Raw genomic sequence first — 455,254 nt, 5'->3', positions numbered from 1 at the left:
GAAAAGAAAAAAGCACCGTTGCCGGTGTACTCCGGATACAGGTCAATCTCACCCGCGGTGATGGCGCCGCGCACGATTTTGGTGGCACCCAGTTGCACCTTGTTCTCGGTTTTGATGCCGTTGGCCTCCAACACCTGAATCATCATATTGCCCAGCAAGGAGCCCTCGGTGTCAATTTTTGACGCCACGCGAACAGGGGCTTGGGCAAATACCGAGGCCGATGCAAGAAGCAGGATGGGAGTGCAGCGGATCAGCCAGCGACGGGACAACAACGTGTTCATACAAAAGCCTTTCAGAAGAGGTGGAGCGCGCAGGACAAGCAACACTAGCGCAGGTTTCTACCGCATTGCAAACACACATGTGCGGGTTTTCAGTTTATAGCGTGAATCGGCAGACGGCGACGTGGCGCCAGGTCCGTGCACAAAAAAGACGAGGTTTCGACGCACGGGGTACAGCAGTAATATGCTATCTAATGTATAGCTACTAACGTATATTAAACGGGGGCTAGAGGCCTAAAAGTCTAAGATCAGCTTTGAGAATTCATGGTCACGCCGGCCGCGCCCCAAGAGGGGTTCAGCACTTGCCCAGCTGAGCGGGATTGGCTACGCTCTCTCCTGCAGTGCAGTACCTGTTCAAGATTGATCATTTCATACGCCACTGATGCGTTCAATAAGGGAGGCAACATGCTTGAGGGAATTTCCACCAACCGCCTCTGCGACAGCTCGGCCACTTGCCTGGTGGCGGCCGGCAAGGCTTTTGTGATCCGTTACTACTCGCGCACCACGAAGCAGCCCGAAAAGCAACTTCGCCCGAAGGAGGCCGCCGAGATGGCGCGCGCCGGGTTGCAGATTGCAGTCGTCTACCAGGACCGCGCCCGGCTCACCGAAGATTTCAATCTGGCGCGCGGCCAGCTTGATGGTGCCAGCGCCTTTGCCAGCGCCGGGCAGATCGGCCAGCCAGCCGGCAGCGCAATCTACTTCGCGGTCGATGTCGATTTCAGCGCAGCGCAGATCAAAACGTTCGTGCTGCCGTATTTCAAGGGCGTGCGCGCTGCGCTGGACGCGGCGTCTGGCGGGGTTTCACACTACAAGCTGGGCGTCTATGGGTCGGGCCTGGCGTGCCGGCTGCTGAAGAAAACCGGCCTGGTTGAGCTCACCTGGCTCGCCGAAGCGACCGGATGGGCCGAATCAAAAACGTATACGGCCTGGGATATCAAACAATTCGTCACCAACCAGGACCTTTGCAGCATCGGCAACGGCTGGCAGCGTTGTACCGCGCTGCCAGCGTTCGGTCAGTTCCAGCCCGCGGGCTTTGAGGTCAAGGCAGGAGAAGGCGAACTGATGAAAGTCAGCGCAACCCAGTTGAACCTGCGCTTTGTGCCGACCGCCGACGCCAACACCCCACTTGCGACCTTGCCGCATGGGACGCTGTTGCGGGTGCTCGGTGTGTCGGCACCGGGGTGGGTGCGCGTGCGTGTGACGCTCAATGGTGCCACCTTCATCGGTCACGTCAAGGCGAGTTTCCTGGAGGCCGCACCTGGGCTGCCGCCGGCGCCGGCGCCGAACCCACAAATTCCGGCCGTGTACTGGAAGGAAGACAACCGCTCGGCCACGCGCCAATCGACCGGCGGCTTGGCTTCGCCGATCGGCGAGGCCGGGCGGCCGACACGCGATCCAAATGCAGTTGCCGCCTTGCGAAAGCAGCAGCTTGCCGCGATCGGTGATTGGCTGGACGTTGAACACAGCGCTCGCTACGCGGGCCGGGACGGCGTGACCTTCTGTAATGTCTACGCGGCCGACTACTGCTATCTGGCGGCCGCTTACCTGCCGCGCGTGTGGTGGACCAGCCCCGCCATCGCGAGGATGGCTGCTGGCCAGGCCGTCACAGCTGCCTACGCAGAGACGGTGCGCGAGATGCGCGCCGATGACCTGTACCGCTGGCTGCTCGATTACGGCGCGATGTTCGGCTGGCGCCGTGTGGCCGACGCGACCGCACTTCAGAGCACGGCGAACGACGGCGGGATAGGCATCATTTGCGCTGACCGCGCCGCCGAGGGCCGCCCAGGTCACATCACTGTTGTCGTGCCTGAAGACGCAGGTAACACCGCTCAACACGACGCCGCGGGCAATGTCGATCAGCCGCTGCAGAGCCAGGCCGGCGCCGTCAACAAGCGCTTTGGAAGCGCGGGACGCAACTGGTGGCTCGGAGCTGCCTTCATTGACCACGTGTTCTTTGTGCACGACTGAAGGCTGCGGCGTTTTTTTCCCATCCCGGTTCAGCGACGGGCAAGGCCGTCCTTTGAGCTGTCGCCAGAATTATTGAATCAGCTCGGGCGCATAGCCCCTGATGCGCGATTCCACGAGGGCACCGCCATGACGAATCAGCACCGCTCTTTGCGCCGCATTGAGCGCCATGAGATTTGTCGCAATAGAACCGGCAAACTGCGCATCACCGTCTTGCGCTTGCCCGACCACGCTGTCGATCGAGAACCACATGGGCTTGGGCCCGAGGCCGGCTTTATGCCGATGCTCCATGCGGTCGAACTCAAGCCCCCGAATCTGTTCCATCATGATGTCGAGCGCCGCCTTCAAAACCATGGCGCCGGACTCGGTAGGCTGTGCATCATTGGCAAAGGGCTTTCCGCCATCGCTGACGATCAGGTAGTCGAGCGCGTTGCGCGCACGCAGGGTCGGATTCACGCCCATGTTGTCGTAAACACCCCCATCGGCCAGCGTGACATAGTCAACTTGAGAGGCCGGGATGTATTCCGGGGACTCCAGTCGCAGCGGAGGAAACACAGGCGGGAACGCCGACGATGCGGCCACCGCTCTTGCCAGGCTGAAATCGGGGCCTGGCACGACACCAAGTTCATGCTCCCCCATCTCTTCCGGACCAGCGCCCCCGGCGACAAAGAAAAACATGTTGCCGGTCGCCAGGTTGGTGGCGTTGAGATAGATCCGCGGCCCGCCGCGAAGCGCGCTCAACCTGGCCCCCTTGAAGAGGTCGCGGTCATAGGTGCCGGCCAGCTTGTCCAGGCGACTCTCGAACGGATCAAGAATGCCGCCGATGACGGAGCTGACGGCGATGGAGCGGGTGGCCAGGTAGTTTTCGAGCTCATCCAGGACCGATGCCTTGCCCCAGTTCAGCGCCACAAAGGCGCCTGCGATGCTGCCGCCACTCACGCATGACAGCAGGTCAATGGATGCAAACAGCCCGAGGCTCTGCAGCTTTCGCATGACCCCCAGATGGAAGGCTGCCGCCCGGAAACCGCCACCGGACAAAGCGAGCCCGATTCTGCGTTGTTGCCCGTTGATGCTGATGCTCATTTGTTCCCCCGACTAAAACTGGCACAAGAAACCAGTTGCACTCTATGACCGGCGTTTCACCACAGCTTGACATTTCGCAACTGCCCATAAATCGGAGACATCAGAGAAAAAGCGACAAGCCTTTGGGATGAAACGCCTGGTAGCGGCGCGCCTGCTGGTCAGCGGGATCGCTCCACGCCGCGGTGGTCTCGGTCAGGTAGTTGAAGTGCAGCTGTGGTTTGCCCTGACCGGCATGCTCACTCAGGAGCAGTTCGAGCGCGCGCACGTGCGGGTGACGGAACACGGCACCGCTGGTGGACACGAGGTAATGCTGGCAGCGAAGTTTGCGCAGCAGCGCGGCGCTCGTATTGGCGACGCTCCCGTGATGCGGCAGCTTGAAGCCGGTGAGCGAAAGCCGCTTGTCCTGCCCCGACAACAGCTGGTTCACCGAGGCTTCCAGCACAGACGGCCAGGCATCACCGGCGAGCAAAAACCGGACTTTCGGCTGGTCATTCGGGTATTCGAGCAGCACCGCGATGCTGCTGCCGTTGGCACGGCTGGCGTCACCACCGAAGGGCGCATCCGCGCCCGCCTCGCCGTCGCCGCCACCCAGCGTGTCGTCCAGCCCCGCCGCCAGATCCCGCCCAGCCGGGTCCGGCAGCTCAAAACGGTCCTCGATGGGCTCGCCGTCCGCGCCCAGCACGTCGCCGAGCGGGCGCAGATTGCGCGCGCCCTCCAGCGCCTGGCGCAAGGCTGCCTCGTCGCCCGACGCCACGCCCGCCTTGCGCAATTCGTCCCGCCAGCAGTCCTTGAGTTCAAGCAGCCGCTCATGGTCGGGGGACAGCAGCGTCAGTCGGCAGTCCCCCGGCAGATCGACCACCGGCAGCTTGCCCGCCGTGCGATCGATCGCCGCCAGGGCATCGGTCAGGCCGACGTTCCACACCTGCTTGCCGGTCCGCTTTTCATAGTCGGCGATCAGCATGCCGAGCATTTCACCCTGCAGTGCGCCGAGCGGCACGCCGGCCGGATCAACAACCTGGTTCAGTTGCTCGCGGCCATTGAACCAGATGCGCTCGAAGCGGCAGTTCAGCGCTTGGGCGTCCTGCAACAGGCGCACGATACCTTCGATGTGGTCGGCATCGATGTGGGTGATGATGAGCAGCTCGAAATGGCGCTCATCGGCCGGCAGTTGCAGGATGCGCTCGCGCAGGGCCGGGTAGGTGTGGGCCGGCCCGCCATCGATGAGTATGCGCCGGACCTGCTGGGCATTGCCATATTCAATCCACAGACAATCGCCGTGCGCGGCGGGCAGCATCTCGATACGGAACATGAATCGTCTCCCGGTAAAGTGTCAAGCGTGGCCGACAGGCGCTCGGGGCGTCAGGCGCCATTCGGCATCGCCAAGCGCAACCAGGCACAGCGCCATCAGGTAGCCACGCCCGAGCATGCGACGGCGCACGCGGCGCATGATCGTGCCGAAATCGGCCTGTGCATCTTCCACGGCCACGAGTTCAGCGACCAGCTCCCGCGCCAGCGGCGCCGCATGGCGGCCGAGGATCTGTGCCAAGGTGCCGAGCACGATGGACGCGTGTTGCTGCTGGATGAGTTGCGTCATCTCAACATAGCCGGTCTCAGTCTCGCCCGCAGTCTGGCAGCCCAGCAGCAGCACGATCGGTCCCGGATCGCGGCCATCCAGATTCACGTACTGCCGGTCGATCTGCCCACGGCTTAACTTTCCGAGGTCCTCGGCCAGTTGCTCATCACCAATTTCCAGATAGTCGAGTGCCGCCTGGATGCCGTGGTGCGGCAGCAGCAGCAAAAGCGATGGATGCGCCTGCATGGCTTTCTTCCACTGCGTCCAGTCATCGGCCACGAACAGGCGCCCGAAGCTCTGCTGCAAAACCTCTTGCGTCGCCCGTCTCTCGTCCTCTGGAACCAGATGGCTGCTAGCGAAGGCCACAGAATCGATCACCGGCAGGCTGCGCCGCCCCGCCCCAGGCGACGACGCCTGCCCCGCATCGCCCAAGGCAAGGCGTTCGATGATCTTGCGCAGCGACCAGAAACCGAACGGGCAGATGACGGACGCGCCGCTGCGCTGATCGTCCGCTGCCGGCACGCTGCAGACCGGGCAGGCGCCAGCCCCAGCCTTCAAGGCTTCCAGCCCGGACGCGCAGAGCTTGGCGTCACTGACCGGGTAGCCGCGGTCATAGACGAATTCCAGCGGCACGTAGGTATTGGGCTCATGGTTCAACACCTGGATACGCTCGCCCGGGTCTGTGAAGCCCTGGCTCAGCAGGTGGTTGTACAAGCCCGCCCCGTGACGCGCCATGTCGCGCAACAGCACGCGAACGTTGGGGTCGTCCGCATCGAGCACGTCCTGCGCACGGGCACCCGCTCCTTCCGCAATACCGGCCTGGTCCTGCGCCGCCTGCCGCCGCACGACCAGCTTCTCGGTCGTGAAAAGCGTTTCGTTCAACCACTTGATCGCCACCTTGGCATCTCCGAGGTTGAAGCTGCCGCCGCCCTGGCCGCCGAACACACGCAGGCTGGAAGGCGCCGGTGCAGCAGCGTCTTGTGCCGCAAGCGCGCGCTCGTCGCCAAAGACAAAGACGGCATCGACCGGCTGGCTGTCCGCCAGCTCGATCACTTCGCGTCGACTGGCCTGAACCCGAACTCGTACCTCGTGTTGCGGCCCCTGCGCCTCGTCGGGCGCCAGCGCGAACGCTTCCAGGCGCACGGCCTCGAAGGTCCGACCGCGGTAACGGAACATGATCTCGGCGCTGACGTAGCGCTCACCCTCGGGCACATGGATGTGCAGATCGCAATCCCCGCTGCGCGCGGTGCGCTCGGGCGGCAGCAGCATCGGCTTGCTGTCGGTATGGTCCTGCCCGCTCCCGTCGCGCCACACGAGTTGCACCGTCAGCAGCAAGCCTTCGGGCCCGATGTCCACCCGCTGGATGGCTTTGTCCGCCGCGGCGGCATCTTTTTCCGGCAGGCCGATCCAGCAACGAATGATGTTGTCGGCACCGGTGACGAAGGTGTTGCGTCGCGTCTTGTCGTGCAGGATGTGCGCGTTGACCGTGCGCCTCTCAACCTCCGCCATTTCCTCTGGCGCCGCCATCGCTGCCCCCGCCATGGCAGGTGGCGCCATGGCAGGTGGCGCCATGGGCGGTGGCGCCATCTTCCGTGGCGCGATACTCTTTGCCGGCGGCGCTGATTCTCTGGGCGCCATGCTCTTGGCCGCCAGGTAAACCGTGTCGTCAATCAACTCTTCGCGGCCGGTGAACCCGCTGCCAGCGGGGCCCGCACCGCGCATGGGCGAACCTGCCCGACCGCCCTGGCAGTCCGCTGCCACACCCAGCAGGTGCAGGATGCGCAGGCGCTCCGCCACGCTGCGCTCGGGCGTCAGCAAGCTGGCAAGTTGAGCGATCAGATGCTCGGCCCGATCGCGGGCAATGATCCAGGCGAACTGCCCGTCGTCAAGCGCGGGGCGTTGCGCGCCCAACTGTCCGGCAGTGAGGTCCGCAACCGGCAAGTCGTCATTCACGGGGCAACGCCCGATCAAGTCGACGATGCCGTTGCCCAGCACCGAGGCCACCGGGACCTCGGAACCCAGTGCCAGCGCGCGCTGGTTACCTTGTGCCAACACATCCCGGATCAGGCTGGCGACACTTTCTGGGGGCAGGTAGTTGAGCGCATCGAATTCACTTGGCGCACGCCGTCCGACGAACAGCGCATCCGGTAGCTGCGCCCGAACAGCCAGGGCCAGATTGACCTGATCGGACGACGCTGTCGACCCGGTCGCCGAAGCCAGGATCGGTGCCAGTTTCTCAGTGGCCGCCAGCGGCGTACCTTCGGCGTCCGCGATCCCTGTGGTGGCCCACACGGTCAGTCGCAGCAAGCGCTGCGTGGCAGCGTCGGGCTGCCGGTTCGTGGGCGCGGCGTCCCGCCGCGCGAGCAGCTCCAGCAGATGGGCTCGCATCGCTTCGGGTATCGGGCGGATACGCGCGATGGCGCTGTAGGCCGTCCACGGACTGCCAAAAAATAGTCCAGGCTCAGGCGCCTCGCCGGACAAGAAGGCATCAAGCGGCCGAAACTCGCCCAGCCGTGCCAGCACCAGTGCACGCCAGAACAAGGCTGTCTCGCCCTGCGCCAGCGCAGTCTCGTCATGAGTCGCCATCACGTCCTCGACCGTGATCACATCCTCGACCGGCATCGCCGCCAGCCATTCGAATTTTTCAAGGCGCCCGCCGCGCACCTGGGCCAGCAACGGCAGGATCCGCGATCGATCGCCAGCGACGTCAAGCGCCGCCGCAAGCGCATCGCGGTCGACCTCGTCACCACCTTCGACCATGCGACGCAAATGCTCGCGCAGCGAACGCAGCGGAATGCGCACAGCCAGCGCCAGCGCCTGGCGGCGCGCCAGCGAACCCGCCGGCTGTGCCTGGACGATCCGCCAGTTCGCCTCGGCCATGCGCTGCCAGGCAGGCAGGCTCAGCGGGAAGCGACCGGCCGCATCCAGTGCGGCGATGCGCACCATGACATCCGGGTCGTTGGCTGCAACAGACAACAACGGAGCCAAGAAGTCAGGCTGAAGTTGCGCCGTCATGCTGAGCTCTGCCCTAATAGTGCAAAACCCATGCCCCGCTTTTCATGATTTTTGGTTGTGGCCACTCTCACCTCCATGACGCCTTGCACGACCCGCCGATTGCACTCTATGGTCATAGTTTCCGAATGGCTTGACATTTCGCAAGGACAGAGAGGAGATTCAACCGCGCCAAACGAAGCAGTCCGAATCAATGCGGGTCTCATGAACTGAAGTGCATCCCAACCCATTGCGCAGCGCCCTTGGGCCCCTGAAACTCATCCAGCGACCGTGCCGGGATATCAGGATAGCGTTCGTTCCACATCCGCGCCAACGCTGACCCTGCCCCAATTTCAAGCACACAGGAGACTTGCCGCTCGGCCAGGGCCTCCATGCAAGAGGACCATCGCACCGTGCAGGCGAGTTGCTGACCTAAAGCCTGACGCAGCTCTGCCGGTTGTCTGCTGAGAACGCCATAAGCATTGGTGGCAATTGGACAAAAAGGCGCGGCAAAAGGCAGTGCGCTCAGCACATCGGAAAAGGCGTGGGCTGCTTGTGCCATCCAGGACGAATGCGAGGCCACGCGCACATCCAGACGCTTGCATACAGCACCAGCAGCCCCCAGTGCCAGCGCGGCTTGCGACAAGGCATCATCCGTTCCAGCAAATACGGCCTGACTTGGATTGACCCGGATCGCGCATTCAAGTCCAAGACCTGCACTCACTGCAAGCACCCTGCCCTCTGAAATACCAGACACTGCCAGCAAGCCGGTATGGAGGCCAGAAACCGCTTGATCCATCAGCGCAGCGCGCTGCGCCGCCAGCGCGATGGCTTGATCTGTCGAGAACACGCCGGCACACGCAAACGCTGACAACTCGCCAACACTGTAGCCGGCGACAACGGCTGGTGCTTGGGGCAACTTGTCCTTGACAGCCGCCCACGCGGCCAAAGAGGTGCCGGTGATCAGCACCTGTGCAAAGGCATTGTTGCTGCGGCACCCCTCATCCTGGATCGCTGTTCGCCAATTGGCACCGAGGCAAAGACCCATGGCATGCAAGGCATCAGCGGCCATGGGATCGGTGTCAAGCCAGGGCAACATGGTCGGGTGCTGACTGGCCTGACCCGAAAAGACAAGGGCATAAGTCATGGTGCAAACACCGGCATTTCATGTCGTGACCAGGCCACTCGACCCTCGCTGATGGATGTTGCAGATGGCTCGGCCAGGGTCGCTCGCCGCAGCGACTCAACCCAGCAAGCGCTGGCCAACACGTCAGCGGAACCGCCCGGTGACAGCCTGCGCTCGACAAAAGTGGTGTGGATGGCACGGGCATGCAGCAGCCAATCGGTTTGCATGACCCCGCGAGCGTCCAAAAATTTGCGGGCTGATGTCTGCACAAAACGCAGGCCGTCCATGCCGCCACGGTGAACGCAATTGGTGTCGTCGAGCTCGGCCATGGTGGCAAACAGGGCTTGCACGCGGGCGGCGCGATCTGTTGCCCCAGCTTGCAAAGCGGCTTGCAGCGCCGGCAGAGTGACTTCGAACAGCACCGGGAATGCCTGGGCCGCTTCTTCTCCCGCGCTACGCAGCTTAAAGCGTTGGGCCGCCTGTTGTCCATTGGAGTCAGGCGCTGCCAGGCGCGCCGCCCTGGCACGGTGCGCCAGGGTTTCGCCCCAGGTCGATAACAGGACGGCACGCAAATGTTGCGGCGTGAATACCAGGCCCTGTGCCTGCAACTGCCCGGCGCTGGCGCACAGCAAACCCAGGCCGAAAATCGCACCACGGTGGGTATTGATGCCGCGGGTAGCCGCCAGCATGCGGGCCTCTGCGTTTTTACCCAGGTTTTCCAGAACTGCAAACGGATGCCCGTCACGACCTGCCTGTGCCATGCGGGGAAAATAACCGCGCAAGGCAAACAAGCTGCGCACAAACGTCTCTGCGCTCATATCGGCATGGCTTCCGCAGTCACGAAACGAGACCAAACCCGGTTTTGGCTCCAGCGCTACTTCTGCGTAGAGTGCACGCACCGCGGCGAGCCCCAGTGTTTGTGCATCTGCAGCCATGGCGCGGCGCACAGCGGACGTCTCGGGAGTCGGTCCCATACCGCGCTTCAGGGCAACGCCAGAGCCGTTTCGGCTACGTCTTGCGGTGCACAAGCGCCCAACTCTTGCACCTCTGCCAGGGTTGCCAGCCGGATGTTTTGGCGGTCTTTCAGCAAGACCTGCGAGGTCTGCCCTGTCACCAGCCGTTGCAGCTCCCGCCAGGCGACGGCTTGCCCGCCTGGGAAGACAATTTCACCATCCAGCCGCCGCCCAAGCTCCACTTCAGCCAGCTGCGCCTGTACCCGACACGCCGTCTGAAAATCAGGCACCGCCAGGCTCAAGTCAAGGTCTGAACCGTCATGCAAGTAGGGCATGTTGGTGAGGAACTGCCAACCATGGGAACCATAGACATGGACCGTCACACCCCAGTTGGACAGCGCCAGGTCCAGATCCAGCGCGGCTGGCCCCCAATGGCAGGCGTGCGCGACTTGAAACAGCGTAGGAAAGACCCCAAAGGCAAGGACCTGATCCAGGCGCGCCGTCAGCGCCAGGCGCCGCCTGGACCAATGTTGGGGGGCCGGCAAACCCAGGCAAATCTGATCTGGCGCGGCTTCAACGCGCTGGCGGCACACCACCAGCGGCAAACTGGTACTTCGCCAATGCGCAAGAATGTGCTGCGCCTCATCGTCCCAAGGATGCGCTTGCATCTGCGCCCAAGCCTGTGCGTCAAGCCACACCAGTTGGTTACGCGCCAAGACTTTCATTTAATTCACAACCAAGGCATGCCATGACTCAAGCGTTGACAACACGCGCTGTGACCTGCGCGGCAAGCCTGCGCCCGCCACGTGCAGCGCCATCAGCGGCACGCGCGTCCAGGGTGGATGCATCCAGCAGCGCGGCCGACAGGCAGGCCTTCAGATCACCACTCCAGAGCGCGCGAATACCGCCCATGGCCACGTAGTTTTCCACCCCCGGCGCAAAAACCGGATTGGATTTTGAGAGTTCGGCAAGTCGCTGCTCGTCAATTTTGGTCACGCGCGCCATCGCCGGCAAACGCATGACACGAATCTCTGCCTCAGGCAAGGCGTAACAAGCGTCGGCCATCAAGCCGGAGGTAATAAAACCGCCGGACAGTGCCTGGTCGTAAACCAAACCAATCACGGGGTGATGCTGACGCCGCGCCAGCTCAACACAACAGCCCATGTGAGCCATGTAGCGATTAATGCCCAGCAGCTCATCGCGGTGGCGCAAGCGTTGACCCTGCGTGTCCACCAGCAACAAAATACCCCGCCCAGGATACTCGCGCACTGTGTTGAGCACCACGCGAGCCTGTGCCAGCGCGAGCTCTACCCCTATTGCCGCATGATTCGTGGTGCCCACCACCGTGAGAGTGCGTCCATTGAATTCGGCAGAGCCACTAAGCAGATCGCCATCGCGCTTGACTTCGTGCGAATTGCCAAAAAGTGCGGCAAGCAAGGTTTCCCAGTTCATGCCAGCTCCTTGGGGTTCAGTGCTTTCAAGACTGGCATCTGCCCGGCTTCCATATCGGCCACCCGTAACGGTTCAGCGACACCCGAGCGCTGCCAGATATCGAGTGCGTCGCGGCAGTCGCCGTAACGGCTCAAACGGCTGGCCAACAGGGCGTGTTCTGCCTCCATTGAGGCCAGACTCAAGGGCAAGGACTGGCCAAGCAAACCCATCGCGGCAGCACGAAATTGCGCCACGTCATCTTCCACCAGGACATCACAGTCACCCGTCAGGTAGCGATGCTTGCCACCGGTGGTGCGCCAAACCAGCGCGCGGTCACGCGAGTCAAATTCTTCAACCCCATTGGAGGATTCAATCACTTCGGGGCCTGACATGGCCAAACGGCCAATATCGCTCATCACCACATGGTCAGCGCAGCGAGCAATCAGCCCCATGCCGCCAAAGCAGCCGTTGGCGCCACCAATCAGCATGATCACCGGGACGCCTTGGGCACGCACATCAAGCAGGGCACGCATCACCTCTGACACCGCAATTAGCCCGGCATTGGCCTCGTGCAAACGCACGCCACCAGACTCAGCCAACACGATGACGGCAGCGGGTTGGACGACAAGCGCCCGTTTGAACAGACCGACCAGCTTGGCACCGTGCACTTCGCCCACGCCACCCCCCATGAATTCACCTTCCTGGGCCGCGACCAGGATGGCTTGGCCATCAAGCAAGCCACTGCCAATGACCACACCGTCGTCAAACGCCGATGGCACGCCCAGCAGCGCCAGGTGCGGGCTGACCACGCGCTCGGCCGGCCCCAGAATTTCGTGAAAGGTGTCGGCATCGAGCAAGTGCGTGACACGCTCACGGGCGGTGGATTCGGCAAAACTGCGGTTCATGTCGGGGCACCTGAAATTGCCTGCAAACCCGGAGGCAGCGCAGCCGCGGCCTGGTCCAGGCGCAAACTCACCACGGCGGGGGTGGCGCCCATGTCGTTGATGGAGACAGCGATCCCCGCCAGGCGATGACGGGCCTGAAAGTCGTGGACCACCGCCTCCCAAATCGGGCCAAAACCACAGGCCGATGTGGTGATGTCGATGGTGCACGTGGGGCCCCGATGAGGCTCCAACATCACCTCCAGATTGCCGGATCCCACCACACCCACCAGAACGGGTGTGAAGTGACCTGGCGCATGTTGCCCCGGAAATTCAAAGTGAAGTTTTTCCACGGATTCGTCCTTGCTACTTACCAATTGCGAAACCGTTTGGGCGGGTCATAAAGCCCGCCCGAGGCACGTACCAAATCGCGCATAGTGCGCGCCGCCAGCAGGCTGCGCGTGGCATCGCGCTTGTCGATGCCGATGTCTTCGGCGCGTTGAATAATGCCTCGGTCACGCAGGTTTTCTACCATGCGCCTGTCCCGCGCCAAGCCCACCGGGGTGTAGCCTGCCACGCCCCGAATAGCTTGTTCGCGTTCTTCGTCGGTGCGGCACAGCAGCAAGTTGGCAATGCCTTCTTCGGTCAGAATGTGGGTGACGTCGTCGCCGTAAATCATCACCGGCGGGATCTCCATATGGGCCTGTTCGGCTAACTGCCAGGCATCGAGCTTTTCCACAAAAGCGGGCTGCATGTGTTCCCGGAAGGTTTCCACGATTTGCACCACCAGTTTTTGCCCGCGTGGCATGGCGGACACGCCCGTGCGTCCCTGGTGCGCTTGCGCACCGGCTTTCAGCCAGGCAGGGGTCGCATGGCGGCGACCGCGTGCGTCAGCACCCATGTTGGGGGCACCACCAAAGCCGGCGATTCGCCCCAGAGTGGCAGTGGAGCTATGGCCGTTGAGGTCAATCTGCAAGGTGGAGCCAATGAACATGTCGCAGGCATAGTGGCCTGCCGCCTGGCACAGCGCCCGGTTGCTGCGCAAACTGCCATCTGCACCGGTAAAGAACACATCGGGTCTGGCCCGGATGTAGTTTTCCATGCCGAGCTCTGAGCCAAATGAATGCACCGACTCCACCCATCCCGCCTCGATAGCAGGGATCAGCGCCGGGTGTGGGTTAAGCGCCCAGTGATTGCATATTTTGCCCTTCAAACCAAGCGATTCGGCATAGGTGGGCAGCAAAAGCTCAATCGCCGCTGTGTCAAACCCGATGCCATGGTTGAGCCTCTGCACCCCGTATTCAGCATAGATGCCCTTGATCGCCATCATGGCCATCAGCACCTGGATTTCGGAGATTTGCGCTGGGTCGCGGGTAAACAGCGGCTCAATGACATTGGGCTTGGGCGCCAGGATGACAAAATCCACCCAGTCGCCGGGAATATCCACGCGGTCGACCGTCTCAACCAGCTCATTGACTTGCGCAATCACAATGCCGCTTTTGAACGCAGTGGCCTCCACGATGGCCGGTGTGTCTTCCGTATTGGGGCCCGTAAAAAGATTGCCATGCGCGTCAGCCGCTTGCGCGCAGACCAGCGACACGCGTGGTGTCAGGTCTACAAAGTAGCGGCTAAACAACTCCAGGTAGGTATGTATCGCGCCTATCTGGATTTGCCCGCCAGAAACCAGCTTGGCCAGGCGAGCGCTTTGTGGCCCGGAGAACGAGAAGTCGAGCTTGGAGGCGATGCCGCTCTCAAACACATCCAAATGTTCAGGCAAGGCCAATACCGACTGCACCATGTGCAGGCCGTGCACCTGCGCCGGGTTTAACTGCGCCAATGCGCGGGCCAAAAAATCGGCCTGCTTCTGGTTGTTGCCTTCCAGACAAACCCGGTCGCCAGGCTCCAGCACAGCTTCGAGCAGCTTGGTGGCATCTTCCGCCAATACCCGCTTGCCATGCAGGCGTGTACCCAAAACAGCCGCAGCGCGGCCCAGCCGCTGCGCACGTCCCTGTGCCTGCTGGTTCCAGCGCCCATTTGCTTGGTTCATGTCACTTGACACCCATCACCAGATTGGGCAACCCAGTCACGATGCCCGGAAACAGGCATAGCAGGAATACGGCGCCAAACATCAAGCCGACGAACGGCATCACCCCCCAGATTACATCCTTGAGCGGGATATCAGGCGCCACGTTCTTGATGACGAAAATGTTCAGACCGACGGGGGGGTGGATCAAGCCCATTTCCATCACGATGGTCATCACCACGCCAAACCAGATCAAATCAAACCCCGCAGCTTTCAAGGGTGGCAGGATAATGGGTGCGGTCATCAAAATGATGGATACCGGCGGCAGGAAGAATCCCAACACGATCACCATCAACAAGATCACACCCAGCAGCACCCATTTGGAGAGCTGCATCGCCACAATCCACTGGGCCGCGCCTTGGCTGATATGCAAGTGACTCATCACGTAGCTGTACAGCAGCGACATGCCAATGATCAGCATCAGCATGGTCGATTCCTTCAACGTCGAGGTCAGAATTGGTGCCACGTCTTTGGGGCGCCAAATTCCATAGACGACGGCAATCAAACCAAGTGCCATCAAACCACCCAGGCCTGCAGTTTCAGACGGCGTGGCCAAGCCGCCATACAAGGCCACCATGACACCAATCAGCAAGATCACAAAGGGCAGCACACGCGGCAGCATTTCGACTTTTTGTGCCAGCGTAAAGTGCTCCTCAATCAGGTAGGCTGACTTGGGGCCGCCTTGCTGGTAGATGACCAGGGCTTGTTTATATTCCTGGCGCGCCCGTACCACGGCGTATCCTGCGAACAAGGCCACCAGAAGCAGGCCCGGTCCGATGCCCGCCAGAAACAAGCGGCCCAGTGATTGCTCGGCAGCCACGGCATACAAGATCATGACGATCGACGGTGGCAGCAAAATACCCAAGGTGCCTCCGGCGGCGATGATGCCGGCAGCAAAGCCGGGCGAATAGCCACGCTTGCGCATCTCGGGAATGCCGGCAGAACCGATCGCCGAGCAGGTGGCGGGCGACGACCCGGCCATGGCGGCAAACAGGGCGCAGGCAAACACATTGGCAATGCCCAGACCGCCGGGCACTTTATGCAGCCAGGCGTGAATGGCGCTGTAAAGGTCTTGCCCGGCCGGCGACTTGCCGATTGCTGCGCCTTTCATGATGAACAGCGGGATCGACAACAAAGTAATCGATGCCATTTCTTCGTAAACGTTCTGCGTTACCGTATCCAGCGATGAGGCGGGCATGAAGAAATACATGAACGTCACGGCCACAGTGCCCAGGGCGAATGCAATGGGCATGCCCGAGAACATCACCAGCAGGGTGACTGCGCCGTATGACAGGCCAATGGAAAGCTCGCTCACTTGGCATCCCCTTCACCATCACCACCGGCGACATGCAAGACTGACTGGAGTAACAGCTGCAGCGCCAGCAAGCTCATACCCACGGCCATCAGACTGTAGGGAATCCATAGCGGCGGTGCGAAGCTGCTCGATGTGGTTTGCCCTTCTGCCCAAGCCTCATGGAAAAGCGTCCATGACTTCCAGGCAAAAAAGCTGCAAAACAAGGTCGAGACAATGTCCACCACTGTGGCGCGCACCCGGTTCACGCTGGCGGGCAAGAGTGTTGCCAAGGCTTCGATGCCGACATGCCCCCGCATCGATTGCACGTAGGCAGTGCACATGAAGATGGCACCGACCAGCATGAAAACCGAGGCTTCGTCTTGCCAGTCGGTGGCAGTTTTAAAAAAGTAGCGCGTCGCCACCGAATAAGTCAAGACGGCTGACGTCAGTACCAGAGCCGCCATGGACAGGCGCAGCACTTGCAGGTTGATCCAATTCAAACTGCGCGCGAGCATCGCCAGAGCGGAGTTGCCCGCCAGCCTCGGAAGCGGCGCCGGGGCCGCATCCAGATCAAAGCCGTGACTCACAACGTCTGCTGCGCTAAAGCCAGCAACTTGGCGCAGCCCTCATTTTTGGCTCCGTAGTCCTTCCAGGCGGTTTTGCGCGCAATGTCTTGCCACTTTTTGATGGTTCCATCAGACAAATCGACCACTTTGGCACCGGCCTTTTGGTACACAGCCGCCACATCAATGTCGTCCTTCTTGGCTGCTTCCAGAGCAAATTTCTCCATCTCGGCACCCACGGTCATGAGCATGTCACGCTGGTCCTTGGGCAATTTGTCGAAGATGGCTTTTGACATCATCAGCGGCTCAAACATAAACCAATAAGCCCCCGTGCGACCGGTGGTCAACGCCTTGGCCACCTCTTCCAGACGAAATGAAATGAATGAGGTGGATGAAGTCATGGCCGCATCCATGGCGCCGGTCTGCATGGCGGCATAGATTTCATTGGAGGGAAGCGAGACGACAGCAGCACCTGCATCTTTAAGAATCATGTCCATCTCACGCGAGCCACCACGGATCTTCATACCCTTGGCATCTTCAGGCTCCACCACCGGCTTGCCGCGCGAGGCCACACCACCGGCTTGCCAAATCCAGCTGATCAGCACAATGCCTTTTTCTTGCAGCACACGGGTGAGTTCTATGCCGACCGGCTTGGTTTTCCAGCTATACGCTTGCTCATAAGACACGACCAAGCCGGGCATCAGGCCAATGTTGAGCTCTGGTACTTCGCCGCCGGCGTAAGACAAGGGTATCAGTGCCATATCCAGCGCGCCTTTGCGCATGGATGAGAACTGGGCGTTGGTCTTCATCAATGAAGAGCCCGGGTAAATCTCGAATTTCATGGCCCCTTTGCTGCGTTTTTCAACTTCAGCGGCAAAGTTGCGCACCAAGCGATCACGGAAGTCACCTTCTTTGATCGTGCCACCCGGAAATTGATGCGAAATCTTGAGCGCCGAGGTTTGCGCAAAAGCCAACGAGAAGGGCATTGTGCTGGCCGCAAGGCCGCCCATGGACTGAAGTAATTGACGTCTTTGCATGTCTTTGTCTCCTGGAATTTTGATGAACCGCGTTGCCAGGGTCTATGGCCCTGAGTACAGAAACATTCAATTGATCTTCTCTTGAATGTATACATAACTCTATTATTTGTATATTTTTTTAACATCAGTGAATACCCTAATCGCACTTTTTTGCATACCAGTGCAGAATTTGGCCATGCGAATTTCCGACAAATTACGTGAAAAAATTGAAGAGCAAATTGCCACAGGCGAGTTGCCGCCGGGTTGCGCCCTGGATGAAGCGATGCTGGTGGAAGCGCACGGTGTGTCACGCACCCCTGTGCGTGAGGCCCTGATTCAGTTGGCGTCTGATGGCTTGATTGAAATCCGGCCACGCCGAGGGGCAGTGGTTGCCAGCATTGGCCCTGCGCGCCTGATTGAGATGTTCGAAGTCATGGCGGAACTCGAAGCCATGTGCGGACGACTGGCCGCAAGACGGATGACAGAGGATGAAAGAAGCAATTTGCGGGCAGCGTATAAGGCGTGCGAGGTCGCACGTGCAGCGCAGGACACTGACAGTTATTTTTACTGCAACGAGCAATTTCACGCGGCCATTTACGCGGGCAGCCATAACAAATTTTTGTGTGAACAAGCCTTTCAGCTGCAACGCAGATTGCGCCCTTACCGGCGCTTGCAGTTGCGGGTGCGAAAGCGTATGGGTGTGTCACTCAAAGAGCATAAATCCATTTTGCGTTTTATCACCGCTGCTGATGCAGATTCGGCAGCCATTGCATTGCGTGAGCATGTCGTGGTGCAGGGTGAGCGCTTTGGTGACTTGCTTGCCTCCTTGGCAGAGCTGGCGCCAGTGGCCACTAACTAATTTTTTTCCCCGCAACCTCAAAACCATTAGGAGACTTTCATGAAATTTTTTCGTACCATTGCATTGAGCTCAGTCGCCCTCGCCGTCGCATCCATGAGTATGGCGGCTGACAACATCAAAATTGGCTTGCAAGGGCCGCTCACCGGCGGCTCCAGCCCCATGGGCGTTTCGATGCGCGACGGTGCCAAGTTGGCCGTGACCGAGATCAACGCCCATGGCGGCTTATTGGGACGCAAGATCGAGATGATCGAGCGTGATGATGAAGCCAAAAACGAGCGCGGTGTGCAAATCGCCCAAGAGCTGATCAACAAAGAAAAAGTGGTGGCCACGGTGGGCTACATCAACTCCGGCGTAGCGCTGGCGTCACAGCGCTTTTACCAGGAAGCCAAGATTCCGGTGATGAACAACGTGGCCACGGCCACCACCATCACCCAGCAGTTTGCCGATCAGCCGCAAAACTACGTGTTTCGCAACTCAGCCAATGACACCATCCAGTCAACTTTGATTGTGGAAGAAGTCATTGGTCGTCGCAAATACACCAAGGTCGCCATCCTGGCAGACTCCACCAACTACGGCCAGCTTGGCCGGGCTGATCTGGAAAAAGCCTTGGCTGCCAAGGGCATTACCCCTGTTGCCACAGAAAAGTACAACATCAAGGATGTCGATATGACACCGCAGTTGCTCAAGGCCAAAGAAGCTGGCGCACAGGTCGTGATCACCTATGGTATTGGCCCGGAACTGGCGCAAATTGCCAACGGCATGATCAAGCTGGGCTGGAAGGTTCCAATGATGGGTTCCTGGACCTTGTCCATGGGCAACTTCATTGACAACGCCGGTAAAAATGCCGACGACGCCCTGATGCCACAAACCTTTATTCAAGAAGGCAACACGCCCAAGCGCAAGAGTTTCATCGATGCCTACCAAAAGACTTACAAGGTGACTCGCATTCCGTCACCAGTGTCTGCAGCGCAAGGCTACGATTCGATCTATTTGCTGGCCGCCGCTATCAAACAGGCCGGCTCAACGGAAGGCCCCAAAGTGCTGGCAGCATTGGAAGACTTGAAGACCCCGGTCGAAGGTGTGGTCACCACCTACAACAAGCCTTTTTCCAAGGCAGACCATGAGGCTATCACCCTCAACATGCCGGTGATTGGCAAGGTTCAAGATGGTCACGTGGTCTACGCCTACGAAGACGACAAGAAGAAGGGCGGCGAAGTCCGCACCAAGGCGACCAAGTAATCAACGCTTGGAGTCTTAACCGAGTTCAAGGAGCCATCCTGGCTTCTTGAACTCAGTCCTCTTTTCTCAGGATCACCCTGATTTCAATTGGGATTTGGCATGGAAATATTCTTGCAACTGATCTACAGCGGCATTGCGCTGGGCATGATATACGGCGTCATCGCCTTTGGCTATCAGCTCACTTTTGCGACCTCTGGCACTCTGAATTTCGGCCAAGGTGAGTCCTTGATGCTGGGCGCGCTGGTCGGCCTGTCACTGGTCGGGACAATTCACGGCGGCCCTTATTTGAATTACTGGCTGATGATTCCGCTGGTGGCCCTCTTTGGCGCAGCGCAAGGCGCTTTTGTGGAGTGGATCGGCGTGCGACCCGCCATCAAGATCAAGAGCGAATTTGGCTGGATCATGTCCACCATCGCACTGGCCATTATTTTCAAGAACGTGGCTGAAAACATCTGGGGCAAGGACGATCTGAAGTTCCCATCCCCTTTGCCGGAAGCCCCCATCAAGTTTCTGGGCGCCAATGTGCTGCCCATGGAAATCGTGGTGGTGATTGGCGCGCTGGCCATGATGGCAATGGTTGAGCTATTCAACCGCAAATCTATTTACGGCAAAGCCGTGGTCGCCACGTCGAATGACCGGGATGCAGCCTCGCTCATGGGCATCAACACGGGTGCCGTGATCACTTTCTCCTATGCACTGTCGTCGGTGACGGCGGCGGTGGCGGGCGTGCTGGTGGCACCCCTGACGCTGACGGGCGCCACGATGGGCTCGGTCCTCGGGCTCAAGGCGTTTGCCGTGGCCATCATCGGGGGCTTGACTTCGGGAGTGGGTGTGATTGTGGGCGGCTTGATTCTGGGCATTGCCGAAACCACCACCGGTTACTACATCTCCACCGGTTACAAGGATGTCCCGGGGCTGGTGTTGCTGCTGCTGGTGTTGGCGATCAAGCCAGCCGGGCTGTTCGGCAAGATGGCCATCAAGAAGGTTTGACGAACACAAGTAATCATGAAAATTAACAGCAAATCTTTTCTCCTGATGGTGCTGGGCCTGGCGGCCTTGGGCTTGTACCCGGTGCTGGTACCCAACCCCTACTACATCCACCTCGTCGAGACCATCCTTATCTACGCCATCCTGCTGTTCGGGCTGGATATCGTGGTGGGCTACACGGGCCAGGTGTCGTTGGGTCATGCGGGCCTGTTCGGTGTGGGTTCGTACACCGCCGGTGCCCTGTTCTTCAAGCTGGGTGCGCCTTTTCTCCTAGCCGTTCCTGCCGCCATTGGCGTCACGGCGCTGTTCGGTGCCGTGCTGGCGCTCCCTGCCCTGCGGGTGACAGGCCCTTACCTGGCCATGGTGACGCTGGCATTCGGCACCATCATCCAGATTCTGATTAACGAGATGACGTTTTTGACCGAAGGCCCGATTGGTATCAAGGTACACAAGCCGATGTTCTTTGGCCACAAGCTGACCGAGGTCGAGTATTTTTACGTGGTTGCCGTGCTGATGGTACTGGCGCTGGTGGTGGTGCACCGCATCCTGAAATCCCATCTGGGCCGTGCCTTCGAGGCCCTGCGCGACAGCCCGGTGGCGTGTGATTGCATGGGGGTTTCTGTCTACCGCTATAAGGTTTATGCCTTCGTGATCAGTGCCGCACTGGCAGGTCTGGCGGGCTCGCTGTACGCCTATTCGGAAGAATATATTTCACCCAACACTTACAATTTTGAGCTGACCATCATGTTCCTGCTGGCAGTCATCATGGGCGGGCGGAAAACCCGCTCGGGAGCCTTGATTGGGGCCGTGATTGTGGTGATGTTGCCCAGCTTGCTGTCGGACATCGAGCTCTTTCGCAAGATCGCAACCGTGCTGGCAATCGCCGTGAGCGGCATGGCGGTTTACAACTTCATTCGAAAAGTCAAGACAGTGCGCGAGTTGGCCGTGCCCGTGCTCGCCACGGTGGCCATGGCGGGGTTTTCCTTTAGGCTGGAAAACATCACCGATTGGCGCCTGACCATTTTTGGCCTGATGACCCTGTTTGTGGTCTATTACCTGCAAGATGGTGTTGTGGGTTTTGCGCGTGAACTGTTCGCGCGTTTTGCCAAACCCGCAGCGCACGCCAGCGGCAAGACCCCAAGCATCAAGGTGCGCGCCTGGACCACGCCCCACAAGGCGGCTCCCGTTAGCGCAGGTCCGCTGCTCGATGCGCAGCAGGTGTTGATGCAATTCGGTGGCCTCAGAGCCCTCAATCAGGTGGACTTGAGCATTGCGCACGGATCAATTCACGGACTCATCGGGCCCAACGGGTCGGGCAAGAGCACGATGATGAATGTGCTGACTGGCATTTACCAGCCCACCGCCGGCCAGGTGGTGTTCAATGGCCAGTCTTTGGCCGGTCAAACACCGTCACACATTGCGTTGTCAGGTATTGCACGCACCTTCCAAAACGTGCAGCTTTTTGGTGAGATGACCGCCACTGACAACGTGCTGGTGGGTTTGCATCACACGTTCAAGAGCAACACGCTCGACGTGATGCTGCGCACACCGCGCTATCTGCGCGAGGACGCGGCCGCCCGCGAGCAGGCTGCGAGTTTGCTGGACTTTGTTGGCTTGACGGATCTGAGCGAAGAACAGGCACGCAACCTGCCCTACGGCAAGCAACGTATGCTGGAAATCGCCCGTGCGTTGGGCCTGGGGCCACGTTTGCTGTTGCTCGACGAGCCCGCTGCAGGCTTGCCGCCAGCCGACTTGCCGGAACTGACCAAGATGATCCAGAAGATTCGCGACCATGGCATCACCGTGATTTTGATCGAGCACCACATGGACGTGGTGATGGGGATTTCAGACACGGTGTCGGTGCTTGACTTCGGCCAAAAAATTGCCGAAGGAAAACCCGCTGATGTTCAAAGTAACCCAGCCGTGGTCGAAGCCTATTTGGGCAGCGGCGAAGGCGCGCACTGATCGCAGGAACATTCAACATGCTGAAAATTGAAAATCTACAGGCGGGTTATGGCAAGGTTCAGGTGCTGCATGGCATAACGATCCATGTTCCCAAAGGAAAAATTGTCACCCTGATCGGCTCCAATGGTGCCGGCAAAACCACCACCATGCGGGCGGTCTCCGGCATGATCAAGCCGACTTCCGGCCAGATCATGCTGTCAGGTCAGGACATCACCGGCCTGGATTCGCACCAGATCGCGCGGCGTGGTTTGGCTCACTCGCCTGAGGGCCGTCGCGTGTTCCCCACGTTGAGCGTGGTTGACAACATTCGCTTGGGCGCTTTTGTGCGCTACACCAACGCGCGGCCCAAGGGCGACGTGGAGGGCGACGTTGACAAGGCGCTGGAAATGTTTCCTCGTCTGAAAGAGCGTACCCATCAGTTGGCCGGAACCTTGTCTGGCGGGGAGCAACAGATGCTGGCCATGGCTCGCGCCGTCATGCTTAACCCTGAAGTGATTTTGCTCGACGAGCCTTCCATGGGCTTGGCGCCAATTCTGGTTGAAGAGGTGTTCAACATCATCTCGCGCCTCAAGGCCCAGGGCGTCACCATGCTGTTGGTGGAGCAGTTTGCAGCTGCAGCCCTGAAGGTGGCTGACTACGGCTATGTGCTTGAAAACGGCCGTATTTCCGTCCATGGTCCAGCTGCAAAACTCAAAGACGATCCAGCCGTCAAAGCCGCCTATTTGGGCGGTTGATGAGTGAAGGTGGCTTGCTATAGCGCGGCATCGGGCATAACCGCTATGTGGTTCTTGGCACCGCCCAGGGCTTGCACGCGCTTGCCAGACTTTGCGACCGCAGTGCGACTCATCAACGACCACGAATTTGGCAACGGGTGACCTGCTTCACCCGCGATGGCAACGTCGCGCGGGGGTTTTCAGGGCGTAGCCGGGTTGGCATGGTAGGTACTCGGTCAAGTGGTGGCGGTGCATATCGCGCAACGCCTGCTGATCAATGGACTCCACGACACGGCATCGGCCAACCACATTTTGCGAGGTGGTGGCCCAGCGGGCTATATTTCTGTCGGCCCAGCGCAGTTATTCAAAATATACCGCCCCCGCACCCAGGTTTGAAACCCTGAGTCAAGGAATGTGAAGTAAATTCCGGACTGGCCAAAACAGGCAAAATAAACGAATACGCAAGCGCGCCAAGTCATTGATGCAAAACGAAAAAACACAAAGCAAGAAACCTTCTCCGGTACCAGCTGAACATTCCCCCATGATGGCCCAGTATTTCGGCCTCAAAGCTGACTACCCGGACACCCTGCTTTTTTACCGCATGGGCGACTTCTACGAGCTGTTTTTTGCCGACGCCGAGAAGGCCGCGCGCCTGCTCAACATCACCCTCACCCAGCGCGGCCAGAGCGCCGGGCAGCCCGTGGTCATGGCCGGCGTGCCGTTTCATTCCGTGGACACGTATCTGGCCCGGCTCATCAAATTGGGCGAATCAGTGGCGATTTGCGAGCAGGTCGGCGAGGTGACCGGCAAAGGCCCGGTGGAGCGCAAGGTGGTGCGCGTCGTCACCCCTGGCACGCTGACCGATCTGGAACTGCTAAGCGATAAATCCGAGTCGATGCTGCTGGCTGTGCACCAGGGTCCGCGCAACACGTGCGGCCTGGCGTGGCTCAGCGTGACGCAGGGCGAAGTGCATCTGGCCGAGTGCGCGGTGGACGACCTGGCGCAGTGGGTGCTTCGCATCGCTCCCGGCGAGATCATTTTCAGCGCGGGTACGACACCGACTTTTGAAGCGCGCCTGCGTGGCGCGCCGCTCGCGGGCGCGGTATCTGTCAGCGTGCGGCCCGACTGGCAATTTGACGCAGGACTGGGTGAAAAAAAGCTGCTGGCCCAACTACAAGCCGCCAGTCTGGCACCGTGGCAGGCGCAAGATTTGCCGCAGGCCCACGCCGCCGCCGCCGCCCTCCTGGGTTACGCCGAGCACACACAAGGCCAGGCGCTGACCCATATCCAGAGTGTGCGAGTGCAGCGCAGCGACGAGTTGATCGACCTGCCGCCAACCACCCGGCGCAACCTGGAGCTCACCCAGACTTTGCGCGGTGAAGATCAACCCACGCTTTTTTCTCTGCTTGACACCTGCATGACTGGCATGGGCAGTCGCCTGCTGAAGAACTGGTTGCTTGAACCCCGGCGCGACCGTGGCGAGGCGCAGCAACGCCTGAACGCCATCGCCGCCCTGCAAAGCGGTGACGCGCACACGTCGCGTGCGGGCGTCTGGCGCCAACTGCGCGAACAACTCAAGGGCAGCACCGACGTGGAGCGCATCACCGCCCGCATCGCGCTGCGCCAGGTGCGTCCCCGTGAACTGGTCGCACTCCAGTTAACGCTACAAAAAACAGAGCTACTAACGCATACAACACGGGGGCTAGAGGTCTATTTGACTCAAATATCTGGCCATTTGCTGGCACCCGAAGCTTGTGCCGACTTGTTGGCCCGCGCCATTGACCCCGAGCCCGCCGTGCTGGTGCGCGATGGCGGCGTGATCGCCAGCGGCTTTGACGCCGAGCTGGACGAACTGCGCGCCATTCAAACCAATTGCGACGGCTTCTTGCTCGACTTGGAAGTGCGTGAAAAGGCCCGCACCGGCATTGCCAACTTGCGCGTGCAGTTCAACAAGGTGCACGGCTTCTTCATCGAGGTCACACAAGGGCAAGTCGACAAAGTGCCCGACGACTACCGACGCCGCCAGACGCTGAAAAACGCCGAGCGCTTCATCACGCCCGAACTCAAGGCGTTTGAAGACAAGGCCCTGAGCGCGCAAGAGCGGGCACTGGCGCGTGAAAAATGGCTGTACGAGCAGGTGCTGGACCAACTGCAAGTGTTTGTGCCCGCCCTCACCCGAGTCGCACGCGCCCTGGCCACGCTGGACGCGCTGTGCGCCCTGACTGAGCGCAGCCTGACACTGGATTGGTGCGCGCCGCAGTTTGTCAAAGAGCCGTGTCTGGACATCACGCAGGGTCGCCACCCGGTGGTACAGGCCCGCCTGGCCGAGACCAGCAGCGGCGCCTTCATCGCCAACGACACCCGCATGGGCCCGAAGCAGCGCATGCAGATCATCACCGGCCCCAACATGGGCGGCAAGTCCACCTACATGCGCCAGATCGCCGTGATCGTGCTGCTGGCCAGCATGGGCAGTTATGTGCCGGCCAGCGCCTGCCGGCTGGGGCCGATCGACGCCATCCACACCCGCATCGGCGCTGCCGACGATCTGGCCAACGCCCAGTCCACCTTCATGCTCGAGATGCTGGAGGCCGCGCAGATACTGATTGCTGCGACGCCCAATTCACTGGTGCTGATGGACGAGATTGGCCGCGGCACCTCGACCTTTGACGGCCTGGCGCTGGCGTCAAGCATTGCCACCCAGCTGCACGACAAAACGCAGGCCTACACCCTGTTTGCCACCCACTACTTCGAGCTGACCGAGTTCCCGGCCCAGCACCATGCAGCCATCAACGTGCACGTGAGTGCCGCCGAGGCGGGCCGCGACATTGTGTTTTTGCATGAAATCCAGCCAGGCCCCGCCAGCAAGAGCTATGGCATCCAGGTCGCGCGCCTGGCCGGCATGCCGGCCGCCGTTCTGAACCAGGCCCGCCAGACGCTGGCCGCGCTGGAATCACAAGCGACCCAAAATCAGGCCCAGGTCGATTTGTTCGCCGCGCCGCCGGCTACCGAAACAGCAGCTGACAGCGCCATCGAGACCGCCGTTGCAGCCCTGAATCCTGACAATTTAAGTCCGCGCGAGGCGCTGGAGGCGCTGTACCAGTTGAAGAAGCTGGCGTCTGGCAAGGCATGACGGAGTTCACGGGACAATAGGGCACTGCCTCGACCTACACTTCTGTATTAACCTTCGCATTCACCATGACTTACTGCGTCGCCATCAAACTCAACGCCGGGCTGGTGTTCCTCTCCGACTCGCGCACCAACGCCGGGCTGGACCAAATCAGCACCTTTCGCAAAATGATCGTCTATGAGCGGCCTGACGACCGCTTCATGGTGCTGCTGTCGGCCGGCAACCTCAGCATTTCGCAGTCGGTGCGCGAAATTCTGCAGGTGGAGCAGCTCAAGGAGCATCCCGACGGTGAGGCCATCACCATCTGGAACGCCAAGAGCATGTTTGATGCCGCGCGCGTGCTGGGTGCGGCCATTCGCCACGTGTATGAACGCGATGCGGTCGCGCTCAAGCAGGCGGGCGTTGACTTCAATGTGTCGCTGATTTTTGGCGGGCAGATCAAGGGTGAAGGCATGCGCCTGTTTCAGGTCTATTCGGCCGGAAACTTCATTGAAGCCACACCCGAAACGCCCTACTTCCAGGCCGGCGAATCAAAATACGGCAAGCCGGTGCTGGACCGGGTCATCACGCTCAATACACCGCTGGATGAGGCCGCCAAGTGCGCGCTGGTGTCCATGGATTCCACGCTCAAATCGAATCTATCGGTGGGTTTGCCGCTGGACTTGGTGGTCTATGAAGCCAATCAGTTCCAGACCGACAAGGTGGTGTGCATCGACGAAAACAACCCTTATTTCAGAATGCTGCGCGGCAGCTGGGGGCAAAAGTTGCGCGAGGTGTTTGACAGCATTGAAGACCCGATGTGGAACGGTGAACAGACCGACGTGCCACTGATGCTGCAGTCTGGCCGTAACCAGGCTTTGAAAAAAATCACGACGCCCCAGGAAAAATTAATCTGATGATCTTCTCGCACGCCAACAGTTTTGCCGCCAGCACCTACAGCGTTTTGTTCAAAAGTCTGAGAGCACGGGGCTTCAAGGTCAACGCGATCGAAAAATTTGGCCATGACAGCAAATACCCTGTCACCAACAACTGGCCGCATCTGGTCCAGCAACTCATTGACTTCACGCAGGTGCAGGTTGACAAGTCGGCAGAGCCCGTTTTCCTGGTGGGCCATTCACTCGGTGGATTACTCAGCCTGATGGCCGCCGCCCGGGCACCTCAACTGGTGCGCGGCGTGCTGCTGGTGGATTCGCCCGTTCTGGGTGGCTGGCGCGCCACCACCCTGGGCGTCATCAAAAGCACACAACTCGTCGGCTCGTTTTCACCGGGCACCGTCAGCCGCAAGCGTCGCAACAGTTGGCCCAGCCAACAGGCGGCACTGGAGCACTTTCGCAGCAAGAAAGCCTTTGCCAGGTGGGACCCGCAGGTGCTGCAGGACTACATTGCCCATGGCACCCATGACGATGGCCACGGAGACGATAAGAAACGCGTGTTGAGCTTTGATCGCGCGGTGGAAACCGCCATTTACAACACCCTGCCGCACAATCTGGACGCCCTGCTGCAGCGCCATCCGGTCAAGTGTCCAGTGGCGTTCATCGGCGGCATCGGCTCGGTGGAGATGAAACAGGTCGGCATGGCCATGACACAAAAAATATGCAAAGGCCGCATCATGATGCTCGACGGCAGTCACCTGTTTCCCATGGAGAAACCGATCGCCACGGCGGCGGCGATTGAAGCGGCGCTATTGAACCTGCAGAGCCTGGCTTGAATCGGGCCAGCCCACATTGGCAAACCCTTAAGCAGCCCAGGTGACAGCACCGCTCCAGGCCGTCGCCAGCACCACCACGCCAAAGACGATGCGGTAATAGGCAAAGCCGACAAAGCTGTGGCTGGCGATATAGCGCAACAACCAGCGAATACACAACCAAGCGCTGAAAAACGAAACAACCAGCCCCACGGCAAACGTCGGCAGGTCAGCCATCGAGAGCAAGGCACGTTCCTTGAACAGGCTGTAAACGCCGGCACCGATCAGGGTCGGTATCGCCAGGTAGAAAGAAAAGTCGGTGGCAGCCTTGCGTGACAAACCCAGCAGCATGCCGCCGATGATGGTGGCGCCACTGCGGCTGGTGCCGGGAATCATGGCCAGACACTGCGCCAGGCCGACTTTCAGCGCATCCATGGGCGTCATGGACTCCACGTCATGAATTCGTACGGCCGCCGGATTTTTTTCTTGCCGCCGCTCAGCCCACAAAATGATGAAGCCGCCGATAATGAAAGTACTGGCCACCACCACCGGGGTAAAAAGATGCGCCTTGATGGCTTTGCCAAACAACAAGCCCAGGACGACGGCCGGCACAAACGCAATCAACACGTTCAAGCTGAAGCGCTGCGCCTGTTTCTCGGTCGGCAAGGCAACCAGCGTATCACGAATTTTTTGCCAATAAACCAGGATCACCGCGAAGATGGCACCCGTCTGGATGGCGATGTCAAATACTTTGCCCACCTCATTGTCAAAACCCAGCAGGGTCCCGGCCAGAATCAGGTGCCCGGTGGATGAAATGGGCAAGAATTCGGTCAGGCCCTCGACTAGCCCCATGATGGCGGCCTTGATCAGCAATACGATATCCAAACTAACTCCTTCAAAGAGCAGCGATTATCACAGCATGCTCTGCAGGCACACCCACCAAGCCGGATAAGTTCATGGGATGATGCCGGCAACGCAAATCGTGGCACTGAAAATGTCTGAATCCCTGGCTCTGTTTTCACTCCCCCTGTTTCCACTTTCGACGGTACTGTATCCAGGCGGAACGCTGCCGTTGCGAATTTTTGAAGTGCGCTACCTCGACATGATCGGCAAATGCCACAAGACCGGGGCACCGTTTGGTGTGGTCGCGCTGACAACAGGCGCCGAGGTGCGTAAACCCGACAATGGCTCGCCCACTGGTGATGGCTTCGCGCCTGAAGTGTTTCATGCCGTGGGCACCCTGGCCAGCATCACTGAATTTTCACACCCGCAGTCGGGCCTGATGATGATTCGCTGCACCGGCATGCAACGCTTTCGCATCACCCACCAGGAAAGGCTCAAACACGGCTTGTGGGTTGCCGACGTATCTCCTCTGGCCAACGATCTGACAGTCAAGATCCCGGACGACCTGCAGGGCGTCGCCACCGCCCTGGGCAATCTGATCAACACCCTGCTGGCACGTGCACTGCCACTGGCGCAGATGCCGGTGCAACCACCCTACCAGCTCGATGATTGCGCTTGGGTCGCCAACCGCTGGTGTGAGTTGCTGCCCATGCCACTGGAGCACAAGCAGCGCCTGATGGAACTCGACAACCCGCTGGTGCGGCTGGAACTGGTCAGCGATCTTCTGGAACGCAGCGGCATCGCCACTTGACACATCGGGCTGATCCCCAAATCGATGGCGTTCAGCAAGGTCAATCTGAACGTCACCATTCTTGGCGGACAAGTTCCTGATGTCTTGTGGTGTGGAATCTTTCAGCAACAATTTAACAGTCCGTTACATAAAAGGTGACTATGTTCCCTACCACACAGAAAGTCACGGCAAGCGCGCGTAGACTATTTGGAGGGGAATAGAACATGTCTAAGAGCAATTCAAATTTTGGCGTTTTCACTCATGAGGCTGGACAGGCTCAGCACGGCCGTGGACTGAACCCGGATCACTGTCCGGACTTGCCCGGGCGGCAATTCCAATCGCTGCTGGCCGTCTGGCCAAACCGCGTTACCTTGCTGCGCTAGCGCCGGACCCACGCATGAAAATCGGCACCAAAGAGCGGTTTGTCACGGGCACGGGGCTCGCGATCATTGCCCTTATTGCGGCGATGATCTGGTGGACCTACTCGGAAGTCGAGGACGCGAATCGCCAGCGCCGCGTGACGACTGAGATCGGACACGAACTCACCGAGCTGAGGCTGCTCACCTTCGAGTACAACCTGCACCACAATGAACGGGCTCGGGTGCAGTGGACCGCGGTGTCGGACCATGTTGACCAGCTGATCGCGGACGCCCGGTTCCGCAGGCCCGCGCAAAGCAAAATCCTGGCCGATTTGCGGGGAAAAAGGGCGATAGGGCTGCGCCTCTTCACCGAAATCACCGCGGCAGAGCTCGCAGGCCGCGGGGACGTCCCATTGGACGAGGCGGGTCGGCGACATGAGGCGCAACTGCTGAGCCAACTGATGGTCTACCAGCAGGAGAACTTCGCCGACGCGCAGCGCCTGACCGACCTCGCGACGCAGCGCATCATGGACGCCGAATGGCAGGTGATGATTGCAATCCTCGCCGGGCTGGCCTTGATCGCGTCAATCATTGTCGCCACGTCATGGTTTCTGCGACGCGGCGTGCTGATGCCGATCGCCCAGCTCCAGCAGGCGACGCGCCACGTTGCCGCGGGCAATTGGAATTTTGTTCTTGACATACGCGCCAAGGACGAGATCGGTGAGTTGTCGAAAAATTTCGGCACCATGACCCAATCGCTGCAGGCATCGTTTGCGCAGGTCGAGCGCAGCAACCAGGATCTCGCGGCCTTGAACAGGGAACTCGAAGCATTCAGCTATTCCGTGTCCCACGATTTGCGCGGACCGCTGCGCAGCATGGACGGCTTCTCACTGGTGCTGATCGAGGACTACGGCGACAAACTGGACGAAGAGGGCAAGGACGCCCTGCAGCGCATCCGTGCGGCGAGCCAGCGCATGGGCAACCTCATCGACGACTTGCTCCGATTGTCCCAGGTGACACGGGCCGAGCTCAACGTGACGCGGGTCGACCTCAGTGCAATCGCGCAGGACATCGCCGATACCCTGGACCGGGAGCAGCCCGATCGGTCGACAAAATGGGAAATTCAACCTGGCTTGAGCCTCCACGCCGACCTGGCGCTGACGCGAATCGCCATGCAAAACCTGCTCCAGAACGCCTGGAAATTTACCGGCAGATCCGGGCAACCGGTGATTCGCGTTGGTGCACTGGAACGCGACTCGAAAACGATATTTTTCGTCGCCGACAACGGCGTCGGTTTCGACATGGCGCACGCGGCCAATCTCTTCGGCGCCTTCCAGCGGCTGCACCACGTTGAGGATTTCCCCGGCACCGGGATCGGTCTGGCGATCGTCCAGCGGATCATCCGTCGGCACGACGGAAAGCTCTGGGCCGAGGCGAAGGAAGGCGAAGGCGCGACGTTCTTTTTCACTCTGAAGGAATCGAAAAATGGATCAAATGAACAAGACCATCCTGCTGGTTGAAGACAATCCGGACGACGTGAAGCTGACACTGCGCGCGTTCAAACGCAACAACATGCTGAACCCGATCATCGTGGCGCGGGACGGCGTTGAAGCGCTCGATTTCCTGCTTGCGCGCGGTGCCTACGCCGAGCGCGCCAGCAAGTCATTGCCGACGCTGATCATTCTCGACCTCAAACTCCCCCGACTCGACGGCCTGGGCGTACTCAAGGCGATCCGCGCCGACGAGCAGACCCGGCTCATTCCGGTGGTCGTCATGACGTCATCCAAAGAGGAGCAGGACCTGATCCAAAGCTACTCACTGGGGGCGAACAGCTACGTGCGCAAGCCCGTCAACTTTGCCGAGTTCCTGGAGGCGGTGAGAGTTCTCGGCATCTATTGGATGATGACGAATCAACCGCCGCCGGAGCGCAACACCACATGAACAAGCCGATCAAAGTCCTGATCGTCGAGGACTCCGAAGACGACGCAATATTGGCACTGCGGGCGCTGCATCGCGGCGGGTTCGACCCGACGCACCAGCGTGTCCAGACGGCGGCGGGCCTGCAAGCCGCGCTGGCGCAGGAACGCTGGGACGCCGTCATCTCGGATTTCAGCATGCCGGGTTTCACCGGCCTGGAGGCGCTCGAAATTTTCCGCTCGGCCGGCCTCGATATTCCGTTCATCCTCATTTCCGGCACCATCGGCGAGGCCACCGCCGTGGCCGCGATGAAGGCCGGCGCCAGCGACTACATGATGAAGTCGAGCCTCGCGCGGCTTGCGCCGGCGCTGGAACGTGAACTGAAAGAAGCGCAAATCCGTGCGGCCAATCAGCGAGCTCAAGCGGCGCTGATTGACAGCGAAGAGCGATTCCGGCAGATGGCGGAGAACATCCGCGACGTGTTCTTCCTCGCCGACGTGGAGGACGAACGGATTTTGTATGTCAGCCCAGCCTACGAAGAAATTTGGGGCCGCAGCAGCGAAAGCCTGTACGCGAATCCGCAATCGTGGACCGAGGCGGTCCACCCGGATGATCGGGCGTCGGCCTACGAAAAATACGGGCAGATCGTGTCGGCAGGCAAAACCGAGTTCGAGTTTCGGATGGTGCGCCCGGATGACTCGATTCGCTGGATCAAGGTCAGAGGCTTTCCGGTCCGGGACGACGCCGACAAGATCGTGCGCATCGCAGGCATCGCCACCGACGTCACTGATCAAAAGACCGATGCCGAGAAGATCAAGACTGCGCAGGACCGGATCACACACCTCAACCGCGTGTATGCCGTGCTGAGCGGCATCAATACGCTGATCGTGCGCGTGCGCAACCGCGACGAGCTGTTCAAGGAGGCGTGCCGGATTGCGGTCGAGGAAGGCGGTTTCCGTATGGCCATGATCGCCACTGTCCATCACAGCACGACGCAGATCGTCCCGGTTGCAACTGCGGGCAAGGATGATGAGCTCATGACCGCCATCAACAATATCTTGTCGTCAAGTGAACATGCGCCCAAGACCATGAGCGCGCGGGCAATCCGGGACAAAAAGGCGGTCGTGTCCAATGCGGCACAAAACGACCCCCAGGTCTTGTTTAGCGCGAAATACATCAAAGCCGGCGTCCACTCGATGGCCGTGTTCCCGCTGATTGTCTCGGACGAAGCCGTGGGTGTGCTGGCGTTGTACGCCAGCGAGACTGAATTTTTCAAGGAAGAGGAGTTGAAGCTGCTATCGGAATTGGCAGGCGACGTCGCGTTCGCGATTGATCACATCGAGAAGCAGGAGCGGCTTAATTACCTCGTCTACTACGACGTGCTCACGGGACTGGCCAACCGCAGTCTTTTTCTCGAACGGGTGGCGCAGGCCATGCGCAGCGCTGTCAGAAGCGGGGACAAACTTGCCTTGTTTCTGATTGACCTGGAGCGTTTCAAAAACATCAACGACAGCCTGGGCCGACCGGCTGGCGACACGCTGTTAAGGCTGGTAGCAGAGTGGCTGACGAGCAAGGTGGGCGACGCCAACTTGTTGGCACGCGTCGGTGCTGACCTGTTTGCCGTGGTGCTGCCGGAGGTCAAGCAGGATGGCGAGGTGGCGCGGGCTCTTGATCAATTGATGGCCGCTTTTCTGGAGCATCCATTCCGGCTGAACGACGCCGTGTTCCGGATCTCCGCCAAGGTCGGGATAGCCCTGTTCCCCTACGACGGTGCTGACAGCGACACCTTGTTCAAGAACGCCGAGTCCGCGCTCAACAAGGCCAAGACGAGCGGCGAACGCTACCTGTTTTACACACAGAAGATGACGGATATGGCGGCCGGCAAGCTGACGCTGGAAAACCAGTTGCGCCAGGCGCTCGACAAAGGTGAGTTCGTGCTCCATTACCAGCCCAAGGTAAATCTTGCGAGCGGCAAGATGACCAGCGCCGAGGCGCTGATTCGCTGGAACGACCCGCGCACGGGCCTGGTGCCACCCGGCCGGTTCATCCCGATCCTCGAAGAAACCGGATTGATCCACGAAGTTGGACGCTGGGCGTTGCGCCAGGCCATCAAAGACGCCTTGCGCTGGCGCAGCGCGGGCCTGGCCGCCGTGCGCATCGCGGTGAACGTGTCGCCGCTGCAACTGCGCCATCGCGGCTTCATCGACGAGATCAGGCAGGCCATCAGCATTGACGCACATGCGGCCGCTGGGCTGGAACTGGAGATCACCGAAAGCCTGCTGATGGAGAACGTCCAGCACAGCATCACCAGCCTGCACGCGATCCGGGACATGGGCGTCACCCTGGCCATTGACGACTTTGGCACCGGTTTTTCCTCGCTCAGCTACTTGTCAAAACTCCCGGTGGACACGCTGAAGATCGACCGCTCGTTCGTGATCGAAATGACGGATGCGCCGGAAAGCCTGGCGCTGGTGTCCACCATCATCAGCCTGGCACATGCGCTCAAGCTCAAGGTGGTGGCCGAGGGGGTCGAAACCGAGGAGCAATCGCGCCTGCTGCAGGTGCTGAACTGCGATGAAATCCAGGGTTTTCTATTCAGCAAACCGGTGCCGAGCGATATCTTCGAGGCCAAGTACCTGGCCCTGCCCTCCTCCCCTTAAGCGCGCAAGCCGGCCGGCACCCAGGCGCTCAGGCGCGCGTAGATGCGATCTTCATGGCGCTGCCACCAGATGCCCAAGGCCACCAAACCCAGACCCAAAAGCGTCAGCGCAAACGGAAACATCAAACTGTCCTGGAACACCCGGTGCGACAGATAGCCCAGATACCCGGCCACGCCAAACGCCCCCAGCACCGTGAACACCCGTCGCCCAATGGCCGCACCCACAAACACCAAAAACACATTGAGCAGTGCATAAATGAACTTGCCCAACTCGGAGCTGGAATCACGCAGACTCAAACCGCACCAGAACATGATGGCGCCAAACAGGTACAGCCAAAACGCATAGTCCTGCCGCCAGGCGGGCTCTTGCGCCTGACGGCAGCGCACGTCCACCCACACCGCCACGGCACAGGTGGCCAGGCCAAACACCAGCGACACATCACGCGTGAACTGCCAGTTGAAACCCTGGTTTTGCATCAGGGCGTTGGCCACATCCATGCTCATGTACCAGATCGTCACAGCCACCGGCATCACCATGAACGGCAACCGGTAGCGCCACAGCATCACCACACCGGCGATGAGCGTGGCAAATTCGAGCGTCAGCCAGCGCCAGTTGATATGCGTGTGGTAGGCCGAATAGCGCTCAGGCCCGCCCGGCGGCCACAGCCCCAACCCTTGCTGCACACACCACACAATCAAGGGCACCAGGCACACCGCCAGCGTGGCCAGAATGCCGGCCGGAATGGGCAACTGGCGGGTCTTCAGATGGTCGGCCACCTTCAGGCAGGCCGCCAGATACCCCAAACTGATCGCCAGCAGACCCCAGGCGCCAAAAGACTGCCAGCCCAAGGTCATGAACAGCGTCATGGCGCCAATGGCCACCATGCCGCCAAAGTAATACAAGGTGTTGGTGAAGCTCAAGCCCGGGCCCGGCGCCGCGCGCCCGACCCGCCACCCCTGTGCTGGCGCCCGCGCATTCACCGCCGCGCCCGGCGACCACCGCGACCACAGGTGCTGCGCCTGCGTGATGGAAATAATGCCGTCCTGCACCGCAGCCTGAAGATCGCCCCGCCGCAGCTGCACGGTATCGAACACTGTGTCGGGGGACGTGTCAGGGAAATCGTTGGTATTCATAGGGTTGGGTAAGGGAGCGCGCCGGACCTAGAATGGTACTTCAGAGCACTGCGCAGTCTAAAATCATTCGCATGAGCACCCCCAACCCCGCAACACCCCCGGCCCACGCCACCAAAGCCGCCGCCGCTGCTTCTGAGCCCGTCAAACCCAGCAACTTTTTGCGCCAGATCATCGAACATGACCTGGCCGCCGGCACCTACGCTACACGCCGCTGGGCCGGCAGCCCCGGTGATGCCGCGCACCATGCCCAGGGTCAGCCTGACCCGGCCAAGATCCGCACCCGCTTTCCGCCCGAGCCCAATGGCTACCTGCACATCGGCCACGCCAAGAGCATTTGCCTGAACTTTGGCCTGGCGCGCGACTTTGGCGGCGTGTGCCACCTGCGCTTTGACGACACCAACCCCGAAAAAGAAAAGCTGGAGTACGTCACCACCATCATGAACTCGGTGCGCTGGCTGGGCTTTGAGTGGAACGGCTCGCCCACCGCCACGCCCTACCAGGCCAGCGACTACTTCGACTTCATGTACCGCGCGGCCGAGTATTTGATCGAAGCCGGCCACGCCTATGTGGACGAGCAAACGGTGGAGCAAATCCGCATCAACCGGGGCGATTTCGGCAAGCCCGGTGTCGACAGCCCGTTCCGCGCCCGCACCCCGGCCGAGAACCTGGCCCGCTTTCGCGAAATGCGCGACGGTCAGCACGAAGACGGCGCCATGGTGCTGCGCGCCAAGATCGACATGGCCAGCCCCAACATCAACCTGCGCGACCCCGCCATCTACCGCATTCGCCGCGCCACGCACCACAACACAGGCGACAAATGGTGCATCTACCCGATGTACACCTTTGCCCACCCGATTGAGGACGCGCTGGAGAATATCACCCACAGCATCTGCACGCTCGAATTTGAAGACCAGCGCCCGTTTTACGACTGGCTGATGGAGCGCCTGATAGAAGGCGGCCTGTTAAGTAGCCCACCCCCGCACCAGTACGAATTTGCCCGCCTGAACCTGACCTATGTCGTGACCAGCAAGCGCAAGCTGGCGCAACTGGTGTACGACCACAAGGTCAAGGGTTGGGACGACCCGCGCATGCCAACAATAGTCGGCCTGCGCCGGCGTGGCTACACGCCCGAGGCGATTCAACTGTTTACCGAACGTATTGGCGTCACCAAAAGCGACAGCTGGATTGACTATTCAACTTTGGAAGGCTGCCTGCGCGAAACGCTGGACGTGTGCGCCCCCCGCGCCATGGCCGTGCTGGACCCGGTGAAACTGGTGCTGACCAACTGGGATGACGTGATGGGCGCGGGCAAGCTTGACGACTGCTCCGCCCCCCTTCACCCGCACCACCCCGAGCTGGGCAAGCGCGCATTCAAGATCGGCAAAGAGGTGTGGATTGACCGCACGGACTTTGAAGAAACGCCGCCCAAAGGATTTTTCAGATTGTTCCCCGGCAACAAGGTGCGCCTGAAATACGGCCACGTCATGGAATGCACCGGCTGCACCAAAGACGCGGACGGCCGCGTGACCGAGGTACAAGCCACGCTGGTGCCCGACACCAAGAGCGGCACCCCCGGCAGCGACGCCGTCAAGGTCAAAGGCGTCATCACCTGGGTCGCCGTGGCCGACGGCCTGCCGGTTGAAGTGCGCCTGTACGACCGCCTGTTTCTGGAGGCCCAACCCGACGCGGGCGGCAAAGACTTTATCGAGGCCCTGAACCCAAACAGCCTGAAAGTGGTGACGGCGTTTGTGGAACCATCCCTGGCCAGCGCCCGCGCTGACCAGAAGTTTCAGTTTGAGCGGCATGGGTACTTTGTGGCGGATGGGGTGGACCACACGAAAGCGAAGCCGGTGTTTAATCTGGCGGTGGGGTTGGAGGATTCGTGGGGAAGATGAGCTATCTAGAGCAGGGCTAGTGACCATTTAGACACGGAGATAGATTTTTATGACTGACAAAGAACTGGGTCAGCTCGGCGCCAAACGTGACTTGGGCGCGGAACTTCCCCTTTCAACGCGTGGTGAAATGCGAGCATGAAAAGTCTGGCTGGTCACCCATATTGACGCGCCAGCAGTCCGCATATCAGAATGAAGTCCGGCCTTTTTCAGACGCATCTTCTGCAACTGCCCGAGGCCTCAGTGCGCACACATCAAGATTGGGAACGACGGCACAGCCGGCCGTCAAGCGCGGGGGGCACGCTGATTTGAATAGTAGAAAAACAATCACTCACTATGCAGACAGCAATGAGGATGCCTATTTAATAGTTACGTGGCACGCCAACGTGGATGGCGTTCCGGAACAATATCTCAAACCAAATGACACCAATTCTTCGCTGGGCAGGAAGTAAGAGATATTTGGCAAAGTATCTTTTACCACAGTTTCCACAGGTTATGCATCGCTATATTGAGCCATTTTGTGGATCAGCTAGTTTATTTTTCTTATCTGAACCAGCAAGTTCAGTACTATCAGACATCAACTCGGAGTTGATAAATGCACTCGACTTAATTAAATCAAGAAATAAGTCAGTTATGGAGAAATATGAAAGCTTGCCTGATGATCGAGAAATATATTATTTAGTTCGTTCACTTGAACCGCAAGCTCTGACCAAGGTGGAGCGCGCCGCGCGTTTTCTCTATCTCAATAGGCTTTGCTTTAACGGGCTTTATCGAACAAATAAATCCGGTCAGTTTAACGTTCCATATAGCGGCCAGCGAAACTCAAAACTTCTGTCAAGGGAAGAAGTATCCGACGCGAGTAGACTTCTCAATAACTGCGAACTCAGAAACGACGATTTCAAAACAACGATTTCTCGTACTAAAAGAGGAGATTTCTTGTATGTCGATCCACCCTACGCCTCCAAGGAACACAATGAATTTTGCGAGTATGACGCCAGTTCTTTTGGCCTGCGAGATATTCAAAATCTCTGGGTTGAACTGAATGCGGCTGATAGAAGAGGAGTGAAATTCATGCTCTCCTACACCGAATGTGCGGAGATCTCAAGATTCTCCAAACGATGGAATAGCACGACGATACAAGTTCGAAGGAACATTGCCGGTTTTGCTGGGCATAGAAAAATGGCAGCGGAAGTTGTCGTAAAAAATTACTAGAGAGATCGGCACATGCAAAATTCTCGAGAACGACTTGGTGAACTGGTGAAGTCCATGCGTGAACACAAAAAATTGTCACAAGATGCACTTAGTAGTGCACTACCTGGAATCAACCGATCCAATATCGCACATCTTGAACAAGGTCTTCGTCTGCCAAGAGCAGATATTTTGGAACAAATTTGCATCCACCTCGATATTCCAAAAAATTATTGGATGGAGTTTCTAGATCAAGACGTTCAAACACGATCAGATTTTGAGGAGCAATTAGCTGAGTTGTGCGGTCGGAGTGTCACGCTTGACAGACATGAAACTAGTACTCGCCTTGTTGCAGATAAGGCCATAAAACGCCTGTTCGACGGCACCAATTCAGAGTTTCAACTTCACAATCTCTTCAATAGCATATTAGTTTTCTACGGCGTTAGGCCTGCTAGCCAACAGTTCTTCAAGAAGTACTTTAAGACTAATAGTTTTACTTCACCAACCGCATTTCGAAATTCGGTATTAATCTACCAAGAAGATGCCGTCCGAATGTATAGCACTTTCGAAGATGGTTACGAAAAACTGAACAAGGCAACTAACATCGATCAGTGTCTTGCGGCAATTGATATAAAAGATATTAAGGGATACAGTGATCGTGCTGACTGGAAAATACCCAACGAGATTGTTGATGAGAGATTACCTGATCTAGGATACATCTCCGCCGCGCGAGTGAAACAGGAGAATGATGAACGGGGAACTCTGAGTCGATTTCTGAAGAGTTTAGCGACAGCATTTCGTGAGAAAGATCCAAGCAGAGCGATAGCAGATATTCCAAGTAAAACAAAAATTCGAATGGATTCATTGCTCCGAAAATTCGAATCTCATTTTCAGCATGGACTCTTTTCATCATTGTTTGCACCTAGTGCGGACGAGATTGATCTGGAAGCAGACAGGCTTGCACCAAAATCAGATGACGAGATCAAACAAATGGGCCACACTCAGATGCAAGCATTGGAGAATTTGGCATTCTACTTGGCCTCTGATTTTTTGGACGTATACGTAGCAACATCCATGCGCTCAGACGCCGACTTTGTTTCTGTCAATACCTTTACCGAAAAATTATTTTTTCACAGCCAAGTAAAAGACCTAAAACTACGCCACTTCAATCCAACACAATCGTGGATAGACGACAGAATAGCAAAGGGATTAGTGGAGGCACTGATGCTTAAACGCGCATCAGTGACTATTTACATGGCACAGAAAACTGACACTTTTGGCAAAGATTCTGAGGCCAGTGTTGCGCTTGGACAAGGTAAGCCTGTAATCGTCTATGTTCCAAGACTTAGTTTTCCGGATGGCTCACACGACACAGAAAGTTTGTTCAAGAAAAATAGAATTGAATTATTGGGCATGCTTGATGACAAAGAGCGCGATTCTATTGATGAAAGTGTCGACCAGCAAGCGATATTCGGATATGTTCTGACTGCGCTACTAGTTATGTTAGACGATTCTGAACTTGGTCAAATTGCTGAGACTCACTGGGCCGATTTTGATCTCTATGAGGAACAAAGTAGGATTCCCGAGAATTTCCGGTCCAAATACAGAAAATGGCTCGACGCCTGCAAAAGAGGAGACCACACATCCATCTCGATCCAAGATTTTCGTGAGTCCATAATCAATGCATTTGTAGCCAATGCAATAATCTTCGAGCGACGCGCTAGATTATTCAGAGAAATTCATCCGCTGGCTCTCCAAGTTATCCTCTCTACAGGAGTTCTAAATGGAATTTTGGTTGTTCGAACGGTGGACCAATGCGCCACGATACTCTCGAAATTAATCAAAAATAATTTGTCACTAGAGTTTATAAAAGACTCGGCTAATTATAGACTAATAGAGAAAGATACTGGCAGTACCGTTCGAGTTATTTCCCGAAATCGCCTTCTATTAAATGCATTCTCAATGCACTATCACCAAGTAAATTTATGAGCTCATCCTTTGACCCATCCATCGAATCGGAAATCAGAAATCACTGTTGGAACTATTTTTCCCTACATGCACAACAGAGGATGAGTGCTTTTCAATTTTTTATAACACTCGAGACTGCACTCATTGGAGCTGGTTTTTTTGTACTTCAGTCGAAGCCGCAATTCGCCGACTCACATTTGACAATAATGATTGGGCCATTAATGGCAATGTTGGCATTCATTTTCTGGAAAATAGACCAAAGAACAAAAGACTTGATAAAGAATGCTGAAAAATCTCTTTTAGAAATAGAAAGTTTTTTTCTAAAAAATTCGACAGTAGTTCAGCACTTACCATTTTCCATTGACCAGCAAAACCCTATCGCAACATTTCCAATATTCACAAATCGTCTTACCTACACCAAGTCTTTTGGTACAGTTTTCGTTGTTTGTGGTTTTCTCGGATGTGCATTTACATTTGCACTAATTACATCGCTGGCTAGCAAATAATTCATGGGAATTAGGATCAGATTCCAATTGACCAGACACTAATAGATGCATCATTAGGGGGTCATCAGAATTCAAATGACAAGATTTCTAAACACCAGCGCCACCAACTATTTCCTTGAAGAGATGATCAAGGGTGCGTCGACCGACTAATCCTGATTAGCCCATTTCTCAAGCTCAACGACCGCATAAAAGAACTGCTGGCGGACAAAAACAGGCTCAAGATCGACACATGCGCATCGTGTACGGCAAAAGTGAGTTGTGGCCGCAGGAAATTGAGTGATTGCGCGGCTTGACCTACATCCGCACCAGCTTCTGCAAAAACCTGCATGCCAAGTGCTACATGAATGAAGAGATGTGCATCGTCACCAGTCTGAATTTCTATGAATTCAGCCAGGTCAACAACAACGAGATGGGCATTCTGATTCGACGCGCTGAGGACAGTCAGTTGTACAAGGACGCCTATGAAGAAGCCCAGCGCATCATCCGCATCAGCGATGAAGTACGTATATCACTGGAACGGGTGATCAGCGAACCCGAAGCGTCCAGCCGGGACGATGACAAAGGTGCTGATGGAGCCAACAGGGAGGACAAGTTGACTTCATCCAAGATAGGCCAGAAATTGGGTTTGAAAACAGCGCAGTTTCTGGATCGCGCTACTGAGCAAGGCTATCTGGCGTTCGACGGCGAAAAGCATGTCTTGAGCCCCAAGGGAGAAAAAGCTGGCGTTGAGTTCGTCGCCAAGTCACGTTTCGGCCCCTACTTTTTGTGGCCGCAAGACTTCCATCCAGTCTGAGCCGTTTGCGCTGCAAATGCCGCTTGCTGACGAATCTGTGCCGCACGAAGAATACGCTATATTTTATATAGCTACTTGCGCTTATTCCACGGGGGCTAGCAACCAATTTCTCTTGAAGCTACACTGCATTCAACCCACACGCATAGTGGGCAGCAACAGGGAGAAAAGCACATGGCCAGGTCAAAGTCCAACAAGCGGCAGAAGCGTGCAGTCAATACATTGCAGGAGAAAGGCATTGGGCTTTGCGCTCTGGGCCTTGGGTTTCTGATCATTCCCTGGTTCATCGGCTCTTCGCCGATGCTCAAGGTCGTCGCGGCGGGCCTTCGCACTCCTGGCTGGTTGGCATTGGCGGCAGGGGTGGTGCTGTTGGGCATTCACCATGTGACCCAGGCCAAAATCGCAAAAACCAATCCCCTGCCCCAACTCACTCCGCGCGCACCCACACCTACGGAAAGAACAGTGCTGCAAGGCACTAAGGATGACATTGCTGCGCACCGGCGCGCGCCAAGCGCTGCAGCACCCCCAACACGGCAGGTCGCAACCCGCTGGAGCCCCGCCGTCTTTGCCGCCATCGAGTGGCGCCGCTTTGAAGCCGTGTGTGAAGCGCTGTTTGCCCAAGCCGGGTTTGAAACACGCTCGCAATCGCACGGCGCAGACGGCGGCGTGGACATCTGGCTGCACTCGGCCAATGCGCAAGGCCCGGTGGCCGTGGTGCAGTGCAAGCACTGGCAGGGCAAGGCGGTGGGGGTGAAAGAGATCCGCGAGTTCTTTGGCGTGATGGCCTCGCACCAACTCAAGCGCGGCACCTACGCCACCACATCCACCTACACGGCGGACGCGCAGCAGTTCGCCAAAGCCAACGGCATCAACGCCATGGACGGCCCTGCCCTGCTGGCATTGATTGCCAAACGCACGCCGGAGCAACAGCAGGCCTTGCTGGCTGTGGCGCATGAAGGCGAATACTGGCGCCCCACCTGCGCGAGTTGTGGCATCAAGCTGGTGGAGCGCACACCAGCCAAGGGTGGCCCTGCGTTTTGGGGCTGCAGCAACTATCCGCGCTGCAAGTCCCGCTTGCCGATGGTGGCTGCGATGCGATAAGCAGTTGCCACTATTTATGTAGCTACTTATCCATATTCCACGGGGGCTAGAGGCCAATTTCACACTCACTTCGTTGACAGCGTTAGACTTCCGTTCAACCTTTCCCGCACCGTACAGTCCAAACTGAAACATGCCGCCAAACAGGCGACGTAAACAACCAGAGCCATGCTGAATCCACTCAAAAACCTGCTGACCCAATTCTTCATGCCTGACAACGGCCAGTCGACCTTCGATGAGGCGCACGGCCTGCAGTTGGCTACGGCCGTGCTGCTGGTCGAGGTGATGCGCTCCGACGCCGCCGTCACCGCCGCGGAGCGCGCCGCCACCGTGACGGCGCTGCGCCACAAGTTTGCTTTGAGCGACGATGAACTGGCCCGGCTCTTGGCGCAAGCGGAACACACCGCCAAGAGCGCCAACGACTACTTCCGCTTTACCAGCGCGATGAACGACCAGTTCACGCAGGCCCAAAAGATCCAGGTGGTGGAATATATGTGGCAAGTCGCCTATGCAGACGGGCACCTGGATGCCAACGAAAACCACCTGATCAGCAAAGTTGCCGGTTTGCTGCACGTCAGCCACGGTGACTACATCGCGGCCAAGCTGTACGCCAAGGAAGCCGCGCAACTGGGCAAGACAAACCCCGTTTAGGAATTCTCGACGCGCCTTGGGTTAACCTTGCGGCCTTAGCCACAAAGGAACACCATGAAGAAACTCAACGTCACCATCAAACTGGAAATGTCCGTCCCGGATGACTGGGAACTGGTCGAAACGTCGGAAGGCGGGCACGTGTTGAAGCTGCCCAACAAGCAGTTTCTGGACCTTGCCATCGAGCCGCTGTTCGCCAGCAACCCCGAGGAAACCTGGAGCAGCACGGAGGACAACGATGTCCTGAACGACATCCTGGACATGGTGGAGAGCGAAGACGTGGCTTACGAGTTCGTCACCCACTGACTTGGCCGTGGCCGCACTCACCCTCACCTTTGTCAACGCGAATGTGCACAGCGTGCACCTGCCCGATGGATCACACGTGGGCAATCTCAAGCGCATTGGCAGCAGCTGGAAATTCAAGGCCATTGGTTATGACGCAGCGGGCAACGTGCTGCCCGGCGGCGGGCCGTTCACCGACTGGCACAACACCCAATGCTCAGCGCCCGATGCGACTGAACTCAGCGCCAAGCTGGGCTTGACGGCGCAGCAGCCTCAGGCGCTGTGAGCGCCTGACGTGTTCTTAACGCCGACCGCGGGGGTCTTTGCGAATCATCCGCTCCACGTCGTTGCGCAATTTCATAAGCGCATTGCGCAGTTGACGGCGTTCCTGCGGGGTAACGACCCCGTCGCGTTTGAAGCGCGCCTCTTGGCGTGCAACGTCGCGCTCCCGGCTGCGCAAGCTGCGCGCTTCGCGCTGGCTGAGGTGACCAGAGCGAACGCCCTCGTCAATGCGCTGGCTGATATTGAATTCACGATTGTCGATGCCGTTGGTGTTGCCGGACTGCCTGACCACGTCGCGGTTGGCGATCATGCGTTCAACTTCGGCGTTCAGGCGATCCAGGTCCGCCCTTAACTGCTGGCGCTCCTGGGCAGTAGCAGTTCCGTCCGACTTGAAGCGGCTTTCGCGAATCTCAATGTCGCGATCCCGGCGATAGAGCTCGCGTGCTTCGGAGGGCGTGATGTGGCCGGACGCCAGGCCTTGCTGGATGCGCGCACTGATCGCTTGCTGCGTCTGGTCAATACGAGGCGTGTTGGTGCCCTGCGCCATGACCGGAGAAAACCCCAGTCCGACGAACAAGGCTGATGCCAATAATGAAACAGTGAAGAGTTTGGATTTCATGGGGCTTCCCGACTTTGTAGATGAACTCAAAGAGTTCATTGTTGCCCTGCATCGGTTGACGCCGTGTAGGACAAGCAGAGACTTACCCGGTATTGACGTCGCGACTGCAGGGCTCGCGGGATGCTCACATGGCGCTAATCAACGTCAGCGTCAATCTTCATGTCGACGGTCATGCCGGCCGTCGCCCCGGCCTTCTCGCTGGTAATAAACGGGCGCATAGCCCCCGCCGTAGCCCTCTGCCTGCACAAATTGCGGGCCATGGTGCTTGTTCCAGCCGTGGGGGCGACCGTAGTAGACCTGCGGTTGGACGTAGATCGGTGCAGGCCTGACATAAACAGGGCGCGGCTCATAGTAAACCGGCGCTGGCTCAAAATAGACAGGCGCAGCCTGCATATACACCGGACTTGCATTGCCCACATTCAGCGCCACGCCAGGCGCGCCCACGCCCACGGACCAGAACACGTTGTCTCTGGCGTGGGCAGAGTCGGCAAAAACCAGGGCGGCAATAGCCAATGTTGCCGTGGCACCCGCCAGAAAGACGGAACGGTTGAGCATGATGGCTGTCTTCATAGATTTCTCCTTAACGGGGCACGAATTGCCCTTGTGCCTATTAAACGCAGTTCCCTGCGAACCGTCTACAGCATGCACGTGAAGAACGTAGCCAAACGTAACTCGCCTGCCATGGCGCTCACGGGCTTTCTCAGACCGCAGCCACCGGATAGTCGGTGTAGCCTTTGGCACCCGGTGTGAAGAAGGTGTCGGCATCGGGCGCATTAAGTGGCAGACCCTTCTTGAAACGCGCCACCAGATCCGGGTTGGCCAGAAAGGCGCGACCCATGCCAACCAGGTCCACCAAGCCATCGTGCACGGCCTGCTGGCCCGAAGCCTGCTCGAAACTGCCGCCGATGAAGAAGGTGCGCGGCCAGGCTTTGCGCAGGGCCTGCTTGAAGGCCAGCGGCACCGGCGGCGCGCCCATGGCGGAATGGTCCGCAATGTGGACGTAGACCAGGCCGGCGTCGGCCAGCAGGGGCAACAGTTTCAAATAGGTTTCTTCCACCTCGGGGTAGGCGCCCATGCCCGCGTTGGTGCCATAGGGCGAGAGGCGAATGCCCAGCTTGTCGCCACCGATGGCCGCCGCCGTCTCACGCGCCACTTCCAGCACAAAGCGCATGCGTTTTTCCACGCTGCCGCCCCAGGCGTCGGTGCGCTGGTTGGTGTCGGGGCTGAGGAATTGCTCCAGCAGGTAGCCGTTGGCACCGTGCAGTTCGACGCCGTCAAACCCGGCGGCAATGGCGTTCCTGGCGGCTTGCACGATCTCGGCTTTGGCCTGGGCAATGTCGGCCTCCGTCATGGCTTGCGGCACCGGGTAGTCTTGCAGGCCCAGCGCGTCGGTGTACATCTGGCCCGCCAGGGCAATGGCGCTGGGCGCCACAATTTTGGCGCCGGCGGCCATGTTGGCCGGGTGGCTGACGCGCCCGGAGTGCATGAGCTGGGCAAAGATCACGCCCTGGGCGGCGTGCACGGCGCTGGTCACGGCCTTCCAGGCCTGCACTTGCGCGCTGCTCCACAAGCCCGGTATGCGGGCGTAACCTTTGCCGTTGGCGCAGGGGGCGATGCCCTCGGTAATGATCAAGCCGGCGCTGGCGCGCTGGGCGTAGTACTCGGCCATCAACGGGTTGGGCACGCCAGCGGCGTCGGCACGGCAACGGGTCATCGGGTTCATCACCAGACGATTACTCAGGGTGAGCTTGCCCAGATGGAACGTTTCAAACAGATGATGGTCAGTCATTTTTCTTCTTTCATTGAGTTGGGGATGGCATCATGGTAGGCGGGTTTTCCGCAGACTGCTTGCACCGGGCATTCAGCATCGAACGGGGTATGCTACAGTTTATATAGCTTAATGTGCTTATTACACGAGGGCTACAGCCAATTTTTGTTAAAAACTCTGATCTCTACACTTACACCATGTCACAAGCCGACTTCAGCCCCGCGGCCGAGCGCAACAAGCAGCCCATACTTGAAGTGCTTCGCCAGATGTTGCCCGAACGCGGCAGCGCGTTGGAGATTGCCTCGGGCACCGGCCAGCATGTCATCTGGTTTGCCGCCCACCTGCCGCGTTGGACCTGGCAGCCCACCGACGCCCAGCCCGGCGCTTTGAGCGTCATCGCCCAGCGCGTGGCCCAGCAGGGCTTGACCCAGGTGCGCACGCCCTTGCTGGTGGACGTGATGGCGCCGCGCTGGCTGGCAGAGGACGCCCAGTTTGACCTGATCTTCTGCGCCAACATGCTGCACATCTCGCCGTGGGCGAGCTGCGCCGCGTTGATGCGCGGCAGTGCCTGGCATCTGGCGCCGGGCGGCCTGCTCGTCACCTACGGGCCGTATCTGGAAGACGAGGTGCCGACCGCCGCGGGCAACCTGGCGTTTGACCAGAGCCTGCGCGCGCAAAATCCCGACTGGGGCATTCGCCGGCGTGAAGAGGTCGCGCAAGAAGCCACCCGCGCCGGCCTGCAACTGACTGCCCGGCATGCCATGCCGGCCAATAACCTTCTGCTTGTGTGGACCCGCGAATCGGAGTCAGATCCCAAGTAATCCACCCACGGATAATCCTCCCCCATGAACCTTTCACTTTCTCTATTCCCCCTCGGCTGGCAGCACTATCTGTTGGGCGGTCTCATCATTGGCTCGGGTGCGGCGCTGCTGTTCGTGTTGACCGGCCGCATCGGCGGCATGAGCACGGTGTTCTCCAGCAGCTGGTCGTATCTGGTGCAGCGGCCGTTTTTTCAGCAGGGGCGCTTTGTCGATTCGCGTGGCTGGCGGCTGGCCTATGCGCTGGGTCTGATCCTGGGTGCACTGGTGTGGTGGCTGGGCTTTGCCGGCGGTGTGCGCGAAGCCACGGCGGTGCCGGCATGGCAGTTGCTGGTGGGCGGATTTTTTGTCGGTTACGGCGCTCGCCTGGGCAACGGTTGCACGTCAGGTCACGGCATCTGCGGGCTGGGCTCGCTGCAATGGCCTTCGCTCCTGGCGGTGCTGACCTTTATGGCGACCGCATTCCTGACGGCCAACATGGCTGCAAGGTGGCTCGCATGAACGCCGCCAACAAGACCCTCCTCAAGTCGCTCGCCACACTGGCGGCGGGTGCCCTGTTTGGCTTTGGCCTGTCACTGTCCACCATGATCCGGCCCGAGGTGGTGCTGAGCTTTCTGCGCTTTCAAGACTTCGGCTTGATGCTGGTGATGGGCGGCGCCGTGCTGGTGGTGCTGCTGGCCTACCAGCTGGCGCCCCGCCTGCTGGAGCGGCCCCTGTTGGACGAGCACTTCCATGTGCATCCCAGCGTCTGGAACCGCGACACCCTGGTGGGCGCGGCTCTGTTCGGCGTCGGCTGGGGCCTGTGCGGCGTGTGCCCGGGACCGGCCATTGCGGGCCTGGGCGCAGGCAACTGGAGCCTGCTGTGGGCGCTGGCCGGCATTGCGCTGGGCGCACTGGTGCAAGGGGTCCGGGCGAAGTGACGCTGGCCTTTCTCTACAACTTAAACCAAGGAAAAACATGCCTACTTACCACATCGAAATGATGGAAGGTCGCACCATCGAACAGAAGAAAAAGCTGGTGGCAGAAATCACCCGCGTCACCGTTGAAGTGCTGGGCGGGAGCCCCGACTCGGTCGATATTTTGATCACTGACGTCAAGCGCGAAAACTGGGCCACCGGTGGCGTGCTGTGGACTGAACCGCGTTCGTAATGGTTGCGCCGAAACTTTCAATATCCCTACCACCGGTCAAAACCTAGGGTTTACCCTATACTGCAGTGCAGCATTAATCGTTTATCCAGAGGATTTACCATGACAACCTCAACACTGCACTCTCTGAACCTCGCACCAGCGCAACCCTCAAACGTGGGCGATGCCTTTCACGGACTGGTCGTTGCGGGCCATCGACTGGCGCTGGCCCTGTGGGCAGCCGCCGGATCGCTCATCAGCGTGGGGCAGCCACAGACCGCCAAGACTGCATTTGAGGAGGCAGAAGAACTGCGCGCCTTTGCGGTCGAGCAGATCGACAGCGACCCGCGTTTTGCCGACGATCTATTCGCCGCCGCGAACCGGCACGAGAGTTCCGCCCGCATCTGAGGCGACGTCAGTCCGGCGACACTAGGCGCCTCGTAGCCCGGAAATACCTCGGGCTCTGGCACCCCTTGCTACCTTTCGTTGCACAATAACCCGCGTCCATTGACACATAGGACACAAAGGAGGCGCACCATGGAAGCTCACTCACGATCTGGAGATAGAGCATGAAATCCACTGCCATTGTTTTTGCCATTGCCGCCGCCAGCCTCGGGTTTAGCGCAATCGCGTCAGCACAGGGTAATGGCCGGCACGGTATGCGTGAGGAGCCTGTGCGGATTCAAGAGACCGACCCCCGTCATGCCGGCCAGCGTGACCAGAGGCGTTACAGCCGCCATGATGAACGCCGTACGGAACAGCGTTACTACAGGCAGGATGATCGCCGATTCGACCAGGGCGAGGTGCGTCGAAACGACCGCAACGGTTACTACAGCGCACGCGGCCCGGACTTCAGGCGCGGCGGCTACATTCCGCGCGAATACCGCAACCACCAGTACGTGGTGACGGACTACCGCTCATACCACCTGAGCCCGCCTCCGTACGGCCAGCAGTGGGTGCAGGTGGTGCCGGACTATGTGTTGGTTGCCATTGCCACAGGCCTGATCGCGCACATCATCCTGAGTAATTGACGCCGCGGCAGCTCCGGGCGTTCATAACTGATCACGCCCGGCGCTGCACCCTGGCAGCGCCCCACCCGTTGATTTAAGCGGCAACACTTTCTGCCACGGAGGCTGCGGCGTCGGTGTAGTCTTGCACCTTGTCGAAGTTCAGGTACTGGTAAACCTTGTCGCTGGCTGCGGTCAGCACGCCCATGTCGGCCATGTACTCGGCTTTGGTCGGAATGCGCCCCAGCTTGGCACAAATGGCCGCCAGTTCCGCGCTGCCCAGGTAGACGTTGCTGTTCTTGCCCAAGCGGTTCGGAAAGTTGCGCGTTGACGTGGAGAACACCACAGCGCCTTCCTTGACCTGTGCCTGGTTGCCCATGCACAGACTGCAGCCCGGCATTTCCATGCGCGCACCGGCCGAGCCGAGCACGCCGTAATGGCCTTCTTCGCTCAACTGCTTGGCATCCATCTTGGTCGGCGGCGCGACCCACAATTTGACCGGGATATCACGCTTGTTTTCCAGCAGCTTGCTGGCTGCGCGGAAGTGACCGATATTGGTCATGCACGAGCCGATGAAGACTTCTTCGATCTTGGCGCCGGCAACTTCAGACAGTGTCTTCACATCATCGGGGTCGTTCGGGCAAGCCACGATGGGCTCATGAATGTCGGCCAGATCGATCTCGATCACGGCAGCGTACTCGGCATCAGCATCACGCTCCAGCAACTGCGGGTTGGCGAGCCAGGCTTGCATGGCTTTGATGCGGCGGTTGATGGTGCGCGCATCTTGGTAGCCGGTCGCAATCATCCATTTGAGCAACGTGATATTGCTGTTGATGTACTCAATGATGGGCTCTTTGTTCAGCTTGACAGTGCAACCACCGGCGCTACGTTCGGCGGAAGCGTCGCTAAGCTCAAAGGCCTGCTCCACCTTGAGATCCGGCAGGCCTTCGATTTCCAGAATACGGCCCGAGAATACGTTCTTCTTGCCCTGCTTGGCCACCGTCAACAGCCCAGCCTTGATGGCATAGAGCGGAATGGCATTGACCAGATCACGCAGCGTGACGCCCGGCTGCATCTTGCCCTTGAAGCGCACCAGCACGCTCTCTGGCATGTCCAGCGGCATGACGCCGGTGGCGGCGCCAAACGCCACCAGGCCGGAGCCGGCGGGGAAGCTGATGCCGATCGGGAAACGGGTGTGGCTGTCGCCGCCGGTGCCCACGGTATCAGGCAACAACATGCGGTTGAGCCACGAGTGAATGATGCCGTCGCCTGGGCGCAGCGCAATGCCACCGCGGTTGTTCATGAAGGCGGGCAGTTCGTGGTGCATTTTCACGTCCACCGGCTTCGGGTAGGCCGCGGTGTGGCAGAAAGACTGCATCACCAGATCAGCACTGAAGCCCAGGCAGGCCAGGTCTTTCAACTCGTCGCGCGTCATCGGACCGGTGGTGTCCTGCGAACCCACGCTGGTCATTTTCGGCTCACAGTAAGTGCCGGGACGCACGCCTTGACCTTCTGGCAGACCGCAGGCACGGCCGACAATTTTTTGCGCCAGGCTGAAACCCTTGCCGGTATCCGCCGGGTTTTGCGGCAGGCGGAACAAGGTGCTCACGGGCAAGCCCAGCGCTTCGCGCGCCTTGGTGGTCAGGCCGCGGCCGATGATCAAGGGAATGCGGCCACCAGCGCGCACCTCGTCAAACAAGACGTCGCTCTTGAGTTTGAACTCGGCCACGACCTTGCCGTCTTTCAAGGCTTTACCGTCATAAGGGCGCAGCTCGATGACGTCGCCCATGGCCATCTGGCTCACATCGAGCTCGATCGGCAACGCGCCCGAGTCTTCCATGGTGTTGTAGAAAATCGGGGCGATCTTGCCGCCCAGACAGACACCACCGAAACGCTTGTTCGGCACGAACGGAATGTCCTCGCCAGTGAACCAGAGCACCGAATTGGTGGCTGATTTGCGGCTGGAGCCCGTGCCCACCACATCACCCACATAGGCCACCAGGTTGCCCTTGGCCTTGAGTTCATCAAAAAACTTGACCGGGCCGCGCTTGCCGTCTTCTTCGGGAACGATGCCGGGGCGGGCATTTTTGTGCATCGCCAAAGCGTGCAAGGGAATGTCCGGGCGGCTGAAGGCATCGGGTGCCGGCGACAGGTCATCGGTGTTGATTTCGCCGGCCACCTTGAAGACAGTGAGCTTGATCGACTGCGGCACTTCCGGGCGCGAGGTGAACCATTCGGCATCAGCCCAGCTTTGCAACACGGCTTTGGCTTGTGCGTTGCCTTTGTCGGCTTTTTCCTGCACATCATGGAACTGGTCGAACATCAGCAAGGTCTTTTTCAGCCCATTGGCCGCCACCTGGGCCACCGCCGGCTGATCCAGCAAATCGATCAGCGGGCTAATGTTGTAGCCGCCCAGCATGGTGCCCAGCAGCTCGGTAGCTTTTTCAGGCGAGATCAGCGGGCATTTTTCAGTGCCATGCGCCACGGCGGCCAAATAAGAGGCCTTGACCTTGGCCGCGTCGTCAACACCGGCGGGCACGCGGTGCGTGATCAGGTCCAGCAGAGTGGCTTCTTCACCCTTGGGCGGATTTTTGAGCAGCTCGATGAGTTCGGCGGTCTGCTGGGCCGACAAGGGCAAAGGGGGAATGCCGAGGGCGGCGCGTTCGGCCACGTGGGCACGGTAGTTTTTCAACATGATTTACTCCTTATTTATGAAAAAAATGTCTCCAGCCCTTGTCGGGCTTGCGTTGCCCGCTATCTATTTAGCAGTAACTGGGAGCGGCGCATAGAGCAGGCTGAGGGACCGGATCTGGCCCGGCGACAGGCGGCTTTGGATCTGAGGCAACAACGATCGGTGCATCAGGCAGGCTGGGGGCCACACTTGGCGCGGCGACAGGCGGCTTTGGATCTGAGGCAACAACAATCGGTTTATCAAGCAGGCTGGGGGCCGGACTCTTGATCAGACGCTCGGCCACGATCACCTGCTCAGGATTCATGCAGACATCGGCCAGCCTTTGCCCGAGCTTTTGATTCATCAGCATGGACTTGTTGGACAACTGCAACCACACGGCACCGGCTTGCTGGTCTTCCAACCGGATGGCGCCAGTGCTCGTGACGACCGGCGTCATGCGGTATTTGAGGTTCTTGATCTGCAGATCGAAATAACCCGGTGCTTTGGGGTCGGCCGTCACGGTGACAGAAGCGCCCAGCTCACAAGGCATGCTGCCTTGGTAGATCAATGCTGCAATGGCCAGCTCGGCGGGGCTCAAGGCAGCTTCCGCGGCTCGGATACCAGCGGCCATTTGAACCGCCTTGGATTTGATTTCTACCTGGCTCGGGGCCAAGCGCTTGGCCTTGTGGACCGCCTTGGCTGGCGTTTGCGCCAGCAGGGTCAAAGGCAGCGCGATCAACAGGGCCGATGCAAGAATATTTTTTTTCACTGGAGTAACCTTGGTTAATGGCATGGCGTCGAAACAAAATCTGAAAAATAAACATCAGTTGCTGCCGGGAGACGACAGCCGGTTTGGTGGGCCCGCTGCAGCACTTGCCAAAAATAACGGTAGCTGGCACGGTCGTGCAATTTACCGCCATAAGAGATCGGCGCCCAATCAGCCTGACCGCCCGCCTGCATGATATTCGCAGCCAGTTCAATCTCTTGCGCCTCCGGTGCAAAAGCCTGCAGGATAGGCCGGATTTGCGCCGGATGAATACTCCACATGCGGGTGAAGCCGAAAGCACGCGCCGCTTGCCTGGCAGCCGACTGCAGCAGCGCTCCGTCTTTAAACTCGGTCACCACACAGTGCGACGGCACCTTGCCGTGCGCATGGCAGGCGGCGCTGATTTCCAGCTTGGCCCGTCGTACCAGCGGATGGGTAAACTGATCCAGGCTGTGCCGACCCGGGTCGGCATCGACGCCCATCGCACTGGCAGGAATCGCGCCGCCGTGGCTTGACACAAAGTCCATCAAGCCAAAACTGAGTGACTGAACCCGCGGGTGCGCCGCAATCTCGAAGGCGTGCTGCACCGCGGCAGGCGACTCAAGCAATACATGCAAAGGGAGCGGGACGGTTCGCCCGGATTGTGCCGCTGCCTGATCCACCCGTTGCACGGCCCGATCGACGTCAGCGCGCGTCTCCACCTTGGGAATCATCAAGTGACACAAGCCTGCTGCCGCGCCACCGACAATGATGTCCACATCCTGTTCAAACGCCGGGTGTCCGACCGGATGGACCCGTGCGGCAACCCGCTGGAGCTTGTCACTCACTATATTTTTAGTAGCTGACAACGCTTGATTGACGAGGGCAGCAACAAGATTGGCATGTTTTTTTTCATCGCCAGTTGCCGCGCCGTCCTCGCAATCGAGCGTGACATCAAAAACACAAGAGCCAAACTCCGCAGACATTTCAGCCTGCAAAGCCAGGCTCTTGATCATCAGCGCCTCGACCCCGCAGTAATGGTCGCACACCGGCAAGAGTGTGACGGCTTGGGCACCGTGGAGGATGTCGCGGGGATGTTGCATTGAAACGCTTGCCGTGCCGGGCTTGATTCGCAACCGTTGCTGCGAAAGCCCGACCGGGGCCTCACCGCCATGGATCACGGTCCAACGCCGGGACGGCAGACTTTCTTACAGCAGGTGGGCCACGCCCGCTTGCTCGTCTTGCAGCTCTTTGAGCGTCTTGTTGATGCATTCCTGGCTGAACGCGTCGATGGGCAGGTTTTGCACCACCTTGTATTCACCGCCTTCACAGGTCACGGGAAAGCCAAACATGGTCTCTTTCGGAATGCCATATTGACCGTCCGACGGGATGCCCATGGTGACCCACTTGCCGTTGGTGCCCAGCGCCCAGTCGCGCATGTGGTCAATGGCTGCATTGGCAGCGGAGGCGGCCGACGACACACCCCGGGCGGCAATGATGGCCGCGCCGCGCTTGCCCACGGTGGGCAGGAAGGTGTTGGCGTTCCAGTCCTGGTCATTGATCATGTCCTTGACACTTTCGCCATTGATGGTGGCAAAACGGTAGTCAGCGTACATGGTGGGTGAATGATTGCCCCAGACTGCCATTTTTTCAATGTCAGCCACGGCTTTGCCGGTCTTGGAGGCGAGTTGGCTCAAGGCGCGGTTGTGATCCAGACGCAGCATGGCGGTGAAATTCTTGGCAGGCAGATCAGGCGCGCTCTTCATGGCAATATAAGCATTGGTGTTGGCCGGGTTGCCAACCACCAACACCTTGACATTGCGGCTCGCTACGGCGTTCAGCGCCTTGCCTTGTGCGGTAAAGATAGCGCCATTGACAGCCAGCAACTCGGCACGCTCCATACCGGGGCCGCGCGGACGCGAACCAATCAGCAAAGCGTAGTCAACGTCTTTGAAAGCCGTCATGGGGTCACTGTGCGCCTCCATACCCGCCAGCAACGGGAACGCGCAATCTTGCAGTTCCATCATGACGCCTTGCAACGCCTGCTGTGCCTTCTCCACCGGAACCTCCAGCAATTGCAAAATCACGGGTTGGTCCTTGCCCAACATTTCGCCGGAGGCGATGCGGAACAGAATAGCGTAACCAATTTGACCAGCTGCGCCGGTAACGGCAACGCGGACGGGCTTTTTGCTCATAGTGAGAACTCCAGTGTTGTGAAACGGGACCTGGTGGCTGCTCAAACGGGTTGCATGAGCCCCTCAGAATGACAGCAAGTTTACTCTGGAAAACCCTGAGTCGTCAATTTTGTCTTATGTCTTATATAAGATAAGATGTGTTGCAATATGCAACTCACATCCTCTCCATTGGCTGGCAGCATGGGGGCTGTTTCCGCGCCCCTCGCGCCGGCGTTCAGCCCGCTGTACCAACAGATCAAAAGCCTGATCCTGAACAGCCTGCGCTCGGGCGAATGGAAACCCGGCGAAGCGATTCCCAGTGAAATGGAACTGGCGCTACGCTTTCGGGTCAGCCAAGGCACGGTGCGCAAAGCCATTGATGAACTGGCGGCAGAGAATCTGCTGCTACGGCGTCAAGGCAAGGGTACTTTTGTGGCCACCCATGCAGAGCAACAAGTGCAATTTCGGTTCTTGAAACTCGTCCCCGACAGCGGCCCACCGGGCAGCGAAGGCCCGGCCCAACGAGACATCATCGCGTGTCGCCGCACCCGCGCCAGCGCCGATATCGCTCGGGCCCTGGCACTGCGTACGGGCGATCCGGTGCTGCAGGCGCGCCGCGTGTTGAGCTTTGCCGGCACGCCGACCATTCTGGAAGATATCTGGCTACCCGCCGTTCCGTTCAAAGGCCTGACCGCTGAACGACTGGCCAACTACCAGGGTCCGATGTACGTGTTGTTCGAGACAGAATTCAATGTTCGCATGGTGCGTGCTGAAGAAAAAATTCGCGCCGAGCCAGCGTCAGAAGGTCGTGAAAAGCTATTAAAGGTAGAGCGCGGCACGCCCTTGTTGAGTGTGGAGCGGATTGCCTACACCTATCAGGACGAACCCATGGAGCTGCGCCGGGGCTACTACCGCACTGACACGCATCACTATCACAACACCCTGGGATGAGCCATGAATTTCGACACTTTTCATGGCGCACGCCATCGGACGACTGACCATCACAACAATGAATAAGCACGGATCGTGAGCACATCTTTTGTTGCAGATCAAGCTGTCGCCAGCTTGGGCGGGTATACCCTCAACATTGCAATAGAATGTTTGCAGCTGCCGAGACCGGTTACAAAGCAGTTACCCAAAACATAGAAAGCAAAGTATGTCTGAATCAGCGACAAGCACAGCAAAAAAACGTCCCGAGTTCTACAACATTGGCGGCAGCGATCTCATCAGTTACCGATGGCCACTCGCGTCTATTGTGTCGGGAATGCACCGCGTTAGCGGTGCCATCATGTTCTTCTTGATGCCTTTCGTCATCTGGATGTTTGACAACTCGATTTCGTCTGAAATCTCATTTGACAAATTCACGTCCGCCTTCAATGTTGGCATGCTGGGCTTGCCCGGTTTCATCTGGAAGCTGGTCGCCCTGGGGCTGATCTGGGCTTACCTGCACCACTTCCTTGCCGGTATTCGCCATCTGTGGATGGATACCCATCACGAAGCCACCACCAAGGAATTCGGCAAATCGTCAGCCGCCTTCGTCATGGCTGTCACCCTGGGCCTGACGGTCATTCTTGGCGCCAAGCTTTTCGGCCTTTATTAAATTTTGTGGGTCAGCCCGTCGGCGCTGCCCCAAACAACCAGGAAACTAATCATGTCTGTTAATTTTGGTCCTCATCGCCTTGTTGTCGGAGCTCACTACGGTATGCGCGACTGGCTTTCCCAACGTGTGACCGCTGTCCTGATGGCGCTGTTTACCGTGCTGGTTCTGGCCGAGCTTATATTTACCAAGGGCCCTATCGGCTATGCCCAATGGGCCGGTATTTTTTCACCGCAATGGATGAAGGCTTTGACCTTTACCGTCATCCTCTCCCTGCTCTACCACGTGTGGGTTGGCATGCGTAACATCTTCCAGGACTACGTCCATCCCTATGGCGTTCGCTTTGTCCTGGACGTATTTGCCATCGTCTGGCTGGTCAGCTGCGCAGGCTGGGGCATTCAAGTCTTGTGGCGCCTGTAAGAAACGTTCAAAAAATTCGTCCCCGTGTGTTCGTAAAAATGGCCTGCAAGCTGTGGCTTGTTGCATCCAAAAACCGAGACTCAATATAAATCATGACTGCTACTTCCAAAATTACCAAGCGCAAATTTGACGTCGTTATCGTCGGTGCTGGCGGCGCTGGCATGAGCGCCTCGCTTCAACTGGCCAATGCCGGCCTGAACGTCGCGGTGCTGTCCAAGGTATTCCCGACACGATCTCACACCGTTGCAGCACAGGGCGGCATCGGCGCCGCCCTAGGCAACATGGCCGAGGATAACTGGCATTATCACTTTTACGACACCATCAAGGGGTCGGACTGGTTGGGCGACCAAGATGCGATTGAGTTCATGTGCCGCGAGGCGCCCAAAGTGGTTTACGAACTCGAACACTTCGGCATGCCGTTTGACCGCAATCCTGATGGCACCATTTACCAGCGTCCTTTTGGGGGGCATTCCAGCAACTATGGCGAAAAACCAGTTGGGCGCGCCTGCGCAGCGGCGGACCGCACAGGTCATGCCATGCTGCACACGCTGTATCAGCAAAACGTCAAGGCGCGAACCAATTTCTTTGTCGAGTGGATGGCGCTGGATCTGATTCGCGACGCCGATGGCGATGTCGTTGGCGTCACGGCACTCGAGATGGAAACCGGTGAAGTCTACATTTTGCAGGCGAAGACGGTCATGATAGCGTCAGGTGGCGCCGGTCGGATTTTTGCCGCATCGACCAACGCCTACATCAATACGGGTGATGGGCTGGGGATGGCGGCTCGCGCCGGCATTCCTTTGCAAGACATGGAGTTCTGGCAGTTTCACCCCACGGGCGTGGCTGGCGCAGGCGTCCTGCTCACCGAAGGCTGTCGTGGTGAAGGCGCGATTCTGCGCAACAGCAATGGAGAGCGCTTCATGGAGCGTTATGCACCCACCATGAAGGACTTGGCGCCCCGCGACTTTGTGTCGCGCTGCATGGACCAGGAAATCAAGGAAGGACGCGGTTGCGGCCCGAACAAGAACTACATCAACCTGGACATGACGCACCTGGGTGCCGAGACGATCGCGCTGCGCTTGCCCAGCGTGTTTGAAATCGGCCACAACTTTGCCAATGTCGACATCACCAAAGAGCCGATCCCGGTGATTCCGACCAACCATTACCAGATGGGCGGCATTCCCAGCAATATCAGCGGTCAGGTCGTTGTGCCCAGCAGCAGTGGGGCGCAGGTAGTCGTCAACGGTCTGTACGCTGTGGGCGAATGTGCCTGTGTCAGCGTGCACGGCGCAAATCGACTAGGCACCAACTCCTTGCTTGACATCGTGGTTTTTGGCCGTGCTGCAGGCCTGCACATCATCGATTTCAACAACAAGAACACGGAACACAAGCCGATACCGGCCAATGCCGCGGATATTTCCATCGAACGCCTTGACCGGCTCAACACGGCCACGACAGGAGAATACGCGCAGGTTGTCGCTGGCGACATGCGCGACATCATGCAGCAGCACGCCAGCGTGTTCCGTACCCAGGCGAGCATGGACGAAGGCGTCGTCAAGATTGCCCAATTGCGCCAACGCGTCACCGATATCAAGCTGACCGACAAGTCGCAAATCTTCAACACTGAGCGCATCGAGGCACTCGAAGTGGAAAACATGATTGAAGTGGCTCAGTCAACCATGGTGTCGGCAGCGGCACGGCATGAATGCCGTGGTGCTCACAGCGTGATGGATTACGACCGTCCCGCTGACGACGCCACCTGTCCATTGGGACGAGACGATGTCAATTGGCTCAAACACACATTGTGGGACAAAGCCACCAACAGTCTGAGCTACAAGCCAGTCAACCTCAAACCCCTGACTGTTGCCTCCGTACCGCCCAAGATCCGAACCTTTTGATAACTTGCAGTACAGACCACAAGCGCTGCCTCCAACTGAACAAGAAAGCAAATCATGGCTAAACGTACTATACAAATTTACCGCTATAACCCTGACACCGATGCCAAGCCCTATATGCAGACCATCGAGGTCGAGCTTGATGGCAGCGAACGCATGTTGCTTGACGTTTTGACTAAACTCAAAGCAACGGACCCCACCATTTCTTACCGGCGTTCATGCCGCGAAGGCATTTGCGGCTCGGACGCGATGAACATCAACGGCAAGAACGGTTTGGCTTGCCTGGTCAATATGTTGACTTTGCCCGACAAAATTGTTCTTAAGCCGTTACCAGGCCTGCCCGTGGTGCGTGACCTGATTGTCGACATGACGCTGTTCTTCAAGCAGTACCACTCGATCAAGCCCTATTTGATCAATGAGACCCGGCCGCCAGAAAAAGAGCGTCTGCAAAGTCCCGAGGAGCGAGATGAACTCAATGGCTTGTATGAGTGCATTTTGTGCGCAAGCTGTACCACCAGTTGCCCAGTTTTCTGGTGGAACCCGGACAAATTTGTCGGCCCGGCCGGTTTGCTGCAAGCCTACCGATTCCTCTCGGACAGTCGCGATGAGGCCACGAGTGAGCGGCTCGATAACCTCGAAGACCCCTATCGCCTGTTCCGCTGCACCAGCATCATGAACTGCGTCGATGTTTGCCCGAAGAGCCTTAATCCGACCAGGGCAATTGGCAAGATCAAGGAAATGATGGTTCGTCGCGCGCTTTGACCTGGCATGGAAACTAGCGCGATGGCACCAGATAAAGAACTAATCGATGAACGGGCTCTGAGCAAACTGAAATGGCGTTGTCGCCGTGGTCTGCTTGAAAACGACATTTTTATCGAGCGGTTTTTTCGGCGTTTTGAATCGAACCTGACGGTTGGACAAGGACAGGGTTTAAGCGCCTTGATGGAACTGAGCGACAAGGATCTTCTGGATCTGCATTTGGAGCGCAAATCGCTGGCGCAAGTTATCGCTGGCGCGCAAGTCAGTGTGGACCTGGATCGTGATGATGTGCGTGAAGTTTTGTGTATGTTGAAAAAACCCCTTGAAAGGTAAAAGATGAAACTAGCTGACAATAAAGCCACCCTGTCGTTCAGCGACGGCAAACCCAGCATCGACTTGCCGGTGTACCAAGGCACCGTCGGACCGGATGTGATTGACATTCGCAAGTTGTACGGTCAGACCGGCATGTTCACCTATGATCCGGGTTTCTTGTCCACGGCTTCGTGCCAGTCGGCCATCACTTACATTGACGGTGACAAAGGTGAACTGCTGTACCGCGGCTATCCCATCGAGCAGTTGGCCACCAACTGCGATTTCATGGAAACCTGCCATTTGCTGCTGTACGGAAACCTGCCGGATGCCGCAGGCAAGGAAGTATTCACCAAACGTGTGACCAACCACACCATGGTCAGCGAGCAGATGCAGTTTTTCCTGCGCGGCTTTCGGCGTGACGCCCATCCGATGGCCATCATGACCGGCCTGGTCGGCGCCCTGTCGGCGTTCTACCATGACAGCACCGATATCAACAACCCTGAGCATCGTGAAATTTCGGCGATCCGGCTGATCGCCAAGATGCCGACTCTGGTGGCCATGGCCTACAAATACAGCGTCGGCCAGCCTTACATGTATCCGCAGAACGACCTCAGCTATGCGGGCAACTTCATGCGCATGATGTTTGCCACACCCTGCGAAGAATACAAGGTCAATCCGATCATTGAACGCGCCATGGATCGCATCTTTATCCTGCATGCAGACCACGAACAAAACGCATCTACTTCCACTGTTCGACTGTGCGGCAGTTCAGGAACCAACCCGTTTGCGGCAATTGCAGCTGGCGTGGCTTGTCTGTGGGGCCCGGCCCATGGTGGCGCCAACGAAGCTTGTTTGAACATGCTTGGTGAGATCCAGCAAATGGGCGGCATCGCCAAAGTTGGTCATTTCATGGAACAGGTCAAGGACAAGAATTCTGGCGTCAAGCTGATGGGCTTTGGACACCGGGTTTACAAGAACTACGATCCACGCGCCAAACTGATGCAGGAAACTTGCAAAGAGGTTCTGGGTGCGCTCGGCCTGGAAAATGACCCTCTGTTCAAGCTGGCCATGGCCCTGGAAAAGATTGCGCTGGAAGACGAATACTTTGTCTCGCGCAAGCTCTACCCCAACGTCGATTTCTACTCGGGTATCGTGCAACGTGCCATCGGCATTCCAGTCAACATGTTCACCGGGGTTTTCGCACTGGCCCGCACTGTCGGCTGGATTGCCCAACTTAACGAGATGATCAGCGACCCTGAATACAAAATTGGTCGTCCGCGTCAACTGTTCTCTGGTTCTGTCAAACGGGATGTTCTGCCGATTTCCAAACGCTGAAACCCTGTCATCTGAAGCGCCCGCCGGATGGCAACACCGGCGGGCGTTTTGCTGTCAGGCGCAATGGTTTTACCGCGCCGTTTAAAATTGTTGATTGCTAAGGAAAAAGCCGATGGACCGCACAAAAATTGAAACGCACGGACGCACGCTGTACGACAAACTCTGGGACGAACATGTTGTCCATACGGAAGAAGACGGCACGGCCATCTTGTATATAGACCGCCATCTGGTGCACGAGGTCACAAGTCCACAAGCCTTTGAAGGCCTGCGCCAGGCGGGCCGCAAGGTGTGGCGCGTCAGTTCTATCGTAGCCACGGCCGATCACAACACGCCGACCACCGGCTGGGACTTGGGCTATGACGGCATCACGGACCCCACCAGCAAAGAGCAGGTCGTGACGCTGGACAGCAATATGCAGGAATTCGGCGCGGCCGCCTATTTTCCGTTCATGTCAAAACGCCAGGGCATCGTCCACGTCATCGGGCCAGAGAATGGCGCCACATTGCCAGGCATGACGGTCGTTTGTGGTGACTCGCACACGTCCACTCACGGCGCCTTTGGCGCATTGGCCCATGGCATCGGCACCAGTGAGGTCGAGCACGTCATGGCGACGCAAACCCTGCTGGCCAAAAAAGCAAAAAACATGCTGATTCGGGTCGATGGCACCTTGCAGCGAGGCTGCAGTGGCAAAGATATTGTGCTGGCCATCATCGGCAAAATCGGTACCGCAGGCGGCACCGGCTACACCATTGAATTTGGCGGCTCCGCCATTCGTGCCTTGAGCATGGAAGGCCGCATGACCGTGTGTAATATGGCCATTGAAGCCGGTGCGCGTGCCGGCTTGGTGGCAGTGGACGAAAAAACCATCGAGTACGTCAAGGGCCGGCCGCTGGCGCCGGGGCACAACGCCGCCAACGACACGGCCGCTGCCGTCGAATGGGACCAGGCGGTGGCGTACTGGAAGACCTTGCACTCTGACGCCGACGCCCACTTCGACGCCATTGTTGAACTCGACGCCGCCCAGATCATTCCTCAGGTCACCTGGGGAACCTCGCCTGAGATGGTGCTGGGCATTGACGGCCGTGTGCCCGATCCCGACAAAGAAAAAGACGCCAACAAACGCGGCGCCATCGAACGCGCACTGGTCTACATGGGATTGGAGCCAGGCAAAGCCCTTGACGACCTGCATGTGGACAAGGTGTTTATCGGTTCCTGCACCAACAGCCGGATTGAAGACATCCGTGAGGCCGCCGCACTGGTTAAAAAATTGGGGCAAAAAGTCGCCAAAAATGTCAAGCTGGCCATGGTGGTTCCGGGCTCAGGCCTGGTCAAGGAACAGGCGGAGCGCGAAGGCTTGCATGAGATTTTCAAGGCGGCCGGCTTCGAGTGGCGCGAACCAGGCTGCTCGATGTGCCTGGCCATGAATGCCGACCGGCTGGAGCCCGGTGAGCGCTGCGCGTCCACCAGCAACCGCAATTTTGAGGGCCGCCAGGGCGCCGGCGGACGCACGCACCTGGTCAGCCCCGCCATGGCCGCTGCTGCCGCCATTCACGGCCATTTTGTGGACGTCAGGAAGTTTGTCTGAACGGACAGGCCAAGGAAACCAACATGCAAAAATTTACCCTGCTCAAGGGCTTGGTCGCCCCGATGGACCGCGAAAACGTCGATACCGACGCCATCATTCCCAAGCAATTCCTGAAGTCCATCCGCAAGACCGGGTTTGGCCAAAACCTGTTCGACGAGTGGCGCTACCTGGATGCGGGCTTTCCCGGCCAGGACCCCAAGAGTCGCAAGCCCAACCCGGACTTTGTGCTGAATCAGCCCCGCTACCAAGGCGCGTCCATTCTGCTGGCGCGCAAGAACTTTGGCTGCGGCTCATCGCGGGAACACGCCCCGTGGGCGCTTGATCAATACGGTTTTCGCGCCATCATTGCGCCGAGTTACGCCGACATCTTTTTCAACAACAGCTTCAAAAACGGCTTGCTGCCGATTGTGCTGAGCGAAATCCAGGTCAGCCAGTTGTTTGATGAGGCAGCAGCTTTCCCGGGCTATGCGCTGACCATCGATCTGGAGCGCCAGGTCATCATCAAGCCGGATGGAAAAGAACTGCCTTTCGAGGTGCAGGCGTTTCGCAAATACTGCCTGCTCAACGGCTTTGACGACATTGGCCTGACCTTGCGCCAGGCGGACAAGATCAAGGCCTTTGAAGCCCAGCGTTTAGCACAAAAACCATGGCTCGCGCGCACTCTGCTTGCATAAGCAACTATAAATTCAATAGCAAATCGGGTTCATTATGAAAATTGCAGTGTTGCCAGGCGATGGCATTGGTACCGAGATCGTGGCGGAAGCCGTCAAGGTTTTAAACGCGCTCGACCTCAAACTTGAAATGGAAACCGCGCTAGTTGGCGGCGCCGCCTATGAAGCGTTTGGCCACCCCCTGCCGGACGCCACCCTCAAGCTGGCCAAAGAAGCCGATGCCGTTCTTTTTGGTGCGGTCGGCGACTGGAAATACGACAAGCTCGACCGGCCGCTGCGGCCCGAGCAAGCGATTCTGGGCTTGCGCAAGAATCTGGGCCTGTTTGCCAACTTCCGCCCGGCCATCTGCTACGAGCAACTGGTGGATGCATCGAGCCTCAAGCCCGAGCTGATTGCCGGCCTCGACATCCTGATCATTCGCGAGCTGACCGGCGACATCTATTTCGGCCAGCCGCGCGGGCGCCGCACCGCCACGGACGGCCATTTCCCCGGTGCCGAGGAAGCGTTTGACACCATGCGCTATTCACGCCCCGAGATCGAGCGCATTGCCCACGTCGCGTTTCAGGCGGCCCGCAAACGCAGCAAACGCGTGACCAGCGTGGACAAGGCCAACGTGCTGGAAACCTTCCAGTTCTGGCGCGACGTGCTCACTGAAGTCGGCCAGCAATACCCGGACGTGGAACTCGACCACATGTACGTGGACAACGCCGCCATGCAACTGGTGCGCGCGCCCAAGAAATTTGACGTGGTCGTCACCGGCAACCTGTTTGGCGACATTTTGAGCGACGAAGCCGCCATGCTCACCGGCTCCATCGGCATGCTGCCTTCGGCGTCCCTGAATGCCAGCAGTCAAGGCCTGTACGAACCCAGCCACGGCAGCGCACCAGACATCGCCGGCAAAGGCGTCGCCAACCCGTTGGCGACCATTCTGAGCGCCGCCATGATGCTGCGCTTCAGTCTGAACCAGGAAGTGGCTGCCCAGCGCATCGAGGCCGCCGTCAAAGATGTGCTGGTGCAAGGTCTGCGCACCGCAGATATCTTCAGCACGGGCACGACACGAGTCAGCACGGTTGAAATGGGCGCGGCGGTGGTAAAGGCCTTGAAATAGTTTCGCTTACAATCAAAAAATGCATCGCAACACGCTCATTCGCGAACCGACAGAAATGCTCCCGTTGAGCGGCGCCTGTCGCGTGAGCGTGTTGATCTTCTCTGCAACCACCAAAACGACAACCATTAAAGGCTGACACAGCCCGGTTCGTCGCGCCCCACCGGCCAGACGAGCCGGGCAGATGAAATTCCTGTATTTCAAACATCTGAAAGGGCAACATGATGAAAATTGGCAATCTGGTCGGCATGGTAGGCTGGCGCGGCATGGTGGGTTCCGTATTGATGGACCGCATGCAGACCGAAGGCGATTTCGATCTGATCGAACCGGTCTTCTTTTCAACCTCCAATGCCGGTGGACAGGCCCCGGCTTTGGCTAAAAACGAAACCACCCTCCAAGATGCTTTTGACATTGAAGCGCTGAAAAAGTGCGACATCATCATCAGTGCACAAGGGGGCGACTACACCACTGAGGTTTTTCCTAAACTGCGTGCTGCAGGATGGTCGGGCCACTGGATTGATGCCGCGTCAACTCTGCGCATGAAAGATGATGCCATCATCATCCTGGATCCGGTCAACCTGCCCGTGATCCAGAATGCCCTCACCAAGGGTGGGAACAACTGGATTGGCGGCAACTGCACCGTGAGCTGCATGTTGATGGGGGTTGGCGCGCTGTACAAGGCGGGCTTGGTCGAGTGGATGACCAGCATGACGTACCAGGCGGCATCCGGCGGCGGCGCGCAGCACATGCGTGAGTTGTTGACCCAATTCGGCACCCTGAACGCGGAGGTCAAAGACATGCTGGACGACCCCAAGTCCGCCATTCTGGAAATAGATCGCAGGGTCCTGCACAAACAGCAGTCCTTGACGAGCGCCGAGACGGCCAATTTCGGCGTGCCGCTGGGCGGCAGCCTGATCCCCTGGATCGACAAGGATCTCGGCAACGGCATGAGCCGCGAAGAATGGAAGGGCGGCGCCGAGACCAACAAGATTCTGGGCCAGGGCGCCGCTTTTGGCACGGCTGAGACCCCGGTTGACGGTTTTTGCGTGCGCGTGGGCGCCATGCGCTGCCACAGCCAGGCCTTGACCTTCAAGCTCAAAAAAGATGTGCCTGCCGCCGACATTGAAGCCATGATCGCGGCGGATAACGACTGGGTCAAAGTCGTGCCCAACACGCGCGAAGCAAGTGTGCAACACCTGACACCGGTGGCCGTCACCGGCACACTGGGTATCCCGGTTGGGCGCATCCGAAAACTCGCCATGGGTCCGCAATATGTGGGTGCGTTCACCATTGGTGACCAGTTGCTATGGGGCGCCGCAGAGCCCCTGCGCCGCATGCTGCGTATTTTGCTGGCCGCCTAAGCACTGATTGAATGCCGTCCAAGGGTTTGCCCTAGCGGCACAAAGAGCAGGTCGTTGTCGCTCGACAACATAGAATCAACATGTGTTTGCCTTGCCTGCCAATGATTCAAAGTTAAGAGCTGGCTTGGCTTGTCAGGTCAGGGCATTGATGCTATGGTGCTTTTCACGTTTTCAGTACCACTGCATTTGTTCACATAATGACGACAAATTTCCCAGCCGCCCGAACACCGGAGTCCACAAATTGATTTCTAAGTCTCATCGTTGGCAAAAAACTGCCATGGCAATTGCGGCTGCTGCGCTTTTCAGCCTCTGGGGATCGAATGCAACAGCACTTTCACTGGGTCGAATCTCCGTCCAATCAGCGCTTGGTGAGCCTTTGCGTGCGGAAATTGAAGTTCCGGAAATCAATGCAGAAGAGGCAGCATCGCTCAAGCCGTCTATTGCATTACCGGAAGCCTTTCGGGCTGCCGGGCTGGAGTACAACCCTGCCATGGCGGCCATGCAGGTCACGCTTCAAAGACGTGCTGACGGACGTGCCTATCTTCGTTTGAGCAGCGACCGGGCCATTAACGATCCGTTCGTTGACATGATTCTTGTAGCCAACTGGGCGACCGGTCGCATCGTGCGTGACTACACCCTCTTGTTTGATCCCCCCAGTCTGCGCAAAGCGCCAGCCACTGCACCAACCCCAGCTCAAGTCCCGGCGCAAATTCCAGCCCCATCGTCGGCCAGCCGGACCGCTTCAGCTGCGCCTGCATCCTCGAGACCGATCGCGGGGCCTGCGGTTGAGCCCGGTCAAAGCCCAGTCAAGCCGATCACACGCCCTGCTGTCGTTAAAACCCAGGACACCGAAGCCCACTCAGTAACCGTCAATCCCGGCGACACGGCCGGCAAAATAGCGACGGCGACAAAACCAGCTAACGTCTCCCTGGACCAGATGCTGGTGGCCTTGCTGCGCGCCAACCCGGCTGCCTTCATCGGCGACAACGTCAACCGCGTCAAGGCTGGTTCAGTCGTGAACATCCCCACCGCGGCGCAAGCAGAAGCCACGCCTGCCGCAGACGCCCGCCAGATCATCATTGCCCAAAGCAAGGACTTCAACGACTTCCGTAGAAAGCTGGCAGGCGCCGCGCCCAGCGCCCAGGTCGCAAGTGCAGACCGCACAGCGAGCGGCACGGTGCAGGCCAAAGTTGAGGAGAAAAAACCCCTCGCCGCAGTACCTGATAAATTGACATTGTCAAAAGGAGCTATTCAGGGAACGTCAGCTGAAGCTCAACTGGCCAAGGAGCGCAATGTCAAGGAGGCTGCCGACCGGGCGACTGAAATCGCCAAGAACATCAGTGATCTGGGCAAGTTGGGTGCCGCTTCGAGCGTCGTGGCACCCGCTCTGTCGGCATCCGCCGCATCGCCCGCCGCGCCGGACGCTGCGTCAAACGCCGCCGCTGTCACAGCCTCGGCACAAGCGGGGTCCGCAGCAGTTTCCGCAAACGCAGTTGTTCCGTCACCTGGGGTCGGCGCAGCAGCCTCCGCCCCAACGCCAGCCGCTTCGGTAGCCAAGAAAGTGCCTGCGATCACCCCCGCTTCTGTGCCCGAACCGGGCCCGCTTGATGATCTGACCGATAGTCCCCTGGCCCTGTCCGGCGCCCTCGGCTTGATCGCCCTGTTAGTCGCCTTTGGACTCTACCGCAGAAGGCAGCACAAGAAAGTCGCCTCGGGCGACAGTTCATTTCTGGACAGTCGTTTACAGCCCGACTCATTCTTTGGTGCCAGTGGTGGTGAAAGTGTCGACACCAGTGACAATGCGGCCACTGGCTCGTCCATGGTCTACTCGCCCAGCCAGCTTGATGCGGTAGACGATGTTGACCCCGTCGCTGAAGCCGATGTCTACCTCGCCTACGGGCGTGATTTGCAGGCAGAGGAAATCTTGAAGGACGCCTTGGTCAGCAACCCCGCACGTCTCGCGATCCATCAGAAGTTGCTTGAAATTTTCGCCAAGCGCCGTGACGCCAACAACTTTGAAAAGATGGCCACCCAGACCTTCCAGATAACCAAGGGTGAGGGATCGGACTGGGAGCGCATTTGCCAATTGGGTCTGAGCATTGACCCGAACAATGCGCTGTACCAACCCGGTGGCCAGCCCAACAATCTGGATGGCACGCCATCTCGTCCGATGCCTCTCGACCAGACCGGCAATCTTGCCGGCGGCACGGATGCACCGGCAACACAAGTCGTTACGCCCCAGGTCGGCGGTGCGGTAGACCTCGATCTGGACCTCGACTTTTCGCTTGACGAAGAACCCGTCAGCGCCATCAGCGAGACCAAAGCAAGCTACCCCGAACCCACCATCAGCCTGCAGGCGGCCGACGCCCCCCCTGCACTTGATCTGAACTTTGACCTGATCGAAGCCACGGCACCTTTTGCAGCCCCCGAGACCGCTGCGAAGGCCGACGCAGCCAATGGCCCCGATGCCTTCGAATTCTCGCTGCCCGACCTGGATACTGCAGACAATGACCAGGGCCAACCGGCTGCGAACAGCGAAGATTTCAAACTGCAGGCCGCCAATAGTTTTGGGCTCACCGGCCCAGTGCCCTTGCCCGATTCGGCGCCGCCAGCGCCTCCCGCTCCTGATTTAGGCATGCTGGAATTTGACCTTGGCTCATTGTCCCTTGATCTGGGGGACGAACCGCCAACTGAAACCAGCGCAACGCCTAACGCACACGGGTATGAAGACCCGCTGGTCACCAAGCTGGCACTGGCAGAAGAATTCCGCGCAATTGGTGACGAGGACGGTGCGCGGGCGCTGATTGAAGAAGTGATCTCGGAAGCCTCGGGCGACATGAAGATCAAGGCGCAGCGCGCTCTGAGCAATCTCTGACCCGACTTCGCAGTCAGGCATTCTCCGAGAACCGCGTCATGAACTCACTGTGAGGCTGGCACTCGGCGTCAGCTACAACGGGCAAGCCTACCAAGGCTGGCAAAGCCAGTTGTCGAGGCAAACCGTGCAGGACCAGCTTGAAATGGCACTGAGCAAATTGGCATCGCACCGGGTTTCTACCCTGTGTGCAGGTCGAACAGACGCGGGGGTGCATGGCCTGATGCAGGTGATTCATTTTGATACCCCACTTGATCGCGCCCCCAATTCCTGGGTACGGGGCACCAATGCTCTCTTGCCGCGCGACATTGCGGTCGAGTGGGCCAGGCCCGTGCCCCCTGAATTTCATTGCCGTGCCAGCGCGCTGTCACGCCGCTATGCCTATATTTTGCTGGAATCACCAGTGCGCCCCAGCATCGATGCGGGCCAGGTCGGTTGGACTTTCAAACCGCTGGAACAGGTGGCCATGCAGCAGGCGGCGAGCCACTTGCTGGGTGAGCACGACTTCAGTTCGTTTCGGGCATCGGCCTGCCAGGCGCTGTCGCCAGTCAAAATGCTGCAGCGCCTCGACATCTCGCGCCATGGTGCCTGCTGGCGTTTTGAGTTTGAGGCCAACGCTTTTTTGCATCACATGATCCGCAACATCATGGGTTGCCTGATTACCGTGGGCCAAGGCAAAAAACCTCCCGAGTGGCTCAAAGAGGTGCTGCTGGCGCGCAACCGCAATGTTGCGGCGCCGACCTTTTCCGCGCACGGACTCTATTTTCTGGGGCCGCGCTATGCGCCGCACTGGGGTTTGCCGGATCGCACCCCTGCCTTTGATCGATTGCCATGAGCCAGACGCCATTACCCAAAAACCAGTTGGCACAGCGGACCCGGATCAAGATCTGCGGCCTGACACGCGAACAGGATGTCGACGCCGCCGTGGCCGCAGGCGCGGATGCCGTCGGTTTTGTGCTTTATGCCCAAAGCCCGCGCTGTGTGTCGCCCGTGCGGGCTGCCGAGCTGGCGCGCCGACTGCCCCCTTTTGTCACGCCGGTGCTGTTGTTCGTCAACGAAAGTGCTACAAAAATAGCAGCTGCTTACGCAAGCATAGCGGGGGCTACAGCCCAATTTCACGGTGACGAAACACCTGAGCAGTGTTGGCTGGCGTCCCAGTCAGGTGCGCGCCCCTATTTGCGTGCGGCACGTATTCCACTGGGCGACGCCGCTGGCAGCTTCGATCTCGTAAAATTCGCTCTAGATTATTCTCAGGCCCAAGCCATTTTGCTCGATGCCCATGTGGAGGGCTACGGCGGTGGCGGTCAAACATTCAATTGGTCACTACTGCCTCCAAACGTCAACGCTCACCTCGTCTTGAGTGGTGGGCTCAACGCTGCCAACGTGATCGAGGGCATTCTGCAGGTACGCCCGCGCTGTAGATCGCTGGCGGTAGATGTGAGCTCGGGGGTGGAAGTGTCCGGCCCCGGCAACAAGGGCATCAAAGACCCCGAAAAGATCAACCAGTTTGTCGCCGCCGTGCGCGCCGCCGACCAACAACTTGCAGAGATGTCAAAACATGTTTGAGTATCAACAACCCGACCCGCGTGGCCACTTCGGCATTTACGGCGGCAGCTTTGTCTCCGAAACGCTGACGCATGCCATCAACGAACTCAAGGCGGCTTACGCCAAGTACCAGTTTGACCCGGCCTTCGTCGCCGAATTCAACTACGAGCTGGCCCACTTCGTCGGCCGTCCTTCGCCGGTTTACCATGCCGATCGCATGAGCCGGGAACAGGGCGGCGCGCAGATCTTTCTCAAGCGCGAAGACCTGAACCACACCGGCGCCCACAAGATCAACAACACCATCGGCCAGGCCATGCTGGCCAGACGCATGGGCAAGCCGCGCGTCATTGCCGAAACCGGCGCCGGCCAGCACGGCGTGGCCACGGCCACCATCTGCGCCCGCTACGGTCTGGAATGCGTGGTCTACATGGGCAGTGAAGACGTCAAGCGGCAAAGCCCCAATGTGTACCGCATGAATCTGCTGGGCGCCACGGTGGTGCCGGTCGAGAGCGGCAGCCGAACCCTCAAAGATGCCTTGAACGAGGCCATGCGCGACTGGGTGGCCAACGTGGACAACACTTTTTACATCATCGGCACGGTCGCCGGACCACACCCCTACCCGATGATGGTGCGCGATTTTCAGAGCGTCATCGGCAAGGAATGCCTGGTGCAAATGCCCGAAATGCTGCAAGCCGCAGGGTGCCATACAACGCAACCCGATGCGGTGGTGGCTTGCGTCGGCGGCGGCTCCAACGCGATGGGTATTTTTCACCCCTATATTGCGCATGAAGCCACACGCCTGATCGGCGTCGAGGCAGCCGGCCTTGGCATGGACAGCGGCAAACACTCGGCGTCCCTGCAACGTGGCAGTCCGGGCGTGCTGCACGGCAACCGCACCTACGTGCTGCAAGACGACAACGGGCAAGTGACCGAAACCCACAGCATCAGCGCCGGGCTGGACTACCCTGGCGTCGGCCCGGAACATGCCTTCCTCAAGGACATCGGCCGCGCCGAATACGTCGGCATCACCGACCAGGAGGCGTTGGCTGCCTTCCATTACCTGTGCCGCACCGAAGGCATCATTCCGGCGCTCGAATCGAGCCACGCCGTGGCGTATGCCATGAAGCTTGCGAAAACCATGCGCCCCGACCAGTCGATCCTGGTCAATCTGTCGGGCCGCGGCGACAAGGACATCGGCACCGTGGCCGACCTCAGCCACGCCGACTTTTATTGCCGCCCGAGTTGCAAAGGCCAATCGGTCAAAGGCGCAGACAACGCGCAGCCCAGCGCCAACCAACAAGTTGTGAAGGTCGCCCAATGAGCCGCATCGCCCGCACTTTCGCCGGCCTGAAGGCCCAAGGGCGCAAAGCCCTGATTCCCTATGTCACGGCAGGCTTCCCCTTTCCCGATATCACGCCTGAGTTGATGCACGCGTTTGTCGCCGGCGGCGCCGATGTGATCGAGCTGGGCGTGCCCTTTTCCGACCCCAGTGCGGATGGCCCGGTGATTCAAAAGGCCGGCGACAAAGCACTGGCCGCGGGCATTGGCATGGTGCAGGTGCTGGACATGGTGCGCACCTTTCGCACCCGGGATGCGAGCACACCGGTGGTGCTGATGGGCTACGCCAACCCAGTGGAGCGCTACAACCAGAAGCATGACCGCCACGACGGCAAGAGTGCTTTTGTGCTTGATGCTGCGGCAGCCGGTGTGGACGGCGTTCTGATCGTCGATTACCCGCCCGAAGAATGCGAGGCCTTTGCCGCCGAGCTCAAAAGTGCGGGGCTGGACCTGATCTTTTTGCTCGCCCCCACCAGTACCGACGAGCGCATGCAGCAGGTCGCGCGGGTGGCCAGTGGCTATGTGTACTACGTCTCGCTCAAGGGTGTCACCGGATCGGGCGCGCTCGACACCGGTGCCGTCGAGGCGATGCTGCCGCGCATCCGGGCCCATGTGCAGGTGCCGGTCGGTGTCGGTTTTGGCATTCGCGATGCCGCCACTGCCCGCACCATCGGGCAGGTCGCCGATGCGGTGGTCATCGGGAGCAAAATCATCCAGTTGATTGATGAACAGCCGCGGGACCAGGTGGGCCCGGTAGCGCAAAAATTTTTATGTGAAATCCGCACCGCGCTCGATAATTGAAACTTTGTGGGAGACAGACCGCAGCTACGCGAAGCGAGCTTGTCTCTGTCCCCAACTAAACTGAAGCCTTGTGGGACAGACCGCAGTTACACGAAGTGAACAAGCTCTGTCCCCAACTGATTAGGAATACGTATGAGCTGGCTCGAAAAACTACTTCCCCCAAAAATTCAGCAAACCAACCCGGCCGACCGGCGCAGCGTGCCCTCGGGCCTGTGGATCAAGTGCCCGAGTTGCGACAGCGTGCTGTACAAAACCGACCTGGAGCAAAACCAGAACGTCTGCCCCAGCTGCAGCCACCACCACCGGATTGGCGCGCGCACCCGGCTCAATGTCTTTCTGGACAATGAGGGTCGCTATGAAATTGGGCAAGAGGTGCTGCCGGTCGATGCCCTCAAGTTCAAGGACAGCCGCAAGTACCCGGAGCGACTGAAAGAAGCGCTGGAAAACACCGGCGAGACCGATGCGCTGGTGGTGATCGGCGGCGCCGTGCTGGGCATCGGCGTGGTGGCGGCCTGCTTTGAATTTGAATTCATGGGCGGCAGCATGGGCTCCGTGGTGGGCGAGCGTTTTGTGCGCGGCGTGCATACCGCGATTGAGCAAAAAGTGCCGTTCATCTGTTTTTCGTCGACCGGCGGCGCGCGCATGCAGGAAGGGCTGCTGAGCCTGATGCAAATGGCCAAAACCAATGCCTCACTGACGCGACTGGCCAAAAAAGGCCTGCCCTTCATCAGCGTGCTGACCGACCCGACCATGGGCGGTGTCAGCGCCGGCTTTGCCTTTCTGGGCGACGTGGTGATTGCCGAGCCGAAGGCGCTCATCGGGTTTGCCGGCCCACGGGTGATTGAATCCACCATGCGTGTGACGCTGCCCGAAGGCTTTCAGCGCGCCGAATTTCTGCAAACCAAGGGGGCGATCGACCTTATCTGTGATCGCCGCGAACTGCGTAAGACCATCGCCAATACCCTGGCCATGTTGACGCGCCAATCCGCAGATGCAGTGAGCTAAGGTCAAAAAGCTAAGCAGTAGCAAGATTTCCGGGTGGATAGTGTTCTTTTGACTGGGTTGGGAGTTTTAACGTTGTTGCCCCCACTCTCTCACCCCCGCCTCTCTCCCGCCCCGCCGGGCGGGAAAGAGGAGCCAACAGCCACATTTGGCCAACTCTTTGAAGGTGGGAAACAAACGCTCGACGGCGCGCTGGCCTCAAAATGGCGGCAACATGGCAACGAGGCGCTCAAAGCAAATTGCTGTCTCAACGCCAATCGGCCCGTGTACGTCCTGCCTTAAAAGCGTTGGCCAAATGTGGCTGTTGGCTCCCCTTTCCGCCCCGGCGGGGGTGGAGAGGGGTTGGGGGTGAGGGGGGGAATACAACACTTAAAAAACAAAAAGCGCAACCGAAATCCGGTTTATTGAACCAAGCGTTATTGCTGGCAAAATTCAAAGAATACTACAAAAAACAGAGCGCACTACGCTTATGCAACAAGGGCTTCGGTCGAAAAAGGCCTACATCAAACAGCCAGCAGTGCCAGCCCCTGCAAATGCCCCAGCACAATCGAGGCGATTTGCAGCAACAACAACAGCACCAGTGGCGACAAGTCGATGCCGCCGACCAGGGGCAGCACACGGCGGATCGGCATCAACGGGGGGGCGCACAGCCGCCCAATCACATCCGATATCACCGACTGGGTGGGCACCCAGGACAAGACGGCATACACAATGACCAGGCCGGTCAGGCCCGAGATCGCCAGCCGCACCAGGCCAAACGCGGCCAGAATCGGCACCGCAAACAAGCCGCCGCTGGCCCCCGCGAGCAGCCACAACAACAAGAATTGCACCAGCTCCAGCCCATAGGCCGCCACCAGGCTGGCCAGGTCCCAGCGCCCCGCTGCCGGCACCACACGCCGCAACGGCAGCACCAGCCAGTCGGTCAAGGCAAAGACAAAACGCCCCAGCGGATTGCCCGAGCGGCTTGACATGGGAATGCGCTGGTACTGCATGTAAAGCCGCAGCAAACAGGCCCCGGCCAGCACACCGGTGGCCACTTCAAGCAACAGGGAAAAAATTTGGTACAACATAACAACTGAGTTTATAGACTGCCCGAATCATAGCGAGCGGGCGGAGCAACTTAAAATCCTCTGTTTCGGCAAGAACACCCGTTGCGGTTCTTGCCTTGTCGCCCTCACTATTTCTACTGCGCCCTCATGTCAGACCACCCAAGCATCCCAGCCCCCGTCGACGAAAACCAACTGATCCTGGAGCGACGTGACAAGCTCAAAGCCTTGCGCCAGCTGCAGGCCGAGGGCAAGGGCGTCGCCTTCCCCAACGATTTCAAGCCAAGCGACCACGCCGCTGATCTGTTTGCCGCCCACGTCGGCCAGACACCGGAAGGCCTGATCGAGCAAGGCGCAACGGCCAAAGTCGCCGGGCGCATGATGCTCAAGCGCGTCATGGGCAAGGCCAGTTTTGCCACCCTGCAAGACAGCACGGGGCGCATCCAGCTCTATATCAAGGGGGAAGATGTCGGCGCCGAGGTGTACGCCAGCTTCAAGCACTGGGATTTGGGCGACATCGTGGCCGCAGAGGGCAAGATTTTCAAGACAAAAACCGGTGAGCTCTCGATTCACGCCACCAGCTTGCGACTGCTGACCAAGAGCCTGCGTCCGATGCCCGACAAGTTTCACGGCATGAATGACCAGGAAACGAAGTACCGCCAGCGCTATGTCGATTTGATGATGGATGAGACCGCGCGCGCGCGCTTCACGGCCCGCAGCAAAGCGGTCAGCGGCATCCGCGAGTTCATGGTGGCGCACGATTTCCTGGAAGTGGAGACGCCGATGCTGCACCCCATCCCCGGGGGCGCCAACGCCAAGCCTTTCACCACGCACCACAATGCGCTGGACCAGCAAATGTTCCTGCGTATTGCACCCGAGCTCTACCTCAAGCGCCTGATCGTGGGCGGTTTCGAGCGCGTGTTCGAGATCAACCGCAGTTTTCGCAATGAAGGCATCTCGGTGCGCCACAACCCCGAGTTCACCATGATGGAGTTCTACGCCGCCTACTGGGACTACCAGGACCTGATGACTTTCACCGAAAAGCTGATTCGCGACGCGGCGCAAAAGGCCGTCGGCACCCTGGAGCTGAGCTATGGCGGCCGAGCGGTCGATTTGACCCAGCCGTTTGAACGCCTGACGATTCATGAGGCCATCTGCAAGTTCACCGAAGCCGGTCAAGAGCTCGAAGGCGCGAACCTCGACGGCTGCCTGAAGGTGGACAACGCCGCCTGGCTCATCAGCGCCCTGCGCAAATTGGGCCTGACCGAGGGCAAGCACAAGCTCTCCACCCGCTCGCTGGCCAGCCTGCAGGTGCTGTACTTTGAAGAAACCGTGGAAGAAAAACTGTGGCAGCCGACCTTCATCTGCGAGCACCCGGTCGAAATCTCGCCGCTGGCCCGCGCCAGCGACCACAAACCCGGCGTGACCGAGCGTTTTGAGCTCTACATCACCGGCCGCGAATTCGGCAACGGATTCAGCGAGCTCAACGACGCCGAAGAGCAAGCCTCCCGCTTTCACGCCCAGGTGGCGGCCAAGGACGACGGCGACGACGAGGCCATGTACTACGACCACGACTTCATTCGCGCGCTGGAATACGGCATGCCGCCCACCGGCGGCTGCGGCGTGGGCCTGGACCGGCTGATGATGCTGCTGACCGACAGCAGCAGCATCCGCGACGTGATCCTGTTCCCGGCACTGCGGCACGAAGTTTAAGAAAAATAGGCCTCTAGCCCCCGCAAATACTGCGTAACATGCTATGACTTCAGTAGCAACCAGTGCACCCGCCCAGCGCCTGAAGTTTCTGCAGGGCTACCCGGCTGACACGCTGGCGCAGGTGGCCCAGCTCATCGCTGACCAGCGGCTGGGCCAGTGGCTGCAGAACAAGTACCCCGATGCCCACGGCGTGCGCACCGACAAGGCGCTGTTTGAGTACGTGCAGGCGCTCAAGGCAAGCTACCTGCGTGGTGCCGAACCTTTGGCCAAGGTCGCGTTTGACAGCAAATTGCAGATCGTGCAGCACGCGCTGGGCACCCACACCACGGTATCGCGCGTGCAGGGCAATAAACTCAAAGCCAAACGCGAAATCCGCATCGCCGCCCTGTTCAAGGACGCTCCGCCCGAGTTCCTGAGCATGATCAGCGTGCATGAGCTGGCGCACCTCAAGGAGCGCGCGCATGACAAGGCCTTTTACCAGCTGTGCTGCCACATGGAGCCGCGCTACCACCAGCTGGAGTTTGAGTTGCGGGTCTATCTGACCCATCTCGATGCTTCAGGGCCGCGTTTGTGGGGGCTGCAAGCTCAGCCCTGCCCCGCGTCACCGGCCTGATCCTCGGCCTCTGGCATCATCGCGCTGATGGACGACAACTTACCCCCCCTCGTTGCGGCCCTGCTGGAGCCCCAGCGCTATCCAGGTGCGGTGCAACGGGTTGACCTGGTCCAGACCCATATCTCCTGGGTGCTGCTGGCAGGGGACTTTGCCTACAAGATCAAAAAGCCGGTCAAGCTGTCTTTTCTGGACTTCAGCTCGCTGGCGCAACGCGAGCGCTACTGTCAGAACGAGTTGCGCCTGAACCGCCGCTATGCGCCGGACCTTTACCTGGAAGTGCTGGCTATTGGCAACACGCCCCAGGACCCGCAGTGGGGAGGCGCGGGCACACCGATCGAATACGCCGTCAAGATGCGCCGCTTCGATGAAGCCGGGCGGCTCGACCGGGTCTGTGCCCGCGGTGAACTGCAAGCCTCGCATTTGTCCGATCTGGCCGACACCCTGAGCCTTTTTCACCAGGCAGCAAAGGTCGCACCGGTCGAGTCAAGCTTTGGCTCACCGGCACAAATCATCGCGCCGATGCGCGACAACTTCGACGCTCTGACGGACGGCTTGCCCCAGACGGGCCTGCCAAGCCGGATTACGGCCTTGCGGGCCTGGACCGAAGCGCAATTTGCGCAACTCACCCCCCTGATGCAAGCGCGCAAGCAAGCCGGCTGGGTGCGTGAATGCCACGGCGATCTGCATCTGGCCAACTTGGTCCTGATCAAGCAGCGGGTACGGATGTTTGACGGCATTGAGTTCAGCGACAGTCTGCGCTGGATTGACGTGGCCAGTGAAATCGCTTTCACCTATGTTGACCTGCTCGCGCACGAACAGCCCGGGTTGGCCGACTGGTGGATCGACGAAGTTTTGAGCCGCAGTGGCGACTACGAAGCCGCTTTGCTGCTGCGCTTTTATGCCGTGTACCGGGCGCTGGTGCGGGCCAAGGTAGCGGCCATTCGCACGCGCCAGACCCGGGACGACGGCAGCGCAGCGCTGGCCTATATCGCGCTGGCCGAGCGCCTGACGGCACCACCCGTGGCCCGCCTGGTAATCACGCACGGACTCTCAGGTTGCGGCAAAACCGTGGCATCAGACAAATTGCTGCAGCACGACCCCCATGCCAGCACCCTGCGCCTGCGCTCGGATGTGGAGCGCAAGCGCCTGTTCGGACTGGCCGGCACTGAGCGCAGCGGCGCGCCGCTGAACGCCGGCATTTACGCCGCCGATGCCCACGGCCGCACCTACGGCCACCTGCGTGAGCAGGCCAGCCGCTTGCTGCGCGCGGGCTGGTCGGTGATTGTGGATGCAACCTTCCTGCGACGGGCCGACCGCGACTCCTTTCGGGCGCTGGCGCGCGACTGCGGCGTGGCGTTCAGCATTCTGGCGCCGCAGGCCGCGCCCGAGCAGCTGCGCGAACGCATCCTGGCGCGCACGGCCCTGGGACAGGATGCGTCCGAGGCGACACTGGACGTGCTGGCGCAGCAGATGCGCACCCTGGAGCCACTCGGGCCGGACGAGGCTCTGGAAATTGAACATCCGGGTACGCCCTGCCCTGGTGCTTGACGCCCTTTAAAGATGATTTGGTAATTAGAAACTGAGAAATCAGTAGTTCCAGTTTCAACGGTTGACCCCCAGAATTCACTCCATTGCACTTTGGCAATGAATCTTGAGGACTCAACCATGACACAGACGTCATCCATTTCCCGCCGCATTTTCAACGCCGCTGCAGTCGCTGCAGCCGCTGTGCTGGCCGGTGCTGCTTTTGCTGCCAGCGCCCAGCCCGCCCCGGTCACACTGCTCAACGTGTCTTACGACCCCACCCGTGAGCTCTATGTGGAGTTCAACGCTGCCTTTGCCAAACACTGGAAGGCCAGGACCGGTCAGGACGTGACCATCAAGCAGTCCCACGGCGGCTCGGGCAAGCAGGCGCGTGCGGTGATCGACGGCCTGGAGGCCGACGTGGTCACTCTGGCCCTGGCCGGCGACATTGACGCTGTTCACAAAAACGGCGGCTGGATTCCGGCCGACTGGCAAAAGCGTCTGCCGCACAACTCGTCTCCCTACACCTCCACCATCGTGCTGGTGACGCGCCAGGGCAATCCCAAAGGCATCAAGGACTGGGATGATCTGATCAAACCGGGCGTGAGCGTGATCACCCCCAACCCCAAAACCTCCGGCGGTGCGCGCTGGAATTACCTGGCCGCTTGGGAATTTGCCAAACGCAAGTACGGTGGTGATGCCCAGGCCAAGGACTTCATTGCCAAGCTGTACGCGAACGTCCCGGTACTGGACTCCGGCGCACGCGGCTCGTCCATCACCTTTGCCCAGCGTGGCCAGGGCGACGTGTTCATCAGTTGGGAAAACGAGGCCCACCTGCTGGAAAAAGAATTTGGCGGCAAGGTGGACATCATTTACCCATCCTGGAGCATTCTGGCCGAGCCACCGGTCACCGTGGTGGACAAAAACGTGGACAAGAAGGGCACCCGCACCGTGGCCACCGCCTACCTGGAATACCTGTACACCGATGAAGGCCAGGACATTGCCGGCAAGAACTTCTACCGCCCCATCTCCGAGAAGTTCCAGGCCAAGTACGTCAAACAACTGCCCAAGATCAAGCTGTTCACCATCGACGAAGCCTTTGGCGGCTGGACCAAGGCAGCCAAAGATCACTTTGCCGACGGCGCGACCTTCGACCAGATCTACACCAAAAAATAAGTAAACGTTGCCTGTCCGCTGTCACACATCAAAGCCTTGGGGAGTAAAAAATGAGTGTTTTATTGATCGCAGGCAGTCCGTCAGAGCGCTCCCGCTCTGCGGCATTGCTCGATGCCGTGGCCCAACGCCTGCAGTTTCGCGGCGTCCGGACCGAACGTCTTCAGATTCGCGACCTGTCACCGCAGGCGCTGATCCTGGCCGACTTTGGCAACCCCAGCATCAGCCACGCCCTTGGCCGGGTCGCCAAGGCTGACGTGGTGGTGGTGGCCACCCCGGTTTACAAGGCGGCCTACAGCGGGGTGCTCAAGGTGTTTCTGGACCTGCTGCCGCAAAACGCGCTGGCAGGCAAAACCGTGTTGCCCCTGGCCACGGGCGGCAGCCCCAATCACATGCTGGCGCTGGACTATGCGCTGCGCCCGGTCTTGCAGTCGCTGGCTGCCAAACAGATCCTGCCGGGCATTTATGCCACCGATGCGCAGGTGGCCGTGAGCGAGTCGGGTGCTTACGAAGTCAACGCCGACATTGGTCAACGGCTGGACGACGCAGTCAACACCCTGGTTCGCGAGGTGCTGCCCGCCACCGAAGTGCATACCCGGCGCTTTGCCCCGGTGCATTTTTCGCAGGTGCGATGTAGCGTGTAAGCGCCCCGGTCGTCGGCCCCCAAGAGGCTGACGACCTCCTTCCCCCCCCTTTTTGTTTCAGGTCGTTTGCATGCGGCCGGGGACAACTGTTGCCCATTTTTCAAGGAATTCACCATGCCCAACGCTCTCCCTATTTCGCGTCGTCAGGTTCTGGCGGCTGGTCTGGCCACGGCCGCCCTCAGCGGCAGTTCACTGGCGCTGGCACAAAAGGCCGCGCGCACGCTGCGCATCGGCCATCAAAAAGGCTGGTTGTCCATCCTCAAAGCCCGGGGCACGCTGGAAAAGCGCCTGGCGCCGTTGGGTGTGGGCATCAGCTGGACCGAATTCAACGCCGGCCCGGTGCAACTCGAAGCACTCAACGTCGGCGCCATTGACTTTGGTGACGTGGGCGAAGCGCCTCCCATCTTTGCCCAGGCTGCCGGTGCGCCGCTGGTGTATGCCGGTGCCACCGTGCCGCGTCCTCAGCTGGAAGCCATCATCGTGCCCAAGGGCTCAAGCATCAAAACCGTGGCCGACCTCAAGGGCAAGAAGATCGCCTTCAACAAAGGCTCCAATGTGCAGTACTTTCTGGTCAAGTTGCTGGAGAAACATGGCCTGAAATACGGCGACGTGCAGTCCATCTTCCTGCCCCCACCCGATGCCCGCGCCGCCTTTCAAAAAGGGGCCGTCGATGCCTGGATCATCTGGGATCCGTTCCTGGCCTCGGCACAAAAAACGCTGGATGCGCAGATCCTGGCCGATGCCAAGGGCATTGTGAACAACCGCGGCTACTACTTCACCTCGCGCGACTTCGCCACCAAAAACACCGACGTGCTGAAGATTGCGATTGAAGAAATCAACGCCATTGACAGCTGGATTGCCAACAACAAACCCGCTGCCGCCACAGAACTGGCGGGCGTGCTGGGTCTGGACAAGAGCGTCACCGAGCTCTACCTGAGCCGCGCCGCCTACGGCACCGCGCCCGTCACACGCGACATTCTGGGTGAGCAGCAAGTGATTGCCGACACCTTTTTCGACCTCAAACTCATCCCGAAAAAACTCAACCTGCTGCACGCCGCACCGGTTGATCTGGGTTGAACGATCCGGGGAGAACACACATGACACAACAACTCTTTGCAGGGGCCGGCTCGCGCCGTGGCCTGCTGCGCCTGCTGGCGGTAAGCGCTGGCATCTGGGGCCTGTCCGGCCCGATTGCATCCACGGCCCTGGCGCAAGGCAAGGGCGCGGGTCCCACGCTTTCCCAACTGCGCATTGGCTACCAAAAATCGGCGGTGAACCTGGTCATCGTCAAGCAGCAAACCGTGCTGGAGAAACGCTTTCCCAACACCCAGATCAAGTGGATCGATTTCCCCGCCGGGCCGCAGTTGCTGGAAGCGCTGGCGGTAGGCAGCTTGGAATTTGGCCTGACTGGCGACTCGCCACCGGTGTTTGCCCAGGCTGCGGGCAAAGACCTGGTCTATGTGGGGGCGGAGCCTGCCAAACCCGAGAGCTCGGCCATTCTGGTGGCCAAAGACTCGGCGATCAAGACCCTGGCCGACCTCAAGGGCAAGAAGATTGCCCTGCAAAAAGGCTCCAGCGCCCATTACCTGCTGGTCAGCGCGGTGGAAAAAGCCGGTTTGCAGTGGACGGACATTCAACCCATCTACCTGACCCCGGCCGATGCCCGCGCCGCCTTCGAGCGCAAAAGTGTCGATGCCTGGGCGATCTGGGACCCGTTTTATGCATCCACCGAGCTCGCCCTGTCACCGCGTGTGCTGACCACCGGCATAGGCCTGTCAAGCAACAACTCCTTTTACCTCGCCTCCCGCGGCTTTGCCACCGACCACCCCGAGGCGCTGGCGGTGTTGTTTGAAGAACTCAGCCGCGCGGACCAATTTGTGCAGCAACACCGCAGCGAGGCCATCAAGCTGATCGCGGGATTCAGCGGTTTGGATGCGGGTGTAGTGAGTCTTTTTTTGCAGCGCCGCCCGCCCTCCCCGGTGGGACCGATCACGCCCGGTACGGTGCGGGCGCAGCAGCGGGTGGCTGACAGCTTCCAGAAGCTGGGCCTGATCCCCAAGCCGATTGCCGTGGCCGAGATCGTCTGGAGTCCGAAGACGGCGCACCTGGCAAAAGCCGCCACCCAATAAACCAACCCTACATCTGACGGACAACCCTCATGAACATCTTCTGGTTTCTCCCCATTCACGGCGATGGCCGTTACCTCGGCACGCAACACGGCGCACGCGCGGTGGACCACCACTACCTGAAACAAATCGCCCAGGCCGCTGACGAGCTGGGTTACGGCGGGGTGCTGATCCCCACCGGGCGCTCGTGCGAAGACTCGTGGATCGTCGCCTCCAGCCTGATCCCGGTGACACGCCGCCTGAAGTTCCTGGTGGCGCTGCGCCCCAGCACCATCTCCCCAACGGTGCAAGCGCGCCAGGCCGCCACCTTTGACCGCCTGAGTGAAGGCCGTCTGCTGGTCAACATCGTGGCCGGGGGCGACACCGGTGACCTGGAGGCCGACGGCACCTTCCTGAGCCACGACGAGCGCTATGAACACGCCAGGGAATTCATCCATGTCTGGAAGCGTCTGCTCGCTGGCGAAGAAGTCACCTACGAGGGCAAACACATCAAGGTGAAAAAGGCCAAGCAACTGTTCCCGCCGGTGCAGCAGCCGTACCCGCCGCTGTATTTCGGCGGCTCGTCAGACGCGGCGCACGACCTGGCCGCCGAAGAAGTCGAGCTGTACCTGACCTGGGGCGAGCCCCCGGCCGAGGTCGAGAAGAAGTTTGACGACGTGCGCAAACGCGCCGCCAAGCTGGGCCGCAAAGTGAAATTTGGTGTGCGCCTGCACGTGATCCCGCGCGACACCAACGATCAGGCCTGGGCCGCCGCAGACGACCTGATCAAGTACCTGGATGAGGAGACGATTGCCAAGGCGCAAAACAATTTGTCCGGCATGGACTCCGAGGGCCAGCGGCGCATGCGTGCCCTGCATGGTGGCAGTCGCGCCAAGCTGGAAATCAGCCCCAACCTGTGGGCCGGTGTGGGTCTGGCGCGCAGCGGTGCCGGTACCGCCCTGGTGGGCGACGGCGAAACCATCGCCCGCCGCTTGAAGGAATACGAAGCGCTGGGGGCCGAGACCTTTGTGCTCTCGGGCTACCCGCACCTGGAAGAAGCCTACCGCTTTGCCGAGCTGGTGTTCCCGCACATCAGCATCCAGGCACCGGGTGCCGCCCCAGGCCAGAACCTGGTTCGCCCGGCGGGTGAGGTGCTGGGTAACGGCATTGTGCCCAGCACCTTGCGCGCGGCGTAGCACTGAACCCTGGTATTTGAACGGAGACCCCATGACCATCCCGCAAACCGAAATCTCATTGAGCGCAGCCAGTGTGCACCCCGACCAGCCCTGGGCCGGCCCGACCCTGGCCGGCAATCCTTTCCCCTGGCACAAAGTGGCAACCACCCTGCGGGCCGTGTGGCAGCGCCTGCTGCCCTGGCTGGTGCCGGTGGGGTTGATCGCCCTGTGGCAAATCGCCTCCAGCCTGGGCTGGCTGTCGACTCGGGTGCTGCCCGCGCCGCTGGAGGTGATCACGGCATTCTGGACGCTCACCGCCTCGGGTGAACTGTGGACGCATGTGCAGGTGAGTGCCGCGCGCGCCTTGTCGGGACTGGCGGTGGGCGGCGGGCTGGGCCTGGTGCTGGGGCTGCTGACCGGCTCCTCGCGGCTGGCCGAGACGCTGCTCGACTCGACCATCCAGATGGTGCGCAACATCCCGGCGCTGGCGCTGATTCCGCTGGTGATCTTGTGGTTTGGCATTGACGAAACCGCCAAGCTGTTCCTGATCGCGGTGTCGGTGTTCTTCCCAATCTACCTCAACACCTTTCACGGCATTCGCGGTGTCGACCCGGGACTGATCGAGATGGGCCGCACCTACGGCCTGAACCGCTGGCAGCTCTACACGCAAATCATTTTGCCCGGTGCGCTGTCGAGCATTCTGGTGGGGCTGCGCTTTTCGCTCGGTCTGATGTGGGTGATTTTGATTGTGGCCGAAACCATCTCGGCGCAGGCTGGCATTGGCTACCTGACCATGAATGCACGCGAGTTTTTGCAGACCGACATCGTGCTGGTGGGCATCCTGCTCTACGCCCTGTTGGGCAAGCTGGCCGACGTGTTTGCCAAGGGGCTGGAGCGCTACTGGCTGCGCTGGCATCCGGGGTATCAGGCGGCGTGAATCTGTTTACTATAACTTTAATAGCTGTTTATCCATATTTCATGAGGGCTGGAGGCCAATTTGACTACTAATTCTGTCACTTCCGGGCGACGCGGCGAACCGCTGGTGTTGCGCGATTTGAGCAAGCGTTTCGGCGCACGTGAGGTGCTGCGCAACACACAATTACGCGTGGAGCCGGGCCAGTTCATCGCCATCGTCGGGCGCAGCGGTTGCGGCAAAAGCACGCTGTTGCGCCTGGTGGCCGGGCTGGAAACGGCCAGCGCAGGCAGCATCACCGTGAACGACAAGCTGCTCACCGGCTTGTCCGATGACACCCGTATCATGTTTCAGGACGCACGCCTGCTGCCCTGGAAGCGCATCATCGACAACGTGGCCTTGGGGCTGCCCAAAGACAGGCGCGCCGAAGCCCTCAAGGTGCTCGATCAAGTGGGCCTGGCAGACCGCGCCAATGACTGGCCGGCGCGCCTGTCCGGTGGCCAGCGCCAGCGTGTGTCGCTGGCCCGCGCCCTGGTGCACAAGCCGCGCCTGCTGTTGCTCGATGAACCGCTGGGCGCACTCGATGCCCTGACGCGCATCGAGATGCACCGCCTGATTGAAGACCTGTGGCGCGCCAGCGGCTTCACCGCCCTGCTGGTCACGCACGACGTGCAGGAAGCCGTGGCGCTGGCCGACCGCGTGATCCTGATCGAGGATGGCCGCATTGCGCTGGACGAGACTGTGTCGCTGGCGCGGCCGCGCTCGCAAGGTGATGCCGCTTTTGCGGCCCTGGAGAAACGCATCCTGGATCGGGTGTTGCAAAAGCCCGCCGCACCCGAGCGTGAATCCTTCACCCATCCCAATGACGGCGAACCCCGCTGGCCCGGCGTGCCAGCGCATGGTGTGCGCTGGGCCGTCTGACCACTTCTATTTTTTAACGGACTTTTCAAGGAGAACCCATGTCCATTCAAGCCATCAACGTACGCAACCAGTTCCGCGGCAAGGTCAAGGAAATCATCCACGGCGACGTGGTGTCTGAGGTCGATGTCGAGACCCCCTGGGGCATCGTCACCTCCGTCATCACCAGCCGCTCGGTCAAAGACCTGGACCTGAAGGTGGGCTCTGAAGTGGTGGCGCTGGTCAAGTCGACCGAAGTGTCGATTGCCAAGTTGTAGTCAATCAAGTTCAGGAGCAAAACATCATGAGCAAAAAACTCAGACTCGGCGCATTTTTACCCGGCGCCGGACAACACGTGGCCGCCTGGCGGCACCCCGATGCCGCATCGAGCAGCGTATTCGATTTTGAACACTACAAACGCCTGGCCCAGACCGCCGAGCGCGGCCTGTTCGACGCCTACTTCCTGGCTGACGGCCTGTCGGTGAATTTTGGCGGTGATGATGCGGGCCGGCGCGACCGCAGCACCGGCTTTGAGCCGGTGACGCTGTTCTCTGCCCTCTCTACCGTGACCAAGAACATCGGCTTCATCGCCACCGCATCGACCACCTACGAAGACCCCTACCTGCTGGCGCGCAAGTTTGCCTCGCTGGATCACCTGAGCGCGGGCCGCTCGGGCTGGAATGTGGTGACCTCGACCGACGATGCCACCGCGCGCAATTTCGGCCGCGCGCAGCAAGCGGTTGCCACGGACCGCTACGACCGCGCCGAGGAGTTTGTCGATACCGTGACCGAACTCTGGGACAGCTGGGAAGACGATGCCTTCATCCGCGACAAGGCCAGCGGCCAGTTTTTTGACCCGGCCAAGCTGCACCCGCCGCACCACAAGGGCAAGCATTTTTCCGTGGACGGCGCGCTCAACGTGTCGCGCCCGCCACAGGGTTACCCGGTGATCGTGCAAGCCGGCCAGTCCGAGCCTGGGCTGGAACTGGCCGCGCGCACGGCGGAAGTGGTCTTCACCGCCCAGCAAAGCCTGGAAGATGCGCAGGCTTTTTACCGTGAACTGAAAAGCCGTTTGCCCAAGTTTGGCCGCAGCGCCGACCAGCTCAAGATCATGCCGGGGGTCTCGGTCTACGTGGCCGCCACCGAACGTGAAGCGCAAGCCAAGCTGCAGCAGCTCAATGACTTGATTCATCCGCAGGCCGGGCTGGCCTTGCTGGCGGGACTCTCCGGCGGCACCGATTTGTCGCAGTACCCGCTGGACGGCCCGTTCCCGGAACTGCCCAAAACCGTGGGCTGGGTCAGCCGCCAACAGATGATGGTGGACATTGCGCGCAAGCACAGCTTCAGCATCCGCCAGCTCTACCAATGGATTGCCACCGCGCGCGGACACTGGACCATCGTGGGCACGCCCGTGCAAGTGGCCGACCAGCTGCAGCTGTGGTTCGAAAACGAAGCGGCCGACGGCTTCAATGTCTTGCCGCCGGTGTTGCCCGGCAGCCTGGATGACTTCGTGGACCTGGTGATTCCCGAGCTGCAGCGCCGAGGGCTGTTTCGCACGGCGTACGAAGGCAAAACGCTGCGTGAAAACCTGGGCTTGGCGCGACCTGAGAACCAGCATCTCCTGGTTCGCCAGGACGCCCGGGCGGCTTGACCGATGATCCAACTAAAAGACATCAGCCTGAGCTACCCCGGTCACCCGGCCCCGGTGCAAGCCTTGCAGGGTGTCAACCTGCAGGTGCGCGCGGGCGAGGTGTTTGGCGTGATTGGCCGCAGCGGTGCGGGCAAGAGCTCGCTGATCCGGGTGATCAACCTGCTCAACCGGCCCTCACAAGGCCAGGTGCACGTGGCGGGCGCGGAGCTGACCGCGCTGTCGGCATCGGCCTTGCGCGCGGCGCGGCATCAGATCGGCATGATCTTTCAGCACTTCAACCTGCTGTCGTCCCGCACCGTGTTTGACAACGTGGCCTTGCCGCTGGAGCTCTCCGGCGTGCGCCCGGCTCTCATCAGAGCGCGAGTCGATGAGCTGCTCGATCTGGTGGGGCTGTCCGCATTGCGCGAGCGCTACCCGGCCCAGATCAGCGGTGGCCAGAAACAGCGCGTGGGCATTGCCCGGGCGCTGGCCAGCAAGCCCAAGGTCTTGCTGTCCGACGAGGCCACCTCGGCGCTGGACCCGGAAACCACACGCTCGATTCTGGGCCTGCTGCGCCAGATCAACCGCGACTTTGGCCTGACCATTGTGCTGATCACACACCAGATGCAGGTCATCAAGCAGGTGGCGGACCGGGTGGCGGTGATCGATGCCGGGCGCATCGTGGAGCAAGGCGCCGTCATCGACGTATTCACCCGGCCGCAACACGCCACCACGCGCAGCCTGATTGACGAAATCTTGCCGCAAGAACTACCCCTCAGCGTGATTGCGCGCATCCGCGCGCTGATGGCGGCCGAGCCGCAGCGCAGCGGCCAGCTGCTGCGCCTGGCTTTCGCCGGTGACGGCTCGGGGCAACCGCTGCTCAGCGATGTCATACGCCGCTTCGGCCTGGACCTGAACATCCTGCACGGCCAGATCGACGACATCCAGGGCCAGACCTTTGGCTCGCTGGCAGTGCATGTGCGCGGCGCCAGCGCCCAGTTGGTACAAGCCGTGGCGCACCTGCGCAGCGCCGGTGTGGTGGTGCAAGAAGAGGAGATCGCCCATGTTTGAAACCTTCACCCCCCAGTTGCTGGAACTGTTCGCCTCGTCGCTGTGGGAGACGCTGGTCATGGTGGCCATTTCGGGTGCCGTGGGCGCCCTGCTGGGCACGCCGCTGGGCGTGTACCTGCACCTGAGCGGCCGCGGCGGCGTGCTGGAGAACCTGCCGCTGAACCACATCGTCGGCACCACCGTCAACGCGGTGCGCTCCACGCCTTTCATCATCCTGCTGGTGGCCATCATCCCGTTCACGCGCTTCATCACCGGTTCCTCCATCGGCACGGCAGCCGCGGTGGTGCCGCTCACCGTGGCGGCGGCGCCCTTTGTGGCCCGGCTGATCGAGACCGCGCTGCGCGAGGTGGACCATGGGCTGGTGGAAGCGGCGCTGGCCATGGGCGCCACCACGCGCCAGATCGTGTTCAAGGTGCTCTTGCCCGAAGCCCTGCCTGGCATCGTGGCGGCGCTGACCATCACCCTGGTGAGCCTGACCGGCTACTCGGCCATGGCCGGAGCGATTGGCGGTGGCGGCCTGGGTGACCTGGGCATCCGCTACGGCTACCAGCGTTTTTTGCCCGAGGTGATGCTGGCTGTGGTGCTGGTGCTGATTGTGTTTGTGCAGGCGGTCCAAAGCGCGGGCGACTGGGCGGTGCGGCGCATCAGCCATCGCTAATGGTCATTTAGCCCTCTAGCCCCCGTGTCATCTACATATGGCACTATTTTTTTTAATAGCGAATTTTTTTCACTTAGGAGTATTCATGAACAAACGTTCCCTGATCCAAGCCGCTGCAGCCCTGCTGGTGGCGGCCACAATTTCACCCGTGCTGGCACAAGACAAAGCGCTCAAGGTCGGCGTCACCGCCGGGCCGCACGCCCAGATCTTTGAGCAGGTGAAGAGAATCGCCGAGAAAGACGGTCTGAAGATCCAGATCGTCGAATTCAGCGACTACGTGCAGCCCAACGCCGCCCTGGCCACCGGTGACCTCGATGCCAACAGCTACCAGCACAAACCCTATCTGGATCAGCAGATCAAGGACCGTGGCTACAGATTGGCCAACGTCGGCTACACCGTCAATTTCCCGATTGGTCTGTATTCCAAAAAGGTCAAGCATCTGGAAGACCTGAAGGAAGGTGCCAAGTTCGGCATCCCCAACGACCCGACCAACGGCGGACGTGTCTTGCTGGTGCTGCAGGACAAGGGCCTGATCAAGCTCAGACCCGAAGCCGGCCTGAAAGCCACGCCGCTGGATGTGATCGACAACCCGAAAAAGCTCAAGTTCGTGGAGCTCGATGCCGCGCAACTGCCGCGCTCGCTGGACGACCTGGATGCCTCGGCCGTCAACACCAACTACGCCCTGTCAGCCGGTCTGCAACCCAACCGCGATGCCATCGCCCAGGAAAGTGCCAAGAGTCCCTACGTCAACCTGATTGCCGTGCGTGAGCAGGACAAGGACAAACCGTGGGTGGCGAAACTGGTCAAGGCCTACCAGTCGGATGAGATTCGCAGGTTCATCCAGACCCAGTTCAAGGGGGCGGTGATTGCCGGGTTTTGACCTGTTGCGCAGCAATTAGCGCTCGAATTCATAGTCGATCTTGGTGATGTGACCACGCCAGTAGGGCTTTGCGCCCTCGGGCAGCAGCCATGCGACCTCTGCATCGAGCGGCACCTGCATACCGCCACGCTCTTCATAGTTCCAGACGCGACCTTGCCAGGGTGTCGGAATCACCGCGCCACCCACCGTGCGTCCGCGCGCCTCGGCGCGCACGGTGTCGATCAGCCCCTGCGGGTTGAAGGTGAAGAGCATTGTCAGAGCGATACTGCCTTCGGTGAGAGTCGCGCGAGCACAGTGATCATCCACTGCATCCCAGCGCACACCCTGGCTGGGCAGCAGCGCCGTGGGGTACCAGGCTGCCTCAGCGAAGAAGCGCATCAGTTCGCCCTTGGCCACATCGCCGGTGCCACGCAGCTTGGCCATTGAAAACAGCCCGAACAAAGCGGCGTGCAGGATGCCTTCACCGGCCACATAGGCGTCGTGCACCCGCACTTGAAAGCCCGGCATCAGGCTGACTCGGCCGTCCCAGTCGAATCCCGGTCGTTGGGTGATGACCTGCTGGCTCGACGTGAATGACTTCCATCGGTCGGTCGCTTCGCCCATGTTGAAAGTACCGCTGTGCCGAACCCTTGCGCCAGCCACCATCGGCTGCCCGTCTTTCAGTACCTTGCGGAAAAATCGTTTGACGGGCGGGGGCAGGTTATCGAGTTCTCGGAAATCGACCACCTGCGGGTGCAGAGGAACGCGAGCCGCGTCCAGGCGCGCCCGCAGTTCCCGAGTGCCATCTTCCCAGCGAAATCCGCCATAGCCCACGGCCACCAAGAAAATGACGACAAGAGCAAGGATGACAATGAGAAAAATCTTCAGCCCCATAGATTTTTGCTTTCAATCGAGGTGTCCACGGGCAAATCAGGACAAGGGACTCACACAACCCCAGCCAGCGACTTTGCAGCAATAGCCCTATTGGGCAGCACAATATTCGAGTCGCCTGACTGTTAACCACAATCTTTACAGGATACTGCGACAAATGTTATTGACAATCACAAGAATTCCTTTACCCGATCTACGCTTGCCTGCAGTCACAGCGGCGCCCATGCGACTGGCGGGCGCGGTGGGAGTCTGGCTCTGCTAGCAGCAATATCTTGTTCCGGCCCATCTGCGGGTTCAGCCGCGCCTGAACGCGCAGGGAGCCACCTGTCAGACTGCGGCAGACAAGTATCAGCTGGCCATCGCCGAATTCAAGAAACACGTCAATCAGCCCGAAATCAGGGCACTCATGGCGCAGGCGTTGCGTGGCGGTACGTCGCGTCGTGCGGACCTGCAAGCACAACCAACGCCTTGCTCAACCCCGCTTACATGCGGATGCGCGTGTGGTGGCAATGACTGAGGACAAACATGAATACCAGCGGGAAAATACAAGGCAATGACGACGGCAAGGCAAGCGATCGATCCGTGAGTCTGCTCCCAAACCAGGAGTTGCGACACAAGCATCCAGCCTGGAATAGGCTGCTGAACCTGCTGGATCGGTTCTACGCAAAGCTGGCGCATTCCGAACACAAGGGACTGTACCGTTATCTGCTGACGCTTGTTCTCTCGGTTGTTGCTCTATTTGCCCGCATGGTCATTGCACCGGAAGATGCCGGACTGCAATTCATCACCTTTTTTCCCGCTGTCGCAATCTCCGCGGTGCTTTTTGGCACCGGGCCAGGGCTATTCACCACCTTCATCGGCGCCACGATGGGCACCTATTTCTTCTTCCCCCCTTACGAGGCGTTTGTATTCGAATTTCAACATCACACACTGATATCCGTGGTGATTTTTTGCGCCGATGGATTGATCGTGAGTCTCTCGATCGGCGCGATGCGCCGCTATTTTTCCAATTACGTCATCACGGTTGCCAAGCTCGAAACAGCACTGGAGCAGAGTCGGCACAATGAAGCCGAATTGACGTATCAAAAATACGCATTGGATCAACATGCGATTGTTGCTGCCACTGACGTACGCGGCACAATTACTTATGTCAATGATCTGTTCTGCGCGATAAGCCAGTATTCCCGTGACGAACTGCTTGGACATAACCATCGGCTGCTCAATTCCGGCGCACATCCAAAAGAATTTTTCGAGGCCATGTATCGCACCATCTCCAGCGGCGAGGTCTGGAAAGGTGACATCTGCAACCGCGCCAAGGATGGCTCCCTGTATTGGGTGTCGACCACCATCGTGCCCTATGTCAATGACAGCGGTAAACCAATCAGGTATGTTGCGATCCGCGCCGACATCACCGAGCGCAAACGTGCCAAGGAAGCCGCCCAGGCTGCCACACTCGCCAAGTCGCAATTCCTGGCCAACATGAGCCACGAGATTCGCACCCCGATGAACGCCGTCCTGGGGTTGACCCGCATGGTGCTGGAGTCGGACCTGAAGCCGGAGCAACGGGAGCAGCTCATCAAGGTCAGCAAGTCCGGCCGGGCCTTGGTGCGCATCATCAACGACATCCTGGACTTTTCGAGAATCGAGGCCGGGCGCTTGGCGATCGAGCGGATCCCCCTGCGCGTGGAGGCGGTGCTCCTGGAAGTCGCCGACCTGTTCAGCGCCCAGGCCGAAGAGAAGGGGCTGGAACTGTTCCTCGACATCGAACCCGAGACCCCGCTGCAGGTGATAGGCGACCCGCTACGCCTGACCCAGGTGCTCAATAATCTGGTCGGCAACGCCATCAAGTTCACCGATCACGGCGAGATTCATATCGGCGTGCGGGTCGCGCACTATGGCGATGCCACGCTGACCCTGTGCATCAACGTGCGCGATACCGGCATCGGCATGGCACCGGAACAGATCGGCGTCCTGTTCCAATCCTTCACACAGGCCGATTCCAGCACGACGCGCAACTACGGCGGCAGCGGGCTTGGGCTGACCATCGCCAAGAAGCTGGTGGAGTTGATGGGCGGCCAGATCACGCTGGACAGCGCGGTCGGCCAGGGGACGAACGTCAGCTTCAGCGTCGCAGTCGGCATGGCGCCGGACGACTTTCGCCGCGTCACCCACATGGGTCAGGACTTGCAGCAGATGCACGGCAAGCGCGTGCTGGTGGTGGACGACCAGGCGACGTCGCGCCAGATCCTGTCGCGCCTGCTGCAGGCCTGGGGGATGGAAGCGACCGAGGCAGAAAGCGGACCGCAAGCGCTGGCCCGGGTCGCCGAGGCGAACCGGGCGGGACGGCCGTTCCATGCCGTATTGCTGGATTGGCGCATGCCCGGCATGAGCGGCCTGGAGGTGGCGACCGCGCTGAAGGCACAGGACGAAGCGAAGGGACTCCCGACACCTTTGCAGGTGTTGATGGTGACCGCCTACGACAAACAATCGCTGCTGCAAGAACCCGAAGCCGCCAACATCGACGGGGTTCTCACCAAACCGGTGGTGCCTTCCTACTTGTTCGATGCCTTGCTGCAGGGCGAACCCCGCCACCCGGATGCATCGGATGAACTTGTTGCCCAGAGATTCGATGGTGTTCGCGTGTTGTTGGTCGAGGACAATGACCTTAACCAGGAGGTCGCATCCAGTTTCTTGAGAAAACGCGGCGTGTCCGTTACCGTTGCCTGGCATGGTGGCGAAGCCGTGGAACTGATTCAACACCAGCAGTTTGACCTCGTGTTGATGGATCTGCACATGCCGGTTATGGGCGGTATCGAAGCCGCACGTCGAATTCGCGAACTGCCGCAGGGGAAAAACCTGCCGATCGTGGCCATGACGGCGGCGGTCATGGAAGAAGACAGGGCGCGGTGTAGAGCAGCCGGCATGAATGGCTTCGTCGCCAAACCGGTGGAGCCCGAAGATCTGGCGCGGGTGCTCGTCATGTACACCCGGCCGGGGACGCAGACGCCGCCCGCCACCACGCCGACCATTCAGGCGGGCGAGCCGGTGCTCGATCTGGTGAAAGGCCTGCGCCGCCTGGACGGCGACCGTGCACTGCAGCAACGCCTGCTGCTGGGGTTCGTTGAGCGCCATCACGACATCGTCGGGCGCCTGGACGCACTGCTGGCGGAAAAAAACACGACCGAAGCCGTCGATTTGATCCATACCCTCAAAGGCGTTGCCGCCAATCTGGGCGCGGTGGCGCTGGCCGAGGCCAGCCGCCGCTTGATCGAAGAACTGAGGTCGGCGACGCCACTGGCCTCTCGCTTCGCTTTCCATACAACCCTGGTCGAGACGCTCACGCAGATGCAGCAACATATCGCCGGCCACGTCCAAACCGACCTGGCCGAGGCGGCGGCGGTAGAGCCTGTCTCGCTGGAACACACCTTGCTGGCGCTGGAGCCCTTCATCGTCGGCCAGGAAGTGATTCCCGACGCCTTGCTGGTCGCCTTGCAGCGGATTAGCACCGCCGATTTGCCATATTCACCGCTGGCGCGGCAGTTGCGGCATCACCTTGACAACTTCGAACATGGCGAGGTCCTGGAGGCGTTCAAGCTGTTGCGGGTAGAACAGGCGGTACAAGGATGAACGAGACCCACCCGATTCAATCCGAGAAGCCGCTGCTCCTGCTGGTGGACGATCTGGCGGCCAATCTGCATGTCCTGGTGGCGGGGCTCAAAGCGGATTTCCGTCTCAAGACAGCCATCAGCGGCGCTTCGGCCCTGGCGCTGCTGGCCCAGCAGGCGGACCAACCGAAACTGGTCGTGCTCGATGTCAAGATGCCCGGCATGAGCGGCATTGAGGTGCTGCGCCGGATGCGCGATGACCCGCATACCAGCGATATTCCGGTCATCCTGCTCAGTGCTGACGCATCGGAGCAAAGCGAAATCGCCGGCCTGCATCTGGGTGCCAACGACTATCTCGTTAAACCCGTATCGACCAACGTCCTGATCGTGCGGGTGCGCAATCTGATCCAGCGCAATGCCGACCGGATCCAGCTTCGCCTGGCCGCGCATGTCTTCGAGTACAGCGGCGAAGCCATCATGATTACCGACCGCGACAACCAGATTGTCGATGTCAATGCCGCCTTCACGACGTTGACCGGATACCACAAGTCCGAGGTGCTGAGCAAGAATCCCAAGTTCCTGTCCTCGGGACGGACCACGCGGAAAGAGTACCAGGCCATGTGGGCAGCCATTCGGACAGGCGGCTTCTGGCAGGGCGAGTTTTGGGATCGGCGCAAGGATGGCAGCGTTTTCCCGAAGATGATGACCGTTTCCGTGGTGCTCGACCGGGCCGGGGATATCGACTTCTATCTGGCCAATTTCGTCGATGTCAGCCACTACAAGGAAACCGAACGGCGCATCGAACACCTCGCGCACCACGATACCCTGACCGGCCTGCCGAACCGGCTGCATTTGCAGGTGTTCCTCGAGCAATCGATATTGATCGCCAAGCGCATGTCAGAACAATTGGCGGTGGTGTTCCTCGATCTGGACCGTTTCAAGACGATCAACGATACCCTCGGCCATCCGGTCGGAGATGACCTGCTGATCCAGGTGGCAGACCGCCTCAAGACAAGTGTGCGCCAGTACGACATGGTGGCAAGGCTGGGTGGCGATGAGTTTGTCATGATCTTGCGCGGCCATGACATGCCATCTGTGGCTTCAGCAGTTGCCGAAAAAATCCGCCTGCATCTCAACCAGCCGTTTCAGATTGGCCAGCACACCCTGCGCACGGCGACCAGTATCGGCATCGCCCTCTATCCCGGCAACGGGGAACGCATGGACGATCTGATGAAACATGCCGACACGGCCATGTACTTCACCAAATCGGAAGGGGGTAACGGGTTCTGTTTCTTTTCATCGGACATGAATCTGCATGCCCATGAAAAACTGGAGCTGGAAAACCTGTTGCACGGGGCGCTGGAAAATCAGCAATTCGAGTTGTATTACCAGCCCCAGCTGTCCCTGCCTGAACAACAGGTGATCGGCGCCGAGGTGTTGTTGCGCTGGCATCATCCGGAGAAGGGATTCATTTCGCCAGCGGTGTTCATCCCCCTGGCAGAAGCTACCAACCAGATTGGCGCCATCGGTGAGTGGGTGCTGGAAAACGCCTGCCGACAGGCGAGCCAATGGCTGCGAGACGGTTTGCCACTGCCGCGGATCGGCGTCAATGTCTCGGGGAGACAGTTCCAGGACAAGAATCTGTTCACACTGGTGAAACGTGTACTAGCGGAAACCGGCTTGCCGGCGGATCGATTGGAGCTGGAAATCACCGAAACGGCGGTGACGGCGTCCCCTGACGAAGCTGCACGCCTGCTCCAGTCCCTGCGCGAATGCGGCATCATGGTCGCGTTGGATGACTTCGGGCAAGGCTATTCGTCACTGGGTCAACTCAGGGACCTGCCCATTGATCGCCTGAAGATCGACGCCGCCTTTGTCCGCGATATCACTGATGAACCCGGACACCCGGGCGGCGCCATTGCCGCTGCCACCATCGGACTGGGCCACAACCTCGGATTCAGTGTGATCGCGGAAGGCGTAGAAACGCAAGCTCAATTGTCCTTCCTGATGGCGCATGGCTGTGATGAAGTCCAGGGCTATTACTTCGCAAAGCCCATGCCCAGAGAGCAGTTTGAGGCGTTCTTGCGGGCACGGATGGAGGCTGGAACAGTTGGTCGCAACTTGCCACTGACGCCCGAACCTCGAATGATTCTTACCGCTGCGAAGTAGTCAATGGTAATGCCGGCGTGCAGGACGTGTTTGATCAGATGACACCAACGGGTCGCAGTGCGAGTCGCAAGGCTTCGGTAATGTTGTTTCCCCGGTGGACATCAAAGACTCAAATATTAGGCAGTCAAAGGACTGTGGTGAACGACGGATTTCAAGCATCGATCCTTGAAAATGCATAAACATCCGCGCGAGACCGCAGGCCGTAAGTCACTACTATTTTGATAGTTAATGACACAGTATTGACGGCGGCTAAAGGCCTAAATGGCTTAGAAAATTAAGGAACGCAAACAAGTCTGTTTTTGCTGATGCAAATTCGTCGTTGGCAAATGCACTTGACGGCATCGCGGGCTATAGTATGATGGTCGTCATACAAAATATTGCGAACCAAAAATGCGCTATCCCGCCGACCAAAAGGCCGAAACACACAAGCAGATCGTGGACATCGCCGCCAGGGAGTTCCGTAGCAAGGGACTGCAGGGGATCGGCATCTCCAATCTCATGTCGCAGGTGGGCCTGACACACGGGGGCTTCTATGCCCACTTCAAGGACCGGGATGCGCTGGTGGAAGAGGCGGCGGTTTGCGCCGCGAACCATGGTTTTCAGCAACTGATGGCGGCGGCCCAAGCGGCCAAGCCCGGCAAGGAAGTGGCTGCCATGCTGGACTATTACCTGAGCCCTGCGCACCGGGATGAGCCGGGTTTTGGCTGTGTGCTCCCCGCGCTGGCAGCCGAGATTGCCGGGCAGGCGGACTCCGTGCGCGACGCCTTTACCCAGGCAGCCAAGCAGAACCTGAACCAGATGGCCCGTTACATGCCCGGTGCCAGTGAGAAGAGCCGGCTCACGCAGGCCATGGTGCTTCTCTCCAGCATGGCCGGAGGCGTGTTGGTCGCGCGGGCCGTCAACGACCCCAAGCTCAGCAAGTTATTGCTCGATTCGGTTCGCACCCAGCTGTTGCATTTGTACGGCACGTGGCTGGACTGAATCGGTTCGCTGCTTTTTTTTACCTCATTAGATGATGATCATCATACAACCCCAGGAGATGAACATGACACTGCCCCGCATACTGGTCACCGGCGCCGCCGGAAACACCGGCTTTCAGACCACACAGCAATTGCTGGAAAAAGGCTTCCCGGTGCGCGCACTGGTGCGCCGCGTGGACGCCCGCAGCGACGCCTTGAAAGCGCTCGGCGCAGAGATACAAGTGGGCAATCTGCAGGACATGGACGATGTGCGCCAGGCCCTTCGGGATGTGCAACGCGCCTATTTCTGTGCGCCGCTGCTGCGGGGCGGATTAAGTGCCAGTGCCATATTTGCCAGCGCCGCGCAAGAGCAGCGGCTTGAGGTCGTCGTGGCCCTGAGCCAGTGGCTGGCCGATCCGCTGCATCCCTCCATCCACACACGCGAAACCTGGCTGTCCGACAAGATGCTGTCGTGGATGCCCGATGTTGATGTGGTCACCGTGAATCCGGGTTGGTTCGCCGACAACTACATGGCCGCGCTGGAGCCGATCGCCCAGTTCGGCATGATGCCCATGCCGCTTGGAGAAGGCATGAATGCGCCACCGTCGAACGAGGATATCGCGCGGGTGATCGTGGCCGCACTTGAACGTCCAGAGCCGCACATCGGAAAGACCTACCGGCCTACCGGACCCGCGCTGCTGTCCCCCGAAGACATTGCGGCGACCTATGCGAAGGTTCTTGGGCGGCCGGTCAAGTATGTCAATGCGCCAGTCGGGATGTTTACCAAAGTGGCCCGCGCGCTGAACTTTCCGGACTTCACGATTGCCCAGGTGCTGTGGTACCTCGATGACTACCAGCGCAACGCGTTTGCCGTGGGAGCACCGACGCAGGCCGTGCTGGAGGTCACCGGGCAACGGCCGGAAGATTTCGAGACGATTGTTCGCCGCTACATCGGCCAATCGCCCAGCGCGCAAAGAAACATGGGCGCCCGCCTGCGTGCGCTGGGCAGCATGGTGAAGATCCTGTTGACGCCCGCGCTGGACCCGACACGCTTCGCACGGTCCAACGATTTTCCCCGCCTCACCCAGACTGCTTTGGCGGCGGACTCGGCGCAATGGCTCGCCACACACACGCCGGGCTTGGACCTGCCGGCGGTACATCTGGTGGCTACTCCCCGGGCGCAATAAGGCGAAAGGGAATGAACATGAACACGCTGTTTCTGCTCTTCGCCTGCGCCATGGTTGTGATCGTGGCAACCGGCATGGTGCGCTACCTGCCGCGCCCTTACAAGACGCCGGCTCTGATCGGCTTGGTGACATGGATCGCCTACGGCGGCATGCTGGGCTACGCTGGCGTGATTGGCAACGCATCGCTGATGCCGCCGGGGCTTTTCTACCTGCTCGCACCCATGGTGCTGCTGGTCATGTTCATGGCCCGGTCCCGCATGGGATTGACCGTGGCACTGAGCTTTCCGACCTGGCTGCTGATGGGCACGGAGTCGTTCCGCCTGGTGGTGGAACTCTTCCTGGACCAGCTGTGGCGTGACGGACAACTGCCCAAGATGATGACGTTCCATGGCGCCAACTTCGACATTCTGATCGGCGCTTCAGCACCGCTCATGGCATGGCTGTTGGCATCAAGGAAAATTTCCGACCGGGCTGCGCTGGCGTGGAATGTGCTCGGGATCGCCATGCTCGCCAATGTGGCGCTGCGGGGTGTACTCACCGCCCCCGGGCCACTGCATCTGATCACCACCGAGGTGCCCAACACGGCCATCGGAACCCTCCCCTTTTCGTACATTCCCGGCCTCATGGTGCCGCTGGCCTTGCTGCTGCATGTGCTGGCCATTCGGGCGCTGCGGCATCGCATGCGCCATCTTTCAGAACCCGCACCCCCTGTCAACGCAGCTTGAACAAGAGAACGCGGCAGCCGATGCCTATCGGCTTATGGAGCGGCAGGCTGAAGCAGCCATCAGCCACCATGCTGTCGCGATGAATGACGCCTTTATATGCAAATTTCGAGATAACCAAATGAAAAACAAGTAGTTTGCGTTTTAAGCAGCTCACCCCACAATGCGACCAACTCCAATTTCAGCTTGCAACGCAAACACTTCCCCATGGTCAGCATCATCATCATTCCCGGCTGGCGCGATTCGCCGGCTGGCCACTGGCAGAGCCTGTGGGCCGACCAACTGCCGGGCGCGGTCCGTGTGCAGCAAGATGACTGGGTGGCACCTTCGCGCAGCGCCTGGGTTGCGTCCATTGCCCGCACGGTACTGGCTCAAACCAAACCGGTGGTGATTGCCGCGCACAGCCTGGGCTGCATTGCCACCGTCCACTTGCCCCCTGAGGCCAACGCCCGCATCAAGGGTGCGCTGCTGGTGGCCCCGGCCGACCCCGAGCGCCGGGGTGTGCTGGCCGACTTTGCCCCGGTGCCGTGCCAGACCCTGCCGTACCACAGCATCATCGTGGCCAGCAACAACGACCCCTATTGCCCGGTCCGCACCGCAGGCGCTTACGCCCGGGCCTGGGGCAGCGAATTTGTACGGCTGCAAAACGCGGGGCACATCAACCTGGAGGCGGGCTTTGGTCCCTGGCCGCTGGGGCTGGCGCTGCTGCAGTCGCTCATCGGTGAAGCTGTCGCCTTTGAACAAGCTGCTTTGGCCGCAGCCTGACACCCCGTACACACTCCTCTAACTTTCTACAGACGCCAAAGGAAACACCATGAAATTTATGCAAAAAGTGGCTCTAGCCATTGCCGGCATTGCGCTTACAGCTACACAATTTGCAGCAGCTCAGACCCTGCTCAATGCGTCTTACGACGTGTCGCGCGAGTTCTACAAAGACTACAACGCAGCTTTTGTGGCCCATTACAAAAAGACCACGGGCAAGGATGTCAAGGTGGATCAATCGCACGGCGGCTCCAGCGCGCAAGCCCGGGCGGTGAACGATGGGCTGAACGCCGATGTGGTCACCATGAACACCACCACCGATGTCGAGTTTCTGGCCAAAAGCGGCATCGTCGCGGCTGACTGGGCCAAACGTTTCCCCAACAATGCCTCACCCACCACGTCGACCATGCTGTTTCTGGTGCGCAACGGCAACCCCAAAGGCATCAAGGACTGGAACGACCTGATTCGCCCCGATGTGAAGGTGATCGTGGTCAACCCCAAAACCGGTGGCAATGGCCGCATGGCCTACCTGGCCGCCTGGGGCTATGTGCGCAAAACGGGCGGCACCGACGCGCAAGCGGCTGAGTTTGTGAGCAAGCTGTTCAAGAACGTGCCCGTGCTGGCCAAGGGCGGGCGTGATGCCACCACCATCTTTTTACAGCGCAACATTGGCGACGTGCTGATCACGTTTGAGTCTGAAGTGGTGTCGGTGGACCGCGAATTTGGCGCCGGCAAGGTGGATGCCATCCACCCGTCGGTCAGCATCATTGCCGAAAACCCGGTGGCAGTCGTTGAGCGTACCGTGGCCAAGAAAGGTACCGGCGATTTGGCCAAGGCTTACCTGAACTACCTGTACTCCGACGAAGCGCAAGAAATCGCCGCCAAGCACGGCATTCGCCCAAGCAACCAAAAAGTGTTGACCAAATACGCCAGCACCTTCAAACCGCTGCAATTGTTCCCGGTGAGCGAGTACTTTGGCTCGCTCTCTGAAGCGCAAAAGGTTCACTTCAACGACGGCGGCCAGTTCGACAAGATCTATACCGTCAAGTAAGCGTTACACCGCCCTGACTGCCGGATCGCATCCGGCACGACAACATTTTGATGACGCTTCAATGACCTCTGCCATCCTCTCCACATCGCCCCTCGCGGGTGGCTTGCCCGCCAAACGCGCCACCCGGCGCGTGCTGCCGGGTTTCAAGCTGACGCTCGGCTACACGCTTTTCTACCTCAGCCTGATCGTGCTGATTCCGCTCTCAGCCCTGCTGTTCAAGACCTTCACCCTGACCTGGGTGGAGTTCTGGGCCGCCGTGGCCAGTCCGCGCGTGCTGGCTTCGTACCGGCTGACCTTTGGGGCATCGTTTGTGGCGGCATTGGTCAACGTGTTTTTTGGCCTGTTGCTGGCCTGGGTGCTGGTGCGCTACAGCTTCCCAGGCAAGAAAATCATCGATGCGCTGGTGGACTTGCCGTTTGCCCTGCCCACTGCGGTGGCGGGCATTTCACTGACTGCGCTGCTGGCCGGCAATGGTTGGATTGGCCAATACCTGGAGCCGCTGGGTATCCAGTTGGCGTTCAACCGCAACGGCATCGTGATTGCGCTGATCTTCATTGGCCTGCCGTTTGTGGTGCGCACCGTGCAGCCGGTGCTGGAAGACGCCGAGAAAGAACTGGAAGAAGCCGCCACCTGCCTGGGCGCGAGCCGCTGGCAGACCTTTCGCTACGTGATCTTCCCGACCATCGCGCCCGCGCTGCTGACCGGTTTTGCCATGGCCTTTGCGCGTGCCATCGGCGAATACGGCTCGGTGATTTTCATTGCAGGCAACATGCCCATGATTTCTGAAATCACGCCGCTGATCATCATCGGCAAGCTCGAACAATACGACTACGCCGGTGCCACCGCCGTGGCCACGGTGATGCTCGGTATTTCGTTTGTCATGCTGCTGGTCATCAACGGTCTGCAAGCCTGGCAGCGCCGCCGCTCCGGGGGTAAGTCATGAGTGCGCGTGCGGGAACCTCTGAGCCCACCTGGGTACGCGTCTCCTTGATCTCACTGGCACTGGGTTTTGTGCTGCTGTTTTTGCTGCTGCCGCTGGCCGCCGTGTTCACCGAGGCGCTGCGCAAAGGCCTGCCTGCCGCACTGGAAGCTTTGCGCGAACCCGATGCCTGGAGCGCCATCAGGTTGACGCTCATCACCGCCGCCGTGGCGGTGCCGCTGAACCTGGCGTTTGGTGTGGCAGCCGCCTGGGCCGTGGCCAAGTACGAGTTCAAGGGCAAAGCGTTCTTGACCACGCTGATCGACCTGCCATTTTCCGTGTCGCCGGTGGTGGCGGGCCTGATTTACGTGTTGATGTTTGGCGCGCAGGGCTGGATCGGGCCGTGGCTGGCCGAGCACGACATCAAGATTGTGTTTGCCGTGCCGGGCATCATTCTGGCCACGATTTTTGTCACCTTTCCCTTCATCGCGCGCGAGTTGATTCCACTGATGCAGGCGCAAGGCACCGAAGAAGAGCAAGCGGCCATTGTGCTGGGCGCCACCGGCTGGCAAACCTTCTGGCACGTGACGCTGCCCAACATCAAGTGGGGGCTGGTCTATGGCGTGATCTTGTGCAACGCCCGCGCCATGGGCGAGTTTGGCGCGGTGTCGGTGGTCTCAGGCCACATCCGCGGCCAGACCAACACGCTGCCGCTGCATGTGGAGATTTTGTACAACGAATACCAGTCGGTGGCAGCTTTTGCCGTGGCCTCGCTGCTGGCGCTGCTGGCGGTGCTGACACTGTTGATCAAGTCGGTGGTGGAGTGGCAGTTTGAACGCGACCAGAAGGCGGCGGCTGCCTTGCCGCCTGAACGTCCTGTCGCTTGAGTTGATTGCTGAATTTTTGACGCTAATTTAGTTATGTCTTGTTCTGCCCCCACTCACTCCCCCCGCCCTCTCTCGCCCCGCCGGGCGAAAGAGGGAGCCAACCGCCACATTTGGCCGCGTGTTTTCAGGTGGGACGTACCCGCGCCATTTGACGCTGAGGCAGCCAACGACACCAGGAACTTGAGCGCCCGCGGGCGATGCTGCTGCCACTTTGAGGCCAACGTGCAATCAAGGACCAATTTCCCACCTTCAAAGACGCGGCCACATGAGACCCCCCTCTTCCGCCCGGCGGGGCGGGAGAGGGGTTGGGGGAGTGAGTGGGGGAGACAACGAAAAAACACGATTGCCCCAAACATTAAGAACACATACTGAATCGAACCAAATGAGCATAGAAATCCGCAACGTCAGCAAAGACTTTGGCACCTTCCACGCCCTGCGCAGCGTCAACCTGGACATCGAATCCGGTGAACTGGTAGCGCTCCTCGGCCCCTCGGGCTGCGGCAAAACAACGCTATTGCGAATCATCGCCGGACTGGAAACCGCCGACCAGGGCCACATTGTGGTCAATGGCGCAGACACGACAAGCAAGCATGTGCGCGAGCGCAACGTGGGCTTCGTGTTTCAGCACTACGCCTTGTTTCGCCATATGAGCGTGTTTGACAACGTGGCCTTTGGCCTGCGCATGAAGCCCAAGGCGACGCGCCCCGCAGAGGCCGTGATCAAGCAAAAAGTGCATGAGCTGCTGGGTCTGGTGCAGCTCGACTGGTTGGCAGACCGCTACCCGTCACAACTCTCGGGAGGGCAGCGCCAGCGCATTGCCCTGGCGCGCGCGCTGGCGGTGGAACCCGAGGTGCTGCTGCTCGATGAGCCCTTTGGAGCACTCGATGCCAAGGTGCGCAAGGAGTTGCGCCGCTGGCTGCGCCGCCTGCATGACGACCTGCACGTCACCAGCATTTTTGTCACCCATGACCAGGAAGAAGCGCTGGAAGTGGCCGACCGGGTGGTGCTGATGAACAGCGGCCAAGTGGAGCAAATTGGCTCGCCGCAAGAGGTGTGGGACCACCCGGCAAGCCCCTTTGTCTATGGCTTTTTGGGCGACGTGAACCTGTTCCATGGTCGCGCCCATGAGGGCGAAATGCTCATCGGCGAAGACCAGCACGGTCTGCGCCTGGCCAGCCCTGAGCACAGCGATGTGCAGGACAGCAAAGCCTTTGCCTACGTGCGTCCGCATGATCTCGATGTGCAGCGCTACGTGGTGGGCTTGAACACGGCAGACCAGCCGCGCGGCATTGTGGCCAAGCTGACCCGCGCGATGGTGATTGGGCCGATTGCCCGGCTGGAGCTGCTGCCCCTGGATGCATCAGCCGCCGGCAGTGGCGACATTATTGAGGCGCAAATTCCGGCCCAGCATTACCGGGAACTCGATTTCAAGGAAGGCGACACGCTGGTGCTGACGCCACGCAAGGCAAGGGTGTTTGTGGCCTAGAGATTACTTTTTCAAGCCTTGCGCAGCGGTTTGAGCAAGTCGTTGAGTCCGTTGTGGTCGATCTCATGCATCAGGGCCAGCAGCCGCCCGATTTCACTCTTGGGCACGCCCTCGCGCACAAACCAGCGCAGGTAGTCGCCCGGCAGGTCGGCAATGATCCGGCCTTTGTATTTGCCAAACGGCATGCTGCGCGTCACCAGCAATTGCAGGTCTTGCGGCTGCATGCTCAGCCCCCTGCCCGCTTGACGACAAAGCCCTGGCTCTTAAGCATCTCCATCACGCGCACGCAGTGGTCGCCCTGCACTTCAATCACCCCCTCCTTGACCGTCCCGCCCGAACCACAGGCCGTTTTAAGCTGTTTGCCCAGGGCGGCCAGCGCCAACGGCTCCAGCGCCAGGCCGCGCACCAGGGTCACGCCCTTGCCCGCGCGACCCTTGGTTTCACGCGATACGCGGACCACACCATCTGACGCCGCCGCAGCCACAGTAGCGCTGCAACGGCAACTGGCCACGGGCAAACGGCACTGCGGGCACATGCGCCCACTGTCGGTGCTGTAGACCAGGCCCCCGCTGGTTGATCTGGACTTCATGAATGAATCGGCCTCGGTAAAGTCATGATGGATGGATGGACGACGGGTCGGTCCGTCATGGCGCTGCATGGACCCGCTTGACGGGCAGCAGGAACCACGCAAAAGCGAGCCCCTGCACCAGCAGCAGCGCGGCGAACGTGAGTCGAAAGGCAGCAGCGCGGCTCATGCCACCGGCGAAGCCGTCGACGGCGGCGCCAATACCCCATTGCAGGCCAAAGGCGCCGACGAAAACCAGCAGATTGAGGGCGGTATTGACCCGCCCGGCCAGCGCCACCGGGAAGGCGGCGCTGAGCTGCGAATAAGCGATATTGCTCAGGCTGAACGACACGCCGAGCAGCGGCCACAGCCAAGCGGGGCGGGCGAGGTCAAGGATGATGGCCAGCTCGGTCAGCAGCGCCAGTCCCATGCCGACGCTCAGCAGCGTCATCGGCGCAATGCCGCGGCGGGCCAGCCGACCCGAGCAGGTGGCCACGAAGAGAAAACCGGCCAGCATGGCCAGCGCCAGCAAGAACAGCACACCGGCGGCATCGGTGCGCGTCACACCGCTGACCTCCATCAGCCAGGGCATCGCCCACAGGCCCTGGATCGCCATGAAGCCACCAGAAACCAGGCAGCCCTGCGGCGCAAAGCGCCAGAACGTGCGGTCACAGAAGATGGCGCGCAGGGAGCGCAGTTGCTGAACGAAAGGCTCGCGCCGTGTACCCGCGGCATGATCGGGCACCGTCAGCAGAAAACCCGCCGTCAGCACCAGCAGACCGGCGCAAAGAAAAAACACGCCGCGCCAGCCCAGCAGCGGCAGCGCGGCCTCCACCGGCACGCTGGCTGACAGCGCGCCCAGACCACCGGCGACCATGATGGTGGCCGTCAACGATGGCAGGCGCTCGACCGGGAACCACTGACTGAAGGCCTTGAAACTGGCCATCAGGCAGGCCGAGACGCCCAGGCCGATCAGCGCACGGGCCAGCGCCAGCACGCCGATCGTCGTCCCCAGGCCGAACAGCGTGCAGCCCGAGGCGGCCACCAGCAGCAGTGCCGCTTCGACCCGGCGCGGGCCAAAGCGGTCGAGCAGCAGACCCAGCGGCAGTTGAAACAGGCCAAAGGCGAGCAAATAGGCAGAGGTCAGCAGACCCAGGCCGGTGGCCGTCATGTCCAGCTCGTGCATCAACTCGGGTGCGATCACGGCGTTGACGCTGCGCAGTCCGTACGACAAGAAATAGCCAAGGGCATAGGCCGGAACCAGGCGAAACCAAAGGTGCGGGGGGTGATTCATGGCGGCCATTGTCGCGGAAACCGACGGCCGCACTGGCGGTCGCCGCGCAACCGGGACGGGCCAAGCTTGCCAGGCTTGGCGCCCGCTGCTGTCGTCTTGAATAAAGCTATATTTTTAGTAGCTACTCACAAAGAAAGCACGAGGGCAACGTGCCAAAATGGCTTATAAGCAAAGCGATTGTCAGGAGTTCTTCGTATGTCACGTCCCCAAGTGTGGGCGACCAAGGTCGCCGCCCTGATTCAAGCAGGCAACAGTTCGGCCGCGCTGGCACAGATCAAAGTCGCCCCCACGGTGAAGGATTTGCAGCAACTGCGCGTCCTCCTCTCCCAAGCCAAACTGCTGGCGCAGCACCCCAACATCGATGCCGCGACCACCGACATGATCGCGGCGCTGACGGCGCCGCGCCTGCACCGTTCCCCCTAAGGCACCAGCGTCAGCGCGTGCATGTAGTCCGGGCGCAGCATCAAGTCATCCCATGGCAGCGCGGGTGTTTGCGGCAAGAGAGCGCGGCGGCGCTCTTCGCTGGCCTCCAGCGGCTGCCAGGCGCCTTTGAGCTGTGCCTCGGTCAGCCCGTTGATCCAGGCATCCAGCGCGCCGCCACCACCTTCGCTGCTGGCGAGCGACTGGTTGCACAACAACACCAGGTCACAACCCGCGTTCAATGCCGCCACCGCCGCCTGGGTGTAGCTGACCGGCTCGCCGTCGAGCAGGCGCGCGCCGGCCATCGACAGGTCGTCGCTGAAGATGGCACCGCCAAAGCCCAGTTGGCCGCGCAGGATGTCGTTCAACCATTTGCTTGAGAAACCCGCTGGCCGCGCATCGACCTTGGGGTAGATCACATGCGCGGGCATGACACTGCTGAGCGTGGTGTTCAGCCAGCCATACGGCGCGGCGTCGTCAGCCAGAATCGCTTTCAGGCTGCGCTTATCGACGGGAACGGCGGTGTGGGAGTCGGCTGCCACGCTGCCATGGCCCGGAAAGTGTTTGCCGCAATTGGCCATGCCGCTTTGCAGCAGGCCGTGCATCAGGCTCTTGGCCAGCAGACTCACCACGCGCGGGTCACGATGGAAGGCGCGGTCGCCGATGACGCTGCTGGCGCCAAAATCAAGGTCCAGCACCGGGGTGAAGCTGAAGTCGACACCGCAGGCCCGCAACTCAGACCCCAGCACAAAACCGCAGGCGCTGGCGGCGTTGGTGGCACGCATGGCACCACTGCCCTGTCCGCCTTTCTTATCATTCATCCATAGCTCGCCCAAAGCCCGCATGGGCGGCAAATGGGTAAAACCATCGGTCTTGAAGCGCTGCACACGGCCGCCTTCGTGGTCAACACAGATCAGCAAGTCACGCCGCACTTTTTTGATGTCGCGGCACAACTGGGTCAGCTGGGCGCGGCTCTGCCAGTTGCGGGCAAACAGGATCAGCCCCCCCACCAGGGGGTGTTGCAGGCGCTGGCGGTCAATGCCGGACAGGCTCAAGCCCGCAATGTCGATGAGGAGAGGGGCATGTTGGGTCATCGGGAAACCTTTGGTAGAAAATAATGCTATATTTTTAATAGCTACTTACCTATATTAAACGGGGGCTAGAGGCCAATTTCTTATAAACTTTCGACCACACAAAAGCTGGCCGCGTAGTCGGTTTCATCGGTCACGCTCACATGGGCGCTTAAGGCCCGCGCGTCAAACCAGTCTTTCAAGGCGCCATGCAGCACGATGGTGGGCTTGCCGCTGGCCAAGTTGCCAACTTCGCACGAGCGCCAGGTCATGGGCATCGTCAGCCCCAAGCCAATCGCTTTGCTGAATGCCTCCTTGGCACTGAAACGGGTCGCCAGAAAACGCACGCCGCGCTCGGGCCAGCGCGCGCTACGCGCCTGCCAGGTGGCAAATTCAGCGTCGCTGAGAATTTTTTGCGCAAAGCGCTCGCCGTGGCGCGCCAGGCTGGCGCGGATGCGGCGCACGTCGCAAATGTCGGTGCCAATGCCGTAAATCACGAGCGACCCTGGGCGATGCAGCGCAGGTAAGCCTGCACCGTGGCGCTGTAGCCCAGCTCCAGCGCGTCGGCAATCAGCGCGTGGCCGATGGAAACTTCTGCGACGCCTGGCACGGCTTGAATGAAAGCGCTGAGGTTGTCGCGGTTCAGGTCATGGCCGGCGTTGACGCCCAAACCCAGCTTGAGTGCCGCGCGTGCGGTCTCGGCAAAGCGCGCCAGTTGAGGGGTCTGCTGCGCTGTGCCCCAAGCGGCGGCATAAGGCTCGGTGTAGAGCTCGACCCGGTCGGCCCCGACCGCTTGGGCCCCGGCCATGGCGGCCGGGTCGGCATCCATGAACAGGCTGACGCGCAAGCCCCACGCATGGGCTTGCGCAATCAACGGTCGCAGACGACTGGCATCGCCAGGGAAATTCCAGCCATGGTCGCTGGTGAATTGACCCTCTGAATCGGGCACAAAGGTCACCTGGTGCACCGGCAGTTTTTTCTCAACCAGACCATGCACCACGTCCATCAAATTGTGCAGCGGGTTGCCTTCGATATTGAATTCACGATCCGGCCAGGCTTGCATCAACAGCGCCAAGTCCCGCACATCGTCGGTGCGGATATGGCGCTCGTCCGGCCGAGGATGCACCGTGATGCCATTGGCACCGGCCTGCAGGCACAAGGTGGCCGCCCGCGTCACGCTGGGGATGCCCAGGTGGCGCGTGTTGCGCACCAGCGCCACTTTGTTGAGGTTGACTGAAAGCTTGGTGGTCATAGCGAAAGGGATTGCAGGTCGATCATCATTTGCCGCGTGCGCAGGGTCTGCACCCCGCAATGGTAATTCAGCAGCGCGCGAAGTTGCGGCTTGAGTTGCGTCATCACTTCCGAACAGGCGCGCAGCGTGGCGGTAAACGGCGCCGAGTCGACCAGCGACTGCTGCAACGCGACCCATTGGGCGCCGCTCAGGCTGGCCCGATCGGCGTCATTGGTTTGACGCAAGCCGCCCTCGGGCACCAGGCTGTAGCGGCTCTCAGGGTCGAGTGCCAACAGCGTCATGGTCTGCGCATCCAGCAGGGGCAACAAGCCGATCTCGCGCAGCAGCAACAGCTCAAAGGCGCGCAAGGCCGACTGCAAAACCTCGCCATGCCCGGAGGCGATCACCTGCACCACCTGGGTATAGACGTCAAACAAGCGGGTGTGCGGGTCGTCGCGCGCCAGCAGTGTCAACAACAGTTCATTGAGATACAGACCGGACATCAACGCATCGCCGGTCGGCATGACGTGGCCGCCCTGCCACTCGGCAGCCTTCAAGATGCGGATTTCGGCATCGCCGCCAAAGGCCACATGCAAGAGCTGCAAAGGCAACAAAATCGGGCGAAAACTGGAACTGGGCCGCTTGACGCCCTTGGCCACCAGCGCAATACGACCGTGGTGGCGGGTGAACACCTCCAGAATCAGGCTCGACTCGCTCCAGTCGTGGCGGTGCAGGACGTAAGCGGGTTCGTCAGAGATGCGTTGGGTCGCCATCAGTAGTAGCCAAACAACGCTGAATGCGTCCCCGTTCGACAAAAAATGACTCTCTCGGTCTTTGAGCCCACATCGGCCAAACGGTAAATCAAAAGCCAATCGCCGCCGATATGGCACTCGCGGTGACCGTCCCAGCCGCCTTGCAGCGGGTGATCCAGATATTCAGGGGGTAAAGGTGCCTCGTGGTCAAGCAACAAAGCCATCACCACCTTGAGCCGCGTCAGCTCATGACGGCCACTGTGTGCAAGTTTTTCCCAGTCTTTGTCAAAAGCCTTGAGTGGCTCAAACTGCCGCAGCTTGCGCGCTTTAGTTTTTGCCATCGGACCTTGCCACCTTGCCATCCATGGCAGCAAAATAATTGTCCAAAGAGTCAAAGCGCGGTGCAGCGCCGGCGCGCAAGCGATTCAGTGCAGCGTCTGATTCTTTCAGCACATCCATCGTTTGCGCATTGGGTAACTTGACATCAAACGGCAAGCCCTTGCGCGCAGCGATTTGCGCAAAAGTCATGCGCATCACATCACTGACGGTTAAACCCAAGGCTGACAGAACTTGTTCAACCTCGGCCTTCAAACCGGCGTCGATGCGGCTTTTAATAACGGCTTCCACGGTGTCCCCCCTTCCATAGACGTCATCATACATTGATGCCACGATGGGGCCACATGTTCCAATACAAGTGACTCAACTGCGCGCATTCACGGTGAATCAGAGTCCTTATTCACCTTCCACGCATGACAAGTAACCGTTACTTCATGCCGCCAGATTTTCCCATGCCGCCGGACCCACCCATACCACCTGAACTGCCTGAACCACTTGAGCCCCCCATGCCGCCTGAACCGCCCATACTTCCTGAGCTACCCGTACCGCCTGTGCCCCCTGCACTGTTCATGACTGCGGAGCCAGCCATGCTACTTTTTGATGTCGAACCCTTGAACTCAATCCGATCGACAGTGATACGTTGATCCGTTTCAACCCGACCGCTGATTTGCACGCGACGGTTCACTGCGAGTTCAGCCTTCGTACCACCCACCATATGCACACCTTGCGCGAGTTTTAGAGACTGAAAACCCAAGCTAATTTCGTTCTCGCTCAATTGATGGATATAACCTTCGAGCACCACTTTATTAACGTGACCCAAACCCTCCATCGTGGGATTGACAGCGATTTGTCGGGCATGCAACACACCATCGTTCCACATCCCACTGACCCACAACTCCTGCCCTACGGCCAAGCCATGAGGTAGCGCCAACGATGCCAAATCGATCTGCGTATCACCCACCATGACGGTATTGCCTTGAAGCACACTGACGGGACCACGAACTTGAGCCAGTTGCTCAGTCGCCTGCACAGAGAATGGGTCGACACGCGACGCCATGACTGCGCCATTGGCCGTGCGGTAGCCGCCCACGCGAACCCAATCACCTGTATGCAGCACGGTCAAATCAACTGACTCCAGTGCCGAAACTTCTTGGCCTACAACTTCCAAGTGGCCCTTTGCCACATCCAATGCACTGACAGGTCCTACGATGGTATGAATCATCGAAATGCCACGGGCCGTTATTTGCGCGCCATCTTCTGTGGCAGTCACGGCGACCACTTGCCCCACCGCGAGTTGACTCGCAGAGCCTGATTGACCGTTGTCCCGCACTGGAGTCTTCTCGTCATAGTGCACTTCAATGCCATTGACGCAAATACTGGCAAAACCGGTGATCACACCAACGATACCGGTGCCGCCAATGCCGCCTTCCCCAAACAAGGGCTTGCTTGCCACCATGCCCGTGCCACCTATTCCACCGGGATCTTTCATGATCGCAGCCACACCACTGCGTGATCCGGGATTGACCGGTGAGGCTTGGGTTGCGCAGACATTTTGGGCCTGCACTGGCATGGGCAAAAATAAGCATAGCCAAGCAGCCAGCGGCACAACGATCAGACGCAGCAAAGTCGGACCGCCCTGACGCGCATAAAAACTAGGATTTGATGGCATGTTCGACTCCTTCGAGTGGAGCAGGATTGGCGGGCTCAAGTTGGCATGGCTCGGCGTAGAAATAAATGCCAAATGTCATGCGCTGACGGGGTGCTTCCGACGCAGCATCCAACAGTTCCCGTTCTATGGCTGTTTTGTTGACAGCCAATAACGCCTGCATCCCGAGTTCTTGCGACTGCGCCGCCAAATGTTCGACAGACTCGGCGCTTAACCCCCTGTAATGCACGCTACGCTCTAAAAACGATGGCGTTTGAGCCAATAAATTATGGGCTGCGGCGGCAGCGTGGTCGTGCAGGTTGTGCCCAAAGTAAAAGGCCTTTTCGTCAAAACCTTTAGCGGGTACAAAAGCTTGGGTATTGAGGCACACGCGAAACTGCTCATCAAAATGTGCGACCCCCAGACGTAACCATTCATCCAAAACCACACGCGAGCGTATATCACTGTTGACACCTGCCACCAGCCCCTCAAAGGACTGTGCGCCGCCCTCGCTGATGTAGCGCGGCAAGGGCTTGGGTTGCCCCTGTGCATCCAGGTAGAGCGAATTGCCAAGCCACTGCGCCACCAGTTGCGCGCCCAAAGACACCACCGAGGGCATCTTCTCTTCTGCCGTAACCCGTGGCTGTCGCAAGCGGTTGACATCCTTTCGATGCAGCCCCGAGAGCAGGCTTATTCGACTGTCCGTAGAAGGTTTTCCATCGATTGGAAAATCATGCTCGGCTACCTCGACCAGCAAAGACTTGAGGAGCTCCGTCAAATAGGAGAACGTGATGCCCCGCGCCATCATCAAGCGTACCAATGGACGCAGCGCTTGACGCAAAGCCAGCACAAAAGCGGGTGATGGGTTGATTGCTTGGGTATCGGACTGGGACATTGTCGGGATGGTGCAAAGCAGGTTGATGTCACTTTAACATAAAGTGCGGGAAATTATCACACGCATGTTGATGTGTGATAATTTCCCACGTATACTGCGCTTGTGTGTGGGAAATTATCACACACAAGAGGGCTGCAACGGAAACAGAACAGACGTTTGCGCACATCGGTATCGCCGCACCAGCGTAGGCAGTTTGTTGTCGCTGTAGTCCAAAACCATCGTCAACTTTTTTAGCTTCAGGAGAAATATCATGCTCAAGATTAAACATACCGTGCTCAGCACCCTTTCAGCTCTTGCACTCGGTTTGACTGTTACCTCGATCAACGCTGCCGGTGCTGGCATGGGTGGCATGGGCAGCATGGGTAGCAATGCGGGCTCCGGCAGCATGGGCAGCAATGCGGGCTCCGGCAGCATGGGCAGCAATGCGGGCTCCGGCAGCATGGGCAGCAATGCGGGCTCCGGCAGCATGAGCAGCAATGCGGGCTCCGGCAGCATGGGCAGTAATGCGGGCTCCGGCAGCATGGGCAGCAATGCGGGCTCCGGCAGCATGGGTAGCAATGCGGGCTCCGGCAGCATGGGCAGCAATGCGGGCTCCGGCAGCATGGGCAGCAATGCGGGCTCCGGCAGCATGAGCAGCAATGCGGGCTCCGGCAGCATGGGCAGTAATGCGGGCTCCGGCAGCATGGGCAGCAATGCGGGCTCCGGCAGCATGGGTAGCAATGCGGGCTCCGGCAGCATGGGCAGCAATGCGGGCTCCGGCAGCATGGGCAGCAATGCGGGCTCCGGCAGCATGGGCAGCAATGCGGGCTCCGGCAGCATGGGCAGCAATGCGGGCTCCGGCAGCATGGGCAGCAATGCGGGCTCCGGCAGCATGGGCAGCAATACAGGCTCCGGCAGCATGGGCAGCAATGCTGGCTCCGGCAGCATGGGTGATATGAGCGCAATGGACGGCAAAGGAAGCATGACCATCAGCACCGACACCCCGGCTGTGAAGTAAAACCTATTCAATCGCGGAAAATGGTGCACAGTAAAACCGTCCGGTGCACCCTCCACCCTTGAGCATCTGGCATAGATCAAGTCCTATGCAGAACTGACAAATTGATGCTGTAAGGACTCGTGCCAGGTCGAGCAGGAATTACCCGGTAACGAAGTAGGCAAAATGATGGCGGCGGTTTCCGCCAGCGCAAAGATGCCTTTGAGGCACAACACTGATCTCAAAGGCGAAGTGCACCGTCGTCTCCTTAAACAACTTCTTTATGTCAGCCATTTTTAGCAATGCGTAACATCGGCCGACTAGCGCCGAACCCATCCAGAAGCAATCGGGTGGGCAAAGACGGTGCGGTAAGTCGTCTCCGCCAGGTTGGTGAGTGTGTCGCCAGCCATTCGCCAAAGCGGCGAGACGACGGCATAAGCCGCACCAGCCACAGCGACGGCACCCACCATGTCCAACGGGAAATGCAGCCCCAGGAACACCCGCGTCCAGGCAACAACAAAACCTGTTGCCAGTACCGCAGCGGCCATTCGGAACGCACCACCAAACAGCAAGGTCAAACCGATGCCGGCAAATACGGTCAGGTGATCGCTGGGGAAAGAGGAATCGGCCGCGTGAGTTATCCATGTGTGGCCGAGTCCGATCATGAACGGTCGCGGATGCTGCCAGACGAAACCAATCACTTGATTTGCACCAAGCGCCAACAGGGTAACCAGGCACGCCTTAATCGCCTGATTGCGGCGTGCGCCATCGCCCCAAAGCCAGAGCACCAATAGCAGCACAGGGATCAGGTAGATGAGGTCGTCGGCGAGAACAATGGCCGTATCAACCGCCCATGACGGCGTGTTGACACCCGCATTGATCCACAGGAACAGCAATTGGTTGAAAGCTTCAGTTTTGTTCATCGCTTCTTTTTCACTCAAACAGCTCAACCTGTGAGGATTTCGGACTCAGGTGCAGTGTTTCAAGGCTTCGCGAGAGTCAAGACTGCTACGTGACCGAAGGACCCCGCCTGCAAAGAGTGGGGCATGGTTCCCAAAGTAGGCATCAAGCTGCCTTTTTCAGCGCTTACTGGTAGCCGAACGAGCGCACCCGCGCTTCATCGTCGGCCCAACCGGAGCGCACTTTGACCCACATTTCGATGAACACCTTGCAGTCCAGCGCTTTCTCCAGCTCCACCCGGGTTTCCATGCCGATGCGCTTGATGCGCTCGCCCTTGTCGCCAATCACCATCGCTTTGTGCGTGTCACGCTCGACCACGATGGTGGCGGCAATACGCAGCAGGCGCTTTTGTTTGCCGCGACCGGCTTCTTCCTCGAACTTGTCGATCACCACCGTGGAGGTGTAGGGCAGTTCGTCACCAGTCAAGCGGAACAGCTTTTCGCGCACCGTCTCGCTGGCCAAAAACTTCTCGCTGCGGTCGGTCAGCTCGTCTTCGGCGTACCACCAGGCCTGCTCGGGCAGGTATTTTTCGCAGATGCCCAGCATACGCTCGATGTCCTTGGCGTTCTTGGCCGACATCGGCACGAACTCGGCAAATTTGTGGCGCTGCTGCATCTCCTGCAACCAGGGCGCGATGTCGGCGCGGCGCGTGACCTGATCGAGCTTGTTGGCCACCAGCAAGGTCGGAATGTCCTTGCTCAGCAGCGCCAGCACCTTCGCATCGGCCTGGTTGAACATGCCAGCCTCGACCACGAACAGAATCAGGTCCACATCGCCCACCGCGCCGAGCACGGTCTTGTTGAGCGAGCGATTCAGGGCGTTGTTGTGCCGCGTCTGGAAACCCGGCGTATCGACAAACACAAACTGGGCCGCGCCCTGGCTGTGAATGCCGGTGATGCGGTGGCGTGTGGTCTGCGCCTTGCGCGAGGTGATGCTGATCTTTTGGCCGACCAGCGCATTCATCAAGGTCGATTTACCGACGTTGGGTTTGCCGACGATGGCGATCAAGCCGCAGCGCTGACCTGCCACCGGTGTCCCCGCCGCCGCACCCACGCGCATGCTCTTGAGCATGCTTTCTATATCATTCTGGCCTTCAGCCCCCGCCGTTATTGCATCATCTGCTACTGATTCAGTAGCAGATGATTTGGCGACATCCAATTTCTTGGGTTTTGGTGTTTTAACAGTAGTTTTTGAAGCAGTCATTGCGCGGCCTTTGCCTTGAGTGTTTGCAGCATCGCAGCAGCTGCGGCCTGTTCGCCAGCACGACGGGAGCCGCCGATGCCACGTTCTAAAAAGTTAAGTTCGACAATTTCGCACTCGACGTCAAACGTCTGCTTGTGCGCCGCCCCTAGGGTGGCAACCACCCGGTACAGCGGCAGGTTCATCTTGCGCCCTTGCAACCATTCCTGCAATTCGGTCTTCGGGTCCTTGCCAATGGCTTCCATGTCGGATTTGATTTCAACCGCCTGGAACAGGCGCCGCACCAAGCCTTGTGCCACGGCAAAACCGGCGTCCAGATAAACCGCCCCAATGACAGCCTCCAGCGCGTCAGCCAGGATAGAAGGCCGCTTATGTCCGCCGGAGCGGGCCTCGCCTTCGCCCAGTCGAATGACCTCGGGCAAACCCAAGCCCAGCGCCAAATGATGCAGCGTATCTTGCTTGACCAGATTGGCACGCACGCGCGACAAATCACCCTCCGGCAGCGTGCTCAGGCGCTCGTACAGCAGATCAGCCACAGCCAGACCCAGCACCGAGTCGCCCAGAAACTCCAGCCGTTCATTGTGATCAAGTGAAAAACTGCGATGGGTGAGCGCGCGCGTCAACAAACCCGGGTTGGAAAACTCATGCTGCAAGCGAGCCTGCAGCGCCATCAAACCATTATTCAAACCCACACCTCTTAGCCAACACTTTAGCGCGAACGTCCAGCATATTTAAGCGTCAGGTAGCCGGGACCGGCGAGGTGAATCTCGCGCTGGTAGGCAAAACTGACGACGATCTTGTCGTTCTCCTTGGTGACCTCCAGGTCTTTGCCACCTAGGGAACTGATGTTGTCGACCGCCGCCGCCTTGTCAAAAATACTTCGCACCTCGGCCACCGAGTTGCCTTCACTGGCCTTGTTCGCCGCCTTGAGAACCGCCTGGTATTCGATGGCAGTGGGCACGATTTGGGCGGTGATGACGCCCGCCACAGCCAGCAGACCACCGACAAACAGGAGCCCCAAAAAAGACAGACCACGCTGCCTGGATTTGAACTGAACCATCTCGCATTCTCCTAATCAGTTGAACGAGCCGATGCGCTTCAAGCTGCTGAAGTTCATCCAGACAAAAAATGCTTTACCGACAATGTTTTTATCCGGCACAAAACCCCAGTAACGCGAGTCCAGCGAGTTGTCGCGGTTGTCGCCCATCATGAAGTAGTGGCCTGCAGGCACTTTGCACACCACGCCTTCAACACTGTAGCGGCAGTTTTGCTTGAAGGCAAAGTCGTCCGCGCCGGGAATAAAGGCGGGCCGGTCATCATCGTTGAGCAAACGGTGCTTTTGCTCACCCAGGGTTTCTTCAAACTGTTTGAAGTAACGCATGGCGTCTTCGTCGAAATACTCCGGCAAGGCGACGGTTTGAATCACCTGGCCATTGATGGTGAGACGCTTGTTCAGATAGGCCACCTCATCACCGGGGACGCCGACCACACGCTTGATGTAATCGAGGCTTGGTTTGGGTGGATAGCGGAACACCATCACATCGCCACGCTGCGGCGGCGTGCCTTCGCTTATCTTGGTATTGAGCACCGGCAGGCGCACACCGTAGTGAAACTTGTTGACCAGAATCAGGTCGCCCACCGTCAGGGTCGGAATCATGGAACCAGACGGAATCTTGAAGGGCTCGAACAGAAACGAGCGCAAGAAAAACACGGCGATGATCACCGGGAACAAGCCCGCCGTCCAGTCCAGCCACCAGGGCTGCGCCAGCAGGCGGCTTCTGGCCTCGGTGATATTCATGTCAACCTGGCTGATACCTTGTTTGACGAGTGCTTCGCGGCGCTTGATGGCATCCGCCTCCAGCAACGCCACCGCCTTCTGCCGCTGCGGCAGGAAGTAAAAGCGCTCGGCCAGCCAGTAAACCCCGGTCACCACCGTGGCCAGAAACAGCAACAAGGCAAAGTTGCCTTCGAGCATGCCAAGGTACCAGGCACCGGCGTAGCCGACGAAGGCCGCCAGAATAAAGGAGGTAAGAATCTGCATCAAGCATCCACCTGCAAAATCGCCAAAAATGCCTCTTGCGGCACGGACACCGATCCAATCTGTTTCATGCGTTTCTTACCTTCTTTTTGCTTGTCCAAAAGCTTGTGTTTACGCGAAATGTCGCCGCCATAGCACTTGGCGATCACGTTCTTGCGCATGGCTTTGATTGTCTCACGCGCAATTACGTTGGACCCGATCGCGGCCTGGATCGCCACGTCGTACATTTGCCGGGAGATGATCTCGCGCATTTTGGAAACCACCGCACGACCCCGGTATTGCGACTGGGAGCGGTGCACGATGATGGACAGCGCATCGACCTTGTCGCCATTGAGCAAAATATCAACCTTGACCACATCGGCGGCGCGGTACTCCTTGAACTCATAGTCCATCGACGCATAGCCGCGCGACACCGACTTGAGTTTGTCAAAAAAGTCCATGACGATCTCTGCCAGCGGCATTTCATAGGTGAGCATCACTTGCCGGCCGTGGTACGCCATATTCATCTGCACGCCGCGCTTCTGGTTGGCCAGCGTCATGACCGCACCCACGTAGTCTTGCGGCATGTACAAGTGCACGGTGACAATCGGTTCGCGCACCTCGTCAAGGCGGCCCTGATCGGGCATCTTGGATGGGTTCTCGACCATCTTGACCGTGCCATCCGCCTGCACCACCTGGTATTCCACGCTCGGTGCCGTGGTGATCAGGTCCTGGTCAAACTCGCGCTCCAGACGCTCCTGCACGATCTCCATGTGCAGCAGACCCAGAAAGCCACACCTGAAACCAAAACCCAGTGCCTGCGACACTTCAGGTTGATAGCGCAGTGAAGAGTCGTTGAGTTTGAGTTTTTCCAGGCTGTCACGCAGACTTTCATACTCGCTGGCCTCGGTCGGATAAAGGCCCGCAAACACCTGTGGCTGGATTTCCTTGAAACCCGGTAAGGGCTCGGTGGCCGTGAACGCGGCACCACCGGTACCGGCTTTGATCAGGGTAATGGTGTCACCCACCTTGGCCGCCTGCAGTTCGCGAATGCCGGCAATGATGTACCCGACCTCACCGGCCTCCAATGACTCGCGCGGTTCATTAGCGGGCGTAAAGACCCCCAGGCTGTCGGCGTTGTAGGTGGTGCCGGTGGCCATCATCTTGATGCGCTCACCCTTGGCCAGACGCCCATCGACCACACGCACCAGCATCACCACACCCACATACGTGTCGAACCAGCTGTCAACGATCATGGCCCGCAGTGCACCGGCCGGGTTGCCTCTGGGCGGCGGCATGCGAGCCACCACGGCTTCCAGGATTTCGTCAATGCCCATGCCGGTTTTGGCCGAGCACGCGATGGCATCAGTGGCATCAATGCCAATCACATCTTCAATTTCTATCTTGGCGTTATCCGGATCCGCATTGGGCAAGTCCATCTTGTTCAAGACCGGCACCACCTCCACCCCCAGATCAAGCGCGGTGTAGCAGTTGGCCACCGTTTGTGCTTCGACGCCCTGGCTGGCGTCCACCACCAGCAGTGCACCCTCACAGGCAGAGAGCGAGCGACTGACTTCATAGGAGAAGTCAACGTGCCCCGGTGTATCGATCAAATTGAGGTTGTAAATCTGGCCGTTCTGCGCTTTGTATTTGAGTGACGCCGTCTGCGCCTTGATGGTTATCCCGCGCTCTTTCTCGATGTCCATCGAGTCCAGCACCTGGGCCTCCATCTCCCTCTCTTGCAGACCCCCACAACGCTGGATCAAGCGATCTGCCAGGGTGGATTTGCCATGATCAATGTGCGCAATAATCGAAAAATTTCTGATGTGATTCATCAAGGGCGAGCTTCAAGTGACTGAATTAGAACGATGAGAGGCAAGAAAAAAGGGCACGTCAAGTTTTGACGCGCCCTGAACCAACAATCATTGGCAACTGCGATAGCTGGAAGTTCATTGTAGGTAAAAACCCCAGAACATACAGCCCAAAAAACAGTCAACATGAGTCGTTGCAGTGCAGCAACAAAATTTTATACACAGCTTATCAACATAATCGATAGGTCAACCTCTGGACAACTTGTGGGTGAACTGTGGATCATCTGTGTGTCCCTGTTCATTATCCCGCATCGTGGGGTCCAACCCCTTTGATATGCCTTTAAGCCCCAATTGTGTACTCTCATTCTAACCAAAACAGCCATAGTTAGAATTAAAAGTTAGTGAATGCAAACTTGGGCCGAACAAAAAGACGGGTAAAAAAAACATCAAACCCCTCCTTGAATTGGGGTCTTGCACCGCTTGCTTGCCTAACGCGCCGGTCGAATCACCGCATATTGCGCCCATTCGCCACGCCGCAAAAGAACGCTGACTGCTTTGTTCTTGTCAAGCTTTGCCAGCGCACTTTCGAATTCCTTGATGTTGGTAATCGCCACATTGGCAACAGCCACAATCACATCTCCCTCACGGATACCGGCGCGGGCAGCCGCATCGGTGGCGGCTTCGACCTTCACGCCACCTTTGACCTTGAGCTCTTTCTTTTGCGCATCAGTCAATTCGGCGACAGCCAATCCAAGCGCCTGCCCTGCACTGGATGCTTTGGGTTTTTCCACCTTCTCAACCGCTTTGGCTGGGACTTTGTCTGCTTCAATCTCCGCGATGGTGACCGTTAACTCTTTCTGGCTGCCACGACGAAACACAGTCAGGCTGCTTCGGGTACCCGGCTTGGTGCTACCCACCATGCGCGGCAAGTCACTGGACTTCTCGACCACCTTCCCTTCAAACTTGATAATGATGTCGCCTGCTTCCACGCCTGCTTTCTCGGCCGGCGATCCAGTCTCGACGCCGCGTACCAGCGCCCCCTGGGCCTTGCCCAAACCGATGGACTCCGCCACCTCTTTGGTCACCTGGTCAATTTGCACACCGATGCGCCCGCGCGAGACCCGACCCAACACGCGCAACTGCTCGCTGACGCGAAACGCTTCGTCCATCGGAATGGCAAACGAGATGCCCATAGAGCCACCCGAGCGCGAATAAATCTGGCTGTTGACGCCCACCACTTCGCCGCGCATGTTGATCAAGGGGCCGCCCGAATTGCCAGGATTGATAGCCACATCGGTCTGAATGAAGGGCAGATAGTCGCCCGTGTCGCGCTGCTTGGCACTCACAATACCGGCCGTCACGGTGTTGTCCAAGCCGAACGGTGACCCGATCGCCATCACCCATTCGCCAACTTTGAGTCGACCCACATCACCCACTTTGACAGCTGGCAGGCCAACGGCCTCGATCTTGACCAGCGCAATATCACTGCGCTTGTCCGCACCAATGATTTTGGCCTTGAACTCGCGTTTGTCAGTCAGCGTCACCAACACCTCGTCAGCGCCATCGACGACGTGGGCATTGGTCATGATGAGACCGTCCGCCGACAGGATGAAGCCGGAACCGACGCCACGCGGCTGCGAGTCTTCTGGTATCGGCGGATGATTCTTGGGCGGCGTCTGGTGCGGATTTTTCGGAACATTGGGCATATTCGGAATCGGCAACCCGAAACGACGGAAAAACTCCAGCATTTGTTCGTCCACACCACCGGAACCGTCAGATGGTGTCACCTTTTCAAGCGTGCGAATGTTCACCACCGATGGCCCCACTTGCTCCACCAGGTCGGTAAAGTCCGGCAAGGTGCGCACCTGAGCCATCGCCTGCGACACGGGCACCAGAACGACCGACGCCGTCAAAGCAAAAGCACTGGCGAGAACAAAAGAATGCAACTTCTTCCAATCGATATGAATCATCATCGACCTTTCTTCAATAAACAAACGGCTAATTAATGGAAACAGAGCTTCGATACGCTTCGGACATATAAGGTTTCATTTCTGCCGCTCAAGCCCCTGCGCAAAAGCCGCCAGGGTTTCGGTCGGAACTTCGCCAACAGCTGTGAGCCACCAGTCCCCCAAACGACGCGTCAGGGTGTGTGTGGCGCCCATGGCCTGGCTAGCTGGCTGGCCATGACGCCGGGCAACAAAGGGCTCGATAAAAAGCGAAACCGATGCGAGCCCGTCGGAAAAAATCCATTGCAAGGTGTGCTCATACTGACTTGGGGCGCTGCCCTTCACTGAGCGCTGGTAGCAGCTCATGGGCTGAAAACCAGGTACTACTTGCTTCAAAACCCAACCTTCAGCTTCGGCCGTGGTTTTACGCACCTGAGGCTTCTCAAGCTTATAGCCTTCGGTGTGGCTCATCATTTGCGCCAGCTTGTCCATGCTGACCGGTACGTCAAATTGCAAGTCGGAGAAAGCCGCCTGTTCCAGCACCTGCCCCCGCGCGTTCAGAGTTTGCAGTTTGACCATCAATCCGGTATCTTTCTCGATCCAGACCCGATAGCCAAAACGCAAGCTGTCGACCGGCTGCAGTTCCAATACATCGGCTTCAAAACCGGCCACCCGATCGCGGCCAAACTCGTGAACACGGTAATACTGCGCAATGGCAGCATTGTTTGCTTGCAGCAACTGCGGAAAAAGTCCCAATGACTCGCGCTTTTCTGCCAGCACCACCCGGTTCTCGGGCAAAAACGTCAGTACCTGGTCGTTGCGGCGAAACGTGGAGCGCGGCGCGCCCGTCAGCGACTCTACGCGCTCCATTTGCTGCATGCCATCACAGACATGCCAAATGCGGGCGCTTGACAAGCGCCCTCCCCCCGCAACCACAAATGTGCCCACATAGGCGCGCTGGCGCGACGCATCGTGCATGCGCTGCAACCAGTCGCTGACACTGCGCTCAGCGACGGGTCGGTCAACAGCCGCAGGCGCCGCAGCGGCAATCGTGGTCTGAGCCATTGCTGTGGCGCTCAGCACCATGAGCAGCAATCCAGCCATGTAACGGCTCAAGGGACACCTCCCTCAAACGTGGCGTTACGAAGAAACCCAGCCGGTCCCTGCAGCGCAGACGTGCCGCCAAATTGTTTGTGTGCCGCCAGCAGCGCATCAAGTTGCGGGTCGCGGATCATGCGCTGCGGCTCTGCACCGACGCCAGGCTGCGTTAACCCGACCTCGGGCTGGAGCGCCTGAACTGGCACCTGCACGAGCTGCCGCGCCCCGCCCGGATCGCCCCAGCCGCTGACAATTTGCCAGCCAATGAGCGCGACCGTCGACAAGGATGCCAAGCCAGCCAGCATTTTCCAGCGGAAGCGACCGTCGTTGGCGCTCCAATATTTTGAGCCATTCTGGACTCCAGCCACCGTCATACCTGGATCATTAGCTACCAATTCAGGAGCATTCACAGGGCGCACTTGCGGCGTCTCCTGCTGCAAGCGCAACTTCAGACTTTGCAGAAAATCAGCGTCGCGTGCACTCACCACCGGCTCACCCGAGCGCAACACATCGCCCACCAGATGATAGGTGTGCCAGGTGAGTCGGGCCTCTTCAGTCTGATTGACCCATTCGACCGTTCGCGCGAAATCCTCGTCGCGCAACTGTCCATCGGCCAGTGCCGATATCAATTCACGATTTTTCGCAACTTCTTGCATCATCAATTCCAGTTTTTTTACCCGTCTCAGCCTGTGATTTACCAGCGTTTGCTGGTCTGTCTTTCCAGCATTGGTTTCACAATGTCCGATATCGCTTCCCGAGCACGGAAAATCCGGGAACGAACGGTACCAATCGGGCAATCCATCACTTCCGAAATCTCTTCATAGCTCAAGCCTTCAATTTCGCGCAGAGTCAACGCTTGCCGCAAATCCTCTGGCAAAGCCTCGAGCGCGGCATCTACCGCCATGGCAACCTCCTTGGCAGCCAGCACCGACTCCGGCGTCTCACTGTCAATTGGTTCATTTCCAGCCCAAGAAGTTTCATCACCCTCATCATCTGATTTAAAGGCGTTCTCCGACACCGTGGGGTCACGCTTGAGTTCCATCAAGAATTTTTTGGCCGTGTTGACCGCAATGCGGTACAGCCAGGTGTAAAACTGGGCATCCCCGCGAAACTGGTGCAAGGCCTGATAGGCCCGAATGAAAGTCTCTTGGGCAATGTCTTCCACCAAATCCACATCACGCACCATGCGGCCAATCAGGCGTTGAATCCGGCGCTGGTACTTGATCACAAGCAATTCGTAGGCGTTCTGATCACCTGCGACAGCGCGCTCCACCAGCATCAGGTCGCTGTCAGTGGCCCCGGTCAGCGCTGGCAAGGTGGGTTTTGTGGAGTCTGCGCTCACAAGGTCACCGGTTCGACGTGTGAACGACGGCAGCGGCGCTTTGAGCGTGTCCCGCGCCACCACGAGAAAAGACAGCCCGGCGCAAAGCGTTCCAATGCGCCGCATCAAGTCGGCTTTCCGGCCAGAGCCAGAGGCGCTTGCCCGTGTCTGGGCGCAGGCTCAACAACAAAACAAACTGACCATCAAGATGTACCGTCAGCAGCACCGGGACCGACGCATCAGCGCCAGTCCAATGCCAGGCTTGTCCATCCCAACGCAAGATTCCTTGGGCACAACGGCGCCAAGCCACCGCTGCAGTTCCGCAAGCGCCCAACAGAACCCCGGCAAACAGCCATTGACGCCATCCGACAGCGTCGAGCTGTCGCAGCCAGAGCGCGCCCGTCAAGCAGGCGCCCAAACCCAGCCCCAGCAGCAGCCAACCCTGGAAACGCGAACGCCCCACCGGATAATTAACCGCTGGGGCGCTGTGCATGCTGGAATCAGTCAAATTGTAAAAATTGGGTGCAGTGCCAAGCAAACGTCAGGGCGCGCGCTTGAAAACAAGCGAGCCATTGGTACCACCAAACCCAAAGTTGTTTTTCAGGGCCACATCAATTTTCATGTCGCGCGCCGTATTGGCGCAGTAGTCCAGATCACACTCGGGATCCTGGTTGAAAATATTGGTGGTTGGTGGGCTCTTCTGGTGATACAGCGCCAGCACGGTAATGATGGACTCAAGGCCGCCAGCACCGCCCAGCAGGTGCCCGGTCATGGATTTGGTGGAGTTGACCACCGTCTTTTTCGCATGCTCGCCCAAGGCAGCCTTGATGGCATTGGTTTCGTTCAGGTCCCCCAACGGCGTGGAAGTCCCATGGGCATTCAAATAATCAACTTGATCGGCGTTGACCCCGGCGTTGCGCATGGCATTTAGCATGGCGCGGCGTGGACCATCCATGTTGGGGGCGGTCATGTGGCCGGCATCGGCGCTCATGCCAAAACCAGCCAGCTCGGCGTAGATCCTGGCACCGCGGGCCTTGGCGTGTTCGTACTCTTCGAGCACCATCACGCCGGCACCTTCACCCAAAACAAAGCCATCCCGATCCCGGTCCCACGGGCGAGAGGCCGTTTGGGGGTCATCGTTGCGGGTGCTCAAAGCCCGCATGGCGGCAAAGCCACCAACACCCAAGGCAGACACCGCGGCTTCAGAGCCACCCGCCACCATGACGTCGGCATCGCCATATTCAATCATGCGACCGGCTTCACCAATGCAGTGCAGGCCGGTCGTGCAAGCCGAGACAATGGCCATATTGGGCCCTTTGAAACCACAACGAATCGCCACATGGCCGGCGATCATGTTGACGATCGTGGACGGCACAAAAAATGGGGAGATACGGCGCGCGCCCCGGTTGACGAACTCGGTGTGCATGTCCTCGATCATTGGCAAGCCGCCAATGCCTGAACCGATCAAACAGCCGATGCGCACTGCCAGTTCCTCTGCCAGCGCTTCGCCGGTGGGCAGGCCGGCATCGGCCACGGCCTGACTCGCCGCCGCGATACCGAAGTGAATAAAGGTATCCATCGTGCGCGCCTCTTTGCTGCCGATGTAAGACCCCAGATCAAAGCCTTTGACTTCACCCGCAATTTTGCAGGCAAAACTGGAGGCATCAAACTTGGTAATGAGTTCAATGCCGGATTTTCCGGCCAGCAGGTTCGCCCACGCGTCAGCCACCGTGTTGCCCACGGGACTGACACACCCCAAACCTGTTACTACAACGCGACGACGGGACATAAAAATTTTCAGCCAGTAGTTTAGCTAAGGAAGGCCGCCAGCAGCGGCATGAAACCAGTCTTGCAGACTGGCGCCAAAGCAGCCCAGTCCGTCAGAGCAAGCGCAACGACGCTTTAGCACGTCGCCAGCAGAGCTCCTTACGCTTTTTTGTGTGTATTGGCGTAATCAATGGCGTTTTGCACTGTCGTAATTTTTTCGGCGTCTTCATCCGGAATTTCTATGCCGAACTCATCTTCCAGGGCCATCACCAACTCCACTGTGTCAAGCGAATCAGCCCCCAGATCGGCCACAAAGGCTTTTTCACTGGTGACTTGTGCTTCTTCCACACCGAGTTGTTCGGCAATGATTTTCTTAACGCGTGCTTCAATATCGCTCATGGGTTCACTCAGAGTGTTGTAAATTAATCCGCGATTCTAGCCGGGCGCAGGGCTGATACCCCAATCCGGCTGCCGAGCGGATAAATCGGCTTACATCTTACATGTACATGCCACCATTGACATGCAATTCCTGCCCGGTCACGTAGCCCGCTTGCGGTGAAGCCAGGTAGACCACCGCGTGGGCGATGTCAGAGGGTTGGCCGAGTTGCCCCAGCGGGATTTGGCTCACCAGTGCTTTTTTCTGCTCTTCCTGCAAGCTGGCGGTCATGTCGGTTTCGATAAAACCGGGTGCCACGCAATTGACCGTGATGGAACGCGAACCCAGCTCTCGGGCCAGCGCGCGGGTCATGCCGGCCACGCCCGCCTTGGCGGCGGCGTAGTTGGCCTGCCCCGGGTTGCCTGAGGCACCCACCACGGAGGTGATGCTGATGATGCGGCCATAACGCTGCTTCATCATGGTGCGCATGACGGCACGGCTCATGCGAAATACCGCTTTGAGGTTGGTGTCCAGCACGGCATCCCACTCGTCGTCTTTCATCCGCATGGCCAGGTTGTCGCGCGTGATACCGGCGTTGTTCACCAGCACCTGCAAGCCGCCATGCTCCTTGACAATTTCACCAATCAAAACTTCGGCCGCCTGCGCATCGTTGACGTTCAAAGTCTTGCCGCTGCACCCGGGGAAAGCCGCCAGGGCTTGCCCAATTTTTGCGGCTCCGTCGTCGCTCGTCGCCGTACCAATGACCTTCAACCCCTGTTTTGCCAACTCCAGGGCAATGGCGGCACCAATGCCACGCGACGCACCCGTCACCAAAGCGACCTGCCCGTCAAATTTGATATCAGTCATGCGGCACCCAAAAGTAATTTCTTAAGCTCAACCAGGCTGGCTGGATCTGACAGCGCGATGGCGTTCAAGTCCGGGTCGATGCGTTTAACGGTGCCGACCAGCACCTTGCCGGGACCGCATTCCACAAGGGTAGTCAATCCACGAGCCTTGAGTGCCTGGATGCACTCAACCCAGCGCACCGGCCCGAAGGCCTGACGGTACAAGGCATCGCGAATCCGATCAGCATCAACCTCGACGGCGACATCCACATTGTTGATGAGCGCAATCTGGGGCGCCAAAAAGTCGACCGATTTCAATTTTTCTTTGAGTCTTGTCGCGGCCGGCTTCATCAAACTGGAATGAAAAGGCGCTGACACGGGCAGCGACAGGGCCCGCTTGGCGCCCTTGGCCTTTAACACCACACAGGCTCTTTCAACGGCTGCTTTCGTACCGGCAATGACCGTCTGCAGAGGGTCATTGAAATTGACGGCTTCCACTACTTCATCCAATGTTTCGCCCAACTCCTTGGTGACCTCTGCACAGCCCGCTATGACTTTTGCAGAATCCAAGCCAAGAATGGCGGCCATGGCGCCCACGCCGACAGGCACCGCATCCTGCATGGCCTGGGCCCGAAAGCGCACCAACGGGGCGGCCTGAGTCAGTGTCAGCACACCGGCAGCCACCAGCGCCGAGTATTCGCCCAACGAATGCCCCGCCACAGCGGATGGCGCAGCGCCGGTCTCGGTCATCCAGACACGGTACGCGGCCACCCCTGCCACCAACATCACCGGCTGGGTATTCGTCGTCAGGGCCAGCGCTTCCTTGGGACCGCTCCGGATGAGCTTTGCAACATCTTCACCCAAGGCATCGGAGGCTTCCTGGAGCGTTTCCAACACCACCGGATGATCACCCCAAGCGTCAAGCATACCCAGGGACTGGGACCCTTGGCCGGGAAAAACAAAAGCGAAAGCTTGCATGCTGTTTTGGCTAATATTAGGACTAAATGAGGCTATAGCCCCCGTTCTTGCTTCAAGATATGCTACAAATTCAGTAGCACAGCACCCCAGGTAAATCCGCCGCCCACCCCTTCCAGCAGCAGCAGTTCACCCGCTTTGACCTTGCCGCTACGCACCGCCGCATCAAGCGCCAGGGGAATGGACGCCGCGGAGGTATTGCCATGCTGGTCAACCGTGACGACGACTTTATCCATCGACAGTTTGAGTTTTCTGGCGCTGCTCTGCATGATGCGAATATTAGCCTGATGAGGAATCAGCCAGTCAATATCGGCCGCTGTCTTGCCCGCCTTGGCCAGAACGGCGCGGGCGGCTTCATCCAGCACGCCCACCGCCAGCTTGAACACGGCCGGGCCATCCATCTGCAGCAACGGGGCGCCCAGCACATTGCCACCCGAGACGTGACCCGGTACACACAGAATGCCAACATGCTTGCCGTCCGCATGCAAGTCACTGGCGAGAATACCGGGGGTGTCGGACGCTTCCAGCACCACGGCGCCAGCGCCATCACCGAACAGCACACACGTGGTCCGGTCCTTGAAATCGAGAATACGTGAAAAGACTTCTGCGCCAATCACCAGCGCTTTCTTGGCAGCGCCGGTCTTGATCATTGCGTCGGCAATGCTCAAAGCGTAAATAAAACCGCTGCAGACAGCCTGCACGTCGAACGCCGGGCAACCATTGGCTCCCAGCTTGTCCTGCAATATACAAGCGGTTGAGGGGAACACCATATCGGGCGTGGAGGTGGCGACGATGATGAGGTCAATATCTTGGGCCTTTGCCCCCGCAGCCTGCAAAGCCCGGCGCGCGGCTTCAAGGCCCAGATCGCTGCTGCAAACCTCCGGCGCAGCAAAATGACGCGCTCGAATGCCGGTGCGCTCAACAATCCAGTCGTCCGAAGTTTCAACACCTTGCGTGGCAAGTTCTGCCGCCAGATCGGAATTGGTCAGTCGACGGGGCGGCAGATAACTGCCAGTTCCAGTGATACGTGAATAGAGTTTCATTGATCAGACGGGTACGGCCGCGCCGGATGGCACGGATCTCCCACTGGCTCCCCATAGGGGGGCCGCGTGGGCAATCCGGGCTTGAACACGGTCTAGCAGGTTGTTCCGGGCCGCATCATACGCGCGCGTCAAAGCATATTCAAACGCCAACTCATCGGCGGAGCCGTGGCTTTTGAAGACCAGACCGCGCAGGCCCAGCAAAGCACCGCCATTATAGCGACGATGATCCATACGCTTTTTAAGCGCCGATATGATGGGATAGGCAGCAATTGCCGCAAATTTTGTGAAAATACTGCGAGAGAATTCCATTTTCAAAAAATCAACGATCATCGTCGCCAAGCCCTCGCTGGCTTTCAAGGCAACGTTGCCAACGAAACCATCACACACCACAATGTCAGCAGTTCCCTTGAAAATGTCGTTGCCCTCGACATTGCCATAAAAATTCAAATCCCCCGCTTTGGAGGCAGATCGAAGCAGCTCACCCGCTTTTTTTATGACCTCATTACCTTTAATTGCTTCTTCGCCAATATTAAGCAGGCCGACGCTAGGACTGTCCTTGCCGTTCAAGACCGATACCAGGGCGGAGCCCATCATCGCGAACTGCAGCAAGTGCTCAGCTGAACAATCGACATTGGCCCCCATGTCCAGCACGGTCGTTGCTTCACCTTTGGCATTGGGAATCTGGCCAGCGATGGCTGGGCGGTCGATGCCATCCAGGGTTTTGAGCAAATAGCGCGAGATGGCCATTAACGCAGCGGTGTTGCCGGCCGACACCGCCGCCTGTGCAGCGCCATCCTTGACCTGCTGGATAGCAACCCGCATGGAAGAATCTTTCTTGCGCCTAAGAGCGACTTCAAGCGGATCATCCATACTGACGACTTCACTGGCCGCGACCGTTTTGGCGCGCTGATGGGAAAATGCGCCCAGACTCTCAGGCCGCCCGACCAGCAACAACTGCGCGTCGGCGTGACGATCCAGAAAATGACGGCAAGCAGGCAGCGTGACGCGCGGGCCATGATCGCCCCCCATACAGTCGACAGCGATAGTGATCATGACAAGCTAGCCCACCCAAGCAAATGAAATCCGGTTACCAGGCGCATTAAAACAAAGGCCCGAGGCTACAAACATAGCAGCCTCGGGCCTTGGTTAAGAAAAAACGATCAGGCTTCTGACTTGGTCTTGAGAACCTGGCGACCACGATAAAAGCCATTGGGGCTGATGTGGTGACGCAGATGGGTTTCGCCCGTGGTGGACTCAACGGCAATACCCGGCACGACCAAGGCATTGTGCGCACGGTGCATGCCGCGCTTGGAGGGTGACTTTTTGTTTTGTTGAACGGCCATGATCGGCTCCTTGGCAGGTGTGTTGCGAACGCTGCAACAACTTGGGTTAGTGGAACACGCGTTTGTTTGATCCGCGCGAAGCCTCAAATTATAGCCTACCTTACCGTTTCAACTGCCTTTGCCGCTGCGGAGCTTGGCCAACACCGAGAAAGGATTGACCTTTTCGGTGGACTCTGACTCAAAACCCGGATCTACAGCCGTCAGCTTAAGCGCCACCGGACATGTTTCATGACGGGGAATCACCGGCAACGCCATCAACACCTCGTCTTCGATCAGATCAGCCAGGTTGAAGTCACGGCTCAAAACCAGCACATCTTCGTCGGCCTCCTCGTCCTGTGCTTCAGCCGCTTCTTCACTTCCAACAAAGCGGAAAGACCGGCTAACACATACAGCAATATCCACCGGCCCCAGACAACGCTGGCAAATCAGGGGCAGACTGGCATCAACCGTCAAATGCAGCCAGATCTGCTCGGCGCCCGCTTCGTCGCGGCGCAACTCGCCGCGCGCAGCCCAGTTAATTAGCCGATCAACACCCTGCCCCTGGGTTTCCTTAGTCAATCGCTCGTATTTTGATAGCAAATCATGTCCGGTGATCGCACTCGCGGCTTGCGCAAACACCTTGACATCCAAATGGGTAGGGGCTGACTCTTGTTTCATGCCCGCAGTGTAAGAGAATCACGGCATGTCTGAACCTATCCAACGCAAACTCATCCTGGGCTCCACATCGCCCTACCGCCGCGAACTGCTGGCGCGGCTGCGCATTCCATTCGAAGTCGCCGCGCCCGATGTCGATGAATCAGCACGGGCTGGCGAAACACCGCAACAGCTGGCCTGTCGCCTGGCCATGGCCAAGGCCCGTGCCGTGGCCGCGCAATTTCCGTCCTGCGTCGTGGTTGGCTCGGATCAGGTGGCCGAGCTGGACGGCCAGGCCCTTGGCAAGCCCGGCAACCATGCGCGCGCGGTTGCCCAGTTGCAGCAAATGCGTGGCAAGTCCGTGATTTTCCAGACTGCAGTGGCAGTGGTCTGCGTTGAGACCGGTTTTGCGCAGATGGATCTGGCCCAGGTCAAAGTCAACTTTCGCCAGCTCTCGGATGCCGAAATCGAAGCTTACCTGCGCGCGGAGACGCCCTATGACTGCGCGGGCAGCGCCAAGAGCGAAGGTCTTGGCATCGCTTTGCTCGATAGTATTGACAACGACGACCCGACGGCCCTGGTGGGACTGCCGATGATCCGCACCTGCCGGATGATTCAAGCCGCAGGCATCAAGGTGCTGGGCGCATGACAACAACACCGACCAAGCCCACGCAAGTTAGCAGCGGCAAACTCTACCTGGTACCTGCGCCGCTGGACTTCGGCTGCGCCAGCGAAGTCAACCTGGAAAATACCATGCCCCAGGGCACCCTGGCGGTGGCCGCACGGCTCCAGTATTGGGTCTGTGAAAACGCCAAATCAGCTCGCGCCTACTTGAAACGAGTGAATGAAATCACACCACTGAGCGTCCCGCTGCAGGCCCTGCACATTCAAGAACTGCCTCGCGAAGTGCATAAGAAAGGCGATCACACCGGCAACTTTGACGCGCGTCATCTGCTCGACGCTGCAGGCCAAGGCCATGACGTGGGGCTGGTCAGCGAAGCCGGCATGCCGGCCGTGGCGGACCCGGGCTCCTCGGTGGTGCGCGCCGCCCATGATCTGGGGATCGAAGTTGTGCCGCTCACCGGCCCGGTTTCATTGTTGCTGGCACTGGCCGCCAGCGGGCTCAACGGCCAGAATTTTGCCTTTGTGGGCTACCTGCCGCAAGACGCTGCGGAGCGTGCCCAGCGCGTGCGCGAGTTGGAATCACTGGCATTAAAAACCGGGCAGACCCAGTTGTTTATTGAAACACCCTACCGCAACGCGGCCATGCTGCAGACGCTGCTGCAGACACTGCAGCACAACACGCGGCTGGCAGTGTGCAGTGGCCTCACCTTGAGCCGGGGCGTGTGTCGCAGCGAAACCATCAAAAACTGGCGGCAAAAATCCTCGCCGCTGGACAATTCGACGCCAGCGGTGTTCGCGCTGGGTCGTTGACAACGCTGCGCAGATTCAGCGCAGCGTCGGCGTCGACTGAATCGCCCGCACCGCGCCCTGGCCAATAGAGGCGCCAAACCGTTTGACCAGACGCTCTGCGACATTTTCACGTCGGGTGTAATCAATGATGTCTTCGGCTTTGACCACTTCACGCGCGACAAAGTCAAGGTTGCCGAACTGGTCCGCCAGTCCGAGTTCAATCGCCTGCTGGCCGCTCCAGAACAGGCCACTAAAGGTCTCAGGGGTTTCCTTGAGCCGGGTGCCGCGCCCAGCCTTGACAACGTCGATGAACTGTTGGTGAATCTGGTTCAGCATGGCTTGGGCAAAAACGCGCTGCTTCTCGGTTTGCGGACTGAACGGGTCTAAAAAACCCTTGTTTTCGCCCGCCGTCATGAGACGCCTCTCGACACCCAGTTTTTCCATCAAACCCGTAAAGCCGAAACCATCCATCAACACGCCAATGCTGCCGACGATACTGGCCTTGTCGACGTAAATCTTGTCAGCCGCAACGGCGATGTAATAAGCCGCCGACGCACATGTTTCTTCAACCACGGCGTAGACCGGCTTATTGTGCTTGGCTTTGAGGCGATGCAGTTCATCGTTGATGATGCCCGCTTGTACCGGGCTGCCACCCGGCGAATTGATCAACAGCACCACCGCCTGGGCTCCGGCGTCTTCAAAGGCATCCCGCAAAGAAGCAACAATCGCGTCCGCGCTGGCGTCAGCGCCAGACGCAATTTCGCCTTTGATCTCAACGACGGCCGTGTGCGGCTTCAAGGCGGCACGGGACGCCCCATTTTGACTGATGACCAGCCACGCCACAATAATAAAAAATGCCAACCAGGCCAGCCTTATAAAAGTGCGCCAGCGGCGCGCCAAACGCTGCTCGGTCAGTGACGCAAATGCCAGCTTTTCCAGCGTCGCGCGCTCCCAACCCGGGCTGCCAGACGCCGCATCTTCTCCACCTATTTTGGTAGCATACTTCTCACCATGGACGGGGGCTGCAGCCTGATTTGGCTCTAAATTCTCAGGCGTGGTCGAAACTGACACTTCGGCAGTTTTGTCAGGGTTGTTGGGTTCAGTCATTTAAAACTCTAGGGGTTTGAGATTAGGGGCAGTATGCCAGTGCACGACGCCGTCAAGCTCGGACGTTCCAATTTTGATCAGGCCGCCCCGGCACGGACCCATACGACAGTGGCCGGTCTGGGGGGCGTAAATGGCACCATGCGTGGAACACATCAGCCAGTGGCCCGTACTGTCAAAAAAATGGTTGGGCTGGTAATCCATCTCCATCGGCACATGCGAACATTGATTCAAGTAGGCATAGACCTGACCTTGGTAACGGATCGCAAAGCCGCGGCCGCTGCGGCCGCAATAAATCACTTCAAACGGCACGCCTTCGCCACTGTTAAGTAAATCAGCTGAAGGGCACAGGGGAATCAATTGCTCCATGCGGGGGACTCAAACATATCAGGCATTGTCCAGCAACCAGCGGTGCAAACTGCCCACCGAATGGGCAATGAAGCGGGGCTGCAGGGCGACAAACGCCTCAGGCTCATGGGCGCCGTAACTCACTGCCACGCTGGCGCAACCCGCGTTAAGTGCCATCTGCAGATCATGCGTGGTGTCACCAATCATCAGCGTGCGCTCAGGTGCCACATCAAACTCCCGCATCAACTCGTGCAACATGCGGGGGTCGGGCTTGCCCGCCGTTTCATCTGCCGTCCGCGACGCGTCGAACAAGCCTTTGAGTTCCACCGCCTGCAAAGCGTCGTTCAGGCCGCGCCGACTCTTGCCGGTGGCCACGGTCAACCAGTGCTGGCGCGCCTTCAAATCGGCCAGCAGCGACAACACGCCCTCAAACAGGCTGATGTCGCTTTGATGGGACAGGTAATGGTGGCGGTAGCGCGCCCCCAGCTGGGGGTATTTATCCACTGGCACGTCCGGCGCCGCGTGCGCCAAGGCCTCCATCAAGCCCATGCCGATCACGTAGGCGGCATCCTTGTCGCTCGGCACCGCGCCGCCCACGTCGCGCACGGCGTTTTGAATGCAACGCGTGATGATGGCGGTGGAATCAAACAAGGTACCGTCCCAGTCGAAGGCGATCAAGTCGAACTGGCGGACTCTGGCAATCTCAGGATGAAGAAGGTGCGGCATGGTCGGAAAAAGCCTCAAGTTCAGTCGGTAGGGGCGCCAGCAGTTCCATTCGCTCGCCGCTGGCGGGATGGTTGAACTGCAAGCGCCAGGCATGCAAAAACATGCGTTTGAGGCCGGGCCGGGGCCCGGACTGCAGTAATTTCTTATTCAGCCCAAAGTCGCCATATTTATCGTCACCTGCAATCGGATAGCCCTCGCTGGCAAGATGAACCCGGATCTGATGCGTGCGCCCGGTCTTGATAGTGACTTCAAGCAAGGTAAAACTGGTCGCCGTCGTCTCCCTGACTTTCACCAGCGTCACCGACGGCATGCCGTTGGGATCATCCCGGGACACCACCTTGACGCGCCGTTCGCCCTCGCCCGCACTGCCGTCCTTGCCTGGCAGCAGGTATTTATAGAGCGGCTTGTCCAGCACTTTTCGGTTGGCTGGCCAGTGCCCTGCCACCAAGGCCAGATAGGTCTTGCCGGTTTCGCGCTCGCGAAACTGGCTTTGCAGCCGGGTCAACGCGCTGCGCTTTTTCGCAATCAACAAAATGCCGCTGGTGTCCCGGTCCAGGCGGTGCACCAGTTCCAGAAATTTGGCCTCGGGCCTGGCCATGCGCAATTGTTCGATCACGCCAAAACTCACGCCCGAACCACCGTGCACGGCCACGCCGGCCGGTTTGTCAATCACCAGCAGTTGCTCATCTTCAAACAAAATGGGAAAGTCGCGCGCCGGCGCTCCATGGGCCATGGCTTGTGTCATGGCCTCGGCCTTTTCCGCCACCCGCTCGGAAATTCGCAGCGGCGGCAAACGCACGGTATCACCCGCCGCCAACCGTGCATCGGCAGAGGCCCGACCTTTGTTCACCCTGACTTCACCACTGCGAATGATGCGGTAGACATGGGTTTTCGGTACACCCTTGAGGTGACGCATCAGGAAATTATCCAGGCGCTGCCCAGCCGCGTCTTCGTCGACGCGTATCGTTGTAGCCTGAGGTGCCGGTGGGACTGGATTGCCCCCTATAATGTGTTTCACTAGCGAAGAGCTGTAAGTGGTTGATTTAACGAGAAGTTAATTCATGACTGACGTGGAGTTTAGTTCACCAGCACTCAACAGCACCGCCAGAAGGTCGATACCGCCGATTGCCAATGCACGCAAACCGCAAGCCAGATGCTTGCAGTGGCCTGCAGGACAAACGGTCAAGACGACGCTTTGGAACCCTGATACGGAATACCCCAAGATCACAGACAGCTTTGCCTGTGATCGGAATGAAACGAGATGTTTGTGTTGTTGAGCCTGATTCAAAATTGCCTGGGGCGCGTTTGCGCGCCGCGTTTTGGCATGAATTGGCCGTCAGCGCCCACACAATGGGCGCATAGAGCTATTTATTTAGTAGCAAATTCACAATCCAGACAACCCGTTCCCCTCCACGCGCCTACACCAGAACTTTTTGTTTGAGTCCTGGTTCTCCGGCAATTCCTCCTCAATTCGAAGCGTCAGTTCCGGTATCAATGGCTCGTCAAGAGCTTATTTGTTATTTGAATTGAAGGAATGCTACCCATGAAACGGATGCTGATTAACGCCACGCAGGCTGAAGAACGCCGCCTGGCCATTGTCGACGGACAAAAACTCCTCGACTACGAGATTGAAATCGAAGGTTGCGAACAACGCAAGGGCAACATCTACAAGGCCGTCGTCACCCGCGTCGAGCCGTCGCTGGAAGCCTGTTTTGTCGATTACGGTGAAGACCGTCATGGCTTTCTGCCATTCAAGGAAATTTCCCGGCAGTATTTTCAACCCGGCGTGGCCGTCGGCCAGGCACGCATCCAGGATGCCATCCGTGAAGGCCAGGAACTGCTGGTGCAAGTGGAAAAGGAAGAGCGCGGCAACAAAGGCGCTGCCCTGACCACCTTCGTGTCGCTCGCTGGCCGCTACGTGGTGCTGATGCCCAATAACCCACGCGGAGGCGGTGTCTCACGCCGCATTGAAGGCGAAGACCGGGCCGACCTGAAAGAGGCCCTCGATCAGCTTGAATACCCCAACGGGATGAGCATCATTGCCCGCACCGCCGGCATTGGCCGCAGTGCGCCCGAGTTGCAATGGGACCTGAACTACCTGCTTAAATTGTGGGCCGCCATTGATGGCGCCGCCAAGGGTGCCAAGGGCGCCTTCCTGATTTACCAGGAATCGTCTTTGGTGATCCGCGCCATTCGTGATTACTTCAACAACGACATCGGCGACATCCTGATCGACACCGACGACGTGTTTGACCAGGCCCAGCAATTCATGGCCCACGTGATGCCCGAGCACGCCGACCGCGTCAAGCGCTACCGCGATGATGCACCGCTGTTCAGCCGTTTCCAGATCGAGCACCAGATCGAATCGGCCTACGCCCGCACCGTGCAATTGCCCAGCGGCGGCGCCATTGTGATTGACCACACCGAAGCGCTGGTGTCGGTGGACGTCAACTCGGCACGCGCCATCAAAGGCAGCGACATCGAAGAAACTGCCACCCGCACCAATTTGGAAGCGGCTGAAGAAGTGGCACGCCAGATGCGCCTGCGGGACTTGGGTGGCCTGATCGTGATCGACTTTATCGACATGGAAGAAAGCCGCAACCGCCGCGACGTGGAAAACCGCCTGCGTGACTCGCTGCGGCAAGACCGCGCCCGTGTGCAGTTTGCCACCATCAGCAAATTTGGTCTGATGGAGATGAGCCGCCAGCGGCTGCGCCCCGCCTTGTCAGAGGGCGCCTCCATTCCCTGCCCGCGTTGCGGCGGCTCCGGCCACATCCGTGACACGGAATCCAGTGCATTGCAGATCTTGCGCATCATCCAGGAAGAGTCTCTGAAAGACAACACGGCTTCGGTGCTGTGCCAGGTCCCGGTTGAGGTTGCCTCCTTCTTGCTTAATGAAAAACGGGCCGAGATTGCAAAAATTGAACTCAAGCAACGCATCAACGTCCTGATGGTGCCCAACAAGACACTGGAAACCCCCAACTACAAGCTGGAGCGTCTCAAGCATGACGACCCGCGCCTGGACAACATCGAATCCAGCTACAAGTTGGCCGATCAGATGGAAGACGCCACGGCGGTGACACGCCGCTCGCAGGAACCCACCAACAAGCAGACGCCGATCATCAAAGGCGTTTTGCCCGATGCCCCGGCGCCTGTTGCACCGCCCCGGCCCGAGCCCGTCAAGCCAGCGGTCGCCGCGCGCACGGCACCCAGGCCCGTACCTGCATCCGTGGCCCCAGTGCCACCGGTAGAAGGTGGTTTCTTTGGCTGGCTCAAGCGGCTGTTTGCGCCCGAAGCAACGCCTGTTGTCCCCGCGCAACCCAAGGCAGACTCGGCCCAGGCCGACAAGCGCGAAGAACGCCCGAGCCGCGAAGGCGCCCGTCGTGGCGAACCCCGAAGCGACGGTCGCGACGAAGGTCGTGGCGGCAGAGGTGGCCGCGGCGGACGTGGTGACGGACGTGGTGACGGACGTGGTGACGGACGTGGTGACGGACGTGGTGACGGACGTGGCGGCAGAACCGGTCGCGGTGAGCGTCCAGCGTCTGGCCCGCGTGAGCGTTTCGACGGCGAAGGCAGACCCGCCGCGATGGATACGGGCGCCAGCCAAGTGCAGACGTCACTCAACGGGACAGGCCAGGAAGCATCCCGGACGGAACCAGGGCAAGAGCGCCCAGCGCGCAATTCGGAACGGGGTGGCCGTGGCGGCCGCGGTGGTCGCGGCCGCAGCGAGCGAGTCGACGGCGTCGAGTCAACCAGTCCCGCTGAACGCGAAGAGCTCCGGCCCGACCTGCGCAACGAGCGTCGTCCCGAACGCAACCGTCGGCCTGACGCCAACGTTGCTAACGTCCCCAGCGACGCGTTCAACCAAGAGTCCAACCGCACCGATGTCTTATTAGCCGTCTCGCGCGAGAATGTTGCCGACCTCGAACCAGGCCTTGCCGCTCAGGCGACGGAGCGTCCCGAGGGCACGCCAACGCGTGAAAAGCGCAGCCGTGACCGCTATGGCCGGGATCGTGCACCTCGCGGTGAGCGCCCCGAACAAGGGGAGCGTCAGGACCAGCCATCGCGCGACAGCCAGCCTTCAGCAGAACCGTCGGCGCAAGAGCCCCGCAAGTCCTACTTTACGGCCAGCCCTGAAGCAGCCGCGACCCCGGCGGAACCGACCCCGGTTGCGGCAACGCCAGCCGCAGCGCCGGCAGCAATCCCTGTCGCTGTGTCATCTGCCGCGCCGGAGCCCGTGGCAACACCGGTCACCGTGTCCATGGTCGCGGCCCCAGCGGCTGAGCCTGTGGCAGCGGCAGCAGCCATGCCCAGGCTTGAGCAGTTTGAGTTGCCACTGGGCGAGTTGGTCCAGGTGGCCCAGAGCTCCGGCCTGAGCTGGGTCAACTCAGACCCTGAAAAGATTGCAGCGGTCCAGGCGGCCATCGCGGCCGAACCAAAACCAGTTCACGTGCCCCGTGAACGCCCTGCAGTGGTAAAAGTTGAGGGTGGACCACTGGTTTTAGTGGAAACCAAACGCGATTTGCGTAACATGACGCTGCCCTTTGAAGAAAAGGAACCTCAGTAAATCGACTTGCCGCCCCTCGGGGCAGCCACAAAAAAGGGCACGTCAAGTGCCCTTTTTTTACGCCCCACCTTTGTCAAGAAATGTCGACTGCCCCCACCTTGGGCGCGTCTCCAAAGTAGCCTCGACGCACCAAGCCGATATGACTGCACACTTTATTGCCGCCGCTTCGCTGCGCAAAATCGACTGCACGCTCTGTTTTTTCCAGCGCGCTGCTGGGTGAATCATCCGCCAGCACATTGGTAAAACCGCAACTCACCGTAACCCGGCCGACCTTCGGAAAATTGAACTTTTCAACACTGACACGAAAACGCTCAAAGGCAGCCAGCACCAAGGCCTCGTCGGGGCAATGCATCAACACACCAAAATGCTCACCGCCAAAGCGGTAAAGGCGATCGTAAGTGCGAAATGTGTTGTTCATCACACGAGCTACCAGCAGCAGCACTTCTTCGGCGATCAGATGACCATGCTTCTCGCCGACCTGTTCAAAGTTGTCAACAATGGCCGAGCCAAGCCAGTAATTAGCCGGCACCCGATGGCGACGCTCCTGATCCAGTCCTTTGGGAGAGCCCGCCGTTCGGGCCTCACCGGCGAGACCGTCAAGCTCTTCCAGCACCGCACTGTAAAAAGCATCATCCAGGGATTTACGGTTGAGCAGGCCGGTCAGAGCATCGCGGTCGCTGTACTCCAGCAAGGTATACATGTTGCGGTAAATACGGCGCAATTGCTCGACCATCAGAAGATGTTCTGCGGCCAAGGTCGAATCCGAGTGAAGTTCGATAACGCCCGCATCATCCTTGCGTGAATCAGAAAACAGGGGGAGCATGTAAATGCGCGGACCCTCGTCTCCAGCCCATGCTATTTCGATCATTTCACGGCCCAACAGACACTTCAGGCGATCCGTCGCATCGTTCAGGCGGGCCAATGTCAAGAAGTCAACCCGCATCGGATCAACGACTTTGCCGCCGCCCCTGGCGTCGAGCCGCGCCACCTCCAGCCAGCGCTGTTCAGCCTCCTCACTCATCACGCGTGCAATGACGATGCGCTGAATCGGCAACAGATCAATCAGCGCCTTGGAGAGCGTGAGTTCCAGCAAATCCCGATCCCGATGGTCGGTCAGCTTGAGAATGTGTTCGATCAAGGTGCTCATAGGTCTCGCATAATAGTCCCGAACACCAGGGGCGTCACGCGCTTGCTGCCGCCTTGGCCGCGTTTTTCCAGGCTTGCGTGGCCGCCACTACGTCGCCCCGTTGATCCGCCAAGTCGGCCAACGCGGCCCAGGCGTTTCTGGCCAGACCGGCGTCCTGCAACTTGGGCAGTGCGTGTTGCAACAACTGCTGGGCTTTGCCCCACAGCTGCAGTCGCATACAGGTCATGCCCGCGAGATATTGCAGATTTGCGTCGGCTGGATCAGCCAGTTGGGCCTGTTCGATGCGGGTCAGCCAGGGCGCTTCTGGTGCACCGGACGCCATTGCAAAGCTGCTTTCCAATGCCCGAATGAGACTGATGCGCTGGGCTTCTGTCAATGCTCCCGGCTGTGCCAGCATGTGATCCCAGACCGGCAGCAGCCAGTTGCGGGCCAGCTCGATATCGCCGCCCACTTTCAGCATCCGGCTGCTGGCCTCAATGGCGACCTCGGGCATCAGGCGTTCTGCCTCGTCGAGTTGACGCCACACCGTTTGCAGCTGATCCGGGTCATACGCGGTCAGCACCAGGTCTAGCGCCAGACTGCGCAAGATTCCGGGTGCCGCGACGTCGGAAAATGCACGATGTTTGGCCAGCAAGCGGGCAGTTTCCAGCGCCAGCTGCGTCTGGCGTGCCATCCGCGCAGCCTGCAAGCGCAGACGCAGGGCCAGGGTGCGCCGGGAGGCGCCTTGCGGCAGATCGTTCAGCCACTGCAGCGCGCTTTGGGCATCGTGGTCTTCCAGCGCCCAACGGGCTGCCCGCAGTTGCACCCCTTCACGGGTTTCCTGCGCATCGCGTCTTGACGCCTGTTCGAGCGATTGGCGCAGATGATCCTCCCGCGCCACCTTGTCCTGCAGCGACTGGGCGCTTTCGGCAGCCAATAAGTGCGACAGCGCACGCAGGCGAGCCGAATAAGCCAGTGTTTCGCCACTGCGGGTCATGGCACTTTCCCGCGCCAGCACCACCTCAGCCGCTTTTCTGGCCCGAATAAAACGCCCCGCCATCATGTGCGACAGGGCATCGAGCAAAGCGACGTGCATGGCACGCTCCTGATGCTGGATGCGCCAGCTGCGCGCGTGGCCCGGCATGGCAAACAAGGCGGCCAACGCACGCAAGGCCACATGCAAACCCAAAAAGAACAAGGCCAACAACAGCACCACCAGATTGAACGACAGATCAACCCGGTAGGGTGGCCAGAAAATCGTGATGGTGCCCTGGTTATTACCGACAAACAAGGCCATGGCCACCGCCACACCAAACAATCCCAAAAACCACAGGGCAGCCCGCATAGTTGTCTCTACCTTCCGGCAGCTGCCGTAGCCAGTGCGGCGAGCGTTTCGTCCACCGGCGGCAATTGCAGCGTCTTCATCTGGTTTTGCACCTGCTGCAACAAGGCGACGGCGGTCAGCGTCTTACGTGACGTGGCGTTGAAGTACTTATTGAGCGTCTGGTGCGCCGCGGCCAGATCGGCCTGCGCTGACTCGATCTGCCGCGCCAACAGTCCCAGGCGGGCGTTGAGCAATTTCAGTTTGAGGTTTTCCCGCACAAAGAACGACTGTTCCGGCGACAGCAGGGCCGCCTCGGGCTGCTCGATACGACTGAGCCGAACCAGGCTGCGTGCCTCGGTCATCACCACCTGCAGACTGCGCTGCCACCAAGTGGGCAGCGTCTCAAGACTCTGACGCTTGATGGAGCCCGTGGCCGACACCGGCGCCACGGCATTGGCCGGCACCAACTCATCGGCCAGGCGCACCAGCTCATCGAGTTTCATCAACAGGCCGGGCGTGTCGCTCACAACCGCCGACTTGACACGGTCAATGTCATGCCGGACAGCACGCTGCAAGGACGTGAGTCGTGGCTGGGCGGCCCTGGACACCCGCTGATCCGCGGTTTTCAAAGCCGCCAGCAAGGGCTCGATACTGCCGGTGAGCTGGGCCTGCTGCTGTGCCAGGCGAATGGCCGATTCAATGTCAACCACCAGATTTTCATCGCGTGAGCGCGACAGGCTTTGCATCAACTCTTCCAGCTGGGTGCGTTGCAGCGTGATCTCACTCAAACGCGCATCAAAGACCGCCACCCGCGCCGCCGACTCGCGAGCCAACTCCTGCGCCAGTTTGGCCGTGGAGCGAGCCTCCAGCGACTGGGCGCTGGCATCGGCACTCTGGCGCGCCAATTGTTCCTGCATGGATGACAGCTTTTGCCATAACAAGCCACTGAGCAGCAAAGCCAGCAACGCGGTAGCCGCGGTGGCCAGCCCCGCCAGGCGTTGCCAGCGCGGCACCGCCGGCGCCTTGAGCGCGCTGGGTTGCGCCTCTACCGCAGCAACGACGCCCGCAGGCAGGTCCGTTGCGCCAGGAGCCGGCGTATCGGCGGTAGCGTCGGCGTTGACGTTGGCATCAGAGTTCATCGCTTGGATTCTAAAGTGTTGGGGACAGAGCCAAAACGGGTCAGGGGACAGCGCTTGTTGGCAACTCAGTGGGCCGTCTGTTGCATCAGCTTGAAGCAGGCCACCAACTCAGGCAGCGTCGGGCGCGACTCCTGGACCACGCCAAAACCGGCCTGCCGCGCTGCCGCTGCAATTCGGGGGTGCGTGGCCACAGCCCGTGCACCAGCCCAGCTCTGCCCGGGCAGGCAGGTGCTCAGGTTGACGACAGCTTGCGTGCTGCTGAACAGCCACACCGAACCATCGGTAGCGGCCTGCTGCGCCAACTCGCGCGCCTGGCTGCCAAATTCAGGGGCGCCGCGCTGGTAGGCCATGACAAACTCCGGTCGACCACCGGCCTGCATCACCCGGTTGGCAAACCAATCGCGCCCGGCGCCCTGAGCCGCATTGGACGACGCAGCCGCGCTGCCCAGAGAATCACCGCCGCGCACAATCAGCACCCGGTCCCCCGGCTGCACCTGCGGGCCCACCACCTGCCACAAGGCTTCCGAATCCAGTTGGCTCGCGTCGACTGGCGGCGCGTCCAGCCGCTCCGGCGCAACACCTTGCCGCAACAAGGCGCGGGCGGTGCCGGGGCCGGTTGCCCAAGCTCTTGTTTTAGTAGCTATTGATCCAATAAATACGGGGGCTAGAGCCGAATTAGATCTAAAAAAATAGTCAACGGCGTTGCCGCTGACAAACATGACACCCACATAGTCGCCTAAATGTTGCCAGGCCCGAACGACATCTGCCGTGTCGTGCACCGGACCCACCTCGATCAATGGCAACGCGACGGCCTGCAGGCCTTGTGCCGACAAATCAAGGACCCATTGCTGTGCCTCGCGCTGTGGGCGGGTCACGATGACCCGCATTCAGGCCTGGCCCTGCGGCGCGTCCGCCACCAGCAGTGTGCCGCCATTGGCCAGCACGGCCGCGCGCAAATCTGCCGCCACCCGAGCGCCCAATGCTGTGGCACTGGCGAGATCGGACACCGCCGCACTGGCGCGCACATGCACCAAGGCCAGCTTGCCATCCGGGTCGCCCCAGGCGGCATCGATCGTCAAAATATCGGCGGCCAGGGTGGCATACGCGGCCAGCGGCATGGAACAACTCCCGCCCATGGCCCGGCTCACTGCGCGCTCAGCCGAAACCGCCAGCCAAGTGGTGTGGTGCGCCAATGGCGCCAAGGCATCAATCACATCCTGACGCTGGCTACGCACCTCGATGCCGAGCGCACCCTGCCCGGCAGCGGGCAACATATCGGTGGGCTCAAAAGTGGCGCGGATGCGCTGGCTCAGACCGAGCCGCTTCAAACCGGCTGCCGCCAGCACAATGGCCGCATACATACCGTCATCGAGCTTGCGCAACCGGGTGTCCAGGTTGCCCCGCAAGGGCTCGATCTTGAGGTCCGGACGCAGGGCGCGCAACAAGGCCATCCGGCGCAGGCTTGAGGTGCCGACCACAGCGCCTTGCGGCAGGCTGGCCAGATTGGCATATTGATTCGACACAAACGCGTCGCGCGGGTCTTCACGTTCCATCACGCAGGCCAGCGCAAAGCCGTCGGGCAGCTCCATCGGCACGTCTTTGAGTGAATGCACGGCCAGATCAGCCCGGCCATCCTCCAGCGCAACCTCCAGTTCCTTGACAAACAGGCCCTTGCCACCGACCTTGCTCAAAGCGCGGTCCAGAATCTGGTCACCCAGGGTTGTCATGCCCAAAAGACCAACCTGGTGACCGCGCCGCGTCAGCAGGTCCTGGACATATTCGGCCTGCCACAGGGCCAGGCGGCTTTCTCGTGTGGCGATTGTCAAAGTACTCATGAGGTGGTGTGGCAGGACGTAACCTGCTGGTAATCTTTAAGGTGTGGAGGATGCTAGCATGCCCGGCGTTGCCGTCTTGTGCCACCTGCCCCATAACCGCCATGATCAAACCTCAAAAAGTCGCGCCCACCCAGCGCATCCAGGACAACGAACGCCCCCTGGTCGATGACATCCGCCTGTTGGGCCGGATTCTGGGCGATGTCATCCGCGAGCAGGAAGGCGTTGCCGCCTATGAGCTGATCGAAGAGATCCGCCAGCTCTCGGTGGCGTTTCGCCGTGACGCCGACCACGACGCCGACAAGGCGCTGAAGAAATTGCTCAAGGGACTGAGCAGCGACCAGGCCGTCAGCGTGACCCGCGCTTTCACTTATTTCAGCCACCTCGCCAACCTGGCGGAAGATCGACACCACATTCGCCGCCGGGCTATCCACGAGCGTGCTGGCGACACCCAGGAAGGCAGCATTGAAGTGGCCATGGCCCGCTTGCATGCGGCAGGAATAACACCTGAATCAATCGCGTCATCACTGGCCAGCAGTTATCTGTCGCCAGTGCTCACGGCGCACCCGACCGAGGTCCAGCGCAAGAGCATTCTGGACGCGGAGCGCGACATTGCCCAGTTGCTGACCGCACGCGATGAAATCAAAGTCAACGCTGCCGCACACCGTAGCGTGAACACCAAAAAAGACGCCCTGACGCCACGCGAACTGCTGCTCAACGAGCAGCAAATGAAAGCACGCGTGCTGCAACTGTGGCAAACCCGGCTGCTGCGTTCTTCCAAGCTCACGGTGGCCGATGAAGTGGAAAACGCCCTGAGCTACTACGAAACCACTTTCCTGAGCGAGATTCCCAGACTCTACACAGAACTGGAACGCGAACTGGGCCCAAACCCGGTGCACAGCTTTTTGCGCATGGGGCAATGGATCGGCGGCGACCGCGATGGCAACCCCCACGTCAACGCACAAACCCTGGCCCACGCCCTGCGCCGCCAGGCTGACGTGGCACTGCGCCACTACCTGACCGAGGTGCATTACCTGGGCGGCGAGTTGTCGCTCTCGGCCATGCTGGTGAACTGCCTGGCGCCCATGCAAGCCCTGGCCGAGCGCTCGCCCGACAGCAATGAACACCGCAAGGACGAGCCCTACCGGCGGGCCCTGATCGGCGTCTATGCCCGCCTGGCCGCCGTGCTCAAGGACCTGACCGGGGGCGAGGCAGCGCGCCATGCGGTGGCGCCACAAAACGCCTATGCCAATGCGGAAGAATTTCTGGCCGACCTGCGCATCATCGAAGCCTCTCTGCTGGCGCACCATGGTGAAGCCTTGGTGGCGCAGCGACTGCACCCGCTGATCCGGGCGGTCGAGGTGTTTGGTTTTCATCTGGCTACGGTCGATTTGCGCCAGAGCTCGGATCAGCATGAAGCGGTGATGGCGGAACTGCTGGCGGTGGCGCGGCTGGAAAGCGCTTACCCCCAGCTCGACGAAATGGCCAAGCGCCGGCTGCTCATGGGTCTGTTGAACGATGCGCGGCCACTGCGTGTGATGGGCGCCACCTATTCGGCCCTGACCCAAAGCGAACTCGCTGTTTTCGAGACCGCCAAAGTCATGCGCTCGCTGTTTGGCGCCCAGGCGATTCGCCACTACATCATCAGCCACACCGAAACCGTGAGCGACCTGCTCGAAGTGCTGCTGCTGCAAAAAGAAGTCGGTTTGCTGGAGGGCACGCTCGACGAGCAGGCGCGCTGTGACCTGATCGTGGTGCCGCTGTTTGAAACGATTGAAGACTTGCGCCATGCGGCGTCCATCATGCGCGAGTATTACGCCCTGCCCGGCATCCACGCGCTGGTCAGCCGGGGCCGGCCCGACCAGTACCACGAGCAGGACATCATGCTGGGCTACTCCGACAGCAACAAGGACGGCGGCATTTTCACCAGCAACTGGGAGCTGTACCAGGCCGAAATTGCGCTGGTCGACGTGTTTGACGAAATGGCGGCCAGCCAAAATATTCCAAGCGATGCCGGGTCGGTGACTGAGGTCCGGGCGATTCAGTTGCGCCTGTTCCATGGTCGCGGCGGCACCGTGGGGCGCGGCGGCGGCCCCAGCTACCAGGCCATTCTGGCGCAGCCACCCGGCACCGTGCGCGGTCAAATCCGGCTGACGGAGCAGGGTGAGGTGATCGGCTCCAAGTACGCCAACCCCGAGATCGGCCGGCGCAACCTCGAAACCCTGGTGGCCGCCACGCTGGAGGCCACCTTGCTCCAGCCCACCAAGTCGGCCAGCGCGCCGTTCCTGAAAGCTGCTGCCGAGCTGTCGCTCAGCAGCATGGCAGCCTACCGGCAACTGGTCTATGAAACCCCAGGTTTCACCGACTACTTTTTTGCTGCCACGCCAATCCGCGAGATTGCCGAGCTCAACCTGGGCTCACGGCCGGCCTCGCGCAAGCCGTCACACAAAATTGAAGACCTGCGCGCCATTCCGTGGGGCTTTAGCTGGGGCCAGTGCCGTTTGACGCTGCCCGGCTGGTACGGCTTTGGCTCAGCGGTTGAATCGTTTCTGGCCCAGGACGGGCAGAAAGACCCCTTGGCACTGCTGCAAAAAATGCACCGGCAATGGCCTTTTTTCAAGACCTTGCTCTCCAACATGGACATGGTGATGGCCAAAAGCGACCTGGCGCTGGGTTCTCGCTACGCCGAGCTGGTGACGGACGCCCGCCTGCGCAAGAAAATCTTTGGCGCCATTGAAGCCGAGTGGCACCGCACCGCCGACGCCTTGAGCCTGATCACCGGCGACCCGCATCGCCTGGCCCACAACACCGCCCTGCAACGCTCCATGCGCCACCGCTTTCCCTACATTGACCCCTTGCATCACCTGCAAGTCGAACTGGTGCGCCGCTACCGTGCCGGACAGACCGATGAACGCCTCAAGCGCGGCATTCATATCTCGATCAATGGCATTGCCGCAGGGCTCAGGAACACCGGTTAAGCACCTGCGCCTGCCCTGCCCTCTTGCAGAGTGGTCGGTGTGAAGAATAGTTCGATCGCATACCGGACTATTTATAAGTAATCAGGCTGTAGCCAGCGTGTAATAAGCGTAGCGTGCTATTATTTATATAGCTAATTGACCGTTAGCCGTGGGCGGTTTCACGCCAGCTATTGCTGGCCTGCAGGGGCCGATGCCAGTGTGCGCGTATCGAGTCCAGGGCGCAAGACTTGGACCGATGCGGTTGACGATCCGCACCCGGTCCCAGCCCTGCAACACAATCAAGATCGCGGCACGCTACTTCGTGTGCACCACCCTGATATCCGCCACCTTGCCTGAACCATGGCAAATCAGGCACGACTCAGTGGTAGCAAGCGCAACGGCGCGCGCCGCGTAGATTGAACCACCGTTGGTTCGCATATGCGCCACCGCTACCTCATTGTCATGGCAAGCAAAGCAGACGGCGGCGGTCGGCGAATTCACCAGCGTGGTGTCCGCCGCCGGAACCGTCACCCCGGTACTGGCATTGAAGCTGAAACCTGCGCCGTAGTCTTTCACATTGTCCGCTGTCACATAGGGCGAGATAGAGAACGCGGCGAGCGACCCGGCGACCGTGCCGTCGAATTTGCCCGTACCAACGTACCGGTACAGGCGATTGGGCGCTGCCGCGGCCGACGCGCTGGCGCTGAAGTCATAGGTGCCGGGCAGGTGGCAGGTCTCGCACTTGTTCAGGATGCCGGGATAGCCGATGTCGGCAAAGGACTCCGTGGTCGACGAGGCGTGCCAGGTGAAGGGCACCGAGCGCTTGTCGCTCGCATGTATCGCATGGATGAAGGAGGTCGAATCCGCAGACCAGCCGCTGCTGGTTTTGTTGGGATTGTGGCACCACGCGCAAGTCGTGCCGTCGTTGCGTTGGCCGGCGTGGAAGGACTCCGTCGTGAACGCCCCGAGTTCCCGGTGGCAGGCATTGCAGCGTTTGTCTTCGACAATGGCACGCCGACCCGTTGTCGCCGTGGCCGCCTTCTGCGTATCCGGCGCGATGACAATGAGGCCACCGATCATGTTCGGCATGCCAGCCGTCAGGCCCGAGGTGGCAGTTGCGGCGGCAAGGGCAAATCTACCCTTTCGATTCGGGTCGGCCAGCGAGTTGTCGATCAGATTGGTCTGCGTCAGCGGCATGCTGGTCCGCAGGCCGTAGCTGTAGCCGATGCCGCCCGTCAGCATCACGGCGTTGTCGGGAATGGTGACGCCGGTCAGGGTGACGGTGTAATAGCCGTTGGCGTCCGGGCCGGTCATCGTGCCGGCGGAACTGCCGGTGGCGCTGCCATTCCAGATGCTTCTGAGATAGCCAGAGGCCGAGGCGTTGAAGTCAGCCGGCGCGGCTATGCCGTCCTGGGGCACGGCAAAGACAAATTGCGCGCTGGGCGAACCCATGAAGTTGTCCCACATCTCCGTTTTGCCGGTAGCGCTAAAAGTGTTGAAAGGCACCGCGACGCCGTTCTGCAGCATCTTGAAGACGATCACCGGCCGCTTGCTGGCATTGCGCGAAACGCTGAGGACGTCATAGGTCACCTTGATCGCGCCGGTGGGCAGGTTGTCCACGTTTGAGGCAATCCACGCCGCGTTGGTGTTGTTGTTGGTTCCGCCCGCGACGAGGGCGTTCGCCGGATTCGGGGGAGTTATCGCAACGTGATACACCTGCTGAATCGAGGTCGCATCATGGCACAAGCCGCACTTGGTGTCGTCGGCCTGGGCCCCACCGACGTGGCCGGTGGCCGCCGGGGTTGTGCCCAGCAGTTTTGCGCTGTTAAAGGCAGCGTTGGTCACACCCTGGCCAGTCGCAAAGTCGATGCCGTCGTGGCAGGCACCGCAGGCGAGACGGCTGGGGACATTCTTGAAATTGTCGGCCTGCGGCGCAACCTTGGGCGCGGTATTGTCGTGACACTTGCTGCAATTGCGGATGTCTTGCGGGAATTTGGTTTCATTCAGCAAGACGTTGGCAAAGTTATAGTTTTGCTTGACCAGCAGGTCACCCTTGTGGATTCTGTGAATCAGAACCGGGAAGTCCCCAACCGTCACGCCGTCGGCAACATAGGTGGAAGGTGAGTAACTGACGCTACCCGTCGCGCTCACCGTCTTGGTAAGTGCCGGGAACGCAAAATTGGTGGACACCGCTCTTGGCTGCCCGTACTTGCGCTGGTCGGTGTGGCAGGTGACGCAGAAGCGTGGGTCGTAACGGCTACCGCCATGGAAGGCTGCACTTTCGGTCCCGGGGATGCCGCCGAGTTTGCCGTGGCATTCGTTGCAGCTGATCTTGTCGACGATCAGACGCTGTCCCGGATCCGTGACGGCCAGTGCTGTGCCGGTCGCTGGAATGAAGTCAAAGATGGCATTGTTCGGCTTGGCCAGCGGTACCGCCGGAACCACCTGCACTTCGTCGGCGGTATTGTTGCCGGTTCCCGGGACATTGCCGGAAATCGACAGCGCCAGCCGGTGAACTGCGTTCGGGTCGTAGGTCAGATCGCCCAGATCCGCCGCGGCATTGATGCCGGTGAGCGTGAAACCGGCGACTTGCGCCTTGACTTGAGTGATATCACGATAAAAAGTGTATTGGTAAGTGCCGTCTCCGTTGTCCACCAGGGTGCCCTGGCTGTCGGTCGAGGGGCGACTGGCGGTCGCCGCGGTCGTCGTGGTCGGCACCGTCGTCACAATGTAGCTGACCCACTTGCTGGGGCCACCGCTCGTGCCCGTTACCACACCGGCCGGCCCCGGCACCAGTTTTGCCAGAGAGAAGGCCAAATTCTGGTATCGCGCGACCGTCGCATTTGACGCTTTGGTGGCCAGGCCCAGGCCCACGATGGGTGTGCCGTTCGCGTCGGCAACTTTGAAACTCACCACCGGTGCACTGGCGATGGTCACGCCGGTGATTGTTGCCTCAAATGAGGTTGCAGCGTATTGTTCAGGGGTCAGACTGGAGAGTTTCACGACCGAACCCGCGTTCGCGCCTGGCGCGCCGGGTGGGCCCGCAGGGCCGGTGGGGCCCGTCGGGCCAGTGGCACCGTCGGAACCCCCGCATCCGGCAAGCGTGTAGATCATCAGGGTCGCTGCGACGATTCGAACAAATCCAAAGTTCATTTTCTTCTCCTTGATTAAGACGTCCCCAACTCCCCGAATATTCTTGAATCAAGCTGATTTTTTTCAATCAATTTGGTAATGATAGTCATTTGTAAACTGGTAAACAAGTGGCAATCCGTTCCTCAGAAAAAAATTTTGTTTTCATGGATGCCCGCGCGCCGAGACTGTGCTGCGGGGGGATTGCCAAGTCGGCATGGAGATCAAAAACACATGAACCACTTCAGGCAAGGCATTGCTGGCCGAGGGGGTTCAAGCGGATCCCTTTGACTTGCGCCGCCGCCAGCGCTGCATGACCTTGGCCGGCCAGGATGTTCACGGTCTAACTTGCGACCAGCTCCCGCACCGCCGCCAATTGCCGGCGCGACACCCACAGCAATTCATCAATGCCGTTGAGCCGCACCGCCCAGCCCTCGCCTTCTTGCGGGTCATGGTACTTCTCCAGCGAGCGCACAGCGCGCCGGGCAATCAGGGTATTACGGTGGATGCGCAGGAAGCGCGTCCCGTACTTGTCTTCGAGCTCACTCAAGGAGCCCTCCAGAATATAGCTCCGAGCAGCCGTGCGGACCGTGATGTATTTCAGCTCCGCCTTGAGGTACAACACCTCGGCCAGCGGTACACGCTCGGTCCGGCCACGGTCTTGAATAATCAACACTTCCCCAGGAAAATCGGGCTGCGGCCCCCGTCCATTCTGCCTATTTCGCTCTATTTTTTGTAGCGCAAGCTGCAGCCGCTCCAGCCGGACCGGCTTGGTCAGATAGTCCGCCGCTTCGACCTCGAACGCCTGCACGGCGTGTTCAGCGTAGGCGGTAACAAACACCACCGCCGGCGGCTGGGGCAGCGTGCGCAGCGTCTGCGCCAGCCTCAAGCCGTCGGAACCCGGCATGTGAATATCGATCAAGGCCACATCGACCGGGTGGTGCTGCAGCCACGCCAAGGCCTGCGCGGCGTTGGCGGCCTCGGCCTCAACACTGGCCGCAGGCGCGTTGCAATCCCCCAGCAGCGTTCGCAGGCGGGCGCGCGCCAGGGCTTCATCGTCCACGATCAATACCTTCAGAGCCATCGCGCCAGCCTCCCTGGCCTCATAGCGGCACCTCGATGCGAACCTGAAACACGCCGTCTTTCAACCCGTACTGAAACTGGCCCTGCAGGTCGTGCAGCAGGCTGAGCCGGTCCCGCACATTATTCAGCGCCACGCCGCTGCCAGGCTCACTGTTGCCCACGGGCACCGTGTTGGTCACCTTGATGACGACGCTTGAGCCGCGGCGTTGCGTGGATATTTTGATTTCTGCCCCTTGCGCGCTGGGCTCGACCCCGTGTTTGACGGCGTTTTCCACCAGCGGCTGCAACAGCAAGGGCGGCAATTTGGCGGTCGATGCAGCCGGGTCCAATGCCCACTCCACCTGAATGCGCTCACCAAAGCGCAGCTTTTCGATCGCCAGATAGCGCTGCGCCAGCATGATCTCATCAAGCAGGGTGACCGATTTCCCCTGTTCCATGAGTGCATGGCGAAACAGGTCGCTCAAATCTTCCAGCAAGGTTTCGGCCTTGGCCGGCTCAGCGCGCACCAGCGCAATCGCCGTGTTGAGCGTATTGAACAAAAAATGCGGACGAATGCGGGCCTGCAACTCACTCAAGCGCGCCGCCGTGGCCGCCGGCGTCTGGCCTTTGGCGCGCAACACCAGCGCCGCCACCAGCGCCGCCGACAACAGGGCACCGCTGGCCGCACTGGCCAGCCAGGGTGCCGGCTCCAGCAGCCCCACCAAGGACAGCACGCCACAGCCATACAAACCAGCCACAGCTCCCAGGGCGACCCCGACCACCTGCTGGGCGCTGCTGCTCAGCCGGGCCAGCAATTTCTTGAGGCTGCACGCCACAATCAACCAGACCAATGTGGCCGGCAAAGCGCCGCCGGTGAGCAGGGACAGGCGCGTCAGCCAGTCAAGAAACGTGGCGGAACCAAACATGGCCCCCACCGCCACCACCGCTTCAACAAACAGTACGGCACGCAGCATCACGCCCACGTGACAGGCATCAAACACCAGCATGGCCGCAGGCTTGGGCGCCGGCGCAGACAACTCTGGCGCCTGTTCCTGGAAGGTCGATAAAATTTGGGAATCTTTCATTGATTAATGAGGTTTCAAGCTGACGCAAGCTTGGGGCTGATTATTGATGATTCTCTGGCGCAAGCCTTACTCGCATGAGCCCACCCCATGTCACACAACCAATTTGATAAAAAATCGCAAGCCTGGTCCGCCCTGTTCTCCGAGCCCATGAGCGATCTGGTCAAGCGCTACACCGCCAGCGTGTTTTTTGACAAGCGGCTGTGGCAGGCCGACATTGCCGGCAGTCTGGCCCATGCCGACATGCTGGCGGCGCAAAAAATCATCAGCAGCGAAGATCACAACGCGATTCAAAGCGGCATGGCCACCATCAGCGCCGAGATCGAATCCGGCGCCTTTGACTGGAAGCTTGAGCTCGAAGACGTGCATCTCAACATCGAAGCGCGCTTGACGCAACTCATCGGCCTGGCGGGCAAGCGCCTGCACACTGGCCGCAGTCGCAACGACCAGGTCGCCACCGACGTGCGGCTTTGGCTGCGCGGCGAGATTGACCTGATCGGCGCGCTGCTCACCGACCTGCAAAAGGCACTGCTGGAAGTGGCCGAGAAAAATGTCGAAGTGATTCTGCCGGGTTTCACTCACCTGCAGGTGGCGCAGCCGATCAGCTTTGGTCACCACATGCTGGCCTATGTCGAGATGTTCAGCCGCGACGCCGAACGCATGAGCGAGGTGCGCCGTCGCACCAACCGCCTGCCCCTGGGCGCCGCCGCGCTGGCCGGCACCAGCTACCCGCTGGACCGCGAGCGTGTGGCGGTCAGTCTGGGCATGGTCGATGAGAAAGGCCATCCTTGCGTCTGCCAGAACTCGCTGGACGCTGTCAGCGACCGTGATTTCGCCATTGAATTCACCGCGGCCGCCTCGCTCTGCATGGTGCACATCAGCCGCATGAGCGAAGAGCTGATTTTGTGGATGAGCCAGAACTTTGGCTTTATCAAAATCGCCGACCGCTTCACCACCGGCAGTTCCATCATGCCGCAGAAGAAAAACCCGGACGTACCCGAACTGGCGCGCGGCAAGACCGGGCGCGTGGTCGGCCACCTGATGGGCCTGATCACCCTGATGAAGGGCCAGCCGCTGGCCTACAACAAGGACAACCAGGAAGACAAGGAGCCACTGTTTGACACGGTGGACACGCTCAAAGACACACTGCGCATCTTTGCCGAGATGATCGGCGGCCAGCTCAACCCCGCCACCGGCATCAAAGAGGGTGGCATCAGCGTCAACCCGCAAGCCATGGAACAAGCAGCGCTCAAAGGCTACGCCACCGCCACCGATCTGGCCGACTATCTGGTCAAAAAAGGCCTGCCATTCCGCGATGCGCATGAGACGGTGGCGCACGCCGTGAAAGCCGCCATCACCCACCAGGTGGATCTGTCGGAATTGCCGCTGGCGGTGTTGCAGCAGTTCAACCCGGGTATTGAGAAGGACGTGTACGAGGTGCTGTCCTTGCGCGGCTCGCTCAATGCACGCGACATTCTGGGCGGGACCGCGCCGAACCAGGTGCGCGCGCAGATCGCACGACACCGGGCAAGGTTGGGTTAAAGAAACTGGCTGCACACCGCAGTCCAGCGAACCGCCATAGGAAAGTCGGGCAAACTATAGGCCATGGACCTTCCAAACATTTCTTTCCGGGAAGCGGATGGACAGGTGTTCTTGCGCTGCGAGCCAGCGCCAGAGCGCCTGCCTGTTGACAGCGCCGCACTGCATACCCTGCTGGCACAAGCCGGGTATGGCGATTGCCTGCTGCACGAAGAGGCGATTGCCAGTGCTGCCCACGATTGCAACACCCAGCAAAGCCCCTTCGAGCGGCTGCTAGCCCAGCGCAGCGACGCCACGATCCAGGTCCACATTGCGCCCGACGAAATGGCAGCCGAGATCAGCCTGAGTCCCGCACACGGCGGCAAGACGATCGCCATGGAAGACCTCATGCGGGCGCTGGCTGAGGCGGGCGTCCTGTTCGGCGTCGACGAAGCGGCACTGCTGCGGGCCTGTGAGCCGGGAGTCTGCGAGCGTGTGCTGGTGGCCCGTGGTGTCAAAGCCGAAGACGGGCGTGACACCGTTTTTGAAGCAATGATCCCGCAAGCAGTGGACCGCGTACCCCAGCTGGATGAAAATGGCCTGATCGACTACCGGGAGCACGGCAGCATTGACTCGGTACAGGCGGGTGCGCCTCTGATGCGCCGCATTCCGCCGACGGCCGGCGTTGTCGGCCATAGCATCCGTGGCCGTGTGCTGGCGCCCCGCCCCGGACGCGACGAGCCTTTTGCCGCCGGACTGACTGGCGCGCAGATGGCCAGCGACGACCCCAACCTGCTGCTGGCAGCGGTGAGCGGGCAACCGGTGCGGGTCAAAGGCGGCATCATGGTGGAGCCGATCCTGCGGGTCGCGGAAGTCAACATGGCGACCGGCAACATCCACTATGACGGCACCGTGCAGGTCGATGGCGACGTCCTGCAGGGCATGAAAGTCCGGGCGAGCGGCGACATCGTGGTCAAGGGCATGGTGGACGGCGGGCTTCTCGAGGCCGGTGGCAATATTCAAGTGACAGGGGGCGTCATCGCCCATGCCAGGCTGCGCGCAGGTGGCTCAGTCAGCGCACGTTTTGCAGAAGGCGCCCATATTGATGCCGGTACCGTGATTGCACTGGACGACATGGCTTTGGAGTGTGAATTGCAGTCACTCAACCAAATCGTCATCGGCGCCGCTTCGCCCACGCGCGGACGCATGTTTGGAGGCTCGGCCACCGCCATGATGCTGATCAAGGTGCCCTTGCTGGGCTCGGCCAAGACCGGTGTGACGCAACTGGTGCTGGGCGCCAACGCGGAGCTGCAGGCCAAATACCAGGCGCTGCAAGAGCGCATCGCCAAAGAAAAATCGATTGAAGAGAACCTGGAAAAACTGGCCAAGCAACTGACGGCCGCGGGGGACCCCAAGGGACTGTTGGAGCGTGTCAAGGCCTCCAGAGTGCACGCCGTGCAGGTTTGGGGCCAATCCCTGGTTGAACAAGTTGAGCTGGAAAAGCAAATCGCGCTGGGACGCGCCGCCAAGCTTGAGGTGAGCGTTGGCGTGGCCGGGGCGGTGGACCTGCGCTTTGACAAACTGATGGCACGGCTGCGTCAGGAATCCGGCGCCGGCACCTTCTGCGTTGACGAGCAAGGGCAAGTGGTGTTCATCAACACCTCGGGACAGGCGCTACCAATCACTTCGTGACACCAGCGGCGCAAACCAGTCTTTTTTAGCGCTGGCTGCGGCCGCAGTGATCAAGCCGGACTGATCGGGATGTACATCTCTCCACCGGCTAGTCTGAACTCCTCGGACTTGGTTTGCATGCCAGACTGCAGCGCCTGCTCCTCGCTCACGCCGCGGGTCTTGGCGTAGTCGCGCACCTCCTGCGAGATTTTCATGGAGCAGAACTTGGGTCCGCACATGGAGCAGAAATGCGCCACTTTCGACGAGTCCTTGGGCAAAGTTTCGTCGTGAAAGTTGCGCGCCGTGTCGGGGTCAAGCGACAGGTTGAACTGGTCCATCCAGCGGAACTCGAAGCGTGCTTTGGACAGCGCGTCATCACGCGCCCGCACGCCGGGATGACCCTTGGCCACGTCGGCCACATGGGCTGCAATCTTGTAGGTGATGATGCCCACTTTGACGTCGTCGCGATCCGGCAAACCCAGGTGTTCCTTGGGCGTGACGTAACACAGCATGGCGGTGCCGAACCAGCCGATCATGGCCGCGCCAATGCCGCTGGTGATGTGGTCGTAGCCGGGCGCGATGTCGGTGGTCAGGGGCCCCAGGGTGTAGAACGGCGCTTCGTGGCAAGCTTTTAGCTGCTCGGTCATGTTGGCCTGCACCATGTGCATCGGCACATGGCCGGGGCCTTCGATCATCACCTGCACGTCCTGCTGCCAGGCTTGCTGCGTGAGTTCACCCAGGGTGCGCAATTCGGCGAACTGCGCTTCGTCATTGGCATCGGCACCGGAACCGGGGCGCAGGCCATCGCCTAATGAGTAGCTCACGTCGTAGGCCTTCAGGATTTCGGTCATTTCATCAAAGTGGCTGTAGATGAAATTCTCTTTGTGGTGGGCAATACACCACTTGGCCATGATCGAGCCGCCGCGCGACACGATGCCGGTCATGCGATTCGCCGTGAGGTGGATGAAGGCCAGGCGCACGCCGGCGTGCACGGTGAAGTAATCGACGCCCTGCTCGGCTTGCTCGATCAACGTGTCGCGGAAGATTGCCCAGGTCAGGTCTTCGGCCACGCCGCCGACTTTTTCCAGCGCCTGGTAAATCGGCACGGTGCCGATCGGCACCGGCGAGTTGCGCAGAATCCAGTCGCGCGTGGTGTGGATGTTGCGGCCGGTGGACAGGTCCATCACGGTGTCGGCGCCCCAGCGCATCGACCACACCAGTTTTTCGACTTCTTCCTCGATGCTCGATGTCACGGCCGAGTTGCCGATGTTGGCGTTGATCTTGACCAGGAAGTTGCGGCCAATCACCATCGGCTCGACTTCGGGGTGGTTGATGTTGGCCGGGATGATGGCGCGGCCACGGGCCACTTCATCGCGCACGAACTCGGGCGTCATGATCTTCGGGATGTTGGCGCCGAAGCTGTTGCCCGCCAGCCGTGCTTCGCGCTCGGCATTGCCCAGGTACTGCTCCATCCACGCCAGCTTCTGGTTCTCGCGGATGGCGACGTATTCCATCTCGGGGGTGATGATGCCGGATCTAGCGTAATGCATCTGCGACACGTTGGCACCGGCTTTGGCGCGGCGCGGCGTGCGCTGCAGGCCCGCAGCCTGCACGCGCAAGGATGCCAATGATTCAGAGTCGCCATTCTTCAGTCCATCGTCCAGTGCAAAGGGCGTGCGGCCGGTGTAGGACTCGGTGTCACCACGCGATTCGATCCAGGGACTGCGCACCGAGGGCAGGCCCTGGCGCACGTCGATGTTGGCATTCGGATCGGTGTAGGGGCCGGAGGTGTCATACACCACGACGGCCTCGCCGTTGCTCTGCATGATTTCACGCATCGGCACTTGAATATCGGCTTGCGTGCCGGGCACGTAGATCTTGCGCGAGGCCGGCAGGGGCTCGCGCGTGAGGCTCATCAACTGGCTGAATTTGTCGGGTGCATTCATCGCGTGGTCTCCTGAAGCTGAAATGAGGAAGTGCTCCGGAGAACAGTCCATCAACTCAGCGAACAGGAAAGACAGCGCGACCCGACAGAGGGTAGGAATAATGCAGTCTGGCGCTTCTTACGCCGGTATGAACCGGATCAAGTTCGCGGGTTCGGTCGACCATCTCAGCGCCATCACAGCGCACCCCGGGCAGGGCGGAGTTTAAGCGATCCGGCTGAATTGTCGTTGCCTGGGCACACGGCCAACTCAGTTAGCTATTAATTAGATAGCATTTTGGGTAGAAGGCACGGGGGCTGGAGGCCAAAACGGCATCAAACCATGGGCACACCGGCCGCAGGGTCTGCGCCGACCGTGACCATGGACGCACGATAATCAAACTTGGATCCACATCCACATGGAGTGTTGACTATGGCAATGTCTCATTTGGCCGCAGGCCAGACCACCAATGTTTTACCGCTCGGAAGCGCCTTGGCGAATGCACGTACCACGGCGTTATTCAAGTCCGAGCAGCTCGAAGTCATCCAGCTGGTGCTCCCGGCCGGCAAATCGTTTCCACCGCACAAAGTGGCCGGTGAAATCACCATTCAGTGCCTGGAGGGAAGCGTCGAAGTCACGATTGAAGACACGCCCCAGACCCTGAAAGCCAATCAACTCATGTATGTAGCAGGCGGTGTTCAGCATGGCCTGACCGCACTCGAAGACGCGTCAGCCCTGGTCACGATTGTGTTGCGCAAGTAGCGCGGGTTGAGGTCTCGCCAACCGGGCTGGTTAGCAAGTGTTGCAGCGATGGCCGTCACACCAATGACGAGCGCTGCTTTTTCATCTTTCAATCACGCCGCTACTTTGAGATTTATCAAGGGTTCCATCATCAACCGGTTCAGCATTTAATTCTCCGTGATTCACAATTGCTTCAGATTCAAGAATCCGAATGAAGCGCACGGCCACCTTGGGATGGGGAAGTCCCTTTCATCCGTCAGGCGTCACCCCTGAACACGCACGATTCCATGACAACCCGGAAAGGAGAACGTATGAAGCTACCGATCCACGCTGGCCTGTTGTTCGCGGCCCTGTTCATGGCTTGGCCATCGATGGCGCAACAGGAGAGTATTGCAAGACCCGAAATGATCTTGAAAGAAGATGTGTCTGGCATGCCCAAGGGCGAAAAGCAGCAAGTTCGCGTCCTGACGGCAAACTTCAAGCCCGGCGACAAGACCGTGTTCCATACGCATCGATTTCCGGTCACAGTATTCGTCCTGGACGGCGCATTCACGTTAGCGCTGGAGGGACGTGCGCCGGTTGTCCTGAAGACGGGCCAAGCATTCGTGGAGCCGCCAAACGTCAAAATGACCGGTTACAACCGCAGCAGTACCGAGCCGCTTCGGGTGCTGATCTTTTATGTGAGTGATCCAGAAACACCTTTCCTTGACCCGACGCAGTGATTCTGGTTTTGGCAAGCGGCGGAACCATTGCAGCGTATGTCTGGGATTACGCCGGAAAGATGGAACTCATGCGCCTCTTCCGGGATGCAGCGGTAGAGCTCAATCCGGATGCCGCGAGGATGGATGAAGGAATTCGTTTTCCACTCTGCCATCCAGAGGCGCTCATGGCGCTCTTCGCCGGCGCCGGACTCCATGGCGTAGAAGGGACGGCCATCGACGTGCCGACGCCGTTCGCAAGTTTCGACGACTACTGGCAGCCCTTTTTGGGCGGTCAGGGACCGGCTCCCGCCTACGCCATGTCACTCGATGAAAACACAAGAACGCGCATACGGAACCGCATACGAGAGCTAATCGCCGTCCAGGCCGACGGCTCGATCTCGTTGACCGCCCGGGCTTGGGCTATCCGCGCAACCGTTGCAAAATAGGCGATGTCCAACCCGACGTTGCACCGGACCCACCGCATGCTGCACACCTGGACGGCCCCTCCCCCTGCCAGCCCCCTCACTCCCAACCATGCCAACCCAAGCCTACGCCCTCTTCCCCACGCCCATCGGCCACTGCGGCATCGCCTGGAGCGAGCGCGGGCTGACCGGTGTGCAGCTGCCCGAGCAGGACGAGGCCGCGACCCGCGCGCGCATGGACCGCAGGTTTCCACAATGCAGTGAAGCTATTGCACCACCCCAGGTACAAGAGGCCATCGACGCTGTGATGGCCTTGCTCAGTGGCGCGCTCCAGGCGCCGGTGGACTTAATGAACGTGGTGCTCGACATGGACGGTGTGCCGCCGTTTCACCAGCGTGTTTACGAGTTGGCGCGCCGCCTTTTGCCGGGTGAGACCGTCACCTATGGCGACATCGCCCGTCAGCTGGGCGACCCCGGCGCGGCGCGCGCCGTAGGGCAAGCGCTGGGCGCCAACCCGTTTGCACCGGTGGTGCCGTGTCACCGAGTGCTCGCTGCCGACGGGCGGGCGGGCGGCTTCTCGGCCCATGGCAATGTCACGACCAAGCTGCGTTTGCTGCTGATTGAGCATGCCCAATTCAACGGGCCGGGTTTGTTTGATGACCCGGTGGATGCGCAGTTGTCCTAAGCTGGCAGATGGCAAGTTTTTGCTATTAATTCAGGAGCTACTCACACAAAGCGTGCGCGGGCTAGAGGTCAAAAACATTTGAACCTTTGAAGCAGGCAAGCCATCCGCGTCACGATGGCTTGGTAGTTGCCGGCGCATGCACATCGCCGATGCGCGTCAGGCCGCCCAGGTCAGTGATCCGGATGTGGCGGGTTTTGACTTCGAGCAGGTTCAGCTTCTGGAACGCAGAGAAGGTACGGCTGACGGTCTCCAGCGTCAGACCCAGATAACTGCCGATGTCGGCCCGTGTCATCCTTATTCGAAACTCGCTCGGCGAATAGCCCCGGGCCGACAGCCGTTGCGACAGGTTCAACAAGAAGGCTGCCAATCTCTTCTCGGCCGTCATGCCACCCAGCAGCATCAGCAAACGAAGTTCACGCACGAGTTCGCGACTCATATGCTGCATCAGCGTGCGCTGCAATTGGGCATTGTTGCCCGCCAATTCGGTCAACAGTGCGTAGGAAACGGCGCAGACCTCGCTATCTTCCAGCGCGGTGGTGCTGCTGGCGTGCTGGCCTTCAGCCACGCCGTCCAGCCCAATCAGCTCTCCCGCCATGTGAAAGGCACTGACCCGCTCGGACCCATCCGACGTCTTCAGGCTAGATTTCAGGTTGCCACTGCGCACCTCGTAGAGGTATTGGAACGGTTGTCCCTCCAGGTACAAGTTCTGACCGGCCTTGATCTTGCGTCGACCAAACAGCAGACTGTTGATGCAGTCCGCATCGCTGTTCTCCGTGCCGCTGGGTAAACACCACGTTCGCAGATGACAGTGCGCGCAACGGGCGTTGACCACGGCGGCCTTCGCCGGACCCGCGCCTGGACGTGCAGACAGGGTCGAAAGGGGTTCGACAAGAACTTCGAGTGGGGTGACAAACATGGCTTTTTTTTGTCGACGGGTCATCTTCAGTCAGCGGTGCGCTGACAAGTGCGCTGAAATTTGCGGTCTGTAATCTCTGACCCTGGATAAGTCAATGGTTTCATGAAATACGTCCTTGATGCTGCGGGTCCGGGCAGCTTGCTGCCGATGGGAATCGATCATATTCGGCCTCGGCAAGGCCGCCTGTTCGCCAGCGTGCACAAGACCTTGCAGATCATCGTTTGCCACAGTATTCGAAGCGCTTCTTTTACCGCGCCACCACACTCACCCCCTCCCGCACCCGGTCATCGGGATGATTGATCACCCGTTCGCCCGCCTGGATGCCGGAGACGACCTGGGCCCGCAGGCCGGTGCGTTGGCCGATCTCGACGCGGCGTTTGACGGCTTTGCCCTGCTCCACCACGAAGGCGGCCCAGCCGTCGCCGTCGCGAAATAGCGCACTGGCGGGGATTTGCAGGATGTCCTTGCCTTCCCACACGATGAAGCTGGCTTCGACGCGGTAGCCGTCGCCCAGGCGTTGCCATTGGGTGGCGGGTGAGCTGAAGGCGACGATGACCCAGACACGCTGTTCTTCAACGCCAAGGGCCGAGACCTTGGTAAAGCCAGTGGGCTCAATCACACGCACGACACCCTCGAGCGAGCCCTCACCGCCCCAGCGCTCAAACACAACGCGGGTGCCGGGATGGATGCGCACGGCATCGGCTGACAACAGGTCCACTTCGACTTCCAGCGCAGCCGGGTCCCCAATCTCGACCAGCGGCTGGCCGCTGGCCACCGTGCCTTCGCTCTTGTGCGCAATCTTCAGCACGCGCCCGGCCACCGGCGCACGGACAGTCACCGGCTCGGTGTTGCTGGCGCTGCCGGCGTACTTCAGCGTGGTGCGGGCCGCCTCGAGTTCGTGCCGGGCGGTGGTGACGGCAAATTGCGCCGAGCGCATATCCGCGGCGCTACGCTGCACCTCGCTGGCGGCACGGTCCTCGGCTGCGGCGCTGACGTGCCCCTGCAGGCGCAGCGCGCGCACGCGCTGGAGTTCTGTTTGCGCCAGCTCGGCACTGCTGGCGGCAGCCCTGGCACGCTGTTCGGTGGCGCTGACGCCGCTCTCGGCGGCCGCGATGCGGGCCTGGGCCTCGGCGCGGCGGCGCGGGTCCAGCGCCTCGGCGCGCAGGGGCTCCAGCTCGACCAGAATGGCGCCGCGCTCGACCGCGTTGCCCACTTCGGACCGGAGCCGGCGTGCGTAGCCTGTCACGGGCGCGGTGACCACGTAGCGGTCAAGCACCCGCGTGCGCCCCTCCTGCTCCAGCGTCACCCGCAGCGCAGCACGGCTGGCGGTACCCATGTCCATTTCGACCGCCTGGGGGCGAAATCCCTGGAACAAACCCCAGGCGACGAGAACGGCGAGCAGGCCAAGCACAAGTCGACGCCGCCACTGCACATTATTTTTCATAGGGTCACTCCGCCGACTTCAGGACGGCAATCAGGTCAAGTTGATCCAGGCGGCGGCGCACCGCCAAGCCGGACAGCAGCGCAGAGACCAGCACCACCGCGCAGGCAAAGGCATAGGTTTGGGGCACCAGGACCACCGGCACGCGAAACAGGTCGTTTTGCATCGTATGGGCGATGTAGTAACACATCCCGACACCCAGCCACAGGCCGAGCGGGATGGCGACGAGGGTCAGCAGACCGAGTTCGCCGAGCAGGATGTAGGCCACCTCGGCGCGGGTAAAACCCAGCACCCGCAAACTGCCGAGTTCGCGCCCGCGCTCCGTCAGCCCGATGCGAGCGCTGTTGTAGATCACACCAAAGGCGATGATGACGGCAAACACGGTAGCAACGTAGGTGAAGAACAGCATGGTCTCATCCATCACACGGTTGAAATTGCGGATCTCCTGCACCCGCTCGGCCAGCCCGGCGATGCGCGGCATGCCCTTCAATCGCTTGTACAGCGCGGCCAGCTGGACGCTGTCGACACTGAGGTAGGCGCCCGAGATCGTCGGGCCTTCCTGCATGAACTGGTTCAGTGCCGCCAGGTGCATATAGCCCGACACCCCCAGATACTCCCGCACCAGACCGGACACGGTGGCCTCGCGCACGGGCCGGTTGCCTTCCAGCACTTCCACCGTCAGGCGGTCGCCAACCCGCACATCAAGCAGTTTGGCGAGATAGTCGGTCAGCAGGATGCCCTCGGACGGCAAGGCGACGGGCCGCAGGTCGGCGTCGAGCAGGCGCGCAATATCGCCGCCCGGCTCCACGCCGCGAATGCCGGTGCGATAAGTGAGATAACCATGGCGCAGCCGCACCGGCACGGCGCGGAACACTTCCACGTGCTGCACCCCCGGCAGACCGAGCAGGTCGAAACGGGCGCGGTAGGCGGCGGGGTCGGTGAAGGTCACCGACAGATCCTCGCGCTGGGCCATGCTGAACTGGATGTTGACCATGTAGCTGACGGTGTCGCGCTGAAACAGGCCGGTCAGGATGATGCCGCACGCCATGGCAATGCCCAGCACGGTGAGCATGGACTTCAAGGCCCGGCGCTGGATATGGCGGACGATCATGCGCATTGGTGGCGACAGCCAGCGCTTGAGGCCCAACTGCTCGATCCAGGTCTCGCGATAGATCGCGGGCGGCTCGGGACGCATCCCCTGCGCAGGGCGCAAGGTGGCGGCCCGCCATACGGCAAATACCGTCCCCGTCCCGGCCGCCAGGAGGCTGGCGGCGCTGGCCTCCAGCAGCGTGCCGGGCTGCAGGCGGAACATCAAATAGGGGAAGTGATAGAACGCCGTGTAGATGTCAGACAGCAGCTTGCCCAACCACAATCCGAGCGCGGTGCCGGTCACGACGCCCAGCACCACGATGACCGAGACCATTCGCAGGTAATGCCACAACACGGCAAGATTGCTGTAGCCAAAGGCCTTGAGTACGGCGATTTGCTCACGCTGCATCGCCACCAGTCGCCCGATCACCACGTTGAGCAGGAAAGCGGCGATGCCCATGAACATGACAGGAAAAAGACTCGCCAGAGTGCCGAGCTGCTGCAGCTCCTGGCTGAGAAAGCGGTGCGACAGCTGATCCTTGCGTCCATAGGCGCCCAGCCCCCCATAAGGCTTGAGCAATTCGTCGACGCGGTCGATGACGGCTTGACTGTCCGCGCCCGGGCGCAGGCTCAAGGCCAGATCGTTGAACGCACCCTCCATGTCGTAGGCCTGACCCAGGGCGCGACGCCCCATCCACATCACGCCAAAACGCTTGTAGTCGGGAAACACCGAGCCGGGACGCATCTGCTGAATGAATTCCGGCGACAGCGCCGTGCCCACCAGGGTCAAGGCCTGGCGCCGCCCATTGAGGATGGCGCCAAAGCGGTCCCCCAGTTGCAGGCCATGCGCCTGCGCAAACGATGCGCTTGCCACCACCTCGTCGAACTGCCCCGGCGCAGGCAGGCGCCCCTGGCGCAGATGCAGCGCATTGAGTCCATCACGGCCAGCGTCGGACACAGACACCATCAAGGCGGTCACCGGCTCGGCGAACGCCGGCATGTCCAGGCGCACCTGCGCCACCACCCGCGTCTCCACTTGGGCAACGTCCGCGATGGCCTGCACGCGCTGGAGCAGCGCCTGCGGCGCCCGCTTCAAGGTGACGAACACCTCGGCAAAACGGTAGTCCCGGTAGTAGCTGTCCTGGGTCGCGCGCAAGGCCCCCAGCGTGGTGAGAAACATGATGTAGGTGCCGACGCCGCACATCACCACCAGGGCAATGGCCAATGCCTGGCTTTTCATCTGCCACAGGTCGCGCAGCAGCTTGCGGTCGAGTGCTTTCACCAGGTCCTCCCCGCGCGCGGTGCAGCCGATTGTTCGATGTGGGCCATAGGCAGACCGGCCTTGCTACGGCCATGAAGGTCAGACTAAATCATCAGTTTATGCAGCTCCCCGCCTCAGGGTTTGATCTTTCTCAACTGCGCAGCGCCGTCAAATGGCCGACTCGTCCAGTTCACCGGTACGAATGCGCACCACACGCTCCACGGCGGTGATGAATATCTTGCCGTCGCCAATCTTGCCGGTGTGAGCGGCCTTGACAATGGCATCCACACAACGATCCACATCAACCGTCCTGACCACCACTTCCACCTTGACCTTGGGCAGGAAGTCCACGACGTACTCGGCGCCCCGATAGAGCTCGGTGTGGCCCTTTTGACGGCCAAAACCCTTGACCTCGGTGACCGTGAGGCCGGTGACGCCACATTCGGCCAGTGCTTCACGCACTTCTTCAAGTTTGAACGGTTTGACGATGGCGGTGATCTGTTTCATGGTATTCCTTAAGTGATATGAGTGGTCAAGCGCGAAACTTATTGCTAATAGGATAACGCCAATCCTTGCCAAAGCTGCGGTGCGTGACACGAATCCCCACCGGGGCCTGGCGCCGCTTGTATTCGTTGATCTTGATCAGGCGCGTGACCTTTTCGACGTCAAGCCGGGCAAAACCGGCCGCAATGATCTCTTCGATGCTCTGGTCGTTCTCCATGTAGCGCTCCAGAATCGCGTCCAGCACCTCGTAGGCAGGCAGGCTGTCCTGGTCTGTCTGGTTCGGGCGCAACTCGGCACTCGGCGGGCGGGTGATGATGCGCTCCGGAATCGGCGCCTGGCCAGTGCCATAGGGATCGTGCTCGTTACGCCAGCGTGCCAATCTAAACACCGTGGTTTTGGCCAGGTCCTTGATCACAGCGAAGCCGCCAGCCATGTCACCATAGAGCGTGCAGTAGCCGGTGGCCATCTCGGACTTGTTGCCGGTGGTCAGCACGATGCTGCCAAACTTGTTGGAGAGGGCCATCAGCAGCGTGCCGCGAATGCGGGCCTGAATGTTTTCCTCGGTGGTGTCCTCGGCCAGGCCCTGGAACTCACCGGCCAGAGATTTCTTGAAAGCCTCAAATTCCGGCACGATGGAGATTTCGTCATAACGCACGCCCAGGCGCGCCGCCATGTCGCGCGCATCGATCCAGCTGATGTCCGCCGTGTAGGGCGATGGCATCATGATCGTGCGCACCCGGTCTTTGCCCAAAGCGTCCACTGCCACTGCCAGCACCAGTGCCGAATCAATACCGCCGGAGAGACCCAGAAGCACGCTGGGAAAGCCGTTCTTGCCGATGTAGTCGCGTACCCCCAGCACCAGCGCGTCCCACAGGTCGGCGTCCAGGCTGCGCTCCGGTGCTATATCTGCTGCCAAATAAATAGCCTCATACGCCCGACTGACTTGGATGACAAGCTCATTCTGTATAAAACTGGGCGCACGAGCGGCGACCTCGCCATTGGCATTGAGAGCAAATGAGCGGCCTTCAAACACCACCTCATCCTGCCCCCCGACCAGGTGCGCATAGACCAGCGGCAAACCGCAGGCCCGCACCCGTTCACGCATCATCTGCTCACGCTCGTCGCCCTTGCCGACGTGAAAGGGAGAGGCGTTGATCACGACCAACAGCTCGGCACCGGCGGCTTGGGTCTGCCGGGCGGGCGCCTCAAACCAGGCGTCCTCACAGATCAGCAGGCCGACCTTGATCTTTTGGCCCATCTTGTCGGCTTCACCCGCTTCAAACACGCAGACGTCGTGCCCCGGTGTGAAATAACGGCGTTCGTCGAAGACCTGGTAGTTGGGCAGTTCGCGCTTGGCGTAGGTGGCGATCACCGCGCCTTCGCGCAAGACACTGGCGGCATTGTGCCGCCTGGATACGGCCACCGAGCGGGTTCGGCTGTCACCCCCGGTTGGATGCCCGACCACCACGCTCATATCCTTTAAACCGGCCAGCTCACGAGCCACTGTTTTCACCGCGTCGTCACACGCGGCAATAAACGCGGCCCGCAGAAACAGGTCTTCGGCGGCATAACCGCAAATGGAGAGTTCGGGGGTCAACAACAAGCGCACCCCATCGGCATAGGCCGAACGCGCCGACTCAATGATTTTTTTTGCATTGCCCGCCATGTCACCAACCACAAAATCGAGTTGGGCAACGCAGAGTTTGAGTGTCATAGGGCGGTCAATAGAAGTTAAAAACGGTCAGTCACGAATCAGCTAATTATCCTAAATATCCTGATGGACAAGGCAAAAAACCCAACGCCAGTGTCGATTCCCACAAAGTCGTGAACAAAGCATCTTTCAAAATCAACGACTTCCTCGCCGGTCTCCCAAGGGGTCCTCGATCATGCAGGCATGTACGCTGGATCAACTCGCCACTTGAAAACTCTTCAAAGGCACGACTGAATGTGGAATCGAGTGTTGCGCCCAGACGGGTTGGCAACGCATCAGCGTCTTGTCAATCAGCGTTTCAAAGTGGCAGCCAGGTGGCAAGGTTAATGAGCCGCAACCCGTCGCAGGTGCCTTTCCCGGATTGGAAGGTTGACCAACGCAGCACCGGCTGCCAACAAGATATCGATGTACCAGACCCAGTCATAACTGCCCGTCGCCTGGAACACGTAGCCGCCCAGGAATGCACCGAAGAAGCCACCGATCTGGTGCGCCAGCATCACGATACCGAACAACATCGCCAGGTTGGAAGTGCCGAACATTTTGGCCACCAGTCCTACGGTCGGTGGCACGGTTGAAAGAAAGGTCACGCCCATGACCGCCGCAAAGATCAGCATCACGGCCGGTGTTTTTGGCGACAGCAGGAAGACCAGAACGGCCACGCCGCGGGTCGCGTAGAGCAAGGCGAGCAATGATTTCATGCGCCAGCGACCCACCGCCCATCCCATCGCGAGACTGCCGACGATATTGAACAGGCCGATCATGGCCAGCGCCCAACCCCCGATTTCCGGTGGCAAGCCACATGCAGCCACTACGCCAGGCAGGTGGGTAGCCAGGAAAGCGACATGAAATCCACACACCAGGAAGCCGAGACTCAAATAGCGGTAGTTGGGATTGGTGAGCGCCTGGCCGATGGCTTGGCGTGCATTGAGTGCCTGGGTGCCAGAGGCCGCTGCGGCCTGCGCAGCCAGGGCCTTCGAGTTGCCCTTGAGCACAAACACGGCCGGTAGCGCCAACGCCAGCATGATGCCGAGCCACTGCATCGCGCTGGCCCAGCCGACGGCTGCGGTCAGGCCAATGGCGATCGGTGCCATGGCAAACTGGCCAAAAGAGCCGCCGGCATTAACGATGCCGGTGGCGAGTCCGCGCTTTTCCGGTGGCACCAGGCGCGTACTCGCGGCCATCAATACCGAGGGGCCGGCCATGCCAGCGCCACCCGCGGCAAGTAGGCCGATGGCAAAGATCAGACCCAGGGTACTGGTCATGAGCGGTGTGATGAAGGTGCCAATGGCGACCAACAGCACGCCCAGAAAAATCACCCGGCCGGTACCGATGCGATCAGCCACGGCACCCGCAAATGGCTGAGTCAGGCCCCACCAAAGCTGCCCGAACGCAAAGGCCAGGCTGATACTGCCAATACCCAACGCAGTCGAGGTATTGAGCGCTGAAAGGAACAGGCCCATGGTCTGGCGCACGCCCATCGTCAGAGCAAAGGTGCCGCCCGCCGCCAGCAGCACCAACCAGACTGAAAATGGACGATCCCCCGCCGTCCGTCGCTTAATCAATGATGCCTCCTTCTGCGCAAAGGGCGAGAAGATCCAAAGACTCATCAATGAGTGCGTGCAGTGCCAACATGCGCGGCATACCAAAGAGGCGGTTAAGACTGCTCTGAGCGGCCTTCCAATGCCGCTGGGCGTCTTGTCGCTTCGCACGACCAGCATCGGTAATGGTGATTAGGCGGCTTCGTCCATCGGCCCCCTGCGCCAGGTGAACCCAATCCGCAGCCAGCAGGGGCTTGAGGTTGCGAGTCAACGTAGACGGATCCATTTTCATGGCGTGCGCCAGATCACCGGGGCGGATTGGACCCAGTTTGAGTACGTGCGACAAGAGCGAATACTGGGTGGTTCTGAGCCCGGTCTTGGCCAGTTCGGCGTCGTAATGTTGAGTCATACGACGCGTCAACTGACGCAGCTTCAGATTGGTACAACCCTGCAACTTGGCTTCAGCAGCCAAAGGCGGTGAAAGTAGGTTCTCTATCATGCAATCATTGTAGCTACAATGATTGCATATGCAATATTCATCACGAACCGGAAACACCATGACCAAAACAAATCACCTCGATGCCTGGCTTGCCGAAGAAAAAACCATTCGCGCTTTGATGGACGCAGGCGCCGGTCCAGGCGTTGCCCGGGCCGATCAGATCGCCGGCAAAACCGGACTGGAATTGATGCAGGCCATGCTGCGGGGTGAACTGCCGTACCCCCCGATTGCGCAAACACTGGACTTCACAATTCTGGAAGTTGGTCCCGGCCGTGCCTTGTTTCAAGGCGCTCCGGGCGTTGCGCACCTGAACCCGATGGGCACGGTGCATGGCGGTTGGTTTGCCACCCTGCTTGATTCGGCTTTGGGCTGTGCGGTCCAGACCCGCATGGCTCCCGGCCAGGGTTACACCACGGCTGAACTGAGTGTGAACTACTTGCGCGCCCTGACACCAAAGGTAAGCAGAGTGCGGGCTGAGGGCAAAGTCATTCACTGCGGGCGACAACTGGCCACAGCAGAGGCCCGTCTGATCGGCGCGGATGGTTCTCTCTACGCCCATGCAACCACCACCTGCCTGGTGTTTGAAATGCCTCCTCAGGCCACGAACTGATGACCACGACCGCCGAAGTGATGCCCGCCAGCGGTTTTTGTCGCGTCAACTCCTGATGAGCGTGATCCTGGCGGGGACAAATGGCAACCCTTCAGACTGGATCGCTCAGCGGTTGATCGAAAAATGGTCGACGAACACACCTCGCTCTTGCAGCATTTCCTCAAGATGGCGATAGCTCAATGGCTACGCCGCGTACCAACGGATGCAAAGCTCCTGGTGCGCAATCGTCATGACCTTCTTTTCGTATTCCTCGTCTTCATCGTCGTCCAGGTCCATGCGAATGCGCTCGCCATCCTCATTCAGGCCTACGAGTTCGAGCACGCCGCGCGGGCAGACCTTGAAGCAGCGACCGCAACCGATGCATTTTTCTTCGTGCAGGGCGGCCACAAAGGTCGGTGTCCAGGTGGCGCCGCTGGGCAGCGGTGACGTTAAAGGTGTTAATCATGGTTGGTTCTCCGTCGTAGGAGGCCTTCAAGAGGCTGATGCGGCGGCGCCGGGGTTGAGCTGCTTGGTGCAGTCTTCATTGCATTTTTGGTGCCAGGGGAAAACCGGGGCTTTTAGCCGTTCCATCCGGACATGGCCACTGGCGGCAAGGCGATTAGGCAGGTTTGAAGGAATTGCGACAAACGGTTTGCGACAAGGTAGTGTCTTGGCCAGAAAAATCGACCTTGCCGCGAAAGTTGGACCTGTACACTGCGCCCACTGTTAGGAGGCGCTTTCGCCACGGATCAACACGACGACCCATGAAAATTGACCTGCGCCTGACCTTTCACTACGGGCTTACCATTTTCCTCAGCGCGTTCCTGCTGTTCCAGGTACAGCCCTTGATTGGCAAGATGATTCTGCCCTGGTTTGGTGGCTCGGCCGCCGTTTGGACGACCTGCATGTTGTTCTTCCAGCTGGTCTTGTTGCTGGGCTATTTTTACTCCCACTGGGTGGTTCGCTACCTCAGTCCTTCCCGCCAAAGCCTGGTGCACGCCAGCTTGCTGTTGGTCAGCTTGCTGCTGATCCCGATCAGCCCGAGCCTGGACTGGAAGCCAACGGGCGCCGAGAATCCCACCCTGCGCATCCTTGGCTTGCTGACCGTGTCCATCGGCTTGCCCTACTTTGTGCTGTCAACCACGGGCCCGCTACTGCAGGCCTGGTTTGCGCGGGAGCGTTCGGGGCTGGTGCCCTATCGTTTGTTCGCCCTGTCCAACTTTGGCTCCATGCTGGCGCTGCTGGCCTACCCGGTGGCGGTGGAACCCATTTTCCCGACCCTCTGGCAGTCCTACCTGTGGTCGGGCCTGTATGCCTGCTTTGTCGCAGCCTGCGCGCTCCTGGCCTGGCGTGGGCGCCATGGCGTTCCCATCATCGAGCAAGCCCATCACGAAGGCCCGGCGCCGCGTTGGGGGGACAAGGTGCTGTGGGCGGCCCTGGCGGCCTGCCCGTCGATTTTGATGGTGGCCGACACCAGTTTCCTCACCACCAACATTGCACCCATCCCCATGATCTGGGTCGCACCCTTGGCCTTGTACCTGCTTTCATTCATCATGAGCTTTGAGCGCCGCGGCTGGTACCAGCGCAAAGTGTTCCTGCCTTTGCTGGTGCTGGGGTTGAGTGCTCTGGCCTACCTGCCAACCCTGGGGATTGACGTATTTCCCCTCTCAATCTCCATGGGGATCAACCTGGCGGCCTTCTTTGTCGCCTGCATGGTGTGCCACGGCGAACTCGCCCGCCTGCAGCCGCACCCCAGCCATCTGACCGGCTACTTCCTGATGCTGGCAGTCGGTGGTGTGGTCGGTGGTTTTTTTGTCGGGGTCATCGCGCCCTACTGGTTTAACAGCAACTACGAGTTGTCGATTGGCATTTTGCTCACCGGACTGGTTGCAGCCATCGCGATCATCCCCAAGATGGAATTTGCACGCCCTTTGTGGCGTCGCGTTGGTATTTTCTTTACTGCGGCGCTGCTGTTGGCGTTGGCCTGGATTCGCATTGACGACCACATGGAAGAGACCCGCGGCGCAGAACTGACGACGCGCAATTTCTACGGTACCTTGCAGGTCTTTAACAACGTACCGGATGCCTACCGCACCATGTACCATGGGCAAATCACCCATGGGCGACAACACACGGCACCGGACAAGCTGGACCTGCCCACCGCCTATTACAGCCCGGACGGCGGTGCGGGCAAAGCCTTGCAGATCAAGGCCGGACAGGGTCTACTGCGGGTCGGGGTGATTGGTCTGGGCGTCGGCACACTGGTGAGCTACGGACGCAAAGGCGATTACTTCCGGCTCTACGAGATTGATCCCATGGTGATCGACATCGCCCGCCATAATTTCAGCTTTCTCTCACGTACCCAAGCCGCTACCGAAATTGTTCTGGGCGATGCCCGCCTGCAGTTGGAGAGGGAACCCGCGCAATTATTTGACGTGCTGGTGGTTGACGCCTTCTCTGGCGACTCGGTGCCCATCCATTTGCTGACGCTTGAGGCATTTGCCCAGTACTTCAGGCATCTCAAGCCCGAGGGTGTGCTGGCGGTGCACATTACCAACCGGTTTTTGGACCTGCGGCCGGTGGTGAAGACGGCGGCCAATCATTTTGGCAAGGAGCTGCGTCTGGTGGATTCAGAGGGCATTCCTGAAAAATTGGTGTTGCGTTCACGCTGGGCACTGATCAGCAGTGATGCTGCCTTCTTCAGAGACCCCCGCCTCAGCAGTGCAACGACGATTGCCGATCCAGACCGGTTCCGGCCATGGAAAGATGACTACAGCAGTATCTTCTCCATCCTGCAATAGCGGCGCGCATGGCAGCTTGAATGGCAGGGCTGACTGGATCCATCCAGACGCAGTTCAAAAAGCAACCGGCCCGCAAAGCTCAAGGTTTGACGCCGTCGAAGACGAGGCCGTTACTTCGGTCACTGTTGAGCGCGGCCAGGTAGAGACGCTTTGCGCCCGAGTCAAAGTAGCCAATGCCGGTGACGGAACTCGTGCCGGTGGCGCAATTGCTGCCGCTGATCACAAGCGATAGATCGTACAGATTGCCTTTTGCGCGCGGCACGGCGAGTCCGGCGTATTGACAGCTGCTGGTTCCGGTGCCGGCAACCAGGCCCTGCGAATTGATCACCATCGTCATCGCCTCATTGCGGCCCGCCACGGAGGCGATGCCCACATAGTTGCCGGCGATCACTGACAGGCTAGGGGTTTTGTCATAGTCCGGGTTATACGCGCTGGTGAAGGTGTAAGTTGAATTAAGGTTGGGGGAGGTGACTGATCCGTTGAAACTTTGCTTGGTCGCGTAGCTTGCGGACAGCGTGGCCTTGTTGATGCCCTGCCCTGAGATGTTGAAGTCCAGGCCGTCGGAAGAGGAGAAACTGCCGTTAAGCGAGGTACCGGTGCCCTGAACAAAACCGGCAGTGAGGACGCTGACATTGGGCACCGAATAAAGAAGCCAATAGGTGCCGTTGTCAAGAACAACACCCGTCACCGTACGGGCTGTGCTGGTGCTTCCGGTCCACAGCCCTTCCGCACTGATGACCGGTGCAGACGGACTGCCGCCATTCCCGCCGCCACCACCACAAGCCGACAGTGCCAACAGCCATGACACAGCGAGAACTTTGATCATGGGGGTCGTCATGACTTTCACGATAGTTCCTTATGACAAATTCGGATGGTACACCCCCAGAAGATTAGGATTGCGGGGGCCGTCCCGCGGGCTGATGGCGCGAATCGGCGCATTCATCCGCCGCCCGGTCGTCACTTCTTCTACCCGGTTAACGCCAGGCAAAGGACACTCGTCAAAACAGAATTGCTACAAAAACAATAGCTGCTTGCGCCTATTGGACGGGGGCTACTGGCCTAAAACGTATATATTTCTCACATTGCGGACGCAGTTGCCGCAAGCGATGCCTTGAAGTGGGTGAGGGCCGTCGTCCTGGAACTGGCTACCTTGCTGTGGCTGCGCGTCTACCAACAGAGCCAGCCGGCGCTGGTTCGCTTGGTAAAAAAGCATGCCTAAGCGATCATCGACACCGACCTGCGCAAACCGAGTTCAAAACTCAGTGATAAAAATTCAAAACTCCCCGGGAATCGGCAATTGTCCAGTTTCGACTTTAAATCTATCGACCGCATTGAACTTCTGAATTAGCACTCTCTCTCATAGAGTGCTAACATTATAAATATGAGAAAAAGGAGTTCTGGCATGTCTTATCAATCTGGTGTTTCCGGTGCTGCCGTGGCTGTGGTCAACCCATGGTCCATGGTGCCCGCGCTGGGTAATCTTGACGCCTATATTTCTGCGGCCAATCGCCTGCCCATGCTCACCCTTGAGGAAGAGCAGGAGTTTTCGCGCAAGTTCAGACAAGACAACGACCTGGCGGCTGCCGGCAAGCTGGTGCTGTCGCACTTGCGGCTGGTGGTATCGGTTTCGCGCCAGTACCTGGGCTATGGCCTGCCGCACGGCGACCTGATCCAGGAAGGCAATGTGGGACTGATGAAGGCCGTCAAACGTTTTGACCCCGATCACGGTGTGCGTCTGGTGAGCTACGCGCTGCACTGGATCAAGGCCGAGATCCACGAGTACATCCTGAAAAACTGGCGCATGGTCAAGGTGGCGACCACCAAGGCCCAGCGCAAGCTCTTTTTTAACCTGCGCTCCATGAAACAGCGCTACAAGTCAGATGACGCTGCCGCCGACCTTGGCACCCACCGCGACACGCTGAACGAAGACCAGATTGACGCGATGGCCCTTGAGCTCAGGGTCAAGCGCGAGGAGGTCATGGAGATGGAAACCCGGCTCTCGGGGGGTGATGTGCTGCTCGACCCCAGCCCCACGGACGACGGTGACGACGCTTTTGGCCCGATTGCCTACCTGACCGATACCCGGCACGAACCCACTGAAATGATCGAGGCGCACCAGCGTGACCTGCTGGCCAGCGATGGCATTGCAACGGCGCTGGAGGCGCTCGATGAGCGCAGCCGGCGCATCGTGGAGGAGCGCTGGCTCAAGGTCAACGATGACAACTCGGGCGGCATGACGCTGCACGAACTGGCAGCGGTGTATGGCGTGAGCGCCGAACGTATCCGCCAGATCGAGGTGGCGGCGATGAAGAAGATGAAAAAGACGCTGGCCGAGTACGCTTGACATCCTGCGCCTGCGACACAATGCCCCTGACGGCCACGGCCCGCAGGGGCATTTTTCATTCAAGGGATAGTCATGCACCGCAAACTGCTTCAAATTACTACTATTTTTATAGCTGCTTGCGCAGTAGCTACGGGGGCTATAGGCCAAAAAGACGCCAAGCCTGTGCAGGCCTGGCCGACCAGGACGGTGCGCATCGTCGTCGGCTTTCCGGCCGGTTCGTCACCTGACCTGACCGCGCGCACCCTCGCCGAACCGCTGGCGAAGGCGCTGGGCCAGCTCGTGATCGTGGAAAACAAGGTGGGCGCCGGCGGCAATATCGCCGCCGACTACGTCGCCCACGCCACCGATGACCACACCCTTGGTCTCATGATCAATGGCAACCTGACGATCGCCAAGCTGCTCAACCCGAAGCTCCCGTACGATCCGCTGAAAGACCTCACGCCCGTCAGCCTGATCGGCGTGTCGCCCCTGGTGTTGACGGCGCCGGTCGGCTCGCCCGGCGCGAGCGCCAAGGACTTTTTGGCGGCGGCGCGCCAAGCGGGGGACACCTGGAGTTATGGCTCGCCGGGCGTGGGCACCGTGGGCCACATCGGCATGGAGCTGCTCAAGAGCAAGACCCAGATCAAGCCGGTGCATGTGCCCTACCCCGGCTATCCGCAGGTTGCCAACGCCATGCTCGGCGGCCAGTTGCAGCTGTCCATGTTGCCGCCGGCGCTGGCCATGGCGCATATCAAAGCGGGCAAGCTGCGCGCCATCGGCGTGACGTCCAGCGGACGCAGCACGCTGGTGCCGGAACTGCCCAGCCTGGCGGAGGCCGGTGTGCAGGGTTTCAATCTGGAAATCTGGAACGCCATCGCCGCGCCGAACTCGCTGCCCCAGCCGGTGGTTGCCAGACTGTCCGCCCTGTTCAGCACCATCGCCCGCGCGCCCGACATGCGCCAGAAACTGTTCCAGCAAGGCTGGCAGGTGGTGGGCAGTTCGGCCGAGGGCTTGGCCAAACGCATCCAGCTCGATACCGCCTTGCTGGGCGGCGTGATTGCCCTGCGGGGCATCCAACCCGATTAATTGCAGAATTCGGCACCAGCCACCGTCCACGGGACACAGTTTGCTATTATTTCGATAGCAAACGCAGGGCGCGGCGCAAAATGCAGCGGGTCTGGGGCGCATCGGACTCGACCAGCCAGCGCTCGCCCAGCTGACCGACCCATTGAAGCGGCGAATGTTTTCATCCGGGTCCCGTACCCACGGCTGCAACAGCAGCAGGCCCTCATCCAGCGGGTCGCGCCTTTTGGCCCCCCAGCAACGGCCTAACGTCGATCACGCGGCCTACTGCTGCAGCAAGAGCTTGATGTCGGCCGCAAGCAGCGCAGCGCCGCTGCCATAGCGGTTATACAGACGCAACTTGCCCTGCGTGTCGTACACGAAGCTGCCCGCCGAATGATCCATGGAGTAGCTGGTGGGCGTGGGACCCTCCACTTTTTTGTAATAGACCTTGTAGTCTTTGGCCAGCACAGCCAGTTTTTCCGGCGTGGTGTAGAGCGCCAGAAAGGTCGGATCAAAGGCTGCCATATAGCCTTTGAGCACCTCGGGGGTGTCACGCGCTGGATCGACCGTGACGAACAAACCCTGCACGCGTTCGCCATCCTTGCCCAACAAGCGCTTCACCTCGGCCAGTTCAGCCATCGAGGTGGGGCAGACATCCGGGCACTGCACATAACCGAAGAACATCACCACCACCTTGCCGGCAAAATCCTTGAGGGTCCTGGGCTGGCCATTGTGGTCGGTCAAGGCGAAATCTTTGGCGTAATCGGCACCGGTGAGGTCAATTCCGGCAAAACTCGGCCCCTGTTTGGAACAGGCAGGAATAAGGCCGATAGCCCCCGTCAATAGGGCGTAAATAGCTATTAATTTAAGAGCATTTCGTTTGTTCATGGGGTATCAAAGCAGATAGTGATCCAGAAGCAAGGCGGCAAACAGCAGGCTCAGATGGATCAGTGAGAAGCGAAAGGTTTTGCGGGCCAGCAAGTCCGAATAATCACGCCAGAGATAGAAGGCATACAGACAAAAGCCAAGATTCAAAACCACGGCGGCAATCAGGTAAAGCCAGGAACTCATGCCGTAGACATACGGCATCAAACAGGCAGCAAACAAAATGAAGGTGTAGAGCAGCACCATCAAGCGGGTGAACTCATTGCCGTGTGTCACCGGCAGCATCGGCAGGCCCGACTTGCGGTAGTCCTCCACGCGGTACAAGGCCAGTGCCCAGAAATGCGGCGGCGTCCACAAAAAGATAATCAGAAACAAAATCAGCGCTTCCGGGCCGACGTCGCCCGCCATGGCGGCCCAGCCCAGCACCGGCGGCATGGCGCCGGAGGCGCCGCCAATCACGATGTTTTGCGGCGTCAGTGGCTTCAGAATCACGGTGTACACCACCGCATAACCAATAAAGGTGGCAAAGGTCAGCCACATGGTCAGCGGGTTGACCCAAAAATACAGCAGTATGGAGCCCGCCGCGCACAACACGGCCGAAAACAGCAGCGTCTGCCAATCGGCCAGTTCGCCCCTTGCGGTCGGCCGCCAGGCCGTGCGCTTCATCTTGGCGTCGATGCTTTTTTCGACAACGCAATTGAAGGCCGCCGCTGCGCCCGCCACCAGCCAGATGCCCAGGCAAGCCAACAAGGCCAGTTGGAGCTCGGCCCAGGTCGGCAAGCCCGGCACGGCCAGCACCATGCCGATCAAGGCGCAAAACACAATCAACTGAATCACGCGCGGTTTGGTCAGCGCATAAAACTGCTTGATAACCGAGACCTCAACACTCAGAACATGGACGCTCATGCGGTCTGTCTCACGGCTGTGAAATCTGGCACGACCGACACCCTGGCGCTGCTGCCCGTGCGACTCGCGGCCACGGTCCACGTCAGAACAAGCACCAGTGCGCCCGCGCCGCCGGTGTGCAAAACGGCAGCCAGCAAAGGCCAGTCCAGCACCACATTGCTCAGGCCCGTCGCCAGCTGCAGTCCAACCAGTGCAGCGATCCAGCGCGACGGGTTGCGTAGTGCCGTCACGCGGTTCAACCGCCAGGCCAACACACCGAGCAACGCCAATACCAGGGACGCCATCAAGCGGTGAACATAGTGAATGGCCGTCAGGGCCGCAAAGCCGATGTACTCGCCAGCCGCCGTGAAACCGAGTGGGCGCCAGAGCTCAAAACCTTCCGAGAAGTCCATCAGCGGCCACCAACTGCTCTGGCACTTGGGAAAATCGGTACAGGCCAACACGGCGTAATTGGTGCTGACCCATGCCCCCAGAGCGGCTTGCAGCACCAGCAATACAAAAGACAGCCCCAGCAACCGGCGCAAGCCAGGGGAAAGGGCAACCGGTGCGACCTTGCCTTCGAGTTGCGCAAACTGCACAACCTGCACGCACAGCAGGGCCAACAGAACCAGGCCACCGAGCAAGTGCAGGGTAACGATGGCGGGAAAAAGCTTCATCGTGACGGTCAACGCGCCAAAAGCACCCTGAACACAGACCCAGAGCAAAGTCAGAGTGGGCCACCACGGGCTGATAGGCTGCACCTGCATGTTGCGCCCGCCAGCGCTGCGGCCCAGCCAGGCCACGGCCGTCAGCACCAGGATCAACACACCAACGCTGGTGGCCAGATAGCGGTGAATCATTTCTACCCAGGCTTTGCCGGACGTCACCGGGCCAGTGGGCATGGCGCTTTGGGCGGCCGCAATCGCAGCATGCGCCCCAACCGGGCTGGCCTTGCCATAGCAACCGGGCCAGTCCGGGCAGCCCAGCCCGGAGTCGGTCAAGCGAGTAAAAGCCCCAAACATGACCAGATCAAAGGTGAGAAACAGGGTCAACAGCGTCAACGCCTGAACCCGACCCAAGGGAGAAGCGCGCCGATGCCGAAACCACACCCACGCCATGGGCGCCAGGGCCAGCACGGCACCGCCAAACATCATCTGCACCAGCGGCGACAGATCGTAAAGGGCTTGCACCGTCATGGCGTTGCTACTTGGCATTTTCACCCCTCCCCTCAGTCAAAGACGCGCGCCCCGGCTGATCCCACGAGTTGGAGGCGCGCAACAGCCGCTCCAGGTCCCGCTTGACCTTGGCCGCGCTGGCCAGGTCCAGATTGGCCGGAAACCGCATCATCCAGTTGCCCAACGGGTCTACCAAATACAGATGCTCCGTCAGCCGATGGCCGCGGGCCGGTTCCAGCCAGTTGGAGAGTGCCTGCCCATCGGCGCGCAGTACCGTGGCGTCCTTCAAGGCAGGCAGCAAGCGCTCGGGCACGGGGGCGGCGTCGGAGATCAACCAGACCCAGTCCACCCGCTCTTTGTCTTTGCCCAAACCCTCGCGCAACTGGCGTTGCAGGTACAAATGGCGGCTACAGACTTCATCGCAGGCACCGTTGGCCACGCTCAACAAGAGCCATTGCCCTTTCAGCGCCTTCAGGCTGCTGGCCTGCCCGCTCAAGCTGACCACGGTCTGCTCCGGCAAGGGGCGCTGCGGGTCAACCAACTCACCGAAATTACGCCGCCCTTCCGGCCTGAAAACATAGAAAGTCAAATAGGAGGCCAGCACCGGTGCAGCACAAACCAGCAGCACGACCAGCATCTTCCAGCGTCCAGTGGCGGTGCGCCGGGCCTGCGCGTCCATCACGCGCGCCGGTGAAGGCAGGGAGTGAACCGTCATGCCCAGCGGTTGGTCGCCGTGACCGTTGGCCCGATGCTGGGATGCTTCAGGCGCGGCGCGGGTAAATGAATCGTCTAACAATTTGGAACCAGACATAAAGAATCGCAATCAGGCTGCTCAAGGCAAACCATTGGAAAGCATAACCGTAATGCTTTTCCACGCCGACTGCAGGCTGTGGCCAGTCACGCAACATGCCGTCGCCGGCTGCGCCCGTTTGCTGAACCGACACCGGCAGGAGCGCCAGACCCGTCTCGACGGCCAAGCCAGCCAAATCGATATTTTGCCGGATGAGGCCGGTATCCGAGCCGCTCAACTCGTATAACTTGGCCGGCGGCGGGGCAATACGGCCCACAATCTCCCGCACACCAGCCGGTGATTCAATCGTGGGCAAATGGCTGCGATCCATGAAGTTGCGCGCCACCCAACCGCGCTGAACCAGCACCACAGCTGCACTGCCCTCCAGCCGCATCGGCGTCACCACATACAGGCCGGTCCGGCCATTCATCGGGCGGTTGTCCAGAAACACCGTACGTTCGGGAATCCACTGGCCCCGCAGCGCGACACGTCGGTGCAGTTCAAGGGCAGGATCAGCGCGCGCCGCCAGGACTCGACCGTCCAGGATTGACATCGTCGACTTGGCCTCCATGCCGGCCTGCATGGCGACTTTCTGCGCGGCCCGCGACAATTGCCAACGCCCGAGCGCCAGCGTGCCGGCCATTGACAGCAGCGCAAGCGCAGTGATCAGCCAGGACCGCCAGCCCGCGTTCACGAGATAATCCAGTCGATGAAATACTTTGTCATTCTTGCATTTGCGGCCATTGTCATCAGCCTGGGAACAGCCCTATTTTTCATGATGAAGAGCGATTCAAAAGGAAAATCCAGAAGCCAAAAAATGGCGCTGGCGCTGGCCTTGCGGGTGGGGCTTTCGATTGCGCTGTTTATCGCCATCCTGCTGGCCTGGAAACTGGGGCTGATCCAGCCGAGCGGCATTTCTGCAGGGCAGTAAACGGATCAAGCGCTGCGGCAATCAAAAAGGCACCCTGCGGTGCCTCCCTTTTCACAGCCGCACGGTAGCTTACAGCCAATAGACCAGCGTGTAGAGGCCAAGCCACACCACGTCGACAAAGTGCCAGTACCAGGCGGCCCCTTCAAATCCGAAATGCCGCTCTGCCGTGAAATGACCTCGTTGCAGTCGCAAGGTGATGAACAGCAGCATCAACATGCCCACAAACACGTGGAAGCCGTGAAAACCGGTCAGCATGAAAAAAGTGGAACCATACACGCCTGATGTCAGCTTCAGGTTCATCTCGTGATACGCGTGGTAGTACTCATAGCCTTGCACCAGCAGGAACACGATACCCAGCAAAACCGTGAGCCACATGAAGGCCACCGCCCTGCTGCGATGGGCGCCGATCAAGGCATGGTGGGCAATGGTCAGTGTCACGCCGGAGCTCAGCAGGATCGCGGTATTGATGGTGGGCAACCAAAAGGGTGTCATGGTTTGGAACGGCTCCACGATGTCCGCCGGTGAACCGGTCACGCCAGCGGCCAGACTCGGCCACACGGCTTTGAAGTCGGGCCAGAGCAAGCCGTTCTCGATACCGCCCAAGGCGGGTATTGAATGGGCGCGAGTCCACCACAAGGCGGTGAAGAACGCCCCGAAGAACATCACTTCGGAGAAGATGAACCAGCTCATGGCCCAGCGGTAAGACGAGTCAACCTTGTGCCCATACTGGCCACCTTCACTCTCACCCACCGACTCACTGAACCACTGGTACAGCACGCCGGCAAACCACAGCAAGCCAAAATAAAACGAGTACTTGCCCCACTCCGCGCCATTGATCCACTGACTGGCGCCCAGCAAGACAAAAAACAGGCCCACAGCCGCAAAAAAGGGATGCCGCGAGGGGCCGGGCACGAAATAGTGCGGGGTTGCAGCCCCGATTGTTGAACTCATATCAGCTCCATTCTTTCCAGTTCTGTTTAATCTTCATGAGACGCCAGGATCGACCCTATTTGGCAACCACCACGTTCACCAGCACGATCAGGCCAACGACCAAAATGATGATCGTCACAACCCCCACCACGATGATGTGAATCGGACTGACTTGCGCCGCATCTTTCTCCAACTCGCTATTCTTTCTGATCCCCAGCAGCGACCAGGCCACCATCTTGATGGTGCGAAAAAACGCCCCGGACGCTACCGGTTTGGTCTCGTGCCCCGGCTCACTCATGACCCAGCTCCGATGCCGATCTGACCGGTCGCATCAGCCAAAGGAGCCGCCGGTGTCTTACCCCCTACCTCAAAAAAGGTATAGGACAGCGTGATGGTCTTTACATCTTTGGACAACTTGGGATCAATCACAAACACCACCGGCCAGACTTTCTTTTCGCCCGGCTCCAGGGTGTGCTGCTTGAAGCAAAAACACTCCAACTTGTTGAAATGGGTGCTGGCCTGCACCGGCGCATAGCTTGGAATGGCTTGCGCTGACATCCGCCTGTTTTGCACATTTTGAAACTCGTACATCACCGTGGCCATTTCACCGGGATGCACCTGCAGCGATCGCTGAGCCGGCTTGAACTCCCAAGGGCCGCGCGCGTTGGCGTCGAACTCGACCGTGATGGTTCGACTGGCGTCAACCTGGGTATTGGCAGGCAATGTCGCCTTGGCACCGGGCACGTCGCTGTCACCCAGCGCGAGAATATTGACACCCGTGGCCTCGCACACAGCCTTGTAAATGGGAACCAGCGCGTAACCGAATGCGAACATGCCCACTGCCACGACAAACAGTTTGCCGACCATTCTGATGTTTTCACGCCGTAGAGTCATACCCTACTTGCCCAAAAAAATCATCTTGACCATGAAACCAACAAAGACCGCGACCGCCACCGATGCCAGGATCAGTCCGGTTTTCAGGTTGGCTTTTTTTTGCTCGGGAGTCATCATGTTTCCGATCGTCATGCGCTAAGCAATAACCTTGGTTGCCGTGGCATCCAGCTTGGGCGGCGTCTCGAAGGTGTGGAACGGTGCCGGCGAAGGCACTTCCCACTCCAGACCTTCCGCGCCTTCCCAAGGCCTTTGCGGCGCCTTTTGGCCTTTGCCCATCATGGTGGGGGTCACGATGAAGAGCAGGAAAAAGACCTGTGCAAAGCCAAAGAAGAAAGCACCTACCGAGGCCACCGCATTGAAATCGGCAAATTGCATCGGGTAATCGGCATAGCGGCGCGGCATGCCGGCCAGCCCGAGAAAATGCATCGGGAAGAAAGTGACGTTGAATGCAATCAGTGACCACCAGAAGTGGATCTTGCCGCGTGTTTCGTTGTACATGACACCAGTCCACTTGGGTGACCAGTAGTAGTAGCCGGCAAACATGGCAAACAAGGAACCGGCCACCAGCACGTAGTGGAAATGGGCCACCACGTAATAAGTGTCCTGCACCTGGATGTCAATCGGTGCCATGGCCAGAATCAGGCCGGTAAAACCACCCATGGTGAAGACGAAGATGAAGCCCACCGCAAACAGCATCGGGGTCTCAAAGGTCATGGAACCCCGCCACATCGTGGCCACCCAGTTGAAAATCTTCACAGCCGTCGGCACGGCGACCAGCATGGTGGCATACATGAAAAACAACTGACCGGTCACCGGCATGCCGGTGGAAAACATGTGATGTCCCCACACAATGAAGGACAGGATCGCAATGCTTGAAGTGGCATAGACCATGGACGCGTAGCCAAACAATTTTTTGCGCGCAAACGCCGGCACGATCTGGCTGATGATGCCAAATGCCGGCAAGATCATGATGTAGACCTCCGGGTGACCGAAGAACCAGAAAATGTGCTGGTACATCACCGGGTCGCCACCACCGGCCGGGTTGAAGAAGCTGGTACCGAAATGGCGGTCGGTCAAGGTCATGGTGATGGCGCCGGCCAGCACCGGCATCACGGCGATCAGCAAATACGCCGTAATCAGCCAGGTCCAGGAAAACATCGGCATTTTCATCAAGGTCATGCCCGGGGCGCGCATGTTGAGCACGGTCACGATGATGTTGATGGAACCCATGATGGAGCTCGCACCCAATAAATGCATGGCAAAAATGCCGGCGTCCATGCTCGGGCCCATTTGCAGGGTCAGTGGCGCGTACAGCGTCCAGCCTGCTGCTGGCGCGCCTCCCGGCATGAAGAATGAACTCACCAGCATCACAGCGGCAGGAACCATCAGCCAGAAGCTGAAGTTATTCATGCGGGCAAACGCCATGTCCGAGGCGCCAATTTGCAGCGGAATCATCCAGTTGGCAAAACCCACAAAGCCCGGCATGATGGCGCCGAACACCATGATGATGCCGTGCATGGTGGTGAGCTGGTTGAAAAGCTCAGGATTCACCAGTTGCAGGCCGGGCTGAAACAGCTCAGCTCGAATCAGCAGGGCCAGCACGCCGCCAATCATCAGCATGGTCAGGCTGAAACACATGTACAAAGTACCGATGTCCTTGTGGTTGGTCGCGTACACCCAGCGGCGCCAGCCGGTGGGTGCGTGGCTGTGGTGGTCATGCTCGACGTGGTCGTCGCGGTCTAGAACGGCACTCATGCTGATTTCCTTCTCAATACTCGTATTAGGGTGATGCCGTTTACTTGCGCGCCGCCGTCACATCAGACGGCTGAACCAGTTGGCCGGTCTTGTTGGACCAGTTATTTTTGGTGTACGTCATGACCGCAGCGATCTCGGTGTCGCTCAACTGCTTCCATGAGGGCATCACATTGGTCTTGCCGTCGGGCAGCGCCACCGTGCGGCCATTGAGCAGCACGGTAAGTTGTTGACCCTTGTCTGCATCAAGCACCACGGCAGAACCATCAAGCGGTTTGATTGTGCCCACACCCTTGCCGTTGGGCTGATGGCAGGCGGCGCAATTGGCAGCGTAAACTTTTTCACCGCGGGCAAACAATTCTTCTGCCGTCCAGACCTTGGTGGGATCGTCGGCCAGCGCGGCCAGCTTCTTCATTTCTTCATTGACCCACAGGGTGTAATCCTCGCTTGACACCACCTTCACATGGATCGGCATGTAGGCGTGCTCCTTGCCACACAACTCAACACACTGGCCGTGATAGTCGCCGATTTTTTCCGCCCGAAACCAGGTGTCGCGCACAAAGCCGGGAATCGCATCCTGCTTGATGCCAAACGAGGGAATCATGAAGGAGTGAATCACGTCGTTGGCAGTGGTGATGAGGCGGATCTTTTTGTTGACGGGAACCACCATCGGGTGATCGACTTTCAACAGGTAATCTTCCACCTGCTCGCCCGCTTTGGGACCGCCATTATTTGACATTTCGCGTTGTGTGCGGTCCAGCGCCGAGAGAAAGCCGATGCCTTCGCCCTCGCCCTTGAGGTAATCGTAGCCCCACTTCCATTGCATGCCGGTGACCTTGATGGTGAGGTCGGCATTGGTGGTGTCTTTCATGGCCACCACCACTTTGGTGGCCGGCAGCGCCATCAAGATCACAATGACAAAAGGCACGATCGTCCAGACAATCTCGACGGTCACCGATTCATGAAAATTGGCTGACTTGTGCCCCACCGACTTGCGGTGTTTCCAGATGGAATAAAACATCACCGCGAACACGGCAACAAAAATCGCCGTGCAAAGAATCAACATGAACCAATGCAGCCAAGCCTGTTCTTCGGCAATTTTGGTGACGGGCGGGTGCAAATTGAGTTGCCGCACCGCCGGGCCACCCGGCAAATCACTGACGGCCTGCGCCGCCGTGAAGGCAACCGTACCTGCCCAGGCACTTGCGACCAACAATGTGGCCGCCAATTTACTGAAAATGCGCTTCATCATGTCCACTTTTATATTGCCTCAAATTAGCCGGGTCTGAACCAACATCGCCGACAGCGACCGGTGACCCGGTTGGCGCTACCCAACTCCGGACAGGATTGTAGTTCACACTTTTTTACACGACGCGGCGTTGTCAAGCCCTTTTATTAAGATTTGTTCGAAAATTTCTTGCGTTGGCTCAAGGTTTCACGCATTTGGTCCAGGGAAAGCACGGTTTCAGCACGCATTGTCAAGCGCGGCGCGGGTTTGAAGGCGTGGCCGTAAATGACCTCGAACGTCAGCTGCAATGGCAAGCGCTCGAGTTCCCGATGCAATTGTTCGCGCCACTGCCGGCCGCGCAAACCAGGAAAACGTTGCGGCTGCAAATTGCGCCCCAGGCCACGCAGTTCCTGCAACAAGCGCTGTGGCGTCTCGAAGGTCAGCGTAATACGCTCCATGTCCATCACCGGCTCGGCAAAACCGGCGGCGCCCAGCATGTCGCCCCAATCATGCATATCAGTGAATTCGTGCGATGGCGCGGGCCAGCCCAACGACTGGTAAAGACCGCGCAGTTCCTGCAAGGTATCGGGACCCAGACAGGAAAACATCAAAAACCCATCCACGGCCAGCGCCCGGTGCCACTGCGCCATCACGTCCTGCGGATCGGCCGCCATGTGCAGGGTCATATTGGCCCACAGCATTTGCACCGCGCCATCGCCCGGCATCTCAAATTGCGTTGCCCCGGCGGTCCAGCGTGTCGGCCGCCACCACGGCTTTGCTATTTGTTTTGCAGCGTACTGCGCTTTGTCCTTGCGGGCTTCGGCCACAAAACACCCAGCATGGGGATAGCGCTGCGCCAGCAGCGCATGCGCCTGCAGCCCCCCACGCACCGGCTCCCAATGGGCCCAGCTGTCGGGCTGGCACTTGATCCAGGCCAGTCGTTCCTCCATACGCCGCGCCACCTCCTCATGCAGCCACGGTGACGGAGCAGGCGCCATGCGCTGCCAGCGCTGGGCCGCTTGAGGATCGATGGTGGGGGGACGTTGAGTGGACATAAGACAGGGCGTGATGGAGTCGGCAGAGTATATTGACTCCATGTTTTCCAGCTTGCTTAAAGGGACGTCCCGGGTTTTAAACTCGCTGCCCAGCCAGTGCCGGGTCTGCCATGCCTGGCCCGCGCAGCCCATCTGCGAGACCTGCGTGAGCCGCTTCGCCCAGCCGCAGCCACGCTGCGAAACCTGTGCGCTGCCGGTGCCACAGCACATCCGACGCTGCGGCGCCTGCGTCAAAACCCCAGCGCCACTGGATGCCTGTCTGGCTGCGGTGGCTTACGCCTTCCCCTGGTCAGACTTGATCGTTGACTACAAGTTTCACAACAACCCCGGCCTGGCCAATGCCTTCGCTCTGTTGCTGCGCAGCACGCCGTGGGTGGAACCCGCGCTGGACGCGGCCGACCTCGTGCTGACCATGCCGCTCTCCAGACAACGCCTGCAAACGCGCGGCTTCAACCAGGCCCTGTTGCTGGCGCACCGTCTCGCGCCCGACAAGACCAACACCCGACTGCTGCTGCGCATCAAGGACACGCCGGCGCAGAGCTCGCTCAAACGTGCCGAGCGTCTCGACAGCCTGAAAGACGCGTTTGCGGTTGATCCTTTACTTGTTGCGCAACTCAAAGGCGCGCGCGTCGTGCTGGTAGACGATGTCATGACCAGCGGCGCCTCGCTCTTTTGCGCGGCGCGGACACTGCGGGCAGCGGGCGCGGCGCACATCACGGGCCTGGTGATTGCGCGCACCGAATAACATCAGCCCATGTTTCATATCGTCCTGGTCGAACCCGAGATCCCGCCCAACACCGGCAACATCATCCGCCTGTCGGCCAACACCGGCTGCGCCCTGCACCTGATTGAGCCGCTGGGGTTCTCCATGGACGACAAGCACATGCGCCGGGCCGGGCTGGACTACCACGAGTACGCCACCGTCAAGCGCCATGCCAGCTGGCAGGCCTTTCTGGCTGGCGAACAGCCAGCCCCCGAGCGCATGTTTGCCCTGACCACCCGCGCCGGTCGCAGTGTTTATGAGGCGCAATTTGCGCCCGGTGACTGGCTGGTGTTTGGGTCTGAAACCAAGGGCTTGAGCGACGCCGTGCGGCAATCATTTACCCTCGCTCAAAGCCTGAAGCTGCCCATGATCGAAGGCCAGCGCAGCCTTAATTTGTCAAACGCCGTGGCGGTCACTGTATTTGAAGCCTGGCGCCAAAACGCCTTTGGCGCATCACGGGTAGTGCCGCGCGACTGACTCGGCCACGCACACCGGCTTGGGCGCGCCCTCACGCTCAATCGCCACCTGCCAGGTCATTTGAACGCCACCCTGGTCGATGGGTTCACTGTTGAGCAGTTTCATGCGGGCGCGCAGGCGACTACCCACCGGCACCGGGGCCGTAAAACGAACCTTGTTCAGCCCATAGTTCACGCTGAGGCGGGTTTGCACAATGGTCAGAGAGGACTCAAAAAAGCGGGGAATCAGCGCCAGCGTCAAAAACCCGTGCGCGATGGTGCCCCCAAATGGCCCCGCCTTGGCTTTCTCGAGGTCCACATGAATCCACTGATGGTCGCCAGTGGCTTGCGCAAACTGGTTCACCTGTTCTTGTGTGATGGTGATCCAGTCGCTCACGGCAACTTCCTGGCCGATCAAGCTTGAGAGTTCGGAGAGAGTTTGAAAAGTTTTCATGCAGCCACTGTAGCGGCGCGCGCGCAAGTCACTTGTCAGATGAGCGACAAAGCAGCCCGCTCACCTGCTCAGCCAATCAAGTTTCCAGCCACTCGCCTATCGCCTGCCACTGCGCCAGGTCTTTTTCTACCCGGCCGGGCGCCACATCAAACAGGGTCAGGCCACGGGCTGCCAAATGAATATAGTTTTGCGTATCACGCAGGTAACCCAACACCGGTAGGCCCAGGGAGTCCACAAATTCATGCAGTTTGTCAGCGGCGATGGTGCGCGCGTCCACCCGCATGCCCACCAGGCCAATCTGCAATTTGTCATGGTGCCTGTTCTGTCGCAGTTGATCCAGAAACGCCCGCGTGGCAAAAATATCAAAAACACTGGGTTGCAAGGGCACGATCACCTTGTCCGCCAGCTTCATCACATCATTGAAACGCCTGCCATGCAGGCCCGCAGGCGTGTCGAGCACCACATGGGTCGTGCCTTTGGGCGGTTTGGCGATCAGGTCGGCGCTCACGCTCCAGGTGGCGATGGGACGTGCGGCCGCCGGGCGCAAGCCCAGCCACAAGCGTGAGGACTGCTGGCGGTCCGCATCGCCCAACATCACGGTGTGTCCGCGGGACGCGAAATAACCTGCGATATGTGTGGCCAGAGTGGACTTGCCCACGCCGCCTTTTGGATTGGCAACCACGACCACTGGCATGACGCGCTCCTGTAAATTGAACTCTGTGCGCTATGTTAGCGGCAGGCAAAAACAACACAAGACACTTTCAGACCATCCTCAGCCCAGCACGTCGGCCAGGAAAAGCGAAATGTCGGCCACTTCGCGCGGATGCACGCTGTGCGGCATCGGGTAGCTGTGCCAGTGCACCGGGTAACCCAGGCTGAGCAGCAGATCGCGCGAGGCTTCGCCCCGGGCCGGCGCCACCACCGGGTCCTGGCTGCCGTGCGCCATGAAGACGGGCGTGCAGGCATTGGCGGCGCTGCGCTCGGCGGCAAAGGTATCTGCCAGCGGCAGGTAGCCCGACAGCGCCATGATGCCTGCCAGCCGCTGCTTGAAGCGCAAACCGGTGTGTAGCGCCATGGCGCTGCCCTGCGAGAAGCCCGCCAGCACCATGCGCTGGTACGGGATGCCGCGCGCCGCCTCGTGCTCGATCAGTGCGGCAATTGCCAGCGCGGACTTCTGGATGCCGGCCACGTCCTGACGGCTCACCAGATCGGTGCCGCGAATGTCATACCAGGCCGGCATGACATAGCCGCCGTTGAGGGTCACCGGCATAGAGGGCGCGTGTGGAAAGACAAAACGGATCGGTGGGCAGGCGCGCAAGTCCAGCTCGGGCACCAGAGCGGCAAAGTCGTTGCCATCGGCGCCCAGACCGTGCAGCCAGATAACGGCAGCCGTGGGCTGCGGGGCCGATTCAATTTCTATGCGGGGAAGCAGGGTGTTTGTCATATGTAATCAGTTGGGGACAGAGCTTGTTCGCTTCGGGTAACTGTGGTCTGTCCCACAAGGTTTCAAAACAATTCCATGTCGCCGACGTTGGCGGCCTGCTCCACCAGCACACCGCTGGCAACCAGGGCGGCATGGCTGCACACCTGGTTGCGGCCATGCTCCTTGGCATAGTAAACCGCCTTGTCGGCGCGCTCAAAGGCGCCACTGGGGGTGTCGCCGGTTTTGATTTCAGAAAAACCGATGCTGATGGTGATGCTGCCAACCTGGGGAAACAGGTAATTTTCGGTGTTGGTTCTTAGCCGCTCCAGCGCGGCAGCCGCCTCTGCCTCGCCATTGCAGCGCATCAGCACCACAAACTCTTCCCCCCCAAAACGGTAGAGCTGGTCGTGAAAGCGGAAACTGACGCGCATCAAGCGTGCCAGCAGCAGCAGCACTTCGTCGCCGATGAGGTGCCCGAAGTTGTCATTGACATGCTTGAAATGGTCAATGTCAATCATCGCCAGCCAGAAGCTGCCACTGCAGCTGGTGTCGCGCCGCTTGTCGGGCGCGCCATCGACGGCGACTTGCTGCGCCAGCGTTGCCTTGAGAAAGGCACCATCAAAGGTCTTGCGATTGAGCAGCTCGGTCAGTGCATCGCGCTCGCCATAGTCGAGCAGGCTTTGAAAATTGAGGTACAGGCGCAGCACGCCACTGACCAATCGACTCAGTTCCTCAGACAGCGGCTCCTGGGTGGCGATTTCAAGCACACCGATCGTACCCGGGCTGCTGCTCACCGGAAATACCGTGATGCCGGGATATAGCCTTGACTGCATCACCAGTTTGCCGACGCCGGCCTGCTGGCGCAGCGGGTACTCAGCCAAACGTGGCAGTGCCAGCAAATCGGACCAAGCCGAGTCAAATACGGGCACCCGTTGATCGGCCTTGATCTGGGCGGTGGTCAACCAGCGCTCATTGCCGGCTTCACCGACAACGCGACAGATCGCTGCGGTCTGCGGCTGCAACAAGTCATGAATGGCACTGACCAGGGCGAGGTCGAGCGCACCGCGATCCCGAAGGTCGGTCAGGTCGGCTAACTTATCAACGAGTTGTGACATGCGCGCAGTTTAGCGGGTTGAAGCCGCCCACCTAGAGGGTCACTGCGGATAAGCAGATGGCAAAAAGCCTATGGCGTCATGCCAACAGTGCCTGCGCAAACTCACGGGCATTAAACGTCTCAAGGTCTTCAAGCTGCTCGCCCACGCCGATGAAGTACACCGGCACCGGCCGCTCCCGCGCTATGGCAGCCAGCACGCCGCCCTTGGCGGTGCCGTCCAGCTTGGTGACGATCAGGCCCGTCAGGCCCAGCGCCTCGTCAAATGCCTTCACTTGCGTCAAGGCGTTTTGACCGGTGTTGCCGTCGATCACCAGCAGGATTTCATGCGGTGCCGTGGCGTCGGCTTTTTGCACCACGCGCTTGATCTTTCGCAGTTCTTCCATCAGGTGCAGCTGGGTTGGCAGGCGTCCGGCGGTATCGACCAAAACCACGTCTTTGCCACGCGCTTTGCCAGCGCTGACCGCATCAAAGCTCACGGCCGCCGGGTCGCCACCCTGCTGGCTGATGATCTCCACGCTGTGGTCGGGTGTGTCGGTGCTGGTGCCCGCTCGCGTCGCCCAAACGCCCAGTTGCTCACGCGCGGCCGCCCGGAAAGTATCCGCAGCGGCCAGCAGTACGCTAGCGCCGTGCATCGCCAGGTGCTGGGTGAGCTTGCCGATCGAGGTGGTTTTGCCCGCACCATTAACACCAGTGACCATGATGACGGTGGGCTTGTGCTGCCCAATGACCAGCGGCTTTTCCAGTGGCAGCAGCAATTCGGTGAGGCTTGCCACCAAAATGTTTTTCAGGGCCACCGGGTGGGTAATGCCACTCTCCTTGACCTTGCGCCGCAAATCATCGAGCAGGTACTGGGTGGCCGCGACCCCCGTATCGGCCATCAGCAGCGCGCCTTCAAGCTCTTCGTAGAGCGCCTCGTCAATCCGGGTACCGCTAAAAACGCCGGAGATGCTGTTGGCCGTCTTGCCCAGGCCTGCTTTAAGTTTGTCCAGCCACTTTTGCCGCTCAGGCGGCACACTGGCGGGCAGGGGAATGTCAATCGGCGTGACCAGGGCGCTGCCAATCAAGGAACCACTGCGGATGGGTGTTGCCGCGCCCGCTGGCTCAGTCGCCGCGTCGGGTGACTTTGGCAATACAGGGGTGGGAGGAGGTTTCTTTTTGAAAAAACTGAACATTTGGCAACTTCTTAGAATCACAGCATTCTATGAAACGACTCACCTCCCCTGTGCCCATGCGCTTGATATACCAGTATTTTTTCTGCTTTTCGCTCCGCGCAGTCGTCACGTCTTGGGCGCAACTGTCAGTTCGACCACGCCTGCAGGGCCCCTCCAGTCCCCGTCCGCGTGCTGTGTGGCAGCGCTTGCCCTGGTACGGCCTGTTGCTTTTGGGCGGCCTGACGGCTCACGCGCAAACCCCGAGCCCGGTGGAACAATTCACCCTGGCCAATGGCTTGACCGTCATCGTCAAACCCGATCGACGCGCGCCCACTGCCGTCCACATGCTGTGGGTGCGGGTGGGTGCCATGGACGAGGTGAACGGCACCTCCGGCGTGGCGCATGTGCTGGAGCACATGATGTTCAAAGGTACAGCGACCGTGCCGGCCGGTGCGTTCTCGCGCCGGGTCGCGGCCCTGGGCGGGCGCGAGAATGCCTTTACCACCAAGGATTACACCGGCTTTTACCAACAGATTCCCGCCGCGCGGCTGGAAGAAGTGATGAAGCTGGAGGCCGACCGCTTTGCCCATAACCAGTGGCCTGATGGCGAGTTCAAAAAAGAGCTGGAAGTGGTCAAGGAAGAGCGCCGCCTGCGCACCGAAGACAACCCACGCGCCCTGTTGCATGAAGCGCTCAACGCGGCTGTTTTTGTTGCATCGCCCTACCGCCGGCCCGTTGTCGGCTGGATGAGCGACCTGGAGGCCTTGACATCAGCGGATGCACGGGCGTTTTACCGACGCTGGTATGTGCCGGCCAACGCGGCGGTGGTCGTGGCCGGTGATGTGGATGTGGCGCAGGTGCATCGACTGGCTGAAAAATACTATGGTGTTTTGCCCGCACGGGCCGTGCCAGAGCGCAAGCCGCAGCAGGAACCTGAACAGGTTGGCCTCAAACGCCTGGCGTTCAAGGCGCCCGCTGAACAAGCGTATGTGAGTTTGGCATTCAAGGTGCCGAGCCTGAAGTCTTTGGATGAAAAAAAAGAGAACGCTGACGCGCTGGCGCTCACCGTGCTCGCGGCCGTACTGGACGGCTACAGCGGTGCCCGGCTGGAGCGCGCCTTGACCCAGGGCGAGGGTCGTGTCGCCGACAGCGTCGGCGCCGACAACGGCCTGCGGGGTCGTGGGCCGCAGTTGTTCTCGCTGGTAGGCGTGCCCTCGAATGGCAAGACGGCCGAGCAAGTCGAGCTCGCGCTACGCGCCCAAGTCGCGCGCGTAGCGCGCGACGGTGTGCTTGAGGCGGAGCTGGCGCGCGTCAAGACCCAATGGGTGGCGAGCGAGGTTTACAAGCTCGATTCGGTCTTCAACCAGGCGCAGGAGCTGGGCAGCAACTGGGTACAGGGGCTGCCGCTGAACGCGGACGCGCTTTTGATCGAGCGCTTGCGTGCGGTCACCGCGGAGCAGGTCAAGGACGTGGCACAGCGCTATTTTGGCGATGACCAGTTGACCGTGGCCGTGTTGTTGCCGCAGCCGCTGGACAAAACCCGCATCCGGCGCACGCCCCCAGCGGGCGCCCGGCATTGATGAAGCACCTGACACAGATCAAAGCACATCTCATGATTACTATAAAAAAAATAGCTGCTTGGGCAGCATGGACGGGGGCTACAGCTCTATTTCTTATAAATCCGGTGCAGGCCGGCATTCCCATTGAACATTGGACGCAAGCCTCCGGCGCGCAAGTCTACCTGGTGCAGAGCCACGGCATTCCGATGCTGGATGTGCAAATCGACTTTGACGCCGGCAGTCGGCGTGACCCTGCCGACCAGGCCGGGCTGGCCAGCGTCAGCGCCAGCATGACCGGCAAGGGCGTTCTGGCAGGTCCGGGCAATGCAGCGGGCGCTGGCGCCACCGAACCCGCCCTGGACGAGAATGCCTTGAGTGAAGCCTGGGCGGACCTGGGTGCCTCGTTTCACGCCGGTGCCAGCCGCGACCGCATGAGTTTTTCGCTGCGCTCACTCACCGACCCGGAGTTGCTGGCCCGGGCGGTGCAACTCGCGGCCCGCCAACTTGGTGAGCCCGCCTTCCCCGAGGCGATCTGGCAGCGCGAGCGCGAAACCCTGAACGCCGCCATCAAGGAAGCCAACACCCGCCCGGCAACGCTGGCAAATCGCGCCTTCGCAGCGGCAGTCTACGGCCCGCACCCCTATGGCTTTGAGATGACAGAGGCCACCTTGGCGCGCATCAGCGTGTCGGATATGAAGTCGCTGCATGCCCGCCTGATTGCCCCGTGCCGGGCCAAGGTGACGCTGGTGGGAGCGGTCAACCGGGCCCAGGCCGAAGCGTTGGTGACGCAGTTGTTGGCGCGCCTGCCCACCGCGGACGCCGCCTGCCCGGCGCTGCCGACCGTGGCGGAGGTGGTGCCGCTGGACAAGCCCGTCGTCAAGCAGATTTCATTCGACTCCGCGCAGGCCCATGTGCTCATCGGACAACCCGGTTTCAAGCGCAATGATCCCGATTACTTTGCGCTGACGGTGGGCAACTACATTTTGGGCGGTGGCGGCTTTGTCTCGCGCCTGACGAACGAGGTCCGCGAAAAGCGGGGTTTGAGCTACAGCGTGTACAGCTACTTCGCGCCCGGTCTGCATGCCGGTGCGTTCACACTGGGCCTGCAAACCCGGCCCGACCAGGCCGAGCAGGCGGTGCAGGTGTCTCGCGACGTGCTCACCAATTTTGTCGCCCACGGCCCGACCGCGGCCGAACTCAAAGCCGCCAAAGACAACCTGATCGGTGGCTTTGCCCTGCGCATCGACAGCAACGGCAAATTGCTCGACAACGTTGCCAACATCGCCTGGAACGGGCTCCCGCTGGACTATCTGGAAACCTGGACCCAGCAGGTGGCGAGGGTCACGGCCAAAGACATCAAGACCGCATTTCAGCGCAGGCTGCAGCCAGACAGGATGGTGACGGTGGTGCTGGGTGGCGTGAACGCTGGCAAATGAGGGTTAGTCAGCACGCCCAGATTCAAATGCCGATTGATGAGTTCCATTTTGAGCGGGTAAATTTTCACAACATCAAATGCCCGACATGTATCACAAACAAATCTGGAATCTGATCAATAAATCGGTAGCGGCGTGGATCAACGACTATGCCCCGAGCATGGGCGCAGCGCTGGCCTACTACACGCTGTTTTCGATGGCCCCGCTGCTCATCATCGTGATCGCTGTGGCCGGCCTGTTCTTTGGCGCGGAAGCGGCCCGCGGTGAAATTGTGGCGCAAATCCAGGGCATCATTGGTTGGGAAGGTGCCGTCGCAGTACAGGGGCTGCTCAAGAGCGCCAGGGAACCGGCGCAGGATTTACTGGCAGCGCTGGTCAGTCTCGCGACCCTGCTCATTGGAGCCACCACAGTATTCGCCGAATTGCAAAGCGCCCTTGACCGCATCTGGCGCGTTCCCGCCTCCGTGAAAGGGAATGGACTCTGGACCCTGCTGCGCACGCGCCTGCTGTCGTTCGGCCTGGTATTGGGCTTGGTGTTTCTTCTGCTGGTCTCGCTGGTGGTCAGTGCCATGATCGCTGCCTTGGGCAAATGGAGTGACGGGCTTTTCCAGGGCTGGGAAACCGTGCTTCATCTGCTCACATTCGGCGTCTCTTTTGCCATTTCAACTTTACTGTTTGCGATGATTTACAAGCTGATGCCGCGCGCCAGCATCGCCTGGCGGGATGTGTGGATTGGCGCCGCGGTCACGTCGTTGTTGTTCGAAATTGGCAAATTTCTGATTGGTCTGTATCTGGGAAAGACCGGCGTGGCGTCCAGTTTTGGTGCCGCCGGCTCGCTGGTGCTTCTCTTGGTGTGGGTCTATTTTTCGGCGCAGATTTTTCTGCTCGGGGCTGAGTTCACCTGGGTGTTTTCACACGAGTACGGCTCCAAAACGAGCCAAATTTCGCACAAATCAGCCTCGATCGTGCCAAGCCGTTCGGGCGGGACAACGGCGGCAGCGGATGCCAAAATTGGCAACTTGCGGGCATCAAATCACGAATCAAGTGACATAGACAGCTAATGGACGCGCTACCATGGCGCAAGAATTTCCTCCTTACTCAAGCTCCCTGATGAAACAAGACAAATCCGCAGCGCCACAGAAACCGGCACAGCCCATCCGGCCCCGCAGCCCGCAGACACATGAGGTGCGCATCATCGGTGGTCTCTGGAAACGCACCAAGCTCGCCGTGGTCGAACATCCGGGCCTGCGCCCGACACCCGACCGCGTGCGCGAGACCCTGTTCAACTGGCTGGGCCAGGACCTGACCGGTTGGCGCTGTATCGATGCCTTTGCCGGTACCGGTGCACTCGGCTTTGAGGCCGCGTCCCGTGGTGCCAAAGAAGTGTTGCTGGTGGAGCAGGACACCGCCCTGGTGGCCCAGCTCAAGCGCGTTCAGATCCAACTGCAAGCCAGCACGACGCAGATCGTGCGAGGTGATGGCCTGGCGGCCCTCAAACACCTGGACCCAGCCAGCATGGACGCCGTGTTTCTGGATCCACCCTTTGACTCCGTGCTGTTTGAGGCGGCGCTGCAAGCAGCAGGCCGCGCCGTGGCAGCAGGTGGTTTTGTGTACTTGGAGGCCCCGATTCCATGGACAGACGCGCAGCTTGAGAGCGCCGGGCTGCAAGTGCACCGGCACCTCAAAGCCGGTGCTGTTCACGCCCATCTGCTCAAGCGCATCGGGTCAGACGCTTGAGCGGCGCTGCATAATGTTCATCAGCCAAGCCCCAAGGCCCATTGAGCCACTGAGCTCTTTCTTCACTCCATTGACAGGCAAACCATGGCCAACCACGTGATTGCTGTTTACCCAGGCACTTTTGACCCCATCACCCTGGGCCACGAAGATGTGGTGAGGCGCGCAACGCAGTTGTTTGACCGCGTCATCGTTGCAGTCGCAGCGGGGCATCACAAAAAAGCGCTGTTTTCATTGGAGGAGCGCATGGCCATGACGCGTGAGGCGGTCAAGCACTACCCGAAGGTGCAGGTGGAGAGTTTTTCAGGATTGCTGCGTGACTTTGTGGTGTCACAGGGCGCCAAGGCCATGGTGCGCGGCCTGCGCGCCGTGACCGACTTCGACTACGAATTCCAGCTCGCGGGCATGAACCGCAGCCTGATGCCTGACGTAGAAACAGTTTTTTTGACGCCGAGCGACAAATACCAGTTCATCTCCAGTACCTTTGTGCGTGAAATTGCCTCGCTCGGGGGCGAGGTGGACAAATTTGTATCGCCCAGTGTGAATGAATGTCTAATCGAAAAAGTTCGCAGTCTGGCCCAGCCCTGAGGTCAGTGCCGTTGGCCATGACTGGCGTATATTGACCCCCTGTGGCAGCAGGGTTCAAGCGCGCTTTCCACGCTTGGACCATTTCAATCTCAATCTTCAAGAACCCGAACTCAAACCGGAGAAAAAAATGAAAATATTATTGCCCGTGGATGGCTCCACTGTCGCGTTGGACGCTGTTCGCTTTGCCATTCGCATGGCGCAAGACGGCCTGGAGAGCAGCATGGTGTTGGCCAATGTTCAGGAATCTGCCACTTTGTATGAGTTGATGGTGGCGCACGATCCACAAGTGATTGAAGAGGTCAGCGCCGCGGCTGGCGCTCATACGCTGGCGGCGGCCGAGGCGCTACTGCAGGAGGCCAACATTCCCTACGAGTCTGAAGTGGCCTCAGGTGATCCAGCCCATACCCTGATTGATATTCTGGAGCGTTTTGGATGCGATCTGGTGGTGATGGGTGCCAGCGGCATGAGTCCCTTGCGCAGTGCCTTGCTGGGATCGGTATCCAATGAAGTGCTGCACGCCGCGAATGTGCCGGTCATGATTATCAAGGCGGCGCAAGCACCGGATGTTGATGAGGCTGACCTTGATGAGGTTCAATGACAGGGGTTGAGCCCGCATTGAAGTCGCGATGGCGCAGGAAGCACCTCCGGTTACCAAGGATAACTGGCACCTGCATGATGCCCAGGAGTTAGCCCGCCATCACGGGGTGGACCCGGCGCATGGCCTGCATGAGGACGAGGCCAGCCGCCGTGCGCAACAGCACGGCCCGAATGAAATCCAGGGGCGGCCGGGACGCAGTCTTTGGGGCCAGTTTATTGACCAATTCAAGGATTTCATGGTGCTGGTACTGATCGGCGCCGCCGTGATCTCGGGCGTCATCGGCGATCTGGTTGATACGCTGGCGATTCTGGTGATCGTGCTGCTCAATGCCGCCATCGGATTTGTGCAGGCGTGGCGAGCTGACAAAGCCATGGCGGCGCTCCAGCAACTGGCCGCCACCCAGGCCACCGTCTTGCGCAGTGGGCAGGCCCAGGTGGTCCCGGCCAGTGAATTGGTGCCCGGTGATATTGTGTTGCTGGAGGCTGGCAACCAGGTGCCGGCGGATCTGCGCTTGATCGAGATTGCCCAACTCAAGGTGGATGAATCGGCGCTGACCGGCGAGTCGGTCACGGTGGCAAAACACACCTCCACATTGAATGGTGTCGCCCATCCGCTGGGCGACCGTCTCAACATGGCCTTCAAGGGCACCACGGCCACCTACGGCCGCGGACGCGGTCTGGTGGTCGCCACCGGCATGGCAACCGAACTGGGCAAGGTGGCCAGGTTGCTGGACCGCGACACCGACCGCAGCACGCCGCTGCAGCTGCGCCTGGCGGCTTTCGGCAAACGGCTGGCGCTGGCGGTCATCGCCATCTGCGGGGTGATTTTTCTGGTCGGGGTGATGCGCGGCGAAGATCCGATGCTGATGATCCTGACCGCCGTGAGCCTGGCCGTGGCCGCCATTCCCGAGGCCTTGCCTGCGGTGGTGACGGTGTTGCTGGCGCTGGGCGCGCGTCGCATGGTGTCGCTCAATGCCCTGATCCGCCGTTTGCCCTCGGTCGAGACGCTGGGTTCGGTCACCTTCATCTGCTCAGACAAGACCGGCACCCTGACGCAGAACCACATGCACGCAGAACTGCTGCTGGCCGATGGGCAGGAGTGGGTGCCGGGAAGCGGCGCCCCGGGTCGCGAGCCTGCCGGGCCGCTCCATCTGGAGCTGTTGCGTGCGGCAGCCTTGTGCAACGACGCCAGCCGCAACCGCGAAGGGCGGTGGCAGGGCGACCCGACCGAAACCGCGCTCACGCAAGTGGCGCTGGAGGCCGGGCTCGACAAAGCCGAGTTGGAGCGCCAGTTTGAACGGGTACAGGAACTGCCGTTCGACTCGGAGCGCAAGCGCATGAGCACCGTGCATCGATCGGAGACCGGCTTGTTGGCCTACACCAAGGGTGCGCCCGAATCGGTGATTCCCCTGTGCAGCGCGCAATGGCGTGTGGAGGGTGCGGTGCCGCTGCAGCAAGAGGCCATGCTGGCGGCCGCCGAGGCCATGGCGGCCCGGGGCTTGCGCGTGCTGGCGCTGGCCTGTCGCGCACATGCGATGCTGCCCGCGCCCGGAGAAGTCGAGTCGCTGGAGTCCGGCCTGAGCCTGATCGGGCTGGTGGGTTTGATCGATCCGCCGCGCCCGGAGGCGGCGCTCGCCGTGCACGACTGCCAAACGGCAGGCATCACGCCGGTGATGATCACCGGCGACCACCCGGCCACGGCGCTGGCGATTGCGCGGCGTCTGGGCATCGTCGTGGATGGCTCCGCTGAGGTGCTGACCGGCCTTGAGTTGGCTTCCATCGATGAAGCGGCTTTGCGCGAGCGCGTGGCTTCCGTGCGGGTCTACGCACGGGTCGATCCGGCGCAGAAGATTCGCATTGTCGAAGCCTTGCAGGCGCGCGGCGAGTTCGTCGCCATGACGGGCGACGGCGTGAACGACGCACCGGCCCTCAAGCGGGCCGATATCGGCGTGGCCATGGGCCGTGGCGGCACCGATGTGGCGCGCGAGGCGGCGAGTCTGGTCCTGCTGGACGACAACTTTGCCACCATCGTTGCCGCCGTGCGGGAAGGCAGGCGCATTTACGACAACATCCGGAAATTTGTCCGCTATGCCATGACCGGCAATTCGGGCGAAATCTGGACCATCTTTCTGGCCCCGATGCTGGGCTTGCCCATCCCGCTGCTGCCCATTCACATCCTCTGGGTCAACCTGGTGACCGACGGCCTGCCGGGCCTGGCGCTGGCGGCCGAGCCGGCGGAACGCGGCATCATGCAGCGCCCGCCGCGCGCGCCGCAGGAGAGCCTGTTCGTCAACGGGCTGTGGCAGCACATTTTGTGGGTTGGTTTGCTGCTTGGTGGTTTATGTCTGCTGGTGCAAGCCTGGGCGATGTCCACCGGCCATGCGCACTGGCAGACCATGGTGTTTACCGTGTTGACGCTGGGGCAAATGGCGCATGTGCTGGCGATCCGCTCGGAGACCGAGTCACTGTGGCGCCTCGGCCTGGGCTCGAACCGGCCGCTGCTGGGCGCTGTGCTGCTGACTTTCGTGCTGCAAATGGCCACGATTTACGTGCCGGTGCTGAACCCGATTTTCAAGACACAGGCCCTGAGTCCGGTGGAGCTGATGTTATGTCTCGCGGCGTCCGCTGTGGTCTTCATCGCAGTCGAGATCGAGAAGCTCTGGCTGCGGCACAAGCGCCCCACTCTCGCAGCGTCGTGAGACGGCCGCTCACCGCAAGCCGCGGTGGCCGGCGAGTGCCGCACACTGACCCTATCCGGTTGTTCGATTGTGGGCCTGATGCCAGTAGGGACTTGAGGCCGCCTGGTGTGGCAGCATCGATAATTAGAACCATGTTAGTTAATCCGAATACCTTTGACCCTGCAGCGGATGTCCAGCCATGGCTTTGATCATCACTGACGAATGCATCAACTGCGACGTGTGCGAGCCGGAGTGCCCCAACGAGGCCATTTATCTGGGCGTCGAAATTTACCAGATTGATCCGCATAAATGCACCGAGTGTGTCGGGCATTTTGACGAACCCCAATGCGTGCAGGTCTGCCCGGTGGCCTGCATACCGATTGATCCGCAGTTTGTGGAAGACCGGGAAACACTGTGGCAAAAATACCGGCGGCTGCAGCTTGAGTTGACGAAGCCCGTCGTCCTTTGAGCGACGCCATCGACGCGGCCGGCGTCAGATCTTGTTCACGTCCTTTTCCGGCGTGCTCTTTTTGAGCGTCGATTTTTTCTTTTTGTCGCCCGGAAGCTGCGCGACAAAATAGTCAGACTCTTTTTCTTTCTTTTTCTTTACTTTCGCCTGCTGGGTACTGAGCTTTTTTGGGGTCTTGGCGCTTGCTGGCTTTTCCAGCGACTTTTTCGTCGGCGTGTTCGCAGCCAGGTCTTTTTTCTCTTGCGCCAGCCGGGCCTTCTCCATCGCGTCAGCAAGACGAGCATCACGACCAATGGCCAGATCGGTCTGATCTTTCTGGGCCGAAGTGCGCGGGTCCGCCGGATCGATAAGGTCCCCACCGGGACAGGGCGTCTGGCTGTAGACATTGCCACACTTATAGACTTTTTGAGCGTTAGCCCCCGTCGATAAAGCGCAAGATGCTGCTATAAACATAGCAATTAACGTGTGACCTGGCATGGTGCAGCTCCGGTTGGATGGGATAAAAGCGTGTCTGGATTTACGGCACTGCAGGCAGTGTATTTTCAGGTCTGGGCGGCTTCGGTCTGGGCGGCTTGCTGGTGTGTATCAGCAGCGTGGCTTTGTCCATGTCACCGGCCAACAGGTGCGGCAGGGCTGTGATGGCGCGGGCGATGCACTGATCCATCGCCAGTCGGTGATCCAGCGATGGTTTCTTCAACACCCAGTTGATGACTTCCGACTTGACACCCGGATGCCCGACACCCAAGCGCAGGCGCCAATAGTCGTCGGTACCCAGTTGAGCGTGAATGTCACGCAAACCGTTGTGGCCGGCATGGCTGCCTCCAAGCTTGAGCTTGGCCTCGCCGGGCACGATATCCAGTTCGTCGTGTGCCACCAGTATTTCCTGTGGCTCAATCTTGAAGAAACGGGCCAGTGCTGCGACCGATTTACCGCTCAGGTTCATGAAGGTTTGCGGTTTGAGCAGCCAGACCGCTTGCCCGTTGACGGTGACTCGCGTTACCAGGCCATGGTAAGTTTTGTCCATCGCCAGACTTGCTTTGAGCTCGCGGGCGACCGCGTCCAGCCACCAAAAGCCCGCGTTGTGACGGGTGAATTCGTATTCGGGGCCGGGGTTGCCAAGACCAACAAAGAGTTTGATCATGTCCAAATTATCAGGGTAAGCGCAAAAAAACAAAATGGCCCACGAGTGGGCCATTAAGGGGAAGTTGGCAGTTAGTCATTGCCATTGATGTAACACAGCGCGACCTGCGTGGCAGGGCGCGCTGCGCCAACACTTCAAGCGTTACTTCTTCTTGGCTGCTGGTGCTTTGGCTGCAGGCGCCGCCTTGCCAGCTGCTGCGGGTGCAGCAGCAGCAACTGGTGCCGCGCCAGCTTCGGCAACCGGCGCCTCTGCGGCACCAATAACCACCACCGATACCAGAACCGGGTTTTTGTTGCCGCGTGTCACGGCGGTCACGCCCTTGGGCAGTGCGACATCGGCCAAATGCAGAGAGGCACCTTTTTTCAGGCCACTCAAATCCACGGCGATGAATTCAGGCAGATCAGTCGGCAGGCACAACACTTCGATTTCGGTGATCACGTGATTGGCAATGCAGCCTTCGGTCTTGACGGCGGGCGAGTTTTCATCGCCGCTGTAGTGCAACGGCACTTTCATGTGCAGTCGGGTACTGGCATCGACGCGCTGGAAGTCAACGTGCAGGATGAGCTGCTTGAACGGGTGCATTTGCACGTCACGCAGCAAAACCTTATTGTCTTTTCCGTCCAGCTCCATATCCAGAACGGCGGCGTGGAATGCCTCTTTTTTCAAGGCATGCCAGAGGGCATTGTGATCGATCTCGATCTGTTGTGGCTCAGCGCCACCACCATAAACAATACCCGGTGTGCGACCGGTGATGCGGAGACGGCGGCTCGCACCCGTGCCCTGCTTGGCGCGCTCAAAAGCGACGAATTTCATAGTTTTTACTCCAGGAGGAGTCCACCGCGACCAGTGTGACTCCGATTTAAAAAAGCTCAATACACATCATGTTTTGTGCGTGAGCCCACTTTTGCCCAAATCAGAAAGACTCTGCAAAACCTCTCATGAAGCTCTGCAGAAACCTCAAAAGAGGTTTTCCTGATCCGAGAACAAACTCATGACTGAATCGCCTTTGGCAATACGCTGGATCGTCTCGGCGATCAGCGGCGCGACACTCAGTTGCCTAATTTTGCCGCAGGCGGATGCCGTCTGGCTCAAAGGGATGGTGTTCGTGACCACCACTTCATCAAGCGCATCGCCATTGGTGATGCGCTCTATGGCGGGCCCCGAAAAAATAGGGTGCGTGCAGTAGGCATAGACCTTTTTTGCGCCGCGCTCTTTCAAAACCTCAGCCGCCTTGACCAAGGTACCAGCAGTGTCGATCATGTCATCCATGATGACGCAGTTGCGGCCATCAATTTCTCCAATCACGTGCATCACTTCGCTCACATTGGCTCGGGGACGACGTTTGTCGATGATGGCGAGGTCGCAATTGAGCTGCTTGGCCAGGGCACGCGCGCGCACCACACCCCCCACATCGGGCGACACCACAATCAGGTCTTCGTAATTTTTCTGACGCAGATCGCCCAGCAGAACGGGGGACGCAAAAATATTGTCGACTGGAATATCAAAAAAACCCTGAATCTGGTCCGCATGCAAATCCATGGTCAGAACACGGGCCACACCAACGGTCTGCAGCATGTTGGCGACGACCTTGGCCGTAATCGGGACACGGCTGGAGCGTGGGCGACGGTCTTGCCGCGCATAACCGAAATAGGGGATCACGGCACTGATGCGTTCTGCCGACGCGCGCTTGAGTGCGTCCACCATGATGAGCAATTCCATCAGGTTATCGTTGGTCGGCGCGCAAGTGGACTGCACCACAAAAACATCCCGTGCCCGCACGTTTTGATTGATTTCGACGGTGACTTCGCCGTCCGAAAATCTGCCAACCGTCGCCGCTCCCAGTGAAATATTGAGGTAGCTGGCAATGTCCTCTGCCATAGCCGGATTGGCATTGCCGGTAAAAACCATGAAATCAGGGGTGTGGGGAGCCTGCATGAGTATTCCAGCGATTGAGTAGCGTTTGCGTCAGTACGTCCGGCGGCCGGACCATACAACAAAATATTTGGCAGGGGAAGAAGGATTCGAACCTTCGCATGCTGGAATCAAAATCCAGTGCCTTAACCAACTTGGCGACTCCCCTACACGGGTTGGCAGCTAAGCGCTCCCAACCGACAACCTGTCGCTGACTGCCCAACCCACCAAGGGATGAACATCCAAACTCTTACACAACCTGACCTGAAACCCGCTTGGAGCGCCTCTCAGATCAACATCTTGCAACGTTTGTGCAAACACCGCGCTTCCAGAGCCTGTCATCCGACCACTGAGTCCACGCGATGCAAGCCACTCAAGGGCTTGGGTCACGCCGGGACAAAGTCTTTGGGCAACACTCTGCAGGTCGTTACGACCAAAACCGAATGCATTTGCAGCGAAGCCTGAAATTATAGCTGTTTCACTGTCCCTTTTGAGAGCCGGATCCGAGAAAATTAATCTTGTTTCGAGCCCCTCTACGGGCTTGACCACCAAAAAGCGACCTGAGGGCAGGACAACAGGGTCCATTTTCTCACCGATTCCTTCAACCCAGGCGTTGTGACCACCCAGAAAAAACGGGACATCGGCACCCAGTTGCAGCCCGATGCTGATTAGCTTTTCGAGTGAAAAGTTGAGCCGCCACAGATGGTTCAATGCCAACAGGGTCGACGCCGCATCGGAAGATCCACCGCCCATGCCCGCTTGCGCGGGAATGCATTTTTCGATCCCGACATGAACGCCCAATGGACTGCCGCTGGCAGCCTTCAGAGCCCGCGCAGCGCGGACAACAAGGTCGTCAAACGGCAAGGGCGTCGCAAGATCCTCGCGGCTGATTTGTCCATCGACACGCAGGTCAAAATGCAGTGTGTCGCACCAATCAATCAGCATGAAGACCGACTGCAGCAAATGATAGCCATCGCTTCTCCTGCCTGTGATGTGCAAAAACAGGTTGAGCTTGGCCGGGGCGCAAATATCGTAGAGTGACTTCACTTTTCAAGCACCAGACGCAGTTCCGTCACGGGCGCGGGCTCTGTGCGCCGGGCGGTGACCCGGCCATTGGCCAGTTGCGACAAGTCGGCACTCCAGCCCGCCACACTCATGTTGTCTCCCGCCAGCCAGGCAAAGAGCGCCGCCACGGGTATCTCGGCGCCGACTGCCTGCTGGATCAAGGCGTCCAGCGATGCAAAAGAGCGAATGTCGCCATTGGTGCGCATAAGGGCCGTTTGGGCCGACCAGGAGAGCGCCGCGGCGGTCGTGCCCACAGGCGTGTACAGCGTCAACTCACCGGCCTGGGCGTTGCCAGTCAGCTCAAACCCGGCAGCAAAGGCCTGGGGCTGAGACTGTGCCTGATCGGACTCGACCCGAACCGCCAGCCGCCCGCGCCAAATTGAACGCTCAGACTGATTTGTGGTGCTGACCCTCGTCGGGACTGCACAACCAGCTATAAATACAATAGCAAAAAAAACAGCCGCAAAACCAGTTATGCCGCGCCGCATCACAAGGTCACGCGCAGGCGTTTCAGTGTTTCAAGCAGGGTTTCATTTTCGGCGTTGATTTCCAAGCCCTGCTTCCAGGTGCTCAGCGCCTGATCGCGCTGACCCAGGTTCCACAAGACCTCACCCAAATGAGCTGCAATTTCTGCATCCGGGCGGGCTTTGAATGCGGTCTCCAGAATGCGTTGAGCCTCGGCCAGATTGCCACTGCGGAATTCAACCCAGCCCAGACTGTCGCTAATGAAGGGGTCACCTGGCGCATAGTCCAGCGCCTTCAAAACGAGCTGTTTGGCCTCGGCCAAGCGAATGCTTCGATCTGCCAGTGAGTAGCCTAATGCGTTATAGGCATGGGGATCGTCGGGTTTGCCCGCGATGACGCTGCGCAGCAGCTGTTCCATCTCATCGAGCTTGCCCAGTTTTTCGGCCACCATGGCCAGGTCATAAGTGAGGTCAAAATCCCCAGGATTGGTCGAAACAGCCTGGGCCAGAAGTTCGTAGGCGGCCGGGTACTGCTTGCTGTCACGCAGCAGTTGTGCTTCGGCACTTATTTTTAGCCGACCGTCTGCAGGAGACACCTCGGGTTGGCTGCGAATCAGTTGGCGCGCGTCTTCCAGCTTGCCTTGCCGCGCCAGGAGAGCGGCCCGGCGCAGTTGGGCGTTGAGCCGGTCTTCTTGACTGTCAATGCGTTGTAGCCACACATCGGCTTGAACAAAATCCTTCCTTTGCTCGGCAATTTGGGCCAGGGAAAGATAAGCCTGAGTCAAACCACGCAGCGCTTGCGGGCGCGGTGTGTCGTCGCGCTGGGCCAGTGTCCGATCCACAAATTGCTGCAGCGAGCGTTCGGCCACAGCGGGATGGCCCTCCTGTAATTCGAGTACACCTCGTATCAGCCAGGCCTCTGCATAGTCAGGTTTTTCAGAAGTCACGAGTTGCAGCTGCGTTGTCGCCTCAGCATAGCGCTGCGCGTCCAGCAAGACGCGCACATACACCATTCGCACCTCGGGCCGCGGTTTACCTTCGAGATATTTAGTCACAAGGGCTTCAGCTTGCGGCACTTTGGCACCCATCATGGCCAAGGCCAGCAAGACGGGATGCTCTGATTTGGCATCCAGCGCCTGGGCCTTGCGCGCCGCGCTCAATGCGCCGCTGGCGTCATCGGCATCAAGACGCATGCGTCCGATAACGCTCCAGGCAGCAGCGCCGGTCCCTGGCGCGTTCAAGTGACTGGTCAGCGCCTGCTCAACCGTGCTGGCGGCCAGTTTCTTATCGGCCGCGCGGGCAAAATAGCGTGCAAGACCCAAGATGGTGCTGACCCGCTCTTTGGCATCGCTTGTTGCAACCTCGCTCTTGAGCGGCTCCAGTGTCTCGCCAATACGGTTCAGACCAATCAATATTTGCAGGACGTAGCGATTGGCCTCACGGGAGGCGGGCTGCGCTTGTTTCCAGGCACGCGCGGCCAGCAACGCCGAGTCGCCCGAGCGGGCCTGCAAGGCGATGTCAACAGCACGTTGGTAGAGTCTTGGATCATTCGTTTTTCGCGCCGCATCAAGGATCAGCGAGTAAGCGGCGCCGGGTTCGCCGCCGCGGGCATTGAGCTCCCCCAACAACAATTGATAAAAAAGCTCGCTGCTGAGCGCTGAAGTCGTGGGCTCAGCCGCTTTTCCAGACTGTGTTTGTGCACTCGCGCTCAACGCGCAAACGAGGGCAAGCAGCACGGGGAAACGACGGAAACGGTGAAAAGGCATCATAAGATGATAATAATCCATGCCACCCAAATTTCTTTGCCATGCCCGAATTGCCTGAGGTTGAAGTCACACGGTTGAGTTTTGCCTTCGAAATAGCAGGCGCAAGAGTCATTTCTGTGCGCATCGGTAAACCGTTGCGCTGGCCGTTGGGATGTTCTCCCACCCAGTTGGCGGGGCGATCCGTGCAGGCAGTGCGCAGACGTGGCAAGTACTTGTTGATTGATCTTGATCAAGGCTTGCTGCTGGTTCACTTGGGCATGTCCGGCAGCTTGAGTTTTGCCAGGCAATTGCCACCCGCTGGCGCCCATGACCATTTTGAGATGACAACCACCCTTGGCACGCTGCGACTCACTGACCCCCGCCGGTTTGGGGCGGTGGTTTACGCAAAAGGTGAAGACGCACCCGAAGCCCACAAACTTTTGGGCAAACTGGGCATGGAGCCTTTGTCTGATGATTTTGATGTCGACCGCTTTCATGATGAATTGAAGCGCCGCAGAGCGGCGATCAAGCAGGTATTGCTGGCGGGTGACACGGTGGTGGGCGTGGGCAATATTTACGCGTCAGAAGCACTGTTTATGGCCGGCATTCGACCAACCTTGAGCGCTGCCCGACTCAGTCGGCCGCGCAGCGCCAGACTGCACGCAGCGATCCGGGATGTGCTGGCGCGCGCGGTGGCAACGGGCGGCAGCACGCTGCGGGACTTTTCCAGCGCAAAAGGCGAGAACGGGCATTTTCAGCTGGAAGCCATGGTTTATGCCCGGCAAGGTCAGCCCTGCCGGGTCTGCGCAACGCCCATCAAATCCCTCCGACAAGGTCAGCGGTCGACGTTCTACTGCCCTCATTGCCAGAAAGCCTAGGCGTTGAAGCGCCGCTCGGTGCTATATTGAAACATTGCGCGGAGGCAATTTGGCAACTTCATTCAACGAACAATTTGATTTGCACGGCACCTGGCGGCGTGAGTTTGCCCTGCGCCTGAAGCTATTGGCCGAGTGGCTGAACGACCACGAACTGCTCGACGCGGCCGTAGAAGAGCGCTTGCGCCGCCTGGAAACCCAGGTGCGCGTCGACAAAGTCATGGTCGCGTTTGTGGGCGAGTTTTCGCGCGGCAAATCCGAGTTGATCAACGCCATTTTTTTTGCCGGCTACGGCCGGCGCATCATGCCCGCCAGCGCCGGGCGAACCACGATGTGCCCGACCGAGATGAGTTATGACGCGGACGTTCCACCTTGTCTGCGTCTGCTGCCGATTGAGACACGCCTGCAACCGCAAGCCTTGATGGAATGGCGCATGGTGCCCGAGAAATGGACGCGCATTGATTTGAACGTGCATGATCCAAAGCAGCTTGCGGAGGCCCTGGAGAAGGTGGCGGAGACCCGTCATGTGACGCAGACCGAAGCCACGGCGCTTGGTTTTTGGCAGACCGAGACGCCGGAAGACAATCCGACGGTCAATGCGCAAGGCCTGGTGGAAGTCCCCAAATGGCGGCATGCCTTGATCAATATTGCGCATCCTTTATTGAAACAGGGCTTGGTGATTCTGGACACGCCAGGCCTTAACGCCATCGGCGCCGAACCTGAACTGACGGTCAGCCTGATTCCACAGGCCCATGCCGTCGTTTTTATTCTGGGCGCAGACACTGGCGTCACCAAGTCGGACCTTGCCATCTGGCGTGAGCACCTGGTGGATGATTCGGTTGATGCAAGTTCACGGCTGGTGGTTCTCAACAAGATAGACACTTTGTGGGACGCCCTGAGTTCACCCGCTCAGGTGCAGGCGCAGATTGAGCGCCAGCAGGCTTCAACCGCCGAAATATTGGGCATCCCCAGGCAGCAGGTGATCCCGGTATCCGCGCAAAAGGGCTTGGTGGCCAAGGTGACAGACGATTCGGCTTTGCTGGAACTGAGCTGTCTATCCACGCTTGAAGATGCGCTCAGCCGGGGCATCATGGGACAACGGCAGAAGATGTTGGGCTCAGCCATCTTCGGCGGCATTTCAGATTTACAGGCCGAAACAGGCCGCGTTATTCACATGCGCAGACGTGACCTGACAGAGCAACTGATGGAGCTTGAGGGTCTGCAGGGCAAAAACTCAGCCGTGATCAAAAACATGCGGTCCCGCATTTCGCAGGAGCAAACCGAGTTTGATCTGGGCGGCGCGAAGATTCATGCGGTACGTTCGGTCCACCTGAAACTGCTGCGTGAGGTATTCAGTCTTCTGGGGCCGACAGCACTGAAGAAAGAAATGGCCCAGCTCACCCAGGTATTGCAGCAAAAGGGCATCAAGCTGGGCGTCAAACGCGCCTATGGCGACACCTTTGAGCGGCTGCGCAACAACCTGCAGCAAGTGCAATCCATCAGCGCCGAAATCCAGGTCATGCTGGCAGCAACGTTTCGACAATTGAACGGCGAATATGGGTTTTCGTTGCAGGCGCCAACCGAACCTGCTTTGGACGGTTATCTGCACGATCTTGATCTGGTGGAACGCAGCCATCTCCAGTACTTGAGTCTTGGCAACACGTTCAGGCTGGCGCAGCCTGAATTTGCAGATCGACTGGTGCGTGCCCTGTCCAACCGTCTGCGCACCATCCATGAAACGGCGTTGGGAGACCTTGAGTTGTGGAGCAAAGCGGCCGCGGCCCAACTCGATGTTCAGTTACGCGAGCGGCGGCGCAACTTCAATCGGCGACTGGAAGCCATTGATCGAATTCAACAAGCCTCCGGTGGACTCGGTGAGCGCATTGATGAAATTCAGGCGCAAAAAAACAACTTGAATCAACTCAACGCCAAACTGTCAGAGCTAACCGGCTATCTGGTGACGGCGACCGACCCGGCTCGGTGCGCAGTGACTGATGTCGCTGATGCAAGTGATGTCATTGAGCTGGTTTGACAAGCTTGAATGAAAGCGTGGTAACGGATTTCGCCACTCAGGTGGTGCGCTGGCAAAAGACCCATGGCCGCCATGATTTGCCATGGCAGAACACCCGCGATCCGTACCGGGTCTGGTTGTCTGAAATCATGCTGCAACAGACGCAGGTGGCGACCGTGCTGGATTATTTTCCCCGCTTTCTGGAGCGATTCCCGAGCGTTGAATCGCTGGCCGCAGCAGCGCTTGATGACGTCTTGGGTTTATGGAGCGGCCTGGGCTATTACACCCGCGCCCGCAACCTCCATTTGTGCGCCGGGGCGGTCATGAGATTGCATGGTGGCCTTTTCCCCCCAACAGCCCAGCTGCTTCAAACCCTGCCGGGTATTGGTCGCTCGACGGCCGCAGCCATTGCATCCTTGTGCTTTGGTGAACGGGTGGCCATTCTGGATGGCAACGTCAAGCGCGTGCTCACGCGCGTGCTGGGCTTTGACAGCGACCTGGCGTCAGTGGCCAACGAACGACGACTTTGGGATGAAGCGTCGCGAATGTTGCCGCTACGCGATCTGACGCATGCCATGCCGCGCTACACGCAGGGATTGATGGACTTGGGTGCCACGGTTTGTACCGCCAAAAAGCCAGACTGCGCAGTCTGCCCGCTAGCCCGGTCTTGTGTGGCACGGGGTCTGGGTCGGCCCGAGTCCTACCCGATGAAGACGCGCAAACTCAAGCGAAGTTCACAGGCGATCTGGCTGCTATGGGCTCAAGGCGAAGATAACTCCGTGTGGCTGAGCCAGCGGCCGACCCCAGGGGTCTGGGCGGGGCTTTACTGCTTGCCATGGTTCGACCAGCGCGAGGCCCTGGAGGCGGCGGTTCCCGCGCGTTATCGCACCGCCTTGCATGACACGCCTTCTTTTGTCCATGTCTTGACCCACAAGGACCTGTATCTGCATCCGGTTCAGGTACAAATGCCAGGCTCTGCCCTGGCGTCGTCGCAGGGGCGGTGGATGAGCGCAGATGAGTGGCCGCGCTTGGGCCTGCCGGCCCCCGTTAAAAAATTGCTACTCCAGGGTTAACGGGCTGGCTTCAAGTTCCCGGTGCCGCTTCAGCGTCATCCACTGGTCGCCAAACAGCTCCGCCAATTTTTCTACGAGGTAGACCGAACGATGCTGGCCACCGGTGCAGCCAATGGCTACCGTGACGTAGCTTCGGTGGTCCCGCGCCAGTGCGCCAAGCCATTGGTTCAAAAACTTCTGAATGTGCTCCAGCATGAGCGCGACGTCTGCCTGCTCCTTCAAAAAGTCAGCCACTGGCAGGTCCCGCCCGGTCAGCTGGCGCAACTCGGGCTCATAGTGCGGGTTCGGCAACATGCGCACATCGAACACATAGTCGGCATCACCCGGAATACCACGCTTGAAGGCGAAAGACTCGAACACCAGTGTCAATTGCTCACTGGCCGTGGAGATCAGTGACTTGACGTAGCCCTGCAACTTCGACGGCCTGATGATGCTGGTGTCGATGACGTGAGCATTTTCCCGCAGATCAGCCAGCAGCTCACGCTCGAGCTCAATAGCGTCCACCAGTGCGCGCCGCTGGTCGAGCGGCGAGTGCTCGGAGGCTGCCTGTGACAGCGGGTGTTTGCGCCGGGTTTCCGAATAACGTCGTACCAGCGTTCCGGTTGTGGCATCCAGAAACAGGGACTTGACCATGACACCCTGCGCCTGCAGGGTCGCAAGCTGCTCGGGTACCAAGGGCAGCGACGAAGCCGTGCGAACGTCCATCGCAATGGCGACCCGTTTGGTTTGATGCATCTTCTGCAACGCAACGAATGGCAGAAAAAGTTCGGGCGGCAAGTTATCGACACAAAAAAAACCAGCGTCCTCCAGCGCGTGCAGTGCCACCGACTTGCCGGAGCCCGACATGCCGGTGATCAGGACAATCTGCAAATTATCGGCCTCGGACTTCATCGAATGATTCCCCTGTTTGCAGCATTTCCCTGGCGTGCGCCAGTGTCGTGCCTGAGAGGCGCTCGCCACCCAACATGCGCGCCACTTCCGCCACCCGTTGTTCGCCCTGCACAGCAAGGACTGAACTCACCGTCGACTTGCCCAGCAATTGTTTGGCCACCACCCAATGGTGGTCCGCACAGGCAGCGACCTGAGGCAGATGGGTCACCGCCAGCACCTGCCGGTCAACACCCAATTGCTGCATGAGGCGACCGACGGTCTCGGCCACAGCGCCACCCACGCCGGCATCCACCTCGTCAAAAATAAGCGTCTGTGCGGTGCCAAGCCGGCTGGTCGTGACCGCGATCGCCAGCGCCATACGGGACAGCTCACCGCCAGAAGCCACTTTGTTGACCGGCCGGGGCGTACTGCCCGCATGCCCGGCCACCAGAAAGCTGACCTCTTCCAGGCCACTTTGCGTCGGCTGAGCAGAGGCTTGCAGTGCCACTTCGAACCGGCCCCCTTGCATACCCAGCCCCTGCATGGCCTGGGTGATGGCTGCTGCCAGCCGCGGTGCGGCTTTGGTGCGCGCCTTGGAGAGCTGCCGGGCCTGCTGCATATAGGCGCCCAGAGCCGCCGCGCATGCGGCTTCCAGCCCGGCCAAATCGCCGGCAGCATCGAGCTTTTGCAGTTCCTGTTTCCAGGACAGCAGCAAATCAGGCAACTCCGCCGGGTCTCTGCGGTAGCGTCTGGCCAAGGACAGCCACAAGGCCATGCGCTCATCGAGTTCGCCCAGGCGCTGGGGGTCAAGCTCGGTCTTGCGCAGGTAGCCCCGCAGGCAATGAACCGTGTCTTCCACCTGCGCCAGACTTGAGGTCAAAACCTCCGTCAGCCCTTTAAAATAGGGCTCAAGGTGCTCCTGTTGTTGAAGCAACTGGCAGGCGTCATGCAGCGCCACCAGAGCGCCGCCGTCATCGTCAGAACCCAGCGTCTGCAAGGCGCCTTGGGCAGCATCCAATAGGGCTTGCGCATGGGACAGTCGGCCGTGTTCTGTGTTGAGCTCAAGCCACTCGTGCGGCTGCGGCGCCAGCTTTTCGACTTCACCAATTTGCCACGCCAGTCGCTCGCGTTCACGCTCTAACGACTCTTGCGCGCCATGGGCTTGCGCCAGATCGCTCTGCGCTTGACGCCACTGTTGCCACAGAGTTGCCAGGGCGGCAGATGAAACCTGGGCGTAAGCGTCCAGCAAGCCCCGTACAGCCTCCGGACGGGTCAAACTTTGCCAGGCGTGCTGCCCATGAATATCGAGCAGTTGCTCTCCCACCGCCCGCAACTGGGTGGCCGTGGCCGGGCTGCCGTTGATCCAGGCGCGGCTTTTGCCCTGGGCGTCCACGGTGCGTCGCAACAAGAGGCTGTCACCGAGCTCAAAGCCCGCAGTTTCAAGCCAAAGCGCCAGGTCAGCCGTCGCGTCGAACTCGGCGCTGACATCGGTGCGACTTGAGCCCTCGCGGATCACCCCGACATCGGCCCGGCCGCCGGTGACCAACTGCAGCGCGTCAATCAGGATCGACTTGCCGGCACCGGTTTCACCGGTGAGAACGGTGAAACCGTCAGCCAGATCGAGGTCGAGCTCGCGCACAATCACAAAATCACGCAAGACAATACGTTTGAGGCTCACAGTCAGGCCACTCCTTCATTCCAGTGTAATTTTTGGCGCAGGGTGTCAAAGTAGGACCAGCCTCTGGGGTGCAAAAAGCGCACATTGTGTTCGGAGCGTGTCACCACGATGCGGTCCCCTCGCAGCAGCGAGGCCAGCGATTGCGTGTCAAAACTGGCGCTGGCATCCCGTCCTGATATTATTTCGATAGCAATCTCTGTAATGTTGGCGAGGACTATGGGCCTATTTGACAAGGTATGTGGTGCAATGGGCACCAACACCCAGCCCGGAATCGAAGGGTGCAGCAGCGGCCCGCCGGCTGACAGCGAATACGCGGTGGAGCCGGTCGGTGTGGCAATGATCAGGCCGTCGGCGCGCTGATTCGCCACAAAGTGGCCATCGACTTCAACCCGCAACTCCACCATCCCGGAGGTAGCCGCCCGGTTCACCACCACATCGTTCATCGCCAGCGCGTCATAAACACAGCGCCCGTCACGCATCACCCTGGCGTGCATCAGGCTGCGATGATCTTCTTCAAACTCACCGCGCAGCATCGGCGCCAGCGCGGACGCATAACCGTCCAGCGGGATGTCGGTGATGAACCCCAGCCGCCCCTGGTTGATACCAATCAGGGGCACGCCAAACTTGGCGAGTTGGCGGCCAATGCCGAGCATGGTGCCGTCGCCGCCCACCACCAAGCCAAGATCACATTTCGCGCCGATGGCGTCGACATCCAGTACCGGGTAGCCGGAAATGCCCATGTTGTGCGCGGTGTCATGCTCAAAAACCACCTCGCAACCCTGCGCACCCAAAAAATGGGCAATGTCTTCCAGCACCCGACGTGAGGACGCGCCTGATGCGCCCGATGCCACCGTCTGGTATTTGCCTATCAGCGCCACGTGCCGGAATTTTGATTTCATTGGCAAATTACATCACTAAAATGCCCCCATGCTCGATGACCGTGCCAAGTTGTTATTGAAAGCGCTGGTTGAGCGCTATATCGCCGATGGGCAACCAGTGGGTTCGCGCACGCTCTCGAAAGCCTCGGGGCTGGAACTGTCACCGGCCACCATCCGCAACGTGATGTCTGATCTGGAAGATTTGGGCCTGATTGTCAGTCCGCACACCTCGGCCGGACGTATTCCGACGGCGCGCGGCTACCGCCTGTTTGTCGACACCATGCTGACGGTGCGGCAAGAGCAGTTCGCAGCCCACGTCCTGGCGCCCGATCAGCCGCAAAAAGTGATTTCCAACGCCGCCAACCTGCTGTCGAGCCTGTCCCAGTTTGTCGGCGTGGTCATCGCGCCGCGCCGCTCCTCCGTGTTTCGCCACATTGAATTCTTGCGCTTGTCCGAGCGGCGCCTGCTGGTCATCATCGTCTCGCCCGAGGGTGACGTGCAAAACCGGGTGATTTTTACCGAGACGGACTATTCTCAGGCGCAATTGATTGAAGCCGCCAACTACCTGAACAGCCATTACGTCGGGCTGGCCATAGAGCAGGTTCGTGAGCGATTGAAAAACGAGGTGGAATCACTTCGCTCGGAAATTGCCAGCCTGATGCAGGCGGCCGTGGCGGTCAGTTCCGAGGCCATGTCGGAAACGCAGGACGAAGTGGTTATTTCGGGCGAGCGAAACCTGCTGGCAGTGACTGATTTTTCCAATGACATGGGCCACCTGCGCCGCGCATTTGATCTGTTTGAACAAAAAGCGCAGCTCATGCGCTTGCTCGATATTGCCGGTCAGGCCGAGGGGGTGCGCATCTTCATCGGCGGCGAAAGCCAGGTGGTCCCCTTCGAGGATCTGTCCATCGTCAGCGCACCGTACGAAGTGGACGGCCAGGTCGTCGGCACCCTGGGCGTCATCGGCCCTACGCGCATGGCCTACGACCGCATGATCCAGATTGTGGACATTACGTCGAAATTGGTCAGCAACGCCCTGAGCTACCACAAGTAGGCCTTTACAATCTGCGCTTCGGGCCTCTAGCTCATGTTGGTTAGAGCAGCGGACTTAAAGTGGTTTTTTCCTCAGCCTCAGTCACTGAGAGTGGAATAAACAGATTGGGTTGCCTGGGCGCAAGTTAACTCTGCCCCTTGGTAGAACTGCTCAAAGTCGGGGAAACCTCTGGTGAACAATTACCGTGGCAATCCCGAGCGAAGCTCTTCTTTGGGAGAGAACGTGTAGAGACTGTACGGGCAGGTCGTAAAGACAAGAGACAGTCCAGACCACAAACCCGAAAGGGGCGACGAAAGTCGTAGTTGGTAAGCATAATCCGTTGGTGCCGTGTTCGACTCACGGGAGGCCCACCAAAAACCAGCGCCGCAGTGTGGTTCTACACTGCGGCGTTCTTGCGCCAGGCCTCGGTGAACAAAAGCGTCGTCCGCACGGCGACCCGAGCAACAAATTTATGACAAATTTGGCTGCAGCCCCCGTTAAATATACATATATAGCTATATTTTTTGTAGCAAATCTGCAATCGCTCGCGGATAAATGAGATGCTCCTGCGTGAGCACACGGCCCGCCAGCCTGTCTGCCGTATCACCCGGCAACACCGGCACCGCGGCTTGCGCCAGGATCGGGCCGTGATCGAGTTCCGCGGTGACCTGATGCACCGTGGCCCCGACTACCTTGCAGCCCGCATCCAGCGCGCGCTGATAGGTGTGCAAACCCGGAAAAGCCGGCAGCAGCGACGGGTGGATGTTGAGCAAGCGCCCGGTATAGCGGCCCACAAATGCGGGCGTGAGAATGCGCATAAAGCCCGCCAGCACCACCAGCGCAGGCTGCTCCGGCGCGTCAAAGTGGTCAATGATCTGGACCAATGCCGCGTCAAACGCCTCACGCGAAGCAAACGCTTTGTGCTCCAGCACCTCGGTGGCAATACCGTGTTCACGCGCAAAAACCAGTCCCGCGGCCGATGCCTTGTTGCTGATAACGGCCGCCACCCGGGCCCCAAACTTGTCCTGCCAACCCTCACGCTGCGCTGTCTTTACGATGGCGGCCATGTTGGAGCCGCTGCCTGAGATCAAAATAACGATGTTTTTCATATCGGCCCGAATTATGACCTTGACCCCTTCCCCCTTGATCACCCCCCTCGCCCCCTCAACGCCCTCGCCTGTCCTGACCCCGATCGAGGCGCGTGTGCTCGGCACCCTGATGGAAAAAGCCCGCACCGTGCCTGACAGCTACCCGCTCACGCTCAACACGCTGCTGCTGGGCTGCAACCAGAAGTCCAGCCGCGAGCCGCTGATGGAATTGACCGAAGCCGACGTGGCCGCTGCCCTGAACACGCTGAAAGAAGCCCATCTGGTGCGCGAAAGCAGTGGCTCGCGCACCACACGCTTTGAACACAATTTTCAACGCGGCATCGGGGTCTACGAACAGGCCGCGGTGCTGCTGGGACTGTTGATGCTGCGCGGCCCTCAAACGGCGGGTGAGCTGCGCCTGAACACCGAACGCTGGTACAAATTTGCCGACATTTCCTCGGTCGAGGGCTTTCTGGAAGAGTTGCAGGACCGCTCCGCTGAAAAAGGGGGGCCGCTGGTGGTCAAACTGGCGCGTGGACCCGGCACTCGGGAGCAACGCTGGGCCCACCTGCTGTGCGGCCCGGTGGATGCGACGCAAACCGGGCTTGGCCGCTCGTCTGAAGGCCTGCCCGGCAACACCGCCGAACGCCTGGAACGACTCGAATCGGAACTGGCCAACTTGCGTGAAACGGTGCAAAAGCTGTGCGCCGAGTTGGGCGTTTCTCCTCCTGAACAGGTCTAGGCAAAGTCTGACGCCAGGTGAAAAATTTGCGGCGACTGACTGGGAAAAAGTTCCGCTCGCTCGCCTACGTCGTGCAGCAAACGCTGATGCTCCTTTTTGACCACCGCGTAGCATTCACACACGTGGGTCTCCAAGCCCGCGCGGTCAAGCACGGTGATATGGCCGCGGTAATAACGAATGAGACCCGCTTGCTGCAAATGCCCGGCGGCTTCGGTGATGCCTTCACGGCGCACACCGAGCATGCAGGCGATATGTTCGTGCGTCATGGTCAATTCATTGGAGGGCAAACGGTCGAGCGTTGACAGCAGCCAGCGACACAGTTGCTGCTCCACCGAATGATGCCGATTGCAGACCGCCGTTTGGGATAGCTGCGTCATCAGCGCCTGGGTGTAGCGCAGCAACAAGTGCTGCATCACCCCGGCACGGCGCCCGCCGGTGCGACGGAGTTCCTGCATCAGCATTTGTTCCTTCAGTCGGTAGCCATAGCCGCCGACACAGACGACGGCCGCTGTCGGGGTGGCATGGCAGCCCATGACAAGCGCAGTGCCAATAACGCCCTCACAGCCCACCCAAGCGATATCGGACGTTGCGCCGCTCTCGGTCACGCAGTTCAGGGACACGATGGCGCTTGTCGGGAAATAGACATACTGCAGGGCTTGCCCGGATTCATAAAGAACTTCGCCCTGCAACATCGCAACCAACTCCAGTTCCGGCGCAATGCGCCCGAACTCGACCGCCGGCAAGGCAGCCAGCAGGTGGTTTTGATTGCGGTTGATCGCGGCATCCAAATGCGGTCTCCCAATGTTCAATGCAGCGGCATGCACATCATGCAGACAAAATATCCGAATCGCGCCCTCTGTGTGTTGACGTCGCGCAGGGACAGGATCGCGGGAAATGCCCACTGTGCTCAAGCCCGTCCTTGCGAGCCTTGCGTATTCTCAAGATTCCAGCAAACAGGCAAGTGCAGGCGTTGCTCAGAACAGATGGTCGATAGCGACGAAAATTTGAGAAAACTGGCTGCTGAACTCGATGTGTCTCCACCTCGACAGCATTAATCGCACGATCGTGCTAAAAACCACCTTCAGTGAGGATTAACTTGGTACTCAAGTGATTCGGAACTAAAACGCAGTTTCAGTGAAGACTAATTTGTACTCAAGTTATGTCGGAACTAAAAATACGGCTTATTTGGAGACTCCCCTATGGATTTGGCCTTTACCCCTGAAGAGCAGCAGTTTCGTGAAGACATACGCACCTGGGTGCGCGCAAACCTGCCCACTGACATTTCACACAAGGTGCACAACGCCCTGCGCTTGAGTCGTGATGACCTGCAACGTTGGGGCAAGATTCTGGGCAAAAAGGGCTGGCTCGGCCACGCTTGGCCCAAGTCCTTTGGCGGCCCCGGCTGGAATTCGATCCAGAAACACTTGTTTGAAGAAGAATGTGCCCTGGCCGGTGCGCCGCGCGTGCTGCCGTTTGGCCCGGTGATGGTGGCGCCAGTCATCATGGCGTTTGGCACGCCGGAGCAGCAGCAGCGCTTTTTGCCCGGCATTGCCAGTGGCGAGGTATGGTGGAGCCAGGGCTACAGCGAGCCCGGCGCGGGCTCCGACCTGGCATCGGTCAAGACCAAAGCCGAGCGTCAGGGCAACAAATACATCGTCAACGGCCAGAAGGCCTGGACCACGCTGGGCCAGTACGGCGAATGGATTTTCTGCCTGGTGCGCACCGGCAATGAAGGCAAGCCGCAAACCGGCATCAGCTTCCTGCTGATCGACATGAAGTCCCCCGGCGTCACCGTGCGCCCGGTGGTGCTGCTCGACGGCGAGGCGGAAGTCAATGAGGTCTTTTTCGACAACGTCGAAGTGCCGGTGGAGAACCTGATCGGTGAAGAGAACAAGGGCTGGACCTACGCGAAACACCTGCTCTCGCATGAGCGCACCAACATCGCCGACGTGAACCGCACCAAGCGCGAGCTGGAGCGCCTCAAACGCGTTGCCAGGGCCGAAGGCGTCTACAACGACGTGCGCTTTCGCGACGAAATCGCCAAGCTTGAAGTGGACGTGGTGGCGCTCGAGATGCTGGTGCTGCGCGTGCTGGCGGCAGAGAAGTCGGGCAAGAACTCGCTCGACATTGCAGGCCTCTTGAAGATACGCGGCAGCGAGATTCAGCAGCGCTACAGCGAGCTGATGATGCTCGCCGCTGGCCCCTATGCACTGCCCCTGATCCAGGAGGCGATGGAAGCCGGCTGGCAAGGCGACTATCCCGGTGCGGCCGCGTGGTGCGCGCCGCTGGCCTCCTCCTACTTCAACCTGCGCAAGACCACCATTTATGGCGGCAGCAATGAAGTGCAGCGCACGATCGTGGCCCAGACCGTCCTCGGCTGAAGCTGCAGAACTCCAAAACAAGACAGGTGACCAACATGGATTTCGATTTCACAGACGACCAGGAACAATTACGCGACGCCGTGCGCAAATGGGTTGACAAGGGCTACAGCTTTGAGCGCCGCCGGGCCACCGTCAAGGCCGGTGGCTTTTCACGCGACGCATTCCGTGAAATAGCCGAGCTGGGCCTGTGCGGCCTGTACATCCCGGAGCAGTATGACGGCATGGGCATGGGCCCGGTCGAGGGCATGGTGGTGATGGAAGAGCTCGGGCGCGGCATCGTGCTGGAACCTCTCAACCAGAGCCTGATCGCGGGCGGCGTGCTCAGCGGCTACGCACCGCAGGCCGTCAAATCCGCCTGGCTGCCAAAAATAGCCAGCGGCGAAGCGCTGGTGGTGCTGGCGTACCAGGAGCGCGCCGCTCGCTACCGCCTCGATAGCTGTGAGGCAAAAGCGGCTCCAGCCCCCGTTGCTTATACGCTGACAGCTACTAAAAGTATAGTTCCAGCAGGTGATCAAGCCGACGCCTTCATGGTGCCTGCCTTGCTCAACGGCCAGTTGGCCTTGTTTCTGGTCGAGCGCAGCGCCAGCGGGGTCAGCACCCAAGGCTACGGCACCCAGGACGGCAGCCGGGCGGCCGAAGTGACGCTGCAAAATGCCCCCGCCACGCTGATCACCCTCGATGGCTTGAGCGCGCTGGAGCACGCGGTGGACATCGGCATTGCTAGCGCCTGTGCCGAAGCAGTCGGCGTGATGGACAAGACCCTGGCGATCACCGCCGAGTACATGAACACGCGCAAGCAATTTGGCGTGGCCATCGCCAGCTTCCAGGCGCTGCGGCACCGCGCCGCCGACATGAAAATGCAGCTCGAGCTGGCACGGTCCATGAGTTTTTATGCCGCGCTCAAACTCAACGCCCCCGCGCCCGAGCGCCGTGCCGCGATGGCGCGTGCCAAGTACCAATTGGGCAACTCCATGCGTTTTGTTGGCCAGCAGGCGGTGCAACTGCACGGCGGCATTGGCGTCACCGACGAATACATCGTGAGCCATTACTTCAAGAAACTGACCCAACTGGAAATGACGTTTGGCGACAGCCTGCACCATCTGGGTGAGGTGTCAGAGCGGATGCAGGACACGGCAGGGGTGTTTGCTTAAAGGCTGGGCACCGGTCCAAATCGGCATTGAGAGCAGACAAATGGAACACGGCACGGCTTGAGCTGTGCCGTGTGCCCGTCATACAAGAGGGTCAAGTGGTCCAGGCCTTCTAATCCGGGATCACGGCGCCAATCACCGCGCCAGTCGCCTTGACACCGGTCGTCACGACGGTTGCAGCCACCGTCACCACCGCATCAGCAACGGCCACGACGGCACACCCGGAGCACATCAGAACGGTGATGACAACCACGACTTTTCCCACTGCATCGACAACTCGTCTCATTTGGCTTCTCCGGATATTTGAGTTGCGATTATCGGGCGCCGCTGCTCTTGCGCTTGCGCGTTCGTGCCATAAACTACAAGCGAATGTTTCATTTTTTACAGCCGGGGAAATAACATGTTCAGAGGAATTCTCATCACCAAGGATGATGCCGGTTACAAGGCCGAGCTTCAGACCATCGACGAGGCCGTGCTGCCTGCTGGCGATGTCACGGTCCAGGTCGAGTGGTCAACACTCAACTACAAGGACGCGCTGGCGATCACCGGAAAATCACCGGTGGTTCGACGCTTCCCCATGGTCCCAGGCATCGATTTCGCGGGTACCGTGCTTGAGAGCACCAACGCAGCCTGGCAGGCTGGCGACAAGGTCATACTGAACGGCTGGGGTGTGGGCGAAACCCACTGCGGGGGTCTGGCTGAAATAGCGCGTGTCAAGGGCGAGTGGCTGCTTGCTCTGCCAAACAGCTTCACGACACGCCAGGCCATGGCCATCGGCACCGCCGGCTATACCGCCATGCTGTGCGTCCTGGCGCTGGAAAAACATGGCATCGAGCCTCCCGATGGTGAGATTCTCGTCACCGGCGCCAACGGTGGTGTGGGCAGCGTCGCCGTCGCCTTGCTTGCCAAGTTGGGCTACACGGTCGTCGCGTCGACCGGGCGCAGCGCCGAGGCCGATTACCTCAAGGCGCTGGGCGCAAGCCAGGTCATCGATCGCAGCGAACTCTCAGCACCCGGCAAGCCCATCGGCAAGGAGCGCTGGGCCGGGGTGATTGACACCGTCGGGAGCCATACGCTGGCCAATGCCTGCGCCACCACGCAATACCGCGGTGCGGTGGCCGCTTGCGGACTTGCGGGCGGCATGGATTTCCCGGCCACGGTGGCGCCATTCATCCTGCGCGGCGTGACCCTGTATGGCATCGACAGCGTCATGGCCCCGCTCAAGGTTCGTCAAGAAGCGTGGCAGCGGCTCAGCCGCGACCTCGACATCACCAGGCTCGAAGCCATCACCCGTGAAATAGGACTTTCGCAGGCCATCGCCGTGGCAACAGAATTACTGGACGGCAAAGTGCGCGGTCGTGTTGTGGTTGATGTGAAACGTTAACAGGAACCCAGGCTGCAAAGCCCAAGATCCCGCCAAATATCGCTTATTCCGGATTGATTACAAATGACCCTGCGCATCAGCCTCTATGTCATCGCCGCCTCCCTCATGGGGGCTCATTTTTTCAGGATGGGCAACTTCCTTGTGCTTGGCCTGTGTTTGGCAACACCCCTGCTGTTTTTTTACAAAAGCCGCTGGAGCCTTTTCTTGTTGCAACTCGCGGCCTATTGCGCAACCGCGAGCTGGCTGGGCACAGCCGTTCAACTGGTCCAGTTTCGGCAGCAAATCGACCGGCCCTGGACGGCTGCCGCCATTATTCTGGCTTCCGTCGCCTTGTTCACGCTGATGGCAGGTGTGCTGCTCAACGCCCGCAGCATGCGTGAGCGTTACCCCTTCTAGCCCGTTCCAACACTCGAAATAACGCTGGGCAAAATCCATCTGGCTATAATTTGTCATGCAGCCTTACAGATAGATTGGAGCCCTGATGATTGATCCGCTAGAGCGACCGTCTTCTCTTGTGGAGCGCGTCGTGCACAAACTGCAGACCGAAATTCAGTCAGGGGTCTATCCTGCCAACATGCGGCTGCCGGCCGAGCAAACGCTGGCCGACAACTTCAAGGTCAGCCGCCCGGTCATCCGGGAAGCCATTGCCCGGCTCAAGGTCGATCAGATTCTGGTGACGCGCAAGGGATCGGGGGCCTATGTGTCAGACAACCCGGTGGGCAACGCCTACCGGCTGGCGGACAGCAGCCAGGCGGGCGGTGGGCGAGATATCAATTTTCAGCACGTCTTTGAGTTGCGTTATTGGGCCGAATGTGCAGCGGCCGAACTCGCGGCGCTGCGGCGCACCCCGAACGATTTGCTGGCCATGCGCTGCGCGCTGGATGACATGGATCACAGTGCGAACGACTTTGCGGCTGCCGGTGTGGCAGACCTCGCCTTTCATCGGGCCATCGCAATTGCCACCTGCAACCCGTATTTCTCGGGCTTTGTGGACTTTCTGGCGCACCAGTTGCTCGAAACCCGGCGCCTGGCGTGGGAAAACTCGGCGCAGCGCGCGGTCGGGCCATCACCCGCGCAACAGGAGCACCGCTTGATTCTGGCGGCCATCGTCGCCGCTGATCCGAACGCAGCGCGCGAAGCTGCGCGCGCGCACCTGCTGGCCGCCGCGAAGCGGCTTGGATTGACGCTATCGTTCAACTATTCGGTATCCACCATTTATCCGCTTGCGGACGCGGCGCATGGAACGCGTTGACTGTGTCGTGATCGGTGCCGGCGTGGTGGGCTTGGCGGTGGCGCGCCGCTTGGCGCAGGACGGGCGCGAGGTGATGGTGCTGGAGGCTGCCCACAGCATCGGCACCGGCACCAGTTCCCGCAACAGCGAGGTGATTCATGCCGGTATTTACTACCCGACAAACTCCTTGAAGGCAAGCCTGTGCGTGCGGGGCAGGCAGTCGCTTTACGCCTATTGCGAAAGCCGCGCCATTCCCTATCGGCGCTGCGGCAAACTCATTGTGGCGACCGATGCCGGGCAGTTAAGCGCGCTGCAAGCCTTGCGGGAAAAGGCCCATGCCAATGGGGTGTTTGATCTGCAGAGCTTGACGGCCGCGCAGGTCAAAGCCATGGAGCCCGATATTTTTTGTGTGGCAGCGCTGCTGTCGCCCAGCACCGGCATCATTGACAGCCATGCCCTCATGCTGCAGCTACAAGCCGACGCCGAGCAGGCCGGTGCCGTGTTTGCCTTTCAGTCGGCCGTTGAGGCTGGCGAGATCACGTTTGAGGGCATCGCCCTGCGCGTCCAGGGCGCCATTGAGCCCCTGCTGGCCCACCGCGTCATCAATTGCGCCGGCCTGCAGGCGCAGCAGGTGGCCGCGCGCCTGGTCGGCCTGCCCGCGGCCAGCATTCCCCCTTTGTTCTATGCCAAAGGCAACTATTTTTCTTTCAGCGGACGGGCCCATTTTTCGCATCTGATCTATCCGATGCCTGAAGCCGGTGGCCTGGGCATCCATCTCACGCTGGACTTGGGCGGACGACCACGCTTTGGTCCGGATGTGCAATGGGCATCAAGAATTGACTACGCCGTGGACGCGGACCGACTAGCCACCTTTGAAAACCAGATCCGCCGTTACTGGCCGGGTGTGGACGCGGGCACTTTGCAGCCCGACTATGTTGGCATCCGACCCAAACTGGCGGCGCAGGGCGCACCGGCCGCAGATTTCCGGATTGACGATCACACCCGGCATGGCATCCCGGGCCTGGTCAATCTGTTTGGCATCGAATCGCCCGGACTCACCGCCGCGCTGGCCATCGCCGATCATGTCGCACAAAGCCTGAACGCCTGAACGCCTGAGCGCCCGGGTGGTGGTGGCGCCTGCCCACTCAACACTGAGCCAGTTAGACCGGTTCAGCGTGAATCCAATTGCACACGGCGTTCTACCCAGGTTGTGCGAAACGCATGGCCTCTTTTTGAAAAGCATCGACCAGCCGAATGCGAGAAGACCCTTTGTTCCAGATCAGGCCGACCTCCCGGTTTTGGTGGGGTCGTGAAAGGGAGATTTTTTTTAGCGAAAGACCTTGCGGCCAAGGTGGCGCCCAGTCCGGGATCAAAGACACGCCTAAATTTTGATCCACCATGACGGCGATCGCGTCAAGCGCATCCAGTTCAAACCGGACTTTCGGGGCCAGGCCTGCCTGCTGCAAGTAGCGTTCCGCAAGGTGACCGCCCCATTGATTTTTGTCGTAACTGATAAAGGGGTGACTCATTAAAAGAGCATGGGGGTCGTCTTGCGTGGTTGTAGTCGAGGCGATGACGATCAATGGTTCTTTTCTCAGATTGATCCAGTCCAGCACTTTCGGAATGGGAAACCCCGGTTTGACAATGATGGCGGCATCCAGATCGCCGTTGTGAACGCGTCGATACAGACGTTCCGAGGAACCGGGTTCGATGAAAACTTCAATTTTTGAATGTAATTTGACCAGTCCCCCCAGCATGTGCGGAACCATCCCGGTGAGCGCGGTTGCGATGGCGCCAATCCTGAGTTCACCAGAAAGAATGTCGTGGTCGACCACAAAGCGCAGGTCGTTGAAATCTCTTAGAACACTTCGGGCCCGCAAGGCCAGTTTTGCACCGGCTTCGGTCGGGCGCACCGTGCGTCCGGCTCGCATGACAAGCTTGGTTCCCATCTCGGCCTCCAGCGTCTGCAAGCGTTGCGCCACGGCCCCCGGCGTCACATTCATTTGACGCGCGGCGTCGACCAGCGTGCCACTGTGAACAACCGCGATCAAAGTTTCAAGAAATAAGGTGTCCATAACGTAGAAAAACTGCTTCCTGAAAGGATGATAACGGTCTTTATCTATCTTTCTGAAAACCCCACACTCGCGCTAGCATTTTTGGATTGAAAAAATTCCACCATTGAGGCGTCCTTCGCCAATGCAATCAACATGGAGACTGTTTATGGATATGGGATTAGCAGGCAAGACTGCACTGGTGCTTGGCGCAGGTGGCGGATTGGGGTGCGCCATTGCCAGTTCATTGGCACGCGAAGGGGCCAACATTGCGGTCGCCGATATCAATGAAGAGGCGCTCATGCGCACCGTTGAATCGGTGCAAAAAGCGGGCGGCACCGCACTGCCCCTGCTGTGGGATATTGGCGACCTGTCGGTGGTGGATGCGCGCATGCTGGAAATTGAAAGCCGATTTGGCAGCGTGGATGTACTGATCAACAATACGGGCGGCCCACCGCCCACCACGGCGTTTGGCCAAGACGCGGCCCTGTGGACGCGCAGTTTTCAGAGCATGGTGTTGTCGGTGCTGGCCATCACGGATCGTGTGCTGCCGGGCATGCGCGCCAAGAAGTGGGGACGGATCATCACCAGCACCTCTTCCGGCGTGGTGACCCCCATCCCGAATCTGGCAATCTCCAATGCGCTGCGTTTGTCCCTGGTCGGCTGGTCCAAGACACTGGCACGGGAGGTGGCGCAGGACGGCATTACGTGCAACATTATCTTGCCCGGCAGAATTGCCACCGAGCGCATCAAGTTTCTCGATGAAGCGAAAGCGAAAAGAGAAGGACGCGCCGTGTCGCAAGTCTGTGCAGAAAGCACCAGCGCCATCCCCATGGGCCGCTACGGCAACCCGGAAGAATATGCCGATGTCGTTACCTTCCTGGCCAGCACGCGGTCGTCTTATATGACGGGATCTACGTTGCGCGTGGATGGCGGATTGATTTCCAGCATCTGATACACACTGTCAAAGAAGGCGACCCATGACCACAGAAACACTCCCCCTGGACGCGGACCTCATCCGCACGCTGTCCAATGTCACAACGGCCACCCTGACGACGGTGCTCTTGAAAAAGGGGCTTCGTCATGTCTGGCTCAAAGGCACCATGCCGATCAAAAGCGATCAGCCGCGTCGCGTTGGACGGGCCTTCACCTTGCGCTTCGTCCCGGCACGCGAAGATCTGGCCACGCCGGAATCCTGGTCTTCACCTATCTCGACACGGGCGGCCATCGAAGCCATGCCCGCAGGCTGTATTGCCGTGGTCGATGCCATGGGCGTGACGGATGCCGGCATTTTCGGTGACATCCTGTGTACACGGATGAGCAAACGCGGCGTTGCAGGTCTTGTCACCGACGGCGTGGTGCGCGACTTGGCGGGTGTGCTCGCCAGCGGATTTCCGGTCTGGTGCGCCGGCACGGCGGCGCCGCCGTCGGTTGCTGCCCTGACGTTCGTGAGTTGGCAGGAACCAATTGCCTGCGGTGGCGTCGCCGTTTTTCCCAACGATGTCATCGTCGTTGATTCAGATGGCGCGGTGCTCATTCCGGCGGCGCTGCTGGAAGAGGTTGTGGCCTTGGCTGTCGAGCAAGAACGCCTGGAAGCTTGGATCATGAACGAGGTCGAAAAGGGTGCCGCCTTGCCGGGACTTTACCCACCGAACGCCGCTACCAAAGTCCGCTATGAAGCGTCAAAAGAGAAAGCATGAATAAATTGTCTGCAAGCGCCAAGGGCGCCTATTTGATTGCCATCACCCCGTTTACCGAGAACGGTGCGCTTGACTTGGCAAGCACGGATCGGATGGTCGATTTTTATCTGGCAAAGGGCGCATCGGGCCTGACCATCCTGGGCATTCTCGGAGAAGCAACCAAGTTAACTGCTGAAGAATCAAAATTATTCACCAAACAGGTGCTGCAGCGTGTGAATGGGCGTGTCCCGGTCGTGGTGGGCGCATCATCCGCAGGTTTTGCGCCGATGCGTGAATTGACGCAGAGCGTGATGGCGCTGGGGGCCTCGGGCGTCATGATCGCGCCCCCTGCTTCAGTACGCACCGATGATCAAATCGTGGCCTACTTTGACATGGTCAACGAGACGCTTGGCAGTGATGTGCCCTGGGTTCTGCAGGATCATCCAGTCTCCACTGGCGTGCAGATGTCAACCGGCGTTATTTTGCGCATCGTCAAAAATTCATCCACCTGTGTGATGCTCAAGCATGAAGATTGTCCTGGCCTGGCCAAGTTGTCGGCGATTCGCGCTGCAAGTGATCGGGGCGATGCAAGGCGTGTGGCTATCCTGACCGGCAACGGCGGCGGACTGTTCTTGCCGGAGGAATTGACGCGCGGCGCCGACGGCGCCATGACCGGCTTTGCCTATCCCGAGATGATGGTCGATGTCATCACGGCGCATGCGGCGGGTGAGATCGAAAAGGCGCACGATATTTTCGATGCCTATCTGCCGCTGGCCCGCTATGAACAACAAGCCGGCATCGGCTTGGCGGTGAGAAAACACATCATGGCCCAACGCGGTGTCATTGCCTGCGCGACGCTGCGAAAACCCGGGTTACGGCTGTCAAACTCCGACATGGCCGACGTCGCCCGTTTGACTGAACGGCAAACCAGACGCCTGCAGGAACTTCAATAAGTTCAAACATTCTCGTTCCGACGGAATCCTCGCTGGCATTTCACACGTCCGGCAGGGCACACAGGCACGGGAAAACCCCTAAGCATTGCTTGCCCCCGGCTGATTATTCAACGTTTATTTGTTGTATTCTGTAAGGCAGCCTGACAAAAATCTTTTACCCTGATCACAAGGAGACAGTTCCATGCGTTTTATCCGAAAACTCGGTCTTGCCCTGGGGCTTGGTGCCGCCATCGCCAGCAGTTCTGCTTTGGCGCAGCAAGCACAATTCATCACCGTGCTGACCGGCGGCACCAGCGGGGTGTACTACCCGCTCGGCGTCTCCCTGTCACAGATTTACGGCAAGGCCATTCCAGGCGCAAAGTCTTCAGTACAGGCCACCAAGGCGTCCGCCGAAAACCTCAACCTGCTCCAGGCAGGCCGCGGCGAAATCGCTTTTACCCTTGGCGATGCCCTCTCCGACGCCTGGAAAGGCAACGAGGAAGCTGGTTTCAAGGTGCCACTGAAAAAACTGCGTGGTGTCGCCGGTATCTACTCCAACTACATCCAGATCGTCGCCAGCGCCGACTCGGGCATCAAGACCCTGGCCGACCTGAAGGGCAAACGCGTCGCCGTCGGCGCGCCGAAGTCTGGCACCGAAATCAATGCACGTGCCATCCTCAAGGGCGCCGGGCTAAGCTATAAAGACTTGGGCAAGGTCGAATACCTGCCGTTCGGCGAATCAGTCGAACTGATGAAAAATCGCCAGATAGACGCGACACTGATCTCGGCGGGCCTTGGCGTCTCAGCCTTGCGTGACCTGGCGACCTCGGTGAAGATGATCGTCGTGCCGATTCCCGCCGACGTGGTGACCAAGATCAACGACCCCGCCTACATTGCCGGCACCATTCCGGCCAATACCTACGAAGGACAGACCGCGAGCGTGACCACCGTGGCGATCGAGAATTTCATCGTTACCCATGAGAGCGTGCCGACTGACACGGTCTACAAGATGACCAAGGCCATGTACGAAAACCTCGATCAGATGGTCGCTGCCCATACCGCGGCAAAAGCCATCAGGCGCGAGGAAGGCCCCATGCATATGCCTCTTGCGCTGCACCCCGGTGCCGAGAAATATTACCGCGAAGTCGGCCTGATCAAGTAAGCGATTGGCCGTGATCGTATTCGAGCCGCGCTGGTCAAACGCCACAGCGGCTTTTTTTAATATCTTGTGGGACAGTCCGCAGCTGCGCATCGCGAGCCAACTCTGTCTCCAGCACTTTAAACTTTATTCTGGATCGCCATGACTAACGCCGCAAATGACACGCCGCAGGGCCTGTTCGACCATCCTGCACCAACCGATGAATTCCAGGAGCACGGTCATACCCGCAATCTCGGCGGGTGGGCGTTGAAGACCGTGGTCTTTGCCGCCATCGCTTTTTCCGCTTACCAGTTGATGGTGGCCGGGTTCTCACCGTTGTCCAGCCTCATCACCCGCGCGTTCCACGTCGGCTTCCTGCTCCTGATCGCTTTCCTGCTCTATCCTGCCCTGCAGCGCGCCAAGCCGCAGACCCGCATCCCCTGGTACGACTGGATTCTGGCGCTGACCGGTTTCGGCCTCGCCTTCTACCACTGGATTTTCGAGGCTGACCTGATCCAGCGCTCGGGCGATCCGACCATGACCGATCTCGTCGTCGGCGCCATTGTGGTTCTACTGGTATTCGAGGCCGCCCGGCGCATCCTCGGCATCGCACTGCCCATCGTTTGCGGCCTGTTCCTGCTCTATGGCCTGTTTGGCCAATACCTGCCGGGCGATCTGGCCCATCGGGGCTATACCCTGGCGCAACTTGTGGACCAGCTTGGCTTCGGCACCGAAGGCATCTATGGCATCCCGACGCTGGTGTCGGCCACCTATATTTTCCTGTTCATCCTGTTCGGTTCCTTCCTTGAACACGCCGGCATGATCAGGCTCTTCAATAGCGTGGCGCTGGGCTTCGTCGGCCATGCCCAGGGCGGACCGGCCAAGGTGGCGGTGATCTCCTCCGGCTTCATGGGCATGATCTCGGGCTCGGGCGTCGCCAACGTGCTCACCATCGGCCAGTTCACCATCCCGCTGATGAAGCGCTTCGGCTATTCGTCCGTCTTCGCCGGCGCCGTCGAGGCCACCTCCTCGATGGGCGGCCAGATCATGCCGCCGGTGATGGGCGCGGTCGCCTTCATCATGGCCGAAACGCTCAACGTGCCCTACGCCGACATCGTCAAGGCTGCGGTGATCCCGGCCTTCCTCTATTACTTCACGGCCTTCGTCATGGTGCACCTGGAGGCCGGCCGCCTGAAGCTGCTCGGCATCCCCAAGGACCAGTGCCCGAATCCCTGGCGCGCCATCAAGGACAACTGGTACCTGATCCTGCCGCTGGCGGCACTGGTGGTGATGCTGTTCGAAGGCTTCACGCCGATGTTCGCGGGCATGATGGGCCTGGCCCTGACGGCCATCCTGATTCTGGGCAGCGCCATCGCCGCGCGCATTTCACAAACGGCATTCCGCGTCGTGTTCTGGTTCGCGATGGGCCTGGCAGCCGCCTCATTCGCCAAATGGGGCATACAGCCAGTAATGGCGGTGATCGCCGCGCTCGCGGTCGGCAACCTGTTCGTCCAAGGCGGCAAGAAGACCCTGCACACCATGAAGATGAGCCTGGTCGACGGCGCCAAGCAGGCGCTGCCGGTGGGTATCGCCTGCGCCGTCGTCGGCGTCATCATCGGCGTCTTGACTCTGACCGGGGCGGCCTCCAGCTTCGCCGGCTACATCCTGACCATCGGGCAGAAGAGCCTGTTCGCCTCGCTGTTCCTGACCATGATCGTCTGTCTGATCCTGGGCATGGGCATCCCGACCATTCCCAATTACATCATCACCAGCTCCATTGCCGCCCCGGCCCTGCTCAAGCTCGGCGTGCCGCTGATCGTCTCGCACATGTTCGTGTTCTATTTCGGCATCATGGCCGATCTGACGCCGCCGGTGGCGCTGGCCGCCTTCGCCGCTGCCTCGATCGCCAAGGCCTCGCCGATGAGGATCGGCTACAAGGCCACCCAGATCGCCATCGCCGGTTTCGTCGTGCCCTTCATGGCGGTCTACGACCCGGCGCTGATGCTGCAGGGGCAATGGACCGCTCTCACCGTGGCCTACGTCGCTTTCAAGGCGGTGCTCGCCATCAGCCTGTGGGCCGTGATGACCATCGGCTACCTGTGGCAGCCCGTCGGATTGCTCTGGCGCGTTTTTGCCTTCGTCGCCGCCGCCCTGCTGGTGGCCGCCATCCCCTTCACCGACGAAATCGGCTTCGCCATGGCAGCCGTATTTATCATTTGGCAGTGGTTCAGGAATCGCAAGGCACCCCAATTAGCAGTTGCATGAGATGAGCGGCCTCTGCCTGGCCGCCGGGGTGATCGCCGCGACCCTGCCACTGTCGGCCTTCACGCTGGCATGGACGCATTCGATCGAAAAAATCCGCTGGGAGGAGGATTACCGCATCCAGGATAGCCGCCTGGTTCTCGAAGAAGCGCGCATCCGGGGCAGCGGTGCCGGCATGGAGCCGCCTGCCGACGCAAAATTCAAAAACGGCGTCTGGCACTACAAACCGATCCTGCCACCACTCGAACGGTTGAGGCTCACCCACTCCCCTTACACCGCCGGCTACGAAATCTGTAGCAATGGGGGTTGCAAGCCGCTCACCACCCTACTCCCCGGTCTGCCCGATTTTGCGTTGATTGAAGTCTCGGCCTGCCGCCCCGGTCCACCAGACCCGGGACTCAGCCCCACAGGTCAAGTGGCGGATCCGTCACCACCGCCCGCAAAATATCCGAGCGCGACACAAAGCCGATGACCAGACCCTGCTCATCCACCACCGGCAAGCCCGGCAGGCCGGCATCGAGCAACACGCGCGCCACCCGGCGAATATCAGTGTCCGGGGCCACGCTGGGCACTGGGGTCCACATGATGTCCAGCACACTTTGCGCCAGCAGTGCGCGCCACACCAGGGCATGACTGTCGGGTGTGGGCAGGCGCTCAGGCCGCAGCAAATCAGCACGCGACAACAGTCCCACCAGGGTACCGGCCGCATTCAGCACCGGGGCCTGGCCCACACCCTGCCGGGCCAACGTCTGCCAGGCGTCCTGCACCGTGGCGGTATCAAGCAGGGTGATCACGGCCCGGCTCATCAAGGCATCGACCAGCTTCAGGGGATGGCGCGGCTGAGTCACCCCTTTTTGACTCTCGGCATAGGCCGCCAGGGCGCTGCGATGGGCCTCGTCGCTCGGGGCCGCTTGCTGCGCCAGAGCGGCATAGGCGGCTTCAGCGGCCGGGTCGCTCCCGTCACGTCCCACGGCCTGAATGGCGTTGGAACGCGCGATGGCACCAACACCGCCCACCTGGCGCAGTTGTTCCATGGAACCACGAAACAATTGCCCCGCCACACCATAGATTGAGAACATGGTCTGCCCCTTGTTTTGTTCGGGCCGACTATAGCCTGCCAGGGGTCAACGGCGCTTGGGAAGAAACAGCGACTGCAAGTCACTCAAAAAATCAAAACCGCGCACAGTGGGCGTGACGCGGGCCAGGTCGCGCACGATCAAACCCTGCGCCTGAGCCTGCTCCAGCGCCGCTTGAATGGTGGTAATTGCGAGACCCGTGCGCTCTGAGAACAGTTGCAGGGCGAAGCCGTCTTTCAAACGCAAGGCATTCAACATGAACTCAAACGGCAAATCGGCCCGGCTGACCTCTTCGTCCTGCGCCAGACAATGGCCCGCCAAGGCTTGTTCCATGTAGCGCCCGGGCTCGCGAAACCGCACTTGGCGCACCACCCGGTGCGCAAAACTGAGCTTGCTGTGCGCGCCGGCTCCGAGGCCGAGGTAGTCGCCAAACTGCCAGTAATTGAGGTTGTGAAAGCAGCGGTGGCCGGGAGCGGCATAGGCCGACACTTCGTAGCGCTGCAGGCCTGCTGAGCCGGTCATGTCGGTGATGAGGTCCAGCATGTCGTAGGCTGTATCGTCTTCAGGCAGCGGCGGCGGATACTTGGCAAAGAAGGTGTTGGGCTCGATGGTGAGCTGATAAATCGAAATATGCGGCGGCGAAAAGGTCAGCGCGCGCGCCATGTCTTGCTTGACGTCAGCCAGCGTCTGCCCAGGCAGCGCGTACATGAGGTCCAGGTTGAAAGTGTCAAACGCCTGCGCCGCTTCTTCCACCGCGGCGAGCGCTTGCGCGCTGTCATGCACCCGCCCCAGGGTCTTCAAGAATGAGTCGTTAAAGCTCTGCACCCCAACCGACAAGCGGGTCACGCCGGCGCCGCGAAAGGCCCGAAAGCGATCTTTCTCAAAGCTGCCCGGATTGGCCTCCAGCGTGATTTCGCAACCCGCCTCCAGTCGCAGCCGCGCCCGGATGCCGCTCAGCAGATGGTCGATGGCCTCGGGTGAAAACAGGCTGGGCGTGCCGCCACCGATAAAAATGCTGTGCACCGTGCGGCCCCAAGTCAAAGGCAAGGCGGCTTCCAGGTCGGCCATCAAGGCCGCCAGGTAACGCTGCTCGGGCAGCTCGGCGGCGCGCATCTCGTGCGAGTTGAAGTCGCAATAAGGGCATTTCTTCAAACACCAGGGCAGATGCACATAAAGCGACAGCGGCGGCAAGGCGGCCAACTGTAAGGTGCCGGGGCGCAAGTAGTGCCCCATGTCATGCGGCGCCGAAGTTGACTCAGTGGCGGAAACAACCGGAATCATGCGCAGTCCGCCATGCCTTACAGCCAGCGCTCGCGCATCAGCGCCAGCATGGCGCGGGCGGCCCGGCCCCGGTGGCTGTTGGCGTTCTTGACCTCGACCGGCAATTGGGCAAAGGTCTGGCCGAACTCGGGGATCAACATCACCGGATCAAAACCAAAACCATGGCTGCCCACCGGCGCGCGGGCAATCTCGCCCACCACGCGGCCAACGGCAATCAAGGGTTCCGGGTCCTGCTCCGAGCGCACCGCCACCAGCGTGCTCACCAGCGCGGCACGCCGGTTGTCGACATCGCGCATTTGTTCCAGCAGGGCGCGCACGTTGTTGTCGTCGCCTTTTTCATAGCCAAACCGGGTGGCGTAGAAGGCCGTTTGCACCCCCGGCAAACCCCCAAAGGCATCAACACACAGGCCGGCATCGTCGGCCAGCGCGGGCAAGCCGCTGTGCGCGCTGGCATGACGCGCCTTGGCCAGCGCGTTTTCGACAAAGGTGTGATACGGCTCAGGCGCCTCGGGAATACCGAGCTCGCCTTGGGTGATCAACTCAAACCCGAGCGGAGCCAACATGGCGCGCAGCTCGGCCAATTTGCCGCGGTTGTTGGATGCTAAAACAATTTTCATTAAATAGGGCTGTAGCCCCCGTGAAATATTAATAGTTTGCTATTTATTTAGTAGTGAAATTTTTTGCAATGCAACCAGATCGCTGATGCCTTGTTCGGCCAGCGCCAGCAAGGCATCCATCTCCCGGCGCGAAAATGCCGCGCCCTCGGCCGTGCCCTGCACTTCCACAAATTGACCGGCCCCCGTCATCACCACGTTCATGTCCGTGTCACAGGCTGAATCCTCGGTGTATTCCAGATCAAGCAAGGGCGTGCCGTCGACGATGCCAACAGAGATGGCGGCCACATGGTCGCGAATCGGCGACAACTGCAGCTTGCCCTGCATGAGCAACTGGGTGACGGCGTCCTGCGCCGCCACAAACGCACCGGTGATGGCCGCCGTGCGGGTACCGCCATCGGCCTGCAACACATCGCAGTCGAGGTGAATCGTGCGCTCACCGAGCAGGCTCAGGTCAAACACCGACCGCAGAGCGCGACCGATGAGACGCTGAATTTCCTGCGTGCGCCCGCTCTGCTTGCCACGCGCCGCCTCGCGCTCGTTGCGGCTGTGGGTGGCACGCGGCAGCATGCCATATTCCGCTGTCACCCAGCCCTGGCCGCTGCCTTTTTTGTGAGCCGGCACTTTTTCTTCCACCGAGGCCGTACACAACACTTTGGTGTTGCCGAACTCGATCAACACCGAACCTTCGGCGTGCATGGTGTAGCCGCGCTGAATTTTGACCGCTCGCAGCTGGTTGGCGGCGCGTGCGCCGACTCGCAAAAATTGATGCATAGTGAAATGGTGAGCCTAGGCGCTCTTTTTAAGCGCCGAGCGGCGAATGGCTTCGTTAATTTCAGCGATGGAGCGCTCAATGGCGGCATCGTCCAGGTCTTCCAGCGCCGCGTCCAGCGTGTCGGCCTGAAACGTTGAGGCAAAAAATCCATCACTGAGCGTGTCAGTTGAAATACTGCCCCGGGTTGATTCAAACCCATCGGGCATTTCCCACTCAAGCGCGATACACGTCACGTTGTCGCTTCTATCGCCGGCCGTGCGCAGTGCGCTTTCCACCAGCTGCGGGACTGCTTCACTGACTGGTTTATGCGCCAGACAGTCAACAATGTCGGCCTCGCTGAGCCGGTCCCACAAGCCGTCCGAGCACAACATCAGCTTGTCGCCCTGCTGCAGTCCAACGGGTCCGGCAATGTCGAACACCGGCTTGGTTGGGGAACCCAGGCAGGTAAACAGGACATTGCGGTTGATGCGCTCCGCCGGTTTTTTACCTGCTGCAGTGGCCCGTTGCTGCTCGAGAAACGAGTGATCGCGGGTTCGCACCAACAGTTGGCCCTGGCGCACCAGATAGAGCCGGGAGTCACCACAATGAATCCAACTCACGGCCCCATCCTGCACCAATGCCACCACCGCCGTGGTGCGCGGCGTATCGAGCATGCCGTTTTGAATGGCATGCTGCAAAATCTGGCGGTGCGCCGTCAACACCGCAGAGGTCAGGAACGCAGCAATATCAACGATTTTCGGCTGCGCCTCTTTCTGGTACATGGCCGCGATGGTCTGCAAAGCCAGCTGCGCCGCGACCTCCCCTTGCGGGTGGCCCCCCATACCGTCAGCAAGAAAAAAAATGCCCGATTCGCGCGTGTAGCAATAGCCCATGCGATCTTCGTTTTTTTCCCGCGAGCCTTTGCGGCTGATCTGAAAAATGGAAAATTTCATTTGATTTTCGCGCCAAAACGGGTCGCTTTCTGGACGCTCTTTTTCGTGTCTGACACCATGGTGTCGAATTGAAGTCGAACTTTTTCAGTCACACTGAGCCTGGTATAGCGACGCTCACCCGCGCGGCTCAGCTCTTTCTGCAGAGCAAACACCGACTGCGGCCGCGACAGCGGATCGAGCGACATGCACCACTCCACGATCTCAATCAGGTTGTCAGAGTAAACACCGCGCATACGCGTGAGCGCCATGGCAATGCGGTCTTTTTCAAGACGTTGCGGCGCCTCATTGGGTGGGTAACCCAGCATGCAGGCATAAATACAGGCACCAATGGCGTAAATGTCGGTCCAAGGCCCCATGGCGGCATCGCGCCGGTACATCTCAGGGGCGGCAAAGCCGGGGGTGTACATGGGGCGGACGAAATTACCCTCTTTGCTCAACACTTCACGCGCCGCACCAAAATCAATCAGCACGGACTTATTGTCATCCGTGATAAACACATTGGCCGGCTTGATGTCCAGGTGCAGCATCTTGTGCTGATGAACAATGCGCAAACCACGCAGAATTTCGTCAAACAGGGACCGAATGGTCGACTCCCGGAACACTTTGGCCTGCTTGAGGTCTCGCGCCGTGACGATGAAATCCTGCAGCGACGCGCCCTCCAGGTAATTCATCACCATGTAAACGGTTTCGTTCTCCCTGAAAAAATTCAGCACGCTCACCACGGAGGGATGTGATATCTGCGCCAGCGAGCGGCCTTCTTCAAAGAAACTCTTGAGGCCAAGGCGGTACAAGGACAACCTTTCCGGCTGCACCTGCGGCAGCAATTCGCCCGCCACGCGGGTCGCCAGCGCCGACGGCAGGTACTCCTTGATCGCGACTTGCTGACCCTCGCTATCTTCGGCCAGATAGACCACGCCAAAACCGCCCGCCGCAACTTTGCGGACAACGCGGTAACCACCGATCAGGGTATTGGGCGCTAAGGGTGCGGGTCTGACCTTTGACATATTTATTGAGCGAACTCCGACGGGGCTGGCAGGAACCGGGTTATTCTTGCACTTTCATTGATCAAAGAGTCAAGATGTCAGTTTACAGCATGACTGGTTATGCCAGTGCCCAGCACAGCAGCGACCGCCCCAGTTCCGAGGCCGAGTCCAAAAGCGCGCCGCCCAATCATCTCGGACTGGAAATCCGTTCCGTCAACAGCCGTTTTCTGGACCTGTCGTTCAAGTTGCCCGAAGAGCTCCGGCAGTATGAACCGGTGCTACGCGAACTGCTTGTCAGCCGGCTCAAGCGCGGCAAGGTCGAAGTACGCGCCGCCATTGAAAGCAACGTCCAGAGTAGCGTGGTGGATCCCACGCCACGGCTGCTGCAGCGTCTCAACGCGGTGCAAGATAACGTCAAAGCCTGGCTACCGGACGCCGCACCCTTGAGCGTGGCGGACGTCATCCGATTGGCCGCCGGCGAGCTCGGTGCCAACTGTGACTGGAGCGAAACCATTCTGACACTGGCCCGCCAGGCGCTGGAAGAAATGCTCAGTGCCCGCCAGCGCGAGGGCGCGCGACTCGCCACCATGTTGCTCGATCGCCTTGGCCAGATCCGCGCGCTGGCAGCACTTGCCGTGCCACTGGTGCCGCAATTGGTGGCGCAGCAGCGCCAACGCTTTCTGGATCGCTGGCAGGAGGCCATGGCCCTGACCGACGGCAGCACGCTACCGGAAGCTGCGCGGGACCGGGCCCTGACCGAAGCCACCGCTTTTGCCATCCGCATTGACGTGGCCGAAGAAGTCACCCGCATCCAGTCGCACCTTGATGAAATTGAACGCCTGATCAAAAAAGGTGGCGAACTGGGCAAACGACTCGACTTCCTGATTCAGGAGTTGCACCGCGAAGCCAACACGCTGGGCTCCAAATCGGCCGCGCTGGAGTTGACCCATATTTCGGTGGACATGAAAGTGTTGATCGAGCAAATGCGTGAGCAGGTGCAAAACATAGAGTAAGGCGTCCTGGCGTCTCTCCAGGCGGGGCGGGCTTGCCCGCAAAGCACTAAATTGCGCTGGGCCTGCTGTACACCACAATGGCAATACCGCCCAGTACAGCGATTGAAGTCAGCAGCAGACTCAAGGTAATGGGCTCGTGGACAAACAAAGCACCGGCCAGTGAGGCCCGCACCGGCACACTCAGTTAAACCGCTGCCGCGCGCGTCCTCGTGAGTTTCGGCAAAACGAGGTACCAGACGGCGTAGCCCACGCCGGAAGTGACAGCGCCTGACAGCACGGCATAGAGCGCGTCCAAGCCATCGAGCTGTTGGTGCGCAAGAAACTGGGCACTCTCACGATGCTGAGCCCTCATGCCAAGGCCATTGCGAGGCAGAGCTGGCAGAGGTGAGCCACGTTTTCGGCAACCATTTCAAGTCGGACGGCTCGTCAATATCATGCAGCATAGGGAGAATTTCCACACGCCAATCAAGCTGTTTCATTCGACTCATGGTATCAGTCGCGACGCTGCTGGTGCTCCAGGCAATGCCGGAGAAAACACGTGTATCAAACCGGTTCAATCCGAGCAGCACATAGCCGCCATCAAAGGCAGGAACCAATGTGGCATCTGCGAATTGCAGAGCACGGGCGGCTTGCCGCAGTTGGGCCGCGTCCAATTGCGGGCAATCGGTACCTATCAAAAAAATAGATTCACCCGCGTCAAGCACACGCTTTGCCGCGCGTGCCATACGCTCACCCAAATCGCCGTCGCCCTGGTCAGTCCTGTGTACGGTCCTGGATATTGCCAACGTCTCCCAGACGGCTTGGACTGCTGATGGTGTGACACACAATTCCACTGGCCCCACCTGGGAAATCAGGGCTTCATGCAGGGTTTGTGCGAGCAAACGCTGCGCCAGTTCGGCTGCGCCGTGTTGCCCCAGGGCCGGGATCAGCCGGGTCTTGGCCAAACCCGCCAGCGGCGCTTTGGCAAAGATGACAATGCGTACCGGTTTCATCCGTAGGCACGCGCCAGAAGGCCAACGGGCACCCCGCGCCAGTAGTCCCAGCGCAAACGCCACATCAGGAAAATGGTGTGCCAAACACCACGCGTTTCCCAGCGCCGCCCCGAGGTGGTCACGCAGCGTGTGATACAGGCCGGGCGAGACAGGCAGCGCAAGCGTTTGGAGAGTTCAATGTCTTCCATCAAGGGCTGGTCCGGAAACCCACCCACGGCATCGAAGACAGTGCGGGACACGAACATCGCCTGGTCACCCGTGGCAATGCCGGTCCAGCGCGAGCGCAGATTCATCATGTGACCCACGACACGCAGCATCCAGTGATGGCCCGTGATGTAAACATCAAATCTTCCCCAACTGTGCAAACCACTGGCGAGCGACTGATTGACACAGTCAAAAGCGCCTTGTGGCAATTGGGTGTCAGCGTGGAGAAACAGCAAAACCCCACCGATTGCACATGCTGCGCCGGCATTCATTTGCCTTGCACGTCCGGATGGCGCGTGAACGACCTTAAAGCCAGCGCACTCGATCATCGCGACCGATCCGTCAACACTGCCACCATCGACAAACAGCACTTCACAGCCATGGCGGCTCAATGGCAGCAAGCGTTCCAGCAACGCTGGAAGGACCTGCGCTTCATTGAGAACAGGAACGATGATGGACAGTGTCACGATTTGCCGCTCCTGTCTGATCGACCGGCTGCGTTCAGTCGCCAGTCATAGTCCAGAAACTCGATGCCAAGTCTGCGAGCTGGCAGTTTACTGGAAGTGTCAACATTCAGCCCCAAAGGCACACTGTAAAGTGCCAATTGCGTCGGGTTGCTCCAGCGGTCAAATTCAGCTCGGCTCACCTTCGATATGCTGGCCAGATAGGTTTGGAGTGGGGTTCGGTCCGCCATGAATCCAGCGTAATCCACCTCGCTGGCCTGTCCGGCGTGCAGCACCTGCACATGTTTTTTGAGCAGCTCGTCCCAATGGGAACTGCCGAGCCCTTCTGCCCGCGCCAGGCCCGCCAAACCAGCGAGCACGCACAGCGCAAGGCAAGTTCTGCCAAGCATCTTGATTAGCCTCGCTTCCAGGCATGAAAGCGTGCCAACAGGGCCAGCACTTTTTGAGGCGCGTGCGCACGCTTCCATTCACCGGCAACGTACTTATTTGCCTCTGCCAGCGTCGGGTAGGTGTGAATGGTGCCCAGAATCTTGTTCAAACCCAAACCATGCTTCGTGGCCAGCACGAATTCGGCCAGCAAATCCCCGGCGTGCTCACCAACGATGGTCACACCCAGAATGCGGTCTTTGCCGGGGACGGTGAGCACTTTCACAAAACCGTACGCCGTGCCGTCGGCAATGGCGCGGTCCAGGTCATCCAGGCCGTATTTGGTAACTTCATGAGCAATGCCTTTCTCCTTGGCATCTTGCTCGTTGAGTCCAACCCGAGCCACCTCGGGTTGGATGAAAGTCGCCCAGGGCACCACTGAGTAATCCACCTTGAATCTCTTGAAGTCGCCGAACAGCGCGTTGACAGCGGCGTACCACGCCATGTGGCCAGCCGTGTGGGTAAATTGATAAGGCCCGGCCACATCGCCGGCCGCATAGATGTTCGGGTACAGGGTCTCCAGGTAATCGTTAACCGCCACGGTGCGTTGGGTGGGAATCCCCAGCTCTTCCAGGCCATAGCCCTGCAAACGGGCCACGCGCCCGACCGCGCACAGCAAGGCATCAAATTCGATGCGTATCTCTTTGCCCTGATGCTCAGCCACGATGAATTTGCGAGTCCCCTCCCGCTCGCATCGCAGGGCTTTGTGACCTGTCAAAACGTCAATGCCATCGCGCCTCAATGAGTCACGGGCCAGATCGGAGACTTCCAGGTCTTCGCGGATCATGATGCGCGGAGCCATCTCGATTTGAGTCACCTTGGAGCCCAAACGGGCAAAACTCTGCGCCAACTCGCAGCCAATGGGGCCACCGCCCAGCACCACCAGTCGCTTTGGGGCCGCGTCCAGCTTGGCAAATTCGTCCCACAGCGTGTCACTGGTGACATAACCCACATCAGCCAGACCGGGCAGCGGTGGCACAAACGGGCTGGCCCCGGCTGCAATGACGATGCTGCGGGTCGTCAGGCGCTGCATGCCGCCGTTGTTGAGCTTGATTTCCACTGTCCAGGGGTCGACGATGCGTGCATAACCCTCCAGCACTTCCACTCCGAGTTCGGTGTAGCGCGCCACGCTGTCGTGTGGCTCCACCGTGCGTATCACTTCATGCACTCTGGCCATCACTTTGCGAAAACTGAACTGTGGTTCTGCTGCACTCAGGCCATAACTTTCGGCATGGCGCATTTGATTGGCGATGCGGGCTGACTTGATCAGGGCCTTGCTGGGTACACAGCCGTAGTTGAGGCAGTCACCCCCCATCCTGTGGGCTTCAACCAAGGTCACCTTGGCCTTGACGGCTGCCGCAATATAGGAAGTAACCAAACCTGCCGCGCCGCCACCAATGACCACCAAGTTGCGGTCAAATTTTTTGGGGCGTTGCCATTTGGCATACACGCGGCGACCTTGCAGCAAACGCATAAACATCTTGGCCAGCATGGGGAATACGCCCAGTAGTGCAAAGGAAAGCAAGAGGCCGGGCGACACAATACCGACCAAGCTGTTGATTTGGGCCAGTTGGGTGCCGGCATTCACATAAACCAGGGTGCCAGCCAGCATGCCCACCTGGCTGACCCAGTAGTAGCTCAGTGTACGAACCGGTGTCAGGCCCATGAGCAAATTGACCAGGAAGAACGGAAATAGGGGCACCAGACGCAGCGTGAACAGATACAGCGCGCCATCTTTGGCCATGCCTTCGTTGATGACTTTGAGCCGATCACCAAAACGGCGCTGGATGGCATCGCGCAACACGTAGCGTGATGCCAGAAAAGCCAGGGTAGCGCCGATGCTTGACGCAAACGACACAATCAACGTGCCCATGGACAAGCCAAACAAAGCACCGGCAGCAAGGGTCAATATCGCAGCACCCGGCAGTGACATCGCTGTGACCACCACGTAGACTGAAAAGAAGACCAGCCCAACCACAACGGGTGACGCGGCACGTTGCGACTCAAATTGACCCAGACTGGCTTTCATGCCATCGAGTGTCAGGTAGCGGTTCAAATCCAGTGCAAAGAAACCGAATACCAACAAGGCAGCAGCGCTAAGAATTAATAGTTTTTTCATGGGTTGCCCTTCTTCGTTCGACTTCGGTGAGGCAACAACTATCGCCCTGTGCAAGCATAGTCGCCAATGAACGTCTGGTTCTTACACTGCGAATCAAGCACATGGTCAGCAGGACGGATGCAATGCCTGGCAGGCGCGGCAAACAGCGGCATCAGGCGGCTGCTGGACAAGTCCATGTAATCCTGCAAGAAGCCCAGGCCAAGGGCCGGGACGATGCTGCCAAAGGTACCGGCTTTGTCGGCGATGCGGATTATCAGTGTCATAGCGTGTCTCCGGTTGATCAGTGTGTGGTGGCAGACAGCGTAAGATAAGTTTGTGGTCAAGTACGGAGTCAAGCACTGTATGCAAAATGGATTCGAAGGCTTCAGAAATAGTCTCGCCATTGGTGCTTTTGCCCCAGCCGCCGGGGTCAATGTGGAGACCATCAGTTTCTACCAGCGCACGGGCCCGCTCTCGGAACCCGACAAACCATTGGGGAACATTCGCCGTCATGGAGATTCGGACGTGGCACGGGTCCGGTTCGTCAAGTCGGCACAGCAACTGGGCTTCAGTCTGGACGAAATTGCCGGGTTGCTGCGACTGTACGACGGTACGCACTGTGTTGAGGCGCGCACGCTGGCAGAACACAAACTCATTGGCGTACGCCAAACGCAGCCTGATCCCATAGAACCATGAAACAGCCAAACCCTGCACCTTACCGGAGCAACTTTATGTCTGACGCGCGCCAACTCTGTGGTGCAGAACTGGCCGCGGCCCTGCGTGAGAGCCGTCAACGCACGTTGTCGCTGGTGAACGACTTGAGCCCCGCGCAATGGAGCCCGCCCCCGCAACTGGGGGTCAATCCGGTGGCTTGGGAGTTGGCACACATTGCCTGGTTTGCCGAGTTCTGGATCTTGCGGGGCCCGCATCAGCGCGATGAGCAAGGGCTGGTTCACGCCGCGCACGCCCCCCGCTTTGCCGGACCAGATGCATTGTTTGATTCCGCGCGACTGGCACACGCCCAGCGCTGGGGTCAAGCCATGCCCTCTCGTGCGGCGCTGGCGTCCATGCTGTCGAATCAGTTGGAAGCCTGTATCGCAGCGCTGCCGCCTGGCGCTACTGCGTGCACCCATGACGCGCAGGACCCGCTGTATTTTCATCTCCTGGCCCTGTTCCACGAGGATATGCACGGCGAAGCCTTTTGCTGGATGCGCTCGGCCTTGGCTTATCCCGCGCCCGACGGGGTGGCAATGCCGCAATTGCCCGTCAGCAGGCCGCTGGCCGTGCCGGGGGCCGAGGTCTGCATTGGCTACCGCAACACGGAACCGGGCTTCGCCTTCGACAATGAACGCCCCGCCATGAACGTTCGACTGGGCGACTTCGAGATCGACAGCACGCCCATGTCCGCCGGCGAGTTTGCCCGCTTCGTCGAGGCCGGGGGCTATGACAGCGCAAAATACTGGCCCGCCGACGCTGGCGTGTGGCGAGCGCAGTCGGCTTGCGCGCACCCGCAGCATTGGCGACGCGGCCCCCACGGTGATTGGCAAATGCGCTGGTTTGACCACTGGCTGCCACTGGTCAACACAGCACCCGCCATGCATCTGAACGCCTTTGAAGCCCAAGCCTATTGCCTGTGGGCCGGTCGGCGTTTACCGACCGCGAGCGAGTGGGAATACGCGGCAACAACGCAGCCGGGGTTTCACTGGGGCCACAGCGTGTGGGAGTGGACCTCAAGCGCCTTCGCGCCCTACCCCGGCTTTGAGCCCGGCCCTTACCATGCTTACTCGCAGCCCTGGTTTGGCAATCACCGCGAGATGCGTGGCGGCGCATTTGCCAGCCACGCCCGCATGCACAACCCGCGCTACCGCAATTTCTTCCAGCCTCATCGCACCGAGGTGTTTGCCGGTTTTCGCACGGTGGCACTTTAACAAGGCTTTGCGCGCCCCTCACCGCGACAGCGCGCTGCGAACCGCATAACTCAGCGCATCGACCAGCGCCACCAGCGCCAGCATGGCCAGCAAGACGGTGCTGGTCTCGCCCATCTGGAACAGGCCCATGTGAAAGGCCAGCATCTGCCCCAGGCCGCCAGCGCCCACCACGCCAAGCACGGCGGCAGCGCGGATGTTGTTCTCCCAGCGGTAAAGGGTGTAGCTCATCAACTGCGGTAACACTTGCGGCAAGGTGGCGTAAAGGAACACGCGGGCTTCACCGACACCGCGCAACCGCAGCGCAAAGCTTGGCCCCGGCGCGGCGTTTTCTATTGCTTCGGCAAACAAGCGCCCTAACACGCCCGAAGTGTGCAGGCCCAAGGCCAGCGTGCCGGCAAACGGCCCCAAGCCGGCCGCAATCAGGAGCAGAGCCGCCCACACCAGTTCAGGTGTGCTGCGCAAGGCATTGAGCAGCAAGCGTGTGGTCCCGCGCCAGCGCGCCGGGTCTTGTGCATGGGTTCTTGCGGCGGGCAGCGCCAAGGCCAGACCCAACAGCACCGCCAGCAGCGTGCCCAAGGCCGACATCGCCAGCGTTTCCAGGGCGGCCAGCAGCACCTTGGTGACAAACACCGTGCTGGTCTGCGGATGCAGCAACTCGCCCAAAAAACGGCCCATTCTTTGCGCCGCGTTCCACGACCAGAACTGCGCCCATTGCAGATTGAGAGTTGCAAAACTGGCCACCACCAGTATCAGCACACCCAGCATCAACCAGCATGCCTTGCAGCGTGCATCAAACAGCTTGGGCGGCAATTTGTAGGTGTCGTTGGCGGCGCTGGGGTTCATGCATTCTTCCTCATGCCAAACCCTTGCGCAGCATCGCACTCATGCGGTCTGCCAGCCACACCAACGCCATGAAAATCAGCAAAATGCTGGCCACTTCAGACCCGTTGAACATCTTCATGGAGGAGTCCATGAGCTGCCCCAACCCACCGGCCCCGACAAAACCCAACACCGCGCTGGAGCGTATGGCGCACTCCCACCGGTACACGGTGTAGCTGGTCAGCTCACCCGCGTTTTGCGGCAGCAGGCCATAGAAGAAGGCTTGCAGCCGACCCGAACCATTGCGCATCAGATTAGTGGTGGCGTGGGCGTCGCCGCTCTCCATGATATCGGCGTACACCTTGCCCAGCATGCCGCTGTAGGTGAGCGCAATGGCCAGCACGCCCGAGGTGGGCCCCAGGCCGACCACCCGCACAAACACCAGCGCCCACACCAACTCGGGCACGCTGCGCAGCACCAGCAGCAGCCAGCGCACCCCTTGGCGCAGCACGCTGGGTACCATCGCCATGCGACCGGTCAGGCTTGATAGCGACAGCACCCGCACCGACAGCAGCGACAAAGGGATCGCCAGCAGCAGCGCCAGCGTCAGGCCCGCTGTGGCCATGGCCACGGTGCGCCAGGTTTCACGCGCCAGCAGCCCCAAAAACTCGGCGTCGGTGCGCGGCGGGAAGAAAGCGCCGACAAAATTCAGCGCTGGCTTCAAGGCGCCCGGCTCCAGCAGCACCCAGGGCTTGAATTCGGTCAGCACCACAGCTGGCCAGAGCAAGGCCAAACCAGCCAGCGCCCAGAAGACGCGCGCGGCCCAAGCCGGGTCACGCAAGGCGGGGCGGTTTGGCATCAAGGCCGGAGTGGGCGAAGCGTTGGGCATGGCGCGGTGTGGGTCTCAGCGGCAGTGCATCACCACCGGCGCCGGGTCGGTGGGTAGATCATCTGCCTCAAGGTTTGCCAGGCCGGTCAATTCATGCAGGTGCTGCGCATACAGTGCCTGCAACAGCTCCGGGGTGACCTCGGCGGCAGGCAAATCAAAGGCCACCTGGCCGTCGCGCAAGCCCACGATGCGCGGGAAATGGGCCAGTGCCATCTCGACGTGGTGCAGTGTGGCCACCAGCGTGGCACCGCGCTCTTGTGCAGCGCGGGTCAAAGTTTCAATGGCGTGTTGAGAGCGTGTCGGGTCCAGCGCCGACAAGGGTTCATCCACCAGGATGAGGCTGGCCTGGGACACCAGCGCCCGCGCCAGGCCCACCCGCTGGCGCTCGCCACCCGAGAGCCGGTCCACGCGGTCAAACAGCTTGTCACCGACATCAAACCCGGCCAGGGCTCGTTCCGCCAGCGCGATGTCCGTTGGGTAAAACAGGCTGCGCAAGCTGGCCCACAGGCTCTCGTTCGGCAGGCGTCCCGCCAGCACGGCGGTGACCACGCGTTGGCGCGGTGGCAGCGGCGGAACCTGGGGCGCAAGAAACAAGGCACCGCGCAACTTTTGTAGCGCGCCGCGCGACAGCTGCCACGGGTCCTGGTCGTTCAACAGCATGGAACCTGCGGACGGCTTGAGCGCACACGCCAACAAATGCAGCAGCGTGGTCTTGCCCGCACCTGACGGGCCGATGATGGCCAGCTGCTCTCCGGCGCGCACGGTCAGGTTCTGCTCGCGCAGCGCCGGCACGGCACCCGGCTTGGCCGAGGGGTGCTGTACCGAGATGCCGTTCAGGCTGATTTTCATGAACGAAATAGGGCAATAGACCTCATGGAACAAGCACCTACAGCTATCAAATACATAGCAATTGCGTGCGGCACTTTACTTCAGCAAACCCGCGTTGCGGGCGGCCTGTTCAATGCCCTTGTAGTTGTCGGCCTTGGTGGCAATGAAACGGGTGGCGCGCTGCAGCTCCAGAATTTCTTTGCCCTCGGCCGTGTTGCGGTCCAGGCTCAGGAAGGCCTGAGTCAGCTTGTCGCGCAGCGCCACCGGCATGTCGGCATGCACCGTCCAGTTGTAGTCAAAGTAGCCGGGGGTGGTGTAAAACACCTTCACCTTGCTGGCATCTACCTTACCCTCTTTAACAAACTTTTCCCACACCGAGATGTTCAGGGCACCGGCGTCCACCTTGCCCGCCGCCACGGCGGCGATGGTGGCATCGTGCGCGCCGGAGTAGGCAACGCGCTTGAAGTCTTTGTCGGGGTCAATATGGGCCTGCAACAAAAAGCTGCGCGGCATCAAATGACCGGAGGTGCTGGACTGCGAGCCAAAGCTCACGCTCTTGCCTTTCAAATCCGCCAGGGTTTTGATACTGGGATCACTCGTGATGAACACCGAGCGGAACTTTTCGTCCTCTTCGCGCTGCACCAGCGGGACGACTTTGCCACCCGAGCGCACATTGGCCTGCACGAAGGTAAAGCCACCGTACCACGCCATGTCCACCTGCTTGTTGACCAGGGCCTCGACCGACGCCGCATAGTCGGTGACCGGCGTGAATTCGACTGGTCTGCCCAGGATTCTTTCGAGGTATTTCACCAGCGGGGCCGCCTTGCGCGCCAACTCGGTGGGCGACTCATCGGGGATGGCGGTCACTTTGAACACGGCCTGGGCCTGCGCCAGCGATCCGAAGAGAACCAGCGCACATCCCAGAAAAATATGTTTTGGAGAAAATTTAGTCATGTGCATAGCCTGAAAAGTGAGAAAACGAAGTAACGATTAGACTCGAATCCGGCCACGCCTGCAGACCATGTGCCGCTTGAAAAAGAGGTGTAAGGTTTTTTGACTCGGAGACGACTAAGCTAACCCGCCGTGCTTGATGCCGGCTGCAAAACTTCCCCATGACCCAAGCCCGCGTCCTCATCATCAGCCCCGCGTTAGCCGATGCCAACAATGGCAACTGGCAAACCGCGCGGCGCTGGTCGCGCATGCTGAGCCCTGCGTATCAGACCACCATTGCGCAGACCTGGCATGGCGAGCCGTTTGATGTGATGCTGGCGCTGCACGCGCGGCGCTCTGCGGATTCGATTGCTGCCTGGGCCCGCGCGCAAGGTGCAGTTGCGGATGCACCAGGACTTGCCGTGGTGCTCACCGGCACCGATTTGTACCGCGATATTCAAATCGATGCCCGCGCGCAAGCCTCCCTGGCCTATGCACAGCAACTGGTGCTGCTGCAGGAAAGCGGGCCGGATGCCTTGCCTCCTGCGCTGCGGCACAAGGCGCGGGTGATTTTTCAGTCCACCCCCGCACGGGACAAGGTCGTCAAGACAGTGCACCATGTGCGCGCCGTGATGGTGGGGCATCTGCGCGATGAAAAATCACCGCAAACCCTGTTTGCCGCTGCGCGTCTGCTGCAAGGCCACCCCGACATCTTCATCGACCACATTGGCGCGGCGCTGGACGCAGAACTGGGCGCGCAAGCCCAAGCCTGCGCCGAGCAATGCCCACACTACCGCTGGCTGGGCGGCTTGCCCCATGAAGCCACGCGGCGCCACATTCAGCGCGCGCATCTACTCATCCATGCCAGCCGAATCGAGGGCGGCGCGCATGTCGTGATGGAAGCGGTGCGCAGCGGCACGCCCGTGCTGGCCTCCCACATTGCCGGCAACGTGGGCATGCTGGGGCCAGACTATGCAGGCTATTTTGCGCCAGGTGATGCGCAAGCGCTGGCCGATTTGCTGCTGCGCTGCCGCCGCGACCAGGCCAGCAACCACCCACATGCCGACAATTTCTATCACCAGTTGCAGGCCCAGTGTGCACAGCGTGCGCCCCTGTTTGCACCCGCCGCCGAACAAGCCGCGCTGCATGCGCTGGTGCGTGACTTGCTACCCTGAACCCCCGATCCAAAGTGAAGCGACTCGATGCAAGCACCTGAACAACCCATCCTCAGAGACATCGTGCTGGTCGGCGGTGGCCACAGCCACGTGGGCGTGCTTAAAAGCTTTGGCATGCAGCCGGTTCCCGGCGTGCGCCTGACGGTCATCTGCACCGACATGCATACGCCCTACTCGGGCATGCTGCCCGGCTATGTGGCGGGCCACTATGACTATGACGAAGTTCACATTGACCTGAGCCGTCTGGCGGTATTCGCCGGCGCGCGCCTGTACCGCGACGAGGTGATCGGGCTGGACCGCGTCAACCGCAAGGTGCTGTGCCGCAACCGCCCGCCGGTGCCGTATGACGTTCTGTCCATCAACATCGGCTCCACGCCCCAGCTCCACGGCGTGCCGGGCGCTCTTGAGAACGCCATTGCGGTCAAACCCATCACCCGCTTCAACGAGCGCTGGCTGGCACTGCTGGAACGTGTGCAGCGCCACCCCGGCACCACCACCGTGGCCGTGGTGGGGGCCGGTGCCGGCGGCGTGGAACTGCTGCTGGCCATGCAGTGGCGCTTGCGCCATGCCTTGCGCGCGCTGGGTCGCAACCCCGATGAGCTGGTCTTTCATCTGTTCAGCAGCGACGCCAACATTTTGCCGACCCACAACCTGGGCGTGCGCAGGCGTTTTGACGCCGTGCTGGCCGAGCGTCAGGTGCGGGTGCACCGCAATGCAGCCGTCACGCAGGTGACGCCGGGGCGGCTGCAAACCGCGGCAGGCGAGGTGATCGATACCGACGAGATCGTCTGGGTGACCCGCGCCGGTGGCGCTGCCTGGCTGCGAGACACCGGCCTGGCGCTGGACGCAGATGGTTTCATTCAAGTCACCGACACCTTGCAGACGGTGACCGACCCCGCCGTTTTTGCCGCCGGCGACATTGCCAGCATGGTGAACCACCCGCTGGAGAAAGCCGGCGTTTTTGCGGTGCGCCAGGGGCCACCGCTGGCAGCGAACCTGCGCTTGAGCGTGCAGGGCGGCACGTTGAAACCTTACCACCCGCAACGCAGTTGGTTGGCGCTCATCAGCACCGGCGACCGGTACGCGGTGGCGTCACGCGGCTGGCTCGGTTTTGCCGGGGCCTGGGTTTGGCGCTGGAAGGACTGGATTGACCGGCGCTTCATGGCCAAGTTCCAGGACCTGACACCCATGGACACTCATGGCACCCGCGCGCAGCCGACATCGGCTGGTGTAGCTGGGACAGTGCAGCTCACGCCCGAAGAATCGCTGCAAGCCATCTCGGCCATTGCCATGCGCTGCGGCGGCTGCGGCGCCAAGGTGGGCGCCACGGTGTTGTCCCGCGCCTTGAGCCAATTGCACCCGGTGCAGCGCGAAGACGTGATCATCGGCCTGAGCGACCCGGACGATGCCGCCGTGGTGCGGGTGCCAGCCGGCAAAGCGATGGTGCATTCGGTGGACTTCTTTCGCTCCTTCATTGACGACCCCTACCTCTTTGGCAAGGTCGCCGCCAACCATGCACTGGGCGACATTTGGGCCATGGGCGCGCAGGCGCAATCGGCCACTGCGATTGCCACCGTGCCCTCGGGCCTGGAGAGCAAGGTCGAAGACGTGTTGTTCCAGATGATGACGGGCGCGCTGGAAGTGTTGAACGAGGCCAACTGCGCCCTGGTGGGTGGCCACACCGGCGAAGGCAAGGAGCTGGCGTTGGGCTTTGCCATCAATGGCTTGATCGATGACGACCCGGCGCAGATCTTGCGCAAGAACGGCATGTGCCCCGGCGATGTGCTGATTCTCACCAAACCGATTGGCACCGGCACCTTGTTTGCAGCACACGCGCGCCTGAGCGCCAAGGGCCGCTGGATTGACGCGGCCCTGCAGTCCATGGTGGTATCCAACCAAAAGGGCGCCCAGTGCCTGCGCGAATTTGGCGCGACTGCCTGCACCGACCTGACCGGCTTTGGACTGTTGGGCCACCTGGTAGAGATGACACGCCCCTCGGGGGTGGATGCGGAACTTGATTTAGGGGCCTTGCCCTTGCTCGACGGCGCACAGGAATGCGTGGCGGCGGGCATCGTCAGCTCCTTGCAGAGCGCCAATGTGCGCCTGCGCCGCGCCCTGCGCAACCAGGAAGCGATGGTCAATCACCCCCGCTACCCGCTGATTTTTGACCCGCAAACGGCCGGTGGCCTGCTGGCCAGCGTGCCAGCCGACAAGGCACAGGCCTGCATTGCGGCGCTGCGTGAACTGGGCTACAGCCACACGGTGGCGATTGGCCGGGTTTTGCCGCAAGGGGAAGCGCTGGAGCCGATTTCGCTCTGCGCGTGAATGGCTGGGAGTCTGGGTGCGACTCAGCAGCAAGCCGCCAGTCCGCAGACGCCGGAGCTACTTTCGCTGCGAGCCCCAAACGGCAGATTGCCGCCACAGCCGTCAAAAATTCCGTAGTGGGTGTCGAAGTTGCCGATGAAGTTGAAGTGCGGCGCAAAGCGGGTGCCCTGCAGCATGTGCCAAGTGTTGCCGCAGACCGCAAACACCTTGCCGGTTTGCATGTCGTGGTGTTTGTCGAGCACAAAGCGGCCCGGGTGCTCGGGGATGCTGCCTTGGTAGATGACGGCCTGGCCGAAGTCTTCGCAGGCAGACTCCAGCGCGGCCAGTTTGAACAGGCGATAGGTGGCCGAGAAGAAGCGCAGGTTGCCGGTGCGCGCGGCGAGCTTCGGGTCGGTAATCTCAAGCGGGCGGTCTTCAAGCAGGCGCGGGTCGGCAAAGCCGTGGCGCTGGGCCAATTGAATGAAGTCGTTCCAGTAAAGCGCGCCACCCAGGCACTCGCCATACAGCACCGGGTCGTTGCGCACGGCCGGTGGCACGCGGCGGTCGGCATACACGTCAGAGAAATAAAATTCGCCGCCCGGTTTGAGCAGGCGCTGCACACCGGCCAGCACCGCGTCCTTGTCGGGCGAAAGATTGACAACGCAGTTGGACACGATCACGTCGAAGCTGGCGGGCTCCAGACCCAGCTCATCGAGCCGCTCGATGTAGCCATGCAAAAACCTTGTGTTGCTGTAGCCAAAGACCTCCGTGTGGTGGGCCTGATGGGCGCGCGCCACGGCCAGCTGTTCGTCGGTCATGTCCACACCGACCACTTCACCCTCGGGGCCGACCAGTTGTGCCAGCGCATAGACGTCGCGGCCCGAGCCGCAGCCCAGATCGAGCACACGGCAGCCCTCGAGCAGCGGCGGGCACACCAGGCCGCAGCCGTAGTAGCGCGACAGCACCTCGGGGTGCACACGCGCGAGCAGCGGCTTGAGCCACTCGGGCATGGTGCTGGCGTCGCAGCAGGCACTGGTTTTGAGGTCTGCCGTGCCTTGCAACTGGTGACCATAGTAGTCCTGGACGAGGTTGTGGGTGCTGGTTTGAATGGGCATGAGATTTGTTCAAAAAAATAATAGAGTGATTCAAAATTGGTGGCCAGCAACGCGTGTTTTCATTGGGCTGGCGTCTTTCTTCACCATCGGGCTTGATACCGTCATGGCGCGCTCAATGTTCCAGTGCACCGCCGCAACTGCTGCCCTGGCCCGCGGTGCAGCCAAAGCAGTGACCCGCCACACGGATGGTCTGTTCGTCCAGGCCGGTTTTCAGCAGATCGCGCAGGTGGCGCTTGAGTCCCGATGTTCCGAGTGGCAGGCCGAGCTGCTGATTGAAGTCACAATCAGACAGCCAGCCCTGCCAGTCCACGCTAACCGTGCTGCGGCACATCACACCGGGCAGGTTCTGTTCCTGAAAACTGCTCCTGAGCAAATCCATGTAGGCGTCAAACGTGCCCTTGGACACCAGCGTCGAGCCAAAGCGCTGGATTGGCATGTTGGTCAGTGCAAAGAGTTCGTTAAAGACGATGCTGAAGTGCTGGAGCAGCTCACGTTTGTAATCGGCCTGCAGCTTCTGCTGCTCGGGTGGCAGCGACGCGCCTTGCGGGTTGTAGACCAGGTTCAGAACCAGGCCCGAACCTTGGCGGCCGTAACCCAGGGCGTTGAGTTGCTGCAAGGCGGCAATGCTCAGGTCAAACACGCCGTCGCCGCGCTGCTTGTCAACGTTGGCCGCCGAATAGCAGGGCATGGACGCAACAACCTCGACCCGCTGCGCGGCCAGAAACGCTGCCAGCCCTTCTTGCCCGGGTTCAAACAGAACGGTCAGATTGCAGCGGTCAATCACGCGCACGCCTTGCGCCCGCGCCGCGCGCACCAGGCCTCTGAAGCCCTCATGCAGTTCGGGCGCACCGCCGGTCAGGTCGAGTGTGCCAATCTCGCGCGCGGCCAGCACCTGCGGAATCAGCGCCATGGTGGCCACGTCCATCATTTCGGTACGGTTCGGGCCAGCGTTGACGTGGCAATGCACGCAGCTCTGGTTGCACTTGTAGCCGAGGTTGATCTGCAAGGTTTCCAGGTGCGTGCGGCGAATGACCGGAAAGCGGGTTTTTTCCAACAGTGGGAGGGTGTCGTGCATGAGGATTTGTAGGTCTTGAGAATCAGGTCAGAAAAAATGCCAGCCGCTCGTGAATTTCCTATTCAAGTCAAATTGGCAAAGTGCCCGCACATTGGGCAAGCGCCGCCATCCATTGATTCTGTTTTGCCCTGCAAGTTGCAAACGCCTTGCCTCTTTTGTCATTAGTCGCTGGCAGCAGCCATTTCTTACAATCGCAGCAGCCAATTCACAAAAAAATCCATCTCGCCGTCCGACCTGTTCTTGCTCGCCAGTCAGCAATTTGGGCGACCCCAAAAAAATAGGTATTGATCTTGCCCCAATTTCCGGTTCTGGACCGGGTGCTCGCAAGAGCTTGAACGTGAGTCGATTTGCTTCGCTTCCCCTGCAAGACGCGGGGTTCTGGGGCCCGGTTCAGGGACGGGCAAGAACAACGGCAAACCATGCGTGCTCGTCGGTCCAGACTTGCGTTTGAGGCAATCCCGCACGTTCCAGAAGCTCGACGAAATCCTCAACCCGGTATTTGTAGCTGTTTTCGGTATGAATGCGCTCACCACGGGCAAAGCTGCGTGCACCGTGGCGCCAGTGTATGAGCTGGTTGGCCTTCGCCTCCAGATGCATCTCAATGCGGGACCGATCTGCGTTGAAAAATGCCCGGTGTTGCCACTGGTTCGTATCAAAGTCAGAGCCAATCAGTCGGTTGACATGGTCCAGCACATTGAGGTTGAAGGCTGCTGTCACACCTTCACCATCATCGTAGGCGGCATTGAGCACCGCTTCGTCTTTAACCAGATCAACGCCAATCAGAAGCGCGCCATCGTCTGCGATCAAGTCACGTATACGAGACAGCAAGGCCTGCGCCTGCGGTGGGTCAAAATTGCCGATGGATGAACCGGGGTAGAACACCAGGCGGCGTTGCGCCGGCAGACTGGCTGGCAACCCGATGTCCGCGGTCAGATCAGCAGCAAGCGCCTGGATATCGATGTCCGGGAAGGTTAATCGCATCCTGGCTACAGCGTCATGCAAAAACTCCTCAGATATGTCGACAGCAACAAAATGCGCCGGCTTGATCAGCTCGCACAAGGCTTTGGCTTTTTGGCAATTGCCTGCACCCAGTTCAATCAAGGTGCAGCTTGCACCGACCCGGCGCGCGATCTCTGGCGCATGGATGCTCATGATGGCGTGCTCGGTACGCGTCGGGTAATACGCCTGCAGGCGGGTAATGTCCTCGAACAGCGCAGAGCCCTTGGCGTCGTAAAAGTACTTGGGCGAAATCGTTGCCGGGACTTGCATCAAGCCTTTGATGATTTCCAATTGATCGGACGTGAGGATGTTATTCATATCGTTGTCGGGTGATTTTTTCACGCAAAGTCACAAACTCTTCAGCCGCTGAGGGGTGCAGCGCCACCGTGGCATCCAGATCGGCTTTGGTCGCACCCATGCGGATCGCGATGGCCAGGCCCTGAATGATCTCGGGCGCGTCGGCCCCCGCCATGTGCGCCCCCAGCACGCGCTGGCTGACCGTGTCGACAATCAGTTTAACCAGCGTGCGCTCGTCGCGCCCGGACAGGCTGTGGCGCATGCTGCGGAACTGGCTGCTGTAGATATCGATTTCGCCATACTGCACCAGCGCCTGCGTTTCGGTCAGCCCCACGGTACCGATGGGCGGCTGGCTGAATACGGCTGAGGGCACCGTGGTCAGCTCAGCACTGATGCGGGTCGGGCCAAATAAGTCGCCATCACCTGGCCAACGCTGGCATCGTTGCCGCACCTCCAACCGACACGAGGCGAAACATTTGACTTCACCCATGCACCAAAAGTTGCAAGCTTTTTATGCCCCTGGCCCCCGTCCTTATTGCATAACAAGCTATATTATTTATAGCGTCTTAGTTTTTCTATGGGTCGCAGTGTAAGAAACCGCCGACAGTTGCGACTATAGAAGCAGCATGGCACACACAGCGCGTTCCGTGCTGACCGTCACCCACTTGCCAACCACCGTTAACCCGACTAAGGACATTGAAATGAAAAACCAGACCACCACCACTCGCTACGCCTCTGCTGCCGCCCTGGCTTTGGCCATGAGCGCAGCCTTGACCATTGCCGCCACACCGATCGCAGCCCAAGCGGCTGACACCGACAAGTGCTTCGGCGTGGCACTGAAAGGCAAGAACGACTGCAAGGCAGGCGCGGGCACCACCTGCGCGGGCACCTCCAAAGTGGACTACCAGGGCAACGCCTGGTCGATGGTGCCAAAAGGCACTTGCGAAAAGACCGTGTCCAAGACTTCGCCCACGGGCTTCGGTCAGTTGAAAGAGTTCAAGGAAGTCAAGGCCTGATTCTTTCCAACACCAGCGGAGCACCGGGTATGCCAAACCGATTCAATTCGCCAACGCAAGCCCTGGGTGCTGCCGCTGACACCCTGCCGACACGCGCCGGGGTGGGCTTGAAGCCCGCGCATTATCAGGAAATTCTGGCCACCCAGCCCAACATCGGCTTCTTCGAAGTCCATGCCGAAAACTACATGGTCCCGGGTGGTCCGTTTCACCATTACCTCACCCGCATCCGCGAGCGCTACGCGCTCTCCATTCACGGCGTGGGCTTGTCCATCGGGGCCGATGCGTCGCTGGATGTTGAACATCTGGATGCGCTGGCAGCCTTGCTGGCGCGCTACCAGCCGCAATCTTTTTCGGAGCATCTGGCCTGGTCTACCCATGGTCCTGCCTTTTTGAACGATTTGTTGCCCGTGCCCTACAACACAGCTACCTTGCAGCGTGTATGTGACCACATTGACCAGGTGCAGTCACACCTGGGACGGCGCATGTTGCTGGAAAACCCGGCCACTTATGTCGAGTTTTCAGCGTCCACTTGGGACGAAGGTACGTTTTTGACCGAGGTGGTGCGCCGCACGGGTTGCGGCCTGCTACTCGACGTGAACAATGTGCATGTGAGCTGCGTCAACCACGGGCGCGACGCGCGGGCCACCATCCGTTCCATGCCGCTGGCTCAGGTAGGCGAAATTCACCTCGCCGGTTTTGCCCAGGCGCAAGACGACAACGGCGACCTGTTGCTGATTGACAGCCATGGCGCGCCTGTGGCGCAGGCGGTGTGGGAGCTGTATGCCTTCACGCTGGGGCTGACCGGCCCGGTGGCGACTTTGCTGGAGCGCGACAACGACGTGCCCGTCTGGCCGGCTTTGTTGGCCGAAGCCGGTGTGGCTGACCGGCAGTTGTGGGAGCTGCGTCAACGCAATGAGCGGCCCGCCAGAGTTTTGGATGCATCACAACAAATACAAGACCTGAGCACCGTGGCCCATGAGGTGGCGGCATGAACAGCCAGACCGCGTTTGCCAATGCCGTGCTGAACCCCGAGCTGCCCTGCCCAGGCGGTCTCACCACTTGGAACGGCTCTGACCCGGCCACGCGTTTTGCGGTGTACCGCAATAATGTCATGGTGTCGCTAATTGACGCGTTGGCAGACACCTACCCCGTTGTGCAGGAGTTGGTGGGCGAAGAGTTTTTCCGCGCCATGGCGCGGGTATTTGCCCAGGCCAATCCACCTCGCTCGCGTGTCATGGCGTATTACGGAAACAACTTTGCTGATTTTCTAGCAGCTTTCCCGCCTGCCACGTCCGTGCCGTATCTGGCCGACATAGCACGTCTGGAAATGGCGCGCGTGCGGGCTTACCACGCCGCCGATGTGCCGCCCATCCAACCCGAAACGCTACAAGTCGCGCTGACCAGGCCCGAACAGCTTATGGCCTTGCGGCTGGTGTTGCACCCCTCGGTGCAGGTCATCAATTCGGCTTTCTCGGTATTTTCGATTTGGGCGGCGCATCAGGGCGTGCTGTGCATTTCGTCCGTTGACCCTGAACAAGCCCAGACCGTTCTGGTGTTCAGAAACTCTCTGGACGTGGACACCCTGGAAATTGCAGTTGGAGTCAGTAAGTTCATCAGCGGCTTGCAAAGTGGCCTGACCTTGTTCGACGCTGCAGGCGCTGCAAGTCGCGCCGACCCAGCGTTTGATTTGTCACACGCCCTGGCGCTGTTGCTTCGCCTGCAGCTCATCAGCCACCTCACCAGCACGGACGAACACCATGAACACACGCACTGAAAGATTGAGCGCATCCGCGCCTGCCGACGCCGGGCTGATCGCCGGCCTGATTCGCCGGTTTATCAGCATCTGCACCCACATCCCCAACACACTGCTGGCGTTCGTGGCGCGTTTCTCCATCGCCGCGGTGTTCTGGAAGTCTGGCGAGACCAAGATACAGGGCTTTGCCGTAGACATCGTCAATCGGGAGTTCACCCTGGGCTGGCCGCGCCTGTCGGACTCGGTGGTAGACCTTTTCAGGGATGAATACCATTTGCCGCTAGTTCCGCCTGAAATTGCGGCCACCCTGGCGGCGACAGCAGAGCACCTTTTCCCTGTTCTGATCCTGCTCGGCTTGGCCACCCGCCTGTCGGCGTTGGCGCTGCTGGGCATGACAATGACCATTCAGTTGTTTGTCTATCCCGATGCCTACCCCACCCACGGCACCTGGGCCGCCGTGCTGCTGTACCTGATGGTGCGCGGACCTGGCAAGCTGTCATTGGATCACTGGATCGCCCGGCGTTGCGAGTAACACATCGAGCAGTTGTTTGGAGTCAGCCCCCAGGCAATCGCATCGACCGGTTGAATCCAGGGTTCATTTTTTCTTGGATTCCTCGTCTTTCCCGCTGGCATAGGCACGCATGGCCTTGCCGAGAAACGGCACTTGCAAGCTGAAGTTCCTGCAACCCGAGCACATCATCACGTGCAGCTTCAAGTTCATTTTTTCCGGCAAAGATAAGGCTCGCTCCTGCGATTCCGAGATCAGCATTGTGGCCTGCTGACAGTTCATCATGCGTGTTCTCCCTTCAGAAACCAATTGTTTTCAAGACACTCGCGCAGACGCAGGCGGGAGCGGTGCAGCATCACATTCAGGTTGGTGGTGGTGATTCCGACGGCAGTGCAAATTTCATTGGCCTCCAATTCGACGAATTCTTTCATCATGAACACCCTGGCCTGGTTGCCGGGCAAGCCCTCCAAACAAATCTCGAACACTTTCCAGAACTGGTTCTGATGCAAGGAATCTTGCGGATTGCCCCATGAGGCTGGCTTTTCATCGGATTGCCAAAAGCCTTTTTTATCAAACAATTCAGAGAAGTCCTCACCCTCTTCGTCTTCCCGGAGCAAACTGCTGGCCTCGACCATGCGTTTTTTCTGCCGCAAGACATCGGCAATCTTGTTACGCAAAATGGCAAATACCCAGGTTTTCAATGCGGCTCGCCCGGCGAAAGACTGGGCATTTTTCAACGCTCCGATGAGTGCCTCCTGCACCGCATCCTCTGCAGCGTGGCTATTGGAGAGCTGCAGCGTCGCAAACTTCACCATCTGACGGCGCAAGTCATTCAAAAATGCCGTGTCAGACAAGATCGATGCTTCGGACGCATCTGATTTCATGCCTTCGTTTGTCAAAGCGTCCATTATTGATTTCCTCGTGGCGTCATTTCGTTTCTGGCTGCGCTGTAACTTGCCACGCAGTAGGGCACCAAGTAATTCAACGACACGTGAACCCACGAAATGCCTGTGCCCGCCAGGATGGCACTGCCCTGGTTGACAAGGTTGAGAATGCTGCCCACCACCACGGCGATCCGCAGCGAATTTTTGACAATCTTGCCAGAGCAGGCGAATTGGAAGAGCGACCTCATCAATGGCTCCGATGGGGTGAGACTGCAGTCGCCAGCAGGCTCGCCAGCAGGCTCGCCAGCAGATGCCGGGACGTTGCCTCGACCGAAACAGGCTGTGCGTTTCCAAGCCAATTGCCGGCTTGTTTGAACCATGTCATGGTGTGTTCTCCAACATCGGCGTCGCCTCACCGGGTGTGGTTTCAGAAAATTTCCGGACGAATCGACGATCGATCCAGTCTTTCCAGCGCCAGACCCATTGTCCTTCAGCCGACCACCGGCCCCAGGAGGCCACAGCACAGCGTGGTCCACAAGCCAGCCAATACAGGGAGTGGCGCGTGGGCACATACGACTGCAATGAAATGCCGTTCAGTATGGCCATCAGGTTGTCACCCAAGATGGGACCGGCACGAACCGCATGCACACCCGAGCGTGACATCACGGCATCGGTGCGGGCGCAAACGTCGCCAGCGGCAAGAACATTCGGATGCGACACACTGCGATGGTACTTATCCACGAGGATGCAGCCATGCTCGTCCAACGTCAATCTGGACATGCCCAGCCAGACCGGTGCTCGTGCACCCGTGGCGGCAATGACGCGGTCAGCTCGCAGCAATCGGCCATCTGACAAAAGAACACCTTCTTCAGACCCAACACCGCGAAAGAAATGCAGGCCCAACCCGGCCTGCCGGGCGAACCGCGTCACCCGATCCTGAACACGCTTGGCGTGTCCCGGTAGCAACCCGGACTCGGATGCGACAAGGTCAACGTGGCCGTCAACACCAGCACTTGTGAACGCATGTTGCACCGCCAGAGCCATCTCGACCCCGGCGGCACCACCGCCGACCACCACCAGTCTGTAGCCCCTCGAAGCCTTGGCTGCCGCAAGAACGTGCGGCCAACGTGCAAAGAAATTGTCCAGCGGCTTCACTGGCAAAAGCTTGTCCCCCAGGGTTTCCAGCCAGGAGGTGTCGGTTTCGCTGCCAACGTCGAGTGACAACAAGTCGTACTCAAGGTGCTGACCATTGCTCAATCCAACACACCGACGCGCTGCGTCCATACCGACAATCTGCTCGAGAACCAGGTGGACACCGGCCGCCCGAACCAGCGGATCGAGGTCAACACGACACTGGGCTTGGCTGTAATGCCCGGCAACCCAGCCGGGCAACATGCCTGAATAGTTCTGATGTTTTGAAGGCGTGATCAGGACAACATCTATTCCTGCGGGCCGCTTTTTCGCCAGGGCACGCAGCACCGACAAGTGCGCGTGGCCACCCCCTACCAGAACAAGTCTCTTGGTCACAAATGTTCCTACCGGAAATGGCGCTGTATCAGACGTGCGGCGGTGGCACGGCGCTCGGGCAATGTCAGGTCATCTTTGCTGAGATACAGAAACGTCTCCTGGCGCCCCAATTGAGCGGCGGCGGCAGATGTTGCCTCCACGCCAAGGATGTTGGCCTGGAGCCCTGCGTGTTTCGCGATGCGCTCCAGCGCAGGACGTGCCTGCTCCAGCGACAGCATGGCGGCAAACAGGACGGGTGTCCGAGGCGCCATGCTCTTCAATTTCAGAAATACCTCTTCTGCAGACTCAATGATCGAAGACGACAAGGCAAGAGAAATGACGGCGCCAGCGGCACCCGCAGACTGACTTTGCAGACCACTGATGTGCTCCAGTTTGTTGGTGGCATAACCGTTTTCCTCCAGGAAAGGTTTCATGACGGCGACGATAAAAGTGTGCGGGCGTGCAATAAGAACAGTTTTGGACATTGGATTCTTTTTGTATTGATGACATGCGGTTTAGTCGCCACGACCACCGGATTTATTACACACCGCCGGGACAATTTGGCGTGAACACGTCGTTGTTGGAGTCCGCCATCGCGCACGCTCACAAATTTCCGGATGACCGTGTAAGCATTGTCAAGACTCAAACGACTATGTCCATGAAAGTCGCGTTTCCACTTGACTTTCCGAGTTTTTCGCCAATGTCACCCTTCACCCATTCAAGGACTTCTTTATGAACCATCTCTCCTCCACAATCGCCAAGACGATCGCCTCTGCCGTGGTCACTGCCGCTGCGCTGTCTGGCAATGTCATGGCTGCAGGTTGCGCCGGCGCAAAGTGCGGCCCCAAGACCAACATGGCCAAATGCGGCGCCTGCAAGGCCAAGTGTGGTGCAGCCAAGCCCCAATGCGCGGCCAGCAAGGCACATGCGGCAAAAGCCAAAGCCAAAAAGATGAAAGCCAAATGCGGCGCCTGCGCTGCCAAGTCATAGTTTTCTTCACGTACGCTCCCCGGTGGCTGCTTGGTCACCGGCGCTGCATTCTTGAGCATGACCGCTTCAACACATCTCCGGCGAAATTGGCGCGCTGCTTCCGACACGCAGATCGCCAGGGTGCTACGCAGCGCGCGCGCCAGTGTCTTGGCGTTCGTCACAGTGACAGCGGAGCGTGGTTCCCTGATCCAAAGCTGGATCGCGAATCGCGAAGTGCTTGAGTTTGAGCACTACCCACCGGACGACCTGGTTGACACCCAACGTGGCTCCCAGTTTTACTACCATTCTCATCGGGACGGCGACCAGGAACACGGGCATCTGCACTTGTTTTGGCATGGCACGGCGACCGGGCGCAGACGGTACTTGAAGCCAGGCAAGCCCAGGTGGAATCGCACCGAGCCGACTCATCTGTTTGCCATCTCGCTTGACGCGCGTGGCCTGCCAGTTGGGCTGTTCACGGTGAACCAATGGGTCACTGATGGCCACTGGCTTGATGCAGCCACCACCATGGCTTGTGTTGATCGGTTCGCGATGGGCGAGATCGAAGGGCATGAACAATCATGCCGCTGGTTGACGGGCTTTGTTCGCTTGTATCGCCCCTTGATCCATGAGCTGCTCGTCCAACGCGACAAACGTCTGGCGCGGCGATCCAACCTGGCGCAGGCCTTGCAGGACCGGGATCTGGAAGTGCTGAGTTTGATACCCATCGACTGGATTGCCGACACGGATGCCTTGGAGGCAGAGTCTGTTCGGCGGCAGTTAACCCGGCAGCGTGGTTAACCCAAAAAGTCCAGCCGCCATTTGACTGTGAAATACGTTTTTGAAAGGTTCTTATGACTATAGGAAAAGTTGTCCTCTCGACGCTCCTTGTCTTCGGTGCGATGGTGTCACACGCCCTCGAAGTCAAACCGTACTCTGCGGCTGCGCTGGCAGAGGCGCAGAAAGCAGGCAAGCCTGTGGCTTTGCATTTCCATGCGGACTGGTGCCCGACTTGTCGCGCTCAAGAGAAAGTATTGCAAGGCCTGAAATCCGAAGCAGGTCTGGATTTGACGGTACTGGTGGCCAGCTACGACACCGAGAAAGACCTGAAGCGCCGCTTCAACGTGCGCGCCCAGTCCACACTGGTGGTGCTGCACGGTGAGAAAGAGACTTACCGCGTAGTCGGCGATACCTCACCAGGTGGCATTCGCGCTGCGTTGAAGTCGGCACTTTGAACAGGCGCAACCATGTCCATCGCATTGTCCGTGCCGCAAGTTGTCTTGAGCCTGTTTGCCGGTAGTTTGACCACTCTGTCGCCCTGCGTCTTTCCACTCTTACCTTTGGTATTGGGTGGCGCCTTGCAGGGAAACCGCTTCGCACCGGTGGCCATGGGTGTGGGGATGACGACCTCATTCGCCCTGATAGGCATAGTGCTTGGGGCGTTGGGGCCGGCACTGGGTATTGACGGCGACACCGTGCGCACGGGTGGCGCCGTCATGCTGATCGCCTTCGCGCTGGTGATGCTGGTACCGGCCTTGGGCGAACGGTTCACGCAATGGATGTTGCCGATTGCCAGTTCGGCCAACGCGGCATCTACCCAACTTGATGGTGGCTCGCTGTTGGGTGCACTGCTGTTGGGAAGTGTGCTCGGCCTGGTGTGGAGTCCCTGTTCCGGGCCGTTGTTGGGCTCAGCCCTGACGCTGGTAGCGAGTGAGGGTGGGGTGGCGCGCGGTGGCTTGGTGCTCGGCATTTTTGGTTTGGGCGCAGCCATTCCACTGGTGGCGGTGGCCTATGCTTCCCGCAGTGGCTTCATGCGTGTACGAGATTGGGTACTCGCACGCATTGAACGGGTACGACACGGCTTCGCACTACTGCTCGGTGCCCTGGGAGTCGCGATTCTGACGGGCGGTGACAAATGGATGGAGACTCAAATCCTGCTGTGGCTTCCGGACGCGTGGGTCAATTTGACCGTAGGAATTTGACAACACGGCCTGAAACAGCCGTCCAGTGAACCTGCCCCGACGCGCAGGCACTTGATCGCTCCACCCAGCACCGAGGCTGGGTTCTTGCGCATGGCCGACAACGCCCTCAGACAATAAATCGTGTACGAGAGCTTACTTCTTGCCCCCAGCACCGCCACCCATGCCACCATGACCGGCGCCCATGCCGCCCGCACTTCCAGAGGCACCTGCACTTCCAGACATACCGGCACCGCCGGCTTTGCCAGTCCCAGCGGCACTGGGCTTGCCAGCACTTTCAGCCATGCCTGAACGATTGACTGCACTGACAACATCACCCAGCTTCAAGCCCAGGGAATTGGCAATCTGCCCCCAACCCAGGCCACTGGCGCGTTGGTCTTGAATGCTTTTGACAGCGCTGGCAAGCTGGCTGCTGGTCGGGTTGGTGATGCCTTGCTTGGCAAGGTCTGCCTTTGCCAAGTCAGTAGCGAAGTCTTGCTTGGGGGCCGTCTGCGTCGCGGGAGTTGGCGCAGCCGTGGTCTGAGCCATGACACCAAGTCCAGACAGCATGGCAGCCGAAAACAAGCACTTGGCTAAAGATGATTTACTGATTTTCACGGGGCATTCCTGTTGATATGAAAGAAAATAAATTCTAGGCCGGCACCTTGGCAGATGCTATGGAGTTTGTGTAAAGGGTGTAACTTGAAAATTATGCCGTCGCGGTCAAATCCTTATTTCTTGGAAACGTGACCACGTGCTCCACCTGGACGCGAATGCCGATCCACTCACCCACCTTATGGTCGTGATGGCTGGGCACCAGGGCCATGACGGTGTCACCGCTGGCCAGCCGCAGGGTGTACAAGAACTCGGAGCCGCGAAACGCCTTGCGCATGATTTCTGCCTTCACCGGGGCATCGTCGTCATGCACGATGTCATCGGCGCGCAGCAACACATCACACGCGCCATCCACAAAGGCACTCGGTAGCGGGCATTCGGCCACGTCCGTCAAATCACCCAGCGCGGTGTGGACGACGACCTGCTGGTTCACTTCGCGCAGCGTGGCCGGCGTGAACACGCCATGACCAATGAACTCGGCTACAAACCGGGACGCGGGGCGGTGATACAGCGTATAGGCGTCGTCCCATTGGTGCAGTTGGCCCTCATGCATGACGCCGATGATGTCGCCAATGGCAAAAGCCTCCAGTTGGTCGTGGGTCACAAACAGCGCCGTGGTGTTGGCCGTCTTCAGGATGGTGCGCACCTCATGCGCCAGGCGCTCGCGCAAGTCCACATCCAGATTGGAAAAGGGCTCATCGAGCAGCAGCAGGCGCGGCTTGGGTGCCAGGGCTCGTGCGAGTGCCACACGCTGCTGCTGCCCCCCCGAGAGCTCATGCGCAAAGCGCGCCTCAAAGCCCGCCAACCCGACCAGTTGCAGTACCTCCTCCACACGCTGCGCACGCGCCTTGGGGGGCAGATGACGAATGCCAAAATCAACATTGCGACCGATATTCAAATGCGGGAACAAGGCGTAGTCCTGAAACACCATGCCAACCTGGCGCGCCTGCGGCGCCACGTTGACGCTGGCACTGCTCACCAAGCGGGTGGCGAGCTTGATGCTGCCACCCGCCACGGGTTCCAGCCCGGCCACTGCCCGCAGCAAGGTGGTTTTGCCACAGCCTGATGGCCCGATCAGCACACCGATGTCGCCGGCATGCAGGCCAAACGAGACCTCGCGCACCGCGGCCTGGCTGGCGCCCGCATAAGCCACGCTGAGTTGTGAGACTTCCAAAAACATAGCTTACATTCTAGATGCATACAATTCTCATTTGCACAACGCCAATTGATCGCCTTCATGCTGTTTCGACGCGTCCGACAATTACTGCTACTGGCCCTGACGCTGGCGTTCATGCTGCCCGTGCTGACGGTATTGGCCTCCTGGTTGCCGTGGGGAGACTCGGGCCTGGCGGCCGCGCAAATTCTGCGCGAGATGAGCCGCACGGTGTTACCCGACTACATCTGGACCACGGTGCGTCTGTGTGCCATGGTGGGCGCCGGTGTGATTCTGGTGGGCTTGTCTGCCGCCGTCACGGTCACGCTTTTTGATTTTCCGGGTCGACGGGTTTTTGAGTGGGCTCTGCTGTTGCCCCTGGCCATGCCGGCCTACGTCGTGGCCTATGCCTATACGGACTTTCTTCAGTACAGCGGCCCCTTGCAGACCTTTCTGCGCAGCAGCTTCGGGCTGCAGGGACGCGTGCTGCCCGAGATCCGCAGTCTGGGCGGCGCCGCCTGGGTGTTCATCTTTTCGCTTTACCCCTATGTGTACTTGCTGGCACGCACCGCTTTGGGCGAAAGCGCCACGCACCTGATGGAAGCCGCGCGCCTGATGGGGGCATCGATGCGCCGGCGCGTCCTTGAGGTCGCTTTGCCTCTGGCCCGTCCGGCGGTCGCCGCCGGCGCCGCCCTGGCCTTGATGGAAACGCTGGCGGACTTTGGCGTGTCGAGCTACTTCGGCATCCAGACGTTCACGGCGGGCATTTACAAGGCCTGGCTGTCCATGGACAACCGCATTGCGGCTGCGCAGTTGGCCACCATGCTGCTGGCGCTGGTGGCCCTGTTGTTGTGGCTGGAACACCGGTCGCAAAAGCGCCTTCGGTTTGTGACCACCCGGGGGGGGCGCGCAAACGCCATGGACGCGCGACCTTTGCTGTTGCGAGGTCGTCAGAAATGGCTGGCCTGGGGGCTGTGCAGTGTGCCGGTGCTGATTGGTTTTGTCTTGCCGGTGCTGTTCATGCTGCGCCCGCTCGTGGCCGACTGGCAAGCTCTGTCATGGCCACTGTTCCTCGGCTGGGCCCTGAACAGCTTGCGGCTCGGTGCCATCAGCGCCGTGCTGGCCGTCGCCCTAGCCTTGTTCCTGGCCTTCAACCTGCGCCGTCGCCCGGATCTGCCCGCGCGTGTGGCGGTGCAGCTGGCAGGCCTGGGTTATGCCGTGCCTGGTGCGGTGCTGGTGGTGGGGCTGTTGCTGCCGGTGGGCTGGCTGCAGACGCTGGCGCCGCAAAGCAGCGTGGGCTTTGTTTTAACCGCGACTTCGTTCGGACTGGTTTGGGCTTACCTGGTGCGCTTTTGCGCCGTGGCGCTGCAGTCGGTGCAAAGCGGCTACGCCAGAATCCCAAGCAGCTTTGACGACTCGGCCCGCATCCTGGGAACGGGTGACATGGGTCTGCTGCGCCTGGTGCATTGGCCGCTGCTCAAGCGCTCCACGGCGGCGGCGGCCCTGCTGGTGTTTGTGGACGTGATGAAGGAGCTGCCCGCCACCCTGGTGCTGCGCCCTTTCAATAGCGACACGCTGGCCGTGGTGGCCTACCAGCTGGCACGCGACGAGCGCCTGGGCGAGGCCGCACTGCCATCGCTGGCATTGGTGCTGGTGGGGCTGATCCCGGTGGTGCTGCTGAGTCGCACACTGCGTGCAGCTTCGCATTGAGTCAGGGTGAGGAAATGATTTGGCGCCCTCGACGGGAATCGAACCCATATCTGAGACTTAGGAGGTCCCCGTTCTATCCATTGAACTACGACGGCCAAGCTTGGCATTGTAAGCGGCGGCATCGGTCAGCGCTCAGTCAGTTCAGTCGTAGCGCAGGGTGAAGATCAGGTCCACGGCGCTTTTCTCCCCGGTCTGCGCGCGCAAGGTAAAGCGGCGCGACAGGTCATAGAAGATAGAGAGAGCGCCCAGGGTGCCCGCCAGACTGCGCTCATAGGTGACGTAGAAATCCTGCGACAAGCGCTTGCCCAGCGTCACCGTGGCACCGCCTGTGCTGCTGCCATTGGTGCTGCTGGCGCCGCCGCTAACCGACAGTTCGTCCAGCCGCAAGGCCTGTGCCAGACCGCTGGAGATGCCTTTCTCGTTGCCCCCGAGCAGCGCCAGCGCGGCCTGCTGCAGCATCGCCGTTTCGGCGCCACCGCTGGCGCCCGAACGCCCGAGCACCAGCCACGCCAGTTTTTCGGACTCGGGCAGGTCCGGCTCGGCATACAGCCGCACCACGGGGGACAGCGCCGTGCCGCTGATTTGCACGCCGACGCGTTGCTGCAGGTTGGGGCGCAGGGCCAGGATGTCGAGCGCCGGGTTGTCATACGAGCCAAAGAACCGCAACACGCCTTGCTCAATGGCGAGCTGCTGGCCATAGGCCCGGTAAGTGCCGCGCACCGTGCGCAGCGAGCCGGTGAGGCTCGGTGTCAGGGAACGCCCGGCGCTGCGCAGCTCCAGGCTGCCTTCCAGCCGGGTGGCCAGGCCACGCCCGCGAACCTGAAAGTCCGGGCCGAGATCAAGCGTGATTGCCACGTCTGGCGTCACGCGCTCCTGTGCCGCGGCAGTTGACGCCGTTGGCGCCGTTGGCGCTGCTGTACCTGCCTGGCTTGGGCCCGGTCTTCGCACCAGCACATCACCGCCCAGTTGCGGCGCCGTATCTTCCGGCAGGATGAACAGGGCCGAATCGGCCTTGAGGGTGCCGCGAAGGGCCAGCTTGCTCTCATTCAGGCGCGCGGACAGCTGGCCCGATACCACCAGCCGCCGGTCGGCGCGCGCGCTGACGCGCAAGGCCGCAAGCGTGGCATCGAGCTCCATACGCAAGCGTGCTGCCACCTTGGCATCCGGCCCGGTCGGTGGCAGCCACAACACCGAGCCGGTGATTGAGAGCTGACCGCCGCTGGCGCCGCCTGCCCCCTGCAGGGTGAATTCATCAATGACCAATCGTTGACCTTGCAGGCTGGCGCGCAGCCTTCCGTTGCTGAAATCAATGCCATCGACCACCGAGCGCACCGCCAGGTCCTGCGCCGCCAGGTTGCCGCGCCAAAGCGGCGCACCGCGTGTACCCGACAGCACGGCGTCGGCCTCTAACGTGCCGCGCAGACGCCAGCCCGGCGGCGCCAGCAGCGACCAGGCGCCCACCGGCGGCAGCTGTACCTTGAGGGTGCCCGCCAGCGCGGCATCCTGGGGCCAGGTCCATGTGCCGTCCTGACGCTGCAAACGGGTGCTGAAATCAGCGCGGGCCTGACCGGCGCGCTCGCTGTCCCAGTTCAGGCTGGCGGCGAGCCGGTCGCCTTCGGTCGTGACCAGAAGTTGCGCCGCGCGCACGCCAGCGCGCAAGGGGGTGGCTGCAGCGCCTTCGGTCTGCAGCAGCAAGTCGCCGCTGGTGCGCTCCAGCGTGGCGCGCAGGCGCAGCGTCTCAGCGCTGCTGGCGTCCCACTGGCCGCCGAACAGCAGATCGCCGCGCAGGCCGAGATTGGCCATCTGGGTCTGGCCGAGCAGGTCCAGCCAAGCCAACGGCAAGTCATTGAGGCGTCCCTGGGTGCGCCATTCGGTGCGTGCTGTCGTGCCAGCCGTTTGCTGCGACCAGTGCACCGGCTGCCAACTCAGCGTGGCGGCGCCGGGGACCGGGCCGGTCAGGCGAGCCGCGCCGGCCGCGGCCTCCAGCGTGCGGGTCGTGCCGCTTTGCTTCCAGGTGACGCTGACGCTGTCGCTCAACTGCAGCGTCCAGAGGCCCGGTTTCAGGCTGTCCTGTGCGCTGAGTTGAGCCGTGTCGAGTCGCGCCTGCCACAGGCCATCGTTGATCCGTCCACCATGCGCCTGCGCCTGCAGCTTTAGGCGCTGCGTCCCGGTCTCGATCTGGCCCCGCGTCGACAGGCTCAGGGCGCGCAGCCTGCCTGACAGGTCAGCCTGCCAGTCGCGCACACGCCAGGCCTGCGCCACGGGCTGCCCCGCACCCTGCAGGTCAAGCTTGGGCGCGCGCAGGCTCGCTTCAATCTGCAGGCCCTGCCCTTGTTGTTGCCAGCCCCCTTGCCAGCGCCCGGTGAGCTCGACCGCGCCCTGAATTGACGTCTGGCTTAAAGACTTTGGTGCGCCTGGCAGGCGGGCGACCCAGCGCGCCGCGAGTCCAGCGTCAGTGATGTGCGCGCTCAACTCGCCCTGGCCTCGGCTGCTGGCCATATGCCCGGCCAGCGCCGCCTGGGCGCCCGGCAAGCCCAACGTGAGCTGGCCCTCGGCCGCCTGACTGACAGTATGAAATGTCAGCTTGCCTTGCAGCTGTGCATCATCAGTCTGCACTGCCAGTGTGGTCAGCGTCAACGTGGGCGCGGCCCACAGGCCTTGGGCATGAACCATCTTCAGCCGCAGGCCTTCCAGCGTGCGCTTGAGCGTGGCGTCAGTCTTGGGCGAAGCGATCTTGGGGGCAGCCATCTTGCCTTTGGCGGCTTGCAGGCGCGCCTCGAAGGCGATGCCGGCCGGTGTCTGCTGCGCGGTCAACTGGCCGTCCAGCAGGGCGGCTGCCAGCCGGGAGTCCAGTGCCGCGGTATTAATGCCGTACACGCTGGCGCTGCCCTGCCATTGGGCTGGATGGGAAGGAGTCACGGCTTTGGTGAATTGCCCTTTGCCTTCGATGCGGCCACCGGCGCCGGTGGCCTGCAGCGACTTGATCGCCCACTGCCCAGCCACGAATTCGACCTTGGCGTCGAGCCGCTCCAGCGGCAGGCGCTGCTGGTCCCATGGACCGCTGAGCGTGTTGGTCAGTTGTAGGCCCGCTTGCCAGCCCGGGCCAGCCGGGGTGACGGCTGCAGTGCCACCCAGGCGCGTCTGCGGTGCCTGTGGCCACAGCGCGGCCAGGTCCAGCGCCTGCCAGCGCGCCTCAAGGCTGGCGACCGGTTGCAACTGCCAGGGCTGGATATTTGCTTTGATGTTGGCCTGCATCACCTGCTGTTTCACCGTGGGCCTCGCGTCGAGCGTCGGCACCAGCTCGGCTTGCAGCGCCAGCACGGCGTCACGCCCCGCCAGCGCTCCGGTGACGCTGGCATGGGCCTGCACACTCACCGGCTGCGGGCGCGACGGCACGGTCGTTTGCACGCTGCCGTCCAGCTGGAGCGCCAACGCCATTGGCGAGGCTGCCTGCACGCTGGCACTGATCTGGTAGTCTCCAGATGAAATATGCACCTTGCCCCCGTCCAGTCTGTGCGAATAGCTATCAAAACTATAGTGTCCCGCCAGCCCGGTGGCTTGCCGCGACGTGCCGCCCGCGCCCACCCATTCCACGCTGTCCACGGTAAACGGCACGTCCACGCGCAACGGCAGGCGCAGGTCGGTGGGTGGTGTGCGGGTGGCGGGCTCCGAGGCCGGGCGACGGTCTTCGATGCGCAGGTTCCGGGCCGACACCTTGCCCAGCCGCAGCTCGCCGCCCAGCAGCGGCCGCAGCGACCAGGCAATCGTTACGTCGTGCAGCTCGACGCCAAGCTCACCCTGCTGCCAGCGCAGCCAGCCGATGCTGCCGCCGCCGCGCAGCGAGCCGGTGACGTCCTTGGCCTCCAGCGCCTGGCCTGCAGGCAGGTAGCGCGCCAGTTGACCCAGCGAGGTGGCCAGCGAGGTGCCGCTGCCGCTCCAGAACCACAGCGCGCCCGCCAGGGCCAGCACACCCAGCAGCGTGGCGGCGAGCAGATAAAGCGTGATGCGCAGCGCCCTCATTAAAAGCTGAACCCCACATTCAGGTGCAAGCGAAAGCGTTTAACCGCCACGCCGTAGGCCAGGTCAATCTGCAGCGGCCCGACCGGGCTCTTCCAGCGCGCGCCGACACCCACGCCAACCTTGGCGCGCAGCTCGGCCGGCTTGTCGGCCACGGCCCCGGCATCCATGAAGACGGTGCTTTCCCAGTCGGTCAAACGACCATCCTTGACGATGGGGCGCTGCCACTCCAGACTGCCCACCGCCAGGTAACGCCCTGCCGTGGTTTGCCCGTCTGGCAGCGTGACGCCGAGGTCGCGGTAGCCATAGCCGCGCACCGTCTTGTCGCCCCCGGTCAGAAACAGTTGGGTGCTGGGCAAGTTGATGCCATCTTTGGCGACTACCGCGCCCGCCTCGGCGCGCAGTGCCAGGCGGCCGGCACGCAGGGCGCTTGATGCACCATCGGCGCTGCGCCCCAACGGCCAATAGCCCAGCGCGCGCGCCAGAGTGCGGCCGTACGGGTCACGCTGACTGCCCAGCGTGGTGCCGCCGCCCACCTCCACGCCGAAACCCCAGCCGCTGTTGGGAAAGGGCAGGCTGTCAAAGTTTCGCAGGGTGAAGGCGTAGTTGGCGCTCAGCGCTGCGGCCGTGGCGGGTGCGCTGGCATCGCTGGTGGCGCTGTCGGCCCGGTCGTATTGCAGGTAGTAGTTGCGGTCAATCCGGTCCCCGCTCTGGCTGCGCCCGCCGCGCAGGCTTTGGCTGTTGACATCGAAGCTGCCAAGCCGCTGCTTCTGCACCTGGACTGCCGTGACCCAGCGCCAGTTGTCCGCGTCGGGCGGCGAGGTCAGCTCGCTGCCAATCGCGCGCGTCTCGCGGTCCAGCATCAGCTTGCTGACGGCGCGCCAGCCGATACCCGGGACTTTGTGGTGCGTGTGTTCGACCGACAGGCGGGCGCCGCCGTCGGTACTGGCGCCTATACCGAGTACCAGCTTTTGCAGGCACGCCTCGCGCAGCTGCACCAACACCGGCGTGGCGGACGGGTCGCCCGAGGTGTCGAGCGAGACATAGGCCGAGTCGAAAAATCCGCTGTCCGCCAGGCGCTGCTGTGCAGCCACCAGCTGCACCTGGTCGTAGCTGGCGCCGGGCGTCAGGCGCGCCAGCCGCGCCACCAGAGCAGCATCAAAACGCTCCAGTCCGCTGATCACCAGGCCACCGAGCTGGTAAGCCGGGCCTGAGTCCAGCGTGATGTCCAAACGTGCGCGGCGGGTGACCGGATCAATGTCCGCCAGGGTGGCGCTGAGTTGTCCTGTGGGGTAGCGCCGGCTGGTGAGCTGGCGCAGCGCCTGCTGCTTGGCCGCGGTCCAGCGGGCCTGGGTAAAGCGCATGCCGGATCGCAACAACCAATCGTCTTCAATCTGCTGGCGTTGCCGGGACGCCGCCGGGTCGGTGGCGATCGGGCCTTTGAGTTCAACCTTCACTTCACCCACCACGGTGGGCTCGCCGGGCACGACGCGCAGTTTCAACAAGCGCGTCGAGGCGCCGTTGCCGGGGGCTTGCTGCTCGAACCGGATGTCAGGCGAGAAATAGCCCAGCGTGGCCACCAGCTCCTGCGTGTTTTGTTCGGCCGCTGTCAGCAAGCGCGCCAGTTCGCTGTCGCTCAGGTCCGTCAGTTCCCGGTAGCGCAACAGTTCAAGATGGCGCTGCAACAGCTCGCGAATTTCATCGGGCGCCTCGATGGTGAGTTCGAACGCCGCCTGCGCCGGCGCCGCCGGCACAGCGGCGGCTGACGCAGCAACTGTCGGGCCGGCTGCCAGCTCTTGCGCCCGCAGCTGCGCGGGGGCAAGCGCCAGCATCATGGTTGCAAGCAGACTGGTCAGCGCCCATTTCATTTGGTCAGCAGTCGCATCGTGTCTTCCAGCCCCTTGAGGGTGAGCGGGAACATGCGCTGGTTCATGAGCTGCTGGACCACGCTGATGCTCTGGCGGTATTGCCACACGCCTTGCGGCTCCGGGTTGATCCAGGCAAATTTGGGAAAGGCGCTGGTCAGTCGCCCCAGCCATTCGACCCCGGCCTCTTCGTTGTTGTATTCCACGCTGCCACCGGGCTGCAAAATCTCATACGGGCTCATGGTGGCGTCACCGATGAAGATCAGTTTGTAGTCCTTGTTGTACTTGCGGATGATGTCCCAGGTGGCAAATTTTTCGCTGAAGCGGCGCCGGTTGTTCTTCCACATGAAGTCGTAGACGCAATTGTGAAAGTAGTAAAACTCCAGGTGCTTGAACTCGGTTTTGCTGGCACTGAACAGTTCTTCCACCCGTGCAATGTGCTCGTCCATGGTGCCGCCAACGTCCATCAGCAGCAGCACTTTGACGTTGTTGTGGCGCTCGGGCACCATCTTGATGTCCAGGTAGCCGGCGTTCGCTGCCGTGGACTTGATGGTGTCGTTCAGGTCCAGCTCTTCTTCGTGGCCTTCGCGGGCAAACTTGCGCAGGCGACGCAGCGCCACCTTGATGTTGCGCGTGCCCAGTTCCTGCGTGTCGTCGTAGTCCTTGTAAGCGCGCTGATCCCAGACCTTCACGGCACTCTTGTTTTTGCCCGCGCCACCAATACGGATGCCCTGTGGGTTGTAACCGCCATGCCCAAACGGGCTGGTGCCACCGGTGCCGATCCACTTGCTGCCGCCTTCGTGACGTTCTTTCTGCTCTTCAAAACGCTTCTTCAAAGTCTCCATCAGCTCGTCCCAACCCATTTTTTCGATGGCGGCTTTTTCTTCGGGACTTAAGTTGAGTTCCAGCGTTTGGCGCAGCCAGTCCAATGGCACTTCTTTGGTGAAATCGGCCAACTGCTCCACGCCTTTGAAGTAGGCGGCAAAGGCGCGGTCGAACTTGTCGTAATGCTTTTCGTCCTTCACCAGGGTGGCGCGGCTCAGGTAATAAAAGTCTTCAATCTTGTAGCCACTGGGCTCCGCATCGCTCTGCGGCCCGGGCGCATTGGGGCCGACCACGCCCTCTTTAAGCGCTTCGAGCAAGGTGAGGAATTCCTTGACGGAGACCGGCAATTTGGCCGAACGCAGGGTGTAGAAGAAGTCAATCAGCATGGTGTCTTGAAGCGTGCGTGTTCCACAGGCCTCAAACTCGCGGTTTATCCAGCAAATACAGCAACTGCGCCTTGACCTCAGGCCATTCACCACTGCGCAGGCTGTACATCACCGTGTCGCGGATAGTGCCGTCGCGGCGCAACGCGTGGCCGCGAATGACGCCATCTTTTCTGGCGCCCAGGCGCTCAATGGCGGCTTGCGAGGCAAAGTTGAAGTTGTCGGTGCGCCAGCCCACCACCTGGCAGCCCAAGGTCTCAAACGCGTGCGTCAACAGGAGCAACTTGCAGGTGGTGTTGACATGGGTGCGCTGGCTGCTTTTTGAATACCAGGTCCAGCCAATCTCCACGCGCTTAACGGCGGGCACGATGTCGTGGTAGCGGGTAGTACCCAGCACTTTGCCAGTGGCGCCGTTCTGCACACAGAAGGGAAAATGGTTACCCGCCTCACGCATGGCCAGCGCGTTCTCAATATAGGACCGGGTTTGTTCCGGCTCGGGCACGGAAGTAACGCGCAACTGCCACAGCGCGCCATCCGCGGCGGCGGCGCGCAAGCCGCTTTCATGGCTCAGTGCCATCGGCACCAGCTTGACACCGCGTGCCGCCAGGGTGACAGGTTCAACGAATGCCATATTCATCAATCTCTGGTTTTTGGGCTTGTGCTTCAGCGGTTGTGCCGTTGCATAAACACCAGTTTTTCAAACAAACTCACATCCTGCTCGTTCTTCAGCAGTGCGCCCACCAGCGGCGGCACCGCCACTTTGTCGACCGGAGTTTGTAGCACATCGAGGGGAATGTCTTCGGCCAGCAGCAGCTTGAGCCAATCCAGCAACTCGCTGGTGGAAGGCTTCTTTTTCAGGCCCGGCAGGTTGCGCACGTCGTAAAACGTCTTCATGGCGGCACTCAAAAGTTCTTTTTTCAGGCCCGGAAAGTGCACGTCGACAATGTTGCGCATGGTGTCGGCGTCGGGAAACTTGATGTAGTGAAAGAAGCAGCGGCGCAAAAAGGCATCCGGCAGCTCTTTTTCGTTGTTGGAGGTGATGAACACCAGCGGCCGGTTTTTGGCCTGGATCAACTCACGGGTTTCGTAGCAATAGAACTCCATGCGATCAATTTCGCGCAGCAAGTCGTTCGGAAATTCAATGTCCGCCTTGTCAATTTCATCAATCAGCAAGGCCACCGGCTCGTCGGCGGTAAAGGCCTGCCACAACACACCCTTGAGGATGTAGTTGTGGATGTTCTTGACCCGCTCACCGCCGTCCAGGCTGGACAGCTGAGAGTCGCGCAGGCGGCTGACCGCGTCGTATTCATACAGGCCCTGCTGCGCCTTGGTGGTCGACTTGATATGCCACTGCAGCAGCGGCATGTTCAAGGCGCCTGCCACCTCCTCGGCCAGCATGGTTTTGCCGGTGCCGGGCTCACCCTTGACCAGCAGTGGCCGCTTGAGCGTGATGGCCGCATTGACCGACAGCATCAGATCCGGGGTGGCGACGTAGTTTTTGGTTCCGTGGAATTTCATGGTGGTGATTTGATTGGGGGAAACAGCAGTGTCGTAGAAGAAAGTTGACCGATATAATAATTCTCTGATCTATCTCAAACTTTGGTTGATTGTCCCAACAAAATGAATAAATTCCTGTCGCCAATGTCTGTCTTGTTGCTCGCTTGTATCACGGCTACTTCTTCTTACGCACAGGAAATCAAGGGAGATGATAAAGCGGGCGAGAAAAAAATCGCCATGTGCGTCGGCTGCCACGGCATTAAGGGTTACCAATCGAGTTTTCCAGAGGTCTACAAGGTTCCCATGATTTCGGGCCAGGGCGCCAAGTACATTGCGTCGGCTCTCAGTGCCTACAAAAAGGGCGATCGCAAGCATCCCACCATGCGCGGCATTGCCGCTGGCCTGAGTGATCAGGACATCGCCGATGTCGCGGCCTATTATGAAGCGCAGAACAAGATGCCAGCGGCGCCGACCCCGGGCCCAGCCGCCGCAGGCTCGGCCCCAGTCGCAGCGCTGCTGCAAAAAGGCAACTGCGTGTCTTGCCATGGCGTCAATTTCAGCCAACCGATTGACCCCACCTATCCCAAGATTGCCGGCCAGCACGGCGATTATCTGTTTGTGGCGCTCAAATCCTACAAGACCGAAGGCAAGGCGCTATGGGGTCGTGGCAACCCCATCATGGGTGGCGTAGCCAAGCAATTCTCCAATGCGGAACTGAAAGAACTCGCCAACTACGTCAGCTCGCTGCCGGGTGTGCTCCAAACCCTGCCGCAGGCCAAGTTCAAGTAAAGCCCCGCTCGCGTCAAAAAGCCGCTTGGTTCACAAGCGGCTTTTTTTGGGCTGCGGTCAGTCGCGCGTGGCGCGCTGTTGCACGCAGGCAATGTAGGAGGCGCCGTCGGGCGGACGACCGGCGCGCTGGCTCTCCCAAATCATCCGGCCCAAACAGTCCATGACCTCATGATGCGCCAGGTGCAAGGAATCGCGCCGGTGCGTGAGCAACTCCACCGCCTGGCGAATGCCGCGCGGCTGGTCAATGCTGCACTGCTCGCTGATGGACAGGTGCATGGACAAGTGCAGAAACGGATTGTTCTGGCCGGCCTCGGTATCCTGCATGCTGCCCAGGGCAGCGTCCACATCGGCCAACTCGGCGTGGTATTCGGGGTGCTCGTCAATCCACAGGCTTGCTATTGTTTCAATAGCTTCCAGCGCTTGACCTGCCTGGGCCTTGGCATAAATAGTACAAAAAAATTGGCGGACATCCGCTTGCGAAGGTGAAAACATAATGATTGGTATTGTCGCGCCCTGCCGCCTGCTTTGCAGCCGCCTGCAACGGTGTCGCGTGAAAATGCAGGTCTTTGCCCAGTATCCCTGCCACGCGCCAAGCCCTCAGGCAATACCCACGGGGGCTTAGGCCCTCTTTGACGCCGAACAACTGTCTCACTCGATGACATTCCCCATCATCACCGACCCCTATTTCTACGCGGTCACCGTCCCGGCTGTGCTCTTGCTGGGTGTCAGCAAGAGCGGTTTTGGCGCGGGCTTTGGTTCGCTGGCCGTGCCCATCATGGCGCTGGCCGTGAGCGTGCCGCAAGCGGCTGCCATTCTGATGCCGGTGCTGCTGCTGATGGACATTCTGGGCATGGCCGCCTTTCGCAAAGACTTTGATTTGAAGCTGTTGAAGTTTCTGATCCCCTGCGGCCTGGTCGGCATTGTGATCGGGGCGCTTTTGTTCAAGCTGCTTGACCCCCATACCGTGGCCGGCATCGTGGGTCTGTTCACCTTGGGGTTTCTGGCGCAGCGCCTGCTGTTTCCACCTCGGCCCGACAGTGCGCCGCCGCCGAAGTGGCTGGGCGCCCTGCTGTCAGCCACGGCGGGTTTTACCAGTTTTATTGCCCACGCGGGTGGCCCGCCGATCAATGCTTATGTGATTCCGCTGCGCTTGTCGCCTTTGAGGTTCACCGCCACCATGGCCTACTTTTTCTTTGTGATCAACCTGGCCAAATGGGTGCCCTATGCCTGGCTGGGCTTGCTTGACGTGCGCAACATGGCGACCTCATTGGTGTTGCTGCCGATCGCCCCGATCGGCGTGTGGATCGGCGTACATCTGGCCAGGCGCATCAACCCGGTGCTGTTTTACCGCCTGGTCTACCTGGGCATGCTCCTGACCGGCACCAAGTTGGTATGGGATGCGCTGCATTAATTGCTATATAAACGATAGCGAATAAGGCAATAATGACGGGGGCTACAGCCTGTTTTATTGCATAGAAAATCCAAAACGGCCTGGCGACCGCTTTCCCCCTGCCTGCTGCCATCAGTCGTTCACGACTATTTCCAGCTCAGTCACCATCACCACGTCGCCGGCCTTGCTGCCCTTGAGCTTGACCTCAACCCCCTGTTTCAGATCAGCCAGCGTGCCGTGCTCGACCTTGGCAATACCCGAGGCATCACAGCGCTGCCCCCGCACCCAAAATTCCGCCTTGCTGGTAAATACCTCGATCACGCCCTTGAGCTCGACCGTTTGCAGAGTCTGCTCGTTTTCAAGTTCGACTTCGGTGGCTTTGAGCACGCCTGACTGCCAGGTGCCATACACCTCCACCCGAGCTCCCTCTTTGATCTGTGTACTGATGGGGGCAATGGCGCTGGCGTCCACCACGATGTTGCCCAGCATGAAGCCGCTGGCCGTCGGCGTGTCGGTCACGAAGCCTTCAATTTCGACCTCGATCTTGGCCTCGTCGGGCAGTTGGCCAAGCAGCCCGGAGCCCAGCAACTTGGCGTGCGCCACCGCCAGACTGTTACTGGCATCAGACCAGACACCCTGAACCCGCACCAACGATCCGTCAACCAGCGTGTCGGCCATCGAACCCGCGAGCAGCAAGCCGTTGAGTGAGCGCTGCAAGCCCGCCACGTGGACCACGCCGGTGCTGACCATGTCCATGCCCATCGGGCGCACCTCGACATAAGTGGCCGTCCAGCGGGTGCCATCCGCGCCTGCCTGCAGGCCCCACACCGTCACCGCCTGGTTGGGTAGCAGGTCCGACGCCAGAGCAACGCCGTAAAACGAGGTGTCGGGGTTGGTTTGCACCGTCATGCCCGCCACGGAGAACTCGGCAAACTCGGCGACGGAGCCATCCGCACGCTGGGAATTCTGCGTCACGGTCGGTCCTTGCAGCACCGGGCCTTGCGCAATCGACCAGACCTCGATGTGGCTGGCCGTGCCCAGGGTGGGGTCGGCCAGGCGTGTGCCTTGCACAGCGACCACCATGCCCACGCGCAGATTGCTGGATTCAGCCGGTCCACCGTCCATCTGTACCGTGGCCTGCAGATCGTCAAACTTGATACCGTTCACGATCACACTGCCAAAGCCGGAAATAGAACCTTGCGTATAGACAACGCCGGTGCCGCCAGTGCCTGGTGACAGGCTCGCCGTGGTGCTGGTGCTGCCGCCACCGCATCCGCTCACGGCCGACGCTGCCAGCACCAGCCAGTGGCGCCGTGTCAGAGATGAGTCCTGTGGTTGATGTTCGCTCATGGCGAAGGTTTCCTCTTGTATTTGCGAGCCACTTTGATTGCGGGCTTGGCGCCAAGCGGCGCTTCGGGGGCCGTGGCTCCTTGCGCGTCCTGCAAGGCGTCATGAAAATACACGCCGAACCGGATTCTATGTTTGGGCCCGGCATCAGCCTGACTGCGCTGCTCGGCCACTGTGGCGGTCTGCAAAAACTGCCGCAAGCTGCTGGCCCACAAACGCCGCGCCTGCTGCTGCAATTGTCCCGCCTGCTCAGCCGACAGATCCTGCGAAAACGCGCTTTGCTCCAGCATCAAGGGCCCCTGCCGATCAGGGGCCAGGTTGTGCACCGCCGTGGCGAGGTGTTCGCTCACGTTGGCGGCCAGAAAATGAAATGACTCTTGCAGACCCTCGTGCGGCACAAACCCGCTGGTCTTCAAGGCCACATAACCATCCTCACGCAGTTCCACCACCCCCAGACGCACCAGTTCATCGAGCACGGCGCGCGCGCCGACATCACGACTGACTTCGGCCACCAGCGTGGTGAAATCGGGCTCGCCCGCGCCACGGCGTCGGGGCGTGCGCGCCAAGGGGCGAGCCGTCTGGTCGATATTCAAAAACCGGGGCTCGCTGATCCAGCGCGCCACCACCGAAGCCGCCACCGGGACCAAGGGCACCGCCGTGCTGGGACTCACCGGCGCTTCGCGCAGCCGCTTCACATCCTTGCGGTGCACGCCCGTCAATAAAGCGATGCGGCTATCGGAGCTGCCTTTGTCGGCCAGGCCATACGCCGCCGCTGCCTGTTGCACCAGCTCGTTTTTCAGCAATTCCACCATCGATGGCAACTGCAGCCCGTGGTCAATCATCAAGCGCGCCAGTGGCTGCAACACCCGCGCCATCGCTTGCGCCGCCAGCGCCGGCTCAGGCAAGCCGGCAGCGGGCGGCTCAGCGCATGCAGCGGCGGGGCTGAGTTTGTTCATGGGACTGGCGACTTTTTTTCTCACTGGGCGAATTGTGCACGAACAAACATTTACATACAAATTTTGGGGTTTTTTCCCAAATATTCATCCTAAGATTGCTTGACAGGCGTATGAAGACAAATAAAATTAATGGGAAATATTCCCAAAATTGAAAAGAATGTTTTGCCTGCTTCTCGTTTTAACCACCTCTGGAGTCTGACCATGAAAGTTTCTACCCATCAATTCACCCTTGGCTTGATCGCCGCAGCCGTCGTCTCACTCACCGCCTGCGGTGGCGGTGGCGGTGGCACGGCAGGCGTCGGCACCACCCCCGTAACGACCACGGTCATGGATGGACTGATCTACAACGCCCTGGTGTGTGTGGACAGCAACAACGACGGTGTATGTCAGCCCACCGAAGTACAAGGCCGTACGGATGAAACTGGCAAGGTAACGCTCAACATCCCAAGCACCCAATTCGCCACCGCCAAGCTCATTGCCGTGGTCGGCACCGATGCCACTGACATGGATTTCCCGAACGTCAAGGTGCCAGTCGCCTACACATTGAGAACCTCGGCCGGCAAGCACAGCGTCATCAGTCCGTTGACCGACATGGTGCAAACCAAGATGGACCTCGACAGTACCAAGACCTTCGAACAGGCTGAAACCGAGGTCAAAACCGAAAAAGGCCTGGACCTCAGCGTTTCTGTAACCGTTGACTTTGTAGCAAATCGCGACAAAGATAGCGCTTACAAAAAAGCCAGCGACCGGGCGCGTGAGCACGTTCTTGAGATTCAAAAATCAAAGGACGAATTGAGCAAACTCCATTGCGAACACACTGATCAAGAAGACAGTGACGACGACCGCGTTCGCAAGATGCTGGCCACCAACTCGCCCAACGCCTCTTTGGATCTGGAAAACGATGCTGACGTCAAGATGGCTTGCAGCGCCACCAGCAACACCAAATGCGACGATGTCAAGAAAGCCAAGATCAAACCTGTCACGTTGAGCTGCCCGACTCCGACTCCGACTCCGACTCCGACTCCGACTCCGACTCCGACTCCGACTCCGACTCCGACTCCGACTCCGACTCCGACTCCGACTCCGACACCGACACCGACACCGACACCGACACCGACACCGACTCCGACTCCCACGCCGGCAGCGCAAACCATCACTTTCACCTCGCCTGGCAACCAGACCATGGGTATTGCGACACCCGCTCTGAGCGCGACCTCGACGTCGGGCCTGACCGTCACCTTCGCGTCCACCACGCCGTCGGTCTGTACCGTTAGCGGCACCGTCCTGACGCTGGTCGCAGCAGGTTCTTGTACCGTCAGCGCCAACCAGGCTGGCAACACCAGCTTTGCAGCGGCTGCAGAAGTCTTGCGCACCTTCACGGTGGCGGCCGCTCTGCCGCCCGTGGTAGTGGCATCCGCTGCTGCCGGCAAGCTGCTCTATGCAGCCAACAGTTGCGGTAGCTGCCATGGAACACCTCCCAGCAGCATGAAGGTCCTGAATGGCGCGAATTCACCCATCACCATCAGCAACGCCATCAGCAGCGTCGGTAGCATGAGCTCGTACAGCGGAAAATTCAGCGCCCAGAACCTCACCGACCTGGCGGCCTATCTGGCCACCCCCACCATTTGATGAATAGGGGACTCGCAGCCGAAGCCAGGCAGTCAGTCTGACTGTCTGTGTGCAGGCTGCTGAGTCGGTGAGCCAGACACCTGGGTGATGCCAAAGCAGATCTTGTTTGATCTGCGTTGACAAGCCCTGATGAGTCAACAAAAAAGCCGGGCCACTCAATCGTGGCCCGGCTTTTTCTGGGTTCAACGCTGGATGGCTTAGTGCCTGAAATGCCGCACGCCGCTGAACACCATGGCAACACCGCGCTCGTCGGCGGCGTCAATCACTTCCTGGTCGCGCATCGAGCCACCCGGCTGGATGACGCAGGTGGCACCGGCATCAACCACCACGTCCAGTCCGTCGCGGAACGGGAAGAACGCGTCACTGGCCACGGCCGTACCGCTCAGCGACAAGCCGGCGTGCTCGGCCTTGATGCTGGCAATGCGCGCCGAGTCCAGCCGGCTCATCTGCCCTGCCCCCACCCCCATGGTCATGCCGCCTTTGCAGAACACGATGGCGTTGCTTTTGACAAATTTGGCCACGGTCCATGCAAACAGCAGGTCTTGTAATTGCTCGGGTGTCGGTTGCACCTTGGTAACGACTTTCAGGTCCGCCAAGGTCAGCACGTGGTTGTCGGCGCTTTGCAGCAGCAAGCCGGAGCCGACGCGTTTGGACTCGACGGCGTTGCGGCCATTGTCCCAATCGGTGACGCCACCGGGCGGCAAGGCAATCTTCAAGATGCGCACGTTGACCTTCGACTTGAACACCGCCAGCGCTTCAGGTGTGAAGTCAGGGGCCATCAGCACTTCAATGAACTGCTTGGACATCTGTAGCGCTGCGCGTTCGTCCAAGGTGCAGTTGATGGCAATAATGCCGCCAAACGCCGAGGTCGGATCGGTCTGAAACGCCTTGCTGTAGGCCTCCAGCGCATCGGCTCCGACCGCCACGCCGCAGGGGTTGGCGTGCTTCAAGATCACGCAGGCTGCGCCATCTTTGGCGACGTCAAAGCTCTTGACGCATTCCCAAGCGGCATCGGCATCGGCGATGTTGTTGTAGCTCAGCTCCTTGCCCTGCAATTGCACAGCGGTCACCAGGGAGCCGGGCGCCGGGTGCAAGTCGCGGTAAAAGGCGGCGCTTTGGTGCGGGTTTTCACCGTAGCGCAGGTCTTGCAGCTTGACGAAGCAGCTGTTGCTCTGGTCCGGGAACAGCTTGCGGGGTGGCGTGTTGTTGCCCTCTTCGAAATTCAAGGAAGACAAGTAGTCGCTGATGGCGGCGTCATACTGCGCCACGCGGTTGAACGCCGCCACGCTCAGGGCAAACTTGGTGGCTTGCGTCAGCTTGCCGTCCAGCTTGAGTTCGACCAGCACTTGCGCATACTGCGAGGCATCGGTCAGGACGCCCACGTCTTTCCAGTTCTTGGCGGCGCTGCGCACCATGGCCGGGCCGCCGATGTCGATGTTCTCGATCGCATCGTCGAGCGTGCAGCCAGGCTTGGCTACTGTGGCCTCGAACGGGTACAGATTGACCACCAGCAGGTCGATGGTGTCGATCGCATGTGCCTTCAGGGCCGCCATATGTTCGGGCACATCGCGCCGCGCCAGCAGGCCGCCATGCACCTTGGGGTGCAGGGTTTTGACCCGACCGTCGAGCATCTCCGGGAAGCCGGTGACCTCTGCCACTTCAGTCACCGGCAGGCCGGCATCAAACAGCAATTTGGCGGTGCCGCCGGTGGACAGGAGCTTGATGCCCAGCGCGTGCAAGGCTTGGGCGAATTCAACGATGCCGGTTTTGTCCGAGACAGAGATCAGTGCGTTCATAGGTTTTAATAAGTAAGGTGGGAAACAGGTCAGGGCCAGCGGGACGGCCCCAGATGGCTTACTTGATCAGCTTGTGATCGAGCAGTTTTTTACGTAGCGTGTTGCGGTTCAGGCCCAGCCATTGGGCCGCTTTGGACTGGTTGTGATCCGCATGGCGCATCACCACTTCAAGCAGCGGTCGCTCCACCACATTGACCAGCATGTTGTACATGCCGTCGGGTTCGGTGCCACCGAGATCGCGCAGATAACCCTCCAGGTTGCTGCGCACACATTCTTCAATAGGCATATGACTCATCGTGTTGTCTCCATGTGTTTTTCATTCTTTTTCAATACCCCAGGCGGCACGTTCACCGGCAGCCGGTCCATGCGCGCATTCAAAACGTCAAAAAAATCGGCAACCGCTGCGGCCTGCTGGCCACAGTCTTCCATCAAATTCATGCGCGCCCTAAACGCATCACCACCGGGCAGGTTCTTGACGTACCAGCCAATGTGCTTGCGCGCGGTGCGCACACCGAGAAAGTCGCCATACAGCGCGTAATGGTCGTACAAATGGTCGATCAGCAGTTGCTTGACCTCGGCCACCAGAGGCGGCGCGAGATGACTGCCAGTGGCCAAAAAGTGCGCCATTTCCCGAAAGATCCAGGGCCGCCCCTGCGCCGCGCGACCCACCATGACCGCATCGGCCCGGGTCACCGCGAGCACGTGGCGGGCTTGCTCGGGCGAGTCAATGTCGCCATTGGCCACCACCGGCACTTTGATCGCCGCCTTGACCGCGGCAATGGTGTCGTACTCGGCCGTCCCGCTGTAACCCTGTTCCCGCGTGCGGCCGTGCACCGTGATCATCTGCACACCGGCGCCCTCAGCCGCGCGCGCCAGCGCCACCGCGTTTTTGTGCGACTGACACCAGCCGGTGCGCATTTTGAGCGTGACCGGCACCCCGCGTGGCGTGCAGACTGCTACCACGGCCTCAATGATGGACAGCGCCAGCGGCTCGTTTTGCATCAGGGCCGAACCGGCCCACTTGCTGCAGACTTTTTTGGCCGGGCAACCCATGTTGATGTCAATGATCTGGGCGCCGCAGTCGATGTTGTAGGCAGCGGCCTGCGCCATCATGGCGGCTTCTGTGCCGGCGATTTGCACCGCAATCGGACCGGCTTCACCGTCATGGTTGGCACGCCGCGCGGTTTGCGGCGTGTGCCACAAATCGGGTCGGCTGGTGAGCATCTCGCTGACCGCATAGCCCGCCCCCAGCCGTCGGCACAACTGACGAAAGGGTCGGTCTGTCACCCCAGCCATGGGGGCGACAAAGAACCGATTGGGCAATAAATACGGGCCAATGTTCATCTGAACAAATTGCAGTCGATTGGGAAGAATGTGGTGTTGGAATCTGCGGTGGCAGGACACCGCTGGTTTATTCTAACTGCCCAATATTTCAGCAATTGAAACGCCAGCCAGAATCGCCGCCCAGACGCAAACCTATACTCACGCACCCATGCACGCCTGGCTCGAAACACTCATCACCCTACTGGCACTGCCGCAATTTGGCCTCAGCACCGTGTTTGTGGTGTCGTTCATTTCTGCCACCTTGCTGCCGCTGGGCTCCGAACCGGTGGTGTTTGGGCTGGTCCAACTTTCTCCCCATCTGTTTTGGCCCACGATTGCCGTGGCCACCGTTGGCAACACCCTGGGCGGTATGGTGACCTGGGCCATGGGGCTGGCGTCCCACCAGGTGGTTGACAAATACGGGCACTCCAACCACCACCTGCGCGCGCTGGACTGGTTGCAGCGGCTCGGCCCCAAAGCCTGCCTGCTGGCATGGCTCCCCGTGGTGGGCGACCCGCTGTGTGCCGTGGCCGGCTGGATCAAGTTGCCCTTCTGGCCTTGCGTGGCCTACATGGCCATTGGCAAGCTGGCCCGCTACACCCTGATGACGGCGGGACTCATCGGGCTGTTTGGCGCCTAGCGCCGCCGCAACACACTCAGGATGCTACTATTTATATAGCTAATCAAGCATATTCCACGATGGCTAGAGCCATATTTCTTATAAATCAGGGCGCCATCAGGAACTGAACAGGAAGTTCATCAAATCGCCATCCTTGACGACGTATTCCTTGCCCTCGCTGCGCATCTTGCCCGCATCCTTGGCCCCCTGCTCACCTTTGAACGCAATGAAGTCTTCATAGGCAATGGTCTGGGCGCGGATGTAGCCCTTCTCAAAATCGGTATGGATCACGCCTGCCGCTTGCGGACCGGTGTCGCCCACATGGATGGTCCAGGCCCGCACTTCTTTCACGCCGGCCGTGAAGTAGGTTTGCAGGCCCAGCAACTTGTAGGCCGCGACGACCAGGCGGTTCAGGCCCGGCTCGGTCTGACCGATTTCGGCCAGGAACATTTTTTTATCCTCCTCCTCCATGTCGGCCATCTCGGCTTCCATCTTGGCGCAAATCGCCACCACCGGTGCGTTTTGTGCGGTGGCATAAGCCGTCAAGCGGTCCAGGTAGGGATTGTTCTCGAAACCGTCTTCGGCCACGTTGGCCACAAACATGGCAGGCTTGGCAGTGATCAGGAAAAATTGTTTCAGGAGCGGCAACTCTTCCTTGCTGAAGTCCAGTGTGCGCACCGGTTTGGCTTCGTTCAAGGCGGCCTGGCACTTCTCCAGAATCGCCACCAGTTTGATCGACTCCTTGTCGCCCGAGCGCGCCACCTTGGTGACACGGTGCAGGGCTTTTTCAACCGCCTGCAGGTCCGCCAGGCACAACTCGGTCTGAATCACCTCCATATCGGAGATCGGGTCCACCTTGCCAGCGACGTGAATGACGTTGGCGTCTTCAAAACAGCGCACCACGTTGATGATGGCGTCGGTCTCGCGGATGTGGGCCAGAAACTTGTTGCCCAGACCCTCGCCCGTGCTGGCGCCGGCCACCAGACCGGCAATATCGACAAACTCGACAATGGCCCGTTGCACCCGTTGCGGCTTGACGATGGCTGACAACGCATCAAGCCGTGGATCGGGCACTTCGACGATGCCCACATTGGGCTCAATCGTGCAAAAAGGGTAGTTTTCGGCCGCGATGCCGGCCTTGGTCAGGGCGTTGAACAAGGTCGATTTACCGACGTTGGGCAAGCCCACGATGCCACATTTCATAAAAATCCTTATAAATCAATACCCCAACTGCACCATCGACCCCCATGTGGGCGTCGCCTGCGTGCCCGAAATGCGCAGGCCAGTTGGAAAAGAGAGGTCAAAACGAACCGCCCCAAGCGCTAGGCGCCTGCAGTTCTTTGTCCTCGTTTAGCTTTGGAAAGTTGATGCCGATTGTAATGATCAGCGAATCCCTGCTGCAAAGGGCGACGGCATTAGACGGACGCATCCTGCGGGATCGGGTGCTGAGACGGTGGCGGCGGCCGCGTATCAACCCTGCCATGGCCGAGATGAAGTTGACCCTATTTCACGTACATCCTCAGGTCTTGCTCCCGTACATCAAGGGTTATTGCTGAGATACGCAAGCAAGTTACTTGCAAGGATTGAACCAAGGCCGGTGGGAGTGTCGTAGCCAGCGCTTGCATAACAGCTGATGCATGTACCGTTCGCACCCAAAGTGATGTCGTAGAAATCGCTAGTCGAAACAAGAGGGTAAAGCCTGGCATGGGGGGCACTGAGAGTGCCATAGCCGTAAACTGCGCGGTTGGCGTTTGCCACAGTCACTGCTGCCGCCCACATGGGAGTCGCCAGACTTGTGCCACCGAACGCATACCAGCTTGTCTGCGTAGTTGCCGGAGCTGTAAACGCCACATAGACACCGGTGTAGGGGTCGGCATCCATCGCCACGTCACCAGCCGCACGCTTCGGCACGCTGGGCTCACCTGGAATCCTTAAGCCGGTCTGGTAGGCCGGCATGGCGACGTATGCGCTGATGCCGCCACCCGTGCCAGACCAAGTCTTTTCCGAACGCGATGATGACGTGTAGCTGAGCGAAGTACCCCCAACACCCACCACGGTGGGGACCACCGCAGGCCAGTTAACCGCTGTACCAGCATCGCCCGTTGCCGCAAAGTACGACATGCCATTGGTCGAGAACAAGGATGTGGAATATGTCGACTGATTTACCCAGGAGCCCTCCGCAGCCGCGAAGCTCATAGACACGGCGCCAGCACCGAACCTGTTGGCCAATATGACGGCCCCATCCAAAGCCGTCAGAGAGGCGCTGCCCGCCTCAATCAGAACAATACGCGCCAGAGGCGCTATCGCATGCGCCCACTGAGTGTCCAGTGCGATTTCTTCTGCCCAACCGGCGTTGTAGGCAGGGGCCGTACTTGTCATTGCCCCGCTTGACGTCGAATACAGTACCGAAATCGCGCAGGAAGTCTTTGATGCAGCAGGTAGGCTGGTGCTGCCAGTCGGAATAGCCACTTGCGTGCAGGTCGGCAAGCCAAATTTCGTGCTGAAGGTATTCAAATCCTTCACCACGTTGGGATGGTTGTAGGCATCAACAATGTAGATGGTCTGACCAGCACCCAAATTGGCGGCGGTGGCTCCGGATGTCAAAGGTAAGTTGTAGGCTGCTCGAATCTGAGCAGGCGTGTAAACCACAGATGTCGTGCCAGTCGCCGCCGGCGTAGCGACCCCATCCGATCCGGATGATGGGGTTTGGGAGCGCCTTTCAGAACGGTATTTTTCCGCCCCCTCGTCCGTCAACCCACGGGTACTCAAACCGGAAAACTCCGACGGAGTTCTCACAAGGTCCGGTGCGTGGTAGGCCGACATGCCGCGCCCATCGCTATCCGTATTCGACGGTTCAGAAGCCGCTACGGGCATGCGGTGGAAAGCAGGCTGGGCTTCGACGGTGGCGGCATGAGATGCTGCCGCCAGCATCACACTCGGCGGTGTCGGGGCTGCATCGGCCGTACTGATGTCAGAGCCGCCGCCACAGGCTGACAGTGTCGCAACCAGACAAAGACACAACGCGGGAAGAACGAGCCGTTTTGGTTGGTGTAAGCTGGTCTGGTCTGCGTTCATAGATCACCTTTTGTTTGCCAGTGGCTGTCAACGTACAAAGAGCGGGCGAGGATACGATAACAATCAGATCCGAAGTCGAAGAATTGTAATTTTCTGTTTCGGATTGCGGAAAACTGGGGCGACATCTCACTGTCCGAGCGATTGAATCCTGCGCTGTATAAACCCCCGATAGGCGCAACTGAAGATCGTGACGATTTGATTCCAGCGAATCTCTATCCTGGTGCCGCAATTTTTCCTTGACTCTCCTCTGATGAGCTGCACTCGTTAATGATTCTGTCAGCGGTTTTTTTGTCCTGATTTGGTGATCTGGTTTTTAAGAACACTCGAAGGTCCTTGAAGCCACTGGCTTTTTTTAAATCGCCTGCTTGGTTCGGGACAGCGCTGGTTCGCGCAGCAACACGGCGGCCTTTCCGCAATCCCCTAAACAACAGGCCTTCAGTTGTATTCGATACCCGCCTTCTACAATGTATCCATGACTCAACCCTTTGATATTTGCATCCGCGGCGACGGCATTGTGGGCCGAACGCTGGCGCTGTTGCTGGCACGCGAACGGCTTCGCGTGGGTCTGGTGGCGAGGCCCGCAGCGATGAGCCCGAATGCCGCGACGACCGCCCCGGACGTGCGCGCCTACGCTTTGAATGCCAAATCCCGTGCCCTGCTGGAATCGCTGCGCTGCTGGCCCGATGCCCGGCACGCGACCGAAGTACTGGCCATGCGGGTTTTGGGCGATGACGGCGGCGAAGTCAATTTTTCAGCGCAGGAACTCAAGGTCCAGGGACTGACTTGGATTGTGGATGTGCCGGTGCTGGAGGCGCAACTGGCGGCGGCGGTGCGGTTTCAGCCGCAAATCGAGTTACTGGACGCGCCGCAACCCGCCAGCCTGACGGTGATCTGTGAAGGCAAGGCCAGCCGGACGCGCGCCGAGTTCGGCATTGAATTTGAGGTCGCCCGCTACCCGCAAACGGCGATTGCAGCACGCCTGGCTTGCGAAGCGCCACATGGCCAAACAGCACGCCAGTGGTTTACGCAAGGTGAAATCCTGGCTTTTTTGCCAATCGACGGTCCACAGGGGAACTCTGTCGCCATTGTCTGGTCTGTCCTTGACGGCCGGGTTGATGCATTATTGGGAGCAAGCCCGGTTGAGTTTTGTCGGCAGCTCCAAGTCGCCAGCTACGGTTGCCTGGGCCAACTCCAGTTGACCAGTGAGCGCTGCGCCTGGCCACTGCAGTCGGCGCGCGCCGAGCGCTGGGTGGGAATCCACGAGGGCAAGGCTTGGGCCTTGGCGGGTGACGCCGCCCATAACGTGCATCCGCTGGCCGGGCAGGGTTTGAACTTGGGTTTGTCAGACGTGGCCGCCTTGGCCCAAACAATACACGAGCGTGAATACTGGCGCAGTGTGGGTGATGAGAAGCTGCTGCGGCGCTACGAGCGAGCGCGCAAGGCTGAAGTGCTGACCATGGGTGCCACCATGGATGGTCTGCAGCGGCTGTTTTCAAACAGCAGTGCCGTGTTCCAGGCGGCGCGCAACTTGGGCATGAATGGCTTTGAGCGCAGCGGCCCCGTCAAGCAGTGGGTGGCGCGCCAGGCGATGGGTTTTTAATGAATGAACGCATGAATGGACAAGTCAAGATGAAATTAGCTAAATCCGCACTGCTCTGTGCCACTGTGTTGTTGGCTTTGGGCGTTAGCGCACAAGAGGCCACCATTCGCAAGAATCTGGCGGAGCGAATTCCGCAACTGGCAAAAATTGACGAAGTCAGCAAGAGCCCGATGTCGGGCTTGTATGAAATTCGGGTCAACGGCACGGAAATTTATTACACCGATGCCGAGGGCAATTACCTGGTTCAGGGCAATTTGATCGACACCAAACAGCGCCGCAATCTGACGGAAGAGCGCGTCGACAAATTAACCGCGATCCGTTTTGACGCGCTGCCTTTCAAGGACGCCTTCACCATCGTACGCGGCAACGGCAAACGCAAGCTGGCGGTCTTTGAAGACCCCAACTGCGGTTACTGCAAACGCTTTGAGCGCGAACTGCAAGGCGTGGACAATGTGACAATTCACCTGTTTCTGTACCCGATTCTCAGCGCTGAATCCATCGAGAAATCCAAACACATCTGGTGCGCCAAAGACAAGGGAAAAGCCTGGCAAGACTGGATGGTGCGTGACCAGTTGCCCAAAGTGGCGAGCTGCGACAGCGCCGCCATCACACGCAACGTTGAGATTGGGCGCAAATACAAGATCACGGGCACCCCGACGCTGATCTTCGCCGACGGCACGCGGGTGCCCGGCGCGATTGGCGTAGCGGACGTTGAGAAGTATCTGACGACAGCCAAGAACTGAAATCGGGCATGGACAGGCTCCATCCCTCGGGGCCGACGAAGCGTCCTACCCGGCAGCTTCCCCCCCTCTAATCTGCTTCTCTATTTGTAGCTGCTTACACTTATTGGATAGGGGCTAGCGGCCTTTTTTATTAAAATGTCCTCATGACCCGTCGACCCACCAACGCCACCGCAGCCGTGCACTACCGGGTCGACCTGCAGAGCCTGACTGCTCATCTATTTGCCGTCACGCTGACCATTGCAAAGCCTGCCGCCTTGCAGCGCGTGAGCCTGCCGGTCTGGATTCCGGGCAGCTATCTGGTGCGCGAATTTGCCAAGAACCTGCAGCGCCTGCAGGCCCACCAAGGCGGCCACGCCGTGGCCTTGACCCAGCTCGGCAAATGCAGCTGGCAGGCCCGGTGCCAGACGAACCAAGCGCTGGTTCTGCAGTATGAGATTTACGCGCTTGACAACTCGGTGCGCACCGCGTGGCTGGACGGCGCGCGCGGGTTTTTCAATGGCACCAGCCTGTTTCTGAAGGTCGAGGGCCAAGAGGCGTTGCCGCATGAACTGACGCTATTGGCGCACCCGGACCTGGCCGACTGGCAACTGGCAACCGGTCTACCCCCCACCAAAACCACACGCAACGGCTTTGGCACCTATCTGGCCAGCGACTACGGCGAACTGGTGGACTGTCCGGTCGAAATGGGTCCGTTCTGGCATGGCGCGTTCGTGGCGGGCGGCATCCCGCACCGGTTTGTCGTCGCGGGCGCTCCACCCGCCTTTGATGGCAAGCAACTGCTGGCCGACACGCAACGCATTTGCGAAGCAGAAATCCAGTTCTGGCATGGCGCCCGGTCGAGTAAGCGCGCCCCTGCCAAACCACCGCACAAAACCTATTGCTTCCTGCTCAATGCCGTGGACGACGGTTATGGCGGTTTGGAACACCGCAATTCCACCGCACTCATCTGCAAGCGCCAGGACTTGCCACGCCTGGGCCACCCAGCGCGCGCGCAAGGAACCAATCCTGCGCCGGACCAAGCAGCCGAAGGCTATAAGACGCTGCTGGGCCTGATCAGCCACGAATACTTCCACACCTGGAACGTCAAGCGCTTGCGCCCGGCCGAGTTCACCGACTATGACTATGGGCGCGAAAACTACACGCAGCTGCTCTGGTTTTTTGAAGGATTCACCAGCTATTACGACGATTTGCTGCTGCGCCGCGCTCATCTGATTGACGACCTCGCCTACCTGAAACTGCTCACCAAGACCATCAACCAGGTGCTGCAAACGCCTGGACGAGCCGTGCAAAGCGTGGCACAAGCCAGTATGGATGCCTGGGTCAAGTACTACAGGCAAGACGAAAACACACCCAACGCGACCGTGAGTTACTACACCAAGGGTGCTCTGGTGGCGCTGTGTCTGGACCTGACACTGCGGCAAGAGGGCAAGACGTCATTGGACGTCGTGATGCGCGCCTTGTGGCTGCGCTGCCAGGGCGGGCCGATGACCGAGGCCGACCTGACGGCGACGCTGGAAGCCCTGGGGGGGCGCTCCTATGCGCAGGAAGTCGCCCAGTGGGTGCACGGCACTGCCGACCTGCCGCTGCAATCCCTGCTGACAGCACAAGGTATCAAGGTACTGGAAGAGCCGGCCCAACTCGCGCAACGTCTGGGCCTGCGCGTGACCGAAACTGCCGGCGTGCAGATCAAGACCGTGCTGCGCGGCGGTGCGGCAGAACAAGCGGGTTTGGCGGCCGGGGATGAATGGCTGGGCCTTGAAGTGGAATCGGGCAAGTCGGCCAGCGCCTGGCGCATCAACAAGCTTGATGATCTGATGCTCTATGCCGCAAGCGCCAGCAAAATTTGCGCCCTGGTCGCGCGCGACAAGCGCCTGCTGAAGCTGCCACTGACGCTGCCCCAGTCGGTCACCACCTGGCGCCTGACGGCGCGCGACAGTCAACTGATCGGTCAATGGCTCAATGCCGCTTGACGACCCGGCGGCCAGTATCATTTTCTCAACCACTTCCGAAAGAACACGATGAATTACGAACTGATCACGATTCGCACCGAAGCCGACAAAATTGGCATCCTGACCCTGAATCGACCGAAGCAACTCAACGCGCTGAACGACCAGTTGATGACCGAGTTGGGTGCGGCGCTCAAAGCTTTTGACAGCGACCCGGCGATTGCCTGCATGATCATCACAGGGAGCGAAAAAGCCTTTGCCGCCGGGGCCGACATCGGCGCCATGGCCCAACTCAGTTTTGCCGACGCCTACAAAAGCGACTTCATCACGCGCAACTGGGAGCAAATTCGCAGTGTTCGCAAACCGGTCATTGCGGCGGTCAGCGGTTTTGCGCTGGGCGGTGGCTGCGAGCTTGCCATGATGTGCGACTTCATCATCGCGGCTGACAATGCCCGGTTTGGCCAACCCGAAATCAAGCTTGGCATCATTCCCGGCGCCGGCGGCACGCAACGGCTGCCACGCGCGCTCGGCAAGGCCAAGGCGATGGACCTGATACTCACCGGCCGCATGATGGACGCTCTGGAGGCCGAGCGCGCGGGCCTGGTCAGCCGCGTGGTGCCGCTGGACAAACTGATGGAAGAAGCGTTGGGCGCAGCCCTGATGATCGCCGAGTACTCGCAGATTGCCACCATGGCCGCCAAGGAATCCGTCAACCGGGCATTTGAGGGCACGCTGAGTGATGGCATCATTTTCGAGCGCCGCCTGTTCCACGCGCTGTTTGCCACCGCCGATCAAAAAGAAGGCATGGACGCTTTTGTGAACAAACGCAAGGCGAATTTCCAGCACCAATAAGTGCGCAAGTCCGAATCAGCGCCCGGCTTCTGGTTATAATTTGCGGCTTCGGCGCTTTAGCTCAGTCGGTTAGAGCGATGGAATCATAATCCACAGGTCCGCGGTTCGAATCCGTGAAGCGCCACCAGTCAAAGCCCATACGGGAAAAGAAAAGCCTGCTATTTAATAAATAGCAGGCTTTTTTGTTTTTATTTGCTTTTGCCTGCTTGCAGGCCATCTGTGGGCAGCGTCGAATTCCAGCATCGAGACCGCCATAAACCAGAATCAGCCCGTCTCTGCGGCCTCGTCATCGTCCAGCGTGCCCCTGCACATCGGAGATGGTCATCATCAGGTCAATCGGGTTCCCGGGGAGTCGCGTAACCCCTCCCCTTGCCGAATAGGTAGAGGATTTCCACCTCCGCGAGTGCGCCCATGCCGGGCGAGCCCCAAAAAAAACCCCGCTGTTGCGGGGTTTTTTTGAAACCAGCCCGAAAGCTGATTCTTGGTGCAAGTTCTGATTACTTGCGCGTACCAACCACTTCGATTTCTACGCGACGGTTTTTAGCACGGCCTTCTTTCGTCTTGTTGTCAGCAACCGGTTGCAATTCGCCCTTGCCTTCAGTGTAAACACGGTTTTTCTCGATGCCCTTGGACACCAAATAAGCTTTCACAGCCTCAGAACGGCGAACCGACAATTTTTGGTTGTAAGCATTGGAGCCGACGGAGTCGGTGTGGCCAACAGCAATGATGACTTCCAGATTGATGTCTTTGACTTTACCAACCAAATCGTCCAGTTTGGCCTTGCCTTCAGGCTTCAGTACCGACTTGTCGAAGTCAAAGAAGGCGTCAGCGGCGTAAGTCACTTTGGTTGCTGCGACGGGCTGAGGCGCCGGTGCGGGTGCGGGTGCAACCACTGCCGGAGCAGGAGCAGCTACCGGTGCGGGCGCTGGTTCTGCTTTGGCGGCAACGATGGCGCCATCGCAACCAACGGCTGCCGTCGCAGGTGTCCAGTTGGCATCACGCCAGCACAGTTCATTGGTGCCATTTTTCCAGGTAATACCATTGGAGCTGACCCAGTTATCAACTGTTTGGGCACCAGAGACAGTTGCGAATGCTGCGGCAGCAACCAGCATTGCCACTTTATTTAATTTCTTCATGTGTTCTCCTTTTGGGGAAAAAAGCCGCAGCAGCGCTGCGAATATTTATAAGACGCTTTGGATGCCAATCACCCAAATCGTTATAAGGATTGTGCCACAGCGCTATTCGGCCTGGAACTCGAAACAGGGCCACGGCATTCTCTCCTACATAGAAAACAGCATTAACATACATCGCCGTTGCCGGGAAGCCACAAGGCGAGCCAATCAGAGGCCCATTAGAATGGCAGGCTGCCTTTGATCTTGCCATAGCCATGAGCGTCCCATGACCCAATTCGCCAAAGAAACCCTGCCCGTCAGCCTTGAAGAGGAAATGCGGCGCAGTTACCTCGATTACGCCATGAGCGTGATTGTGGGCCGTGCCCTGCCCGATGCGCGGGACGGTTTGAAACCAGTGCATCGCCGTGTGCTGTTTGCGATGCACGAACTCAATAACGACTGGAACCGGCCGTATAAGAAATCGGCACGTATCGTCGGCGACGTGATTGGCAAGTACCACCCGCACGGTGACCAGTCTGTCTACGACACCATCGTGCGGATGGCGCAGGATTTTTCCATGCGCCACATGCTGGTCGACGGGCAAGGCAACTTTGGCTCGGTCGACGGCGACAACGCAGCGGCCATGCGTTACACCGAAATCCGCCTGTCCAAGATCGCCCACGAGCTGCTGGCTGATCTGGACAAGGAGACCGTTGATTTCGGCCCCAATTACGACGGTTCCGAAAAAGAACCGCTGGTGCTGCCAACCCGCCTGCCCAACCTGCTGGTCAACGGCTCCGGTGGCATTGCCGTGGGTATGGCCACCAACATCCCGCCGCACAACCTGAATGAAGTGGTGGATGCCTGCCTGCACCTGCTGCGCAACCCGGAGGCCTCGATTGACGAACTGATGGAGATCATTCCGGCGCCCGATTTCCCCACCGCCGGCATCATTTACGGCATCCAGGGTGTCAAGGACGGCTATCGCACCGGTCGGGGTCGGGTGGTGATGCGCGCCAAGGTGCATTTCGAAGACATCGACAAAGGCCAGCGCCAGTCCATCATCGTCGACGAGCTGCCCTACCAGGTCAACAAAAAGACACTGCAAGAGCGCATGGCCGAACTGGTGCACGAGAAGAAAATCGAGGGCATCAGCCACATCCAGGACGAATCCGACAAATCCGGCATGCGGCTGGTGATTGAACTCAAGCGCGGCGAGGTGCCCGAGGTGGTGCTCAACAACCTGTACAAGCAAACGCAGCTGCAGGACACCTTTGGCATGAACATGGTGGCGCTGATCGACGGCCAGCCCAAGCTGTGCAACCTCAAAGACCTGATTAAAGTGTTTTTGCAGCACCGCCGCGAGGTGGTGACCCGTCGCACAGTGTTCAATCTGCGCAAGGCGCGCGAGCGCGGCCACGTGCTCGAAGGCCTGGCCGTTGCGCTGGCCAATATCGACGAATTCATCGCCATCATCCGCAACGCCCCCACACCACCGGTGGCCAAGGTCGAACTGATGGCCAAGCCCTGGGACAGTAAATTGGTGCGCGAAATGCTGACCCGCACCCGCGCCGACGGCGGCGTGATCAACGCCGACGACTACCGCCCCGACGGCCTGGAGAAGATGTACGGCATGGGCAGCGATGGCCTGTACCGCCTGTCCGACACGCAGGCGCAGGAAATTCTGCAGATGCGTTTGCAGCGCCTGACCGGCCTGGAGCAGGACAAAATCGTCGCCGAATACAAAGAGGTGATGGGCGAGATCGAAGACTTGCTCGACATTCTTGCCAAGTCCGAACGGGTCTCCACCATCATTTACGAAGAACTCACCGCCATCAAGACCGAGTTTGGCCAAACCAAACTGGGCGCGCGGCGCAGCCTGGTGGAGCACAGCTCGTTTGACTTGAGCACGGAAGACCTGATCACGCCCACCGACATGGTGGTGACGCTCTCGCACAGCGGCTACATCAAGAGCCAGCCGCTGAGTGAATACCGGGCGCAAAAGCGCGGCGGGCGCGGCAAGCAAGCCACCGCCACCAAAGAAGACGACTGGGTCGACCAGCTCTTCATTGCCAACACGCACGATTACATCCTGTGTTTCAGCAACCGGGGTCGTCTCTACTGGCTCAAGGTTTGGGAAGTGCCCCAGGGCTCGCGCGGTTCACGCGGGCGCCCGATCGTCAACATGTTTCCGCTGCAAGAGGGTGAAAAGATCAATGTGGTGCTGGCACTGACCGGCGAGAAGCGCAGCTTCCCCGCTGACCAGTACGTGTTCATGGCCACCTCCATGGGCACCGTCAAGAAAACACCGCTGGACGAATTCAGCAACCCGCGCAAGGGCGGCATCATCGCCGTCGGCCTGGATGAGGGCGACTACCTGATCGGCGCCGCGCTGACCGACGGCAAGCACGACGTGATGTTGTTCAGCGATGGTGGCAAGGCGGTGCGCTTTGACGAGAACGATGTGCGCCCGATGGGCCGCAATGCCCGAGGCGTGCGCGGCATGATGCTGGAAGACGGCCAGGGCGTGATCGCCATGCTGGTGGCCGAGGATGAGTTGCAAAGCGTGCTGACCGCGACCGTCAACGGCTATGGCAAGCGCACCAGCATCACCGAGTACACCCGCCATGGCCGCGGTACCAAGGGCATGATTGCCATCACCCAGTCCGAACGCAATGGCAAAGTGGTGGCCGCCACCCTGGTGCATGCCGACGACGAAATCATGCTGATCACCGACAAGGGCGTACTGGTGCGCACCCGTGTCTCCGAAATTCGCGAACTGGGCCGCGCCACGCAGGGCGTGACGCTGATTGGGCTCGACGAAGGCTCCAAATTGAGCGGACTGCAGCGGATTGTCGAAAATGACGCCAACCCGGTGGCTGATGAAACCCCCGGTGACGATCAGGACGACACCAGCAGCACCGACTAATTGCTACTATTTAAATAGCTGCTTACCCATAATAAACGGGGGCTAGAGCCCGATTTTGTATAAATTTCTGATGAATCGACCCTATAACTTCTCCGCCGGACCCGCGGCCATGCCGCAGGAAGTTCTGACCGAAGCGGCGGCCGAAATGCTCGACTGGCACGGCAGCGGCATGAGCGTCATGGAAATGAGCCATCGCGGCCGGGAGTTCGTCTCCATTTACGAGCAGGCGCACTTGGATCTGCGCGAGCTGCTCGCGGTTCCGGACAGCTTCAAAATCCTGTTCATGCAGGGCGGCGGCCTGGCCGAAAACGCGATTGTCCCGCTCAACCTGTCGGCCCGGGTGTCGCCGGCCGGTGCCGCTGGCAGCGCGGACTTTGTGGTCACCGGCGGCTGGAGCCTGAAGTCGCAACAGGAAGCACGCAAGTACTGCACCGTCAACATCGCTGCCAGCAACGAGTCGGACGGCCACACCACGCTGCCTGGACCTGCCAGCTGGCAGCTCAGTCACGGCGCCAGCTACGTGCACATCTGCAGCAACGAGACCATTCACGGCGTTGAATACCACACGCTGCCCGACCTGCAGGCGCTGGGCAGTGAGGCCGCGCTGGTGGTCGACTGTTCCTCCCACGTGGCATCGCGCCCGATCGATTGGTCGCGGGTCGGACTGGCCTTTGCGGGTGCGCAGAAAAACCTGGGGCCTGCCGGTCTGACGCTGGTGGTGGTGCGCGAAGACCTGCTCGGCCATGCGCTGGCGGTATGCCCCAGCGCCTTCAACTACAAGACGGTGGCGGACAACCAGTCGATGTTCAATACCCCGCCCACCTACGCCATTTACATCGCGGGCCTGGTGTTCCAGTGGCTCAAGCGCCAAGGCGGCATCGCCGCGATGGAAGCGCGCAACCAGGCCAAGGCAGCCCTGCTGTACGACGCGATTGACAACTCGCAGCTCTACTACAACAAAGTGGCGCCCAACTGCCGCTCACGCATGAATGTGCCTTTTTTCTTGCGTGATGAAAGTCTCAACGACGCATTTTTGGCCGGAGCACGCGAGCACGGTCTGTTGCAGCTCAAGGGACACAAGTCGGTCGGCGGCATGCGCGCCAGCATTTACAACGCCATGCCGATGGAGGGCGTGCAGGCGCTGGTGAACTACCTGCACGAATTTCAAAAGCGCCGCAGCTGAAAAACCGGCGGTTCCGAACCACGTCTGCAAAATTCAAGTCTTAGCAATGGCGAAAACTCTCCCTGAACTGCGCACCCAGATCGACGCGCTTGATCTGGAACTGCTGGCACTGCTGAACCAGCGTGCGTCGCTGGCCCATGAAGTGGGAGAAATCAAACGCGCGGATGGCTCGGCCGTGTTTCGCCCCGAGCGCGAGACCCAGGTCATCAGCAGCCTGCAGGCGGCCAACCCCGGCCCGCTCAAAAACGCCAGTCTGGCCGTGATCTGGCGCGAAATCATGTCCGCCTGCCGCGCACTGGAAGCGGCGCAGCGGGTCGCCTACCTGGGTCCGGCCGGCACCTTCAGCGAACAGGCCGCACTGCAGTTCTTTGGTGCCAGCATCGAGCGCGTCCTGTGCGCCAGCATCGATGAAGTGTTCCGCGCCACGGCGGCGGGCAGCGCCGAGTTTGGTGTGGTGCCGATTGAAAACTCGTCCGAGGGCGTGATCTCGCGCTCGCTCGATTTGCTGCTGAACTCGCCGCTGCACATCATCGGTGAAACCAGTTTTCTGGTGCGCCACAACCTGCTGCGACTCAAGCCCACGCTGGCCGACATCGAAGTCGTTTATGCCCACCCACAAGCCTTGGCCCAGTGCCAGGACTGGCTCAGCACGCATTTGCCGCAGGCCGAGCGGCGCGCTGCTGCCAGCAACGCCGAGGGCGCCCGACTGGCGGCCACCAACCCGGCCTGGGCCGCGATTGCCAGTGAGCGCGCCGCCAGCGAATTTGGTCTGCATGTCGCCTCACACGCCATTCAGGACGACGCCTTCAATCGCACCCGCTTTGCCGTGGTCTGCCTGCCGCAAACACTGGCGGCGCCGCTGGCCACCGGCAATGACTGCGTGAGCCTGATCGTTTCGGTGCCGAACCGGCCCGGTGCCGTGCATGACCTGCTGGTACCGCTCAAGAAGCATGGCGTCTCCATGACGCGCTTTGAGTCGCGCCCGGCACGCTCCGGTCAGTGGGAATACTATTTTTACATCGACCTGCAAGGTCACCCCTCGCAGCCGCATGTGGCTGCGGCACTCAAAGAACTGCAGAGTCTTTGTGCCTTCTGCAAAGTGCTGGGCACATATCCTGTAGGTGAATGAATGTTTGAACAACTTGGCCTGATTGGCTGCGGTCTGATGGGCGGCTCCTTTGCGCTGGCGCTCAAACGGGCCGGACTGGTGAAACGCGTGGTGGGCTACAGCAAATCGCCCTCCACCACGGAACGGGCCTACCAGATGGGCGTGATTGATGTGGAAGCCCCTTCTGCCTTGCTGGCGGTGTCGGGTGCCGACATTGTGCTGATCGCCGTACCGGTGGCGGCCAGCGAGGCCACTTTCAAATCGATCAAACACTTGGTCACGCCGCAGATGCTGATCATGGACGTTGGTTCCACCAAGCGCGACGTGGTTGATGCCGGCAGGCGTGCCCTGCGCGAGCAAATCGGCTCTTTTGTGCCGGCCCACCCCATCGCAGGCAAAGAAGTCTCGGGCGTGGAACACGCCGATGCCGACCTGTACAGCGGCCGCCAGGTCATCCTGACGCCGATTGAACGCACCCTGACCATCCAGTTGCAAAAGGCAGTCGATGTCTGGTCCGCGCTGGGCTGCCGCGTGGTCCAGATGTCGCCCGAGTCGCATGATGCGGCGTTTGCCGCCGTCAGCCATTTGCCGCACCTGATTTCATTTGCCCTCATGAACGCCATCTCGGGCCAGCCGCAAGGCAAGGACTACCTGTCGCTGGCGGGGCCGGGCTTTCGCGACTTCACGCGTATTGCCGCCAGTGACGCCAAAGTGTGGCGCGACATCATGATCTCCAATCGTGAAGAACTGCTGGCGCAAACCAAAATTTTCCAGCGCAACCTGCAAGCCCTCGAACTCATGATCTCCAGCGGCAACGGCGAGGCCCTGGAGGGCCTGATTGAACAAGCCAGCCTCACCCGCGCCCATTGGCGCATGGCGCAACAACAGAAATAATGTTTTCCACCGCGTTTCTTGATATTCCACCGCTCACGGGAGTGAGCGGGACAGTTGTATTACCCGGCTCCAAGAGCATCTCCAACCGCGTGTTGCTGCTGTCGGCCCTGAGCGCCGGCCGCACCACGCTGATTGACCTGCTCGACTCCGACGACACCCGCGTCATGTTTGAGGCCTTGCGCGCGCTGGGGTGTGGTGTGCGGCAATCGGGCAGCACCGTCGAGATTGAGGGTCTGGGTGGCCAACTCGGGCACAGGCAGGCGGCGCTGTTCATGGGCAACGCCGGCACCGCGATTCGTCCGCTCACCGCCGCGCTGGCCGTTTTGGGCGGCGACTTTGAACTGCGCGGTGTGCCGCGCATGCACGAACGCCCGATTGGCGACCTGGTAGATGCACTGCGCCAAATCGGCTGCCACATCGATTACCTGGGACAGGACGGCTTTCCGCCGCTGCACATTGGCCGACCCAGCCTGAAGCTGGACACGCCGATTCGCGTGCGGGGCGATGTGTCCAGCCAGTTTCTGACCGCACTGCTGATGGCGCTGCCCTTGGTCGCAGCGACCCGCGATATTGTCATTGAGGTGGTCGGAGAGCTGATTTCGCGCCCTTACATTGAAATCACACTCAACCTGCTGGCGCGCTTTAACGTGCGGGTGGTCCGCGATGGCTGGCAGCGCTTCACCATTCCCGCCGCCAGCCAGTTCCGCTCTCCTGGCACTTTGTTTGTTGAAGCTGACGCCTCGTCTGCTAGCTATTTCATAGCTGCCGGCGCAATAGCAACGGGGGCTGGAGGTCAAAAAGGCTTAAGGATTGAAGGCGTGGGCGCAGACTCCATCCAGGGCGACATCCGTTTCATCGAAGCCGCGCAGATGATGGGCGCGCAGGTGCAGAGCGGCCCGAATTGGCTGGAAGTATCCAGAGGCTGCTGGCCACTCAAAGCCATTGACCTGGACTGCAACCACATCCCGGACGCCGCCATGACACTTGCCATGATGGCTTTGTACGCCCAGGGCAGCACCACGCTGCGCAACATCGCCAGCTGGCGCGTCAAGGAAACTGACCGCATCGCGGCCATGGCGTGTGAGTTGCGCAAGCTCGGCGCCACGGTCGAAGAAGGCGCGGACTTCATTCGCGTGACACCGCCAGCCGTTGCCGCCGACTGGCGCGCGGCCAGCATCCACACCTATGACGACCACCGCATGGCGATGTGTTTTTCACTCGCCGCCTTCAACCCGGCCGGTCTGCCGGTGCGGATTGTTGACCCCAAATGCGTGGCCAAGACCTTTCCCGATTATTTTGAAGCGCTGTTCTCGCTCGCGCAGACCTCAGCCCAGGCCATTCCCGTGATTTGTGTCGATGGCCCAACCGCGTCCGGCAAGGGCACCTTGGCGGGCGCAGTGGCCCAGGCGCTGGGCTACCATTTGCTCGATTCCGGCTCGCTGTACCGGATCACGGCTTTGGCGGCGTTGCAGGCTGGCCTGGCGCTGGAGTTCGCCCATGAGCAGGCGATCGCGGACTTGATTCCAGGTCTCTCCATCCGGTTCAGCCAGGACCAGGTGTTTTTGAACGGTGTTGACGTCAGCGAAGCTATTCGCACCGAAGAGGCCGGCATGAATGCTTCCAGAGTCTCGGCACTGCCCAAGGTGCGCCTGGCTCTCATCGCCTTGCAGCACAGTTTTCGCCAATTGCCCGGGCTGGTTGCTGACGGCCGCGACATGGGAACCATCATCTTCCCTGAGGCCGCGCTCAAGGTGTTTTTGACTGCCAGCGCCGAAAAGAGAGCGCAGAGGCGTTATAAACAATTGATTTCAAAGGGTATTTCGGCTACACTCTCGGGTCTTCGCGCGGACTTGGAAGCACGCGATGCACGGGACACCTCCCGCAGCGTCGCGCCTCTCAAGCCAGCACAAGATGCCCAGCTGCTTGATAACTCGGATTTAACGGTTGAAGAATCGGTCAATCTGGTGTTGGACTGGTGGCAAAGCAAACAGCCTTTCAGAGCAATCTGAGAGGCACATGTGCAAAATCCACTGGATTTTGCACCGGTCCACACCAGCCTTCTCGCGCTGCTCAAGCGCACTGCCGGTGTGGTTCAACAAACTAACCCGCGGATAAAACCGCAAATTAACCTGCGGTTCATGCCGCACCCAAAAATGTCAGAATCTTTTGCCGCCCTATTTGAAGAGTCCCTACAACGCACCGAAATGCGTCCGGGCGAAGTCATCACTGCTGAAGTGGTTCGTATCGAGCACAGCTTTGTGGTTGTCAACGCTGGCCTCAAGTCTGAAGCCTACGTGCCGCTCGAAGAGTTCAAGAATGACAAGGGCGAAATCGAAGTCCAGGTCGGCGACTTCGTGTCGGTGGCCATTGGCTCCATCGAAAACGGCTACGGCGACACCATTCTGTCGCGCGACACCGCCAAGCGTCTGGCTTCGTGGATGAGCCTGGAAAAAGCCCTGGAAACCGGCGAATTTGTCACCGGCACCACCAGCGGCAAAGTCAAGGGTGGCTTGACCGTGCTGGTCAACGGCATTCGCGCCTTCCTGCCCGGCTCACTGGTTGACACCCGTCCCACCAAAGACCTGTCACCGTACGAAAACAAGACCCTCGAATTCAAGGTCATCAAGCTCGACCGCAAGCGCAACAACGTCGTGCTGTCACGCCGTGCCGTGGTGGAAGCCAGCATGGGCGAAGAACGCGCCAAGCTGATGAACACCCTGAAGGAAGGCGCCATTGTGCAAGGCGTGGTCAAGAACATCACCGAATACGGTGCGTTTGTGGATCTGGGCGGCATTGACGGTCTGCTGCATATCACCGACATGGCATGGCGTCGTGTGCGTCACCCGAGCGAAGTGGTAACCGCCGGCCAGGAAATCACGGCCAAGATCCTCAAGTTCGACACCGAGAAGAACCGCGTGTCGCTGGGTCTCAAGCAGCTGGGCGACGACCCCTGGATGGGCGTCAACCGCCGCTACCCGCAAGGCACCCGCATGTTCGGCAAGATCACCAACATCGCCGACTACGGCGCGTTTGTGGAACTCGAACCCGGCATCGAAGGCCTGGTGCACGTGTCCGAGATGGACTGGACCAACAAGAACATTGCACCCGCCAAGATCGTGGCCCTGGGTGATGAAGTCGAAGTCATGGTGTTGGAAATCGACGAAGACAAGCGTCGTATCTCCCTGGGCATGAAGCAATGCAAGGCCAACCCTTGGCAAGAGTTTGCTCAAAATACCAAACGCGGCGATCGCGTCAAGGGCCCGATCAAGTCGATCACCGACTTCGGCGTGTTTGTCGGCCTGGCCGCTGGCATCGACGGTCTGGTGCATTTGTCTGACCTGTCCTGGAACGAAACCGGCGAAGCCGCTGTGCGCGAATACAAAAAGGGCCAGGAAGTCGAAGCCCTGGTGCTGGCCGTGGATGTGGACCGTGAGCGCATCTCGCTGGGTATCAAGCAGCTCGATTCCGATCCGTTCACCACTTTCGCCACCATCAACGACAAGGGTCAAGTGGTCACCGGCAAGGTCAAGACGGTGGATGCCAAGGGCGCTGAAATCGATCTCGGCGACGACATCATCGGCTACCTGCGCGCCAGCGAAATCTCCCGCGACCGCGTGGAAGATGCTCGCAACGTGCTCAAGGAAGGCGACGAAGTCACGGCTGTTGTGGTCAATGTGGATCGCAAGACCCGCAACATCCAGCTGTCCATCAAGGCCAAGGATGCGGCTGATCAAAACGAAGCCATGGCCACTTTGAGCCAGTCCTCTGCCCGCGAAAACGCTGGCACGACCAGTCTGGGTGCTTTGCTGCGCGCCAAGCTGGACAACACCGAAAAGTAAGAAGCGAACTGTCATGCCGGATTTGATCCGGCATGACAACTTCCAAAAATGACTCGCTCTGACCTGATTGAAGAACTGGCCGCCCGCTTTGGTCAACTTACCCGTCGCGATGCCGAATTTGCCGTCAAGGCCATTCTTGACGCCATCAATGATGCACTGGTGCGCGGACACCGGATCGAAATTCGGGGCTTTGGCAGCTTTGCCATTAACCACCGACCGCCGCGTATTGGACGCAATCCACGCAATGGTGAAAGCGTCGCCATACCTGAAAAACGGGTGCTGCACTTCAAGCCCGGAAAAGCCTTGCGCGAAGCAGTAGATCAACGTACGGCGGAGGCTGCAAGCCAGCACAAGGCCTGACTTAGAATTGGCCCGTCACCGGGAGACTAGATGAAACAAATCCTGTGGTTGCTTAAGTGGATACTTAAAGCAGCCATTTTTTTTACCCTGTTTGCCTTCGCGCTGAACAATCAGCAAGACACCACCGTGCACTTCTTCTTCGGCACCCAGTGGCGTGCGCCGCAGGTGCTGGTCGTGTTGACGGCTTTTGCACTCGGCGTTGTGGTGGGCGCACTGGGCATGGTGCCGCGTTGGTGGAGACATCGTCGCGCCGTCAACCAGGTGACGCTAACGGCCATTTCGGCTGAATCAGACAGGTCGCAAACCACGCCATCGGCCGTCCCACATGGACTTTGACCTGAGTTGGATACTGCTGGGCCTGCCGCTGGCCTTTGTGTTGGGCTGGGTCGCCTCGCGCCTGGATCTGCGCCAACTGCGCATTGAAAACCATCAGGCCCCAAAAGCTTACTTCAGGGGTTTGAACTTTTTGCTCAATGAGCAACAGGACCAGGCGATTGATGCCTTCATCGAGGCCGTCCAAAGCGACCCTGACACGTCCGAGCTGCACTTTGCGCTGGGCAACCTGTTTCGACGCCGTGGCGAATATGAACGTGCGGTGCGCGTGCATGAACATCTGTTGTCGCGTGGCGACTTGAACCTGCTTGATCGCCAGCGTGCGCAGCACGCATTGGCACTGGACTATCTCAAAGCTGGCCTGATCGACCGTTCTGAAGAGGCCTTGCTCAAGCTCGAAGGAACCCCGTTCGAGGCGCAGGCGCGCCTCGCCCTGCTGGCCAACTACGAGCGCAGCCGCGACTGGCTGCGCGCCGCGCAGATCGCGCAAAAACTGGAACACGCCAACCAGGGAAGCTTTCAGGGCCGTCTGGCGCATTACCTGTGTGAGCAGGCGGCTGAATCCCTCACTGCCCAAGAGCCTGAACAAGCCAATTCTTTGTTGCAACAAGCTCTGAGCACGGCGCCAGACGCGGCACGACCCCCGATTGACCTGGCCCAGTTGTTGGCGCGCCAGGGCCAACCCGAAGAAGCCTATTTGCTGCTCAAAAGATCTTTGCAGTCTGCGCCTGCGGCCACCCCCCTGATCGCAGCACCACTGACCGACTACGCCATCGCTTGCGGGCGCGCCCCTGAAGCCCTGACCTTGCTCAAGACCTCTTACGCGCATTCCCCCTCGCTGGACGTGCTCGATGCCATCGTCCTGCTGGAGGCCGGCCACGGCGGGCCCACGCCCACTGCACGTGACTGGTATGTGCAGCATCTGGAGCGCGAGCCGTCGCTGGTCGCTGCCGCCAAGTGGCTTGCTGGTGAAAAACTCGAACACGAGCAATTTCATCCGCAGGTTCAACGCGCACTGGAACAGGCCATCAAGCCGCTCATGCGTTACCGTTGTGCTGCTTGCGGCTTCGAGGCCAAGCAACACTTCTGGCAATGTCCCGGCTGCCAGGCGTGGGACAGTTATCCGGCCCGAAGAATCGAGGAGCTATGACGGAACCATTCAACACCAAAACAATTTCCAGAGACATACTGTCGAACGCCAGTGTGCTGGTGGTCGGCGATGTGATGCTGGACCGCTATTGGTTTGGCGCCGTCGACCGCATATCCCCCGAGGCGCCCGTGCCAGTGGTGCGCGTCACGCGCGAAGAAGAGCGCAGTGGCGGTGCGGCCAACGTGGCGTACAACGTGGTCACACTGGGTGCCCAGGCCTCACTGCTGACCGTCGTGGGCAATGACGAAGCAAGCCACAAACTCGAAGCGCTGGTCGCCGACACCGGCATCCGCACCTACTTTGGCCGCGACACCGACCTCAAGACCACCGTCAAACTGCGGGTGATTGGCCGGCAGCAACAACTGCTGCGCCTGGATTTTGAAAACACACCCAAGACTGAAGTACTGGCCTCGCAGACCGCCACCTTTGCCCAACTGCTGCCCGGACATGCCGCGGTGCTGTTTTCAGACTACGGCAAGGGTGGCCTGGCCCATGTCAGCGACATGATCGCGCGCGCAGTGGCTGCGGGCAAGCCGATCCTGATCGACCCCAAGGGAGTCGACTACTCACGCTACAAAAACGCGAGCATCATCACACCCAACCGGACCGAGTTGCAACAGGTGATTGGCCCCTGGCTGGACGAGTCCGAGCTGCAAACCAAAGTGCAGAACCTGCGCCAGCAGCTCGGACTGCAGGCGGTGCTGTTGACCCGCAGCGAAGAAGGCATGACGCTGTTTGACGACCAGGGCCAACTCAGCGTGACGGCCATGGCTCGTGAAGTGTTTGACGTCACCGGCGCCGGCGACACGGTGATTGCCACCATGGCAGCGCTGATCGCCGCTGGCATGACTATGCGGGACGCCCTGCCACTGGCGAACCGGGCCGCTGGCCTGGTAGTCGGAAAATTTGGCACCGCCACGGTTTCTTATGAGGAGTTGTTCGCATGACCCGTATCGTCGTGACCGGAGCTGCCGGTTTTATTGGCAGCAACATCATTCAGGGGCTCAACGCCCGCGGTTTGAATGACATCATCGCCATCGACGACCTGACGCAAGGCGACAAGTTTCGCAACCTCGCCCATCTCAAGATTTCAGACTATGTAGACGCGAGCGTGTTCTACGATCTGTTTGCCAACGGCGCCTATGGCCAGATCGAGGCCGTGTTTCATGAGGGCGCCTGCAGCGACACCATGGAAAGCAATGGCAAGTACATGATGGACAACAACTATGCGACCTCTGTGAACTTGTTCCAGGCCTGCCAGAAGCGCGGAGCGCGCTTGCTGTATGCATCGAGCGCCGCTACGTACGGTGGCTCGGACACGTTCCGGGAAGACCCAGCCTTTGAGCGTCCTCTGAATGTATATGGCTATTCCAAGCTGCTGTTTGATCAGCGTATGCGACGTGAGTGCGGCAACGACTTTCGGCGCTCGGTTGCCGGCAAGACGGGCCAGGTAGTGGGTTTTCGCTACTTCAATGTCTATGGGCCGCACGAGCAACACAAAGGCCGCATGGCCAGCGTCGCCTTTCATCAGTTTCACCAGTTTCAGGCTGAGGGCAAGGTCAAGCTGTTTGCTGACTACGGCGGCTATGCCGCAGGAGCACAGATGCGTGACTTCATCTTTATTGACGACGTGGTAGCGGTGAACCTGTGGTTCTTTGACCACCCCGGCGTGTCCGGCATTTTCAATCTGGGCACAGGCCGGGCGCAGCCCTTCAATGACGTGGCCAGCTCGGTTGTCAATGCATTGCGTGGCCTCTCAGGCCAAACCGCACTCGGGCTTGAAGCCCTCACTGAAGCCGGTTTGATTGAGTACATCCCCTTCCCGGACGCCCTGCGTGGCAAGTACCAAAGCTACACCCAGGCCGATTTGAGCGCCTTGCGTGCCACCGGCTGCGACCACCCATTCGCCGATGTGCAGACCGGTGTGTCGAACTATGTGCAATGGCTGGCCCAGCAGGATTCTTGACGAACGCAACAAAGGCCTGGCCAATTACAGTGCGGGGCGCGACGGTTTTTTTATAGGCGCACCGTTACTGGAGGCTCATGGAACCGGTCGATTTACACTCGTACATGGCTTGATCGGCGACATTCAGCAAGTCATTCAGGCTAGCCCCATCATCCGGGTACAAAGCCAAGCCGATACTTGCCCCCAGTTTCGCAACCACGCCCGTGTTCAGGGTGATTGGGTCGGTCAGCATATCAAACAGTTTCTCTCCGATATGCAACATCTCTTGCGGATCTTCGATTGATTCAATAATCAACACAAACTCGTCGCCGCCAATCCGGGCCACTGTATCGGACGCGCGTACCGCACTCGACAAGCGCTGCGCTGTGACGACCAAGACCTCGTCTCCGGCGACATGACCATGGTGATCATTGATGGCCTTGAAGTCATTCAAGTCAACCATTAAAAGAGCAAAGGATTGGCCACTGCGCTTGGCCCGCTCCACGGTGAACTGAAAACGGTCCGTCAGGAGGAACCGGTTGGCCAGACCAGTCAAACCATCATGATGGGCTTGCACTTTCAGTCGTTGCTCTCTGTCTTGCAGGTCGGCAATCTCGGCTTGCAGCACCTGTATCCGGCGCGCTGCACACTTGGCCAGGCTGGACTCCAGGTGACACAGTCCCTCGCACGTCGGCCATTGTTTTCTGCTCAACAAGGCCAGCACCTCCTCACGCTGCAACCGTGCCAAGTGCAACCGGCGGTACAACACAAAAGAAATCCCGATCAGCACCATCGAACAAACGGTCAGCAGCGCCGCCATCGGTTGTCCGGTCACCGCAACAATGGTCGAGACAAAAATGACCAAGCCCGACAACAGCGCGATACTGAGCCCCAGCCACCAACGCTGATGTCGATTGGAACTGCTCAGGTGTTGTTCCTCAATCCAGGACATGGTGTTCTCCAAACATCAGAACGTGCAACAACTCAGGCGGCTGAATCACCCCCATGCGTTGAGGACACATCGGTCTGATAGCAGCGCATTTTGACGAGCAACCCTGTCAGCGTCCATCCCCCAAATGGGGGATGGAAGATCAATTGGTGGAGTCAATCAGTGACCCGCAACGTTCTATGATGCGGCTCATGATTTCTGTCCTCGCAATTTGCATCGGCGCCAGCCTTGGCGCCCTGGCCCGCTGGCGTTTGGGGCTGTGGCTCAACCCGGGCGCAGTGCTGCCACTGGGCACGCTGGCGGCCAACCTGATCGGCGGCTATCTCATTGGCATCTGCGTGGCCGTGTTTCAGGCCTTGCCGAATTTGGACCCGGTCTGGCGCCTGGCCCTGATCACCGGTTTTTTGGGCGGACTTACCACGTTTTCGAGTTTCTCGGCTGAAGTGGTCGGCATGCTGGGGCAACAGCGCTATGCACTCGGATTCGGTACGGCTGGGCTGCATCTGTTTGGCTCACTGCTACTGACACTGGCGGGCATCAAGACTGCTACATTTTTAATAGCATTTAACACTTGATGCATGAGGGCTAGAGCAATGTTATGCATAAAAAATATGAAGCGGCTCAAGTCACCCACGCAAAAAGAGTCGATTTGACTGGCCCAAATAAGCGCACAGCAGAGAGTCGATCTTTCCGTTCCCACAAGGTGGCCAGATAAGAACACATGAGAAAAATGTATTGACCCCGCGTCAAATCCTTGATCTCACCTGGAAGTTTATTCGCGGTATAATCCAAAGCTTGATTTTCCGCAAGAGCGACAGCAGCACCTCCGGGTCAAGCCAAACGATGACAACGTTCACGACCGGCCACCTTACCGCAAGGACTGCACTCCAAATGTTCGCCCTCACATCTTGCCTTTGGAAATTTTCTCCTTTCCAACGAACTGCGCCGGCCAATATGGGCGCCTATCCGTTCTGTCTTTTCTTTTGAAATTTCGAGGTTTTAGATGCCTGCTCAAAACACCAAGAAGCCTGTCCCGTCCGCTGCCAAACCGGTTGCCAACGCAAAGCCTGCAAAAGCAGTGCCAGCAGTGCCGCCTAAATCCACCACCCAAAAGCCAACTACGAAAGAAAAATTAGTGATCGCATCCAAGTCCCCTGCCAAAGCACCGTCGGTTGAATTGAAGAAGGCTGTTCCTGCGGCAGTTGTGGCTGAAGTCATTATCAAGAAAAAGCCGGGCCGACCGCCCAAAGCCGCTGCTGTCGAATCCGACACCGAGTCAAAACCAGGGGCCAAGCGAGGGCGCAAGGCAAAAAATGCGACTGAGTTGACCAGCACGGACGATCTGGATATGGCTGACATTGAAGCCGATCTGGTTGGCGAGCCGGTAGCGACAGGTGAAAAGGTTAAACCTTTGCGCATGAAGATCAGCAAGGCCAAAGAGCGTGCGCTGATGAAAGAGTTTGGCCTGGACGAAACGGTACTGTCCGAAGAAGACATGGCCAAGCGCCGTCAACGCCTCAAGGCCCTGATCAAGCTCGGAAAGACACGCGGCTATTTGACGCATGGTGAAATTTCCGATCACCTGCCCGACAAACTTGTCGACGCTGAAACGCTTGAGGTCGTGATCTCAATGCTCAACGACATGGGTGTGGCGGTGTATGAGCAAACGCCGGACGCCGAGACACTGCTGCTCAACAACAACGTCTCGACTGCAGCCACCGAAGAAGAAGCCGAAGAAGAGGCCGAGGCCGCGCTGTCCACAGTGGACAGCGAGTTTGGCCGCACCACCGACCCGGTGCGCATGTACATGCGTGAAATGGGCACGGTGGAGTTGTTGACACGCGAAGGTGAAATCGAAATCGCCAAGCGCATCGAAGGTGGCTTGATGGCCATGATGGAGGCGATTTCGGCCTCCCCTGCCACCATCGCCGAGATTCTTCGCCTGAGTGAAGACATCCGCGAAGGCAAGGTCGTCATCACCACCATCGTGGACGGTTTTTCCAACCCGAATGAAGCCGACGACTATGTGGCCGAGGAAGATTTTGACGAGTTCGATGCGGCCGACGATGACGACGGCAAAGGTGGCTCCAAGGCATTGACAAAAAAACTGGAAGAGCTCAAAAACGAAGCACTGAGCCGTTTCGACAGACTGCGTGAGCTGTTTGAGAAAATCCACACGATCTACAACAAGGAAGGCTACGGTACACCGAGCTATATCAAGACACAGAAAGCCTTGTCTGAAGAGCTGATGTCGATCCGATTTACCGCCAAAACCATTGAAAAGCTGTGCGACCTGGTGCGCTCTCAAGTGGACGATGTCCGCAAAAAAGAACGCGAACTGCGCCGGATCATCGTTGACAAATGCGGCTACCCGCAAGAAAACTTCATCGCCGATTTCAGCGGGCGCGACAAGCACGGCAACAAGGTGGCCAGCCAGTTGTTAAATTTGAAGTGGATCGAAAAGCAGGCGGCCTCCGGCAAGCACTGGGGTCCCATCATGGCCCGCAACATTCCACCGGTGCAGGACCTGCAGCAGAAGTTGACCGACCTGCAATCCAAAGTCGTGGTGCCGCTGGACCAACTCAAGGACATCAACAAGCGCATGAACGAAGGCGAGTACTCATCGCGCGCGGCCAAGAAGGAAATGATTGAAGCCAACTTGCGGCTGGTGATTTCCATCGCCAAAAAATACACCAACCGCGGCCTGCAGTTCCTGGACTTGATCCAGGAAGGCAACATTGGCTTGATGAAGGCAGTCGACAAATTTGAATACCGTCGCGGCTACAAGTTCTCGACCTACGCCACCTGGTGGATTCGTCAGGCCATCACGCGCTCGATCGCTGACCAGGCCCGCACCATCCGCATCCCGGTGCACATGATCGAAACCATCAACAAGATGAACCGTATCAGCCGTCAGCACCTGCAGGAATTTGGCTTTGAGCCTGACGCCAGCGTGTTGGCCGAGCGCATGGAGATCCCGGAAGACAAGATCCGCAAAATCATGAAGATCGCCAAGGAACCGATCTCGATGGAAACACCCATTGGGGACGATGACGATTCTCATTTGGGCGACTTCATTGAAGACGCCGCCAATACCGCACCGATGGAAGCGGCCATGCAAGCCGGTCTGCGCGACGTGGTGAAAGACATTCTGGACAGTCTGACGCCGCGCGAAGCCAAGGTGTTGCGCATGCGTTTCGGCATCGAGATGACCAGTGACCACACGCTGGAAGAAGTCGGCAAGCAATTCGACGTGACGCGCGAGCGCATCCGTCAAATTGAAGCCAAAGCACTGCGCAAGCTCAAGCACCCTTCGCGCTCGGACAAGCTGCGCAGCTTCACTGACAACCTTTAGAGCATCAGGTAAGGCCGCTTCACCTGCTGCGCGTGCACCACGAAAAAATAGAAGTGTGATTTTGGAGCAGGCCGGGGCGCTGTTCGACAGCGCCAGCGAGCCGGGGAAATTTAAAGTTGTGGGAGGTTACGATGTGCCAATTTGTGACTGCCGCCGCAGCCGTTGACACTACCGCCGCCAAACTTGCTGGATGATTTACCTGCACCGACTGCTACCGCTGGCACTGTCGCCTATCGCGCTGATTCTGTTGCTGATGGCGTGGGCAGCGTACAGGCGTTCGCGCGTTGCAGCTCTGCTGGCCGTAGTGTTACTTTATGCGGCCAGCGTGCCAGTGCTGTCAGACCCCTTGTTCCGAGCAGTGGAGCAACAGCAATTGAGATTAATACCTGAAGCGGTCGCGCCAGCGCAGGCTGTGGTGGTGTTGAGTGGCATGATGGTCAACATTCCCGGTAAGCAAGGGGGCGCTCCCGAATGGGGGGATGCGGTCGACCGTTTCTTTGGCGGCATGGAACTGTACGCTGCCGGCAAGGCGCCCCGACTGGTATTCACCGGCGGGCTACTCCCTTGGCAGGGCGAACAAGAGCCAGAGGGCCAAGTGCTGCGGCGCATGGCTCTGCGCTTTGGCGTGCCGGCCAACGCCGTGGTGGTCAGCGGCCCAGCACAGAACACCGAGCAGGAGTCGGCCGCAGTGAGGCAGTTGTTGGGGCCGGGTGTGCGGCGTATCGTGCTGGTTACCTCAGCTTTTCACATGCCACGCGCACAGAGGTTGTTCGAGCAGGCGGGCTTTGTTGTGACCCCCTACCCGGTGGACTTCCGTGTGACGGTGCGAGGAACCACACCGATGGACTACCTCCCCGAGGCGAGCGCATTGGAGCGGACGGACATTGCCGTGCGTGAGTTGTTGGGGCGCGGTTATTACGCGCTCAGAGCGATACTTTGAGACAGCATTCGGGGTGCTAGCCTAATCAAATAGCGCCACCACACTGCCCGCCGCGTGCGGGTTTTCTTTCGTCTGGTGTTGTTGTCCCTGACCCAGGCGGACGGCACCCGCGAGGACATGGCTGCTGCGCTGGGTTTGTTTGACGTGATGGCAATGATGGCCACACGGTACAAAACCCGGTAGCCACATAAGCAAGTTGTCGGATTTGATTTACTACTTTATTTGTAGCAAACTATTCAATTCTGGTGCCCGAGACCGGAATCGAACCGGTACGCCCGTTATTCACGAAGCGGCGGATTTTAAGTCCGATGTGTCTACCTATTTCACCACTCGGGCATGGGCTGGAAGTGGAGGCGCGACCCAGAGTCGAACTGGGCTAGACGGATTTGCAATCCGTTGCATAACCGATTTGCTATCGCGCCAAATTTTCCTTACAAAAAAGGGAAGCATCAGCTTCCCCTTTTTGTTGCAATTTGGAGCGGGAAAAGAGACTCGAACTCTCGACCTCAACCTTGGCAAGGTTGCGCTCTACCAACTGAGCTATTCCCGCGTTTCAAGCCTCAAATTATAGCGTAATTTCTCACATCTTTGATAAACCAGAAAAAAATTTCTCCCTGTCAATCAATGCTTGATGGACACTCCCGACTCAGGCACCGGCACCACGACTGGTGCAGCGGCGGCCACCGCCAAGTCCTCGTCAGACAGGGGCGTCGGCATTCTCTCCAATGCCACTTCGAGCACCTTGTCGATCCAGCGCACGGGCACAATCTCTAACCCGTTTTTTACGTTCTCGGGAATATCCTGCAGGTCTTTAGCGTTCTCCTCGGGAATCAGAACAGTCTTGATACCCCCTCGCAAAGCCGCCAACAACTTCTCCTTCAGACCCCCAATGGCAGTTACTTCCCCGCGCAAGGTTATTTCACCCGTCATGGCCACATCACCACGCACCGGAATACCCGTCATGGCAGAAACAAAGGCTGTCGTCATCGCGGCACCAGCACTCGGGCCGTCTTTGGGCGTAGCACCGTCAGGCACGTGAATATGGATATCTTTCTTTTCGAAAAACTCGTCCTTGATGCCCAATCGGCGCGAGCGGCTGCGCACCACCGTGCGTGCAGCCTCAACCGACTCCTTCATCACGTCGCCCAGTGAACCCGTGCGCGTGATGACACCCTTGCCGGGCATCATGGCAGCCTCGATCGTCAGCAAATCGCCGCCGACCTCTGTCCAAGCCAATCCCACCACCTGGCCGACCTGATTCTTTTGCTCAGCGCGACCATAGTCGTACTTGCGAACGCCCAGAAAATCATTGAGGTTGTCGGCATTCACCGTCACCTTTGGCGTCATCTTCTTGAGCAACAGGCCCTTCACCACCTTGCGGCAGATTTTCGAGAGCTCACGCTCCAGCGAACGTACACCAGCCTCACGGGTGTAGTAGCGAACGATGTCACGCACGGCATCTTCGCCAACCAACAACTCTTCTTCCTTGACACCATTGTTCTTGAGCTGCTTGGGCAACAGGTACTTGAGGGCGATGTTGGTTTTTTCGTCTTCGGTATACCCAGACAGGCGAATCACTTCCATGCGATCGAGCAGGGCCGACGGAATATTCATGGAGTTGGACGTGGCCACGAACATGACGTCGCTCAAATCAAAATCAACCTCGACGTAATGGTCACCAAACTTGTGGTTTTGCTCCGGGTCCAGCACCTCCAACAAGGCGCTCGATGGATCACCGCGAAAGTCGGTTCCCAGCTTGTCAATCTCGTCCAGCAAAAACAGTGGGTTGCGCGTGCCAACCTTCGCCAGGCTCTGCATCACCTTGCCCGGCATGGCGCCGATATAAGTGCGGCGGTGGCCGCGAATTTCCGCCTCGTCGCGCATGCCGCCCAAGGCCACCCGTACATACTTGCGCCCGGTCGCCTTGGCAATGGACTGCCCCAATGACGTCTTGCCAACACCCGGCGGTCCGACCAGACACAAAATGGGCGCCTTGACTTTTTCAACCCGTTGCTGCACCGCCAGATACTCAACAATGCGGTCTTTCACCTTGTCCAGCCCGTAGTGGTCTTCGTCGAGCACCTTTTCTGCATTGCCAAGATCATGTTTGATCTTGGTTTTGCTGGCCCACGGCAAGCCGGTCAATACATCAATGTAATTACGCACAACGGCCGCTTCTGCCGACATGGGCGACATCAATTTCAGCTTTTTCAGTTCACCTTCCGCCTTTTTCAGCGCTTCTTTGGGCATTTTGGCCGACTTGATTTTTTTCTCAATTTCGTCGATGTCGGCGCCATCTTCACCTTCACCCAGTTCTTTCTGAATCGCTTTCACCTGTTCATTCAGGTAGAAATCGCGCTGATTCTTCTCCATCTGCCGCTTGACGCGGCCCCGGATTTTTTTATCAACATTCAAGATGTCAACTTCACGCTCGATCTGCTCAAACAGATTTTCCAGACGTTCTTTGACACCCGAGAGACCCAATACAGCTTGCTTGCTGTCGAGCTTGAGCGGCAAATGCGCGGCGATGGTATCGGCCATGCGGCCTGCATCATCAATGCTTGAAATAGAGGTCAGAATCTCAGGTGGGATCTTCTTGTTGAGCTTGACGTACTGATCAAACTGCTGCATCACGGCACGGCGCAAAGCCTCGATTTCACTGGCTTTGCCACGTGATTTGGTGTCGGGCTCAATCAGCACTTCAATCGGCGTGACGTTGGCTGAAAAATGCAACTCACCATCTTCAATTTTGTTGACACGTGCGCGCTGCTGGCCTTCAACCAGCACCTTGACCGTGCCGTCGGGCAGCTTGAGCATTTGCAGGATGGTAGAGACACAGCCGACATCAAACATGTCGGTGACCAGCGGATCGTCCTTGGCAGCCGTTTTTTGGGCCACCAGCATAATCCGGCGCTCAGACTCCATGGCTGCTTCCAGCGCCTTGATGCTCTTGGGCCGACCGACAAAAAGTGGAATCACCATGTGCGGAAACACGACCACGTCACGCAGTGGCAGCAATGGCAAATCCAAAGGAGTAGCAGGCAAATGGGTATGACCAGACATGAAAAGTCCCTCTCGTTACCTGTTAAATATGAGTCAGAAGTTCAGGTTTTCAACCCGAACCCCATTGTTAAGCAGCCGCGCGAGTCTCAAACTTGAATAAACGCGCACAAACACCAAGCAAATCAGGCCTTCTTGGCAACCTCGCGGTACACCAACAAAGGCGGCTTATTCTCATCAATGGTCGATTCATCCACGACGACCTTGTCAACGTTAGACGTATTGGGTAAGTCGAACATGGTGTCAATCAATGATTGTTCAAGAATCGAGCGCAAGCCACGCGCTCCCGTCTTGCGGGCCAGTGCTTTTTTGGCAATCGCTTTCAAGGCCGAAGGACGAATTTCAAGATCAACGCCCTCCATCGCCAGCAGCTTGCTGTACTGCTTGACCAGCGCGTTTTTGGGCTCAGTCAAAATCTGTACCAAGGCATCTTCACTGAGTTCAGCCAGCGTTGCCAGCACCGGCATCCGGCCCACCAATTCAGGAATCAGACCAAATTTGATCAAGTCCTCGGGCTCGACTTCCTTGAAAACCTCAGTCAGACTGCGCTGCTCTTTGCTTTTGACCGTGGCCCCAAAACCCATGCCGGACGATTGGGTGCGGTTGTCGATCACTTTCTCCAGACCGGAAAATGCGCCACCGCAGATGAACAGGATATTGGTGGTATCGACTTGCACAAAATCCTGATTCGGATGTTTGCGCCCGCCTTGCGGTGGCACGCTGGCCATGGTGCCTTCAATCAGCTTAAGCAGCGCTTGCTGCACGCCTTCCCCCGAGACATCACGGGTAATGGAAGGGTTGTCCGACTTGCGGGAAATTTTGTCGATTTCATCAATATAGACAATGCCGCGCTGGGCGCGCTCCACTTCGTAATTGCAGCTTTGCAGAAGCTTGAGCACAATGTTCTCAACGTCCTCACCCACATAACCCGCCTCGGTCAGTGTGGTGGCATCAGCCATGACAAAAGGCACGTCGAGCATGCGGGCCAGCGTTTGCGCCAACAGCGTTTTGCCGGAACCGGTCGGGCCGATCAGCAAAATATTGCTTTTGGCCAGCTCCACGTCATCTTTTTTGGCCTTTTCCTGGTGCCGCAAGCGCTTGTAGTGGTTGTAAACCGCCACCGCCAGCGTCCGCTTGGCCGGCTCCTGGCCAATCACGTAATTGTCAAGGTTGGTCTTGATCTCCAGCGGCGTTGGCAGCTCACTGCTGTCACCTCGCGCTTCAGTGCTGGGCGGCAACTCATCGCGAATGATTTCGTTGCAAAGGTCAATGCACTCGTCGCAAACAAATACCGACGGGCCCGCGATCAGCTTCTTGACTTCATGCTGGCTTTTGCCGCAAAAAGAACAATAAAGCGTTTTCTCGCCGGAGGAGCCTTTTTTTTCAGCCATGACAACTATGCCCTTTTCGAGATGACCTGGTCAATCAGGCCATATTCTTTGCACTCGTCCGCCGACATGTAATAGTCGCGCTCGGTGTCGCGCTCAATACGCGCCAACGGCTGGCCGGTGCGCTCGGCCAGAATCTTATTCAGTTGCTCGCGGGTTTTCAAAATCTCGCGCGCCTGAATTTCGATCTCCGTCGCCTGCCCCTGACTGCCGCCCGAGGGTTGATGAATCATGACCTTGGAGTTAGGCAGTGAGAAACGTTTGCCTTTGGCCCCGGCAGCCAGCAAAAATGCACCCATGCTGGCGGCCATACCTGTACACAAGGTAGATACATCGGGCTTGACAAAGTTCATTGTGTCAAAAATCGCCATGCCAGCGCTGACCGAGCCGCCCGGCGAGTTGATATAGAACGATATATCCTTATCCGGGTTGTCGCTTTCCAGGAACAGCAATTGCGCCACCACCAGATTGGCCACATAGTCGTTGACTGGACCGACCAAAAAAATGACACGCTCCTTCAGTAGCCGCGAGTAAATGTCGTAAGACCGCTCGCCGCGCCCTGACTGCTCAATCACCATGGGCACCATGCCCAAAGCTTGCGTTTGCATTGCACCCATCATCATGTTCGGCAGACTCATCTTGACTCCAAAAAATTAACTGTACTGTAGCGAAAAATATTTGTCCCAAAAGAAATGGGGCCTGCAGGCCAGACTACAAGCCCGGCCCAAGCCCCATTGCAGCTGCCAGGGAACAGCTATTTATCAGTTTTGAGCCATCAGTTCGTCAAAGGACAGGGCCTTGTCGCTGACTTTGGCTTGCGCCAACACAAAGTTGGTAACATTGTTTTCAATCACGATCGCCTCGACCTCGGCCAAACGGTTGTTGTCGCTGTAATACCAGCGCATCACATCGGCCGGCTTTTCGTAGCTGGCCGCCAATTCCTCAATGTGCGCCTTGACTTGCTCGGGAGTGGCTTGCAGATTGTTGGAGCGAACCAACTCAGCCACCACCAGGCCCAAACGCACACGACGTTCAGCTTGGGGACGGAAAATATCCTCAGGCATCGGCGCCTTGTCCGCGTCCTTGATTCCACGTTGCTTGAGATCAGCGCGCGCACCTTCCATCAAGCGATTGACTTCCGCTTGCACGCTCGCGTTCGGCAGATCCAGTTCGGCCTTGCCCACCAGTGCATCCATGACAGCCTGTTTGTTGCGGGCCAGCAGGCGGGCCTTGACTTCACGCGCCAGGTTTTTCTTGATGTCTGCGCGCAAGCCTTCCACGGTAGCGTCTTCAATGCCCAGTGACTTGGCCAGCGCCCCGTCCACGTCCGGCAGATGGGCGGCTTCAATTTTCTTGAGCGTCACCATGAAGTCTGCGGTCTTGCCTGCCACGTCCTTGCCGTGGTAGTCAGCCGGGAAAGCCATCTGAAAGGTCTTGCTTTCGCCTGATTTCATGCCGCGGGTGGCTTCTTCAAACTCTTTGAGCATCTGGCCGTCGCCGACGATGAACTGAAAATCTTCCGCCTTGCCGCCGGCGAACACCTCGCCGTCAATCTTGCCTTCAAAATCAACCGTCACACGGTCGCCGTCTTGCGCGGCAGCGTCATGCGGGCGCTGGGAAAAGGTCCGACGCTGCTTGCGCAGGATATCAACCGTCTTGTCGATGGCGCTGTCAGTGACTTCAGCGGATATTTTTTCCACCTCCGCAGTGCTCAGATCACCAATTTTCACGTCTGGATAGACTTCGAACACCGCGTCAAACGCCATTTCGCCTTCCGGTGACGCTTCTGATTCAGAGATGCGTGGCTGGCCAGCCACGCGCAGCTTGGCTTCATTGGCGGCGTTAAAGAAGGCCTCGCCGACCTTGTCGTTCATCACCTCATAATGCACCGAGTAACCATAGCGCTGTGACACCACGTTCATGGGCACCTTGCCTGGACGGAATCCGTCCATCTTGATGGTGCGTGCGAGCTTTTTCAAACGCGATTGCACTTCAGATTCGACAATACCAACGGGTAAGGTCAGCGTCATCTTGCGTTCCAGCTTTTCCAGCGTTTCAACGGTAACGGCCATGGTGATTCTCCTAAATACAAACAATGGGAGGGACAGAACTGGTCGCTACGCGACTGCGGACTGTCCCGCAAATATCCAAGTGGTGCGCGGGGGGGGACTCGAACCCCCACACTGTTTCCAGCGTCAGGACCTAAACCTGGTGCGTCTACCAATTTCGCCACCCGCGCAAAAAACAAAGAGGCCGGCCTGCAAGACCAGCCCCGGGAAATCGGTCAACCTGGAATTCTAACTTGCCGCGTTCGGTTCCCGCCTGACCCGGAACCAGGCCGCATACATGGCTGGCAAGGCCAGCAAGGTCAAAACCGTGGCCACAACCAGTCCGCCCATGATCGCCACCGCCATCGGGCCCCAGAAAACCGAGCGCGACAGGGGAATCATGGCCAGCACGGCCGCCGCTGCGGTCAGCACAATCGGGCGCAGGCGGCGCACTGTCGACTCCACAATCGCCTCCCAATCCGGCACGCCGCGGGCGCGGTCCTGCTCAATCTGGTCGATCAGAATCACCGAGTTGCGTTGAATCATGCCCATCAGCGCGATCACCCCCAGCAGCGCCACAAAGCCAAAGGGCCGGTTCAGCAGCAGCAGCGCCGCCGCCACGCCCGCAATACCCAGCGGCCCGGTCAGGAACACCAGCATCGCGCGGCTGAAGCTGTGCAGCTGCAGCATCAGCAGTGTGAAAGTGATGAACAGCATGATGGGAATGCCAACGATGATCGAGGCCGACCCCTTGCTGCTCTCCTCCACCGCACCGGCGACTTCGATGCGGTAGCCACTGTGGCCGCTCTGCGCCCATTGCGTTTCCAGCTTTTTGAGTTGCGGCAGCAATTGAGCCGTCACCGTGGCGCCCTGTAGTCCTTCAACAATGTCGCCCTGTACGGTGATGGCGTAGTCGCGGTTCTCACGCCACATCACGCCCGGCTCCCAGGCAAACACCGGCTTGGCGATCTGCGTCAGCGGAATCGATTTGCCGGAGGCCGTCGGCACATACGCATTGGCGATATCGCTGATGGCGTTGCGCTCAGCCAGCGGTTGGCGCAGCACGATGTCGATCAATTGGTCACCTTCACGGAACTGGCCGACCGTGGCACCGCTAAAGATGGCTCTGGACGCCTGGGCAATGGACTGGCTGCTCACGCCCAGCGCGCGGGCCTTGGTCTGGTCCACCTCCAGGCGCATCACCTTGACCGACTCGTTCCAGTTGTCATTGACACCGCGCATGTTCGGGTTCAAACGCAGGATGGCGTTGACCTCGTCGGCACGCTCGCGCAGCAGCAGCGGGTCCGTGCCCACCACACGAAACTGCACCGGATACGGCACCGGCGGGCCGTTGGGCAAGAGCTTGACCCGCCCGCGCACCTCGGGGAACTCGGTCGCCAGCAGCGCCGGCAGCTTGACCCGCAGCGACTCACGCAGCTTCAGGTCCGCGGGCACGACGATGAACTGCGACACATTGGTCTGCGGGAAAACCTGATCCAGCGGCAGGTAAAACCGCGGCACCCCCGAGCCCACCCACTGCGTGACGGATGCCACGCCCGGCTCAGCCAGCAGGCGCGCCTCCACCCGCTTGGCCACGGCTTCATTGGCGGCAAACGAGCTGCCTTCGGGCGACCAGATATCGACGATGATTTCGGGCCGGCTCGAATCCGGAAAGAACTGTTGCTGCACCCGGCCCATGCCCACAATGCCCAGCGCAAACACCAGCAGGGTCGCGCCCAGGGTGAGCCAGCGGTGCTGCACACAAGCGTTCACCGCGCGCCGGAATGCGTTGTAAAACGGCGTGTCGTACGGATCATGCACGGGACCCGCGCTTGGCTCGTCCGCGCCGGCGCGGTTCGCCAGCACCACATGCGGGGGCGCCTTGAGCAGCAGCGTGCCCAGGTAAGGCACAAAATAGACCGACACGATCCAGCTCAGCACCAGCGCAATGACCGTCACCGCAAAAATCGCAAAAGTGTATTCACCCACGGTCGATTGAGCCAGGCCAATGGGCAAAAAACCGGCCGCCGTGATCAGCGTGCCGGTGAGCATCGGCATGGCGGTGATTTCATAGGCAAAGGTGGCGGCGCGCACCTTGTCATAGCCCTGCTCCATCTTGGTCACCATCATCTCGACCGAAATAATGGCGTCGTCCACCAGCAACCCGAGCGCAATGATCAGCGAGCCGAGTGAAATTTTGTGCAATCCGATGCCCCAGTACTGCATCGCCAGGAACGTCATTGCCAGCACCAGCGGAATGGTGATGCCCACCACCAGACCGGGGCGCATGTCGAGCGTCCAGCGTTTGAGCAGTGAGTTTTGGCCGGGCCGCTTGTGCAGCCCCAGGCTGACGAAGCTGACCACCAGCACGATCGTCACCGCCTCGATCAGCACCTTGACAAACTCACGCACCGACGTCGCCACGGCCGTCGGCTGATCCTGAATCTGCACCAATTTCACGCCGACCGGCAGCGCCTTTTCCAGCCGCTGCGTCGTGGTCTTGAGGGCTTTTCCCAAAGCGATGATGTCGCCACCCTTGGTCATGGCAACCCCGAGCGCGATCACTTCCTGGCCCTGATGGCGCACCTTGATCACAGGCGGATCCACGTAGCCGCGCTCGATGCTGGCAATGTCACCAAGGCGCAGTTGCGCGCCCGAGCTGCCGCGTAGGGGCATGGCGCGCAAGTCGTCCGTCGCGTTGAACTGCCCGGCCACCCGCAGCTGCACCACGTCCAGCGGCGTCTGCACTGCGCCCGCCGACTCGACCACATTTTGCTGGCCCAGTTGCGCCAGCACCGCGTTCATATCCAGGCCGAGCTCGGCCAAGCGCCTTTGCGAGATTTCTATGTAGAGTTTTTCGTCCTGCACACCAAACAGCTCCACCTTGGCCACATCCGGCACCCGCAGCAACTGTTGGCGTGCATCGTCGGCAAAGGTCTTGAGCTCGGCATAGCTGAAGCCATCGGCCTGCAGCGCATAGATCACGCCAAACACATCGCCAAAATCATCGTTAAAGAACGGGCCCAGCACGCCCTGGGGCAGCGTGCCACGCATGTCGCCCACCTTCTTGCGCACCGAATACCAGACGTTGGCGACCTCGCTGGCCTTGGACGAGTCCTTGATCTGGAAAATGATCTGCGACTCGCCCGGCTTTGAGTAACTGCGAATCTTGTCGGCGTAGGGCACTTCCTGCAGGGTGCGCTCAATCTTGTCGGTCACCTGCTCCGCCACCTGCTGGGCAGTGGCGCCGGGCCAGTAGCTGCGCACCACCATGGCGCGAAAAGTGAACGGCGGATCTTCATCCTGCCCCAGCTGGAAGTACGCCGACACGCCCAGCAGCAGCAGCACCAGCATCAAAAACCGGGTCAGCGCCGCATGCTCCAGCGCCCACCTGGACAGATTGAAACTCTTTTTGGATTGGTGGTGTTTCATGCGCACCTCACTTGGCCACTGCGCTCGCAGCGGACGCAGCCGGTGCGGGAGTGGCGCCTGGTGGCACCGAAACCGCTACTGAATTAGTAGCTGCTTGCGTCGTATTGACGGAGGCTAGAGCCTTATTTTCCTTATAGATGGTCACTTTTTGACCGGGCGACAACACATGCACACCGGCCACCACCACCTGCATGCCCGGCTGCAGACCGCCCGCCAGCACCACCTCGTTGCCATCGACCGTGGCAATTTGGACCGGCTGCAGCCGGACCGTCATGCTGGGTTTGTCGAGCACCCACACCGCTTGCGACTTGCCGTCCTGGCGCAAGGCACTGGTGGGCAGCTTGATGGCCGGCGCGGCGCCGCGATCCAGGCTCGACAGCAGCACCGTGACGGTCGAACCCAGGGCCAAAGTGTCTTGAGCCCCCAGCGCCACCTTCACGCCAAAAGTGCGCGTCACCGGGTCGGCACTGGCCGCCACCTCACGCACCACCCCGTTGACGCTGGCCGCGCCGGACCAGCCGCGCACGACCACCGCCGCGCCGGTCTTGATCAACGCGACCTGGTCTTCCGGCACGGCAAACGCCACATCACGCGGGCCGTCCTGCGCCACCCGCACCACCGGCGTGCCGGCAGCCACCACCTGACCCGGTTCGGCCTCCACCGCCGTCACCACGCCCGCCACATCGGCCACCAAGGTGGTGTAGGAGGCCTGGTTGCCTTGACCGCCGGACTGCGCCTGGGCCTGGGCCAGTTGCGCCTGCGCAGCCTTCAGGCCGGCCTCTCGCCGCTCCAGTTCAGCCGCGCTGATGAAGTTGCGCTCGCGCAGGTCCTGGTAGCGCTTGAAATCTGAAGCGGCCAGCTCCTGGCTGCTGACCGCTGCGGCCACCTGCGCCCGCGCCGCTTGCGCCGCCAACTGGTAGTCCAGCGGATCCAACTGCGCCAGCACCTGGCCTGCCTTGACGCGCTGGCCCAGCTCCACCTGGCGCCGCACAATCTTGCCGCCCACCCGAAAGCCCAGGCGCGACTCGACGCGGGCGCGCACCTCGCCCGCGAATTCGGCGCCAGAGTCCATGCGCGCCAGCCCCACGGTGATGACCTTCACGGCGCGGACCGGCTCCTCACTCGGCGCTGGCCTGGAACAAGCGGCCAACAGAAGCACGGTCGCGATGAGCGTCGCCCGGAATTGAATTGAGTTGATGGACATGGTGAAAACGTGGTGAAGAGTCGCAAAGGCCGCCGTGGTCGATTGGCAGATTAATTAATGACCAACAGGTTATTAATTTATGAGAAATACGAGAACTTGTCAATAGTGAGCGGGAGACAAACCACTTACAGGCAAAATCAACTCACCATGCAACACCCCGCCACGGCTAAGCGACCCGCCCCCGATCCGATCACGCACTATGAGAATTTTCCCGTCGCATCCTGGTTGTGTCCGGCCCACTTGCGTGCCCCGATTACCGCGCTGTACCACTTTGCCCGCACCGCCGACGACCTGGCCGATGAAGGCGATGCCACGGCGACGCAGCGCCTGCAAGACCTGCAGGACTACCGCCAACAGCTGACCCATGCCTGTCAAACGACTGGCGCTGCAGCCGACACTGACCGCAAGGCGCGCTGGGCGTCCGTATTCGGGCCATTGCAACACGCCGTGCAGACGCACCAGTTGCCCGCGCCGCTCCTGCACGACTTGCTCGATGCGTTTGTGCAAGACGTTGAAAAAACACGCAACGGCAGCGGCTACGCCACCCAGGCCGAGTTGCTGGACTATTGCCGCCGCTCCGCCAACCCGATTGGTCGCCTGCTGCTGCACCTCTACGGCGTGACAGATACGCAGGCGCTGGCCCTGAGCGACGACATCTGCACCGCGCTGCAGCTGATCAACTTCTGGCAAGACCCGAGCCGCGACCTGCCGCGCGGGCGCAACTACTTCGTGACCGACGACTGCGAGCGCTTTGGCGTCGCGCTGGCCGATCTGCAGACTTGCCAACAAACCCAATCAGTGACCAATTTGATAGCGGCCTACGCAGCTGCAGCAAGGGCCAGGATGCTGAAAGGCTCTGAACTGGTGCACCTGATTGCGGGCCGTGCCGGCTGGGAGCTGCGCCTGGTGGTGCAAGGGGGCCTGCGCATTCTGGACAAGATCGACGCCCTGCACTTTGCCACGCTGCGCCAGCGCCCACGCCTGCGCTGGTGGGACGCGCCCATCCTGCTGTGGCGCGCCCTGTGGATGTAACAATAGCCCCATGACGCCACAAGACTACGTCCAGCAAAAAGCCGCCGCTTCGGGCAGCAGCTTCTATTACGCCTTTCTGTTTTTGCCGCCGACCCAACGCGCCGCCATCACTGCCTTTTATGCGTTCTGCCGCGAGATCGATGACGTGGTGGATGACATGGTGGACCCCAGCGTGGCCAGCAGCAAGCTGGCCTGGTGGCAGGCCGAAGTCACCCAGTCGTTTGCCGGGCGGCCCAGCCACCCGGTGCTGCAGGCCTTGATGCCCCTGGCGGCCGAGTTCCAGATTGAACAACACCACCTCCAGTCCGTGATCGAAGGCTGCCAGATGGACCTGACGCAAACCCGCTACCTCGACTACCCCGGCCTGCAGCGCTACTGCCATCTGGTGGCGGGCGTGGTGGGCGAAGTGGCAGCGCAGATTTTTGGTCAGACCGTGCCGCAAACCACCCTGTACGCGCACAAGCTGGGCCAGGCGCTGCAACTCACCAATATCATTCGCGACGTCGGCGAAGATGCCGGGCGGGGCCGCATCTACCTGCCGGTCAACGAGTTGCAGCAGTTTGACGTCAAGGCACATGAAATCCTCAAGCGCAGCTACTCCGAGCGCTTTACCGCGCTGATGCAGTTTCAGGCCCGGCGTGCACAAGGCCTGTACGACGAGGCGCTGGCCCTGTTACCCGCCGTAGATCGCCGCGCGCAAAAGCCAGGCCTGATGATGGCCAGCATCTACCGCGCCTTGCTCACTGAAATCGAGCACGACAACTTCCAGGTGCTGCACCAGCGTATCAGCCTCACGCCCTTGCGCAAACTGTGGCTGGCGTGGAAGGTGCAGGCGCTGGGGCGGATGTGAAGAGCCCGAAGCTGGCAAAAACCTCGTTTCGGCATGGCGCTCGACAGGAGACCCTTTGCCCGCTGTCGTGGGCTTGACCAGGTTGGTTTTTTGAACTTTTTTTCCCCCACTCACCCCCCCCTGCCCCCCTCTCGCCCCGCCGGGCGAAAGGGGGGAGCCTCATGTGGCCGCGTGTTGAAAGGTGGGAAATTTGAGCCCGACTTCACGCTGGCCTCGAAGTGGCAGCAACTCATCTCGAAACCGATTAGCCGGTTCAAGGCCAACGTGCCATCGCGCGTTTATTTCCCACCTTCAAAGACAAGGCCAAATGTGGCTGTTAGCTCCCTTTCCGCCCCGGCGGGGGTGGAGAGGGTTGGGGTGAGGGGGGGAATACAACGCGAAAAAAATAGAAACGCTGTTGGTAGCCAGTTTGACAGTCCAAGCCCTGCCAGCCATCACGCTCAAGAAATACTACAAAAAGACGAGCACCTAACCCATACAGGACGGTGGCTAGAGGCCAAAAGCATTCAAAGCAATGCAGTTTCGCCGCCAGCAAGTTCCGCCGCAGCATGCAAGCGCAGCAGCCCATGAAGATTGCCATCATCGGCGCCGGCTGGGCCGGCCTTGCCGCCGCAGTCACAGCCACGCAAGCCGGTCACCATGCGACTATTTTCGAAGCGACTCACACCATCGGCGGGCGGGCCAGAGCCGTCAAAGGCACATTGCCCGACGGCACCCCCGTCACACTGGACAACGGCCAGCACATTCTGATTGGCGCCTACACCGAGACCCTGCGCCTGATGCGCCTGGTCGGGGTGGAGACAACGACCGCCCTGCTCCAGCAACCCATGACCCTGCTGTTCCCCGACGGCCTGGGCGTGCGCTTTGCCGCCTGGCCGACGCCGCTGGACGCCCTGGCGGGCATCGTGCGTGCCCGTGGCTGGAGCGTGCGCGACAAATGGTCCTTGCTGCGTGCGGCCACGGCCTGGCAACTGGCGGGTTTCCAGTGCGACGCCCGCAGCAGCGTCGCCCAACTCTGCCAGGCCTTGCGCCCGCGTGTGATGGCGGAGCTGATTGAGCCGCTGTGTGTGTCGGCCCTCAACACCCCGGCCGCGCGGGCCAGCGCCAGCGTGTTTTTGCGCGTCATGCAAGACGCCTTGTTGGGTGTGCAGGGCGGCTCCCGGCTGCTGCTGCCTCGGCTTGATCTCTCCCAGCTGTTTCCCGACGCAGCGGCCCTTTGGCTCACGCAACGCGGTGCGCAGCTGCACGTGGGCGCGCGGGTCGCCACCATCGAGCCCCAAGGCGCGCAGTGGCGAGTGCACGGCGGGCCACTGCCGGAAGCCCTGTTTGACGCGGTGATTGTCGCGACTTCAGCCTCAGAATCGGCCCGAGCCCTTGATAACACGGCGCAAGCAGCTCCTGATTCAATAGCCAATGAAATCCGGCACTGGACGCAGGCCTGCCGCGCCCTGCAGTTCGAATCCATCGCCACCGTCTATGCCTGGGGCCTGGGCGCCACCCTGCCCGAGCCGATGCTGAGCCTGCGCAGCCACGCGGCTGCCCCAGCCCAGTTTGTTTTTGACCGCGGCCAGCTGGGGGGCCCAAGCGGCCTGTTGGCCTTTGTGGTGAGCGCCAGCAGCGCCGGTACGGCCACCTTGCAGACGCAAGTGCTGCAGCAGGCCCAACAACAGCTCGGCCTGGCGCTGCAAGCGGTGCAAACCATTCAGGAAAAACGCGCCACCTTTGCCTGCACACCCGGGCTGCAACGCCCTGCCCTGCGCATCGCACCCGGCCTGCTCGCTTGTGGCGACTACGTGGCAGGCCCTTACCCGGCCACGCTGGAGGGCGCCGTGCGCAGCGGCATGGCGGCGGTGGCAGCGGCCGTGGCCTGACCGGCCGGCATTTATGATGCGGCGTCAAGCACCCACCATCCACACACCCGCCCCATGAAACCCGTCCTGAAAACTGCCGCCCTGCTGCTGACCGGGCTGATCGCAACAGCGGGCGCGCTCGGCGCCTGGTACATCCACACCAAGCAGCCGCAGCGCTCGGGCGCCATTGCCATGACCAGCCTGCAGGCCCCTGTCAGCGTGCGTTATGACGAGCGCGGCGTGCCGCACATCTGGGCCGAAAACGAAGCCGACCTCTACCGCACCCTGGGTTTCGTGCACGCGCAGGACCGCCTGTTTCAAATGGAGATGGTGCGCCGTCTGGCCCAAGGGGAGCTGGCCGAGGTGCTGGGGCCCAAACTGGTGGACGTGGACCGACTGTTTCGCACCCTGGGCATACGCGCCCACGCGCAGGACGCAGCGGCCAAAATGGACCTGCAAAGCCCCGCCAGCCGGGCCTTGCTGGCCTACCTGGACGGCATCAACCAATTTCAGGCCACCCACCCGGCCCCGCTTGAATTCGACTTGCTGAAAATTCCCAAGCGGCCCTTCACCGCGCAGGACACACTGGCCGTGTCGGGCTACCTGGCTTACAGCTTCGCCGCCGCGTTTCGCACCGAACCGGCCCTGAGCTACGTGCGCGACAAACTCGGCGCGCGCTATTTGGCCGTGTTTGACCTCGACTGGAACCCGCAAGGCGTGATCCAGCCCGGCGCGCCCGCCAACACCACGGCGGCCCTGAGCCCGCCCGACTGGCAGGCGCTCGCCCAGCTGTCCCAGCTCAGCGGGCAGGCGCTGGCTCTGGCCGGTGTGCCACCCTTCGAGGGCAGCAACGCCTGGGCGGTGTCCGGCAGCCGCACCGCCAGCGGCAAACCCCTGCTCGCGGGCGACCCCCACATCGGCTACTCGGCACCCTCGGTCTGGTACGAGGCCCATCTCGCCATGCCCGGTTTCGAGTTGTACGGCCACCACCAGGCCCTCACCCCGAGCGCGCTGCTGGGCCACAACCCGCAATTTGGCTGGAGCCTGACCATGTTCCAGAACGATGACTTGGATCTGATCGCCGAGAAAGTCAACCCGGAAAATCCGAACCAGGTCTGGTACCAGGGCCGTTGGGTCTTTCTGCAAAGCCGCGTTGAGACCATTCTGGTCAAGGGCGGCGAGCCGGTCAAACTGACCCTGCGCCGCTCACCGCACGGGCCCATCATCACCGACGCTTTCAAGGACAGTCTGGGCAAGACGCCGGTCGCCATGTGGTGGGCTTTTCTGGAAACCGAGAACCCGATTCTTGACGCCTTCTATGAGCTCAACCGCGCCAACACACTGGAGAAAGCACGCAACGCTGCCAGCAAAATCCACGCGCCCGGCCTGAACGTGGTGTGGGCCAGCGCCAGCGGCGACATCGGCTGGTGGGCGGCAGCCAAACTGCCGATCCGCCCCGATGGTGTCAACCCCAGCTTCATCCTGGATGGCAGCACCGCGGCGGCGGATAAATTGGGCTTTTACCGCTTCAGCGACAACCCGCATGAAGAAAACCCGCAGCGCGGCTACATCGTGTCGGCCAACCACCAACCCAAACCCAGCAGCGGCGTGCCGGTCGCGGGCTATTACAACCTGGCCGACCGCGCCCAGCGGCTGGACGACCATCTGCGTAACGACAAAGTGCGCTGGGACAGCAAGACCGCTCAGACCTTGCAGCTCGACACCCTGACCGGCTACGGGCCGCGTGTGCTGGCACCCCTGCTGCCGATTTTGAATTCCTTCATCACGGTGCCGGTCGAGCGAGCCATGCTGGAGAGCCTGGCTGGCTGGGACGGCAGCTACCAGCTCAACAGCATCACACCCACCGTCTTCAACCAGTTGCTCTATGAACTGACGCACGCCGCATTCGCCGATGAAATGGGCGAGGTGCAGTTCAAAAACCTGCTCGGCACGCGCGCGCTGGACTCGGCCCTGCCGCGGCTGGTTGCGGATGCCGACTCGCCCTGGTGGGATGACATCACCACCCCGGCGCATGAGGGGCGCGCTGACATCGTCAAAGTGGCCTGGCGCGCCACCATCGAGCACCTGCAAAAGACCCTGGGCAAAGACGCCACCAACTGGGGCTGGGGCAATGCCCACACCTTGACGCACAGCCACCCGCTGGCGGCACAAAAGCCGCTCAACTGGTTGTTCAACGTCGGCCCGTTCCCGGCCCCGGGCGGGCACGAGGTGCCCAACAACCTGTCCAGCCCGCTGGGCCCGGCACCTTGGGCCGTGAACTACGGTCCCTCGACCCGGCGCGTGATCGACTTTGCCGCGCCCGGCCAGTCCGTCGGCATCAACCCGGTTGGTCAAAGCGGCGTTCTGTTTGACGCGCATTACGCCGATCAGGCGCCGATCTTCATTGCCGGTGGCTACCTGTCGCAGCATCTCAGCGAAGCCGATGTCGCCGCCCATACCCGCAGCACCCTGACGCTCAGTCCGGCAGCGGCACCCGGCAACTGAGCGTTGCGCTGGCAACCGAAAGAACAGTTGCTACGCGATGCATGGGAAATTGATGGCAAAAACAACCTGATGCCCGGATTGAGCACGGGTTGACAGTGATTGTTTTGTCGCCTTTGCTTTTTTTGTTGCTTTTGTATTCCCCCCCTCTCCCCCAGCCCCTCTCCACCCCCGCCGGGGCGGAAAGGGGAGCTAACAGCCACATTTGGCCAACACTTTTAGGGTGGGAAAGAAGGAAATCAAACGCACGCTGACCTCAAAGTGGCGGCATGGCATTGACAGGCCGGTCACCGATGCAAATGGCGCACTGGCTGTCAGTTCAGGTTTGGCATCGATCGTTCAAATGACCGGATCGGCTGGTTCATGAGTTACCGCCCCTTCGAGGCCAGCGCGCATATGAGCGATTATTTCCCACCGTAAAAGACGCGGCCACATGAAGCTCCCCTCTTTCGCCCGACGGGGCGAGAGAGGGGTTGGGGGAGTGAGTGGGGAAAAAATAACTTTGACAAACAAAGCCGCAAAAGCCCAGCCGTCCCCAAATCAGCAATCAGCACTTCGCGCCCGAACCCTCGTTCGGCGATGGCCAGACGCCGCGCAATCAGGCGGTGGGCGACTGCCGCGACTGCGCCTTGGCTTCGCTGTAACCCGCGTACAGCTGCGCATAGACGGGACCGGGCTTGCCCTGGCCCACTGGCTTGCCGTCCAGCGTTGTCACCGGCAACACCTCTTTGGTCGCAGACGACAGCAGCAGTTCGTCGGCGTCCCTCACTTCTTCACGGCTCAGGCGACGCAGCTCAAAAGGAATACCGCGGGCACGGCAGATGTCTTCAATCAAGCGGTAACGAATGCCTTCGAGCACCAGGTTGTCTTTGGGCGTGCCCAGCACCTTGCCGCCTTTGACAACCCAGACGTTGCTGGCCGCCGCTTCACTTAAAAAGCCGTCGCGGAACATGATGGTCTCCGTCGCGCCGGCGTCAAAGCTGATCTGGCGCGCCAACACCGAGCCCAGCAGGCTGGTGCTTTTGATGTGGGCTTTTTCCCAGCGGAAGTCATCCGCCGTCACGCAGGCCACGCCCTGGCTGCGCATCGCCTCGCTAGGGAGCTTCATGGCATTGATCATGACGAACACGGTGGGCGTGATGTCGGTCGGCATGACATGGTCGCGCATGGCGACACCGCGGGTGATCTGGATGTAGATCAGTTGATCGATGTTTTGGACGCTAGCCCCCGTGGAATCGGCATGAGTAACTATTAATTTATGAGCAATTTCAGCCCACTGGGCAGGTGTCAACGGATTGGCAATACGCAACTCGGCCAGGCTGCGGTCGAGCCGCGCCATGTGCTGGGCAAAGCGGAACAACTGGCCGCCATACACCGGCACCACTTCATAGACGCCGTCGCCAAAAATGAAGCCACGGTCCATGACGCTGATCTTGGCATTGGGGAGTTCGGTGAACTCGCCGTTGAGGTAACAAGGCAGGGGGGGTAGAGTGTTCATGACTGAATTATCCATGGGCCGCAAGACCCTGTGGTTCCAGAGCGCGAGTGCTGAAGAAACTGCGCGAAAATGCGCCGATGTCTTTCTTCAAACTCTCCCCCTTCGCCCCCGAGCCCCCGTTCAGGCACGGCCAGGTGCCACGCACCGCCGTGCTGTACTGCAACCTCGGCACACCCGACACCCCCACCACACCTGATGTGCGGCGTTTTTTAAGTGAGTTTTTAAGCGACCCGCGCGTGGTTGAAATCCCGCGCCTGCTTTGGCTGCTGATCCTGCACGGCATCATCCTGCGTGTGCGCCCGGCCAAATCGGCCGCCAAATACGCCAGCGTCTGGCTGCCCGAAGGCTCGCCACTCAAGGTGTGGACCGAAAAGCAGGCCAAGCTGCTGCAAGGCTGGCTGGCCCAGCGCGGCCACCAGGTGCAGGTACGCTACGCCATGCGTTACGGCAGCACGTCGATCGCCGAACAACTCGATGCGCTCAAGGCCGCCGGTACCACCCGCGTGCTGATTCTGCCGGCCTACCCGCAATACTCCGCCACCACCACGGCCAGCCTGTTTGACGCGGTCTACGCCTGGGCCGGCCAGGTGCGCGCCATTCCCGAACTGCGCTTTGTCAACCATTACCACGACGACGCCCGCTACATTGCCGCGCTGACCATGAGCATTCAGCGTCACTGGAAAAGCCATGGCCGCCCGGATCAACTGGTGATGAGTTTTCACGGTGTGCCCGAACGGACCCTGCAACTGGGCGACCCCTACCACTGCGAGTGCCGCAAAACCGCGCGCCTGCTGGCCGAACAACTGGGATTGAGCCAAGAGCAGTTCAAGGTCACGTATCAATCGCGTCTGGGCCGCGCCAGGTGGTTGCAGCCCTACACCGAGCCGAGCCTGATCGCCATGGGCAAAGCAGGTGTCAAACGCGTCGACGTGGTGTGCCCGGCCTTCACCAGCGACTGCCTGGAAACACTGGAAGAAATCAACATGGAAGGCCGCGCCGCCTTCCTGCAGGCCGGCGGCAAAGAGTTTCATTTCATCCCCTGCCTGAATGACGACCCCGAGTGGATCACCGCACTGTGTGACATCACGCAGCAGCACCTGGCGGGCTGGCCAACACAGGCCGCGCCGGATGCGCCCCAGTTGGCAGCGTCACGCGCGGCGGCGCTGGCCTTGGGCGCCAAGCAGTAGGCCGGCGTCCTGCCAACCAGTCCGCTCACACGGGTGAGTAGCTATTATTTTAATAGCTACTTACCATTATTCAACGGGGGCTAGAGGCCAGTTTTATATAAATCATTCGAACGCAAGATGTGTCATCCGGGCCGTGAATCAGAAGCCTGATCAAACTCACTTGGCCGACTTTTTGCCGGCGTTCTTGTGCTTGGCGGGTTTGTCCGTCTTCTGGCGACCGACTGCGGCGTCCACCTGCGGCGTGTTGTCAAATTCGGCCTGCAGGCGTTCACACAGCGTGCGCAAGATTTTGATGCGCGCATAGTTTTTGTCATTCGCCTCCACCAGGGTCCAGGGCGCGTTGCCGGTGCTGGTGCGCTCCACCATGTCGCAAATCGCCTGCTGGTAGGCGTCCCATTTGTCGCGGTTGCGCCAGTCTTCCTCGGTGATCTTGAAGCGCTTGAATTCAACCTGCTCGCGCGCCTTGAAGCGTTCAAGTTGCTCCGCCTGGCTGATCTGCAGCCAGAACTTGACCACCACCACCCCGGCCTCGGCCATCTCATGCTCAAAGTCATTGATCTCGGTGTAAGCGCGCAGCCAGTCGTGTTCCGCGCAAAGGCCCTCCACCCGTTCCACCAGCACCCGGCCGTACCAGGTGCGGTCAAAAATGGTCGCATGGCCGTGGCGCGGCAGGTGGCGCCAAAAGCGCCACAGATGCGGTTGTGCCCGCTCTTCATCGGTCGGCGCTGCCACTGCAATCACCTGGTATTGGCGCGCGTCCAGGGCGCCTGCAATGCGCCGGATGGCTCCACCTTTGCCAGCGGCGTCTGCGCCTTCAAACGCGCAGACCAGCGAGCGGCCCTTGAAGCGCGGATCGCGCATCAGCTCGGCGAGGCGCCCCTGCCAGCGCGCCAGCTCGCGCTCATAAGGCTTGTCGGCCAACTGCAGGCCCAGATCAAGCTGCGAGAGCACATTGCGGCCGTCGGTATCGACCCGCACCATCGGCGCCACCGGTGACTCCTGAGGCTCAGTGTCAGCCAGGCGACTCTTCAACGCGGCCAGCAAGACCTGGCCTACCGTGAGAGAGCGGTAGCGGTCATCAGCCCCCTCCACCACCACCCAGGGTGCCCACGGCGTGTTGGTGATGCGCAGCAAATGGCCCGCCACGTCTTGCAGCTTATCGTAGGTCTTGAGGCGGTCCCAGTTCCATTGCGTCACGCGCCAGGCGGTATGCGGGTCGGCCTCCAGCGCCTTGAGCCGGTCTTTCTGCCCCTGCTTGGTCAAGTGAAACCAGAACTTGAGCACCAGCGCGCCTTCATTAACCAGCATGGCCTCAAAGCGGTTGATCTGCTCGGCCCGGGCATCAAGCTCTTTGAGGGAGATGTCACCCTGAATGCGTTCGCGTATCGGGTCCGAATACCAGGAACCGGCAAAGATGCCGATGCGGCCCTTGGGCGGCAGCTGGCGCCAGTAGCGCCACATCGGCGGGCGTTCGCGCTCCTCATCAGTGGGCTCGGAAAACGCCAGCGTGGCCATAAAGCGCGGGTCCATCCACTCGTACAGCACATTGATGGTTTCGCCTTTGCCGGCGCCGTCCTGGCCACTGATCAGCACCAGCACCGGAATCTTTTTGTCCGCGAACAAATCCACCTGCGCTTCGAGCAAGGCGGCGCGCAACAACGGCACCGCCTCGCGGTAGGCGGCTTTGCCAATCTTGTGGCCGATTTCTGCCGATTCAAACATCAAGCTGCTCCCGATGGCATGAGCAGCTGCGCCAGTTCAGCGAGGGTCATCAAATGGATGCCCTGCGCTTTGGCAAAGCGCTGTGCGCTGTCGCTCACGGGCGCCAGACTGATAAAGGTGCTGGCGCTGGCGCCCAGCGTCGCCTGGGCTGACGCCAGCTCCTGCAAGGGCTGCACGCCGGTGTTGGCCGCCTTCCAGCGCTTGCAGCTGAGCAGCGTGATGCGTGCGTCCTTGAGCAACTGAAGATCAGCCCCCGGGTGGCTGGGCCGCGTGACGACATAACCCTGGCGCTGAAAAGCCGCCTCGATCAGCGCAGAAAAGTCGCGCCACGACATCGCGGCAGCTTGCCCAAGCAGCTCGGCCACGCGCGCCGGCTTGGGCGCGTGCCGCTGGCGCCAGGCCGCCAACAGCGCGATGCCCAAAAAAGGCAGCGCACCCATCACGCCAAACGGCACATAGGCGGCAGGCAGCAGTGCGCCAGACGCCAACACAATCACGGCCACCACCAGCAGGCTGATCCACCACGGCGCGCGCAGCAGGATCGCAAACAGCGAGTTTTCGGATATCTTCAATTTCATGGGTTTCCCACTCAGTTCCTGCTGTTTTTCCGGTTGATCTGCAGAGCAGCGCAAGCCCGGCGCGAGCGCGCCTTCAGCGCAGACGGATCACCTGGTCAAAATCGCCTTTGCGAATCTCGACCAGCGCCTCCATCGCCTTCACCATGGCGGAGAAGCTGGCGTAGCCATGGTCTTTGGTGTCAAAAGTGGGGTCCAGCCGTTTGATCATGGGCCAGATCGCCCCCTTGTTGACCCAGGCATCACCCTGGGTCTCGGCCAGCAGGCGAATAGCGCGCTTGAAGATCTCGGCGGCGGCGTTCACCGGCTCGGGCGGCCCACTGGGCACCAGCGCATCCGAGGGCAAGCCATCCATGACGGCCGGCGTTTCCACCAGGTTTTCGTAGTAACGGAACTCATGGCAGCTCTTGGCCCAATGCCGGTTGGTCGATTTGCGTGCGCCCACACCAATCAGCGTGCGCCCGGCCGCCTTGATCTTTTGCGACACCGGCATGAAGTCGCTGTCGCCGCCCACGATCACGATGGTGCCGATATGGCCAAAGCGGCTGATGTCCTCCACCGCATCCAGGCAGAGCTTGATGTCGGCGCCGTTTTTGGCCGACGCACCGGGTGAAAACAACTGAATCAGTTCCACCGCACCCTGCAGCAGGGCATCGCGGTAACGGCCAAAATATTGCCAGTTGCAGTAGGCGCGGTTGATGGCAATCGGGCCGAAAGACGCCGCCAGCTCCACAATCGCCTGCACGTCCACCAGCGGCTCCTGCGCCTTGAAGCGCCCATCGGGCTTGTTGTAAGCCCCCTCACCGAAGCGCGCCTCGCACAGGCTGGCGTGCAGGTTCTCGAAGTCCCAATAAAGCGCGACCGACTTGTTTTCTTCTCTGTCACTTCTGCTCAAGATGTTTTCCTGGTGATGGCGGGTGGGCCGATGCTAACCGGCACCACATCTTGAGAGCAGACAGATCAGGGTTCGATGGCGTTTTGACGCATCAATTCTTCCGCGCGGGCTATTTCTTCGTCCGTCGGATGATCCACCATGACGGGCACATGGGCCTGGGTCAAAGTCTTGAGTGCGACACTGCCCAAGAAGGCGCGGGACAAGCCACCCCGCCCGTGCGAACCCATAAAGATCATGCCGCAGTGCTCGCGTTGGGCGAGCTCCACAATGGCTTGTGCCGTATTGCCATTGAATTCAATTCGCGTCTCCACTGGCACGCCCTGCTTGGCAGCCGCATCGGCCACCAGGCCCAGATACCTTTCTGCGACGGCTCGGCACTGCGTCTCGTAATCCGCCTCCGAAGGGTACTCAAAAGGAATACCACCGACATACACCGGGTACTGATAAACCGGTATCGAATTGAAGGCAACAATGCTCGCCTGCAGACGCTGTGCAAATTCCACCGCCTTGAGCGCCGCCGCCATCGACAGGGCGGAGCCATCGGTCGGAACCAGAATGGATTCGACTTTGGGACTGTCCCTTGTCAGCGTCACCACATTGCTGACAGCCATGATCTCTAATGCTCAAATTTGCGCAGCGCTTCCAGCGAGAGGATTTTGATTTCACGCCGTTCCACTGCAATGATGCCCAGATGATCCAGTGCCGAAAAGGCCCGGCTCACTGTCTCCAGCGTCACATTGAGGTGGTTGCCGATGTCGCGCCGCGTCATGGGCAAAGTGAAGCGATTGGGCGAGTAGCCCATGGTGTTGAAGCGTTCTGACTGGATGCGTAAAAACCGCGCCACGCGCGCTTCAGACTTGGTTGAATGGTAGGAGGAATAGGCCGACTGCTCCTGAACAATCTCGCGGCTGATGGCCCAATAGGCCATGCGCTCAATGTCGTTGCAGCTGCGCCCAGGTGAAAACAGCTCACTGGAGGGAATCTTGATCAGGTCGCAGTCGGTCAAGGCCGTCACCTCGCTCAGGTACTTGTTCTTGCAGACACCATCAAAACCCAGCAGGTCGCCCTTCATGGGGAAGGCCAGCACATGCTCGGCGCCATCCACATGGGTCATCGTTGTTTTTAGCGCGCCCAGGCGAACCACATAAAGCCCGTCAAACACCTGACCCATGCCCAACGCGGTCTGGCCCGCCTTGAGACGCCGCCGCCGGAACAGGCTGGTGTCATTGAGCCCCTGCAAATGACCATCAAAACGCAACAGGCTCAATACCTCAGAGAAGTCCGACCAGCGCTCGTCACTCTCCAGCTTGAGCGCAGGTTGATGGAAAGAGTGATCCCAGCGAGCCGCGCTCGGTAATGTTTGAACGTTCATCATATGGTTTTTCTCTCGTGCCGGAGGCCGCACCCGGTGGGCGCCTAAGCCAATCCCTGGAGGCAACTTTAGGCGGCACCTCGCATCTCGTCTGTAGGGAGATATAGACGCCTTGCGCGGGCAGCCATGGACAATTAAGGCAACGCGAGCACCAAATTCACTGCTGTTCCACTTTTCCTAGGGCCCCGTCCGTGGCGCGGCGGCTACGGTTGGTTGACTCGTCGGCATCGATCAGCTTATGGCGCACGGCCAGTCGCACCAGGCCCGGGACGTCGCGCACACCGAGCTTGGCCATCAGGCGACTGCGGTAGGTGGCGACCGTTTTGGGCGACAAATGCAGTTGAGTGCCAATTTGGGAGCTGGAAGCGCCCTTGACCACCATGATGATGATTTGTTGTTCACGCGGGGACAGCGTGCTTAACGGATCTTCGTCCTTGAGCGTAAACACCTGCAGCGCGAGGTCGGCCACTTCGGCACCCAGATGTTTCTTGCCACGCACCGCCGCGTCAACCGCGCTCAGCAGATCGCTGACCGCTGAGCCCTTGAGCACATAGCCGCTGGCGCCCATGCGCAAGGCCTCGGCCACCTGGCGCGGCTGCGCCGACATGGTCAGCACCACGCAGCGCGTCGGCAGGTGGCGCCGTTGCAGCTCAGCGAGCAACTCGAAACCCGAGCGCTCACCCAGATTCAGGTCGAGCAGCAGCACCTCGGGGCGCATGCGCAGCAAATCTGCCAGGGCTTCGGTCGGGTCGGCTGACTCACCCACCACCTTGTGACCCTTGGCCTCGAGCAGGGCGCGCAAGCCTTCGCGCATGATCTGGTGATCATCAACCAGGTAAACGCCGGTCATAGGGCACCCCATTCAGAATCAGAATCAGGCTCAGGCTGCCAATAAAAACTTACACATGTACCACGGCCTTCACCGGCGCCCACCGTCACCGTCGCACCAATCGCCTGCGCCCGCTCGTGCATACCGAATACCCCCAGGTGACCACTTGGAACAGCGGCGCCGGCCGGGATGCCGACCCCGTTATCAGACACCTGCAACTGCAATGACTGCTGCGTGCCCACCAGACGCACCGCGATGGCCGACGCGTTCGCGTGGCGCAAGGCGTTTTCAAGTGCCTCGCGGGCCACCATGAAGGCCGCATATTCAACCTCACCGGGCCAGCGCATCGGCTCAATCTCCGGCGGCACGTCAATCGAGAAGTCGATCTGGGGTTGGGTCAGCGAACGGTTGCGCAACTCATTGTCGAGCGCGGCGACGAGCCCCTGGTCCTCCAGCAAGGGGGGACGCAAATCAACCAGCACTTGCCTGACCTGCTGGATTGCATGGCCAACGAGCTTGCCCAGTTGCGCCTGTTGCCTCTGCACGGCGACCGGGGTATCTTTGGGTTGCACGGCCTGAATGGTTTCATGCGCCATGCGAACCGCGGCCAGTGTCTGGCCCAATTGGTCATGCAGCGTCTTGGCCAACTGCTTCACCAATGTTTTTTCCTGCGTCATGAGCCGTTGCGTCAGCTCCGAGAGTTGCGCCCTGGACTGCCGGAATTTGGCTTGCGAGCGGGCGCGCTCCGTGACATCACGCAGGCAGGCAATCAGCCGCCGCTCCTGGTGGACGATCACCTGTGAGAGTGTGCCTTCCAGGTCCAGTTCCTGGCCGTCGGCGCGCAAGCCTTTGACAACGCCCATGCCCATCATGTGGCTGGTCGCCCCGGAGTCGGCAAATGAGCGCAGCTGCTGCGGATGCTCGGCCCGATAGCGTTCAGGCAACAGCAGTGCCATGTTTTGACCCAGCATTCGCTCACGACTGTAACCAAAGATGCGCTCGGCGCCAGGGTTGAACACTTTGATCAAGCCTTCAACCGTGATGCTGATGATGGCATCGGTGGTCGAGTCCAGCACAGCAGCCAGTGTCTGGTGCTCCTCTTGCAGTTGCTGCTTGGCACGCTGCTGCGCCGTCAGATCGCGCACCAGCGCGAGGCGCGCCTGGATGCCGTCAAGTTCAACATATTCGGTCACCACCTCGACGTCAATCAGGTCACCATTGGCGAGCCGGTGCCGCCACAGTGTCTGGGTTACGGGCTCGCCACTCGCCAGTTGCAGGTGTTGCTGCGCTTGCGCCGCTTCGTCTGGCGGATGAAGGTCAAGCACGCTCAAGCCGACAAACGCCTGCTTGCTGTACCCATACTGCGCCAGGGCGGCGTCGTTGACGGCCAGCATGCCCAGTGTTTGCACGTCATAAACCCACATCGGCAGCGGACTTTTCTCAAACAGCAGCCGATAGCCAATATCGAGCTTGCGCGCGGTGTCTTCAGAAAGAGGTGTCTCCATGCGCGGCTTCAGTCAGGGTAGAGGTGGTGGACGACGATCATGCTGCTTCAAGGTCATAGCCATGGGAATTACCTCAATGAACACGAAATACTTATAAGTTACTACATGCAACAGCGTATAGCTTAAACGACCCGGCTGCGGGGCTGTGCATTAATTTCCGCTGGCTTGCGAGTTATCAAATCATCAGCCCTTGGCATGCGTAACCTTGATTTGTTGCGGTCCCGCAGGCCCATGCCAGAGCGAGCGCGACGCACATTCCGTGTGCCAACTCTCCAATGAAAGGAACCATCATGGCCAGCTTACGTTTGTTTGATCCCGCCCTCACCGATCCTTTTGAGACCATGTTCAGGCGCTTCGCGGCGCCCATGCGCACCGACAGAACGCTGGACGATCTGGACATCCGGGTTGATGTGGTCGAGAAGGACGGCATGTACAAGGTTCGCGCCGACCTGCCCGGCGTGAAAAAAGAAGACATCAATGTCCGCATCGACGGCAACCTGGTGCAAATTGACGCCGAGACCAAGGGTGAAAAAGAATTCAAGGGCGAGGGCGGAAAAGTGCTGCGCAGCGAGCGCTACTACGGCTCCGTCTCCCGCTCCTTCACCCTGGCGCAAGACGTGGACGAAAGCAAGGCCGTCGCCAAGTACGAAGACGGCGTGTTGTCCCTGGATCTACCCAAAAAGGCGACCACGGAAGCCAAGAAACTGACCGTCCAATAAACGAATCGGGGGCAGACCACGTTTTCTCGTGGCCTGTCTTTTCTCGGCGCTCTTGTTCCACTGATTGCCGCGTGATTCGCCGTTCTGGCGTTGACGCCAACGCGGCAAGTCATGGCTGCCCCATCGTCCTCGCAGCAGCGGTCGATCACGGCAAGGCTGATCTGATACGCTCAGCCGAATGCCTGCTCGACCCGCCACCCCTGTCGCTGCCGCCATGCCGCCCGGCCTGGTCATTTTGCTGCTCTCTTTGCTGCTGGGGCTACAGCCCATCACCACCGATTTGTACCTGCCCGCACTGCCGGCGTTGACCGCCGGTTTTGGCGCGCCGATGGCGCAGGCGCAACTCACGCTCTCCGCCTTGCTGTTGGCCTTTGGCCTGTCACAACTGGTCTGGGGGTCGCTGTCGGACCGCTTTGGCCGGCGCCCGATTCTGCTGTGGGGCATGGCGGGCTATGTGCTGGCGTCGATTGCCAGCACACTCGCACCCAGCATGGTCATGCTGATTGTCTGGCGCACGGTGCAAGGCGCGGCCATGGGCGCGGGCGTGATGTGCGCGCGCGCCATCGTGCGTGACCTGTACACGCCCCTGCAGGGCGCCCGCGTGATGTCCAAGGGCTTGAGTGGCCTGGGCGTCATTGCCTGCCTGAGCGCGCCACTCGGTGGCCTGCTGGCAGGCTGGTTCAACTGGCGCGTGGCGTTGCTCGCGCTGGCCGTTTTTGGCGCCGTCTGCCTGGCGCTGATTGCCTGGCGTTTTAGCGAGACTTTGGCTCAGAAAAATCGACAGGCACTGCACGCCGCCATCCTGGCTCGCACCTGGATGACCATCGTGCGCAACCCGACTTTTGTCGCGTTCTCGGCGCTGTCAGCGGCGTCCTATGGCGGTTTGTTCACGTTTCTGGCGGCATCGTCGTTTGTCTTTATTCAGGTGCTAGGCTGGCGCACCAGCACCTACGGGCTGCTGATGTTCTCCAATGCGCTGGCGTATCTGCTGGGCACTTTTTTGTGCCGCTACTGGCTGGCGCGTTTTGGGGTCCGGCGCTCCGTGGCGCTGGCCGGCGCCCTGTCGCTCAGCGGGGGCACTTTGATGGGCGTGATGGCGCTGACCGGGCTGCACAACGGCTGGGCCCTCATGCTGCCGCAGTACCTGTTCATGCTCGGCCACGGCGTGCACCAGCCGTGCAGCCAGAGCGGCGCGGTGGGGCCGTTCCCGCAGGCCGCCGGTGCCGCATCCGCCTTGAACGGTTTCTTGATGATGATCACCGCCTTTGCCATGGGCGGCTGGCTCGGCACCCACATGGATGGCACGGTGCGGCCACTGGCCTTGGGTGTGTGGTTCTGGAGCGTATTGATCGCGTTGGCGGCATGGACGCTGGTGCAACGACAAGGCCAACATGATGAACACTGAACGCCCGGCAGGCCCTCTTCGCCCGCCGCACCCGCCGCACCCGCCTCGCTACCTGGCGCTGGCGGGCCCCACCGCCTCCGGCAAAACCGCTGCCGCACTGGCCATCGCGCGTGTGCATGAGGTCGAGATCATCAGCGTCGACTCGGCACTGGTCTACCGCGGCATGGACATCGGCACGGCCAAGCCCAGCGCAGCAGAACTGGCCGCGGTGCCGCACCACCTGATCGACATTCGCGACCCGCTGCAGGCCTACAGCGCCGCCGAGTTTGTGGCCGACGCGCAGGCCCTCATCGCCGCCATCACGGCGCGCGGCAGACTGCCGCTGCTGGTGGGCGGCACCATGCTGTACTTCAAGGCGCTGCTGGAAGGGCTCGACCCCATGCCCAAAGCCGACCCAGCCACGCGTGCACTGATCGCCACAGAGGCAGCCGAACAAGGCTGGCCCGCGCTGCACGCCGCGCTGGCCGAAGTGGACCCGGTGAGCGCCAAGCGCCTGCACCCGGCGGACTCACAACGCATTGCCCGGGCGCTGGAGGTTTACCGGCTCTCGGGGCAGCCGCTGTCGTCCTTTCAGACTACTAAATTAATAGCAACCAACGAAGGTGTGACGGGGGCTAGAGGCCAAAAATGTTTAAATATTCCTGAAAATGACAGGTGCCTGATTTCACTCGAACCGCAAAACCGCGCCTGGCTGCACCAGCGCATTGCCGAGCGCTTTGATGCCATGCTGGCGGCCGGTTTTATAGACGAGGTGCGAGCCCTGCGCGCACGCGGCGACCTGCAGGCCGATTTACCCGCCATGCGCTGCGTCGGTTACCGGCAAGCCTGGCAGGCGCTCGATGGCTTGTGGCCGATGAGCGAGCTGCGCGACAAGGGCATCTGTGCCACGCGCCAGCTCGCCAAGCGCCAGCTGACCTGGCTGCGCTCCATGCCGGAGCGCCGCGTGGTGGCCTGTGACGCGCCCGATGCGCTGGATCAGGTGCTGGCGCTGGCGCGCGACTTTGTGAATGCAGGGAACAAGCTGCAAGGTCAACCATGAGTCTGGTGGTCTCCAATTTAAGCAAGCACTACGGCGCGGTGCCGGTATTTGCCAATGTGTCCTTGAGCGTGCCCGACGGCGAGTTTGTGGCGATCGTGGGGGAGTCCGGCGTTGGCAAGTCCACCCTGCTCAACTGTCTGGCCGGGCTGGACCAGTGGGACAGCGGCTCGGTCGTTCTCGATGGCCTTGATCTGGGGCAGTTGAACGACGACCAGCTGGCGCGCCTGCGGCGTGAAAAAATCGGTTTTGTATTCCAGGCCTTTCACGTGCTGCCGCACCTGGATGTGGCGCAAAACGTGGCGCTGCCCTTGATGCTGCTGGGCCAGCACGATGATGCCCGGGTGCAGGCCATGCTGGCAGCGGTGGGCCTGGGCGGCCTGGGCGCGCGCCTGCCGCAGCAGCTCAGTGGCGGCCAGTTGCAGCGCGTGGCCATTGCCCGCGCCCTGGTGCACCGGCCAAAACTGCTGCTGGCCGACGAGCCCACCGGCAACCTGGACCCCAGCACGGCCGCAAAAGTGATGGACGCCCTGATTGAGCAGGCCCGCCAACAACACGCCTCGCTGGTGCTGGTCACCCATTCACAAGCCGCCGCCACCCGCGCCGACCGGGTGCTGCGGCTCGCTGCGGATGGTCTGTTCACGCCCGGCTGATCCCTGCCGCGCAGGCTTCAACGGGCGTACTCGTCCAGACCCACCACCCCTATTTTTTGCAGGCCCATCTGCTGCGCGGCCGTCAGCACCGCGGCCACGGTGTCGTACTTGGCGCTACGGTGCGCCCGGATGTGAATCTCGGGCTGCTCGCTCAGTTGTGCTGCAGCCTGCAGGCGCTGGTCCAGCTCGACGCGGCCGGCCACAGGCTGACCGTTCCATAGCAACTGGTTCTGGGCGTTGACCTCGATCTTGACCACCAGCGGTTCGGTTGGCATGGACAGTGGCGCGCCGGCCGGCATTTCCATATTGACCGAGTGCAGTTGGATCGGGATGGTGATGATGAGCATCACCAGCAGCACCAGCAACACGTCGATCAGCGGCGTGATGTTCATCCCCGAAGCGACATCGAGTTCTGTCGGGTCCGACGCCTCGTCAAAATCAATGGCCATGAGGCGGCTCCGTCACAAAGCCAATGCGCGTGATGCCGGCCTGCTGGCAGGCATACAGCACCCGCGCCACGGCCTCAAAGTCGGAGCGGGCGTCGCCCCGAATGTGCACCTCGGGCTGCGGGGTTTGCCGGGCCATTGGCGTGAGCTTGTCTTGCAGGCTTTGCGCGTCAGTCAGCCGGGCATCAAACCAGTAGGTGCCGCCACGGGCATCGACCGAGATCACGACGGTTTGCGGCTGGCTCTGCTGCAACTGGTTCGCCTCCCGGGGCAAGCGCACGGCCACCGAGGTGTTGATGACCGGAATGGTGATCAGAAAAATAATCAGCAGCACCAGCATCACATCCACCAATGGCGTGGTGTTGATCTCGGACAGCACGGCGTCGTCCTCGCCCTCCTCCCGGTAGGTGATCGCCATGACTCAGGCCGCCTGGCTGGCAGCGCCGGCGCGCTGGCTTTTGTCGATTTCAACCAGCAGCAGGGTGTGCAACTCGGAGCCAAAACCCTTGACCGCGTGCAGCGTGACCCGGTTGCGCCGCACCAGCCAGTTGTAGCCCAGCACCGCCGGCACCGCCACGGCCAAACCCAGCGCCGTCATGATGAGCGCCTCACCCACCGGTCCGGCAACTTTTTCGATCGATGCCTGGCCCGAAACGCCGATCGTCACCAGCGCGTTGTAAATGCCCCAGACGGTGCCGAACAGCCCAACAAATGGCGCCGTCGACCCGATGGTGGCCAGCACCGACAGCCCTTCCTGGCTGCGCATCTGCAGCGTCGCCACCGAGCGCACGATGTCCTGACTGAGCCAGCTGTTCATGTCAACCTGGCCGGCCAAGCTGTAGTAGCGGCGTGCAGCCTCCAGCGCCGACTCGGCGATGAAGCGAAACGGGCTGGCCTTGTCCAGGCCTTCGACGCGCTTGTTCAAGGCGTCCGCAACGGCAAAGGCTTTCTTTGCTGCTTTCGCCTGCGCGCTCAAGCGGCCCTGCGCCAGCAGCTTGGCGATGATGAAGTACCAGCTGAGCAAGGACATGAGCGCCAGCAGCAGCAGCGTCGTGCGGGCCACCAGATCCCCTTGTTGCCACACTGAGCGCATGCCGTAAGGATTGGCCAAAGACTCGCTGGCGGGCGGGGTGAGCAGCGGTGTGGCCATGGGGGGCACCGCCATGGCGGGCGAGGCGGCGGCCATGGGCGTTTCACCGGCGGCGACGGGCACTGCGGGTGCCGCGACGGGCTGCGCCTGGACCAGACCCACGGCGGCGAATGCCAGCATGAAGGAGAGCAACCAGACCGGGGCGCGTCGGGTCATGAGAAATTTTGGGGTCATGGTGGCTTCCTGGGTTTCTTGAAAAAATGGGTGAAAAAAGTGACAGGTCTTGTGGCGCCGGTGCGGGCTGCTATCTGCACTTGTCGCGCGCGGCCGCGAGCGGGAGGGTGATGAGGTTGATCAAGCTGCCACCGGCGTTGGCTGCCAAGCAATCGGGTTTTTCCGCCGCCGACACACCCTCGGCCAATCGGTCGCGCCGCTGGCCACCGTTGAGCTGCTCGTTGGCCAGCTCGGCCAGACTGCGTTGCCGCGACGGGTTGTACATGTGCGGGTACAGGCCCAATGGCGGCTTGGCAGCAGCCGGCGCCGCTTGCGCCCCACCGGCTCCCGTGGGCGGTGGCGCCAAGGGCACATGTTCTGCCGGAGTAATGGCAGCAGGCCGAGCCGGTGCGGCAGTTGGTGCAGGGGCGGCTGAAGGGACCGCAACGGCCGCTGGTGCTGGTGCTGGTGCTGGTGCTGGTGCTGGTGCTGGTGCTGGTGCTGGCGTTGGCGTTGGCGTTGGTGCTGGCGTTGGCTCAGGTGCTGGTGCTGGTGCAGGGACTGGCTCGACAGCAGGTGCGGGTGCCGGCACCGGCTCCGGCAGGGGCTCGGGGAGAACTGGCGACTCTGCTTTCGGCGGCTCCGGTAATGGAATCGGTGGCGCGGGCAGAGGCGGCGGCTTGACAGTCGGGGGTGGTGGCTCCAGCAGTTTGTCTGGCGGCAGTTCGATGGCCTTGGGGACGGCTGCAACCGGTTCGGGCGCGGCCTTGGGCGTGAGCACCGGCGTCCGCATTGGTACGGTGATACGGGTCGGCGCAGGCGTCGGCGTTGGCGGCTTTTCCCGCAGCAAGGTGATGGGCGCGAGGTACTGCACCACGTTGCGCACCGTGTGCATGACCGGTGTCGACTGCAGCACCAGCCACAGCAGCGCGACGTGCAAAACCCCTGCCGTCACCACGGCGGGCATGGACAAGCGAGGCCGGGGCAACTGACGCTCCGCCAGTGGGTTAACCAAGCTCACGGCGATGACTGCAGGATTGGACAATCGATCATGACGACTATCTTACTTGGAGCCGCGTCGGCCACCGCCGCGGCGCAGACCCTGTGTCGGCGCACACCGCCGCAAATCTTGAGTCCGAAAGGCGATTGGCTCAACAAATTGCGTGCGCGTCCATGGCGCTAGCGCATGGCTGTGAATAATGGGGGCTTTTCATCCCGACTGGATAACCGTGCCTCAACTCTGCAATCCTTTCACCTTACGTGTCTATTGGGAGGACACCGACGCCGGCGGCGTGGTCTTTTATGCCAATTACCTCAAATTTTTCGAACGTGCGCGCACGGAATGGCTGCGTTCCCTGGGCGTGGAGCAAAGCGCTTTGCAGGCGCAGACGGGCGCCATTTTTGTGGTGGCTGATGTGCAATTGCGCTACCTGGCTTCGGCCAGACTGGACGACCTGATCCAGGTCTCGGTCAAGGTGGTGGCGCAGGGGCAGGCGTCCATGCAACTGGAGCAACAGGCCTGGCGCGGTGACACCCTGCTGGCGCAGGGGCTGATCCGCGTGGGCTGCGTCGATGCTGCCAGTCTGCGCCCCCGGCGCATGCCAGAGCAAGTGTTGATGGCCTTGGGTGCTCAGCCTTGACGCGACAAGCGGCAGCACGCTCATTGGAGCCCGGCTCCTTCCAGGTCACTTACTTTCGAAGCTGGCGTTCGCGCTTGCCCTCACTGTCGATGGCGGCCACCAGCAGCCCCAATTCCTGCGCCAGGACGTCGAGCACATCGTCGAGCGTGACCACACCCAGCAGTTCGTCCTGAGTGCCGACCACCGGAATGCGCCGCACACCCTTGCGGCGCATGGTGTGCATCAGGTCAATCAGCGAGTCGTCCTCGCGCGCGGTCACCAGGTCGGTGGCCATCACGTCTTCCACCCGCAGCGTGGCAGGATCAAGGTCGGAGGCGACGACCGCGGTGACGATATCGCGGTCAGTCAGCAAACCCACCACGATGCGCTTGCCCTCCACTTCATCCACCACGACCAGGCAGCCGACATGGTTCTCCCGCATCAAGCGGGCGGCGCCGGGCAAGGTCGTGGCCTTGAACGCGACGCTCACGTTGCGGGTGCAAATCTCGCCGGTGGTTAAACGTTGACCCATTTTTTTCTCCTTGTTTTGCCGCGTATGGCAAATGGCTGGATGGACAGGACGTCCATCAGCAGGAATCGATTCTGGAAGCAGACCAAGCCCGAGCGCTTGAGCTTTGTCAAGCAGAAGACCACAAAGCCGAGCCGCCACTGAACCCTAGAATGAAACCGGAAATGAAACCCGAAGTCAGACCGGACTGAAGCAATCCGGGCTTGGCCTCATCTATTGACGTTATTGATGTTCGACCTTCTGAAAACCTTCTCCTGGCAGGAGCTGATCCAGCATCCGTGGCGCAACGCCGCTGCCGTGGTGGCGGTGATGCTGGGGGTGGCGCTGGCGTTTTCGGTGCAGTTGATCAACGCGTCGGCACTGGACGAGTTCTCGCAGGCGGTGCGCTCCGTCAACGGCCAGCCCGACCTGGAGCTGCGCAGTGTGCGAGGCAGTTTTGACGAGGCGGTATTTGCCCGCGTGGCGCGTCACCCCCAAGTCCGGCTCGCCAGCCCGGTGCTGGAACTGGGCAGCTACACCCAGGCGCCGGACGGGCACCGCGCGGCCGTGCGCGTGGTCGGGATCGACGCGCTGGTGGTGCCGTTTGTGGCGCCTGACCTGATGCCGCGGCCGCTGGCTGCTGTCGACCGGCTGGCGCTGTTTGCGCCCGACACCGTGTTTTTGAACGCGGCGGCGCAAAAGAATGCGCAGGGCTCGGTGCTGCGGCTGCAGAGTGGCCTGCAAATGCACGCGGTCACGGTGGCCGGGAGCGTGCGTGCCGGCGGCGCGGCGCTGGCGGTGATGGACATTGGCGCGGCGCAAGAGCTGTTTGGCAAGCAGGGGCAGCTCACCCGCATTGACCTGAGGCTGCAAACGGGCGTCGACGCCGGCGCTTTCATGCGCGAGCTGCAAAGCGCGCCGGACTGGCCACCCGGACTGAGCTTGAGCCCGCCCGGCGACGCGCAGACACAAGCCCAGGATCTGTCGCGCGCCTACCGCGTCAACCTCAGCGTGCTGGCGCTGATTGCCCTGTTCACCGGGGCATTTCTGGTGTTTTCGGTGCTGTCTTTGAGCGTGGCCAAGCGTGCGCAGCAGTTTGCCTTGCTGGCGGTGCTGGGCCTGAGTGCGCGCAAGCGGCTGGCGCTGGTGCTGTGGGAGTCGCTGGCGCTGGGGGTGATTGGCAGCGCGGCCGGTATTGCATTGGGCACGGCCTTGGCCGCGCTGGCGCTGCGTCTGCTCGGCGGTGATCTGGGTGGCGGCTTTTTTTCCGGGGTCTCACCCCAGCTGCAGTGGAGCGGCTGGGCCGCCCTGGGCTACGGCGTCCTGGGGCTGGTGGCAGCCTTGGTGGGCGGCTGGTGGCCGGCGCGGCGGGCGCAGGGCCTGCCCCCGGCACAAACGCTCAAAGGGCTCGAAGGCGCGCAGGGAATCCGCCACAGTCACTGGATCAGTATCGTTTTAATAGCTACTAGCGCCCTGTTGACGAGGGCTCCAGCCTTTTTTGGCATACCACTGGCGGCTTACGTGTCGGTCGGCTTGCTGCTGGTGGGCGGCATCACCGCGCTGCCCTGGCTGATTGGCGTGCTGCTGGACCGGCTGGCGCCGCGGGTGGCGCGGCACACCTTGCCACTGCTGGCGGTGGAGCGGGCGCGCCGGCAACGCGAGTCGGCGGCGGTGGCCGTGAGCGGCGTGGTGGCCTCGCTCAGCCTGGCCGTGGCGCTGACGGTGATGGTGGCAAGTTTTCGAGAATCGGTGACCGTGTGGCTGGACCGCGTGCTGCCAGCCGACCTGTATGTGCGCAGTTCCAGGTCCTTGAGCGCCAGTGACACGGTGTACTTCACGCCTGAATTTGTGCGGGCTGCGGGCCAGTTGCCGGGGGTGCAAAAGGTGCAGACCCAACGCCTGGTGTCGCTCAAGCTGGACCCGGCGCAGCCGCCGGTGGCGCTGATCGCCCGCGACCTGCTTGAGCCGGCGCGCAGCCTGCCGCTGGTGGGTGATGCGCTGGCGGTGCCGCCAGGGCAGATTGGCATCTATGTGAGCGAAGCGATGGTGGACCTGCATGGCGCCCGCGTAGGCACGGTGTTTGCCCCGCTTTCAGCATCATTTAGGGCTCTAGCCCCCGTCGATAGGTCGCAGGCAGCTAGTTTTTTCGTAGCAGGTGTGTGGCGTGACTACGCCCGCCAAAGCGGCGCCATCGCGATGGACCAGCGCGTGTTCGAACGCCTCACCGGCGACCAGCGCGCCAACGACCTGGCGCTGTGGCTCAACAACCCGGGCGAGGCCGAGGCGGTGCAGCAGGCGGTGCGGGCGCTGGCCGATCGGGGCCTTGGGGTGGCTCATGGCGAAGAGGCTGCTGCCGCTGCTGGCAGCCAGGGCAACGCCAGCGAGTTGCTCGAATTTGGCACCGCCAGCCAGATTCGAGTCACCTCGCTGCGCATCTTTGACCGCAGTTTTGCGGTGACCTACTGGCTGCAAGCGGTGGCGATTGCGATTGGCTTGTTTGGTGTGGCGGCCAGCTTCAGCGCCCAGGTGTTGTCGCGGCGCAAAGAGTTCGGCCTGCTGGCGCACCTTGGCTTGAGCCGCCGCCAGATTCTGCAATTGGTCGCCCTGGAGGGCGGCGCCTGGACCAGCGTGGGCGCCATCGCCGGGCTCGGCTTGGGGCTGGCAGTGTCGGTGGTGCTGGTGCATGTGGTGAACCCGCAAAGCTTTCACTGGACCATGGAACTGATGCTGCCGTGGGGCCGCCTGCTCCTGCTGTGCCTGGCCGTGGTGCTGGCGGGCACCATCACCGCCTGGCTGGCCGGCCGTGCGGCGGCGGGCAAGAACGCGGTGCTGGCGGTGAAGGAAGACTGGTGAAGCGGCGCAAGAGAAGAATACGTGCCACCGGCGTCAACCCAAAAAAACTATCCATAGGATAGCTAGTCAGGCAGGCTTCACGGGGGCTAGCGGCCTGAAATGCAGATGGTCTTGCGCCTTGATGACACGCCGAGATTATTCGACCCCGAAGAACCGGTAGCGGTTCTTGCCTGCCAGCTTGGCCTGGTACATGGCCTGATCGGCCTGGCGCAGCAACTGATCGGCGTCCAGTTCCTGCACCTGCGGATAGAAGGTCACGCCCAGACTGCCTGAAACCTGCAGCGTGTGCCCCCCAAATTGCGCCGGCTGGGCGATGGCGGCCAGCAGGCGGTGCAGCATCGGCTTGCAGGCCGCCTCGTCTGCCAGATCGAACATCACGGCGACAAACTCGTCGCCGCCCAAGCGGGCCAGGGTGTCCCCTTCGCGCAGGGCTTGCTTCATGCGGGTCGCCACCGTCATCAGCAGGTGGTCGCCCGCTTCATGTCCATGGCTGTCGTTGATCAGCTTGAAACCGTCCAGGTCAACAAAAGCCAGCGCCAGCATTTGTCCGCGCCGCTGCACCTGCACCATGCCCTGGTGCAGGCGATCGGCCAGCAACAGGCGGTTGGGCAGGTCGGTCAGTGCATCAAAGTGGGCCAGGTGCTGGAGTTGCTGCTGGTGCGCCTTGAGCGCGGTGTTGTCGGAAAACAGCGAGACGTACTGCCGGGTCTGGCCCTGGGCATCGCGCACCGCGCTGATGTTTTGCAGATGGGCATAGACCTCGCCACTTTTGCGCCGGTTCCAGACTTCACCATACCAGCACCCCTCTTCCTGCAGATCACGCCACATGGCGGCGTAAAAGGCCTGGCTCTGCCGACCGGAGCTCAAAAGATGCGGGTTGCGGCCCAACACCTCGTCACGCTCGTAGCCGGTGATGCGACTGAAAGACTGGTTCACGTCGATGATCAGACCCTGCGCATCGGTGATCATGATGCCTTCGAGTGCATGGGTGAAAACGCTGGCGGCGAGTTGAAGTTTTTCCTCTGCTTGCTTGTGCACGGTGATGTCGGTATGGATGCCAATCATGCGCAAGGGTTTGCCCGCATCACTGCGGCTGACCACCATGCCACGGTCGAGAATCCACTTGTAGCTGCCGTCCTTGCAGCGCATGCGGTATTGGGCGGCATACACCGGGCTCTGTCCGTCAAGGTGGGATTGCAGCGCCATCAGGCTCCCGGCCTTGTCATCTGGGTGAACGCGCGTCTCCCACTCCTGCAAGCGTTGATCCATCTCATCAACCGTCAGACCGAGCATTTGTTTGTATTGCGCGCTGAAGTAGACGCTCCCGTCGGCCACGTTCCAGTCCCACAGGCCGTCCCCCGAGCCTTCAATGGCAAATTTCCAGCGGAATTCACTTTCTCTGAGCCGTTTCTTTTGCAACAGCACCAAACGATACTGTTCCGTCAGCCTGCGCCGCGTCATGAATAAGCGTGTGCCTTGCCACACGATCAGGGCCAGGGCCGCCAGACCACCCAGCGCCATCCACCCATAGTGGGACCAGACCGCCAGACCGGCACTGATCAGGCCGGCCATCAACAAAGCGTTGCGGATGAAGGGACTCCAAAGATTCCAGTGAATCGCGTGCTTCATGGTGAGATGCCAACGACCCATGGCTGAGGCAACTTGGCAAATTAATGGGTTAGGCGCCACCCTCTTATTGCGCGCTTACAAAAAGATACAACTAGCTTGGCCCGATTATGCGCCGCCGCCCTGGCGGATCAAGCAAAAAACGCCGCACAAGCTTGAACAACGATGGACGGGGCGATTTTTCTGCGTCGACGCAAGTTCAGTTCCGCTACATGCTCATGATTTTGGTGAATAGATCATCCCGGCTTATGGAAAACCATGCCATTTTTCGCAGTTCACAGACCGTAGAATGAAATCTCTGTTCATTTTTACCTCGCCGTGGCCAGTCTGCGGCTTTTTTTAGGATTTGCTCATGAAAAAACTCCTCCTGGCTATCGCCATTGGATCGCTCTGCGCTGTCTCGTTTGCCCAAGGCAAAGACCTCAAGGTCGCCATCGACCCGACTTACGAGCCCTTCACGTTCAAGACCGCCGACGGCAAGCCGACCGGCTTCGACGTCGACATCGCCAATGCGCTGTGCGAGCAGGTCAAGCGCAAATGTGTGTTCGTCGAGCAAGTCTGGGACAGCATGATTCCGGGCCTGCAGGCCAAGAAATACGATGTCATCATCAGCTCGATGTCGATCACCGCTGACCGGCTCAAGGTGATTGATTTCACCAACAAGTACTACAACACACCGAGCCGCATCGTGGTGAAGAAAGACGTCAAGTTCGATGGCCCGGCTTCGCTCAAGGGCAAAAAGCTCGGCGTTCTCAAGGGCAGCACGCAAGAAAAATACGCCATGGGCGAACTCAAGACCGTGGGTGTGGAAGTGGTCCCCTACGAAGCGCAGGACCAGGTTTACCTGGACATCAAGTCCGGTCGTCTGGACGGCACCGTGGCCGACTTTGTGGAAGTCACCGGTGGCTTCCTGAGCAAGCCCGAAGGGAAAGACTACAACCTGGTCGGCCCAGAGCTCTACACTGAAAAATACTTTGGTACTGGCGTCGGCATCGGCCTGCGCAAGGGTGAAACAGCGCTCAAAAACGAATTGAATGCCGCCATCAAGACGATCCGTGCCAATGGCACTTACAAGAAAATCAACGACAAATACTTCAAGTTTGACGTTTACGGCAAGTAAAGCCACCAGCGACCAACCCCACCGATGAGTTCCTCCTACTACTCCTCCATCTTGTATGGTGCTGTACTCACGGTGGGTGTGTCCCTTGCAGCCCTGCTGGTAGCGATTATTTTGGGCCTGGCAGGCGCGGGCGCCAAACTCTCGGGGCGTCCCATTCTGGTGGCGCTGGCCACGCTCTATACCACCATCATCCGGGGTATCCCGGAGCTGGTGCTGATGCTGCTGGTGTTTTATGGCGGCACCATCGGCCTGAACAATTTGTTTGAGGCCATGGGCAGCGAAACCACGGTGGACATCAACCCGTTTTTTGCCGGTGTGCTGACCATCGGCTTCATCTACGGCGCCTACATGACCGAGACTTTTCGAGGCGCCATTCTGGCCATTCCCAAAGGCCAGGCAGAAGCCGCCTGGGCTTTTGGCATGGGCCGCACGCAAACCTTCATGCGCATCACCGCGCCGCAAATGGTGCGCTACGCACTGCCCGGCTTCACCAATAACTGGCTGGTGCTGATCAAGGCCACCGCCTTGGTGAGTTTGATTGGCTTGCAGGAAATGACCTATCTGGCCAAGCAGGCCAGCGCGGCCACGCGCTCACCGTTTGCCTACTTTTTATTCACCGCCGCACTGTTTTTGATCTACACCACGGTGTCGCTCATGGTGCTGCGCCGACTCAACGCCCGCTACAGCCTGGGTACCAAACGAGTGCAGCTGTAATGAATTTCGCCGTCATCTTCGAGCCGCAAAACCTGGCGCTCTATGGCACCGGCCTCCTGACCACCTTGGCCCTGCTGTTTTCGTCACTGGCGGTGGGCGCCGTGCTGGCGCTGCTGTGTGCGCTGGCCCTGACCGGCCCGTGGGCGCCGCTGCGCTGGGTGGTGGGCGCCTATACCTATGTGATGCGGGGCACGCCGCTCTTGATTCAGGTCTACCTGATCTATTACGGCCTGGGTCAACTGGAGTGGATTCAGGCACGCTGGGACACGGTGTGGCCGTGGACGCATTTCAAGGAACCTTTTTTTTGCGCCTTGCTGGCCTTCAGTCTGAACACCGCGGGTTACACCGCCGAGATGCTGGCCGGCGCCATCCGGGAGACGGCCGCGGGCGAGATTGAAGCCGCGCAGGCTTATGGCATGAGCCGCTTCAAGGTGATGCTGCACATTGTGCTGCCCAGCGCCATGCGGCGCACGCTGCCGGCTTACAGCAACGAGGTGGTGATGATGCTGCAAGCCACCAGCCTGGCCAGCGCGGTGCCCGCCATGCTGGACGTGACAGCGGCGGCGAGTCGCATCTACTCGGACTACTACCTGCCGTTCGAAGCCTATCTGGCCGCTGCGGCGATCTACCTCGTCGCCTCTTTTTGCCTGATCGGTTTCTTCAGGTTCAGCGAAGGGCGTCTGCTGGCTTATCTGGCCCCGCGCAAACTGTAGTTCAAGGACAGTCACACCCCATGCTTCGCTTCGATCATCCCCTGCTGTCCAACAGTCTGGGCAGCCAAAAGACCCTGACCAGCTTTCATTTCGGCCAACCCGGCAGCGGCCTCAAGGTCTACATCCAGGCCAGCCTGCACGCCGAAGAATTGCCGGGCATGCTGGTGGCGCACCACCTGCGCGCCTTGCTGGACACGGCGGAAGCCGCGGGTCAGATTCAAGGCGAAATCATTTTGGTGCCTGTGGCCAATCCATTGGGGCTGGCGCAGCGGGTGGATCACAAGCCGATGGGCCGCTTTGATCTCGCTACCTCGGAAAACTTCAACCGCCATTATCCGGACCTGGCCAGCGCCGTCGGGCCGCTGGTACGCGATGCGCTGGGCGACGACCCGCAGGCCAACGTTAGCCTGGTGCGCCAGGCCCTGGGCAAGTACCTGGACAACTGGCTGCCCGACACCGAACTGCAGAGCCTGCGCCACCGCTTGCTGACGCTGGCGCATGACGCCGACTTTGTGCTGGACCTGCACTGCGACTGTGAAGGCGTGCTGCATTTCTACACCGAAGAGGCCTGCTGGCCGCAGTTGGAGCCGCTGGCGCGCTTTCTGGGCAGCGAGGCCATACTGCTGGCCAAGAATTCAGGCAGCGGGCCATTTGACGAATGCCTCTCGGGCGCGTGGTGGCGGCTGGCTGATATTTTTGCCGGCCTGAGCCGCAACCTGCCGCTGCCGCAAGGCTGCTGCAGCACCACCATCGAGTTGCGCGGTGAGCTCGACGTGAGCCATGCCTTGGCACAACAGGATGCACGAGCCCTTGTTGACTGGCTCAAACACATCCGGCTATTGGCTTGCCATGAAGCCCCTGATGTGCCCGCCTTCAAGTGCCAACCCACGCCACTGGCCGGCTCCGAAACCCTGAAGGCACCGGCCCCGGGCCTGGTGGTGTTTGCAGCCGAAGTGGGCCAAACCCTGCGTGTTGGTGATCTGGTGGCGCAGGTGATCGACCCGATTGCCAACCAGACACATCGCGTGCTTGCCGGGGTGGACGGTGTTTTCTATGCCCGCATCCGTGATCGCTACATCATGACCGGCGGCGAACTGGGCAAGATTGCTGGCGCTACGCCGTTTAGAACCGGCGAGTTGCTGGGGGCCTGAGCCCTTTTTGTTCCCTGCCCACCCAACCTTTTTTCCATGACCACTTCCACCCTCAAACTCCAGGCAGAAAACATTCACAAACGCTTCGGCAGTGTCGAGGTACTCAAAGGTGTATCGCTGACCGCCCATGCCGGTGACGTGATCAGCATCATCGGCAGTTCAGGTTCGGGCAAAAGCACGTTTTTGCGCTGCATCAACCTGCTGGAGAAGCCGCACCAGGGCCGCATTGTGGTGGCCGGTGAAGAGCTCAAGCTAGTGCCGGGCGCCAATGGCGAGCTCGGTGCCTCCGACCCCAAACAGCTCCAGCGCATGCGCACCAAGCTGGCCATGGTGTTCCAGCATTTCAATCTGTGGGCCCACATGACGGTGTTGCAAAACATCATCGAAGCGCCGGTCCATGTGATGGGAGTTCCCCGCGATCAGGCGGTGGAGATTGCGCGCAAATACCTCAAGCGGGTCGATCTGGCCGGCATGGAAGACCGCTACCCGGCGCACATGAGCGGCGGCCAGCAGCAGCGCGTGGCGATAGCTCGCGCGCTGGCGATGGAGCCCGAAGTGATGCTGTTTGACGAACCCACCAGTGCGCTTGACCCCGAGCTGGTGTCCGAGGTGCTCAAGGTCATGAAGAACCTGGCGCTGGAGGGCCGCACCATGGTGGTGGTGACGCATGAAATGGGTTTTGCGCGCGACGTGTCCAACCATCTCATCTTCTTGCACAAAGGGCTGATCGAGGAAGAAGGCAAGCCGGCGCAGGTGCTGGCCAACCCAAAAAGTGAGCGACTGGCGCAGTTTTTATCCGGCAGCCTGAAGTAGGCGAACAATGAACTGGTTGCACACCGCCATTGCCCTGATTGAAGCCGACTACCAGCGCAGCGCTGACACGCATCTGATCGCCCTGCCCCTGCCGGGCTTTGCCCGCTGCGGCATTGACCTGTATTTGAAGGACGAGTCCACGCACCCGACCGGCAGCCTCAAGCACCGGTTGGCGCGTTCGCTGTTCTTGTACGCGCTGTGCAATGGCTGGCTGCACGCGGGCTCAACCGTGGTGGAATCAAGCAGCGGCTCCACGGCGGTGAGCGAAGCCTACTTTGCGCGGCTGCTGGGCTTGCCGTTTATTGCCGTCATGCCGCAGAACACGTCGCCCGAGAAGATCGCCCAAATCACGTTTTATGGCGGGCGCTGCCATCTGGTGGACAGCGCCAGTGCGGTCTACGACGAAGCCCGCACGCTGGCCGCGCAAACCGGTGGCCATTACATGGACCAGTTCACCTATGCCGAGCGCGCCACCGACTGGCGCGGCAACAACAACATTGCGCAAAGCATGTTCACGCAGATGGCGCGGGAGCGCCACCCGGTGCCGCGCTGGATTGTGGTCGGTGCGGGCACCGGCGGCACCAGCGCCACGATTGGCCGTTATGTGCGCCACCAGCGCCATGCGACCCAGGTTTGCGTACCCGACCCGCAAGGATCGGTATTTGGCGAGTTTCACCGCACGGGCGACGCCAGCCTGACGGGACCGGGTTCGCGCATCGAAGGCATTGGCCGCCCCCGGGTGGAGGCCAGCTTTATCCGCACGCTGGTTGACCGCATGCTGGAAGTCAGCGACGTCGATTCGGTGGCCGCCATGCGTGTGTTGTCTCACCTGCTCGGCCGCAAAGTCGGGCCCTCAACGGGCACCAATTTTGTCGGCATGTTGATCCTGGCCAACGAGATGCGCTCGCAGGGCCAGCAAGGCGCCATTCTGTCGCTGCTGTGTGACGCCGGCGAGCGCTACCTTGCCAGCTACTTTGATCCCGACTGGGTGCGCCAGCATCTGGGTGACTGCACGGCGGCGGCGACGCACATCCAGTCCCAATTGTCCTGACGCTGCCATGCGGCCCGAACCACCTGGCCTGTTGCGACGACACCTGCTGGCCACCGGCCTGGGTGCCGCGCTGTGGCCCTGGCCAGGCCTGGCGCAAACAAACGAGACACCCGTGCTGCAGCGACGCGTGCTGCAAGCGCCACGCGATCTGGGCAGCCACCCCGACTACGCGATTGAGTGGTGGTATCTGACCGGCTACGCCAGTTCGGGCACGCGGGAATTTGGCTTTCAAGTCACCTTCTTTCGCTCGCGTGTGCCCGCCACGCAGGCGATGCGTTCGCGCTTTGCGGCCCGGCAACTCATCTTTGCCCATGCGGCGGTGACCGATGTGCAGGGCAAAAAGCTCTGGCACGACCAGCGCATTGCCCGCGCATCAGGCGCTACCGAGATCGATTCAGCAGCCGCCAGCGACACCGACACCGAGCTGCGTTTGCGCGACTGGTCGCTCAAGCGCGAGGCAATCCTTGCTGCGCCGCTGGCCAAGCCCGGTGTCAACGTCGGCGACGGGCTGCGTTCAGGCTACCGCGCACGGGTCGCGGGCAATGACTTCCAATTGGACTTGCAGTGCACCGAAACGCAAAGCTGGCTGCTGCAGGGCGACAGCGGCTTGTCGCGCAAAGGTCCCCAGGCAGCGCAGGCGAGCTACTACTACAGCTTGCCGCAGTTGGCGCTGAGCGGCCAGATCAAGCTGCAGGGCCAGCAGTTCCAACTGGACACTGCCGCGCCCAATGCGGCCTGGCTCGACCATGAATGGAGTCAGTCGCTGTTGTCGCCGCAGGCGGTGGGTTGGGACTGGATCGGCATAAACCTGATTGATGGCAGTGCGCTGACCGCGTTTCGCTTGCGCGACGCGACTGGCGGCGCCGTTTGGGACGGCGGCTCGTTCCGCGCGGCCACGCGGGGGGCGCCAGCCCGGGCCTTTGCGCCCGGCGAGGTGGTGTTTGAGCCGCTGCGCTATTGGCGGAGCCCGGTGACGCAGGCGCGCTACCCGGTGGCGTGGCGGGTGCACACGCCGGTTGCGGTCTACCGCGTCCAAGCCCTCATCGACGATCAGGAACTCGACAGCCGAAACTCCACCGGCGCGGTCTACTGGGAAGGCTTGAGCGAGTTGCTGGACAGCCAGGGCCAGCGTGTCGGGCGCGGCTACCTGGAGATGACCGGCTATGCCGGCGCGCTGCGGCTCTAGGCCTGGCAGCACAACATCAATGGGCCCCAACGGCGGCATCGACATTGCTGCCTGAACCGCCGGCGCTGCTGGCGCTGCCGGCGAGTTTGGGCCTGCTGATCAATCAGCCGGTTGACCTGCGCCAGTGCCTGCTCAGGCGTCAGCCCCGCGTTGCGCATGCCGGCTAGCACCTGCGTGGCCGTGGCACTCTACCTTGGTGGATGGATTCGGCCAACTGCATCCGGTCTTGTGGTTCCGGGACATGTGGCATTTAGTGCGCAGGACAACTGCGGCTGGAACCACCAGCGTCGTCAACACCGCATCTGCGAGACGCGAGGTTGTTGACCCCTGTCAATGACAGATCCATTCCGACGGGGCATGGTTTGGGCAGCCAGAGGAAAGTGAGTGCTGCGATGAAAATGCTGCAAGTAGCGGTGATCGGTCTGGGCAAGCTCGGCAGGGCCTGCGCCACTTTCCTGCTTGACGAAACAGAAATGACACTGGCCGGCGTTGTACGTCGCGCCGGATCACCCGCGACGCTTCCAGGCAGGCTTCAGCGTTTCCCCTCAGTGGGGCATATCCGTGATCTTGAACGCGTCGATGTGGCGCTGATCTGCGTGCCGACAGAAAGTGTGGGAGGTGTGGCGCGAGAGCTTCTGCAGGCACGTGTACCGGTCGTGGAGTGCGCCACGATTGAGGGCAGTGCGCAGGCGGCATACTATGCCGAACTTGATCACGTGGCAAACAGCTATCGCGCCACTGCTGTGGTCGGCGCAGGCTGGGATCCAGGAGTGATGCCCTTGTTGAACCGCACCTTCGAGATTCTGATTCCACGCGGCAACAGCACCGTTCATCGACACCCCGGCGTCAGCCTGCACCATAGCGCCGTGGTGGCACACATGCCCGGCGTCAAGGACGCCCTTGCCGGCGAATACAGCGGCGACAATGGGGCGCTGCAGCACTACGTCTATGTCGAACTCGAGCGCGGTGCCAATTTCGAGCAAGTGCGTTCCGCCATTGCGGCTGATCCGATGTTTGCCGGCGAGGCGACGCTGGTGTTTCAGGTCGGCAGCCTGTCCGAGGTCGAGGCTGAAGTGGGTCATGGCCTGGTCCTGGAGCGCCAGGAGGTCGCGGCCGCCGGCGTACATGCCAGCCTGATGTTGGAGGCGCGCTTCGATGCGGTTGCTTTTTCGGCACGAGTCATGCTCGATGCAGCCCACAGGATTCCCGACTTGCGCCACGGGGCCCATCGCTATGTCGTGGGAATGTAGATGCTGGAGAGACGGATGGCATCGAGTGCCGGCAGGATTCCGATGGCCAATTTTATTTATAAACCAAGTGTCTGCAGACTTGTTCCCCCTTCGGCGCTGACTTCTTCATCGACGACCAGGAACTCGACAGCCGAAATTCCACCGGCGCGGTCTACTGGGAAGGCTTGAGCGAGCTGCTGGACAGCCAGGGCCATCAAGTCGGGCGCGGCTACCTGGAGATGACCGGCTATGCCGGTGCGCTGCGGCTCCAGGCCTGGCAGCACAACATCAATGCGCCCCAACGGCGGCATCGACATTGCTGCCTGAACCGCCGGCGCCGCCTGCACTGCCAGCGAGTTTGGGCCTGGCAAACCACACCACCGGTATCAGCAGCAGAAAAATCATCGCCGATGCAAAAAATACATCGTCAATGGCCAACATATAGGCCTGCTGATCAATCAGCCGGTTGACCTGCGCCAGCGCCTGCTCAGGCGTCAGCCCCGCGTTGCGCATGCCGGCCAGCACCTGCGTGGCCGTGGCGCTGCCTTGGTGGATGGATTCAGCCAACTGCGCGTGGTGCATGGCGGCACGGTCTTGCCAGACGGTCGTCGCAATCGACGTACCAAACGACCCCGCCACAATCCGCACAAAACTCGACAGACCGGAGGCGGCGGGGATCTTGTCGGGCGTAATGCCTGACAGCAAGATGACCGACAAAGGAATGAAGAAGAACGCCATCGCGATGCCCTGAATGATCGTCGGCAGCATCATGGTGCCAAAGTCGGCCTGGGTGTTGAACTGCGAGCGCATCAGCAGCACCACCGCAAACACCACAAACGCAAAGCTGGCCAGCCAGCGCGGATCGACCCGGTTCACGTTCTTGCCCACGATCGGCGACAGGATAATGGCGAGCAGGCCCACCGGTGCCAACAGCATGCCCGCGTCAATCGACGGATAGCCCATGAACTGCTGCAGCCACAGGGGCAGCAAGACGACATTGCCAAAAAATAAACCGTAGCCGACCGCAATCGCCAGCGTGCCAGACCAGAAATTGCGCCGCTTGAACAGGTGCAGATCAACCACCGGGTGTTCGGCCGTGAGTTCCCAGGCCAGAAAAATGGCGCACCCCACCAGCGCCACCAACCCCAAGCCGACCACCTCCGGTGAATGAAACCAGTCGAGCTCCTTGCCTTTGTCGAGCATGATCTGCAAAGCGCCGACCCAGATCACCAGCAGACCCAGACCGACCGAGTCAATCGGCAATTTGCGTATGACACTCTCACGCTTGCGGTAGATCGACCAGACCATGAAGGCTGACAGCAGACCAAACGGGATGTTGATATAAAAAATCCAGGACCAGTTGATGTTGTCGGTGATCCAGCCGCCCAGCAGCGGACCCACGACCGGTGCCACCAGCGTGGTAATGGCCCACAAGCCCATCGCCAGGCCCGCCAGCGCGGGCGGGTAGCTCGACAGCAGCAAGCCCTGCGAGAGCGGGATCATCGGCCCCGCCACGAAACCCTGCATGACCCGGAAGATGATGAGCATGGTCATGTTCGGTGCCAGCCCACACAGCCAGGAGCTCAGCACAAACAGCAAGACACTGGTGATGAACAGGCGCACCTGGCCAAAACGCTGCGACAACCAGCCGGTGAGCGGCAGGGCAATGGCGTTGGCGACGCCAAAGCTGGTGATGACCCAGGTGCCCTGGTTGGCGCTCACCCCCAGATCGCCGGCGATGGCGGGCAGCGACACGTTGGCAATCGACGAGTCGAGCACGTTCATGAAGGTCGCCAACGAGACGGCGATGGTGCCCCACAGGCGAGCCGAACCTTGCAGCGGTGGCGGGTTGAAAGGCGTGGCAGTGCTCATGCGCGGCTCGGCTTAGTTGCGCGTCATGTCAACTGTGCCCCAGATTGGCGGCGACAATTTTTTGCACCTCTTGCGTTGCGCCACGCTCAAGGGCTTCATAAACAGCGGTTTGCACCAGCGCGGCGTCACGCGGCGCATCGGCCAGCATCTTGCCGTCTTGTCGGGTTACATCGACCGTGGCGATCATCGACAGACCGACTCGCAAGGGGTTTTTTGCCAGCTCGCCAGCGTCCAGCGCCACCCGCACCGGTACGCGCTGCACCACCTTGATCCAGTTCCCGGTCGCGTTCTGCGCGGGCAACAGGGCAAAGGCGGCGCCGGTACCCATGCCCAGACCGCTCACCACGCCCTTGTAGGCCACTTTTTTGCCGTACAGATCGGCCGTCAATTCGACGCTCTGACCAATGCGGATATGACGCAGCTGGACCTCCTTGAAATTGGCATCAACCCACAACTGCTGGGGAGCAATCACGGACATCAAGGGTGTGCCCGCCGCCACGCGCTGGCCCAACTGCACGCTGCGCCGAGCCACGAAGCCGTCCACTGGCGAGGGCAAAACGGCCCGCTCTTTGGCCAGCCAGGCCTCACGCACTTTGGCAGCAGCCACTTGCACGCTCGGGTGCTGTTCGACACTCACGCCTTCGGTCATGACCTGGTTACTGGCCAGTTGTTGGCGGGCGGTGGCGACCCCCGCCAGAGCCGAGGCCATCGCACTCTTAGCGTTGGCCAGCTGAGTCTGGCTGTGGTTGAGTTCTTCACGCGAGACGGCCCCCTCACCCGCCAGGGATTGGCGGCGGTTCAGGTCATCGGTGGCACGCGCAATTTCGGTTTGGGCCTTGACCACGTCAGACTCGCGCAGACTGATTTGGGCCTGCAGGCTTGCGTTGTTGGCATACAGCGTGCGCACCTGCCGCACGGTCTGCGCCAGACTGGCTTTGGCTTGATCGAGCGCCAGTGTGGCATCCGCCGGGTCAAGTTTGACCAGGGCCTGTCCGGCTTTGACCCAGTCCGTGTCATCGGCCAGGATGGCGACCACCGTACCGCCAATTTGCGGCGTGATCTGGACCACGTTGCCCTGGACATAGGCGTTGTCGGTGGATTCAAAATGGCTGGCCACCAACCAGTCGTAGGCGGCCCAGCCCAGTCCCGCGATGACAACGACGCCCGCAATGGCGCTCAAGGCCTTTTTACGCGCTGGGTTGCCCGCAGCATGCCGGGGCGGGGCGAGATTTTGAGGTTCGGTCATGGTGTGAAAGAGTCAAAGATGGGTGTGATTTATTTCTGTGCGGTAGCGGCAGGCAGCTCGGCGCGATAACCGCCGCCCAACGCACGCATCAGCGAAACCTGGGTATCGCGTGCACGAGCGCTCAAGTCAATGCCTTGGCGGCTTTGACTCAACACGGCAGTCTCGGCGGCCAGCACACTGAGCAAGTTACCCAGTCCGGCCTCATAGCGCCGCGTGGCGATGGCATAAGCGTGTTCGGCTGAGTCTTGCGCCGCGCGCTGCTCGGCCTGCTGACGTGTGATGGCTTGCGTGGCGGCGAGTTGATCGGCCACATCGCGCACGGCATCAATCACGGCGGCGTTGTAGCTCTCGATGGCGGCGTCCAGATCAGCCGTTTTGCCGCGCAAATTGGCACGCAAGCGACCCCCGTCAAAGAGCGGCAAACGCAGTGCCGGGCCCACGCCCCATTGCTCGCTGCCCGCGCCGAGCAAGCGATCCAGCCCAATGCTGGAGAAACCGGCAAAAGCGACCAGATTGACATTGGGATAAAACTGGCTCTTGGCACCGGCGACGTCCTGACTGGCGGCCTCGACGCGCCAGCGGGCCGCAGCAATGTCAGCGCGGCGACCCAACAGGTCGGCGGACACGGTCGTAGGTGCTGCTATTTCTATAGCATCATGCAAAGGCGGGACGATGGCTAGAGCCCTATTTGGCTGTCCAATCAGCGCGGCCAAGGCGTGCGTGGTCAACGTAATCTGCTCATGCAGGCCTTCGATCTGCAGTCGGGCATCGGGCAAATTGCCTTCGCTCAGGCGCAATTCAAGCTGCGTGTCGAGCCCGGCGTCCAGACGGTGCTGCACCAGCCGCAGCACCTGTGTGCGTTGCGCCAGCAGGCGCTGCGCCAGCGCCAATTGAGCGTGCAGCCGTGTCAATTGAAAGTAGTTGCGCGCCACCGTGCTGGCCAGCAGTGTGCGGGCCGCATCGGCATCCGCCTGCGCGGCGCGCGCGCTGCCCAGGGCAGCTGCGAGTGCAGCGCGGTTCTTGCCAAAAAAATCGAGCTCCCAGTTGCCACTGAGTTGCGCCGTGCCGGTTTCAGCCATTGAACCGGCCAAAGGCGGCGGAATCATGCCGTTGGCGGTGAATTTTTGACGCATGGCGTCAACGCCTGCGCTGAGCTGCGGTCCACTAGCGGCCTCTGTTGCAGCGGCACCGGCTTGAGCGCGGGCGAGCCGGGCCTGCGCAATTTTGAGGCTGGGGTTGGCTGCCAAGGCCTGGTCAATCAAGCCGTTCAGTTGTTCGTCACCCAACTCGCGCCACCATTGCGCGTTGGGCGCGACACTGGCGCTGGATTGAATGGGCAGACCCAGCGATGCGGCATCGCGCAGCGCAGCTTGCGGCCCGATCTCTTGCATATTGGCACAAGCCGACAGGCCCAGAACCACGAAGGCCGCCAGTGCGGATCGGCTGAAGCGTCTGCGCGCGATTTCAAAATCACGGTGCATCTGGGTCTCCTGAAATGGTCTGGCTCGGGGCCAAGGTCTGTGCTTGAGTCTGCGCGTTGTCCAGGATGCGCCGCAAAAAGCCCTTCAAGGCTTCAAACTCTTCGACCGAGAAACCGGCCAGATGGGCATTTTGTACACGGCTGAGCACCGCAGGCAGGGCGGCCGCTGCATCAAGGCCGACTGGCGTCAGCTCGATATGGACAACACGCCGGTCCGCCACCGAACGCACACGGCGACACAGGCCCTTGGCCTCCAGCCGATCCAGCAGCCGGGTCATGGCACCAGGGTCCAGATGGCATTCGCGCGCCAGCTCGGCGACAGTGGACACCTTGCCCATGGAGAGCTTGAACAGCGGTACCCATTGCGCATTGGTCAGGTCACTGGTTTCGAGTTGACGCTCGACTTCTTGCGCCACCAGGGCCAGCACGCGTCGCATCAAATAACCCACGCTCTCCTCGGGCTTGTAACCATCGGCGCAATAAAACGCAATGGCGGCACAAGACTCTTGGATCGGCTCGACGCCAGCCGCCGCAGAGCGCGGCGGGTCGGACTTGAGGGGTGTTCGCGAGGGCTTCATAAGGGCGTGGATACTATTTGCTTAGGCAATCAATGTCAAGGCGTTGTTTGGCGCAGCAATGGTTTATGCGCTTTTTGGCTAAACTGCGGCTCATGCCCAAGCCCACGCCCCTCAAAGCCTCGCCGCGTTCCTTGTCCGGTCTGCTGCCTTTTCTGATGCCCTACCGTGGCCGCATTGGGCTGGCGCTGGCATTCTTGGTGCTGGCAGCGACGGCCACGCTGGCTTTTCCGTTGGCTTTGCGCAGCCTGATCGACGCGGGCCTGGTGCAATCGGACAAAGGCGCGCAGATGATGGCCCTGCGCCAGCACTTTGTCGCCCTGTTTGCGGTAGCGGTGGCGCTGGGCCTTTTTTCGGCGGCGCGCTTTTACATGGTGAGCTGGCTCGGGGAGCGTGTCACGGCCGATCTGCGCAATGCGGTCTACACCCACGTGCTGCAGCAAAGCCCCGAATTCTTTGAGACCACGCAAACCGGCGAGGTCTTGTCGCGCCTATCGGCCGACACCACGCTGGTGCAGACGGTGGTGGGCTCGTCGCTGAGCATGGGCTTGCGCAACACGGTGATGGGCATCGGTGCCCTGGGCATGTTGATCTGGACCAATCCGTATGTCATGCTGCAGGTGCTGACCCTGCTGGTGCTGGTGATTGTGCCGTCGCTGTGGTTTGGCCGGCGCGTTCGCAAGCTCTCGCGCGCCAGTCAGGACCGGGTGGCGGACTCCAGCGCCATTGCCGCTGAGGTGCTGAACGCCATTCCCGTGGTGCAAAGCTACACCGCCGAGGAGCGCGAATCGGCGCGCTTCAACGCCTCGACCGACAGCGCTTTTGAGACTGCGGTCAAACGCACCCGGGCGCGCTCGGTACTGGTGGCGTTCATCATCATTGCCACTTCGGCGGCCCTGCTGTGGGGCTTGTACCAGGGCACGCAAGCGGTGATAGCCGGACGCATCAGCGCCGGCGATTTGGGCCAGACGGTGTTGTACGTCATCATTTTGGCCAGTGCATTTGCGATTCTGGGCGAGGTTTATGGCGACTTGCTGCGCGCCGCCGGCGCGACCGAACGGCTGATGGAGTTGCTGAAAAGCCAGTCGCCCATCACTTCACCATCAAACCCGGCCCTAGCCCCTGTTCAGCTTGATGGAAGCGCTATTAAATTTGAAGATATCCGGTTCAACTATCCATCCCGCCCGACGCAGGCTGCGCTGACAGATTTCTCGCTGGAAGTGAAACCGGGCCAGACGGTGGCCCTGGTCGGACCCAGTGGCGCGGGCAAGAGCACCGTGTTTCAATTGCTGCTGCGCTTTTACGACCCGGGCGCAGGACAGATCGTGCTGGACGGCGTGGCAACACGCGACCTGTCCTTGCACGACCTTCGCCAGCGCATCGGCATCGTGCCGCAGGACGCGGTGATCTTTTCCAGCAGCGCACTGGAGAACATTCGCTATGGCAGGCCTGAAGCCAGCGACGCCGAGGTCAAAGCGGCGGCGCAAGCAGCCTTTGCCGACGAATTCATCAATGCCCTGCCGCAAGGTTATGACACATTTCTGGGCGAGCGCGGTGTGCGCATTTCGGGTGGCCAGCGCCAGCGCATTGCGATTGCCCGCGCCATGCTGAAGAACCCGCCGCTGCTGCTGCTGGACGAAGCCACCAGCGCGCTCGACGCCGAAAGCGAACGCATGGTGCAAGCAGCCCTGGAGAGCGCCATGCGGGGCCGCACCACCCTGGTCATTGCGCACCGCCTGGCCACGGTCATCAAGGCTGACCACATTGTGGTGCTCGACCACGGCCGGTTGGTCGAGCAAGGTACGCACGCCGAACTGGTGGCGTACGGTGGCGTGTACGCGGGCCTGGCGGCCCTGCAATTCAACGCTTGAGCGGGGTCGACTTCGCTAGTAAACTGCCATTTTTTACCGTTTGGAGCCTTTGATGGACGTCTCAACTGTTAGAACCCAGCCCGCGCAGCCAAGCCAGCAAGCCAAGCGTGCCGACGAGGTGCATCAGGTGCAAAAGCGCGAGGCTCAGGAAAAAGACAACAATGCCAAAATTGCGCAACAGGCTCAAGCCAAGCCGGTGGTGAACACGCAGGGACAAACCACGGGCCGCATCCTCAACACCACCGCTTGAGCGCTGGCGACCTTCAAAACCCCGAGCCATGGCTGCCATCAGCGCCACCAACAGTGCCACACCGTCGCTGCAGTCGGTGCTGGGAAGAGCCCGCGTAGAACAAGCCCGGCGCGAAGCGGATCAGGCTGAGGCCAGGGCCCAAACCCTGCGGCAGCAGGCGGATCAGGCGGAAAGTGAAGCCCAGCAAAGCCAGGGCCGGTGGCGCGACTTGAGCCAGCGCAACCAGCAAGTTGATCCCACTTACCTGCCACGCCAGCAAGGCCAGAACGCCGGCCGAATTCTCGACCTGAGCGTCTGATCCTGGCCCGTTCTCAACTTACGCCAGATGCCGCAGTTCACGCAGGGCCACCGAGATCGGCGCCAGGTCCGGACCCTGCGTGCCGATGTTCTGCAACAGTTTGCACAAACGATCAATGGCGATTTGATGCTGCGCCTCCCAATCCGACAGGCTTTGCGTGCCTGACAGCAAGCTGCGTGTGACCTGGCTGGCAATCGAGTAGACGTCGTCACGCGCACTGCCCCTGGCTTGGGTCTGCCACAAGCTGTCGGTCGGCAAGCGGTTGATTTGGGCCCGCCAGGCACTCAGGCCAAGAGCACGCTCGACACCGAAATAGGCGCGCGCTGCCTGCTCCAGGTCGGCGTTAGTGCCTTGCGCCAAGTCCACCAGATCGAGCGCCGGGAATATGAACTCCAGCGCCGTCAGATTTTGCGCCAGCGCCTGCGCCACACCGGCCTGCACCAGGGTTTGGGTCGCCTGCTGCCAGTTCGCAATGGCCTGGGCTGGCAACCAATGCTCCAAATTGCCGCGCAACTCACGCGCACCGGGTTGGTAACGCTGGATCAGGGTCGGCAGATCGGTGTCTTTGGCGCGCAGCCGCAGCATCCAGCGCGAAGCGCGTTGCGCAATGGCGGTCAATTTGCTCAACAGGTCCAGCTGCAAAGAGGTCGAGACCTGGTAGTCGAGCGCGTCAATCTGGTCCCACAGCGTTTCCAGATCAAATATTTCCCGCGCCAAGGTGTAGGCGCGCACCACATCGGCGGCGGTTGCGGCGGCTTCTGCCGCCAAAAAGTTGACGAACGTCGCACCCGTGCGGTTGACCACCGTGTTGGCAATGAAAGTCGAGATGATTTCGCGCTTGAGTGGATGCCGCGCAATCGCCTCGGCAAATTTTTCACTCAGGACTTTGGGGAAGTAGGCGCGCAGGGCACCACTGAAATAGGGGTCATCGGGCAGGTTGCTGGCCACCAGGTCGTCAAACACCGACATCTTGGCATAGGCCAACAGCACGGCACCTTCTGGCGCAGTCAAACCCTGCTTGCGGGACCGCCGCAAGGCGATCTCCTCCTCACTGGGCAGGAATTCAATCGCCCGGTTCAGGCGCCCGGCCCCTTCAAGCCATTGCATCAAGCGCTGCTGGCCGTCCAGCACATACAGCGGACGATGGCAGGCGATGTCAAGCGCCTGGGTCTGATAGTAGTTGTCCGCCAGCACCAGATGACCCACTTCGTCGGTCATGGAGGCCAGCAGGTCGTTGCGCTGCTTGAGCGTCAAGTCACCCGCCTCCACCACCCGGTCCAGCAATATCTTGATGTTGACCTCGTGGTCGGAACAATCGACACCGGCCGAGTTGTCTATGGCGTCGGTGTAGATCAAACCGCCTCTTTGCGCGAACTCGACCCGGCCGTGTTGGGTGCAACCCAGGTTACCGCCTTCGACCAGCACCTTGCAGCGCAGTTCGCTGCCATTCACGCGGAATGCGTCGCCCGCCTTGTCACCCACCTGGGCATGAGACTCATAAGCGGCCTTGACATAGGTGCCAATGCCGCCGTTGTAGATGAGGTCTACCGGTGCCTGCAAAACGGCATGCAGCAGTGCCGCCGGCGTGAGCTCCTGAGCCTCAATACCGATAACGGCGCGCGCCTGGGCCGAGAGTTTGATCGACTTGGCGGCACGTGAATAAACGCCACCTCCTTCAGAAATCAGGGTCTTGTCGAAATCGTCCCAGCTCGAACGTGGCAGCGCAAACAAACGCTGGCGCTCAGCGAAGGTGAGCGCAACATCGGGCGTGGGGTCGATGAAGATGTGGCGGTGGTCAAACGCAACCACCAACTGGATGTGTTCGGACAGCAGCATGCCGTTGCCAAAAACGTCGCCCGACATATCACCGATACCGACCACGGTGAACGGCGTGGTTTGCGTGTTGATCGACAACGCGCGGAAGTGCCGCTTAACCGACTCCCAGGCGCCGCGCGCCGTGATCCCCATTTTTTTGTGGTCATAGCCCACCGAGCCGCCGGAGGCAAATGCATCGCCCAGCCAGTAACCATACTGAGCCGACACGCTGTTGGCAATGTCCGAGAAAGAGGCAGTGCCCTTGTCAGCGGCCACCACCAAGTAGGGATCGTCAGGGTCATGGCGGACCACCTTGGGCGGGGGCACCACCTGGCCTTGCACCAGGTTGTCGGTCAAGTCCAGCATGCCCGACAGCAACAGTTTGTAGCAGGCGATGCCTTCGGCCATATAAGCCTCGCGCTCACCGGCAGGCGGCGCCTTCTTCAGGACAAACCCGCCCTTGGAACCCACCGGCACGATGACTGTATTTTTGACGTGCTGGGCCTTAACCAGGCCCAGTATTTCAGTGCGGAAATCTTCCGGCCGATCTGACCAGCGAAGGCCACCTCGGGCGACTTTTCCCAAGCGCAAGTGCAGAGCCTCAACACGCGGCGAATAGACCCAAATCTCGAACAGGGGCTTGGGCTCGGGCACACCCGGTACTTCGCGCGGGTTCAGCTTGAAGCTCAGGTACGATTTGCCGACACCGAGGTCCGTGGTTTGCCACGCGTTGGTGCGCAGGGTGGCCATGACACTGGCATAGAACTGGCGCAATATCCGGTCTTCGTCCAGGCTGGCCACGGCACTCAGGAGCGCCTCGATGCGCTGGCCAATTTGCTCTTGCACACTACTGCGATCCGCCTCCTGCGCGGGGTTAAAGCGGGCCTCGAACAATGCACTGATTTCCTGGGCGATCAAGGCATTTTTGTACAACGTCGTTTCGATGTAGCTCTGGCTGAAGGCAAAGCCCAGCTGCTTGAAGTAACGCGTGTAAGCGCGCAGCACAGCAATGGCTCGGGAGTCCAGACTGGTGTTGAGCACGAGCTTGTTCAGATCGTCACTTTCCACCTCACCTTTCCAGGCCTGAACAAATAGCGCTTCAAAACGTGACTTGATGACGGAAAGCTCCGTGCCCACTGGCAACTGCAGCCCCAGATCATGAATCCAGAACGCCTCGTTTTTACCCTTGTCTGCGTTGCCGCTGCCGACATGGTAGGGCTGCTCGTCCAGCACGCGCGCACCCATGCGCTCCAACACCGGCAGGGAATCAGACAAGGCAACTTTGGAGGTGTTGTAGATTTTGAAACGCAACAGGCCCGCTCCAGCGTCCAGCGGGCGATACAGCTTGACAGCCAACGGCGAACTGGGCGTCAAGACAGACAGCGCCTGCGCGTCCTCCGCCGCCACCTGTGCCGAGAAGTCCTCGCGGTAAGCGGTGGGGAAGGCATTGGCAAAGCGATGCGCCAGTGTCAAGCCCGGACCCTCACCATGGGTGTACAGCAGTTCCTGCGTGCAATCGTCTTCCCAGCGCTGCGCCAGCCGGGCAATGCGTGCCTCCAGGGCTCGCAGATCCAGGTTTTTTGGCACTTGCTCCTTGGCCCGCACCAGGTAGTGGATGCGTGCCATCGGGCTGTCGGTGAGCATCGGGGTGAACTCAATTGACCGGCCGTCCAGCGCACTGGCCAGCTCCTGACCAATCTTGATGCGCAACTCGGTGTTGTAGCGGTCACGTGGAACAAATACTTGCACCGAGGTGAAGCGCCCAAACGGATCACTGCGCAGGAACACGCGCGTGCGCTGGCGTTCTTGCAAGCGCAAGATGCCAATTGCATGCTCTATGAGCGTGGCGGTATCGATCTGAAACAACTCATCGCGCGGGTAGGCATCCAGAATCGACTGCAACGACTTGGCCGCATGGCTGTCGGGCACGACACCGGCAGCGGCTGTCACCTCGGCCGCGCGGAGGCGCACTTGCGGAATGGCACTAACCGGCGCCGAATAGGCGGTAGAGGTATACAAGCCCAGAAACCGTGTTTCGCCTACCACCTGACCGGCATCGTCGAAGCGTTTGACACCAATATAGTCCAGCCAGGCTGGTCGGTGCACGGTGGAACGCGTCATGGCCTTGGTAATGAGCACCAGTTGGTCTGAATCAAGAAAAGCCACGGCGTCAGCAGGGAGGCGACTTGTAGGTGTATGAGCCACCCCGCGCAGCACACCCAAGCCAGATTCGGGAATGGCGACCAGACTCACGCCGTCGTCATCACGCACCACGTTGTAGTCACGTGCCCCCAGGAAGGTGAAATGCTTCGCTTCGAGCCAGCGCAAAAATTCAACGCCTTCTTGCTGGTTGACAGATGAGATCGACGACTGTGCCGATGCATCGGCCACGGCTCGCAGCCGATTCAACATGGGTTGCCAGTCGTAGACCGTCGCACGCACATCCCCCAAGATGCGCGCCAGTTCACCGGCCAATGCAGCGCGATCAACCTCGCTCACAATGCGATCACATTCCACCAGAATGAAGGATGCCATCGGGCTGGTTTGCTCGCCGAGATGCGCTGCGCTGGCGGTCTTGACCAAGTGGCCTTGTTTATCGCGTTGCACACTGAGCAATGGATGGACAATCCAGTGCGCGGTTCGGCCACTGCGGTTGACGGCCATGGTGACCGAGTCCACCAAAAATGGCATGTCATCATGAACAATCTGGATGGCGGTGTGCTCGCTCACAAAACCATCTTCCGCCAAGGTCGGATTGAACACGCGAATCCTGGCGCTTTGCGGTGCACACGGGCCATCAGCCAAGCGCCAGTGTGCATTGGCAATCGCAAACAAAGTTGCGGGACCACGAGCCTGTATTTCATCCGGGTCAGCATTCTCGAAATAGGCCAATACAAAATCAGCAAGCCGGTTGGCATCAGGCCCGGCATGCTCCTGGGTATAGGTCAGCAGTTCGGTAAGCGCGGGATGGGTCATGGTATCTCCGGTTGATCTTGAATGTCTCGAAATTCTAGGCGTACAGTCCAGAATTACCTTGTCTTTGATCATGAGTTCATGGCGTTATGCAAGAGTCGCATTAACCCCGTGCGCCAACGGCGCGGCGACCAGTCGCTACTGCAACTGGCCCTTGAGGGCGGCCGGTAGCGACAAGGGCATCACGGAGATACCCTCCTCAATAAGGGACTCTGCTTCGGCGCGGGAGGCGTGTCCGCGAATGCCGCGCTCCTTGACCTCCCCGTAATGAATTTTGCGAGCTTCCTCGGCAAACCTGTCGCCCACGTCATCGGTGTTGGCCACAATACGGTGGGCCATCGCCATCCAGGCAAGCTGCAGTGCTTGCTCCGCACCATCCGGCCGGGCAACGTCCAGCGCAGGTGACGGCTCGCCACGGCCACCACCCAGGTTAAGACGCGGCGCGCTCAGCCGTTTGCTGATCGATCCATCGCCGCATACTGGGCACTCGACCAGGCCACGCCCACACTGATCCAGGAAGTCGCTTTCGGACGCGAACCAGCCTTCAAACACATGCTGGTTATGACATTGGAGGTCCAGAACTTTCATGACGCCATTATCCGGCCTGGCCAGGAGTCGCCGCTGGATGCCAATTCAAAAGCCATGCGCCAGACAGAAAGTTCTGTAACCACAGGGCCGCTGTCAGGGTTTTACCGTCCGTGATCAGGCCATCCCGACACCACTGCAACAACTCTGTCGGGGTGGCCGTAAACACATCCAAAAACTCACCATGATCGAGCTGGCGCTGCCCGGGCGTCATACCACGGGCAAACCAAATATCAATGAATTCCGTGGAGTAGGAAATGACCGGGTGCAACACACCCGCATGCGACCACTGGGACGCGGTGTAGCCGGTTTCTTCCAGAAGCTCCCGCTGAGCGCATAGCTGAAGGTCTTCTCCTGAATCGACCTTGCCCGCGGGAAACTCAATCATCACCTGGCCGACCGGGTAGCGAAACTGGCGCTCAAGTACGAGCCTGACTCCACCCTCTGCGTCCTCAAGCAGGGGAACAATCATGACGGCCCCGGGATGCACAATGTATTCGCGGCTGGTAGTCGTCCCATTGGGAAGTCTGACGATATCGCGGTACGCGTGAAGAAAATGGCCCTTGACCAATTCTTCACTGCTGAGTTTTTCTTCGACTAAATGACGATCATCCATGGCAGGTGGGAAGAACTAATCGCGCCAAACAAAAAGGCAGTGTCAACCAACACTGCTCAACGCTTGCGAGCAGGCGAACCAAGCAGTTCAATACCCGTCGGCAGGATCAGCCTCAGGCCGCCTATCAGGTGCCCAGCATTTGCACAACCGCATTGGCGCATAAAGCCATCAGACCACCAGGCAATAGGCCGAGGACCAGAAGCAACGCGCCGTTCAGAGACAACACAGCGCGTACATCGAAAGGTGCAGACATGGTACCTGCCGTCAGCGGCTTGTCAAAGTACATCACCTTGATGACACGCAAGTAATAGAAGGCGCCAATCAGCGACATCATGACGGCAAATACGGCCAAACCGATATGAAAGACGCCGCCGGAGGCGACCAGCGCCTGTAACACCGCGAGCTTGGCATAAAAACCGACCATGGGCGGGATGCCAGCCAATGAAAATAGACAGACCGCCATCACGCCAGCATAAAGCGGGCTGCGCTCGTTCAGACCGGCCATATCAGAAATCTCTTCACTTTCAAAACCGTCGCGGGCCAGTAAAAGAATCACGCCAAAACTTGCCAGCGTTGTCAACACGTAGGTGATGACATAAAACATGGAAGAGCTGTAGGCATTTGCTGCATAGTGGACATCACCGTTCACCACGCCAGACATCAGACCCAGCAATACAAAACCCATGTGCGAAATCGTCGAGAACGCCAGCATACGCTTGAGATTGGTCTGCGCAATGGCGGCCAGATTACCAATCAACAGCGAGCCGACGGACAACACCATCAACATCTGCTGCCAGTCAATGGCCAATGGCAGCATGCCCTCAACCAGCAACCGAATGCAGATGGCAAAGGCTGCCAGCTTGGGTGCGCCGGCGATGAGCAGGGTCACAGCGGTGGGGGAACCCTGGTACACATCAGGGATCCACATATGGAATGGCACCACGCCAAGCTTGAAAGCGAGGCCCGACACCACAAACACCAAACCGAACACCAACACCTGATGTTTAATCTGGCCGGAATTAATAGCCCTGAACACAGCATTCACATCCAGCGAGCCGGTGGCGCCATACATCATTGACAGTCCGTACAACAGGAAACCCGACGCCAGCGCCCCCAACACAAAATACTTCATGGCGGCTTCAGTGGCCGTGGCATTGTCGCGTCGCAAAGCCACCAGCGCATAGCTCGACAGCGTCAGCAACTCAAGCCCCAGGTAGATCACCAGGAAATTATTGCCGGAGATCATGACAAAGATGCCTAACAGGCCAAACAGGCTCAAGGAGAACATCTCGCCACCGCGCAACATGTCGCGATCAGCCGCGTAGGGTCGGCCATAGACCAAGGTAACCATGACGGCAATGGTCGCAAAGCACTTGAGCCAGTTGCCCATGGGATCGCTGACCACCATATTGCCAAAACCGTAGACGGTCACACCGCCAACGGCGTAACTCGCCTGCAAAGCTGCAACGATTGCCAGGGTCAGCAGGGACAGCAAATAGGTCTGTGTGCGGCGCGGGCTTTTCACGCCAAGATCGGCCAGCGCGATGACGCAAGCCATAATAAGCAGGACGATTTCAGGGTAAACCGAAATCCAGCTGAGTTTGTCGATCATGTTCTATCTCTTAATTCAATTTGGTCGATTCAGACTGATCAAATCAGCTTGGACAGGGCTACGTGCTTGAGCAATTCCGCCACTGACGTATCCATCACATCGGTAAAGGGCTTCGGATAGAGGCCCATGTACAGCACCGCGATCGCCAACAGGCTCAACATCAAGAATTCACGAGCATTAATGTCTTTCAGTGCCTTGACATGATCATTGGCAACAGGGCCCAGGTAAACACGCTTGACCATCCACAAGGTGTAAGCAGCGCCAAAAACCAGCGAACTGGCAGCGGCAAAACCCAGCCAGAAGTTGGCCTTGACTGCCCCAATGATCACCATCCACTCACCAACAAAACCGGCTGTCCCTGGCAACCCGCAATTGGCCATCGCAAACAACAAGGCAAAAGCGGTGAACTTTGGCATTGTGTTGACCACGCCGCCATAACTGGCAATCTCACGCGAATGCGCGCGGTCATACAACACACCAATTGACAAAAACATGGCGGCTGATACAAAACCATGCGAAACCATTTGCACCAGGGCGCCCGACAGTCCCAGATCATTAAAAATGAAAAAACCCAAAGTCACAAATCCCATGTGAGCAACCGAGGCGTAAGCCACTAGCTTTTTCATATCCGTCTGGACCAGTGCCACCAAGCCCACATAAACAACAGCAATGAGCGACAAAGCGATCATCAGCCCGGACCATTCGTGCGCCGCGTCCGGTGCAATAGGTAAAGAGAACCGAAGAAAACCATAAGCACCGAGTTTGAGCATCACCGCAGCCAACACGGCTGACCCGCCGGTAGGGGCTTCAACGTGCACATCAGGCAGCCAAGTGTGTACCGGCCACATAGGCACCTTGACCGCAAAGGCCGCCAGAAAAGCAAAGAACAACAGAGTCTGCGCGGTGCCGGCCAAGGGAAGTTGGTGCCACGTTGCGAGGTCGAAACTGCCGCCCGACTTGGTATACAGAAAAATCAGGGCAACCAGCATCAGAAGCGAACCGAGCAGGGTGTACAAGAAGAACTTGAACGCCGCATAGATTTTGTTTGGACCTCCCCATATACCGATGATCAAGTACATCGGAACCAAGGTGGCCTCAAAAAACACATAGAACAACATGCCATCGAGTGCGCAGAAAACACCGATCTGCAAGCCACTCAAAATGAGGAACGCACCCATGTACTGGTTGACCCGTCGCGTGATGACTTCCCAGCCGGCGATGACCACCACGACGTTGATAAATGCCGTCAGTATCACGAGCCAAAGTGAAATGCCATCCACACCCATGTGGTAATTTACATTGAAGCGCTCTATCCACGGCGCCTTTTCGACAAACTGCATCGCAGCCGTGCCGAGCTTGAAGCCAGCGTACAAAGGTAAAGTAACCAGAAAACTGACGATGGCACCAACCAGCGCAACCCAGCGCACGGTGCGCGCCTGATCATCACGACCGAGTGCCAGCAGCACAACACCAAAAATAATCGGTGTCCAAATAGCCAGGCTCAACAAACCCATTTTTTTTATTCTCCTACTTGAGCCAGACGAAATACGTCATCAGCACAAAAACACCCAATATCATGACCAGCGCATAGTGGTACAGGTAACCTGTTTGCACCCTGCGAATCACGCCAGATACCCAAGCCACTCCTTTCCAGGAGCCGTTGACCAGCGCGCCATCGATCACAGCTTCATCGCCGCCCTTCCACAGCCCGACACCCAAGGCACGTGCGGCACGCGAAATCACGTTTTCGTTGAACCAGTCCAGGTAGTATTTATTTTCAAGCAAGGTGTAGATCGGCTGAAAACGAGTCTTGATCGCCGCTGGCAATGCCGGATTGACCATGTACATGTAGTAGGCACTTGCCACACCGAAAAGCGCCAGCCAGAAGGGCATCGTCATCAGCCCGTGCAAAGCCATCTGCACCGGGCCGTGGAACAGCTTGGCCATTTCTTCCATGGCCGCGTGCTTTTCCAGATTAATGAAGATCGAGTCCTTGAAAAAATCCCCGTACAACATGGGCTCAATGGTCATGAACCCAATCACAACCGAGGGAATCGCAAGCAGGATCAGTGGCACTGTCACAACCCAGGGCGATTCATGCGGCTTGTGCTCCTCTTTACCATGGCCATGATGAGCATCATGATGTGCGTCTGGATTCTGGTCATAGCGCTCGGCACCATGGAAAACCAGAAAATACAGGCGGAAGGAGTAGAACGCCGTCAAAAACACACCTCCTAGCACAGCGAATGTTGCGAAACCGGCACCGGGCAGATGACTTTCATAGACGGCCTCAATGATGCTGTCTTTGGAATAGAAACCCGCAAACAAGGGGGCTCCTATGAGTGCGAGCGACCCCAGCAAAGATGTGATCCAGGTAATGGGCATGTACTTGCGCAGCCCACCCATCCAGCGAATGTCCTGATTGTGGTGCATTCCCATAATGACCGAGCCCGCGCCAAGGAACAGGAGCGCCTTGAAGAAAGCGTGTGTCATCAAGTGAAAAACCGCCACCGAGTAAGCAGATGCACCCAGAGCCACCGTCATATAGCCCAACTGGGACAGCGTGGAGTAGGCAACCACGCGCTTGATGTCATTCTGAATGACACCCAACAGGCCCATGAACAGGGCGGTGATGGCACCGATCACCAGCACAAAGTTCAACGCAGTGTCGCTGAGTTCAAACAAAGGCGACATACGCGCCACCATAAAAATACCCGCAGTAACCATGGTGGCAGCGTGAATCAAAGCCGAGATTGGGGTTGGACCTTCCATGGAATCGGGCAGCCAGACGTGCAATGGAAATTGAGCTGACTTGGCCATGGCACCGACAAAAAGGCAGATACAGATTACCGTCACCAACATCCACTCGGTACCAGGGAAACTGAGTTTGGCCAATTCAGCCTTCTGCGCGAATATCTCTGTGTAATTGAGTGTTCCGGTAAACGCAATGATCAATGCGATGCCCAAAATAAATCCGAAGTCACCGACGCGATTTACCAAAAAAGCCTTCATGTTCGCGAAAACCGCGGTGGGCTTGTTAAACCAGAAGCCAATAAGGAGATAGGACATCAAACCAACGCCCTCCCAGCCAAAGAACAGCTGCAGAAGATTGTTGCTCATGACCAGCATCAGCATTGAGAATGTAAAGAGCGATATATACGAAAAGAAGCGGTTATAGCCTTCATCTTCTTCCATGTAGCCAATCGTGTAGATGTGGACCATCAGGGACACAAAAGTCACCACGCACATCATCATGGCCGTGAGTCCATCCACCAGAAACCCGATTTGCATCCTCATGTCGCCCACCACCATCCAGGTGTAAATGGTTTCATTGAAGCGTGCACCATCAAGTGCCACACTTTTGAGTGTCATGGCGGACAGGATGAAAGCAATAAAAACACCCAGAATAGTGAGCGAATGCGACAGGCGTCGACCGATCCAGTTGCCACCAAACTTGGTACCAAAAATGCCGGCCAGAACAGCCCCCGCCAATGGCGCCATTGGCACCGCGAGAAGCGTTGAAGCGGAAAGGGTTTGACTCATCTTATTAACCCTTGAGCGTATTAAGTTCGTCCACATTGATGCTTGACTTGTTGCGGAACAGCAGCACCAGAATGGCCAGACCGATTGCTGATTCAGCAGCAGCGACGGTCAGAATAAAAAACACAAATATTTGACCGTGCATGTCCCCCAAATAATAGGAGAATGCCACGAAATTGGTATTGACGGCCAGCAGCATCAGTTCAATCGCCATCAATAAAACAATCAAATTCTTCCGATTGAGAAAAATACCAATCACAGACAGCGCAAACAACATGGCACCGAGCGACAGAAAATGTCCAAGGGTTAAAGTCATTCTTTTTTCTCCGCAGTTGTCGCGCTTGCCGCGTCATCCATTAGCGCCACCTTGGTCGACGCCATCTTGAGCACAGTCATCCGGTCCCTGGCTTTCACCCGCACCTGCATGGACGGGCTCACCTGCTTGCTGTCCTTGCGTTGACGCAAGGTCAATGCGATGGCTGCAATCATCGCCACCAGCAGAATCGCTCCAGCAATTTCGAGTGGGTAGACATATTGGCCATAAAGAACTTTGCCCAGTTCACGGGTGTTGGAAAACTCAGCACTTGCCTGACCGAGTGCCACAGCACTTTGCGGTTCATCACCGACGCGAAATCCCCCCATCAATACCGCGGCCATCTCCAGAGCAATAAAGACGCCCACCGTGGCAGCTAACGGAAAATGTTTCCAGAAGCCTTCGCGCAAACCATCTACCTTGATGTCCAGCATCATCACCACGAACAGGAACAGCACCATGACAGCCCCGACATACACCAGAACCAACGCAATCGCCAAAAACTCCGCCCTAAGCAACAACCAAATCGCTGCAGCCTGAAAAAATGCCAGTACAAGATACAAAACGGCATACACCGGATTGCGAGAAGTAATAACCCGAAAGGCGGCAAACAGCAGCACGATCGAGAAAAAATAGAAAAAACCCGTCTTGACGTCCATTTGTCGTTACTTTTTTCCGGTGTTCAAAAGGTTATATCTGCTCATGAGGTCATTAGCGGTATTTGGCATCAGCCGCCCTGGCCGCCGCAATCTGAGGTTCGTAGCGATCGCCCACCGCCAGCAGCATGTCTTTCGTGAAATAGAGGTCACTACGAGATTCGCCGTGGTATTCAAGGATTGAGGTCTCCACAATAGAGTCAACCGGGCAACTCTCTTCACAAAAACCACAGAAAATACACTTGTTTAAATCGATGTCATAGCGCGTCGTCCGACGGGAGCCATCGGCTCGAACCTCTGATTCGATGGTTATCGCCATCGCCGGGCAAATGGCTTCGCACAGCTTGCAGGCAATACACCGCTCTTCGCCATTCTCGTAACGACGAAGTGCATGCAGACCCCGGAATCTGGGCGACAGGGGCGTTTTCTCTTCAGGGTATTCCAGAGTGATCTTGCTGCGAAACGCATATTTTCCGGTCAGCGCCAGGCCCTTGAATAGCTCGCTCAGCATGAAACTGGATAGAAAATCCTTCAACGAGAAAGCACTCTCGTTCGGGATTTCAATAGCATTTGAAGTGGGGGTAGACATAGACAACTCGAATTACTTCCAAATGTTCCACGGGGTCTGCATCCATCCCCCAACAACCACCAACCAAATAAGGCTGACTGGAATAAATATTTTCCAGCCCAACCGCATAATTTGGTCGTAACGAAATCGCGGAAACGAAACCCGTACCCAGATAAACATTGTCACCACGCAAAACGATTTAAGTCCCAGCCATATCCAACCTGGAATCCAGTTGAACATAACACTATCGATCGGCGATAGCCATCCACCGAGAAACATGATCGTCGTCAAGACCGAAACCAGCCATATGTTGGCGTACTCTGCCATCTGAAACATGGCCCAAGACATGCCAGAGTATTCGACCATATGGCCCGCCACAATTTCCGACTCGCCTTCAATTACGTCAAAAGGAAGTCGATTTGTTTCCGCCAAGCCAGAAATAAAATAGATCAAGAAAATCGGCAACAGCGGCAACCAATTCCAGGACAGGAAATTAAGACCGATTTGCGCGAAGTAGCCCTTGTTTTGCCCCGCGACAATATCTGTCAGATTCAGACTTGCAGAAACCATGAGCACCACTACCAGGCAAAAGCCCATTGCAATCTCGTAGCTCACCATCTGGGAGGATGCACGCAAGGCGCCCAGAAATGGATATTTGGAATTGGATGACCACCCGGAGATGATCACGCCATACACCTCCATGGAGGTGATGGCCATCAGAAACAGCAAGCCCGCATTGATGTTCGCCAAAGCAATGTCTGGACCAAACGGAATCACGGCCCACGCCGCCATGGCCGGCATCACCGTCATGACCGGGCCGAGATAAAACAAGAATTTTTCTGCGGCGGCAGGTCTAAGCACCTCTTTGGTCATCAACTTCATCGCATCCGCTATGGGTTGCAGCAGACCCCAAGGCCCCACGCGGTTTGGACCCATGCGGATCTGAGCCCAGGCCAGTAGCCTGCGTTCCCACAGTGTCGTGTAGGTCACTGCGCCCATCACAATCATCAGAACCAGCGTAACCTTAATCAGGGCCCAGACGACTGGCCAGCCAATCGCCGACCACCAGGGCGCAGCCAGCAGACCCTCACCCAAAGCGAAAATGGTGTCAATCATGCTGTCACCTCCTGCGCCACATTATGTTGTTTAGCGTCTGCCGTGAGTTGCAAACTGGCAGCTCGACGCACAATCCCATCAAGCGCATAGATACCAACAACCTTCGGAGCCACGCTCGCAGGCGTAAAGTCAATTAGCGCTCGCGTTGTGTTGTTCAAAATGTCGCCAGATAGAATTGGCTCACCGTCAACAGGCAATCCAGGTACACGCTTGAGCACTTCCTGCGAGGATTCGAAGTCGAAATCCGGGATTCCGAGCAAGTTGGCTAACACACGCAAAACCTTCCAGGCTGGACGGGTTTCGCCCAAGGGCTTGACAACAGCATGAAAACTCTGCACACGCCCCTCGGCATTGACATAGGTGCCTGATGTTTCGGTAAACGGTGCAATGGGCAATAAAACATCACTGAACGCCATATTGGCTTTGAACGGACTTAGCGTGACCACCATCTCAGTTTTTGACAGGCCGCTCAAAGCCAAGGCGCCTGCCGCCGAATCAAATTCAGGTTCGTTGTTTAACAGAAATACGGCCTTCAGATCACCACGAAGCATTTGCCCCGCATTCAGACCATTGGGCCCGGGCAGCGCGCCCGCGACTTGTGCACCAACCGAGTTTGCGGCCTCCGTCAAGTAGCCTACCGTCGCGCCTGTTTGTGCACCAACCCAATTGGCGAGCGCTAGCAAGCTCGACGCCCTGGCGTGATGCGCGGCCGCATTACCCAACAAAATTGCTTTGCGTTCACCGCTCAGCAGGGACTTGGCGATGGCTTTCGCTGCTTCGCCAGCATTGCCGGGCACTGGTGACTCAACGCCTTTGTCGGCTGCCACTGCAGCGGCCACCTCGGCCAGCGCCTGCACCCAGGTACTGGCGTCAGACAGCAGGGCGTTGGCAATCGGCATAGCCCAGTCTTCTGCTACAGAACCAATAGCATTCACAGCACAACCTTTACGGGCTGCCTGCCGAATTCGTTGCGCAAACAGGGGATGGTCCTTGCGCAGGCTGGACCCAACCACCAATACACGTTGTAACTCGGACAAGGATGCAATCGAGGTACCAAGATATCGCACGCCTTCAGACGCAGGGAACTCGGCGTTACGCAAACGGCAATCGACGTTCTCGCTACCCAGGCCGCGCATGAAAGCACTGGCCAGAGATAGTTCCTCCAGCGTGCTATGCGGGCTAAGCAAGGCTCCGATGCTCTGGGCGCCATGCTCCGACTTGATTTGTTTCAGGCCATTGGCGACATACTCCAGCGCGGTCTGCCAATCAACAGGATTCCAGACTCCACCCTGCTTGAGCATGGGTGTGGTCAGGCGTTCATCGCTGTTCAAGGCCTCGTAGGAAAAACGGTCGCGGTCGGCAATCCAGCATTCGTTGACAGCCTCGTTCTCAAAAGGCACGACACGCATAACCCTGTTGTTCTTCACCTGCACAATCAGATTGGCGCCTGTGGAATCGTGTGGGCTGACCGACTTGCGACGGGACAGCTCCCAGGTGCGGGCACTGTAGCGAAACGGTTTGCTGGTCAGGGCGCCAACCGGACAAATGTCAATCATGTTGCCGGAAAGTTCCGAGTCAACCGAGTGGCCAACAAAAGTTTCGATCTCGGCGTGTTCGCCACGATGCGACATGCCAAACTCCATGACGCCGGCCACCTCTTGGCCAAAGCGAACGCAACGAGTGCAATGAATGCACCGACTCATTTCCTGCATGGAAATCAGGGGGCCAACATCCTTGACTGCGACCACCCGTTTCTCCTCCTCGTAACGCGAAGAAGAGGCGCCATAACCTACCGCCAGATCCTGCAACTGGCACTCACCGCCCTTGTCACAAATTGGGCAGTCCAGTGGGTGATTGATCAGCAGGAATTCCATGACTGACTGCTGAGCCTTGATCGCCTTGTCGCTCTTGGTGCGAACAATCATGCCCTGCGCAACCTGCGTAGCGCAGGCTGGCATGGGCTTCGGCATTTTTTCCACCTCCACCAGACACATGCGGCAACTGGCCGCAATGCTGAGCTTCTTGTGGTAGCAAAAATGCGGTATGAAGGTGCCGGCCTTGTCGGCTGCATGCATGATCATGCTGCCTTCAACTACATCTACCTTCTTGCCGTCGAGTTCAATTTCAATCATGTAGGTATGCTCGCTCAGACGCTCGTTCAAACGTACAGCGGGACCATGCAGGTCTTGTGCTCTACGTGGTATTCAAATTCAGGGCGGAAATGCTTGATCATGGCGCGTACGGGCATGGCTGCCGCATCTCCCAGCGCGCAAATGGTACGCCCCATGATATTTTCAGCGACGTTGTCAAGCAGATCGAGGTCTGTGACGTGACCGTGACCATTTTCGATTCTGTCCACTACCCGCGACAGCCAGCCTGTACCCTCACGGCAAGGCGTGCACTGTCCACACGACTCATGCATATAAAAGTAGCTCAGACGCTGCAGGCTCTTGACCATGCAGCGGCTGTCATCGAGAACAATGACTGCCCCAGAGCCCAGCATCGAACCCGCCTTGGCAATGGAATCGTAGTCCATCGTGCAGTCCATCATGATGCTGCCAGGCAGCACCGGCGACGAGGATCCACCGGGAATGACGGCCTTGAGTTGGCGCCCACTGCGCACCCCACCGGCAAGCTCCAATAATTGGGAGAATGGCGTACCCATCGGCACTTCATAATTACCTGGAAGCTCCACGTCACCACTGATGGAGAATATCTTGGTACCGCCACTATTGGGCTTGCCACACGCCAGATAAGCCTGCCCACCATTGCGGATGATCCACGGCACCGCCGCGAAAGTTTCCGTGTTGTTAATGGTGGTAGGTTTCCCGTAAAGACCGAAACTGGCCGGGAACGGTGGCTTGTAGCGAGGTTGACCTTTTTTGCCTTCAAGTGACTCAAGCAATGAGGTTTCTTCGCCGCAAATATAGGCGCCATAACCATGAGCAGCATGCAACTGGAAACTGAAGTCGCTACCCAGAATATTGTTTCCAAGAAGACCAGCCGCACGCGCCTCTTCTATCGCCTCTTCAAAACGTAGATAGGTCTTGAAGATTTCACCATGGATGTAGTTATAGCCCACTGCAATACCCATGGCGTAGGCTGCGATGATCATGCCTTCGATCACCATATGGGGATTGAACTGCAGTATTTCACGGTCCTTGCAAGTGCCCGGCTCTCCCTCATCAGAGTTGCAGACGAGATACTTTTGCCCGGCATACTGGCGTGGCATGAAGCTCCACTTAAGCCCGGTCGGAAAACCTGCTCCGCCACGCCCCCGCAAGCCGGATTCCTTGACGACTGCAATCACTTGATCCGGCGTCATACCTGAGGCAGTAACGTCGTCAGCAGTTACACCGCTGTTCTTTGCGAGTATCTTTCGCAATGCCTGATAACCACCACGAGATTCGTAATCCTTCAAATGCCAATTCGAACCATTCAAATCTGCATAAATCTGAGGGTTGATATGACGACCATGAAAACAGGTCTGTACGCCGGTGGCTTCAAACTGGGAGAGGACTTGTTCAGCCAACATTACTTATCCCCCACCGCACGCAGGCCATCGACCAGTTGATCCAACTTGTCGTCACTCATGAAACTGCACATGGTCTGATCGTTCACCAACAACACAGGTGAATCAGCACAAGCGCCAAGACATTCACACTGTTGCAAAGTGAACATGCCGTCAGGCGTGGTCTCGCCCATTTTGATGTCCAGCTTGTGCTCAAGATGCTTGAGTGCCTTTCCGCCGTCGCGCAACTGACATGGCAAATTGGTGCAGACATTCAGCTTGTACTTGCCAACTGGTTGCTGGTTGTACATGTTGTAAAACGTCGTGACTTCATGCACGGCCATGGGAGCCATACCCAGAAATTCAGCCACCAGGACTTCACTCTCGGCGCTCACATAACCGGACTCCTGCTGGACAATCGCCAGGCACGCCATGACGGCGGACTGCTTCTGGTCCACTGGGTACTTGGCAACTTCTTGAGCGAAGCGCACTTTGGATTCTTCGGAAATCATCGATCAACTTCCCCAAACACAATATCCAACGAACCAATAATGGCAACAGCATCACCAATCATGTGCCCACGCCCCATTTCACCGAGCGCTGCCAGATGCACAAAGGCAGGCGGACGAATTTTCATGCGGTAAGGCTTATTGGCTCCATCGCTGACCATGTAGATACCAAACTCACCTTTGGGATGTTCAATGGTCGCGTAGGCTTCACCTTCGGGCACGGAAAAGCCCTCGGAAAAGAGCTTGAAGTGGTGAATCAATTCTTCCATGTTGGATTTCATGGATTCACGATTCGGCGGCGCAATCTTGTGGTTGTCGGTAATAACAGGACCCGGATTAACACGCAGCCAATCAACACATTGTTTGATGATACGGTTGGACTGCTTCATCTCTTCCATGCGCACCAGATAGCGGTCATAGCAGTCACCGGTCTTACCCACCGGGATATCAAAGTCCAACCTGTCATAAATCTCATAGGGCTGCTTTTTCCGCAGATCCCAAGCAACCCCAGAACCACGCAACATCGGACCACTAAACCCTAGATTTAGCGCGCGCTCCGCGGTCACCACGCCAATGCCTACCGTGCGCTGTTTCCAGATACGGTTATCCGTCAACAGGGTGTGATACTCACCCAGGTAGGTTGGGAAGCGTTGGGTAAAGTCATCAATGAAATCAAGCAAGCTACCATCACGATTACGATTCAGCTTCTCAGTAGACTTGGCGCTACGAATCTTGTTGGGCTGATGCCGTGCCATGGTGTCGGGCAAATCGCGATAGACACCGCCCGGCCGGAAGTAGGCCGCATGCATGCGGGCACCGCTGACCGCCTCATACATATCCAGGAGATCCTCCCGCTCGCGAAATGCGTACAGCATGACCGTCATCGCTCCGCAATCCAGAGCTCCCGCGCCTACACACAGCAAATGGTTAAGCAAACGGGTAATCTCGGCAAACATCACGCGGATGTACTTTGCTCGGATGGGGACTTCCAGTCCCAGCATCTTTTCAACTGCCAGACAGTACGCGCTTTCATTGCACATCATCGACATGTAGTCGAGGCGATCCATGTAAGGCAAGGCCTGGATATAGGTCTTGGTTTCGGCCAGTTTCTCAGTGGCCCGATGCAACAACCCGATATGCGGGTCAGCGCGTTGAATCACTTCGCCATCAAGTTCCAGCACGAGACGCAAAACGCCATGCGCTGCAGGATGCTGCGGCCCAAAGTTAAGGGTGTAGTTTTTTATTTCAGCCATAAAGCGCCTAGTGCAAGCCCCCGTAGTTGTCTTCACGGATGATGCGCGGTGTAATCTCGCGTGGCTCAATCGTGACGGGCTGATACACAACGCGCTTTAGCTCGGCGTCATAACGCATCTCGACATGACCTGAAACCGGAAAATCTTTTCGGAACGGATGACCGACGAAACCATAGTCGGTCAGGATACGGCGCAAATCAGCATGCCCCTCGAAAACGATGCCAAACAAATCAAAAGCTTCCCGCTCAAACCAGTTCGCAGAACTCCAGACATCGCACAAGGACTGCACCACCGGCAAATTGTCATCGGGCGCAAACACCTTGAGCCGCACGCGCTGGTTCAGGCTTACCGACAAAAGGTGGGATACCACACAATAACGCAATCCAGTTTGGGGCTGATCCTTGTACGTAGAGTAATCAACGCCGCACAAATCCATCAGTTGCTCGAACCGACAGTTTGGGTCGTCTCGCAGAATCTTTGCGGCCTGCAAATAATGAGCACCGTCCACGACAACGGTAAGTTCATCTAGTCGAAGCACGCTGCTGATAAGCAAGTCGCCAAGCGCAGCCTCAACATGAACTTTGATAGATTGTGGATTTACAGCGTATGAAGTCATCACCACCCCCTCATGCGCGTGCAATGGTTTGCGTGCGGCGAATTTTGTGCTGCAACTGAATGATGCCGTACAGCAGAGCCTCCGCCGTAGGTGGACACCCAGGTACATAGACATCTACCGGAACGATACGATCACAACCCCGTACCACTGAATAACTGTAGTGGTAATAACCCCCACCATTGGCACACGAACCCATGGAAATCACCCGACGAGGTTCACTCATTTGGTCGTACACCTTGCGAAATGCAGGCGCCATCTTGTTGCACAGCGTGCCTGCCACAATGATCAAGTCTGACTGACGCGGACTGGCACGAAACACCTCTGCACCAAAGCGACTGATATCGTAGCGGGCGTTAGCCGCATGCATCATCTCCACAGCGCAACAAGCCAATCCAAAAGACATCGGCCAGAGGGATCCAGTTTTAGCCCAGTTCATCACCGAGTCGTAACTGGTGGTGATAAAGCCTTCCTTTAATATGCCTTCGATCATCGCATCACTCCCAGTCAAGGGCTCCCTTTTTCCACTCGTAAATAAACCCTACGACGAGGATAGTCAAAAACACCATGACCGACCAAAAACCAAGTGCACCAATGTCTTTGAGCGCCACCGCCCAAGGAAACAAGAATGCGATTTCCAGATCAAACAAAATAAAGAGGATGGCAACCAGGTAGTAGCGCACATCGAACTTCATGCGCGCGTCCCCAAAGGCTTCGAAACCGCATTCGTAAGGCGAGTTCTTTGCAGAATCAGGGAGGTTAGGTCCGAGGATGTATCCAAGCACCTGTGGCGCAACACCGACACCGATGCCAACCAGGATGAACAAGAAAATTGGCAGGTATTGATCAAGACTCATAAAAGGATATTGTGTTCCAAGTATCGGCTTGCTGCATTGATCCACATCAAGCATGTTTATTTGGTGCCGTCGGCGAGACTCGAACTCGCAAAGCTTTCGCCACTACCACCTCAAGATAGCGTGTCTACCAATTTCACCACGACGGCTCTCAGGTGTCCGGACTGCACAAGATATCTTGTACTTCTAGCCCTCCGGACAGAGCTATAGTCTACCCTTAAATCCGCAGATTCTCAGCGACGGCAGGCAATTTCAACCGCGATTATTTCGATGGGATTTGCGCCGCACCAGACGCGGGTACCGAGGGTGGAACGACCACCGGAACAGGTACTGAAACAGCGGCACCCTCAAGCACACTGCCCGAACTCACCGTTGGACGAGCCGTACCAAAATAAGCCAGTAGCAAGGTGCAAACAAAGAACACCGTGGCCAGCACAGCCGTGGTGCGCGACAGAAAATTTGCGCTGCCACTGGCACCAAAAAGACTACCTGACCCTCCACTGCCAAACGCTGCGCCCATATCCGCGCCCTTGCCATGCTGCACCAAAATTAGACCCACCATGGCAACCGCAGAAATCATCTGAACAGCGAGAAGAATAGTTAATAAAGCGCTCATCGAATACTCCTAAATATATAGACGCTTATGCTTGAAATCAGCAAGCAGAAGCAATAATTGATAAAAAATCCGGGACCTTGAGCGAGGCACCACCCACCAGGCCACCATCGATATCTGGCTGAGCCAGCAACTCCGCGGCGTTCGCAGCATTCATGCTGCCGCCGTAAATTATCTGAATACGATCCGCCTGGATTGAAGCGGCCTGCAACTGTTGGCGCAGCACCGAGTGCACTTGCTGCGCTTGCTCGATGCTGGCTGTCTTGCCCGTTCCGATGGCCCACACCGGCTCGTAGGCCACTACAACCTCGCTGATGCAGTGACCATTGGCGTGAATCACCGCCGCCAGTTGACGCTTGACGACTTCTTCGGTCCTGCCAGCTTCGCGCTCAGCCAGGGTCTCGCCGACACACACAATCGGCGTGATGCCACAGGCCAGAGCCCGCTGCGCTTTGGCTGCAACGAGGGCATCCGTCTCAAAGTGATATTGACGACGCTCGGAATGACCAACGATGCAATAACGTACACCAAATTCCTGAAGCATGGCCCCAGAAATTTCACCCGTGAAGGCGCCCACCTCATGCTGGGAAAGATCCTGCGCACCCAGAGCAATGGCAGTGCCAACAAGCAGCGCCTGGCATTGCGCCAGATAGACCGACGGCACACACAACGCGACCTGACAGACTGACGCGCCCACCCCAACTCGAAGACCTTTCACAAGGGCCTCATTGGCAGCCAGACTGCCGTTCATTTTCCAGTTGCCTGCGATCAGCTTTTTTCTCATGCCACACCCCAAGTCAAAACAATTTTTCCAACATGCAAATTGGACTCCATCAGGGCATGCGCCCTGAAGGCATCCTGCGCCGAAAATGTGCTGTGAATCACCGGCTTGATGCGGCCTTGCTCAATCAACGGCCAGACATTTTTCAGAAGCGCCCGCGCAATCGCGGCCTTGAAAGCAACCGGTCGCGCCCGCAAGGTCGACCCCGTCACCGTGAGGCGCCGACGCAGCACCAGACCGGCGTTGATCTCACTCTTGACGCCACCCTGCACGGCAATGATGACCAGCCGGCCATCCTCACTCAAACACTCAATCTCCTTGGCCACATAGCTGCCGGCCACCATGTCGAGAATGACATTCACGCCCTGGCCACCGGTCAATCTCTTGACCTCTTCCTGAAAATCGTGCGTCTTGTAGTTGATGGCATGATCGGCGCCCAACGCCAGACAAGCGGCGCATTTCTCGTCGCTGCCCGCCGTCACGATGACCCGGGAACCCAGGGCCTTGGCCAACTGAATGGCGCTGACACCAATGCCGCTGGAGCCCCCCTGAATCAACAAGGTTTCACCTGTCTGCAATTGCGCCCGGTCAAACACATTGCTCCAGACCGTGAAAAACGTCTCGGGCAGCGAAGCCGCCTCGACATCACTCAGACCTTTTGGCACCGGCAGGCACTGCCCCACTGGGGCGATGCAATATTGGGCGTAGCCGCCTCCGGCGACCAGCGCACAAACGCGCTCACCGAGTTTGAATCCGGCACTCGCCAGTTCCTGCTCATCGCCGCGTTCAATCACGCCCGCCACCTCCAGCCCCGGAATATCCGAGGCTCCCGACGGCACCGGGTAGTTGCCCGTGCGTTGCAGCACGTCCGGCCGGTTGACGCCGCTGGCCGCGACTCGAATGAGCAGTTCACCAACGCCAGGGACCGGCATGGGACGCTCACCCAGGCGCAAAACGTCGGGGGCGCCAAAGGCGGATATTTCGATGACTTTCATGATCATTTCAGGCGCTAGCCCCCGTGTTATATGCACGAGGCGCTATCAACTTCATATCAAAAAGCAAGCCATCAAACGTGCTCAGGGCCGCCCTGGCCCGGACGATCCAGCAACACTTTCATGGACAGCTTGATGCGGCCCTTTTCGTCCGTCTCCATCACCTTGACTTTGACGATCTGGCCCTCTGACAAATAGTCGGTCACCTTTTCAACACGTTCGTGCGCGATCTGGCTGATGTGCAGCAGGCCGTCTTTGCCCGGCAGCAGATTCACCAAGGCACCGAAGTCCAGAATCTTGGTGATCGGGCCTTCATAGATCTTGCCGATTTCGACTTCAGCCGTGATCTGCTGAATGCGGCGTTTGGCTTCTTCAGCCTTGGCCGGATCAGCCGACGCGATGGTGATGGTGCCGTCTTCGTCGATATTGATCTGGGTGCCGGTCTCTTCGGTCAGCGCACGGATGACGGAGCCGCCCTTGCCGATCACGTCACGAATCTTGTCGGGATTGATCTTCATGGTGAACAGGCGCGGCGCAAAGGTCGACACTTCGGTCTTGGCCTCAGCCATGGCTTCCTGCATCTTGCCCAGGATGTGCATGCGCGCTTCCTTGGCCTGGGCCAGTGCCACTTGCATGATTTCCTTGGTAATGCCCTGAATCTTGATGTCCATCTGCAGCGCGGTAATGCCGTTGGTGGTACCCGCTACCTTGAAGTCCATGTCACCCAGATGATCTTCATCACCCAGAATGTCGGTCAGCACGGCGAAACGGTTTTCTTCCTTGATCAGACCCATGGCAATGCCGGCCACATGCGCCTTCATGGGCACGCCGGCATCCATCAGGGAGAGGCAGCCGCCGCAGACCGAGGCCATGGACGAAGAGCCATTGGACTCGGTGATCTCCGAGACCACACGCATGGTGTACGGGAACTCTTCCTTGCTTGGCAACACCGCCATCAAAGCCCGCTTGGCCAGGCGTCCGTGGCCGATTTCACGCCGCTTGGGCGTACCGACGCGACCGGTTTCGCCAGTGGCAAAGGGGGGCATGTTGTAGTGCAGCATGAAGCGATCTTCATAGTCGCCAGACAGCGCGTCAATGCGCTGGGCATCACGCTCGGTGCCCAGGGTGGTGACCACCAAGGCCTGGGTTTCACCGCGCGTGAACAGGGCAGAACCGTGGGTGCGGGGCAGCACGCTGTTGCGGATTTCGATCGGACGCACGGTACGGGTGTCGCGGCCGTCAATGCGCGGCTCGCCGGCCAGAATCTGGCTGCGAACGATCTTGGCTTCGATGTCAAACAGCATGCCTTCAACGGCAACACTGTCAAACGCGACACCATCGAGCTTCAGGTCTGCCATCACGACAGCGTAAGCTTCGCGGCAGGCGCGGGTACGGGCCTGCTTGTTGCGAATTTGGTAAGCCGCCTCCAGTTTATGGGCGGCCAATGCGCCGACCTTGGCGATCAATGGCTCGTCCTTGGCCGGCGCCTTCCAGTCCCACACCGGCTTGCCGGCGTCACGCACCAGCTCGTGAATCGCGTTGATGGCGATATTTCCCTGCTCATGACCGAACACGACAGCGCCGAGCATGATTTCTTCGCTCAGTTGCTGGGCTTCGGATTCGACCATCAGCACAGCGGCTTCGGTACCGGCCACCACCAGATCCATGACGGAATCTTTGCGGGCAGTCTGGCCCGGATTGAGCACGTATTCACCGTTGATGTAGCCCACGCGAGCTGCGCCGATAGGGCCGCTGAACGGGATGCCGCTGACGGACAGCGCAGCGCTGACCGCGATCAAGGCCGCAATGTCCGCGTCCACTTCAGGGTTCAAGGACAGCGTATGAACAACGACATGCACTTCGTTGAAGAAGCCTTCCGGGAACAACGGGCGGATCGGACGGTCAATCAGGCGGCTGGTCAGCGTTTCAAACTCGCTGGGACGGCCTTCACGCTTGAAGAAGCTGCCCGGAATCTTGCCTGCAGCATAGGTTTTCTCGAGATAGTCCACGGTCAAGGGGAAGAAGTCCTGACCGGCTTTGCCTTCGGTCTTGGCAACCACAGTGGCCAGCACCACGGTGCCATCCATGTCCAGCAATACGGCGCCGCTGGCTTGACGGGCGATTTCGCCGGTTTCCATGGTGACGGTGTTCTGGCCCCATTGGAAGGTCTTGGTGACTTTGTTGAATATGCTCATTTTTATCTCCTGGTCAATTTGGGAAGTGCAGGCCACCTCACCCGAGCCCGGATTACGCCTCACAGAACACGATGCCATTCCAGGAAAATTCAAATCGAATCCATCTGGAATGACACAGCTTCGCTCCGTTTTCAGCTTCTCCGAAGTAAAAAACGCCTGAGCTAGGAACCTAACTCAGGCGTTCATCATTTGATTCAACGATTACTTACGCAGACCCAGCTTGGCGATCAATGCGATGTAACGTTCAGCGTCTTTGGACTTCAGGTAGTCCAGCAACTTGCGGCGACGACTCACCATGCGCAACAGACCACGACGACCGTGATGGTCTTTGGCGTGGGTCTTGAAGTGAGGCATGAGTTCGTTGATGCGGGCGGTCAAAAGTGCGACTTGCACTTCAGGACTACCGGTATCGCCGGGTTGACGTGCGTTGTCTTTGACGACAGCGGCTTTAATGCTGGATGCGATCATGTTTATTTCCTGTTTGATGTGAACTTGCGTCAGGCGCTGGAACTGCCCCTGACGTGCACTGCTGCAATCTGCAGAGCCTTGGATTATAGCCAACCCATCAACATATCCCAAACATGTCGGCCTTTCCTGCGAATAGCCCACCCATCCAGGCTTCGTTTATTCCACAGGCCTTTGCATTTTGCAGGTGGTGGGCAACTCGGCCCGCTTGGCAGCAATGGTTTTGATAACTCGAAAACCGTAGCCCGAGCCCTCCACATCAAACTTCACGCCGGGCGCGCCTTGCTTATCCATCACGCCCACCACCAGCGGCTGCTGAAACTGGTGGTCAGCCGCCCGCATCGCCCCGCTTTGTGAGCCAAAAACAACTCTAGCCCTCTCCAGCTGTCTGGCAACAGCTATCGAATTCGTAGTATTTGCTTTTTCAATTGCCTGCGCCAGTGATTCCACCATCAGTTGCATGCGCATGTGAACGTAGTCGTCAGCCGGATTGGGAAAACGCTGGCGAAACGACTGGTAGAAGGCTTCGCTTTGCGCCGTCTGGACGTTGGGCAGCCAGTCGGCCACCGCCACCACTTTACCGATGCCCGCGTCGCCGATGGCCGCTGGCGCACCCAGCGCGTTGCCGTAGAAGGTGTAGAACTTGCCTTCAAAGCCGACTTCTTTCGCCGCTTTCACCAGCAGCGTCAGGTCGTTGCCCCAGTTGCCGGTAATGACTGCCTGCGCGCCACTGGCCTTGATTTTGGCGGCATACGGCAAAAAGTCCTTGACACGTCCGACCGGGTGCAGCTCGTCGCCCACCACCTGCACATCCGGGCGCGAGGCCGCAAGCTGGCGTTTCGCCTCGCGTGCCACGGCATGGCCAAAGCTGTAGTCCTGGCCAATGATGTAAACACTCTTGAGGGCTTTGTCTTCTTTTAGCACTTCCATCAGCGCGGTGATGCGCATGTCGGCATGGGCATCAAAACGAAAGTGCCAAAAACTGCATTTTTCGTTGGTCAGGATGGGATCGACGGCCGAGTAGTTCAGGAACAGAACACGTTTGCCAGGCTCTCGTTCGTTGTGCTTGTTGATGGCGTCAATCAGCGCCGCCGCCGTGGCAGATGAGTTGCCCTGCATGATGAATTGCGCGCCATCGTCGATGGCGGACTTGAGGGCCGTCAGCGCTTCCTCGTTCTGACCCTTGCTGTCGTAGCGCTCCAACGCCAGAGGTCGGCCGCCCCCAGCGAGCTCGCCGGAGGCGGCAATCTTGACGCCGCCACGCGCATTGACGCGCTCCACCGCCCAGATCAGGTTGCGAAACACCGCCTCGCCCGTGTTGGCAAACGGGCCACTCAAGCCCTCAATCATGGCGATCTTGATCGGCGCCGATGTGGGCGTTTGGGTCGCTTGCGCGAACGTCAGGGTTGGCACGCATAAGGCCAGCGCCAGCAATTTCAGGGCCTTACGGGAATATACAAACATATTGAAATCTCTCTTGAACACAGCCGATTCACTCACAGAGTCGGTACCAGCGGTGGTTGATGTCGAACGCCGCGCAGTGTACCGGCAGCCCGTCGCTTGGCAGCAAGCCGCATGTGTTGCCGTGCAAAAGGCAGGCAGGCGACATCAAGTCTGCGGCGGCTGGATGATCGACAACGGCTGCAGGCGCCCGAGCTTGTGGGCCAGCTCAACCGCCGAACTGACGCCCATTTTTTCAAAAATATGCGATCGGTGGAACTCGACGGTGCGTGGGGTAATGCCGAGATGGTCCGCAATGGTCTTGTTGTAGTGACCGCGAATCAGTTCATCCAGAACTTCACGCTCACGCGGACTCAGACTGGTCAGCGCCTGCTTGAGGCGATACACCTCCAGATCGGTGTCACTGATCGCTGACGCCGCCGCCAGCGCTTGCTCCACCCGGTCGACCAACTCATTGTCCTGAAACGGCTTTTCCAGAAAATCCCAGGCACCGCTCTTGACGGCCGCCACCGCCATGCCAACGTCGCCGTTGCCGGTCAAAAACAACACGGGCCAGGGGCAACACAGCGCCTTGAGCCGCTCAAACGTGACCAACCCGGACAAGGGCGTCATGCGGACATCGAGCAACACCACCGCATGACCCCAATGACCCAGCATCGCCTTCGCCGCGTCCAAAAACGCCGGGCCGCCGTCCCACGTGGCTGCCACGTAGCCGCGCGAGTCGAACAGCCAGGCCAGTCCATCCCGAATGTCCGGGTCATCGTCAACTATGTGAATAGCGGGTTGGTTCATGGGACTCCTTGGGCAACGAGCAAGGTGGGCAAAATTGGCGCGATCAAGGGCACTTCGGCTAGCGGCAGCCAAACAACAAAGCGCGCACCGCCCAACTCGGGGTCACGCCCGACCTCGATCCGCCCATGATGGGCTTCCACAATAGAACGGCAGATGGCCAGACCCATGCCCATGCCGCCTTCCTTGGTGCTGAAAAAAGCATTAAAAATATTCACCCCATTCTCTTCCGTCACCCCAGGGCCGGAATCAGCCACCACCAGGGTAGCGAGACCTTGGGACCGGTCGCAGGCCATTTCGACCCGCACCTGCGCCAAACCCGGACCCCGATGGGCCCAGTGCAGGGCGTTATCCACCAGGTTGTTGATCAGATGCTCCAGGAGCAATTCGTCCGCATCAATCCAGATCGCCTGATTGTTATCCACCAGCGACACCTGGCGTGTCTGCGCGTCTGCCGTGCTGGCGAGAACGCGCCGCAAGACCGCCACCACGTCCAGGTGCTGACGGGAAAGTTCACGCCGGCGCGCAAAGGCATTGACGCGCTGAATGACGCCCCCCGCGCGCTCCGCCAGACGCGCCATGCGCGCCACCACCGGCTCCAACTCGTCCAACCTGATGTTGCCCCCGCGCAGACGATTGAGTAGCCCGTTGGCAAAGCTGCTGAGCGCACCCAGCGGCTGATTGAGCTCATGCGCCAGGGTGGAGGCAACCTCTCCAACGGCCACCAGACGCCCCGACGCTTCGAGTTTTTCTTGCTGCAGGGTCGCCATGCGTTGCGCCCGCTTGCGCTCACTGATATCCAATACGGAGCTCATCCAGCCGAGCTGCTCGCCATTGACGGTGGTAAGCGGTGCTTCATGAATCAACACATCCAACAGTTTCCCGCTGCGGTGTTGAAACTGCAGTTCTACGCCGTCGCCTTGCGTACCCTGAACAATGATGTCGCGGTGCACCAGCTGAAGTTCATTGGCCTGATCGGCTGGCCAGTACGGCATGGGGGCAGACTTGCCCAGCAGAGCGGTCGCCGGGTAGCCCACCATGTTGCAAAAAGCTTGATTCACGTACAGGATTTTGCCGTGCTGGTCCCAGGCCCGCAGGCCGATGGTGACCGAATTCTCCATGGCGGTGCGCAAGGCCACCTCGGCTTGCAAGCGGGCCTGCACCTGCTGGCGTTTGACAAAGTCGCGCCGCAGCGCCACCAGGCTGATCAGCATCCCCAGCAAAAAAAGCAGCGCCACCAAAAAGAAGATACGCGGCACCGTGGTCGGCTGCTCGCCGATGGGGGCGACCTCCAGGAACAAGTCTGGCCCTGGCAAATTCATGCTGGCCCGGTACGAATGAGCAGCCGACGCCTGCGCAGGTGCCGCATCAATGTCATCAGCGACCAGCCGCACGCTGTGGTTTTGCGCAAACCAGGCGGGCACCAAGGACCGCACCGCACGCTCCAGCGACACGGCGGCCAGGTAATTGCCCACAAACTGGCCGCGATCAAAGAACGGCACAGCCAGCCAGACCACATCCGTCAAGGACCCGTCAGCTTGCTGCATCAGTCCGGCGTAAGCCGAGCGCCGCAGACCGCGCGTGGTGTCCTGCATGGTGGCGAGCGCCTGCGCATTGGCTGGGTGCGCCGCCCAGTCCAGTTGCCAGCGCTGCGGCCCCACCCGGGCATCAGGGGACAGGCCAGCCGCCAGCCAGCCATGCGACAACACCACGCCGGGCTCGCGCCATAGCAAACCGCCTTGTACTTCAACACTCTTGGCCTTCTTGGACCGGGCACTTGCGTCGCCCAGGACGGACTGACGGGCCAATACCAGCAAGTCGTCTTCCAGTCGACGAAAGTGAAACTGCACGCTCTGCTCCAGCCACTGCGCGTCGGCGGCGCGACGGCGCGTCTCTTCTTCGGCCTCAAAGTTATTCAGGTACAGCACCAGGGTAACCACCGCGCCCACCAGCAACAGCAACAAACCCAACAGCCACAAAAGCGTGCGTCGGTTGCGGCTGGCATGGCGCGGCAGCGTCTGCTGCAGCATGGCAAAGTCGCGCGACTGATAGGTGGGCAAAGGTTCGGTTTTGGTCACGAGTTTTTCCAACAAGTCCTCGCATAATAGCCAGCATGTCGCCTCCTGTATTTTCCGCCTGCTTACCCCGCGCTGATCGCCGTCAGTGGCTGCGCGGGCTGGCCGCCACCGCGCTGGCATCGGGCGCCCTGAAGGCGGCACCAGCCCATGGCATCATGCTGCGGTTTTCGCACGTGGTGGCTGAGGAAACGCCTAAAGGGTTGGCGGCCAACCGCTTCAAGCTGCTGCTGGAGCAGCGCTCTGGCGGACGCATTCAGGTAGTGATCTACCCCGATGCTCAGCTCTACGGCGACCACGACGAGATGCAGGCCTTGCAACTCGGTGCGGTGGACTTGCTGGCCCCCTCGCTGTCCAAGTTTGGCCGCATCGGTTTCCCGGAATTCGAGCTGTTTGACTTGCCGTTCCTGTTTGACGAAGTGGCTGATGTGCGGCGGATCACCCAAGGTCCGCTTGGGAAACGGTTGCTGGCGCGTCTAAGCCAACAGGGCCTGGTGGGTCTGGGTTACTTTGACAACGGCTTCAAGCAAATGAGCGCCAACCGCCCCTTGCTGGCTCCGGCCGATTTTGTCGGTTTGCGCATGCGCGTGCAGGCCTCGCGCGTGATTGCAGCACAGATGCGTGCCCTGGGCGCGCATCCGGTCACGCTCCCGTTCAGTGAAACCCGGCGCGCACTGGCCAGCGGGGTCGTGGACGGCACGGAAAACCCGGTGTCCAACTTCTGGACCCAACGCATGCACGAAGTGCAAACCGACCTGAGCCTGACCGAGCATGGCTATCTGGGTTATGCGGTGGTGACCAATCAGCGCTTTTGGATGAGTCTGTCCGAAAGCGACCGCGCGCTGATCGGGCAGGCTCTGCGCGAGGCGCTCGCTTTTGGCAACCTGATTGCCGACACCCAAAACGACAAGGCCCTGGCGGCCCTGCGTGCAGCGGGCACCACCCGCATCCACACCCTGACCGATGGCCAGCGCGCGCGCCTGGCACGTGCGGTTGAACCCGTGCATCAGGCACTGGCCAACCGTATTGGTCTGCAATGGATGGACGACCTGCGCAATGCCCTGAAACAGCGACTATCGGGTTAACCCTAGCTGTTGAATGCCACAGTTGCCCTACCCTCGGGCGGGCGTTAATCTTCACTGGTTAGTGTTGTTTTTTTATTATTCAGGAGACATTCATGAAATTGAAATTGGTCCTTGCCAGTGCTTTGCTGGCCATCGGTTTGAGCGCAAGTGCCCAGACCGTCATCAAGTTCAGCCACGTCGTTGCGGTCGATACACCCAAGGGCCAGGCAGCTTTGTTCTTCGCCAAAAAGGCGGGCGAGCTGACCAAAGGCAAGGTCAAGGTCGAGGTCTATGCCAACAGCGCCTTGTACAAAGACAAGGAAGAAATGGAAGCGCTGCAAATCGGCTCAGTGCAAATGCTCGCGCCTTCACTCGCCAAGTTTGGCCCATTGGGAGTGAAAGAGTTTGAAGCTTTTGACCTGCCTTTCATCTTTGATGACACGGCCGATTTGCACAAGATCACTCAAGGCCCGGTCGGTGCTGGTTTGCTGGCCAAGCTCGACGCCAGAGGCATTCATGGCCTGGCGTTCTGGGACAACGGTTTCAAGGCTTTCTCGGCCAACACACCGCTCAAAACACCAGCTGACTTCAAGGGCAAAAAATTCCGCATTCAGTCTTCCAAGGTGCTGGAAGAAGAAATTCGCTCGGTCGGCGGCATTCCGCAGGTGATGGCATTCTCAGAGGTTTATCAAGCGCTGCAAACCGGCGTGGTCGATGGCACAGAAAACCCGATCTCGAACTTCTATACGCAAAAAATGCATGAAGTGCAGAAGCATCTCTCGATCACCAATCATGGCTACCTTGGCTATGCAGTGATCGTGAACAAGAAGTTCTGGGACGGCCTGCCCGCTGACATTCGCGGCGAGCTGGAACAGGCGATGAAAGAAGCCACCGTTTATGCCAACCAGATTGCCCAGGAAGAAAACGACAAGGCACTTGACGGCGTGAAGAAGAGCGGCAAAACCACCGTTTACGTGCCCACCAAAGAAGAGCGCCTGGCCCTGAAGAAAGCCATGGCCCCGGTGCACACCAAAATGGCCGATCGCGTTGGCAAGGACACGCTGCAACAAATCTACAAAGCCACTGGCTTTGACCCGGCCAAGCTCTAAGCTGATTTGACGTTCACCGCAACATTGATGACAAGGCGTCGGAGCTCAAACCATGAAATTTCTTGATCACCTGGAAGAGTGGCTGGTCACCTTCCTGATGGGCGCTGCGACGCTGATCATCTTTGTGGCGGTGGTACACCGCTACGCCGCTGGCCTGCCGATACCCGGCGTGCAAGACTGGCTCTTGTCCCTCTCCTTGAGCTGGGCGCAGGAGCTGACCATCATCATGTTTGTCTGGATGGCCAAGTTTGGCGCCGCCTATGGCGTGCGCACCGGCATTCACGTCGGGGTGGACGTGCTGATCAACCGCATGCAAGACAAGATGAAGAGCAAATTCATCGTCTTCGGGCTGTGTGCGGGCGCCCTGTTTACCGGCATTGTGGCCACCCTGGGTGCCACTTTTGTCTGGGACAACGGCGCGCACCATGCCTGGTTCAACCTGTTGGGTTTGTCCGTAGAAGGCATACCCGAAGGTCCCACTACGCCGGACCTGGAGATGCCAACCTGGATGGTTTACAGCGCCGTGCCGCTGGGAACCAGCCTGATGTGTTTCCGGTTTTTGCAGGTCATGGTCAATTTTCTTAAAACCGGCGAACTGCCGCACCACGACCACGGCCATGTCGAGGGTCTGGAAGCCGAAACACCCCCGGTCGACTTCAACCCGCTTGCCATGGATGACAACCTGCACCCTTCTGATTTGCAGAACAAAGAAGGGGATTCGAAATGAATGCCGCCATTATTTTTGTCCTCTTGCTGGTGCTCATGCTCACCGGCATGCCAATCTCGATTTCACTCGGCTTGACCGTTCTGACCTTTTTGTTTGGCTTTACCCATGTGCCGCTGGAGTCGGTGGCGCTCAAGCTCTTTACCGGCATTGAAAAGTTCGAGATCATGGCGATCCCGTTCTTCATCCTGGCGGGTAACTTTTTGACCCACGGCGGCGTGGCCAAGCGCATGATCAACTTTGCCTCCAGCATGGTCGGCCACTGGTATGGAGGCCTGGGCCTGGCCGGTGTGATGGCTTGTGCCCTGTTTGCGGCGGTGTCGGGTTCCTCGCCCGCCACGGTGGTGGCGATCGGCTCGATCTTGCTGCCGGCCATGACCAAAGCGGGTTTTCCGAAAAGCTTCGGTGCCGGCGTCATCACCACTTCCGGCGCGCTGGGCATTCTGATTCCGCCTTCGATCGTGATGGTCATGTATTCGGTGGCGACCAACACCTCGGTTGGCGCGCTGTTCATGGCCGGCGTGGTACCTGGCATCGCACTGGCCTGCGTGTTGGGCGGGGTCACCTGGTATCGGGCCAAGAAGTTCAACTACCCGCGTCTGCCCAAGGCAACCTGGGCCGAGCGCTTCAAGGCTTTCAAGACCTCGGCCTGGGGCTTGCTGCTGATCGTGATCGTGATGGGCGGCATTTACACCGGCATGTTCACGCCGACTGAAGCGGCGGCCATGAGCGCGGTCTATGCGTTTGTGGTGGCGGTGTTTGTCTACAAAGACATGAGGCTCAAGGACGTGCCCAAAGTGTTGCTCAACTCGGCCAACATGTCGGCGATGCTGCTCTACATCATCACCAACGCCGTGCTGTTCTCGTTCATTATGACCAATGAGAACATTCCGCAGGCGCTGGCCGACTGGATGCTGGGCAACGGCCTGGGCATGGTGACCTTCTTGCTGGCCGTGAACGTGATGCTGCTGCTGGCGGGCAACTTCATGGAGCCCTCCAGCATAGTGCTGATCTTCGCGCCGATCTTGTTCCCGGTGGCGATGAAGCTGGGCATTGACCCGGTGCACTTTGGCATCATCATGGTGGTGAACATGGAAGTGGGCATGTGCCACCCGCCGGTGGGCCTGAACCTGTATGTGGCCTCCGGCATCACCAAGATGGGGATTACCGAGCTGACGGTGGCGGTCTGGCCGTGGCTGCTGGCGATGCTGGGCTTCCTGGTGCTGGTGACCTACTGGCCGCCCTTGTCAACCTGGTTCCCACGCATGCTGGGAATGATGTAGCTTGACTTGAACAAGTGATCGAGTGTCAACGGGCACGTTCAGGCTTTGCGCCTGGCCGCTGCCCGTTTTTTTTTGCTGTACCCTTGCGCGTCAATCAAGGTATCACGTCAACAGCAGTTGGTTTTTCAGGAGACGAAGAATGAAACTCGACAATATGAAAATTGCTACTCGGCTCATTCTCGGGTTTGGCACATTGGGTTTGTTGATTGCCTTTATGGGCGCAGTCGCGCAGTTCAAGGTCAGCATGATGAACCAGCTGTTTGCCCAGGTCATTGCGGAACGCATCCCAAAAATCGTCTTGATCAACGACATCAAGGGCGACGTCACCTTGATCGCCGATGCGCTGCGCAACATGATCATCCTGAGCGACACGGACAAGATCACCAAGGAAGGCGCCCGTATCCCGGCCGCCCGTGCCCGCATCGGTGAGCGGCTCAAACAGCTGGACACACAGATTACCGAGGCCCAAGGCAGGGCCGTGCTGGCCAAAGTGACAGCGACCCGCAGTCAATACGATCCGCTGGAGGCCGAGACCATGGACCTGGCCGCTGGCGGACAGGTGTTTGAGGCCAAGGCCATGCTGCTAGACAAAGTGCGCCCGGCACAACAGGCCTATTTTGAAGCGCTCGACGGCTTGCTCAAGTACCAGAACACACTGCTCGATCAGTCCACGGCCGCTACACAGACGGCGGCGGCGAGCATGCCGCTGGTAATTGGTGCCACGCTGGTGATTGCTTTGGCGGTGGGTATCTTGCTGGCGGTCTGGATTATTCGCTCCATTACCCGTCCGATCCTGCAAGCGGTGCAACTCGCTCGCGGTGTGGCGGCAGGCGACCTGAGCATGCAGTTTGACGCCAGCGGCAAAAACGAAATTTCACAATTGCTGCAGGCGCTCAAGGAGATGCAAACCGGCTTGGTGCAAGTTGTCTGCAAGGTGCTCCAGGGAGCCCAAAGCGTCTCCAGCGCCAGCGCCGAGATTGCGCAGGGCAACCATGACCTGTCGGCGCGCACGGAATCCCAGGCCAGTTCACTGGAAGAAACCACCGCGTCGATGGAAGAGCTCAACTCCAACGTCAAGCACAACGCCGACAGCGCCGCCCAGGCCAACCAGCTCGCCATGAATGCATCTACCGTGGCGGTCACAGGAGGTCAGGTCGTGGCGCAAGTGGTGCAGACCATGAAAGGCATTAACGACGCGTCGAAAAAAATCTCGGACATCATCAGCGTCATTGACGGCATCGCCTTTCAAACCAACATCCTGGCGCTCAACGCTGCCGTGGAAGCCGCCCGCGCCGGTGAGCAGGGTCGCGGTTTTGCCGTGGTGGCAAGCGAAGTGCGCAGCCTGGCCGGGCGCTCGGCCGATGCGGCCAAAGAGATCAAGTCCTTGATCAATGCCAGTGTCGAGCGGGTCGAGCAGGGCTCCACTTTGGTCGACCAGGCTGGAGCCACCATGACCGAGGTGGTCAGCGCCATCCGGCGAGTCACCGACATCATGAGCGAGATCAGTGCAGCCAGCCATCAGCAGAGTGCCGGCGTGTCGCAAGTGGGCGAGGCGGTGAACCAAATGGATCAGGTGACACAGCAAAATGCTGCACTGGTCGAAGAGATGGCGGCGGCGGCGAGCAGCCTCAGAACCCAGGCGCAGGACCTGGTGCAAGTGGTCGCTGTTTTCAAGCTCGGCACCGATGACGGTCAGCGTGTCGCGCCGCCACAGGCCTTGCGTGAAGGCTCGCCTCGTGCTTTACTCAGATGATCACAGGAACCCAGGTGGCTGCGTATTTTCAAACAAAATAGCGCTCTAGCCCCCGTAATATAAGCACATATAGCTATATATTTGATAGCTAATTGTGTTTGCAAGCGCCAGCAGAACCGTGTGATCTTTCAGCGGCAACCCGTCATCGCGCGTGGTTCAATCGCCAAAACAAATCCCCAGATCACGTCCGGTTTGTAGCGTGTCACTGTCCAGCGGCACCGCCTTCATGTGGCCCGCCACTTCTTCCAGCGCGACGTAATCGACGCCGGTCAAGCCCAGAGACACCATGATGCCGGACTGCCCTTCGTCCAGCGCGCGCACCGCTGCCGCACCAAAACGCAGGGCCGCCAGCCGGTCGAAGGCGGTCGGGCTGCCACCGCGCAGCAAATGCCCCAGCACCACCACACGCGTGTCTTTGCCGGTGCGCTCGGCCAGCGCCCGGCCGACACGCTCGCCAATACCACCCAGACGCTCGGCATGGCCCGCCTCGGCCGGGGCCGCCAACTCGCGGTGTCCGTCGCCCGGCTGCGCCCCTTCGGCCACCAGCACAATGGAATACAGCCGCCCTTCGGCGTCACGCGCGCGAATCTTGGCCGCCACCTGCTCCAGATCGAAGCTGATCTCGGGCATCAAAATGACGTGCGCATTGCCCGCAATGCCCGAGTGCAGGGCGATCCAGCCGGCATAGCGCCCCATCACTTCGACCACCATCACGCGCTGGTGGCTCTCGGCCGTACTGTGCAGGCGGTCCAAGCACTCGGTGGCAAAGCCCACCGCCGTGTCAAAACCGAAGGTGGTAAAGGTCTTGTCCAGGTCGTTGTCGATGGTCTTGGGCACGCCCACCACACGCAGGCCTTTCTGGTGCAGTGCATTCGCAATGGTGAGTGAGCCGTCGCCGCCGATAGCCACCAACGCGTCAATCTGGTGGGTGGCGAAATAGGTCAAAATTTCGTCCGAGCGGTCAATCTCCCGCGTACTCCCGTCGGGCAGTGTGATCGGAAAATGCAGAGGGTCACCTTTGTTGGTGGTGCCCAGGATGGTGCCCCCCAGATGCCCGATGCCGCGCACCTTGTCGCGTGTCAGCCGGACCACGCCGCCTTGCGGGTAGCGCTCTGGAAACAAGATGCCATTAAAACCATCACGGATGCCGTAGCACTCCCAGCCCCGGTTGGCAGCGGCAATCATCACCGACTGGATGACGGCGTTGAGGCCGGGGGCGTCACCGCCGCCGGTGTTAACGGCAATACGCCGGATTGAGTTTGTCATGGCTATTCCTGCTCAAGAATCTGAAGATGAAGAATACGCGCGAATCAGCTTAAGCCCCCATTCAATCGGCAGACGCTCGCGCCAGCTTTTCGCTCTTCCAGTACACGTCATCGCCGACGCTGCCATCGGTGCGATAGCGGTTGAGCACGCGGGCCAGCACAAACATCAGGTCGCTCAAGCGGTTGAGGTACTGGCGCGGCGTGTCTTTCAGGCTCTCCTGCCCTTCGAGCGCCACCACCGCGCGCTCGGCGCGGCGCGCCACCGTGCGGCACACATGGGCCAGGGAGGCCGCGCGCGTACCCGCAGGCAGGATGAACTCCTGCAGCCGTGGCAGTGCTTCGTTGTGCTCGGCCAGCGCGGCATCGAGCGCCAGCACCGCCTCGGGCTTGAGCAGCTCAAAACCGGGGATGGAGAGCTCGCCACCCAGGTTGAACAGCTGGTGCTGGATTTCCACCAACAGGGTGCGCACACCCTGCGGCATGGCTTCGCACAGCAACACACCAATGTTGGAGTTGAGTTCATCCACGTCGCCCATGGCGTGCACACGCAGGCTGTCTTTTGACACGCGGGTGTTGTCCCCCAGCCCGGTGGTGCCGTTGTCGCCGGTGCGGGTGGCAATTTGCGTCAGTCTTTGTCCCATAAAAATGACTCCTGAAGTTGAGCTATTGTTGCAGCAAAATACAAACCGGTAACCTTGCGGGACAGACCATAGCGCAGCGAAGCTCTGTCCCCACCAACTGATTGAAAGAACCCATGAACCCTCTCGCCACGAGCTCAGCCCTGCAAGCAGACATCCAGCAACGCGCGGTGCCCGCCGCCCTCATTGACGCGCTGAAGAAACGCTTTGCCGAGCGCTGCACGACCGCTTTGGTGGTGCGCGAGCAGCACGGGCGCGATGAGTCGTCTTTTGAAGCACCGCCGCCAGCGGCCGTGGTGTTTGCCGAAAGCACGGCCGATGTCGCGTTCACCGTGAAAATGGCCAGCGACCATGGCGTTCCGGTCATTCCCTTTGGCGTCGGCACCTCGCTTGAAGGACATTTGCTGGCTGTACAGGGTGGCATCAGCCTTGACGTCGGTCGCATGAACCAGGTGCTGTCGATCAACGCCGAAGACCTGACGGTGACGGTGCAAGCGGGGGTCACGCGCAAGCAGCTCAATGAAGCAGTCAAGAGTACCGGCCTGTTTTTCCCGATTGACCCCGGCGCTGACGCCACCCTGGGCGGCATGAGTGCCACCCGCGCCAGCGGCACCAACGCCGTGCGCTACGGCACCATGCGCGAAAACGTGCTGGCGCTGGAAGTCGTCACGGCGCAAGGCGAGATCATCCACACCGGTACCCGCGCCAAGAAATCTGCGGCTGGCTATGACCTGACGCGCCTGCTGGTGGGCAGTGAGGGCACGCTGGGCGTGATCACCGAGGTCACCGTCAAGCTCTATCCCCTGCCCGAGGCGATCTCGGCGGCGATCTGCTCGTTTCCGAGCATCGAGGCGGCGGTACGCACCACCATCCAGATCATCCAGATGGGCATTCCCATTGCGCGCGTGGAACTGATTGACGCCAACACGGTGCGCATGGTCAACAACTACGCCAAATTGGGTCTGAGGGAAGAGCCCTTGCTGCTGATGGAGTTTCACGGCTCGCCCGCCAGTGTGAAAGAACAGGCTGAAATGGTGCAGGAGATTGCCAGCGAATCCGGCAGCCACGCATTTGAATGGGCCACCACGCCCGAAGAGCGCACCCGGCTGTGGACCGCGCGCCACAACGCCTACTTTGCCGCCATCCAGTCCAAGCCCGGTTGCCGCGCCATTTCAACCGACACTTGCGTGCCGATTTCCCGCCTGGCCGACTGCCTGCTGGACTCGGTGGCCGAGGCCGACGCCAGTGGCATCCCTTACTTTCTGGTCGGCCACGTCGGCGACGGCAACTTCCACTTTGGCTATCTGATCGATCCCAAGCAACCCGAAGAACGCAACATCGCCGAAAAGTTGAACCACGCCCTGGTGGCACGTGCCCTGGCGCTGGACGGCACCTGCAGTGGCGAGCACGGCGTGGGCCTGCACAAAATGGATTTTCTGGTGACGGAGACCGGCGCTGGCGCCGTGGACATGATGCGCAGCATCAAAAAAGCACTGGATCCGAAGAACATCATGAATCCGGGCAAAATCTTTATACTATAAATTTGGTAGCTACCAGCGCTTACGAAATAAGGGCTGGCGGCCAATTATCCAAATAAAAACCGCGTTGCAAACGGGTATTGATGCACCAATGACAAAAGGGTTAGCACGCGATAACGTGCTAACCCTTGTCTTTACTGGTGCGGCTGGCAGGAATTGAACCCACGACCCCTTGGTTCGTAGCCAAGTACTCTATCCAACTGAGCTACAGCCGCGAAAGCGTGAATTGTAGCATGCCAAAAATCATCCCCCCGATGAGGCAATCTTGCTCAGGACACTGCCGCCAGCATGCCCATCTCGGCATTGCTCATCAAGGCTTCCATGTTCATCACAATCAGCATGCGATCGCCAATATTGGCCAGACCGGTGATAAAGCGCGAGTCAATGGCGGTTTCAAATTGTGGCGCCGCCTTGATGGCTTGCGAAGTCAGCGTGACCACATCCGACACCGAATCCACCACGGCGCCAATGACCGTGCCACGTACATTCAAAATGATGACCACCGTAAATTCGTTGTACTCGACCTTGTCGATATTGAGCTTGAGGCGTAGATCCACAATCGGCACGATGACACCACGCAGATTGATCACCCCCTTGATGAACGAGGGCGCATTAACCATGCGGGTGGGCTCTTCATAGGAGCGGATTTCCTGCACGCGCAAAATATCGATCGCATATTCTTCGCCGCCGAGCCGCAACGTGAGATATTGACCGCCATCGACCACGGTTTTAGCAGCAGGCGTGCCCGATTGAAAGGCGTTGGCGGTTTTCTTTTGCATCGTTTCCATGGCTTCAATTCCTTTGCGTCGGATAGGTCGGTAGGGCATGATACACGTGCAAGACAAGCCCCAGTTCGTACCTTACCCAGGCGGCGTTATCCTGATAAAGAGAGAGAAACCATGAAGACACTCAGCGGCCTTGACGCCTCTTTCCTTTACCTTGAGACACCCGAAATGCCGATGCACGTGGGTTCATTTTGTCTTTATGAACTGCCAGCCGACTTCAAGGGAACACTGCGCAAGGCGCTCCAGACGCATATTGCACAGCGCCTGCATCTGGCCGGCATCTTTAACCACAGGCTCGGCTTCATGCCACTGGATCTGGGACATCCGATCTGGGTTGCGGTTGAAGAGCTTGACCTTGACTTTCATATTCGACCGGTGAAGGGAAAAATCCTGACGTTGCGCCAGGCTGAGGCGGTCTGCGCCGAACTGCACATGCAGCTGATGGATCGCGAGCGCCCGTTGTGGGAATTCCATGTGTTTGAGCACATCAAACGTCCGGACGGCAGCCTGTGCGCGGGCGTGTACTCCAAGGTCCACCATGCCGCGCTGGACGGCAAGGCGGGAACCGTGCTGACCCATGCCATCATGGACATCAGCGCCACACCACGGGACGTGCCGCCGCCGGGCAAGGGACGCAGCGACGACGCGCAGCACGAACTCAAGATGGGCGACATGATTGGCGCGGTGTTTTCCAATTCGCTGGCGCAATACATGAAACTGATCAAGGCCATTCCCCAGACGGCGCGCGCCTTGGGCAGCACGCTGGTCAAGCAGTCGTTCAGTGGCACGGGCCAGAACAGGCGGCCCAAGTCACCGCTGCGCCTGGCCCCCATGACTGATTTCAACGTGGCGGTCACACGAGAACGCAGCTTTGGTACTGTCAGCCTGCCCTTTGCCGACTGCCGCGCCATGGCCAAAGCAGTCGGCGGGTCGTTCAACGACATTGTTTTATGGCTTTGTGCCACAGCGCTGCGAACTTACTTGAGTCAGCATGGCGGCATCCCGAAAAAATCATTGCTGGCCGCCATGCCGATCAGCCTGCGCGAAGATGGCAATCAAGACCTCAATACCCAGGCGTCGATGACGGTGGTGGAACTCGGAACGCAATATGCCAACCCGATGAAGCGCTTGAAAACCATCATGAGCTCCACCGCCAAGGTCAAAACTGCGATGCTTGACCTCAAAGGGGTTCTCCCCACCGATTACCCGTCCTTGCTCGCGCCCTGGATCGTTGGCGGCATTGCAAAAGCGGCTTTCAAAGCCTACAGTGCCACCGGTCTGTCGCACCGCTTGCCGATGCTGGCCAATCTGGTCATCAGCAATGTGCCCGGCCCGCAAGTGCCCTTGTACATGGCGGGCGCCAAAATGCTCACCTTCCATCCGATGTCGATTGTGGTCCATGGTGTCGCGCTCAACATCACGATCCAGACCTACGCCGGCTCCGTGGATTTTGGCCTGATTGCCGACAAACAGGCGCTGCCCCAGATGCACGAATTGACCCAGGCGTTACAAGACGCGTTTGAAGCGGGGCGAGAGCTGCTGAGGCCGATTGACAAGGTCACGAAGGCGACTCAAAACAAGAGATCACGCGCCAAATCGATACCCGTCTAAGAACAATATATTCAGAAAAATGCTAGCCTTCAACCATGGCAACCAAGCAAAAAACAGAGACTCCTGCAAGCGCCAACGCGCCGGCGCCTAGCGCCTGGCTCATGGCGTTGGAGTTCCGGGCTTTTTGGGAACTGGGGGCGGTCATTCCCGCCTGGCCTTTTTTGCGCCAGGCGCCAACCGGCGACGGCCACTCCGTGATTGTGTTTCCTGGCCTGTCAGCCAGTGACGCGTCCACCCTGCCGATGCGCAGCTTTCTTGAAAACCTGGGGCACGATGTTTCTGGCTGGAACCAGGGCTCCAACTTTGGTCCGCGCGCCGGTGTGCTGCAGGCCGCGCGGCGGCAAGTCATCGACACCTGTCAGGTCACGGGCCAAAAAGTCAGCCTGGTGGGCTGGAGTCTGGGCGGCATTTACGCCCGTGAACTGGCCAAAGAACTGCCCGACTGTGTGCGTGACGTCATCACGCTCGGCACACCGTTTGCCGGCTCACACGAAAGCACCAACGCCTGGCACTTGTACCAACTCGTCAGCGGGCGCGACATTCACGGCGAAGTTGAACAGTTTGACTTGCCGGTGGCGCCCCCGGTGCCAACCACCTCCATCTTTTCCCGCACCGATGGCATCGTCGCCTGGCCTGCCAGCATCCAGGCGCCTTGCAAGATCAATCGGCTGACTGAAAACATCGAAGTCATTGCCAGCCACGTCGGGCTTGGGCTCAACCCCAGCGCCTGGTGGGCCGTAGCCGATCGGCTCGCGCAAGCAGAAGGCAAGTGGCAGCCGTTCGCGCACAAGGGCGGCTTGCATGGGCTGATCTTCCCTAATCCAGCGCGCTGAGCCTGCGCCCAGAAAAATGCCTGCCGTGTTACCACCGGCAGGCGCTTCTTTTATTATAGCTACTCACGCCCGTTCGACGGGGGCTAGAGGCTAAAAATGTATAAATCAGGGAAGTGTCTTGTTGTAGTTGGCAATGCCATCCATGATTTCTTGCTTGGCCGATTCCGGGCCTTCCCAACCCAAAATCTTGACCCATTTATTGGCTTCCAGGTCTTTGTAGTGCTCAAAAAAGTGCGCAATGGTCTTCAGGCGCACCGGGCTCAGGTCATCGGGCTTTTGCCAGCGCGTGTAGAGCGACAGAATCTTGTCGATCGGCACCGCCAGCACTTTGCCGTCCTGGCCAGCTTCATCTTCCATCTTCAGGATACCGATGGCGCGGCAAGTCACCACCACGCCAGGAATGAGCGGCACCGGCGTGATGACCAGCACGTCCACCGGGTCACCATCACCGCTGATGGTTTGGGGCACATAACCGTAGTTGGTCGGGTAATGCATCGCCGTGCTCATGAAACGGTCAACAAAAATGGCATGGGTTTCATGGTCGACCTCGTACTTGACCGGGTCAGCGTTCATCGGGATTTCAATGATGACATTAAAAGATTCTGGGCAGTTTTTACCCGGAGTAACGTTATCGAGGGACATGGTGGCTTCTTTGCATTGAGTTAAATCAGAAAAATCGGAAAAACCTAAGGATTAACCCTGATTTTACTTACGCCCGACTTGCCTCGCGTCAAATCAGGGGCTTTTCACGGTACAGTCCGCGCGTTGGCCAATCGCCTGCATCAGTCCCCGATTGATGTTTCGCAGCGAGGAAGCAACGCAGCGGGGATGCCGATTGCGTTGCACCCCTACTCAGCGAAACAACAGACAGGAGATTTATATGACAGGCAACCCAGCGCTGATTCTGGCGCTTATTTGTGGGCTCATCGCCGTCGGATACGGCTTTTGGGCACGCAGTTGGATTCTTTCCCAGGACGCCGGCAATGCGCGCATGCAAGAGATTGCAGCCGCCATTCAAACCGGTGCTGCGGCCTACTTGGCACGGCAGTACAAAACCATTGCCATTGTGGGTGTGGTGCTGACCATTTTGATCGCCATCTTTCTTGACTCCTTGAGCGCCGTCGGCTTTGTGATCGGTGCGGTGCTCTCTGGCGCCTGCGGCTTCATTGGCATGAATGTCTCGGTGCGCGCCAATGTGCGCACCGCGCAGGCTGCCACCAAAGGCATTGGCCCGGCACTTGACGTTGCTTTCCGCGGCGGCGCTATCACCGGCATGCTGGTGGTGGGCTTGGGTCTGCTGGGTGTGACTGGATTTTTCTGGTTCCTGGTTGGCAACGGTAATCTGACACCGGATAAAAACCTGGCGCACCTGCTCAACCCGCTGATCGGCTTTGCTTTTGGCTCCTCCTTGATCTCCATCTTTGCCCGTCTGGGCGGTGGTATTTTCACCAAGGGTGCTGACGTCGGCGCGGATCTGGTGGGCAAGGTTGAAGCCGGCATCCCTGAAGACGACCCGCGCAACCCGGCGGTGATCGCCGACAACGTCGGTGACAACGTGGGTGACTGCGCCGGCATGGCCGCTGACTTGTTTGAAACCTACGCCGTCACGCTGATTGCCACCATGGTGCTTGGCGCCCTGATGCTGCCCGCCATGGGCACCAGTGCCGTGGTCTACCCGCTGGCGCTGGGCGCCGTGTCGATCGTGGCCTCCATCATCGGTTGCTTCTTCGTCAAGGCCTCGCCCGGCATGAAGAACGTGATGCCGGCCCTGTACAAAGGTCTGGCGGTCGCCGGCGTGCTGTCGTTGATTGCCTTCTTCTTCGTGACGCAATGGCTGATGCCTGACAACGCCATCACCGCCAGCGGCAGCCAGATGAAGCTGTTTGGCGCCTGTGCCGTAGGTTTGATTCTCACCGCCGCCCTGGTGGTGATTACCGAGTACTACACCGGCACGCAATACGCGCCGGTGAAACACATCGCAGAGGCATCCACCACGGGCCACGGCACCAACATCATTGCCGGCCTGGGGGTTTCCATGCGTTCCACCGCCTGGCCGGTGATGTTTGTCTGCGTGGCGATCTACACCGCCTATGCGCTGGCCGGCTTGTATGGCATTGCGATTGCAGCCACCGCCATGCTCAGCATGGCTGGCATCGTGGTGGCGCTGGACGCCTATGGCCCGATCACCGACAACGCCGGTGGTATTGCCGAAATGTCCGAAATGCCCAAGAGTGTTCGCGACATCACCGACCCGCTGGACGCTGTTGGCAACACCACCAAGGCCGTCACCAAAGGCTATGCCATTGGTTCCGCCGGTCTGGCAGCCCTGGTGCTGTTTGCCGACTACACGCACAAGCTCGATGGCTATGGCAAGGTGATCAGCTTTGACCTGAGCAATCCGATGGTCATCATCGGTCTGTTCATCGGCGGCATGATTCCCTACCTGTTTGGCGCCATGGCGATGGAAGCCGTGGGCCGCGCCGCCGGAGCGGTCGTGGTCGAGGTGCGCCGCCAGTTCCGCGACATCAAGGGCATCATGGAAGGCACCGCCAAGCCGGAATATGACACCGCTGTCGACATGCTGACCACGGCCGCCATCAAGGAAATGATGATCCCGAGTTTGCTGCCCGTGGTGGTGCCAATTCTGGTTGGACTGATCCTCGGCCCGGCCGCGCTGGGCGGCCTGCTGATGGGCACCATCGTGACGGGTCTGTTTGTGGCCATCTCCATGTGTACCGGCGGCGGTGCCTGGGACAATGCCAAAAAGTACATTGAAGACGGCAACTTTGGCGGCAAGGGTTCCGAAGCGCATAAAGCGGCTGTCACCGGCGATACCGTGGGCGACCCCTACAAGGACACCGCCGGCCCGGCCATTAACCCGCTGATCAAGATCATCAACATTGTGGCGCTGCTGATCGTGCCGGTGATGATGAAGATCCACGGCGGCTAGTCCGACCCGAAACCAAAAAGCCCGCTGACGCGGGCTTTTTTATGGGTGCCACCGACATCCTTGATGAATGTCAAGCAGAAAATATCAGCCCACACTAGGATTCCCGTCAAGGAGCATTTGAATGCCAGACGCTTTCAGCCGTTTTTCTGGACCCCACTCAAAAGGTACAACCTTGAACCAACGCAAGCTCATTGATGGCATCTGCCTGTTGTCATTGGCACTGCTGGTGAGTGGCTGCTCATCCATGCTGCCGCGCGCCCGTAGCCAGTCCACCCCTTTCAAGAGTTTTGACGAGGCGCGTCAGGCCATTGAAGGTCTGGTGCCGATGAAAAGCGATGTTGTCGCCATGACCCGGCTGGGAATCAGCCCGGTGCAACAGCCCAATACGAACATCCTGACACACGACGACATCGTGCGGCGATTTGTTCCAAGCTCGCTGCTCAAAAGAGAAGACCTCGATCCCGGTGTGCTGGCATGCCTGGAAGCGCGCGAGGCCTGTCGCGGCTGGGAGATCACGGCAGCGCGCATCCAGAAAGACCGCACTGGCGGTTTTTTGGCCGACTTCACCAACTTTTCACGCCGCACGGAGACGACGGGCTGGCGCTTCAATGCCTTGATCCTGCTGATCAATGACGTGGTGGTCTACCGCGCCTGGGGCGGACAGCCCCGCGTCAATGACATCGACGTCCAAACCAACCCATTGGGCCCCTTGCAGGATATCGGCCCCGCCATCGTGACCAGGCATTAGCAAATCCCGCATGGGAGCGACGCATTTTTGCAAATTCCGCTAAGCTTTACCTATAAATAATTTGAAAGTGAATGGGGGGGAAATGTTCGATTTTCTGAAAAGCAGGCGCCCGAAAGACCAAAATACGTCCCGTGCTGCGCCGACGCCAGTTACGACGCCCAACAGTACGCCACGGCACAGCGATGTTCGACGTGAGTTGATCCGGGTGGTTCTTAAAGACACACTGCGACTTCACGGCGTTCCATTCGGTTGGCTCAGCTGCGAGGTCATCATCGTCGCGCGCTCGCCAAGCGAAGAAGAATTGCACATTCAATTGGTGTTGATGAAGTGGAACGAGCGACTGCTGCGCTATGCATCCGCGCTGCAACGGCAGTTGCTGCTTGGGCTGGATCGCTTTGATCCATCGGTCGACCATTCCAAGTACATATTCTCATGGCGTTTTGCGCCCGATTGCGGCTGTCCGTTTGCCTTTATGCCAGACCCCAAATCGTGGCATCAAAACGCCTTGCCCCAGGTCGAAGAAGAACCTGTTTCCGTGCTGGACCGGCGCCGCACCAGACGTCCACCCAAAGCAACGCCGCTTGACCCGATACCCCCTGCCCCGGCCATTGAGCCATCAAACTTTGCACCCACCCAAATGACACCCCTGCGGTAAACCCGGCTTGGCCCATCAAGCGCTAGCCAGCACTGCCACCTCAGCCTTGGTGGTCCAGTCAATCGGGTCTTGCTGCAACACCATGTCGATGTCAATTCCCAGGGCCAGCGCAACAACATCCGGGAAATTGTCGATCAGATCCTGCTCGTCGTAATTGGCCTCCCAGGCGCGGGCGCGCCACGCTGCCAGATGAAGTACGCCTGCCATCGGTTCGTAAACGTCGTTGTCAAAAGGCGCATGTTGGTGTTCCAGCGCATCCACAATCGGCTGCGGAAACTGCCAGCGCCGGGCGAAACCAGCACCCACATCGGCGTAACAATACCCGAGCAATTTGCGCTCCGCTGCAGCGCGCTTCAGGCCGAGAGGCGGCACTTGGCGATCCAGTATTTCCAGTGCGCCTGGCAGGCCCAGGTGCATCACCAGTTCACCGGTGGCGTGTATCAGACCTGCGGTAAACGCGGCCGGCTGGTTTTGCTGCACCATGCCACCTAACGCGCGTGCCAACTTGGCGGTATTGAGGCTGTAGCGCCAGAACTGGCGCATGTCAATGCCGGGGACCGCGGTGAACGCGCCGGCAATCGCGGCCGCCGTGGCGAGCGCCTTGACCTGATTGAGCCCCAACAGCGCCAGGGCTTCGGACACACTGCTGATTTTGTTGGACAGCTGGAACTGCGCCGAATTGGCCAGTTGCAACAAGCGCGTAGCCAGTACCGGGTCGGTGTTGATGAGCTGGCTGATTTTTCTGAGCTCGGGCTCTTCGCGGTCAAGCTCGTTGAGCAGCAAAGCGATCACTTTTGGAATGCTGGGCAGCGCCGCATTGGAAGCGAGCAGTTCTGTGAGTGTCATCAATGATGAGCCTGTAAAGTTTAACTTGCTTGAGGCCATAATTATCCGCCACGTGAAACCGTTGAAATCGTGCCAGAATGAATTTTTACCATGTACCAAAGCCACCATGACCGACCGTGACACAGCTCGCATTGTGCCGCTGCTTGACTTGCGAACCAGCACGCTGCGGATCCCGGGCGCGACTTATCTGCCGGAGTCGCGCATCACCGGCTCCGGTCGGCTGATCGACACGCTCGGGCGCCCGTTACGTGATCTGCGCATCAGCGTCACCGACCGCTGCAACTTTCGCTGCAACTACTGCATGCCCAAGGAAATCTTTGACAAAGACTATGCCTACCTGCCGCACAAAGCGCTGCTGTCGTTTGAGGAAATTACCCGCATCGCCAAGGTTTTTGTAGCGCATGGTGTGCAAAAGATTCGGCTCACCGGTGGTGAGCCACTGCTGCGAAAAAATATTGAACGGCTGATCGAACAACTGGCTGCGCTGCGCACACCGCAAGGCCAGGCGCTCGACATCACACTCACCACCAACGGTTCCCTGCTGGCCCGCAAGGCGCGCGACCTCAAGGCCGCCGGTCTGCAGCGCGTGACCGTCAGCCTCGATGGGCTCGACGACGCGGTGTTTCGCCGCATGAACGATGTCGACTTTCCAGTGGCCGACGTGCTGGCCGGAATTGAGGCGGCGCAGGAGGCGGGCCTGGGTCCGATCAAGATCAACATGGTGGTCAAACGCGGCACCAATGAACATGAGATTCTGCCGATGGCACGACACTTCATGGGCTCTGGCATTGTGCTGCGCTTTATCGAATATATGGACGTGGGCGCCACCAATGGCTGGCGCATGAACGAGGTGCTGGCCTCCAGCGAGGTCGTGAAACTCATCCACGCCGAGCTGCCACTGGTGCAACTTGAGCCCAGCAACCCCGGCGAGACCGCCGCGCGCTGGGGTTACGCCAATGCCTCTGGCCAATACGACAAGGAATTGGGCGAAATCGGCGTCATCAGCAGTGTGACGCAGGCTTTTTGCAGTGAATGCAACCGCGCCCGGCTTTCGACCGAAGGCAAGCTGTTCCTGTGCCTGTTCGCGTCCCAGGGCTACGACCTGCGCTCGCTCATCCGGCAGGAAGGCGCCGCCAGCGACGCCGACCTGGCGTCTGCCATCGGGCACATCTGGCAGGGCCGCGGCGACCGTTATTCCGAGTTGCGCAGCGCCCTGGCGCCTGACGCCGGTACCGGCGGCCACCGCGTTGAAATGAGCTACATCGGAGGTTGATTTGATTCCAGCACAAGACATTACCGGCCTGATTCTGGCCGGTGGCCGGGGTTCCCGCATGGGCGGCGTGGACAAAGGGCTGCAGACCTTCAACGGCATGCCGCTGGCGCTGCACACACTGACCCGCCTGCAGATGGGTGGCGGGGTGGGCCAGATCATGATCAACGCCAACCGCAATCTGGCCGCTTACGAATCTTTTGGCGCGTCCGTCTGGCCCGATGGCCTGGCCGACTATGCCGGGCCGCTGGCGGGATTTCTGACCGGTCTTGAGCACTGTGAGACACCTTTTCTCGTGACCGTGCCCTGCGATACACCACGCCTTCCGCTGGATTTGGTGCCCCGCCTGGCAGCTGCGCTGGAAGCCGAAAACGCCGACATTGCCATGGTGGCAGCCCCTGAAATTGGCAAAGACGGCCAAGTGCGTTTGCGCCCCCAGCCGGTGTTTTGCCTGCTGCGCGTTGAACTGCTGGAGAGTCTGGTCCGGTTCACCCAGGAAGGCGGGCGCAAGATTGATGCGTGGACTGCGTTGCACAAAACGGCGGTGGCGCCGTTTGATTTGCCCCATGACGACCCGCTCGCGTTCTTCAACGCCAACACGCTGGCGGAGTTGCACCAACTGGAAAACAACCCGGCATGAAATCCATTGACAGCATTGCCGCCGAGCTGGCAGCTTATGACCCGCAAGCCTTGCGTGCCGACACCGTCAACACCTTTTTGGCGCGCCTGGTCGAGCCCGTTGCGCAGCTTGAAGAAGTGGGTATTTTTCAGGCGCTGGGCCGCGTGCTGGCGGCTGATGTGATCTCGCCCATCAGTGTGCCGCCGCACGACAACTCGGCCATGGACGGCTATGCGTTTGATGGCGCACAGCTGGCCGCAGCGAGCCCCTTGACCCTGAAAGTGGTGGGGACTGCGCTCGCGGGCAAGAGCTGGTCAGGCCAGGTGCAGCACGGTGAGTGCGTCAAGATCATGACCGGTGCCGTGATGCCACAGGGGCTCGATACCGTGGTGCCGCAAGAGTTGGTGAGCCACAGCCCGGGTCAACATCCGCCAACAGCGTTCATCACCCTGGCACCAGGCACCGTGCGGGCCGGCGACAACCGGCGCCAACTGGGTGAAGACCTGTTGCAAGGCCAGCCAGCGCTCAAAAAAGGGGAGCTGCTCACGCCCGCTGCGCTTGGGCTCATGGCCAGTTTGGGCATTGAAAAGCTGCAGGTCTGGCGCAAGCTGCGGGTGGCCTACTTTTCTACCGGCGACGAGATTCTGAGCCTGGGCGAAGCCCCGCGCGAAGGCGCTGTCTACGACAGCAACCGTTACACCGTGTTTGGCCTGCTGACGCGCTTGGGGCTCGAAGTCATCGACCTGGGCGTGGTGCGCGATGAGCCGACCCTGCTGGAAGCAGCCTTTACCCACGCCGCTTCGGTGGCTGACGCCATCATCACCAGCGGTGGCGTGAGCGTGGGCGAGGCCGACTACACCAAGGCCATGATGAAAAAGCTCGGCGACGTCGCCTTCTGGAAGATTGCCATGCGCCCGGGCCGGCCCATGGCGGTGGGACGAATTCCTAAAGCAAAATTGGCCTCTAGCCCCCATGAAACAAGCACTATTAGCTATAATATCAATAGCAATTTTGAACCATCAAAGGACGCCATTCTGTTTGGCTTGCCGGGCAACCCGGTCGCAGTGATGGTGACTTTTCTGGCCTTTGTGCGCCCGGCACTTTTGAAAATGATGGGCAGCACGGCAGCCGCACCGCCGCTGCTCAAGGCCCGCTGCAGCGAAGCCATCCGCAAAAAGCCCGGCCGCACCGAGTACCAGCGCGGCGTGGTCAGCACCACACCTGAGGGCACGCTGCAAGTCAGAACCACCGGCAACCAGGGCTCGGGCGTGCTCAGTTCCATGGTGCAGGCCAACGGCCTGATCGTGCTGCAGCACGGTCAGGGCAATGTGGCGCTGGGCGATGAGGTGGATGTGATGATGTTTGAGGGCGTGGTTTAGGGTTTGGCTGATGCAAATCAAGCGACTGGCAAATAGGGTCTCCAAAACTCAAGTGGCAAAAAAGTTGAGAGGAGAAATTCCTTTTTGATGGCTGAGACTTCCTTACACTGACTGACAGGGTCAAGGGTTTTCAATTCATTGACCCTCAAGAATCTGTTTCCGTCAGCGGCTGCACCGCAGCCCGATTACAGGAAGGAAGTGCGATGGACAAGAGCTCTCTCCCCAAACCGATTCCAAGCGCAATCGCGGTCGGTATCACCCTTCTGATCTGGTTTTTCATTCCAGTCCCTGACAAAGTCAGCCCCAACGCCTGGCATTTGCTGGCGCTGTTCATCGGCACCATTGCCGCCATCATCGGCAAGGCCATGCCGATCGGCGCTTTGTCGATCGTAGCCATTTCTTTAGTCGCCATTACAGAGGTGACCCGGCCCGGCAAACCGGAAGGCGCGATTGCCGATGCCTTGAGTGGTTTTTCCAATCCCCTGATCTGGTTGATTGCCATTGCCGTGATGATCTCTGTGGCTTTGACCAAAACCGGACTCGGCACGCGAATTGGCTACAACTTCATTTCGCTGTTTGGCAAGAAAACCATCGGCGTGGCCTACAGTCTGGTTCTGTCCGAGTTGGTTATTGCCCCGGTCACGCCCAGTAACACGGCACGCGGCGGGGCCATCATTCACCCCATCATGCGCTCAATCGCGGATGCCTTCGGCTCCAGCCCCGACCTGGGCACGTCGAAGAAAATTGGCCGCTATCTGGCGCTGGTCAACTACAACACCAACCCCATCACCTCGGCCATGTTCATCACTGCCACGGCCCCCAATCCCCTGATCGTGGATCTGGTTGCCAAAGCCACCAACTCGGCGATCAAGATCACTTGGGGCCAATGGGCCTTGGCCGCGCTGGTGCCGGGGCTGTGCATGCTGCTGGTCATGCCGCTGGTGTTGTATTTTCTTTTTCCGCCGGAAATCAAAATGACGCCCAACGCCAAGGAGCTGGCACACACCGAGCTCACCAAACTGGGACCGATGAAGATCTCGGAGTACATCACACTGGGCGTTTTAGGGCTGATGCTGCTGATGTGGGCCGGCGTGCCGGCCCTGCTGTTTGGCCCCGCCATGGACCTCAATGCCACGACCACTGCCTGGATCGGCCTGTCGCTGCTGTTGCTGACCGGCGTGCTGGACTGGGAGGATATTCTCAAGGCCAAGACCGCCTGGGACACCCTGATCTGGTTTGCGGCGCTGGTGATGATGGCGACATTTCTGGGCAAGCTGGGCCTGGTGGGCTGGTTCGCGCTGTCCATCCAGAACGGCATCAGCTATCTGGGCCTGGGCTGGATGGGTGCCACCGCCATCCTGATCCTGGTCTATTTCTATTCGCACTACTTTTTTGCCAGTACCACCGCGCACATCACGGCCATGTACGCGGCGTTCTTCACCGCCGGTGTGGCCCTTGGCGCACCCCCCATGCTGCTGGCTTTGGTGCTGGCCTTTGCATCTTCGCTGATGATGTCGCTGACCCACTACGGTACCGGCACAGCGCCCATCATTTTTGGTTCTGGCTACACCACCCTGAACGAGTGGTGGACGGCAGGCGCGGTGATGAGCGTGGTCAACCTGCTGCTGTTGGTGCTGGTGGGAGGCGTCTGGTGGACGGTATTGGGCTACATCTGAGCAAAAAGGTCGGGGTGCTGATTCAACGTTGCCGCAACGCCAACTCCACGCCCCGGTTGGCCAGCATGTCGGCGTGTTCATTGCCGGGGTCGCCGTTATGACCTCTGACCCAACGCCAGTCAATCCTGTGGCCTGACGTGCTGACCAGCTCGTCCAGCCGCTGCCACAGGTCGACATTTTTCACCGGCTGCTTGGCAGCCGTTTTCCAGCCGCGGGCCTTCCAGCCGGCCAGCCACTCCGTCATGCCCTTGAGCACATACTGACTGTCGACGTGCAGCGTCACCTGGCACGGACGTTTCAAGGCCGCCAGCGCTTCAATCACCGCCGTCATTTCCATGCGGTTGTTGGTGGTACCTAGTTCACCACCAAACAATTCTTTTTGCGAATCCGCCGATTTCAGGAACGCGCCCCAGCCACCCGGACCGGGATTGCCCTTGCAGGCACCATCGGTGTAAATTTCAACGGCGTTCAAAACAGTCTCCTCATGCTTGCTTCACTTTCTCATCCTTTGGGGCGCTAGCCCTCGTCAATGTTGAACTATTTGCTACAGAAACAGGAGCATTCGCCAAGGCCCGGGAGGCCTTCCAGGCTGGACTCAGCAGCGTCATGCCGCGCACCCGCTTGACCGCAACCAAGAAATACACACTGCCCAAAATCGGCCACCAGCGCGCACCCGCCCGGTCCATCCACTCAAACCGTTGCAGCCATTTTTCGCTGGAAAACGCGGGCCGGTAACAGCCGAAACGCCCGACTTCCACCTCAAAGCCCAGCAGGCGCAGCCAGTCGCGCAATCGCCAATAACCGATGAATTCTCCCGCCTCCGGCAAAAACAATTTCTGCGAACCCACCCGATGGGGTGACCGGCCGCGCCGCTGGCGAAAGCCCCAGAGCGACGTCGGATTCAGGCCGCAAATGACAACCCGCCCTTCCGGCACCAGCACCCGCTCAACTTCGCGCAAGGTGGTATGCGGGTCGCTCGCCAGCTCCAGCGAGTGCGGCAGAACCACCAGGTCCAGACTGTTGGCCTGGAACGGCAGCGCCGAGAAATCAGTTGCAAAAGCCGCACCCGGCATAGGGGTTTGGGTCGCCAGCCAGCGGTGCGGCATGCGGTTGGCGCCCAGGGCGTCAAGCTCGGGCAAACCCAGCTGCAGCGCATGAAACCCAAAAATATCAGCGACCGCCAAATCAAATTGGCTGCGTTCCCACGCCAGCAGATAGCGCCCGGTGGGCGACTCAAACCAGTCATGCAAACCTATAATTTGATCACTCATGCAGCTAATTCCACTACCCGCCTTCACTGACAACTACATCTGGATGGTGCATGACGAACGCCATGCGCTGGTGGTTGACCCCGGTGACGCACAACCTGTGCTGGAGGCCCTGCAACAACTCGGTTTGCAGTTGGAGACCATTCTAGTCACGCACCATCACCCCGACCACACCGGCGGGGTCGCTGCGTTGCGCGCGGCCACCGGCGCCCAGGTATTTGGCCCGGCCCGGGAGCCGATGCCCGAGCCTCTGATCCGGCTCACGGGTGATCAGCAACTGCAGGCGCTGGGTTTGAACTTCCAGGTGATTGATGTGCCCGGTCATACCGCTTGCCATATCGCTTATTTCTGTGCCGATGTCGATGGCGCACCGCTGCTGTTTTGCGGCGACACGCTGTTCAGCGCCGGTTGTGGCCGCCTGTTTGAAGGCAGCCCGGCCCAAATGCTGGCCTCGCTCGACACCCTGGCTGCCCTGCCTGACGCGACGCGCGTATGCTGCGCCCATGAATACACCTTGAGCAACCTGAAATTTGCCTGCGCCGTGGAGCCCGTCAACCAGGCTTTGACCGACTACACGGTCAAAGCCGAAGCCTTGCGTTCGCAGCAACAACCCACCCTGCCCTCGAGCATCTTGCTGGAGCGTCAGATCAACCCTTTTTTGCGTACACGCCAGGCAACTGTCACCCAGGCAGTCCAGGCATTTGACGCATCAGCCCGCGATGAGGTGAGCATCTTTGCCGCCCTTCGCCAATGGAAGAACCAGTTTTGATGAAATTTCTGAAACTTGCCTGCCTGAGCGGCCTGCTGTGGCTGACCGGCTGTGCCAGCACCGGCATTACATCCCTGTCAAATCCGGATGCCATCCACGGGCCGAGCACCGCCACGTCAGGAAATCAGGCCGCCGGTGCCTACGGTTCACTCATTCCGAGTGGCGAGTTGCAGCCCATCACCGCCGCGCAAGCCGCCTCCCGGGCGGTCACTGAACTGGCAGCGCCCGCGGATATTTGGGAACGTATCCGGCGCGGCTATGGCATGCCCAATCTGGAGAGTGACCTGGTCGTTGATCGCGAGCAGTGGTACACGACCCGGCCCGACTACATCCTGCGCATGGCGGAGCGTTCCAACAAGTACTTGTTCCATATTGTGGAAGAACTGGAGCGGCGCAACATGCCCTCCGAACTGGCGCTACTGCCTTTTGTCGAGAGCGCCTTCAACCCGCAGGCAGTTTCCACAGCCAAGGCAGCCGGCATGTGGCAATTCATGCCCGCGACCGGCAAGAGCTTCGATTTGAAACAGAACGCGTTTCGCGATGACCGGCGCGACGTGCTGGCCTCCACCCGTGCGGCACTGGACTACCTGCAAAAACTCCATGACATGTTTGGAGACTGGGACCTCGCGCTGGCCGCCTACAACTGGGGTGAAGGCAGCGTCGGGCGCGCCATTGCCAAAAACAAGCGGGCCGGCCTGGGCCTGTCCTACACCGATCTCAGCATGCCGGCGGAAACCCGTCTTTACGTGCCCAAGCTGCAAGCCATCAAAAACATCGTGGCCAACCCGATGGCGTTCAACACACGGCTGCCCCTGATTGGAAACCACCCTTACTTTCAGACCGTGGATATCAAGCACGATATCGATGTCGCGCTGGTGGCCAAACTGGCTGAAGTGACGGTCGAGGACTTCAAGGCGCTGAACCCGTCCGGCGGCAGTCGCCCGGTCATTCTGGCGGCCGGCACACCGCAAATCTTGCTGCCCTGGGACAACGCCATCATCTTCCAGAGCAACCTGGAGGCCTTCGGCGGCGGCCGTCTGGCCAGCTGGACGGTCTGGCGGGCTCCCTCCACCATGAAACCGGCCGAGGCCGCCAAACGGGTTGGCATGACGGAGACCGAACTGCGCAGCGTGAACAAAATTCCGCCCCGGGTGGCGATCAAGGCCGGCTCCAGCCTGCTGGTGCCACGGCCCACCCAACTGGTCGCCGACGTGGCCGAACATGTGGCTGACAACGGCCAGTTGTCTTTTGCGCCCGATGCGATATTGACGCGCACCGTGCTCAAGGCTGGCAAAAAAGATTCGGTCGCCAGCCTGGCCAAGCGCTACCGGGTCAGTCCGGCCAGCGTCGCCGAGTGGAACAAGGTCAGCGCATCTGCAACTTTCAAGGCCGGGCAACGTGTGGTGATGTTTCTGCCGATGCGGGCCAAAACCTTGGCTCAAAGCAAGGCCCATGGCAGAACCCAATCATCAAGCAAACAGGCCCGAAACAAGGTGAGCAAGCCGACCCGGCTTGCCAAACAACCTTAATCCAGATCGCCTGCAACCCGCGTCGTTCTCATGAGCGGGCTTCAGGCGTTAAAACGCTCTTTGGCCTTGATGGCAAACACATTGGTGTAGGTTTTAGCAAGGTCGGAGTTGCTCAACTTGACAGTCGGGTCAAAACGGGCCAGCGCACGGGCGGCCGTCTGCGGCCCCTCAACAGGTATCAAACCATCGGGAGAGATGGCCTCACGAACCTTGTTGAAGGCGGCCAGGTAAAGCGCCCGATCCCGCAGAAAATAGGCTTCTGGAACGACTCTGATGATGTCGCTCGGTCCGGCCGTTTGCAGCCACTTCAGGCTGTGCACCATGGCGTTGGTCAGGGCTTGCACGGTATTTGGACATTTCTTTACAAAATCCAGCGGCGCGTACAGGCAACCCGCCGGCATGACCCCTCCAAAGACCTCCGCCGTCCCTTTGAGTGTGCGGGTATCGGTAATGATGCGGATCTCGCCTTTTTGCTCCAGCATGGTCAGCACCGGGTCAACCGTACTCAAAGCATCAATCTGGCCGGTACGGAAAGCAGTCAAAGCGCCTGCAGCCGTGCCCACACCGACGTAGTTCACATCGTCCGCCTTGAGCCCGGCACGCGAAAGAATCAACTGCACCACCCGTTGGGTTGACGAGTCAAGTGCCGAAATGCCGATTCTTTTGCCCTTGAGATCGGCTATCGTTTTGTAATGGGGCATGGCCTTGACCGATATGCCGATCGCGATGGCAGGCGCTCGCCCCTGCAACACAAAAGCCTGAAAGCTCTGCCCCCGGGTCTGCAGGGTGATGGTGTGCTCATAGGCACCCGAAACAACGTCGGCCGAACCGCCTTCAACCGCCGCCAAGGCCTGCGACCCCCCCGCAAAATCACTGATATCGACCTCCAGGCCTTCGGCCTTGAAATAACCAAGCTGCTCAGCGATGGTCAAAGGCAGGTTGTAAAACGCTGCCTTACCGCCCACTGCAATGGCTATCTTCGTTTTTTCTAGGCGGGGCTGCGCCCACAGGGCAGGCGCAGCCACAGAAGCTGCCGCACAGGCCGTGACCGCAAGCAAGGTTCGGCGGTTGAAATGGATGTCGTTCATGGTCAATTTTCTTCGGATCTCTCTTTCTGTCCGAGCTTAAGGATAGCCAGCCACACTGACTTGCGCATCGGGAACATCCCGCAGGGGTTTGTACCTAGCTTCAGCGTCGATCCAGCAGAGCATGCGCAATGGTGCCCAAGTCCACATACTCCAGCTCGCTGCCCACCGGCACACCACGCGCCAGACGGGTCAGGCGCAGCCCCCGGCTTTTCAGGCCTTCGCTGATCACATGCGCGGTGGCTTCGCCCTCGGCCGTGAAGTTGGTGGCCAGAATCACTTCCTGCACGGTGCCGTCGCAAGCCCGGTCAAACAAACCTTTGAGACCGATGTCCTTGGGGCCTATGCCATCGAGTGGACTGAGTTTGCCCATCAGCACAAAGTACAAACCGTGGTACGCGCCGGTGCGCTCCAGCGCCGACTGATCGGCCGGGGTCTCCACCACACACAACTTGCTGGCATCGCGCCGGGGGTCCAGGCAGGTGGCACAAATATCGGCCTGCGTGAAGGTGTGGCAACGCTCGCAATGACGCATTTGATCAGCGGCAACTTGCAGGGCTCGGGACAACGCCAACGCACCTGGACGGTCATGCTGCAGCAGGTGAAACGCCATGCGCGAAGCCGACTTCACGCCCACACCCGGCAGACGGCGCAGCGCCTGGATCAGGACGTCAAGCGAGTTGAGATCAGCCACGCAGAATCAGAATGGAAACTTCATGCCGCCGGGCAGGCTGGGCATACCGGCGGTGATCTTGCCCATTTTCTCGGCTGAAGTTTCTTCGGCCTTGCGCACCGCGGCGTTAAAAGCCGCCGCCACCAGATCTTCGAGCATGTCTTTGTCGTCGGCCAGCAAGCTGGGGTCGATGGTGACACGGCGCACGTCGTGTTTGCAGGTCATCAGAACCTTGACCAGACCGGCGCCGGATTCTCCGGTGACTTCGACGTTGCCCAGCTCGTCCTGGGCTTTTTTCATGTTGTCCTGCATGGCCTGGGCCTGCTTCATGAGGCCGGCGAGTTGTCCTTTGTTGAACATTGGTAGTCCTTGGTTTAGATTTTGAAGGGAAGAGAGTAAAGCAATATAGCTTTGAACCGGGCTGCCGCAATTGATCCGGCTAGCTGGATCATCAGCCTGGTGTGATGCTGCCAGGCACGATTTTCGCGCCAAAATCACGCATCATCGCCTGCACAAACGGATCATCAAAAATGATTTTTTCTGCCGCCAGCTGCCGCTCGGCCACCAGCGCCGCGTTACGCCGGGCCGGGCTGTCGGTCACGCGCCCAATCTCCACCACCAAGCGCACCGCGTAACCCGCCGCCTGCAACGCAGTCGCCAGACGGTCACGGCTACCCGACTGGTTCAGCGATTCGCGCTCGACCCGCAACAGCCACTGGTCGGTGTCGCGCGCCACCAGTTGCGACTGCAGGGCCAGTTCGCGCACCATGGCGTTGATCGCTTCCCGGGCGATGAGTTGGCGCACGATGCCGTGCCAGAACTCGCCCTCTTCGGTGGGAAGCAACAAAGACGCAGCCGACTGTCCAGCCACCGCCTCGGCGCGGGAATCGGCCTGCACGCGCACCGGAATAGCTACTATTTTTGCAGCATCTTGCGCATATTCCACGGGGGCTAGAGGTCTATTTTGCTCAGAAGTGAGGGACTGTCCCGCAGCCACCGGTAGCTGGACCACATGCAGATGCTGACCCGTTGGGGGTGGCTGCAATGCCTCTGCCTCTGCGTGAACCTCTGATTCAACCTTTTCTTCTGTATTGATCTGCGCTTCTGCGTTTGCTACTATTTTTATAGCTGACTGCGAATATTCGACGGGGGCTGGAGTCTCTTTTTTCTCAAAAACAGGCACCTCGGTCACCACCTGCCCCAGCGCTGGAACTGGACGGGGTGCGGCTGCAGCAAGCCCCCGCGGCGCGTCAGTTAAAGTTTTTTTTTCAGCCACAGGCAGATTGCCAGCGCGGGGTTTGAACGCCAGCAGTCGCAGCAACACCATGGTCAATGCGGCGTACTCGTCCGGCGCCAGGCCCAACTCCGCGCGCCCATGCAGGCAGATGCTGTAGAGCAACTGCGTCTCGTCGGCAGGCATGAGTGCTGCCAGACGCGCCACGTCCAGCGCTTGCGGGTCGGTTTCATCCGACTCAACGGCGCTGGGCACCGCTTGCACAACGGCCATGCGCTGCAGCACCATGCTCATTTCTTCCAGCGTGGAGGCCGCACTCAGGCCATTCAGACGCAAGGCCTCAGACGTCTCGACCACCGTTTTGCCGTCTCCCTGGGCCAACGCCTCCAGCAGCCGAAACACATAGGAGCGGTCCACGCTGCCCAGCATCTGGCGCACCGTCGCTTCTTCAATCTGGCCGGCACCAAACGAAATCGCCTGATCAGCCAGACTCAAGGCATCGCGCATGGAGCCGTGCGCCGCACGCGCCAGCAGCCGCAGCGACGGCACATCGGCCGCCACTTTCTCGGCTTGCAAGACCGTTTGCAGGTGCTCACGGATGGTCTCGGGCGCTATCGGGCGCAGGTTGAACTGCAGACAGCGCGACAGCACCGTGACCGGCACCTTCTGCGGGTCGGTGGTGGCCAGCACAAATTTCAAGTACTCGGGCGGCTCCTCCAGCGTCTTCAACATGGCGTTGAAGGCATGTCCGGTGAGCATGTGCACCTCGTCGATCATGAAGACCTTGAAGCGCCCCTGCACCGGCTTGTAGACGGCCTGTTCCAGGAGCGCCTGTACTTCGTCAACACCCCGGTTGGAGGCCGCGTCGAGCTCGGTGTAATCGACAAAGCGGCCGGAATCAATGTCTATGCACGCCTGGCACACGCCACACGGCGTGGCCGTGATGCCGCCCTGCCCGTCCGGCCCCTGGCAATTGAGCGACTTGGCCAAAATGCGCGACACCGTGGTCTTGCCAACACCACGCGTGCCGGTGAATAAATAAGCGTGGTGCAGCCGCTGCGTGGTGAGCGCGTTGGTGAGCGCTTGCACCACGTGGTCCTGCCCCACCATTTCAGTGAAGTTGCGGGGGCGGTACTTGCGGGCGAGCACGAGGTAGGACATGCCCAGATTCTAAGGTGCGACCCACGGGGGCCCGGAAAACCTGAACAGTCACTCTGCCCTACAATTGCGCCTGACGGGCCTTCCCGCATGGTGAAGCGGCCAACCGGGTCAGGTGGGGAACCAAGCAGCCCTAACTGTGGAGCCAGTGCCGGGGTCAAGGCTCGTCAACCTCATTCTTGAGCGCAACTCTGGAGAATTCTGACTTTGAATTTGAAAGCCGTTGTGCTTTGCGGGTTGACCTGCGTGCTGGGCCTGCTGGCACCCGCGCTGCACGCATCCCCCAGCTCGGCAGACGCCAGTTTTCCGGTTTTTGAGGTGTCAGCTCAGACACCCGGTCGCATTGACGTAGACACCCGCATGGGCATGTTGACGGACAGTACCCGAACCCTGACACCTGACCAGGTCATGTCGCCCAAGCAAACCTGGCAGACCATCACCCGAAAATCGCCCAACTTTGGTTTCACCGAAGACGCCTACTGGTTTCGCTTCCAGATCGACAACCTCGCAAGCCAGGACCTTGCACGTTTCGTCGAGTTGCCAATCCCCTTCCTTGATGACGTGCAGCTGTACCACTACACGGCCGGCCAGCTCAAAACCAGCTACGCCCTGGGTGATGAAAAGCCCTTTGCACAGCGAGTACTTCGACACCAAAATTTCGTCATGCCCCTGAATCTGGCGCCCGGGGCCAATTTGATCTACATCCGCCTGGCCTCATCGGGCACGATTGAAGCACCTTTTCGAATCTGGGATCCGACCCAGTTTTATGAGACCAACGGTAACGAAAAATTATTACAGGGCATGGTGATCGGCATCCTGCTGATCATGATTGTCTACAACCTGTTTGTCTACTTTTCAACCCGCGACATCAACTACCTTTTTTACATTGGATTTGTCGCGAGCTACCTGCTCTTTCATCTCACCTTGAACGGCTACACCTTTGCCTATGCCTGGCCCAACGCGGTGCGTTGGAACAGCTTTGCCATCTCCACCTTTATGGCCAGTGCAGAGTTGTTCACCTGTCTTTTTGCCGACGGCTTTCTCAGGCTGAGCAAGTTTTCAAGGCCAGCGCACTACCTGACACGGGCACTGGCAACAGTCAGCGCCCTGCTGTTGGCGCTGACCTTTGTTTTGCCCTACAGCCTGACGGTGCGTGTGGGCGCCGCCCTCACCATCCCCATTGCTTTGACCGCGTTGGCGCTGGGCTACTGGCGGTGGTGGCGCGGCGCCAAATTCGCGCGCTTTTATTGCCTTGCCTGGACCACCGTGCTCATTAGCCTGTGCGTCCTGAATGCCAGCAAATTTGGTTTGATACCGTCCAACGCCTGGACCCACAATGCGTCCCAGATTGGCATTGTCTTGTTGGTGCTTTTGCTGTCATTTACGCTGGCCGACCGGATCAACCATGATCGCATGCTCAGGGTCAACGCGCAGGCTGTGGCATTGGGCCATGAACGCTGGGCGCGCGCCTCTCAAGAAGCGCTGATCAAGACCAAGGAAGATGCCAACCGCGAACTGGAACAACGGGTCACGGCGCGCACCAATGACCTGAACCGAACGCTGGGTCAACTCAAGCTGGCCAACGACCAGCTGCAACGCCTGTCCAACATGGACGGACTGACCCAAATCGGCAACCGCGCGTTCTTCGACCGCGCCTTGGCCCTGGAACATCGGCGGGCTGACCGACAGAAAAGTCCGCTGTCGCTGATCATGATTGACGTTGATCACTTCAAGCTGGTCAATGACAGCTACGGTCATATGGGCGGTGACGCTTGCCTGCGCGCCGTGGCCCATTTGCTGCAACCCCGGATTCAACGTGTCGGTGATGTGCTGGCGCGTTATGGTGGAGAGGAATTTGTCATTCTGCTGGTTAACAGCAACCAGCAGGATTCGGTGGCGCTGGCCGAGGGATTTCGCGCGGACATCGAGCAACTGCATGTGCCTTTTGAAGGCGGCACGATTCACGTCACCGCCAGCTTTGGCGTGGCCTGTGGCATACCCGACCAGTACCTTAGCCCACAGGAGTTGTTGGCCCACGCTGACAAAGCGCTTTATCAGGCCAAGCATGACGGGCGCAATTGCGTCCGGTCTGTGGCGACGATCAACCGTGTGAGCTGAAGCGGCAGGGCAAAGCACACTGTCTCATCAAGCAAAACGCAGCGATAACTGCCGTATTGGGTTCCAGCTGATCCAAATTTCAAAGCCCAACCTTGGCAAGAAATTACAGCCAAAAAAGTACCCTATAATTCTGGCTGTCGCAACTTGTTCGCAAGGCAATTAACATTGCCGCTGACAACCTAAGTTGTTGATAACAAAAAAATATTCCTCGATAGCTCAGTTGGTAGAGCGCCGGACTGTTAATCCGTAGGTCCCTGGTTCGAGCCCAGGTCGAGGAGCCAAAAACAAGAAACGAATCAAGCACTTAGGCCTTTGGCTTAGGTGCTTTTTTCTTGTCCGCGATGGCTCATTGCAGCCCTTGGGCTCTGCATTGGTTCGGTTGGGTGGATGCAGAGGTCTTATATCGTAGACGTCTTCCTGTGAATCAATAAGTCCATGCCAATATTAAAATCCTCTTCTCTGCTAGCCATTGCCGCCGTACTGACTCTAACGGCCTGTGACGAGGCAATAGACACCCACCCCGCTCAGCTTGTCACCAAGCGCAGGGCGATTTTTAAAGAATTTACGCGCACCCTGGAGCCCATGGGCATGGTTGCCCGTGATCGCAAGGACTACAACCCGCGTGAGTTCCACGTCAGCGCATTGGCGTTGGAAAAGCTGGCGATGCAGCCCTGGGGCTATTTCACCCCGGACAGCAATTACCCGCCGACACACGCCAAGCCCGCCGTATGGATGCAGCCCACCGAATTCAAACAAGCACAGGAAAATTATCAAGCCGCGGTGAGCCAGCTCGTCAAGGCGGCAGAGGGCGGCAATCTAGACATCGTCCGAACGGCCGTCAATGATGTGCAATACAGCTGCAAAACATGCCACAACCAATTTCGCAAGGATTATTGAGGGCATATTCAAGCTACATTGCCTGAGGCTCACGTATTGACGATTTGGGCCGCAAGCAAAAGGAACTTGGAATGATGAACTTTGGATACAACGGACTTTTTGGCGTGCTGGTACTCGCTGGGGACATTTGGGCCATTCTCAACATTTTCCAAAGCGCGGTATCCAACGAAAAAAAATTGATCTGGATAATCGCGGTAGTGTTGCTGCCCGTTCTGGGTCTGCTGCTGTGGTACTTCCTTGGGCCGCGCAACGGCAGGTCGGGCTAGCAGGACGGCAGACACAATGAAAAAGGGCAGAGCTCATAACGAACCCTAGCCCTTCTAGGTGCTTCCTCAAGTATGGGAAGCGTCATGACGGCAACCCGTCAGTCAGGAGTGAGCGTAAGTGTGGTCCATTGTCATGTATGGGGCTCCTTCACCGAGGATAAAGACTCGGTCGCAAACAAATTCTGCGCCAGGTTTTTTGAGTAGTCAACCACCTCACTGGCACCACTGGTCAAATCCGTATCGGCGGAAACAGTATGCATATCAACCGATGCTGACAGGGCTATGGGTGAATGCGGTGTTCAGGTGGATTCGCGCAGTTGAAAACCAACGAAGTCACCTTCACTGGGAAAGATGTTCACCGATGTGACGACGGCATTTGACGGGCCACGCCTGGCCCATTCGACCATGCGGTTCACCTCGGTGGCCTCTCCCTGCACCACTGCCTCCACCGAGCCATCCAGTCGGTTTCGCACCCAGCCCCTCAAACCCAAGGCGTTGGCTCGAGAAACCATTGAACCACGGTAAAAAACGCCCTGAACGAGCCCGCAAATCACCAATCGGTACGTGACATCCGCCATTGCTGTTTTTGTGATCTATACAAAGGGCGACATGCTAGTGCAATGCAAGGCCATATCGACTCCAAATCAAAGTCGAATTATCGATCTGGACACCTGTTTACTTTTTCTCCAAATTTCGTATACTGTACAAAATAACAGTGTTTATCTTTGGAGATGCCGAAATGGATACAAATGAATGGGTGGCAAGGTGCTCTGCCCGCCTGCATGCGCAATGGCCGAGACTGCACCGAGGACAGCGCGATGAAGTTGCAAAGGATCTCTGGAATGACCAGCGGTGGCAACAGAGTGAGCCAGAGGTAGCAGTCGTCGAATGGTTGCGTGAGGGCATTCCTGTGCCAATCGGGAGTGAGCCGCAATGAAGCAGAGCTACTCCCAAACGCTGGATTTCAAGCACCACTGGAGGGTTCTTAATGTTTTGCCAGGGCGTCGAATTCTCGTGGCGATTTGGAGCTGGATGTAAAGGACAGCCTGTCTGCCGCTTCGTTATGCAGTCACATCGATAATTCCCCGCATGAGAATTAATCTGGATTGATTCACAATGGCCGTCATGTCATTGACGAGACAATTGAACCATGAGCTTTAAAACAGGTTCGTCGGACGCTATAGCGACTATACCGGGCAAGGTACACGATCAAATCGAGTACCGCGTTAGAGGGCGCATTCTGCATACGACGGCAAGAGGACCGTTTAAGGAACTTGTGGAAGAAATCCCCGCAACCATCAACGAATTCAGTCAGAGGCTGGCGCGACAGGGCCTATGGGGCCAGATCGTCACCTTCCAACAAAGCGCGTTCATGCCACCGGCAGCCAAACAGAATTTTGCTAACTATCTCAAATTGAGATATGAAAATCCGGAAATTAGGCCGGTTGTTGCCCTTGTTTTTGCACCCGACGTCGAAGATGGCGCATTGATGGCGCCAGAATTCTTGAATTGCTATCTTGATGCCGGGGTAAAAAGTCAGGTCTTTGAAGACTATGCCAGCGCGCGCGATTGGGTGGAGTCTGAAATCCACCATTTCTCGACGCGCATCGAATGGAGGGACCAATACAAGATCGGTGATCAGGCTATCGACGAACAACACCGGGAATTGTTCAAACGGGCCGCCTATGTCCTAGCTGCCACGTCCCATGAAGGGCAGGTCATATCCGCCATGCGACTTCTCCAGTACATGCGCACGCACCTCTCGCACGAAGAAGAAATGATGCGCCGCCTTCATTACCCTAAACTCAAAGTCCACACGCAGGAACATCTGGAAATGCTTGCCAGGCTCAACATCATTTCACTCAGGATTGCCAATGAAAACCTGGTTAAATCCGATCTGGAGGAACTCCTGGGAGACTGGTTCTTGACGCACATGGAGACGGCAGACACTGAATTGGCCCGATTCGCTAAAGCGTCCAGGTGACGCTCTCACCAGCCTAAGATCTAGGTGTCAGTTGAATCACTCATTGGTGACGGCATACTTCAAATTCCCAACCAGAAAAGGCAAAAACCAATGGTGCTGCTCGAATTTCTATGACGCCTTCCACCAAAAAGGAAAGCAAGAGCCCCTTTGTAGCTCGCATACTTGATGTCATCCGGTTCTGCATTGGTTCGGCGGTGTCCTCTTACAACTGTACCGCCTGTATGGGAGTTTCATGCTGATTGCATTCGTTGTCGTTGCCGGGCTCTGGGCTGGTTTACAAAATTCTCTGGCTGGCGGTGGTTCTTTCATCACCTTGCCGGTGCTGATCTTGTCTGGCATGACGCCACTGGCCGCCAACATCACGTCCACGGTGGCGCTATTTCCCGCTCAGGTGACCTCAGGCTTGGCAGGTCGGCGGCTCGTGACCGGTGTCGGCAGGCTGCCATTTTGGGCACTATTTTTGGTTAGCGTTCTTGGAGGGGCGCTGGGAGGATTACTGCTGCTGAAAACTCCTTCGGCAGTGTTCACACGCCTTGTTCCATGGCTGGTGCTATTTGCCACAGTCGTATTCGCTTGGGGCAGCTTTTTACGCAAAACCCGCGAGTCCACGGTTCACCTGGGGCCGCTTGGCGCAGCCGTCAGTCAGTTTGTGATTGCAATCTATGGCGGATATTTTGGTGGTGGTATCGGATTTTTGATGATGGCTGCACTCACAATGGCAGGGTTGCCGACCCGTAACGCCGGCGCCACTAAAAATGTTCTGGCCGGAGTCATGAATGCATCTGCCGTGGCACTGTTTGTGACCTCGCCACAGGTGCACTGGCACGAAGCGCTCGCACTCAGTGCTGGGGCCATCATCGGAGGCTTATGTGGTTCTTGGGCACTACACAGGGTCAACGAGAGAACACTTCGCATCCTGATCGTGTGCATCGGAATCTGCCTGACCATCGGGCTGTTCGTCAAGCCAATCTGACCACCCGTAACTGGCTGGGGCCTCTTGGCTTCGACGGATCGCCCGCTAAACTGACCCGCATGCAATTACCAATTACTGAAAGAAAAAATGTTTGACAAAAGCGGCCAATGGATACGCCTTGAAACGTTCGACGATTTTGACAACGGCTTGTCAGACCTGATTGACCTCTGGTCCAGTACCTCAAAGACGGCAACCAAAGCCGTCAAAGAATCAGCGCTTGCTCATTTCAAAGAAGACTTGGAAGCTGCTGCACTCAAATGGATCGACAACAGAGCCAAGTCCAAGAAATATGCTTCCATTGGCAAAGAGTTGGCTGAATTTGAAGAAGCGCTGACAGAAGGCTCAGGCGTTGCAACTGAAGCCGACAGCAACACCCCTGCGGCGCCTGCCAAGGCTAAGAAGCAAAAGGTCTGAGAACCCCAGGTCCCAAGGTCGAGGAGCCAGAACTCAAATCGAAGTCAAGCACTTAGGTTGTCAAAAACCTTAATGCTCTTCTATTCCGCGTTTGCTCATTGCCAGGCTTTGAGCCCTGCATTGGTTCGGTCTGGGGACCACCTGGCATGCCCGAACAGTCAAGTTTTTTTTGCCAGGTACTTGGTGAGCGCCACGCGGGTTTGCTTGCGCATCTGGCTGCGGAAGAAAGGAATCCAGCCCAGAATGAGACCGCCCAAGCCCATGGCCTGACGTGACCAGCGCCAGAAGTCAAAGGTATCCTTGTGCGTGGCGATCAAGCCTTCTGGCGTGAACGTGAATTCGGCTTCAATGATGTTGTGGACCACCCGTTTGGCAACCCTAAAACGGTAGTGCGCTTCCCAGTGAGCGTGGCCCGTGGTGTCATCGGCATGGATGTCACGGAATTCAAGCCGCCAGTCGTCGCGCCCCTTGCTCTTTGTGGCATCACACAGCATGTGCCACATACCACCCACTTCGCGCCGCCCCTTGAGCGAAAACGCCGGGTCTTCAAAGGTCGCATCATCGGCATAGCATTTGGCCATGGTGTCGGCATCGAGCGCTGCAAAGGCGCTGTAGAAGCGAATCAGGGTTTGTTCATTGTTGTTCATGGCCGAAGCATATATTCAAATCACCTGCTTCAAGGTCGGCACAGTGGAATCGAACACTACTGGCTCTGCATTGGGTCGACGGCCACCATGGATAATTCGCCCAATGAGAATCAATTTAGTCACACCATTCGCTGAGAAAGATGCCGTGAAGGCACTGGGAGCCCGTTGGGACGCCACCAAAAAGCTTTGGTACATCGTCGACGTGGCAGACCTGAGTCCGTTTTTGCGGTGGATTCCAAACTTGGCAGCGGCCACCGAAGACTCGACGGATGGGGCAACACGGCCCACCAAGAGCACCCCAAAGGCTTCAATCGATCAGTTCAAGGGACCCACCACCGGGGCCAGCCTTGAAGTGCCGCACTGTGGCTGCAATGTCCTGCCATGGGAAGATTGCCAGCACACGGGAATGCAGTAGGTCCCCAGTTGCATAAACCGCCTGCGCCATGAACAATCGTGGGTACCTGTTCAGTCAGCACGAGCAGCTAAGTTTCCCTAATGGCGCCGGTTGTTTGCCGATTGCCCCAAGAAACAAGAACTACTGAATGACATTCTTCAGTTCCCGATCACAAGGCCAGACACGTCAACACTCTTGACGCCCTTTACCTTTTCAGCAATCGATTTAACGAGGTCAATGGCATCTTGGCTGGGTAATTTACCCTTGAGTGAAACCACACCGCGCTTGGTTTTTACACTCACTTTGAATGCCTTGGACACGCTGTTTGCGAGGATTTCTGACTTCACTTTGGTAGTGATCCAGCTATCGGACACGGCCCGTTCAGCTTTGCTGACGGCATTGGATGGTGCGACGGCGGCATCATCGGACGCAGCTTGCGACATGTCCACGCTGAGAAAAAGCGCAGCGACGAAGAGCGTGGTTGCAACGGAGATTGCGTGGCGCGAGATTTTGCTGAGATTGTGGGTAGTAGTCATTGGTAACTTTCAAGTCTGTGTTTAAACATGGCGAACACCTGGCAGAGCGCAACTCTGCCATGCACCATGCGACTTGAGGGTGCCACAAGGCGTGACCAATTGTCTGTGCGGCAACACACAAAGGGTTCCAGCACGACTTGCTCAACCCCAAGCCGTTGTCCACGCTGGCGACCAGGTAAATAGAACTCGGCGCATTTGTAAACTTTGCATTCCAGTAGCCTTATGCTGATAAACCATATGCCGAAGGAAATTTCATGCTCATTAGCTCCAACACCTTGACAACCCGAAGGTGGCTTCAAGCCTCCTGGAGCCTGATTTTTTTAGGTGGGTCCGCGGGACTCGCGGCATTGATTGCCGGACCCGGATATCGTATGGACTGGTGGGGTCTAGGTGAAGGAATCAGGGTCATCGCCTGGAGCGGTATTGCCGCTGGTTCTGGGGTTGTGCTGGCACTTCTGTGTGCAGTCTTTGCCTACCGCAAGCACGGCCTCGCGATGGCTTGCAGGTTTCTTGCGGGGGCATTCATCTGCTGCCTGACTGCGGCTCCTGCTGCTTTCTATGGCGCCAAGGCCAATAACCTGCCGCGCATTCACGACATCAGCACCGACCTTGAGCGTCCTCCCGAATTTGTAGCCGTGCTTGCACTGCGGAAAGACGCCAAAAATCCGGCTCGATATGACCCCAAAGTCGCGCCGCTTCAACGTGCAGCTTACCCTGACATTTCGTCAATTCACCTGCAAAAGTCACCGGTTGCGGCCTTCAGGCTGGTCAATCAGGTAGCACAAGCGATGAAATGGGACATTATTGCAACTGACCCCAACAGTCTGCGAATTGAAGCCACTGCGACCACCCTGCTCTTCGGATTCAAAGATGATGTTGTCATTCGTGTGTCACCGGACGGAGCAAACAGCACGGTGGACATTCGCTCCCTCTCGCGCATTGGCGTCAGCGACATTGGCACCAATGCAGGTCGAATCCGGGACTTCACGAAGCGTCTTGAGGAGTTGGCTAGAGGTGGCTAGTGCCCAGCAAATTTCACATGGCGTTAGCCAACTCGTTGAGAAGTGTGGCAACCCCTGTCGAGTGCGCTCAGTGGATATCTGGCTGGCCGAACCGTGACTGGCAAGACTGGGTTGCTGACTGACCGACGGCTGCCCCATGAGGCAGCCTAGACAACGACCGGGATGGGCAGATAGCGCCGCAGGAACTCAAAACTGTCGCGCCAGCATCGAACGGCCTGCTCCCGCCAGAACATCACATGAAAACCGTGAGTTTCGCCAGGGTAATAGTGCGCACTGTGGGCTAACTGCAGCCGCTGCAGCGCCTGTTCAAGGCGTTGGGAGTCGGCCGCAACCGGGTCATCCAGGCCCGCGGCTATAAAAACAGACGGCAGAGTGGGTGCCACCGCCATCGCTTCGATCACACACAACGGGTCAGCCAGGGCGTGTTCCGCAGCGGGATGGTTGGCGGATTTACCCAGGTAAGAACGCGCCGCGTCTGTCGCGATACTGGCTGCGAATACCGACACCCCCGAACGACGGTAGCGCTGCGGCATGCTGGCTTGCAAAAAGCCGTAGTACAGCAGCGTCACGACCGGGCGCAGGCCGCGTTCAAATAACGGTGCGGCAAATGGCTCCGGTCGACGGGTACAGCATGCCAGCGTGATGGCAAGGGCCAGATTGGCACCGGCCGACTCACCGGCCAGCCCCATCTCCTGCCTATCGCCACCATAGTTCCCGACATGGTCTGCCACCCACAGCCAGGCGGCGCAGGCATCTTCAAGCGCGGCAGGAAACGGAAATTGCGGCGCCAGCCGATAGTCGATATTGCACACCAGATAGCCCCGCGAAGCATAGGCAGCGGCGAGTGCTCGATGGGTTCGCTTGGAGCCGATGGCAAATGCGCCGCCGTGCAAATAAATCAACACCGGATGCGGGCCAAGCCCTTGCGGCTGCAGGATATCCAGCCGCAGAGTGACGTCGCCATGGCGGGCATATTCAACGTCCTCAATCAGCGTACAGGTGGCCAGGCGCTCTTTCATCTGCGGCAGAAAGTCGACCATACCGGCAGCCGCATGCATGCCTACGTCCAGCGCGACGCGCCGTAACGGTTGTCGCGCGGCCATCATGTCCAGCCAGCGAAGCATACGGATTCTCCGATTTAAATTATTTGAAACGCCTCATTCACGTTTTTAAAGCAGACTTAGAACCTAGGACCCAAGCCCAAGCAGTTCAACCTCATCAAAACCAGCGAGACGACGCGCTTCAAAGTTGAACGGTGGACGTAGCTTGGGCACATCGTATTTCCTGGTCAAATCCACATAGGTACTGATGGGGTCGAGACCTCGCTGACTGCAAAGCCAGCGATACCAATGGTTGCCAGCGAAAACATGACCGATCTCATCTTTCAGAATGACATCCAGAATTTCACCCGCTTTTTTGTCGCCAACACTCACCAGTTTATTTTTAACTGCTGGTGAAGCATCAAGGCCGCGAGCCTCAAGGGTTCTCGGCACCAGTGCGATCCTCGCCAGAATATCGCCCTTCGTCTTTTCCGCCATTTCCCACAAGGTGTTGTGGGCGTCGAAGTCACCGTAGTCAAAACCAAGACTGAACAAGTGGTTGCGAAGGAGCGTGAAATGCGTCGCTTCTTCCTTGGCGATTGACACCCAATCGCGGTAAAACTGCGCTGGCATTCCTGAAAAACGCCAAACAATGTCCAGGGCTAAATCAATGGCATTGAGCTCAATATGCGCAATCGCGTGAAGCAAGGCCGCACGCCCTTCAGTGGTCTTGAGGGGGGCATGCTTGATGGCGGCAGGTAGAACCAGTCTTGGTCTGGCTGGACGACCCGGAATGCCAACCGGGGGCGGGATGTCAGACTCAGTGTCGATGGGAAGTTCAAGACTCAGGGCCAGTACGCCTTGCACTTTCTCAAGAGCATCCTGGGCCAGCAGCGGACAAATGACGGAAGTACGCAGGGATAGCATTTGCAAATTGTAGAGACAGCCGTCCACGCACACCCTAGCAGACCGGCTTTTAGGGAGCTCCGGGGTCTTTCACCCGGAAATCAAAATCGCTGAAATATTGAAGGTGGATCTTCAATTTCTTGTTGATTGCAGCAATTCCTTGCCACGTGTCGTGAATTTCCACCAAGGAAGGGCTTCGCCACATTTTAGATAGTGTGCTACCGCCATCAGCGCATACAAAACGCAGGGGTCGTGACGATGCCCCATGACAGGCTCCAACGCCTGAAAGGTTTCAAGGGGTTCATGCTCTGCCAATTGTTCAGGATTAAGAATACCCACGGATCGCAGGTCGCCCGCAATGGCTTTGCCAATATTAGGCAGGTCCTCCAGTCGGCATGGTCGCTTGTCCGAAACGCGTAGCATTGATGTACTCCCGGTTGAACTGTGGGTTACCGACTACTGGCCATCCGCCTTTCTCAGAGGCTACAGCAGCGACCGCCGCTAACAGACTCTTGGGTCACCCCTTTGACCCCAAAGCGAGTCTGACTTCTTCCGCGTCAATTGAGCGCGCGACGCCGAAGCCAGCGATCTGGCGGGCGCCAGTCACTTGAATAGCTACAAACATGAAATCACCAAGCTGGGTCATGGGCTCGGCGTCAGGAAATCTAGTGATGTAAGCGTCGCGGCAAGCCTGCCAATCAAGACTCCCCCGCTCCAGCATCTTGGCCTGCCCTTCCAAGGTAACTCGCGGCAATGCATGCACCGGCTCACCAGGCACCTCGGACTTCATGACCAATAGCGATACCGGCTCCCTGGCTTGCAAGTTGCGCGTATGGGCTGCCAAGCCGCTGACATGGATGACCAGGCAGCAAAGGTGCTGCTCGATGGCATAGGGAACCATCGATACAAATGGCGCACCATCATCGCCAACTGTTCCCAATGCGGCCACCCGCTGGGCGTTGAGCAAAGCGCGTAATTCTCGCGTCAATCTGGATTCATGAGCCATAAAGCTCCCAAACAGTTACATAACTATGACGCCTTGGCGCAGAACTTGGCTGACGGCCTGGTGCGAATGTTATGGGTTGTGATCGCCCAGTATCGCGCCACTCTCTTCATTATCAAAAGTCACCTACAGGTCCTGAAAACAGGTCGCGACAGCATCGGGAACTGCCCTCATTCGGCATAGACTGAACCGTTTCAGTTCTTGGCCTTCATCACATCCATGTGCGTGACCTGCAAGTCCAAAATGGCCTCCGGCTCCTGCGACTCCCGCGTCGTTGGGTTATCCAGCCCCTGGTGCAAGCGGGTCATGTCCAGATCCCCTGTCCATTTCGCCACCACCAGCGTTGCCACACCGTTACCCACCAAGTTGGTCAACGCCCGCGCCTCAGACATAAAGCGGTCAATTCCAAGAATAAGTGCCAAACCCGCCACTGGTACGCCCCCCACTGCGGACAAGGTGGCCGCGAGCACAATAAACCCGCTGCCTGTGACACCTGCTGCGCCCTTGGAGGTCAGCAGCAGCACGGCCAACAGGGTCACTTGCTGCATCAGCGTCATCGGCGTGTCCGTGGCTTGGGCGATGAAAACCGCTGCCATGGTCAGGTAAATCGAGGTGCCGTCCAGATTGAAGGAGTAGCCGGTTGGAATCACCAACCCGACCACCGACTTGCGCGCACCCAAGTTCTCCATCTTTTCCATCATGCGTGGCAACACCGATTCTGAAGACGAGGTGCCCAACACGATCAATAATTCTTCCTTGATATAGCGCACAAACTTGAACACGCTGAAACCATTTAAACGACTAACGATGCCCAATACCCCGAAAACAAAGATCAGGCAGGTCAAGTAAAACGCGCCCATGAGTTTGCCCAAAGAAAACAGCGAACCCAGACCGTATTTCCCGATCGTGAACGCCATGGCACCAAAGGCACCAATCGGAGCGACCTTCATGATGATGCCGACGATGTCGAATAACACGTGGGAAAACTTCTCAATGAAATCAAACACCATCGTGCCGCGGCCGCCGAACTTGTGCAGCGCGAAGCCAAACAATACGGAGAACAACAAGACCTGAAGGATCTCACCCTTGGCAAATGCGTCAACCACCGAGGATGGAATGACATTGAGCAGGAAATCCACAGAACCCTGCATCTTCCCGGGCGCCGTGTAAGCGGCAATTCCTTTGGTGTCCAGTGACATCGGATCCACATGCATTCCCGTGCCAGGTTGCAATACGTTGACGACGAGTAAACCAACCACCAAGGCCAATGTAGACATCACTTCGAAATAGAGGAGAGCCAGACCACCTGTCTTACCCACCTTCTTCATGTCTTCCATGCCGGCAATGCCGACCACGACGGTACAAAAAATGATTGGCGCGATGATCATTTTGATCAACTTGATGAAACCGTCGCCCAAAGGTTTCATCTGGGTACCCAACTGAGGATAGAAGTGCCCCAGCAACACGCCGATGGTGACGGCGAATATGACCTGTGCATAGAGTGACTTGTAAAGTGGCTTGCGCGCTGATGTCTTTGACATGACTTTGGCCTTGAACGGGTTTATAAAAAAGGTTGGTCATTCGCCTTCTTCGCGGGCACAACCAATCGGCGTACGGCAAGGCGGAAACGTCGCCGATCGTACGTACCCGTCGCTAACCCGCCAACTGTGGCGTTCAACAGTAGGGTTTACCCTTAGTTCCAAAAGAAACATTCGGGCTGGACCTCTACTCAGCTTGCAGAAGCCAACAGTCAGGAGGTTTTTTTGGTTCAAGTCCATGACAACTCACGCAAAAATCCATGGCTTGCTCAGCGACACTCGATCCAGTCACCGATGCGGATGCAGGGTCTTCCAGCGGGGCCAATCAGAGTCGCGCCCGTGCCGTTGTAGCGGTTCCCGAGATTGTCCCAGCAGCCACCTGGATCACATGTCGTCAGCACGCTCGGCGCGCTGGGAACTGCAATCGTTGGGGCCGCAGGCGCCGCCTTCACCGGCGCAGCGGCTTTGCGCTCTGCTCCGATTGAAATGGGTTCCTGCAAAGTCGGTGTCCTGTCTGACCGCCTATAACACGCTTGAAGAACCCGAGTCTTGGCAGCCGCAGTCGCCTCGACATTGCCACCACGGACAGCGGCATCGTAGTCCCGCATCACATCATTGCACACCTGCACACTGGCTTTTGGTATTGGCTCATGAGAGCAAGCAGCCAAACAGGCCGTTGCCAACAACATGGCAATGACAATCCGCGTTTTCATTGTCAATACCTGTGATCAAACACATAGCCAGCCGGCCAGCCGACGCGAACTTCTGCCCATGCTTGCCCTGGCCCGCCAACACAGCCTTTCCGACGACTTTATTTGAGGTGAAGCGCCCCGGCACCAAACAAGCCGATTAGTCCGATCATGATCAGGTAAATGGCCACAATGAAATTCAAGAGCTTGGGCATGACCAATATGAGAATCCCTGCAATAAGCGAGATCAGGGGTGTCAGACTGAGGTGAAGGTTCATGATATTTCCAATGCTGTTGAGTCAAAAAAGTACACACTTTGCATGATGTGACAGCGCCCCACCGCAGGTCTGTGCGCTGCCGTACCAAGTAAGCCAGACGTCTACTGTACCGTTGCGGCGATAGCGTGTGGGACAGAAGGCCCTGAGGCGCCAAGAAGGTAAAGATCGCTTTGAAACTCATGGCTGTAAAACTGCCTGCCACGCCAGGCGCAGTGCTGGATTTTCCTGTTGCTGCTTGTGAATTCGTCAGCGAATAGATCTATTGCGACAAAATCCAGTCGGCCAGATTCTTGAGGGCTACCGGGTCCTTGGTGTTGATAACCTTGTGTTCTTCCTCGGTTCCATCTTCCGTCTTGACCTTGGGTGCAGTCGTGATTTGCTGGATGACTTTTTCTTGTCCGTCCGGTTTGCCCTTGTACTTGAGTGCAATTTTTTTCAATGCCGGACCTGATTTTGTTTTGTCCACTGAATGGCACTTGGTGCACTCATTCTTTTTGAACAAGGCTTGAGCCGCGTCCACATCAACGGCGGCATGGGCCGGAAGCATGGTGGCGAACGCCAGTAGCGCAGAGGCGCCAACGAGGGAGAGGGAAAACTTCTTCATTTGAAACTCCTTAAAGGCCAGGTATAAGCCTCATATGCTCAACGCAATGCAAAAGCCATGTGATGACGACGGCAAATTTTGCTTACAAGACTTTACGCGTTAGCAACCTGACACTTCTCACTTGGCCCTTGTGCAGAACTGGACAAACGTCCATATGTCGATTAGTCTACGATTTCAAATTGATCGCCCCCCTGTGTTACTCAAACGGGGCAGCGAAATTACTCAATTCACAGAGGTCTATCCTTATGCAAATCGATGACTCACAAGAGCAAGAGAGACGTGAAACTGTTGAAGAAATTTCAGAATTGCTCGCAGTTGTCCAAGAAATGGGACGACGACTCGCCAACGAAACGCATGGGACTCCCTACGCGTTGGTACTGGAGCTTAACGAGCTTTTGCATCAAGCAAGGGCAAAGATAGAACAGATTCAGGCGAGTTCCCCAATCTCCTGACTGTCGAACTCATCAGTTGGTGGCCGATGGCCCCAGCCTTGATGCCGGGCAAGCAAACCGTCTCCAGCCAGCGCCGAGCTGCGTCCTCCTCATCAAGAGGCATGAAAGAAATGCTCCCGAGGATGACAGCGTTGGGGGATACATTCCTACATCGAAAAACAGCCGCTATTGTTAGCATGAACTCTTATTTAACCCTCGTTAAGGAGTCTTGCCATGAGCGTCGCCAAAGTCATTGAAGTCAGCGCCACCAGCAAAATCAGTTTTGAGGATGCCATTAACCAAGGTATTACCCGGGCTTGCGATACCGTCTCCAACGTGCGCGGTGCTTGGATCAAGGAACAAAAGGTCTCCATTGAAGACGGTCGCATCTCGGCCTATCGGGTGAACATGCAGGTCACGTTTGTGCTCGGCGGTGACAAGTAGGCATCGCACCGATCGCCAGCAACCGTACCCCCGTTGATGCATAGGAAGGTGCTTGCGTCATGACCGGCCAGGTCTTTTTTTAACTCTTGGGGTTCTGCATTGGTTCGGCTGGGGGATGCAGGGTGTGTGGCCGATGGCTATTGAATTTGGCCAGCAAGCTATTCCGGCGCCCTTACCCTTAAGAAGGAGGCAAAACGCGGCAAGCCCTTGGGGGTGCGATCGCGGTAGCGGTAGGTCACCAACGATCCCACCGGCGGTGGGTCGGCGCGCTGGGCGTCTGCAAAGCCAGTGCCCAAGGCAAACCGCTGGCCGTTGGACATCTCCAGCAGCAAGGCGCCCATGCGCCCTTGATTGCGGCCTCTGCCGGGCAGGTGCGCCACCACGCGCGCCTCTTCGTCGGGCATCGGTTTGAGTTTCAGCAGCACATCGCTGCGACCGGGCGACCAGAGGGCATTGGTGCGGTGCAAGACCAGTCCTTCGCCGCCATTTTGCACTGTCTGCTGCAACAAAGCCTGCAGCGCGGCAGCATCCGGCACGCGCTGTTGAACCACCACCTGCAGCCACGGCTGGCGGGCATTGGCCACCACCTGATTCAGGCGCTGGACGCGCAGGGCAAAAGTGTCGCTTGCACCAGGCAGGTCAAAAATCATGTAGCGCAATTCGCGCCATTCGGCGTCAACCGGCGTGTTGCGCCGAGCCATGCCAGAAAGACGATCAAAACTGCCTCGTCCCAACCACAACTCGCCATCCAACGCAGTGGCCGGCAAAGCGGAGGTGAACCAGTCGGGTGCCGCAATGCGCCGACCGCTGCGAGAACGCAAGGTGTGCCCATCCCAAAACGCGCGTACACCATCGAGCTTTTCACTGACAAGAAAAGCCGCCGGATCAACACCTGACTGCCAGTACTTGGCCAGCATGAGCGCGGGGGGCGATACGGATACGTCCTGCGTGTCGACCGCAGTCGTGTCTGCCACAGCGAACGCCCCAGGGGAAAACACCGAACCCAAGAGCAGCGTTAAACAGCTGAAAGGTCGGCTGATGAATGGATGGGCCATCGTTCTTTCTCCCGGCTACTGGTTTGTGAAAAATGCAGCAGCTGATCAAGCGCAGCGCAATTATGGAACGGTTGAATGGGCGCCGCAGGGGTGACCCGGCTGACCAGCTCAGGCCACCTGCTTGCGCTCCCCCTCCGACATGATGCGGTCAAGTGCCCGCGACACGATGGGTTGCTGGTCGATGACATGCAGGCGGCCGTGGCGCAGCAGCGCAGCCACCTCCCGCTCGGAGCGTACGAAGGCATCAAAACCATCGCGATTGGTAAACAGCAGGCGCGTGCGCATGGGGCTGACCCAGCTCAAAAGGCAGCGATGCTGCGTGTGTTCATCAAGCAAGAAATCAAACCACAGCCCACGTGTGAAAGATTGCGCCATGGCATCAAAATCATCCACCGAACCGGCCAGTTGGCCCGATCGGCGCTGCTCCAGCTCGTTCATCGCCTCCTTGCCAGCGTTCGCCTCCAATGCGGCTGACATGCTGTCCACCGACGCTGCTTGCGTCATCCGGATGGCCATCATATGGGTCGCAATCAGACGCCGGGTGAAGGTGGCGCGGGGCTCACCCACCCATTCGATCGCGTCCAGCCCCGCATTCAGACGACGCACCAGTTCGGGCAGCAGCGCCACCAACTGACGTCTCTCTTCGATGCGCGTTTTCGGCTGGGTCGACCAGATCAACTGGTCCATCGACGTCACGGCACTGTCCCACGGCGCCGCACTGGCTTGCACGTTCAGCCAGGCGCGCGCCAGTACCTCACGCCATTGGGTCGTCAGGAAGGGTGCCAGAAAAGGCGCCAGCGGCAACTCTGACGGCAGCGCCGCAATGCGGGCGTGAATCACCTCGTCGGCGTGCGCCAATGCCTGCTCAAATGACTCACCCACGCGTTCGTGGTCCACCGCCGGTTCAATCCGCCCTTGTGCCTGCTGCTCCGTTTCAAACAGGAATTCGGTGAACTCCGCCAGCAGCTCACTGAACAGGGCGAGGTCATCTTCAAACTCGGTCAATACGCGTTGGACCGTGTTCTCGATGCGCACATAAAGCGGGTCGCTCTCCCCCTTCTCGGGCGCCCAGGCAATGGACGCCTGCGCCAGCGTATCAACCAGCCGACGCGCCGGGTGATCGGCGGAAAGAAAAAAATCGCGGTCAATCATGGCCGCCTTGAGCACAGGAATCTGCAAGCGGCCAATCACAAACTTCATCTGCACGGGAATGGCCTGATCGGCAAAAACGAAATCAAACACTTCGGCCAGCGCATCCACCGTGCCTCGATCAAGTTCGGGGGCGCGACGGACCTCGTCGCGATCGCGCATCTGGCGCAGGACGTTGCGGTCGCCGGGATGTTGGCCGGGCAAAATCCGTTCGGCCGACTCGGCCTGCGCACCGGCTTGCAGATCACCCAGATAACCCATAAATTCAGGATCAGCCGACGCCAGGTAGGTGCGGGTTTCATGGCCATCCGCTGGCGTCCAGTCCGCGCCCTCACCGGCACCCGAGTCGTTCTGCCCGGACGACGAAGCCAGGCCCAGTCGTTGTAGAAACTGTCGCGCATGCGAGGCAATGCTGCGTCCGGCCGGCGCCAGCGCGTCCCATGCCGAGCGTGCCCGCTCAGGTTCCAGGTCACCCAGACCCGACCGCATCTCACCGCCTTGCAGGTGTGCATGCGCCGAGGCAGGACTCAAGGGCAGGTAGGAAGAGCCCGCACCTTCTGACTTTATGACGCGACGTGCGGGCTGCGCCGCTATGCCGGCGTGCGTCAGCATAGCGTTCAGGTCAGCGTACAAAGGGGTCAAATCAATGCTGTGCAGCGGGTCAAGCGACAACATCAGATCCTCAGTGGCCTGCTTGTCAAGCCCGCTGTTTTCCCAGGCCAGCAGAAACGCGCGCACAAACACTTCAGGGCGAAACGGATTGCTCGACAGCGCCGCCACGTCCCGCCCCAACAACACCCCCAGCCGCTGGGTCAGCGCACTCACACTGGCGTCGTAGTGCGCCGTGAAACGTTGTGCAACACGATCCACCAGCAAAATGCGCTCCACCTCGCACACGTCAATCAATGACAGGGTCATGCCATCGAGCGGGTCGGCCGACGTGTCATTGGCAACCGCGGACGCTGGCGCCTCGGGCAATACCGCGCGCATTTCCTCGTCCATCGATGTCTGCAGGGCGGCCTGGAAAGCCCGATTGAAGACGTCCGCCTGCTTGTGTAGCAACTGGCGGGCAGAGCGCAGGTTTTGGGCCCGAACCGGCGATGGCCGGGCGTCCAGCAAATCCATCAAATGCTCGCGCACCCGTGTCAGGTTGTCGTCTTCACGCTCGACAAAAAAGGCCAGCGTCTTGCCAATCAGGCTGCGCAGAAGGTGACGCGCCGGACGACGTAAATCACGGCTCGCGGGGTCGGAAGCTGAAAATGGGCGATTGGCCATCACTGTATTGCTAAGCGATCTCTGATATTTCCGGGCGGGTAGCGCCCGAACCACGAACCTGAAGCACCTTGACCGCTCATGCGCTTCGCGTAGCACCCCTGGCAAACCTCAGTTGTAAAGGGGGGCAACGGCCCATTTTAGACACAAGGCAATGCCCTTGTGGCCGGCTTGCCGCTCAATCCAGTAGCCGAGATGACCTGGGCACATGCGCCATCAAAAACTCCATCTGATCGGCCAGAATGCGACGGTTGCGCAGAATGAAATCTTCCCACAGGCTGGGCACATAAGGCGCGTACAACAGCGGCATGCCCGCCTGCTCGGGAGTACGGTGGCTCTTGCGGTGGTTGCAAGGGCGGCAGGCGGTCACCACATTCATCCAGGTGTCGATGCCGTTTTGTGCGAACGGGATGATGTGCTCGCGAGTGAGGGTTTCTTCGTCAAACTGTTCACCACAATAGGCGCAAAGCTGGCGGTCACGCGCGAACAATTTGGCATTGGTCAGGCCCGGCTTGAGATGGAAAGGATTGATGCTGGGCACGCCCTTGGTGCCAATGATGCTGTTGACGGTAATGATGGACTGCGCGCCGGTCAGCGCGTTGTGCCCGCCGTGAAACACGGCGATCTGCGCGCCCATTTCCCAGCGCACCTCGGCAGCGGCGTAATGAATCACCGCCTGCTCCAGCGAAATCCACGATTGGGGCAGCCCCTGGGCTGACAGCTTCAAGACTTTCAAAACACGCCTCCTGGATAAATCCTTTGACACGAAATGCAACCGTCTCTGGCAGTGGACAATAACGCTTTACCCTGCCTCTAAGACACAATATACCCTTTATGTGTCAAATTGACTGTCAGCGCTTAAGCGACCTGCGCAGTCTGCTATTAAAACAATAACGTCCCAATGAAGGTTTTCCGCGGTTTTCACCATCCCGACGTGGCCCAGGCTTGCGCCCTGACGATCGGCAACTTTGACGGCGTGCATCGGGGCCATCAGGCCATGCTGGCACTACTCAAAGGCGAGGCCCAGCAGCGCGGGGTGCCGAGCTGCGCCATGACTTTTGAGCCCCATCCGCGCGACTATTTCGCGGCCGCCAGCCACCAGCCTGATCTGGCACCGGCCCGCATCGGCACACTGCGCGACAAGCTGGCCGATCTGGCCTTGAGCGGCGTTGACCAGACGGTCATTCTGCCGTTTGACGCGCGCCTGGCGGGGCTATCGCCGCAGGCCTTCATCGACGAGGTACTGGTCAAGGGGCTGGGTGCCAAATATGTCTTGGTGGGTGATGACTTCCGCTTTGGCGCCAAGCGCGCGGGCGACTATGCTTTGCTTGATGCCGCAGGCGTGGCCCAAGGCTTTGACGTCGCTCGCATGAACAGCTACGAAGTTCATGGCCTGCGGGTATCGAGCTCAGCCGTGCGCGAGGCACTGGGCCAGGGCCGCTTGCAAGATGCGGCGCGTTTGTTGGGCCGACCGTATCGGATCTCGGGCCATGTGGTGCACGGCCGCAAGCTGGGTCGGGCACTGGGTTTCAGAACCCTGAACCTGCGCTTTGCCCACTGGAAGCCGGCTGCCAGCGGAATTTTTGTGGTACTGGTGCATGGACTGAGCCCGGCGCCGCTGGCTGGCGTAGCCAACATGGGCATTCGGCCGTCGCTGGACCCGCGCGATGTGAACGGCGGCCGGGTGCTGCTGGAAACCCATTGCCTGGACTGGCCAGATACCCTGGGGCCCGAGGGGGCCTACGGTAAAATTATTCGGGTAGAACTTCTCCATAAACTGCACGACGAGCTGAAGTACGACTCTTTGGACGCCCTCACCGCAGGCATCGCACAGGATTGCCTTGATGCGCGTGCGTACTTTTCAAAATAGCGCCACCATGACCACAAACACCACCACGCCCGTCACTTCAACTGGGGGCCCGGCAGTCAAACCCGACTACCGCAGCACCCTGAACCTGCCCGACACCCCGTTCCCGATGCGCGGCGACCTGCCCAAGCGCGAGCCGGTCTGGGTCAAGCAGTGGGAAGATCAGGGCATCTACCAAAAACTGCGCGCTGCCCGCTGTGGTCACCCGAAGTTTGTGCTGCACGACGGCCCGCCCTATGCCAACGGCCAGATCCACATGGGCCATGCGGTCAACAAGATTCTGAAAGACATGATCGTCAAGGCGCGCCAGCTCAAAGGCATGGACGCGGCCTACATTCCCGGCTGGGATTGCCACGGTCTGCCGATTGAAAACGCCATTGAAAAAAAATATGGCCGCAAGCTCGCGCGTGACGACATGCAGGCCAGGAGCCGCGCCTACGCCACCGAACAGATTGACCTGCAGCGCGAGGACTTCAAACGTCTGGGCGTTTTGGGCGACTGGGACCACCCCTACCGCACCATGGACTTCAAAAACGAAGCCGACGAAATTCGGGCTTTCAAACGCGTGGTGGAGCGCGGCTTTGTCTATCGGGGTTTGAAGCCGGTGTACTGGTGTTTTGATTGCGGCTCGTCCCTGGCTGAGTTCGAGATTGAATACGCCGACAAAAAATCACAAACGCTGGACGTGGGCTTCTTGTGCGCAGAACCCGCCAAACTGGCAGCCGCCTTTGGTGTGACCACGCTGGCCAAAGACGCGTTCGCCGTGATCTGGACCACCACCGCCTGGACTATTCCGGCCAATCAGGCGCTCAATGCCCACCCGGAGTTGAGCTACGCGCTGGTGGATACAGAGCGCGGCTTGTTGGTCCTGGCGCAAGACCTGGTTGGCAAATGTCTGGAGCGCTTCGGCCTGACTGGCACGGTTCTCGCCACCGCCAACGGCAAGGCGCTGGCTGGCATCAACTTCAAGCACCCGTTCGCCCATGTCGACGCTGGTTTTGACCGGCTGAGCCCGATCTATCTGGCCGACTATGTCAGCGCTGAAGACGGCACCGGCATGGTGCATTCGGCCCCCGCTTATGGGGTGGAGGATTTCAACAGTTGCGTGGCCCACGGCATGGCCTATGACGACATCCTGAACCCGGTGCAAGGCAATGGTGCCTACGCGCCCGAGCTGCCCCTGTTTGGCGGCCAGCACATCTGGAAAGCCTGCCCGGTCATCATCGATGCGTTGCGCAACGCCAGCCGCCTGTTCGCCAGCGAGAACATCGTGCACAGCTACCCGCATTGCTGGCGCCACAAAACCCCGGTGATCTACCGCGCCGCCGCCCAGTGGTTCATTCGCATGGACGATGGCGTTGGAGTTTTCACCAAAGACAAGGCGCCCAAATCGCTGCGTCAACTGGCCTTGGACGCGATTGAAGACACCGCGTTCTATCCCGAAAACGGCAAGACCCGCCTGCGCGACATGATTGCCGGCCGGCCCGACTGGTGCATCTCTAGACAGCGCAGCTGGGGCGTGCCGCTGCCCTTCTTCCTGCACAAAGACAGCGGCGAGTTGCACCCGCGCACGATGGAGATTCTCGACCTCGCAGCCAGCATGGTGGAACAAGGCGGCATCGAAGCCTGGAGCAAGGCCACGACCGAGTCCATCCTGGGCGCACAAGACGCGCTGCAGTACACGAAGAGCAGCGACATCCTGGAAGTCTGGTTTGACTCCGGCACCACCCACACCACGGTGCTCAAGGGTTCGCATCCCGGCAGCGGCCACCCCGATGGCCCGGAGGCTGATTTGTATCTGGAAGGCCACGACCAGCATCGCGGCTGGTTCCACTCGTCGCTGTTAACGGCCTGTGCCATGTACGGCCGCGCGCCCTACAAAGGCATCCTGACGCACGGCTTTACGGTGGACAGCAAGGGCCACAAGATGAGCAAGAGCGCCGGCAACGGCGTCGATCCGCAGGAAACCAGCAAGAAACTCGGCGCCGAAATCATCCGCCTGTGGGTGGCGGCCAGCGACTACTCGGGCGACATTGCCGGTGACGACAAAATTCTGGCGCGTGTGGTGGACACCTACCGGCGCATCCGCAACACCTTGAAATTTTTGCTCGCCAATGTGAGCGACTTTGACCCGGCCACGGACGCCGTGCCGCAGGAGCAGATGCTGGAGATTGACCGCTACGCTCTCTCCCGCGCCGCCCAGTTGCAAGCCGACATCCTGGCCCATTACGAGGTCTATGAATTCCACCCGGTCGTGGCCAAGCTGCAGATTTATTGCTCGGAAGATTTGGGTTCGTTCTACCTCGACGTGCTGAAAGACCGGCTCTACACCACCGCGCCCAAATCATTGGCGCGGCGTAGCGCCCAAACCGCGCTGTGGCAAATCACGCAAGCCATGCTGCGCTGGATGGCGCCATTTTTGAGCTTTACCGCTGAAGAGGCCTGGGGCGTATTGGGGGCGGCGGGCAAAACGCCGGTCAACAACAAAGAGTCCATCTTCATGGACACCTACGTCGAGCTCGATGCACCCGACACGGCCTTGCTGGCCAAATGGACCCGCATTCGCGAGATTCGCGATGCGGTGAACAAGGAGATCGAAGCCCTGCGTGCTGACGGCAAGGTCGGCTCCTCGCTGCAAGCCAACGTGGCACTCACCGTGGGCGGTGACGACTACGCGCTGCTGGCCAGTCTGGCTGGCGACCTGAAATTCGTCTTCATCACATCTGCTATTGAATTAATAGCTGGCGATACCCTATCCATAAGGGCTAGTGCCTCAAATGGCATAAAGTGCGAGCGCTGCTGGCATTACGTTGACGACATGGGCCATGACAGTGCCCACCCAACGATCTGTGGCCGCTGCAGCAGCAACCTGTATGGCGCCGGCGAAGACCGGGTGTTTGCCTGATGGCGCGCCGCACCTTCTCGGCCACGTCGACCGGCTCGGCCAGCATGCTGCAGTGGCTGGGCCTGGCCACCATCATCCTGATGGCCGACCAGTTCACCAAGGTCATGATCCTCGGCTTCTACCAGTTGGGTGACAGCACCTACGTCACCAGCTTTTTCAATGTGGTGCGAGCGCACAACAGCGGCGCGGCGTTCTCGTTTCTGGCCGGTGCATCCGGTTGGCAGCGCTGGTTCTTCACCGTCATCGGCGTGCTGGCAGCGGGCTTGATTCTGTGGCTACTCAAGTCGCACGCCGGGCAAAGACTGTTTGCCTTTTCCATGGCCTGCATTTTGGGCGGCGCCATTGGCAACGTCATCGACCGCGTGCGGTTTGGCTACGTGGTCGATTTTCTGGACTTTCACTGGCACGGTTGGCATTTTCCGGCGTTTAACGTGGCCGACAGCGCCATTACCGTGGGTGCCGCCTGTCTGATCCTGGACGAACTGCTGCGCGTGCGGCGCGGGCGCTAGCGGGTCGGCCGGCCGAGGAAACACGTTGACTCATCTGCTGAACCTGCTGGCGGCCATTGCTCTTTTGGTATGGGGCACGCATCTGGTGCGCGCCGACGTCCTGCGCGTGCTGGGCGCCAACCTGCGCCGGGTGCTGGCCCGCAGCACCGGTAGCCGTTTCACAGCCGTCATGTCAGGCATTGGTGTCACCGCCTTGTTGCAGTCCAGCACGGCCACGGCACTGATTGCCTCGGCATTTGTCGGCCAGGCATTGATGACCCTGCCCGCGGCACTGGCCGTGATGCTGGGCGCCGACATTGGCACCAGCCTGATGGCTCTGCTGTTTTCGCGCGACCTGTCCTGGCTGTCGCCGCTGTTCATTTTTGTCGGCGTGGTGCTGTTTATTGCCCGCCAGTCCACCACCGTCGGCTACGTGGGGCGCATTTTGATTGGCTTGGGTCTGATGTTGCTGGCGCTGCACCTGGTCACGGTCTCAGCCAACGCGCTGACCCAGGCCCCGGCCATGCGGGCCCTGCTGGCGTCACTCAGCAGCGATTTGTGGCTGGAGATCACGGTCGGAGCCGTGTTGTCGGTGCTGTCTTACTCCAGCCTGGCCATTGTGCTGCTGACGGCCACGCTGGCCAGCAGCGGCGTGGTGCCGGTGGACGTGGCGCTCGGCCTGGTGCTGGGGGCCAACCTGGGCAGTGGCTTGCTGGCGGTTTTGACCACCCTCAGCGCCAATGTGCAGACACGCCAGGTGCCGATGGGTAACCTGGTGTTCAAGGTGTTGGGCGTGGCCCTGGTGGCGCCACTGGTCGGCCTGTGGTTGCGCCATTTGAGCCCCGTGCTGGGCGACAAGGCAACCAGCGTTGTCTTGTTTCATCTCGGCTTTAACCTGTTGGTCGGCCTGCTGTTCATTGGCCTGACCCAGGTGGTGGCGCGCTGGGCGCAATACTGGCTCCCGCCGGCCCCCAACAGCACTGGGCGCCAGCGTCATCTGGACGCGTCGGCGTTGCCGACACCTTCCGTGGCCCTGTCGTGTGCAGTGCGCGAGGCCATGTACCAGTCTGACGTGGTGGAGACCATGCTGCGGGGCATCCTGCCGGTGATCAAAAACAACGATCTCCTGCTGGCCCAGTCGCTGCAAAAAATGGACGATACGGTGGACGAGTTGTACTCGGACATCAAGTACTACCTGACCAAAATATCACGTGAGGCCCTGAGCGAGAACGAAGGGCACCGCTGGACCGACATCATCACCTTCACCATCAACATGGAGCAGATTGGCGACATCGTTGAGCGGGTACTTGAAGACGTTGAAAACAAGAAAATCAGAACCGGCCGGCAGTTTTCGCCTGCGGGTATGGCAGAAATTACCGAATTGCACAGCCGCCTGGTCAGCAATCTGCACCTGAGCGTGAGTGTGTTTCTCAACGGCAATCTGCGCG

Annotated in this window: 429 protein-coding genes, 10 tRNA genes, 1 other RNA gene, 6 pseudogenes and 1 riboswitch (2 of these 447 cut by a window edge); of the genes and pseudogenes, 212 read left to right on the top strand and 234 right to left on the bottom strand. The window is 59.6% G+C overall.

The genetic code is table 11. The features are described from left to right. A protein-coding gene (gene osmF / locus RFER_RS09370) for a glycine betaine ABC transporter substrate-binding protein OsmF (protein ID WP_011464148.1) crosses the window boundary here: on the bottom strand, positions 1-281 show its start. The gene continues 646 nt to the left of window position 1, outside the view; the window shows 281 of its 927 coding nt (coding positions 1-281); it begins with the start codon at positions 279-281; the stop codon falls past the left edge of the window. Positions 282-683: 402 nt separating this feature from the next. Between osmF and RFER_RS22970 the strand changes: the two genes are divergently transcribed. Then, the gene (locus RFER_RS22970; protein ID WP_011464147.1) at positions 684-2,246 is read left to right on the top strand and encodes a glycoside hydrolase domain-containing protein; all 1,563 of its coding nucleotides are present in this window, start codon (positions 684-686) and stop codon (positions 2,244-2,246) included. 69 nt (positions 2,247-2,315) lie between these two features. Here RFER_RS22970 and RFER_RS09360 read toward each other — a convergent pair whose 3' ends face one another. The 13 genes from RFER_RS09360 to dctP all read right to left on the bottom strand — a co-directional run bounded on the left by RFER_RS09360 (position 2,316) and on the right by dctP (position 17,258). After that, positions 2,316-3,326, bottom strand: a complete 1,011-nt coding sequence (locus RFER_RS09360; protein ID WP_011464146.1) for a patatin-like phospholipase family protein — start codon at positions 3,324-3,326, stop codon at positions 2,316-2,318. A 100-nt stretch (positions 3,327-3,426) separates the two neighbouring features. Then, complete coding sequence (locus RFER_RS09355) at positions 3,427-4,635, bottom strand: hypothetical protein (protein WP_011464145.1); 1,209 nt, start codon at positions 4,633-4,635, stop codon at positions 3,427-3,429. 21 nt (positions 4,636-4,656) lie between these two features. Continuing rightward, positions 4,657-7,914: a hypothetical protein gene (locus RFER_RS09350; protein WP_011464144.1), complete on the bottom strand. Its 3,258-nt coding sequence runs from the start codon at positions 7,912-7,914 to the stop codon at positions 4,657-4,659. Between the two features lie 199 nt (positions 7,915-8,113). Next, on the bottom strand, positions 8,114-9,037 hold the full coding sequence (gene mdcH, locus RFER_RS09345; RefSeq protein ID WP_011464143.1) for a malonate decarboxylase subunit epsilon: 924 nt from the start codon (positions 9,035-9,037) through the stop codon (positions 8,114-8,116). After that, positions 9,034-9,990: a triphosphoribosyl-dephospho-CoA synthase MdcB gene (mdcB, locus tag RFER_RS09340; protein WP_011464142.1), complete on the bottom strand. Its 957-nt coding sequence runs from the start codon at positions 9,988-9,990 to the stop codon at positions 9,034-9,036. The genes mdcH and mdcB overlap by 4 nt, the downstream gene beginning before the upstream one ends. Before the next feature lie 8 nt (positions 9,991-9,998). Then, entirely contained in the window at positions 9,999-10,694 is a 696-nt protein-coding gene (gene mdcG / locus RFER_RS09335; protein WP_011464141.1) for a malonate decarboxylase holo-[acyl-carrier-protein] synthase, read from the bottom strand. A 28-nt stretch (positions 10,695-10,722) separates the two neighbouring features. Beyond that, on the bottom strand, positions 10,723-11,421 hold the full coding sequence (mdcE, locus tag RFER_RS09330) for a biotin-independent malonate decarboxylase subunit gamma (protein ID WP_011464140.1): 699 nt from the start codon (positions 11,419-11,421) through the stop codon (positions 10,723-10,725). Then, positions 11,418-12,305: a biotin-independent malonate decarboxylase subunit beta gene (locus tag RFER_RS09325; RefSeq protein WP_011464139.1), complete on the bottom strand. Its 888-nt coding sequence runs from the start codon at positions 12,303-12,305 to the stop codon at positions 11,418-11,420. Before RFER_RS09325 ends, mdcE begins: the two co-directional genes overlap by 4 nt. Further along, positions 12,302-12,634 carry a malonate decarboxylase acyl carrier protein gene (gene mdcC, locus RFER_RS09320; protein ID WP_011464138.1) on the bottom strand — a complete coding sequence of 111 codons (333 nt, stop codon included), beginning with the start codon at positions 12,632-12,634 and terminating at the stop codon, positions 12,302-12,304. Before mdcC ends, RFER_RS09325 begins: the two co-directional genes overlap by 4 nt. Before the next feature lie 17 nt (positions 12,635-12,651). Beyond that, positions 12,652-14,328, bottom strand: a complete 1,677-nt coding sequence (gene mdcA / locus RFER_RS09315) for a malonate decarboxylase subunit alpha (RefSeq protein WP_011464137.1) — start codon at positions 14,326-14,328, stop codon at positions 12,652-12,654. 1 nt (position 14,329) lies between these two features. Further along, a complete protein-coding gene (locus RFER_RS09310) occupies positions 14,330-15,628 on the bottom strand; it encodes a TRAP transporter large permease (RefSeq protein ID WP_404818592.1) in 1,299 nt (432 codons plus the stop codon). A 47-nt stretch (positions 15,629-15,675) separates the two neighbouring features. Further along, a complete protein-coding gene (locus tag RFER_RS09305; RefSeq protein ID WP_041790486.1) occupies positions 15,676-16,245 on the bottom strand; it encodes a TRAP transporter small permease in 570 nt (189 codons plus the stop codon). Next, positions 16,242-17,258 carry a TRAP transporter substrate-binding protein DctP gene (dctP, locus tag RFER_RS09300; RefSeq protein WP_011464134.1) on the bottom strand — a complete coding sequence of 339 codons (1,017 nt, stop codon included), beginning with the start codon at positions 17,256-17,258 and terminating at the stop codon, positions 16,242-16,244. The genes RFER_RS09305 and dctP overlap by 4 nt, the downstream gene beginning before the upstream one ends. Before the next feature lie 175 nt (positions 17,259-17,433). Between dctP and RFER_RS09295 the strand changes: the two genes are divergently transcribed. From RFER_RS09295 to RFER_RS09260, 8 genes are all read left to right on the top strand, one after another. Then, positions 17,434-18,096 (top strand): GntR family transcriptional regulator, encoded by a 663-nt coding sequence (locus RFER_RS09295; RefSeq protein WP_011464133.1) that lies wholly within the window; start codon positions 17,434-17,436, stop codon positions 18,094-18,096. 39 nt (positions 18,097-18,135) lie between these two features. Continuing rightward, positions 18,136-19,335, top strand: coding sequence for an ABC transporter substrate-binding protein (locus RFER_RS09290; RefSeq protein WP_011464132.1), 1,200 nt, complete (start codon positions 18,136-18,138; stop codon positions 19,333-19,335). 99 nt (positions 19,336-19,434) lie between these two features. Next, on the top strand, positions 19,435-20,325 hold the full coding sequence (locus tag RFER_RS09285) for a branched-chain amino acid ABC transporter permease (protein ID WP_011464131.1): 891 nt from the start codon (positions 19,435-19,437) through the stop codon (positions 20,323-20,325). A gap of 15 nt (positions 20,326-20,340) precedes the next feature. Further along, a complete protein-coding gene (locus RFER_RS09280; protein WP_011464130.1) occupies positions 20,341-22,287 on the top strand; it encodes a branched-chain amino acid ABC transporter ATP-binding protein/permease in 1,947 nt (648 codons plus the stop codon). 17 nt (positions 22,288-22,304) lie between these two features. After that, positions 22,305-23,021, top strand: coding sequence for an ABC transporter ATP-binding protein (locus RFER_RS09275; RefSeq protein WP_011464129.1), 717 nt, complete (start codon positions 22,305-22,307; stop codon positions 23,019-23,021). 460 nt (positions 23,022-23,481) lie between these two features. Then, positions 23,482-26,130 (top strand): DNA mismatch repair protein MutS, encoded by a 2,649-nt coding sequence (gene mutS, locus RFER_RS09270; protein ID WP_011464128.1) that lies wholly within the window; start codon positions 23,482-23,484, stop codon positions 26,128-26,130. Between the two features lie 65 nt (positions 26,131-26,195). Beyond that, a complete protein-coding gene (locus RFER_RS09265) occupies positions 26,196-27,023 on the top strand; it encodes a proteasome-type protease (protein WP_011464127.1) in 828 nt (275 codons plus the stop codon). Continuing rightward, positions 27,023-27,835, top strand: coding sequence for an alpha/beta fold hydrolase (locus RFER_RS09260; RefSeq protein ID WP_011464126.1), 813 nt, complete (start codon positions 27,023-27,025; stop codon positions 27,833-27,835). Before RFER_RS09265 ends, RFER_RS09260 begins: the two co-directional genes overlap by 1 nt. Positions 27,836-27,862: 27 nt before the next feature. Here the strand turns inward: RFER_RS09260 and RFER_RS09255 are convergent, their stop codons facing one another. Continuing rightward, positions 27,863-28,696: an undecaprenyl-diphosphate phosphatase gene (locus tag RFER_RS09255; RefSeq protein ID WP_011464125.1), complete on the bottom strand. Its 834-nt coding sequence runs from the start codon at positions 28,694-28,696 to the stop codon at positions 27,863-27,865. Between the two features lie 109 nt (positions 28,697-28,805). On the opposite strand from RFER_RS09255, the gene RFER_RS09250 reads away from it, so the two are divergent. The 4 genes from RFER_RS09250 to RFER_RS09235 all read left to right on the top strand — a co-directional run bounded on the left by RFER_RS09250 (position 28,806) and on the right by RFER_RS09235 (position 34,380). Beyond that, positions 28,806-29,465 carry an LON peptidase substrate-binding domain-containing protein gene (locus RFER_RS09250; protein ID WP_244095843.1) on the top strand — a complete coding sequence of 220 codons (660 nt, stop codon included), beginning with the start codon at positions 28,806-28,808 and terminating at the stop codon, positions 29,463-29,465. Between the two features lie 376 nt (positions 29,466-29,841). Then, positions 29,842-31,323 (top strand): sensor histidine kinase, encoded by a 1,482-nt coding sequence (locus tag RFER_RS09245; RefSeq protein WP_011464123.1) that lies wholly within the window; start codon positions 29,842-29,844, stop codon positions 31,321-31,323. Further along, positions 31,298-31,744 (top strand): response regulator, encoded by a 447-nt coding sequence (locus RFER_RS09240; protein WP_011464122.1) that lies wholly within the window; start codon positions 31,298-31,300, stop codon positions 31,742-31,744. The genes RFER_RS09245 and RFER_RS09240 overlap by 26 nt, the downstream gene beginning before the upstream one ends. Further along, positions 31,741-34,380, top strand: coding sequence for an EAL domain-containing protein (locus tag RFER_RS09235; RefSeq protein WP_011464121.1), 2,640 nt, complete (start codon positions 31,741-31,743; stop codon positions 34,378-34,380). Before RFER_RS09240 ends, RFER_RS09235 begins: the two co-directional genes overlap by 4 nt. Here RFER_RS09235 and RFER_RS09230 read toward each other — a convergent pair. Next, positions 34,377-35,513 (bottom strand): hypothetical protein, encoded by a 1,137-nt coding sequence (locus tag RFER_RS09230; protein ID WP_011464120.1) that lies wholly within the window; start codon positions 35,511-35,513, stop codon positions 34,377-34,379. The two genes, RFER_RS09235 and RFER_RS09230, sit on opposite strands and share 4 nt — an antisense overlap. Before the next feature lie 71 nt (positions 35,514-35,584). Here RFER_RS09230 and RFER_RS09225 point away from each other — a divergent pair, with 71 nt between their 5' ends. The 9 genes from RFER_RS09225 (at position 35,585) to RFER_RS09195 (ending at position 44,171) form a co-directional block, all read left to right on the top strand. Further along, complete coding sequence (locus tag RFER_RS09225) at positions 35,585-37,408, top strand: glutamine--tRNA ligase/YqeY domain fusion protein (RefSeq protein ID WP_041791815.1); 1,824 nt, start codon at positions 35,585-35,587, stop codon at positions 37,406-37,408. A 417-nt stretch (positions 37,409-37,825) separates the two neighbouring features. After that, positions 37,826-38,617, top strand: coding sequence for a DNA adenine methylase (locus tag RFER_RS23445; protein ID WP_166485696.1), 792 nt, complete (start codon positions 37,826-37,828; stop codon positions 38,615-38,617). 12 nt (positions 38,618-38,629) lie between these two features. Next, the gene (locus tag RFER_RS09220) at positions 38,630-40,582 is read left to right on the top strand and encodes a helix-turn-helix domain-containing protein (RefSeq protein ID WP_011464117.1); all 1,953 of its coding nucleotides are present in this window, start codon (positions 38,630-38,632) and stop codon (positions 40,580-40,582) included. Continuing rightward, positions 40,579-41,067 (top strand): hypothetical protein, encoded by a 489-nt coding sequence (locus RFER_RS24055; RefSeq protein ID WP_166485695.1) that lies wholly within the window; start codon positions 40,579-40,581, stop codon positions 41,065-41,067. Before RFER_RS09220 ends, RFER_RS24055 begins: the two co-directional genes overlap by 4 nt. 280 nt (positions 41,068-41,347) lie before the next feature. Then, entirely contained in the window at positions 41,348-41,860 is a 513-nt protein-coding gene (locus RFER_RS09215) for a DNA repair protein (protein WP_244095842.1), read from the top strand. Between the two features lie 171 nt (positions 41,861-42,031). Then, the gene (locus tag RFER_RS09210) at positions 42,032-42,958 is read left to right on the top strand and encodes a restriction endonuclease (protein WP_011464116.1); all 927 of its coding nucleotides are present in this window, start codon (positions 42,032-42,034) and stop codon (positions 42,956-42,958) included. A 165-nt stretch (positions 42,959-43,123) separates the two neighbouring features. Further along, complete coding sequence (locus tag RFER_RS09205; RefSeq protein WP_011464115.1) at positions 43,124-43,606, top strand: TerB family tellurite resistance protein; 483 nt, start codon at positions 43,124-43,126, stop codon at positions 43,604-43,606. A 54-nt stretch (positions 43,607-43,660) separates the two neighbouring features. Continuing rightward, positions 43,661-43,909 (top strand): hypothetical protein, encoded by a 249-nt coding sequence (locus RFER_RS09200; protein ID WP_011464114.1) that lies wholly within the window; start codon positions 43,661-43,663, stop codon positions 43,907-43,909. Between the two features lie 7 nt (positions 43,910-43,916). Further along, entirely contained in the window at positions 43,917-44,171 is a 255-nt protein-coding gene (locus tag RFER_RS09195) for a hypothetical protein (protein WP_085998773.1), read from the top strand. Between the two features lie 15 nt (positions 44,172-44,186). On the opposite strand, the gene RFER_RS09190 is transcribed toward RFER_RS09195, so the two are convergent. The 3 genes from RFER_RS09190 to RFER_RS09180 all read right to left on the bottom strand — a co-directional run bounded on the left by RFER_RS09190 (position 44,187) and on the right by RFER_RS09180 (position 46,575). Further along, positions 44,187-44,786, bottom strand: a complete 600-nt coding sequence (locus RFER_RS09190; protein WP_011464112.1) for a hypothetical protein — start codon at positions 44,784-44,786, stop codon at positions 44,187-44,189. A 150-nt stretch (positions 44,787-44,936) separates the two neighbouring features. Next, the gene (locus RFER_RS09185; protein ID WP_041790479.1) at positions 44,937-45,356 is read right to left on the bottom strand and encodes a hypothetical protein; all 420 of its coding nucleotides are present in this window, start codon (positions 45,354-45,356) and stop codon (positions 44,937-44,939) included. Positions 45,357-45,486: 130 nt separating this feature from the next. Then, positions 45,487-46,575 carry an alkene reductase gene (locus tag RFER_RS09180; RefSeq protein WP_011464110.1) on the bottom strand — a complete coding sequence of 363 codons (1,089 nt, stop codon included), beginning with the start codon at positions 46,573-46,575 and terminating at the stop codon, positions 45,487-45,489. Between the two features lie 176 nt (positions 46,576-46,751). Between RFER_RS09180 and RFER_RS09175 the strand changes: the two genes are divergently transcribed. From RFER_RS09175 to RFER_RS09150, 6 genes are all read left to right on the top strand, one after another. Further along, positions 46,752-47,375 carry a DUF938 domain-containing protein gene (locus RFER_RS09175; protein ID WP_041790475.1) on the top strand — a complete coding sequence of 208 codons (624 nt, stop codon included), beginning with the start codon at positions 46,752-46,754 and terminating at the stop codon, positions 47,373-47,375. 24 nt (positions 47,376-47,399) lie between these two features. After that, on the top strand, positions 47,400-47,873 hold the full coding sequence (locus RFER_RS09170; RefSeq protein ID WP_011464108.1) for a YeeE/YedE family protein: 474 nt from the start codon (positions 47,400-47,402) through the stop codon (positions 47,871-47,873). Then, positions 47,870-48,292 carry a DUF6691 family protein gene (locus RFER_RS09165; protein WP_011464107.1) on the top strand — a complete coding sequence of 141 codons (423 nt, stop codon included), beginning with the start codon at positions 47,870-47,872 and terminating at the stop codon, positions 48,290-48,292. Before RFER_RS09170 ends, RFER_RS09165 begins: the two co-directional genes overlap by 4 nt. A gap of 37 nt (positions 48,293-48,329) precedes the next feature. After that, the gene (locus RFER_RS09160) at positions 48,330-48,521 is read left to right on the top strand and encodes a 4-oxalocrotonate tautomerase (protein WP_011464106.1); all 192 of its coding nucleotides are present in this window, start codon (positions 48,330-48,332) and stop codon (positions 48,519-48,521) included. 99 nt (positions 48,522-48,620) lie between these two features. Continuing rightward, a complete protein-coding gene (locus tag RFER_RS09155; protein ID WP_011464105.1) occupies positions 48,621-48,905 on the top strand; it encodes a hypothetical protein in 285 nt (94 codons plus the stop codon). Between the two features lie 161 nt (positions 48,906-49,066). Next, a complete protein-coding gene (locus RFER_RS09150) occupies positions 49,067-49,528 on the top strand; it encodes an RcnB family protein (RefSeq protein WP_011464104.1) in 462 nt (153 codons plus the stop codon). Between the two features lie 73 nt (positions 49,529-49,601). Here RFER_RS09150 and acnB read toward each other — a convergent pair whose 3' ends face one another. The 4 genes from acnB to RFER_RS09130 form a co-directional block, all read right to left on the bottom strand. Continuing rightward, complete coding sequence (gene acnB / locus RFER_RS09145) at positions 49,602-52,199, bottom strand: bifunctional aconitate hydratase 2/2-methylisocitrate dehydratase (protein ID WP_011464103.1); 2,598 nt, start codon at positions 52,197-52,199, stop codon at positions 49,602-49,604. A gap of 67 nt (positions 52,200-52,266) precedes the next feature. Beyond that, positions 52,267-52,944, bottom strand: a complete 678-nt coding sequence (locus tag RFER_RS09140; RefSeq protein WP_341799115.1) for a hypothetical protein — start codon at positions 52,942-52,944, stop codon at positions 52,267-52,269. Positions 52,945-52,958: 14 nt separating this feature from the next. After that, positions 52,959-54,023, bottom strand: a complete 1,065-nt coding sequence (locus RFER_RS09135; RefSeq protein ID WP_011464101.1) for an HpcH/HpaI aldolase/citrate lyase family protein — start codon at positions 54,021-54,023, stop codon at positions 52,959-52,961. A gap of 105 nt (positions 54,024-54,128) precedes the next feature. Continuing rightward, positions 54,129-55,115: a malate dehydrogenase gene (locus tag RFER_RS09130; protein WP_011464100.1), complete on the bottom strand. Its 987-nt coding sequence runs from the start codon at positions 55,113-55,115 to the stop codon at positions 54,129-54,131. Positions 55,116-55,262: 147 nt separating this feature from the next. Here RFER_RS09130 and RFER_RS09125 point away from each other — a divergent pair, with 147 nt between their 5' ends. The 17 genes from RFER_RS09125 to accD all read left to right on the top strand — a co-directional run bounded on the left by RFER_RS09125 (position 55,263) and on the right by accD (position 73,695). Continuing rightward, a complete protein-coding gene (locus RFER_RS09125; protein ID WP_041790471.1) occupies positions 55,263-56,045 on the top strand; it encodes a GntR family transcriptional regulator in 783 nt (260 codons plus the stop codon). A gap of 205 nt (positions 56,046-56,250) precedes the next feature. Further along, positions 56,251-56,694, top strand: a complete 444-nt coding sequence (sdhC, locus tag RFER_RS09120) for a succinate dehydrogenase, cytochrome b556 subunit (protein ID WP_011464098.1) — start codon at positions 56,251-56,253, stop codon at positions 56,692-56,694. A gap of 51 nt (positions 56,695-56,745) precedes the next feature. Then, positions 56,746-57,111: a succinate dehydrogenase, hydrophobic membrane anchor protein gene (gene sdhD, locus RFER_RS09115; RefSeq protein ID WP_011464097.1), complete on the top strand. Its 366-nt coding sequence runs from the start codon at positions 56,746-56,748 to the stop codon at positions 57,109-57,111. Positions 57,112-57,203: 92 nt separating this feature from the next. Continuing rightward, positions 57,204-59,009, top strand: coding sequence for a succinate dehydrogenase flavoprotein subunit (gene sdhA / locus RFER_RS09110; RefSeq protein WP_011464096.1), 1,806 nt, complete (start codon positions 57,204-57,206; stop codon positions 59,007-59,009). 54 nt (positions 59,010-59,063) lie between these two features. Next, on the top strand, positions 59,064-59,768 hold the full coding sequence (locus RFER_RS09105) for a succinate dehydrogenase iron-sulfur subunit (RefSeq protein WP_011464095.1): 705 nt from the start codon (positions 59,064-59,066) through the stop codon (positions 59,766-59,768). A 21-nt stretch (positions 59,769-59,789) separates the two neighbouring features. After that, positions 59,790-60,098 (top strand): succinate dehydrogenase assembly factor 2, encoded by a 309-nt coding sequence (locus tag RFER_RS09100; RefSeq protein WP_041790468.1) that lies wholly within the window; start codon positions 59,790-59,792, stop codon positions 60,096-60,098. A 3-nt stretch (positions 60,099-60,101) separates the two neighbouring features. Continuing rightward, positions 60,102-61,412, top strand: a complete 1,311-nt coding sequence (gene gltA / locus RFER_RS09095; protein ID WP_011464093.1) for a citrate synthase — start codon at positions 60,102-60,104, stop codon at positions 61,410-61,412. A 112-nt stretch (positions 61,413-61,524) separates the two neighbouring features. Further along, positions 61,525-62,997, top strand: coding sequence for a 3-isopropylmalate dehydratase large subunit (leuC, locus tag RFER_RS09090; protein ID WP_011464092.1), 1,473 nt, complete (start codon positions 61,525-61,527; stop codon positions 62,995-62,997). A gap of 23 nt (positions 62,998-63,020) precedes the next feature. Next, entirely contained in the window at positions 63,021-63,671 is a 651-nt protein-coding gene (gene leuD, locus RFER_RS09085; protein WP_011464091.1) for a 3-isopropylmalate dehydratase small subunit, read from the top strand. A 34-nt stretch (positions 63,672-63,705) separates the two neighbouring features. Further along, a complete protein-coding gene (gene leuB, locus RFER_RS09080; protein ID WP_011464090.1) occupies positions 63,706-64,776 on the top strand; it encodes a 3-isopropylmalate dehydrogenase in 1,071 nt (356 codons plus the stop codon). A 218-nt stretch (positions 64,777-64,994) separates the two neighbouring features. Further along, positions 64,995-66,134: an aspartate-semialdehyde dehydrogenase gene (gene asd / locus RFER_RS09075; RefSeq protein WP_011464089.1), complete on the top strand. Its 1,140-nt coding sequence runs from the start codon at positions 64,995-64,997 to the stop codon at positions 66,132-66,134. Positions 66,135-66,510: 376 nt separating this feature from the next. Then, on the top strand, positions 66,511-69,009 hold the full coding sequence (locus RFER_RS09070) for a FimV/HubP family polar landmark protein (protein ID WP_341799114.1): 2,499 nt from the start codon (positions 66,511-66,513) through the stop codon (positions 69,007-69,009). A gap of 49 nt (positions 69,010-69,058) precedes the next feature. Next, complete coding sequence (gene truA, locus RFER_RS09065) at positions 69,059-69,841, top strand: tRNA pseudouridine(38-40) synthase TruA (RefSeq protein WP_011464087.1); 783 nt, start codon at positions 69,059-69,061, stop codon at positions 69,839-69,841. Next, complete coding sequence (locus RFER_RS09060; protein WP_011464086.1) at positions 69,838-70,572, top strand: phosphoribosylanthranilate isomerase; 735 nt, start codon at positions 69,838-69,840, stop codon at positions 70,570-70,572. The genes truA and RFER_RS09060 overlap by 4 nt, the downstream gene beginning before the upstream one ends. Beyond that, on the top strand, positions 70,565-71,872 hold the full coding sequence (gene trpB / locus RFER_RS09055; protein ID WP_011464085.1) for a tryptophan synthase subunit beta: 1,308 nt from the start codon (positions 70,565-70,567) through the stop codon (positions 71,870-71,872). The genes RFER_RS09060 and trpB overlap by 8 nt, the downstream gene beginning before the upstream one ends. Continuing rightward, complete coding sequence (gene trpA / locus RFER_RS09050) at positions 71,869-72,690, top strand: tryptophan synthase subunit alpha (RefSeq protein WP_011464084.1); 822 nt, start codon at positions 71,869-71,871, stop codon at positions 72,688-72,690. Before trpB ends, trpA begins: the two co-directional genes overlap by 4 nt. 132 nt (positions 72,691-72,822) lie before the next feature. Then, positions 72,823-73,695 (top strand): acetyl-CoA carboxylase, carboxyltransferase subunit beta, encoded by an 873-nt coding sequence (gene accD / locus RFER_RS09045; protein ID WP_011464083.1) that lies wholly within the window; start codon positions 72,823-72,825, stop codon positions 73,693-73,695. A 500-nt stretch (positions 73,696-74,195) separates the two neighbouring features. On the opposite strand, the gene RFER_RS09040 is transcribed toward accD, so the two are convergent. After that, positions 74,196-74,762: a YggT family protein gene (locus tag RFER_RS09040; protein ID WP_011464082.1), complete on the bottom strand. Its 567-nt coding sequence runs from the start codon at positions 74,760-74,762 to the stop codon at positions 74,196-74,198. Between the two features lie 126 nt (positions 74,763-74,888). Between RFER_RS09040 and lysS the strand changes: the two genes are divergently transcribed. The 15 genes from lysS to RFER_RS08965 all read left to right on the top strand — a co-directional run bounded on the left by lysS (position 74,889) and on the right by RFER_RS08965 (position 89,734). After that, positions 74,889-76,451 carry a lysine--tRNA ligase gene (lysS, locus tag RFER_RS09035; RefSeq protein WP_011464081.1) on the top strand — a complete coding sequence of 521 codons (1,563 nt, stop codon included), beginning with the start codon at positions 74,889-74,891 and terminating at the stop codon, positions 76,449-76,451. 43 nt (positions 76,452-76,494) lie between these two features. Beyond that, positions 76,495-77,064: a YgjP-like metallopeptidase domain-containing protein gene (locus tag RFER_RS09030; RefSeq protein ID WP_011464080.1), complete on the top strand. Its 570-nt coding sequence runs from the start codon at positions 76,495-76,497 to the stop codon at positions 77,062-77,064. Positions 77,065-77,091: 27 nt separating this feature from the next. After that, positions 77,092-78,612, top strand: coding sequence for an AAA family ATPase (locus RFER_RS09025; RefSeq protein ID WP_011464079.1), 1,521 nt, complete (start codon positions 77,092-77,094; stop codon positions 78,610-78,612). 117 nt (positions 78,613-78,729) lie between these two features. Next, on the top strand, positions 78,730-79,764 hold the full coding sequence (locus RFER_RS09020) for a sulfate ABC transporter substrate-binding protein (RefSeq protein ID WP_011464078.1): 1,035 nt from the start codon (positions 78,730-78,732) through the stop codon (positions 79,762-79,764). A 50-nt stretch (positions 79,765-79,814) separates the two neighbouring features. Then, positions 79,815-80,405 (top strand): NADPH-dependent FMN reductase, encoded by a 591-nt coding sequence (gene ssuE / locus RFER_RS09015; RefSeq protein WP_011464077.1) that lies wholly within the window; start codon positions 79,815-79,817, stop codon positions 80,403-80,405. Positions 80,406-80,519: 114 nt separating this feature from the next. Then, on the top strand, positions 80,520-81,482 hold the full coding sequence (locus tag RFER_RS09010) for a sulfonate ABC transporter substrate-binding protein (RefSeq protein ID WP_011464076.1): 963 nt from the start codon (positions 80,520-80,522) through the stop codon (positions 81,480-81,482). A gap of 20 nt (positions 81,483-81,502) precedes the next feature. After that, positions 81,503-82,534, top strand: coding sequence for a sulfonate ABC transporter substrate-binding protein (locus RFER_RS09005; protein WP_011464075.1), 1,032 nt, complete (start codon positions 81,503-81,505; stop codon positions 82,532-82,534). Between the two features lie 29 nt (positions 82,535-82,563). Beyond that, positions 82,564-83,706, top strand: a complete 1,143-nt coding sequence (gene ssuD / locus RFER_RS09000) for an FMNH2-dependent alkanesulfonate monooxygenase (RefSeq protein WP_011464074.1) — start codon at positions 82,564-82,566, stop codon at positions 83,704-83,706. 31 nt (positions 83,707-83,737) lie between these two features. Continuing rightward, positions 83,738-84,622, top strand: coding sequence for an aliphatic sulfonate ABC transporter permease SsuC (gene ssuC, locus RFER_RS08995; RefSeq protein ID WP_011464073.1), 885 nt, complete (start codon positions 83,738-83,740; stop codon positions 84,620-84,622). Between the two features lie 60 nt (positions 84,623-84,682). Continuing rightward, positions 84,683-85,519 (top strand): ATP-binding cassette domain-containing protein, encoded by an 837-nt coding sequence (locus RFER_RS08990; protein WP_011464072.1) that lies wholly within the window; start codon positions 84,683-84,685, stop codon positions 85,517-85,519. A 38-nt stretch (positions 85,520-85,557) separates the two neighbouring features. Next, a complete protein-coding gene (locus RFER_RS08985) occupies positions 85,558-85,773 on the top strand; it encodes a TOBE domain-containing protein (protein ID WP_011464071.1) in 216 nt (71 codons plus the stop codon). Between the two features lie 26 nt (positions 85,774-85,799). Then, positions 85,800-87,146: an LLM class flavin-dependent oxidoreductase gene (locus tag RFER_RS08980; protein ID WP_011464070.1), complete on the top strand. Its 1,347-nt coding sequence runs from the start codon at positions 85,800-85,802 to the stop codon at positions 87,144-87,146. Between the two features lie 3 nt (positions 87,147-87,149). Beyond that, a complete protein-coding gene (locus tag RFER_RS08975) occupies positions 87,150-88,196 on the top strand; it encodes a methionine ABC transporter ATP-binding protein (RefSeq protein WP_011464069.1) in 1,047 nt (348 codons plus the stop codon). Then, positions 88,189-88,854: a methionine ABC transporter permease gene (locus tag RFER_RS08970; protein WP_011464068.1), complete on the top strand. Its 666-nt coding sequence runs from the start codon at positions 88,189-88,191 to the stop codon at positions 88,852-88,854. The genes RFER_RS08975 and RFER_RS08970 overlap by 8 nt, the downstream gene beginning before the upstream one ends. 85 nt (positions 88,855-88,939) lie before the next feature. Next, positions 88,940-89,734: a MetQ/NlpA family ABC transporter substrate-binding protein gene (locus RFER_RS08965; RefSeq protein WP_011464067.1), complete on the top strand. Its 795-nt coding sequence runs from the start codon at positions 88,940-88,942 to the stop codon at positions 89,732-89,734. 15 nt (positions 89,735-89,749) lie between these two features. On the opposite strand, the gene RFER_RS08960 is transcribed toward RFER_RS08965, so the two are convergent. After that, complete coding sequence (locus tag RFER_RS08960) at positions 89,750-90,607, bottom strand: DUF6920 family protein (RefSeq protein WP_011464066.1); 858 nt, start codon at positions 90,605-90,607, stop codon at positions 89,750-89,752. Positions 90,608-91,129: 522 nt separating this feature from the next. On the opposite strand from RFER_RS08960, the gene RFER_RS22965 reads away from it, so the two are divergent. The 10 genes from RFER_RS22965 to RFER_RS08905 all read left to right on the top strand — a co-directional run bounded on the left by RFER_RS22965 (position 91,130) and on the right by RFER_RS08905 (position 104,351). Next, entirely contained in the window at positions 91,130-94,231 is a 3,102-nt protein-coding gene (locus RFER_RS22965) for a hybrid sensor histidine kinase/response regulator (RefSeq protein WP_011464065.1), read from the top strand. Further along, entirely contained in the window at positions 94,228-96,378 is a 2,151-nt protein-coding gene (locus tag RFER_RS08945; protein ID WP_011464064.1) for a putative bifunctional diguanylate cyclase/phosphodiesterase, read from the top strand. Before RFER_RS22965 ends, RFER_RS08945 begins: the two co-directional genes overlap by 4 nt. Before the next feature lie 390 nt (positions 96,379-96,768). Beyond that, positions 96,769-97,359 carry a TetR/AcrR family transcriptional regulator gene (locus RFER_RS08940; RefSeq protein ID WP_011464063.1) on the top strand — a complete coding sequence of 197 codons (591 nt, stop codon included), beginning with the start codon at positions 96,769-96,771 and terminating at the stop codon, positions 97,357-97,359. A 64-nt stretch (positions 97,360-97,423) separates the two neighbouring features. Then, positions 97,424-98,524, top strand: a complete 1,101-nt coding sequence (locus tag RFER_RS08935) for an NmrA family NAD(P)-binding protein (protein WP_011464062.1) — start codon at positions 97,424-97,426, stop codon at positions 98,522-98,524. 17 nt (positions 98,525-98,541) lie between these two features. Continuing rightward, a complete protein-coding gene (locus RFER_RS08930) occupies positions 98,542-99,249 on the top strand; it encodes a hypothetical protein (protein WP_011464061.1) in 708 nt (235 codons plus the stop codon). A 204-nt stretch (positions 99,250-99,453) separates the two neighbouring features. After that, entirely contained in the window at positions 99,454-100,011 is a 558-nt protein-coding gene (locus RFER_RS08925; protein WP_011464060.1) for an RBBP9/YdeN family alpha/beta hydrolase, read from the top strand. Between the two features lie 49 nt (positions 100,012-100,060). Continuing rightward, positions 100,061-101,059 (top strand): sulfate ABC transporter substrate-binding protein, encoded by a 999-nt coding sequence (locus RFER_RS08920; protein ID WP_011464059.1) that lies wholly within the window; start codon positions 100,061-100,063, stop codon positions 101,057-101,059. Positions 101,060-101,120: 61 nt separating this feature from the next. Continuing rightward, the gene (cysT, locus tag RFER_RS08915; RefSeq protein WP_011464058.1) at positions 101,121-102,002 is read left to right on the top strand and encodes a sulfate ABC transporter permease subunit CysT; all 882 of its coding nucleotides are present in this window, start codon (positions 101,121-101,123) and stop codon (positions 102,000-102,002) included. Then, entirely contained in the window at positions 101,999-102,865 is an 867-nt protein-coding gene (gene cysW / locus RFER_RS08910; protein ID WP_011464057.1) for a sulfate ABC transporter permease subunit CysW, read from the top strand. Before cysT ends, cysW begins: the two co-directional genes overlap by 4 nt. 382 nt (positions 102,866-103,247) lie before the next feature. Continuing rightward, entirely contained in the window at positions 103,248-104,351 is a 1,104-nt protein-coding gene (locus tag RFER_RS08905) for a sulfate/molybdate ABC transporter ATP-binding protein (protein WP_011464056.1), read from the top strand. Positions 104,352-104,362: 11 nt separating this feature from the next. Here RFER_RS08905 and RFER_RS08900 read toward each other — a convergent pair whose 3' ends face one another. From RFER_RS08900 to RFER_RS08890, 3 genes are read right to left on the bottom strand one after another with little or no spacing between them, the layout of a single operon-like run. After that, on the bottom strand, positions 104,363-104,575 hold the full coding sequence (locus RFER_RS08900; protein WP_011464055.1) for a DUF3820 family protein: 213 nt from the start codon (positions 104,573-104,575) through the stop codon (positions 104,363-104,365). A 2-nt stretch (positions 104,576-104,577) separates the two neighbouring features. Further along, on the bottom strand, positions 104,578-104,940 hold the full coding sequence (locus RFER_RS08895) for a translation initiation factor Sui1 (RefSeq protein WP_011464054.1): 363 nt from the start codon (positions 104,938-104,940) through the stop codon (positions 104,578-104,580). Positions 104,941-104,995: 55 nt separating this feature from the next. Next, entirely contained in the window at positions 104,996-106,210 is a 1,215-nt protein-coding gene (locus tag RFER_RS08890) for an MFS transporter (RefSeq protein ID WP_041791788.1), read from the bottom strand. A gap of 195 nt (positions 106,211-106,405) precedes the next feature. Here RFER_RS08890 and RFER_RS08885 point away from each other — a divergent pair, with 195 nt between their 5' ends. Next, positions 106,406-106,633, top strand: coding sequence for a hypothetical protein (locus RFER_RS08885; protein ID WP_011464052.1), 228 nt, complete (start codon positions 106,406-106,408; stop codon positions 106,631-106,633). On the opposite strand, the gene nagZ is transcribed toward RFER_RS08885, so the two are convergent. The 8 genes from nagZ to RFER_RS08845 all read right to left on the bottom strand — a co-directional run bounded on the left by nagZ (position 106,630) and on the right by RFER_RS08845 (position 112,559). After that, the gene (nagZ, locus tag RFER_RS08880) at positions 106,630-107,724 is read right to left on the bottom strand and encodes a beta-N-acetylhexosaminidase (RefSeq protein WP_011464051.1); all 1,095 of its coding nucleotides are present in this window, start codon (positions 107,722-107,724) and stop codon (positions 106,630-106,632) included. The two genes, RFER_RS08885 and nagZ, sit on opposite strands and share 4 nt — an antisense overlap. A gap of 80 nt (positions 107,725-107,804) precedes the next feature. After that, positions 107,805-108,197 carry a holo-ACP synthase gene (gene acpS / locus RFER_RS08875; protein WP_011464050.1) on the bottom strand — a complete coding sequence of 131 codons (393 nt, stop codon included), beginning with the start codon at positions 108,195-108,197 and terminating at the stop codon, positions 107,805-107,807. Continuing rightward, complete coding sequence (locus RFER_RS08870) at positions 108,194-108,952, bottom strand: pyridoxine 5'-phosphate synthase (protein WP_011464049.1); 759 nt, start codon at positions 108,950-108,952, stop codon at positions 108,194-108,196. Before RFER_RS08870 ends, acpS begins: the two co-directional genes overlap by 4 nt. Next, positions 108,949-109,704, bottom strand: coding sequence for a DNA repair protein RecO (gene recO, locus RFER_RS08865; protein WP_011464048.1), 756 nt, complete (start codon positions 109,702-109,704; stop codon positions 108,949-108,951). The genes RFER_RS08870 and recO overlap by 4 nt, the downstream gene beginning before the upstream one ends. Next, entirely contained in the window at positions 109,704-110,024 is a 321-nt protein-coding gene (locus RFER_RS08860; RefSeq protein ID WP_011464047.1) for a type II toxin-antitoxin system YafQ family toxin, read from the bottom strand. The genes recO and RFER_RS08860 overlap by 1 nt, the downstream gene beginning before the upstream one ends. Further along, the gene (locus RFER_RS08855) at positions 110,011-110,310 is read right to left on the bottom strand and encodes a type II toxin-antitoxin system RelB/DinJ family antitoxin (protein ID WP_041791784.1); all 300 of its coding nucleotides are present in this window, start codon (positions 110,308-110,310) and stop codon (positions 110,011-110,013) included. The genes RFER_RS08860 and RFER_RS08855 overlap by 14 nt, the downstream gene beginning before the upstream one ends. 136 nt (positions 110,311-110,446) lie before the next feature. Further along, the gene (locus tag RFER_RS08850) at positions 110,447-111,688 is read right to left on the bottom strand and encodes a DUF5666 domain-containing protein (RefSeq protein ID WP_011464045.1); all 1,242 of its coding nucleotides are present in this window, start codon (positions 111,686-111,688) and stop codon (positions 110,447-110,449) included. Further along, complete coding sequence (locus RFER_RS08845; RefSeq protein WP_011464044.1) at positions 111,672-112,559, bottom strand: DUF6502 family protein; 888 nt, start codon at positions 112,557-112,559, stop codon at positions 111,672-111,674. Before RFER_RS08845 ends, RFER_RS08850 begins: the two co-directional genes overlap by 17 nt. Before the next feature lie 250 nt (positions 112,560-112,809). On the opposite strand from RFER_RS08845, the gene RFER_RS08840 reads away from it, so the two are divergent. Further along, complete coding sequence (locus RFER_RS08840) at positions 112,810-113,556, top strand: PE-PGRS family protein (protein ID WP_011464043.1); 747 nt, start codon at positions 112,810-112,812, stop codon at positions 113,554-113,556. Positions 113,557-113,852: 296 nt separating this feature from the next. On the opposite strand, the gene RFER_RS08835 is transcribed toward RFER_RS08840, so the two are convergent. The 19 genes from RFER_RS08835 to RFER_RS08745 all read right to left on the bottom strand — a co-directional run bounded on the left by RFER_RS08835 (position 113,853) and on the right by RFER_RS08745 (position 130,891). Beyond that, the gene (locus RFER_RS08835) at positions 113,853-114,455 is read right to left on the bottom strand and encodes a phosphatase PAP2 family protein (RefSeq protein WP_011464042.1); all 603 of its coding nucleotides are present in this window, start codon (positions 114,453-114,455) and stop codon (positions 113,853-113,855) included. 163 nt (positions 114,456-114,618) lie between these two features. Beyond that, entirely contained in the window at positions 114,619-115,563 is a 945-nt protein-coding gene (era, locus tag RFER_RS08830) for a GTPase Era (RefSeq protein WP_011464041.1), read from the bottom strand. 128 nt (positions 115,564-115,691) lie between these two features. After that, complete coding sequence (gene rnc, locus RFER_RS08825) at positions 115,692-116,363, bottom strand: ribonuclease III (protein ID WP_404818591.1); 672 nt, start codon at positions 116,361-116,363, stop codon at positions 115,692-115,694. 38 nt (positions 116,364-116,401) lie between these two features. Beyond that, entirely contained in the window at positions 116,402-116,752 is a 351-nt protein-coding gene (locus tag RFER_RS08820) for a DUF4845 domain-containing protein (RefSeq protein WP_011464039.1), read from the bottom strand. A gap of 15 nt (positions 116,753-116,767) precedes the next feature. Beyond that, positions 116,768-117,733 (bottom strand): signal peptidase I, encoded by a 966-nt coding sequence (gene lepB, locus RFER_RS08815; RefSeq protein ID WP_011464038.1) that lies wholly within the window; start codon positions 117,731-117,733, stop codon positions 116,768-116,770. Beyond that, entirely contained in the window at positions 117,733-119,544 is a 1,812-nt protein-coding gene (gene lepA, locus RFER_RS08810) for a translation elongation factor 4 (protein WP_011464037.1), read from the bottom strand. The genes lepB and lepA overlap by 1 nt, the downstream gene beginning before the upstream one ends. 464 nt (positions 119,545-120,008) lie before the next feature. After that, on the bottom strand, positions 120,009-121,490 hold the full coding sequence (locus RFER_RS08805) for a DegQ family serine endoprotease (RefSeq protein ID WP_011464036.1): 1,482 nt from the start codon (positions 121,488-121,490) through the stop codon (positions 120,009-120,011). 75 nt (positions 121,491-121,565) lie between these two features. Then, the gene (locus RFER_RS08800; protein ID WP_244095841.1) at positions 121,566-122,582 is read right to left on the bottom strand and encodes a MucB/RseB C-terminal domain-containing protein; all 1,017 of its coding nucleotides are present in this window, start codon (positions 122,580-122,582) and stop codon (positions 121,566-121,568) included. Next, positions 122,579-123,220 (bottom strand): sigma-E factor negative regulatory protein, encoded by a 642-nt coding sequence (locus RFER_RS08795; protein ID WP_041790458.1) that lies wholly within the window; start codon positions 123,218-123,220, stop codon positions 122,579-122,581. The genes RFER_RS08800 and RFER_RS08795 overlap by 4 nt, the downstream gene beginning before the upstream one ends. A 38-nt stretch (positions 123,221-123,258) precedes the next feature. Next, positions 123,259-123,843 carry an RNA polymerase sigma factor RpoE gene (gene rpoE / locus RFER_RS08790; protein ID WP_049765736.1) on the bottom strand — a complete coding sequence of 195 codons (585 nt, stop codon included), beginning with the start codon at positions 123,841-123,843 and terminating at the stop codon, positions 123,259-123,261. Positions 123,844-123,910: 67 nt separating this feature from the next. Beyond that, positions 123,911-124,378: a hypothetical protein gene (locus RFER_RS08785; protein WP_166485693.1), complete on the bottom strand. Its 468-nt coding sequence runs from the start codon at positions 124,376-124,378 to the stop codon at positions 123,911-123,913. Between the two features lie 48 nt (positions 124,379-124,426). Then, positions 124,427-125,674, bottom strand: coding sequence for a beta-ketoacyl-ACP synthase II (gene fabF / locus RFER_RS08780; protein WP_011464031.1), 1,248 nt, complete (start codon positions 125,672-125,674; stop codon positions 124,427-124,429). Between the two features lie 137 nt (positions 125,675-125,811). Next, positions 125,812-126,051 carry an acyl carrier protein gene (gene acpP, locus RFER_RS08775; RefSeq protein WP_011464030.1) on the bottom strand — a complete coding sequence of 80 codons (240 nt, stop codon included), beginning with the start codon at positions 126,049-126,051 and terminating at the stop codon, positions 125,812-125,814. Positions 126,052-126,148: 97 nt separating this feature from the next. Further along, positions 126,149-126,895 carry a 3-oxoacyl-ACP reductase FabG gene (gene fabG / locus RFER_RS08770; protein ID WP_011464029.1) on the bottom strand — a complete coding sequence of 249 codons (747 nt, stop codon included), beginning with the start codon at positions 126,893-126,895 and terminating at the stop codon, positions 126,149-126,151. Beyond that, positions 126,892-127,851: an ACP S-malonyltransferase gene (fabD, locus tag RFER_RS08765; RefSeq protein ID WP_011464028.1), complete on the bottom strand. Its 960-nt coding sequence runs from the start codon at positions 127,849-127,851 to the stop codon at positions 126,892-126,894. The genes fabG and fabD overlap by 4 nt, the downstream gene beginning before the upstream one ends. A 62-nt stretch (positions 127,852-127,913) precedes the next feature. After that, positions 127,914-128,891, bottom strand: a complete 978-nt coding sequence (locus RFER_RS08760) for a beta-ketoacyl-ACP synthase III (protein ID WP_011464027.1) — start codon at positions 128,889-128,891, stop codon at positions 127,914-127,916. Positions 128,892-128,894: 3 nt separating this feature from the next. Continuing rightward, positions 128,895-129,944, bottom strand: a complete 1,050-nt coding sequence (gene plsX, locus RFER_RS08755) for a phosphate acyltransferase PlsX (RefSeq protein WP_011464026.1) — start codon at positions 129,942-129,944, stop codon at positions 128,895-128,897. 107 nt (positions 129,945-130,051) lie between these two features. Continuing rightward, positions 130,052-130,234: a 50S ribosomal protein L32 gene (gene rpmF / locus RFER_RS08750; protein WP_011464025.1), complete on the bottom strand. Its 183-nt coding sequence runs from the start codon at positions 130,232-130,234 to the stop codon at positions 130,052-130,054. Positions 130,235-130,342: 108 nt separating this feature from the next. Beyond that, on the bottom strand, positions 130,343-130,891 hold the full coding sequence (locus RFER_RS08745) for a YceD family protein (protein ID WP_011464024.1): 549 nt from the start codon (positions 130,889-130,891) through the stop codon (positions 130,343-130,345). A 25-nt stretch (positions 130,892-130,916) separates the two neighbouring features. Here RFER_RS08745 and RFER_RS08740 point away from each other — a divergent pair, with 25 nt between their 5' ends. Further along, complete coding sequence (locus tag RFER_RS08740; protein WP_011464023.1) at positions 130,917-131,516, top strand: Maf family nucleotide pyrophosphatase; 600 nt, start codon at positions 130,917-130,919, stop codon at positions 131,514-131,516. After that, positions 131,513-132,301 (top strand): SAM-dependent methyltransferase, encoded by a 789-nt coding sequence (locus tag RFER_RS08735; protein ID WP_011464022.1) that lies wholly within the window; start codon positions 131,513-131,515, stop codon positions 132,299-132,301. The genes RFER_RS08740 and RFER_RS08735 overlap by 4 nt, the downstream gene beginning before the upstream one ends. 15 nt (positions 132,302-132,316) lie before the next feature. Here the strand turns inward: RFER_RS08735 and RFER_RS08730 are convergent, their stop codons facing one another. From RFER_RS08730 to RFER_RS08715, 4 genes are read right to left on the bottom strand one after another with little or no spacing between them, the layout of a single operon-like run. Continuing rightward, a complete protein-coding gene (locus RFER_RS08730) occupies positions 132,317-133,387 on the bottom strand; it encodes a S49 family peptidase (protein ID WP_011464021.1) in 1,071 nt (356 codons plus the stop codon). Continuing rightward, positions 133,388-133,753 (bottom strand): Rieske (2Fe-2S) protein, encoded by a 366-nt coding sequence (locus RFER_RS08725; RefSeq protein WP_011464020.1) that lies wholly within the window; start codon positions 133,751-133,753, stop codon positions 133,388-133,390. A gap of 18 nt (positions 133,754-133,771) precedes the next feature. Further along, positions 133,772-134,458 carry an HAD family hydrolase gene (locus RFER_RS08720; RefSeq protein ID WP_011464019.1) on the bottom strand — a complete coding sequence of 229 codons (687 nt, stop codon included), beginning with the start codon at positions 134,456-134,458 and terminating at the stop codon, positions 133,772-133,774. After that, a complete protein-coding gene (locus RFER_RS08715; protein WP_011464018.1) occupies positions 134,436-135,476 on the bottom strand; it encodes an RluA family pseudouridine synthase in 1,041 nt (346 codons plus the stop codon). Before RFER_RS08715 ends, RFER_RS08720 begins: the two co-directional genes overlap by 23 nt. A 525-nt stretch (positions 135,477-136,001) precedes the next feature. Between RFER_RS08715 and RFER_RS08710 the strand changes: the two genes are divergently transcribed. After that, the gene (locus RFER_RS08710) at positions 136,002-139,025 is read left to right on the top strand and encodes an Rne/Rng family ribonuclease (RefSeq protein ID WP_011464017.1); all 3,024 of its coding nucleotides are present in this window, start codon (positions 136,002-136,004) and stop codon (positions 139,023-139,025) included. A 73-nt stretch (positions 139,026-139,098) separates the two neighbouring features. On the opposite strand, the gene RFER_RS08705 is transcribed toward RFER_RS08710, so the two are convergent. The 5 genes from RFER_RS08705 to hemC all read right to left on the bottom strand — a co-directional run bounded on the left by RFER_RS08705 (position 139,099) and on the right by hemC (position 144,449). Next, a complete protein-coding gene (locus RFER_RS08705; RefSeq protein ID WP_011464016.1) occupies positions 139,099-140,172 on the bottom strand; it encodes a GGDEF domain-containing protein in 1,074 nt (357 codons plus the stop codon). A 34-nt stretch (positions 140,173-140,206) separates the two neighbouring features. Beyond that, positions 140,207-141,496, bottom strand: coding sequence for a heme biosynthesis HemY N-terminal domain-containing protein (locus RFER_RS08700; RefSeq protein ID WP_011464015.1), 1,290 nt, complete (start codon positions 141,494-141,496; stop codon positions 140,207-140,209). A gap of 8 nt (positions 141,497-141,504) precedes the next feature. Beyond that, complete coding sequence (locus RFER_RS08695) at positions 141,505-142,614, bottom strand: uroporphyrinogen-III C-methyltransferase (protein ID WP_011464014.1); 1,110 nt, start codon at positions 142,612-142,614, stop codon at positions 141,505-141,507. Positions 142,615-142,679: 65 nt separating this feature from the next. Further along, on the bottom strand, positions 142,680-143,501 hold the full coding sequence (locus RFER_RS08690) for a uroporphyrinogen-III synthase (RefSeq protein WP_011464013.1): 822 nt from the start codon (positions 143,499-143,501) through the stop codon (positions 142,680-142,682). Next, positions 143,502-144,449 carry a hydroxymethylbilane synthase gene (gene hemC, locus RFER_RS08685; protein WP_011464012.1) on the bottom strand — a complete coding sequence of 316 codons (948 nt, stop codon included), beginning with the start codon at positions 144,447-144,449 and terminating at the stop codon, positions 143,502-143,504. It abuts the gene before it with no gap. Between the two features lie 101 nt (positions 144,450-144,550). On the opposite strand from hemC, the gene ppc reads away from it, so the two are divergent. After that, complete coding sequence (ppc, locus tag RFER_RS08680; protein WP_011464011.1) at positions 144,551-147,424, top strand: phosphoenolpyruvate carboxylase; 2,874 nt, start codon at positions 144,551-144,553, stop codon at positions 147,422-147,424. 294 nt (positions 147,425-147,718) lie between these two features. Here the strand turns inward: ppc and RFER_RS08675 are convergent, their stop codons facing one another. The 3 genes from RFER_RS08675 to RFER_RS08665 all read right to left on the bottom strand — a co-directional run bounded on the left by RFER_RS08675 (position 147,719) and on the right by RFER_RS08665 (position 152,679). Further along, positions 147,719-150,556: an OmcA/MtrC family decaheme c-type cytochrome gene (locus RFER_RS08675; protein WP_011464010.1), complete on the bottom strand. Its 2,838-nt coding sequence runs from the start codon at positions 150,554-150,556 to the stop codon at positions 147,719-147,721. Positions 150,557-150,875: 319 nt separating this feature from the next. Beyond that, the gene (locus tag RFER_RS08670) at positions 150,876-151,616 is read right to left on the bottom strand and encodes a LytR/AlgR family response regulator transcription factor (protein WP_011464009.1); all 741 of its coding nucleotides are present in this window, start codon (positions 151,614-151,616) and stop codon (positions 150,876-150,878) included. A gap of 19 nt (positions 151,617-151,635) precedes the next feature. Next, on the bottom strand, positions 151,636-152,679 hold the full coding sequence (locus RFER_RS08665; protein ID WP_011464008.1) for a sensor histidine kinase: 1,044 nt from the start codon (positions 152,677-152,679) through the stop codon (positions 151,636-151,638). 87 nt (positions 152,680-152,766) lie between these two features. Between RFER_RS08665 and argH the strand changes: the two genes are divergently transcribed. Together argH and RFER_RS08655 are read left to right on the top strand one after the other, a co-directional pair. After that, positions 152,767-154,218 carry an argininosuccinate lyase gene (gene argH, locus RFER_RS08660; RefSeq protein WP_011464007.1) on the top strand — a complete coding sequence of 484 codons (1,452 nt, stop codon included), beginning with the start codon at positions 152,767-152,769 and terminating at the stop codon, positions 154,216-154,218. Between the two features lie 63 nt (positions 154,219-154,281). Continuing rightward, positions 154,282-155,886 carry a DUF342 domain-containing protein gene (locus tag RFER_RS08655; protein WP_011464006.1) on the top strand — a complete coding sequence of 535 codons (1,605 nt, stop codon included), beginning with the start codon at positions 154,282-154,284 and terminating at the stop codon, positions 155,884-155,886. A 50-nt stretch (positions 155,887-155,936) separates the two neighbouring features. Here RFER_RS08655 and thiC read toward each other — a convergent pair whose 3' ends face one another. Next, positions 155,937-157,811: a phosphomethylpyrimidine synthase ThiC gene (gene thiC, locus RFER_RS08650; protein WP_011464005.1), complete on the bottom strand. Its 1,875-nt coding sequence runs from the start codon at positions 157,809-157,811 to the stop codon at positions 155,937-155,939. A 96-nt stretch (positions 157,812-157,907) separates the two neighbouring features. Next, positions 157,908-158,009: riboswitch (TPP riboswitch) on the bottom strand. A gap of 210 nt (positions 158,010-158,219) precedes the next feature. Here thiC and RFER_RS08640 point away from each other — a divergent pair. The 4 genes from RFER_RS08640 to RFER_RS08625 all read left to right on the top strand — a co-directional run bounded on the left by RFER_RS08640 (position 158,220) and on the right by RFER_RS08625 (position 160,336). Next, positions 158,220-158,549 (top strand): cupin domain-containing protein, encoded by a 330-nt coding sequence (locus tag RFER_RS08640; RefSeq protein WP_011464004.1) that lies wholly within the window; start codon positions 158,220-158,222, stop codon positions 158,547-158,549. Positions 158,550-158,839: 290 nt separating this feature from the next. Beyond that, the gene (locus tag RFER_RS08635) at positions 158,840-159,250 is read left to right on the top strand and encodes a cupin domain-containing protein (RefSeq protein WP_011464003.1); all 411 of its coding nucleotides are present in this window, start codon (positions 158,840-158,842) and stop codon (positions 159,248-159,250) included. After that, positions 159,247-159,675 carry a hypothetical protein gene (locus tag RFER_RS08630; RefSeq protein ID WP_049765636.1) on the top strand — a complete coding sequence of 143 codons (429 nt, stop codon included), beginning with the start codon at positions 159,247-159,249 and terminating at the stop codon, positions 159,673-159,675. Before RFER_RS08635 ends, RFER_RS08630 begins: the two co-directional genes overlap by 4 nt. Before the next feature lie 88 nt (positions 159,676-159,763). Continuing rightward, positions 159,764-160,336 carry a methylated-DNA--[protein]-cysteine S-methyltransferase gene (locus tag RFER_RS08625; protein WP_011464002.1) on the top strand — a complete coding sequence of 191 codons (573 nt, stop codon included), beginning with the start codon at positions 159,764-159,766 and terminating at the stop codon, positions 160,334-160,336. 109 nt (positions 160,337-160,445) lie between these two features. Here the strand turns inward: RFER_RS08625 and RFER_RS08620 are convergent, their stop codons facing one another. The 7 genes from RFER_RS08620 to RFER_RS08590 all read right to left on the bottom strand — a co-directional run bounded on the left by RFER_RS08620 (position 160,446) and on the right by RFER_RS08590 (position 169,295). Next, entirely contained in the window at positions 160,446-161,276 is an 831-nt protein-coding gene (locus tag RFER_RS08620; RefSeq protein WP_011464001.1) for a helix-turn-helix domain-containing protein, read from the bottom strand. A gap of 223 nt (positions 161,277-161,499) precedes the next feature. Beyond that, positions 161,500-162,696 carry an efflux RND transporter periplasmic adaptor subunit gene (locus RFER_RS08615; protein ID WP_011464000.1) on the bottom strand — a complete coding sequence of 399 codons (1,197 nt, stop codon included), beginning with the start codon at positions 162,694-162,696 and terminating at the stop codon, positions 161,500-161,502. Between the two features lie 4 nt (positions 162,697-162,700). Next, positions 162,701-165,064, bottom strand: coding sequence for an ABC transporter permease (locus RFER_RS08610; protein ID WP_011463999.1), 2,364 nt, complete (start codon positions 165,062-165,064; stop codon positions 162,701-162,703). Between the two features lie 147 nt (positions 165,065-165,211). Further along, positions 165,212-165,550 carry a P-II family nitrogen regulator gene (locus RFER_RS08605; RefSeq protein ID WP_011463998.1) on the bottom strand — a complete coding sequence of 113 codons (339 nt, stop codon included), beginning with the start codon at positions 165,548-165,550 and terminating at the stop codon, positions 165,212-165,214. A 25-nt stretch (positions 165,551-165,575) separates the two neighbouring features. Then, entirely contained in the window at positions 165,576-167,261 is a 1,686-nt protein-coding gene (locus RFER_RS08600; protein WP_011463997.1) for an NAD+ synthase, read from the bottom strand. Positions 167,262-167,581: 320 nt separating this feature from the next. Continuing rightward, a complete protein-coding gene (locus RFER_RS08595) occupies positions 167,582-168,820 on the bottom strand; it encodes an MFS transporter (RefSeq protein ID WP_049765635.1) in 1,239 nt (412 codons plus the stop codon). Next, entirely contained in the window at positions 168,813-169,295 is a 483-nt protein-coding gene (locus tag RFER_RS08590) for a MarR family winged helix-turn-helix transcriptional regulator (protein WP_011463995.1), read from the bottom strand. The genes RFER_RS08595 and RFER_RS08590 overlap by 8 nt, the downstream gene beginning before the upstream one ends. A 58-nt stretch (positions 169,296-169,353) precedes the next feature. Between RFER_RS08590 and RFER_RS08585 the strand changes: the two genes are divergently transcribed. Beyond that, positions 169,354-169,905, top strand: coding sequence for a PaaI family thioesterase (locus RFER_RS08585; RefSeq protein ID WP_041790447.1), 552 nt, complete (start codon positions 169,354-169,356; stop codon positions 169,903-169,905). Between the two features lie 108 nt (positions 169,906-170,013). On the opposite strand, the pseudogene RFER_RS24570 reads toward RFER_RS08585, so the two are convergent. Next, positions 170,014-170,109: pseudogene (locus RFER_RS24570) on the bottom strand (IS6 family transposase); the annotation flags it as partial. Then, a pseudogene (fdxB, locus tag RFER_RS23440) lies at positions 170,107-170,350 on the bottom strand (ferredoxin III, nif-specific); the annotation flags it as partial. The pseudogenes RFER_RS24570 and fdxB, both read right to left, overlap by 3 nt. 298 nt (positions 170,351-170,648) lie before the next feature. Here fdxB and RFER_RS08575 point away from each other — a divergent pair. Then, positions 170,649-172,685 carry a spermidine synthase gene (locus RFER_RS08575; protein WP_011463992.1) on the top strand — a complete coding sequence of 679 codons (2,037 nt, stop codon included), beginning with the start codon at positions 170,649-170,651 and terminating at the stop codon, positions 172,683-172,685. 79 nt (positions 172,686-172,764) lie between these two features. Here the strand turns inward: RFER_RS08575 and RFER_RS08570 are convergent, their stop codons facing one another. Next, entirely contained in the window at positions 172,765-173,511 is a 747-nt protein-coding gene (locus RFER_RS08570; RefSeq protein ID WP_166485692.1) for a hypothetical protein, read from the bottom strand. Between the two features lie 576 nt (positions 173,512-174,087). On the opposite strand from RFER_RS08570, the gene rpoH reads away from it, so the two are divergent. Beyond that, positions 174,088-175,029, top strand: coding sequence for an RNA polymerase sigma factor RpoH (gene rpoH, locus RFER_RS08565; RefSeq protein ID WP_011463990.1), 942 nt, complete (start codon positions 174,088-174,090; stop codon positions 175,027-175,029). Between the two features lie 72 nt (positions 175,030-175,101). After that, on the top strand, positions 175,102-176,094 hold the full coding sequence (locus RFER_RS08560; RefSeq protein WP_011463989.1) for a Bug family tripartite tricarboxylate transporter substrate binding protein: 993 nt from the start codon (positions 175,102-175,104) through the stop codon (positions 176,092-176,094). A 261-nt stretch (positions 176,095-176,355) separates the two neighbouring features. Here RFER_RS08560 and RFER_RS08555 read toward each other — a convergent pair whose 3' ends face one another. Genes RFER_RS08555 through RFER_RS08535 form a run of 5 tightly spaced genes read right to left on the bottom strand, consistent with a single transcriptional unit; the run spans position 176,356 to position 180,451 of the window. Then, positions 176,356-176,961, bottom strand: a complete 606-nt coding sequence (locus RFER_RS08555) for an SCO family protein (protein WP_011463988.1) — start codon at positions 176,959-176,961, stop codon at positions 176,356-176,358. 6 nt (positions 176,962-176,967) lie between these two features. Beyond that, the gene (gene cyoE / locus RFER_RS08550) at positions 176,968-177,864 is read right to left on the bottom strand and encodes a heme o synthase (protein WP_011463987.1); all 897 of its coding nucleotides are present in this window, start codon (positions 177,862-177,864) and stop codon (positions 176,968-176,970) included. After that, positions 177,861-179,057, bottom strand: a complete 1,197-nt coding sequence (locus RFER_RS08545) for a COX15/CtaA family protein (RefSeq protein ID WP_011463986.1) — start codon at positions 179,055-179,057, stop codon at positions 177,861-177,863. Before RFER_RS08545 ends, cyoE begins: the two co-directional genes overlap by 4 nt. Then, positions 179,047-179,829: an SCO family protein gene (locus tag RFER_RS08540; RefSeq protein ID WP_041790438.1), complete on the bottom strand. Its 783-nt coding sequence runs from the start codon at positions 179,827-179,829 to the stop codon at positions 179,047-179,049. Before RFER_RS08540 ends, RFER_RS08545 begins: the two co-directional genes overlap by 11 nt. Next, positions 179,780-180,451 carry an SURF1 family protein gene (locus RFER_RS08535; RefSeq protein ID WP_011463984.1) on the bottom strand — a complete coding sequence of 224 codons (672 nt, stop codon included), beginning with the start codon at positions 180,449-180,451 and terminating at the stop codon, positions 179,780-179,782. The genes RFER_RS08540 and RFER_RS08535 overlap by 50 nt, the downstream gene beginning before the upstream one ends. A 66-nt stretch (positions 180,452-180,517) precedes the next feature. Here RFER_RS08535 and RFER_RS08530 point away from each other — a divergent pair, with 66 nt between their 5' ends. Further along, complete coding sequence (locus RFER_RS08530) at positions 180,518-180,739, top strand: twin transmembrane helix small protein (protein ID WP_011463983.1); 222 nt, start codon at positions 180,518-180,520, stop codon at positions 180,737-180,739. Between the two features lie 69 nt (positions 180,740-180,808). On the opposite strand, the gene RFER_RS08525 is transcribed toward RFER_RS08530, so the two are convergent. The 7 genes from RFER_RS08525 to RFER_RS08500 form a co-directional block, all read right to left on the bottom strand. Beyond that, a complete protein-coding gene (locus RFER_RS08525; RefSeq protein ID WP_011463982.1) occupies positions 180,809-181,690 on the bottom strand; it encodes a cytochrome c oxidase subunit 3 in 882 nt (293 codons plus the stop codon). Positions 181,691-181,745: 55 nt separating this feature from the next. Beyond that, entirely contained in the window at positions 181,746-181,967 is a 222-nt protein-coding gene (locus RFER_RS08520) for a DUF2970 domain-containing protein (protein WP_011463981.1), read from the bottom strand. Then, on the bottom strand, positions 181,964-182,563 hold the full coding sequence (locus tag RFER_RS08515; RefSeq protein WP_041790431.1) for a cytochrome c oxidase assembly protein: 600 nt from the start codon (positions 182,561-182,563) through the stop codon (positions 181,964-181,966). Before RFER_RS08515 ends, RFER_RS08520 begins: the two co-directional genes overlap by 4 nt. Before the next feature lie 3 nt (positions 182,564-182,566). Further along, positions 182,567-182,677: a cytochrome oxidase small assembly protein gene (locus tag RFER_RS24565; RefSeq protein WP_404818570.1), complete on the bottom strand. Its 111-nt coding sequence runs from the start codon at positions 182,675-182,677 to the stop codon at positions 182,567-182,569. 21 nt (positions 182,678-182,698) lie between these two features. Beyond that, a complete protein-coding gene (gene ctaD / locus RFER_RS08510; RefSeq protein WP_011463979.1) occupies positions 182,699-184,318 on the bottom strand; it encodes a cytochrome c oxidase subunit I in 1,620 nt (539 codons plus the stop codon). A gap of 40 nt (positions 184,319-184,358) precedes the next feature. After that, on the bottom strand, positions 184,359-185,564 hold the full coding sequence (coxB, locus tag RFER_RS08505) for a cytochrome c oxidase subunit II (protein ID WP_041791753.1): 1,206 nt from the start codon (positions 185,562-185,564) through the stop codon (positions 184,359-184,361). Between the two features lie 146 nt (positions 185,565-185,710). Continuing rightward, on the bottom strand, positions 185,711-186,598 hold the full coding sequence (locus tag RFER_RS08500; protein WP_011463977.1) for a class I SAM-dependent methyltransferase: 888 nt from the start codon (positions 186,596-186,598) through the stop codon (positions 185,711-185,713). A 40-nt stretch (positions 186,599-186,638) separates the two neighbouring features. On the opposite strand from RFER_RS08500, the gene RFER_RS08495 reads away from it, so the two are divergent. Further along, entirely contained in the window at positions 186,639-187,343 is a 705-nt protein-coding gene (locus RFER_RS08495) for a ComF family protein (protein ID WP_041790428.1), read from the top strand. A gap of 9 nt (positions 187,344-187,352) precedes the next feature. Next, complete coding sequence (locus RFER_RS08490) at positions 187,353-187,838, top strand: tRNA (cytidine(34)-2'-O)-methyltransferase (protein ID WP_011463975.1); 486 nt, start codon at positions 187,353-187,355, stop codon at positions 187,836-187,838. On the opposite strand, the gene RFER_RS08485 is transcribed toward RFER_RS08490, so the two are convergent. From RFER_RS08485 to ftsY, 5 genes are all read right to left on the bottom strand, one after another. Continuing rightward, positions 187,815-188,270, bottom strand: coding sequence for a MaoC family dehydratase (locus RFER_RS08485; protein ID WP_011463974.1), 456 nt, complete (start codon positions 188,268-188,270; stop codon positions 187,815-187,817). The genes RFER_RS08490 and RFER_RS08485 overlap by 24 nt on opposite strands. A gap of 76 nt (positions 188,271-188,346) precedes the next feature. Then, complete coding sequence (locus RFER_RS08480; protein WP_011463973.1) at positions 188,347-188,964, bottom strand: ParA family protein; 618 nt, start codon at positions 188,962-188,964, stop codon at positions 188,347-188,349. A gap of 78 nt (positions 188,965-189,042) precedes the next feature. Beyond that, entirely contained in the window at positions 189,043-189,714 is a 672-nt protein-coding gene (locus RFER_RS08475; protein WP_011463972.1) for an alpha/beta hydrolase, read from the bottom strand. Between the two features lie 62 nt (positions 189,715-189,776). Continuing rightward, a complete protein-coding gene (locus tag RFER_RS08470) occupies positions 189,777-190,808 on the bottom strand; it encodes a GGDEF domain-containing protein (protein ID WP_011463971.1) in 1,032 nt (343 codons plus the stop codon). 76 nt (positions 190,809-190,884) lie between these two features. After that, on the bottom strand, positions 190,885-191,979 hold the full coding sequence (gene ftsY, locus RFER_RS08465) for a signal recognition particle-docking protein FtsY (protein WP_011463970.1): 1,095 nt from the start codon (positions 191,977-191,979) through the stop codon (positions 190,885-190,887). Between the two features lie 29 nt (positions 191,980-192,008). Here ftsY and RFER_RS08460 point away from each other — a divergent pair, with 29 nt between their 5' ends. The 8 genes from RFER_RS08460 (at position 192,009) to RFER_RS08425 (ending at position 201,015) form a co-directional block, all read left to right on the top strand. Then, positions 192,009-193,538, top strand: coding sequence for a M16 family metallopeptidase (locus RFER_RS08460; protein WP_011463969.1), 1,530 nt, complete (start codon positions 192,009-192,011; stop codon positions 193,536-193,538). Between the two features lie 32 nt (positions 193,539-193,570). Continuing rightward, positions 193,571-194,953 carry a M16 family metallopeptidase gene (locus RFER_RS08455; RefSeq protein ID WP_041791748.1) on the top strand — a complete coding sequence of 461 codons (1,383 nt, stop codon included), beginning with the start codon at positions 193,571-193,573 and terminating at the stop codon, positions 194,951-194,953. A gap of 76 nt (positions 194,954-195,029) precedes the next feature. Then, positions 195,030-196,010 carry a YihY/virulence factor BrkB family protein gene (locus tag RFER_RS08450; RefSeq protein ID WP_011463967.1) on the top strand — a complete coding sequence of 327 codons (981 nt, stop codon included), beginning with the start codon at positions 195,030-195,032 and terminating at the stop codon, positions 196,008-196,010. A 49-nt stretch (positions 196,011-196,059) separates the two neighbouring features. Then, positions 196,060-196,686 carry a 16S rRNA (guanine(966)-N(2))-methyltransferase RsmD gene (gene rsmD, locus RFER_RS08445; protein ID WP_166485691.1) on the top strand — a complete coding sequence of 209 codons (627 nt, stop codon included), beginning with the start codon at positions 196,060-196,062 and terminating at the stop codon, positions 196,684-196,686. Between the two features lie 84 nt (positions 196,687-196,770). Beyond that, positions 196,771-197,271 carry a pantetheine-phosphate adenylyltransferase gene (gene coaD / locus RFER_RS08440; RefSeq protein WP_011463965.1) on the top strand — a complete coding sequence of 167 codons (501 nt, stop codon included), beginning with the start codon at positions 196,771-196,773 and terminating at the stop codon, positions 197,269-197,271. 127 nt (positions 197,272-197,398) lie between these two features. After that, positions 197,399-197,869: a universal stress protein gene (locus RFER_RS08435; RefSeq protein WP_011463964.1), complete on the top strand. Its 471-nt coding sequence runs from the start codon at positions 197,399-197,401 to the stop codon at positions 197,867-197,869. A gap of 28 nt (positions 197,870-197,897) precedes the next feature. Then, positions 197,898-200,567 carry a cation-translocating P-type ATPase gene (locus RFER_RS08430; RefSeq protein WP_011463963.1) on the top strand — a complete coding sequence of 890 codons (2,670 nt, stop codon included), beginning with the start codon at positions 197,898-197,900 and terminating at the stop codon, positions 200,565-200,567. Between the two features lie 178 nt (positions 200,568-200,745). Further along, a complete protein-coding gene (locus RFER_RS08425; protein WP_011463962.1) occupies positions 200,746-201,015 on the top strand; it encodes a YfhL family 4Fe-4S dicluster ferredoxin in 270 nt (89 codons plus the stop codon). 24 nt (positions 201,016-201,039) lie between these two features. Here RFER_RS08425 and RFER_RS24050 read toward each other — a convergent pair whose 3' ends face one another. The 8 genes from RFER_RS24050 to RFER_RS08385 all read right to left on the bottom strand — a co-directional run bounded on the left by RFER_RS24050 (position 201,040) and on the right by RFER_RS08385 (position 207,383). After that, positions 201,040-201,492 carry a hypothetical protein gene (locus tag RFER_RS24050; protein WP_011463961.1) on the bottom strand — a complete coding sequence of 151 codons (453 nt, stop codon included), beginning with the start codon at positions 201,490-201,492 and terminating at the stop codon, positions 201,040-201,042. A 40-nt stretch (positions 201,493-201,532) separates the two neighbouring features. Then, a complete protein-coding gene (gene pth / locus RFER_RS08415) occupies positions 201,533-202,156 on the bottom strand; it encodes an aminoacyl-tRNA hydrolase (protein ID WP_041791741.1) in 624 nt (207 codons plus the stop codon). Positions 202,157-202,297: 141 nt separating this feature from the next. Beyond that, positions 202,298-202,969: a 50S ribosomal protein L25/general stress protein Ctc gene (locus RFER_RS08410; protein WP_011463959.1), complete on the bottom strand. Its 672-nt coding sequence runs from the start codon at positions 202,967-202,969 to the stop codon at positions 202,298-202,300. 144 nt (positions 202,970-203,113) lie between these two features. Further along, complete coding sequence (locus RFER_RS08405; RefSeq protein ID WP_011463958.1) at positions 203,114-204,091, bottom strand: ribose-phosphate pyrophosphokinase; 978 nt, start codon at positions 204,089-204,091, stop codon at positions 203,114-203,116. A gap of 68 nt (positions 204,092-204,159) precedes the next feature. Continuing rightward, positions 204,160-204,236, bottom strand: a tRNA-Gln gene (locus RFER_RS08400). A gap of 14 nt (positions 204,237-204,250) precedes the next feature. After that, positions 204,251-205,114, bottom strand: coding sequence for a 4-(cytidine 5'-diphospho)-2-C-methyl-D-erythritol kinase (gene ispE, locus RFER_RS08395; protein WP_011463957.1), 864 nt, complete (start codon positions 205,112-205,114; stop codon positions 204,251-204,253). Beyond that, entirely contained in the window at positions 205,111-205,620 is a 510-nt protein-coding gene (locus tag RFER_RS08390; protein ID WP_011463956.1) for a lipoprotein insertase outer membrane protein LolB, read from the bottom strand. Before RFER_RS08390 ends, ispE begins: the two co-directional genes overlap by 4 nt. Beyond that, positions 205,620-207,383 carry a tetratricopeptide repeat protein gene (locus tag RFER_RS08385; protein ID WP_011463955.1) on the bottom strand — a complete coding sequence of 588 codons (1,764 nt, stop codon included), beginning with the start codon at positions 207,381-207,383 and terminating at the stop codon, positions 205,620-205,622. The genes RFER_RS08390 and RFER_RS08385 overlap by 1 nt, the downstream gene beginning before the upstream one ends. A 20-nt stretch (positions 207,384-207,403) precedes the next feature. Between RFER_RS08385 and mutM the strand changes: the two genes are divergently transcribed. Genes mutM through mutY form a run of 3 tightly spaced genes read left to right on the top strand, consistent with a single transcriptional unit; the run spans position 207,404 to position 211,300 of the window. Continuing rightward, entirely contained in the window at positions 207,404-208,219 is an 816-nt protein-coding gene (gene mutM / locus RFER_RS08380) for a bifunctional DNA-formamidopyrimidine glycosylase/DNA-(apurinic or apyrimidinic site) lyase (RefSeq protein ID WP_011463954.1), read from the top strand. 49 nt (positions 208,220-208,268) lie between these two features. Then, the gene (locus tag RFER_RS08375) at positions 208,269-210,248 is read left to right on the top strand and encodes a dynamin family protein (RefSeq protein ID WP_011463953.1); all 1,980 of its coding nucleotides are present in this window, start codon (positions 208,269-208,271) and stop codon (positions 210,246-210,248) included. Between the two features lie 17 nt (positions 210,249-210,265). Continuing rightward, positions 210,266-211,300, top strand: a complete 1,035-nt coding sequence (mutY, locus tag RFER_RS08370) for an A/G-specific adenine glycosylase (RefSeq protein ID WP_011463952.1) — start codon at positions 210,266-210,268, stop codon at positions 211,298-211,300. Here mutY and rapZ read toward each other — a convergent pair. Genes rapZ through RFER_RS08355 form a run of 3 tightly spaced genes read right to left on the bottom strand, consistent with a single transcriptional unit; the run spans position 211,286 to position 214,747 of the window. Next, the gene (gene rapZ / locus RFER_RS08365) at positions 211,286-212,191 is read right to left on the bottom strand and encodes an RNase adapter RapZ (protein WP_011463951.1); all 906 of its coding nucleotides are present in this window, start codon (positions 212,189-212,191) and stop codon (positions 211,286-211,288) included. The genes mutY and rapZ overlap by 15 nt on opposite strands. After that, the gene (recN, locus tag RFER_RS08360) at positions 212,172-213,848 is read right to left on the bottom strand and encodes a DNA repair protein RecN (RefSeq protein ID WP_011463950.1); all 1,677 of its coding nucleotides are present in this window, start codon (positions 213,846-213,848) and stop codon (positions 212,172-212,174) included. The genes rapZ and recN overlap by 20 nt, the downstream gene beginning before the upstream one ends. Positions 213,849-213,850: 2 nt before the next feature. Next, positions 213,851-214,747 carry an NAD kinase gene (locus tag RFER_RS08355; protein WP_011463949.1) on the bottom strand — a complete coding sequence of 299 codons (897 nt, stop codon included), beginning with the start codon at positions 214,745-214,747 and terminating at the stop codon, positions 213,851-213,853. 28 nt (positions 214,748-214,775) lie between these two features. Here RFER_RS08355 and hrcA point away from each other — a divergent pair, with 28 nt between their 5' ends. Beyond that, complete coding sequence (gene hrcA / locus RFER_RS08350; protein WP_011463948.1) at positions 214,776-215,780, top strand: heat-inducible transcriptional repressor HrcA; 1,005 nt, start codon at positions 214,776-214,778, stop codon at positions 215,778-215,780. 494 nt (positions 215,781-216,274) lie between these two features. On the opposite strand, the gene purN is transcribed toward hrcA, so the two are convergent. Further along, on the bottom strand, positions 216,275-216,868 hold the full coding sequence (gene purN, locus RFER_RS08345) for a phosphoribosylglycinamide formyltransferase (protein ID WP_011463947.1): 594 nt from the start codon (positions 216,866-216,868) through the stop codon (positions 216,275-216,277). Between the two features lie 13 nt (positions 216,869-216,881). Between purN and RFER_RS08340 the strand changes: the two genes are divergently transcribed. Next, positions 216,882-217,589, top strand: a complete 708-nt coding sequence (locus RFER_RS08340; RefSeq protein ID WP_049765634.1) for a YceH family protein — start codon at positions 216,882-216,884, stop codon at positions 217,587-217,589. Here RFER_RS08340 and RFER_RS08335 read toward each other — a convergent pair. Then, the gene (locus RFER_RS08335; RefSeq protein ID WP_011463945.1) at positions 217,586-218,377 is read right to left on the bottom strand and encodes a Crp/Fnr family transcriptional regulator; all 792 of its coding nucleotides are present in this window, start codon (positions 218,375-218,377) and stop codon (positions 217,586-217,588) included. The genes RFER_RS08340 and RFER_RS08335 overlap by 4 nt on opposite strands. A gap of 411 nt (positions 218,378-218,788) precedes the next feature. Here RFER_RS08335 and RFER_RS08330 point away from each other — a divergent pair, with 411 nt between their 5' ends. Beyond that, a complete protein-coding gene (locus RFER_RS08330) occupies positions 218,789-219,970 on the top strand; it encodes an acyl-CoA dehydrogenase family protein (RefSeq protein WP_011463944.1) in 1,182 nt (393 codons plus the stop codon). A gap of 35 nt (positions 219,971-220,005) precedes the next feature. After that, on the top strand, positions 220,006-221,121 hold the full coding sequence (locus tag RFER_RS08325; RefSeq protein WP_011463943.1) for an acyl-CoA dehydrogenase family protein: 1,116 nt from the start codon (positions 220,006-220,008) through the stop codon (positions 221,119-221,121). 109 nt (positions 221,122-221,230) lie between these two features. Here the strand turns inward: RFER_RS08325 and RFER_RS24045 are convergent, their stop codons facing one another. Further along, positions 221,231-221,404, bottom strand: a complete 174-nt coding sequence (locus tag RFER_RS24045; RefSeq protein ID WP_011463942.1) for a hypothetical protein — start codon at positions 221,402-221,404, stop codon at positions 221,231-221,233. Positions 221,405-221,518: 114 nt separating this feature from the next. Between RFER_RS24045 and RFER_RS08320 the strand changes: the two genes are divergently transcribed. The 4 genes from RFER_RS08320 to RFER_RS08305 all read left to right on the top strand — a co-directional run bounded on the left by RFER_RS08320 (position 221,519) and on the right by RFER_RS08305 (position 224,841). After that, on the top strand, positions 221,519-222,502 hold the full coding sequence (locus tag RFER_RS08320) for an MDR family oxidoreductase (protein WP_011463941.1): 984 nt from the start codon (positions 221,519-221,521) through the stop codon (positions 222,500-222,502). 63 nt (positions 222,503-222,565) lie between these two features. Beyond that, positions 222,566-222,898 (top strand): hypothetical protein, encoded by a 333-nt coding sequence (locus RFER_RS08315; RefSeq protein WP_011463940.1) that lies wholly within the window; start codon positions 222,566-222,568, stop codon positions 222,896-222,898. A gap of 85 nt (positions 222,899-222,983) precedes the next feature. Beyond that, the gene (locus RFER_RS08310; protein ID WP_011463939.1) at positions 222,984-223,754 is read left to right on the top strand and encodes a FadR/GntR family transcriptional regulator; all 771 of its coding nucleotides are present in this window, start codon (positions 222,984-222,986) and stop codon (positions 223,752-223,754) included. Then, positions 223,741-224,841, top strand: coding sequence for an NAD(P)/FAD-dependent oxidoreductase (locus tag RFER_RS08305; RefSeq protein ID WP_011463938.1), 1,101 nt, complete (start codon positions 223,741-223,743; stop codon positions 224,839-224,841). Before RFER_RS08310 ends, RFER_RS08305 begins: the two co-directional genes overlap by 14 nt. Positions 224,842-224,932: 91 nt before the next feature. Here RFER_RS08305 and RFER_RS08300 read toward each other — a convergent pair whose 3' ends face one another. Next, complete coding sequence (locus RFER_RS08300) at positions 224,933-225,808, bottom strand: LysR substrate-binding domain-containing protein (RefSeq protein WP_011463937.1); 876 nt, start codon at positions 225,806-225,808, stop codon at positions 224,933-224,935. 145 nt (positions 225,809-225,953) lie between these two features. Between RFER_RS08300 and RFER_RS08295 the strand changes: the two genes are divergently transcribed. The 6 genes from RFER_RS08295 (at position 225,954) to RFER_RS23435 (ending at position 232,267) form a co-directional block, all read left to right on the top strand. Beyond that, positions 225,954-226,739, top strand: a complete 786-nt coding sequence (locus tag RFER_RS08295; RefSeq protein WP_041790421.1) for an SDR family oxidoreductase — start codon at positions 225,954-225,956, stop codon at positions 226,737-226,739. Between the two features lie 25 nt (positions 226,740-226,764). Continuing rightward, a complete protein-coding gene (locus RFER_RS08290; protein WP_011463935.1) occupies positions 226,765-227,484 on the top strand; it encodes a ribonuclease activity regulator RraA in 720 nt (239 codons plus the stop codon). Further along, positions 227,481-228,416: a dihydrodipicolinate synthase family protein gene (locus RFER_RS08285; protein ID WP_011463934.1), complete on the top strand. Its 936-nt coding sequence runs from the start codon at positions 227,481-227,483 to the stop codon at positions 228,414-228,416. Before RFER_RS08290 ends, RFER_RS08285 begins: the two co-directional genes overlap by 4 nt. 181 nt (positions 228,417-228,597) lie before the next feature. Next, positions 228,598-229,557: a TAXI family TRAP transporter solute-binding subunit gene (locus tag RFER_RS08280; protein ID WP_011463933.1), complete on the top strand. Its 960-nt coding sequence runs from the start codon at positions 228,598-228,600 to the stop codon at positions 229,555-229,557. Between the two features lie 138 nt (positions 229,558-229,695). Beyond that, positions 229,696-231,798 carry a TRAP transporter permease gene (locus tag RFER_RS08275; protein WP_011463932.1) on the top strand — a complete coding sequence of 701 codons (2,103 nt, stop codon included), beginning with the start codon at positions 229,696-229,698 and terminating at the stop codon, positions 231,796-231,798. A 1-nt stretch (position 231,799) separates the two neighbouring features. After that, entirely contained in the window at positions 231,800-232,267 is a 468-nt protein-coding gene (locus RFER_RS23435; protein ID WP_011463931.1) for a DUF1850 domain-containing protein, read from the top strand. Here the strand turns inward: RFER_RS23435 and RFER_RS08265 are convergent. Genes RFER_RS08265 through RFER_RS08240 form a run of 6 tightly spaced genes read right to left on the bottom strand, consistent with a single transcriptional unit; the run spans position 232,194 to position 237,477 of the window. Continuing rightward, positions 232,194-232,874: a CBS domain-containing protein gene (locus tag RFER_RS08265; protein ID WP_041790416.1), complete on the bottom strand. Its 681-nt coding sequence runs from the start codon at positions 232,872-232,874 to the stop codon at positions 232,194-232,196. The two genes, RFER_RS23435 and RFER_RS08265, sit on opposite strands and share 74 nt — an antisense overlap. Before the next feature lie 45 nt (positions 232,875-232,919). Continuing rightward, entirely contained in the window at positions 232,920-234,152 is a 1,233-nt protein-coding gene (gene hemW, locus RFER_RS08260; RefSeq protein ID WP_041790414.1) for a radical SAM family heme chaperone HemW, read from the bottom strand. A 17-nt stretch (positions 234,153-234,169) separates the two neighbouring features. Next, complete coding sequence (gene rdgB, locus RFER_RS08255) at positions 234,170-234,769, bottom strand: RdgB/HAM1 family non-canonical purine NTP pyrophosphatase (protein ID WP_011463928.1); 600 nt, start codon at positions 234,767-234,769, stop codon at positions 234,170-234,172. A gap of 39 nt (positions 234,770-234,808) precedes the next feature. Further along, a complete protein-coding gene (gene rph, locus RFER_RS08250; protein ID WP_011463927.1) occupies positions 234,809-235,540 on the bottom strand; it encodes a ribonuclease PH in 732 nt (243 codons plus the stop codon). A gap of 15 nt (positions 235,541-235,555) precedes the next feature. Next, on the bottom strand, positions 235,556-236,473 hold the full coding sequence (locus tag RFER_RS08245) for a PP2C family protein-serine/threonine phosphatase (protein ID WP_011463926.1): 918 nt from the start codon (positions 236,471-236,473) through the stop codon (positions 235,556-235,558). Continuing rightward, on the bottom strand, positions 236,470-237,477 hold the full coding sequence (locus RFER_RS08240) for a serine/threonine protein kinase (RefSeq protein WP_011463925.1): 1,008 nt from the start codon (positions 237,475-237,477) through the stop codon (positions 236,470-236,472). Before RFER_RS08240 ends, RFER_RS08245 begins: the two co-directional genes overlap by 4 nt. Positions 237,478-237,551: 74 nt before the next feature. Between RFER_RS08240 and RFER_RS08235 the strand changes: the two genes are divergently transcribed. Further along, on the top strand, positions 237,552-238,469 hold the full coding sequence (locus RFER_RS08235; RefSeq protein WP_011463924.1) for a YicC/YloC family endoribonuclease: 918 nt from the start codon (positions 237,552-237,554) through the stop codon (positions 238,467-238,469). A gap of 332 nt (positions 238,470-238,801) precedes the next feature. On the opposite strand, the gene RFER_RS08225 is transcribed toward RFER_RS08235, so the two are convergent. The 5 genes and pseudogenes from RFER_RS08225 to RFER_RS24560 form a co-directional block, all read right to left on the bottom strand. After that, complete coding sequence (locus RFER_RS08225; protein WP_011463923.1) at positions 238,802-239,461, bottom strand: TIGR04282 family arsenosugar biosynthesis glycosyltransferase; 660 nt, start codon at positions 239,459-239,461, stop codon at positions 238,802-238,804. Further along, complete coding sequence (locus RFER_RS08220; RefSeq protein WP_011463922.1) at positions 239,458-240,132, bottom strand: TIGR04283 family arsenosugar biosynthesis glycosyltransferase; 675 nt, start codon at positions 240,130-240,132, stop codon at positions 239,458-239,460. The genes RFER_RS08225 and RFER_RS08220 overlap by 4 nt, the downstream gene beginning before the upstream one ends. Continuing rightward, a complete protein-coding gene (locus tag RFER_RS08215; protein ID WP_011463921.1) occupies positions 240,129-240,518 on the bottom strand; it encodes a hypothetical protein in 390 nt (129 codons plus the stop codon). The genes RFER_RS08220 and RFER_RS08215 overlap by 4 nt, the downstream gene beginning before the upstream one ends. A 5-nt stretch (positions 240,519-240,523) precedes the next feature. Further along, entirely contained in the window at positions 240,524-242,674 is a 2,151-nt protein-coding gene (locus RFER_RS08210) for an FAD-dependent oxidoreductase (RefSeq protein ID WP_011463920.1), read from the bottom strand. A gap of 128 nt (positions 242,675-242,802) precedes the next feature. Beyond that, a pseudogene (locus RFER_RS24560) lies at positions 242,803-242,937 on the bottom strand (organomercurial transporter MerC); the annotation flags it as partial. Positions 242,938-243,016: 79 nt separating this feature from the next. Here RFER_RS24560 and RFER_RS08200 point away from each other — a divergent pair. Then, positions 243,017-243,334, top strand: a pseudogene (locus RFER_RS08200) (MerR family transcriptional regulator); the annotation flags it as partial. A 50-nt stretch (positions 243,335-243,384) separates the two neighbouring features. Continuing rightward, the gene (gene senA, locus RFER_RS08195) at positions 243,385-244,581 is read left to right on the top strand and encodes a selenoneine synthase SenA (RefSeq protein WP_011463918.1); all 1,197 of its coding nucleotides are present in this window, start codon (positions 243,385-243,387) and stop codon (positions 244,579-244,581) included. A gap of 18 nt (positions 244,582-244,599) precedes the next feature. Here the strand turns inward: senA and phnE are convergent, their stop codons facing one another. From phnE to RFER_RS08175, 4 genes are all read right to left on the bottom strand, one after another. Continuing rightward, positions 244,600-245,424 (bottom strand): phosphonate ABC transporter, permease protein PhnE, encoded by an 825-nt coding sequence (gene phnE, locus RFER_RS08190; RefSeq protein ID WP_011463917.1) that lies wholly within the window; start codon positions 245,422-245,424, stop codon positions 244,600-244,602. 10 nt (positions 245,425-245,434) lie between these two features. Further along, positions 245,435-246,289, bottom strand: coding sequence for a PhnE/PtxC family ABC transporter permease (locus RFER_RS08185; protein WP_011463916.1), 855 nt, complete (start codon positions 246,287-246,289; stop codon positions 245,435-245,437). Positions 246,290-246,304: 15 nt separating this feature from the next. Beyond that, a complete protein-coding gene (locus RFER_RS08180) occupies positions 246,305-247,138 on the bottom strand; it encodes a phosphonate ABC transporter ATP-binding protein (protein ID WP_011463915.1) in 834 nt (277 codons plus the stop codon). A 75-nt stretch (positions 247,139-247,213) separates the two neighbouring features. Continuing rightward, the gene (locus RFER_RS08175; protein WP_041791730.1) at positions 247,214-248,071 is read right to left on the bottom strand and encodes a putative selenate ABC transporter substrate-binding protein; all 858 of its coding nucleotides are present in this window, start codon (positions 248,069-248,071) and stop codon (positions 247,214-247,216) included. A 158-nt stretch (positions 248,072-248,229) separates the two neighbouring features. Here RFER_RS08175 and senB point away from each other — a divergent pair, with 158 nt between their 5' ends. Both senB and selD read left to right on the top strand, forming a co-directional pair. Beyond that, positions 248,230-249,222 (top strand): selenoneine biosynthesis selenosugar synthase SenB, encoded by a 993-nt coding sequence (gene senB, locus RFER_RS08170; protein WP_011463913.1) that lies wholly within the window; start codon positions 248,230-248,232, stop codon positions 249,220-249,222. A 27-nt stretch (positions 249,223-249,249) separates the two neighbouring features. Further along, positions 249,250-251,547: a selenide, water dikinase SelD gene (selD, locus tag RFER_RS08165; RefSeq protein ID WP_011463912.1), complete on the top strand. Its 2,298-nt coding sequence runs from the start codon at positions 249,250-249,252 to the stop codon at positions 251,545-251,547. A gap of 23 nt (positions 251,548-251,570) precedes the next feature. Here selD and RFER_RS08160 read toward each other — a convergent pair whose 3' ends face one another. The 4 genes and pseudogenes from RFER_RS08160 to RFER_RS08145 form a co-directional block, all read right to left on the bottom strand. Beyond that, positions 251,571-252,641, bottom strand: a complete 1,071-nt coding sequence (locus RFER_RS08160; RefSeq protein ID WP_011463911.1) for a methyltransferase domain-containing protein — start codon at positions 252,639-252,641, stop codon at positions 251,571-251,573. Positions 252,642-252,753: 112 nt separating this feature from the next. Continuing rightward, entirely contained in the window at positions 252,754-253,716 is a 963-nt protein-coding gene (gene arsS / locus RFER_RS08155; RefSeq protein ID WP_011463910.1) for an arsenosugar biosynthesis radical SAM (seleno)protein ArsS, read from the bottom strand. Positions 253,717-254,106: 390 nt separating this feature from the next. Beyond that, positions 254,107-255,033: an L-histidine N(alpha)-methyltransferase gene (egtD, locus tag RFER_RS08150; protein ID WP_011463909.1), complete on the bottom strand. Its 927-nt coding sequence runs from the start codon at positions 255,031-255,033 to the stop codon at positions 254,107-254,109. Then, positions 255,026-255,427: pseudogene (locus RFER_RS08145) on the bottom strand (glutathione-disulfide reductase); the annotation flags it as partial. The gene egtD and the pseudogene RFER_RS08145, both read right to left, overlap by 8 nt. A gap of 286 nt (positions 255,428-255,713) precedes the next feature. Between RFER_RS08145 and RFER_RS08140 the strand changes: the two are divergent. From RFER_RS08140 to RFER_RS08125, 4 genes are read left to right on the top strand one after another with little or no spacing between them, the layout of a single operon-like run. Further along, on the top strand, positions 255,714-256,028 hold the full coding sequence (locus tag RFER_RS08140; protein ID WP_041790404.1) for a BufA1 family periplasmic bufferin-type metallophore: 315 nt from the start codon (positions 255,714-255,716) through the stop codon (positions 256,026-256,028). A 29-nt stretch (positions 256,029-256,057) separates the two neighbouring features. Next, positions 256,058-257,020, top strand: a complete 963-nt coding sequence (locus RFER_RS08135; RefSeq protein ID WP_011463907.1) for an MNIO family bufferin maturase — start codon at positions 256,058-256,060, stop codon at positions 257,018-257,020. Continuing rightward, entirely contained in the window at positions 257,017-257,802 is a 786-nt protein-coding gene (locus tag RFER_RS08130) for an HvfC/BufC N-terminal domain-containing protein (RefSeq protein ID WP_011463906.1), read from the top strand. Before RFER_RS08135 ends, RFER_RS08130 begins: the two co-directional genes overlap by 4 nt. After that, positions 257,786-258,313: a DoxX family protein gene (locus RFER_RS08125; RefSeq protein WP_011463905.1), complete on the top strand. Its 528-nt coding sequence runs from the start codon at positions 257,786-257,788 to the stop codon at positions 258,311-258,313. The genes RFER_RS08130 and RFER_RS08125 overlap by 17 nt, the downstream gene beginning before the upstream one ends. A 63-nt stretch (positions 258,314-258,376) precedes the next feature. On the opposite strand, the gene RFER_RS08120 is transcribed toward RFER_RS08125, so the two are convergent. The 6 genes from RFER_RS08120 to RFER_RS08100 are packed head-to-tail and all read right to left on the bottom strand — an operon-like array spanning position 258,377 to position 261,164. Beyond that, complete coding sequence (locus tag RFER_RS08120; protein WP_041790401.1) at positions 258,377-258,574, bottom strand: zf-HC2 domain-containing protein; 198 nt, start codon at positions 258,572-258,574, stop codon at positions 258,377-258,379. Further along, a complete protein-coding gene (locus RFER_RS08115; protein WP_244095836.1) occupies positions 258,571-259,290 on the bottom strand; it encodes an RNA polymerase factor sigma-70 in 720 nt (239 codons plus the stop codon). The genes RFER_RS08120 and RFER_RS08115 overlap by 4 nt, the downstream gene beginning before the upstream one ends. Continuing rightward, positions 259,197-259,421: a nitrate/nitrite transporter NrtS gene (nrtS, locus tag RFER_RS25105; RefSeq protein WP_011463902.1), complete on the bottom strand. Its 225-nt coding sequence runs from the start codon at positions 259,419-259,421 to the stop codon at positions 259,197-259,199. Before nrtS ends, RFER_RS08115 begins: the two co-directional genes overlap by 94 nt. Beyond that, complete coding sequence (locus RFER_RS24040; protein ID WP_166485690.1) at positions 259,421-259,558, bottom strand: hypothetical protein; 138 nt, start codon at positions 259,556-259,558, stop codon at positions 259,421-259,423. Before RFER_RS24040 ends, nrtS begins: the two co-directional genes overlap by 1 nt. Further along, the gene (locus tag RFER_RS08105; RefSeq protein ID WP_011463901.1) at positions 259,555-260,700 is read right to left on the bottom strand and encodes an FAD-dependent oxidoreductase; all 1,146 of its coding nucleotides are present in this window, start codon (positions 260,698-260,700) and stop codon (positions 259,555-259,557) included. The genes RFER_RS24040 and RFER_RS08105 overlap by 4 nt, the downstream gene beginning before the upstream one ends. An 8-nt stretch (positions 260,701-260,708) precedes the next feature. Further along, positions 260,709-261,164 carry a hypothetical protein gene (locus tag RFER_RS08100; RefSeq protein WP_011463900.1) on the bottom strand — a complete coding sequence of 152 codons (456 nt, stop codon included), beginning with the start codon at positions 261,162-261,164 and terminating at the stop codon, positions 260,709-260,711. A 247-nt stretch (positions 261,165-261,411) separates the two neighbouring features. Here RFER_RS08100 and RFER_RS24035 point away from each other — a divergent pair, with 247 nt between their 5' ends. From RFER_RS24035 to RFER_RS08080, 4 genes are read left to right on the top strand one after another with little or no spacing between them, the layout of a single operon-like run. Beyond that, on the top strand, positions 261,412-261,669 hold the full coding sequence (locus RFER_RS24035) for a hypothetical protein (RefSeq protein WP_166485689.1): 258 nt from the start codon (positions 261,412-261,414) through the stop codon (positions 261,667-261,669). Positions 261,670-261,726: 57 nt separating this feature from the next. Beyond that, positions 261,727-262,449 carry a DUF6969 family protein gene (locus tag RFER_RS22960; RefSeq protein ID WP_011463899.1) on the top strand — a complete coding sequence of 241 codons (723 nt, stop codon included), beginning with the start codon at positions 261,727-261,729 and terminating at the stop codon, positions 262,447-262,449. A 53-nt stretch (positions 262,450-262,502) separates the two neighbouring features. Further along, positions 262,503-262,883, top strand: a complete 381-nt coding sequence (locus tag RFER_RS08085) for a thioredoxin family protein (RefSeq protein WP_011463898.1) — start codon at positions 262,503-262,505, stop codon at positions 262,881-262,883. A gap of 12 nt (positions 262,884-262,895) precedes the next feature. Continuing rightward, entirely contained in the window at positions 262,896-263,630 is a 735-nt protein-coding gene (locus RFER_RS08080) for a cytochrome c biogenesis CcdA family protein (protein WP_011463897.1), read from the top strand. Between the two features lie 132 nt (positions 263,631-263,762). On the opposite strand, the gene RFER_RS08075 is transcribed toward RFER_RS08080, so the two are convergent. Both RFER_RS08075 and RFER_RS08070 read right to left on the bottom strand, forming a co-directional pair. Then, positions 263,763-264,155, bottom strand: coding sequence for a hypothetical protein (locus tag RFER_RS08075; RefSeq protein WP_166485688.1), 393 nt, complete (start codon positions 264,153-264,155; stop codon positions 263,763-263,765). A gap of 160 nt (positions 264,156-264,315) precedes the next feature. Further along, positions 264,316-265,401 (bottom strand): ABC transporter ATP-binding protein, encoded by a 1,086-nt coding sequence (locus RFER_RS08070; protein WP_011463895.1) that lies wholly within the window; start codon positions 265,399-265,401, stop codon positions 264,316-264,318. A gap of 57 nt (positions 265,402-265,458) precedes the next feature. Here RFER_RS08070 and RFER_RS08065 point away from each other — a divergent pair, with 57 nt between their 5' ends. Beyond that, entirely contained in the window at positions 265,459-267,084 is a 1,626-nt protein-coding gene (locus RFER_RS08065) for an ABC transporter permease (RefSeq protein WP_011463894.1), read from the top strand. Between the two features lie 20 nt (positions 267,085-267,104). On the opposite strand, the gene RFER_RS08060 is transcribed toward RFER_RS08065, so the two are convergent. The 6 genes from RFER_RS08060 to RFER_RS08035 all read right to left on the bottom strand — a co-directional run bounded on the left by RFER_RS08060 (position 267,105) and on the right by RFER_RS08035 (position 275,692). Next, positions 267,105-267,179: transfer RNA gene (locus tag RFER_RS08060), tRNA-Arg, on the bottom strand. Between the two features lie 46 nt (positions 267,180-267,225). Next, positions 267,226-271,104, bottom strand: coding sequence for a translocation/assembly module TamB domain-containing protein (locus RFER_RS08055; protein ID WP_011463893.1), 3,879 nt, complete (start codon positions 271,102-271,104; stop codon positions 267,226-267,228). Continuing rightward, on the bottom strand, positions 271,104-272,969 hold the full coding sequence (locus RFER_RS08050) for an autotransporter assembly complex protein TamA (protein ID WP_011463892.1): 1,866 nt from the start codon (positions 272,967-272,969) through the stop codon (positions 271,104-271,106). Before RFER_RS08050 ends, RFER_RS08055 begins: the two co-directional genes overlap by 1 nt. Then, positions 272,966-274,177, bottom strand: coding sequence for a vWA domain-containing protein (locus RFER_RS08045; RefSeq protein WP_011463891.1), 1,212 nt, complete (start codon positions 274,175-274,177; stop codon positions 272,966-272,968). Before RFER_RS08045 ends, RFER_RS08050 begins: the two co-directional genes overlap by 4 nt. Positions 274,178-274,208: 31 nt before the next feature. Then, positions 274,209-274,805: a GNAT family N-acetyltransferase gene (locus RFER_RS08040; RefSeq protein ID WP_041790391.1), complete on the bottom strand. Its 597-nt coding sequence runs from the start codon at positions 274,803-274,805 to the stop codon at positions 274,209-274,211. Between the two features lie 32 nt (positions 274,806-274,837). After that, complete coding sequence (locus RFER_RS08035) at positions 274,838-275,692, bottom strand: AAA family ATPase (protein WP_011463889.1); 855 nt, start codon at positions 275,690-275,692, stop codon at positions 274,838-274,840. A 102-nt stretch (positions 275,693-275,794) separates the two neighbouring features. On the opposite strand from RFER_RS08035, the gene RFER_RS08030 reads away from it, so the two are divergent. After that, positions 275,795-276,460: a c-type cytochrome gene (locus RFER_RS08030; RefSeq protein WP_011463888.1), complete on the top strand. Its 666-nt coding sequence runs from the start codon at positions 275,795-275,797 to the stop codon at positions 276,458-276,460. A 57-nt stretch (positions 276,461-276,517) separates the two neighbouring features. Here the strand turns inward: RFER_RS08030 and RFER_RS08025 are convergent, their stop codons facing one another. Next, a complete protein-coding gene (locus RFER_RS08025; protein WP_011463887.1) occupies positions 276,518-276,952 on the bottom strand; it encodes a DUF1841 family protein in 435 nt (144 codons plus the stop codon). Between the two features lie 163 nt (positions 276,953-277,115). Here RFER_RS08025 and RFER_RS08020 point away from each other — a divergent pair, with 163 nt between their 5' ends. Further along, on the top strand, positions 277,116-277,871 hold the full coding sequence (locus tag RFER_RS08020; protein WP_011463886.1) for a sulfite exporter TauE/SafE family protein: 756 nt from the start codon (positions 277,116-277,118) through the stop codon (positions 277,869-277,871). Positions 277,872-277,982: 111 nt separating this feature from the next. Here the strand turns inward: RFER_RS08020 and RFER_RS08015 are convergent, their stop codons facing one another. Together RFER_RS08015 and RFER_RS22955 are read right to left on the bottom strand one after the other, a co-directional pair. Then, a complete protein-coding gene (locus RFER_RS08015) occupies positions 277,983-279,200 on the bottom strand; it encodes a DUF5666 domain-containing protein (protein ID WP_011463885.1) in 1,218 nt (405 codons plus the stop codon). Beyond that, positions 279,197-280,153 (bottom strand): DUF6502 family protein, encoded by a 957-nt coding sequence (locus tag RFER_RS22955; protein WP_011463884.1) that lies wholly within the window; start codon positions 280,151-280,153, stop codon positions 279,197-279,199. The genes RFER_RS08015 and RFER_RS22955 overlap by 4 nt, the downstream gene beginning before the upstream one ends. 201 nt (positions 280,154-280,354) lie before the next feature. On the opposite strand from RFER_RS22955, the gene RFER_RS08005 reads away from it, so the two are divergent. Beyond that, complete coding sequence (locus tag RFER_RS08005) at positions 280,355-281,782, top strand: c-type cytochrome (RefSeq protein WP_011463883.1); 1,428 nt, start codon at positions 280,355-280,357, stop codon at positions 281,780-281,782. 197 nt (positions 281,783-281,979) lie between these two features. On the opposite strand, the gene purH is transcribed toward RFER_RS08005, so the two are convergent. From purH to dusB, 3 genes are read right to left on the bottom strand one after another with little or no spacing between them, the layout of a single operon-like run. Further along, positions 281,980-283,578: a bifunctional phosphoribosylaminoimidazolecarboxamide formyltransferase/IMP cyclohydrolase gene (gene purH / locus RFER_RS08000; protein WP_011463882.1), complete on the bottom strand. Its 1,599-nt coding sequence runs from the start codon at positions 283,576-283,578 to the stop codon at positions 281,980-281,982. Positions 283,579-283,636: 58 nt separating this feature from the next. After that, a complete protein-coding gene (locus RFER_RS07995; RefSeq protein WP_011463881.1) occupies positions 283,637-283,873 on the bottom strand; it encodes a helix-turn-helix domain-containing protein in 237 nt (78 codons plus the stop codon). Then, on the bottom strand, positions 283,870-284,922 hold the full coding sequence (dusB, locus tag RFER_RS07990) for a tRNA dihydrouridine synthase DusB (protein WP_011463880.1): 1,053 nt from the start codon (positions 284,920-284,922) through the stop codon (positions 283,870-283,872). The genes RFER_RS07995 and dusB overlap by 4 nt, the downstream gene beginning before the upstream one ends. 148 nt (positions 284,923-285,070) lie before the next feature. Here dusB and RFER_RS07985 point away from each other — a divergent pair, with 148 nt between their 5' ends. Continuing rightward, positions 285,071-285,541 (top strand): YqaA family protein, encoded by a 471-nt coding sequence (locus RFER_RS07985; RefSeq protein WP_011463879.1) that lies wholly within the window; start codon positions 285,071-285,073, stop codon positions 285,539-285,541. A gap of 96 nt (positions 285,542-285,637) precedes the next feature. Here RFER_RS07985 and ychF read toward each other — a convergent pair whose 3' ends face one another. Together ychF and RFER_RS24030 are read right to left on the bottom strand one after the other, a co-directional pair. Next, complete coding sequence (ychF, locus tag RFER_RS07980) at positions 285,638-286,729, bottom strand: redox-regulated ATPase YchF (RefSeq protein ID WP_041790388.1); 1,092 nt, start codon at positions 286,727-286,729, stop codon at positions 285,638-285,640. A 330-nt stretch (positions 286,730-287,059) separates the two neighbouring features. Then, positions 287,060-288,595 (bottom strand): S53 family peptidase, encoded by a 1,536-nt coding sequence (locus RFER_RS24030; protein WP_011463877.1) that lies wholly within the window; start codon positions 288,593-288,595, stop codon positions 287,060-287,062. Between the two features lie 472 nt (positions 288,596-289,067). Here RFER_RS24030 and RFER_RS07970 point away from each other — a divergent pair, with 472 nt between their 5' ends. The 5 genes from RFER_RS07970 (at position 289,068) to RFER_RS07950 (ending at position 293,863) form a co-directional block, all read left to right on the top strand. Beyond that, positions 289,068-290,195, top strand: coding sequence for an FAD-dependent monooxygenase (locus RFER_RS07970; RefSeq protein ID WP_011463876.1), 1,128 nt, complete (start codon positions 289,068-289,070; stop codon positions 290,193-290,195). A 29-nt stretch (positions 290,196-290,224) separates the two neighbouring features. Continuing rightward, positions 290,225-290,938 carry a DsbC family protein gene (locus RFER_RS07965; protein WP_041791709.1) on the top strand — a complete coding sequence of 238 codons (714 nt, stop codon included), beginning with the start codon at positions 290,225-290,227 and terminating at the stop codon, positions 290,936-290,938. A gap of 143 nt (positions 290,939-291,081) precedes the next feature. Beyond that, positions 291,082-292,908, top strand: a complete 1,827-nt coding sequence (locus tag RFER_RS07960; protein ID WP_011463874.1) for a M61 family metallopeptidase — start codon at positions 291,082-291,084, stop codon at positions 292,906-292,908. A gap of 48 nt (positions 292,909-292,956) precedes the next feature. After that, a complete protein-coding gene (locus tag RFER_RS07955) occupies positions 292,957-293,736 on the top strand; it encodes an enoyl-CoA hydratase (protein WP_011463873.1) in 780 nt (259 codons plus the stop codon). A gap of 50 nt (positions 293,737-293,786) precedes the next feature. Next, positions 293,787-293,863: transfer RNA gene (locus RFER_RS07950), tRNA-Met, on the top strand. A gap of 370 nt (positions 293,864-294,233) precedes the next feature. On the opposite strand, the gene ompA is transcribed toward RFER_RS07950, so the two are convergent. Next, positions 294,234-294,872: an outer membrane protein OmpA gene (gene ompA, locus RFER_RS07945; RefSeq protein WP_011463872.1), complete on the bottom strand. Its 639-nt coding sequence runs from the start codon at positions 294,870-294,872 to the stop codon at positions 294,234-294,236. Further along, positions 294,856-295,125, bottom strand: coding sequence for a hypothetical protein (locus RFER_RS24555; RefSeq protein WP_244095835.1), 270 nt, complete (start codon positions 295,123-295,125; stop codon positions 294,856-294,858). Before RFER_RS24555 ends, ompA begins: the two co-directional genes overlap by 17 nt. 9 nt (positions 295,126-295,134) lie before the next feature. Between RFER_RS24555 and gyrA the strand changes: the two genes are divergently transcribed. The 11 genes from gyrA (at position 295,135) to rfaD (ending at position 308,610) form a co-directional block, all read left to right on the top strand. Beyond that, positions 295,135-297,777 (top strand): DNA gyrase subunit A, encoded by a 2,643-nt coding sequence (gene gyrA, locus RFER_RS07940; RefSeq protein WP_011463871.1) that lies wholly within the window; start codon positions 295,135-295,137, stop codon positions 297,775-297,777. 70 nt (positions 297,778-297,847) lie between these two features. Further along, complete coding sequence (serC, locus tag RFER_RS07935) at positions 297,848-298,960, top strand: 3-phosphoserine/phosphohydroxythreonine transaminase (protein WP_011463870.1); 1,113 nt, start codon at positions 297,848-297,850, stop codon at positions 298,958-298,960. Between the two features lie 46 nt (positions 298,961-299,006). Further along, positions 299,007-300,089: a prephenate dehydratase gene (gene pheA, locus RFER_RS07930; RefSeq protein ID WP_011463869.1), complete on the top strand. Its 1,083-nt coding sequence runs from the start codon at positions 299,007-299,009 to the stop codon at positions 300,087-300,089. Next, positions 300,090-300,962: a prephenate dehydrogenase gene (locus tag RFER_RS07925; protein ID WP_011463868.1), complete on the top strand. Its 873-nt coding sequence runs from the start codon at positions 300,090-300,092 to the stop codon at positions 300,960-300,962. Next, complete coding sequence (locus RFER_RS07920; protein ID WP_011463867.1) at positions 300,962-302,971, top strand: bifunctional 3-phosphoshikimate 1-carboxyvinyltransferase/cytidylate kinase; 2,010 nt, start codon at positions 300,962-300,964, stop codon at positions 302,969-302,971. Before RFER_RS07925 ends, RFER_RS07920 begins: the two co-directional genes overlap by 1 nt. Positions 302,972-303,049: 78 nt before the next feature. Then, on the top strand, positions 303,050-304,801 hold the full coding sequence (gene rpsA / locus RFER_RS07915) for a 30S ribosomal protein S1 (protein ID WP_279587707.1): 1,752 nt from the start codon (positions 303,050-303,052) through the stop codon (positions 304,799-304,801). Positions 304,802-304,849: 48 nt separating this feature from the next. Then, positions 304,850-305,161, top strand: a complete 312-nt coding sequence (locus RFER_RS07910; RefSeq protein ID WP_011463865.1) for an integration host factor subunit beta — start codon at positions 304,850-304,852, stop codon at positions 305,159-305,161. A 30-nt stretch (positions 305,162-305,191) separates the two neighbouring features. Beyond that, positions 305,192-305,497 carry a LapA family protein gene (locus tag RFER_RS07905; RefSeq protein WP_011463864.1) on the top strand — a complete coding sequence of 102 codons (306 nt, stop codon included), beginning with the start codon at positions 305,192-305,194 and terminating at the stop codon, positions 305,495-305,497. Continuing rightward, the gene (lapB, locus tag RFER_RS07900; protein WP_011463863.1) at positions 305,487-306,644 is read left to right on the top strand and encodes a lipopolysaccharide assembly protein LapB; all 1,158 of its coding nucleotides are present in this window, start codon (positions 305,487-305,489) and stop codon (positions 306,642-306,644) included. The genes RFER_RS07905 and lapB overlap by 11 nt, the downstream gene beginning before the upstream one ends. Beyond that, complete coding sequence (gene rfaE1, locus RFER_RS07895) at positions 306,641-307,591, top strand: D-glycero-beta-D-manno-heptose-7-phosphate kinase (RefSeq protein ID WP_011463862.1); 951 nt, start codon at positions 306,641-306,643, stop codon at positions 307,589-307,591. Before lapB ends, rfaE1 begins: the two co-directional genes overlap by 4 nt. Continuing rightward, entirely contained in the window at positions 307,588-308,610 is a 1,023-nt protein-coding gene (gene rfaD / locus RFER_RS07890) for an ADP-glyceromanno-heptose 6-epimerase (RefSeq protein WP_011463861.1), read from the top strand. Before rfaE1 ends, rfaD begins: the two co-directional genes overlap by 4 nt. A 64-nt stretch (positions 308,611-308,674) precedes the next feature. On the opposite strand, the gene RFER_RS22945 is transcribed toward rfaD, so the two are convergent. Beyond that, positions 308,675-309,541 carry a GGDEF domain-containing protein gene (locus RFER_RS22945; protein WP_011463860.1) on the bottom strand — a complete coding sequence of 289 codons (867 nt, stop codon included), beginning with the start codon at positions 309,539-309,541 and terminating at the stop codon, positions 308,675-308,677. Positions 309,542-309,729: 188 nt separating this feature from the next. Between RFER_RS22945 and crcB the strand changes: the two genes are divergently transcribed. Further along, a complete protein-coding gene (gene crcB / locus RFER_RS07880; RefSeq protein ID WP_041791701.1) occupies positions 309,730-310,113 on the top strand; it encodes a fluoride efflux transporter CrcB in 384 nt (127 codons plus the stop codon). A gap of 436 nt (positions 310,114-310,549) precedes the next feature. Here crcB and RFER_RS24550 read toward each other — a convergent pair whose 3' ends face one another. Then, the gene (locus RFER_RS24550; protein WP_244095834.1) at positions 310,550-310,897 is read right to left on the bottom strand and encodes a hypothetical protein; all 348 of its coding nucleotides are present in this window, start codon (positions 310,895-310,897) and stop codon (positions 310,550-310,552) included. Here RFER_RS24550 and rpoD point away from each other — a divergent pair. The 3 genes from rpoD (at position 310,887) to RFER_RS24880 (ending at position 314,016) form a co-directional block, all read left to right on the top strand. Next, entirely contained in the window at positions 310,887-312,893 is a 2,007-nt protein-coding gene (gene rpoD / locus RFER_RS07870) for an RNA polymerase sigma factor RpoD (RefSeq protein ID WP_244095833.1), read from the top strand. The genes RFER_RS24550 and rpoD overlap by 11 nt on opposite strands. A gap of 190 nt (positions 312,894-313,083) precedes the next feature. After that, on the top strand, positions 313,084-313,833 hold the full coding sequence (locus RFER_RS07865) for a YdcF family protein (RefSeq protein WP_011463857.1): 750 nt from the start codon (positions 313,084-313,086) through the stop codon (positions 313,831-313,833). A 54-nt stretch (positions 313,834-313,887) separates the two neighbouring features. Then, positions 313,888-314,016 (top strand): hypothetical protein, encoded by a 129-nt coding sequence (locus tag RFER_RS24880; protein WP_279587702.1) that lies wholly within the window; start codon positions 313,888-313,890, stop codon positions 314,014-314,016. A 60-nt stretch (positions 314,017-314,076) separates the two neighbouring features. On the opposite strand, the gene RFER_RS07860 is transcribed toward RFER_RS24880, so the two are convergent. The 10 genes from RFER_RS07860 to RFER_RS07815 all read right to left on the bottom strand — a co-directional run bounded on the left by RFER_RS07860 (position 314,077) and on the right by RFER_RS07815 (position 324,965). After that, positions 314,077-314,169 (bottom strand) — tRNA-Leu (locus RFER_RS07860). A 12-nt stretch (positions 314,170-314,181) separates the two neighbouring features. Then, a tRNA-Cys gene (locus RFER_RS07855) sits at positions 314,182-314,255 on the bottom strand. Between the two features lie 52 nt (positions 314,256-314,307). After that, positions 314,308-314,383: transfer RNA gene (locus RFER_RS07850), tRNA-Gly, on the bottom strand. A 71-nt stretch (positions 314,384-314,454) separates the two neighbouring features. Beyond that, complete coding sequence (gene lon, locus RFER_RS07845) at positions 314,455-316,896, bottom strand: endopeptidase La (protein ID WP_011463856.1); 2,442 nt, start codon at positions 316,894-316,896, stop codon at positions 314,455-314,457. A gap of 122 nt (positions 316,897-317,018) precedes the next feature. Further along, positions 317,019-318,284: an ATP-dependent Clp protease ATP-binding subunit ClpX gene (gene clpX, locus RFER_RS07840; protein ID WP_011463855.1), complete on the bottom strand. Its 1,266-nt coding sequence runs from the start codon at positions 318,282-318,284 to the stop codon at positions 317,019-317,021. 5 nt (positions 318,285-318,289) lie between these two features. Next, the gene (gene clpP / locus RFER_RS07835) at positions 318,290-318,898 is read right to left on the bottom strand and encodes an ATP-dependent Clp endopeptidase proteolytic subunit ClpP (protein WP_041791699.1); all 609 of its coding nucleotides are present in this window, start codon (positions 318,896-318,898) and stop codon (positions 318,290-318,292) included. 144 nt (positions 318,899-319,042) lie between these two features. Continuing rightward, entirely contained in the window at positions 319,043-320,353 is a 1,311-nt protein-coding gene (tig, locus tag RFER_RS07830; protein ID WP_011463853.1) for a trigger factor, read from the bottom strand. Positions 320,354-320,433: 80 nt separating this feature from the next. Next, positions 320,434-320,520: transfer RNA gene (locus RFER_RS07825), tRNA-Leu, on the bottom strand. A gap of 58 nt (positions 320,521-320,578) precedes the next feature. Continuing rightward, positions 320,579-323,761, bottom strand: coding sequence for an efflux RND transporter permease subunit (locus RFER_RS07820; protein WP_011463852.1), 3,183 nt, complete (start codon positions 323,759-323,761; stop codon positions 320,579-320,581). A 7-nt stretch (positions 323,762-323,768) separates the two neighbouring features. Continuing rightward, positions 323,769-324,965 carry an efflux RND transporter periplasmic adaptor subunit gene (locus tag RFER_RS07815; RefSeq protein WP_011463851.1) on the bottom strand — a complete coding sequence of 399 codons (1,197 nt, stop codon included), beginning with the start codon at positions 324,963-324,965 and terminating at the stop codon, positions 323,769-323,771. Positions 324,966-325,112: 147 nt separating this feature from the next. Here RFER_RS07815 and hpnC point away from each other — a divergent pair, with 147 nt between their 5' ends. The 4 genes from hpnC (at position 325,113) to RFER_RS07795 (ending at position 331,202) form a co-directional block, all read left to right on the top strand. Beyond that, positions 325,113-325,997: a squalene synthase HpnC gene (gene hpnC / locus RFER_RS07810; RefSeq protein ID WP_011463850.1), complete on the top strand. Its 885-nt coding sequence runs from the start codon at positions 325,113-325,115 to the stop codon at positions 325,995-325,997. 10 nt (positions 325,998-326,007) lie between these two features. Continuing rightward, positions 326,008-326,847 carry a presqualene diphosphate synthase HpnD gene (hpnD, locus tag RFER_RS07805; protein ID WP_011463849.1) on the top strand — a complete coding sequence of 280 codons (840 nt, stop codon included), beginning with the start codon at positions 326,008-326,010 and terminating at the stop codon, positions 326,845-326,847. A gap of 566 nt (positions 326,848-327,413) precedes the next feature. Next, positions 327,414-328,718, top strand: coding sequence for a hydroxysqualene dehydroxylase HpnE (hpnE, locus tag RFER_RS07800; RefSeq protein WP_011463848.1), 1,305 nt, complete (start codon positions 327,414-327,416; stop codon positions 328,716-328,718). A gap of 54 nt (positions 328,719-328,772) precedes the next feature. Continuing rightward, entirely contained in the window at positions 328,773-331,202 is a 2,430-nt protein-coding gene (locus RFER_RS07795; RefSeq protein WP_011463847.1) for a penicillin acylase family protein, read from the top strand. 595 nt (positions 331,203-331,797) lie between these two features. Here the strand turns inward: RFER_RS07795 and RFER_RS07790 are convergent. Further along, complete coding sequence (locus tag RFER_RS07790; protein ID WP_244095832.1) at positions 331,798-332,697, bottom strand: D-amino acid aminotransferase; 900 nt, start codon at positions 332,695-332,697, stop codon at positions 331,798-331,800. 77 nt (positions 332,698-332,774) lie between these two features. On the opposite strand from RFER_RS07790, the gene hemH reads away from it, so the two are divergent. Next, complete coding sequence (gene hemH / locus RFER_RS07785) at positions 332,775-333,884, top strand: ferrochelatase (protein WP_011463845.1); 1,110 nt, start codon at positions 332,775-332,777, stop codon at positions 333,882-333,884. A 156-nt stretch (positions 333,885-334,040) separates the two neighbouring features. Here hemH and pap read toward each other — a convergent pair whose 3' ends face one another. The 7 genes from pap to RFER_RS07750 all read right to left on the bottom strand — a co-directional run bounded on the left by pap (position 334,041) and on the right by RFER_RS07750 (position 340,782). Beyond that, positions 334,041-335,606 carry a polyphosphate:AMP phosphotransferase gene (gene pap, locus RFER_RS07780; RefSeq protein ID WP_011463844.1) on the bottom strand — a complete coding sequence of 522 codons (1,566 nt, stop codon included), beginning with the start codon at positions 335,604-335,606 and terminating at the stop codon, positions 334,041-334,043. After that, a complete protein-coding gene (locus RFER_RS07775) occupies positions 335,606-336,184 on the bottom strand; it encodes a restriction endonuclease (protein ID WP_011463843.1) in 579 nt (192 codons plus the stop codon). Before RFER_RS07775 ends, pap begins: the two co-directional genes overlap by 1 nt. A gap of 73 nt (positions 336,185-336,257) precedes the next feature. Next, positions 336,258-337,076 carry an NYN domain-containing protein gene (locus RFER_RS07770; protein ID WP_011463842.1) on the bottom strand — a complete coding sequence of 273 codons (819 nt, stop codon included), beginning with the start codon at positions 337,074-337,076 and terminating at the stop codon, positions 336,258-336,260. Positions 337,077-337,141: 65 nt separating this feature from the next. Beyond that, positions 337,142-337,687 (bottom strand): universal stress protein, encoded by a 546-nt coding sequence (locus RFER_RS07765; protein WP_011463841.1) that lies wholly within the window; start codon positions 337,685-337,687, stop codon positions 337,142-337,144. A 5-nt stretch (positions 337,688-337,692) separates the two neighbouring features. Beyond that, on the bottom strand, positions 337,693-338,448 hold the full coding sequence (locus RFER_RS07760) for a Crp/Fnr family transcriptional regulator (RefSeq protein WP_166485687.1): 756 nt from the start codon (positions 338,446-338,448) through the stop codon (positions 337,693-337,695). A gap of 157 nt (positions 338,449-338,605) precedes the next feature. Continuing rightward, a complete protein-coding gene (locus RFER_RS07755) occupies positions 338,606-339,298 on the bottom strand; it encodes a response regulator (RefSeq protein ID WP_011463839.1) in 693 nt (230 codons plus the stop codon). Further along, positions 339,295-340,782, bottom strand: a complete 1,488-nt coding sequence (locus RFER_RS07750) for a PAS domain-containing sensor histidine kinase (protein WP_011463838.1) — start codon at positions 340,780-340,782, stop codon at positions 339,295-339,297. Before RFER_RS07750 ends, RFER_RS07755 begins: the two co-directional genes overlap by 4 nt. Positions 340,783-341,072: 290 nt before the next feature. Between RFER_RS07750 and RFER_RS07745 the strand changes: the two genes are divergently transcribed. The 4 genes from RFER_RS07745 to RFER_RS07730 all read left to right on the top strand — a co-directional run bounded on the left by RFER_RS07745 (position 341,073) and on the right by RFER_RS07730 (position 344,595). Continuing rightward, complete coding sequence (locus tag RFER_RS07745; RefSeq protein WP_011463837.1) at positions 341,073-341,501, top strand: Hsp20/alpha crystallin family protein; 429 nt, start codon at positions 341,073-341,075, stop codon at positions 341,499-341,501. 178 nt (positions 341,502-341,679) lie between these two features. Further along, positions 341,680-342,906 (top strand): multidrug effflux MFS transporter, encoded by a 1,227-nt coding sequence (locus RFER_RS07740; protein WP_011463836.1) that lies wholly within the window; start codon positions 341,680-341,682, stop codon positions 342,904-342,906. After that, complete coding sequence (gene miaA / locus RFER_RS07735) at positions 342,893-343,945, top strand: tRNA (adenosine(37)-N6)-dimethylallyltransferase MiaA (protein ID WP_011463835.1); 1,053 nt, start codon at positions 342,893-342,895, stop codon at positions 343,943-343,945. The genes RFER_RS07740 and miaA overlap by 14 nt, the downstream gene beginning before the upstream one ends. Then, positions 343,942-344,595, top strand: coding sequence for an ABC transporter ATP-binding protein (locus RFER_RS07730; RefSeq protein WP_011463834.1), 654 nt, complete (start codon positions 343,942-343,944; stop codon positions 344,593-344,595). The genes miaA and RFER_RS07730 overlap by 4 nt, the downstream gene beginning before the upstream one ends. A gap of 17 nt (positions 344,596-344,612) precedes the next feature. Here the strand turns inward: RFER_RS07730 and RFER_RS07725 are convergent, their stop codons facing one another. The 4 genes from RFER_RS07725 to RFER_RS24025 form a co-directional block, all read right to left on the bottom strand. Then, entirely contained in the window at positions 344,613-345,044 is a 432-nt protein-coding gene (locus RFER_RS07725; protein WP_011463833.1) for an ExbD/TolR family protein, read from the bottom strand. Beyond that, positions 345,034-345,459 carry an ExbD/TolR family protein gene (locus RFER_RS07720; RefSeq protein WP_011463832.1) on the bottom strand — a complete coding sequence of 142 codons (426 nt, stop codon included), beginning with the start codon at positions 345,457-345,459 and terminating at the stop codon, positions 345,034-345,036. The genes RFER_RS07725 and RFER_RS07720 overlap by 11 nt, the downstream gene beginning before the upstream one ends. A 3-nt stretch (positions 345,460-345,462) precedes the next feature. Then, positions 345,463-346,365, bottom strand: a complete 903-nt coding sequence (locus tag RFER_RS24875; protein ID WP_011463831.1) for a MotA/TolQ/ExbB proton channel family protein — start codon at positions 346,363-346,365, stop codon at positions 345,463-345,465. Between the two features lie 70 nt (positions 346,366-346,435). Continuing rightward, entirely contained in the window at positions 346,436-346,711 is a 276-nt protein-coding gene (locus RFER_RS24025) for a hypothetical protein (protein ID WP_166485613.1), read from the bottom strand. Between the two features lie 41 nt (positions 346,712-346,752). Between RFER_RS24025 and RFER_RS24540 the strand changes: the two genes are divergently transcribed. Genes RFER_RS24540 through ybgC form a run of 4 tightly spaced genes read left to right on the top strand, consistent with a single transcriptional unit; the run spans position 346,753 to position 347,984 of the window. Next, positions 346,753-347,028 (top strand): hypothetical protein, encoded by a 276-nt coding sequence (locus tag RFER_RS24540; protein ID WP_049765629.1) that lies wholly within the window; start codon positions 346,753-346,755, stop codon positions 347,026-347,028. Continuing rightward, positions 347,025-347,336 (top strand): hypothetical protein, encoded by a 312-nt coding sequence (locus tag RFER_RS22935; RefSeq protein ID WP_166485612.1) that lies wholly within the window; start codon positions 347,025-347,027, stop codon positions 347,334-347,336. The genes RFER_RS24540 and RFER_RS22935 overlap by 4 nt, the downstream gene beginning before the upstream one ends. 59 nt (positions 347,337-347,395) lie before the next feature. Beyond that, a complete protein-coding gene (locus tag RFER_RS24870) occupies positions 347,396-347,527 on the top strand; it encodes a hypothetical protein (RefSeq protein WP_279587701.1) in 132 nt (43 codons plus the stop codon). A 16-nt stretch (positions 347,528-347,543) separates the two neighbouring features. Next, positions 347,544-347,984, top strand: coding sequence for a tol-pal system-associated acyl-CoA thioesterase (ybgC, locus tag RFER_RS07700; RefSeq protein WP_011463829.1), 441 nt, complete (start codon positions 347,544-347,546; stop codon positions 347,982-347,984). Positions 347,985-348,033: 49 nt separating this feature from the next. On the opposite strand, the gene RFER_RS07695 is transcribed toward ybgC, so the two are convergent. Further along, complete coding sequence (locus RFER_RS07695) at positions 348,034-348,495, bottom strand: CBS domain-containing protein (protein WP_011463828.1); 462 nt, start codon at positions 348,493-348,495, stop codon at positions 348,034-348,036. Between the two features lie 225 nt (positions 348,496-348,720). Between RFER_RS07695 and RFER_RS07690 the strand changes: the two genes are divergently transcribed. Further along, positions 348,721-351,324 (top strand): ABC transporter permease, encoded by a 2,604-nt coding sequence (locus tag RFER_RS07690; RefSeq protein ID WP_011463827.1) that lies wholly within the window; start codon positions 348,721-348,723, stop codon positions 351,322-351,324. A 135-nt stretch (positions 351,325-351,459) separates the two neighbouring features. Here RFER_RS07690 and RFER_RS07685 read toward each other — a convergent pair whose 3' ends face one another. Beyond that, positions 351,460-352,953, bottom strand: coding sequence for a sensor domain-containing diguanylate cyclase (locus RFER_RS07685; RefSeq protein WP_244095831.1), 1,494 nt, complete (start codon positions 352,951-352,953; stop codon positions 351,460-351,462). Positions 352,954-353,302: 349 nt separating this feature from the next. Here RFER_RS07685 and RFER_RS07680 point away from each other — a divergent pair, with 349 nt between their 5' ends. The 10 genes and pseudogenes from RFER_RS07680 to RFER_RS23425 form a co-directional block, all read left to right on the top strand. After that, entirely contained in the window at positions 353,303-354,070 is a 768-nt protein-coding gene (locus tag RFER_RS07680; protein ID WP_011463825.1) for an ABC transporter substrate-binding protein, read from the top strand. A gap of 24 nt (positions 354,071-354,094) precedes the next feature. Beyond that, the gene (locus tag RFER_RS07675; protein WP_011463824.1) at positions 354,095-354,784 is read left to right on the top strand and encodes an ABC transporter permease; all 690 of its coding nucleotides are present in this window, start codon (positions 354,095-354,097) and stop codon (positions 354,782-354,784) included. Further along, positions 354,784-355,497, top strand: coding sequence for an ABC transporter permease (locus tag RFER_RS07670; RefSeq protein ID WP_011463823.1), 714 nt, complete (start codon positions 354,784-354,786; stop codon positions 355,495-355,497). Before RFER_RS07675 ends, RFER_RS07670 begins: the two co-directional genes overlap by 1 nt. Before the next feature lie 20 nt (positions 355,498-355,517). Further along, entirely contained in the window at positions 355,518-356,648 is a 1,131-nt protein-coding gene (locus RFER_RS07665) for a succinylglutamate desuccinylase/aspartoacylase family protein (RefSeq protein WP_011463822.1), read from the top strand. Positions 356,649-356,684: 36 nt separating this feature from the next. Then, entirely contained in the window at positions 356,685-357,461 is a 777-nt protein-coding gene (locus tag RFER_RS07660) for an ABC transporter ATP-binding protein (protein WP_011463821.1), read from the top strand. 7 nt (positions 357,462-357,468) lie between these two features. Next, positions 357,469-358,512 (top strand): PLP-dependent cysteine synthase family protein, encoded by a 1,044-nt coding sequence (locus RFER_RS07655; protein WP_011463820.1) that lies wholly within the window; start codon positions 357,469-357,471, stop codon positions 358,510-358,512. A 7-nt stretch (positions 358,513-358,519) separates the two neighbouring features. Next, positions 358,520-359,698, top strand: coding sequence for a lipocalin-like domain-containing protein (locus RFER_RS07650; protein ID WP_011463819.1), 1,179 nt, complete (start codon positions 358,520-358,522; stop codon positions 359,696-359,698). A 44-nt stretch (positions 359,699-359,742) separates the two neighbouring features. Then, on the top strand, positions 359,743-359,865 hold the full coding sequence (locus tag RFER_RS24865) for a hypothetical protein (protein WP_279587700.1): 123 nt from the start codon (positions 359,743-359,745) through the stop codon (positions 359,863-359,865). 225 nt (positions 359,866-360,090) lie between these two features. Beyond that, positions 360,091-360,948 carry a diaminopimelate dehydrogenase gene (locus RFER_RS07645; protein WP_011463818.1) on the top strand — a complete coding sequence of 286 codons (858 nt, stop codon included), beginning with the start codon at positions 360,091-360,093 and terminating at the stop codon, positions 360,946-360,948. A gap of 107 nt (positions 360,949-361,055) precedes the next feature. Further along, a pseudogene (locus RFER_RS23425) lies at positions 361,056-361,196 on the top strand (lipocalin family protein); the annotation flags it as partial. 19 nt (positions 361,197-361,215) lie between these two features. Here the strand turns inward: RFER_RS23425 and RFER_RS07635 are convergent. Genes RFER_RS07635 through RFER_RS07620 form a run of 4 tightly spaced genes read right to left on the bottom strand, consistent with a single transcriptional unit; the run spans position 361,216 to position 366,103 of the window. Then, complete coding sequence (locus tag RFER_RS07635) at positions 361,216-362,799, bottom strand: DHA2 family efflux MFS transporter permease subunit (protein WP_011463817.1); 1,584 nt, start codon at positions 362,797-362,799, stop codon at positions 361,216-361,218. A 28-nt stretch (positions 362,800-362,827) separates the two neighbouring features. Then, positions 362,828-364,045 (bottom strand): HlyD family efflux transporter periplasmic adaptor subunit, encoded by a 1,218-nt coding sequence (locus RFER_RS07630; RefSeq protein WP_011463816.1) that lies wholly within the window; start codon positions 364,043-364,045, stop codon positions 362,828-362,830. Between the two features lie 29 nt (positions 364,046-364,074). After that, positions 364,075-365,526 carry an efflux transporter outer membrane subunit gene (locus RFER_RS07625; RefSeq protein WP_011463815.1) on the bottom strand — a complete coding sequence of 484 codons (1,452 nt, stop codon included), beginning with the start codon at positions 365,524-365,526 and terminating at the stop codon, positions 364,075-364,077. After that, entirely contained in the window at positions 365,516-366,103 is a 588-nt protein-coding gene (locus tag RFER_RS07620) for a MarR family winged helix-turn-helix transcriptional regulator (RefSeq protein WP_011463814.1), read from the bottom strand. Before RFER_RS07620 ends, RFER_RS07625 begins: the two co-directional genes overlap by 11 nt. Positions 366,104-366,168: 65 nt before the next feature. Between RFER_RS07620 and RFER_RS07615 the strand changes: the two genes are divergently transcribed. Genes RFER_RS07615 through RFER_RS07605 form a run of 3 tightly spaced genes read left to right on the top strand, consistent with a single transcriptional unit; the run spans position 366,169 to position 368,519 of the window. After that, positions 366,169-367,971 carry an ABC transporter transmembrane domain-containing protein gene (locus RFER_RS07615; RefSeq protein ID WP_244095830.1) on the top strand — a complete coding sequence of 601 codons (1,803 nt, stop codon included), beginning with the start codon at positions 366,169-366,171 and terminating at the stop codon, positions 367,969-367,971. 52 nt (positions 367,972-368,023) lie between these two features. Further along, positions 368,024-368,221 carry a hypothetical protein gene (locus tag RFER_RS07610; protein WP_011463812.1) on the top strand — a complete coding sequence of 66 codons (198 nt, stop codon included), beginning with the start codon at positions 368,024-368,026 and terminating at the stop codon, positions 368,219-368,221. A 28-nt stretch (positions 368,222-368,249) separates the two neighbouring features. Beyond that, on the top strand, positions 368,250-368,519 hold the full coding sequence (locus RFER_RS07605; protein ID WP_011463811.1) for a hypothetical protein: 270 nt from the start codon (positions 368,250-368,252) through the stop codon (positions 368,517-368,519). A gap of 18 nt (positions 368,520-368,537) precedes the next feature. Here RFER_RS07605 and RFER_RS07600 read toward each other — a convergent pair whose 3' ends face one another. The 26 genes from RFER_RS07600 to RFER_RS07475 form a co-directional block, all read right to left on the bottom strand. Further along, positions 368,538-373,310, bottom strand: a complete 4,773-nt coding sequence (locus RFER_RS07600) for an NAD-glutamate dehydrogenase (RefSeq protein WP_011463810.1) — start codon at positions 373,308-373,310, stop codon at positions 368,538-368,540. 135 nt (positions 373,311-373,445) lie between these two features. Then, a complete protein-coding gene (locus RFER_RS07595; RefSeq protein ID WP_011463809.1) occupies positions 373,446-373,895 on the bottom strand; it encodes a DUF1178 family protein in 450 nt (149 codons plus the stop codon). 7 nt (positions 373,896-373,902) lie between these two features. Further along, the gene (locus RFER_RS07590) at positions 373,903-374,508 is read right to left on the bottom strand and encodes an NUDIX domain-containing protein (RefSeq protein WP_011463808.1); all 606 of its coding nucleotides are present in this window, start codon (positions 374,506-374,508) and stop codon (positions 373,903-373,905) included. A gap of 124 nt (positions 374,509-374,632) precedes the next feature. Beyond that, the gene (nuoN, locus tag RFER_RS07585) at positions 374,633-376,120 is read right to left on the bottom strand and encodes an NADH-quinone oxidoreductase subunit NuoN (protein ID WP_011463807.1); all 1,488 of its coding nucleotides are present in this window, start codon (positions 376,118-376,120) and stop codon (positions 374,633-374,635) included. A gap of 38 nt (positions 376,121-376,158) precedes the next feature. Continuing rightward, positions 376,159-377,634, bottom strand: a complete 1,476-nt coding sequence (locus RFER_RS07580; RefSeq protein ID WP_011463806.1) for an NADH-quinone oxidoreductase subunit M — start codon at positions 377,632-377,634, stop codon at positions 376,159-376,161. A 13-nt stretch (positions 377,635-377,647) separates the two neighbouring features. Further along, the gene (gene nuoL, locus RFER_RS07575; RefSeq protein WP_011463805.1) at positions 377,648-379,663 is read right to left on the bottom strand and encodes an NADH-quinone oxidoreductase subunit L; all 2,016 of its coding nucleotides are present in this window, start codon (positions 379,661-379,663) and stop codon (positions 377,648-377,650) included. Positions 379,664-379,667: 4 nt separating this feature from the next. Beyond that, positions 379,668-379,976 carry an NADH-quinone oxidoreductase subunit NuoK gene (nuoK, locus tag RFER_RS07570; protein WP_011463804.1) on the bottom strand — a complete coding sequence of 103 codons (309 nt, stop codon included), beginning with the start codon at positions 379,974-379,976 and terminating at the stop codon, positions 379,668-379,670. Beyond that, entirely contained in the window at positions 379,973-380,632 is a 660-nt protein-coding gene (locus RFER_RS07565) for an NADH-quinone oxidoreductase subunit J (protein WP_011463803.1), read from the bottom strand. Before RFER_RS07565 ends, nuoK begins: the two co-directional genes overlap by 4 nt. A gap of 52 nt (positions 380,633-380,684) precedes the next feature. Further along, a complete protein-coding gene (gene nuoI, locus RFER_RS07560; protein WP_011463802.1) occupies positions 380,685-381,218 on the bottom strand; it encodes an NADH-quinone oxidoreductase subunit NuoI in 534 nt (177 codons plus the stop codon). A 12-nt stretch (positions 381,219-381,230) separates the two neighbouring features. Next, positions 381,231-382,313 (bottom strand): NADH-quinone oxidoreductase subunit NuoH, encoded by a 1,083-nt coding sequence (nuoH, locus tag RFER_RS07555; RefSeq protein ID WP_011463801.1) that lies wholly within the window; start codon positions 382,311-382,313, stop codon positions 381,231-381,233. After that, positions 382,310-384,445 carry an NADH-quinone oxidoreductase subunit NuoG gene (gene nuoG, locus RFER_RS07550; RefSeq protein WP_041790360.1) on the bottom strand — a complete coding sequence of 712 codons (2,136 nt, stop codon included), beginning with the start codon at positions 384,443-384,445 and terminating at the stop codon, positions 382,310-382,312. Before nuoG ends, nuoH begins: the two co-directional genes overlap by 4 nt. Before the next feature lie 26 nt (positions 384,446-384,471). After that, a complete protein-coding gene (gene nuoF / locus RFER_RS07545) occupies positions 384,472-385,848 on the bottom strand; it encodes an NADH-quinone oxidoreductase subunit NuoF (protein ID WP_011463799.1) in 1,377 nt (458 codons plus the stop codon). Then, positions 385,848-386,336, bottom strand: a complete 489-nt coding sequence (nuoE, locus tag RFER_RS07540; RefSeq protein ID WP_011463798.1) for an NADH-quinone oxidoreductase subunit NuoE — start codon at positions 386,334-386,336, stop codon at positions 385,848-385,850. Before nuoE ends, nuoF begins: the two co-directional genes overlap by 1 nt. After that, on the bottom strand, positions 386,333-387,586 hold the full coding sequence (locus RFER_RS07535) for an NADH-quinone oxidoreductase subunit D (protein WP_011463797.1): 1,254 nt from the start codon (positions 387,584-387,586) through the stop codon (positions 386,333-386,335). The genes nuoE and RFER_RS07535 overlap by 4 nt, the downstream gene beginning before the upstream one ends. Before the next feature lie 7 nt (positions 387,587-387,593). Beyond that, positions 387,594-388,202, bottom strand: coding sequence for an NADH-quinone oxidoreductase subunit C (locus tag RFER_RS07530; protein WP_011463796.1), 609 nt, complete (start codon positions 388,200-388,202; stop codon positions 387,594-387,596). Between the two features lie 10 nt (positions 388,203-388,212). After that, positions 388,213-388,692, bottom strand: a complete 480-nt coding sequence (locus RFER_RS07525; protein ID WP_011463795.1) for a NuoB/complex I 20 kDa subunit family protein — start codon at positions 388,690-388,692, stop codon at positions 388,213-388,215. A gap of 4 nt (positions 388,693-388,696) precedes the next feature. Next, positions 388,697-389,056 (bottom strand): NADH-quinone oxidoreductase subunit A, encoded by a 360-nt coding sequence (locus RFER_RS07520; RefSeq protein WP_041791673.1) that lies wholly within the window; start codon positions 389,054-389,056, stop codon positions 388,697-388,699. A 61-nt stretch (positions 389,057-389,117) separates the two neighbouring features. Further along, positions 389,118-389,202, bottom strand: a tRNA-Leu gene (locus RFER_RS07515). A 113-nt stretch (positions 389,203-389,315) separates the two neighbouring features. Then, positions 389,316-389,669 (bottom strand): preprotein translocase subunit SecG, encoded by a 354-nt coding sequence (gene secG, locus RFER_RS07510; protein WP_011463793.1) that lies wholly within the window; start codon positions 389,667-389,669, stop codon positions 389,316-389,318. Between the two features lie 37 nt (positions 389,670-389,706). After that, positions 389,707-390,450 carry a triose-phosphate isomerase gene (gene tpiA, locus RFER_RS07505; RefSeq protein ID WP_011463792.1) on the bottom strand — a complete coding sequence of 248 codons (744 nt, stop codon included), beginning with the start codon at positions 390,448-390,450 and terminating at the stop codon, positions 389,707-389,709. After that, on the bottom strand, positions 390,447-391,442 hold the full coding sequence (locus RFER_RS07500; protein WP_041790357.1) for an NAD(P)H-quinone oxidoreductase: 996 nt from the start codon (positions 391,440-391,442) through the stop codon (positions 390,447-390,449). Before RFER_RS07500 ends, tpiA begins: the two co-directional genes overlap by 4 nt. A gap of 71 nt (positions 391,443-391,513) precedes the next feature. Further along, complete coding sequence (gene pnp, locus RFER_RS07495) at positions 391,514-393,634, bottom strand: polyribonucleotide nucleotidyltransferase (RefSeq protein WP_011463790.1); 2,121 nt, start codon at positions 393,632-393,634, stop codon at positions 391,514-391,516. A 201-nt stretch (positions 393,635-393,835) separates the two neighbouring features. Further along, entirely contained in the window at positions 393,836-394,102 is a 267-nt protein-coding gene (rpsO, locus tag RFER_RS07490) for a 30S ribosomal protein S15 (protein ID WP_011463789.1), read from the bottom strand. Between the two features lie 156 nt (positions 394,103-394,258). Beyond that, entirely contained in the window at positions 394,259-395,563 is a 1,305-nt protein-coding gene (locus RFER_RS07485) for a branched-chain amino acid ABC transporter substrate-binding protein (protein WP_011463788.1), read from the bottom strand. Positions 395,564-395,707: 144 nt separating this feature from the next. After that, positions 395,708-396,352 (bottom strand): response regulator transcription factor, encoded by a 645-nt coding sequence (locus RFER_RS07480; protein WP_011463787.1) that lies wholly within the window; start codon positions 396,350-396,352, stop codon positions 395,708-395,710. After that, the gene (locus RFER_RS07475) at positions 396,349-398,427 is read right to left on the bottom strand and encodes a sensor histidine kinase (protein ID WP_166485686.1); all 2,079 of its coding nucleotides are present in this window, start codon (positions 398,425-398,427) and stop codon (positions 396,349-396,351) included. Before RFER_RS07475 ends, RFER_RS07480 begins: the two co-directional genes overlap by 4 nt. A 35-nt stretch (positions 398,428-398,462) precedes the next feature. Here RFER_RS07475 and RFER_RS07470 point away from each other — a divergent pair, with 35 nt between their 5' ends. From RFER_RS07470 to RFER_RS24860, 5 genes are all read left to right on the top strand, one after another. Next, the gene (locus RFER_RS07470) at positions 398,463-399,509 is read left to right on the top strand and encodes a TRAP transporter substrate-binding protein (RefSeq protein WP_011463785.1); all 1,047 of its coding nucleotides are present in this window, start codon (positions 398,463-398,465) and stop codon (positions 399,507-399,509) included. Positions 399,510-399,601: 92 nt separating this feature from the next. Beyond that, a complete protein-coding gene (locus tag RFER_RS07465) occupies positions 399,602-400,597 on the top strand; it encodes a TRAP transporter substrate-binding protein (RefSeq protein ID WP_011463784.1) in 996 nt (331 codons plus the stop codon). A 52-nt stretch (positions 400,598-400,649) separates the two neighbouring features. Continuing rightward, entirely contained in the window at positions 400,650-401,324 is a 675-nt protein-coding gene (locus RFER_RS07460) for a TRAP transporter small permease (RefSeq protein ID WP_011463783.1), read from the top strand. Beyond that, on the top strand, positions 401,321-402,604 hold the full coding sequence (locus RFER_RS07455; protein ID WP_011463782.1) for a TRAP transporter large permease: 1,284 nt from the start codon (positions 401,321-401,323) through the stop codon (positions 402,602-402,604). Before RFER_RS07460 ends, RFER_RS07455 begins: the two co-directional genes overlap by 4 nt. A gap of 139 nt (positions 402,605-402,743) precedes the next feature. Continuing rightward, entirely contained in the window at positions 402,744-404,357 is a 1,614-nt protein-coding gene (locus RFER_RS24860) for a methyl-accepting chemotaxis protein (protein WP_011463781.1), read from the top strand. Between the two features lie 156 nt (positions 404,358-404,513). On the opposite strand, the gene RFER_RS07445 is transcribed toward RFER_RS24860, so the two are convergent. After that, positions 404,514-405,623 (bottom strand): 6-phosphofructokinase, encoded by a 1,110-nt coding sequence (locus RFER_RS07445; protein ID WP_011463780.1) that lies wholly within the window; start codon positions 405,621-405,623, stop codon positions 404,514-404,516. Positions 405,624-405,684: 61 nt separating this feature from the next. Continuing rightward, positions 405,685-406,263, bottom strand: coding sequence for a cob(I)yrinic acid a,c-diamide adenosyltransferase (locus RFER_RS07440; protein WP_011463779.1), 579 nt, complete (start codon positions 406,261-406,263; stop codon positions 405,685-405,687). Between the two features lie 113 nt (positions 406,264-406,376). Here RFER_RS07440 and RFER_RS07435 point away from each other — a divergent pair, with 113 nt between their 5' ends. Then, positions 406,377-407,801 (top strand): FAD-binding oxidoreductase, encoded by a 1,425-nt coding sequence (locus tag RFER_RS07435; RefSeq protein ID WP_011463778.1) that lies wholly within the window; start codon positions 406,377-406,379, stop codon positions 407,799-407,801. Positions 407,802-407,936: 135 nt separating this feature from the next. On the opposite strand, the gene RFER_RS07430 is transcribed toward RFER_RS07435, so the two are convergent. Continuing rightward, positions 407,937-408,013 (bottom strand) — tRNA-Arg (locus RFER_RS07430). 54 nt (positions 408,014-408,067) lie between these two features. After that, the gene (locus RFER_RS07425; protein ID WP_084795463.1) at positions 408,068-408,586 is read right to left on the bottom strand and encodes a chemotaxis protein CheW; all 519 of its coding nucleotides are present in this window, start codon (positions 408,584-408,586) and stop codon (positions 408,068-408,070) included. 111 nt (positions 408,587-408,697) lie between these two features. Here RFER_RS07425 and RFER_RS07420 point away from each other — a divergent pair, with 111 nt between their 5' ends. Both RFER_RS07420 and RFER_RS07415 read left to right on the top strand, forming a co-directional pair. After that, on the top strand, positions 408,698-410,194 hold the full coding sequence (locus RFER_RS07420; protein WP_011463776.1) for a wax ester/triacylglycerol synthase family O-acyltransferase: 1,497 nt from the start codon (positions 408,698-408,700) through the stop codon (positions 410,192-410,194). Between the two features lie 35 nt (positions 410,195-410,229). Further along, positions 410,230-411,027: an esterase/lipase family protein gene (locus tag RFER_RS07415; RefSeq protein ID WP_011463775.1), complete on the top strand. Its 798-nt coding sequence runs from the start codon at positions 410,230-410,232 to the stop codon at positions 411,025-411,027. Between the two features lie 105 nt (positions 411,028-411,132). Here the strand turns inward: RFER_RS07415 and ppa are convergent, their stop codons facing one another. Next, on the bottom strand, positions 411,133-411,669 hold the full coding sequence (gene ppa, locus RFER_RS07410; protein ID WP_011463774.1) for an inorganic diphosphatase: 537 nt from the start codon (positions 411,667-411,669) through the stop codon (positions 411,133-411,135). Positions 411,670-411,907: 238 nt separating this feature from the next. On the opposite strand from ppa, the gene RFER_RS07405 reads away from it, so the two are divergent. The 3 genes from RFER_RS07405 (at position 411,908) to RFER_RS22930 (ending at position 415,380) form a co-directional block, all read left to right on the top strand. Beyond that, positions 411,908-413,977 (top strand): sodium-translocating pyrophosphatase, encoded by a 2,070-nt coding sequence (locus RFER_RS07405; RefSeq protein WP_011463773.1) that lies wholly within the window; start codon positions 411,908-411,910, stop codon positions 413,975-413,977. 172 nt (positions 413,978-414,149) lie between these two features. Then, entirely contained in the window at positions 414,150-414,725 is a 576-nt protein-coding gene (locus RFER_RS07400; protein ID WP_049765626.1) for a hypothetical protein, read from the top strand. An 82-nt stretch (positions 414,726-414,807) separates the two neighbouring features. Then, a complete protein-coding gene (locus RFER_RS22930) occupies positions 414,808-415,380 on the top strand; it encodes a hypothetical protein (protein WP_011463771.1) in 573 nt (190 codons plus the stop codon). Between the two features lie 15 nt (positions 415,381-415,395). Here RFER_RS22930 and RFER_RS07390 read toward each other — a convergent pair whose 3' ends face one another. Then, positions 415,396-416,226 carry an HDOD domain-containing protein gene (locus RFER_RS07390; RefSeq protein ID WP_041790354.1) on the bottom strand — a complete coding sequence of 277 codons (831 nt, stop codon included), beginning with the start codon at positions 416,224-416,226 and terminating at the stop codon, positions 415,396-415,398. 106 nt (positions 416,227-416,332) lie between these two features. Here RFER_RS07390 and moaA point away from each other — a divergent pair, with 106 nt between their 5' ends. From moaA to RFER_RS07370, 4 genes are all read left to right on the top strand, one after another. Next, positions 416,333-417,499: a GTP 3',8-cyclase MoaA gene (gene moaA, locus RFER_RS07385; RefSeq protein WP_011463769.1), complete on the top strand. Its 1,167-nt coding sequence runs from the start codon at positions 416,333-416,335 to the stop codon at positions 417,497-417,499. 1 nt (position 417,500) lies between these two features. Beyond that, entirely contained in the window at positions 417,501-418,136 is a 636-nt protein-coding gene (mobA, locus tag RFER_RS07380; RefSeq protein ID WP_011463768.1) for a molybdenum cofactor guanylyltransferase MobA, read from the top strand. Then, entirely contained in the window at positions 418,133-419,494 is a 1,362-nt protein-coding gene (glp, locus tag RFER_RS07375; RefSeq protein WP_011463767.1) for a molybdopterin molybdotransferase MoeA, read from the top strand. Before mobA ends, glp begins: the two co-directional genes overlap by 4 nt. Before the next feature lie 203 nt (positions 419,495-419,697). Beyond that, the gene (locus tag RFER_RS07370) at positions 419,698-421,170 is read left to right on the top strand and encodes a DASS family sodium-coupled anion symporter (RefSeq protein ID WP_011463766.1); all 1,473 of its coding nucleotides are present in this window, start codon (positions 419,698-419,700) and stop codon (positions 421,168-421,170) included. A gap of 22 nt (positions 421,171-421,192) precedes the next feature. Here the strand turns inward: RFER_RS07370 and rnhA are convergent, their stop codons facing one another. Both rnhA and RFER_RS07360 read right to left on the bottom strand, forming a co-directional pair. Further along, positions 421,193-421,642: a ribonuclease HI gene (gene rnhA, locus RFER_RS07365; protein WP_011463765.1), complete on the bottom strand. Its 450-nt coding sequence runs from the start codon at positions 421,640-421,642 to the stop codon at positions 421,193-421,195. A 10-nt stretch (positions 421,643-421,652) separates the two neighbouring features. Further along, positions 421,653-422,441 (bottom strand): class I SAM-dependent methyltransferase, encoded by a 789-nt coding sequence (locus tag RFER_RS07360; RefSeq protein WP_244095829.1) that lies wholly within the window; start codon positions 422,439-422,441, stop codon positions 421,653-421,655. On the opposite strand from RFER_RS07360, the gene gloB reads away from it, so the two are divergent. Then, positions 422,440-423,207 carry a hydroxyacylglutathione hydrolase gene (gloB, locus tag RFER_RS07355; protein WP_041790352.1) on the top strand — a complete coding sequence of 256 codons (768 nt, stop codon included), beginning with the start codon at positions 422,440-422,442 and terminating at the stop codon, positions 423,205-423,207. The genes RFER_RS07360 and gloB overlap by 2 nt on opposite strands. Further along, on the top strand, positions 423,207-424,736 hold the full coding sequence (locus RFER_RS07350) for a transglycosylase SLT domain-containing protein (RefSeq protein WP_011463762.1): 1,530 nt from the start codon (positions 423,207-423,209) through the stop codon (positions 424,734-424,736). The genes gloB and RFER_RS07350 overlap by 1 nt, the downstream gene beginning before the upstream one ends. A gap of 41 nt (positions 424,737-424,777) precedes the next feature. Here RFER_RS07350 and RFER_RS07345 read toward each other — a convergent pair whose 3' ends face one another. From RFER_RS07345 to dnaX, 4 genes are all read right to left on the bottom strand, one after another. After that, a complete protein-coding gene (locus RFER_RS07345) occupies positions 424,778-425,824 on the bottom strand; it encodes an ABC transporter substrate-binding protein (RefSeq protein ID WP_011463761.1) in 1,047 nt (348 codons plus the stop codon). A gap of 100 nt (positions 425,825-425,924) precedes the next feature. Further along, a complete protein-coding gene (gene recR / locus RFER_RS07340; RefSeq protein ID WP_011463760.1) occupies positions 425,925-426,515 on the bottom strand; it encodes a recombination mediator RecR in 591 nt (196 codons plus the stop codon). Positions 426,516-426,521: 6 nt separating this feature from the next. Beyond that, positions 426,522-426,854 (bottom strand): YbaB/EbfC family nucleoid-associated protein, encoded by a 333-nt coding sequence (locus tag RFER_RS07335; protein WP_011463759.1) that lies wholly within the window; start codon positions 426,852-426,854, stop codon positions 426,522-426,524. A 91-nt stretch (positions 426,855-426,945) separates the two neighbouring features. Beyond that, positions 426,946-428,889 (bottom strand): DNA polymerase III subunit gamma/tau, encoded by a 1,944-nt coding sequence (gene dnaX / locus RFER_RS07330; RefSeq protein ID WP_011463758.1) that lies wholly within the window; start codon positions 428,887-428,889, stop codon positions 426,946-426,948. Between the two features lie 72 nt (positions 428,890-428,961). Between dnaX and ffs the strand changes: the two genes are divergently transcribed. The 5 genes from ffs to RFER_RS07310 all read left to right on the top strand — a co-directional run bounded on the left by ffs (position 428,962) and on the right by RFER_RS07310 (position 432,167). After that, an RNA gene (ffs, locus tag RFER_RS23420) (signal recognition particle sRNA small type) lies at positions 428,962-429,058 on the top strand. Positions 429,059-429,093: 35 nt separating this feature from the next. Further along, a complete protein-coding gene (locus RFER_RS07325) occupies positions 429,094-431,004 on the top strand; it encodes a diguanylate cyclase (protein WP_011463757.1) in 1,911 nt (636 codons plus the stop codon). A 205-nt stretch (positions 431,005-431,209) separates the two neighbouring features. Next, positions 431,210-431,285 (top strand) — tRNA-Asn (locus tag RFER_RS07320). A 154-nt stretch (positions 431,286-431,439) separates the two neighbouring features. Beyond that, positions 431,440-431,901 (top strand): c-type cytochrome, encoded by a 462-nt coding sequence (locus RFER_RS07315; RefSeq protein WP_011463756.1) that lies wholly within the window; start codon positions 431,440-431,442, stop codon positions 431,899-431,901. Positions 431,902-431,972: 71 nt separating this feature from the next. After that, entirely contained in the window at positions 431,973-432,167 is a 195-nt protein-coding gene (locus RFER_RS07310) for a PLDc N-terminal domain-containing protein (RefSeq protein WP_244095828.1), read from the top strand. Between the two features lie 299 nt (positions 432,168-432,466). Here RFER_RS07310 and RFER_RS07305 read toward each other — a convergent pair whose 3' ends face one another. Continuing rightward, complete coding sequence (locus tag RFER_RS07305; RefSeq protein WP_011463754.1) at positions 432,467-432,745, bottom strand: acylphosphatase; 279 nt, start codon at positions 432,743-432,745, stop codon at positions 432,467-432,469. Positions 432,746-433,317: 572 nt separating this feature from the next. Between RFER_RS07305 and RFER_RS22925 the strand changes: the two genes are divergently transcribed. The 3 genes from RFER_RS22925 (at position 433,318) to RFER_RS07290 (ending at position 435,538) form a co-directional block, all read left to right on the top strand. Then, entirely contained in the window at positions 433,318-434,151 is an 834-nt protein-coding gene (locus RFER_RS22925; RefSeq protein ID WP_011463752.1) for a bacteriohemerythrin, read from the top strand. Between the two features lie 232 nt (positions 434,152-434,383). After that, positions 434,384-435,124 (top strand): sulfite exporter TauE/SafE family protein, encoded by a 741-nt coding sequence (locus tag RFER_RS07295; protein WP_011463751.1) that lies wholly within the window; start codon positions 434,384-434,386, stop codon positions 435,122-435,124. Between the two features lie 87 nt (positions 435,125-435,211). Further along, positions 435,212-435,538 carry a hypothetical protein gene (locus tag RFER_RS07290; protein WP_011463750.1) on the top strand — a complete coding sequence of 109 codons (327 nt, stop codon included), beginning with the start codon at positions 435,212-435,214 and terminating at the stop codon, positions 435,536-435,538. Between the two features lie 158 nt (positions 435,539-435,696). Here RFER_RS07290 and RFER_RS07285 read toward each other — a convergent pair whose 3' ends face one another. Continuing rightward, a complete protein-coding gene (locus RFER_RS07285; RefSeq protein WP_011463749.1) occupies positions 435,697-436,185 on the bottom strand; it encodes a nuclear transport factor 2 family protein in 489 nt (162 codons plus the stop codon). A gap of 103 nt (positions 436,186-436,288) precedes the next feature. Between RFER_RS07285 and RFER_RS07280 the strand changes: the two genes are divergently transcribed. Next, on the top strand, positions 436,289-436,600 hold the full coding sequence (locus RFER_RS07280) for a DUF5710 domain-containing protein (RefSeq protein ID WP_011463748.1): 312 nt from the start codon (positions 436,289-436,291) through the stop codon (positions 436,598-436,600). Between the two features lie 137 nt (positions 436,601-436,737). Here RFER_RS07280 and RFER_RS07275 read toward each other — a convergent pair whose 3' ends face one another. After that, positions 436,738-437,115, bottom strand: coding sequence for a BON domain-containing protein (locus RFER_RS07275; protein WP_011463747.1), 378 nt, complete (start codon positions 437,113-437,115; stop codon positions 436,738-436,740). Positions 437,116-437,369: 254 nt separating this feature from the next. On the opposite strand from RFER_RS07275, the gene RFER_RS07270 reads away from it, so the two are divergent. After that, complete coding sequence (locus tag RFER_RS07270) at positions 437,370-438,137, top strand: DUF1499 domain-containing protein (protein WP_011463746.1); 768 nt, start codon at positions 437,370-437,372, stop codon at positions 438,135-438,137. Between the two features lie 146 nt (positions 438,138-438,283). On the opposite strand, the gene RFER_RS22920 is transcribed toward RFER_RS07270, so the two are convergent. The 7 genes from RFER_RS22920 to RFER_RS07235 form a co-directional block, all read right to left on the bottom strand. Further along, positions 438,284-439,261, bottom strand: a complete 978-nt coding sequence (locus RFER_RS22920) for an alpha/beta hydrolase (protein ID WP_011463745.1) — start codon at positions 439,259-439,261, stop codon at positions 438,284-438,286. 63 nt (positions 439,262-439,324) lie between these two features. Continuing rightward, positions 439,325-440,104, bottom strand: coding sequence for a ferritin-like domain-containing protein (locus RFER_RS07260; RefSeq protein ID WP_011463744.1), 780 nt, complete (start codon positions 440,102-440,104; stop codon positions 439,325-439,327). Between the two features lie 111 nt (positions 440,105-440,215). Further along, positions 440,216-440,506, bottom strand: a complete 291-nt coding sequence (locus RFER_RS23410) for a helix-hairpin-helix domain-containing protein (RefSeq protein WP_011463743.1) — start codon at positions 440,504-440,506, stop codon at positions 440,216-440,218. A gap of 94 nt (positions 440,507-440,600) precedes the next feature. Then, positions 440,601-441,089, bottom strand: a complete 489-nt coding sequence (locus tag RFER_RS07250; protein WP_011463742.1) for a HugZ family protein — start codon at positions 441,087-441,089, stop codon at positions 440,601-440,603. Positions 441,090-441,280: 191 nt separating this feature from the next. Further along, positions 441,281-442,627, bottom strand: coding sequence for a dicarboxylate/amino acid:cation symporter (locus RFER_RS07240; protein WP_011463741.1), 1,347 nt, complete (start codon positions 442,625-442,627; stop codon positions 441,281-441,283). Between the two features lie 808 nt (positions 442,628-443,435). Continuing rightward, positions 443,436-443,591: a DUF3096 domain-containing protein gene (locus RFER_RS23405; protein WP_011463740.1), complete on the bottom strand. Its 156-nt coding sequence runs from the start codon at positions 443,589-443,591 to the stop codon at positions 443,436-443,438. A gap of 259 nt (positions 443,592-443,850) precedes the next feature. Then, complete coding sequence (locus RFER_RS07235) at positions 443,851-444,195, bottom strand: c-type cytochrome (protein WP_011463739.1); 345 nt, start codon at positions 444,193-444,195, stop codon at positions 443,851-443,853. A 245-nt stretch (positions 444,196-444,440) separates the two neighbouring features. On the opposite strand from RFER_RS07235, the gene RFER_RS07230 reads away from it, so the two are divergent. Then, on the top strand, positions 444,441-444,647 hold the full coding sequence (locus RFER_RS07230; RefSeq protein ID WP_041790338.1) for a hypothetical protein: 207 nt from the start codon (positions 444,441-444,443) through the stop codon (positions 444,645-444,647). A 213-nt stretch (positions 444,648-444,860) separates the two neighbouring features. After that, complete coding sequence (locus RFER_RS07225; RefSeq protein ID WP_011463738.1) at positions 444,861-445,070, top strand: dodecin family protein; 210 nt, start codon at positions 444,861-444,863, stop codon at positions 445,068-445,070. Positions 445,071-445,228: 158 nt separating this feature from the next. Here RFER_RS07225 and RFER_RS07220 read toward each other — a convergent pair whose 3' ends face one another. The 3 genes from RFER_RS07220 to RFER_RS07210 form a co-directional block, all read right to left on the bottom strand. Then, positions 445,229-446,044: a DNA ligase gene (locus tag RFER_RS07220; RefSeq protein ID WP_244095825.1), complete on the bottom strand. Its 816-nt coding sequence runs from the start codon at positions 446,042-446,044 to the stop codon at positions 445,229-445,231. Positions 446,045-446,233: 189 nt separating this feature from the next. Next, positions 446,234-448,549: a DUF1631 domain-containing protein gene (locus RFER_RS07215; protein WP_011463736.1), complete on the bottom strand. Its 2,316-nt coding sequence runs from the start codon at positions 448,547-448,549 to the stop codon at positions 446,234-446,236. Between the two features lie 175 nt (positions 448,550-448,724). Next, entirely contained in the window at positions 448,725-449,282 is a 558-nt protein-coding gene (locus RFER_RS07210; RefSeq protein WP_011463735.1) for an HNH endonuclease, read from the bottom strand. 165 nt (positions 449,283-449,447) lie between these two features. Between RFER_RS07210 and RFER_RS07205 the strand changes: the two genes are divergently transcribed. The 4 genes in view from RFER_RS07205 to RFER_RS07190 are tightly spaced (at most 25 nt apart) and all read left to right on the top strand, a layout consistent with a single transcriptional unit that may run on beyond the window. After that, a complete protein-coding gene (locus RFER_RS07205; protein ID WP_011463734.1) occupies positions 449,448-450,416 on the top strand; it encodes a bifunctional riboflavin kinase/FAD synthetase in 969 nt (322 codons plus the stop codon). Positions 450,417-450,423: 7 nt separating this feature from the next. Beyond that, the gene (gene ileS, locus RFER_RS07200) at positions 450,424-453,318 is read left to right on the top strand and encodes an isoleucine--tRNA ligase (protein ID WP_049765622.1); all 2,895 of its coding nucleotides are present in this window, start codon (positions 450,424-450,426) and stop codon (positions 453,316-453,318) included. After that, the gene (lspA, locus tag RFER_RS07195) at positions 453,318-453,827 is read left to right on the top strand and encodes a signal peptidase II (RefSeq protein WP_011463732.1); all 510 of its coding nucleotides are present in this window, start codon (positions 453,318-453,320) and stop codon (positions 453,825-453,827) included. The genes ileS and lspA overlap by 1 nt, the downstream gene beginning before the upstream one ends. 25 nt (positions 453,828-453,852) lie before the next feature. After that, positions 453,853-455,254, top strand: the 5' portion of a protein-coding gene (locus RFER_RS07190; protein ID WP_011463731.1) for a Na/Pi cotransporter family protein. The gene runs 245 nt beyond the window's last position; the window shows 1,402 of its 1,647 coding nt (coding positions 1-1,402); its start codon is at positions 453,853-453,855; its stop codon lies beyond the right edge, outside the window.

It is taken from the genome of Rhodoferax ferrireducens T118, from assembly GCF_000013605.1.
In the GTDB taxonomy this organism is placed as follows: Bacteria; Pseudomonadota; Gammaproteobacteria; order Burkholderiales; family Burkholderiaceae_C; genus Rhodoferax; species Rhodoferax ferrireducens.
Note: the sequence above shows the minus strand (reverse complement) of the source record. Positions and strands in the feature narration are given on the sequence as shown.

What these genes read in the sequence shown, in the direction of transcription:
- RFER_RS22970 (WP_011464147.1), top strand. Translation starts at nt 684, where the DNA reads ATGCTTGAGGGAATTTCCACCAACCGCCTCTGCGACAGCTCGGCCACT.
- RFER_RS09360 (WP_011464146.1), bottom strand. Translation starts at nt 3,326, where the DNA reads ATGAGCATCAGCATCAACGGGCAACAACGCAGAATCGGGCTCGCTTTG.
- RFER_RS09355 (WP_011464145.1), bottom strand. Translation starts at nt 4,635, where the DNA reads ATGTTCCGTATCGAGATGCTGCCCGCCGCGCACGGCGATTGTCTGTGG.
- RFER_RS09350 (WP_011464144.1), bottom strand. Translation starts at nt 7,914, where the DNA reads ATGACGGCGCAACTTCAGCCTGACTTCTTGGCTCCGTTGTTGTCTGTT.
- mdcH (WP_011464143.1), bottom strand. Translation starts at nt 9,037, where the DNA reads ATGACTTATGCCCTTGTCTTTTCGGGTCAGGCCAGTCAGCACCCGACC.
- mdcB (WP_011464142.1), bottom strand. Translation starts at nt 9,990, where the DNA reads ATGGGACCGACTCCCGAGACGTCCGCTGTGCGCCGCGCCATGGCTGCA.
- mdcG (WP_011464141.1), bottom strand. Translation starts at nt 10,694, where the DNA reads ATGAAAGTCTTGGCGCGTAACCAACTGGTGTGGCTTGACGCACAGGCT.
- mdcE (WP_011464140.1), bottom strand. Translation starts at nt 11,421, where the DNA reads ATGAACTGGGAAACCTTGCTTGCCGCACTTTTTGGCAATTCGCACGAA.
- RFER_RS09325 (WP_011464139.1), bottom strand. Translation starts at nt 12,305, where the DNA reads ATGAACCGCAGTTTTGCCGAATCCACCGCCCGTGAGCGTGTCACGCAC.
- mdcA (WP_011464137.1), bottom strand. Translation starts at nt 14,328, where the DNA reads ATGAACCAAGCAAATGGGCGCTGGAACCAGCAGGCACAGGGACGTGCG.
- RFER_RS09310 (WP_404818592.1), bottom strand. Translation starts at nt 15,628, where the DNA reads ATGTTCTCGGGCATGCCCATTGCATTCGCCCTGGGCACTGTGGCCGTG.
- dctP (WP_011464134.1), bottom strand. Translation starts at nt 17,258, where the DNA reads ATGCAAAGACGTCAATTACTTCAGTCCATGGGCGGCCTTGCGGCCAGC.
- RFER_RS09295 (WP_011464133.1), top strand. Translation starts at nt 17,434, where the DNA reads ATGCGAATTTCCGACAAATTACGTGAAAAAATTGAAGAGCAAATTGCC.
- RFER_RS09290 (WP_011464132.1), top strand. Translation starts at nt 18,136, where the DNA reads ATGAAATTTTTTCGTACCATTGCATTGAGCTCAGTCGCCCTCGCCGTC.
- RFER_RS09285 (WP_011464131.1), top strand. Translation starts at nt 19,435, where the DNA reads ATGGAAATATTCTTGCAACTGATCTACAGCGGCATTGCGCTGGGCATG.
- RFER_RS09280 (WP_011464130.1), top strand. Translation starts at nt 20,341, where the DNA reads ATGAAAATTAACAGCAAATCTTTTCTCCTGATGGTGCTGGGCCTGGCG.
- RFER_RS09275 (WP_011464129.1), top strand. Translation starts at nt 22,305, where the DNA reads ATGCTGAAAATTGAAAATCTACAGGCGGGTTATGGCAAGGTTCAGGTG.
- mutS (WP_011464128.1), top strand. Translation starts at nt 23,482, where the DNA reads ATGCAAAACGAAAAAACACAAAGCAAGAAACCTTCTCCGGTACCAGCT.
- RFER_RS09265 (WP_011464127.1), top strand. Translation starts at nt 26,196, where the DNA reads ATGACTTACTGCGTCGCCATCAAACTCAACGCCGGGCTGGTGTTCCTC.
- RFER_RS09260 (WP_011464126.1), top strand. Translation starts at nt 27,023, where the DNA reads ATGATCTTCTCGCACGCCAACAGTTTTGCCGCCAGCACCTACAGCGTT.
- RFER_RS09250 (WP_244095843.1), top strand. Translation starts at nt 28,806, where the DNA reads ATGTCTGAATCCCTGGCTCTGTTTTCACTCCCCCTGTTTCCACTTTCG.
- RFER_RS09245 (WP_011464123.1), top strand. Translation starts at nt 29,842, where the DNA reads ATGAAAATCGGCACCAAAGAGCGGTTTGTCACGGGCACGGGGCTCGCG.
- RFER_RS09240 (WP_011464122.1), top strand. Translation starts at nt 31,298, where the DNA reads ATGAACAAGACCATCCTGCTGGTTGAAGACAATCCGGACGACGTGAAG.
- RFER_RS09235 (WP_011464121.1), top strand. Translation starts at nt 31,741, where the DNA reads ATGAACAAGCCGATCAAAGTCCTGATCGTCGAGGACTCCGAAGACGAC.
- RFER_RS09230 (WP_011464120.1), bottom strand. Translation starts at nt 35,513, where the DNA reads ATGAATACCAACGATTTCCCTGACACGTCCCCCGACACAGTGTTCGAT.
- RFER_RS09225 (WP_041791815.1), top strand. Translation starts at nt 35,585, where the DNA reads ATGAGCACCCCCAACCCCGCAACACCCCCGGCCCACGCCACCAAAGCC.
- RFER_RS23445 (WP_166485696.1), top strand. Translation starts at nt 37,826, where the DNA reads ATGACACCAATTCTTCGCTGGGCAGGAAGTAAGAGATATTTGGCAAAG.
- RFER_RS09220 (WP_011464117.1), top strand. Translation starts at nt 38,630, where the DNA reads ATGCAAAATTCTCGAGAACGACTTGGTGAACTGGTGAAGTCCATGCGT.
- RFER_RS24055 (WP_166485695.1), top strand. Translation starts at nt 40,579, where the DNA reads ATGAGCTCATCCTTTGACCCATCCATCGAATCGGAAATCAGAAATCAC.
- RFER_RS09210 (WP_011464116.1), top strand. Translation starts at nt 42,032, where the DNA reads ATGGCCAGGTCAAAGTCCAACAAGCGGCAGAAGCGTGCAGTCAATACA.
- RFER_RS09205 (WP_011464115.1), top strand. Translation starts at nt 43,124, where the DNA reads ATGCTGAATCCACTCAAAAACCTGCTGACCCAATTCTTCATGCCTGAC.
- RFER_RS09200 (WP_011464114.1), top strand. Translation starts at nt 43,661, where the DNA reads ATGAAGAAACTCAACGTCACCATCAAACTGGAAATGTCCGTCCCGGAT.
- RFER_RS09190 (WP_011464112.1), bottom strand. Translation starts at nt 44,786, where the DNA reads ATGAAATCCAAACTCTTCACTGTTTCATTATTGGCATCAGCCTTGTTC.
- RFER_RS09185 (WP_041790479.1), bottom strand. Translation starts at nt 45,356, where the DNA reads ATGAAGACAGCCATCATGCTCAACCGTTCCGTCTTTCTGGCGGGTGCC.
- RFER_RS09180 (WP_011464110.1), bottom strand. Translation starts at nt 46,575, where the DNA reads ATGACTGACCATCATCTGTTTGAAACGTTCCATCTGGGCAAGCTCACC.
- RFER_RS09175 (WP_041790475.1), top strand. Translation starts at nt 46,752, where the DNA reads ATGTCACAAGCCGACTTCAGCCCCGCGGCCGAGCGCAACAAGCAGCCC.
- RFER_RS09170 (WP_011464108.1), top strand. Translation starts at nt 47,400, where the DNA reads ATGAACCTTTCACTTTCTCTATTCCCCCTCGGCTGGCAGCACTATCTG.
- RFER_RS09165 (WP_011464107.1), top strand. Translation starts at nt 47,870, where the DNA reads ATGAACGCCGCCAACAAGACCCTCCTCAAGTCGCTCGCCACACTGGCG.
- RFER_RS09160 (WP_011464106.1), top strand. Translation starts at nt 48,330, where the DNA reads ATGCCTACTTACCACATCGAAATGATGGAAGGTCGCACCATCGAACAG.
- RFER_RS09155 (WP_011464105.1), top strand. Translation starts at nt 48,621, where the DNA reads ATGACAACCTCAACACTGCACTCTCTGAACCTCGCACCAGCGCAACCC.
- RFER_RS09150 (WP_011464104.1), top strand. Translation starts at nt 49,067, where the DNA reads ATGAAATCCACTGCCATTGTTTTTGCCATTGCCGCCGCCAGCCTCGGG.
- acnB (WP_011464103.1), bottom strand. Translation starts at nt 52,199, where the DNA reads ATGTTGAAAAACTACCGTGCCCACGTGGCCGAACGCGCCGCCCTCGGC.
- RFER_RS09135 (WP_011464101.1), bottom strand. Translation starts at nt 54,023, where the DNA reads ATGCAACATCCCCGCGACATCCTCCACGGTGCCCAAGCCGTCACACTC.
- RFER_RS09130 (WP_011464100.1), bottom strand. Translation starts at nt 55,115, where the DNA reads ATGAGCAAAAAGCCCGTCCGCGTTGCCGTTACCGGCGCAGCTGGTCAA.
- RFER_RS09125 (WP_041790471.1), top strand. Translation starts at nt 55,263, where the DNA reads ATGCAACTCACATCCTCTCCATTGGCTGGCAGCATGGGGGCTGTTTCC.
- sdhC (WP_011464098.1), top strand. Translation starts at nt 56,251, where the DNA reads ATGTCTGAATCAGCGACAAGCACAGCAAAAAAACGTCCCGAGTTCTAC.
- sdhD (WP_011464097.1), top strand. Translation starts at nt 56,746, where the DNA reads ATGTCTGTTAATTTTGGTCCTCATCGCCTTGTTGTCGGAGCTCACTAC.
- sdhA (WP_011464096.1), top strand. Translation starts at nt 57,204, where the DNA reads ATGACTGCTACTTCCAAAATTACCAAGCGCAAATTTGACGTCGTTATC.
- RFER_RS09105 (WP_011464095.1), top strand. Translation starts at nt 59,064, where the DNA reads ATGGCTAAACGTACTATACAAATTTACCGCTATAACCCTGACACCGAT.
- RFER_RS09100 (WP_041790468.1), top strand. Translation starts at nt 59,790, where the DNA reads ATGGCACCAGATAAAGAACTAATCGATGAACGGGCTCTGAGCAAACTG.
- gltA (WP_011464093.1), top strand. Translation starts at nt 60,102, where the DNA reads ATGAAACTAGCTGACAATAAAGCCACCCTGTCGTTCAGCGACGGCAAA.
- leuC (WP_011464092.1), top strand. Translation starts at nt 61,525, where the DNA reads ATGGACCGCACAAAAATTGAAACGCACGGACGCACGCTGTACGACAAA.
- leuD (WP_011464091.1), top strand. Translation starts at nt 63,021, where the DNA reads ATGCAAAAATTTACCCTGCTCAAGGGCTTGGTCGCCCCGATGGACCGC.
- leuB (WP_011464090.1), top strand. Translation starts at nt 63,706, where the DNA reads ATGAAAATTGCAGTGTTGCCAGGCGATGGCATTGGTACCGAGATCGTG.
- asd (WP_011464089.1), top strand. Translation starts at nt 64,995, where the DNA reads ATGATGAAAATTGGCAATCTGGTCGGCATGGTAGGCTGGCGCGGCATG.
- RFER_RS09060 (WP_011464086.1), top strand. Translation starts at nt 69,838, where the DNA reads ATGAGCCAGACGCCATTACCCAAAAACCAGTTGGCACAGCGGACCCGG.
- trpB (WP_011464085.1), top strand. Translation starts at nt 70,565, where the DNA reads ATGTTTGAGTATCAACAACCCGACCCGCGTGGCCACTTCGGCATTTAC.
- trpA (WP_011464084.1), top strand. Translation starts at nt 71,869, where the DNA reads ATGAGCCGCATCGCCCGCACTTTCGCCGGCCTGAAGGCCCAAGGGCGC.
- accD (WP_011464083.1), top strand. Translation starts at nt 72,823, where the DNA reads ATGAGCTGGCTCGAAAAACTACTTCCCCCAAAAATTCAGCAAACCAAC.
- RFER_RS09040 (WP_011464082.1), bottom strand. Translation starts at nt 74,762, where the DNA reads ATGTTGTACCAAATTTTTTCCCTGTTGCTTGAAGTGGCCACCGGTGTG.
- lysS (WP_011464081.1), top strand. Translation starts at nt 74,889, where the DNA reads ATGTCAGACCACCCAAGCATCCCAGCCCCCGTCGACGAAAACCAACTG.
- RFER_RS09030 (WP_011464080.1), top strand. Translation starts at nt 76,495, where the DNA reads ATGACTTCAGTAGCAACCAGTGCACCCGCCCAGCGCCTGAAGTTTCTG.
- RFER_RS09025 (WP_011464079.1), top strand. Translation starts at nt 77,092, where the DNA reads ATGGACGACAACTTACCCCCCCTCGTTGCGGCCCTGCTGGAGCCCCAG.
- RFER_RS09020 (WP_011464078.1), top strand. Translation starts at nt 78,730, where the DNA reads ATGACACAGACGTCATCCATTTCCCGCCGCATTTTCAACGCCGCTGCA.
- ssuE (WP_011464077.1), top strand. Translation starts at nt 79,815, where the DNA reads ATGAGTGTTTTATTGATCGCAGGCAGTCCGTCAGAGCGCTCCCGCTCT.
- RFER_RS09010 (WP_011464076.1), top strand. Translation starts at nt 80,520, where the DNA reads ATGCCCAACGCTCTCCCTATTTCGCGTCGTCAGGTTCTGGCGGCTGGT.
- RFER_RS09005 (WP_011464075.1), top strand. Translation starts at nt 81,503, where the DNA reads ATGACACAACAACTCTTTGCAGGGGCCGGCTCGCGCCGTGGCCTGCTG.
- ssuD (WP_011464074.1), top strand. Translation starts at nt 82,564, where the DNA reads ATGAACATCTTCTGGTTTCTCCCCATTCACGGCGATGGCCGTTACCTC.
- ssuC (WP_011464073.1), top strand. Translation starts at nt 83,738, where the DNA reads ATGACCATCCCGCAAACCGAAATCTCATTGAGCGCAGCCAGTGTGCAC.
- RFER_RS08985 (WP_011464071.1), top strand. Translation starts at nt 85,558, where the DNA reads ATGTCCATTCAAGCCATCAACGTACGCAACCAGTTCCGCGGCAAGGTC.
- RFER_RS08980 (WP_011464070.1), top strand. Translation starts at nt 85,800, where the DNA reads ATGAGCAAAAAACTCAGACTCGGCGCATTTTTACCCGGCGCCGGACAA.
- RFER_RS08975 (WP_011464069.1), top strand. Translation starts at nt 87,150, where the DNA reads ATGATCCAACTAAAAGACATCAGCCTGAGCTACCCCGGTCACCCGGCC.
- RFER_RS08970 (WP_011464068.1), top strand. Translation starts at nt 88,189, where the DNA reads ATGTTTGAAACCTTCACCCCCCAGTTGCTGGAACTGTTCGCCTCGTCG.
- RFER_RS08965 (WP_011464067.1), top strand. Translation starts at nt 88,940, where the DNA reads ATGAACAAACGTTCCCTGATCCAAGCCGCTGCAGCCCTGCTGGTGGCG.
- RFER_RS08960 (WP_011464066.1), bottom strand. Translation starts at nt 90,607, where the DNA reads ATGGGGCTGAAGATTTTTCTCATTGTCATCCTTGCTCTTGTCGTCATT.
- RFER_RS22965 (WP_011464065.1), top strand. Translation starts at nt 91,130, where the DNA reads ATGAATACCAGCGGGAAAATACAAGGCAATGACGACGGCAAGGCAAGC.
- RFER_RS08945 (WP_011464064.1), top strand. Translation starts at nt 94,228, where the DNA reads ATGAACGAGACCCACCCGATTCAATCCGAGAAGCCGCTGCTCCTGCTG.
- RFER_RS08940 (WP_011464063.1), top strand. Translation starts at nt 96,769, where the DNA reads ATGCGCTATCCCGCCGACCAAAAGGCCGAAACACACAAGCAGATCGTG.
- RFER_RS08935 (WP_011464062.1), top strand. Translation starts at nt 97,424, where the DNA reads ATGACACTGCCCCGCATACTGGTCACCGGCGCCGCCGGAAACACCGGC.
- RFER_RS08930 (WP_011464061.1), top strand. Translation starts at nt 98,542, where the DNA reads ATGAACACGCTGTTTCTGCTCTTCGCCTGCGCCATGGTTGTGATCGTG.
- RFER_RS08925 (WP_011464060.1), top strand. Translation starts at nt 99,454, where the DNA reads ATGGTCAGCATCATCATCATTCCCGGCTGGCGCGATTCGCCGGCTGGC.
- RFER_RS08920 (WP_011464059.1), top strand. Translation starts at nt 100,061, where the DNA reads ATGAAATTTATGCAAAAAGTGGCTCTAGCCATTGCCGGCATTGCGCTT.
- cysT (WP_011464058.1), top strand. Translation starts at nt 101,121, where the DNA reads ATGACCTCTGCCATCCTCTCCACATCGCCCCTCGCGGGTGGCTTGCCC.
- cysW (WP_011464057.1), top strand. Translation starts at nt 101,999, where the DNA reads ATGAGTGCGCGTGCGGGAACCTCTGAGCCCACCTGGGTACGCGTCTCC.
- RFER_RS08905 (WP_011464056.1), top strand. Translation starts at nt 103,248, where the DNA reads ATGAGCATAGAAATCCGCAACGTCAGCAAAGACTTTGGCACCTTCCAC.
- RFER_RS08900 (WP_011464055.1), bottom strand. Translation starts at nt 104,575, where the DNA reads ATGCAGCCGCAAGACCTGCAATTGCTGGTGACGCGCAGCATGCCGTTT.
- RFER_RS08895 (WP_011464054.1), bottom strand. Translation starts at nt 104,940, where the DNA reads ATGAAGTCCAGATCAACCAGCGGGGGCCTGGTCTACAGCACCGACAGT.
- RFER_RS08890 (WP_041791788.1), bottom strand. Translation starts at nt 106,210, where the DNA reads ATGAATCACCCCCCGCACCTTTGGTTTCGCCTGGTTCCGGCCTATGCC.
- RFER_RS08885 (WP_011464052.1), top strand. Translation starts at nt 106,406, where the DNA reads ATGTCACGTCCCCAAGTGTGGGCGACCAAGGTCGCCGCCCTGATTCAA.
- nagZ (WP_011464051.1), bottom strand. Translation starts at nt 107,724, where the DNA reads ATGACCCAACATGCCCCTCTCCTCATCGACATTGCGGGCTTGAGCCTG.
- RFER_RS08870 (WP_011464049.1), bottom strand. Translation starts at nt 108,952, where the DNA reads ATGACCACCAAGCTTTCAGTCAACCTCAACAAAGTGGCGCTGGTGCGC.
- recO (WP_011464048.1), bottom strand. Translation starts at nt 109,704, where the DNA reads ATGGCGACCCAACGCATCTCTGACGAACCCGCTTACGTCCTGCACCGC.
- RFER_RS08860 (WP_011464047.1), bottom strand. Translation starts at nt 110,024, where the DNA reads ATGGCAAAAACTAAAGCGCGCAAGCTGCGGCAGTTTGAGCCACTCAAG.
- RFER_RS08850 (WP_011464045.1), bottom strand. Translation starts at nt 111,688, where the DNA reads ATGCCATCAAATCCTAGTTTTTATGCGCGTCAGGGCGGTCCGACTTTG.
- RFER_RS08845 (WP_011464044.1), bottom strand. Translation starts at nt 112,559, where the DNA reads ATGTCCCAGTCCGATACCCAAGCAATCAACCCATCACCCGCTTTTGTG.
- RFER_RS08840 (WP_011464043.1), top strand. Translation starts at nt 112,810, where the DNA reads ATGCTCAAGATTAAACATACCGTGCTCAGCACCCTTTCAGCTCTTGCA.
- RFER_RS08835 (WP_011464042.1), bottom strand. Translation starts at nt 114,455, where the DNA reads ATGAACAAAACTGAAGCTTTCAACCAATTGCTGTTCCTGTGGATCAAT.
- era (WP_011464041.1), bottom strand. Translation starts at nt 115,563, where the DNA reads ATGCTCAAGAGCATGCGCGTGGGTGCGGCGGCGGGGACACCGGTGGCA.
- rnc (WP_404818591.1), bottom strand. Translation starts at nt 116,363, where the DNA reads ATGGCGCTGCAGGCTCGCTTGCAGCATGAGTTTTCCAACCCGGGTTTG.
- RFER_RS08820 (WP_011464039.1), bottom strand. Translation starts at nt 116,752, where the DNA reads ATGGTTCAGTTCAAATCCAGGCAGCGTGGTCTGTCTTTTTTGGGGCTC.
- lepB (WP_011464038.1), bottom strand. Translation starts at nt 117,733, where the DNA reads ATGCAGATTCTTACCTCCTTTATTCTGGCGGCCTTCGTCGGCTACGCC.
- lepA (WP_011464037.1), bottom strand. Translation starts at nt 119,544, where the DNA reads ATGAATCACATCAGAAATTTTTCGATTATTGCGCACATTGATCATGGC.
- RFER_RS08805 (WP_011464036.1), bottom strand. Translation starts at nt 121,490, where the DNA reads ATGATTCATATCGATTGGAAGAAGTTGCATTCTTTTGTTCTCGCCAGT.
- RFER_RS08795 (WP_041790458.1), bottom strand. Translation starts at nt 123,220, where the DNA reads ATGCAAGAAGTTGCGAAAAATCGTGAATTGATATCGGCACTGGCCGAT.
- rpoE (WP_049765736.1), bottom strand. Translation starts at nt 123,843, where the DNA reads ATGCTGGTGGAGCGCGCTGTCGCAGGTGATCAGAACGCCTACGAATTG.
- RFER_RS08785 (WP_166485693.1), bottom strand. Translation starts at nt 124,378, where the DNA reads ATGCACAGCGCCCCAGCGGTTAATTATCCGGTGGGGCGTTCGCGTTTC.
- fabF (WP_011464031.1), bottom strand. Translation starts at nt 125,674, where the DNA reads ATGTCCCGTCGTCGCGTTGTAGTAACAGGTTTGGGGTGTGTCAGTCCC.
- acpP (WP_011464030.1), bottom strand. Translation starts at nt 126,051, where the DNA reads ATGAGCGATATTGAAGCACGCGTTAAGAAAATCATTGCCGAACAACTC.
- fabG (WP_011464029.1), bottom strand. Translation starts at nt 126,895, where the DNA reads ATGACTGATATCAAATTTGACGGGCAGGTCGCTTTGGTGACGGGTGCG.
- fabD (WP_011464028.1), bottom strand. Translation starts at nt 127,851, where the DNA reads ATGCAAGCTTTCGCTTTTGTTTTTCCCGGCCAAGGGTCCCAGTCCCTG.
- RFER_RS08760 (WP_011464027.1), bottom strand. Translation starts at nt 128,891, where the DNA reads ATGAAACTCTATTCACGTATCACTGGAACTGGCAGTTATCTGCCGCCC.
- plsX (WP_011464026.1), bottom strand. Translation starts at nt 129,944, where the DNA reads ATGATCACTATCGCTGTCGACTGTATGGGGGGCGATCATGGCCCGCGC.
- rpmF (WP_011464025.1), bottom strand. Translation starts at nt 130,234, where the DNA reads ATGGCCGTTCAACAAAACAAAAAGTCACCCTCCAAGCGCGGCATGCAC.
- RFER_RS08745 (WP_011464024.1), bottom strand. Translation starts at nt 130,891, where the DNA reads ATGAAACAAGAGTCAGCCCCTACCCATTTGGATGTCAAGGTGTTTGCG.
- RFER_RS08740 (WP_011464023.1), top strand. Translation starts at nt 130,917, where the DNA reads ATGTCTGAACCTATCCAACGCAAACTCATCCTGGGCTCCACATCGCCC.
- RFER_RS08735 (WP_011464022.1), top strand. Translation starts at nt 131,513, where the DNA reads ATGACAACAACACCGACCAAGCCCACGCAAGTTAGCAGCGGCAAACTC.
- RFER_RS08730 (WP_011464021.1), bottom strand. Translation starts at nt 133,387, where the DNA reads ATGACTGAACCCAACAACCCTGACAAAACTGCCGAAGTGTCAGTTTCG.
- RFER_RS08725 (WP_011464020.1), bottom strand. Translation starts at nt 133,753, where the DNA reads ATGGAGCAATTGATTCCCCTGTGCCCTTCAGCTGATTTACTTAACAGT.
- RFER_RS08720 (WP_011464019.1), bottom strand. Translation starts at nt 134,458, where the DNA reads ATGCCGCACCTTCTTCATCCTGAGATTGCCAGAGTCCGCCAGTTCGAC.
- RFER_RS08710 (WP_011464017.1), top strand. Translation starts at nt 136,002, where the DNA reads ATGAAACGGATGCTGATTAACGCCACGCAGGCTGAAGAACGCCGCCTG.
- RFER_RS08705 (WP_011464016.1), bottom strand. Translation starts at nt 140,172, where the DNA reads ATGAGCACCTTGATCGAACACATTCTCAAGCTGACCGACCATCGGGAT.
- RFER_RS08700 (WP_011464015.1), bottom strand. Translation starts at nt 141,496, where the DNA reads ATGCGGGCTGCCCTGTGGTTTTTGGGATTGTTTGGTGTGGCGGTGGCC.
- RFER_RS08695 (WP_011464014.1), bottom strand. Translation starts at nt 142,614, where the DNA reads ATGAACTCTGATGCCAACGTCAACGCCGACGCTACCGCCGATACGCCG.
- RFER_RS08690 (WP_011464013.1), bottom strand. Translation starts at nt 143,501, where the DNA reads ATGCGGGTCATCGTGACCCGCCCACAGCGCGAGGCACAGCAATGGGTC.
- hemC (WP_011464012.1), bottom strand. Translation starts at nt 144,449, where the DNA reads ATGAGTACTTTGACAATCGCCACACGAGAAAGCCGCCTGGCCCTGTGG.
- ppc (WP_011464011.1), top strand. Translation starts at nt 144,551, where the DNA reads ATGATCAAACCTCAAAAAGTCGCGCCCACCCAGCGCATCCAGGACAAC.
- RFER_RS08675 (WP_011464010.1), bottom strand. Translation starts at nt 150,556, where the DNA reads ATGAACTTTGGATTTGTTCGAATCGTCGCAGCGACCCTGATGATCTAC.
- RFER_RS08670 (WP_011464009.1), bottom strand. Translation starts at nt 151,616, where the DNA reads ATGGCTCTGAAGGTATTGATCGTGGACGATGAAGCCCTGGCGCGCGCC.
- RFER_RS08665 (WP_011464008.1), bottom strand. Translation starts at nt 152,679, where the DNA reads ATGAAAGATTCCCAAATTTTATCGACCTTCCAGGAACAGGCGCCAGAG.
- argH (WP_011464007.1), top strand. Translation starts at nt 152,767, where the DNA reads ATGTCACACAACCAATTTGATAAAAAATCGCAAGCCTGGTCCGCCCTG.
- RFER_RS08655 (WP_011464006.1), top strand. Translation starts at nt 154,282, where the DNA reads ATGGACCTTCCAAACATTTCTTTCCGGGAAGCGGATGGACAGGTGTTC.
- thiC (WP_011464005.1), bottom strand. Translation starts at nt 157,811, where the DNA reads ATGAATGCACCCGACAAATTCAGCCAGTTGATGAGCCTCACGCGCGAG.
- RFER_RS08640 (WP_011464004.1), top strand. Translation starts at nt 158,220, where the DNA reads ATGGCAATGTCTCATTTGGCCGCAGGCCAGACCACCAATGTTTTACCG.
- RFER_RS08635 (WP_011464003.1), top strand. Translation starts at nt 158,840, where the DNA reads ATGAAGCTACCGATCCACGCTGGCCTGTTGTTCGCGGCCCTGTTCATG.
- RFER_RS08625 (WP_011464002.1), top strand. Translation starts at nt 159,764, where the DNA reads ATGCCAACCCAAGCCTACGCCCTCTTCCCCACGCCCATCGGCCACTGC.
- RFER_RS08620 (WP_011464001.1), bottom strand. Translation starts at nt 161,276, where the DNA reads ATGACCCGTCGACAAAAAAAAGCCATGTTTGTCACCCCACTCGAAGTT.
- RFER_RS08615 (WP_011464000.1), bottom strand. Translation starts at nt 162,696, where the DNA reads ATGAAAAATAATGTGCAGTGGCGGCGTCGACTTGTGCTTGGCCTGCTC.
- RFER_RS08605 (WP_011463998.1), bottom strand. Translation starts at nt 165,550, where the DNA reads ATGAAACAGATCACCGCCATCGTCAAACCGTTCAAACTTGAAGAAGTG.
- RFER_RS08600 (WP_011463997.1), bottom strand. Translation starts at nt 167,261, where the DNA reads ATGACACTCAAACTCTGCGTTGCCCAACTCGATTTTGTGGTTGGTGAC.
- RFER_RS08590 (WP_011463995.1), bottom strand. Translation starts at nt 169,295, where the DNA reads ATGATAGAGAACCTACTTTCACCGCCTTTGGCTGCTGAAGCCAAGTTG.
- RFER_RS08585 (WP_041790447.1), top strand. Translation starts at nt 169,354, where the DNA reads ATGACCAAAACAAATCACCTCGATGCCTGGCTTGCCGAAGAAAAAACC.
- RFER_RS08575 (WP_011463992.1), top strand. Translation starts at nt 170,649, where the DNA reads ATGAAAATTGACCTGCGCCTGACCTTTCACTACGGGCTTACCATTTTC.
- RFER_RS08570 (WP_166485692.1), bottom strand. Translation starts at nt 173,511, where the DNA reads ATGATCAAAGTTCTCGCTGTGTCATGGCTGTTGGCACTGTCGGCTTGT.
- rpoH (WP_011463990.1), top strand. Translation starts at nt 174,088, where the DNA reads ATGTCTTATCAATCTGGTGTTTCCGGTGCTGCCGTGGCTGTGGTCAAC.
- RFER_RS08560 (WP_011463989.1), top strand. Translation starts at nt 175,102, where the DNA reads ATGCACCGCAAACTGCTTCAAATTACTACTATTTTTATAGCTGCTTGC.
- RFER_RS08555 (WP_011463988.1), bottom strand. Translation starts at nt 176,961, where the DNA reads ATGAACAAACGAAATGCTCTTAAATTAATAGCTATTTACGCCCTATTG.
- cyoE (WP_011463987.1), bottom strand. Translation starts at nt 177,864, where the DNA reads ATGAGCGTCCATGTTCTGAGTGTTGAGGTCTCGGTTATCAAGCAGTTT.
- RFER_RS08545 (WP_011463986.1), bottom strand. Translation starts at nt 179,057, where the DNA reads ATGCCAAGTAGCAACGCCATGACGGTGCAAGCCCTTTACGATCTGTCG.
- RFER_RS08540 (WP_041790438.1), bottom strand. Translation starts at nt 179,829, where the DNA reads ATGTCTGGTTCCAAATTGTTAGACGATTCATTTACCCGCGCCGCGCCT.
- RFER_RS08535 (WP_011463984.1), bottom strand. Translation starts at nt 180,451, where the DNA reads ATGGCCGGCACGCTGGCGCTCGGGCGTTGGCAATTGTCGCGGGCCGCG.
- RFER_RS08530 (WP_011463983.1), top strand. Translation starts at nt 180,518, where the DNA reads ATGAAATACTTTGTCATTCTTGCATTTGCGGCCATTGTCATCAGCCTG.
- RFER_RS08525 (WP_011463982.1), bottom strand. Translation starts at nt 181,690, where the DNA reads ATGAGTTCAACAATCGGGGCTGCAACCCCGCACTATTTCGTGCCCGGC.
- RFER_RS08520 (WP_011463981.1), bottom strand. Translation starts at nt 181,967, where the DNA reads ATGAGTGAGCCGGGGCACGAGACCAAACCGGTAGCGTCCGGGGCGTTT.
- RFER_RS08515 (WP_041790431.1), bottom strand. Translation starts at nt 182,563, where the DNA reads ATGACTCTACGGCGTGAAAACATCAGAATGGTCGGCAAACTGTTTGTC.
- RFER_RS24565 (WP_404818570.1), bottom strand. Translation starts at nt 182,677, where the DNA reads ATGACTCCCGAGCAAAAAAAAGCCAACCTGAAAACCGGACTGATCCTG.
- ctaD (WP_011463979.1), bottom strand. Translation starts at nt 184,318, where the DNA reads ATGAGTGCCGTTCTAGACCGCGACGACCACGTCGAGCATGACCACCAC.
- coxB (WP_041791753.1), bottom strand. Translation starts at nt 185,564, where the DNA reads ATGAAGCGCATTTTCAGTAAATTGGCGGCCACATTGTTGGTCGCAAGT.
- RFER_RS08500 (WP_011463977.1), bottom strand. Translation starts at nt 186,598, where the DNA reads ATGTCCACTCAACGTCCCCCCACCATCGATCCTCAAGCGGCCCAGCGC.
- RFER_RS08495 (WP_041790428.1), top strand. Translation starts at nt 186,639, where the DNA reads ATGTTTTCCAGCTTGCTTAAAGGGACGTCCCGGGTTTTAAACTCGCTG.
- RFER_RS08490 (WP_011463975.1), top strand. Translation starts at nt 187,353, where the DNA reads ATGTTTCATATCGTCCTGGTCGAACCCGAGATCCCGCCCAACACCGGC.
- RFER_RS08485 (WP_011463974.1), bottom strand. Translation starts at nt 188,270, where the DNA reads ATGAAAACTTTTCAAACTCTCTCCGAACTCTCAAGCTTGATCGGCCAG.
- RFER_RS08480 (WP_011463973.1), bottom strand. Translation starts at nt 188,964, where the DNA reads ATGCCAGTGGTCGTGGTTGCCAATCCAAAAGGCGGCGTGGGCAAGTCC.
- RFER_RS08475 (WP_011463972.1), bottom strand. Translation starts at nt 189,714, where the DNA reads ATGACAAACACCCTGCTTCCCCGCATAGAAATTGAATCGGCCCCGCAG.
- RFER_RS08470 (WP_011463971.1), bottom strand. Translation starts at nt 190,808, where the DNA reads ATGTCACAACTCGTTGATAAGTTAGCCGACCTGACCGACCTTCGGGAT.
- ftsY (WP_011463970.1), bottom strand. Translation starts at nt 191,979, where the DNA reads ATGTTCAGTTTTTTCAAAAAGAAACCTCCTCCCACCCCTGTATTGCCA.
- RFER_RS08460 (WP_011463969.1), top strand. Translation starts at nt 192,009, where the DNA reads ATGAAACGACTCACCTCCCCTGTGCCCATGCGCTTGATATACCAGTAT.
- RFER_RS08455 (WP_041791748.1), top strand. Translation starts at nt 193,571, where the DNA reads ATGATTACTATAAAAAAAATAGCTGCTTGGGCAGCATGGACGGGGGCT.
- RFER_RS08450 (WP_011463967.1), top strand. Translation starts at nt 195,030, where the DNA reads ATGCCCGACATGTATCACAAACAAATCTGGAATCTGATCAATAAATCG.
- rsmD (WP_166485691.1), top strand. Translation starts at nt 196,060, where the DNA reads ATGAAACAAGACAAATCCGCAGCGCCACAGAAACCGGCACAGCCCATC.
- coaD (WP_011463965.1), top strand. Translation starts at nt 196,771, where the DNA reads ATGGCCAACCACGTGATTGCTGTTTACCCAGGCACTTTTGACCCCATC.
- RFER_RS08435 (WP_011463964.1), top strand. Translation starts at nt 197,399, where the DNA reads ATGAAAATATTATTGCCCGTGGATGGCTCCACTGTCGCGTTGGACGCT.
- RFER_RS08430 (WP_011463963.1), top strand. Translation starts at nt 197,898, where the DNA reads ATGGCGCAGGAAGCACCTCCGGTTACCAAGGATAACTGGCACCTGCAT.
- RFER_RS08425 (WP_011463962.1), top strand. Translation starts at nt 200,746, where the DNA reads ATGGCTTTGATCATCACTGACGAATGCATCAACTGCGACGTGTGCGAG.
- RFER_RS24050 (WP_011463961.1), bottom strand. Translation starts at nt 201,492, where the DNA reads ATGCCAGGTCACACGTTAATTGCTATGTTTATAGCAGCATCTTGCGCT.
- pth (WP_041791741.1), bottom strand. Translation starts at nt 202,156, where the DNA reads ATGATCAAACTCTTTGTTGGTCTTGGCAACCCCGGCCCCGAATACGAA.
- RFER_RS08410 (WP_011463959.1), bottom strand. Translation starts at nt 202,969, where the DNA reads ATGAAATTCGTCGCTTTTGAGCGCGCCAAGCAGGGCACGGGTGCGAGC.
- RFER_RS08405 (WP_011463958.1), bottom strand. Translation starts at nt 204,091, where the DNA reads ATGCAGGCTCCCCACACCCCTGATTTCATGGTTTTTACCGGCAATGCC.
- RFER_RS08390 (WP_011463956.1), bottom strand. Translation starts at nt 205,620, where the DNA reads ATGCGGCGCGGCATAACTGGTTTTGCGGCTGTTTTTTTTGCTATTGTA.
- RFER_RS08385 (WP_011463955.1), bottom strand. Translation starts at nt 207,383, where the DNA reads ATGGATTATTATCATCTTATGATGCCTTTTCACCGTTTCCGTCGTTTC.
- mutM (WP_011463954.1), top strand. Translation starts at nt 207,404, where the DNA reads ATGCCCGAATTGCCTGAGGTTGAAGTCACACGGTTGAGTTTTGCCTTC.
- rapZ (WP_011463951.1), bottom strand. Translation starts at nt 212,191, where the DNA reads ATGAAGTCCGAGGCCGATAATTTGCAGATTGTCCTGATCACCGGCATG.
- RFER_RS08355 (WP_011463949.1), bottom strand. Translation starts at nt 214,747, where the DNA reads ATGAAATCAAAATTCCGGCACGTGGCGCTGATAGGCAAATACCAGACG.
- hrcA (WP_011463948.1), top strand. Translation starts at nt 214,776, where the DNA reads ATGCTCGATGACCGTGCCAAGTTGTTATTGAAAGCGCTGGTTGAGCGC.
- purN (WP_011463947.1), bottom strand. Translation starts at nt 216,868, where the DNA reads ATGAAAAACATCGTTATTTTGATCTCAGGCAGCGGCTCCAACATGGCC.
- RFER_RS08340 (WP_049765634.1), top strand. Translation starts at nt 216,882, where the DNA reads ATGACCTTGACCCCTTCCCCCTTGATCACCCCCCTCGCCCCCTCAACG.
- RFER_RS08330 (WP_011463944.1), top strand. Translation starts at nt 218,789, where the DNA reads ATGGATTTGGCCTTTACCCCTGAAGAGCAGCAGTTTCGTGAAGACATA.
- RFER_RS08325 (WP_011463943.1), top strand. Translation starts at nt 220,006, where the DNA reads ATGGATTTCGATTTCACAGACGACCAGGAACAATTACGCGACGCCGTG.
- RFER_RS24045 (WP_011463942.1), bottom strand. Translation starts at nt 221,404, where the DNA reads ATGAGACGAGTTGTCGATGCAGTGGGAAAAGTCGTGGTTGTCATCACC.
- RFER_RS08320 (WP_011463941.1), top strand. Translation starts at nt 221,519, where the DNA reads ATGTTCAGAGGAATTCTCATCACCAAGGATGATGCCGGTTACAAGGCC.
- RFER_RS08315 (WP_011463940.1), top strand. Translation starts at nt 222,566, where the DNA reads ATGACCCTGCGCATCAGCCTCTATGTCATCGCCGCCTCCCTCATGGGG.
- RFER_RS08310 (WP_011463939.1), top strand. Translation starts at nt 222,984, where the DNA reads ATGATTGATCCGCTAGAGCGACCGTCTTCTCTTGTGGAGCGCGTCGTG.
- RFER_RS08305 (WP_011463938.1), top strand. Translation starts at nt 223,741, where the DNA reads ATGGAACGCGTTGACTGTGTCGTGATCGGTGCCGGCGTGGTGGGCTTG.
- RFER_RS08300 (WP_011463937.1), bottom strand. Translation starts at nt 225,808, where the DNA reads ATGGACACCTTATTTCTTGAAACTTTGATCGCGGTTGTTCACAGTGGC.
- RFER_RS08295 (WP_041790421.1), top strand. Translation starts at nt 225,954, where the DNA reads ATGGATATGGGATTAGCAGGCAAGACTGCACTGGTGCTTGGCGCAGGT.
- RFER_RS08290 (WP_011463935.1), top strand. Translation starts at nt 226,765, where the DNA reads ATGACCACAGAAACACTCCCCCTGGACGCGGACCTCATCCGCACGCTG.
- RFER_RS08285 (WP_011463934.1), top strand. Translation starts at nt 227,481, where the DNA reads ATGAATAAATTGTCTGCAAGCGCCAAGGGCGCCTATTTGATTGCCATC.
- RFER_RS08280 (WP_011463933.1), top strand. Translation starts at nt 228,598, where the DNA reads ATGCGTTTTATCCGAAAACTCGGTCTTGCCCTGGGGCTTGGTGCCGCC.
- RFER_RS08275 (WP_011463932.1), top strand. Translation starts at nt 229,696, where the DNA reads ATGACTAACGCCGCAAATGACACGCCGCAGGGCCTGTTCGACCATCCT.
- RFER_RS23435 (WP_011463931.1), top strand. Translation starts at nt 231,800, where the DNA reads ATGAGCGGCCTCTGCCTGGCCGCCGGGGTGATCGCCGCGACCCTGCCA.
- RFER_RS08265 (WP_041790416.1), bottom strand. Translation starts at nt 232,874, where the DNA reads ATGTTCTCAATCTATGGTGTGGCGGGGCAATTGTTTCGTGGTTCCATG.
- hemW (WP_041790414.1), bottom strand. Translation starts at nt 234,152, where the DNA reads ATGATTCCGGTTGTTTCCGCCACTGAGTCAACTTCGGCGCCGCATGAC.
- rdgB (WP_011463928.1), bottom strand. Translation starts at nt 234,769, where the DNA reads ATGAAAATTGTTTTAGCATCCAACAACCGCGGCAAATTGGCCGAGCTG.
- rph (WP_011463927.1), bottom strand. Translation starts at nt 235,540, where the DNA reads ATGCATCAATTTTTGCGAGTCGGCGCACGCGCCGCCAACCAGCTGCGA.
- RFER_RS08245 (WP_011463926.1), bottom strand. Translation starts at nt 236,473, where the DNA reads ATGAAATTTTCCATTTTTCAGATCAGCCGCAAAGGCTCGCGGGAAAAA.
- RFER_RS08240 (WP_011463925.1), bottom strand. Translation starts at nt 237,477, where the DNA reads ATGTCAAAGGTCAGACCCGCACCCTTAGCGCCCAATACCCTGATCGGT.
- RFER_RS08235 (WP_011463924.1), top strand. Translation starts at nt 237,552, where the DNA reads ATGTCAGTTTACAGCATGACTGGTTATGCCAGTGCCCAGCACAGCAGC.
- RFER_RS08225 (WP_011463923.1), bottom strand. Translation starts at nt 239,461, where the DNA reads ATGAAACCGGTACGCATTGTCATCTTTGCCAAAGCGCCGCTGGCGGGT.
- RFER_RS08215 (WP_011463921.1), bottom strand. Translation starts at nt 240,518, where the DNA reads ATGCTTGGCAGAACTTGCCTTGCGCTGTGCGTGCTCGCTGGTTTGGCG.
- RFER_RS08210 (WP_011463920.1), bottom strand. Translation starts at nt 242,674, where the DNA reads ATGAAAAAACTATTAATTCTTAGCGCTGCTGCCTTGTTGGTATTCGGT.
- senA (WP_011463918.1), top strand. Translation starts at nt 243,385, where the DNA reads ATGTCTGACGCGCGCCAACTCTGTGGTGCAGAACTGGCCGCGGCCCTG.
- phnE (WP_011463917.1), bottom strand. Translation starts at nt 245,424, where the DNA reads ATGAACCCCAGCGCCGCCAACGACACCTACAAATTGCCGCCCAAGCTG.
- RFER_RS08185 (WP_011463916.1), bottom strand. Translation starts at nt 246,289, where the DNA reads ATGCCCAACGCTTCGCCCACTCCGGCCTTGATGCCAAACCGCCCCGCC.
- RFER_RS08180 (WP_011463915.1), bottom strand. Translation starts at nt 247,138, where the DNA reads ATGAAAATCAGCCTGAACGGCATCTCGGTACAGCACCCCTCGGCCAAG.
- RFER_RS08175 (WP_041791730.1), bottom strand. Translation starts at nt 248,071, where the DNA reads ATGACTAAATTTTCTCCAAAACATATTTTTCTGGGATGTGCGCTGGTT.
- senB (WP_011463913.1), top strand. Translation starts at nt 248,230, where the DNA reads ATGACCCAAGCCCGCGTCCTCATCATCAGCCCCGCGTTAGCCGATGCC.
- selD (WP_011463912.1), top strand. Translation starts at nt 249,250, where the DNA reads ATGCAAGCACCTGAACAACCCATCCTCAGAGACATCGTGCTGGTCGGC.
- RFER_RS08160 (WP_011463911.1), bottom strand. Translation starts at nt 252,641, where the DNA reads ATGCCCATTCAAACCAGCACCCACAACCTCGTCCAGGACTACTATGGT.
- arsS (WP_011463910.1), bottom strand. Translation starts at nt 253,716, where the DNA reads ATGCACGACACCCTCCCACTGTTGGAAAAAACCCGCTTTCCGGTCATT.
- egtD (WP_011463909.1), bottom strand. Translation starts at nt 255,033, where the DNA reads ATGAATAACATCCTCACGTCCGATCAATTGGAAATCATCAAAGGCTTG.
- RFER_RS08140 (WP_041790404.1), top strand. Translation starts at nt 255,714, where the DNA reads ATGAAAAACCAGACCACCACCACTCGCTACGCCTCTGCTGCCGCCCTG.
- RFER_RS08135 (WP_011463907.1), top strand. Translation starts at nt 256,058, where the DNA reads ATGCCAAACCGATTCAATTCGCCAACGCAAGCCCTGGGTGCTGCCGCT.
- RFER_RS08130 (WP_011463906.1), top strand. Translation starts at nt 257,017, where the DNA reads ATGAACAGCCAGACCGCGTTTGCCAATGCCGTGCTGAACCCCGAGCTG.
- RFER_RS08125 (WP_011463905.1), top strand. Translation starts at nt 257,786, where the DNA reads ATGAACACACGCACTGAAAGATTGAGCGCATCCGCGCCTGCCGACGCC.
- RFER_RS08120 (WP_041790401.1), bottom strand. Translation starts at nt 258,574, where the DNA reads ATGATGAACTGTCAGCAGGCCACAATGCTGATCTCGGAATCGCAGGAG.
- nrtS (WP_011463902.1), bottom strand. Translation starts at nt 259,421, where the DNA reads ATGAGGTCGCTCTTCCAATTCGCCTGCTCTGGCAAGATTGTCAAAAAT.
- RFER_RS24040 (WP_166485690.1), bottom strand. Translation starts at nt 259,558, where the DNA reads ATGACATGGTTCAAACAAGCCGGCAATTGGCTTGGAAACGCACAGCCT.
- RFER_RS08100 (WP_011463900.1), bottom strand. Translation starts at nt 261,164, where the DNA reads ATGTCCAAAACTGTTCTTATTGCACGCCCGCACACTTTTATCGTCGCC.
- RFER_RS24035 (WP_166485689.1), top strand. Translation starts at nt 261,412, where the DNA reads ATGAACCATCTCTCCTCCACAATCGCCAAGACGATCGCCTCTGCCGTG.
- RFER_RS22960 (WP_011463899.1), top strand. Translation starts at nt 261,727, where the DNA reads ATGACCGCTTCAACACATCTCCGGCGAAATTGGCGCGCTGCTTCCGAC.
- RFER_RS08085 (WP_011463898.1), top strand. Translation starts at nt 262,503, where the DNA reads ATGACTATAGGAAAAGTTGTCCTCTCGACGCTCCTTGTCTTCGGTGCG.
- RFER_RS08080 (WP_011463897.1), top strand. Translation starts at nt 262,896, where the DNA reads ATGTCCATCGCATTGTCCGTGCCGCAAGTTGTCTTGAGCCTGTTTGCC.
- RFER_RS08075 (WP_166485688.1), bottom strand. Translation starts at nt 264,155, where the DNA reads ATGGCTCAGACCACGGCTGCGCCAACTCCCGCGACGCAGACGGCCCCC.
- RFER_RS08070 (WP_011463895.1), bottom strand. Translation starts at nt 265,401, where the DNA reads ATGTTTTTGGAAGTCTCACAACTCAGCGTGGCTTATGCGGGCGCCAGC.
- RFER_RS08065 (WP_011463894.1), top strand. Translation starts at nt 265,459, where the DNA reads ATGCTGTTTCGACGCGTCCGACAATTACTGCTACTGGCCCTGACGCTG.
- RFER_RS08055 (WP_011463893.1), bottom strand. Translation starts at nt 271,104, where the DNA reads ATGAGGGCGCTGCGCATCACGCTTTATCTGCTCGCCGCCACGCTGCTG.
- RFER_RS08050 (WP_011463892.1), bottom strand. Translation starts at nt 272,969, where the DNA reads ATGAAATGGGCGCTGACCAGTCTGCTTGCAACCATGATGCTGGCGCTT.
- RFER_RS08045 (WP_011463891.1), bottom strand. Translation starts at nt 274,177, where the DNA reads ATGCTGATTGACTTCTTCTACACCCTGCGTTCGGCCAAATTGCCGGTC.
- RFER_RS08040 (WP_041790391.1), bottom strand. Translation starts at nt 274,805, where the DNA reads ATGGCATTCGTTGAACCTGTCACCCTGGCGGCACGCGGTGTCAAGCTG.
- RFER_RS08035 (WP_011463889.1), bottom strand. Translation starts at nt 275,692, where the DNA reads ATGAAATTCCACGGAACCAAAAACTACGTCGCCACCCCGGATCTGATG.
- RFER_RS08030 (WP_011463888.1), top strand. Translation starts at nt 275,795, where the DNA reads ATGAATAAATTCCTGTCGCCAATGTCTGTCTTGTTGCTCGCTTGTATC.
- RFER_RS08025 (WP_011463887.1), bottom strand. Translation starts at nt 276,952, where the DNA reads ATGTTTTCACCTTCGCAAGCGGATGTCCGCCAATTTTTTTGTACTATT.
- RFER_RS08020 (WP_011463886.1), top strand. Translation starts at nt 277,116, where the DNA reads ATGACATTCCCCATCATCACCGACCCCTATTTCTACGCGGTCACCGTC.
- RFER_RS08015 (WP_011463885.1), bottom strand. Translation starts at nt 279,200, where the DNA reads ATGAGCGAACATCAACCACAGGACTCATCTCTGACACGGCGCCACTGG.
- RFER_RS22955 (WP_011463884.1), bottom strand. Translation starts at nt 280,153, where the DNA reads ATGAACAAACTCAGCCCCGCCGCTGCATGCGCTGAGCCGCCCGCTGCC.
- RFER_RS08005 (WP_011463883.1), top strand. Translation starts at nt 280,355, where the DNA reads ATGAAAGTTTCTACCCATCAATTCACCCTTGGCTTGATCGCCGCAGCC.
- purH (WP_011463882.1), bottom strand. Translation starts at nt 283,578, where the DNA reads ATGAACGCACTGATCTCTGTCTCGGACAAAACCGGCATCGTTGAATTC.
- RFER_RS07995 (WP_011463881.1), bottom strand. Translation starts at nt 283,873, where the DNA reads ATGAGTCATATGCCTATTGAAGAATGTGTGCGCAGCAACCTGGAGGGT.
- dusB (WP_011463880.1), bottom strand. Translation starts at nt 284,922, where the DNA reads ATGAACATTGGCCCGTATTTATTGCCCAATCGGTTCTTTGTCGCCCCC.
- RFER_RS07985 (WP_011463879.1), top strand. Translation starts at nt 285,071, where the DNA reads ATGCACGCCTGGCTCGAAACACTCATCACCCTACTGGCACTGCCGCAA.
- RFER_RS24030 (WP_011463877.1), bottom strand. Translation starts at nt 288,595, where the DNA reads ATGAACGCAGACCAGACCAGCTTACACCAACCAAAACGGCTCGTTCTT.
- RFER_RS07970 (WP_011463876.1), top strand. Translation starts at nt 289,068, where the DNA reads ATGACTCAACCCTTTGATATTTGCATCCGCGGCGACGGCATTGTGGGC.
- RFER_RS07965 (WP_041791709.1), top strand. Translation starts at nt 290,225, where the DNA reads ATGAAATTAGCTAAATCCGCACTGCTCTGTGCCACTGTGTTGTTGGCT.
- RFER_RS07960 (WP_011463874.1), top strand. Translation starts at nt 291,082, where the DNA reads ATGACCCGTCGACCCACCAACGCCACCGCAGCCGTGCACTACCGGGTC.
- RFER_RS07955 (WP_011463873.1), top strand. Translation starts at nt 292,957, where the DNA reads ATGAATTACGAACTGATCACGATTCGCACCGAAGCCGACAAAATTGGC.
- ompA (WP_011463872.1), bottom strand. Translation starts at nt 294,872, where the DNA reads ATGAAGAAATTAAATAAAGTGGCAATGCTGGTTGCTGCCGCAGCATTC.
- RFER_RS24555 (WP_244095835.1), bottom strand. Translation starts at nt 295,125, where the DNA reads ATGGCTATGGCAAGATCAAAGGCAGCCTGCCATTCTAATGGGCCTCTG.
- gyrA (WP_011463871.1), top strand. Translation starts at nt 295,135, where the DNA reads ATGACCCAATTCGCCAAAGAAACCCTGCCCGTCAGCCTTGAAGAGGAA.
- serC (WP_011463870.1), top strand. Translation starts at nt 297,848, where the DNA reads ATGAATCGACCCTATAACTTCTCCGCCGGACCCGCGGCCATGCCGCAG.
- pheA (WP_011463869.1), top strand. Translation starts at nt 299,007, where the DNA reads ATGGCGAAAACTCTCCCTGAACTGCGCACCCAGATCGACGCGCTTGAT.
- RFER_RS07925 (WP_011463868.1), top strand. Translation starts at nt 300,090, where the DNA reads ATGTTTGAACAACTTGGCCTGATTGGCTGCGGTCTGATGGGCGGCTCC.
- RFER_RS07920 (WP_011463867.1), top strand. Translation starts at nt 300,962, where the DNA reads ATGTTTTCCACCGCGTTTCTTGATATTCCACCGCTCACGGGAGTGAGC.
- RFER_RS07910 (WP_011463865.1), top strand. Translation starts at nt 304,850, where the DNA reads ATGACTCGCTCTGACCTGATTGAAGAACTGGCCGCCCGCTTTGGTCAA.
- RFER_RS07905 (WP_011463864.1), top strand. Translation starts at nt 305,192, where the DNA reads ATGAAACAAATCCTGTGGTTGCTTAAGTGGATACTTAAAGCAGCCATT.
- lapB (WP_011463863.1), top strand. Translation starts at nt 305,487, where the DNA reads ATGGACTTTGACCTGAGTTGGATACTGCTGGGCCTGCCGCTGGCCTTT.
- rfaE1 (WP_011463862.1), top strand. Translation starts at nt 306,641, where the DNA reads ATGACGGAACCATTCAACACCAAAACAATTTCCAGAGACATACTGTCG.
- rfaD (WP_011463861.1), top strand. Translation starts at nt 307,588, where the DNA reads ATGACCCGTATCGTCGTGACCGGAGCTGCCGGTTTTATTGGCAGCAAC.
- RFER_RS22945 (WP_011463860.1), bottom strand. Translation starts at nt 309,541, where the DNA reads ATGTCCTGGATTGAGGAACAACACCTGAGCAGTTCCAATCGACATCAG.
- crcB (WP_041791701.1), top strand. Translation starts at nt 309,730, where the DNA reads ATGATTTCTGTCCTCGCAATTTGCATCGGCGCCAGCCTTGGCGCCCTG.
- rpoD (WP_244095833.1), top strand. Translation starts at nt 310,887, where the DNA reads ATGGCTGACATTGAAGCCGATCTGGTTGGCGAGCCGGTAGCGACAGGT.
- RFER_RS24550 (WP_244095834.1), bottom strand. Translation starts at nt 310,897, where the DNA reads ATGTCAGCCATATCCAGATCGTCCGTGCTGGTCAACTCAGTCGCATTT.
- RFER_RS07865 (WP_011463857.1), top strand. Translation starts at nt 313,084, where the DNA reads ATGATTTACCTGCACCGACTGCTACCGCTGGCACTGTCGCCTATCGCG.
- lon (WP_011463856.1), bottom strand. Translation starts at nt 316,896, where the DNA reads ATGTCTGGTCATACCCATTTGCCTGCTACTCCTTTGGATTTGCCATTG.
- clpX (WP_011463855.1), bottom strand. Translation starts at nt 318,284, where the DNA reads ATGGCTGAAAAAAAAGGCTCCTCCGGCGAGAAAACGCTTTATTGTTCT.
- clpP (WP_041791699.1), bottom strand. Translation starts at nt 318,898, where the DNA reads ATGGGTGCAATGCAAACGCAAGCTTTGGGCATGGTGCCCATGGTGATT.
- tig (WP_011463853.1), bottom strand. Translation starts at nt 320,353, where the DNA reads ATGGCCGTTACCGTTGAAACGCTGGAAAAGCTGGAACGCAAGATGACG.
- RFER_RS07820 (WP_011463852.1), bottom strand. Translation starts at nt 323,761, where the DNA reads ATGAAACACCACCAATCCAAAAAGAGTTTCAATCTGTCCAGGTGGGCG.
- RFER_RS07815 (WP_011463851.1), bottom strand. Translation starts at nt 324,965, where the DNA reads ATGTCCATCAACTCAATTCAATTCCGGGCGACGCTCATCGCGACCGTG.
- hpnC (WP_011463850.1), top strand. Translation starts at nt 325,113, where the DNA reads ATGCAACACCCCGCCACGGCTAAGCGACCCGCCCCCGATCCGATCACG.
- hpnD (WP_011463849.1), top strand. Translation starts at nt 326,008, where the DNA reads ATGACGCCACAAGACTACGTCCAGCAAAAAGCCGCCGCTTCGGGCAGC.
- hpnE (WP_011463848.1), top strand. Translation starts at nt 327,414, where the DNA reads ATGAAGATTGCCATCATCGGCGCCGGCTGGGCCGGCCTTGCCGCCGCA.
- RFER_RS07795 (WP_011463847.1), top strand. Translation starts at nt 328,773, where the DNA reads ATGAAACCCGTCCTGAAAACTGCCGCCCTGCTGCTGACCGGGCTGATC.
- RFER_RS07790 (WP_244095832.1), bottom strand. Translation starts at nt 332,697, where the DNA reads ATGAACACTCTACCCCCCCTGCCTTGTTACCTCAACGGCGAGTTCACC.
- hemH (WP_011463845.1), top strand. Translation starts at nt 332,775, where the DNA reads ATGTCTTTCTTCAAACTCTCCCCCTTCGCCCCCGAGCCCCCGTTCAGG.
- pap (WP_011463844.1), bottom strand. Translation starts at nt 335,606, where the DNA reads ATGTTTGAATCGGCAGAAATCGGCCACAAGATTGGCAAAGCCGCCTAC.
- RFER_RS07775 (WP_011463843.1), bottom strand. Translation starts at nt 336,184, where the DNA reads ATGAAATTGAAGATATCCGAAAACTCGCTGTTTGCGATCCTGCTGCGC.
- RFER_RS07765 (WP_011463841.1), bottom strand. Translation starts at nt 337,687, where the DNA reads ATGGCTGTCAGCAATGTGGTGACGCTGACAAGGGACAGTCCCAAAGTC.
- RFER_RS07760 (WP_166485687.1), bottom strand. Translation starts at nt 338,448, where the DNA reads ATGAACGTTCAAACATTACCGAGCGCGGCTCGCTGGGATCACTCTTTC.
- RFER_RS07755 (WP_011463839.1), bottom strand. Translation starts at nt 339,298, where the DNA reads ATGACCGGCGTTTACCTGGTTGATGATCACCAGATCATGCGCGAAGGC.
- RFER_RS07750 (WP_011463838.1), bottom strand. Translation starts at nt 340,782, where the DNA reads ATGGAGACACCTCTTTCTGAAGACACCGCGCGCAAGCTCGATATTGGC.
- RFER_RS07745 (WP_011463837.1), top strand. Translation starts at nt 341,073, where the DNA reads ATGGCCAGCTTACGTTTGTTTGATCCCGCCCTCACCGATCCTTTTGAG.
- RFER_RS07740 (WP_011463836.1), top strand. Translation starts at nt 341,680, where the DNA reads ATGCCTGCTCGACCCGCCACCCCTGTCGCTGCCGCCATGCCGCCCGGC.
- miaA (WP_011463835.1), top strand. Translation starts at nt 342,893, where the DNA reads ATGATGAACACTGAACGCCCGGCAGGCCCTCTTCGCCCGCCGCACCCG.
- RFER_RS07730 (WP_011463834.1), top strand. Translation starts at nt 343,942, where the DNA reads ATGAGTCTGGTGGTCTCCAATTTAAGCAAGCACTACGGCGCGGTGCCG.
- RFER_RS07725 (WP_011463833.1), bottom strand. Translation starts at nt 345,044, where the DNA reads ATGGCCATTGATTTTGACGAGGCGTCGGACCCGACAGAACTCGATGTC.
- RFER_RS07720 (WP_011463832.1), bottom strand. Translation starts at nt 345,459, where the DNA reads ATGGCGATCACCTACCGGGAGGAGGGCGAGGACGACGCCGTGCTGTCC.
- RFER_RS24875 (WP_011463831.1), bottom strand. Translation starts at nt 346,365, where the DNA reads ATGACCCCAAAATTTCTCATGACCCGACGCGCCCCGGTCTGGTTGCTC.
- RFER_RS24870 (WP_279587701.1), top strand. Translation starts at nt 347,396, where the DNA reads ATGACGACTATCTTACTTGGAGCCGCGTCGGCCACCGCCGCGGCGCAG.
- ybgC (WP_011463829.1), top strand. Translation starts at nt 347,544, where the DNA reads ATGGGGGCTTTTCATCCCGACTGGATAACCGTGCCTCAACTCTGCAAT.
- RFER_RS07695 (WP_011463828.1), bottom strand. Translation starts at nt 348,495, where the DNA reads ATGGGTCAACGTTTAACCACCGGCGAGATTTGCACCCGCAACGTGAGC.
- RFER_RS07690 (WP_011463827.1), top strand. Translation starts at nt 348,721, where the DNA reads ATGTTCGACCTTCTGAAAACCTTCTCCTGGCAGGAGCTGATCCAGCAT.
- RFER_RS07685 (WP_244095831.1), bottom strand. Translation starts at nt 352,953, where the DNA reads ATGAAGCACGCGATTCACTGGAATCTTTGGAGTCCCTTCATCCGCAAC.
- RFER_RS07680 (WP_011463825.1), top strand. Translation starts at nt 353,303, where the DNA reads ATGAAAAAACTCCTCCTGGCTATCGCCATTGGATCGCTCTGCGCTGTC.
- RFER_RS07675 (WP_011463824.1), top strand. Translation starts at nt 354,095, where the DNA reads ATGAGTTCCTCCTACTACTCCTCCATCTTGTATGGTGCTGTACTCACG.
- RFER_RS07670 (WP_011463823.1), top strand. Translation starts at nt 354,784, where the DNA reads ATGAATTTCGCCGTCATCTTCGAGCCGCAAAACCTGGCGCTCTATGGC.
- RFER_RS07665 (WP_011463822.1), top strand. Translation starts at nt 355,518, where the DNA reads ATGCTTCGCTTCGATCATCCCCTGCTGTCCAACAGTCTGGGCAGCCAA.
- RFER_RS07660 (WP_011463821.1), top strand. Translation starts at nt 356,685, where the DNA reads ATGACCACTTCCACCCTCAAACTCCAGGCAGAAAACATTCACAAACGC.
- RFER_RS07655 (WP_011463820.1), top strand. Translation starts at nt 357,469, where the DNA reads ATGAACTGGTTGCACACCGCCATTGCCCTGATTGAAGCCGACTACCAG.
- RFER_RS07650 (WP_011463819.1), top strand. Translation starts at nt 358,520, where the DNA reads ATGCGGCCCGAACCACCTGGCCTGTTGCGACGACACCTGCTGGCCACC.
- RFER_RS07645 (WP_011463818.1), top strand. Translation starts at nt 360,091, where the DNA reads ATGAAAATGCTGCAAGTAGCGGTGATCGGTCTGGGCAAGCTCGGCAGG.
- RFER_RS07635 (WP_011463817.1), bottom strand. Translation starts at nt 362,799, where the DNA reads ATGAGCACTGCCACGCCTTTCAACCCGCCACCGCTGCAAGGTTCGGCT.
- RFER_RS07630 (WP_011463816.1), bottom strand. Translation starts at nt 364,045, where the DNA reads ATGACCGAACCTCAAAATCTCGCCCCGCCCCGGCATGCTGCGGGCAAC.
- RFER_RS07625 (WP_011463815.1), bottom strand. Translation starts at nt 365,526, where the DNA reads ATGCACCGTGATTTTGAAATCGCGCGCAGACGCTTCAGCCGATCCGCA.
- RFER_RS07620 (WP_011463814.1), bottom strand. Translation starts at nt 366,103, where the DNA reads ATGAAGCCCTCGCGAACACCCCTCAAGTCCGACCCGCCGCGCTCTGCG.
- RFER_RS07615 (WP_244095830.1), top strand. Translation starts at nt 366,169, where the DNA reads ATGCGCTTTTTGGCTAAACTGCGGCTCATGCCCAAGCCCACGCCCCTC.
- RFER_RS07610 (WP_011463812.1), top strand. Translation starts at nt 368,024, where the DNA reads ATGGACGTCTCAACTGTTAGAACCCAGCCCGCGCAGCCAAGCCAGCAA.
- RFER_RS07605 (WP_011463811.1), top strand. Translation starts at nt 368,250, where the DNA reads ATGGCTGCCATCAGCGCCACCAACAGTGCCACACCGTCGCTGCAGTCG.
- RFER_RS07600 (WP_011463810.1), bottom strand. Translation starts at nt 373,310, where the DNA reads ATGACCCATCCCGCGCTTACCGAACTGCTGACCTATACCCAGGAGCAT.
- RFER_RS07595 (WP_011463809.1), bottom strand. Translation starts at nt 373,895, where the DNA reads ATGAAAGTTCTGGACCTCCAATGTCATAACCAGCATGTGTTTGAAGGC.
- RFER_RS07590 (WP_011463808.1), bottom strand. Translation starts at nt 374,508, where the DNA reads ATGGATGATCGTCATTTAGTCGAAGAAAAACTCAGCAGTGAAGAATTG.
- nuoN (WP_011463807.1), bottom strand. Translation starts at nt 376,120, where the DNA reads ATGATCGACAAACTCAGCTGGATTTCGGTTTACCCTGAAATCGTCCTG.
- RFER_RS07580 (WP_011463806.1), bottom strand. Translation starts at nt 377,634, where the DNA reads ATGGGTTTGTTGAGCCTGGCTATTTGGACACCGATTATTTTTGGTGTT.
- nuoL (WP_011463805.1), bottom strand. Translation starts at nt 379,663, where the DNA reads ATGAGTCAAACCCTTTCCGCTTCAACGCTTCTCGCGGTGCCAATGGCG.
- nuoK (WP_011463804.1), bottom strand. Translation starts at nt 379,976, where the DNA reads ATGACTTTAACCCTTGGACATTTTCTGTCGCTCGGTGCCATGTTGTTT.
- RFER_RS07565 (WP_011463803.1), bottom strand. Translation starts at nt 380,632, where the DNA reads ATGGACGTCAAGACGGGTTTTTTCTATTTTTTCTCGATCGTGCTGCTG.
- nuoI (WP_011463802.1), bottom strand. Translation starts at nt 381,218, where the DNA reads ATGTCTACCCCCACTTCAAATGCTATTGAAATCCCGAACGAGAGTGCT.
- nuoH (WP_011463801.1), bottom strand. Translation starts at nt 382,313, where the DNA reads ATGATTGACACCATTTTCGCTTTGGGTGAGGGTCTGCTGGCTGCGCCC.
- nuoG (WP_041790360.1), bottom strand. Translation starts at nt 384,445, where the DNA reads ATGATTGAAATTGAACTCGACGGCAAGAAGGTAGATGTAGTTGAAGGC.
- nuoF (WP_011463799.1), bottom strand. Translation starts at nt 385,848, where the DNA reads ATGTTGGCTGAACAAGTCCTCTCCCAGTTTGAAGCCACCGGCGTACAG.
- nuoE (WP_011463798.1), bottom strand. Translation starts at nt 386,336, where the DNA reads ATGATTTCCGAAGAATCCAAAGTGCGCTTCGCTCAAGAAGTTGCCAAG.
- RFER_RS07535 (WP_011463797.1), bottom strand. Translation starts at nt 387,586, where the DNA reads ATGGCTGAAATAAAAAACTACACCCTTAACTTTGGGCCGCAGCATCCT.
- RFER_RS07530 (WP_011463796.1), bottom strand. Translation starts at nt 388,202, where the DNA reads ATGACTTCATACGCTGTAAATCCACAATCTATCAAAGTTCATGTTGAG.
- RFER_RS07525 (WP_011463795.1), bottom strand. Translation starts at nt 388,692, where the DNA reads ATGATCGAAGGCATATTAAAGGAAGGCTTTATCACCACCAGTTACGAC.
- RFER_RS07520 (WP_041791673.1), bottom strand. Translation starts at nt 389,056, where the DNA reads ATGAGTCTTGATCAATACCTGCCAATTTTCTTGTTCATCCTGGTTGGC.
- secG (WP_011463793.1), bottom strand. Translation starts at nt 389,669, where the DNA reads ATGAGCGCTTTATTAACTATTCTTCTCGCTGTTCAGATGATTTCTGCG.
- tpiA (WP_011463792.1), bottom strand. Translation starts at nt 390,450, where the DNA reads ATGAGAAAAAAGCTGATCGCAGGCAACTGGAAAATGAACGGCAGTCTG.
- RFER_RS07500 (WP_041790357.1), bottom strand. Translation starts at nt 391,442, where the DNA reads ATGAAAGTCATCGAAATATCCGCCTTTGGCGCCCCCGACGTTTTGCGC.
- pnp (WP_011463790.1), bottom strand. Translation starts at nt 393,634, where the DNA reads ATGAGCATATTCAACAAAGTCACCAAGACCTTCCAATGGGGCCAGAAC.
- rpsO (WP_011463789.1), bottom strand. Translation starts at nt 394,102, where the DNA reads ATGATCGCATCCAGCATTAAAGCCGCTGTCGTCAAAGACAACGCACGT.
- RFER_RS07485 (WP_011463788.1), bottom strand. Translation starts at nt 395,563, where the DNA reads ATGTTTGTATATTCCCGTAAGGCCCTGAAATTGCTGGCGCTGGCCTTA.
- RFER_RS07480 (WP_011463787.1), bottom strand. Translation starts at nt 396,352, where the DNA reads ATGAACCAACCCGCTATTCACATAGTTGACGATGACCCGGACATTCGG.
- RFER_RS07470 (WP_011463785.1), top strand. Translation starts at nt 398,463, where the DNA reads ATGTCGCCTCCTGTATTTTCCGCCTGCTTACCCCGCGCTGATCGCCGT.
- RFER_RS07465 (WP_011463784.1), top strand. Translation starts at nt 399,602, where the DNA reads ATGAAATTGAAATTGGTCCTTGCCAGTGCTTTGCTGGCCATCGGTTTG.
- RFER_RS07460 (WP_011463783.1), top strand. Translation starts at nt 400,650, where the DNA reads ATGAAATTTCTTGATCACCTGGAAGAGTGGCTGGTCACCTTCCTGATG.
- RFER_RS07455 (WP_011463782.1), top strand. Translation starts at nt 401,321, where the DNA reads ATGAATGCCGCCATTATTTTTGTCCTCTTGCTGGTGCTCATGCTCACC.
- RFER_RS24860 (WP_011463781.1), top strand. Translation starts at nt 402,744, where the DNA reads ATGAAACTCGACAATATGAAAATTGCTACTCGGCTCATTCTCGGGTTT.
- RFER_RS07445 (WP_011463780.1), bottom strand. Translation starts at nt 405,623, where the DNA reads ATGACAAACTCAATCCGGCGTATTGCCGTTAACACCGGCGGCGGTGAC.
- RFER_RS07440 (WP_011463779.1), bottom strand. Translation starts at nt 406,263, where the DNA reads ATGGGACAAAGACTGACGCAAATTGCCACCCGCACCGGCGACAACGGC.
- RFER_RS07435 (WP_011463778.1), top strand. Translation starts at nt 406,377, where the DNA reads ATGAACCCTCTCGCCACGAGCTCAGCCCTGCAAGCAGACATCCAGCAA.
- RFER_RS07425 (WP_084795463.1), bottom strand. Translation starts at nt 408,586, where the DNA reads ATGGAAACGATGCAAAAGAAAACCGCCAACGCCTTTCAATCGGGCACG.
- RFER_RS07420 (WP_011463776.1), top strand. Translation starts at nt 408,698, where the DNA reads ATGAAGACACTCAGCGGCCTTGACGCCTCTTTCCTTTACCTTGAGACA.
- RFER_RS07415 (WP_011463775.1), top strand. Translation starts at nt 410,230, where the DNA reads ATGGCAACCAAGCAAAAAACAGAGACTCCTGCAAGCGCCAACGCGCCG.
- ppa (WP_011463774.1), bottom strand. Translation starts at nt 411,669, where the DNA reads ATGTCCCTCGATAACGTTACTCCGGGTAAAAACTGCCCAGAATCTTTT.
- RFER_RS07405 (WP_011463773.1), top strand. Translation starts at nt 411,908, where the DNA reads ATGACAGGCAACCCAGCGCTGATTCTGGCGCTTATTTGTGGGCTCATC.
- RFER_RS22930 (WP_011463771.1), top strand. Translation starts at nt 414,808, where the DNA reads ATGTTCGATTTTCTGAAAAGCAGGCGCCCGAAAGACCAAAATACGTCC.
- RFER_RS07390 (WP_041790354.1), bottom strand. Translation starts at nt 416,226, where the DNA reads ATGACACTCACAGAACTGCTCGCTTCCAATGCGGCGCTGCCCAGCATT.
- moaA (WP_011463769.1), top strand. Translation starts at nt 416,333, where the DNA reads ATGACCGACCGTGACACAGCTCGCATTGTGCCGCTGCTTGACTTGCGA.
- glp (WP_011463767.1), top strand. Translation starts at nt 418,133, where the DNA reads ATGAAATCCATTGACAGCATTGCCGCCGAGCTGGCAGCTTATGACCCG.
- RFER_RS07370 (WP_011463766.1), top strand. Translation starts at nt 419,698, where the DNA reads ATGGACAAGAGCTCTCTCCCCAAACCGATTCCAAGCGCAATCGCGGTC.
- gloB (WP_041790352.1), top strand. Translation starts at nt 422,440, where the DNA reads ATGCAGCTAATTCCACTACCCGCCTTCACTGACAACTACATCTGGATG.
- RFER_RS07360 (WP_244095829.1), bottom strand. Translation starts at nt 422,441, where the DNA reads ATGAGTGATCAAATTATAGGTTTGCATGACTGGTTTGAGTCGCCCACC.
- RFER_RS07350 (WP_011463762.1), top strand. Translation starts at nt 423,207, where the DNA reads ATGAAATTTCTGAAACTTGCCTGCCTGAGCGGCCTGCTGTGGCTGACC.
- RFER_RS07345 (WP_011463761.1), bottom strand. Translation starts at nt 425,824, where the DNA reads ATGAACGACATCCATTTCAACCGCCGAACCTTGCTTGCGGTCACGGCC.
- RFER_RS07335 (WP_011463759.1), bottom strand. Translation starts at nt 426,854, where the DNA reads ATGTTCAACAAAGGACAACTCGCCGGCCTCATGAAGCAGGCCCAGGCC.
- dnaX (WP_011463758.1), bottom strand. Translation starts at nt 428,889, where the DNA reads ATGTCCTACCTCGTGCTCGCCCGCAAGTACCGCCCCCGCAACTTCACT.
- RFER_RS07315 (WP_011463756.1), top strand. Translation starts at nt 431,440, where the DNA reads ATGCCAATATTAAAATCCTCTTCTCTGCTAGCCATTGCCGCCGTACTG.
- RFER_RS07310 (WP_244095828.1), top strand. Translation starts at nt 431,973, where the DNA reads ATGATGAACTTTGGATACAACGGACTTTTTGGCGTGCTGGTACTCGCT.
- RFER_RS07305 (WP_011463754.1), bottom strand. Translation starts at nt 432,745, where the DNA reads ATGGCGGATGTCACGTACCGATTGGTGATTTGCGGGCTCGTTCAGGGC.
- RFER_RS22925 (WP_011463752.1), top strand. Translation starts at nt 433,318, where the DNA reads ATGAGCTTTAAAACAGGTTCGTCGGACGCTATAGCGACTATACCGGGC.
- RFER_RS07295 (WP_011463751.1), top strand. Translation starts at nt 434,384, where the DNA reads ATGCTGATTGCATTCGTTGTCGTTGCCGGGCTCTGGGCTGGTTTACAA.
- RFER_RS07290 (WP_011463750.1), top strand. Translation starts at nt 435,212, where the DNA reads ATGTTTGACAAAAGCGGCCAATGGATACGCCTTGAAACGTTCGACGAT.
- RFER_RS07285 (WP_011463749.1), bottom strand. Translation starts at nt 436,185, where the DNA reads ATGAACAACAATGAACAAACCCTGATTCGCTTCTACAGCGCCTTTGCA.
- RFER_RS07280 (WP_011463748.1), top strand. Translation starts at nt 436,289, where the DNA reads ATGAGAATCAATTTAGTCACACCATTCGCTGAGAAAGATGCCGTGAAG.
- RFER_RS07275 (WP_011463747.1), bottom strand. Translation starts at nt 437,115, where the DNA reads ATGACTACTACCCACAATCTCAGCAAAATCTCGCGCCACGCAATCTCC.
- RFER_RS07270 (WP_011463746.1), top strand. Translation starts at nt 437,370, where the DNA reads ATGCTCATTAGCTCCAACACCTTGACAACCCGAAGGTGGCTTCAAGCC.
- RFER_RS22920 (WP_011463745.1), bottom strand. Translation starts at nt 439,261, where the DNA reads ATGCTTCGCTGGCTGGACATGATGGCCGCGCGACAACCGTTACGGCGC.
- RFER_RS07260 (WP_011463744.1), bottom strand. Translation starts at nt 440,104, where the DNA reads ATGCTATCCCTGCGTACTTCCGTCATTTGTCCGCTGCTGGCCCAGGAT.
- RFER_RS23410 (WP_011463743.1), bottom strand. Translation starts at nt 440,506, where the DNA reads ATGCTACGCGTTTCGGACAAGCGACCATGCCGACTGGAGGACCTGCCT.
- RFER_RS07250 (WP_011463742.1), bottom strand. Translation starts at nt 441,089, where the DNA reads ATGGCTCATGAATCCAGATTGACGCGAGAATTACGCGCTTTGCTCAAC.
- RFER_RS07240 (WP_011463741.1), bottom strand. Translation starts at nt 442,627, where the DNA reads ATGTCAAAGACATCAGCGCGCAAGCCACTTTACAAGTCACTCTATGCA.
- RFER_RS23405 (WP_011463740.1), bottom strand. Translation starts at nt 443,591, where the DNA reads ATGAACCTTCACCTCAGTCTGACACCCCTGATCTCGCTTATTGCAGGG.
- RFER_RS07235 (WP_011463739.1), bottom strand. Translation starts at nt 444,195, where the DNA reads ATGAAGAAGTTTTCCCTCTCCCTCGTTGGCGCCTCTGCGCTACTGGCG.
- RFER_RS07230 (WP_041790338.1), top strand. Translation starts at nt 444,441, where the DNA reads ATGCAAATCGATGACTCACAAGAGCAAGAGAGACGTGAAACTGTTGAA.
- RFER_RS07225 (WP_011463738.1), top strand. Translation starts at nt 444,861, where the DNA reads ATGAGCGTCGCCAAAGTCATTGAAGTCAGCGCCACCAGCAAAATCAGT.
- RFER_RS07215 (WP_011463736.1), bottom strand. Translation starts at nt 448,549, where the DNA reads ATGGCCAATCGCCCATTTTCAGCTTCCGACCCCGCGAGCCGTGATTTA.
- RFER_RS07205 (WP_011463734.1), top strand. Translation starts at nt 449,448, where the DNA reads ATGAAGGTTTTCCGCGGTTTTCACCATCCCGACGTGGCCCAGGCTTGC.
- ileS (WP_049765622.1), top strand. Translation starts at nt 450,424, where the DNA reads ATGACCACAAACACCACCACGCCCGTCACTTCAACTGGGGGCCCGGCA.
- lspA (WP_011463732.1), top strand. Translation starts at nt 453,318, where the DNA reads ATGGCGCGCCGCACCTTCTCGGCCACGTCGACCGGCTCGGCCAGCATG.